Raw genomic sequence first — 449,376 nt, forward strand, 5'->3', positions numbered from 1 at the left:
CCTCGGGCCGGTGTGGCGGGTCATCAACCCGCTCCGGTGGCTGCACGCGGGGCTGCTCCGTCTGGCCCGGGTGTCGCCGGACCTCGCCGCCCTGCCGTACCGGTGGGGCCTCTGGCCGGCGGCCATCGGCCTCGGCACGTTCACGTGGGTCGAGCTCGTCGCCGAGGACAACACCTCGCTCGGCTTCCTCCGGCTGCTCATTGCCGGCTTCATCGCCGTGTCGCTGCTCGGCGCCGCCGTCTTCGGCCGCACGTGGTTCGACCACGCGGACCCCTTCGAGGCGTGGTCCCGGCAGCTCGGCCTGCTCTCCCCGCTCGGCCGGCGCCCCGACGGACGCTGGGTGCTGCGCACTCCCCTGCACGGCGTCAACGGCCTGCGAGGCCAGCGAGGACTCGTGCCCACGGTCGCCGTCATGCTCGGCGGCACGGCCTACGACGGCTTCTCGGCGAACCTGTCGTGGGCGACCTTCGTGCAGACCTCGCCGGTCCCCTCGTCGCTGCTGCGGACGGCGACGCTGCTCGCCTTCTTCGGTCTCGTGGCCACGACGATCTGGCTGGCGTCGGTGGTGTCGGTGCGCCTCGCCGGCGAGCCGTTCGCGCGCTCGTTCTCGTTCGTCAGCGACATCGCGCCGTCCCTCATCCCCATCGCCGGCGGCTACGTCATCGCGCACTACTGGTCGCTCTGGGTCTACCAGGGGCAGTACGCCTGGCGCCTGCTCACCGACCCGCTCGGGACCGGAGCCGACCTGCTCGGCACCGCCGACCTGACCCCGAACGACCTGCTCATCCAGCCGACGCTCGTCGCGACGATCCAGGCCGTGAGCATCGTCGTCGGGCACCTGCTCGGCGTCCTGGCCGCCCACGAGCGCGCCATCACGGTGCTCGACCGCCGCTCGGCCGTGGTCGGCCAGGTGCCGCTCATGGTCGTCATGATCTTCTACACCCTGGGCGGCCTGACCATCCTCTTCGCTCCCTGACCCGGACCTCGTCCGCCGGGCCTCGGCCGGACCTGGGGCCTGACGGGCCCCGTGAGGGCGTGGGAGGACCGTCAGGCCCCGACGGCTGCCGACGACCCGCGGCGTGCGCTCCCACGCCGCCGGTCACGGCGGCCACGGCGGTCACGGCGCGCCTCGGCCGGCGAGGTCCACGGGAGCACTGCGGTGGCGAGGTCGGCCACGGCGGTGCGCGCCGGTGAGTCGGGTGCGTGCTCGACGAGCGAGCGCCCGGCGAGCAACGCCCCGTCCAGCGCACCGGGGTCGTCGGGGACGAAGCGCACCGACGTCAGCCCGGCGAAACGCAGGAGCGAGTCGGCGATGCGCGACTCCGGGCGCGAGCCCACGGCGCCGCTCCGGACGCGGTTGACCACCGGGACCGGCTCACCGGAGGGGACGGTGCCGAGCTCCTGGAGGCCGCGGACGAAGCGTTGCAGCGCCACGGGGTCGGCGCCACCGACGGCCACGACGACGTCGGAGGCCGCGAGAGAGGTCAGCGTCGCCTCGTTGCGGCGTGGCGCAACGGTGTCGTAGCTCAGCTCCTCGTCGTCCTCGAGGCAGAAGCCGCAGTCGACGACGACCACCTGCACGAGGGCCCGGCTCAGCTCGAGCACCCGCTCGAGGGCGGCTGCCCGCACCTCCGGCCAGCGCTCCGCCTTGGGCAGGCCGGTCAGCACACGCAGGCCCGGGACCACCGTGGGCGCGATGCGCGCGAGGGCGGGCAGGTCGAGCAGCCCCTGGTCGGCCGCGCGACAGGCCGCCGCGATCCCCGGCGCCTCGTCGAGCAGGCCGAGGGTCTGGGCCACGCACCCGCCGTAGGTGTCGGCGTCGACGAGGAGCACCTCGACGCCGCGGCCGGCGATCTCGGCAGCCAGCGTCGTCGCGATCGTCGTGCGCCCGGGCGCGCCGGTGGGCCCCCAGACCGCCACGACCGGGGCGCGCTCCGGGCCACGTCGCGTGGTGGTCGGCAGCTCGTCGCCGTCAGGGGCGTGTCCAGCGTCTGCCTCGTCGTCCTCGGCACCGGCGGGTCGCCAACCCGCGACCCCACCGGCTTCTCCACCTGTGGCAACACTCGTGAGATCGCGAGCATCGCCGGCTGCCGTCGCCGGCAGGGGTCCGGACGGGTCGTACGGCTCCCCCTGTGCTGACGGTGCCGACGGTGCCGACGGTGCGGAGGAGCCGGCGGACCCGGCCGGCTCGGACGCACGCAGCGAGGCCTCGAGCTCGTCGACCCCACCGGGGCCCGCCTCGAGGGTCGTGGTCCAGCGTTCGGCATCCGCGTCGACGGGAAGCGCGTCCGACACGGTGAGCTGGCGGAGCCGGCGCTCGCCGGCCTCGTCGTCGGCGGGATGGACCCCGATGACGCGGATCCGGTTGGCACGCAGGCGGTTGACGACTCCGAGGTCGAGCCCACGCAGGTCGGAGGAGATGACGGCCGTGTCGCCGAGACCCGCCTCGGCCACCGAGAGCAGCTCGGAGACGTCGGCGCAGCGACGGCTCACGGTCACACCGCGCACACCCTCGAGCGTCGTGGCGACCGCCGCCTCCCACTGGTGGCTCAGGGCGGTCAGGACCTCGGTCATGCTCCGCCGCCGGTCGCGGCACCGACGGACGGCACCAGGGTCAGCTTCGCCTCGCCGTCCACCGCCTCGACGAGCGGCTGCACCTTGTCGGAGGGCACGTAGATCTGCACCGACGTCATCCAGCCGGAGCCGAAGCTGCCACTGTTCGTCAGGACGGCCGCCACGGCAGCGGACTCGAGGACCTTCTTCGTCGGGGTCGTGGCGGCGTCGCTCGTGCTCGAGGCCTTCGGCGTCACGAAGACGTCGACGCGGCTGCCCCGGGTCAGGCCCGTGGTCGACATGGCGTCCGCGCGCACTGTCACCCGCTGGACGTCGATGGCGTCGGCGTCGCCGACGGCAGAGACGGGCACCAGCTCCCCTGCGCGCACGTCGCGCAGCATGAACGCCCCGGTCGGCGCCGGCGCATCCGCCGGGAGGTAGCCGGTCATCCCGTCCGCGAGGCGCACGTCCGCGCGCGCGAAAGAGGTCTCCTCGACCTCGTCACCGGCCACGAGGTTGCTCGCGGCCACCCAGACCGGCACCCTGTCGTCGGCGCTGGCGACCGCCTTGGCCCCGAGCGTCGCGGCGACGACGACGAGGAGCACGCCCACGACGAGGCGGCTGTCACGCCACGACGGGCGCTGAAGGCGTTTGGCGCTGGGAGAGGCCAGCTCGGTCATGGGACCCCCTGTGGTCCGTCGGTGGATGTCCGGGCGACACCGGTTCGGTCACCGGCAGGCGCGGCATCATCTTGCATCACCCGGGGACGGAGCGCCCCTCGAGGCGCACAGGTGGGGACGACGGACGAGGGCACCTCCGGGAATCTCTAGGATGAGGTCGTCCCCCGGACTGTCCCCCTGAGCGCACGGCGACAGGTCTTCCGGGAGGAGGTGCCCGTACCTCCCGCGTGGGGGTACGGGTGAGATCAAGACCGTCGACCGGCGGTGCCAGAGGAGGAGTTCAACGTGGCCCAGCGGTTCCTGCAGCTCGCCGAGGTGTCGGAGATCCTCAACATCTCCTCGGCGCAGGCCTACGCCCTCGTGCGGTCGGGCGAGCTGCCCGCCATCAAGATCGGCGGTCGGGGCCAGTGGCGGGTCGAGGCCACCGAGCTCGAGAGCTACATCCAGCGGATGTATGCCGAGACGAAGTCGTTCGTGCAGGCCCATCCCTTCGGCGCGGCCGGCGACGAGTGACCCGCAGCGCCTGACGGGTCGGGACCGGTCCGCGATCCGGCTCACGGTCGGGTGACCGCGATGACCGGATGACCCGATGATCCGATGACCCGATGACCCAGGGGTTCACCCCTGGAGACGGCGGACCGAACCGAGGGACCAGAACGGCACGAGCAGCCGGCCCGTGACGTTGGCCGTGCGGCGCCTCTCGTCGGAGGCGTGCTCGGCGAGCTCCAGGTGGTCGGCGCCGACGACGTCGATCGTCCCGGTGGCCGCGTGGCCGTCGACGTCGACGAGCTCGACCACCGCCCTGTCGCGGCTGACCGCACGCAGGGCCGCACCCAGCCCGAACCGTTTGGCGACGACGGACGGCATGCGCGCACCGGCCCCGAGCCCGGAGACGGACCGGACCGCGGGAAGCGCCACGAGCACGGGTCGCTCCGGCGCGGGCTCGACGAGCGCCCAGTCCGGCCCCACGTCCACGAGTCGGCCCGAGACGACCCGTCCCGGCAGACGCAGCGCGACCTGCGGGGTGTCCACGTTGGCGAGCAGCCGGGTGTGGACGTCGAGCAGCGCCCGCTCGCGGCGCGTGCGGTCGGCCACCTCGGACTCGAGCTCGAGCACCTCGTCCAGGACGAGCTGCGCCTCGAGATCGTCGAAGAGTCGGTCCCACCTCATGTGCCCAGCCTTCCTCGGGCGGACGACGACGGCCACCCGGTACCTGTCTTCACCAAAAGCATACTTGACCAAACAGATGCAAACAGCATTAAATAAAGTCATGCGCAGGGGATCACAGTCACAGCACGAGCTCGACGAACCGTCCCGGCCAGCACGGTCTCGACCTCGGCGAGGCGGCGAAGCCGGAAACAGCGGGCGCATCCCGAGCTCCAGTCGGCCGGTTCGCGAGGTCGGGGTCGCGCTCGTCGGTCTCGGCATCGCCACGGCCGCCATCGCCCTCTTCGTGACCGTCGTCCGCCAGGCACCCACGCTGTCCGGGGCGACCCGGCCCGACGACGTCCTGCTCGCCCTCCTCGGCTGGGTGGGTCTGCTGCTGGCGGGCTGGCTCGCACTCGGATCCCTCCTCGCCGTGGCGGCCCTGTTGCCCGGCGCGGCCGGGAGGACGGCGGCGGCCGTCGCGGAGCGCGTCACCCCCGTGGCGGTGCGCAAGGTGCTGGCCCTCGCACTCGGAGCCTCCGTCGGCTCGCTGGCCCTCCCACCGACCCTCATCTCCGTCGCCGGCTCAGGTCCAGTCACGCGCACCACCGACGGCTCTGCCCCACGCATCGACGCGGCCGCGTCGAACCGGCTGGCTCCCGGCTTCGCCCCGACCGAGGCGACCCCCGGCTTCCTCCCGACCTCGGACGCTGCGCGCGCCTCCGCGTCCTCCGCGTCCTCCGCGTCCTCCGCGTCCTCCGCGTCCTCCGCGTCCTCCGCGTCCGCGGCGACGCGACCAGCGGCGGTCCCTGGCGCCCCGGCCGGGCCTGGCTACGCCCCCACGGACACGGACCCCGACTCGGCCGAGGCCGGCTCCTCCCGCGGCTCTCGCGCCGGCAGCACCGGCGCCCCGGCCAGAACCACCCCCGGTCCCGGCTACGTCCCGACGACGCCGACGCCGGTCCATGACGTCGAGCGCCCGCGGCTGCTGGCACCGACCCCGCGCCGCACGACCGCGGCCCACGACCTCGTCACCGTCCGCCGCGGCGACTCGCTCTGGTCCATCGCGGCCCGGCACCTGGGACCGGGCACCAGCGACGCCGAGATCGCGTGGGAGTGGCCCCGGTGGTACGCCGCCAACCGCGCCGTCGTGGGTGACGACCCCGACCTGCTCGTTCCCGGGCAGCTGCTCCGACCGCCGCCCTCCACGTCAGCTCCCACCTCCCACCGTTCGACCCTTCACCCCTCCGCCCCCGAGGCCGGCGCCACGAGCGCCCCTGCACCGCAAGGAGCCCAGTGATGACGCGAACGCCGACGACCACCTCGTCCACCTCCCCCACAGCCTCACCCGCGGCCTCACCCGCGGCGTCCGCCGCACGCGACGGCTTCACCGTGCGCCGCATCCCGCAGACCGCTCCCCGGATCATCAGCGCCGACGAGGCCTGGCACGGCGAGCAGCCCTACGCCCAGGACGCGCTCGCCCTCGACTTCTTCGGGGCCCGCGACGACGAGGAGTTCGGCCGCCAGCCCACCCGCACGAGCCAGCTCCCCGACCCTGCACCGCTCGTGGGCCAGCTCGCCCAGGCGATCATGGAGGTCGTCTCCGGCCAGCGCCCGGCCCCGCAGCTCATCCGGCACACCGCACCGACCATCTACTCCGTCATCGCCCGTCAGGCCATGGTGGCGGGTCGCCGCCGCGCGCCAGGGCCACGACGGCCGGCGATCGTGCGCCGCGTGCGGGTGTGCGAGCCCGCCGACGGGATCATCGAGGCGTGTGCGGTCGTCGTGTCGCACGGCCGGGTCCGGGCGCTCGCTCTGAGGCTCGAGGGACTCGACGGTCGCTGGCTCGTCACGGCCCTGACGATCGGCTGACCCGACCCGGATCACGACCACCTCGCGACCACTGGCGAAACGACGCAGACAGGACGCGGACAGGACGCGCTCGACGTCGGCGGCCACGCGGCATACGACATCACGGGGGCACGCGAACGGCCCGGACACCACAGGGTGTCCGGGCCGTCACGCGTGCTGCGCCGGGGTCGCTCAGCGGCGCTTGCGCTTGACCTTCTTGCCACGGCGGTCGGCCTTGCGCTCGACCGTCTGCTGGCCACTGGTCTCGACCGCGCGACCGTCCTCGCCGGGTGCGGTGTAGCGCAGCCCGCCGGAGCGCTGGCCGTCGGTCTCGAGGTCCACGCCGGACACGCGGACGCCCGACCCGAACGGGCGACGCCCGGCCGAGACGGCCTCGTCCTCCTCGTCGCCTGCCGCGGCGCCCGTCGCGTCGTCGGCGACGTGGGTGTGGTCGGCGAGGCCGCCCACGAGGTCACTGACGGACATCGGCGCGGCGCCGACGGGAGCCGCAGCCGGCTCCGGCACCTGCACCTCGACGGAGAAGAGGTGGCTGACCGACTCCTCCTTGATCGCCTCCATCATCGCCTCGAACAGCTGGAAGCCCTCGCGCTGGTACTCGATGAGCGGGTCGCGCTGGGCCATGGCCCGCAGGCCGATGCCCTCCTGGAGGTAGTCCATCTCGTAGAGGTGCTCGCGCCACTTGCGGTCGAGGACCGACAGGACGACCCGACGCTCGACCTCGCGCATCGTGTCCGAGCCGAGGGTCTCCTCGCGCTGGTCGTACGCGTGGTGCGCGTCGGACATCAGCTGCTCGCGCAGGAGCTCGGAGGTGATGGCCTGGCGGCCGCCGGCCATGTCCTCGAGCTCCTCGATGGTGAGCGAGACGGGGAAGACCTGGCGCATCGCGTCCCAGAGCTTCTCGAGGTCCCAGTCGGCGGCGAAGCCCTCGGACGTCGCCGCGTCGACGTAGGAGTTCACGACGTCGTTGACGAAGAGGCGCAGCTGCTCGTGGAGGTCCTCGCCCATGAGCACGGCGCGGCGCTCGTCGTAGATGACCTGGCGCTGACGGTTCATGACGTCGTCGTACTTGAGGACGTTCTTGCGGATCTCGTAGTTCTGGGCCTCGACCGAGCCCTGCGCCTTCTGGATCGAGTTCGTGACCATCTTGGACTCGATCGGCACGTTGTCCTCCATGCCGGCGGTCTGCATGAAGCGGTCGACGAGACCGGCGTTGAACAGGCGCATGAGGTCGTCGTTGAGCGAGAGGTAGAAGCGCGACTCGCCAGGGTCACCCTGGCGGCCGGAACGGCCTCGGAGCTGGTTGTCGATGCGGCGCGACTCGTGCCGCTCGGTGCCGAGGACGTAGAGGCCGCCGAGCTCGGTGACCTCCTCGTGCTCGGCCGCCACGTCGCGCTCGGCCTTGGCGAGCGCCTCGTCCCAGGCGGCTTCGTACTCCTCCGGCGTCTCGTGCGGGTCGAGCCCGCGGCGCTTCAGCTCCGCGACGGCCCGGAACTCGGAGTTGCCGCCGAGCATGATGTCGGTGCCTCGCCCGGCCATGTTGGTCGCGACGGTGACGGCGCCCTTGCGACCGGCGTCGGCGACGATGGCGGCCTCGCGCTCGTGCTGCTTGGCGTTGAGGACCTCGTGCCGGATGCCGCGCTTCTTCAGCTGCTGGGAGAGGTACTCGCTCTTCTCGACCGAGACCGTGCCGACGAGGACGGGCTGTCCGACCGCGTGCTTCTCGGCGATGTCGTCGACGACGGCGTCGTACTTGGCGACCTCGGTGCGGTAGACGAGGTCGGCCTGGTCCTTGCGGATCATCGGGCGGTTCGTCGGGATCGGGATGACGCCGAGCTTGTAGATCGAGTTCAGCTCGGCCGCCTCGGTCTGGGCGGTGCCCGTCATGCCCGAGAGCTTGTCGTACATGCGGAAGTAGTTCTGCAGGGTGATCGTGGCGAGCGTCTGGTTCTCGTTCTTGATCTCGACGCCCTCCTTCGCCTCGATGGCCTGGTGCATGCCCTCGTTGTAGCGGCGGCCCGGCAGCATGCGGCCCGTGTGCTCGTCGACGATGAGGATCTCGCCGTTCATGACGACGTAGTCCTTGTCCTTCTTGAACAGCTCCTTGGCCTTGATGGAGTTGTTGAGGTAGCCGATGAGCGGCGTGTTGACCGTGTCGTAGAGGTTGTCGATGCCGAGCAGGTCCTCGACGCGCGCGATGCCCGACTCGAGCACGCCGACGGTGCGCTTCTTCTCGTCGACCTCGTAGTCGCCGCGGCCGTCCTCGCCGCGGTTGAGGCGCGCTGCGATGCGGGCGAACTCGACGTACCACTTGGTCGCGAGGTCGGCCGGACCGGAGATGATGAGCGGCGTGCGGGCCTCGTCGATGAGGATGGAGTCCACCTCGTCGACGATGCAGAAGTTGTGGCCACGCTGGACGAGCTCGGACGGGTCCCACGCCATGTTGTCGCGGAGGTAGTCGAAGCCGAACTCGTTGTTGGTGCCGTAGGTGATGTCCTTGGCGTACTCGGCGCGACGCTGCTCGGGCGTCATGGCGCTGAGGATGCAGCCGGTCTCCATGCCCAGCGCGCGGTGCACGCGTCCCATCAGCTCGGACTGGTACTCGGCGAGGAAGTCGTTGACCGTGATGACGTGCACGCCCTTGCCGGACAGCGCGTTGAGGTAGCTCGGGAGGGTCGCGACGAGGGTCTTGCCCTCACCGGTCTTCATCTCGGCGACGTTGCCCATGTGCAGCGCGGCGCCGCCCATGATCTGCACGTCGAAGTGCCGCTTCCCGAGGGTGCGCTTGCTCGCCTCGCGGACGGCGGCGAAGGCCTCGGGCAGCAGCATGTCGAGCGTCTCGCCGTTGTCGAGGCGCTCGCGGAAGCCCTTGGTCTCGTCGCGCAGCTCCTCGTCGGTGAGCTTCTCGAAGTCGGCCTCGAGGGCGTTGACCTGCTTGGCGATGCCCTGGAGCTTCTTCAGGGTCCGGCCTTCGCCGGCGCGAAGCAGCTTCTCGATGACGGCCATCTGGTGATCTCACTCCCGACTGAACGTGTGGACGCGCCCGGTGGGCGGGCTCCATCGCCCGTGATGGGTCACGGGACCCGCCTAGGCTAGCCGCCTTCCGGACACAACGACCAACGCACCGGCGCGCGGCCCGGTTCCAATCCGGTTGCGGCGCGGGTACCGGCCGGGACCGAGGGCGTATGCCGTGTGCTCGGGCGGCGCTCAGCCGCTCGCTGCCGCCTCGCCGGGGACACCCGCGGCGTGGCCGACGGGGAGGTCGACGCGTCCGAGGCCGAGCCAGGCCGCCATCGACTCGAGGTTGGCCACGAGCGCCGCGCGCGCCTCGGGCGGAGCGCCCGGCTCCCAGGTGATCCGGTGGCATCGGAGCACCCCTGCCGTGCGGTCGGCCTTGAGGTCGCAGCGCGCCACGAGGGCGTCGCCGTGGAGGAACGGCAGCACGTAGTAGCCGTGGACGCGCTTCTCGGCGGGGGTGTAGATCTCGATGCGGTAGTGGAAGTCCCAGAGGGCGTGGATGCGCTCGCGCTGCCAGACGAGGGAGTCGAAGGGGCTGAGGAGGGCCTCGGCGTGGACCCGCCGCGGCAGCCGGGCCTCGGCGTGCAGCCAGGCCGGCTTCCAGCCCGGCACCGTGACCGGGACGAGCTCACCGTCGGCGACGAGCCGGGCGATGGCGGGCCGGGCGTCCTCGCGCCGGATCCGGAAGTAGTCGGCGAGGCACAGCTCGGTGCCGACGCCGTGCGCGCGCGCCGCGATGCGCACGAGCTCGACGTAGCGCTCCGCGTCGGCCTCGGGTCCAGGCCGGTCGGTCCAGGCGTCACGCACGGGCGGGGGCGCGGTGGCGGCGAGGGCGGCGTACCGGCGCTCGAACTGCGAGGTGCGCCCGACGGAGCTGATCTGCCCGGCCCAGAAGAGGTACTCGAGGGCCTGCTTGACCTCGGACCAGTTCCAGCCCCAGTGGTCGGTGCGGCGTGGCTGGTCGTGGGCGAGCGCGACCTCGGCCTCCCGCGCCGTCATCGGCCCCCTGGCCTCGACCTCGGCCCGCACGAGGTCGACGTAGTCGGGGCGCTCCGCGAGGATCCGCCGCATGCCGCCCCACGCCTTCTCGGCCGCCGCGCGCATGCGGAAGTCGAGCAGCGGCCACGTCGACGGCGGCACGAGGCTGGCCTCGTGCGCCCAGTACTCGACCAGCCGGCGCGGGGCACGGTCGCGGGCCCGGTCGAGCAGTGCGGTGTCATAGGGCCCGAGCCGGGAGAAGAAGGGGAGGTACTGGCTGCGGGCGAGCACGTTGACGCTGTCGATCTGCACGACGCCGACCCGGTCGACGACGCGCTGGATGTGGCGCATCGTCGCGGCGAAGGGCTCGGGTCGGGGGTCGAGGAAACCCTGCGCGGCGATGGCGACCCGGCGGGCCTGGGCGCGCGTCAGGGTGCGGGTGGCCGCGCTCATTCGCCGGGGTCGATGAGGCGCTGTCGCACGGCGTACATCGCCGCCTCCATGCGCGAGTGCATCTGGAGCTTGTCGAGGATGTTGCGGATGTGGTTGCGCACGGTGTTCTCGGCGATGAACAGCTCGTTCGCGATTTCGCGGTTGAGGCGGCCCCGGGCGACGAGCCTGAGGATCTCGAGCTCGCGCTCGGTCAGGCGCGGCAGCTCGAGCCCCGAGATCGGTGCGGGCACCGGCTCGCGCTGGCTGATCTGCTTGAACTCCTCGAGCAGCTTGGAGGCCATGAGCGGCGAGAGCAGCGACTGGCCGTGGAACACGGCACGGATGCCTGCCGCGACCTCCTCAGGCGGCACGTCCTTCAGCAGGTAGCCGTTGGCGCCGGCGCGGACCGCCTCGAAGAGGTTGGCCTCCTCGTCGGAGCTCGTCAGCATGATGATGCGGGCCGACGGCACCCGCTGCTTGATGACGCGGCATGCGTCGATGCCGCCACGCTTGGGCATGCCGACGTCCATGACGATGACGTCGGGGAGGATCTCCTCCGCCTGGTCGACCGCCTCGACCCCGTCGGCGGCCTCGCCGACGATCTCGATGCCGTCCTCGACGGCGAGGACCATCTGCAGGCCCCGACGGTAGAGCGCGTGGTCGTCGACAATGAGGACGCGGATGACATCCGGGGACGGCGGGTTCACGCCCCCATCTTGGCGCACACCCCGGAAACCGCAGCCCAAGGGCGCTCCGGCCGCGCGGCGCACCCGCGACGGCGCGGTCGAGCCAGGCCGCGGACGCCTGCGGGAGCCGGGCGCGGACGCCCGTCGGGGCGCCCCCCGTGGAGGGAGCGCCCCGACGACGTCACCGGTCGGGGAGCAGGGGTCAACCCGTGGCGGCGACGTCGGCGTCCGCGTCGGTCTCGAGGTGCAGCACCCCGTAGCTCCAGCCGCGGCGCCGGTAGACCACGCTCGGACGGTCGGTGTCAGCGTCGTGGAAGAGGAAGAAGTCGTGTCCGACGAGCTCCATCTCGTTGACGGCGTCCTCGAGGGACATGGGCGCTGCCGTGTGGACCTTCTCGCGGACCTCGATGGGCGAGTTGCCGAGCGCACCGAAGCGCTCGAGGTCGTCGACCCGGCCGTCACCGGACTCGATGGGCTCGGCGCCGGGCGGGGTCGACCCGTTGGGCGAGGAGTCGATGCGGGCGGTCGCCTGCGCGACCGACTCGGGGATCCGTCGTCCGCGACTGACCCGGCGCTTGTCGTGCACGCGCCTCAGGCGATCCATGAGCTTGTCCACGGCCGCGTCGAGGGCGGCGTACTTGTCGTCGAGACACGCCTCCGCCCGGATCACGGGGCCCTTGGCGTGGCAGGTGATCTCGACCTTCTCGGACCCGCGGGCAACCCGCTCGTGGGTGACGACGACGTCGATGCGATGCACCTTGGGCGCGAGTGCTGACACCTTGGCCAGTCGCTCGTCGAGCTGCTCACGGAATCGGTCGGGGATCTGGACGTGGCGTCCAGTGACGACGATCTCCACGGTTCCTCCTTGATCACGCACGTCTTCTTCGTGCGGTGCAGTGAGAGTGGTTCCGGGCCTCTGGTCACCTTGGACTGGCCCGCCGGTCAACGGGGCACCACCCCTTCCTGTCGATCACGTCCCGGGGCGCGGCCAAGGGGCCGTCTCCCCGTGGGACGGGGTCCATGACTCGACCCTACTTGGGCCGCGTCCCCATCGGAAGGCATGTGGGAGATCCCCCTCACCCCGGGCGCGTCGGACGCCCAGTCGGCTGCCACAGAAGGTCCACAGAGGGTTCTGAGATCACCCACGGGTGCGCTGGGTGGCGGCCATCGACGCGCCGACGACGTCGCTGCAACCGGCCGTCCGCAACGCCCTGGCGGCCTCGGCGAGCGTGGCACCCGTGGTCACGACGTCGTCGACCAGCAGGACGCGACGTCCGCGGATCACGTTGCGCCACAACGGCATCACGGCGAGCGCGCTCGCGAGGTTGCCACGACGCTCGACCGTGCCGAGCCCCGACTGGTCCTCCACGCGGCGCACGTGGTGCAGGGCCGGGGCCACACGCAGCGTCGGGCCGGACGGCTGCGACAGGCGCGTGAGGTCCGACACGGCGGCCAGACAGAGTGCGGTCAGCGGCGTGTCGCCCCGCTCACGCACGGACCGTCGCGACGAGGGCGCTGGGACGACGAGCACGACGCCGTCGTCCCAGCCGGCACCCCGCAGCGCACCGTCGACGGACGCGGCGAGCAGGGGCGCCAGCAGGGTCACGAGATCGCGGCGGCCGACGTCCTTCCACGCGGACACGGCGGCTCGGAGGGGATCGGCGTAGACGCCCCACGCGTGCACCGGCGGCATGCCCTCCGGGACGGGGTGCGGCACCACCCAGGGGCCACCGCCGTGGTCACCGGGTGTGGCCGACGCCCTCTCCCTGCCCGTGCCCGGCGCCTCGAAGGCCAGCGCGAGGAGCGCCCGGTCGCACCGGGCGCACCAGTTGGGCCCGGGGCGCAGGCACCCGCCGCACTCCCGGGGCAGGACGAGGTCGACGAGGTCGCTGTCCCGCAGCCGGTACAGGGCGCGTCCGACCGCTCGTGCCGGCCCCGGGCGTGCCCGCGGCCCGGTCGGTCGCTCCCCGCCACGCCCAGCCACCGGCCCAGCACAGCGCACCCCGGACGGCGCCGCGAGGGCGTCGACCGGATCTGGGGACGACGGAGCCGCGCGCCGAGGGGATGTGGACGCAGCCCGCCGAGCGGTCGGCCCGGGACCGACCCCGAGGCCAGCCCGCGGGAGCAACATCTGGGCCCGGCCGAAGCCGGCGCGTGAGCTCGCGTCAGCCGCCGGGGACGAGCACGTCGCTGCCGCGCTCGAGCAGCGGCCAGTTGGACCCGGCCCGGGCCAGCACCCGCTTGTCGCTCGTGACGATGAGGATGCCGCGGGGTCCGCCGACGGTCATGATGGTGACCGCGCCGGGCACCGCGTTGAGCCGTCCGATCCCCTCACGCGTGCCGTCGACGCCGGCGCCGATCGTGGCGAGCCACGGGCGCATCGGGTCGCTCGCCCCCACCTGGCCGAGCACCGCGTAGTTGGTGGGGTCGAGCCACGTGACGTCCTGGATGCGGGTCAGCGACTGCGCCTGCTGGAGCGGCTTCGCGAGCGCCTGCGGCTCGCCGTTGGTCGCGCGGACGATCCCGCTGACCCCGAGCTGCGCGTCACCGCCGGAGCGGTCGGTCGTGACGATCAGCACCCGCGCGGCGTCGGCCGAGACGGCCATCGCCGTGACACGCCGCTTGCCGAGCCACGGCGTGCTGACCGGGTTGGCCGTGGCGTTCGGGTCGCTCGACACCGAGTCGAGCACGAAGACGCGGTCGTCGCCCTGGTCGTCGCTGCCGGCGACCCAGAGGTAGCCGTTCGCGTCGTAGACCGGGCGCGTCAGCGAGGTGGCGAACGCCGCGACGGTCCGCGTCTGCGCCGTGGCCCGCCAGATCGACAGCTCGGTCCGGTCGCCGGAGACGGCGGCGACCTGCTTGTTGTCGGCCGACAGGGCCAGGGTCTGCCACGTGTCGGGGATGCGGGCGATGTCGCCGTCCTTGGGCTTGAGGTCCGGGCGCTTGGAGGCCTGCGTGTCCGGGACGTAGCGCGGGTCGAAGCGGCGGATCGTGTCGCCGGTGCGCAGCAGCGCGGTGTCGAAGATCGTCTGGTTGACGGTGTCGTAGCCGAGCTCTGCCGCCGACGCCACCGACGTCACCCCACCGGGCAGCTCGAGCTTGGTGTTGTCGACGGCGAGGGACACCGAGCCCACCGAGGCGACCTGGCTCAGGGTCTTGGTCAGCTGCGCCCACATCGCCGCGCGGGCTGCCGGGTCGGCGGACAGCGCCTCGCTGCTCAGGTTCACCAGGGCCTTGCCGGCCGTGACGGGGACGGCGTTGACCGCGAGCCGGGTGCCGGGTGGCACGCCGGTGGAGACGGCGCCGGCGAGGTAGGCGGGCACGGCGCTCAGCTGCGCGCGCGCCAGGGTCGTCGCGAGCCGGGTGCCGATGGGGAACCATCGAGGGTCCGGGATGAGGTCACGGCCGTTGCGGCTGACGTAGTGGATGAACCTCTTGACGTAGACGCGGTTGAACTGGTCGTTGTCGAGCCACAGCCCGAAGCCACTCGACGGCAGCTCGACGCGCCACTCCCCGCCCACCTTGGTCAGCCCGAGGGTGACCTTGACCCGCGTGCCCACCGGTTGCTCGATGTAACGGCCGTCGGGTGTCAGGCGCGCCATCCCCGCCGCGCTGACCTCGACGGTGTCGTCGGACACCTTCTTGACCGTCAGGTCACCGTCGTAGACGACGACGTCCTCGCTCGACCACCGCCAGAGGTCGATCGACTGCGGCGCGAGGAACGAGCGTCCGGTCGCATGGGTCTCGTCGGTGTCCTCGCCGGCGCGGAGGAAGCCACGGACGATGGCCTCCTGGCTGGCGCCGTCCACGGGACCGACGGCGACGACGCGCACGGGCTCGCTGAGGACCTCACCGAGGGCACGTCCCTCGACGACCGGGCCGGTGCTCGGCAGGCCGCCGCACGCCGCCAGGAGCGTCGACGCGGCGAGGAGCAGGCAGGCCAGACGGCGTGCCCTCACGGCGAGCGCTCCACGACGATGCGGCGCAGGCGCAGCGTGTCGTCGTCGGCCGGCCCGGACGACCCTGACGACCCGGACGACGGGTCGTCCCCGGACGCACGGAGACGGGCTGCCTCGGCTGCGAGCGGGCTGAGCGGCAGCGGCGAGCTCGTGATCGTCGCGTCGGCGCGGCGCGGCAGGGTCAGGCGGAAGCAGGACCCCTCGCCGCGGGCGCCCCAGGCCTCGAGGCGCCCGGCGTGCAGGCGCGCGTCCTCCAGGGCGATGGCGAGCCCAAGGCCGGTCCCGCCGGTGGTCCGGGCACGAGCCGGGTCGGCGCGCCAGAAGCGGGTGAAGACGAGGGCCGCCTCGCCGGGCCTGAGGCCCACGCCATGGTCGCGCACCGTGACGGCGACCGCCGAGTCGTTGGACCCGATCGTCACCTCGACGGGCTTGCCCTCACCGTGCTCGATGGCGTTGGCGACGAGGTTGCGCAGGATCCGCTCGATCCGACGAGAGTCCATGTCGGCGACCACGGGGCTCGACGGTGCGTTGACGACGAGCTGGGTGCCCTTGCGCGCCGCGAGGGTGCGGTGGGCGTCGACCGCTCGCTCGACAGAGGCCCGCAGGTCGCTCGCCTCGACCTCGAGCACCGCGGCGCCGGCGTCGAAGCGGGAGATCTCGAGCAGGTCGCTGAGGAGGGACTCGAAGCGGTCGAGCTCGCCGCGGAGCAGCTCGGCCGACCGCGCGACCGTGGGCTCGAAGTCGCCGCGCGAGTCGTGGATGAGGTCGCCCGCCATGCGGATCGTCGTCAGCGGCGTGCGCAGCTCGTGCGAGACGTCGGAGACGAACCGCTGCTGCACGCGGGAGAGGTTCTCGAGCTGGGCGATCTGCTGCTGGATCGAGGCTGCCATGCCGTTGAAGGACGTGCCGAGGCGGGCCAGGTCGTCCTCGCCCTTGGCGCGCATGCGCTCGTTGAGGTTGCCCTCGGCGAAGCGCTCGGCCACGGCCGCGGCGCGCCGCACCGGGTCGGCGACGAGGCGGGTCACGACGAAGGCGATGGCGCCGATGAGCAGGATGAGCGCGGCGCCGCCGAAGAGGAAGGTCTGCCCGATGAAGCTGATGATCTCCCGCTCGCGGTCCATCGGGTAGATGAAGTAGAGGCCGTAGAAGCCGGCCACCGGGAGCTCGACCTTCTGCCCGACGATGACGGCCGAGATGCTGTCGCCGCCCTCGTCGATGGTGGCCACCTGCAGGTGCTGGCGGTCGGGCTGGGCGGCGACCTGCTTGCGCAGCTCGTCGGGGATGAAGCGCACGCCGACGCTGCCGCTCTCGATGGGGCCGACGATGAAGGGCGAGGTGTTGTCGTCGAAGCGGGTCAGCACGACGTAGCGCGTCTCGTTGCCCGCGTCGCGCCGGTAGGACTTGATGAGGGTGGTGGCGAACTGGGTCAGCTTGGCCTGGGTGTCGGTCTGGTCCGTCGAGTCGAACTGGCCCTGGGCGTCGGTGGCGTCGCGCAGGCTGTCCTCGGACGCGATGCGCTGACGGCTGTCGACGAGGCCCTGGGCGATCGAGCCGTAGAGGTAGGTGCCGACGGCGGTGAGCACGAGGATGCCGAGCAGCATCGTCACGATGACGACGCGGAAGCCGAGCGAGGCACGCCAGAGGTGCAGGACGCGCTGCCACGCGCGGCGCAGCACCGAACCGACCCGCGAGGCCAGCCCCGCGGGTCCGCTCCGGGCCGCGCGCTGCGTCATGTCAGGACGGGCCGGCCTTGTAGCCGACCCCACGCACGGTCACGACGATCTCGGGCCGCTCGGGGTCGTGCTCGATCTTCGAGCGCAGCCGCTGCACGTGGACGTTGACGAGGCGGGTGTCACCGGCGTGGCGGTAGCCCCAGACCTGCTCCAGCAGCACCTCGCGGGTGAAGACCTGCCACGGCTTGCGCGCGAGGGCGACGAGCAGGTCGAACTCGAGCGGCGTCAGCGACAGGGACTCCCCCGCCCGCTTGACGGAGTGGCCGGCCACATCGATCTCGAGGTCTCCGATGGCGAGGCGCTCGGGCGCGGGCTCGTCACCGCGACGGAGCCGGGCGCGGACGCGCGCGATGAGCTCCTGCGGCTTGAACGGCTTGACGACGTAGTCGTCCGCGCCGGACTCGAGGCCGACGACGACGGTGTCCGTGCGGGCCGTCAGCATGACGATGGGCACGCCGCTCTCGGCACGGATGCGGCGGCAGACCTCCATGCCGTCGAGGCCCGGGAGCATGACGTCGAGCAGCACGAGGTCGGGCCGCGACTCGCGGAACGCGCCCACCGCCTCGGAGCCGTCGGCCACGTGCGTGACCTCGAGCCCCTCGTTGCGCAGCACGATCCCCAGCATCTCGGCGAGTGCGAGGTCGTCGTCGACGACCAGTACCCGACCCTTCACGACAGGCTCCTTCCCGGGACCGCGGATCACGCGCCCCGTATGTCCTGACCAAATCATCACACACGCCTGACCGACTGCTGACGCTCATCGGTCCCAGTCGGGTGCGCGGCGTCGTCCCTTCCGAGCGGGACGGAGGAGGTATGCCGTGTGCACACGTCCCCGGGACCGGTGCACACGGCATACGTGCTCGGCCACCAACGCCACCTTGAAGGGTGCGAGGGCGGCGTCCGAGAACCGGGGGCGGGACCGGTCAGCGGGGGGTCACCCCTGCGTGACGTACCACTTGCCGCCGATCTTGACGGCCTTGAAGCTCGCGACCACGTCGGCGGCCAGGGCCGGCTCGGTCGTGACGCTCTCGAAGGTGGCGGTGTTACCGCTCACGGTGGCGCCGCTGATCTTGAGGCCCTTGAACGCCGCGCCGAGCTCCTTGATCTGGTCGAGCATCGGCGTGATCGTCTTGCCGCAGGCGGCGGCGGCGTTCGGGATGCTCGAGATCGCCTTGCCGCTCGTGGCCATGAGCGAGCACACGGTGTTGCCGTCCCCGGCGACCATGGCGCCCAGCCACGAGGTCATGGCGGCCTCGGGGGTCGACTGGTCGACGGGTCCGGCCGTGGCCCCGGTGGCCCCGTCGGTGGCGTCGGTGCCCGTGTCGTCGGTCGTCGCGGACGACATCGTGTCGGTCGGGGTGGTCGCACTCGAGCTCGAGCCGGCCGGGGTGCTCGCGGCGGCCGACTGGTCGACGGACTTCGAGCAGGCTGCGAGCGAGACGGACAGCGCCAGTGCGAGTGCACCGGTCAGGAGCTTCTTCATGGAGGGTCCCTGCCAGACGGGGTGGTCGGTGAGCCCTTCGATCCTCCCACGGCAGGCGTCGCGGTTCAGGTCGAGCGACGGACCCGAGCGCGTCGGCCCGGCCGTGGCGGGGCGGGCGTGGCGGGGCGCGCCAATCGGCCCAAAAGCCCCCGGCTCCCCCACGCAACGGGGATGATCGCCCGGTGACGAGCGACACGCGCAGCGCCGCACCGGGGTCGACCTCTCGGTCGGCCTCGACCGCCGCGGCACCGGCGACCGGGCGGGCCTCGGGGCTGCCGCTGCTGCTCCGGCAGGCCCTGCCCGGGCTCGTCGTCCTCCTCGCCGTCCTGCGCACGGTCCAGCCGGTGCGCGACCCGGACACCTTCTGGCACCTCGCGGCCGGCGACCACCTGCGCGAGACGTGGTCGTTCGCGGGCGCCGACCCGTTCAGCACGATGTCGACGCAGCCGTGGCGCCTACACGAGTGGCTGCCGGAGCTGCTCATGAGCGTGACCCAGCAGGCCTTCGGGCTGGCCGGCGTCTCGTGGCTGCTGCCTCTCGGCGTCGCGGGGATCGCGCTCTGCCTGTGGGTGGTCCTGCGCCGCGAGGCCCCCCTGCTCGTGACGACGGTCGTGCTCGTCGTCGCCCTCGTCGCGATGAGCGGCAGCCTCTCGCTGCGGCCGCACCTCGTCTCGTTCGCCGGGGCCGTCGTGACGACCGGTGCCTGGCTGTCCACGCGCCGTGACGGGAGGGTCCGCTGGTGGCTCGTCCCGCTGACCTGGGTCTGGGCGTGCAGCCACGGCATGTGGTTCGTCGGCGTCGTCATCGGGCTCGTGGCCGTGGTCGGGCTGCGCCTCGACGGCGTCTGCCGTGGGCGCGCCGCGCTGCGCCTCGCCCTCGTGCCGCTCGCATCGCTCGTCGCCGCTGCGCTGACCCCGGTCGGCCCCGAGCTGCTGACGGCGCCCTTCGCCGTGCGGGACTACGCCCAGTTCGTCACCGAGTGGCGCTCTCCGTCGCTGACCGACGTCCCGTTCGTCGCGTTCCTCGCCTGCGCCGCCGTGACCCTGCTCATCTGGTCACGCGAGGGCCGGCGCACGCCGTGGACGGAGATCCTCCTCGTCGGGCTCGCGATCGGCTTCGCCCTGCTCTACGTGCGCACCATCGCCGTCGGTGCCGCGATCCTCGCCCCGGTGGCGGCCCTGACCATCGCCCGCGTCGCCCGGCTCCCCCGCGAACCCGTCGCCCGCCGCGAGGTCGTGCTGACCCTCGGGCTCGCCGCCGCGGCTCTCGCCGTCGCCGGCCTGCTCGCACCCGCCCGCGGCGCCCGGCCCGACTACGGCCCCAACGACCTCGACCGCCAGATCGCCGCGCTGCCGGCGGGCACCGTGCTGTGCAACGACTACGACAGCGGTGGCTGGCTCATCTGGAAGCACCCGAACGTCCGCCCCGCCATCGACGGCCGCACGGAGGTCTACGCCGTGCCCTACGTCGAGGCGTACATGCGCTTCCAGGCGGCGGCCCCCGGGTGGGAGGCCGTCCCCCAGCGGACCGGCTGCCGCTGGGCCCTGCTCCCCGCGAGCATGTCCGTGTCGGACTCCCTCGTCCGGCAGGCCCGCTGGACCGTGTCCGCGCGTGGCTCCGACTACGTCCTGCTCCGCGCCCCGCGCTGAGCCGGTCGACGCGCACCAGCGACGCGCACCAGCCCACAACGGACGTATGCCGTCCCCCTCGCGAGGGGGACGGCATACGTTCTCGTTCGGCCGGCGTCCGGCTGCGAGCCTGCTTGCGACAAGGCTCAGTAGCGGTAGTGCTCCGGCTTGTACGGGCCGGCGACGTCGACGCCGAGGTACTCGGCCTGGCCCTTGGTCAGCTCGGTGAGCCGGACGCCGAGGGCGTCGAGGTGCAGGCGGGCGACCTTCTCGTCGAGGTGCTTCGGCAGGGTGTAGACCTGCTTGGCGTAGTCACCGGTCTTGGTGAAGAGCTCGATCTGGGCGATCGTCTGGTTGCTGAAGCTGTTGCTCATGACGAAGCTCGGGTGACCGGTCGCGTTGCCGAGGTTCATCAGGCGACCCTCGGAGAGCACGATGATCGAGCTGCCCGACGTGAACGTCCACTCGTGGACCTGCGGCTTGATCTCGGTCTTCTGGATGCCGGGGACGCGGGCGAGGCCGGCCATGTCGATCTCGTTGTCGAAGTGGCCGATGTTGGCGACGATGGCCTTGTTCTTCATCTTCGTCATGTGCTCGGCGGTGATGACGTCGTAGCAGCCGGTCGTCGTGATGAAGATGTCGGCGGTCTCGACGACGTCCTCGAGGCGGGCGACCTGGAAGCCCTCCATCGCGGCCTGCAGCGCGCAGATCGGGTCGATCTCGGTGACGATGACGCGGGCGCCCTGGCCGCGGAGCGACTCGGCGCAGCCCTTGCCCACGTCGCCGTAGCCGGCGACGACGGCGACCTTGCCGCCGATGAGGACGTCGGTGGCGCGGTTGAGGCCGTCGATGAGCGAGTGGCGGCAGCCGTAGGTGTTGTCGAACTTGCTCTTGGTCACCGCGTCGTTGACGTTGATGGCCGGGAAGAGCAGCTCGCCGGCCTCGGCCAGCTGGTAGAGGCGGTGGACACCGGTCGTGGTCTCCTCGGTGACGCCCTTGATGCCGGCGGCGACCGTGGTCCACTTCTGCGGGTCGGTGGCCAGGGTCTGGCGCACGAGCTCCTTGAAGACGCCGAACTCCTCGGAGTCCTCCTCGGTGGTGGGCGGCACCTGGCCGGCCTGCTCCCACTCGCGGCCCTTGTGGACGAGCATCGTGGCGTCGCCGCCGTCGTCGAGGATCATGTTCGGGCCCTCGCCGCCGGGCCAGGTGAGGATCTGGTCGGTGCACCACCAGTACTCGGGGAGCGTCTCGCCCTTCCAGGCGAAGACGGGCACGCCCTGGAGGTCGTCGGCGCTGCCCTTGGGTCCGACGACGACGGCCGCGGCGGCCTCGTCCTGCGTCGAGTAGATGTTGCACGAGGCCCAGCGGACCTCGGCACCGAGCGCGGTGAGGGTCTCGATGAGCACGGCCGTCTGGACCGTCATGTGCAGCGAGCCGGCGATGCGGGCGCCCTTGAGGGGCTGGGCCGCGGCGTACTCCTCGCGGATCGCCATGAGGCCGGGCATCTCGTGCTCGGCGAGTCGGAGCTGGTGTCGGCCGGCCTCGGCGAGGCTCAGGTCGGCAACCTTGTAGTCGAAGGACATGAGTGATCGTTTCCTTTGATCGTCGGTGTGCAGACCCGGCGCGCCCCTCTGGGCTCATCTGGCGGGTCATCACCCACGCCGGCAGTCGCCCAGTCTAGCGGCGGGCCCGGTCCGCCTCGAATCGCGTGTCGAGCCCTACGCGCTCCCATGGGCGAGCCACGCGCATCGCGCCGAGCACCCACACGGCACGAAGCCACCCGCTGACCGCGGGCTCGGCGCCGACAGGGTGGCTCCGGTCCGCGAAGGTGGCGCGGGTGCCCCGACCGTCCCGACCGTCCTGACGGTCCCGGACCGTCAGTGCGAGGTCGCGGCCTCGTCGTGCTTGGTGCGGCGCGGGATGACGTGGAGCACGGCGACGATGATCCCACCGACGACGAGGCCGATGAGCGCCGACGCGAGGGTGTTGACGACCCACGCGAGCAGGCCTCCGATGCCCGCGACCCCGGCCACGCCCTCCTCGAGGTGGTGGACGAGGTCGTAGAGCGCGTGCCAGCCGAGCTCGTCGACGCCGACGAGCAGGATGTGGCCACCGACCCAGAGCATGGCGGCGATGCCGACGGTCGAGAGCACCGACAGCAGCTTCGGCATGCCCTTGACGAGGCCGCGGCCGACCCGCTGCGAGGTGCCGGACTCGCGCTTGGCGAGGTGGAGGCCGACGTCGTCCATCTTGACGATGAGCCCGACGACGCCGTAGACGAGCGCCGTGATGAGCAGGGCCACGATGACGAGGATGATGAGGCGCGAGAGGAACGGCTCGGTGTCGACCTCGTTGAGGGCGATGACCATGATCTCGGCCGAGAGGATGAAGTCGGTGCGGATGGCGCCGGACACGACGGCGTCCTCGTCGACCTCGCCGGCCTCGGCCTTCTCCTCACGGTGGCCCGAGAGGATCTCCCAGACCTTCTCGGCCCCCTCGTATGCGAGGTAGGCGCCACCGACCATGAGGATCGGCGTCAGCGCCCACGGGACGAACTGGCTGAGCACCATGATGACCGGCAGGATGATGAGCAGCTTGTTGCGCAGGGAGCCGAGCGCGATCTTCTTGATGATCGGCAGCTCGCGCTCGGGGGCGAGGCCCTCGACGTAGCGCGGCGTGACGGCGGTGTCGTCGACGACGACACCGGTCGCCTTGACGCTCGCCTTGGCCGCGGCCGCGCCCACGTCGTCGACGGACGCCGCCGCGAGCTTCACGAGTGCCGCGATGTCGTCGAGGAGCGCTACGAGTCCGCCTGCCATGGCGTCATCCTAGGGTGGTCTGGGAGTCGGCTGGGAACGCGCTCAGGCGGGTGCGTCGAGCTTGAGCCCGAGCAGGGCGTTCTCGACGACCTCGGCGAGCGCCGGGTGGATCCAGTACTGCCCGCGCGCGAGGTCGTGGACCGTCGTGCCGAACGCCATCCCCTGGATCAGCGGCTGGATGAGCGAGGTCGCCTGGGGTCCCATGAGGTGGGCGCCGAGCAGGAGGCCCGTCGCCGGGTCCGCGACGAGCTTGCAGACGCTCGTCGTGTTCTCCATCGCCCAGCCGTATGCCGTGTCGCCGAACGCCTGGACGTAGCTCACGTGGGCGCGTCCCTGCTCGACGCACTCCTGCTCGGTGAGCCCGACCGTCGCGATCTGCGGGTGGCTGAAGACGCCGGAGGGCACGTGCTCGAGGGGCAGCCGGCGCAGGTCGTCCGGGTGCACGAGGTTGTGCGCGATGGTGCGCGCCTCGGCGTTGGCGACGTGCTTGAGCTGGTAGGGGGCGCTGACGTCACCGAGGGCCCAGACCCCGGGCGCGCTGGTGCGACCGTGCTCGTCGACCTCGATGCGACCGTCGTCGAGCAAGCGCAGGCCGCCGACGTCGGCGCCGAGGTGGGCCGTGTTGGGCTCTCGGCCGGTCGCCACGAGCAGCAGGTCGGCGTCGACGACGGCCGTGCTGTCGAGGTGCAGCCGCACGCCCTCGCCCCCGGGGCCCGTCTCGACACGGACGACGTTGGCGCCGGTGCGCACGTCCCACTGCTCCCGGGCCAGGTCGGTGAAGCGCTGCGCGATGTCGGTGTCGAGGTGGCGCAGCAGCATCGAGGACCGGGCCACGACGGTCACGTGCACGCCGAACGAGGCGAAGACGTGAGCCATCTCGGCGGCGATGAACCCACCGCCGATGATCGCGAGCCGCTCGGGCAGGGCGTCGATCCGCATCACCGTGTCGGAGGTGTGGAAGGGCACGCCGGACTCGGTGACGACGTCGGGCACGACGGGGTGGGCCCCCGCAGCGACGACCACCTGGTCGGCGGTCAGGGTCTCGGTGCCGCCGTCGTGGAGGTCGACCGTGAGGGTGCGTTCGCCGGTGAAACGGGCGTGACCGAGGAACGCCGTCGTGTTGGGCCCGTCGACGCGGTAGCGCCGGCCGCCGTCCGAGATGGGGTCGATGCGCCCGAAGACGCGGTCGCGCACGTCGCTCCAGCGCACGCCGTCGAGCGTGGCGTCGACGCCGTAGCGCCCGGCCTCGCGCACCTCGCGGGCCCGGTCGGCGGCGTAGACGAACATCTTCGTCGGGATGCAGCCGACGTTGAGGCACGTGCCGCCGAACGTCCCGCCCTCGATGATCGCAACGCGCTTGTCGTCGAAGTCGGGCGTCACGAGCGAGTTGCCCGAGCCACTGCCGATGATGGCCAGGTCGAAGTGCTGGGTCACCGTCGCAGCCTACGTGGAGCAACCCGGCCGACCCGGGACGGGCCGCTCCTGACGTGAGGCCACTGACGGCATACGCCATCGGTCCGCCCACGGGACTGCCGCGGGACCACCCGGGGATCACACCTCGCGGGAGCCCCGCAGCAGGCGGACGTGCGGCGACGTGGCCGGGTCGAAGCCGAAGCCGAGCGCGAGGTAGGTCGCGGCGAAGTCGGTGAGCGAGACGTGGTGGGCGAGGCGGAGCAGCGGGTCGGTCGCGGGGGCGTCGACGAGCGAGACCCGCACGCCGGCGTCCTCGGCGACGGAGACGACGGTGTCGGCGAGGCCGTGCCCGTCGCCGGCGGAGGTGTCACGCATCATGATGAGGCGCAGCGGCGCCCGGCTCGGACCGTCGAGGAACGGGTCGGCGAAGATGTCGTCGCTGCCGCCGCCACCGGACTGGCCCGGGGCGAGCGGTCCGTCGAAGCAAGCGACGATCTGGCTCGCGGCATCGGGCAGGCAGCCGTGGGCCACGGGGACGCGTCCGGTGCGGCCGAACATCGCCGCGGCCCGGCGAGCGGTGACGTCCCCGAACGGCCCCTCCCCCAGCACGATGGGCGTCGACTCGGCGAGCTCGGTCGCGAGGATCTTGGCCGGGTTGACGAACGACTCGGACGACGGGCGCGCGTCGGTGGCCGTGCGGTCGAGCAGGTCGGCGAGCTCGGCCAGCGTCTCGTGGCTCACCGAGGCGATGCCCAGGGCGTCGGCCGCGAGCAGGGCCGGGGTGGCCTGCGCCCACACCGACGTGCGCGACGACGAGCCGCCGACGGCGATCGGCACGTGCACCCCGTGGGCGCGGGCGCACACGTCGGCCAGCGGGGAGTCCGCGGCACCCACGGTGACGAGGAAGGCCCCGCGGCGGGCGGCCTCGGCGGCGAGGGCGAGCGTGCCGGCCGCCCGTCCGGACTGCGACACGGCGAGGACGACGTCGAGCGCGCCCACCCAGCCCGGCAGCGAGCCCGACGTGCAGCTCTGGACCGGAAGGGCGGCCGCGCCGCGGCTCACGGCCTCGAAGAGGTCGGCCACCGCGACCGAGCCGCCGGCGGCCGCGACGACGACGCCACGCGGCTCGACGTCACGCAGCCGGTCGAGACCGGCCTCCCCGGCGGCCGCCATGGTGCGCCGCACCTGGGCGCCGGCTCCGGCGAGGGCGCGCAGCGAGTCGCTGGAGTCGAGGGACGCCAGGGCGCCCTCGTCGTCGAGGCGGGCTTCGTCGAACACGGCGCCCACGGGGGTCAGCCGTCGGTGCGGCGGGCGAGGTCGACGAGGAGGACGGGGACGCCGCCCTCGACGGGGTAGGCGAGGTGGCAGGTGTCGCAGCGCAGCTCGGTCACGTCAGCGCCGCCGGTCGGGTCGACGCTGTCGACGACCTCGCCCTTGCACTGCGGGCAGCGGATGATCCCGCGCAGCCACGGCTCGATGGTCTGCTGGCTCTGGTTCACGAAGCGTCTCCTGCGTCCTGGGCGGGGGTCGACCCGCCCTCGTCGGGTGCGTGTGCTGCGTCGGCGCCCGACCGGATGAGGCTCAGCAGCTCGTCACGCACGTCCTGCATCGTCTCACGGTCGGCCGCCTCGACGTTGAGCCGCAGCAGCGGCTCGGTGTTGGAGGCCCGCACGTTGAACCACCACATCGGCGTCTGGCCCTCGGGGCTGCTGACGGTGAGCCCGTCCAGCACGTCGGTCGTGGCTCCGCGCACCTGCGCCCAGGCCCTGACCTGGTCGACGACGGCGGCCTGGTCGGTCACGGTCGAGTTGATCTCGCCCGAGGCGACGTAGCGTTCGTACTCGGCGCAGAGCTCGGACAGGGGCGCGTCCTGCTCGCCGAGCGCGGCGAGCACGTGCATGGCCGCGAGCATGCCGGTGTCGGCGAACCAGAAGTCGCGGAAGTAGTAGTGCGCCGAGTGCTCGCCGCCGAACACCGCTCCGGCACGGGCCATCTCGGCCTTGATGAACGAGTGCCCGACCCGGGTGCGCACCGGCGTCGCGCCGGCCTCGAGCACGATCTCGCGGACCGCGGCGCTCGTGATGACGTTGTGCACGATCGACACCGACGTGTCGCCGCCGGCGCGGGCCCGCTCGATCTCCCGGACCGCGACGAGACCGGTGACCGCGCTCGGCGAGACCGGCTCGCCGTCGGCGTCGACGACGAAGCAGCGGTCGGCGTCGCCGTCGAAGGCGAGCCCGAGGTCGGCGCCGTGCTCGCGGACGGCGGCCTGGAGGTCGACGAGGTTGGCCGGGTCGAGCGGGTTGGCCTCGTGGTTGGGGAAGGTGCCGTCGAGCTCGAAGTAGAGCGGGACGATCTCGAGGGGCAGCTCCGGCAGACCGGCTGCGGTGCCGAGCACGGCGGGGACCGTGTGGCCGCCCATGCCGTTGCCCGCGTCGACCACGACCTTGAGCGGACGCGACCCGGAGAGGTCGACGAGTCCGCGCAGGAAGGCGGCGTAGTCGCCGAGGAGGTCACGGGTGGTCACGGATCCCGGCCCACCGGCCGGGAGGGCGAGGCCCGTGCCGCCGCCGAGCATCCACTGCGCGAGGTCGCGGATCTCGGCGAGACCGGAGTCCTGGCCGACGGGACGCGCGGCGGAGCGGCACAGCTTGATGCCGTTGTAGCGGGCCGGGTTGTGGCTCGCGGTGAACATCGCGCCGGGGAGGTCGAGCGCGCCGCTGGCGTAGTAGAGCCCGTCGGTCGAGCAGAGCCCGATCATGGTGACGTCGACGCCGCGCGATGTCACCCCCGCGGCGAAGGCGGCGGAGAGCTCGGGCGAGCTGGGTCGCATGTCGTGGCCGATGACGACGCCCTCGGACCCGTCCGGGACGGCGACGACCTCGGCGAACGCCGCGCCGATGGCGTGGGCCACCGCGGGCGAGAGCTGCTCCGGCACGAGTCCGCGCACGTCGTAGGCCTTGACGAAGTCTGCGAGGTGGGGCACGCCGAACACCCTAGTGGTCAGGAGTCCTTGAGGATGCGCAGGTGTCCGCGCCGGCCGGACTCGACGGCGCCCGAGTCGGCCTCGGCGTTGGCCTGCCCGCGCGAGGTCGTGCGCGGCTCGGCGGGTCGGCTCGTGCGCGGACGGCCGGCCTCACGGACGGCGTCAGCGAGGGCCAGCAGGTCGTCGGCGGCCAGCGCGGGCTCGGGGAACTCGCCGCCCACGCGCACGACCTCCCAGCCACGGGGGGCCGTCATGCGCTCGGCGTGCTCGAGGCACAGGTCGTAGGTGTGCGGCTCGGCGTAGGTCGCGAGCGGACCGACGACGACGGCACGGTCGGCATACGCGTAGGTCAGCGTCGCCACAGCAGGACGGGCACATCCCGTCTTCGAGCAACCACGTGTCAGACCCACGATCCGGGACTCTAGCCCGCCCTCCCGGGCAGGACGAATCACCACGCCGTCGCGGCGCGAGATCACTGCGGTCGTATGCCGTCCGGCGCGTCGCCGTGAGCGGTGGCCGTCGATCTAGAGTGGGGTCGTGGACACCGCCTCGCCCCGCTCTCCCGGGCGCCGCCGACGACGCGACCGGCACGGTCGCGGACGGCGCGGCCCCCTGGCCTGGCCCCCGGTCCCGGCGATGGTCTCGCGCCGCGACGAGTTCGACGACTTCGTCCTCGACGCGGCCGCCCGTCTCGAGGCGACGTGCGGGCGCGCTTTCCCCGCAGTTGAGTTCGCGGTCGAGGACGTGCCCCGCGGCCCCGCCCCCTGGGACCACCGGGAGGTGCCGCTCGGACGCCTCTTCCCCGCGACGAGCGCCCGTCCGGCCCGGATCGTCGTCTACCGGCGTCCCGTCGAGACGCGCGTCAGCGACCGTCGTGACGTCGCCGCGCTCGTCGCCGACATCGTGACCGAGCAGGTGGCCGGACTGCTCGGCGTGGCCCCCGAGGAGCTGGACCCCGGTTTCGGGGAGTGACGCGAGCGGCCGACCGGGGCCGGCCGCGTCTGAGCACGGCTGACCGGCCGGTCGGACGGGTCACCGGGCCGACCTACGAGGCGAGGTCGCTGACGCGCGACCCGCCCGGGCCGTCGGCCTCGGCACCCTTGGGCGGCTGGTTGACCTCGGCCCACACGGCGTCGAGGGACAGGCCGAGGACGTCGGCGATCGCCGCGATGGTCGGGAACGCCGGCGTGGCGACGCGGCCCGACTCGATCTTGCGCAGGGTCTCGGGCGAGACACGCGCGTCGAGGGCCGTCTCGAGCATCGAGCGCTCCCCCCGGGCACGACGCAGCAGGGCGCCGAGACGCTGTCCGCGCGCGAGCTCGGCAGGAGTGAGCGGAAGCCTGACCATGCACCGAATCCTAGCCGACCGGGATAACATTGCCGGGATAGTTATTGGACGAGAGAGGCACGCATGATCGAGATCCTGACCCCGGCCGAGCTGGACCGGGCCCGCCGGGCCGGCGCCGTCGTTGCGGACACCCTGCAGACGCTGCGCAGCCGCAGCACGATCGGGACGAGCCTGCTCGAGATCGACCGGTGGGCCAGGGAGATGATCGAGGACGCCGGGGCCCAGTCCTGCTACGTCGACTACGCGCCGTCCTTCGGCCGTGGGCCGTTCGGCCACTACGTCTGCACGTCCGTCAATGACGCCGTGCTCCACGGCCTCCCCCGAGACTACGCCCTGGCCGACGGCGACCTGCTGTCGCTCGACCTCGCGGTCTCGCACGGCGGCGTCGTCGCGGACTCCGCCATCAGCTTCGTCGTCGGCGAGTCGCGCCCGCCGGGGAGCACCGAGCTGATCGACGCGACGGAGCGGGCGCTCGCGGCCGGGATCACCGCCGCCGGGCCGGGCGCGCACCTCGGGGACGTCTCGCACGCGATCGGTGAGGTCCTCTCCGCGGCCGGCTACGCCATCAACACCGAGTTCGGCGGTCACGGAGTCGGCTCGACCATGCACCAGGACCCGCACGTGTCCAACACGGGCCGTCCCGGCCGCGGCTACCGGCTGCGACCGGGCCTGCTGCTCGCCCTCGAGCCCTGGGTCATGGCGGACACCGCAGAGCTCGTCACGGACGCGGACGGGTGGACCCTGCGCAGCGCGACCGGCTGCCGGACTGCGCACAGCGAGCACACCGTCGCCATCACCGACGGCGGTGCCGAGATCATGACCCTGCCGACCGCGGCGGCCCGCTGACGGCGTCAGGCCGCCGTCAGTTGCGCACCTGACGCACCGGGACAGACAGGGCCCGGACCGGCGCGTCGGTGAGCGAGGCCACCGAGAAGAACGGCACGCCCCCGTCGACGCCGGCGACCGAGACCGCGGCGCGCACCGCCCCGGTCGTCGGGACGACCCACACGCTGTCGGCGTCACCCGCGGCCACGGCCACGGTCGAGTCCGCTGGCACGTCGACGGTCGAGACCTTGGCGCCGTCGCCGGTGCCGAAGCGGGCCTCGACGGTGGCAGCAGCCGGACCAGCCGTCAGGAGAAGGCGTTTCGTCGTGCCGTCGAGGCCCGGCAGGAGCACACCGGCCACACCGCGCAGCGCCGGCGTCGCGGGCGTCCACGCGAAGTCGCCCATCTGGTCCGCGGTGGTCGCGCGTCGCTCGGCCCAGGCCGCGGCGACGAGGGGCTGGTCGGAGCGGATGCCGAGTCCCAGCGCTGCAGCGTTGGCCGGCAGCGGGACGTCGAGCGTCGAGTCGGCGGGGACCCGGACGGCCCGGAGGTCGTCGGGCTGCACCGGGCCCTTGTCGGTGAGGAGCCGCACCTGGGCCAGGGCCTCGGAGTCGCCGGGGTTCGCGAGCCGCAACGACGTGGCGCCGCCGGTCCCGACGCCGGGGACGACGAGGTCGGTGCCCGGTGAGGCGGCGCGGGTCGCGTCGTCGATGCCGCGGCCGGTGGCGCCGAGGATCCACTGGTCGTCGAGCACCGCGGAGATGACGCCGCCCGTGGCGGTGACGTGGACGACGGGGGCCGTCTCGGCGGGTGCGATGGCGTCGAGCGAGACGACCTCACGCGAGAGCGGCGGGATCGAGACGCTGCGGTCGGCTGCCGCGTCGATGCGTCCCGAGGTCCCGAGGACCTCGAACGACACCGAGACGGCATTTGCTCCGGGGTTGCTGACGATGACGCGTTCGGTGCGCGACGGACCGGCGCCGCCACCGACGAGCCACACGTCGGACGACGGCGGCTGGCACGGCGTCACGGCGAGACCGCGGTCGTCGTCGCCGGTGTGGCGCCAGACCTGGGTGGCCACGAGCCCCGGAGCGAGCGCGCCGTTCGCCGTGGCGACGACCACGTCGGGGCCCCGGACCCCGGCAGAGGCGACCGCGCCGCGGTCGCCGGTCCGGGCCAGACCGGTCGAGGCCGTCCCGCCGAGCAGCTGGACTCCTCCGGTGCCCCCGGCCGGTGCGCCCGTCACGACTCCGGAGTCGGGCGATGCTGCAGCAACCGTGACGGTGCCCGCCACGTCGCGCAGTCCCGTGGCGCCGAGGCGCTGCTGGCCGGGGCACACGAGCGACGAGGCGTCGACGAGCACGCTGGACGACTCGGGCAGCCCCACGCGCTCGCCTGCGGTGGCGAGCTGCACGGAGCCGCTGACGCGGGTCGCCCCCACGGCGAGACCGGCCGCGACGAGCGCCACCGCTCCCGCCCGGACGATGCCGGACACGTTCCTCATGAGCGCCTCCTCGAGCGACGGTTGCCGAAGGGCACGGCCATGAAGACGACGAAGGCGAGGAGCACGGCCTGGCCGAGGCGCCACCACGGCTGGGCGGCGGCGAGGTCGACCTCGAGCGTGCCCGCGGTGGGTGGCACGGCATACGTCGGCTGCGCCGCACCCGCGACGGGCTGCAGCTGCGCGCCGTCGAAGGTGACGACCGCCTGGCGCGACCACTCGGTGGGCTCGGCGAGCACGACGAATCGTGCGCCGGTGCCGGCCGGCAGGGTCGTGTCGACCGCTGCGTGCGGGCCGACCGTGGGCACGACCTGCAGCACCGCACCGTCCGCGTCGACGAGCCGTGCGCGGGACGGTGCCGTGCCGGCCTCGGCGCCGGCGCCGGCGGCCGGGAGCGGCTGCACCTTCCAGAGGATGCCGCGCTCGCTCGAACCGAGGCGGCTCAGGCCCTGCGAGGAGTCCAGTCGCCGGGCGAGGCCGGAGTCGGCCGTCGCCCGCACCTGGACGAAGCCGATGCCGAGACGGGCAAGCGCCTTGGAGTCGAGCGAGTCGGCGCCGCGGCCGCCGACGATGTTGGCGACGGCGTCGACGAGGGCGGCGTCGTCGGCGTCGGGAGCGCGGTCGAGGTCGCGCAGCAGCTCACCCGGCTCCTGGCCGGCGAGGACGAAGTCCACGACGTCGTCGGACGGGCGCAGCAGCAGCAGCCGGTTGCCGAGGGGGCCGCCGCCCTGCTCGGTCGCGATGGCGGGCAGCGTGGCCTGGCCGACGGACAGCGTGCGGCCGATGCCCTGCACGCCCCAGACGGTGGCGGCGGCGAGGACGGGCCCGACCGCGAGGGCCGCGGCGCAGACTGCGGCGACGAAGCCCCAGCGTCGGCCCGGTCGACCGAGCGAGGCGAGCACCGGGCGACTGCCGGCCAGCACCCCGACGAGCAGGCCCGCCCACCAGAGCTGGACCCCGAGCCCCGCCCAGAGGTGGGCCGGGGCCGACCGGCCCACGCCGGTCTCGGCCGAGCCGAGGACGACGTGCTCCGAGCCGAGCGCGACGGCGAGCCCGAGCACGGCCAGCACGGCGCCGACGACGAGGCCGACGGACTCAGCACGGGTGCGGCCGCGCGTGGCGAGCCCGACGACGCCGAGCACGACGAGCGGGGCCGCGAGCCAGGCGACCCACGTCGTCGCGCTCGTCCCGCCGAGGACGTGCGTGAGCACGCCCCACGTGGTGCGGTCGGACGACGTCGCGACGAGGCCGGGCCCCGACAGGAGCAGGCGCGGGTCCTCCACGAAACGAGCCGTCCACGGGCCGAGGAGTGCGGCCGGGACGACGAGGAGCACGAGGGCGCGGGCCCGCCGCAGCCCCGGCCCCAGGACGAGGAGCAGGAGAGCCGCGAGCGCGGCGAGGGCGAGCAGCGGCGGCGCGAACGCACCGAGGACCGCGGTCGCGAGCGCGGTGGCGAAGGTGGCGGTGAAGGTGCCGTCGCGCCGGGCGGCCAGGCAGAAGCCGGCGAGCACGAACGGCAGCAGCACGTGCACGACCGCCACCCCGACCCGGCCCTGGGCGAGCCCGGTCGCAGCGACGCCGGCCGTGCCCCACGCCAGGGCGGCCAGGGCGCGGGCGACGCGCGAGGAGGTGACGACGCGCGCTGCGAGGTAGGTGGACCACGCGGCGAGGACCGGGGTCAGGAACAGCAGCCAGGCGATGGTGACGCCCGCGCTCGAACGGCTCTCGGCGACACCGGGCACGCGCTCGGCCAGCCAGGTCAGCGCGGAGAGCACGGCGAGGTGCGGTCCGGACTCGGCCCCGGTGCCCAGTCCGGCGCCGTGCCAGGCGTCGCGGAAGGCGTGCCAGAGGCCCGAGGAGTCGGTGGTCACGGGACGCAGCTCGCCGCCGGCGACGCCGGCGTTCGTCGGGGACAGCGCGCCCGCGCGGATCGTGTCGCGCCAGGCCGCGACCGTGGCGACGAGCACGGCGACGACGGCGAGGAAGCCGGGGTGGGTCACGACCCTGCGGGGCAGCGACGCGGGGAGGTGGTCGAGCGACTCGGAGTCGTCGGCCACGGGGCCGGTCTCGGTCGTCGCGGCCGCCTCGCGCCGGGCGCGGGCGCGCTCGGGCGTGATGGCGTCCTGGATGTGGTCGACGGTGGTGCGGGCGGCGACGGCCGGGGCCACGAAGAGGGTGCCGAGGTGGTCGCGGCGCAGGCGCTTGGTCCGGCGCCCGCGCCAGCGGGCGCCGAGCGTCGCGAACGGGTGCATCAGCGCGGTGACGTCCGTCAGCTCACGCCAGGCCTGCCTCGGGCGCTTCGCCACGAGCAGGGTGAGCGAGGCGAGCACCGCGGAGAGCGCCATCCAGATCGCGAGGAACGGAGCGGCGAAGGGCGAGCAGCGGGCGAGCGTGACCTGGCGCGCGGCGCGTCGGCCGCGGCGTTCGAGCTCACGCGGGGTGGGACCGCCGGGGCGGGCGCCGTCGAGGCTCGCCGAGGCGTCGCGGACGACCGCTGCCGGCACGACGATGACGCGGTGGCCGGCGAGCTGGGCCCGCCAGCCGAAGTCGAGGTCGGCTCCGTGGTCGAGGAACGCGGGGTCGAAACCGCCGAGGTCGTCGTGGACGGAGCGCCGCACGAGCATGCCGCTCGTGCTCACCGCGAGGACGTCGGCGCGGTGGTCGCGTACTGGCCCTGGTCGGCCTCGCCGCGCACCGGTGAGCCGAGGCGGCGTCCCGTGCGGGTGATCTGGATGCCCATCTCGACGAGGCGTCGCGGGTCGTCCCAGCTGACGAGCTTGGGCCCGGCGACCCCGACGGACTTCGAGCGCAGGCCGGCCTGGAGCAGCTGGGCCAGGGCGTTGGCCCGTGGAACGGAGTCGTCGTGCAGCACCCAGACCCAGCTCGACGCGGGGTCGGCCGGGACAGGGAGTGCCTCGATGGCACGCTCGACAGCACGCCCGATGGGGACGCGGGCGTCGAGGCGTACGACCTCGACGGACCCGATCGCCCGGCGCACCCGGGAGTGGGCCTGCGCGATGGCGACCGACGTGTCGCTGCTCGCGACGTCGACGATGACGAGCCGGGCCGGCGGCAGCGTCTGGGCGGCCAGGCCGTCGAGACACTCCGCCAGCCACGTGGCTCCGTTGTGCACGACGACGATCGCCTCGACGGTGACGTCCGGTCGTTGCCCGGTGGAGGGAGGGGCAGACAACGACGCGGACGAACCCCCCGCGGCTGCGGGGGCACCTGGGACTTCGGCGAGCTCTTCGGGCACAGCGGCGACCTTCACCCGGACACCTGCGGGGTACCGGGTTCGGACCTCACGATCAGACCGCGCGCTTCTTCAGCTTGCGGCGCTCTCGCTCGGACAGTCCGCCCCAGATGCCGAACCTCTCGTCATTGGACAGGGCGTACTCGAGGCACTCGGAACGCACCTCGCAACCCACGCAGACCTTCTTGGCCTCGCGCGTGGAGCCGCCCTTCTCCGGGAAGAACGCCTCCGGGTCGGTCTGGGCGCAGAGCGAGCGCTCCTGCCAGGAGAGCTCACCCTCCTGCTCACCCGTGTCCGACCAAACCACCATCAACTCGTGCATGACCCCTCCTCGACCCTGACGTGCACTGTGTGGATGCACTGTCGCACCGAGCGAGTTCGTTCTCCGGAGGTTCTGGACAAAAAGGTCCATTCGTTCCAGAAGCACGGCCCCGACCGAATACAACAATGAAATTACATGCGTGTCATACGCCCCACGTCAAGCCCGTTGGTGATATTCGCAGGATCCAGATGCCGGGGCCCACCCCGCACGACCGGCCGGGGACGGCCTGCTGAGAGGATCGGCGCATGCGCATCACCGCTCTGGCCGGAGGAGTCGGCGGCGCCCGGTTCCTCCGGGGCCTGCTCCACCACGCCCGACACACCTACCCCCTGACACCGGATTCCGATCCACTCGAGCTGACCGTCATCGGCAACACCGGTGACGACATCACGCTCTTCGGGCTGCGGGTGTGTCCCGACATCGACACGCTGCTCTACACGCTGGGCGGCGGCATCCACGAGGGGCAGGGCTGGGGACGCGCGGACGAGACGCACAGCGTCGCCGGCGAGCTCGCCGCCCTCGGCGCCGAGCCGCAGTGGTTCACCCTCGGCGACAAGGACTTCGGCACCCACGTCTACCGCTCGCAGCTGCTCGGGCAAGGTATGCCGCTCAGCGCGGTCGTCAACCGCCTCTCCGCCCGCTGGGGGCTGGGCGAGCTCGGGGTCCGGCTGCTGCCCATGACCGACACCCCGGTCGAGACCCACGTCGTCGTCGATGAGGGCGGGCAGCAGCGCGCCATCCACTTCCAGGAGTGGTGGGTGCGCCACCGTGCCGAGCTGCCCGCCGAGCGGTTCGTCGTCGCCGGGCTCGACAAGGCGACCCCGGCGCCGGGCGTGCTCGACGCGATCCGCGAGGCCGACGTCGTCCTCCTCCCCCCGAGCAACCCGGTCGTCTCGATCGGCATCATCCTCGGGGTGCCGGGCGTGCGGGACGCGCTGCGCGGCACCCGGGCCCCCGTCGTCGGGGTCTCCCCGCTCGTCGGCGGCCGGCCGGTGCGCGGGCACGCCGACGTCTGCCTGCGCACGATCGGTGTGGAGGAGTCCAGCGCCGGCGTGGCGGGCCTCTACTCCGACTTCCTCGACGGCTGGCTCGTCGACGAGGAGGACCCGATGCCGGACCGCCGCGGCCTCGAGGTCCAGCGACGCCCGCTGCTCATGAGCTCGGTGGACGCGGCGGCCGAGATGGCGGGCGCGGCCCTCGACCTCGGTCTGCGGCTGCGCGCGGAGCGAGCCCCGGCGTGACCGCGCCCGTCACGGTCACGCCGCTCACCGGCATACCCGAGGTGTGCGAGGGCGACGACCTCGCCGACGTCGTCCAGGTCGGGCTCGACCACGCGGGCGTGCGGCTGGCCGACGGTGACGTCGTCGTCATCTCGAGCAAGGTCGCGAGCAAGGCGCTCGGCCTCGTCACGCACGACCCCGACAAGGACCGCGTCGTGCGCGGCGAGACCGAGCACGTCGTGGCCGAGCGCGCCGTCGGTGACCGCGTCACGCGCATCGTGCGCGCCAAGGCGGGGCCGGTCATGGCGGCGGCGGGCGTCGACGGCTCCAACACCGGCGAGCGCGGCGGGTGGCTGCTGCTGCCCCACGACCCCGACGGCGTCTGCGAGCAGGTCCACGACGCCCTCGTGGCGCGGCACGGCGTGCGGGTGGGGGTCGTGCTCAGCGACACCGCCGGTCGCGCCTGGCGCGTGGGCCAGGTCGACTTCGCCCTCGGCGCCCACGGGCTCCGCGTCCTCGACGACCTGCGTGGGGGCACCGACGCGGACGGCAAGCCTCTCGAGGTGACCACCCGCGCCGTCGCCGACGAGATCGCGGCGGCCGCCGACCTCGTCAAGGGCAAGGTCGCCGCCGTCCCCGCTGCCGTGCTCCGCGGACTGCCCGGCATCCTCGTCGACGAGCCGCTCGAGGCACACCCCCGCGGACGCGATCTCGTGCGCACCGGGCCGGGCGACTGGTTCGGCCACGGGCGCGTGGAGGCGGTCCGGGCGGCGCTCGGCATCGAGCCCGGCAGCCCGGAGGCCGCCGCCGTCGGCGTCGCCCCGGCGGCCGGCGACACGCGCCTCGACGCGGTCTCGCGTGCCGTGCGTGCTGCGCTGCACGGCGTCGAGTCCGGCACCGCCGACGTGGGTCGCCTCTCGGTGACGCTGGGAGCCGAAACCTCCTACGAGCTGGGCCGCCTGGTCTCGCGCCTGACGACCGCGCTGTGGTGCGAGTGGCTCGTCGGCGAGGCGGGGCCCCCGTCGGCCGACGGCCTCTCGGCGGTCGTCCACGTGGCCGGCGCGCCCACGACCTGACGGCGCCCGTCGGTGCACCGACGGGGCGCACCGACGGCACTTGCTCGCTCGTCAGCCGACGGTGAAGACGACCTTGCCGAAGACGTCGCCGTCGACCATCCGGGCGAAGCCGTCCCGGGCGTCGGCCAGCGGCATCACCGAGTCGACGGCGGGCTCGATGCCGCGCTGCTCGACGAGGCGGGCGAGGTGTGCCAGCTCCTCACGGGTGCCCATCGTCGAGCCGACGACGCGCAGCTGCTTGAAGAAGATCTTCGTCAGCTCCGCCTTGGCCGGGGCGTCACCCGACGTCGCGCCGGAGATGACGATCGTGCCGCCGGGGCGCAGGGAGTTGACGGAGTGCGACCACGTGGCGGCGCCCACGGTCTCCATCACGGCGTCGACGCGGTCCGGGAGCCGCTCCCCCGAGCCGAAGACGCGGTCCGCGCCGATCTCGAGCGCACGCTGTCCCCGCGCCTCGTCGCGCGAGGTGGCCCACATGCGGTAGCCCGCCGCCGAGCCGAGCTGGATGAGGGCCGTGGCCACGCCGCCCCCGGCGCCCTGGACGAGCACGGTGCCGCCCGGCTGCACGCCGGAGTTGGTGAAGAGCATGCGGTAGGCCGTCAGCCACGCCGTCGAGAGGCACGCCGCGGTCTGCCACGACATCGACTCGGGCTTGGGAACGACGTTGCCGGTGGGCACGAGCACCTTCTCGGCGAGCGTGCCGTCGTGCAGCTCCGACAGGAGGGTGCGCCGCGGGTCGAGGGTCTCGTCCCCACGCCAGCCGTCCGAGGGGACGACGGCGTGGACGATGACCTCGTTGCCGTCCGCGTCGACGCCGGCGCCGTCGCACCCGAGGACCATGGGCAGGCGGTCCGGCGACAGCCCCACGCCGCGGAGCGACCACACGTCGTGGTGGTTGAGCGCGGCGGTCCGCAGGTCGACCACGGTCCAACCCGGCCTGGCCTCGGGATCCGGGCGCTCACCGACGACGAGGCCGGAGAGCGGGTCGGACGCGGACTGACTGACGGCGTAGGCAGCGAGCATCCCAGCACCATAGTGACCAGCCGGGGTCGTGCGCCCCGGTAGGGTCCTGCCCGTGACCGACAACACGCCCGTGCGCAGCGCGCCCCAGCCGGCGCCGTCGGCGTCCCTGAACACCTCTGCGACCGGCTCCGACATCCGTCGCGAATCCTCGCCGAGCCACGGCGGTCATCCCGGCCGCCCGGCTCCCCGCGGTGTCGACGCGCAGTCCGTCGCCCTCGTGGCCGTCTTCACGGCCCTCCTCGTGGCGGCCGCCGTCGTGCCCGGCATCCCGGTCGGTGGCCTCGGTGTGCCGATCACGCTGCAGACCCTCGCCGTCATGCTCACGGGTCTGGTGCTCGGTCCGGTCCGCGGCGGCCTCGCCGTCCTGCTCTACCTGGTGCTGGGCTTCGTCGGGCTGCCCGTCTTCAGCCGCGGGCAGTCCGGGCTGCAGGTGCTGAGTGGCCCGACGGCCGGCTACCTCGTCTCGTTCGTCGTGGCCGCCCTGGTCGTGGGGCTCGCGGCCCGTGTCGTCCTCCGGCGCACGCGCCGGTCGCTGTGGGTGGCGCTGCTGCTCGCCGCCTCGTTCGTCACGACTGTCGCCGTCGTGCACGTGCTGGGGGTCCTGGGCCTCATGGTCAACCTCCGGCTGCCGCTCTCGGCCGCCGTCAGCGCCGACCTGCCGTTCCTGCCCGGCGACCTCGTCAAGGACGTCGTCGCGGTCGTGGCCGCGGTCTCCGTGCACCGCGCCTTCCCCGACGTGCTCGCCCGTCCTCGCGCGTGACCTGTCCGTGACGGAGGTCCGCCTCGACGGTGCCACGGTCACCGTGCCCGTCGACGGCTCGGCGGACCGGCGCACGCGCACCATCCTCGGCCCCGTCGACCTCGTCCTGACCGAGCGCCGGGTCAGCGTCGTCGGGGCCAACGGTTCGGGCAAGTCGACCCTCCTGCGGCTGCTCAACGGACTGGTCAGCCCTACGTCGGGAGCGGTCACGGTCGACGGCCACGACACCGTGCGCGACGGGGCCAGAGTGCGCCGACGGGTCGCCTTCGCCTTCACCGACCCGATCTCGCAGCTCGTCATGCCGACCGGCCGGGAGGACGTCGAGCTCTCGCTCCGTCGGCTGCACCGCTCCCGCAGCGACCGTCGCGCAGCTGCCGACGAGGTCCTCGAGCGCTTCGGCCTCACCCACCTCGCCGACCAGAGCGTCTACGACCTGTCCGGTGGTGAGCGCCAGCTCATGGCGCTCGCGGTCGTCCTCGCGACCGACCCCGTGCTGCTCGTCCTCGACGAGCCGACGACGCTCCTCGACCGACGCAACACCCTGCGGCTGCGCGCCCTGCTCGACGCCCTCCCCCAGACCGTCGTGCTCGCGACCCACGACCTCGACCTCGCCGCCGCTGCCGACCGCACCCTCGTCGTGGACGAGGGACGCGTCGTCTTCGACGGTGACCCGGCAGGCGGCGTGGAGCACTACGTGCGGCTGGTCGACGGGCCGTGAGAGGACCTGGACTCTTCACGGCCCACGTGCCGGGCACGTCGTTCGTGCACCGGATGCCCTTGTGGCTCAAGCTCGTCGGCGTGCTCGCCGTCGGGGCGATGCCCTGGGTCGCGCCCTCCGTCTGGTCACTCGCACTCGTGACGGTCGCGCTCGCCGGGGTCGTGCTCCTGGCCCGGCTCCCGGTGCGCCGCCTCCTGCGTTCGATGCGCGGCCTGCTGCCCGTGCTCGTCCTGCTGCTGGCCTTCCAGTGGTGGTCGCACGACCTGGCGTATGCCGTCCGCGTCGTCCTCGGCATCGTCAACGCCTTCGTCGCGGCCGGCGTCCTCACCGCCACCACGCCGGTCTCCGACCTGCTCGACGGCGCGGTGCGCGCCGCGCACCCCCTGCGCCGCGTCGTCGACCCCGAGGTCGTGGCCCTGACCCTCGGCGTCGTCGTGCGCTCCGTGCCGTGGGTGGCCGGGTCCTTCGCGAGCGTGCGCGAGTCGGCCCGGGCCCGGGGGCTCGAACGGGACGCGCGAGCCGTCGTCGTGCCCACGGTCGTGCACGTCGTCGCGTTCGCCAGGGCGACCGGCGAGGCACTCGCCGCCCGGGGCCTCACCGATCCAGCGGAACCTGCCGACCCGGACGGCCCGGACGACCCGGCCGACGACGCTCCCGGCCCGGGACGGACCGGGAGCGCCTGAGCCCTCAGCGGGGCGTCGGCGTGACCCGGGCCGCCACCGCGGCGGCCACGGCGGGCGCCACGCGCTCGTCGAAGACGCTCGGCACGATCCGGTCGGCGGTCGGCTCGTCGACGAGCCCGGCGATGGCATACGCCGCCGCGAGCTTCATCTCCTCGGTGATCCGGCGGGCGCCCGAGTCCAGGGCGCCCCGGAAGATGCCGGGAAAGGCGAGCACGTTGTTGATCTGGTTCGGGAAGTCCGAGCGCCCCGTCGCCACCACCTCGGCGAAGCGGGCTGCCACGACGGGGTGCACCTCGGGGTCCGGGTTGGCGAGCGCGAAGATGATCGCCCGCGGCGCCATCCGCATGAGGTCCCGCTCGGCCACGGTGCCCCCGGAGACCCCGATGAGGACGTCGGCGGCGGACAGGGCGTCGCCGATGGCGCCGGTGACCCCGCGCCGGTTCGTCACGTCGCGCAGCCTGCGCTTGTGCGGGACGAGGTCGTCGCGGTCGGGTCCGAGCACGCCACGGGAGTCGACGACGACGACGTCCCCCACGCCGGCGGCGAGCAGGATGCGGCTCACGGCCACCCCGGCGGCACCTGCCCCGGACACGACGACCGTGAGGTCGGGCAGCTCCTTCTCGACGACCCGCACCGCACCGAGCAGGGCCGCCAGCGCGACGATCGCCGTCCCGTGCTGGTCGTCGTGGAAGACGGGGATGTCGAGGCGCTCCTGCAGGCGCTGCTCGATCTCGAAGCAGCGCGGCGCCGAGATGTCCTCGAGGTTGATGCCCCCGTAGGTCGGCGCGATCCGCGCCACCGCGTCGACGATCTCGTCGACGGTGCCGGTCTCCATGCAGACCGGCACGGCGTCGACGTCCGCGAAGTGCTTGAAGAGCACCGCCTTGCCCTCCATGACGGGCATGGCGGCCAACGGCCCCACGTCGCCGAGGCCGAGCACGGCGGTGCCGTCGCTGACGACGGCGACGGTGTTGCGCCGGCTCGTGTAGACGCCCGCGAGCGTCGGATCGGCCGCGATGGCGCGCGAGACCTGCGCGACACCCGGCGTGTAGAGGAGGGAGAGGTCGGCCGCGTCTCGCAGGGCCGACGTGGCGTGCACCCCGAGCTTGCCTCCCTCGTGGACCTGGAACACCGGGTCACGGGGATCGAAGAGCTGGGCGGTGGGCAACGCACTCATGCTGGGACACCTCGTTCGCATGGAGAAGACGAGGGCAGGGACGCCCTCACTGGTGAGACAGCGCCGGGGGTCTGGCCTGCAAGCTCGTTCTCGCGACGGGGGTTGCCCGAAGTCGCCATCATGGCACGCCGGCGTCGGCCGCCCAAGGGTCAGGCCCCTGTGACGCCCCTCTCAGCGACGCCCCTCTCAGCCCGGCACGGCCGGGGCTCAGCCGGGCTCAGGACTGGTCGGAGCCGGGCCCGATGGCGGTGAGCAGGGCGTCGACCACCCGGGGGTCGTACTCGTAGCCGAGACCGAGGTAGATCCGCTCGATGGCGGCCTCGCGCGCCCGCACGCTGCGGGCGCCCGCCGTGAGGTCCTCGTAGGCGTTGACGACCTTGACGATGCGGCTCGTCAGCGGGATCTCCTCCCCGAGCTCGCGCACCTGGCGGTAGGGCGTTGTCTGGTGCTCGAGGATCCGGGCCGCACCCTCGAAGACGCCGGTCTCGCGGACGATCGCCACGGTGTCGGCCTCGATGCGGCGCTGGTCGGCCGGGGCGGCGAGCACCGTGGCGCCGCCCGGGATCGGCTCGATGAGGGCCACCTGGCCGATGTCGTGGAGCAGCGCGGCGTACTCGAGGTCGAGCAGCTCACGCTCGGACAGGCCGAGCTCGCGGCCGACCCGGACCGCGAGGGCTGCCACGCGCTCGGAGTGGCCGGCTGGGGTGTAGCCGGCCGCGTCGGTCAGGCGCGAGAGGGTCCGGATGCTCTGGAGGTAGGTGGCGCGGATGCTGACGTAGCGGCGGAAGGCGAAGAGCGTCAGCACGAGCGGCATGAGGAAGAGCGGGAGGGCCGCGATCCCCATGGGCGGGGCGGCGAGCGCGATGAGCACGCCGGTGACGGCGACCGCCATGGACATCGCGAACGACGAGCGGACCTCCTCGACAAAGGTGCGGCGCAGGTTTCCCGACGCCGACAGCGCACGCAGCACCGACGTGAAGAGCGTGTCGGCGACGAGGCCCAGCATCGTGATGCCCAGCATCAGCGCCGCCCGCTGCCACGGCACGAGGCCGTCGGAGGGTGCGGCCTCTCCCGGCTGCTGACCGAGGTGCACCCCCCGGTAGAGGACGGTCACGACGATGATCGCCACGAGTCGCCCGGTCGTCTCGACGATGCTCACGTCGCGACCGGACAGAACCCTCGTGACGGTACCGACCGCCATGGCGAGTGAGGTGACGGCGACGACGAAGGCGGTGCCGTACGCGACGAACTGGCCGCCGGGCACCTCCGTGGTCAGGGCCAGGCCGAAGGCCGCCGCCATGGCGATGGGCGCGGAGCCACGGAACCCGGGCGCCGACAGGTGGAACCACTCGCCGAGCACGATCGTGACGGCGAAGACGGCGGCGACGAGCAGGCCCGCCTCCGTGCCCGGCTGCGGGACGTCACCGATGACGAGCGCGACCACGACCGAGACCACGAGGCCGACCAGTCCGATGAGCAGGGCCACCGGCTCGCGACGCACTGCGCCCTTCATGTGCCGGCCCCCGTCGACACTCCGGACGGCCACCCGTGCTTGTCGAGCGCCACGAGCACGGCGCTGACGATCGTCGGGTCGAAGCATCCCTCGTCGGACTGGAGGGCACGTCCGACCTCCGCCAGGTAGGGCTGTCTGCCCTCGTCGACCGCGGCGGCGGTCAGCTCCTCGACCCGGGACGTGACGGCGAGGATGCGAGCCGCGATGGGGATCTCCTGACCGGCGACACCGTCGGGACGGCCGCCGCCGTCGTAGCGCTCGTGCTGGTGGCGGATCCCGGACCGGGCGTCCTCGAGGAAGTCGATGCCCTCGATCATGCGGGCGCCCATGACGCAGTGCCGGTCGATGATGCGCCGCTCCGACACGCTGAGCGCCTCGGGGGCACGGCGCAGGAGGCGGGTCGGGACACCGAGGTGGCCGATCTCGTGGAGCGTGGCGGCATACCGGACCGTCCCGATCTGGTGCGGTCCGAGGCCGAGCTCCTCGGCGACGGACTCGGCGAGCCGCGCCGCACGCCGACTGCGGTCCACCGCGGGTGGCTCCTTGGTGCCGAGCGCCGTGACCAGGGTCTCGACGACACGTTCGTGGGAGCGCAGCTCCTCGCCGAACTGGACGAAGGCCCACCGCGCCGCGAGCAGCGGCGCCATGACGAGCAGCGCGCTGAACGCGCCGAGCCCGGCAGGGAACCAGAGGATGACGAAGAGGAAGCCGATGACGCCGTAACCGATGTAGGCCACCCCGGAGCTGACGAGGATGCGCCGGACGAAGACCCAGAAGGGCACCCGCTGGTCGAGGCTGACGGCACCGGCCACGAGGACGGCGTTGGTGATGCACTGGACGACGTCGGCCACGATGAGTGGGAGTCCCACCTGCACGACGAGGTCGGAGAAGCCACTGATCGACTCGAGCGACGCGGCGCCACCGCACACGATGTAGGCCATGGCCCCGGCGACGCCGATGATGCTCATCATCGCGATGTTGAAGGCCCGCTGGAACCACTTCATGCGCGGCTCGCGCTCGATGCTCTGCGACACGAGCCCGACGAACCAGGCGCCGAACGGGCCGAGGAGGGCGCCTGAGGCGAGCAGGATGATCGACAGGAACGAGAAGCCGATCCGCGAGGTCACGGTCGGCTCGCGGAGGGTGTAGCTGAGCACTCCCATCGCGGACAGGAGCAGGAGCGGGCCGACCTCAGGGTGTCGGCCGTAGGCCCAGGACATCGCTCCGAGTGCCAGCGACCCGAGGCTCACGAGGGCGATGTAGTAGGGCAGCAGCCGCGACGAGGTGGGCTGTTCGGGTGCGCTTCTCACGGACTAGAGGTAAGTCACGACAGTTCGGTCCCGCAACCGCCAGCGGAAGCAGGACCGAACCGAGGTGATGGGAGCAAGATGGCTCAGGGACCCCAGGACCACGTGTTGGCGAGCGATGCCATCGCTCGGGTCATGAAGTCGTTGGAGGCAAGGGCGGCAAGCAGGGCAGCGAACATTTGGGGGCTCCTTCATTGCATTGATGTTCCGGATGCGTGCGCCATGGAGGGGCGTTGCTCGCGGCAGCACAGAACAACTGAGGTTTCCCTCGAGTCACAGCGTCCCAGCGCGAGCGCGCGCACAAAAGCAGATCCGGCCGTTACGGCCGGATCTATACCAAGATTTTAAGGTCTGCCGGGGAACCCTGCAGCCGAATTGGGTGAGTGCGCAGGCATGTGGAAGACTCGGGTCCTCGTGCCCGTACGGACACGAGAATCCGCAGGACCAAGGAGAGCCGACGATGAGCAAGCGCGCCCGCAAGCGCCGCTCCCGCAAGGGCAACGCCGCCAACCACGGCCGCAAGCCCAACGCCTGAGCCGCAGACGTCAAAGGCCCGCACCCGATCATTCGGGGCGGGCCTTCGTCGTGCCCGGCGCCGGACGGGCCGGCATCGAGCGGGCCTGCGTCGTGCCGGGCCTGCGTCGTGCCGGGCCAGGCGTCGTGCCGGTGCGGTCGTCTCAGCCGCGGTCGACCTGGATGACGGTCATCGAGATGCGGGACATGATCGTCATCCGCAGCGCCTCGGGGGCCTGCTCGCACTCGCAGGACCGCTTGATGAGCGACTTGAGCGTCGTGTCGAGGTCGTACTCCTTCAGGCACGGTCCGCACTCGTCGAGGTGCGCCTGGATCTTCGCGCACTCGTCGGGCCCGAGCTCGCCGTCGAGGTACTCGTAGACGCGCAGCAGCGCCTCCGAGCAGTCGGTGCGGGCTCCCGCGCCGTCTGCGTTCGGAGCACCAGCCGTGGTGTGCTCGCTCATGACCGACCTCCTTCGGTGCCCACGCCCTCGGAGCTGCCGGCGGCGGCGAAACCGCGGTCGGCGGCATACTCCGAGAGCAGCTCTCGCAGCTGGCGCCGGCCACGGTGCAGGCGGCTCATGACGGTACCGATGGGCGTGTCCATGATCTCGGCGATCTCCTTGTAGGAGTAGCCCTCGACGTCGGCGAAGTAGACCGCGAGGCGGAACTCCTCCGGGATCGCCTGCAGGGCCCGCTTGACGTCGCTGTCGGGCAGGTGGTCGAGCGCCTCCGCCTCGGCGGAGCGCAGACCGACCGACGTGTGCGACTCGGCACGCGCCAGCTGGTAGTCCTCGATCTGGGCCGAGTCGGACTCGAGCGGCTGACGCTGCTTCTTGCGGTAGGTGTTGATGTAGGTGTTGGTGAGGATGCGGTACATCCACGCCTTGAGGTTGGTCCCCGGCTTGTACTGGTGGAAGGCCGCGTAGGCCTTGGCGAACGTCTCCTGGACGAGGTCCTCGGCGTCGCTCGGGTTGCGCGTCGTGCGCAGGGCGGCGCTGTAGAGCTGGTCGAGCAGGGGCATCGCCTCGCGCTCGAAGCGCGCACGGCGCTCCCGCTCGCTCTCGCTCGCGACGTCGACGCTCGCGTCGGCGCGCGCCAGCTCCTCGGGGTCGGCCCCCAGGGCCGGGACGGACGTCGTGACTGCCGGCGTGCTGTCGGTGCTGGGGTCCGCGAGGCGCACGGCGGCGCTCGGATCGGTCTTCTTGTCCTTTGCCATCGCCTCCCAGCCTAGACCGGCGGGCTGTGGCAACAGACCGCGCGCGACGGCGGCGGTCGTGATGCTCTCGGGCTCACGGGTGGGGCAGGTGACCATGCCCGGTGCAACGACGCCTAGGCGGGGAGCATTCCCGCGATCCTCGTCAGCGCGTCGGTGAGGGCGCCGCGCGAACCCTTGGGGTAGCTGTGCGCGCCCGGGACCTCGAGGAGGGTCGTGCCCGGCGGGAGGTGCGGGCGCAGCTCCTCCGGCGTGCCGAAGGTGTCCCGGGTGCCCTGCACGACCCATGACGGGTCGGGCGCCAGCGCGAGCTCGTGGGCCCTCAGCTTGTCGGGCTGCCCGGGCAGGTGCAGAGGGAAGCTGAGCAGCAGCCCGGCGTCCGCCTCGAGCGTGCCGGCGGTGCGACAGGCGACGCGGGCGCCGGCGCTGCGGCCCCCGACGACGAGCGGCCGCGGCAGCCGTCCGCGCCCGGTGAGCAGGGCCTCGACCATCGGCACCCACGCGGCGTCGAGCGTCGGCGGCCGTCCGGCGACCCGGCGGCCGGCGACGAGCCACGGCTGCTCGATCAGCACGACGGCCCAGCCGGCCCCGAGCAGCACCTCGCGGGCGACGGCCAGGTCGATCGCGCCGAGCCCTCCCCCGGCGCCGTGGCCGAGCACCACGGTGCCGTGGGCCCGCTGCGGCCGCTGCACGTGGGCGCGCCCGGGACCACCCGGGGTCTCGATCTCGCGGACCGTCTCGCGCGTCTGGGCGCTCATGCGCCGATGACCTCGCCGGTCATCGGGTCGACGACGCCCTCGAGCTCGGACTCGGGGACGGGCTCGACCAGCGCCGGGCCGTTGTTGCGGGTGGCCCCGAGGGCGCGGCTGACGGGGTGGGCCTCGAAGCGACCGGGCTGGGCGAAGTCGAGCACGCCCTGGACGTAGCCGGGGTCCTTCTCCTCCGGGTCCAGCCACTGCTCCCACTGCCCCGGCTCGAGCACGAGCGGCTGTCGGTCGTGGATGCGGTCCATGCCCGGGTCGGCGGCGGTCGTGATGATCGTGAACGTCGTGAGCCACGCGTCCGGGTCCCCGTCGGGCAGCTCCCGGTCGCGCCAGAACTCGTAGAGGCCGGCGAACGCGACGGGCGCGCCGTCGGCGCGGTGGACGAAGAAGGGCTGCTTGCGCGGCTTGCCCTTGGCGTCGACCGCGGTCGGCGAGACCTGCCACTCGTACCAGCCCTCCGCCGGCACGATGCAGCGGCGCGAGAGCGCGGCCTTGGCGAAGGCTCCCTTGCCGAGGACCGACTCGGCCCGGGCGTTCGTCATGCGCAGGCCCATCTTGACGTCCTTGGACCACGCCGGCACGAGCCCCCAGGTGAGCAGCCGCAGCTGTCGCGTGGGCTCGGCAGCCGCGTCGGCACCGGCGTCCCCGCTCCCCTCGCCACGCGGGCGGCGGGTCAGCACGACGGGTGCCTGCTTCGAGGGCGCCATGTTCCAGTCGGGCTCGCCGGCGGGCGGGCTCTGGGGGTTCTTCAGGACGCTGCGCGCGGGGTCGCCGGTGTGGTCCTCGTCGACGTCGAACGCCTCGATGAGCTCGTCGGGCCGCGCGCTCGCGGCATACCTCCCGCACATGCGCCACAGCGTATGCCGCATGGTCGGGCGGGGCGGGCGTCGCGCGGCCGTCGGGACGCCTGCGGTGTGGGCGTCGCCCCGTGGCCTGCGGGTATGTCGATACCGTAGGTGTCCACACGTCCACGATGGCCACGGCACGCTCCGGCGGGCTGCGGCCAGAGGAGGAAATCGTATGATCGTCCGCCGTCTCGCCCGTCCGCTGCTCGCGTCCGTCTTCGTCGCCGCAGGGGTCGAGGCGCTGCGCAACCCCGCCGCGCGCACCGACCAGGCCGCCCACCTGCTCCAGAAGGTGCCGGACCAGGTCCCCGGGGCCGAGGTCGCCGCGAAGGACCCCGACCTCTTCGTCCGGGTGAACGGCGCCGCGCTGCTCGGCGGTGGCCTCCTCCTCGCCACGGGTCGTATGCCGCGTCTGGCCTCGACCGTGCTCGCGGCGTCCATCGTCCCGACCACGGCCATCGAGCACGCCTTCTGGGAGGAGACCGACCTGACCCGCAAGGCCCAGAGCCGCAGCCTCTTCCTCAAGAACGTCGGCCTGCTCGGCGGCCTGCTGCTGGCCGCCGTCGACACCGAGGGCCGTCCCGGCCTCGCCTGGCGCGCCCAGCACGCGACGAAGACGACGCGCCGCGAGGCGCGCCACGCCCAGCGGACCGCCAAGCGCGAGGCGCGTCTGCTCGCCCACCGAGCACAGGACGTCGTGAGCTGAGTTGAGTCCCGCTGATCCATCGCCTCACCCCACGTCCGTGACGACCGGCACCACAGCGCACGACGCTGTCACCTCGGTGCCGGACTGGGCGGCTCCGGTCGCGTCCGGCCCGCTCGACGCGACGGTCGTGCTGCCGGGCAGCAAGTCCCTGACCAACCGCTACCTCGTCCTCGCGGCGCTGGCGACCGAGCGCTCGCGCCTGCGGGCGCCCCTGCGGTCGCGCGACACGCTCCTCATGGCCGACGCCCTGCGGTCGCTGGGGGTGCGCATCGACGACGTGGCCCCGGAGGGTGAGGCGGTGGGCGGTGACGTCCCCGACTGGGTCGTCACCCCGCCCGAGACGCTGACGGGTGACGTCAGCATCGACTGCGGGCTCGCCGGGACCGTCATGCGCTTCCTGCCCGCGGTCGCCGCCCTCGCCGACGGGCCGGTCCGCCTCGACGGCGACCCGCAGGCCAGGGTGCGTCCGATGGGGCCGGTCATCGACGCGCTCCGGGCGCTCGGCGTCGACGTGGACGACGGCGGCGGCCACCTGCCCGTCACGGTCGGCGGACGCGGTCGGGTCCGGGGCGGGTCGGTGACGATGGATGCCTCCGCCTCGTCGCAGTTCGTGTCGGCCCTGCTGCTGGCCGGCGCGCGCTACGACGAGGGCATCACCGTGCACCACGACGGCAAGCCGGTGCCGAGCGAGCCGCACATCCTCATGACCGTCGAGACGCTCCGCGACGCGGGCGCCATCGTCGACGACAGCGAGCCCAACACCTGGCGGGTCGAGCCGTCCGAGATCAACGCCCTCGACGTGTCGGTCGAGCCGGACCTGTCCAACGCCGGGCCGTTCGTCGCGGCAGCCCTCGTGGTCGGTGGCACGGTCCGCGTGCCGGGGTGGCCGCAGCACACGACCCAGGCCGGCGACCTGCTCCGCGAGATCCTCGACACGATGGGCGCCGACGTGCGCCTCGACCGCTCGGGCCTCACCGTCGTCGGCAGCGGCGAGCTCGTCGGCATCGACATCGACCTGCACGACGCGGCGGAGCTGACGCCCACGGTCGCCGCCCTCGCCGCCCTCGCCTCGACCCCCACGTGGATCCGCGGCGTGGCCCACATCCGCGGCCACGAGACCGACCGTCTCGCGGCCCTGACCGCCGAGCTGGGCGGCGTCGGCGCGCACGTGACCGAGACCGAGGACGGTCTGCGGATCACGCCGGCGCCCTTGCACGGCGGGCGGTTCCGCACCTACCACGACCACCGCATGGCGACCGCCGGCGCGATCATCGGCCTGCGCGTGCCCGGCGTGCACGTCGAGGACATCGACACGACGCGCAAGACGCTCCCCGACTTCGTCGGCCTGTGGCAGGGCATGCTCGAAGGCACCGGTCCGGTCGTGCTCGCGCGATGAGCTGGCGGGACCTCGACGAGGGCGACATCCGGGTCCGGCCGAGCCGCAAGGGGTCCCGGCCCCGCACCAAGGAGCGCCCGGCCCACGCCGATGCCGTCGTGGCCATGGTCATCGGCGTCGACCGGGGCCGCTACACCTGCCTCATCCCCAAGGGCGTCCTCGGCAAGAAGGAGCCCGAGCGCGTCGTCACCGCGATGAAGGCCCGCGAGATCGGTCGCACCCGGGTCGTGGTCGGCGACGACGTCGCCCTCGTCGGCGACCTCGCGGGAGGCCCCGACGCGCTGGCCCGCATCGTGCGCATCGAGGAGCGTCGCTCGGTGCTGCGCCGCACGGCGGACGACACCGACCCCTACGAGCGCATCATCGTCGCCAACGCCGACCAGCTCGTCATCGTCACGGCGCTCGCGGACCCCGAGCCGCGACCGCGCATGGTCGACCGGTGCCTCGTCGCGGCGTACGACGCCGACCTCGAGCCGCTGCTCGCCCTCACCAAGGCCGACCTCGTCGACCCCGCCGAGTTCCTGGCCAGCTACACGCCGCTCGAGGTCGAGCACGTCGTCACCTCGTGGAAGGACGGCGACTTCACCGGACTCGACGCCTTGCGGGCCAAGCTGTCCGGCAAGGTGTCGGTCCTCGTCGGCCACTCGGGGGTCGGCAAGAGCACCCTCGTCAACGGCCTCGTGCCGGGGGCCCTGCGCGCCACGGGCATCGTCAACGACACGACCGGCCGGGGTCGTCACACCTCGACCAACGCCGTGGCCCTGCGCCTGCGTGGCGCCGACGGCTCCGACGACGGCTGGGTCATCGACACCCCCGGCATCCGCTCGTTCGGGCTCGCCCACATCGACGTCGACCGCATCATCGACCACTTCCCCGACCTCGCCGCCGGCACGGACGGCTGCCCCCGCGGCTGCACCCACGACGAGGAGGAGTGCGCGCTCGACGCCTGGGTGGAGCACGGACACGCCGGACCTGCCGGCGCGTCGCGGCTCGAGTCGCTGCGCCGGCTGCTCAGCAGCCGCAGCACCACCGAGGAGCACTGAGCCGCAGCGGCATACGACTCCGCTCCCCCGGCCTGCCCTCCCCGACGTCGGTTGCCGCTAGGTTGACCCGGTGACCTCCTACGACGACGACCTCCGTCTGGCCCACGTCCTCGCGGATGCCGTCGAGCGGGTGACGATGGCACGCTTCCGTGCCGCCGACCTCGTCGTCGAGAGCAAGCCCGACCTCACGCCCGTCACCGACGCCGACCGCGCCGCCGAGGAGCTCGTCCGGCACCAGCTGAAGCGCACCCGACCGCGTGACGCCGTCGAGGGCGAGGAGTTCGAGGCGACCGGGCACGGCCCGCGACGGTGGATCATCGACCCCATCGACGGCACGAAGAACTTCGTGCGCGGCGTCCCGGTCTGGGCCACCCTCATCGGGCTCGTCGTCGACAACGTGCCCGTGCTCGGCCTCGTCGCCGCGCCGGCCCTCCAGCGGCGCTGGTGGGCGGCCACCGGGTCCGGCGCGTGGACGGGCCGGTCCCTGTCGTCGGCGCGCCGCCTCTCCGTGTCGCAGGTCGGGCGTCTCGGCGACGCGTCGCTGTCGTACTCCTCCCTCGCCGGGTGGCGCGTGCGCGGACGGCGCGACGACTTCCTCGACCTCATGGACGACTGCTGGCGCACCCGCGCCTATGGCGACTTCTGGTCCTACATGCTCGTCGCCGAGGGGGCCGCGGACATCGCAGCCGAGCCGGAGCTCGCCGTCCACGACATGGCGGCCCTCGTCGCCATCGTGCAGGAGGCCGGCGGTCGCTTCACCGGCCTCGACGGACGCGAGGGCTGCTGGAGCGGCAACGCCCTGGCCACGAACGGCCTGCTGCACGACGAGGTGCTCTCGCGGATCGGCATGCCCTCCGCCTGACCTGTCCGAGCCCACGGGTTGAGCGGCGTTGGGTGGATCGCCCTGCGCGGCCTAGCCTTTCGGCATGAGCAGCCACTCGGGCACACCGTCCGACGCGTCCGACGCGTCCGACCCGAAGGACCGCCCCGCGCCGACCGCGACGGTCCGCCCCGCCGATGCCGCCGACGTCGGCGCCCTTGCCGAGGTCGCCGCGGCGACGTTCGGGCTGGCGTGCCCGCCGTCGATGACGCGGGAGCGGGTCGAGGCCTTCATCTCCGAGGTGCTCTCGCCCGAGCGCTTTGCCGGCTACCTGGCCGACCCGGCTCGCCACGTCCTCCTCGCCGAGGTCGCGGGCACGCCGCTGGGCTACGCCATGCTCGTCGACGGTGAGCCCTCCGACGGCGACGTCAGGGCCGCGATCCGGCTGCGGCCGACGGTCGAGCTGTCGAAGATCTACGTGCTGCCGCAGGCGCACGGCACCGGCGCCGCAGCACTGCTCATGGCCGCGGCGCTGCAGTGGGCCACTGACGCCGGCGCCGCCGGGGTCTGGCTCGGGGTCAACCAGCAGAACGAGCGGGCGCAGCGCTTCTACGCCAAGAGCGGCTTCGAGCGCGTCGGCACCAAACAGTTCCTCGTCGGCGGGGTCCTCGAGGACGACTTCGTCATGGAGCGCGCCCTCACCCCCGCACCCCGGCCCTGACCCGCTCGTCCGGCACACGCCGCGGCCACCCTCCGCGGCCACACCCCGGACCGAACGCTGCGTTCGGTGGGGGAAGCGGGGGTCAGGCGTCGGTGACGACCGTGACCTCTCCCAGACCGAGGGCACGGATCGCCTCGAGGTGGGCGTCGGCATCGCCGACCATGACGATCGTCCAGCCTGCGCCCGGACCACCCGACCCGATCCCCGCCTCCTCGGCGAAGCGGGCGTATGCCGCCTCGACCCTCGCGCGGTCGACGGTGGCGAGGTCGCGCAGGTTGGCCGTCGTGAAGGCCGTCGTCCGGCCGTCGAGCGCCATGCCGACCGCCTCGTCGGCGATGGCGTCGGCCGTGGCGTAGCGACCGGGCGCGGTCTTGGAGATGAAGTCGACGCCCGAGCGGATCTCCTTGTCGGTGAAGCCGTCCCGGCCACCCTCGAGGATCTCGACGAGCAGGCTCAGCGACTCGGCCGTCGAGTCGGCGCGCACCGAGCCCGAGGTGAGGAAGACCCCTCCCCGCCGTCGCGGACGGAAGCTCGACCGGATGCCGTACGTGTAGCCCTTCTCCTCGCGCAGCACCGCGTCGATGCGGGCGTTGGGCGAGCCGCCGAGGACGAAGCCGAGCACCGGGTAGGGAGCCCATCCGCCCTCGACGGACCGGTCGGGACCGGGTGCGCCGATGACGAACTCGGTCTGCACCGAGCCGGGGCGGGAGACGAGCACGATCCGGCCGCGGTCGGGCGCGAGGGCTGCGGCGTGCTGGAGGTGGCGCTCGCGCTGTCGCGGTCCCTTGGCCCACCCGCCGAGGGCTGCCTCGACGAGCACCGGCACGTCGAGGCCGGCCAGGTCGCCCGCGACGACCACGGTCACGCCGGAGGCGACGACGTGCTCGGCGTGGAAGGCCGCGACGTCCTCGCGGGTGATGGACGACACCGTGTCGCGCGTGCCACCGGTCGGCCGGGACGAGCGGTCGTCGGGCGCGTAGTAGGTGCGGACGAACTCGAGCCCGGCGCGGTGGGCCGCGACCGAGCGCTCCTGCTCGATCTCGGCGATCCGGGTGCGCACCTGGCGAGCCACCTCGGCCTGCGGGAAGGCGGGCTCGGTCAGGATCTGGCGCAGCAGGTCGAGCGCCGGCTCGAGGTTGCCCTTGACGACGTCGAGGTCGATCGAGAGTCCTGCGTCGGCCATGCCCGCGCCGAAGCTGACGCCCTTGCGCTCGAGCAGTCGCGCGAACTCCTCGGCGCTGTGCTGCTCGGTGCCCTCGTCGAGGGTGCGCGCCATGATCGACGCGACGCCCTCGAGGTGACGCGGCTCGTCGCGCAGCGACACGGGCAGTCCGAGGCGGACCGAGATGACGTACTGGCCCGGCACGTCGTAGGTGAGCAGGCGCAGTCCGTTGGGCAGGTCGAAGCTGCTGCCCTCGGGGAACTCCCACGGCTCGGGCGGCGCGACGACGGGGCGGGCGACGGTGGTCATGAGGCCTCCTCCGAGAGGTGGTGGTCAGAGCCGTTCTGGTCGACGTCGTCCTCGGCGAGGTAGCGCACGACGGCCCGCGAGCTCGGGTCCAGCCAGGCCGCTGCCGCCGCGCGCGCCTGCTCGGCGGTGACGGAGCGGATGCGGTCGACGAAGGTGTTGACGTAGGCCGGGTCGCCGGTCAGCAGCGCGTGGTGGCTGATGTGGTCGGCACGCTCCTCGATGCTGGCGAGCGCGCTGAGCCACGAGCGTTCGGTGTCGGCGATGACGGACTCGAGCTCCGCGGCGTCCGGGCCCTCGTCGACGAAACGGCGGATCTCCTCGCACACGGCCTCCTCGACCGCGTCGACGTCGGCACCGGCGGAGACGTCCACGGTGATCGTGCCGAGGCCCGAGCCGTCGACGAGGCCCATCGTCCAGCCACCCACGGCGACGGCGGTCTCGTCCTTGCGCACGAGCCGGCGCACGAGGCGCGAGCTGGAGAGGCCGCCGAGGACGTCGACGGCGACCTGGCAGGCGAGGTAGTCGGGGGTGGTGTCGACCGGGAGCCGGAAGGAGACGTAGATGCGGTCGTTGGGCACGTCCCCGACGCGGTCGAGCCGCACCGGCTCGGCCAGCGGCGCCAGCTGCGGGTGTCGTGGCCGCGGGGTCAGCTCGATCGCCGGCAGCGGCCCGAAGTACTTCTCGGCGGCTGCGAAGCCGTCCTCGGGGGTGACGTCTCCGACGAGGGTCAGGACGGTGTTGTTGGGCCCGTAGTGGGCGCGGAAGAAGGCGTGGACGTCCTCGAGCGTCGCGGCGTCGAGGTCCTCCATCGAACCGATGGTCGGGTGGTGGTAGGGGTGGTCCTCGGGGAAGACGGTCGCGTAGATGTCGATGAGCGCCGAGCCGTAGGGCACGTTGTCGTAGCGCTGGCGCTTCTCCTCCTTGACGACGTCTCGCTGGTTGTCGAGGTTCTCCTGCGTCAGCGCGTCGAGCAGATGGCCGTGGCGGTCGGCCTCGAGCCACAGGGCGAGCTCGAGCGCCCCGGTGGGCACCGTCTCGAAGTAGTTCGTGCGGTCGAACCACGTCGTCGCGTTGAGCCGGGCGCCCTCGTCCATGAGCGCCGAGAAGTGCTCGCCCGAGGCGACGTTGCGACTCCCCTGGAACATCAGGTGCTCGAAGAGGTGGGCGAAGCCGGTGCGTCCGGGGGTCTCGTGCCGGGAGCCGACGCCGACCCAGAGGTTCACCGCGACGTTGGGCACCGTGTGGTCCTCGCTGACGATGACGCGCAGGCCGTTGGCCAGGGTGCGCTCCGCGAGCGGGTAGGAGATCGCTGTCACGGGCTCGACCCTATGCGACGGAGCGGCGAAGATGAGGCGTCGCCGTCGCGTACGGTGGCCCCGCACGCGGCCCGTCGCGCAGGGGCCGACCCGGCAGACCTGCCACCGAACCGCCAGGAGCCAGCCCGCATGTCCACCCCTGACTCCACCCCTCCCTCCACCCCTCCCTCCACCCCTCCCTCCACCCCTCCCTCCACCCCTCCCTCCACCCCTGAGCCGGTCGGTCCCACCGCGGGCACCTCGAGGGCCGCCGTCCTGCGCCGCTTCGGACCGCTGCTGCTCGCCGTCCTAGCCTTCCTCGTCTACCGCGCCGTCACCTACGACGACGGCACCCGGGACATCACGATCGGTCGGTGCGTCACGGCGAGCGAGGCCGGCGACGTGCGGACGGTGGACTGCGCGGACGCCTCGTCGCTCGGGACGGTCGTCTTCGTGCAGCGCAACGCCTTCACGGACGAGTTTTCGGTGCGTCGCCTGTGCGCACAGCACGGGTCGGGCCGCGCGTTCACGAGCGCTCTGGCGCAGGGCGGGACGGGCACGGTCGTATGCGTGGTGCCGGGCCCGTGACCGAGGCGGGCTCCGAGCCCCTCATCTGTGCATAACGCTCACTTATGCTACTCACCGCGTGCATCACCAACGGCTATGCTGGGGCCATGGGAGCACCATCGACGCAGACCCTGCTCGACACGATCCGCTCGAGCGTCATCGGAGACGACCAGGTGATGCACGGCCCCTACGGGCCGCGCCGCGTCACCTACGCCGACTACACCGCCTCGGGCCGTGGCCTCACCTTCATCGAGGACTTCATCCGCGACGAGGTGCTCCCCCGCTACGCCAACACGCACACCGAGAGCTCCGGCACCGGCCTGCAGACGACCCGGCTGCGCGAGGACGCCCGCCGCACCATCCGCGACGCCGTCGGAGGCGACGACGAGACGGTGGTCGTCTTCGCCGGCTCCGGCTGCACCGGGGCCATCGACAAGCTCGTCGGGATCCTCGGCCTGCGCATCCCCTCGAACTTCGAGGACCGTTGGCACGCAAGCGAGCTCGTGCCCGCCGACCAGCGCCCCGTCGTCTTCATCGGCCCGTACGAACACCACTCCAACGAGGTCATGTGGCGCGAGTGCGTCGCCGACGTCGTCGTCATCCCGCAGGACCTCGACGGGCACGTCGACATCGAGGTGCTGCGTGCGCGCCTCGTCGAGCACGCGGACCGCCCGCTGCTCATCGGCTCGTTCTCGGCAGCGAGCAACGTCACCGGCATCGTCACCGACACCGACGCGATCTCCTCCCTGCTCCACGAGCACGGTGCGCTCGCGTTCTGGGACTACGCCGCGGCGGCGCCCTACGTCGACATCGAGATGTACGGCCGCGGCGGCCGCGGCGTGGCCGGCCCCACGGCATACAAGGACGCCGTCTTCCTCAGCCCGCACAAGTTCATCGGCGGCCCGAGCACGCCCGGCGTGCTCGTCGTGCGGCGCGAGCTCATGACCAACCGCGTGCCCGACGTCCCCGGTGGCGGGACCGTGGCCTACGTCAACCCCGACGACCACGACTACCTCACCGACCCCGCGCACCGCGAGGAGGGCGGCACCCCGGCCATCATCGAGTCGATCCGCGCCGGCCTCGTCTTTAAGCTCAAGGAGGCAGTGGGCACCGAGACGATCCGCGCCCGCGAGGACCGCTTCCTCCGACGCGCGGTCGAGGCCTGGCAGCAGGAGCCGGCGATCGAGATCCTCGGCAACCTCGACGCCGAGCGCCTGTCCATCGTCTCGTTCGTCGTGCGGGCGCACGGCGAGCGCTACCTGCACCACAACTTCGTCGTCGCCGTCCTCAACGACCTCTTCGGCATCCAGGCCCGAGGCGGCTGCTCGTGCGCCGGCCCCTACGGCCACTACCTGCTCGGCATCGACCTCGAGCGGTCGCACGAGTTCGAGCGCGAGATCGGTCGCGGCTGCGAGGGCATCAAGCCAGGCTGGGTGCGGGTCAACTTCAACTACTTCATCTCCGACGTCGTCGCCGACTACGTCATCGACGCAGTCCGCCTCGTGGCGCGCGAGGGCTGGCGCCTGCTCGGGGACTACGTCTTCGAGCCGGCGACGGGGCTGTGGAAGCACAAGGACGGCCCGGTCGAGCCACCCCTCCGACTGCACCAGGTCAGCTTCGAGGAGGGTCACCTCACCTACCCCGCGCAGCACGAGCGGGCGGGTGAGGACGCACTCGCCGGCCACCTCGAGGACGCGCGTGCGATCCTCGCCGCGGCCACGCCCGAGCGGTGCGACGAGGCCCACGTCAACGTCGACTTCGACCACCTGCGCTGGTTCGAGCTGCCCGTCCGCAGCCTGTCCCACTGACCGCGCCCCACCTGCGGTCCGCTCCCCCATCCGGCTCCCTGCGCACGTGCACCGGCGCCGTCACGGAGCCATCGCGGCATACCCCGTGAAGTCGTGGACGGCGATGCCGACGTAGGTCGCGTAGGTCCTGGCGCCCGAATCCACCTGTGCGAGCTGGTCGTTCATCCGCGTCAGGGTCTGCCCGTAGAAGGTCTGCTTGACCTCGGTCGGGTCCGGCCCGAGGTAGTTCGTCTCCTGGCCGATGCGGACCGGCTTGCCCAGTGAGGCCGCCGAGGCGAGCTCCGCCGCGGCGACCGCCAGCGTGCCGTCGGCGCCCGCAGCGGTGTTGCGGTAGGCCATGATCGTCACGGCCGATACGCGGCGCATCGTCTCCCTGTCGAGCGTCGACTTCTTGCCCGCCTTGACCTGGTCGAACCAGAACGGGATGTCGGCCTCGACCGGCCGGGTGCCGCTCGCCGTGACGAGCCGGTCGAGCAGGGTGAGGTACTTCGAGACGGTCGTCGCCTGTCGCGTCGTCCACGCCGTCGTCGTCCACGGCTCGACGTCGACGTGCAGGCCGGTGAACAGGCCTGTCGCGATGGTTGGCCGGACCCAGTGGTCGACGGCCCATGTCGGGTTGTCGACCCACCCCGGGTCACCGCCGAGCGCGTCGACCCGCAGCCCCGCGCCGCGGGCCTGCGTCACGAGGTCGCGCACCCTGGGCAGGCTCGGGCTCGTCGTCAGGTCCGGCGGCACGGCGACGAAGAGCGTGTCGACGCCGCGCGACTGGGCCAGCTGGACGACCGACCCGGCGTCGGACCACGACCACACCCACATCGCGCGGCCCGGCGTCGTGGCGGCGGACGCGGCCTGCGACGAGAGGACGAGCGACCCCAGCACGATCACGATCATCGCAGCCGCGGCCGCCCAACGGGCGCGCACCCGGGCGGACCGCCCCGGCCCGTGCCCGCGCGGACGGCCGGCTCGTGGGCCGGGTCGTGTACCGCGTGACGGGCCGGTTCGTGGGCTCGACGTCATGACGCACCTCCTGCGTGCCAGACCCGAGGAGGCGAATGTCTCAGACGGGGGCGGCGCGTGACAGGCGAATGGGCCAGAGACGCTCGGGCACCCTGCTCAGTGCAGGAAGGTCTTGGCCAGCACCATGACGAGGCCGAGCAGGGCCGCGGCAAGCGACTCGCCGAAGGCCGCCCTCCGGCTGGCGCCGACGTGCCGAGCAGCGAGGTAGCCGACGGCTCCGAGCTCGACGGCCGTCAGCCAAAGCGCGAGGCTGACCGCCAGCGCGGTGTCGGCGCCGAGCAGAGAGGCCACGAGCACCACGACGATGGCGGGCACGCCGCCTGCCAGCACCCGCGACTCGTGTCGCGCCGCCCGCGCGAGCCGGCCGGGCAGGGACGAACGGCCGTTGTGGAACTGGTCGGCGAACGCCCGCACGTAGACGTCGGCGAGCCAGTAGACGGCGAGCACGAAGACGGCCGCGATGACGACCCGGGCCGTCGACGGTGCGTGGTTCGCCGTGGCGCTCATGACCGCGCCGGTGATGATCGCTCCGTAGAGCAGCCCCGCAGGGTTGCCCTGCGCGATGATCCGTGCGGCTCGCTCCCGCACCTTCTCCGTCGGCACGGCCACCCCCTCGTCCGCGTCGCCGGTCGCGACGTCCTGAGGGACAGCCTGCCGCGACCCCATGCGGATGCGCCAGAGGGGGGGCGAACATGACGAAGGGCCCGGATCTCTCCGGGCCCTTCGTCTTCGCTGACGCGATCAGTAGCGGGGGCAGGATTTGAACCTGCGACCTCCGGGTTATGAGCCCGGCGAGCTACCGAGCTGCTCCACCCCGCGTCGGCAAGAGCAACGTTACGCGAAACCTCCCGCAGGACCAAATCGAGGTGCCCCATCCGCTCGGATCGGGGCTCCGGATGCCGGAACGACCTGTGGCAGCACGCGATTCGCGTGCTGCCACAGGTCGTCCACGAGGGTGCTGCGATCAGGGCTTCGTCGTCGGCACCGACTGCGGTGAGGCGTCCACGGCCCGCTTGAGGGCGTCCTTGAGCTTGGTCTGCGCCTGGCCGTAGGCTGCGAAGTCGCCGCGCTTGAGGGCCGCCTCGCCGTCGGCGTAGGCCGTCTCCGCGTCCTTGAGCGCCTGGGACAGCGCCGCGGCGTTCGGGGTGCCGGAGGGCGCCGGCGTCGCCGTACCCGACGGCGTCGGGGTCGGTGTCGCCGTGCTCCCCGGCGTGGGCGTCGTGCCGGGGTTCGACGGCGTGCCCGTGCCGTTGTCGCCGGCCGATGCGCCCGACGAGCCGCCGAAGAGGTCGTTGAGCGCGAGGTCGAGCGAGCCCGCCCACGCGATCTTGTTGCCGAACGACACCGCAACCGCCACGAGTCGGGGGTAGGAGCCGGACTGCGACCGCGCCTGCGAGTAGATCGGCTGCACGTAGAGCAGGCCCCCACCCACCGGCAGGGTCAGCTGGTTGCCGAAGATCACCGCGTTGCCATTGGAGTTCGTCGTGCCGATGTACTGCGCGAGCGTCGTCGGCAGCTCGGGGTCCTTCGACGAGACCGCCGAGCTGCGCATGTCGTTGTAGACCTGGCCCGGACCGTTGACCGTGCCCCCCGTCGTCTCGAGGAGGCGCAGGGTGCCGTAGTTCGGCGACTTCTTGCCGTCCTCCGACCCCGCGTCGCCGTCGACGGCGAGGAAGCCCGAGAGCACGTTGCGGTCACCGGTCGGCATGAACGTCGAGGTCAGCGAGAAGGCCGGGCTCTGCTGGCCGGGCATGGCGAGCGAGAGGTAGTAGGGCGGCTGCGGCAGGGCGTCGGCCTGCGTCGGGTCGTCGGGCACGCGCCAGAAGTTCTGGCCGCCGTAGAAGGAGGCCGCGTCCTTGTCGTGGTACTTCTCGAGCAGCTTGCGCTGGACCTTGAAGAGGTCCTCCGGGTAGCGCAGGTGCGACATGAGCGAGCCCTTGATGTCGCTGAGCGGCTTGACCGTGCCGGGGAAGATCGACATCCACGCCTTGAGCACGGGGTCCTTCTCGTCCCACTGGTAGAGCGTCACCGTGCCGTCGTAGGCGTCGACCGTCGCCTTGACGGAGTTGCGGACGTAGTTGACCTGGCCGGCCTGGACCGCCCGCACCGACGTGCGGGTGCTGGTCACGGCGTCCTCGGTGACGCTGTCGAGCGTCGTGTTCTCCGAGTACGGGTAGTTCGCCGACGTGGTGTAGCCGTCGAGGATCCACTGCACCCGACCGTCGACGACGGCGGGGTACGCGTTGCCGTCGAGCGTCAGCCACGGGGCGACACGCTGCACGCGCTCACGCGGCGTGCGGTGGTCTAGCACGCGCGAGTCGTTGGTCACCGCGTCGGAGAGGAGGAAGTTGATCTCGCGGTACTTCACGGCATACGCGATCCGCTTGATGGCGTCGAGCTGCACCCCACCCGTGCCGGCGTAGGTGTAGTTGATCTGCCCGGTGCCCTTGGGGTCCGGGTAGTCGAACTCCTGCTTGTTGCCACCGACGATGGAGTACTCCGGGGAGCTCTCGCCGAAGTAGATGCGCGGCTCGTACTTGCCCAGCGCGCCCTCGGTGCCGATCTGCGACTCGAAGAAGGACGGGCGCCCGTCGCTCTCACGGGTGTTGCCCTTGGCCGCGACGACGCCGTAGCCGTGGGTGTAGACGGTGTGGTCGTTGAGCCAGTTGCGCTGCGCGTCGGGCACACCGTTGAGGTCGAGCTCGCGCGCGGCGATGACGGTGTCCTGGGACTTGCCGTCGATCTGGTAGCGGTCGACGTCGAGCACGTCGGCGAACTGGTAGTAGCCCTTGCTCGCCTCGAGCTGCTTGAAGGTCGGGCTGACGACGTTGGGGTCGATGAGCCGGATCCCGGGCACCGTGGCAGCGTCGTCGCGCAGGGCGTTCTGTGTGGCCACGGTCTTCGTGTCGTAGGGGTCGACCTTGATCTGGTCGACACCATAGGCCGCGCGCGTTGCGTCGATGTTGCGCTGGATGTAGGGCACCTCGAGAGACTTCTCCGACGGGCGCACCTTGAGCGACTGCACGAGGGCCGGGTAGATGCCGCCGACCGCGACGACGATGACGGCGAGCACCGCGACCCCGACGAGCGGGAGACGCCACGAGCGCGTCCAGATCGTCGTGAGGAACATGACGGCGCACATGACCGCGGCGATCGCCAGGATCCCCTTGGTCGGGATGATCGCGTGCGACTCGGTGTACTGGATGCCGGTGATCTTGCTCGACTGCGCGGTCGCGAGGTTGTAGCGGTCGACCCAGAAGGCGACGGCGCGCACGAGCACGAGGACGGCGGCGATGACCGACAGGTGGACGCGCGCGGCCTGCGTCGAGCGCATCTTGGTGCCGGCGACGATGCCCCCGTAGAGGTAGTGCGTGAAGGCGGCGGTGATGAAGCCGATGACGAGGATCATCGTCAGGAACGCCACGACGAAGTTGATCCACGGCAGGTCGAAGACGAAGAAGCCGATGTCGAGACCGAACTCGGGGTCGTTGGTGCCGAACGCGCTGCCGTTGCGCCACAGCAGGAAGGTGTCCCACTGGGTCGCGGCCGACAGCCCGGCGAAGAGTCCGACCGCGAGCGGCGCCGCGACGGTGGCCGTGCGCCGCATCGGCTCGACGAGCTGGCGGTAGTGCTCCATCGCCTGCGTGTCGGGCGACGGCGCGTAGATCGGGCGGTTGCGGAAGGCGAAGTGGATGCTCGACCAGACCATCGCGGCGGTGAGCAGGCCTCCGACGAGACCGAGCAGGACCTTCGTGACGATCTGGGTGCTGAAGACGCCGGAGAAGCCGACCGACTCGTACCAGAGCACCTCGGTCCAGAACTGCGCTGCGATCGCGATCACCACGAGCAGCACGGCTGCCACGACGAGCGCCGTGACGAGCGGGCGTCGGGGCGGGGGCACGGTGGCGGTGTCACGGTGTCGGGGCGCACCCGACTCGTCGTCGTTGAAGTTGCCCGGCGGGGGGCCGAAGTTGCTGTCGCTCACGTGGAGTGCCTTGGGTGCTGGGGCGGGCAGGTGGTCGGGCGGACCCGTGGGCGGCCTCCTCCGGCCGCCTGCGGCAACCATAACCCGCGCTCCGCACGCTCCTGCGGGGTGACGAGGCAACGTGACCGGCACGAGACCACACGGGTCCGTGGTGGCCTGCCGGTCGGCATACGGCAGCATGGTCACGTGAATCCTCAGCCCGTCATCGACCCCCTGGCCATCGCCGCCCTCGACACCGAGCGCCACGTCGCCGCCGCCGGCTGGGACCAGCCCGCCAGGCTCTTCGCCCTCGTGCGCACCGCCGACCTGCTGGAGCGCGAGCCGCAGCTGCGCGAGCAGATGGGCCCCTCCGACCTCGCCGAGGGTGCGCTGACGGCCATCGAGCAGGAGGGCCTGCCGACGACGAGCTCGCTCGAGACCCTCCTCGGCCGGCTCGCCTGGCCCGACGAGGTCGACGGCTGCGCCTTCGCCATCGAGCGGATGGTCGTGCCGCCCGAGGCCGAGCGCGAGCTGCCCTCACGCGGCGACGACGCCGTCGACCACCTCGCCGCGCACCCGGACCGCAAGGACGTCCGCCTCGTCGTCGCGGTCCTGCGCAGCGGCGCCTCGATCTGCCTGCTGCGCCAGCGCGACCACGACTCCGACGACGCCGTGGCGACCGGCAAGGACATCGCGCCCGGCCTCGTCGAGGCGCTCAAGGCGACGTTCGAGGACTGAGCCCTCGGCCAGCTCGTCAGCAGCGGCTCCTCAGCAGCGCGGCAGCGAGCCCGTCTGGCCCTTAGCGATCGCCTCGACGGCCGCGCGGCCCTCGTCGAACGTGCCGACCTTGAAGACGTCGAGGTGGTCGGGCACGTGCCCGACCACCTCGTCGCAGTTGCCGGCCGGGGCGAGGAAGTACTCGGCCCCGTCGGAGCGAGCACCGGCGAGCTTCTGGCGGATGCCGCCGATCGGCCCGACGTCGCCCTGGTCGTCGATGGTGCCGGTCCCGGCGATCTGGCGGCCGCCCGCCAGCGGCCCGGGCGTCAGCTTGTCGTAGATGCCGAGCGAGAACATCAGGCCCGCGGACGGTCCCCCGATGGCGCCGGCGTCGATGGTGACCTTGGCCGGGAAGTCGTGGTCTAGCCCGAGGAGGACGCCGAGGGCGGTGCGCCCACCCTGCCCGGCGATGGTCGGCACGTCGACCGTCTGCTCCTTGCCCTTGCGGGTGACGGTCATCGAGACGGACTGACCGGGCTTGGTCTTCTGGAGCACGTCACGCACGGCCTGGGTCGTGGTGATCGGCTCGCCGCCGATGCTCTCGAGACGGTCGCCCACCACGAGCAGGCCCTTGGCCTTGGACGACTCGGTGATGCCGGCGATCGCGACGTGGGTCGGCACGTCCTTGCCGATCGCCCGGAGCGCGACCGCGGTGGCCTCCTCCTGCGAGCCCTCCATCTGGATGGCGTTCTCCTCGGCGACCTGCTCTCCTGCGTCACCTGCGGGTCGAAGACGTCGTCGACCGGCAGGACGTCGCGCCCCGGGTCGATCCACGCCTGGAGGATGTCCCACGCGTCGACGGGGTAGCCGGGGCCGCCCTCGACCCGGACCGTCGTGAAGCGCAGGGCGCCGTCGGTCGGGTAGGTCGGCAGACCGGAGATCGAGATGATCGGCGTGCGCTTGCCGTCGGCCGACGTGCCGAGGGTGTCCTGCGTCGGGCCGGGACTCATGACGGCGTACGGCAGGTGCACGACCGAGCCGATCACCATGATGACGAGGAAGGCGAAGAAGGCGGCGAGGACGGCCTTGTTGCCACGGGTCAGGCGCCCACGGCCCTCCCCCTCGAGCACGTCGGCGCGCGTCGGCAGCTCGGTGCCGGCGGGCTGCTCCGGCACGCGCTTGATCGTCCTCACGGCAGCCCGACCCACTCGTCGGCGCCGTCGGCGAACTGCTGGTGCTTCCAGATCGGGACGGTGGCCTTGAACTCGTCGATGAGCTCGCGGCAGACGTCGAACGCCTCGCCGCGGTGCTCGGCGCTGACGCCGACGACGACGGCGATGTCGCCGATCTCGAGGTGTCCGACGCGGTGCACGACGGCGATCTGCACGGCTCGGCCGTCGGCGGCGAGTCGCTCGGCGAGCGCCCGGGCCGTCTCGGCGGCCTGGGGGTGCGCGGAGTAGTCGAGGGCGGCCACCGCCGCGTCGGCGGAGGCGTCGCGGTCGTCGCCGCGCGTGCCGTGGGCGGGCCCGTCGTGGTCGCGGACCGTGCCGACGAAGAGGCACACCCCACCGGCTCGGGGCGAGGAGACGCTCGCGAGCACCTCGTCGACAGACAGAGGTGTCTCACGGATCTCGGCAAGGGTGACCGTCACGCCCGCCATGGTATGCCGCGTCGCCGACGCCCGCGTGCCGTCCCGTCGCGCTGCTGCCGCCCGACCGCAGACCGACGGGGGAGCAACCGGGAACCAACGGAGTCGATCCGTGGTTGTCTTGAATGTGCGGCCGGACGGTCGCAGCAGATCCGTGATTTCGAGTGGGGATGAGCAGGCATGGCCGACGACCGTGGACGCGGTGACGACAACCACAGCGACAAGGACGACGAGCCCGGCACCGAGCCCGGCGAGCCGGCCGGTCAGGAGCCCAGAGACGTGCCGGCTGACGTCCCCGGTGACGAGCCCGGTGACGAGCCCGGTGACGAGCAGGGTGAAGGACTCGGTGACGTCCCCCGCGGCGAGTCGCCGTTCGGCCTGCCCCTGGGCCGTCCCGGCGGCGGGTCGCCCGGCAGCGGGACCGGACCGGCCGGCTTCGGCGCGGGTGGCTTCGCCGGTGGCGCCGGTGGTGGCGGCTTCCCGGGGCTGCCGGACCTCGGAGACGTCGACCCCTCCGACCTCGGCGCGATGCTCGAGAAGGTGCTCGGCGAGGCCGCCGACAACCCCGAGCTCGCCGAGGTCATGAAGAGCATGGGCGTCGATCCCACGGACCCCGCGACGCAGGCCGCGATGCGGGCCCAGCTCGGCACCTTCATGGCGGCCCAGGAGTCGCCGACCGGCTCGCGCGACCTCGCCACCGAGGTCGCCCGACGTCACGTGATGACGGCCCAGGGCAACGACGTGCACGACGACGCGGCGGCTCGCGCCGTCGCCGACGCGGTCGCCGTGGCCACCCTGTGGCTCGACGAGCAGACGACGCTCGCCTCCCCCGCCTGGCGCGCGACCGGCCTGAGCCGCGCCGAGTGGGTCGAGGCGACGATGCCGCGATGGTTCGAGCTCATCGAGCCCGTCTCCGACGGCGTGACGGCCGCGACGTCCGCGGCCATGCGCAAGCAGATCGGCGAGCTCGGCCCCGACGCGTTCGGCGACGCGCTGCCCGAGGGCCTGCCCGAGGGCTTCGACCCGCGGCAGATGGTCGAGCAGTGGGCGCCCATGCTCGGCAACCTCAGCCGCCAGATGTTCTCCGCCCAGCTCGGCCAGGCCGTCGGCACGCTCGCGACGGAGGTGGTGAGCGGGACCGAGGTCGGCCTGCCGCTCACCGAGCCCGGCGTCGTCGCCCTGCTGCCCGGCAACGTCGCGGAGCTGGCCGAGTCGCTCGAGATCGACGTGGCACAGGTCCGCCTCTACCTCGCGGTGCGCGAGGCGGCACGCGTCCGGCTCTTCTCCGAGGTGCCGTGGCTCGGCCCTCAGCTGCTCTCGGCCGTGTCCGACTACGCCCGCAACATCACCATCGACACCGAGGCCATCGAGTCCGCGCTGTCGACGATCGACCCGTCCGACCCCGAGGCGATGCGCTCGGCCCTGCAGGGCAACCTCTTCCGCCCGCAGCCGACCTCGGCCCAGCGTGCGGCGCTCGACCGTCTCGAGACCCTCCTCGCCCTCGCGGAGGGCTGGGTCGACCACGTCACCGACCGCACGACCGCCCGGCACCTGCCGCAGTCGGCGGCCCTGGCCGAGACGATCCGCCGCCGTCGGGTCGGTGGCGCGGCGCAGAAGACCTTCGCCGGCCTCGTGGGGCTGGAGCTGCGTCCCCGCCGCCTGCGCGACGCCGCGAACCTGTGGGCCGCGCTCGAGAGCGCCGGCGGGACCGGCCTGCGCGACGGTCGCTGGGCCCACCCCGACCTCGCTCCGACCTCGGCCGACCTCGACGACCCGATCGGTTTCGTCGAGCGCGCCACCGGCGGCGGCTCGTCCGCGGAGGGGATCACCGACGGCCTCGACGCCGAGGGGTCCGGTCTCGGCGCCGACCTCGACTCGGTGCTGCAGGGCATCCTCGAGGAGGCCGACCGTGAGCGCGGCACGGACACCGACACCGACACCGACGGCGGTCCCGCACGGTGACGTGGTTCCGGCTGCACGACGACGCCGTGCACCGTCTGGAGACGTGGCAGGCGCCTGACGAGCGGCAGGAACGCCTGCGGCTCGACTTCCTGACCCACCTGCGCACGCATCCCGACGCCATGAGCAAGTCCGGCCCGCCAGCACACCTGACCGGCAGCGTCATCGTGCTCGACGAGGACGGCGGGTCGGCACTGCTCACGCTGCACCGCCGGGCGCGCGAGTGGTTCCAGTTCGGGGGTCACTTCGAGCCGGACGACCACTCGGTGTGGCACGCGGCGACGCGTGAGGCGCGTGAGGAGTCCGGCATAGCGGACATCTCGGCCCTTCCGGAGATCGTCCAGCTCGACCGCCACATGCTGGACGGTGATTTCGGCCGGTGTCGCGAGCACCTCGACATCCGCTTCGCGGCCGTCACGTCACACGCCACCGAGTCGGCCGTGAGCACCGAGTCGATCGACGTCCGGTGGTGGCCGGTGCACGCCCTGCCGGACGGCACCCGCGACGAGCTGCGCCCGCTCGTCGACGCCGGCCTGCGGCTGCTGCACCGCTGACCGCGCACGTCCACGCGACGTGGCGCGACGGCATACGACCGCGTATGCCGTCACGTGCGGCGTGCGGGAGTGCTCACTCGTCGCTGAGGTCGAGTCCCGCGGCGGCCGAGACGCCCTGGAGGTAGCCGCGGGCCCGCTCGAGGCGGGGGTAGCCACCCAGCAGCTCCCAGAAGTCCGGCCCGTGACCGGGCTGCAGCAGGTGCGCCAGCTCGTGCAGCAGGACGTAGTCGACGACCCAGCCCGGCATGCCACGGAGCTTGTCGGACAAGCGAATCGAGCCCTCAGCCGGTGTGCACGACCCCCACCGGGAGTTCTGGTTGGACACCCATCGCACGCTCGCGGGAACGGCCCGGCCACCGAGGTGCTCGCGCGACAGCTCGAGTGCGCGCTGCTCGAGGTCGCCGTCGCTGCGCTGGCGGCGCTGCTCGGAGGCGGCGACGCGAGCCACCATGGTGCGCACCCACTCCCCCTCCTCGGCGCGACTCATCCGCGCGGGGACGAGGACGACGAGGCGCCCCTCCTGGCGGTAGGCCGAGACGGTGCGGCGACGCTTGGCGCTGCGGCGGACCTCGACGGTCACGCCGTCGACCACCGTGTGCACCACCTCGCGTCCCACCGTCGCCATGAGGGCAGGGTAGGTCAGGGTGGGGACAACGCACCGGAGCGTGGCCCCGACACGGCCACGCTCGCGCGTCATACCGCATCCCGCACGGGCGCGCCAAGCGGGGATGAGCATGATTTCGTGCTCAGCGTGCTCTAGGGTTGAACGAGTCGAGGCACCCGTCGGATGGGTGCCGTCTACAAGGAGACATCAATGGCTGACGAGACCTACAAGGGCGAGTTCTACTGCGTGAAGTGCAAGGAGAAGCGCGAGGCCGAGGGCAAGGTTGTCGTTTCTGACAACGGTCGCCGCATGGCCAAGGGACAGTGCCCCGTCTGCGGTACCAACCTCAACCGCATTCTGGGCAAGGCCTGACCAGGTCGCGGCGGCGTCGCTGACGCCGCAGATCGAGGGGGCGGGACCACACGGTCCCGCCCCCTCGCGCGTACCCGGGGCGGCGGGACGGGCTGTGGACGACGCCCGCGCGCCCACCGGGGCGGCTGCGAGCCTGACGGACGAGGGTGGCGACCGCTGGTGGGGCCACCGGGTCTGGAGGTCCGATGTCCGCTGCTGCCGTGCCGTCCCATCCACGCCTGCCCACCTGGCTGCGACCGCTGACCCGCCGACCCGGCGAGGTGCAGTTCGGGGTGCTGCCCGGTGGTCCCGTCGTCACGGGCGTCACCGACGTCGAGGTCGGTCTGCTGACGGGCCTCGACGGTGCCCTGCCTCTCGCGTCGACCGACCGTGTCGCAGCCGAGGCGGGCGTGCTCCCGGGCCGGTGGCGCGCCCTGCTCGAGCTGACGAGCGAGCTGGGCCTGCTCATCGACCGCGCGCCCGCCGACCGGCCCCGTCAGGAAGTGGCGCGGGGACGCGTCGTCGTCGACGGGTGCGGCGACGTCGCCTCCGGCATCGCGGGCGCCCTGGCGCGCACGGGCGCGACGGTCGTGCACGGCCGCGCCGCCGTCGACCGGGCCGTCGCCTCCCCGCTGCGTCCACGACCCGACCTCGTCGTCCTCGTCGGCTCGCCGGTCGTCGACCCCCGGCGAGGAGAGCTGTGGCGCCGACACGGCGTGCCACACCTGCCCGTGGCCCCGGCCGGACCGCGCACCGTCGTCGGCCCGCTCGTGGACGACTCCCCTACCGCTCCGTGCCTCTGGTGCCTCGAACGCCACCGGGCCGACCGCGACGAGGCGTGGCCGGCCGTGATGAGCCAGGCAACGCCCGCTCGCGCCCTCGCCCTCGCTGCCCCACCGGAGGGCCGGCACGACGCCTTGAGCCCCGGCCTGTCGCACCTCGTCGTCGGCACCGTCACGCTCCTCGTCACGGGGCTCCTCGAAGGACACCCGCCGCCGCCCGGGGTCTCGGTCGAGGTGAGCCTGCCGTGGCCGCGGATGGACCATCGCCGCTGGCCGACGCACCCGCTCTGCGCCGAGCACCGTCCTCGCTCCACGGCGGCCGGCGCCCCCGACGCGAGCGACCTCTCCGGTGCAGGCCTCAGCGGACCGCTGCAGCGAGGCGCCTGACCTGCCCTGTGGCCCCGCTGCTCGCGCTGGCGCGCCGTGGCCGGCGCCGGGCCTGCTGGCCAAGGCTGGACAGAAGCGTGCGCCAGGTGCGCCTGCGCGAGCGGGTACACATAGAGTCGAGGGTGGGGCGCCGAACCGCCGCCGACGACGCTGACCCGTCGCGGCGAGGGACACGGCGCCCGCGTCCGCCCACTACGCCCGAGACTGCAGATGACGCCCGAGGAGGTGCGAGGTGACCGACCTGCCCCGCAAGGCCGTCGTGCGTTCGGCCAAGCTCGCCTCGGTGCCGCTCGGCTTCGCCGGGCGCACCGCCCTCGGTCTCGGCAAGCGCCTCGGCGGCCGGCCGGCCGAGATGGTCGCCGCCGAGCTGCAGGCCCGCACCGCGCAGCAGCTCTTCCAGGTGCTCGGTGAGCTCAAGGGCGGCGCGATGAAGTTCGGGCAGGCCCTGTCGATCTTCGAGGCAGCCCTGCCGGAGGACCTCGCCGTCCACTACCGCGCGACGCTGACCAAGCTGCAGGACAGCGCCCCGCCGATGCCGACGAGCTCGGTGCACGGCGTGCTCCGCGCCGACCTCGGCACGAGGTGGCGCAGCAAGTTCACCTCGTTCGACGACCACCCGGTGGCATCGGCCTCGATCGGCCAGGTGCACCGCGCCGTCTGGAAGGACGGCCGCGACGTCGCGGTGAAGATCCAGTACCCCGGCGCCGGCGCCGCGCTCATGAGCGACATCCGCCAGATCAGCCGGGTCGCCAAGGTCGCGGCAGGCTGGGTGCCCGGCATCGAGCTCGGCCCGATCCTCGACGAGCTGCGCGACCGGATGGCCGAGGAGCTCGACTACCGCCTCGAGGCCGAGTCACAGGCGACCTTCGCCGCAGCGTTCGAGGACGACCCCGACTTCGCCGTGCCGCGCGTCGTGGAGGGCCGCGAGCACGTCATCGTGTCCGAGTGGCTCGACGGGCTGCCGCTCTCGCGGATCATCGCCGAGGGGACGCAGGAGCAGCGAGATACCGCCTCACAGCTCTACCTGCGCTTCCTCCTCGCCGGTCCGGCCCGCGCCGGGCTGCTCCACGCCGACCCGCACCCCGGCAACTTCCGGATCACCCCCGACGGGCGCCTCGGCGTCATCGACTTCGGCGCCGTCAACCGGCTCCCCGACGGAATGCCGCCCGAGATCGGGCCCTTGTTGACCACCGGGCTCGAGGGCAGCGCCGAGGACGTGCTCGAGGGACTGCGCGAGATCGGCTTCGTCAAGGAGCGCATCGAGCTCGACCCGCAGCGCCTGCTCGACTACCTCGAGCCGTTCATGGCGCCGTTCCGCACCGACACGTTCACCTTCAGCAGGGACTGGCTGCGAGGCGTCTTCGCCCACATCAACGACCCCCGGCAGCCCAACTACGCCGTCGCGTACAAGCTCAACCTCCCGCCGGAGTACCTCCTGATCCACCGCGTGTGGGGTGGGGGCATCGGCGTGCTCAGCCAGCTCGGGGGCACGGTCCACGGCCGGGCCATCGTCGACGAGCTGCTTCCCGGTGCGGAGCTCCCGCCGGTCGACTCGAACGACTGACCGACCGACCTTCCGCCTGTCTCGCCGGAGGGGGCCGGAGGGGGCCGGACCCGTCACCACCAGGCGGGGTCGAGCTTGCCCTCGATCGAGCGGAGGTTCTCGCGGCTGCACCGCTCGCACGTCCAGGTCGTGCGACCACCCTCGGAGCCTCGACTCCACGTGAGCCGGGCCGCAGCCTGCTCCTCGACCGGTGGGGTCGCCCCGCAGCTGGAGCAGACGAGCTGCTGCTCGTGGGGCGACACGTCTGTAGGAGTGTCCATGGGCGTCTCCCTTCTCCTGCATCGAGTATCCGCCTCGGGCCGGACGGGGCGTGGCGCCACGCGGTCGGGCGCGCGGCCGGGTCAGGCCCGGAGCGTCCGGCCCCGGACATGAGGAACCGCGGGTGACGTGCGCGTCACCCGCGGCTCGCTCACTCGATTCAGTTGTCCTGCAGCGCGCCTCGTGGCGCGGTCGATCACTTCTCTTTGTGGCGTCGACTGGCGCGGATCTCCAGTGCGATCAGCCGGGCGCTGCGGCGGACGCCGCGGCGCTCGTGGCGCTGACTGTGCTGGTTGATGCGCTCGCGAGCCAGCATCTCGAGCTGGTTCATGACGATCTCCTGGTCTGTGAAAAAGGTTGGTGTTGTTGGCCGTTGGCGTCTGGGTCATGCGTGGTCACGCGTGCTCAGGCAGCCACGGGGTGCTTGCGCGGCCGGCCCCGGGGCCGCTTGCGAGCCACGATGGCGCCCTGGACGAGCAGCTGCCCGCCCCAGACCCCCCACGGCTCCTGGCGCTCGAGGGCGCCGGCGAGGCACTGGACGCGTGCGGGGCAGAGCCCGCAGAGCGTCTTGGCGAACTCGACGTCCTCGGGTCGCTCGGCGAACCAGAGCTCCGCGTCGTAGTCGCGGCACGGAATGGTCTCGCCGACCTGCTCCGCCTCGGTCCTCATGTCGATCAACTCGCTCAGCTGCATCGTTCTCACCTCCGTCTCCGGAGCGCCTGTGCGGGGGCGCTCCTGCTCACTCGTGTCTGGTTTGGCTCGAAGACCGGCACCGGTGGTGCGCGTCTCGGTCCTGCTGCTCGGCATCCGGGGAGTCATGTGTGTCCCTGATCTGTCAGGCACCCGGTGGGGTGCTCATCTGGCGGTGTCGGTGGTGCGGTGTGGAGCGGCATTCGACCGGGAGACTTCCCCGGAGAAACACGAAGGCCGCGGACCCGGTGATGTCGGGTTCGCGGCCTGGAGGTGAGGCTTCGGGTCTGGTCAGACCGGGGGCCTCCCAGAACGGGAGCGAACGACATCGATGGTCTTGCAGGAGGGGGCGAACGTGAGGTCGGCGACCGAGACGTCTCCCTGGATCGGGGCGCGGAAGTCAGCGACGCGGCTGCCCATGAGGGCGGCGATGGACACAGTGGTCCCCTGCTCCGGAGCGCGCGTGGCCGCCAGGCGGACATCGCCGGTGGTCGGCCGCAGACGCACGGAAAGGACGCAGGAGACTGCGTGCATCGTCATCGTGGTGTTGTCCATCAGGCCGACCTCCTCACTTCTGCTCACGGGCCCCAGCTGGCCACCGAGACCACTGGGCTTGACTTCGTCAAGGGTACGCGTGCGCCTCGCGGGCGAACAACTGATTTAACGAAGTTTTCGGAACTTATTTTTGCGGATGCGCCCTATTCGGCGGATTCCTTTGCGGCAGAACGGCTTTCGATGAGTTCTTCCGGGTCTGCGCCGCCGAGGATCGCCAGGATGTCGCTGCCGTACTGCTCGAGCTTGCGGGCCCCCACGCCGCTGATGACCGACAGAGCGCCCTCGTCGGAGGGCGAGCTCTCGGCGATCGCGGTCAGCGTCGCGTCGGTGAAGACGACGAAGGCCGGGACGCTCGCCTCGCGCGCGACGGCCAGCCGCCACGTGCGCAGCCGCTCGAAGGTCGCCTCGTCGTAGGTGGGACGACAGTCGTCGCAGCGGCCGGTCTTGCGCTGGGCCGCGGAGACCAGCTCGGCGCCGCAGCCGCGGCAGTGGGCGAGACGGGCCACCTTGGGAGCGGAGCGCTTGGACCCGCCGGAGCGGGCCTCGCTGCGAGCGCCTTGCCCGAGGATGTCGGCCGCCGGCGCCAGGAAGCGCGAGACCCTCCGGGTGGCACGCGCCCCCGGGGTGCGGGCGCCGGACCACGACAGGAACAGCTGCTTGCGGGCGCGGGTCAGCCCGACGTAGAGCAGCCGCCGCTCCTCCTCGATGGCATCGGGACCCTCCGCCATCGAGATCGGCATGAGGCCGTCGGATGCCCCGACGAGGAAGACGGTGTCCCACTCGAGGCCCTTGGCCGCGTGCAGGCTGGCCAGTGTCACTCCCTGCACGGCAGGAGCGTGCTGCTCGGCGGCGCGCCGCTCGAGCTCGGCGACGAGCTCGGGCAACCGCGCCTCCGGGGCGGCGGACGCCATGTCGTCGGCGAGGGTGGCGAGGGCGGTCAGCGACTCCCACCGCTCCCTCGTCGCGCCCCCACCCGTCGGCGGCTCGTGCGACCAGCCGGCACCGGTGATGACGTCGCGGGTGATCTCACCCAAGGGCTTCTCACCGTCATCGCTGCGCGCTGCGCCGCGCAGGAGCAGGACGGCGTCACGGACCTCCTTGCGCGCGAAGAACCGGTCGCCGCCGCGCACGAGGTAGGGCACGCCAGCGTCGGTGAGGGCCGACTCGAAGGCCTCGGACTGGGCGTTGGTGCGGAAGAGGATGGCGATCTCGGCGGCCTGGTGGCCGCCGGCCACGAGGGCGCGGATGCGCTCGGCGACGGCCGCAGCCTCGGCCGGGTCGTCGGGGTAGCTCGTCAGCTCGGGAGCGGGGCCGGGCTCGGACTGCGCCAGCAGGCGCACGGCGCCGTCGCGCGCGGCCTGGGTGCCGGAGGCGACGATGGTGTTGGCGAGGCCGACGATCTGCGGCGTCGAGCGGTAGTTGCGCACGAGTCGCACGACCTGCGCGCCGGGGAAGCGCTGGGGGAAGCCGACGAGGTGTCGGGGGCTGGCGCCGGTGAAGGAGTAGATCGTCTGGGCGGGGTCGCCGACGACGCAGAGGTCCTTGCGCTCCCCCAGCCACTGGTCGAGCAGCCGCTGCTGGAGGTCGTTGACGTCCTGGTACTCGTCGACGACGAACTGGCGGTACTGCCCGCGCACGGTGCGGGCGATGTCCTCGCGCTCGTCGAGGATCCCGACCGTGAGGAGCAGGACGTCCTCGAAGTCGATGACCCCGCGACGCTGCTTGACGTCCTCGTAGGCCTCGAAGAGCCGTGCCATCGCGGTGAGGTCGAGACCCGGGGGCTCACGACGCTGCTCACGGGCGCGGGCGGCATACGACTGCGGCGTCAGCAGGTTGACCTTGGCCCACTCGATCTCGGCGGCGAGGTCGCGCACCGTCGTGCGGTCGAACTGCATGCGCAGCCGGCTGGCGGCCTCCGCGACGGCCGGCGCCTTGTAGCTCATCACCTCGGGAGCGGCGCCCCCGATCGCCTGCGGCCAGAAGAAGTGCAGCTGGCGCAGGGCCGCTGCGTGGAAGGTGCGGGCCTGCACGCCCTGCACGCCGAGCCCGCGCAGGCGCGAGCGCATCTCCCCGGCCGCGCGGGCCGTGAACGTCAGCGCCAGCACGCGCTGCGGCTGCTGCGCACCCGAGTGGACGGCATACGCGATGCGGTGGGTGATGGCACGCGTCTTGCCGGTGCCGGCGCCCGCGAGGATGCACAGCGGCCCCGGCGGGGCCATCGCGACCTCGCGCTGCTCGGGGTCGAGCCCGTCGAGGATCTGGTCGGCGGAGGGTGCGGAGGGGACTGCGCTCAGGAGTGATCACCCTTCGATGTGGCCAGCACGCTCGCGGCGTGGTCCGGCACGTAGTTCTGCTCGTGCTGCGGCGGGCGCTCGTAGCCGCGCGGGGCGGGGCGCTTGGGGATCGGGGGCACGTCGGGGTCGACCTCGGCGTGCGGGATGGAGCTGAGCAGGTGGTGCATGACGTTGACCCGCGAGCGTCGCTTGTCCTCGGACTCGACGACGTGCCACGGCGCGTGCTCGGTGCTCGTCTCGGCCATCATGATGTCCTTGGCCTCGGAGTAGTCCTCCCAGCGGGTGATCGACTCGAGGTCCATCGGCGAGAGCTTCCACTGGCGCATGGGGTCCTTGGCACGCGAGCGGAAACGGCGCTCCTGCTCGACGTCGGAGACGCTGAACCAGTACTTGCGCAGGATGATGCCGTCGTCGACGAGCATCTGCTCGAAGACCGGCGCCTGCTGGAGGAAGCGGGCGTACTGCTCGTCGGTGCAGAAGCCCATGACGCGCTCGACGCCGGCGCGGTTGTACCAGGACCGGTCGAAGAGCACGATCTCGCCGGCCGCGGGCAGGTGGGCGATGTAGCGCTGGAAGTACCACTGCGACTTCTCGCGGTCGGTCGGGGCCGGCAGCGCCGCGATGCGGGCGACGCGTGGGCTGAGGTACTCGGTGATCCGCTTGATGGCCGAGCCCTTGCCGGCGGCGTCGCGTCCCTCGAAGACGACGACCACGCGCTGGCCGGTGGCCCGCACCCACTCCTGGAACGCGACGAGCTCGGCCTGCAGGCGACGGACCTCGGTCTCGTAGACGTGGAGGTCCATCTTCCGGGGTCGTTTTGCACCTCGCTTGGCCATGGGGTCATCCTTGCACCGAGGGGCGACGTCCGTGGCGGCCGTCCCCACCGACGAGCTGATGACGAGGAACTCCATGCCCGAGGCCACGCAGGTCACCCAGGTCACGCCCGAGGCGGGCTCGATCACGATGTTCACGACGACGTGGTGCGGCTACTGCACGCGCCTCAAGGGCCAGCTGACCCGCGAGGGCGTGCCGTTCACCGAGATCGACCTCGAGGCCAACCCCGAGCACGTCGACTTCGTCGAGCACGTCAACGGTGGCAACCGCACGGTCCCGACGGTCGTCTTCCCCGACGGTTCCGCCGCGACCAACCCCTCGCTCGCCGAGGTGCGCTCCCGCCTCGCCGGCTGAGGACCGCCGCTCGACGGCCGACGGCCTCGTCAGAGAGCGCGGGCCGTTCCGGGCCTCATGGAGTCGCCAGGCTCGATGACGGACTCGACCGTCTGGCCGAGCCAGTGCTCGATGATCCGCTTGGCTATCGAGATGCCGCTCGGCGTGCGGATCGCGCCGCTGCGGAGCAGGTCGCGGTACTCCTCACGGCTCACCCAACGCGCCTCGGCCATCTCGACGGGGTCGATTGTCAGCTCCGTCTGCCGGGTCGTCGCCTCGAAGCCGATCATGACGGACGAAGGGAACGGCCACGGCTGGTTGCCGAGGTAGCGCGCGCCGTCGACCGCGACCCCGACCTCCTCGGCGACCTCGCGCGCGACCGCGGCCTCGAACGACTCCCCGGGCTCGACGAAGCCGGCGAGCACCGAGAAGCGCCCCTCGGGCCAGTGCGCGCCGCGACCGAGCAGGAGTCGGCCGTCCGGGTCGACGACCGACATGATGACGGCCGGGTCGGTCCGCGGGTAGTGCTCGCTGCCCTCGCGCTCGCAACGACGCACCCAGCCGGCCTGGGTGGGCTGGGTCGGGGCGCCGCAACGCGGGCAGAAGCGGTGGGTGCCGTGCCAGTTGGCGAGCGCCAGAGCCGTCGTGAAGACGCCCGCGTCGCGCGTCGCGAGGGCCTCGCCGGCCTGACGCAGGGTGAGCCAGCCGTCGTCGGCCGGGTCGGGGCCGTCCCCGCCGGGCTCCGGGTCGTCCCACTGCGTCACGACGCCGACGTATGCCGTCCCCTCGCCGTCGCGTCCGAGGTGCAGCCCCAGCCGGGTGTGGTCCTCGGGCTCGGGCGCTCGCAGCACGAGATGGAGCACGTCGTCGTCGGCCGCCGCTACCCGCATCCGGTCACCGCGCACCTCGGCCACCCGGGTGCGCGGGTCGTCGAGCAGCTCGGTGAGGACCTCGGGGCGACGGCGCTCGAGCGCCACGCGGTCGAGCGAGCTGCGTGAGAGTGCGAGGTCGGGCAGGGTCGTGTCGGTCGGTGCCACAGGGCCACCCTAGGGTGGCCTGCTCGGCCCGCCCCACCGGTGTCGAGCCTCTGCGCGAACCCCTCCCTCCGGGCGTCGCCTCCCACGATCGACACGCCGGGCGACCTACGGTGGTGTCGTGACTCGAAGCCCTCTCTTCCTCGCCGCCCTGGCGAGCTCGGCCGTGCCGGGCCTCGACCCGGTGGCGGTGGAGGGCGTGTCCGGCGAGCCCGGCGACCTCTTCGAGATCGCCTACGTGCAGGACGGCCAGGACCGTCGGTGGGTCGTCAAGGCCCCGTGCACCCCGGCGGCCGGCGCCATGCTCGACGACATCTCCTCGCTCTCCGGTCTGCTCGCTCGCCGCCTCGACGTGGCGATGCCGATGGTGCGCGGCTTCGCACCCGTGCCGGAGGGTCGCGCAGCCGTCTACCTGCGGGTCCCCGGTCGTCCGCTCGACTTCGCCGGGCTCGAGCCCGGCGCCCTGAGCGCCGAGGTCGGCCGCACGCTCGCCCACATCCACAACGTCGAGCACCTGCTCTTCGAGGAGGCCGGGCGCCCGACCTACGACGCCGAGGCCCACCGCCGACGTCAGCTCTCCGAGCTCGACCGCGCAGCCGCCACCGGGCACGTGCCCACTGGTCTGCTGACGCGCTGGGAGCACGCGCTCGAGGACGTGTCGCTGTGGCGTTTCGCCCCGACCCCGGTGCACGGGACGTTCACCGGGCAGAACGTGCTGGCCTCCTTCGACGACGATGACGACTCGTCGTCCGGACACGTCCGCGGCGTCCTGGCGTGGGAGGAGAGCCGGGTCGCCGACCCGGCCGACGACTTCGCCGAGCTCGCCAGCACCGCCCCGCCAGCGACCCTGGATGCGGTCCTCGAGGCGTATGCCGCATCGCGCATCGAGCGCCCCGACGGCCACCTCGTGCGCCGGGCCCGGCTCGCCGCCGAGATGGCGCCACTGCGCCGGCTGCTCCACGCGCTCGCCGCAGGACAGCTCGACGTCGTCGAGCGCACCGCCGACGAGCTGCGTTCGCTCGACGAGCAGGTGGAGGCCGACGACCGCCGGCACGCCGCCGAGGACGCCGAACGCACCGAGCGCACCCGCCGGGCCAGGGAGCGTGCGGTCGCGGCGCTCGACCCCGACGACCCCGAGCAGCCCGAGCGCCCCGACCGACCCGAGCCCGAGTGGGACGCGACGCAGCCGCACGTGCCCTTTCCGATGCTCGGCGAGACCCAGGCCATCTCGATGACGTCCGTCCTCGACGATGGCCAGACGTATGCCGCCCCCTCGGGCGAGCCGGCCGCCGCGCCGTCCAGCCCCGCCCACGTCGCACCATCGACCCCGGCACAGGGCTTCGGAGTCGGCCAGGCGGATGACTGGGCCGGGACTGCAGACGACACGTCGCAAGGCACGGACCCGGTCGAGAACCCGGTCCAGCAGGCGTTCGAGAACCCGGTCCAGCAGCCGGTCCAGAACCCGGTCGAGAACCCGGTCCAGCAGCCGGTCGAGGAGTCACAGCCGGTGCCCGTCGTCGCGGTCGACTCCGACGCGTCGCCGTTCGAGATCGACGAGGTCGAGGCGCTGCCCGAGCAGGCCGACGGGGTGCTCGACCTGCACGAGGGAGCCTCGGACTTCATCCCCGTCACCGGCCACGGCCACCAGCACCACGAACGCGCCTGACCGACCCCGCGGCCCTCAACCACTCGAGTGGCCCCGCCGCCCCGCCGGCCCCACCCTCCTTCACTCGAGTGGGCCTCGCGACCCCACCCGCCCCATGGCTCCCGGCCGAGCGGCCGGAGGGTTGTGACGACGGGGCCACTCGACTGGTGGGGTGTGACGGGGCCACTCGACGGGGAGTGTCGGAGCCGGGCCGGGCTAGTCGGGCAGGGTGCGCAGCAGGTCGGCCAGGACGCGCTCGCCCGGCAGGTCGGGGCGCACCGTGACGCCCTCCCCCGCGTAGTAGAACGCCGCGTCGACGCGCGACGGGTCGACGCCGCGCAGGCGGGCGAACGCGACGGCATACGCCCCGAGCTGCAGGGCGCGGACGGAGGCGTCGCGTCCTGTCGGCCGGGCACCGGTCTTCCAGTCGACGACCGTCCAGCCACCGTCGTCGCGGGGGAAGACGGCATCAACCCGGCCACGCACGGCGATACCGTCGATGATCGTCTCGATCGACAGCTCGATCTCCTCGGGGATGCGGTCGGCCCACTCGCTGGCGAGGAAGCGCTCCTTCATGGCGTCGAGGTCGCCGTCGTCAGCCGCCCCCTCGTCGGCGCTGCCGGGCAGGTCGAGCAGGTCGACGAAGGCGGCGCGTGAGTAGTGCTCCTCGATCCACGCGTGGAACGCGGTGCCCTGCCGGGCCGCAACGGCCGGCGGGCTCGGCATGGGGCGGCGCAGCGACATCGCGAAGGTTTCGGCGTCGCGGGCCAGCGACACGACGGCCGACGCCGACAGGTGACGTGGGACGTCGACCACGGGCTCGCCTCGCGACCGGCGCGCGGCCTGCTCCGCGAGCAGGATGCGCAGGTCGTTGACCCGTGAATCACCTTGCGGCACAGTCGGGCCCGCCTCAACCAGAGCCGCTATGCGGCGATGGGCGTCGAGCAGTCCGGCGCGACGTGCACCCATGGGGTCGTGGGGCCACAGCTGCGAGATCGGCACGGCGAGGTGCGGGTTGGTGGGTGCGCTGGCCTTGCCCTTGTCGTCGACGATGGGCTCGGGCGCGGCGACCCAGGTCGTGCGCACGACGGCTGAGGGCAGCGTGTCCTCGACCTCCGTCATGAACCGCGACGGGACCGACATCGTCTTCTTCGCGGCACCCCAGAGATGCGTCGTCAGCAGCATCGAGGAACGCGCTCGGGTCAGGGCGACGTAGGCCAGCCGGCGCTCCTCGGCGACGGCGTGGTGCCCGCCATCGAGGACGAACGCGTCGATGGCCGCGCTGAGCGCCTTGCGGTCCGGGACGCCCCGCCAGTCGAGGTGCGGCAGTCCGGCACGGTCACCACGCAGGTCGTAGGGCAGCGAGTCGAGCCCGATGAGCCAGCCCTTGTCCTTGACGTCGCCGGAGCAGGCGTAGGCCGTGGGGTCGCTGTCGGGGACCGGCGCCACGGCCGTCGCGCCGTGGGCGGGAAAGACTCCCTCGACGAGGGTGGGGACGGCGACGACGTCCCACTCGAGCCCCTTGGCGGCGTGGACGGTGAGGACCTGGACGGCGTCCGCGTCGGACTCGGTGTGCCCCGCGTCGAGACCGCGCTCCTGGTCCCGTGCGGCGTCGAGCCAGCTGAGGAAGCCCGAGAGCGTGGGACGGTCGGCGGTCGTGGCGTAGCGCGCGGCGACGTCGGCGAAGGCGTCGAGGTGCACGCGGGCGGTCGAGGCGGTGTGCTCGGGTCGGGAGAGCACCTCGATGTCGAGTCCGATGGCGATCTCGGCCTCGGCGACGAGGTCGACGAGCGGCAGGGCCGTGAGCCGGCGCAGCCGACGGACGACCTCACTGAGGCCGTGCAGGCGGGCCAGGGCTTCGTCGCCGATGTGCGCGCCGTCGCGCGCGGTCCAGCCCGGGCGGGGCAGGTCGTCGAGGGCCTCGACGAGGGTGGCCGTGTCGGCGCTGTCGGCAGCGAGGTCGGAGCCCCGACGGTCGGTGGCCGCGGCGTCCCCGATCTCCGGCGCCTCGGGCGTCCCGGGCGTTCCGGGCGTTCCGGGCGTCCCGGGCGTCCCGGGTGTTGCAGTCGTCCCGGAGGTCTGAGCCGCCTCCGGCGCGTCCGGACCGTGAGCGGGTGTGCCGAGTGTGCCGGGTGGGGCGGCGCGGGAGGTGCGGGAGTGCAGCTCCCGCGCCCATGCCCAGAGGCCCGCGAGGTCGGCGGCACCCAGCCGCACCACGGGCCCCGTGAGCAGTCGCATCAGCTGGTCGCCGCGGGTCGGGTCCTGCACGACCCAGAGGGCGGCGACGAGGTCGCTGACCTCGGGGGTCACGAGCAGACCGCCGAGGCCGACGACCTCCACGGGGAGCGCGCGTCGGCGCAGTGCCTCGAGCACGACGGGGAAGGTCGAGCGTCGACGGCAGAGCACGGCTGCGCTGCGTCCGGTGCGTCGACCACTGGGGCTGAACCAGTGCGACGCGATCCACTCGGCGACGTGCTCGGCCTCCTCCTCGGCGGTCTCGAGCCGGGCCACCTCGATGGATCCGGGGCCCGCGCCAGGTCGGGGCCGGAGCGGCTGCACGTGCTCCGTGGCGAGCGGCGCTGCGACGGCGTTGGCCGCGTCGAGGATGAGGGCGTCGTTGCGCCAGCTCGTCGACAGCGGCAGGACGTCGGCCGGGCCGGCGTCGCTCGCGAACTCCGAGGGGAATCGCAGCAGCGTCGTGGCACTGGCGCCGCGCCAGCCGTAGATGGACTGGTTGGGGTCGCCCACTGCGGTGAGCGCGACGCCGGGGTGGTGGAAGAGCGAGCGCAGCAGCTCGAGCTGGGCCTCGGAGGTGTCCTGGAACTCGTCGAGCAGCACGGCACGGAAGCGCTCCCGCTCGATCTGCCCGACCGCCTCGACCGAGCGGGTCAGGCGTGCCGCGATGGCCATCTGGTCGGCGAAGTCGAGCGACTCGCGCTCGCGCTTGAGCGCGAGGAACGCCTCGACGATGGGCAGGACGGTGCGCCGCTCGCGCAGCACCGTGATCGCGTCGCGAGCGGCCGTGAGCGAGCCGCGCCCGTCGCCGTCGGGCAGCGCGTCGAGCCGGGCGAGCACGAGGTCGAGGTGCTCCATGACCTCTGCCGGGGTGCGCACGTGCTCGGCCATCTCGCCGGCGAGCGCCATGACGGCCTGGATGACGGTGGCCTCGCTCTTGACGACGTCGTCCATGGGACCGTCCCACCGCGACACCGCCTCGGCGGCCAGCTGCCAGGCACCGGCCTCGGTGAGGATGCGGAACTCCGGCTCGATGCCCACCCGGAGCGCGTGCTCGCGGACGAGGCGACCGGCATACGCGTGGTAGGTGGAGACGGTGGGCGTGCCGCCGAGCACCTCGGCGCCCGCGCCGTCGTCGGCGGGTGGCGTCCAGATGCCGGCGCGCTCGAGCCCGCGCAGTCGCTTGGCGATGCGCTGCGAGAGCTCGGCCGCGGCCTTGCGGGTGAAGGTGAGGCCGAGCACCTGGTCGGGGTCGACGAGACCGTTGGCGACGAGCCAGACGACGCGCGCGGCCATCGTCTCGGTCTTGCCCGAACCAGCGCCGGCGACCACGAGCAGCGGTCGGGCGCCCGCCTCGATGACGGCTGCCTGCTCAGCCGTGGGCGGTGGCATCTCGAGGGCTGTCGCGATGTCGAGCGCACCGTGCTGCACGCCCTCGCCGCGGCTGGTGGCCGGCGTGGCCTCGACGGTCGTCACAGGGCATCGCCCTCCGGCTGGACGGGGCACGACGAGCGGACCGGACACGTCTCGCACGCCTTGCCCTGGGCGGCCCGGAACTCGGCCGAGCCCATGCCCTCGGCGGTCTCCTCGACGAGCGCGCGCGCCCACGACGGGTCGTCGCTGCTCGTGAGCGGCGGCTGCGGCAGCACGCTCGGCTTGAGCCCGGACAGGCCGCCCTTGCCGATGAAGACGAGCGCCGCTCCGGCGCTGCGCGACCCGAGGGCGGGGAAGCCGCCCTCCTCGACCGCGACCTGGTAGGCCCCGAGCTGGCCGTGCTCGGCGAGCTCGGCCTTGGTCGGCTTGGACTTGCCGGTCTTGAGGTCGACGATGCGCAGGCGCCCCTGGGTGTCGCGCTCGATGCGGTCGACGCGCCCGGCCACGACGGCCCTGCCGACCTCGACCCGGAAGTCGGTCTCGATGCCGACGCGCTCCCAGTCGCGTTCGGCGCCGTCGCGGTAGGACACGAACCGGGCCACCATGTCGTGCGCCTCCTGGTGGGTGCGGTCGGTGACCCACCCGGGCTTGAGCCCGAGCCGCCCCCAGCGTGCGTCGACCTCGTCCACGAGCTCGGCCCGCGGGGCATCGGGCAGCTCGGCGACGATGTCGTGCACGAACGTCCCGACCGATGCGGCACCGAGGGACACGCCCTCGCCGCCGACCGAGGTGAGGAACCAGCGCAGCCCGCACTCGGCGAAGTAGGTGACCTTCGACGGCGACACGGGGACGGGCTCGTCGGGGCGACGCACGGGTCGCTCGCTCGTGACCGACCGCAGCGCCCACCACGACGCGGGGTCGGCGCCGCGCACGCCCTCCCGGGCCGCCGCGGCGAGCAGGTTGAGCGCCGGCTCCGCCACGCCCACGTCGGGGCTCACGGCCTCGCGGCGCAGCTCGCCGACGAGACCGGGCAGCGTCATGGTGCGCGCCACCTCGGAGTGCGGACGCACCTCGTCCGCGAGGCGCGTCGTCGCCGGCGGGTCGACGAGGTCGAGGTAGACGGATGGCTGCTCGTCCTCGTTGCCGACGGCGGTGACGAGCAGGCGCTCGGTGGCCCGGGTGACGGCCACGAGGAAGAGGCGCGTCTCGTCGTAGCGGACGGCGGCCTGGGCGGCGCGGAAGCCCGACGGCCGCTGGGCGACGACGTCGACGAGGTCCTCGGAGCCGAGGACCGAGCCGCGCAGGCGCAGGTCGGGCCAGACCCCCTCCTGCACCCCGGCGACGACGACCATGCGCCACTGCCGCCCGGCAGCGCTCTGCGGGGTCAGCAGGGCGACCCGACCGCCCGACTGCCCGCCGACGAGCAGGGTGTCGCCCGGCACGTCCTGCCCTTGGATGTGCTCGAGGAACTTGTCGGGACCAGCTGTGGGCAGCCGGTCCACGAAGGCGCCCGCGGCGTCGAAGAGCGCGAGCACGGCGTCGAGGTCACGGTCGGCCCGCTCCCCCGAGGTGCCCCCGGACAGCGCCTGCCGGCGCCACCCGTCGGCGACCCCTGCGCCCTCCCAGATCGCCCACAGCACCGACTCGGCGGTGACGCCACGGGCCCAGCGGCCGTCGTCGCCGACGCGGGCGGCGGCAGCGCCGGCGGCCAGGGCGGTCGCGATGCGCTCGGCAGGTCGCGCCGTCGACCCGAGCAGCCGGGCCCGCGGCGCCGACTGCAGCAGCTCGGCCAGCAGCTCGTCGCTGGATCTCCCACCGCCGGAGGCGAGCTCGTCCTGCCGCAACGTGCGACGCAGGCGGCGCAGGCCCACCGTGTCGGAGCCGCCCACGGGCGACAGGACGAGGTCGGCGGCCCGCACCGGGTCGATGGCATGCGTCTCGCCGCGATGCTCGGCCCGGGCGATCTCGATGCTCTCCTCGAGCAGGTGCAGCAGCGGGCGCACGGCGCTCTCGTCGCGAACCGGGGTCTCTGCGCTCCCGGCCTCGACCGGCACCCCGGCCTGTCCCAGCAGACGGCGCATCGTGTCGGCCCGCGCGGACCCGCGGACGACGACGGCCATGTCGGTCCACGGCACGCCTTCGACGAGGTGGGCGCGGCGCAGCAGCGCTGCGACGTGGGCCGTCTCCTGCGCGGCCGAACGGAGCAGCGCGACCTCGACGGCACCTCGCGAGGGGTCGTGGGTGGCAGGCGTCATCCGACGCTGCTCACCGCCACCGAGCGCGCCGATGCGTCGGGACACGCGGTCGGCGACACCGGCCATCGCCTCGCCGAGACGGTAGGTGCGGTCGAGGACCACCGTCTCGCTCGCGCCGTCGTCGACGTCGTCGAGCAGGTCGAACAGGCCTCCGACGAAGCGCGGGTCGCGCCCGGGGCCGGCGAGGTCGGTCCATCCGTCGGCGAGGAAGCGCGGGTCGGCGCCGCGGAAGGTCTGGACCGCACAGTCGGGATCGCCGACGAGCGCCACGCGCGGGCCGCCGGGCCGGGCGACGACGCGCAGCAGCCGCGCGGCCGCCGAGGTGAGCTCCTGGGCGTCGTCGACGACGACGAGGCGGATGCGCTCGTGGAGCCGGTCCAGGGCGGACGGGTCGTCATCGAGCAGCTCTGCGACGGCTGTCAGCACCCAGGCGGGGTCGTAGGAGCCGTGCCGGCTGAACGAGGTGACCTGGTCGTACTCGCGCAGGACGGCGGCGGCAGCCACCCACTCGGGCCGGTCGTGCTCGGCGGCGAGGGCGGCCAGGTCGTCAGGACCCAGGCCGTGCTCGACCGCACGCATGAGCAGGTCGCGCAGCTCGTTGCGGAAGCCGCGGGTCGTCAGGGCCTCGCGCAGCTGCTCCGGCCAGGCGGGTCCGGCCACCTCGCCCGAGGCGTGCCCTGCGAGGAGGTCGCGCAGGATGACGTCCTGCTCAGGGCCGTTGAGCAGCCGTGGCGGTGGGTCGCCCCGCAGCGCGGCCTCGGCGCGCAGCACGCCGAACCCGAAGGCCTGCCACGTGCGGGCGAGCGACTCCGTCGACGTGCCGCCGAGGCGCGCAGTGACCTGCTGGCGCAGCCCCGCGGCCGCGCTCCGGCTCGACGTGATGACGAGGCACGAGTCGGCGCGCAGCCCCTGCCGCTGCACCGCGTCGACGACGAGCTCGACGGCGAGGGTCGACTTGCCGGTGCCCGGGCCGCCGAGGACCCGGAGCACGCGAGCGCTCGAGTCGAGCGCGGCCTGCTGCCGCTCGCCGAGCCGCACCTGCGCCGGGGCGGGGGCTGGAGCTCGACGGAGGATGACCACCGGAGGATTCCATCACGCCCGACCGACACTGCGCGCGACCCGATGGCGTATGCCGTGTGCCTCCTCACGCGCCCACGCGCGGTGCCGCCGCCCGGCCGACGTGCGCCCCAGGTCCCGGGGTGGTCAGAGGCCCAGCGCCACCGGCGTGCCCGGGACGTCGCCGGCGATCAGCGCCGCCAGCGGCGTCGCGAGGTCCCGCGGTGAGAAGAGGTCGCTCCCGTCGTAGTCGGCGATGTCGGCGTGCCGCCACCACCGCATCGCAGTGACGTGCTCGGCGGCGAGGTCGTCGTCGGTCAGCGCGCCGCGCGGGTCGAAGCGCTCGGTGCGCACCAGGAAATAGTCGTTGACCAGCCGGTCGTAGCCGTCCACCCGCGCCGGGAGGGCGACCTCCTGGTGCCAGACGTGGACCGGGTCGAGGTCGACGCGAAGGCCGGTCTCTTCGTGCAGCTCCCGCCGCAGCGCCTCGAGCGGCAGCTCTCCCGGCTCGATGCCGCCGCCTGGGGCCGCCCACACGACGGTCGCACCCGGCGGCACCGCCGGGTGCGGGGAGCCGAAGCGGCAGAGCAGGACGCTGTCGTCATCGGCCAGGATGACCGCCCGCACGGCATGCCTGCGCCTCGTCGTGGCGGCCGGTTCGTCCATGGAGCGATGATCGGGCGCCGGTGACCGGGTCGCAACCCGGACGCGGCCACGCGCACTCCGCATCCCCGCGGTCCTCCTGCAGGTCGCTCCTTGTCCGCCACCGAGCCGTCCCGTCAGGATGGCCACCGTGAACAGCAACGTCACTCGCGTCGTCGACGAGGTCATCACCGCGTTGAGTCCCGGGCTCCGCGGGCAGCCCTGCGACCGGCACACGAGGTACGCATCGACGACGGTGCCGGGCGGCGAAGTCTCGGACGTCGTGGACGTCCTCGTCCAGACCGCCGAGTCTCGCGACATGTTCGCGCTCTGGCACGGCGACGGACTCCCGACGTCGTGCGACGAGGAGGGGTTCGCCGCCCCGGTGACGTGCGCGCTCGCGCCCGACGGCAGCATCGTCGCCTGGCTGGAGGAGGTGCGGACCGGCGAGGACGACGAGCCGTACGAGCTCGTCCGGGTCCTGTGGCCTTCCGGTCCGACGGGCTCGTCGTCACCATCAACAGGTACGCCGACGCCGGGCCCGAATCCCCCACGGAGCCATGGGCGTTCGAGACGCTGCAGGAGCTCGCCCTCTCTCCCGCCTGGCGCACGGCCGCCGCGCAGAGCTGACGTCCACGGCCTGCGCGGGCACGCGACGGGCCCGGGACGGCATACGCCATCCCGGGCCCCGCTGAGCAGGTCAGCCGATCACCTCACGTCGAAGCGGTCGGCCTCCATCACCTGGGTCCAGGCCGCGACGAAGTCGTGGACGAACTTCTCGGCGGCGTCGTCGCTGGCGTAGACCTCGGCGAGGGCGCGCAGCTCGGAGTTGGAGCCGAAGAGCAGGTCGACGCGGCTGCCGGTCCACGTCTGCTCGCCCGCGGCGTTGGTCGCGGTGAACGTGTCGGCGCCCTCGTCGGCCGCGGTCCACGTCGTGCCGAGCTCGAGCAGGTTGACGAAGAAGTCGTTGCTCAGGGTGCCGACACGGTCGGTGAGCACTCCCGTCGTCGAGCCGCCGGTGTTGGCGCCGAGGACGCGCAGGCCGCCGACGAGGACCGTCATCTGCGGGGCCGAGAGGCCGAGCAGGTTGGCGCGGTCGACGAGGAGGTACTCGGCGGGCACGCGGCCCGGCTTGCCGACATAGTTGCGGAAGCCGTCGTGCCTGGGCTCGAGGTAGCTGAACGACTCGACGTCGGTCTGCTCCTGCGAGGCGTCGACACGGCCGGCACGGAAGGGCACCTCGACCGTGAATCCGCCTGCGGCAGCAGCCTGCTCGATCGCGACGTTGCCGCCGAGGACGATGAGGTCGGCGAGCGACACGGTGGCGCCGCCGCGGCCGTTGAAGTCGGCCTGGATGCCCTCGAGGGTGCGCAGGGTCGCGGCCAGCTCGGCGGGGTCGTTGACGTCCCAGCCGCTCTGCGGCTCGAGGCGCACGCGGGCACCGTTGGCGCCGCCGCGCTTGTCGCTGCTGCGGAACGTCGACGCGGACGCCCACGCCGCCTTGACGAGCTGGGTGACGGTCAGGTCGGAGTCGGCGATGGCCTGCTTGAGCGTCGCGACGTCGTCGGCGCCGACCGGCTGGCCGGTCGCGGCCGGCAGCGGGTCCTGCCAGAGCAGCTCCTCCTGCGGCACCTCGGGGCCGAGGTAGCGCTGGACCGGACCCATGTCGCGGTGGGTCAGCTTGAACCACGCCCGGGCGAAGGCGTCGGCGAACTCGGCAGGGTTCTCGTGGAAGCGTCGCGAGATCTTCTCGTATGCCGGGTCGACGCGAAGTGCCAGGTCGGTCGTCAGCATCGTGGGGAGTCGCTTCTCGCCGCCCGCGTTCGGGGCCGGGATGGTCGCCTCGGCGTCCTTGGCCACCCACTGGTTGGCCCCGGCCGGGCTGTGGGACAGCTCCCACTCGTGGCCGAAGAGCACGTCGAAGAACGTGTTGTCCCACTGCGTCGGGGTCGGGGTCCACGTCACCTCGAGGCCAGAGGTGATGGCGTCCTGGAGCTTGCCCGTGCCGAAGGACTGCTTCCAGCCCAAGCCCTGCTCCTCGAGCGGGGCGCCCTCGGGCTCCGAGCCGACGTACTTCAGCGGGTCGGCGGCGCCGTGGGTCTTGCCGAAGGTGTGGCCACCGGCGATGAGGGCCACGGTCTCCTCGTCGTTCATCGCCATGCGGCCGAACGTCTCGCGGATGTCGCGAGCCGAGGAGAGCGGGTCGGGGTTGCCGTTGGGGCCTTCGGGGTTGACGTAGATGAGGCCCATCTGGACCGCCGCGAGAGGGCTCTCGAGGTCCCGGTCGCCCGTGTAGCGCTCGTCGCCCAGCCACTCGGCCTCCGAGCCCCAGTAGACGTCGTCGTCCGGCTCCCAGACGTCCGCGCGTCCGCCGCCGAAGCCGAACGTCTCGAAGCCCATCGACTCGAGGGCGACGTTGCCGGTCAGGACGATGAGGTCGGCCCACGAGAGCTTCTGGCCGTACTTCTTCTTGACCGGCCACAGCAGGCGGCGGGCCTTGTCCAGGTTGCCGTTGTCGGGCCAGGAGTTGAGGGGGGCGAAGCGCTGCTGACCGGCGCCGGCGCCGCCGCGCCCGTCGTGCACGCGGTAGGTGCCCGCACTGTGCCACGCCATGCGGATCATGAAGGGGCCGTAGTGGCCGAAGTCCGCGGGCCACCAGTCCTGCGAGTCGGTGAGCACGGCCGCGATGTCGGCCTTGACGGCCGCGAGGTCGAGGCTGTTGAAGGCCGCGGCGTAGTCGAAGTCGTCACCGAGCGGGTTGGCGACGGCGGGGTTCTTGGCGAGCACCTTGAGGTTGAGGCGGTTCGGCCACCACTCCTCGTTGCTCGTGCCACCCGGACGCGTCGCCCGGTCGTGGGCCACGGGGCACTTGGCGGCCTCCGGCTCGTTCATCTCGCCGACTTCGGCGTCAGGCTTGGCGGTGTGCTGCTGCTCAGACACGGGACGTCCTTCTCTTCTTCGGGTGGGCAATTCAGGAGGCGGCCGCAGCGGCGCACTCGGGACACAGTCCCCAGTACGTCACCTCGGCCTGGTCGATGAGGTAGCCGTGGCTGTCGGACGGGGTGAGGCAGGGAGCCTCGCCGACGGCACAGTCGACGTCCGCGATCGCGGCGCACGAACGGCATACGACGTGGTGGTGGTTGTCGCCGACGCGCACCTCGTAGCGGGCGACGGAGCCCGTCGGCTGGATGCGGCGCACGAGGCCCGCCTCGGTCAGGGCGCGCAGGGCGTCGTAGACGGCCTGGTGCGACACGTCGCCGGCGACCTCGCGGACCTGCCGGATGACGGTGTCGGTGTCGGTGTGCGGGTGGTCGTGCAGCACGGTGAGGACGGCGACCCGCTGGCGGGTGACCCGGAGCCCCGACTCGCGCAGCTGCTCCTCGACATCGGCCCCGGACATGCTTCGAGTCTGTCCCGCTTTCTGGAACAAATCAAGTCTTGACTTCCTGCCGCGCGGGCCTGTCGATGACGGTCGCAGGCGAAGCCAGGCAGTCCACCGCCTACCCGGCGACCAGCTCGACCTCGAAGCCCTCGCCGCTCTCGAGGTAGGCGGCGTAGTGCTGCGGGCCGCCGGCATGCGGGTGCCGGTCGGCGAACATCAGGCTCCAGCCACCCGACTCGCAGTCCGCGACGACGGCGTCGACCTCGGCACGCGAACCCCCGTGGAAGGCAAGGTGGTTCACTCCCGCACGCTTCCGCTCGTGTCGACCACCCTCGACGTCGGGACCCGACTCGACGACCACGTAGAGCGAGCCGAGCTCCCAGGCCTGCCCGTGGCCCCAGTCGTCGCCGAGGTGGTAGCCGAGCCGGTCCAGCAGCCAGCCCCACTCACGCGCGGCGGCGGTGATGTCCTCGACCCAGATCTCCACGTGGTGCAGGCCGCCCCGCCTCCGCCGCACCCCGGCGCCGTCCGTCCCGGCGACCTCTCCCCCGAAGTCCCACCTCGCCCGGGCCATGTCGGCGCGGCTGCCGTCGACGAGGCCGCCCACCAGGGGCGTGCCCTCGGCGCGCCATCGCTCGAGCGCGTCGTCCTCGAGGCCCTGCGGCGGCCTCCCGTCGGAGCGGATGACCCGCCACCACGGCACGTCGGAGCCGTAGCGGCTCATGACCGTCCCGACCGTGCGTGGGCCCATGCCCCCGAGCCGCTTGGCGATGTCGCCGTAGGCGAGCACCCGCCCCTCGGGGATCGTCGCGACGAGGTCGAGCACACGCTCGGCGTGGTCCTCCAGCGGCACGGGCGTCCTCTCAGTACTCGGGCTGGCTCGGGTCGATCTCCCGGAGGTAGGCGAGTATGCCGCCCTCGACGTTCGCGACGTCCGTGAGCCCCGCGCGCAGCGCCAGGCGCGTCGCCTCGGCCGACCGTCCACCGACCTTGCAGTGGATGAGCACCCTTCTGTCCGTGGGTAGCTCGTCGAAGGCCTCGCCGGAGCGGAACGCATCGAGGTGGATGGCGACGGCTCCGGGGATGCTGGCGATCGCGCGCTCCTCGGCGCCTCGGACGTCCACGAGCAGCGGCGGCTCGGCAGCCGCGAGCTCTTCGGCCATCTCGTGGACGGTGACCGTCGGCAGGTCGCCCTCGTCGCCCGCCGCAGCGCCGGGCACGCCGCAGAACTCGACGTAGTCGATGAGCTCGGTGACGGTGGGGTCGGCCCCGCACACCGGGCAGTCGGGGTCGGCGCGGACCGTCAGGGTGTCCCAGCTCTGACGCAGCGCGTCATGGATCAGCAGACGACCGGTCAGCGGCTCCCCGATGCCGAGGAGCAGCTTGATCGCCTCGGTGGACTGGACCGACCCGATGGCCGCACACAGGACTCCGAGCACCCCGCCCTCGGCGCAGCTCGGCACCGAACCGGGCGGCGGCGGCTCGGGGAAGACACAGCGGTAGCACGGCCCGTGGCCGGCCCACCACACCGAGACCTGCCCGTCGAAGCGCAGGATGGATCCCCACACGTGCGGCTTGCCGAGCATGACGCAGGCGTCGTTGACGAGGTAGCGGGTCGGGAAGTTGTCGGTGCCGTCGACGACGAGGTCGTAGCCGCCGATGATCTCGAGGGCGTTCGAGGAGTCGAGGGCGACGTCGTGGCGCTCGACGGTGACGTGCGGGTTGACGCGGTGCACCGCCGCCTCGGCCGACTCGGTCTTGGGCCGACCGATGTCGGCGTCGCTGTGGATGACCTGCCGGTGCAGGTTGGTCAGGTCGACGACGTCGGCGTCGACGACACCGATGGTGCCCACCCCGGCGGCGGCGAGGTAGAGCAGGGCGGGCGAGCCGAGCCCGCCGGCACCGACGACGAGCACCCGCGCGGCGCCCAGCCGTTCCTGTCCGTCACGTCCGACGTCGGGCAGCAGGACGTGGCGGGCGTACCTCGTCGTCTCGGCCGCGCTGAGGGCCCGACCCGTCTTGACCAGCGGATCCGTCGACATGTCCTCACCGTACTGCTCGGTATGGTGAGACGACACGGTCGTCTGCGGGGGCGGACGGCACGGCCCCCACCGACCGGACGATCGACGCGCCCAGACCCGAAGAGGACCCGCATGGCTGACGAGACCACACCGCCGGGCCGCGGCCAGCGGCTGCCCCGATCCGAGCGGCGCGCCCAGCTGCTCGACGCGGCGCTCGGCGTGTTCGTCGAGAACGGCTACCACGCCGCCGCGATGGACGACATCGCCGCGCGGGCCGGGGTCTCCAAACCCGTGCTCTACCAGCACTTCCCGGGCAAGCTCGAGCTCTACCTCGCGCTCATCGACCAGCACACCGGAGAGCTCGAGCAGCTCGTCCGCGACGCCCTCGCCCTCTCGGACAACAAGGCGCGCATCAACACGATGACGCGGGCCTACTTCGACTTCGTCGGCCAGGAGGGGGCGGCCTTCCGCCTCATCTTCGAGTCCGACCTCGCCAACGAGCCGGAGGTGCGCAAGCGCCTCGACCAGATCGACCTCACGTGCGCCGAGGCGATGGCCGAGATCATCCGCAGCGAGACCTCGATGGACCAGGAGGAGGCGGTGCTCGTCGGCGTCGCCTTCGTCGGTCTCGCCCAGACCTCGGCCCGCCACTGGCTGACCCACGAGGCGACGCTGTCCAAGGAGACAGCCGTGCGCATCACCGCAGCGCTGATCCGTCGCGGCTTCGGGGCCTTCCCCCTCGTCGGGCGCGGCGAGGGCCGGACCGAGACGTCGGCCGAGGGCGACAGGCCCGGTGGGGCGGCCAGGGAATCGGTCGGCACGCCCGCTGGTTAAGGTGACGACAGGACGCGGTCGACCGCGTCCACCAGAACTGAGAAAGCAGGTTTGACGTGGAGGTCCGCATCGGCGTGCAGAACGTGGCGCGCGAGATCACCTTCGAGACGACGCAGTCGTCCGACGAGATCCACGCCGCCGTCAAGGCAGCGCTCGGGTCAGACGTCCTCGAGCTGGTCGACGACAAGGGCGGGCGCGTCATCGTGCCGTCCGTCTCGATCGGCTACGTGACGACGGGTGCCGAGCGCAAGGCCGGCGTCGGCTTCGGCGCCCACTGAACGCATACGAGAAGAGCTGTCCTGCAAGGGATCACGTGACCACCTCCCGGTGACGACGTGAGACCGACGCAGTGGCGGAGGCCGTCGACCCGCTCGGGTCGGCGGCCTTCTTCGTGCCCGGCCGCGCTCGGATGTGGCTGACGGGCGTCAGGCGGGTACAGGGTGGAGGAACGAGCCGGGTCCGCCGGGTCGTCGCCGCCCGCACTGCGGGCTCGAAGGAGGAAGCGAAGACATGATCGGAACCATCCTTGCCGCCCTCGTCGCGGGTGCGATCGTGGGACCGCTCGCCCGTCTGGTGCTGCCCGGCAAGCAGCACATGAGTGTCCTGCTCACCGTCGTCCTCGGCGCCATCGGCTCACTCATCGGCGCGTTCATCTACTACAAGGCCACCGGCGTCAGTGACACCAAGGGGATCGACTGGATCTCCGGCCTCATCGGCGTCGTCGTCGCGGCCGCGCTCATCGTCGGCTACGGCATGATCACCGGCAACCGCCAGACGCGCTGATCCCCCGGACGCGCGCCCGACGAGGGCTCGCGTCCCCTTCGTCCCTCGCTGGGCGGAATCCCGTGGAAATGGCACCCGTCACATCCACCACTCCCGCCCCAACCGGTGGGACATTGAACTCGTTGCACGTCGTCCGCACGCCTCGCGGACCAAGCGGTCACCTCGTGACCAGAAGGAGCTGTGACACATGGTCAGCACCATCATCGGAGCCATCATCGTCGGCGCCATCATCGGCGCCCTCGGACGGCTCATCCTGCCGGGCAAGCAGAACATCTCGATCGTCGTGACGATCCTCATCGGCATCGTCGCCAACGTCATCGTCACGTTCGTCGTGCGCCAGCTCGGCTACTCCAACAACTCTGGCATCGCCTGGATCCCGCTGATCCTCGGTGCCGTCGTAGCCGCCATCATCATCGTGCTGTACGGCCGCATGAGCCACAAGTCGGTCTGACCGACGCCCCACATCCGAAGGGCCCGACCACACGGTCGGGCCCTTCGTCGTCCCCGGGGACAGGGCGGCATACGCCCGCTCAGGCCGACAGGCCGAGGCTCGACATGCGCCGGGAGTGCTCGTCGGTCAGGCGCGCGAACATCCGCCCGAGCTCGGCGAGGTCGGCGCCGGCCCGGCCCGGCGCCCCGACGAGGATGCTGGCGAGGGCGTCGCGCTCGACGCCGACGCGCTGCGCCTGGGTGATCGCCTCGCCGACGAGACGACGACCCCACAGCGCGAGGCGGCCCGCGAGGCGCGGGTCCTGCGCGATCGCCTCGCGGACGACCATGACGGCGAACTCGGCCTGGCCGGTGTCCTCGAGCACGCTGACGACGAGCGAGCGGGTGTCCTCGTCGACGTAGCGGGAGATCTCCCGGTAGAAGTCCTGCGCGATTCCCTCGCCGACGTAGGCCTTGACCAGGCCCTCGAGCCAGTCGGAGGCGCTCGTGCGCTCGTGGAAGGCGTCGACGGCGGGGACGAAGGGCTCCATCGCCGTCTCCGGCTCGACCCCGAGGGACTGGAGCCGCTCGGTCAGCACGGAGTAGTTGCGCAGCTCGTGGGCGGCCAGTCCGGCGAGCGCCGACTTGTGGCGGAGCGTCGGCGCCAGCTCGGCGTCCTTGGCCAGCTGGCTGAAGGCGCGCAGCTCGCCGTACGCCAGCGCCCCGAGCAGGTCGGTGACGGCCGCGAGGTAGCCGGGCTCGCCGTCCTGCTCCTCGACGCCCTGCCCGGCGTCCTCGCCGGTCTCGCGGTTTTCGGGGTTCTCGGGGTTCTCGGGCGTCGCGTCCTATCTACCTCGTCCAATCTAGTGAAGGAGTTCGGGCGTTCCGCCCGCATGCCGGTAGACTGGGCCGGACAACTCGGTGCCCGGTCGGCCCGATGGTTTGCCCAGATGGTGCTCGCGGACTCTCCGCGCACCGGTGGAGCCCGCACGGTGATCACCTCGTGCGAGAACCACTCACCGTCACTGACAGTCTCCGATCGGCCCGTCACGCGCCACTGAGCTCCCGCGAACGCCGGGGTGCTCGTGCCGATCGAGAGATGCCCATGACCCAGCCCCACGAGATCCCCGCCGACGCGGGGGTCACCACGGACGCGCCCGAGGCCGCCGTCGCGGAGACCGCCGCCCAGCCCGTCGCGGAGACCGCCGCCCAGCCCGTCGCAGAGACCGCCGTAGAGCCGGCCGTCGAGCTCACCTTCGCGGACTTCGACGTCCACCCCGACATCGTCGAGTCGCTGGCCGAGCACGGGATCGTCCACCCCTTCCCCATCCAGGCCATGACGCTGCCTGTGGCCCTCGCCGGCCACGACATCATCGGCCAGGCCAAGACCGGCACGGGCAAGACCCTGGGGTTCGGCGTGCCGATCCTCAACCGCGTCCTCGCCCGCGGCGACGACGGTTTCGACGCGCAGGCTCGCCCCGGCAAGCCGCAGGCCCTCGCCGTCGCCCCGACGCGCGAGCTCGCCGTCCAGGTCGCGAGCGACCTCGAGCGGGCCGGGCGCAAGCGCGGCGTGCGCGTGCTCACCGTCTACGGCGGCCGCGCCTACGAGCCCCAGATCGAGGCCCTCAAGGCGGGTGTCGAGGTCGTCGTCGGCACGCCGGGTCGCCTCATCGACCTGGCCAAGCAGGGTCACCTCGACCTGTCCCAGGCCCGCACCGTCGTGCTCGACGAGGCCGACGAGATGCTCGACCTCGGCTTCCTGCCCGACGTCGAGACCCTGATGTCGCTGACGCCCGCGTCGCGCCAGACGATGCTCTTCTCCGCGACCATGCCCGGTGCCATCGTGGCCCTCGCGCGGCGCTACATGTCCCAGCCGACGCACATCCGCGCCATGGGCGACGAGAACGAGAACGCCCACACGGTCAAGGCCGTCGAGCAGTTCGTCTACCGCGCGCACGCCATGGACAAGGTCGAGATGCTCTCGCGCATGCTCCAGGCCAACGGCCGCGGCCTGACGATCATCTTCAGCCGGACCAAGCGCACCGCCGCCAAGGTCGCCGACGAGCTCGTCGAGCGTGGCTTCGCGGCTGCCGCCATCCACGGCGACCTCGGCCAGGGCGCACGCGAGCAGGCGCTGCGCGCCTTCCGCAACGGGAAGGTCGACATCCTCGTCGCGACCGACGTCGCGGCCCGCGGCATCGACGTCGAGAACGTCACGCACGTCATCAACTACCAGTGCCCCGAGGACGAGAAGACCTACTTGCACCGCATCGGCCGCACGGCCCGCGCCGGCAACACCGGTGTCGCGGTCACCTTCGTCGACTGGGACGACCTGCACCGCTGGGCACTCATCAACAAGACGCTCGACCTCGGCATCCCCGAGCCGCAGGAGACCTACTCCAGCTCCGATCACCTCTTCACCGACCTCGACATCCCCACCGACGCCAAGGGCCGCCTGCGCCGCTCTCAGCAGAAGCTCGCCGGCCTCGGTGCCGAGGAGATCGAGGACCTCGGCGAGACCGGCAAGCGCCACGGCAAGTCGGGCGCCGGCTCGGGCCGTGGTGAGCGGGGCGACCGTGGTGGTCGGGGTGAGCGCGGTGAGCGTGGTGGCGACCGTGGGCGCTCGCGCGCCCGTCGCGACGACACCGACGCGGCAGCCGAGTCGAGCGACTCGGGGCACTCGAGCGAGTCGGGCCCCTCGTCCGAGAGCGGCGAGAGCCGTCCGCGCCGCAGCCGCAACCGACGTCGTACGCGTGGTGCCGGGGCTGCGGCCGCCGGTGCCGCGGGTGCCACCGGGGGCGAGGAGTCCGCTCCTGCAGGCGGTGACTCCGCCAACGCGGGCGAGGGCGGCTCGCGCCCGCCGCGTCGTCGTCGCCGCGGTGGCGGCGGTCGTGGCGAGGCCGCCCCGGCGGCCACCGCTACCGCCCCGGAGTGACGACCGAGAGCTCGTCCTGAGCTCTCACCGAACGGCCGCCGGGCACACGCCCGGCACACGCGAGGGCCCGGGTCGGGCAGCACCTCAGGGTGCCGTCCGACCCGGGCTTTGCACGTCCTGGCAGGTCCGAGCACCATCCGGCGCCACGACACGGCGGTAGAGCCAGGCGGCCAGAGCGAGCTCCCGACCTGCGGGCCGCCCACCGGGTCCGGCCAGTGGTCTCGTCGCGGCATCCGGGCGCGGAGACTCCTACGCTGGATCCGGTCGTCCCGGACCGAGCCGAGGAGCGTGGGTGGTGTGAAGCTGCACGAGTCGATCGACGGTCGGTTGCGCGCGTTCATCGAGAGGCAGCACCTCTTCTTCGTGGCGACCGCGCCCCTCTCGCGCGACGGGCACGTCAACGTCTCCCCGAAGGGCCTGGACGGCTCCTTCGTCGTGCTGGACGAGCGGACAGTGGCCTACCTCGACCTCACCGGGAGCGGCTCCGAGACGGTGGCCCACCTGCGGGAGAACGGCCGCATCACCGTCATGTTCTGCGCCTTCGAGGGCGCGCCCAACATCGTCCGGCTGCACGGGAAGGGTCGCTACGTCGGCCTACAGGACAGCGAGTTCGACTCCTACCGAAGGCTTTTCCCTGACATCCCCGGCGCCCGGGGAGTCGTGGTGGTCGACGTCGAGCGCGTCTCCGACTCGTGCGGGTATGCCGTCCCGCTGATGACGCACGACGGCGACCGGGACCTGCTGACCCGGTGGGCCGACAACCGTGGCGACGAGGGGCTGGCGACCTACCGCGCGACGAAGAACGCCGCGTCGATCGACGGCCTCCCGGCCCTCGACGCAACCTCCAACACGACCCCCGACGCAACCCGACGCAACCCCCGAGACGCAGTCCGACGCCACGTCTGAAGGGCGCGGACAGGCGAACGGCCGGGCCCCGAAGGACCCGGCCGCACGCATACGCCCTCGTCGGGCGCACGTCGGACGTTGATCAGGCGTTGATCGTCGCGGTGTCGATGACGAAGCGGTAGCGCACGTCGCCGGCGACGACACGGTCGTAGGCGGCGTCGACCTCGTCGGCCGAGATCTTCTCGATCGTCGCCCCGATGCCGTGCTCGGCGCAGAAGGCGAGCATCTCGGCCGTGGCGGGGATGCCGCCGATGTTCGAGCCGGCCACGACGCGGCTGCCGCCGACGACGGCGCCGGGCGCGAAGTCGTAGTTGCCGGCGGGCAGGCCGACGTTGGCGATGACGCCGAGCGGGCGCAGCAGACCGATGTAGGTCTGCATGGGCAGGTCCGCGCTGACGGTGTTGATGATGATGTCGAAGGTGCCCTTGAGGCTCTTCAGCACACCCTCGTCACCGGTGGCGTGGTAGGCCGTCGCGCCGAGCGCGAGGCCGTCGTCCTTCTTGGCGTCGCTGCGGCTCAGCACGCTGACCTCGGCGCCCATGGCGGCGGCGAGCTTGACGGCCATGTGGCCGAGACCGCCGAGGCCGATGACGGCGACCTTCTTTCCGGGGCCGGCGCCCCAGCGCTTGAGCGGCGACCACACGGTGATGCCGGCGCAGAGCAGCGGGGCAGCGACGTCGAGCTCGATGCCGTCGGGGATGCCGACCGCGAAGCGCTCGGAGACGACGACCTGCTGGGCGTAGCCGCCCTTGGTCGGCTCGCCGTCGTAGCCCTTGCCGTTGTAGGTCATGACGGCGCCCTTGGAGCAGAACTGCTCCTCGCCGTCCTTGCAGAACTCGCACTCGCCGCAGGAGTCGACCATGCAGCCGACGCCGACGCGGTCGCCGACCTTGTATTTCGTGACGCCGTCACCGACGGCCGACACGATGCCGGCGATCTCGTGCCCGGGGACCATGGGGAAGTGCGCGCTGCCCCACTCCTCGCGGACCTGGTGGATGTCGCTGTGGCAGATGCCGGCGAACTTGATGTCGATGAGGACGTCGTCGTCACGCAGGTCGCGGTGCTCGACGGTCCGGGCCTCGAAGGCGGCTCCGGCGCTCGGGGCGACCAGGGCGGGGGTGGAAATCAAGAGGGTGTCTCCTTCGTGGTGGTTGGCGACGCTCTCAGGTGCAGCGCAGCCTCACCACCATTCATTCCCCGCCGGCCCGTCCCGGCGAACGGTGCGACCCGGCTCAGAGCCTCGCGAGCAGGGCCGTCGCGACGTCGCGGTAGGCCTGGGCGCCCTTGGACGTGCGGGCCGTCGCGAGGATCGAGCGGCCCACCGCGGGCGCCTCCGCGAAGCGCACCGTCTTGGGGATCGGCGGCTCGAGCACCGGCAGGTCGTAGCGTTCCCCCACGTCGGCGAGCACCTCGCGCGCGTGGTTGCTGCGCCCGTCGAAGAGGGTCGGCAGGATGCCCCACACCTCGAGGTCGCGGTTGAGGATCTTCTGCACGTCGGCGACGGTGTCGAGCAGCTGCCCGACGCCGCGGTGGCTGAGCATCTCGCACGGCATCGGGATGATGAGCGCGTCGGCGGCCGTCAGCGCGTTGAGGGTCAGCACCCCGAGGCTCGGCGAGCAGTCGAGCAGGACGACGTCGTATGCCGTGTCGACGCCTTCGAGGGCCGAGCGCAGGACGTACTCGCGCCCGGGTCGTGGCAGCAGCATGGCCTCGGCCCCGGCGAGGTCGATGGCGGAGGGGACGAGGTCGACGCCCTCCTCGCACGTGACGACGACGTCGTTGAGCTCGGCGGAGCCGGTGAGGACGTCGTGGATCGAGCGCTCGACGGTGTCGGGGTCGACCCCGAGGGAGAAGGTGAGGCAGGCCTGCGGGTCGAGGTCGACGAGCAGGACCCGCTGGCCGAGCTCGGCCAGGGCCGCGCCGATGCTCGCGACGGACGTCGTCTTGGCGACGCCACCCTTCTGGTTGGCCAGCGCGATGACCGTGGGGCCTCCGTCGGCAGCGGACCGAGCGTTGCCGGACGCCGTGGACGAGCCGGACGTGCGGGTGCGGGGCGCCATGCGTCCCAGTCTGTCAGGTCGGGCGCTCAGAACGCCGAGATCGTCCGCGGGGCGCGCTCGGCACGTGACAGAGCCGACACGACGGGCCCTTGGCCGTGCCGGCGCACGGCGAGCCGTGTCAGCAGGGCGAGCACCGCAGATCGGTGTCAGGCATCGTCCCGCTCCCGTGGGGTGGTGTCGTAGCCCGCCGGCTCGAGACCGGCCCAGTCGGACTTCTCAGGCCCCATCTGTTGACCCTCGGGGCAGTGGGCGCGGAAGTCGCACCACGAGCAGATCGCCGAGGTGCGCGGCGGGAACCGGCTCGACTCGATGCCGACGTCCTTGAACTCGGCGTCGGCCCGCCGCAGGTCGGACGCGATCGACTCGGCCTCGGCGATCTTGCGCCCGAGCGACTCGTCGGTGTGCTCGTGCGAGGAGACCGTGCCCGAGGGCACGTGGTGCAGCTCGACCCGGTGGCACGGCCGGCGGAACATGCTGGCTGCCGCGACGGCATACAACGCCAGCGGCAGCGACGTGCGCGCGTCGTCGTCGGTGGGCACCTGTCGGCCGGTCTTGTAGTCGACGACGACGAGCTCGCCGTCACGGTCGTCGAGCCGGTCGATGCGGCCGGTGATGGCGACCTCGTCGGTCTTGAGCGACACGCTGCGCTCGATGCCGACCGGCTGGTTGTCGCGGTCGCTCGTGCGGAGGTAGTCGGTGACGGCGTCGCGGACCCGGAGGCGCCAGGCGGCGGACTGCTCGGGGTCGCGGAAGCCGACGTCGATCCACGACGTGCGCACGAGCTCGGCGACCCCGGCGGGCGTGCGCTGCCCGGCGGGCAGGTCCCAGAAGTCGCGCAGGACGTTGTGCGTCGCGATGCCGACGGAGGTGTGGGCGCGCTGCGGCCGGGCCTGCGGACGCGGACGATCGAGGTACTGCATGCGGTAGCGGCGCGGACAGTCGAGCCAGGCGAGCAGGCGCGAGGGCGACCCGGAGTAGAGCGGCGTGGGCATGCCGGCGAAGGTCGTCTGCTCGGCCGGTCCCGTCGTCACGCCGACACCCTACGACGCGGGACCGACACCACGTCCGACGACATCCCCACCCCGGCGTCGTGAACCGGCAACGGTCGCGAGCCGGTCTGCGGCCGTGTGGAACTCGCGCTCGAGCGTGTCCACGACCTCGGCGACGGGTGCCACCGAGCGGATGCTCTGCAGCCCCTGCCCGGCCGCCCACAGCTCGGACCAGCGCTTGGCCTCGGACACGGCCACGTCGTAGTCGCGCACGTCGTAGTCCCGGTGGCCCGCGCGCGCACCGCCGGGAGCGGCCTCGCCGGCAAGCCGGTCGGGGTCGAGCCCGTGCGCGATCAGGCTCGGGCGCAGCCACGACGCGTCGGCGCCGGTGATGCCGTCGCTGACGACGAGGTCGTCGGGCCCGTGGTCGACCACCATCTGCTTGTAGGCGTCGGCGGCCCTGCTCTCGGTCGTGGCGAGGAAGCGGGTGCCGAGGTAGACGAGGTCGGCGCCGGCCGCCACGGCTCCCGCCACCCCGGCGCCGTCGGCGATGCCGCCGCCCACCGTGACGAGCCCGTCGAAGATCTCGCGCACGGCCGAGACGAACGCGAACGGCGAGAGGTGCCCGGTGTGCCCGCCGGCCCCGGCGCTGATGCAGGCAAGCCCGTCGACACCGGCGGCGATCGCCTTACGGGCGAGGGCGAGGTCGACGACGTCGGCCACGACGAGACCGCCGTAGCCCTTGACGACCTCCATGACGGGTCGCGGGGAGCCGAGGGCGGTGATGACGACCGGCGGCCGGTGCTGCGCGACGAGCGCGAGGTCGTCGGTGAGCCTGCCGTTGGTCCGGTGGGTGATGAGGTTGACCGCCCAGGGCGCGGCGCCCGCGTCGGCCGAGATGAGCCCCAGCCACTCGTCGAGCTGCTCCGGAGTCCGGCAGTTCTGGGTCGGGAACGCCCCGAGGATGCCGGCCCGCGCCGCGGCGACGACGAGCTCGGGCCCGGACACGAGGAACATCGGCGCCGCGATGACGGGCAGCCGCAGCGAGCGCAGCAGCTCGTCCGGCGTCACTCGCGAACCCCGGTCCGGCGCAGCATCCGCTTCAGCACCTTGCCGACCGCGTTGCGGGGCAGCTCGTCGCGCACCTCGAGCCGCTCGGGCAGCTTGAACGAGGCGATCTTGCGCTCGCGCAGCCACGCGACGAGCTCCTCGAGCGTCAGCGTCTCCCCCGGCCGCAGCACGACCACGGCCGCCACCCGCTCCCCCAGCCGCTCGTCCGGGTCGCCGATGACGGCGACGTCGGCGACGGCGGGGTGGTCGGCCATGAGGCCCTCGAGCTCGGCCGGGGCGATGTTCGTGCCGCCGCGGATCACCTGGTCGCGGGCGCGGTCGAGGTAGCGGAGGAACTGGCCGCGGTCGCCGGCGATCTCGAAGAGGTCCCCGGTGCGCAGGTAGCCGCGGTCGTCGAAGGGGCTCGGCAGCTCCTCGCCGTGGAGGTAGCCGGCGAAGACGCTCGGTCCGCTGATGTGCAGCTCGCCCGGGTGGCCGGGCTCGGTCACGTCCTCGCCCGTCACGATGTCGACGAGGCGGGTGTCGGTCCACTCTCCCGCGCGCGTCGACCACGTCACGCCGGGCGCGCCGAACCGGGGGAAGAACTGCGCCCGGTCTTCGGGGTCGGGGAAGTCCACCGGGCTCGACAGCAGGCCGATCCCCTCGTTGGAGCCGAAGAAGTTGATGACGCTGATGCCTCGGCGCTCCTGCCAGCCGCGCACCATCGCCGGCTGCAGGGGCGCCGACCCCGAGCCGATCCGCGTCAGGCTGCTGACGTCGACGCGCGCCATGAGCTCCTCGTTGCCGAGCAGCATCCACAGCAGTGCCGGCGGCGCACACGTGTAGGTGACGCGCTCGGTCGCGACCTGCCCGAGGAAGGTGGGCAGGTCGAACGGGTGGTGCTGCACGAGGACGCAGCCGCTGAGCAGCCACGGGAGGAACATCCCGCTGATGCCCGCCATGTTGATCATGGGGAACGGGTTGAGCAGCACGTCCTCGACCGTCACCTGCGGCGCCTCGGTCGTGGCGACGCCGACCGCGAGCCAGTCCATGTGGCAGCGCGGCACGCCCTTCGGCGCACTCTCGGTGCCCGAGGTCCAGCAGATCGTCACGGCGTCGTTGGCCTCGTTGGGGTCGCCGGCGGCATGCGCCTCGACCGTGCGGCGGTCGGCGTCCATGGCCGCCTCGGGGTGCCACACCCGCACGCCGATGGGCAGCTCGGACGTCTCCGACTCGGGGCCGTACGCGACGACGGCGCGCATCGAGTCCACGTCGGCGAGCGCCGTGGCCGCCTCGGCCACGAGCTGACGCTCGCCGAACCGTGCACAGCTGACGTATGCCGTCACGCCGGCTCGGGCGCACATGCCGGCCACCTCACGCTCCCGCAGCTGCACGGGCAGCGGCGAGACCACGACCCCGAGCCGCCACGCCGCGAGGTAGACCTCGACGAGCTCGACGGTGTTGGGCAGCTGCACCGCCAGCACGTCACCCCGCCCGAGCCCGAGCGACAGCAGGCGGGCCGCGAGGGCGGTCACCTCGGCGTCGAGCTCGTGCCACGTGAGCCGCCGCGGCGGCGAGCCGAGCAGGGTCTCCCGGTTGGCGGGGTCGACGACGGCGAGCGCGTCGCCGCGGGCCAGGACCTGGTCGGCGAAGAGGCCGTCGAGCGTCTGCTCGCCCCACCACCCCCTCGCGCGGTAGTCGGCGACCTTGTCCGGCGGGTGGAGTCCCCGTGCCGGCCTCCCGGCCGAGGTGCTGGCCGAGGTGCTGGCCGAGGTTCCGGCCGACGTTGCGGCTGATGTCACTGCGTCGGTCATGACGTCTACCTGACCCCTCGACGTGCGGTGCGCGGGACGATCTCGATGTCGCTGCCGTGCAGGTCCGCCGAGCACTGGTCGCACGCGAGCGCCACGGCGAGCGGTGCCCCGCACGGCACGTGCTGCTGGACGAGGGCAGGACCCTCGGCCGCGGCATACCAGTGCTGCGCCCAGTCGATGGCGACCGCGACGACGGGATAGAAGGCGTGCCCCTTCGCGGTGAGGTGGTACTCCGCCCGGCCCACCCGACCCGGCCCGCGCCGGCCTCGGGCCTCGAGCACGCCGATGTCGCAGAAGGACCGCAGCCGCTCGGCGACGAGTGCGGGTGGTGCGCCCAACGCGTCCACGAAGTCGCCGAAGCGCGTCAGTCCCCGCAGGGAGGCGCCGATGAGGGCCGAGGACCACCGGTTGCCGAAGATCGACATCGTCTCGGGGAAGAGGCCGGCCTGCGACCGGTCCACGCGGGCGTCGGAGCGACGCCGCGTCGTCGAGTCGGGGACGGACCGCTCCCACGACCCGCTGGGGCCCCACTCGGCATGCACGGTGCTCGACGGCACGGCCCCACGGCACACCCTGCAGGTCAGGTCGGGGGTGAAGTCCTGCCCGCAGAGCGCGTGGCGCATCGCCGGCAGCGTCTGCGCGTGACCCGGCACCCACTGGCGCTCCCAGTCCCAGATGGCGATCGTGACGGGCCAGAGGCCACGGCCGCGTGCGGTGAGGACGTACTCGGCCCGCACCGGCCGGTCCTGGTAGACGACGCGGTGCAGCACGCCCTCGCGCTCCATGGTGGCCAGCCGCGAGGAGAGCACGGCGTTGGAGATCGCGACCTCGTCGAGGAACTGGCCGTAGCGGGTCGTCCCGCGCAGGGCGCGCTGGAGGATGAGCAGCGTCCACTCGTCACCGAGCAGGCCGAGCATGCGGCCGATGGCGTTGGTCGAGCCGGGCTCGAGCTGGGTGGGGACGGTGCCGAGGTCGACGTCGTCGACCGTCGGCTCAGAGGCCGATCGCATCCGCTGCCGTCTCGGCGGTGCTCCAGCGACGCAGCTCGGCTCCCGGCGCCCACGTGGAGTGGGTGCCGCTCGAGATCCGCTCCGGCAGCCGGAGCTTGCAGACCGGGCCGTCGGAGACCCGAGCGGCGTCGAACACCACGCAGTACGAGGCGTTCTCGTTCATGTCGGTCGTCAGGGTCACGAGGTAGCCGTCGTCCTCACCGGCGCTCCCGACGCGTGGAGCCATCGCGGTCTCGCTGCCGAAGACGTTGTCGCCGAACGCATACCGCTCCTCGGTGCCGGTCTGGAGGTCGTGCTTGACGAGCCCGTCGAAGAGGAACCAGGCGGGCTTGCCGGTCGCGGCGTAGGCGTAGCGGTACTTCCCGCCGGCGTAGGCCCCGTTCATCATGCCGAACTCCGTGATGCTGTCGGAGAGCTGCTCCTCCCTGACGAGCCCGGTGCGCAGGTCGAGCCGCCAGCGGTGCAGCCGGGCCTGCATGCGGTCGAGGGCGAGGAAGCGGAAGGCGCGCTCCCACCGGTTGCCCATGCCGTTGTCCTTCGGCTCGGGGTCACCCTGGTAGAAGCCGTCGAGGACGATCTCGTCGCCCTCCTCGTAGGCGTTGACGAAGTGCAGCACGTAGGTCGACTCGGCCTCGAACCACCGGATGTCGCTCGTCTGCCCGCGCCGCGGCACGACGGCGAAGCGGCTCGGCATGTCGCGGTGGAAGCGCGCGACGTGCGCACCCTTGGCCAGCGCCTCGGGCTCCCAGAAGAGCGGGAAGTCGTTCAGCACGACGTAGTTCTCCGTGAACGCCATGTCGTGCGGGAGGCGAGGGCCCGGCAGCGGGACGTCGATGTAGTGCACGAGGTCGTCGGCCTCGTCCACGACGCCGTAGTGCATGTACGGCGCGTCCTTGCTGTAGTTGAAGAAGAGCAGCTCGCCGGTGCGGTCGTCGACCTTGGGGTGGGCCGAGACGCCCCAGTCGAAGGGGAAGCGGCCGTGCCACGTCGCCTTGCCCAGCGTCTCGGCCGACATCGGGTCGAGCCGGTAGAGGTCACCGCACTGGTAGAAGCTCGTCAGGGCCGTGCCGCGGTGCACGACGACGTCGGTCGACGACGCGTCCTTCATCTGCCTGCGGGCCCCCCAGCCGTCCTCGCGGAGCGACAGGTAGGGCGGCTCGGCGAGCCCGGCCCACAGCGACTGCCCGGCCTCCTGCTCGGCGAGGAGGCCGTCGGTGCGCACGAACCGGTTGCGGTAGAAGGCCTTCCCGTCGCGGAAGCCGACGACGTGGACCATGCCGTCGCCGTCGAACGGGTGGTAGTGCTTGAGCGACGGGTGCACGGGGTTCTCGGTGTTGCGGAGGTAGACGCCGTCGAGGTCGGTCGGCACCTCACCCTCGACGACGTCGAGGTCGTCCGCCCGCCACTCGGTGGTCTGCGGCTGCCACGGCCCGGTGCGGTAGGGGTGGTCGTCGTCCGCGGGCAGGGTCGAGAGCATCCGACCGACGATGTCGATGTCCATCCGGGTCTCCTTGCCTCGCAGTGGTTTCGGGGTGGTCTTGGGGCGGTTTCGGGGTGCTGTTCAGTCGTCGACGGCGCCGACGACGAGGCTGACGGTGGTGGCGGTGCTGCCCCCGAAGTTGAGCGTGCCGAAGGTGCGGGCACCCTCGACCTGGTAGTCGCCCGCGGTGCCGCTGACCTGCCTGGTGGCGTCGAGGAGCATGCGGATGCCGCTCGCCCCCACCGGGTGTCCACCGCCGATGAGCCCGCCGCTCGGGTTGATCGGCAGGCGCCCGCCGGGAGCGATCGACCCGTCCTCGACCGCCTTCCAGGACTCCCCCGGCCCGGTGAGACCGATGTGGTCGATGGCGAGGTACTCGGTGGGGGTGAAGCAGTCGTGGACCTCGAAGCCGTCGAGGTCCTCGAGGGTGACGTGGGCCCGGTCGAAGGCGTCGGTGACGGCCCGGCGCACGTGGGGCAGGACGTAGAGCTCGTCCCGGTCGCGCTCGAGCTTCTGGCGCAGCCCGAGCCCGACGGTGCGATGGCCCCAGCCGTCGATGCGGGCGACCGGCCGTCGGCCGGGGTGGTCGCGCAGCCACGCGTCGGAGACGAGCACGACGCCCGCGGCGCCGTCGGTGACCTGGCTGCAGTCGTAGCGGCGCAGGCGGCCCTCGACGACGGGGTTGAGGGCGTCGTCCGTCGCGTCCGGGCCGGTCAGGTCGGGCAGGTCCCAGGCGCGGGTCTGGGCGTTGGGGTTGCGTCGGGCGTTGGCGAGGTTGAGCGCGGCGATGGCTCGCAGGTGCGCGTCGTCGAGGCCGTGGCGCCGGTCGTACTCGTCGGCGACGACGCTGAAGACGTGGGGCCACATGAAGCGGGCGCCCTCGCCGTCGCGTCCGACCCAGGCGGCGGCGCCCAGGTGCGTTGCGGCCTCGTCGCCGGGCACGGTCTTCTCCAGCTCGACACCGAGCACGAGGGCGCAGTCGTAGTGGCCCGCGCGCAGGTCGGCCATGGCGGCGAGCAGCGCCACACCGCCCGACGCGCACGCAGCCTCGTGGCGGCTCGCGGGCAGCCCCCACAGGTCGGGGCGGACCGTCGCCGGCATGGCGCCGAGGTGGCCCTGGCCGGTGAAGAGCTGCCCGAAAGCGTTGCCGACGTGGACGACCTCGACGGCGGCAGGAGCGGCGCGGGCCGCCTCGAGGGTGCCGTCGACGACCTCGCCGACGAGGTGCGACACGTCGCGGCCCTCGCGGGTCAGGTTGCGCGCGAAGTCCGTCTGGAACCCACCGAGCACCCAGACCCCGTCCGGGGAGGTGCTCGGGCTGCCGGCCGTCATGTCCGCCTCCGCTCCCGACGCCGCCGTCGGTGCCCAGCCTGTCCTTCACCGGGCACGGTACTACAGCTGACAGAGTCACTCCTGGGAGCTGGCAGGAGCGAGGAGGCCGTTCTCAGCCCTCGCCGGCGACGAACGCGCGCACCGAGTTGGCGACCATCTGCACGGCGATCGCCGACAGGAGCAGGCCGGCGATCCGGGTCAGCAGCATCGTGCCGCTCTCGCGCAGCAGGGCGCGCACCCGGCCGGCGAAGCGCAGCACGAGGTAGACCGCGAGCATGGCGGCGACGAGCGCCGCGGCCACGGCGGCATACTCCCCCGTGGTGTCCGAGCGCTGCACCGCCAGCATCGTCGCGACGATCGCACCCGGCCCGGCGAGCAACGGCGTGCCGAGGGGCACGAGCGCGACGTTGACCCCGGCGTCGGCGAGCGCGTCGGACTCCTTGCCCGTCAGCAGCTGGAGGGCGACGAGGAGCAGGAGCAGGCCGCCGGCGCCCTGCAGGGCCGCGATGGAGATGTGGAGGTAGTCGAGGATGCTGCGGCCGAAGAGCGCGAACATCGCGATGACGAGGACGGCCACGAGCGAGGCACGCCGGGCCGCGACGTTGCGCTGGGTCCTGGTCAGCGACGCCGTGAGCGCGAGGAAGATCGGGACGGCCCCGGGCGGGTCGAGGATGACGACGAGGGTGATGAAGGTGCTGAGGAAGATCGTCGTATCGAAGACGCTCACGGCCTCAGCACCTCGGTGACCCCGCTGGAGGCGGCCTCGATCGCCTCGAGCACCTCGGGCGCCGTGGTGTTCTCGGCGAGCCGGTTGCGCTTGCCCTCGCCGTGGTAGTCGCTCGACCCCGTGAGCACCAGACCGAGCCGGCCGGCGAGCGCCTGCGCCCGGGCGACCTCCTCCGGCCCGTGGTCGCGGTGGTAGGCCTCGAGCCCGACGAGCCCCGCGTCGCGCATCCGCTCGACGAGCGCGTCGTCGAGCGCCCCGGATCGCGTCCGGGTGAAGGGGTGGGCGATGACCGGCACGCCGCCGGCGGCCCGCACCAGCTCGACGGCCCGGACGGGGTCGGGCGCGTAGTGGCCGACGTAGTAGGGCGAGTCGTCGCCGAGCCACGACCGGAACGCCTCGTCCCGGTGCCGGATCGTGCCGTTCGCGATGAGGGCGTCGGCGATGTGCGGCCGACCGGGCGTCGCCCCTGGGCCCACCTGGGCGAGCACCTCGTCGTAACCCAGGGGTATGCCGTCCGCCGCCATGAGCGCGACCATGCGTTGGAGTCGGGTGGACCGGGAGTCCCGTGCCCGCGCGAGCTCCCGCGTGAGCTCGGCGTCGTCGTCGTCGGTGAGGTAGCCGAGCAGGTGGATCGAGGAGTGGCGCCAGGCGCACGAGATCTCGATGCCCCGCACCAGCGTGATGCCGTGGGCGGTCGCCGCCTCGGCCGCCTCGGCCCAGCCGGCGACGGTGTCGTGGTCGGTGATGGCCAGCACGTCGACGCCGGCCTCCGCCGCCGCCGCGACGAGCTCGCTCGGCGTCTCGGTGCCGTCGCTGACGGCCGAGTGGGTGTGCAGGTCGATGACCGGACGCGTGCGCGCCTCGCGCGCGGAACCGGTCGTGGTCACGCCCCTCAGCCTAGGGGCCGACGTGCGCGCCGCCGTCGATGCCACCCCGCAGGTCCGCACGAGCCGTGGACCCGTCGTGGTCGCCGGCTGGCCACCTTTGTCGCACACGGCCCGTAGGTAGGGCATGGACAGTACGGACAGGGGAACGACGTGAGCCGACGCGACGCTGCGCGCGACGCCGACTTCACGGCCTTCATGGAGCAGGCCGGACCGTCGCTGCTGCGCACTGCGTGGCTGCTGACGGGCGACCACCACCGGGCGCAGGAGCTGACCCAGGCGTCGCTCGTCAAGACGTATGCCGCGTGGCCGCGGGTGCGTGAGGGCGAGGCGCTCGCCTACGCCCGACGGGTCCTCGTCAACCACCGCACCGACGTCTGGCGCGCCACGCGCCGGGAGGTCGTGACCGACACGCCTCCGGAGATGCCGGCACGCGCGGCCCTTGGCGCCGGCCTGCGCGACGCGGAGGGCACGAGCAACGACCGCGACCAGGTCGTCCGCCTGCTGCGCACCCTGCCCGAGCAGCAGCGACGGCCACTGACCGACTCCGGTCCCCTGCAGGTCGGCGTCGCACCCTCCCAGGGAACGACATCGCAGTCGGCTGGGTGACCGCGGGCCCGGTGAAGGCAGCCTCGCCCCGCTCTGGCCCGTGCCCCTCTCCGCAACACACCGAGCAGCCGCAAGCCTTTGCGGTTGTAACCGCAGAGGCTGACGCCTGCTCGGTGTGTTGCCGGGTCAGGCGCTGCGACGATTTCGACGCGCGTCGCGCAGGCGGCGGCCGAGGACCTGCGGCCGGGACAGCTCGTCCCAGACCACGCGCTCGAAGGGGTAGCCCAGACGGCGCACCCGGTCCTCGCGCCTCTTCTCGAGCCAGACCACCTCGCCGGGGTCCGCTTCGGGACCGTCCTCCCGGTCGCGCGAGCGCTGGTACTTGAGCTTGCCGTCGAACTCGAGCACGACGCCGTCGACGAGGAAGTCCACCCTGGCGACGAAACCGAACTCGTCCGTGATCACGTATTGGCTCTCGTGGGGCAGGCCGGCGTCCTGCAGGATCAGGCGCGTGCGCGACTCGCCGACGGACTCGGCCTTGGCGTCCATGCGCAGCACCGCATCGAGCGCAGGCTGCCGGCCCTCGTGCGGCGACACCCCGGCCACCTCGTGCAGCAGGTCGTCGAGCCCGACGAGTCCCCGGTGAAGGGCGGCATCGCCGGCGACCACAGCACAGTCCGGGCCCATCGTCAGAGCCGTCCCGACGACTGCTCGAGCGACGCCGACCACGGCCAGCCCGCGGACCTGCTCGGTGTGGGCCCCCTCCAGCGGCCGTACGCTGACCCCGCTGCGGTGCACGATCTGCCGGGCATCCCCCAAAAGGTCGATGCGTGCAGGGTCGTGGCCCCACAGCGGCAGCCCGTGCAGAGCCAGCGCGGCGTGGTGGCTGAGAGCGTCGCCGGGGCGCGTGCGAGCCACCGCCATGGCGGCGAGCCGGAAGCGCTCGTCGGGACCAGCAGCGAGCATCGCCACCCTGTCGACGTAGGCCGCCCGACGGACGCGAACGACCTGGCCGGCGCGTGCGGCGCTGCGCAGCGCCGTCGCATCGATGCCTCGCGCCGAGGCCTCGGCGGCCGAGAACGCGCCGTGCTGCTCGTCGACCAGGGCCTGTATCCGTGAGTCCATGGGGCGATCGTCGGAGCGTACGGCCGCCGCCACCACCACCCGCGCCACGCCTGTGGACGAGATGGATGAGGCGACCGAGGATGTGGACGGCCGGCAACACACCGAGCAATCACCAAGTCCGGACGGCTACAACCGCAGAGGTTGGCGAGTGTTCGGTGTGTTGCGAGGACGTGGGCGCCTCAGGGCCGCTCGGGCGCAGCAGCGTCGCGGCCGGCCCAGTTCTTGTCCGGCACCGGCACGGGACGGCCGGGCTGCTCGCCGCCGCGCGCCTCGAGGTAGTTCTCCTTAGGCACCATGACCTTGCGCCGGAAGATGCAGACGACGGTGCCGTCCTGCTTGTAGCCGATCGTCTCGACGTGCACGACCCCGCGGTCGTCCTTGGAGGTCGACTCCCACTTGTCGAGCACCGTCGTCTCGCCGTAGATCGTGTCGCCGTGGAAGGTCGGCGCGACGTGACGCAGCGACTCGATCTCGAGGTTGGCGATCGCCTTGCCCGACACGTCCGGCACCGACATGCCGAGCAGGAGCGAGTAGACGTAGTTGCCGACGACGACGTTCTGCCCGAACTGCGTCGACCCCGCGGCGTAGTGGGTGTCGAGGTGCAGCGGGTGGTGGTTCATCGTCAGCAGGCAGAAGAGGTGGTCGTCGTACTCCGTGACCGTCTTGCCGGGCCAGTGGCGGTAGACCGCACCGACCTCGAACTCCTCGTAGCTGCGTCCGAACTGCATTGCCGCTCCTCGTCGAGTGAACTCACCCGGCCCCGCTGGGACGAGCGGCTCCCAGCCTGCCGGAGCGGACGGCATACGCCCATGGTCGTATGCCGTGTGCTTGCTCACGATGGCCCCTGGCCAGCCGTGTCGTCCGCCACTGCGGGCAGGTCGCTCGTCTCGGAGAGGACGGGTGCGGTGCTGCCCCTGGCCGTCGGGTCGGGGTCGGCCGGGAGGGTCGCCCCCGCGGCCGGACGCGGACGCACCCCCTGCTGCTTGGCGACGAGCAGGCTGGCGAAGTAGGTGCCGAGCGAGACACCGGCGGCGAGGCCGAGACCCAGACCGAAGGCCTGGAGCAAGGTCGGAACCCCGACGGCGAAACCGTTGCCGTCGGGGTTGGTGACGAGCTGCGAGATGCCTTCGTAGGCCATCCGCCCGGGCAGCAGCGGCACGATCGCGGCGGTCGTCACCGCGAGCGCCGAGATGGTGAGGCGGCGCGCGACGAGTCGAGCCGTGAAACCGATGACGAGCGCGGCGGTCGCCGACGCCGTGACCGCGCCGAGCTCGAGCGTCCGCTCGGCGAGTGCGAGGACGACCCACCCGGCGCCGCCGGACAGGCCCGCGACCACGACGGCGGTGCCGGTCGCGTACGACATGACGGCGAAGGCGACGGAGATGATGACGGCGCAGACGACCTGCACGACGACGTTGTCGCTGAGCAGCGTCTGCGAGCTGATCGCGATCGGGTAGTCGAGGCGCTTGCCCAGCGAGAGCACGACGGAGATGCCTACGGCGATGCCGAGCGAGAGCACGACCACCTCGAAGCCGCGCGCTCCGGCCGTGACGTAGTAGCCCTCGAGGGCGTCCTCCGCGGCGCCGACGACCGAGAGCCCGGACAGCAGCAGGACGATGCCGGAGGCCACGACGAGCGAGGGTGAGACGTCGCCGACGAAGGTCAGGCCGGCCGACTGGGCCACGACGACGAGGGTCGCGACGGCGGTCGGGATGGCCGCGCCGACGCACTGGGCGAAGAAGGCGGCCACGCCGGCGCCGGTGAGCCAGCCGAGGACCCGTCCGACGACGGTCGCGGTGAGGAAGCTGAGCAGGATGATGAACGGGCCGCCGCCGACGAGACCCGCCGCGCCGGCGGCGAGTGCGCCCCCGGCGACCGTGACGAGCCAGCGGCGGTAGGGATGCGGCGCCGTGATGACCGAGTCGAAGCGCACGCGCGCCTCGTCGACCGGCACCGGGTCCTGGGCGAGCTCGACGATGAGGCCGCGCAGGCGCTCGAGGCGCGTGTAGTCCTGCACGCGGAAGCGCACGATGCGCATGACCGTGATCGGGTCGGCGTTCGGGCCCCGGTGGTAGGAGACGGTGACCGAGGTGTAGGTGACGTCGACGTGGACCGAGCTGAGCCCGTAGGCCTTGGTCAGGGTCAGCACGGTCGCCGTGACGTCCGCGGCCGCCGCGCCCGTGGCGATCATCGCGACACCGGCGCGCATCGCGAGGTCGATGACGGCCTGCGCCGTGACCGAGTCGACGCCGTCGGGCGTCGTCCAGATCGGGATCTCGTCGGTCGGCGGGCCGCTCGGGCTCAGGGCCCGCCGGGTGCTGGCCCGCAGCGAGGGCAGGCTCGCGCGGGCGGTGGTCGGCCGGGTGGGTCGGTCGGTGCGGGCCACCCCACGACCGTATGCCACGACCGGACCGCCGCGGACACCCCTCCCGGCGTGCCACTCTGCTCCTCTCGCCGTCGCTCCCCCGGTTCTCGTCCAGCACGCCAGAACTCGGTTCGGTGGCACCCCGCCCGCGTGGCACGATGACGCAATGAGTGAAGAGCAGAAAGCCTCTCCGAGCCGCAAGCCGGCGACGACCGACGAGTTCCGGGCGTTCGTCGCGAGCGGCTGGGCGCCGCGCAGCACCGAGGTGACCCCTCGGGCCGAGGTCGCCGACCACGCAGCCCGTCGTCGTGACGCCGTCAGCGCCGCCTTCCCCGGCGAGCGCCTGGTCATCCCGGCCGGCGGTCTCAAGGTGCGCAGCAACGACTGCGACTACGTCTTCCGCCCGCACAGCGCCTTCGCCCACCTGACGGGCCTCGGCAGCGACCGCGAGCCCGACGCCGTCCTGGTGCTCGAGCCCCGGCGCGCCACCGACGGCGGCTCCGAGGGGGGCTCCGAGGACGGCCACGAGGCCGTGCTCTACTTCCGTCCTCTCGCCGACCGCGACACCGAGGAGTTCTTCGGCGACTCGCGCTACGGCGAGTTCTGGGTCGGGGCGCGTCCCACGCTCGCCGACATCGAGTCCGAGCTCGGCCTCACCGCCCGGCACATCGACGAGTTCGGTGAGGCCGTCGGCAAGGACGCCGGCGAGGTCACGGTCCGGGTCGTGCGCGACGCCGACGCCGAGGTCGCGGCGCGCGTCGACAAGGCCCGCGACGCCGTGACCGGCACGCAGGAGGCCGCCGAGGCCGAGACCCGCGTCGACCGCCAGCGCGAGGCCGACGAGCAGCTCGCCGCGTTCCTGTCGACCCTGCGCTTCGTCAAGGACGAGTGGGAGATCGAGCAGATGCGCGACGCCGTCGCTGGCACCCACCTGGGCTTCGACGCCGTCATCGCCGACCTCCCCGAGGCGGTCCGCCGCGGCCGCGGCGAGCGCTGGGTCGAGGGCGTCTTCGGCCTGCACGCCCGCCACCACGGCAACGGCGTCGGCTACGACTCGATCTGCGCGAGCGGCGACCACGCCAACACGCTCCACTGGATCAAGAACACCGGTGACATCAAGGACGGCGACCTGCTGCTCCTCGACGCCGGTGTCGAGGTCGACTCCCTCTTCACCGCCGACATCACCCGGACCCTGCCGGTGAGCGGCACCTTCAGCGACGCGCAGCGCAAGATCTACGACGCCGTGTACGCCGCGCAGGAGGCGGGCATCGCCGCCTGCCGGCCCGGCAACAAGTTCAGCGACGTCCACAAGGCCGCCATCCGCGTCATCGCCGAGCACCTGCACGAGTGGGGCCTGCTGCCCGAGGGCGTCGACGTCGAGGGCACCCTCGACGCCGACCACGGGCAGTACCACCGCCGCTGGATGGTGCACGGCACGAGCCACCACCTCGGCATCGACGTCCACGACTGCGCGCTCGCCACCCGCGAGCAGTACTCCGACGCCGAGCTCAAGCCGGGCATGGTCATCACCGTCGAGCCGGGGCTCTACTTCAAGGCCGACGACGAGCTCGTCCCGGCCGAGCTCCGCGGCAACGGCGTGCGCATCGAGGACGACGTCCTCATCACCGAGGACGGCTGCGAGAACCTCTCGGCCGCGATGCCGCGCAGCTCCACCGAGGTGGAGCAGTGGATCGCCGGCATCTGGGGCGCCCGCGCCTGACCGCGAACCTGCGCACACGTCGAGCGCCCACGTCCCCGTCGGGAGGTGGGCGCTCGGTGCGTCTCGGCTGGCGCGCCGCCGGTTCGAGCCGCCGGGTCGGACCGGCGGTTCGGCCGGAGTCGCTCAGCCGGCGGGCGGCGAGCCGGGCTCGTCGGTGCCGGTCGGCGGCCTGGTCGCCGCGGGACGGTCGGTCGGCGCGGGTGCGGCAGGCGCGTCGGGTACGGCGGGCGGAGGCGTCGCGGGCGTGACGGCCGACGCGCCGAAGCCGGTGTGGCTGACCGCGATGCCCGCCTTGGCGAGGATCTCGCGTCCCTGCTGGGCGAACTTGTGCTCGCAGAACACTTCGTAGCGCGTCGCGACGACCTGGCTCACGGACGAGAAGTCACGCGCGCCGCGGGTGAAGGCATACCCGACGAGCGACCACACGAGGCCGAAGACCGCGCCGTAGAGCGCGGTGTAGAGCAGCAGGGTGATGGGGTTCGAGGGACGGGAGAAGAGCGAGAGGATCAGGCCGACGAAGAGCCCGAGCCACACGCCGGACAGCAGGCCGCCGAGGGCGACTCGGCCCCACGTCAGGCGCGCGGTCACCCGCTCCATCTGCTTGAGGTCGGTGCCGACGATGAGGCAGTTCTCGACCGGGAACTGGTTGTCCGACAGCGTGTCGACGGCCTTCTGCGCATCGACGTACTGGTCGAACACGCCCAGCGACATGGGGTACTCCAGGGACAGCGTCGCGAATCCCTGGCGTCCCCCCGGACCCTTCGGTTGCAGGCTCATGGTTCCATCCTCGCATCCCCGCCGCCGCGGGCAAGGGACGCTCAGGACTTGAGCTTGTAGTCCTCCACGAGGCGACGGCCGATGATCATGCGCTGGATGTCGGCGGTGCCCTCCCCGATGAGCAGCATCGGAGCCTCGCGGTAGAGCCGCTCGATCTCGTACTCCTTGGAGTAGCCGTAGCCGCCGTGGATGCGGAAGCTGTCTTCGACGACCTGCGAGCAGTACTCCGACGCAAGGTACTTCGCCATGCCGGCCTCGAGGTCGTTGCGCTCGCCTGAGTCCTTCTTGCGGGCGGCCTTGACCATCATCTCGTGGGCGGCCTCGACCTTGACGGCCATGTCGGCGAGGCGGAAGAGCACGGCCTGGTGGTCGACGATCTTCTTGCCGAAGGTCTCGCGCTGCTGGGCGTAGGAGACGCCGAGCTCGAAAGCCCTTCTCGCGACACCGCATCCGCGGGCTGCGACGTTGACGCGGCCGACCTCGACGCCGTCCATCATCTGGTAGAAGCCCTTGCCGGGCTCGCCGCCGAGGATCTGGGCGTCGGTCGTGCGGTGGCCGTCGAAGACGAGCTCGGTCGTGTCGACGCCCTTGTAGCCCATCTTGTCGATCTTGCCGGGGACGGTGACGCCCTGGGCGGTCTCGCCGAAGCCCGACTCCTTGTCGATGAGGAAGGTCGTCATGTTCCGGTAGACCGAGTCGACGCCGGTGTCGGTCTTGACGAGGACGGCCACGAGGTTGGCCGAGCCGCCGTTGGTCAGCCACATCTTCTGGCCGTTGATGGTCCAGCCGCCGTCGTCGCCCTTGACGGCCTTGGTCTTGATCGCCGAGACGTCGGAGCCGCAGCCGGGCTCGCTCATCGAGAAGGCGCCGCGGATCTCGCCGGTCGCCATCTTGGGCAGATAGTGCTGCTTCTGCTCCTCGGTGCCGTGCTGGAGCACCATGTAGGCGACGATGAAGTGGGTGTTGATGATGCCGCTGACGCTCATCCAGCCACGCGCGATCTCCTCGACGCAGAGGGCGTAGGTCAGCAGCGACTCGCCGAGGCCGCCGTACTCCTCGGGGATCATCAGCCCGAAGATCCCCATCTCCTTCATGCCGTCGACGATGGCCTGCGGGTACTCGTCCTTGTGCTCGAGCTCGGTGGCGACGGGGATGATCTGCTCGTCGACGAACTCACGGACGAGCTTGATCAGCTCGGTCTGCTCCTCGGTGAGGCCGTCGGTCTGCTGCAGTCGGGACATGCTCGAATCGCCACCTTGCGTCTGGGCTCTCGGTCAACTGCGACCGAGTATGCCGTCGCGCCGGCCGGGCGGTCACCGCGCAGGCGTGTGAGGGTCGACACCTGTGTCGTCGGTCACCGGGTGGCGGCTCACCAGGGTTGGCCGAAGCCGACCTTCTTGGACTTGACCGGCCCCTCGAGCGTCGAGCGCTGGCTGAAGTGGCCGTCCTTGAGGCCGGCCGTGACGGTGCGCAGCAGGTCGGCGCGGGGCGCCCCGGGCTGCCCGGCGAGGGCCTTGAGGAACAGGTAGGTGAAGGCTCCGTTCGAGCGGTTGCTGAACGTCGCGTCCGACGCCGTCTGCCCGGACTTGCAGGCCGCGAAGAGCACGGGCTTCGAGGCGGTCGACCGGCTCTTTGTCAGCTCGACGAGCGCCCGGCGGTCGGGGCGGCCGGGGGGAGCCAGGGCGCGCAGCTCCCGCGTCTTCTCCAGGCCCTCGCGGGTCGGCGGCGGCAGGAAGCGGGGCTTCCGGCCGAGCAGCTGGGCCTGCATGATCTCCTCGAGGTCCTTCAGGCCGGTGCCGCTGTGGCACGTGTCGAGCAGCACCTCGAGCAGGACGCCGGACGGCACGCGGGCGAAGAGGTCGCGCAGCTCGTCGTCGACGATGACCGTGTCGCGGTCCCACTGGTCGCCGTTCTGCCGGATGTCGTGGCAGGCGAAGGCCTCGTCGAGGTCGTCGGGCTCGAAGTCCCCACCCGGCTCGTTGGGCACCTGGGTGCCGTGGCTCGAGATGGTGAAGACGATGTGGTCGCCGGGCTTGGCCGTGTCGACGAGCTTGGTCAGGGCGCCCATGACGGCACTCTTCGTGGCGGCGGCGTCGGTGAGCACCGTCGTCGAGCGACCGGTGAAGCCGAGGGGCCGCAAGGCCTTGGCGACGTCGTTGGCGTCGTTGACGCAGCCGCCCAGCCAACTCGACTGCGGTAGCGACTCGAACTCGTTGATCCCCACGCACAGAGCCCTGCGTGCCATGGCCGTTCCTTCCTTGTCGGGAACCCCTCGGTCGAGTGGGTTCGCTTGTTGCGTATGCCGTCTCACACCGTCTCGAGGACCGCGTCGGGTCTCGCGTACACGACGTAGGCGAGCCAGGTCGGGTCGTCCGCCTCCTGGGCAGCGGTGCGCGCGAGGGCGCTCGCACGCGACATGGGGGTGCCCTTGAGCAGCTCCTCGTAGAGCGTCTCGACGAAGACCCGCGCCGGCTCCTCCTGGACCGACCACAGGCACGAGACGAACGCCGAGGCGCCGGCGTCGAGGAACGCCTTGGCGAAACCGCCGACGGTCGTGAAGAGCTCGCCGGACCGTCCCGTCTGGCACGCGTTGAGCACGACGAGCGGCCCGACGCTGTCCGGCCCGGTCCAGTCGAGGTTCTCGGAGACGTCCGTCGCGGTGAGGAACTGCTGGCGCACCGTGGTCCCTCGACGCTGACCCTTGAGCAGCACCTTGGCCTCGACGATGTCGTCCGAACGGGCCGCCCCGTGCCCCGAGAAGTGCAGCAGGTCGAAGCCGCCGCCGCGCAGCAGCCGCTCGACGCCGCTCGGGGTGGCCGTCACGGCCTTGGCCCCGAAGCGGTCCGCGAGGTAGCCGGCCTCGGCCACCCCCACGTCGTTCTTGAACATCGGGTCGGCGTAGACCGGGCAGATCGAGCGGGCGTGGCCCCGTCGCACGCGGACGCGTCGGGGCGGGAAGCTGCCGAGCTGCCAGCGCACGAGGCCGCCGGACGCGAGGAAGCGTGGCGTGGTGCCGCGCTTGCCCCGAGGCGGCTTGAGGTGCACGAGCTCCCACGGGACGAACGGCTCGTCGGTGTAGACGATGAGGTCGTGCACGAGGTCGCGGTGGTCCCAGAGGTAGGCCTGCATGTCCTCGGGGAAGAACTGGTCGAAGAGCATCGTCCCGGTGTTCTGCAGCTGCGACATCCGTTGGCGCGGTGAGAGATCCGGGTCCTTGATGACCTGCTCGACCTCGGCGATCCGGTCGCGCACGAACTCGTCGCGGCCCAGGACCGGCGCCGACTCGAAGGCCCGCGCGGGCTCCCCCGGCACGAGGCGCACGGCATAGCTGTAGACGCGCTCCCCGGTGACGCGCCGGCCCTCGACGATGTCGATGCAGGGCAGCCCGTCGAGCTCGGGTGCGTCGATGCCGGTGTGGACGACGGCGGTGGCGGGCGCGGGCGCCATGAGACCGGCCGCTGCCGCCGTGGCCTCCAGCATCAGCGTTGCGACGGGCACCCAGCCCTGTCGCAGCACGACCGACAGACGGACCGGACCCGGCGCGAGGGCGCGCACCCGGAAGGTCAGCTCGCTGGCCCAGTCCCCGGCCGGGAGCCCGAAGACCTTGGCGTCGTTCTCGAGCACCTGCACGTTGTCCTTGGCGTAGACCTGAACGCTGACCGGACGCTCGGCGTCGACGTGCACGGCCTGGGCCGCGTGCACCGTGCCCTCGGTCGGCGCGAGCTGCTGGCGCGCGAGACGCACGCGCACCGTCACGTCCGAGCCGGGCGTCACGACGCCGGGCATCTCGGCGGCCAGCTCGGCCTCGGTCGGCGCCTTCGCGGCCGCCTTCCTCGTTGCCGTCTTCTTCGTTGCCGTCTTCTTCGCGGCGCGCGTCGAACCGGGCCGGGGCGCAGGCGGTCGGGCCTCGGTCGGCGGCGGCGGCGGCGGCGCGACGCTCGGCGGCGGCGCGGCCCGCGGCGGAGCCGGTGGCGGTGGTGCCGGCGGAGGGGGTGCTGCACCCGCCGGCGCCGGCGGCTCCGCCATCTCGAGCCCGCGGTCTCCCCCGACCTCGTCACCCCCGCCCAGCACCGGGCCGGCCGTCATCCACTCCGGTGCCGACGTCTCCTCCGAGGCCCCGAGACCGAGTGGCAGCCACTGGGAGATCGCGCCGATGACCGACAGCTGCGAGAAGTAGTTGACGTGGTGCACGACGTCGTTGGTGCCGAGCGCGAACGTGTCGCGCACGAAGCCGCCCGCGGGCAGTCCGATCGCAGACATCGAGTCCGTGTCCACGACGAGGTCGTTGCGCCCCTGGAAGATCCCGTCGACGAAGCCCTCGGCGAGCTTCACCGCCAGCTCGCGAGGGAACTCCGGCGGGTTGTGGTGGTCGTCGAAGAGCGACACGTGGAAGTCGGAGGTGACGACGTGCCAGTTGGTCCCGGGGCGGGGCTGTCCCGGCTGGTCGGCGTTGAGGGCGGTGACGAACGGCCCGTCGGGGGTCATCGCGGCCAGGCCGGGCACGCCGTCGTCACCCGCGGCATACGACACGAGGTACTTCACCAGGGCCCCCACGCCGCGCACGACCCCGCTGACCACGGCGGCGAACGGAGCGCCGCCGGGCACGAGCGAGAGGCCGGCGGCGGTGACCATGACGAGGTTCGTGGAGAGGTCGACGAGGTCGTGCCAGCGCTCGGGGTCGGCGAGGTGGGTGCCGCCGTTCGTCGCGGCGACGAAGACGATGGAGTCGACGCTCGTGCGCAGACCCGAGCCCGGCAGCACCGACTCGACGAACGCACGCGTCACGAGCCCGCCGCGGCTGTGGGTGACGACGTCGACGACGAGCTCCCCACGGTGCGGCTCGAGGAGCGCGAGGAGGTCGCGCGCGTTGCGCTCCGGGTCGACGCTGAGGGTGCAGTGGTCGAAGCCGAGGACGGCGTCGTAGGCGGACACGAGGGTGTCGACGAAGCCCTCGGCCCCGGGCGTCATCGTGAGGGCGCCGAACGCGCCGGCGGTCGAGGAGAACGTGCCGTGGACGAGGAGCAGGATGCGGGCGGCGCGGTCCGTCGGCAGTCCGACGTCGGCGATGGTGGCGACGGGCTTCCACTGGTCGAGCGTCCCGCCCGTGACGTGGACAAGCCCGGTCCGTACCCCGGACTCGAGGTGATCGACGACCTTGCCGACGACGACCGGGGCGGCGAAGCGCAGCACGATGGCCTGCAGGGCGCCGTGCGCGAGGTCGCCGAGCAACCCCCGGTCGGCCCGCGCCGACGGCGCCGCGAGCGAGCGAGTCGCCGAACCGCCCCGGCGGGCAGGAGGATCCGGCTGGACGGACAGCTCGAAGGACACCGTGCGCGGACCGTGCTCGAGCGACCGCGTGCGCTCCCCGGCGTCGGCCGGCAGGTGCCACGAGTAGAGGCCGTCGCGTTCGAGCAGGACGACTGCATCCTCACCGGCCGGCACGTCGACGTCGAGCTTCACCGTGCCGCGCCGGTTGGCCGGGGGTCGCCCGTCCAGGTCGCGAGCGCGCTGTGGTCGCAGGTCGATCCGGTCGACGACGACGAAGTCGCCGTCCCGGAGCGCCTCGACGAGCGCTGCTCGTTCGGCCGTCCGCCCACCCCCGCCCGGCAGGTCACGGTCCGTGCGGTCCGACGCGGGGGACGCGTCATAGCCCCGGGGCGCGCGCACGCGCACCGCTCCCCGACCGAAGGACGCGGACGGCATACCTGGGCTCCCTCCGACACGTCTCCCCTGCTCCTTGCCACGGTAGAGGTCGACGGGGTGCTCGGTGATACAGATCGCGGCAATCGCCTCGACCGTTGCGCCGAATCAATTCCGTTGCGCCGGACCCGCCGGATGCGCCAGTCTCTTCGCGAGCGCAGCGGCACACGGCCGCCGCCAGGACCCAAGGAGGGTGACATGACCGTCACGGCCCCGGGCATGCCTGCCCACATCTCTACTTCCTTGGAGTTCTCTTGTCTTTCAACACTTTTCACGACGACGACCTCGAGGTCATCGATCCCCGGCTGACCGGCCGGACCGCCCTCGGACTCGAGGACGAGCAGTACGCGGTCGACACCGACCCCGACGGGCCACCAGAGGGTGAGCGGTGGTCGAGCTGGGACGGCGCGACCCACGGCCCGAAGCCTCGGCCCGACTGGGTCATCACCGACCTCGGCGCGGTCGAGGCCGACCTCGGGGTCCTCAAGACCGGCAAGGAGGCCGACGTCCACCTGGTGCGCCGGTGGGTGCCGGGCGCACCCGACCGCGACGTCCTCATGGCCGGCAAGCGCTACCGGTCGAGCAAGCACCGCATGTTCCACCGCGACTCGGGCTACCTCGAGGGGCGGCGCGTGCGGAAGTCGCGCGAGATGAGGGCCATGCGCACCCGCACCTCGTTCGGCAAGGAGCTGATCAGCGGGCTCTGGGCCTTCGCCGAGTTCCAGACCCTCGTGCGGCTCTGGGACGAGGGCCTGCCCGTGCCCTACCCGGTGCAGATGTCCGACGACGAGATGCTGATGGAGTTCATCGGCACCTCCGACGGGCAGGCGGCACCTCGCCTCGCGCAGGTGCGGCCCGACGCCGAGCTGCTGCCGGTGCTCTTCGAGCAGCTGCGCGAGGCGATGCTCCGGCTCGCCGAGCTCGGCTGGGCGCATGGCGACCTGTCGCCGTACAACGTGCTCCTCGAGGGTGAGGGCGAGCAGGCGCGGCTCGTCATCATCGACTGGCCGCAGGTCGTCGACGTCATCGGCAACCCGCACGGCCCGGAGTTCCTCGAGCGCGACACCCACAACATGTGTGACTGGTTCACCCGTCGTGGGTACGCGGTGGACGAGGGACTGCTCTTCGGTGACCTCATGGCGGCGGCGACGTCGCGCTGGTGACGCCTCTGGGCGTCCTGCCGAAGGGCCCACAGGCCAGATGGAGGCCACCCGTTCGTGGGGTGGCCTCCATCCGCCTTCATCCGTCGAAAGGCCACAAACCGGCCCGTCCGAGACCGAGTGGTCACCACGGAGCCCCGGTTTGTGGCCTTTCGACGTGTCAGTCGGTGAGGAAGTCCGCCGCGTGGCCGAACTTGCCCGAGTGGACGAACGCCTCGAGCGGCAGGCGCGAGCGCGGCAGCCGGGCGCGGGTGCGCACCCACTCCGGCATCTCGGTGTCGTCGTCGGGACCGGCCGGCAGCCCGAGCGCGATGCCCGTCGTGACGGCCCAGTGGGGCGGCACGGCGAACCGCTCGGTCGCGGCGCGGTGGTCGAAGCCGCCGAACTGACGCACCTGCAGCCCCATCGAGCGCGCCTGCACGGTGATGTGAGCGACGGCCTGGCCGAGGTCGAACATCGCGTAGTCGCTGTAGGCGATCTCGTGGTCCTCGTCGGTCGCCACCTGGTGCAGCGTGAGGATGATCGCCGACGCCGACGGCGCCCAGACCTGGTTGGCCGACGACAGCACCTCGACCATGGCCGCGTGGGTGTCGTCGCCGCGCAGGCCCACGATGAAGCCCCACGGCTGGGAGTTGCCCGCGGACGGCGACCACCGTGCGGCCTCGAGAATGGCGCGCAGCGCGTCGGGCCCGAGCACGTGCGAGCGGTCGTAGACCATGACGCTCTCGCGGTCGCGGAGCAGCGGGGTGAGGATCTCCGGCTGCGCCGGCACCGCAGAGGGCGTATGCCGCCCAGCTGCGCTCGTCTGGTCCGTCACGTCTCGCTCACCGTCCTCACGCACCCGTCAACCATGCCGCAGCCGCGTCTCTTCCCGTCCACTCGTGTGTCCGGTGCCACGCCGGCAGCCGTCAGTAGGCCCGCCCGACGACCGCCAGCACACCGTCCGCGTCCTCCGAGGCCGGCACCGACCCGTCGGGCATCGTGAGGCAGCGAACCGTGACGGCCGACTCGGCGAGGGTCGCCTCACCCTCCGGGCCGAGCGTGGACCACGGGATCATCGCCCAGCCGGTGCGGGCCGCCTCCGCGGCGTCCTCGAGGGACTCGACCGCGGTGGTGTTCGCGTCCCGATGGGCCAGCGCGGCGGCATACAAACCCTCGTGGTCCTCCTCGAGCGCGCCGGTCACGATGTCGACGACGCCCCCGAGCGGCACCGACGACTTGCCGCCCGCGATCCGACGGGCCACGGTGACCGAGCCCTCGGCGAGGTCACGCGGACCGACCTCGACCCGGACCGGGATGCCCTTGAGCTCCGCGTCGACGGCGCGACGGCCGAAGGGGGTGTCGACGCGCGCGTCGAGCTCCGCGCGCACGCCGCGAGCGACGAGGTCGGCGACGACCTGGCGGGCGGCCTCGAGGACCCCCTCGCCGTCCTTGACCACCATGACGAGAGCCTGCACCGGCGCGAGACGCGGGGGCACCCGCAGTCCCTGGTCGTCGCCGTGGCCCATGATGAGGCCGCCGAGCATGCGCGTGGAGGTGCCCCACGACGTCGTCCAGCAGGTCTCCTGCCGGCCCTGCTCGGAGAGGTAGTCGATGTCGAAGGCCCGCGCGAAGTTCTGTCCGAGCTCGTGGCTCGTGCCCATCTGCAGCGCCTTGCCGTCGCGCATCATCGCTTCCAGCGCAAGGGTGTTCGCTGCACCGGCGAAGCGCTCACGCGCGGTCTTGCGGCCGAGCACCACTGGCATCGCCAGCATCTCGCGCATGAAGGGCGCATAGACGTCCTCGTGGATGCGCTTCGCGTAGAGGCGGGCGTCCTCCTCGGTGGCGTGCGCCGTGTGACCCTCCTGCCAGAGGAACTCACTAGTGCGCAAGAAGATCCGCGGCCGCAGCTCCCATCGCACCACGTTGGCCCACTGGTTGAGCAGGAGTGGCAAGTCGCGGTAGCTCTGCGTCCACTTGGCCATGTACTCGCCGATGACGGTCTCGGAGGTCGGGCGCACGACGACCTTCTCCTCGAGCTCCTTGCCACCCGCGTGGGTCACGACGGCGAGCTCGGGGCTGAAGCCCTCGACGTGCTCGGCCTCGCGGCTCAGGTAGGACTCAGGGATGAAGAGCGGGAAGTAGGCGTTGCGCGCGCCGGCCTCCTTGATGCGGCGGTCCATGTCGGCCTGCATGCGCTCCCAGATGGAGTAGCCGTACGGCCGGATGACCATCGTGCCGCGCACCGGGCCGTTGTCGGCGAGCTCCGCCTTGGCGACGACGTCCTGGTACCAGCGCGGGAAGTCCTCGGACTGGGGCGTGAGCACGGTCTTGGGCATGCGCCCGATCCTACGGTCGGCCCGGCGACGTGTCGTATGCCATGCGCGTCGTCAGGCGGTCACGCGTGCTCCATCGTGGCGACCATGAAGGCCTGCCACGCCTCGCGGGAGTCGGCCAGCTCGCCCGGCCCACCGGCCTTCTCGAGGATCTGCGTCGTCGCGTCCCGGGTCACGTCGTCGAAGTCGCCGGTGATCTGCACGTCGGTGCGACCCCACACGTGGCGGCACATGGCCTGGACGGCCTGCACCTGCGCGTCGGACCGGCGGATGAGGCGCGGCTGCTCCGGTCCGAACCGGCCGAGGTCGACGTGGATGTGGTTGTCGTGCGCCGCGTCGAACAGGTAGGTGAGCACGTCGGCGAACTCGTGGTGCAGCCCGGCAGCCGTGCGCCAGTAGAGCGACAGTCGACGCTTCAGCTCGGTGGCGGGCGCATCGCGCCACTGGTCGTGGCGCAGCGACGTGAGGTCGCGACCGTCGGCACGGAGCCGGGCGATGTCGATGGCCTCGCCGGAGCTGTGCCACGACGTCGACGACCCGCGCACCCACGCCCCGTAGGAACGGATCTCGTCCGGAGCCTGACCGACGTGGCGCCGGTGCAGGGCGAGCCAGCGGTCGAGCCGCGCACCGAAGGGCTCGGTCACGTAGTACGTGGCGGCCCGCCCCGTGACCTCGTAGACGTACGCCGCCGACCCGATGCGCCGCCGCGCTGCGAGGTCGGCGAAGTCCACCGGCTGCGGGTCGATCCGCAGCTCCGGCGGCGACGGCTCGACCAGGCCCGGCAGCTGCGGCAGGGACGGCAGCCCGGGACCGCGCGACACGGCATACGCCCCACCCGCCGCGACGACACCCACGGCGCCCACGGCGCCCAGCGTCAGCAGCCGGCGACGGGACAGGCCCGCACGGTCACCGCCGGTGACGGGTGGCGTGGTGGTCTCACGCTCGCGCGGCTGCTGGCTCATGACTGCTCCAACGCGCGAGGGCCGCCGGCCGATCCCGCCGCGCCGCGTCACGGATGGGCGCGACGTGCGCGACTACGCTCCCGCCATGCCCACCGACCGTGGACCGTCGCGGCGCGCTGTGCTGCTCGGCGGCGCTGCCCTGGCGACCGCCCTCACACCCGGACTTGCCGGCTGCTCGTCCTCGGGCACGAGCGGCCCCGTGCTGTCGGACGGGGTGCTCCCGGACGGCTTCGGCCTCGAGGCGCCACGGTGGCGGATGGCCGTGCCGCGTGCGGCGCGACCGCGAGGTCTCGTCGTGGCGCTGCACGGCTTCGGCGGGTCGGCCGACGACGCGTTCAACCTCGGCTTCGGCGACGCCGTGGAGACCTCGAGGATGGCGCTCGTCTCCGTCGACGGCGGCAACAGCTACTGGCACGCACGCAGCGACGGGAGCGACACCGGCGCGATGGTCCGGGACGCCCTGCTGCCCTTGGCACTCGAGGCGGCCGGGCTGCCTGCCTCGGCCCGGGTGACCCTGCTCGGGTGGTCCATGGGCGGCTTCGGCGCCCTGCTCCTCGCGAGCGACCTCGGCCGCTCACGGGTCTGCGGCGTCGTCGCCGCGAGCGCCGCACTGTGGCTCAAGGGCCGCCAGACGCCGGCGCGAGCCTACGACGGACGCGCCGACTTCGACCGGCACTCGATCTTCAACCGCCTGTCGCAGCTGTCCGGGATCCCGGTGCGCCTCGACTGCGGCACCTCCGACCCCTTCATCGCCGCCAACCGCACGCTCGCGGGACGGCTGCCCGGGGTGGAGGCGCACTTCACTCCCGGCGGGCACGACGACGACTTCTGGGGCGGCAACGTCGCGGCGGAGATGGCCTGGGCCGCCGCGCGGAGCTGAGCGGCGCCAGGCACCACCTGACCCGGCGTCCAGCCGGTCACGACAGGGCGGCGATGGCCTCCGCGGTCGCCAGCACTTTCTGCGCGGTGTCGACGTGGAGGTTCTCGATGAGGCGGCCGTTCAGCGTCGCGACGCCGCGCCCCTGCGCCTGGGCCTGCTCGAAGGCGTCGATGACGGCTCGGGCATCCTCGACCTGGGCCGCGCTCGGGGCGAAGACGTCGTTGGCCGGCTCGACCTGTCCCGGGTGGATCAGCGTCTTGCCGTCGAAGCCCCACTCGCGCCCCTGGCGGGCCTCGGCGAGGAAGCCGTGGCCGTCCTTGACGTCGTTGAAGACACCGTCGACGACGGCGACACCCGCGGCCCGCGCGGCGAGCAGCGCCAGCTGCAGGCTGGTCGCGATGGCGGCACGACCGGGGGCGAACGTCGCCCCGATCTCCTTGTAGAGGTCGTTGGTCCCGAGCACGAGGCACGCGAGCCGGTCGGAGGCGCGCGCGATCTCCTCGGCGTGGAGCACGGCCACCGGGGTCTCGACCATCGCCCAGAGCCTGGTGTGGTCCGGGGCTCCGGCGGCCTCCATGGCGGCCACGAGCAAGCGCACCTCGTCGGCCGAGTTCACCTTCGGGACGACGATCGCGTCGGGGCCTGCAGCAGCCGCCGCGGCGAGGTCCGCGTCGTGCCACTGCGAGCCGAGTCCGTTGACCCGGATCGTCAGCTCGCGTCGACCGTAGTCACCGGATCGCGCTGCGGCGCAAGCATTCTCGCGCGCCGCATCCTTGGCGTCAGGCGCGACGGCGTCCTCGAGGTCGAGGATCAGCGCGTCGACGGGGAGCGTCTTCGCCTTCTCGAGCGCACGCTCGTTGGAGCTCGGCATGTAGAGCACCGAGCGACGAGGGCGGTATGCCATCTGCTGCGTCATCGCGCACCTTCCCGGGCGGCGGGCGCTGTCGGGGGGTCCACGGGGGGCGTGGCCCCCCGTGCGTCGGCATACAGCTCGGCGAGCGCGGGGTCGGTCTGCGAGAGGCGCTCGGCGAGCTCGACGATGACGAGGCACTGCTTGAGGCTCGCGTCGTCCTCCATCTTGCCGTCGAGCATCACGGCGCCGGTGCCGTCTCCCATGGCGGCGACGACGCGGCGGGCGTGCGCGACGTCCTCGGCGGACGGGCTGAAGACGCGCTTGGCGATCTCGATCTGCACCGGGTGCAGCGACCACGTGCCGACGCAGCCGAGCAGGAACGCGTTGCGGAACTGGTCCTCGCAGGCGACGACGTCCTGGATGTCGCCGAACGGGCCGTAGTAGGGGTAGATGCCGTGCATGGCGCAGGCGTCGACCATGCGCGCGATCGTGTAGTGCCAGAGGTCCTGCTGCGCGGTGGCACGCGCACCCGTGATGTCGCCGTCCACGGGGTCGGTGCGCACGAGGTAGCCGGGGTGGCTGCCGCCGACGCGGGTCGTCTTCATCCGGCGGTCGGCGGCGAGGTCGGCCGGCCCGAGGGAGAGACCCTGCATGCGCGGCGAGGCCCCGCAGATCTCCTCGATGTTGACCATGCCGCGAGCGGTCTCGAGGATCGCGTGCACGAGGATCGGGCGGGTCAGCCCGGCCTTGGCCTCGAGCTGCGCGAGCAGGCGGTCGACGTAGTGGATGTCCTCGGCGCCCTGCACCTTGGGGACCATGATGACGTCGAGCTTGTCGCCGATCTCGGTGACGAGCGTCGTGAGGTCGTCCAGGGCCCACGGGCTGTCGAGGGCGTTGATGCGCGTCCAGAGCTGGGTGTCCTGGCCGAAGTCGGTGGCCTTGGCGATCTCGACGAGACCGGCCCTCGCCGCCTCCTTGCTGTCGGCCTTGACAGCGTCCTCGAGGTTGCCGAGGAGCACGTCGACGGTGCCGACCATGCCGGGCACCTTCGCGGCCATCTTGGGGTTGCTCGGGTCGAAGAAGTGGATGACCCGGGACGGGCGGGCCGGCACCTGCGTCAGGGGCGTCGGCGCCCCCACCGCGAGCGGGCGGAAGAAGTCCTTGGCGCTGCGCATGGGCGTCAACGTAGCAACGGCCGGTCGGCCCGCGTTATGACGACAGTCACGCGTGCCACCGATATGGGCGGGATCACTATGGTGGCCCTGTGACCGAGCGCGCGACCGAGCCCGTCCCGCAGCCCTCCCGGCAGCCCTCCAAGCAGTCCGCCCCGCAGCCGGAGGGCGAGCGGCGCGACCAGGGCGCGGGCAACTCGGCGGCCCTGCTCGGCGAGGCGATGACGAAGTCCGGCCTGCTGTGGATCGAGGTCGACGGCGACCGCACCTGGCCCGCGTGGCACGTCTGGGACGACGGCGCGGCCCTCGTCGTCAGCGGACCGGGCGAGCAGCCGCTGCCGTGGATGCCGCCGGAGGTCCGGATCATCCTGCGCAGCAAGGACACCGGCGGCCGGCTGCTCACCGTCCGGGCCCACGTGCACGTCCTGGAGCCCGGCACGCCGGAGTGGCAGCGCGCCACCGAGCTGCTCCGGGCCGCACGGCTCAACTCGGTCGACGACTCCCTGACCCGGTGGGCCGCGGAGTGCACCGTGACCGCGCTCGTCCCCTTCGACAGCCCGCTCGAGTCCCCGGGGGCGTATGCCGCCGGCGACCACCGCCAGCCTCCGGCGCGCACCGCGGCGACGACCACGGCGTGGCGCCCCTGGCACTGGGGCGGACGCGGCGAGGAGAAGGCCGAGCGCAAGCGGGCCCGCGACGAGGCGAAGGCCGGCCGTCGCGCCGCGAAGGAGCGGGCCAAGCTGCGCAAGAAGCGCCAGCGACGTGGCACCCGTCGGCGTGGACGCTGACCCCATAGCCTTGCCCCATGAGTGCGAGCACCCGCGTCTTCGTCGCGCGCCTGACCGGACTGAGCGTCTTCGACCCGCTCGGTGACCAGGTCGGGCGGGTCCGCGACGTCGTCGTGATGTTCTCGGTCAACCGGCCCGAGCCGCGCGTCATCGGCCTCGTCGTCGAGGTGCCCGGCAGGCGCCGCGTGTTCGTCCCGATGACGCGCGTGACCTCGATCGACGCCGGCGCCGTCATCACCACCGGCCTGGTCAACATGCGCCGCTTCGAGCAGCGCACCAACGAGGTCCTCGTGGCAGCGGAGCTCTTCGACCGCACCGTGCGGGTGACGACCGCCGAGGCGGTCGAGGCCGGCTTCGCCGACGCGCTCGTCGAGGACATCGCCATCGAGCAGGGACCCCGCCGTGACTGGCTCGGCACCCGCGTCTTCGTGCGCCAGGCGCCCGCAGGGGTGTCCCCCGCCTCCAAGGCGATGTCGCGCCTGACGCGCCGCCGGTCGGGCAAGACGATGCTCGTCGACATCCGCGACGTCGTGGGGCTGCACGAGCAGGCCGGCGCCCAGAGCGCCGAGCGCCTCCTCGAGACCTACGACGACCTCAAGGTGGCCGACCTCGCCGAGGTCATCCACGACCTCAACCCCAAGCGTCGCGCCGAGGTCGCCGCAGCGCTCGACGACGAGCGGCTCGCCGACGTCCTCGAGGAGCTGCCCGAGGACGACCAGGTCGAGATCCTCGCCGGCCTGGCCAACGAGCGCGCTGCCGACGTCCTCGAGGCGATGGAGCCCGACGACGCCGCCGACCTGCTCGCCGACCTGCCGCCCGAGCAGGCCGAGGAGCTGCTCCAGCTCATGGAGCCCGACGAGGCCGCGCCGCTGCGTCGTCTGCTCGCCTACGACGAGAAGACCGCCGGCGGCATGATGACGACCGAGCCGGTCATCCTGGGTCCCGAGGCGACGATCGCCGAGGCCCTGGCGACCGTCCGCCGCGAGGAGCTCGCCCCGGCCCTCGCCTCGATGGTCTACGTCTGCCGCCCCCCGCTCGAGGCGCCGACCGGCCGCTACCTCGGCCTCGTCCACATCCAGCGCCTGCTGCGCGAGCCGCCCCACGGCGCCGTCGGGTCGATCATCGACAAGGAGATCGAGCCCGTCGTCGCCACGGCCTCGCTCGAGACCGTGACGCGCACGCTCGCGACCTACAACCTCGTCTCGCTCCCCGTGGTCGACGACGACGGGCGGCTCATCGGGGCGGTCACGGTCGACGACGTGCTCGACCACATCCTCCCGGAGGACTGGCGCGAGGAGCGGCATGAGCTGGGGGTGAAGCCGTGAGCGAGCGCGCCGAGCGTCGCCCCGGCCCCCGCGCCGTGCGCGGCGACAAGCTCGACCAGCCGCAGGAGCAGCGCGCACGGGTGCTGCCGCGGATCACCCTGACCCAGGAGGCGTTCGGCGTCCTCTCGGAGCAGTTCGCGCGCTTCATGGGGACCGCGCAGTTCCTCATCGGCATGACGGTCTTCGTCGCCGCGTGGATCGCCTGGAACGTCCTGGCCCCGCGGTCGCTCGTCTTCGACGAGTTCCCCTTCATCTTCCTGACGCTCATGCTCAGCCTGCAGGCGTCGTATGCCGCGCCTCTGATCCTCCTCGCCCAGAACCGCCAGGCCGACCGCGACCGGGTCGCCCTCGAGCAGGACCGGGCCCGCGACGAGCGCAACCTCGCCGACACCGAGTTCCTGACCCGCGAGGTCGCCTCGCTGCGTCTCGCCCTGCGCGAGCAGGCCACCCGTGACTTCGTGCGCTCCGAGCTGCGCTCGCTCCTCGACGAGCTCGAGGAGCGATCGATCGTCCGCGCCGCCGAGGACGACGCGAGGGACAACCGGCACTGACCGTGAGCGAGCGCACTCCGGCCGTGGTCCGGGGGCCTCGGCACGACGCATACGATGGAACACATGTCTGTCGCACTGCCCAGCCGTGACGCCATGCTCACGGCCCTGTCGAAGGTCAACGACCCAGAGATCCGCAAGCCGATCACCGAGCTCGGCATGGTCAAGTCGGTCGAGATCGACGACGCCGGCAAGGTCGACCTCGCGATCTTCCTCACCGTGTCCGGGTGTCCCATGAAGGAGACCCTGACCAAGGACTCGAGCAACGCCCTGCTCGCGCTCGACGGCGTCACCTCGGTCGAGGTCGAGCTCGACGTCATGAGCGACGAGCAGCGCGCCGAGCTGCGCTCGCAGCTGCGCGGCGGCGCCCCGGAGAAGGAGATCCCCTTCGCCAAGCCCAACAGCCTCACGCGGGTGTATGCCGTCGCGTCCGGCAAGGGCGGCGTCGGCAAGTCGTCGGTGACCGTCAACCTCGCCGCCGCCATGGCCGAGCAGGGTCTGCGCGTCGGCGTCGTCGACGCCGACGTCTACGGCTTCTCGGTGCCGCGCATGCTCGGCGTCGAGCAGCGCCCGACACAGGTCGACGACATGATCCTGCCGCCCATCAGCCACGACGTGAAGGTCATCTCGATCGGCATGTTCGTGCCCGGCAACCAGCCCGTCGTGTGGCGTGGGCCGATGCTGCACCGCGCGCTCCAGCAGTTCCTCGGCGACGTCTTCTGGGGCGACCTCGACGTGCTGCTGCTCGACCTCCCGCCCGGCACCGGCGACATCGCGATCTCCGTCGCGCAGCTCATCCCGACCGCCGAGATCCTCGTCGTGACGACGCCGCAGCAGGCCGCCGCCGAGGTGGCCGAGCGAGCCGGCTCGATCGCGCTGCAGACGCACCAGCGCGTCGTCGGTGTCATCGAGAACATGAGCTGGCTCGAGCTGCCCGACGGCACGCGCCAGGAGATCTTCGGGTCCGGCGGCGGCCAGGCCGTGGCCGACTCGCTGACCAAGAGCATCGGTGCCCCCGTCGAGCTGCTCGGCCAGATCCCGCTCGACACGCGCCTGCGCGAGGGCGGCGACACCGGCACCCCGGTCGTGCTCGGCGAGCCCGACACGGCTGCGGCCGTGGCGCTGCGCGGCATCGCACGCAACCTCGGCTCGCGCGCCCGCGGCCTCGCCGGCCGCTCGCTGGGCCTCACCCCGGCCGGCCGCTGACCGACCCGGCCGCTGGCTGACCGCGGCTGACGCCCGGCTTGCCCCCGGCTGGCCTCTGCCGCACTCACCCGCTTTCGCCACCGAACGCTGCGTTCGGTGGCGAAAGCATTGTTGGAACAGTGAGCTCGCGACCGAACGCTGCGTTCGGTCTGGTGAAGCGCGGCCAGGCCAGGCCCCGCACGGGCGCGGCGGGCTGTCGCCGCGGGGTGACGCCGGTCAGGCGAGGGAGTCGACCCAGGCGCGGTGGAGGTCGGAGTAGCGACCTGCCCCGGCTGCGACGAGCTCACCCGGCGTCCCGTCCTCGACGATGCGGCCGTGCTCGAGCACGAGCACGCGGTCGGCGTTCTCGACGGTCGACAGGCGGTGCGCGATGACGATGGCGGTGCGCCCCGCGAGGATCGTCCCGAGGGCCCGCTGGACGAGTCGCTCGGAGGGGATGTCGAGCGATGACGTCGCCTCGTCGAGGATGAGCACCGCGGGGTCGGCGAGGAAGGCGCGCGCGAACGCGACGAGCTGGCGCTGGCCGGCGCTGAGCAGCCCGCCCCGGTTGGAGACGGGCGTGTCGTAGCCCTGCGGCAGGGCGGTGATGAACTCGTGCGCGCCCAGCGACCGTGCCGCGGACTCGACCTCCTCGTCCGTCGCGTCAGGCCGGCCGAACCGGATGTTGTCGGCGACGGTGCCGGTGAACAGGTAGCTCTCCTGCGTCACCATGACGACGGCACGGTGCAGGTCCGTGGCAGCGAGCCGACGCAGGTCGACGCCGTCGAGGAGCACCGCTCCCCCGCTCGGGTCGTAGAACCGCGTGGCGAGCTTCGCGATCGTGGTCTTGCCGGCACCGGTCGTGCCGACGAGCGCGAGGGTCTGGCCCGCAGGCACCGTGAGGTCCAGGTCCGGGAGCACGTCGGCGCCCTCGACGTAGGCGAACCGGACCCCGTCGAACCGGATCTCGCCGCGCGGGTCGGCCAGCGGCACCGGGTCGGTGGGCTCCGCGACGTCGGGCACCTCCTCGAGGACCCCGGAGAGCTTCTCCAGGGCCGCCGACGCGGACTGGAAGGTGTTGTAGAACTGCGAGATCTCCATCATCGGCTCGAAGAACTGGCGCAGGTAGAGCAGGAACGCCGCGAGCACGCCTATGGTGACCTCGCCGTGGTAGGCGAGGTAGCCGCCGTAGAGCAGGACCGCGGCGATCGTGACGTTGCCGATGAGGCGGATGCCGGGCATGAACCACGCGACGAGGCGGAACGCGACGAGGTTTGCCCGGCGGTACTGGTCGTTGACGTCGTCGAAGATCGCCTGGTTGCGCGGCTCTCGGCGGAAGGCCTGCACGGCCCGGATGCCGTTCATCGACTCCACGAAGTGGACGATGACGAGCGCGACCTTCTCGCGCGTGGCGCGGTAGCTCTTGGCCGACTCCTTGCGGAACCAGTTGGTCAGCAGCACGAGGGCGGGCCCGCAGAGCAGGGCCACGAGGCCGAGCTTGACGTCCAGGACGAGCAGCAGCACGGAGGTCCCGACGAGGGTGAGGGCGGCCGTCACGAGGCCGTCGAAACCGGTCTCGAGCATCTCGTAGATGGCGTCGACGTCGGAGGTCTGCCGCGAGATGACCCGGCCCGAGGTGTAGCGGTCGTGGAAAGCGGGGCTCAGCTGCTGGAAGTGGCGGAACACCCGGCGGCGGATGGAGAGCAGGATGTCCTGCCCGATCAGCCCGGACCGGACGAGGAAGAGGTTGCGCGACACCGCCTGGGTCACCGTGGCCACGAGCACGAGGGCGACGACGAGCAGCAGCGGGCCGAGGTCGCCGGATGCACGGATGGGCGGGATGCCGGTGTCGATGCCCTCCTTGACGAGGTAGGGGATGGACAGGCGGGCGGCGTTCTCCACGACGACCACGACCATGAGCCACCACAGCGCGCGCCGCCAGGGTCGCAGCACCTCGCCCAGGAGCCGACGGGAGCGGCCGGCGAGCCGGGCCGACGTCTCGGCCGTCAGGTCGCCCTCGATGTCGTCCGAGGCGACGCCGCGCCATTGCTGGGCGGGCGTGCTCATGCGCGCACCTCGTCGCCCGACCGCTGGTCGGCGGCATCCGCCGTGCCGCCACCACCGTCGCCGCCGGCCCCACCGTCCCCGACCTCGGCGTCGACCACGGCGTCCGCGGCCAGCAGGTCGCGATAGGCGGGCACGCTCTCGAGCAGCTCACGGTGCGTGCCCACGTGCGTGATGGTGCCGTCCTCGAGCAGGGCCACGCGGTCGGCGAGCAGCACCGTGGAGGCGCGGTGGGCCACGACGAGGCCGGTGGTCTGCGACAGCACGTTGGACAACGCCTCCTCGACGAGCTTCTCGGTGTGCACGTCCAGGGCCGACAGGGTGTCGTCGAGCACGAGCACCGCCGGTCGGGACAGCACGGCCCGCGCCAGCGCGAGCCGCTGGCGCTGACCACCGGACAGCGACAGCCCCTGCTCACCGATGCGGGTGTCGAGACCCCACGGCAGGTCGTGGACGAAGCCGGCCTGGGCGATCTCGAGGGCGGCGAGCACGTCGTCCTCGGCCGCGTCGGCCCGGCCGAGCGTGACGTTCTCGCGGGCGCTCATCGAGAAGAGGGTCGGCTCCTCGAAGGCCGTGGCCACGAGGCTGCGCAGGCTGACGAGGTCGAGGTCGCGCACGTCGACCCCGTCGATGGTGACGCGGCCGCCCGTCACGTCGAACAGGCGCGGGACGAGGGCCGTCAGGGCCGTCTTGCCGGACCCGGTGGCTCCGACGATCGCGAGCGTCTGCCCCGGCGGCACGTCGAGGTTGACGTCGCGCAGCACCGGCTGGTCCGGAGCGTCGGGGAAGGCGAAGTCGACGTGCTCGAGGCGCAGGTGGCCTCGCGGCGCAGGGACCTGCTGGTCGCCGGCGACGATGTCGGGCTCGGTGTCGAAGATCTCGAGCACGCGCGCGGCGGCCGTCATGGCCTCCTGGGCCATCGCGAGGATGACGCCGAGCGAGGAGACGGGCCACACGAGCGAGAGCAGGAGCGTGATGAAGGCGACGAGCTCGCCGGGTGTCAGGGCGCCGCGGCCCACCCCGATGGCCCCGAGCAGCAGCACGACGACGACGGCGAGGTTGGGGATGACCTCGAGGAAGGTCCAGAACTTCGCCGACAGCCGGACCTTGTCGAGGCTCGTCGCCCGCACCTGGAGCGCGGCCTCGTCGTAGCGCCTGGCCATGTGGTCACCGCGACCGAACGACCGGATGACCCGGATGCCGACGGCCCCCTCCTCGGCGAGGGTCGCGAGGTCGCCCTGCTGGTCCTGCACGCCGCGCGAGACGACGACGTAGGCCTTCTCGAACCGCATCGAGAGCCACACGATGGGTGCTGCCGTGGCGGCTACGACGAGGCCCAGCGGCCAGTACATCGTCAGCAGCACCACCGTCACGACGAGCACCTGCAGGATGTTGATGACGAGGAAGAGCAGCCCGAAGCCGCTGAAGCGGCGGATCGCCGAGAGGTCGGTCGTGACCCGCGAGAGCAGCTGCCCGGACTGCCACCGCGTGTGGAAGCTCATCGGCAGGGCCTGCAGCCGCTCGTAGAGGTCGCGGCGCAGGTCGCTCTCGAGGCCGAGCACGGCATTGGACTGCACCCACCGGCGCACGAAGATGAGGACGGCCTCGAGGACGCCGAGCGCCAGGGCCAGCAGCCCGAGCGGCAGGACGGGCCCGAGCTCGTGCCGCGTGATCGGCCCGTCGATGATGGCGCGGGTCACGAGCGGGATGGCGATGGTGACACCGACACCGGCCAGCGACACCGCGAACATGACGACGAGGGCCCACCGGTGCGGCCGGAGGTAGCCCCGCAGTCGCCACAGGGACCGAACTGAGGCGGGCGGGTGCGAGGTCGGGTCAGCAGGCATCAGCAGTGACCATAACCCCGACGTCCGACAGTGATGCCTCTGGGTCAGAGATTCATCCGGGAGTCCGGGCGGCGCTGAGCGCCCGGAGACCCGGCGAGGGCCTCAGGTGGCTTCGTTGTCCCAGGGGGTCGGGACGGACGGGTCGTGACCCTGCGGCGTGCTCACCGGCTTGTCGACGGCCGGCGACGGCTCGTAGTCCTCGTCAGGGGGTGAGGAGAGCGCGTCGCGCACGATCTTGCGCGGGTCGTACTGGCGCGGGTCGTAGGCCCGCCAGTCGACGTCCGAGAACTCCGGACCCATCTCGTCCTTGAGCTGCTGCTTGGCGCGGTCGGCCATGCCACGGGCCTGGCGGACGAACTTGCCGAACTTCGCGGCGTACTCGGGCAGGCGCTCGGGACCCAGGATGAGGATCGCGAGCAGACCGAGCAGGAGCAGCTCCCACCCGTTGATGTCGAACACAGTCCCTCGCTTCCACGCGTACCGGCTGCGCCATCCTACGGTGGCGAGTCGAGAGCTACTTGGCCGGATCGGCCTCGAGCGTCATCCGGAGCTCGAGCTCCTTGCCGTCACGCTGGACCTTGAGGCTCACGGTGTCCCCGACCGCCCTCGCGCGGATCGACACGATGAGCTGGTCGGGGGTCCGGATGCGCTTGCCCTCGAAGCCGACGATGACGTCGCCCGGCTTGACGCCGGCCTTGGCCGCCGGGCCGCCGGAGGTCACGGCGTCGGCCTTGTCGTCGACCTGGGCTCCCTCGCCGGAGAAGGTCCGGTTGAGCTGGACGCCGATGACCGGGTGGGTGGCCTTGCCGGTGGTGATGAGCTGGTCGGCGGTGCGCCGGGCCTGGTCGCTCGGGATGGCGAAGCCGAGGCCGATGCTGCCACCGGTCGAGCCGCTCGTGCCGGGCACGCGGGCGATGGCGCTGTTGACGCCGATGACCTTGCCCGTCATGTCGAGCAGCGGACCGCCGGAGTTGCCGGGGTTGATCGCCGCGTCGGTCTGGATCGCGTTGATGTAGGACGCCTCGCCCGGGTCGCCCGGCTGGACAGGCCGGTTGAGCGCGCTGACGATGCCCGTGGTGACGGTCTGGTCGAGACCGAGCGGGGCACCGACCGCGATGACCTGGTCACCGACGACGACCTGGTCGGAGGCACCGAGGGTGAGCGGCTTGAGGTCGGTGCGGTTGATCTTGAGCACGGCGAGGTCGTAGCTCGTGTCGCGCCCGACGATGGTGGCCTTCTCGGTGTCGCCGTTGCTGAGGACGACCTCGATGTCGCCGTTGACGCCCGGCTCGACGACGTGGTTGTTGGTCAGCACGTGGCCCTTGGTGTCGAGCACGAAGCCCGAGCCGGTCGCCGAGCCCTGGCTGCCCGCGTCGACCTTGATCGTGACGACGCTCGGGAGCGCGACGGCGGCGATGTTGGCGACCGAGCCCGCGGGCCGCTGGGTCGCGCCCGGACCGGGCTGGGGCAGCGTCGAGCCGCCGAGGTTGACGCGGTCGTCGACGAGCTGGCCGGCGACGCCACCGATGACGCCGGAGAGCAGGCAGAGGGCGACGATCCCCGCCCCGAGGCGTCCGCGCCCACGTCGACGCGCCGGAGCCGGTGCGGTCAGCAGCGTCCCGGCGGCCGACGCGCCCGCGCTCGGGTCATCCGCGGGGCCGGGAGGGACGGGGCCTGCGTATGCCGTGTGCCCGGCTGCCGCTGCACCGCTCGTCTCCGGGGCGATGGGGTCTGCAGGACTGCCCGCACCGGAGGCGGGGGCAGCACCAGCAGCAGCGGGCCCGGTCGCGGGATCGGCGGCCGCGGGCGGCGCGTACGCGGAGCGGTGGGCCTGCTCCGCGAGGGCGTCGGCTCGGTCGCTCCCCCACGCGGAGTCGGCGCGGGCCGGGACGCCCGCGCCATCGTTGGGGTGCTCGCCGCCGAAGACATCGAACCAGGCGTCGTCGCCCTGGGGCTCGGTGCGGCGCGACGGGATGGCCTGCGTGTCGTGCAGGTCGATGATGCCGGTCTGCTCCCTCGCGGGAGTCGGCGCGAATTCGTCGCCGGACACGGCCCCTGGGTCGTGGGGCACCGCGGGCTCGGGAGCTGCCGTCGGCTCGGGGCCCGGCGTCGTCGGCTCGTCGCTCATGGACCTGATTGTGCCGAACGGACGTTGGTGACCCGCACCGGGGCGACGAGGCCGGTGCTCGTGCCGAGCACCCGGTTGGACGACCGCGTGGTCACGACCCAGTAGGGGACGTTGCCCGCGCCGATGTCACCCGAGCCGCGGGCCTGGTCGCGGGTGACCGGCGTGACACGGTCGCTGCGCAGCACGGAGCCGCCGAAGTTCACGGCGCTGACGGAGCTGTCGCCGAAGCTGGCCACCGGACCCCGGACCGACGGGGTGCGCGAGCCGGGCACCGGCGCGATGGCCAGCCCCCAGGCCGCGGCGACCGAGGCGCCGGCGGCGATCGAGGCCACGACCGCGGCCCGCATCGGCGAGCGGTGCAGGGCGGGAGCGGTCGGGCGCACGGTCGGCACGGGCTCGTAGGACGGGGCGGACGGCATACGGAATCCGGCCGGTGGCAGAGGGATCCGCGGACCCCGCGACACCTGCGGAGCCGGCTGGGGATCGCCCGACGGGGCGGCCGCAAGGCCCATGAGCGAGGTGCGCAGGCTCATCGGGACGCCGGTGTCGGAGCGCAGGGCGGCCACGATGCGGCGCTCCTGGTCGGCTGCCGCACGGCAGACGGTGCAGCAGACGAGGTGCTTGTCGTAGAGGTGCAGCATCGCCGGCGGCAGGGCGCGGTCGACGTAGGCCCGGACGTGGCCCTTGAGGTGCGGCGTCACGACATCACCTGCCGGTCCTAGCGCGAGCTCGCGGCGACGCGGCGGCCGGGCAGGCGCAGGCCTGCACGCGCGGCGCGCGACTCGGGCTTGGCGGGACGGGCCGCCGCGGCGACCTCGGGGGCGCGGTGCGCGAGGGCCTCGCGCAGCTGGGCGCGGCCGCGGTGGATGCGCGAGCGCACGGTGCCGAGCTTGACGCCGAGCGTGGCGCTGATCTCCTCGTAGGAGAGGCCCTCGATGTCGCAGAGCACGACCGCGGCACGGAACTCCGGCGCGAGCGCGTCGAGCGCGCGCTGGACGTCGTCGTCGAAACGGGCGTCGTGGTAGGTCTGCTCGGGGCCCTTCTCGTAGCTCGGGAGACGGCCGGCGGCGTCGTCGGGCAGGGAGTCGAAGCGGATGCGCTGCTTGCGACGCATCTTGTCGAGGAAGACGTTGGTCGTGATGCGGTGCAGCCAGCCCTCGAAGGTGCCCGGCTGGTAGGAGTGCAGCGAGCGGAAGACGCGCACGAACACGTCGTGCGTCAGGTCCTCGGCGTCGTGCGGGTTGCCCGTGAGGCGGTAGGCCAGGCGGTAGACGCGCGCCGAGTGCTGCTCGACGATCTCCTCCCACGTGGGGGGAGTCCACGTCGAGTCGGCCTGCTCCACCGAGGTGGGAGAGGTGGACGTCACGCTGGTGCTCACGAGGAGGAGGGCCTTTCACGGGGAGGAGTCAACGACTTGAACGCCGTCTGCGCTTGATTCGTTCCCGACGATCGTCTCGGATGGGGCTGTCCGGCCGCCAGCCGGAACCTGTGGTTCTGCTGTGGGTGGGCGCTCACCTGGTTCGTGCCCTGCCCACAGCGCCCGCTCACGGCGCCTGCTCGCTGCCGTCGTGCGGGACCGCCTCGTGGTGGGCCCGACCGTGCGTGCGCCGGTCCTCCTTCATCTCGGCCTCGAAGAGGTGGCGGCGACCCCCGACGAGGTCGTCCCGTGCGGAGGCTTCGAGGCGCTTGAACGTCGCGTAGTAGTCGTCGTCGTACTCCTCGACGACCTGGAAGGTCCACCGGCCCTGGACGACGTTGCGCCCGACGAGCTCGGTCTGCAGGCGGTCGGCGAGCTCGCCATGGCCGGCCTCGCGGAAGAGGTCGACGGCCTCCCCCAGCGTGAGGTCGGCCATGCCGGACAGGCGGTGGAAGCCGTAGAGGTGGCCGCGGGCGTCCTCGACGACCTCCAGGGCCTCGGACAGCTTGCCGAGGGCCTCGACCGTGGCGTCGTCGACGCCCTGCGGACGCCGGTGCTCCGTGGTCGGCTTGTCCTGTTCGTCCATGACCTGATCCTTACCCCGATCGGGGCGACGGGGTGCCGGAAGCGCCCATCTGGTCACAGTAGGGTGACGAACATGAGCACCCAGAAGGTCGCCGCGTGGTCGCACGCCGAGGAGTTCGTCACCCCGAGCGAGCAGGTCGAGGAGGCCACCCACCGCGGTGAGGAGCTCGGGGCCCCCGCCGTCGGCAACGGGGTGGGTGCCGTGCTCCAGATGCTCGCCGCGGCCACCGGGGCCAAGGCCGTCATGGAGATCGGCACGGGCGCCGGCGCCTCCGGCCTCTGGCTGCTCGGCGGCATGCCGGTCGACGGCATCCTCACCACGATCGACCTCGAGACCGAGCACCAGCGGGCCGCCCGCGACGCCTTCGCGGCCGCCGGCATCGCCCACCAACGCACCCGCGTCATCGCCGGCCGTGCCCTCGAGGTGCTTCCCCGCATGACCGACGGCGCCTACGACCTCGTCGTCGTCGACGCCGACAAGGAGGAGTACCCCGACTACCTCGCCCAGGCCACGCGCCTGCTGCGCCGGGGCGGCACGCTCGTCATGACGTGGTCCGACAAGGAGTCCGACCCCGCCAACCGCGACACCGAGACGCGCACCCTGCGCGAGGTGGGCCGCACCATCCGCGACCACGACCAGTTCATCGTCTCGCTGCTGCCCGTGGGCGAGGGCCTGCTCGTCGCCGTCAAGCGCTGAGTCGCTCGCGACGCCCGGGTCGACCGGGACGACCGGGATCACGTATGCCGGGTGGCCCGCCACGCGGCATACGTGATCTCTGTCCGGGGTAGCGAAACGGCCCCCGACCGTGAGGTCAGGGGCCGTCGAACCTGGATCAGGCGGAAGGGTCAGTTGACGCCGTCACAACCCTGGATCGCGTCACGCAGAGCTGCAGCTTCGTCGGGGGTCATCTCGACGACGAGTCGCCCGCCGCCCTCAAGGGGCATCCGCAACACGATGCCGCGGCCCTCCTTGACGACCTCGAGCGGGCCATCGCCGGTCCTCGGCTTCATTGCTGCCATGGTTCCCCTTCCCTAGGAATCCTCGGTCTTTGGCACCATTATTCCGTGTCTCGTTTGCGAGACCTAATTGGGGATGTGACAGAGGGCACGTCACGGCCCCTGCGGGCGGGCCACGCTTCCGCAACGGGACGGATTGGGACAGAGTGACGCCCATGACGCAGACGCCCGAGTCCCCCTCCACCGCCGCCTCGCCGGAGCCGCTGCTCGTCGACGTGGCCGACGGCATCGCGTGGCTCCGGCTCAACCGGCCCGAGGCGATGAACAGCCTCGACAACGCGCTGAAGGACGCCCTCGTGGCGGCGCTGCGCGAGGTCGGCGAGGACCCGGCCGTGCGGTGCGTCGTGCTCACCGGCAGCGGTCGCGCCTTCTGCGTCGGGCAGGACCTCAAGGAGCACGTGCGCAGCCTCGGCGACCCGAACTCCACGCTCGCCACGACCGTCACCGACCACTACAACCCGATCGTCATCGCGCTGTCGACGATGAACAAGCCCGTGGTGGCTGCGCTCAACGGCGTCGCGGCCGGTGCGGGCCTCAGCTTCGCGCTCGCCTGCGACTTCCGCATCGCGTCCGAGCGCGCCGGCCTCAACACCTCGTTCGCCGGCATCGCGCTCTCGTGCGACTCGGGCGCCTCGTGGACGCTGCCCCGGCTCGTCGGGCCCGCGCGCGCCAAGGAGCTGCTGCTGCTGCCGCGCACCGTGCCGGCCGCCGAGGCCCTGGCCCTGGGCCTGGTGACGAAGGTCGTGCCCGACGACGAGCTGGAGTCGGCGGTGACCGAGCTGGCCCGGACGCTGGCCGACGGTCCGACGCTGGCCTACGGCTCGATCCGCCGCGCCGTGGCGTACTCGGCGAGCGCCGACCTCGCCGACGCCCTGGCCAACGAGGCGGAGCTGATGGCCCTGACCGGTGGCAGCAGCGACCACCGCGCCGCCGTCGACGCCTTCCTCGCCAAGGAGAAGCCCACCTACACCGGCGCCTGACCCCAGGCCGTCCGCGGCCGTCACGGTCTGCGCCGGCTCTCGTCGAACGGATGGGCCGTGCCCGACGGATGACGGTGCCGATGGTCCTGCGTCTGGTGTGGTGATCACCCCACCAGGCGCAGGACCATCCGGCGGACCATCGGCCGGCTCTCAGCCAGCCCGCTCGAGCGGCAGTGTCGGCCGCGCCGTCGCCGTGACTGGCGCGCGCGTGCCAGTGCGTGCTGCCTCCGCGTGGGCCAGCTCGATCCGGGCGAGCTGGGCCTTCGGGTCGCGCGCGAGCGCCGACGGTGTCACACCCACGACGACGACCCGCGCGGCTGACAGGTCCGACGCCTGCTCGACGGTGTCGTCCCAGTCCAGGCCGTCGGCATGGAACGCCCTCGACTGCACCAGTACGGCCATGCCGACGTCATCCAGCCAGACGTCGGGTGAGGTGAGGAGGCGCCCTCCCGGCCCGGTCAGCACCGGGTTGGCCATCGGCTCGGGCAGCCGGTCCGAGGTGCGGAGCAGTGCCAGCAGGTCGGCCTCCGGAGCGGACCAGGCGCCGGCGGCGACCTCCGCAAGCACCCGACGCAGGCGTCGCGAGTGCTGGCGCCCCCGCGCGTCGACCCAGTGCTCGAGGTCATCGAGCCGGACGAGCCGGCGCTGCACCGCCTCGATCACCAGAGCCCGCGCGCTGCGCTCGTCGGGGGTCTCGACCGCAGCGTCGACGACGGCTCTGGCGAGGCATCCGAGCCGGAGGGACCCCCGCGGCACGAGTGGCTCCCCGAGCAGGGTCGTGCTCCGGATGTCGACCCACGCGACACGACGGGATCGACGCGGCGCCGGCACGAGGACCCGGATCGGAAGCCGGGCCTGACAGGCCCGCAGTCCGTGCAGTGCCGCAGCGGTCGAGCCTGCCAGCCACGCGCCGTCGCCTCCGAACAGCTGCGCGGCGACGAGCCGTTGCTCCTCGGACGGCAGACCGGTCTGGAGGACATAGATCCCCGGTAGCAGCAGCCGCCAGTCCCGGCCGACGCGCCAGCGCAGCGTCTCGCGGCTGACACCGGACGCGAGAAGCTGGGTCCGGGTCAGCACCCCGCACTGGGTCCGGGCGAGATCCAGGGCCGTCTCGGTGAGCGCCATGCCTGGAGACTGGAGGCAGCGGAGTGTCGACGTCTGCGAGCCGCACGGGGCTGTGGACAGTCGAGGCCGGGTCGGGCCGGGTGTGGACGGCGGCTGCCGCATGGGCCGACCCATCGCGTGCGGGATGGTCCTGCGCCCGGTGGGGTGATCGCCACACCGGGCGCCGCATCATCGGCAACCTCATCCGAGCTGCTCGACCACGGGCGGTCGGGAGCCGGTCGGGGCTCGGTCCAATTCGGCCAGGTCAGGTCAGGTCAGGTCACGGGGGGTAGTCGCTCGGGGGGACGAAGCGCCACAGGATGTCGGTCCAGTAGTACTGGCCGACGATGCTGAGCAGGAGCAGCGGGACGAACCGCCAGAGCAGCCGCTTCCACGTGTTGCCGCGGCGGTCGGCCCACCCGGCTCCGAGCACGACCACGAGGATCGGGAAGAGCGGCACGACGTAGCGGAAGATGCTCGTGAACGGGTCGAGCACCGCCGCGAGGTAGGCGGGGTAGGCCAGCGTCCACGTGCGCAGGCCCGCACCGAGGGCCCGGGCCCAGGGGCCGGCCATCATCGCGACGATGAGGAGCGGCACGGCCACGAGCAGCACCGGCCCCCAGGTGTCGCCCAACGCGTACTTCGACATTCCCCACCACGGCGTGAAGGGCTCGACCGTGCCCGACCCGCGCCACGTCGCCATCGTGTCGGTGTAGGCCGAGCGGACCCCCGTGCGCCACCACGCGATGGCGGGCCACAGCAGTCCGGCCACACCGCAGCCGACGAGGGCGGCGAGCATCGCGGCATACGTCCCCCTCGTGATCGGCCGCTCGCGCCGGGCCCGCCAGCGCAGGACGACCACGACGAGCGTCACGAGCCCGAGCGGCACGGCGATCGGTCTCGAGAGGCCGACGAGCAGCGCGACGGCCGTCGCGACGAGCCACCGCTCCTTCGCGAGGGCGTAGAGGTAGGCGACGAGGAGCAGCATCGCGAGCGACTCGGTGTAGGCCAGCTGCAGCGTCACCGACGCCGGGAAGCTCGCCCAGAGCGCCACGACGAGGTAGGCCGCGGGGTCGCCGATGCGCTCGCGCAGCAGCAGTCCCATGAGCACGGCCGCGCCCGCACCGCAGAGCAGCGCGATCGTCGAGCCGACGGCCGGGAAGCCGAGCCCCGTCACGGCCATGACGGCGCGCGCCATGAGCGGGAAGAGCGGGTAGAACGCCCACGGGTTCTGCTGGACGGAGCCGCCCTCGCTCCTCGGCAGCTCGGACGGGTAGCCGGTGTGCGCGATGGTCTGGTACCACTGCCCGTCCCAGAGGGCCGTGAAGGGGAAGTACGACACCGGCACGTCGTCGCCACCGGTCATGCCGGAGGGCACCTGGTGCTGCATGACGACGAGCAGGATCGTCGTCGTGACGACCCGCGCGAGGGCGTAGAGCGCGAGCACCCAGGCGATGAACGCGCGGCGGGGCCGCAGGGCGAGCGCCTCGGTCATGTGGTGCGTTCGCGGCCGACCGTCGAACCGGACTGCTCGGACTGCTCGGACTGCTCGGACTGCTCGGGCGACTCGGACACGGGCGTCTCGGCAGCCTCGTCGGCCTCGGTGGGTCCGGTCGGCTCGGCGGCCTCAGAGTTCCCAGGTGACTCAGGGGCAGCGACGGGCGCGTCGCCCCGCAGCACCGCGATCTCCTCGTCCTTTTCGCGCAGCTCGCGCCGGAGCCGGTCGACGACGCCGTCGACCTGACTCATCCGGTAGCCGCGGGCCCCGACGTCGAAGACGAGGTCGTCGAAGTCGGCGTCACGGATGGGCTCGTCGGGCAGCGGCTCGTGGCTGAGGCTCGTCGCGGCCCGCCCGAGGCCGCCACCGGCGAGACCGAGGATCAGGGCGACGACGAAGCACAGCACGATGATCCCGACGAAGAGGATGAACCACTTCACGAGGCGGGCTCCTCGTAGGTTCGGATCGCCTGCACGGCCTCGTGCGGGTCGTCGGTGAGGATGATGCGGTCGAGGTCGGCGGAGCTGATCATCCCGGCCGCGAGCACGGTGTCGCGCATCCAGTCGATGAGGCCCTGCCAGTAGGAGACGCCCATGAGCACGACGGGGAACTCGGTGACCTTCTGCGTCTGCGCGAGGGTGACGGCCTCGAAGAGCTCGTCGAGGGTGCCGAAGCCGCCCGGCAGCACGATGAAGCCGCGGGAGTACTTGAGGAACATGACCTTGCGGGCGAAGAAGTAGCGGAAGTTGATGCCGAGGTCGACGTACTCGTTGAGGCCGGTCTCGAAGGGCAGCTCGATGCCGAGCCCGACCGAGGTGCCGTCGGCGTGGAAGGCGCCCTTGTTGGCGGCCTCCATCGCGCCGGGGCCGCCGCCGGTGATGACGGCGTAGCCGGCCTCGGCGAGCAGGCGCCCGACCTCGACACCCATGGCGTATGCCGGGTGGTCGGCTCCCATGCGCGCGGAGCCGAACACGGCGACGGCCGGCCCGAGCTCGGACAGCGTGCCGAAGCCCTCGACGAACTCGGACTGGATGCGCATGACCCGCCACGGGTCGGCGTGCAGCCAGTCGGTGGGCTGGCGTGCCTTGAGGAGCCGCTGGTCGGTCGTCGTCGCCGGCACCTTGTGACCGCGCAGGGTCACCGGTCCGGTCTGGCGGCGGTCGAGGTGCGGGCTCCCCGGCGCGGCGGCCGTGCCAGGCACGTCAGGCACGTCGGGCACGTCGGGCGCGTCGGGCACGGGCTGGTGGTCGGTCACAGCGCCACCCTATGCAACGGGCTCGGCGCGCTCACCCGAGCCAGCGCACCAGCGCGGCCTCGGCGTCGACGTACTGGTGGGTGGGGCAACGCTCGTCGTCCATGTGGGCGAGGTTGGGGTCGCCGGGGCCGTAGTTGACGGCGGGGATGCCGAGCGCCGAGAAGCGCGCCACGTCGGTCCAGCCCTCCTTGGGGTTGACCTCGACGCCGAGGGCGTCGATGAACGCCTGCGCGGCCGGCAGGTGCAGCCCCGGGCGGGCGCCGTCGGCGGCGTCGGTCAGCGTCACGTCGAAGCCCTCGAAGACCCGGCGCACGTGGGCCAGCGCCTCCTCGGTGTCCTTGTCGGGCGCGTAGCGGTAGTTGACCGTGACGGTGCAGAGGTCGGGGACGACGTTGCCCGCGATGCCGCCGGCGATGCCGACCGCCTGCAGCGCCTCGTGGTAGTCGAGCCCGTCGACGGTGATCGTCTCGGCCTCGTAGGCGGTCAGGCGCGAGAGCACCGCGGCCGCGTCGTGGATGGCGTTGTGGCCCTTCCACGGCCGGGCCGAGTGGGAGGCGATGCCCTTGGTGACGATCTCGACCCGCAGGGTGCCCTTGCAGCCGCCCTCGATCGCGCCGTTGGTCGGCTCGAGGAGCACGGCGAAGTCGCCGGCGAGCAGGTCGGGGTCGGTCTCGGCGAGGATGGCCAGCCCGTTGTACTGCCCCTCGATCTCCTCGCACTCGTAGAAGAGGAAGGTCAGGTCGCGGGTCGGCTCGGCCACCTCGGCCGCGATCCGCAGCATGACCGCCACGCCGCCCTTCATGTCGACGGTGCCGCGGCCCCACAGCTCGCCGTCGACCTGGCGCGTCGGCAGGTTGGGCACCGACGTGAGCGGCACGGTGTCGATGTGCCCGGCGAGCACGACCCGCTCGCTGCGTCCGAGCGACGTCCGGGCGACGACGGTGTTGCCGTGCCGCGTGACCTCGAGGTGGGCCAGCGGGCTCAGGGCGGCCTCGATGGCGTCGGCGAGCGCCGCCTCGCCCTGGCTGACGGACTCGATGTCGCACACCGCTGCCGTCAGCGTCGTGACGTCCGCCGACAGGTCGAGCGCGGGGGACGCGTCGGAGGCGGCGCGGCTGGTCGGGTCGGCGGACGAGGAGGTCGACGGCATACGCGGAAGGTTATCCGGAGCGGGCGACGCGAGCGCGGAAGGACTCCGGCCAGGGCGCTCCGCTCGGCTCCCCCGCAGGCCTCCCCAGCAGCTCTCCCCGGGGCGCCGGACCGTCCGGGCCGTGGGTCGCCGTCCCACGGTGGCGCCCGCGACCCATATCCTTGCGGCCATGTCGGAGCGCAACGCATGGGGTCACGGACTGACGACGATCACGGACGACGGGCAGGTGCTCGACACGTGGTTCCCGCAGCCGGCGCTGGGTGAGCGCCCTGCGGAGGCGGCCGTGCCCGAGGGGCTCGACGCGCTCGTCGGCGCCGATGCCGCCCGCCGCGTCCGCACCGAGGTCCGCCTCGTCGAGATCGACCTCGACGCCGCCCCGGCCGACGCACCCGACGCGTACCTGCGTCTTCACCTGCTGTCGCACTGCCTCGTGCAGCCGAACACCATCAACCTCGACGGCGTCTTCGGCGCCCTGCCCAACATCGTGTGGACGAGTGCCGGGGCGTGCGCCGTCGACGGCTTCGAGCAGACCCGGATGCGGCTGCGCGCCCGCGGCCAGCACGTCGCGGTCTACGGCGTCGACAAGTTCCCGCGGATGACCGACTTCGTCGTGCCGCAGGGCGTGCGCATCGCCGACGCCGACCGCGTGCGCCTCGGGGCGCACCTGTCCGCCGGCACCACCGTCATGCACGAGGGCTTCTGCAACTTCAACGCCGGCACGCTGGGCACCTCGATGGTCGAGGGACGCATCGTGCAGGGCGTCGTCGTCGGCGACGGGTCCGACATCGGGGCCGGCGCCTCGATCATGGGCACCCTCTCCGGTGGCGGCACGGAACGCGTCAGCATCGGCGAGCGTTGTCTCGTCGGGGCCAACGGTGGCATCGGCATCGCGCTCGGGGACGACTGCGTCGTCGAGGCCGGGCTCTACGTGACCGCGGGCACCAAGGTGACACTGCCCGACGGCACCGTGGTCAAGGCCAAGGAGCTGTCGGGGTCGAGCAACGTGCTCTTCATCCGCAACAGCGTGAGCGGTGCCGTCGAGGCCCGCGACCGCAAGGGCACCGGCATCACGCTCAACGCCGCGCTCCACGCCAACGACTGACCCGCCACACCCCAGACCGCCCACCACAGACCGCACGCCGCCACCCGGTTCAGACCAGAGCCGGACCACCCGAGGACCCCATGCCGAACCACCGACCGGGCCCGACCCTTGCCGACTCACGGCGCCGAACACCAGCACGTCCTCGGCGGCGCTGGGTGACCGTGCTGCTCGTGCTGGCCGTCGTCGGGACGGCCGGGTGGTTCGGAGCGCGCTTCCTCATCCAGAGCGTCGTCAACCCGCAGTGCACCATCCGGGCCTCCGGCATCACCGAGACCTTCGACCCGGACCAGACGGCCAACGCCGCGCTGATCTCGGCGTTGTCGATCAAGCGCGGGATGCCGCCGCGCGCGGCCACGATCGCCCTGACCACGGCGTTCCAGGAGTCGAAGATCCGCAACCTGCGCTACGGGGACCGTGACTCCCTGGGCCTGTTCCAGCAGCGGCCGAGCCAGGGCTGGGGCACCAAGGAGCAGATCCTGGACCCGGTGCACGCGACGAACGCCTTCTACGACGCCCTCGTGAAGTACAAGGGCTACGAGACGGCCGACATCACCAAGATCGCCCAGCGCGTCCAGAAGAGCGGCTTCCCGGAGGCCTACCGCGACCACGAGGGGCAGGGCCGGGTGCTCGCCTCGACCCTGACCGGCCACTCCCCCGCCGGCCTGACGTGCCGGCTCGACGCCGTGAAGACCAGCGTGTCACCGCAGCGGGTCGCGAGCGACCTCTCGGAGCAGATGGGCGTCACGACGGCCCGCCCCGGGTCGGGCTTCCTGACCGTCACCGCACGCGACACGACGACGGCCTGGGCCGTCGCCCACTGGGCCGTCGCCCGCGCCGAGATGTACGGCGCGAGCAGGGTCAGCGTCGGCGACCGCGCGTGGGGCCGCTCCACGGGCGACGACGGGTGGTCGAGCGGGACCGCCGGCAGGACCGTCACGATCAACCTCGGCTGAGCGACCCGGCATACGCCCCCGGCCTACGACACGGCGCGCGACCCGCACACGCTCCGTCAGCTCAGCCGGACACCCGGTCGAGGTGCTGGAGCAGGTCGTGCGCGGCCAGCTCGATCTCCTTGTGCCGCCACTCGCTCGCCCGGTAGACGCAGGCGATGAGCGCGGTCCGGTGTACCCGGCGCAGGTCGCCGTAGGCGAAGGCATAGCGGGCCTTGGTCCCGTCGTGGGCGCCCTCGGTCAGGCCGAGGTGCCACGCCGCGTAGTCGTCCCACGAGTGGTGCTCGAGGAAGGCGTTCTGGGCCTCGGCGTTCGGTTGGACCTGGCCCCAGTCGCTGTCGAGGACGTACTGGCGCTTGTCGATGAGCTCGCGGCACCGCGCTACCGCTGCGTCGTTGACGAGGTACGTGGCCATCACTCCATCATGCCGATGCCCCCGTCCCTTGCGGGGCGGGGGCATCGGGTGGATCTGCGCTGAGCCGGGCTCAGGCTGTTCAGGCGGGGTAGCTGCGCTCGGCCTCGCCGGTGTAGATCTGGCGCGGCCGGCCGATCTTCGTCTCGGGGTCGGTCATCATCTCGCGCCACTGGGCGATCCAGCCCGGGAGGCGGCCGATGGCGAAGAGGACGGTGAACATCTTCGACTCGAAGCCCATGGCCTTGTAGATGAGGCCGGTGTAGAAGTCGACGTTGGGGTAGAGCCGGCGCTCGACGAAGTAGTCGTCGGCGAGCGCGATCTCCTCGAGGCCCTTGGCGATCTCGAGCAGCGGGTCGTTCTGGCCCAGCTTCTCGAGGATGTCGTCGGCGGCCTTCTTGATGATCGCCGCGCGCGGGTCGTAGTTCTTGTAGACGCGGTGCCCGAAGCCCATGAGGCGGACGCCGTCCTGCTTGTTCTTGACCTTGTCCATGAAGGCCTTGGGGTCCTCGCCCGACTCGTGGAGCTTCCCGAGCATCTCGAGGACGGCCTGGTTGGCGCCACCGTGCAGCGGGCCCGACAGGGCGTGGATGCCCGCCGACACCGAGTTGAAGAGGTTGGCGTGGGCCGAGCCGACGAGGCGCACCGTCGAGGTCGAGCAGTTCTGCTCGTGGTCGGCGTGCAGGATGAAGAGGAGGTCGAGGGCCTTGGCGACGGTCGGGTCGACCTCGTAGGGCTCGACCGGGTAGCCGAACGTCATGCGCAGGAAGTTCTCGACGAACGACAGCGAGTTGTCCGGGTACATGTACGGCTGGCCGACGCTCTTCTTGTGGGCCATGGCCGCGATGGTCGGCAGCTTGGCGAGGAGGCGGACGGTCGAGATCTCGACCTGCTCCTGGTCGAAGGGGTCGAGGCTGTCCTGGTAGAACGTGCCGAGCGCCGAGACCGCCGAGCTGAGGACCGGCATCGGGTGCGCGTCGCGCGGGAAGCCGTTGAAGAAGGCGCGGAGGTCCTCGTGCAGCATCGTGTGCCGGCGGATCGAGTCCTCGAAGCGGGTCAGCTCCTCGGGCGTGGGCAGCTCGCCGTAGATGAGCAGGTAGGAGACCTCGACGAACGTCGACTTCTCGGCCAGCTCGGCGATCGGGTAGCCGCGGTAGCGCAGGATGCCTTCGTCACCGTCGATGTAGGTGATCGCGCTCTTGCACGATGCGGTGTTGACGAACCCGACGTCGTAGGTGACGAGGCCGGTCTCCTTGAGCAAGGACCCGACCCCGAGCCCATCGTTGCCCTCGACGGCATCGACTCCCGGGAACGTGAGTTCCTTGTCTGCGACCTTGAGTGTCGCGTCCACTGCCTTCGTCACTGTTCCTCCGCCTCCTGTCACTCCGGCCCGACGTCGCGGGACGTATCAACGAGCGACGTTACCCCAGCGTCGGGTCCGCTGAGAAAACAGTCCCGCCCCATACCACCGCCCGGATCGCCCGCACAGGGCGCCCTTGCCGGCCGTCAGAGCCGGGAGCAGGCGGCGGCGACGCGCTCGTCGGTGGCCGTGAGCGCGATCCGCACGTGCTGTGTCCCGGCCGCACCGTAGAACGCGCCGGGCGCGACGAGGATCCCACGGTCGGCGAGCTCGGAAACCGTTGTCCAGCAATCCTCCCCGCGGGTCGCCCACAGGTAGAGCCCCGCCTCGGAGTGGTCGACGCGCAGACCCGCGCGGGTGACCGCGGCGAGCAGCTGCTCTCGCCTGCGGGCGTATGCCGCCCGCTGCGTCTGCACGTGGGTGTCGTCGCGCAGGGCGACGGCCATGGCGTGCTGGACGGGTGTGGGCATGATCATGCCGGCGTGCTTGCGCACCTCGAGGATCGTCCCGATGATCGCGGGGTCCCCGGCCACGAACGCCGCCCGGTAGCCGGCGAGGTTGGACTGCTTGGACAGGGAGTAGACCGCGAGCAGTCCCGTGTGGTCGCCGTCGCAGACGTCGGGGTGCAGGATGCTCGGGGTCGAGGTGCCGACGTGCCCCTCGCGCCAGTCGAGCTCGGCGTAGCACTCGTCGCTCGCCACGACGACGTCGTGCTGACGCGCCCACGAGACGACCTTGCGGAGGTGCTCGACCCCGAGAACCTGACCGTTCGGATTGCCGGGACTGTTGAGCCACAACAGTTTCGGCGTCGTGGCAGCGGTCAGCGGGCCGAGACTCGTCAGCGACTGCGCGACGACGGCGGTCGCACCGGCGATGCGCGCCCCGATGTCGTAGGTCGGGTAGGCGACGGCCGGGATGCCGACGACGTCACCCGATCGGAGGCCGAGCAGCGTCGGCAGCCACGCGACGAGCTCCTTGCTGCCGATCGTCGGCAGGACGGCGTCGGCCGTCAGCCCGGCGACACCGCGGCGGCGCTCGAACCACTCACAGATCGCAGCGCGCAGATCGGCGGTGCCCACCGTGAGCGGGTAGCCCGGTGAGTCGGCAGCGTCGGCCAGCGCACGGCGTACGACCTCGGGTGTCGGGTCGACGGGCGTGCCCACCGACAGGTCGACGATGCCCTCCGGATGCGCGACCGCCCGCGCCTTGTAGGGCGCGAGCGAGTCCCAGGGGAAGTCGGGGAGGTCGAGCCCGCGCACGGGCCCGCCGGTCGTCGTCACTCGTCGTGTTCCTGCGGCGGCAGGGCCTCGATGAGCGGGTGGTCCTTGTCGATGACGCCGAGCTTGGCGGCACCACCGGGGCTGCCGAGGTCGTTGAAGAACTCGACGTTGGCGTTGTAGTAGTCGGCCCACTGCTCGGGGACGTCGTCCTCGTAGTAGATCGCCTCGACGGGGCAGACCGGCTCGCACGCACCACAGTCGACGCACTCGTCGGGGTGGATGTAGAGCGACCGCTTGCCCTCGTAGATGCAGTCGACCGGACACTCCTCGATGCAGGCACGGTCCTTCAGGTCGACGCAAGGCTGGGCAATGACGTAGGTCATGGGGAGCGGGCCTCCTGCTGTGGAGCGTTCGAGAGCGGATGCTGCACCACCTAGTATGCCGGACATGAACGGCGACCCCACCGACGGCCCCGCGGATGAGACCGGTTCCGCGAGCAGCACGGACACTCCGGGTCACCGCGTCAGTGCGGGGCTCACCATCGGGAGCCGGGTCGTCGTGCGCTACCGGCTCGGTGAGGGTGCCGAGGCCGGGGCGACCGACTTCCTCGGCGAGCTCATCGCCCGCAACAACGACTTCCTCGTGGTCGACACGAAGACCGAGCGGGTCAAGCTGATCCGCGCCGACGTCATCGCAGCCAAGGACGTGCCGCCCCCGGCGAGCCGCCCGGGCCACGCCCACGAGCGCATCTCCGCCGACGACCTCGAGAAGCTCATGGCCAAGGGTTGGCAGGCGCTCGACCGCGGCGGCCTCGGCGACTGGCTGCTCCGGGCCTCGGAGGGCTTCACGGGGCGCGCCAACTCGGCGCTCGTCGTGGGAGACCCGAGCCTCCCCCTCGACAGGGCCCTCGACTTCGTCGAGAAGTGGTACTCCGACCGTGGCCGCCCGCCCGTCTTCCAGGTGCACGGCGCGCGCGGGTTCACCGCCGAGGAGCACCCCGTCGCGGCAGCCCTGCTCGAGCGCGGGTATGCCGTCGGCGGTGGTCGCGACGACTGGCAGCGGGTGCTCATCATGACCGGCCTGTCCGCCGCGGTCCCGCCCCTCACCGAGGAGTCAGTCCCCGTCACGGCCGACGCCGAGCTAAAGCTGGACTGGCTCATGGCCTACGGCGAGCAGCGCACCATCGTGCCCGGCGCGACGGAGGCTGTGCTCACCGGCAGCGACGGCCAGCTCTTCCTGTCGGTGCGCGACCCGGAGAGCAACCGCATCATCGCCCTGGCGCGCATGGCGATCCACCCCGGCTGGGCCGGCATCTTCGGCCTGTGGGTGCACCCCGAGCACCGCCGCGAGGGACTCGGCACGACCCTCGTCTCCGCCGTGGCGATGGTGGCCCGCGAGAACACCATGCCCGCGATCTACCTCCAGGTGTCGGCCGACAACGCCGACGGCGTGGCCTTCTGGGAGGACCTCGGCTTCAGCGTGCACCACGAGTACACCTACCTGACCCGCCCCTCCGCCTGACTCTCCGGGCTCGGGCGGCGGTCCTGCCCGTGCGGACCGCGCTCAGGGCCGGGTGGCCCTGGGGTTGGTGCAGATGACCTGGTCCTCCGGGAGGTAGTGCGTCGCCACCGGCTCGCTGCGGACGAGCGCGCTCGAGCCGGGGCTGCGCCACTCGCGGGTCACCGTCACGTCGAAGCCGGGGCTGGATGGCTGCGGTTCGCACGTCAGGCTCGCATTGCGGATCGTCTTGGGAGGTGTGACGTTGCGCCGCTCGCCCTTGACGGACGCGATGTCCCAGGTCTTGGTGCTCCACACCCTCCCGTGGAGGACGCCGCCCTCGACCCAGGTCTGCAGGAGCATCCCGTACGGCGTGTCGTTCTTCCACGTGCTGTCGACGGTCGGCCAGTGGACGGCGGCCTCGCGTCCCTCGGGATAGCGCGGGTTGTAGAACGCGTGCGCGGTGGCCCGGACGATGTCGACGCCGGCGAAGTAGGCGAGGTTGTGGACCAGCGTGGCCACCTGGGCGGCCCCGGCGCCGGTCCCCCGCGTCAGGCGACCGTCGACGACGACGGCGCCCTCGGCAGACCCCTTGTCCGCGGTCGGCGCGCCGAGGAGGGCGTTGAGGCTGAAGGTGCCTCCGGCCGGCACGTAGGTGCCGTTGAGGCGCTTGGCAGCACCCACGAGGTTGTTCGTGCGAGCGGGGTCGTCCGTCGGGAACGGCGAGCGGAAGTCGACGACGAGCTCGTTGATGCCGGCCTTCTGGGCGTCCTCGGTCGTGAACGGCGGCTGGGCGGGCGCCGGACTCACGTCCACCGTGCGGTCGGCGCCGGAGATGGCGGCCTCGGCGCGCTTGGCGAGGGCGTCCTCGTCGACGGTGAGCCCGTCGGCCGACGGCACGAGGCGGGGCCTGCCGTTGTTGGGCTCGAACTCCCACCGCGCGCTGGTCGCGGCGCGCGTCGTCACCGGCACCTTGCCGGCCACGAGCCGCGCGAGGGCGGTCTCGTCGAAGTGGAGGGTCAGGTGGCCCGACCCGTCGGGGACCACCGAGACCGTCGGCGCGTACTCCGACGGCCCGAGCAGGACCCGCGTCGTGCCCGACACGAGGGTCAGCGGCCGCGACACGGCCGTGCTGCCGACGTCGGAGGCGAACTGCTCGACCGCGTCGGCGCTCACCTGGGGCGGCGTCTCGCGCAGCACCGCGGTGGCCTGCGTCGAGTCGGGGAAGGCCCGGCGCAGCGCGAGCTTCGTGGCAGGGACGTCGAGCGTGTGCCCCGGGACGGGCATGTCGGCGGCCACGGAGCCGCCCGGGAAGGTCACCCGCCCCTCGACGGGAGCGACCGCGAGCGAGGGCGCGAGCCCGTCGAGGTAGGCGGTCAGCCTGTCGTCGTCGGTGGTCGTCAGCAGCGGTGAGCTGACCGAGCCCGTCAGCCGGTTCCACAGCACCCGGGGGTCGAGCGTCAGGCCCGTCAGCCCCTCGAGCGAGCGGTCGGCGTCGACCCCGAGCCCTGCCTCGCGGGGCAGGACCTCGAGCGGCTCGTCCCGCCCCGGCACGCTCAGCACGATCGGGGTGTCGAGCAGGGTTCGCGAGCCGGCGAGCACGGCCGCCCGGGCGGAGTCCGTCGACATCCCACCCACGCGGATGCCACCGACCGACACCGAGGCCGGGACGTGCTGCGCGGACCAGGCGCACAGGCCCGCGTAGCCGCCCCCGAGCACGATCGCGGCGACGACGAGGCGCACCGCGGTGGAGCGTCGCTCACGCCGCGTGTCGTCGTACCAGTCGTCGGCCATCGGCTCTCCGGGCAGGGGACATCGAGTGGCACGAAGGTAACGCCTGGTGGCGCCCCAGAGCGCGAGGCGGCGCCGTCGGGGCACTCGCCGCAGCACACGGCATACGCCAGCAGTCACCCCGCCCCTCGACGGCTCCCGGCCGTGAAGGTGCGGCCGTGCGTCAGGCCAACAGGCCGGCCTCGCTCGGCTCGACCGCTCCCCCGACCGTCTCCCACGTCAGGGGGTCGACGCGACGGAAGCCCTCGCGTCCCGTCGTCCGGGCGGCGACGAGGTTGGAGAGGGCGTGGACGTCCTCGCTCGCCACGATGACCTGGGTCGCGTGCGCGCGCAGGGCGTCGTTCTGCGTCGCGCGGGCCGCCGCGTCGACCACCGCGTGCGTCACGAGCGCGTCGTCGACGACGGACGGCGGGAACGGGTGGACCAGGTCGGGCACGACGAGGCGCGGCGCCTCGGGCGAGCCGGCTCCGAGGTCCTGCTCGCTCCACCACGTCGACGTGTCGAGCAGTGCGGGGTCCGCGCCGCGCAGCCACTGCCGGTCCTCGCGTGCCCATCCCGCGGGCGTGAGGATCTCGTAGACGCGCGCGGGGCGGTCGGCGGCGTCGAGCAGCTCGAGGGCGCGGCGCGTGACGCGGTGCGTCTGGATGTGGTCGGGGTGGCCGTAGCCGCCGTGCTCGTCGTAGGTGACCACGACGTCTGGGCGCACCTCGCGCACGACGTCGGCGACGAGGGCGCCGGCCACGTCGAGGTCGGCCGCGGCGAAGGCGTGCGCGTGGGACGCGGCCGGCGAGCCCGCCATGCCGGAGTCGCGGTAGAGCGAGAGCCGCCCTGCCGCCTCGTCGGCGCCGAGGACGTGCATCACGGCGCCGATGCGCTCGAGCGCCTGCGTCAGCTCACCGTGGCGGTGCGGGCCGAGCCGGTCGCCGGTGTCCCCCTCGAGGTGCGCGAGACCGGGCGGGATGACCTCGCCCTCCTCCCCGAGGGTGCACGTCAGCACGTGCACCTCGTCGCCGCGCGCGACGTGGTGGGCCATGGCCACGCCGCACGTCAGCGTCTCGTCGTCGGGGTGGGCGTGGACGAAGAGCAGTCGCGACACGGGTGGCACCTCTCGGATCGGCAGGCGGATCGGCAGGCGGATCGGTAGGCGGGATCGGCGGGTCGGGTCAGCGCACCGCGACGGTGGCGAGGTCGACGATGCCGCCGACGGCGTGGTCCTCGTAGGACTTCACGCCGGACCCGTGCAGGTAGAGCGCCTTGGTCGCCGACAGGGCGATGTAGCCGCCCTCGTCGCGCAGCGTCCGGTCGGCCTGCTGCCACACCTTGGCGCGGGCGCGCGGGTCGGGCGTCACGTCCGCCTTGTCGATGAGGGCGTTGACGGCGGGGCTGCTGAAGTAGCCGACGTCCTGGCCGGGGCCCGAGGAGTCGATGTTGATGCGCGAGTCGAAGAGCGCGGGCAGGACCCCGCCGGCGGACGGCCAGTCCGGCGTCCACACGCCGCGGAAGACGTCGAAGGAGGAGACCGAGGTCGGCTTCTCGATGGTCTCGTAGTACTTCTCGGCCGGCACGCTCGTCAGCTGCACGTCGAAGCCGGCGCGCTCCCAGCCCGCGGCCAAGGCGGCGTATGCCTTGTCCCCGAGCACCGACCGCGCGTAGACGACGCGCAGGGGCACCGGCAGCTTGACCCCAGCCTCCTGGAGCGCCCGACGCGCGCCCTCGGGATCGCCCTCGACGCCCGTGCCGGGCGGCGGGGTCACCGACTGCGGGTCGACGGTGGGCGACAGGATCGACCACGTCGGCGTCCCGGCACCCTCGCCGCCGGTGGCGGTGACGTAGGTCGCGCGGTTCGTCGACAGCGCGAGCGCCTTGCGCACCGCGGGGTTGGCCATGACCTTGCTGCGCATGTTGACGGCGAGGTAGTCGACGTTGCCCGTGTAGGGGAACGTCAGCCGGGCCTGCAGGCCCGTGCCCGCCTGGTTGCGCAGGGTCGGGCTCGCCTGGACCCACGAGACGGCATACGCGTCGTCGTCCTGCTGGTTGAGCAGACGCTGGATGACGGACTGCTCACCCAGCCCCGACGTGACCCGGACCTCGTCGGGGTAGGCCCGGCGGATGGGGTCGGTGCGCGGGTCCCAGTGCTCGTTGCGCACGAAGGTACCGCCCTTGCCGACGACCCACGGGTCCTTGAGCCGGTAGGGCCCGCTCGACATCACGGCATACGACGCCTTGTCGCTCGTCGTGTCGGTCGAGGCCTTGCGCGGCGCGAACTCCGGCAGCGCCACGATGTGCGGGAAGTCGGGCTCGGCGTCGCGCAGCCGGAAGGTGATCGTCGACCCCTTGCACGACACGGCCCGCTCGAAGTCCGCGCGATGGGCCGTGTCGCCCGGGCCGGAGTAGACGGGCTTCTCCAGGCCCTCGGGCGTGACCTGCGTCGGCATGTCGAGCAGGAAGCTCGCGTAGTTCGTGCCGCCGACGTGCGTGCGCCGGTCGAAGGTGCGCGCGACGCCGTGGCGCACGTCGTCGCACGTGATCGGCGAGCCGTCCTGCCACTTCACGCCGGGGCGCAACGTGAAGGACCACGTGCGCGCGCCGTCACTCGGGGTGCCGGTGTCGGTCGCGAGGTCGGCCTGGACGTCGCGCTGGTGCGCACCCGTGCCGTATGCCGTGAGGCCGCGGGCGAAGGTGCGCTGGGCGAAGAACGCCTCGGGGCCGACGTACATCAGCTGCGGGTCCCACGTCGCGATGGTCCCCGCGACGAGCACCTGCAGGTCACCACCGCGCTGGGGCTCTCCCGGCGCCGACGGGGCGGTGCCGAGCGCGCCCTGCGTGCTGACGGGGTCGCTCGACCCCGTGCACGCAGCGGCGCCCGCTGCCAGGAGGGCAGCCCCGACCCCGGCAGCGACCGACCTCGTCAGCCCACGCACCACGCCGCGACCTCCGCCCGGCACCGGTCGGTCAGCCCTCGGCCTTCGCCGCCGAACGGGCGCGGGACGCGGTGCGTGCGCGCTCGCCGGCGTCGAGGACGACCTTGCGGATGCGGACGGACTCGGGCGTCACCTCGACGCACTCGTCCTCGCGGCAGAACTCGAGGCTCTGCTCGAGGCTGAGCTTGCGGGGCGGCACGATCTTCTCGAAGTTGTCCGAGGAGGAGGCGCGCACGTTGGTGAGCTTCTTCTCCTTGGTGATGTTGACGTCCATGTCGTCGGCGCGCGAGTTCTCGCCGACGATCATGCCCTCGTAGACCTCGGTGGTCGGGTCGACGAAGAGCGTGCCGCGCTCCTGGAGGTTGACCATCGCGTAGGAGGTGACGACGCCCTTGCGGTCCGAGACCAGCGAGCCGCTCGTGCGGGTCGTGATCGCGCCGAACCACGGCTCGTAGTCCTCGAAGACGTGGTGGGCGATGCCCGTGCCGCGCGTCTCGGTGAGGAACTCGGTGCGGAAGCCGATGAGGCCGCGGCTGGGCACGAGGAACTCCATGCGGATCCAGCCCGTGCCGTGGTTGGTCATCTGCTCCATGCGGCCCTTGCGGGCGGCCATGATCTGCGTGATCGCGCCGAGGAACTCCTCAGGCGTGTCGATGGTGAGGCGCTCGACGGGCTCGTGGACCTTGCCGTCGACCTCGCGCGTGACGACCTGGGGCTTGCCCACGGTCAGCTCGTAGCCCTCGCGGCGCATCTGCTCGACGAGGATGGCGAGGGCCAGCTCGCCTCGGCCCTGGACCTCCCAGGCATCGGGACGCTCGGTGTTGAGGATGCGCAGCGACACGTTGCCGATGAGCTCCTTGTCGAGGCGGTCCTTGACCATGCGGGCCGTGACCTTCGAGCCGCGGACCTGGCCGACCATCGGGCTCGTGTTGGTGCCGATCGTCATCGAGATGGCCGGCTCGTCGACCGTGATGAGCGGGAGCGGGATCGGGTTCTCGGGGTCGGCGAGGGTCTCGCCGATGGTGATGTCGGGGATGCCGGCGACGGCGATGATGTCGCCCGGGCGGGCCTCCTCGGCGGGCTTGCGCTCGAGGGCCTCGGTCATGAGCAGCTCGGTGATCTTGACGCGCTGCTGCGAGCCGTCGTGGCGGCACCACATGACCTGCTGGCCCTTCTTGATCGTGCCGTTGAAGACACGGAGCAGGGCGAGGCGGCCGAGGAAGTTGGACGCGTCGAGGTTGGTGACGTGGGCCTGGAGCGGCGCCTCGTCGTCGTAGGTCGGCGCGGGGATCGTCTCGAGGATCGTCTCGAAGAGGGCCTCGAGGTCCTCGCCCTCGGGCAGGCCACCGTTGTCGGGACGCTCGGTCGAGGCACGGCCGGCCTTGGCCGAGGCGTAGACGATCGGGAAGTCGATCTGCTCCTCGGTGGCGTCGAGGTCCATGAACAGCTCGTAGGCCTCGTCGACGACCTCGGCGATGCGCGAGTCGGGACGGTCGACCTTGTTGATGCAGAGGATGACCGGCATCTTCGCGGCGAGCGCCTTGCGCAGCACGAAGCGGGTCTGGGGCAGCGGGCCCTCGGACGCGTCGACGAGGAGCACGACACCGTCGACCATCGACAGACCGCGCTCGACCTCGCCACCGAAGTCGGCGTGGCCGGGGGTGTCGATGATGTTGATGGTGACGCCGTCGGTCAGACCACGGTCCTGGGCGGCCTTGCCCGTGTAGTGCACCGCGGTGTTCTTCGCGAGGATCGTGATGCCCTTCTCGCGCTCGAGGTCACCGGAGTCCATCGCGCGCTCGTCGACGTGCTGGTGCTCGCCGAACGCGCCGGACTGCCAGAGCATCTTGTCGACGAGGGTGGTCTTGCCGTGGTCGACGTGGGCGACGATGGCGACGTTGCGGATGTCCGCGCGGGTCTTCATGGGCATGAGGGACAGTCTCTCAGGGTTTCGAGGGTGGTTCGGACCACGTCGTCGTGGGTGGTGCTCGGGCTGGTGGTGCGGATGGTTCTGCAGGTGGTCCTGGGGCAGTGGCTCGGCCTCAGGGGCCGTGGTCCGGCTCGGCAGGCCTCCGCAGCACGGTCTCGAGCGCCTCGACGATGGGCAGGTCTGCGGGGAGCCACCCGACCGAGCGCAGCTCGTCGAGCCCCAGCCAGCGCAGCTCGTCGTGGTCCTCGATGGGCTCGGGCGTGCCCTCGACGACCTCGGCGAGCCAGACCAGCATCTCGTACCGGTCGCCCAACGGCCACGTCGAGCCCGGCTGGGGCCCGGGCACGTGCGCGCCGAGCGTCACCCGGACGCCCAGCTCCTCGAGCAGCTCGCGGTGCAGCGCCGACAGCGGCGACTCGCCCTCGTCGACCTTGCCCCCGGGCAGCTCCCACCCGCCGGCGAGCGCGGAGGGCTCGGTGCGACGCGCCGACAGCAGACGGGTCGGGCGCTCGAGGTCGTCGACGACGGCGGCCCCGACGACGAGGCGGACCGGAACGGGCTCAGCGATGCTCATGGCGACGTCGATGGTGCCACACGCACGGCCCGCAGCGGGGCGCTGAGCGGGCCACACGGCATACGACGGCGGTTTACTGGACGTCATGACACGACGACTGACCGACGAGGAGATCGAGCGCCAGCTGGGCGACCTGCCCGACTGGACGCGTGACGGCGACACGATCCGGGCCTCCTTCGAGGCCCCTGCGTTCCTCACCGGGATCGCGCTCGTGGACGAGGTGGCCGCGGCGGCCGAGACGATGGACCACCATCCCGACATCGACATCCGCTGGCGCACGGTCGCCTTCGCGCTGTCGACGCACTCGGAGGGCGGCCTCACCCAGCTCGACGTCGAGCTGGCCCACCAGATCAGCCAGGAGGCGGCCCGCAGGGGCGCCGTGGCGACGACCTGACGCCGGCCGGAGCGACCGCCCGCGTCCGTAACTTAGGATTGCCTCATGCGATCCCACTCACGCTCCGACTCGCGCGCCGAGTCCCGGGAGGGCCATAGTCCGTGGCCGGACCCGGTCCGGCCACCCCTGACCCACCGCTCGCTCACCCGCGTGGTGATCGCATGAGCACCGCCCTGGGCATCGGCGTCGGGGTCCTGCTGATCCTCGCCCTGACGGCGGCGACGGGCTACTTCGTGGCCCAGGAGTTCGCCTACGTCGCGGTCGACCGCAACGCCCTACGCCAGCTCGCAGCCGACGGCGACGCCCCCGCGGAACGCGCCCTGCGCGTCACCTCGCAGCTGTCCTTCACACTCTCGGCCGCGCAGTTCGGGATCACGGTGACCGCCCTCCTCGTGGGCTACGTATCCGAACCACTCGTCGGCGCCGGCATCGCCGAGCTGCTCGACCCCTCGATGTCGTATGCCGCCCGCCTCAGCCTGTCGGTCACCGCGGTCCTCGTCTTCTCGACCGTCGTCCAGATGGTCTTCGGCGAGCTCGCCCCGAAGAACCTCGCCATCGCCCGCACCGTGCCGCTCGCCCGGTCGCTGAGCCGCTCGACCCTCGTCTACCTCAAGCTCGCCGGCCCGGTCGTGCGCCTGTTCGACCGTGCGTCGACGACGCTGCTGCGCAAGGTCGGCATCGAGCCCGTCGAGGAGCTCGAGCAGGGCGCCACGGCCGAGGACCTGACCAGGATCATCGACGAGTCCCATGCCGGGGGCCTGCTCGACGACGACCTCTCCGACGTGCTCGAGGGCGGCCTGCGATTCCGTGAGCTCGACGCCGGGGACGTCATGACGCCCCGCGTGCGGGTCACCACGGTGCACGCCGACGCGACGGTCGCCGACCTCGTCGACCTGCTCGACACCGGATGGTCCCGCTTCCCGGTCACGGGCCGTGACGGCGACGACATCGTCGGGGTCGCCGGCATCGCCGAGGTGCTCTCCACCCCGCCGGAGCGCCGGTCGACCACCCTCGTCGGCTCGGTCGTGTCGGAGGCCACCGTCGTGCCGACGAGCGCACCGCTCCCCCGCGTCCTCGAGCAGATCCGCGCCGACCACCGCCAGCTGGCCGTCGTCGTCGACGAGCACGGCGGCTTCGCCGGCATCGTCACCTTCGAGGACATCGCCGAGGAGGTCGTCGGCGAGATCCTCGACGAGGGCGACGCGCCCGAGCCGGGCGTCGTCGAGACCGCCCCGGACACCTGGCGCGTCCCCGGGCACCTGCGCCTCGACGAGCTCGACACCGCCACCGACCTGCGGCTGGCGAGCAGTGACGAGTACTCCACCATCAGCGGGCTCATCCTCGAGGACCTCGGCCGCACGGCCGTGACCGGTGACGAGGTGCACCTCGAGGCACGCCGCGAGGTCGCGCACGACCGGTTCGGCGAGGACGGGTCCGACTCCGACACAGGCGAACCCGCCGAACCGCGTGACGACCACCACGACCACCACGACCACCACGACCACCACGACCACCACGACCACCACGACCACGAGACCCGTCACCTGCCCGTCTCGGTGCGCCTCACGGTCGAGGCCGTGGAGCGCCACGTCCCGTCGTGGGTGCGGGTCGAGGTGCTCGACCTCATGTCCGACCTCGAGAGCCTCGACGTCGACAACGCTCCCGACGATGCCGCCGGCACCGATGTCACGACGGAGGCCGGCCGATGACCACCGCCCTGCTCGTCTCGCTCCTGCTCCTCGTCCTCAACGCGTTCTTCGTCGCCGCCGAGTTCGCCCTCGTCGCCAGCAAGCGGCACCGGCTCGAGGTGCTCGCCGAGCGCGGCAGCGTCGCAGCCCGGGCCGCCGTCCGCGGCAGCCGTGAGCTCTCGCTCATGCTCGCGGGCGCCCAGCTCGGCATCACTCTGTGCACCCTGGGGCTCGGCTCGCTCGCCAAGCCCGCCGTGGCCGAGCTGCTGACGCCGGTGTTCACCTTCGTGCGCGTCCCCGACGCCGCGGCCTACGTCGTCTCCGTCGTCCTGGCCGTCGGCATCGTCGTCTTCCTGCACATGGTCGTCGGCGAGATGGCGCCCAAGTCGTGGGCCATCGCCCACCCCGAGCGGTCTGCCGTGCTGCTCGCCCTCCCCTTCCGCGGGTTCGCGTGGGTGATGCGTCCCGCGCTCAGCGTGCTGAACGCGATGGCCAACGGGTGCCTGCGCCTCGTCGGCGTCACCGCGCAGGACGAGCTCGGCCAGGTCCACGGGCCCAAGGAGCTGCAGCTGCTCATCGCCAGCTCGAAGGACCACGGCATGCTGGCCGAGCCCGAGCACCGCGTGCTCGCCGGCGCCATCGACCTCGACACGACACCGCTGACCGACGTCGTGGTGCCGCGCGAGCGGTTCGTCTCGGTCGACGCGGCCGCGACCTGCGCCGAGGCGGAGGCCGTCTCGCGCGACACCGGCCGTTCGCGGCTCGTCGTCCTCGAGGGCGACACCCCGTTGGGCATCGTGCACGTGCGGGACATCGTGCGGGCCGTCCCCGGCTCCCCCGTCACGACGGTCACGGCACCTGCCGTCCACGTCGACGAGGGCCTGTCGCTCCTCGATGCGGTGTCGACGATGCGGGCGCAGCACGCGCAGCTCGTCCTCGTCGACGGTCCGTCCGGACCGGTGGGTCTCGTGTCGATGGAGGACCTGCTCGAACGCGTGCTCGGCCGCTTCGACGACGAGACCGACGGGTGACGTCGCGCCGGGAGCCTTCGTCCCTTCGGGCGTGTTTCCGGCGGTGTCTCCGGCGGTGACGCAGATGGTGCGGCGTCCGGTGGGGTGATCACCCCACCGGACGCCGCACCGTCACGCAGCCCATCGGGCCGATCCGTGCAGGGGCGGGTCAGAGCACCTCGACCTTGGACGGTCCGGCGAAGTGGCACGCGACCTCGTGGTCGCCGATCTTCTGCACCAGCGGGATCTCGGTGGTGCACCGCTTGCGCTCGGTGTCGCTGAGCTCCTCGCGGAACCGGGGGCAGCGCGTGTGGAAGACGCAGCCCGACGGCGGGTTGATCGGCGAAGGCAGGTCACCCTTGAGCAGGATGCGCTCGCGCTTGTTCTCCTTGCGCGGGTCCGGGATCGGCACGGCCGAGAGCAGGGCCTGCGTGTAGGGGTGGAGCGGGTTGGAGTAGAGCTCGTCGCGGTCGGCGACCTCCATGAACTTGCCGAGGTACATCACCGCCACGCGGTCGCTGATGTGGCGGATCACCGACAAATCGTGGGCCACGAAGACGTAGGTGAGGTCGTACTCGGCCTGGAGGTCCTCGAGCAGGTTGACCACCTGGGCCTGGATCGACACGTCGAGGGCCGACACGGGCTCGTCGCACACGATGAGCTTCGGGCGCAGCGCCACGGCGCGCGCGATGCCGATGCGCTGGCGCTGGCCGCCCGAGAACTCGTGCGGGTAGCGGTTGTAGTGCTCCGGGTTGAGGCCCACGCGCTCCATGAGGCTCTGCACCTCGGCCTTGACGCCACCCTTCGGTGTGATCCCCTGGATGTCGAACGGCGCGGCGACGATGGTGCCGATGGTCTGGCGCGGGTTGAGCGAGCCGTAGGGGTCCTGGAAGACCATCTGCATCTCGGTGCGCAGCTTGCGCAGGTCATTGCCATGGGCGCCCGTGATGTCGCGGCCGTTGTAGTGGATCGAGCCACCCGTCGGCTCGAGCAGCTGCAGCATCGTGCGGCCGGCCGTGGACTTGCCGCAGCCGGACTCCCCGACGAGGCCGAGGGTCTCTCCGCGGCGGACCGTGAACGAGATGCCGTCCACGGCCTTCACCGGATCGGACGCCCGGCGGATGATGCCGGAGGTGCGCGTCGGGAAGTGCTTCTGGAGGTCCTTGACCTCGAGGATCACGTCGGACTCAGGGTGGGTGGTGGTCACGATGAGGGCGTCCTAATCTCCGTGTCAAAGATCGCCTTGCGCTTCGGCGCCGGGATGAGGCACCGCACGGGGTGCCAGTCCTGCACGTCGAACTCGGGAACGATGGTCGAACAGCCGAGGTTCTCGTCGTCGCGGTAGGCACAGCGGGGGTGGAAGGCACAGCCGGAGGGAGGGCTGATGAGCGACGGGGGGTTGCCGGGGATGGGCTGAAGGCGCTCGAGGCGCTCCCGGTCGATGCGGGGCATCGACTGCAGCAGACCCCAGGTGTAGGGATGCTCGGCCGAGTAGAAGGTCTGGTCGGCCGTGCCGCCCTCGACCGCCTTGCCGCCGTACATGACCATGATCTTGTCGGCCATCTCGGCCACCACCCCGAGGTCGTGGGTGATGATGATGATCGCCGAGTTCATCTCCTTCTGGAGGTCCATGAGCAGGTCCAGGATCTGGGCCTGCACCGTGACGTCGAGCGCCGTCGTCGGCTCGTCGGCGATGACGAGGCGCGGGTTGTTGACCAGGGCCATGGCGATCATCGCGCGCTGACGCATGCCGCCCGAGAACTCGTGGGGATACTGGTCGATGCGCTTCTGGGGGTTGGGGATGCCGACCCGCTCGAGCATGTCGATGACGTGCGCACGCGCCGCCGACTTGGAGGTCTTGCCGTGGTGGATCTTGTAGGCCTCGACGATCTGGTTGCCCACCGTGTAGTACGGGTGCAGGGCCGAGAGCGGGTCCTGGAAGATCATCGCGATGTCGCGGCCGCGCATGACCCGCAGCTCCTCGTCCTCGAGCTTGAGCAGGTCCCTGCCCTCGAAGCCGATGCTGCCCTCGACCTTCGCCCGGGTGCCGCGGTGCAGGCCCATGATGGCCTGGCTCGTGACGGACTTGCCCGAGCCGGACTCGCCCACGATTCCGAGCGTCTCGCCGGCGTTGAGGTCGAAGGTGAGTCCGTCGACGGCCTTGACGAGTCCGTCCTCGGTCGGGAAGGTCACCTTGAGGTCGCGTACGGAGAGCAGTGCCTCGCTCGTCCCCTCGGTGGGCACCCAGGTGCTCATGCGTTGTCCAATCCTTGATGGTGCAGCGGCCGGGTCCAGGTCAGCTGTACTTCACGCGCGGGTCGATGACCGCGTACAGCACGTCGACCACGATGTTGGCGGTGATGACGAACGTCGCGGCCACGAGCACGATGCCGACCGTGACCGGGAGGTCGTAGGTCGTGGCCGCCATGACCGCGGTCCGACCGAGTCCGTCGTAGTTGAACACCTGCTCGGTGATGATGGTGCCACCCAGCAGGCCACCGAGGTCCAGACCCGCGACCGTGGCGATCGGCGTCAACGCGCCTCGGAGCGTGTGCTTGAAGAGGATCCGTCCGGACTTCAGGCCCTTGGCCTGGGCGGTCCGGAGGTAGTCCTCGCCCTTGGCCTCGAGCACGAAGGCGCGGGTGAGGCGGATGTAGCCCGCGATGTAGACGAGCGCGAGCGTCAAGGCGGGCAGCAGGAGCCCCTGCAGCCACAAGCCGACGCCGCCGTCGGCGATCGAGGTGTAGGCCGGGACCGGGACGATGCCCCACTTGAGCGCGAGGAAGACGTAGAGCCCGAGTCCGATGAAGAACGTGGGGAAGGCATAGAACACCAGGGCGCTGCCGACGATGGCGCGGTCGACCAGTGTCCCCTTCCGCAGCGCGGCCACGATGCCGAGTCCGACGCCGGCGATCATCCACATGATGAAGGCCGCGATGGCCAGCGAGGCCGAGACCGGAAGCTTCTCGACGATGATGTCGCGGACAGGTCGGCTCGACTGCGGCGAGTAGCCCAAGCACGGGGCCGGGCAGTCGGCGATCGTCTCGGGGGCGGACTTCTTCAGCGCGGGGTCCTTCGGGAACTCGCTCCCGACGAAGATGCCCTTGGTGAAGTCCACCCAGTAGGACAGGACCGGCTGGTCGTAGCCGAGCGCCTTGCGGTTCTGCTCGAGGAGCTCCGGAGTGCAGTTCTTCCCGCACGTGTAGCGCGCCGGGTCGACGGGACTGGCGAAGAACAGCACCATCGTGACGAGCGACATGGCCAGGATCATGACCATGCCCGCAGCCACTCTGCGGACGATGTACGCGAACATGTGCGAGGTCGCCCCCCGAAGGGGGCTCGTCCTTCCGGTAGTAAGGGTGAGGCGAGTGGGACCGGTGGCTGAGCACCGGAAAAGGTGGGGGGCGGGCTCGGCCGCCCCCCACCCGGTGCGTCAGCTCATCTCAGAGCCGTTGCACCGTCCGGTCTTGTCAGGACTTGTTGACGCTGATGACGCCCAGGTCCGGGAACATGCTGACGGCCGGGTTCTGGTTGTAGTTGCCGACACCAGAACCGTGCAGGAAGTAGAAGTTCTGGATGTAGTTCGGGATGTAGGCGACGTCCTTGCCCAGGAACTCGTCGAGCTGCTGCCACTTGGCGTTGGCGGCGTCCTGGTTCGGCGCGGCCGCAGCCTCGTCCATGATCTTCTCGGCCTCGGGGTTCTTGTAGTTGCCGTAGTCCTGGCCGTTGGACTTGCCCGTCAGGTTGATGCGGGAGTCGAACAGCGCCGGCAGAACCGTGAAGATGGACGGGTAGTCAGCACCCCAGCCACCCTCGGTGACGTCGAACGAGTTGTTCGCCGGGTTCTGGATCACGTCGTAGTACGTGTCGGTCAGCGGCGCGAGCTTGACGCTGAAGCCGGCCTTGTCCCAGCCGGACTTCAGGGCCGCAGCAGCGTTGTCGCTGGTCGGCGTGCCACCCTGGTAGGTGTACGTGATCGGGTACGGCATCGCGACGCCGGCTTCCTGGAGGAGCTTCTTCGCCGCGGCGGGGTCGCCGGCCGGGGGCATCGTGAAGGCCGGGTTCTCCTTGTAGCCGGGCAGGTCCGGGGCGACGAGGCTCTTGGCGAGCGTCGCGGCCTTGGCGCCACCCAGCGCGTTGATGTAGCCCGAGCGGTCGGTCGACATGGCCAGGGCCTGGCGGACCTTGAGGTTCTTCATCTTGTTGAAGTTCGGCAGGATGTAGAACGTGTACGGCGAGGGGACGTTCGTCGCACGCTTCTCGACCGCACCGGTGATCTGGTTGTAGAAGGCCGGCGGGATGGAGCGGTCCGTGATGGCGTACTTGTCGTTGCCACCGTCGGCGATGAGGCGCTGGGTGATGATCTCGTTGGTCAGACCCTCGGTGAACACGAACTTGTCCGGGTTCGCCTGGCGGTTGCCGTCGGTCTTCGGGTCGTACTGGTCGTTGCGCACGAACGTCGCGCCCGTGCCCTTCGTCCACTTGCCACCCTGGGCCTTGTAGGGGCCGTTGGAGAAGATGACGAAGTTGTTCTTGTCGCCCTGGTCCTTGTCCTGGCGGAACGGAGCAGCGAAGTTCAGACCCGCGACGGCCTGGGGGAAGTCGGCCCAGGGCTTCTCGAAGTTGAACGTCAGCACGTTGCCGTTGCACGTGACGGCCTTGTCGTAGACGTCCTGGCCGGTCTTGAGGTACGGGCCCTTGTAGGCCTTGGCGACCGACGGCAGGTAGTTGAGCGGGTAGATCGAGGGTCCACCGGTGAGGACGTCCGTGGCGAAGTTGCGCGAGAAGCCGTACTTGAAGTCCTCACACGTGGTCGGCTTGCCGTCCTCCCACTTGACGCCGTCCTTGATGGTGAACGTCCACTTCTTGCCGCCGTCCTCGCTCTTGCCCGCGTCGGTGGCGACGTCGGGGATGGGAACGATGGCGTCCGCGCCCGACTTGCCCGACGGGAACTGGAGCAGGCCGCGGTAGACGAGACGCTGCTGGTTGAAGATGTCGCGCCCGATGTAGGTGCGCTGCGGGTCCATGTGCTCGGCCGGACGCTTCGTGAGCCAGTAGATCGTGCCGCCCTTCTGGGCGCCCCCCGCCGCATTGGACCCGGAGGTCGTGCCACCGGTGGTGCCACCCCCGCCGCACGCGGAAACTCCGAGCACGGAGGCGACCCCCAGAGCTGCGAGGGCCGTAGTCCTCTTCCTGCTGCTCATACCACTCCTTTGACGAAACGCACCGATGTAACGGCGCTCCCACCCTCGGGCGGTTGCCGAGGGCAATCTTCCATGTGCCTGCGCCTGTGCAGAAGCTGGGGCTGGAGGCATCATCGGTCCGCCTTCGGGTCGAGGGCGTCACGCAGTCCGTCGCCGAGCAGGTTGAAGCTCAGGACGACCGTGGCGATCGCCAGACCTGGGACGAGGAAGAAGATCGGGACGCTCGAGGCGTAGTTGACCGAGTTGGCCAGGATGTTGCCGAGCGTCGGCGTGGGGGGCTTGATGCCGACCCCGAGGAAGGACAGCGCAGCCTCGGCCGACACGTAGGCCGGCAGGACGAGCGTGCCGTAGACGAGGATGGGCGCCCACAGGTTGGGCAGGAGCTCCTTGAAGTAGATCCTGCGGTTGGACGCGCCGAGGCTGCGCGCGGCCTCGATGAACTCGCGCTCCCTCATCGACAGCACCTGGCCCCGGATGATGCGGGCGAAGGTCGGCCAGCCGAAGAAGCCGAGCACGAAGATGATGTAGAGGCCCGTGGCAACGTTGTCGTTGGGGACCACCCTGCCTATGAGCTCGATGAACATGCCTGACAGGGCCAGCAGCATCAGGGTCACCGGGAAGGCCAGCACCATGTCCGCGAAGCGGGAGATGCCCCAGTCGGCCCAGTGCCCGAGGAAGCCGGCGATGAGCCCGAGCACCGTGCCGACGACGACGGCGATGAGGGTCGCGCTGATGGCCACGATGAGCGAGAACGTCAGGCCGAGCACGACGCGCGACAGCGTGTCGCGGCCGGTACCGGGCTCCACACCGAGGGGGTGGCTCCAGGACATGCCGCCGAAGGCACCGCGGGGGTAGCCGCCGAGGGCCGGGTCGATGAGCTCGGGGTTGAAGTCGTTGGGCTTGAGGATGCCGACCGCATCGAGGATCGGCGCCAGCACGGCCATGAGCACCACGAGGGAGGCGACCGTCAGCGCGATCATCGAGAGCTTGTCGCGGCGCAGACGCGCGCGGGCCAGCTGCCACGGTGTGCGGCCCTCGATCTTCTTGGCCGCGGGCTCCTGCTCGAGGTCGAACGTCTCGGTCGCCGTCCCCGCACCGAACTCGACGTCCCGATGGATCTCCGACACGACCTCGCACCTCGATTCTCGTCGTTCAGGCGGTCGTCGCCGGACCTGGTTTCGGTCCCGACCGCCGCCGTGGCTGCATCTCGCTTCGGGGACGCTAACGCACCGGAGGCCCCCGTGAAAGGCACTTCGGCCGAAACCTCGAAGTTGGCCCCCGGCTGAATCCGAACCGTTACCGTCTCGCAATGTGGAACGCGGGCGGCCGGCGCCGGGCGCGACAGGCCCGACGGGAGGCACCCCGGAACCCGACGTCCATGGCCTCGACTCCCGGGAAGCAAACTGCCCCCCGGACGGTTGAGCGTTGCATGAAGGTGGAGATCTGGTCCGACATCGCCTGCCCGTGGTGCTACATCGGCAAGCGCCGCTTCGAGAAGGCCCTCGCCGCCTTCCCCCACCGGGGCGACGTGGAGGTCCACTGGCGCAGCTACCAGCTCGACCCGACCCTCCCGGACCACCACGAGGGCACCGAGCTCGACTACCTCGTGGACCGCAAGGGCATGTCGCGCGAGCAGGTGCGCGGGATGTTCGACCAGGTGACCGCGATCGCGGCCGAGGAGGGCCTGCGCTACGACTTCGGGTCGGTCGTCGTCGCCAACAGCTTCGCCGGCCACGAGCTGCTCCATCTGGCCAAGGCCCACGGAGTCGGCGACCGCGTCAAGGAGGCCCTGCTCTCGGCCCACTTCGAGCACGGCGAGGACATCGGTGACCGCGACGTGCTCGTGCGCATCGGTGTCGAGGCCGGGCTCGACAGCGGCGAGATCGCCCGCGACCTGCAGACGCACACGTGGCGGGACGCCGTCGTCGCCGACATCACGGCCGCGAGCTCGCTCGGCATCAGAGGCGTTCCGTTCTTCGTGCTGGACGACACGTACGGTATCTCCGGCGCCCAACCGACCGAGCTCTTCACGCAGGCCCTCGAACAGGCCTGGCGCGACACGCACCCGTTGCAGATGGTGCAGCCCCTGGCCGACAGCACGGCCGGCGGCTCGGACATGGCCTGCGGGCCGGACGGCTGCGCCGTCTAGCAGCCCGCCACGCCTGCCGGCTCAGGCCGGTCGGGCCCCCGCGGCCGCCACGAACGGCGCCACCGGACTGAGCCGGAGCACCTCGTCGAGCCGCCGCGTCACCGTCGTCGCCCCGTCGACGTGTACGCGCCCCGACCGCAGCGCGACGGGCAGCGGCAGACGGCCGAGCCACACGGCATACAACGACCCGACGTCGCTGCTGACCGTCACGTCCACGGGGAAGCCGGGATCGCTCATGCACACCGACGGGCTGCCGTGCTCGACGAGGATCCAGAAGCGTCGGGCGTCGTCGACGCACCGCAGGTGCAGCACGTGGCGCTCGCCGACGAGCCCCGAGGTGTCGACGCGCGTGTGCATCCACCAGACGAGCAGCTGCGCGTCGAGCTCCTCCGGCTGCGGGTCGCCGAACATCCAGTCCGCTCCCCACCGGGCCAGGCCGAAGACGACCGGCTCGAGGGCCCGGCCCGACGGCGTCAGCACGTAGCGTGCGCCCGAGCGCTCGACGACGCCGAACCGCTCGAGGTGGCGCAGCCGCTTCGTCAGGAGCGTGCGCGAGAGCCCGGGCAGTCCACGCGCGAGGTCGTTGAAGCGCGTCGTGCCGGTCATCATGTCGCCCAGGATGAGCAGCGACCACCGCTCCCCCACGACGTCCGGCGTCCGCGAGATCGGGCAGTACTGACCTGCCCCGGGATCGTGTCGTCCCATCCCCACCTCCGGTCAGGGACCGCCGCCGTCGTTGCCGCGGCCCACCGCCTCAGTATCGGTCCCGAACGTGGACCACGACAGTCCACAACGTGTGCTGGAGCGGCCACCTGCGCTCGTCGGACTCTGGACGGACGGCCCCTCAGGGGCCCCGGGCCGCAGCGGCCCGCCACCGATGGAGGGACGAGCATGACCACGCACACCCAGACGCCGGCAGCCACCGCCGACGCAGAGCTCAAGGCGCGCCACGCCGCGCTGTGGGCGCTCGGCGACTACGCGGCCGTGGCCCGGGAGGGCATCCCGGAGCTCGGCCGCGTCCTCGTCGACGCGTGCCACGTCACCGCCGGTCAGGACGTCCTCGACGTGGCCGCCGGCACGGGCAACGCCGCGATCCCGACCGCGCGCACCGGCGCCCACGTCGTGGCCAGCGACCTCTCGCCGGCGCTGCTCGACGTGGGACGACAGGTCGCCGACGAGGCCGGAATCCGGCTCGAGTGGAAGCAGGGGGACGCCGAGGCGCTGCCGTTCGCGGACGCGTCGTTCGACGTCGTGATGTCGTGCGTGGGCGTCATGTTCGCGCCGCACCACGCGGCCGCGGCGGACGAGCTCGTCCGCGTCGCCCGCCCGGGCGCCACGATCGGGCTCGCGAGCTGGACACCCGACGGATTCATCGGGCGGATGTTCGCCGTGATGGAGCCGTATGCCGCGTCCCCGCCTCCCGGCGCCCAGCCTCCCCCGCTGTGGGGCGACGAGGCGCACGTGCGCGACCTGCTCGGCGACCGCGTCGTGGACCTGACGGCTGAGAAGCGTGTGCTCCCAGTGCATTTCGACCGACCGGAAGCGTTCCGCGACTTCTTCAAGCGAACGTACGGACCGACGATCGCCACCTACCGCGGCATCTCCGACGACACGGACAAGGTCGCGGCGCTCGACGCCGCGCTGGCCGACCTCGCGCGTGACCACCTCGACGGCGCGGGGCAGATGGGCCGGGAGTACCTCCTCGTCACCGCCCTGCGCTCCTGACCCGGTCGGTCAGAGACGGCTCTCGGCCGCGTCCGCCCCGCCGAGCCGCTGGGCGAGCCAGACCGGGATGACCGAGAGCACGATGAGGACGACGGCGACGACGTTGACGACCGGAGCCTGATTGGGCCGGAAGAGGTTGTTGAAGATCCAGATCGGGAGGGTCTGGCTCTCGGGGCCGGCGGTGAAGGTCGTGACGACGATCTCGTCGAAGCTCAGCGCGAAGGCGAGCAGGGCTCCCGCGAGCAGGCTCGAGCGCAGCAGCGGGAACGTGACGCGGCGGAAGGTCGTGAACGGACGCGCACCGAGGTCGGCCGACGCCTGCTCGAGCGACCCACCGAGGCGCCGCAGCCGGGCGGTCACGTTGTTGAACGCGATGACGATGCAGAAGGTCGCGTGGCCGACGATGATCGTGAAGAGGCCCGCCCCGATGCCGAAGACGGGCCCGAGGACGTTCTGGATCACCGACTGCAGGGCGACACCCGTGACGATGCCGGGCAGCGCGATGGGCAGCACGACGAGGATCGAGACCGCGTGCTTGCCGAAGAAGTCGTAGCGGGCCAGCGCGAGCGCCAGCAACGTCCCGAGCACGAGGGCGATCGCGGTCGCGCCCAGGCCCGCCTTGACGGAGGTGAGCAGCGCGTCCCGGGGGCCCTGCGCCTGCAGGGCGGCCTCCCACCACTTCGTCGTGAAGCCCGGCGGGGGCCAGCCGAAGGTGCGGTCGCTGTTGAAGGAGTTCACCCCCACGACGAGGAGCGGCACGTAGACGAACGTCAGCACGACGGTCGCGAAGGCGGTCAGCGCGAGCTTCGCGCCACGTCCGAGTCTCATCGAGGCCCCTTCACAGGTTCTCGAGCGCGCCCGTGCGCCGCACGGCGAGCAGGTAGAGGACCATGATCACGACCGATGCCGTGCCGAGCGCCGCGGCGAAGGGCAGGTCGAGCGTGATGTTCTGGAGCACCGCCGTGCCGAGCACCTGCAGCTTGCCCCCGATGATCTGCACCGCGATGTAGTCGCCGAGCGAGAGGGAGAAGGTGAAGACCGATCCCGCCGCGACGGCCGGTAGGAGCGAGGGCAGCACGACGCGCCGGAAGGTCGTCCACGGACGCCCGCCGAGGTCGGCACTCGCCTCGAGGTGGCTCTCGGGCAGCCGCTCGAACGCGGCATACACCGGCAGGACCATGTACGGCAGCCACAGGTAGGTCAGGGTCAGCACGACCGCGGTCAGGCCGAAGCCCGGCGTGGCCCCGAAGGTGCTGTCGATGACCCCCTCGGGCTGGAGCATCGTGCGCCACGCGTAGGCCTTGACGAGGTAGCTGGCCCAGAGCGGCACGAGGACGGCGGCGAGGAGCAGCCCGCGGTACCGGCGGGGCGCGACCCTGGCCATGAAGAAGGCGAAGGGGATCGCGATGACCATGCACAGCACGGTGACGAGCACGGCGATGAGCAGGGTCCGACCGATGATGCCGAGGTAGGTCGGAGTGAGCAGCTCACGGAAGTTCTCGAGCGTGAAGGTGCGCAGGACGAGGTTGGTGAACGGGTCGGTCGTCCAGAACGCCGTCGCGAAGATGACCGCCAGCGCGCCGAGGTAGACGACGACGAGCCACAGCATCGGCGGCCCCAGCAGTGCTGCGAGCCCTGCGCGGTGTCTCATCGTCGCCTCCTCGGTGCGGGTGGTGGTTCGTGTGGTGGTGCTGGTGGTGGGTCAGCTGTTGCGGATCTCGGTCCAGGCCTTGGTCCACGTCGCGTAGTCCGTGCACTTGACGTCGGTGCGCCCGTCGAGGCACGCGGTGATCGGCGTGTTCCAGTAGCGGACCTTGGAGAAGTAGGCCTCGTCCTCGGCGTGGAAGACCTTGCAGTGGTTGGGGTCTGCCGTCTCGGCGCACGCCTTCTTGTTGGCCGGGGCCTCACCGAAGTACTCGGCGATCTGGGCATTGACCTTGGGCGAGACGATGTGGTCGATGAACTTGTACGCGCACGTCTTGTTCTTCGACTTGGCGCCGACCATCCACGTGTCGGACCAGCCGGTGGCGCCCTCCTTGGGCAGCACCGCCTCGACCGGGGCCTTCTCGCCCTGCGCGACGTTGGCGATGACCTGCCACGTCGTGCCGATGGTCGTCGAGCCGTTCTTGAAGGCCTGGACCTCCTTGAGGTAGTCCGACCAGTACTCGCTGATGTTGGCCTTCTGCGCCTTGAGCAGGTCGACGGCTGCGGCGAGCTGCTTCTCGTCGAGGGCGTAGGGGTCCTTGATGCCGAGCTCGGGCTTGGCCGTCATGAGGTAGAGCGCGGCGTCCGCGATGTAGATGGGCGAGTCGTATGCCGTCACCTTGCCCTTCTGCGCGCCGACCTGGTCGAAGACGGCTGCCCACGAGTCGGGGGCGGGCTTGACGAGGTCGGTGCGGTACATCAGCAGGTTGGCGCCGCGGCCGTGCGGGATGCCGTAGGCGACGCCGTTCACCGAGTTCCACGGCTTCATCTTGAGGGCGTCGAAGATGTCGGCGTAGTTCGGGATGAGCGAGGTGTTGACGGGCTCGACGTCGCCCGCGGCGATGAGGCGCAGGGTCGCGTCGCCGGAGGCCGAGACGGTGTCGTACTGGCCGGTTCGCATCAGCTGCACGGCCTCGTCGGACGTGCCGAAGGTCTTGACGTTGACGGTGCAGCCGGACGACTTCTCGAAGTCGCTGACCCAGTCGACCTTGGGGTCGTTGCTGCCGTCCTCGACGTAGCCGGGCCACGCGAGGACGTTGACCTGACCCTCGGGAGTGCCGAGCTTGTCGAGCGCCTTGAGGTCGGGCACCTGCATGCCGCCCGGCGCGGCGCTGCCGCCCGGGGTGGTCGGGGTGGAGCTCCCGCATCCGGCCAGGGCGAGCACGGCCACGGCCGCGACGGTCCCGACGGTCCCGCGCAGGGACTTCTTTGACGTGCGCACGCCGATCTCCTTCATCTGGTGGGTTACTGCTGTGCCAGGCCGCCGAGCGACGCGGGCTCGGGAGCTGACGAGGACTGGGGTGAGGGCTGTCCCGGCACGTCGATGACGTGGTCGGGTCGCCAGTGGAGCGTGACGCGCGCGCCCCGGTGCAGCGCCGCGGCGTCGGGCCGGGTCCCGGCGTTCTGCTCCAGCGCGGTGAGCCGGCCGCCGGCGTCGAGGGCGACCACGTAGCGCGTGACGGGACCGCCGTAGACGACCTCCTCGAGGACCCCGTCCGCGGTCATCACGCCGTCGGCCGTTGAGCCGGACGGGCCGCCGAGGGGCGCCCCGGAGGGGACGACGGCGACCTTCTCGGGTCGGATGGCGAAGGAGCCGTCGCGCCGCATCACGGCGCGGGCGGTCTCCCCCGTCAACAGGTTCGAGGTGCCGACGAAGCCGGCGACGAACGCCGAGGCCGGGCTCTCGTAGACGTCGTGGGCCGTGCCCACCTGCTCGATGCGGCCGGCGTTGAAGACGGCGATGCGGTCCGAGAGGGTGAGCGCCTCCTCCTGGTCGTGCGTGACGAAGAGGAAGGTGATGCCGACGTCGCGCTGGATGCCCTTGAGCTCGACCTGCATCTGCTCGCGCAGCTTGAGGTCGAGGGCGCCGAGCGGCTCGTCGAGGAGCAGGACGGTCGGGCGGTTGACGAGCGCCCGGGCGAGCGCCACCCGCTGGCGCTGCCCACCGGACAGCTGCGAGGGGCGCCGGGACCCGTGGTCGCCCAGGCGCACCTGCTCGAGCGCCTCGGCCACCCGGCTGCGCCGCTCGGCGCGCGAGACCTTCTTGACGAGCAGGCCGTACTCGACGTTCTCGGCGACGCTCATGTGCGGGAAGAGGGCGTAGTCCTGGAAGACGGTGTTGACGTCGCGCTCGTAGGGCTGGCGCCGGGTGACGTCCTCGCCGGCGAGCTCGATGCGGCCGCTCGTGGGCTCCTCGAAGCCGGCGATCATCCGCAGCACGGTGGTCTTGCCCGAGCCCGAGGGGCCGAGCATCGAGAAGAACTCGCCGGCACGGACGTCGAGGTCGACGTCGTGGACGGCCACCACGGGAGGCGTCCCGGCGAAGTCCTTGCGCAGGCCGTCCAGCCGGATGGCCGGAGTGCCCGTCGCCGTCTGGGCAGCCATGCGAACCCCTCTGGTCGTCGTCGGTGTTGCTTCTGGACGGAAAACGTATGGGTCCATATGTTTAAGCGCAAGAGGAATGGCCAAACTGACAGGGAGAGCCGATGGCGGACCGGTCGATGCCTCTGGGGCCGTATGCCGCCGTCTTCGCGCCGCTGCCCGCGGCGGGCCGCGCCGAGGCCGTACGCCGCCGACTGGGCGAGGCGATCGCCCTCGGCCTGCTCCCCGACGGCAGCATGCTCCCGCCCGAGAGCGACCTCGCCGATCGCTTCGGCGTCGCCACCGTGACCGTGCGGGAGGCGCTCGGCACGCTGCGCGACGACGACCTCATCGTCACGAGGCGCGGCCGGGGCGGCGGCTCCTTCGTCAAGGCGCCCCGCGACGGTGGGCGGGCGGCCCTGCTCGCCCGGCTCACCCGCGTGGGCCTGGGCGAGCTGCGCGACCTCGCCGACCACTACTGTGCCGTCAGCGGTCACTGCGCGGCGCTCGCCGCCGAGCGCGCCGACCCCGACGACGTGGCGAGACTGCGCCGCCTCGCCGCGCTGCGCCCCGAGCCCGACGAGCCGAGCGGCATACCCCGGCAGGAGGGCACCTTCCACCTCGAGCTCGCTGCCACGGCGCAGTCGGCGCGGTTGACCCGCGAGGAGATGGTGCTCCAGCGCGAGATCGGACCGGTCCTCTGGCTCGCCGACGCCGAGGCCGGGGCCGCCCGACACCGCGAGCACGAGGCCGTCGTCGAGGCGGTGGCGCTCGGCGATCCTTCGGCGGCACGCGCCGGAGCGGAGGATCATGTGAGCCGTCTCTTCGATGCGGTGAAGGCACTGCACCGTGACACCCGATCCCGGAGGAGCACATGACGACCACGACGACCGACACGGACGTCGCCCGGTGGGTCTCGGACTTCGGTCGCTGGGTCTTCGGCCAGCTCGACGACCTCGCGGGCCTGCTCGACGTGCCACTGTCGGCGCCCGCCCCGAGGCGAGCCGACCTGGACATCGAGCAGCGCTGCCACGACCTGCTGGCCGATCCGCAGACCCCGGTCGCGGGGGCAGGCGCCGTGCTGGCCCCGAACGTCCTCGCCGACGCGCCGTACTGGCTGGAGTGGTGGACCGTCGAGTCCCGGGGAGGGGCCGCGGTCATCACCAAGCTGGCCGCCGAGACGGACCCGCGGGCGGTCGGATTCCGCGACTACACCGAGCTGCCTTGGTACGCAAAGCCTTTCGCGAGCGGCACCCGTCACGTCACCGGCCCCTACGTCGACTACCTCTGCACCGACCAGTACACCCTCACCTTCACCCAGCCGCTCGTCGTCGAGGGCAGCTTCGCCGGCGTGGTGGGCGTCGACGTGCTCGTCGCCTGGTTCGAGGAGCACCTGCTCGACGTCATGGAGGCCGTGGAGCGCACCTGCGTCCTCGTCAACGCGGCAGGACGCGTGGTCACGTCGTCGGACCCGACCTGGGTCACGGGCGACCTGATCCGCGGACTGGCGATCGAGGACTGGCTGTCCGGCGAGCCGGTCGCACACTCGCAGTGGTCCGCCACCCGCTGCCAGGGCCTGCCGTTCGTCGTCCTCTCCCCCGCTGACGACCACGGGTCCGTGTCGCCGGGCGCTCAGTGAGCGGCGCGCGGCGGGACTGACCGGACGCCGGGCTGACCGTCCCACCCCGGGACACAGGAGAGGCGCCACTCGCTCGGGGGTCCGAGTGGCGCCTCTTCTAAACCCTCCATCGCGAGGACGGGAGCAGTCGTTACAGGGCATGACGGACTTTTTTCGATGATCCCCGAGGCCCGCCGCCTAGGCCGCGTCGGCCGGTCCGTCCTACTGCGTGCCCGGGGACCGGACGGCTCCCACGATGACGTCGCGGAGGCGGTCGATCGCCGCGGCCCGGGCACCGGTCAGCTGCGGCTGGTCACCGACGACCGCGGCGGCGACGGGCACGGGTCGGGTCAGGCCGGCGGAGCGCCGACGCAGCGCGGCGACGAAGTCCTCGTCACGCCCCCACTCCCCGCCGACGACGACCACCGCGGGGTCCGCGAGCGCGATCGCCGCCTCGAGCACGCCGCTGACGGCGGCCGCGAGGGCCTCGAGCGTCGGGTCGCCCGTGGGCGCCTCGGCGACGCGGACCCGGAGCCGGCGGACGTCGATGGCCGTCGACCCTTCGCGACGCAGGCCGAGCTGGGCGAAGACCTCGGTCAACCGGGTGGCCCGCCCGTCCGGCCCCTCCGTCACGAGATGGGCGATCTCGCCGGCCAGCCCCGAGTGACCGCGACGCACCTCGCCGTCGGAGACGACGGCGCACCCGAGTCCCTCGTCGAGGTAGAGGTAGACGAAGTCGGCCGAGCCGGCGGCCCCGACCGCCCCCGCCTCCCCGGCCGCCTGCTCCGCCCGCGCCGCCCAGTTCACGTCGTTGTCGACGAGCACGGGGCCCTCGACGACGTCGCCGAGCAGCCACCGCGGGTCGAGGTCCCCGACGAGGAACGGCGCGTCGGGCAGGTGCACGAGGCGTCCGGTGGCACGGTCGACCGGGTCGGCGGCGCTGACGACGGCGATGCGCACTCCTCGCCCCACGCGCGGCGAGCTCGACGTCGTCCCGGCCGCGTCGACCTGCTCGAGCGCTGCCCTCAGAGCCCGCGACACGGCATACGCCCCCGCACCGCGCTCCAGCGGGACGGCGCTGCTGGCGACGACGTCCCCGAACGCGTCGACGCACTCGCACGTGACGGCGGCCGGCGTGATGCTGACGACGAGCGCCGTGCCGCAGGCCCGCGAGAGGGCGTGGTACGAGCCGGCCCGCCCCCGCCCCGAGCTGCGCTCCCCCGTATCGACGACGAGACCCATGTCGACGAGACGTCGCACGCCCTGGGAGATCGTCGGTTTCGAGATTCCGGTCAGGCCGGCAATCTCGGCACGGGTCAGCCTCCGGTGGTCCATGAGCGCGCGCAGCACGTGCTCCTCGGTGAGCGCTCGTAGCAGCTCCAGGCTCGGCTTGGCGGACGGCATACGACCACCTTAGTTAGGAGCCTTGCCGAAACCGAGAGGCCACGCTACCTTCTTCTTCGTAAGGACTCCTCACCAAAGGGACACCTCATGACCACCGCGCACCCCAGCCCGACCGACCTCGCCCTCCCCCACTGGGAGACGACGCCCGACGACCTCCCCGCGGCGGTCCGCGAGGTCAAGGCCGCGATCCGCCGCCGCATCGAGGCCTCGGGCCGCACGGTCGACGAGGTCTTCGCCGTCGTCGAGGCCCGGGTCCGCGAGCGCGTGGCGCAGATCCACGCCGACCGCGAGCGCGGCGAGAGCGTCTGGCCCGTCATCGACTACGCCGACATCGAGAACGGCAGGGTCAGCCACGAGCAGCTCGCCAAGCTGCGCCGTCGCGGCTGCCTCGTCGTCCGCGGCCACTTCCCCCGCGAGCAGGCGCTCGCCTGGGACGCCGGCATCGTCGACTACGTCGAGGGCAACCGGTTCTTCGAGAGCTACCGCGGCCCCGGCGACGACTTCTTCGGCAGCGTCGGCTCCAAGCCCGAGATCTACCCCATCTACTGGTCGGCCGCCCAGATGGAGGCCCGCCAGAGCGAGCGGATGGCCACGGTCCAGTCGCTGCTCAACTCCCAGTGGAAGCACGAGTCCGACGGCGTCACGTGGTTCGACCCCGAGCGCGACTCGCTCTACCCCGACCGCATCCGCCGTCGCCCGCCGGGCGCCGACTCGAACGGCCTTGGCGCACACTGCGATCCGGGCACCCTCGACCTCTGGATGACGGAGAGCTACCAGCGGGCCTTCCGTCACCTCTTCGACGGCAGCGTCGAGGACTACGACCCGTGGGACGCGGCCCACCGCACCGCCGGCCCGCAGTACCCCGGCACGACGATGTGCTCGGCCTTCCGCACCTTCCAGGGGTGGACGGCCCTGTCCGACATGGCCCACGACCAGGGCGTGCTGCACGCCGTGCCGATCCCCGAGGCGATGGCCTACCTCATGCTCCGCCCCCTGCTCGACGACGTCGCCGACGACGACATGTGCGGCGTCACGACCAACCAGGTCTTCCCCGCCACCGAGAAGTGGCACCCGCTGCTCCTCGAGGCGCTGAGCGGCATCCCCGACGTGCAGGCGGGCGACTCCGTCTGGTGGCACTGCGACATGATCCACAGCGTCGCTCCCGTCGAGGACCAGCAGGGCTGGGGCAACGTCATGTACATCCCGGCCGCACCGTGGTGCGAGCGCAACGAGAGGTATGCCGTGAGCGTCCGCGAGGCCTTCGTCAGCGGTTCCAGCCCGAGCGACTTCCCCGAGGAGCACTACGAGCGCACGTGGCCCGACCGCTTCACGACCGACCGGCTCAACTCGACGGGACGCCGCGGACTCGGACTCGAGTGACCCGCCTGCGGGTCACTCGGCCAGGAGGAAGGCGGCGACGCGCTCCTTCGGGCGGCCGATGATCGCGCGGTCGCCCCGCACGACGACCGGGCGCTGCATGAGCCGGGGGTGCTCGGCGAGCACGGCGATCACCTGGTCGCGCGTCTGCACGTCGCCCTCGACCAGGCCGAGCTCTCGGAAGTGTGCGTCACGGCGGACGAGGTCGGTCGGCGCGTCCTCGAGCTTGTCGAGCAGGTCGGCGAGGGCGACCGCGTCGAGCGGGTGTCGGAGGTAGTCCACGACGTCGGCCGACACGTGCGCCTCGTCGAGGCGCTCCATGGCCGCGCGCGAGGTCGAGCAGCGGTTGTTGTGCAGGATCGTCACCTCGTCGCTCATGGCGACGACCCTAACGCCGAAGCAAAGGCCCCCGCGGGCGACGCCCGTGTCTCCTCAGGCAGAGACGTGTTCTCCCGCGCGGCCCATCCTCGAGGCATGAACACTTCGACAGGGCCCAAGAACCCCACGAAGAACCACACGACGACGGGTCGCACGAGCGGGGCCGGCAGGATGAGTCGCCTGCACCTCGCCTGCAGGATGCTCGGTCACACCTACCGGCGGACGCCCGGCGACCCCGAGGTCCTCACCTGCGTCGGTTGCGGCAACCGCGAACTGCGCGTCGTCAAGCAGATCCGCGACACCGGGCAGCGCATTCCGTTCTGATACTTCTGCCCCGACCGAAGGGCTGGGACCCCCGAAGCAGACCTGCGTGTCAGTAAGGCCGACGGTCTCACCGACGTCGCTCAGAACACCTGCAGCGCTTCCTCCCATGACGCGAACGGTGGGGCTAGTTTTGTAGCGTGGTCGACGAAGCCTCCGGGTCCCGATCCGAACCGAACTCTCCCGACGTCGTGATCGTCATGGGAGTGTCCGGGAGCGGCAAGTCCACTCTCGCCAAGGGCATCTCCACCGTCACGGGTTGGGAGTTCGCCGAGGGCGACGCCTTCCACTCAGAGGCCAACGTCGCGAAGATGCGCAACGGCGAGGCGCTGACTGACGAGGACCGCTGGCCCTGGCTCGAATCCATCGGTAGCTGGATCAGTGCCAAGGAGGCCGCGGGCGAGTCGGCCGTCGTGACGTGCTCCGCCCTACGACGCGTCTACCGAGACCTGCTCCGGCGCGACCGGCCGCGCGTCCGGTTCCTGCACGTCACCGCAGCGCCGGACGTGATCCGGGACCGGATGGAGCACCGGCCCGGGCACTACATGCCTGCGTCACTGCTGCCCAGTCAGATCGCCACGCTCGAGCCGCTGGCTGACGACGAACCGGGTATCTCTGTCTCGAACGAGGGCACCGCCGCCCAGGTGCTCGATCGCGCACTGACCGCCCTCGGTCTGCGAAAGGAAGTTCAGCCATGATCGTGCACCCCGCTCTCACGGCCGTGACCTCTCTGCCGAGGCTGCCAGCGGCGCCGCCCGACATCCCGTACGCCGGTGACGGGCAGCTGGTAGCTGCGTGCATCCTCGGCATCCTCGCCGTCGTCCTCCTCATCACCCTGGGAAAGGTCCATCCGTTCCTGTCGCTCATGCTCGGCTCGGCCGTGCTGGGAGCCGTGGCCACCATGCCACCCGGGGACATCGTGGCGAGCTTCCTCGACGGGTTCGGAAGCACGTCCGGATCGGTCGGCGTCCTCATCGCTCTGGGCGCCATGATCGGGAAGCTGCTCGAGGATTCCGGCGGCGCCAACCGCATCGTGTCGACGATGGTCGGGAGCGTGGGTCCCGGACGCCTGCCGTGGGTCATGGCGCTGATCGCAGCCATCCTCGGCCTCCCGTTGTTCTTCGAGGTCGGGGTCGTGCTGCTGGTCCCGGTCATCCTGCTGGTGGCCAGGCGCACGGGGCTGTCCCTGATGAAGCTCGGCATCCCGGCGCTCGCCGGACTCTCGGTCCTGCACGGTCTCGTGCCCCCGCACCCGGGTCCCTTGACCGCGATCGGCCTGCTCAACGCAGACCTCGGACGGACCCTGCTCTACGGCATCATCATCGCCATCCCGACGGTCGTCGTCGCGGGGCCGGTGCTCGCGCACTACGTGGATCGGTGGGTTCCCAAGTTCGTCGACGCCGACTCTCGCGTCCTCGTGCCGGTGGGCAGCGGCGGGAGCGGCGCAGACGGCGCCAGCCGTGCGCAGGCGGCCGAACGAGGCGGGGCGAACCGAGGCGGCCGCGGAGGCGTCGGTGTCCCGGACGGGCCGGCCCCGGGGAACGAGGGCGCCACTCCCTCCGACCGCGGCCGGGGGGGTGCGGTGGCCGGGTTCGACGACCTCGAGGCGCCACTGGATCCCGGCCGCCGAAGGGTGTCCTTCGCCGCCGCGATCGTCGGGATCACGCTGCCCGTGGTGCTCATGCTCATCGACGCCATCGCCAAGCTGCTCGTCACGGACAAGAAGAGCGGCGTCCGCACCGTCATCGACTTCTTCGGCACCCCGACCGTGGCCCTGCTCATCGCGGTCCTGTTCTGCTACATCGTGCTCGGGCTCGGATCCGGCATGAAGAAGGACCAGGTCAGCGCCTCCGTCGGCGCAAGCCTGCCACCGATCGCCGCCATCATCCTCATCGTCGCGGCCGGCGGCGGCTTCAAGCAGACGCTCATCGACGCCGGCGTCGGCAACGTCATCAAGGACTGGGCCACGGGCGTCAACATCTCGGTCCTGCTGCTCGGCTGGCTCGTGGCCGTGCTGATCCGGCTGGGCACCGGTTCGGCGACGGTCGCGACCATCACCGCGGCCGGCATCGTCGGCCCCCTGGCGGCCACGCTCACCACGAGCCACCTGGCCCTGCTCGTGCTCGCGATCGGCTGCGGGTCCCTCTTCTTCAGCCACGTCAACGACGCGGGGTTCTGGCTGGTGAAGGAGTACTTCGGCCTCACGGTCGGGGAGACGATCAAGTCGTGGTCGGTGATGGAGACCGTCATCTCCGTCTTCGGCTTCGCGCTCGTCATGCTGCTGAGCCTCGTCGTCTGACTGCGGGAACTGAGGCGCCTCGACTCCCCGACACCGGGAGGCAAGCGCGCGTCACACGTTGAAGCGGAACTCCACGACGTCGCCGTCGGCCATGACGTAGTCCTTGCCCTCGATGCGCACCTTGCCGGCGGCCTTGGCAGCATTCATGTTCCCGGCCGCTACGAGGTCGTCGAAGCTGACGACCTCGGCCTTGATGAAGCCGCGCTGGAAGTCGGTGTGGATGACGCCGGCGGCCATCGGGGCGGTCCAGCCCTTGCCGATGGTCCAGGCGCGCGACTCCTTGGGGCCGGCCGTGAGGTAGGTCTGCAGGCCGAGGGTGTGGAAGCCGGTGCGGGCCAGCTGGTCGAGGCCCGACTCCTCGGCGCCGAAGCTCTGGAGCAGCTCGAGCGCCTCGTCGGGCTCCATCTCCATGAGGTCCATCTCGAGCTTGGCGTTGAGGAAGACCGCGTCGGCCGGAGCGGCGAGCTCGCGCAGCGACGCCTGCAGCTCGGTGTCGGGGAGCTGGTCCTCGTCGAGGTTGAAGACGTAGATGAAGGGCTTGGTCGTCAGCAGGCCGAGCGACTTCGCCTCGGCCAGGTCGATCCCGGCGGCCGGCCCTGCGGCATACAGCGTGTGGCCCTCCTCGAGGACCTTCTGCGCGGCCTGGGCGAGCTCGAGGGTCGCCTTCTTGTCCTTGTTGATCCGCGCCTCCTTCTCGAGCCGGGGCACGGCCTTCTCGAGGGTCTGGAGGTCGGCGAGGATGAGCTCGGTGTGGATGGTCTCGATGTCGCTGGCCGGGCTGACCTTGCCGTCGACGTGCACGACGTCGCCGTCCTCGAAGGCGCGCACGACCTGGCAGATCGCGTCGGCCTCACGGATGTTGGCGAGGAACTTGTTGCCGAGACCCTCCCCCTCCGAGGCGCCGCGGACGATGCCGGCGATGTCGACGAAGCTCACCGTGGCCGGGAGGATCTTCTCCGAGCCGAAGATCTCGGCGAGCGCGCCGAGCCGTGAGTCGGGCAGCGGGACGACGCCGACGTTGGGCTCGATCGTCGCGAACGGGTAGTTCGCGGCGAGCACGTTGTTCTTGGTCAGCGCGTTGAAGAGCGTCGACTTGCCGACGTTGGGGAGACCGACGATTCCGATGGTGAGTGCCACGAGGACAAGAGTTTAGTGGCGATCGGGCGCGCTCCCGACCACGAGGGCGTATGCCGTGCCGCCGGGCTCACGTCAGCGTCCACTCCCAGCCGGGCTGCCAGTCGAACGGCGCGGTGACGAGCTGCTCCAACGGCGTGCCGTCGAGGAGGTGCTGCAGGGCCCAGCGGTTGGCCGAGTGGGCGATGACGAGCACCCGCTCGCCGTCGTGGTCGCGGCGCACGTCGTCCAGGAACCCGGCGGTCGACTCGACGACGTCGCGGTAGCTCTGTCCGCCCGGGAAGGGCGTGTCGACATGGGCGAGGCGCACGGGGTGGAGCTGTGTCACCGGGGCGCCGTTGAGGCGGCCGTAGTCGCACTCGCGCAGGCGCGGGTCGAGACGCAACGGGACGAAGCCCGTGCCGAAGGCGATAACCGCCGTGTCGACCGCCCGCCGCAGGTCCGAGGCGTACACCGCTGCGAGCGCCTCGCCCCGTCGTCGTTCGCCGAGCTCGGCGGCCTGGACGCGCCCCTGCTCGGAGAGTCGCCCCGGCAGCCAGCCGGTCGCGATGCCGGCCTCGTTGTCCTCGGTGACCGAGTGGGTCTCGTAGACGAGGTGGACGGTCACGACGGCCTCAGCCCGGCATGCGCACGCCGCAGAGCTGGCGCGACTGGGCCACGAGGTTGCCGGCGGAGTCCCAGATCATGGCGTCCTCCTCCATCATCCCGCCGCCGAGGGTGTCGCTGCCGAGCGTGACCTGCAGCCAGCCCGGCTCGGGGCGGCGGCGCACGTGACCGGTGAACTCGAGTGTCGGCGTCCAGCCGAAGAGACCGAGGTCGAAGGCGACCGGAGGCAGCGCGTCGAGCGCCATCATCAGCATCGTCGTGTCCGGCTCGCGGCCGTCCCGCAGCCGCAGCCAGCCCCGCATGACGCCCTGCATCGACGGTTTGCCCATCGCCCAGCCGGCGGTGCTCGGGTCGAGGCGCAGGTCGAGCCGCTCGAGGAACTTGGCGTTGGCGAGGAAGTCGGGCGGCGCCTGCTCGGCCGACACGCACTGCTCGGGCGGCGGCATCGAGGGCGGGCTCGCCTGGCGCTGCACGTCGAGGTCGGTGAGGTTGCCGAACGAGCCGATGGCGCGCATGCGCTCGACGGGCTGCCCGTCGTCGCCCGCCTGGTGGATGGTCATCTGCCCCGTCGAGAGCTTGCGACCGCAGCGCATCACCTCGGTCGTGACGGTGAACGGGCCGGGCTGCGACGCCGTCATGAAGTACGCGGAGAGCACGACCGGGTCGACGTGCTCGGTCGTCTCGTCGGGGTCGCCCGCGAGGTGCTCGCCGAGGGCGCGCAGGGCCGTCGTCATGACCAGGCCGCCGTTGACGGCGTTGCCGATCATCCACTCCTCGTGGAAGGTGCCGTGCCGCTGCGTCTGGTCGTCGCCGGCCTCGAGCCGGGTCGCGTCGTCGTACTCGCTCACGGACTAGGTGTAACAGACCCGCCCGACGCCCCGACTCCGTGGTCGTATGCCGTGTGGCCGGGTGTCGCGCGCCGGCGGTGTCGGCGGCGTCTGGGACGGTGCTGCCATGGACCTCACCGCTCTGCTCGTCGGGCTCGTCATCGGCGCACTGGTCGGCGGGCTGCTCGCGTGGCTCTCGGCCCGCTCCAGCCTGCTCGCCCGCTCCGCCGGGGCCGAGGCCGAGCGCGACGTGCTGCGCGAGCGGGTCAGCGACCTCGAGGCGGCACGCGACGTCGACGACACGACCGCGACGCTGCTCGCGCCCCTGCGCGACACCATCGGCCGGGTCGAGCGCCAGGTCGGCGCGCTCGAGCGCGACCGGTCGCTCCAGTTCGGCCAGCTGGGCGAGCGCCTCACCGAGGTGAGCCGGTCCACCGAGTCACTGCGCTCGGAGACCGCGACCCTCGCGACCGCCCTCAACGCCTCGACCGTCCGTGGCGCCTGGGGCGAGGTGCAGCTGCGCCGCGTGCTCGAGCTCTCCGGCCTCATCGCGCGCTGCGACTTCGACGAGCAGGTCACGAGCGTCAGCCGGCACGGCGCGACCGTGCGACCCGACGCCGTCGTCAACCTCCCGGGGTCGCGCCACGTCGTCGTCGACTCCAAGGCGCCGATGGCGCACTTCCTCCAGGCGCACGGCGAGACCGTGTCCGAGGTCGAGCGGGCCGAGCTGCTCGCCGCGCACGCGACCGCGCTGCGTCGGCACGTCGAGGGACTGGCGGCCAAGGCGTACTGGACGGCGTTCACCCGCTCCCCCGAGGTCGTCATCTGCTTCGTCCCCGGCGAGGCGATCCTCGCGACGGCGCTCGCCGACGACCCCGGCCTCTACGAGCACGCCCTGTCGCGCAAGGTCGTCCTGGCCTCCCCGGGCACCCTCTTCGCCGTCCTGCGCACCATCGGGGCCATCTGGCAGCAGGACGCGATCGAGCAGAACGCCCGCGAGCTGCTCGCCATCGGTCAGGACCTCTACGCCCGTCTGACGACCCTCGGCGGCCACGTCACGACGATGGGCCAGTCGCTCTCGCGGTCCGTAGAGCAGTACAACAAGTTCGTCGGCACGCTCGAGTCGCGCGTTCTCGTCACGGCCCGCCGCATGCACGAGCTGCACCTGACGAGCGAGCGTCCGCCGTCGCTGACTCCCCTGGAGGTCGCGCCCCGCTCGCTCAGCGCGGCCGAGCTGACCGACGACCTCGGCCGCTCGGCGCGCGACGACGCGTTCCTCGACCAGGTCATGGGGTCCGGGCGACACCAGGGCCTCCCCGCCGCCGGCACCGCCGACGGCACGGCTGGATGAGTCGCCCTCGAGCACGCCTGCGCCACAGCAGGTTTCGCCGTCTCGAGCGTGCGCCCGATTTGTCCCGATAGTGGACACCTGATAGGGCGCCGCGCACAATACGCGCGTGGGATCGGGTAGATCGTGACGGGGCCGGGGGGCACCAGTCCAGAGGACTCCAGCGCGCCGAGGCGGCGCATCGGACCGTACGAGCAGAGCCTGCGCGAGTCGCGCGAGCGGGTCGAGGCGGCCGAGCGGGAGCGTGCCCGCCGTCGCCGTCGCACCCGTGTCGTCGCCGCCGTGGCGACGGTCGTCGTCGCCGCCGGAGTCGGCTACGGGGCCTACCGCTACATCGGCCAGCGCGACGTGCCCACCTCGGTGCCCACGGTCGCGGCCCAGCCCACGTCGTGCGCCAAGCCCGTCAAGGTGCGGGTCGCCGTTGCACCCGCCATCGCGCCGGTCGTCGGCGCGGCCGCGACCGCCCTGGCCCAGCGCCCCGACGCCCCCTGCGCGGCCTTCACCATCGACTCCGAGGAGCCCTTCTCGGTCGCCGGCTCGCTGGCCGGCGCCGGGCGTCCCGACGCCTGGATCACCGACTCCTCTGTGTGGATCGGCCGCGCCAACGCCGTGTCCCGCTCGTCGCTCGCGCCGACGGAGCCGTTCGCCTCCACCCCGGTGGTCCTCGCGATGAAGGACGACGCCGCGTCGGCTCTCGGCACGCGCCTCGGCTGGGCGGACCTGCTCGGTGGCACCGTGCCGGTGCGCATCCCCGACCCGAACCGCTCCGCCATCGCCCGCAACGTCCTCGGCGTCGCCGCGGCCACGCTTCCCGTCCCGCGGATGCGTTCGCTCGTCACGTCCTCCGCGCCCACCGCCGGCGGCGGCGTCACGTTGGACGGTCTCGCACAGGCACGCTCCGGCGCGGCCGTCGTGTCGCAGGCGCAGCTCGTCGCCTGGAACGCCGCGCACCCCGAGGAGCAGCTCTCGGCCGTCGCGGCGTCGGAGGGCGCGCCACCGCTGGAGTACTCCCTCGTCCCCCTCACCACCGACGACGCCAAGGCGGGTCTCGTCAAGGCCCTGGGCGCCTACCTCACGTCCTCCGCCACCCAGAAGCTGCTGCAGGACAGCGGGTTCCGCACCGCGTCCGGTGACCCGAAGGACCCGTCACCCCTCTACGGCGAGATCCGCGACGCCGCCGCGCCGAGCTCCGCGACCCTCGCCGGGGTCTTCTCGCTGTGGAACGCCTCGGCCCGCAAGACGCAGGCCCTGATCGCGGTCGACGTCTCCGGGTCGATGCTCGAGCGGACCGAGGGGGCGACCCGCCTCGCCGTCGTGCAGAAGTCGACGGTCCGCGCCCTCGCGGCTGTCTCGCCGACCGCCGTCGCCTCGCTGTGGATCTACTCCCTGCACGTGGGCAACCGCGCGGACGACTACCGCCAGCTCACCGCCTACGCCGGCCTCGGCGTCGCGAAGAGCCTGACCGCGCTCGACTCCGCAGTCACCGGCCTGGACACGTACGTCGGCGGCGGAAGCGGGCTCTACGACACCATCGCCGCCGCCTACGACCGCGCGAAGTCCGCCTGGCGCCCCGGGTTCACGAACACCCTCGTCGTCGTCGCCGACGGCCCCAACGAGGACGACTACGGCCTGTCGCTCGACCTGCTGAAGAAGCGCCTCGCCGCTGCCAAGGACGCGAAGCGGCCGGTGCGCATCGTCGTCCTGGGCATCGGTGGTCGGGCCGACGCTGCCGCGATGCAGCAGGTCGTGTCCGTGACCGGTGGCCAGTACATCTCGACGCGGACCGTCGAGGAGCTCCAGCCGGCCCTGGCCAAGGCCCTCGGCGGCTGACGCAGGCGCCCAGTCGCAGTCCCTGCCGGTCCGTGCCGGCCCGGTGTCGACGTCCGTCGGGCGGTCCGGCGGACGGGTCAGTGCAGCGAGCCGGTGTCCTCGAAGGCCGCGTCGTGGCGCAGCGTGCCGGCGTCCTCGCCCTTGCGCGCCTTGAGGTCGCGGCGCAGCTCGTTGGGCAGCGAGAAGAGCAGGGACTCCTCGGCGGCGATGACGGCCTCGACCTCGCCGTAGCCGCGCTCGGCGAGCCAGGCGAGCACGTCGCGCACGAGGACCTCGGGGACGCTGGCGCCGGAGGTCACCCCGACCGTCGTGACGCCCTCGAGCCACGCCTCCTGGATCTCGTCGGCGAAGTCGACGAGGTGGCCGTCGCGGGCGCCGTGCTCGATCGCGACCTCGACGAGCCGCACCGAGTTCGACGAGTTGCGCGACCCCACGACGATCATGAGGTCGGTGTCCTTGGCCATCTGCTTGACGGCGAGCTGACGGTTCTGGGTGGCGTAGCAGATGTCGTCGGAGGGCGGGCTCTGGAGGGCGGGGAACTTCTCCGTGAGGCGCGCGACCGTCTGCATCGTCTCGTCGACCGACAGCGTCGTCTGTGAGAGCCAGACGACCTTCTCGGGGTCGCGGACGGTGACGTTCTCGACGTCGTCGGGGCCGTCGACGAGCGTGATGTGCTCGGGCGCCTCGCCCGAGGTGCCCACGACCTCCTCGTGCCCCTCGTGGCCGATGAGCAGGATGTCGAAGTCGTCGTCGGCGAAGCGCACGGCCTCCCGGTGCACCTTCGTCACGAGCGGGCACGTGGCGTCGATCGTCTTGAGGCTGCGGGCCTTCGCCTCCTCGTGGACCACGGGAGCCACCCCGTGGGCGGAGAAGATCACGGTGGCGCCCTCGGGCACCTCGTCCGTCTCGTCGACGAAGATCGCGCCGCGCTTCTCGAGGGTGGTGACGACGTGCTTGTTGTGCACGATCTGCTTGCGCACGTAGACGGGCGGGCCGTAGAGCTCGAGCGCCTTCTCGACCGTCACGACGGCGCGGTCCACGCCGGCGCAGTAGCCCCGCGGCGCCGCGAGCAGGACCTTCTTGGCGGACGTCTGGTCGGCGGTGTCGCTCATGCGCCCATCGTACGGGGACCCCGTGCGCGAGCCCGATTCGCCCAGCGCGCGTCGACGGGGAGTCACCGCGCCGCCGCCGGGTGCACGCCACCGCCCGGACAACACCTCTAGGGTGGCGCGGGTGAGCATGACGAGCCCGCTGCCCGACAAGGCCGCCGACACGACGGCCGAGCAGCCCTGGCCGGTGCGGGTGCTCAGCCTCAAGATCTCGGACTACGTCGACCGGATGAGCCAGCTGTGGGTCGAGGGCCAGGTCGTGCAGCTCAACCCGCGAGGTGGCACCGCCTTCCTCACCCTGCGCGACCCCGATGTCGACATGTCGCTCTCGGTCTCGGTACCGATGAACGCCGTCAACGCCATGCCGATCCCGCTCGCCCAGGGCGCCCGCGTCGTGCTGCAGGCCAAGCCGACCTTCTGGACCAAGCGCGGGACGCTCCAGCTCGAGGCCCGCCAGATCCGCCCCGTCGGCATCGGCGACCTCCTCGCCCGCGTCGAGATCCTCAAGCGCACCCTGGCCGCCGAAGGAGTCTTCGACGCCAAGCGCAAGCGGCCCATCCCCTTCCTCCCGCACCGCGTCGGTCTCATCACCGGTCGCAACTCGGCCGCTGAGAAGGACGTCGTCGAGAACGCCCGGCGCCGTTGGCCCGCAGTGGCCTTCGAGATCCGCGAGGTCGCGGTGCAGGGCACGTCGGCCGTCACCGAGGTCGTCGAGGCACTGCGCGAGCTCGACGCCCTCCCGGCCGTCGACGTCATCGTCATCGCCCGTGGCGGCGGGGCCCTCGAGGAGCTGCTCCCCTTCTCCAACGAGGCCATGATCCGCGCCGTCGCCCAGGCCAGGACGCCCGTCATCAGCGCCATCGGCCACGACGTCGACACCCCGCTGCTCGACCTCGTCGCCGACTGGCGCGCGTCGACGCCGACCGACGCCGGCAAGAAGGTCGTCCCGGACGCGGCGCACGAGCAGGCCCTCGTCGACGCCGGCCGCGACCGGGTGCGGCGCGCCATGGTGCGCCGGGTCGAGGCCGAGCGCTCCGGGCTGCGCTCGCTCGTCTCCCGCCCGGTCATGGCCGACCCGGTCGCCCTCGTCCGCGCGCGCCGTCAGGAGGTGGCCGCCCTGCGGTCCCGCGCCACGACGCGCATGGAGGCGCGCCTGCATCGCGCCGCCGACCAGGCCGAGCACCTGCGCCGGCAGGTCGTCGCCCTGTCTCCCCAGTCGACGCTCGAGCGGGGGTATGCCGTCGTGCAGCACCGCGACGGACGCATCGTCATGGACCAGGACGACGTCGGCGTGGGCGAGCTGCTCCGGGTCCGGGTGGCGCGGGGCGACTTCGGCGTGCGTCCGGTGTCGGCCGGCGCCGAGGACGCGACCGACCGGACGACGACCGCCAAGGCCGCCACCAGGACGAGCGCCAAGCCCAGCGCCAAGGCAGCGACCAACACGACGACCAAGTCGACCGCCAAGGCGGCGGCGAAGCCAGCCACCGCGAAGGCCGCGTCGACCCGCCGGCCCCGCAAGGCGAGCCCGCCGAAGCCGGTCGACAGCGCCGACGAACCCACGTCATAGGGTGGCGCCCATGGCTGACGCGACGACGACCGACGGCTCGTTCCCCGACATCGCCGGGATGCGCTACGAGGACGCCCGCGAGGAGCTCATCGCGATCGTGGCCAAGCTCGAGGCCGGCCAGGCGCCCCTCGAGGACTCGATGCACCTGTGGCGCCGCGGCGAGGCCCTGGCCGCGCACTGCGCCACCTGGCTCGACGGGGCGCAGGCCGAGATCGAGCGGGCCACCCGGCCTCCGGCACCTGCGGGCGAGCTGCACGCCGACGACGAGATCTTCGACGAGGACGACGAGTCCTGAGCGACCCGTCGGGTCAGCGGCACCAGGCTGTCGAACCGACCACGGCCAGCCAGCGTCCCGTCAGCGGCCCGTCATCCGGTGGTCGTCGACGGCGCCGGCGAGACGCCGGGAGCGGGCGCCACGGGCGCGAGCGCGGCCACGAAGGCCTTGAGCTCGTCCTCGGGCGCCGTGCCGCTCGCGACGAGCGTCAGGCCCTTGGCGCCCTGCCCCTTCGCGACGTAGGCGAGCTGGCCCTTGTCGCCGGCGACGAACTTCTCGAACGTCCGGCCCGAGACCGTCACGGTCCCTGCGGCCTCGCCGTCGTTGACGGACCGGTCGACCCAGCCCTGGGTCGCGTTCACTGCCTGCTTGAGGGCGATGTCGGCCCCGCTCGGGGTGGTCCAGACGGTCGTGAAGGTCGGGACCTTCTCGGTGCCCGGCGCGTAGGTCGCCACGGTGGGCACCCAGCCCTCGCCGAGGCCCTTCGGCAGCTGCACGGGCCACGTGGTCTGCGCGGCGACCTGGCTCGCCTTGCCGGCGGCGTCGACGGCCGGGCGCTGGACCTGGCTGATCCGCGGCACGATGGCGACGAGGGCCAGGACGAACAGCCCGATGACGAACATCGAGCGGAACATGTTGGGGAACGTGCCGAGCGAGTAGCGGCTCGGCGGAGCGGCCGGCGCCGCGGGCTCGCCCGACGCAGCTTCGGTCGACACGGGATCCGCCGTCGCCGAGGTCTCCGTCACGGCGGTCGGGGTGCTCTCTGCCGGGGGTGTCGACGGCGTCGACGGGGTGCTCATGTCCCCATCGTCCCCGACTCCGGGACGCGGTCCAAACCCGGGCGGGCTCACCGCTAGGCTGGCGCCGACTCGTTCTGCGCCGACGGAGGACCCCTGATGAAGCACAGCCAGCCGGATCGCAACCTCGCTCTCGAGCTGGTCCGGGTGACCGAGGCAGCAGCAATGGCCGGGGGTCGGTGGGTCGGCCGCGGCGAGAAGAACAAGGCCGACGGCGCCGCCGTCGAGGCCATGCGCGCGATGATCTCGACCGTCAGCATGCGCGGCGTCGTCGTCATCGGCGAGGGCGAGAAGGACAACGCCCCGATGCTCTTCAACGGCGAGCAGGTCGGCGACGGCACCGGACCCGAGGTCGACGTCGCCGTCGACCCGATCGACGGTACGACGCTGACGGCCAAGGGCATGAACAACGCCGTCGCGGTCATGGCCGTCGCCAACCGAGGCGCGATGTACGACCCCTCCGCCGTGTTCTACATGGACAAGATCGCGACCGGCCCCGAGGCCGCCGACGTCGTCGACATCCGCCTGCCCGTCGCCGAGAACATCCGGCGCATCGCCAAGGCCAAGAAGGAGACGCCGGCCGACGTCACCGTCGTCATGCTCGACCGCCCGCGCCACGAGGGCCTCGCCGAGCAGATCCGCGAGACGGGCGCCCGCATCCGCTACATCGTCGACGGCGACGTCGCCGGCGCCGTCATGGCGGCCCGTCCGGACACCGGTGTCGACCTGCTCCTCGGCATCGGCGGCACGCCCGAGGGCATCATCGCCGCGTGCGCCATCAAGTGCACCGGCGGCGTCATCCAGGGCCGCCTCTGGCCCAAGGACGACGACGAGCGCCAGAAGGCCCTCGACGCCGGGCACGACCTCGACCGCGTCCTGTCGACCGACGACCTCGTCACGGGCGAGTGCTTCTTCGTCGCGACAGGCATCACCGACGGCGAGCTGCTCCGCGGCGTGCGCTACGGCGCGAAGTCGGCGCGCACCAACTCCCTCGTCATGCGTTCGCGCAGCGGCACGATCCGCACCATCGACAGCGAGCACCGCTTCGACCGTCCGGGCTGGTTCGGCAGCACCGACATGATCGAGCCCTGAGGAGGCCCGCGTGAGCAGCACCCGCACGCTCGTCGTCGGCGAGGCCCTCGTCGACGCCGTCACCACCCCGGCCGGGCTCACCGAGGAGCACGTCGGAGGCAGCCCCGCCAACGTCGCCTTCGGCCTGGCCGCTCTCGAGCACCCCGTCGACCTCGCCACGTGGATCGCGACCGACGAGCGTGGTCGCCGCATCGAGGAGGTATGCCGTGAGCGCGGCGTCGCGCTGACCGCGGGCTCCCAGGGTGCTCCCTTCACCTCCGTCGCCCACGCGACCCTCGACGAGAGCGGCGCCGCGTCGTACGTCTTCGACCTCGAGTGGCAGGTGGCCGCGGTCCCCGGCCTCACGGCATACGGCCACGTCCACACCGGCAGCATCGCGGCCGTCCTCGAGCCGGGCGGCACCCAGGTGCGCGCCATCCTGGCGGCGGCTCGCGAGCTCGGTGCGACGGTGTCCTACGACCCCAACGCCCGCCCGTCCCTCATGGGCCGCCCCGAGCAGGCCCGCGAGACGATCGAGAGCTCCATCGCCCTCGCCGACGTCGTCAAGCTGAGCGACGAGGACGTCGAGTGGCTCTGCCCCGGCGAGTCCCTCGACGCGGTGCTGCGCGCCTGGGGCGAGCTCGGGCCGGCCGTCGTCGTCGTCACGCGCGGTGGTGAGGGCGCCGTCGTGCGGATCACCCGCACGGGCGAGCAGCTGGCCCTGCCCGCGCCCCGCGTCGAGGTGGTCGACACCGTCGGCGCCGGCGACTCCTTCATGGCCGGTCTCGTCTCGGGCCTGCTCGACGCCGGCCTGCTCGGCGGACCCGAGGCGAGGACCCGCCTGCGCGCCTCCACCCTCGACGACGTCGTCCCTGCCGTGGAGCGCGCCCTGCGCGCCGGGGCCCTCACCGTGGAGCGGGCCGGCGCCTACGCGCCGACGCGAATCGCCCTCTCCTGAGGACAAATCGGACATTAGACAATCGGCCCCGGGGTCGGGCACCATTCTGCGCGAACCGCGGGTAGTTTTGGCCGGTGGTTCACCCTGACGCCCCGGTGCCGGGGCGTCCTCATGTGAGGAAACCTCGTGTCCAACCCCACCCCTCCACGTCGCCCCATGGGCCCCTACGAACAGAGCCTCCTCGAGAGCCGCGCCAACCGTAAGGCGCTCGAGGCCCGCATCGCCGCGGCCCGGCGCAACCGGATCATCGCGGCGGTGCTCGGCGTCGTCGTGCTCGCCGGCGCCGGTGTCGGTGGCGCCCTCTGGTGGAAGGGCCGCGAGGCGGCTCCCGTCGCCGCCCTCACCGCGACGCCGGGCAAGTCGTGCCCCGACCGCACCCCGGTCTCGCTGTGGGTCTCCGAGGCCGCCCAGCCGGCGGTGCTGGCGCTCGCCAAGGAGTACCAGGCCGATCCCGACTCCCCGTGCGTCGACTACGTCGTCAAGGGCAAGGCGCCCATCGAGGCCATGATCGGCCTCGGCCAGGGCCAGCCCGACCGGCCAGACGGCTGGATCCCCGACTCGCCGCGCTGGCTCGAGCGGGTCAACGCGACCGCCAAGCTCAACGCCAAGCCGTCGAGCCCCTTCGCCAAGAGCCCGCTCGTCATCGCCATGGACCCGGCCCAGGCCGCCAAGCTCGACGGCCAGCCCAAGTGGCTCGAGCTCGTCGCGTCCGACAGCCCGATCCGGATGAGCGACCCGCGCTCGACCACGGCCGGCATGCTGACGCTCGCCTCGGCCCTGCCGGAGCTGTCCAACGAGCAGGGACGCGTCGTCATCCCCAAGCTCGCCAAGGGCGCCGCCCCGTCGATCGACGACCTCTTCGGCGCCTACAACGCCGACCCCACGACCGCGTCGGCGTTCCCCGTGTCCGAGGCCGACCTCATCGACCACAACCGGCTCTACCCCGACCACAAGATGGTCTCGGTCACTCCGAGCGAGGGCACGCCGGCCTTCGAGTTCTCCCTCGTCAACGTCGCGACGGACCCGGTGCGCGACCAGGCGGTCGAGCTGCTCCGCGCCTACCTCATGACGCCGGCCGCCGCGAAGATCTTCGCCCAGTACGGCATCCGCTCGACGGGCGTCCCGGTCACGATGCCCACCCCGCAGGGCAGCGTGGGCGAGGTCAAGATCGGCCCGACCCCCGACGCCGCCGCCGTCACGGCGGCCACCAACGTGTGGCAGTCGGCGACGACCGACTTCTCGATCCTGTCCGTCTTCGACGTGTCGGGCTCGATGAAGGACAAGGTCGGCGACACCACCCGCGTGGCGATCACCCAGGAGGCCGCGGGCATCGCCCTCGCCGCCCTGCCCAAGACGACGAAGCTCGGCCTGTGGGTCTTCTCCATCGACCAGGGCGGCCCGGGCAAGGACTGGCGCGAGCTCGCCCCGATCGGCCGCCTCGACGACGACTCCCACCGGGCGCTCGTCGCGACGGCCGCCAGCACCCTCGCCAAGAACGTCGGCGGCGGCACCGGCCTCTACGACACGATCTGGGCGGCGTACCAGAAGGCGAAGCAGCAGTACGACCCCAACCGGGTCAACGCCGTCGTCATCCTCACCGACGGGCGCAACGACGACCCGCAGGGGATCTCGCTCGAGCAGCTCAAGGCCAACCTCCGGGCCGCGAGCGACCCGAACAAGCCGATCGCCGTCACGACCATCGGCATCGGCCCGGACGTCGACCCCAAGGCGCTGTCGCAGATCTCGAAGATGACCTACTCCGACTTCTACGCCGCGCCCTCCCCGGCCGACATGACGACGGTGCTCGCCCGGGCCCTGTTCGACCACGAGTGCAAGAACGGACGATGCGTCTGAGCCCTCCTGAGGTCACACCGACCACAGGTGTCACGCGAACGGCCCCCGGCGTCCCCGGGGGCCGTTCGCGTACCCGGCATCCGCCGGGCGTCGCTCGCCCCGCGGTTCGGGGTAGGTCACGAGCAGGTCACCACACTGGACCCACCTGCTACGACGCGGTAGGAATGAGGTACTTCACGTGACCGTGGTCACGTTGACCGGTGGGGATCGACGCACAACTCAACGACGAGGAGCGACCATGAGTGGATTTCCCAGACGGGCACTGCAGGCTGGCGGGGTGGTCGCCGCCGCGACCCTCGTCCTGGCCGGGTGCCTGCAGAACCCCAACGCCGGTGGGGGTGGGGCCGGCGGCGCCGGAGGCGCAGGTGGATTCATCGACGGGGGCTCGGCCGACGGCGACAAGGTGGTGACCATCCTCGGCGCCTTCGGTGGCGACGAGGAGAAGAACTTCAACGCCTCTCTCGCCGACTTCGAGAAGAGCAGCGGCATCAAGATCCAGTACGTGTCCGACCAGGACTTCACGACGACCATCAAGCAGAAGGTCAACTCGGGCGACGCTCCCGACATCGGCCTCTTCCCGCAGCCGGGTGGCATGCTCGAGTTCGCAGCGCAGAAGAAGGTCTGGCCGATCGACACCTACCTCGACTACGACAAGCTCCAGGGCACCCTGCTGCCGGGCTTCCTCGACGCCGGACGCTACAAGGGCCGCGTCTACGGGGCCCCGATGCGCAACGCGGTCAAGAGCATCGTGTGGTACCCCAAGGCCGCCTACGAGAAGGGCGGCTGGAACACCGCCCCGGAGACGATCCAGAAGCTGCAGACCGACGTGGCCGACAAGATCGCGGCGACCGGCATCACCCCGTGGTGCATCGGCTGGGGCTCCGACCAGGCCACCGGGTGGGTCGGCACCGACTGGGTGGAGGAGCTCATGCTGCGCATGTACGGCCCCGACGTCTACGACCAGTGGACCTCGCACCGGATCCCGTTCAACGACCCGCGCGTCGTCAAGGCGCTCGACGAGGCCGCCAAGTTCAACAAGGACCCCAAGATGGTCCTCGGCGGCACCAAGGGCGTGCTCAACACCCCCTTCGGCGACGCCATGACGCCGGCCTTCGCCAACCCGCCGCGGTGCATGCTGCACCGCCAGGGCAACTTCGCCACGACCTTCTACCCCAAGAACGTCCAGGCGGACCTCGACAACTCCGTCGGCATCTACGTCTTCCCGCGCTTCGAGGGCGGCTACAACGGTCAGGCCATCCTCGGCGGCGGCGACCTCGCAGCCCTCTTCAACGGCACCGACCCGGACGCCAAGAAGGTCATGGAGTTCCTCACCTCGGACAAGTTCGGCGGCCCCTGGGCCAAGGCCGGCGGCTGGCTCTCGCCGCACAAGACGTTCGACGTGAGCAACTACCCGAACGACACGACCCGCAAGATCGCCGACATCGCCAACAAGGCCAGCGTGCTGCGGTTCGACGGATCGGACCTCATGCCCAAGGCCGTCGGCTCTGGCACCTTCTGGAAAGAGATGATCAAGTGGGAGAGCGGCCAGAGCTCGCAGCAGACCGCTGACAACATCGAAGCCTCCTGGCCGAAGTCATGACCGCCGACACCAGCGCGGCAGCGCCACGCCAGAGACTGCGCGCCGGGGACGACCCGGACGCGCACCTGCGGACCAACCCGGCGAAGGTCGCCATCGGCATCGTCGGGATGGTCGTCGTCGTGTGGGGCCTGGCCAACCTCTTCCTCGCCTTCGGCTACTACCCCCAGTGGTTCGGCAACAAGTTCGTCATCGGCGTCCTCGCGATCGTCGGCGGCGTGGGCGGTGCAGCGCTGCTCTTCTACTTCCTCAACATGTTCGTCGAGGGCCTGCCGCGCCGGCTGTCCGAGGGCCTCATCCCGTACGCGTTCATCCTGCCGGGTCTCCTGCTCGTCGGGCTCATGCTCATCTACCCGACGTTCCAGACCATCAACTACTCGTTCGCCAACGCCGACAGCACCGCCTACGTGGGACTGCAGAACTACAAGACGATCTTCGGCAGCAGCGAGTTCTGGCAGTCCATCGTCAACAACATCCTGTGGCTGCTCATCGTGCCGGCGCTCGTCGTCGCGTTCGGGGTCATCGTCGCGGTGCTGGCCGACAAGCTGTCCGCGACTGGTGAGAAGGTCGCCAAGAGCCTGATCTTCCTGCCGATGGCGATCTCGGCCGTCGGCGCCTCGGCGATCTGGCTGCTCGTCTACGCCTACAACAACCCCGGGCAGGCCCAGACGGGCCTGCTCAACGCCATCTGGACGGGACTGGGCGGCGACCCGCAGACGTGGCTGGCCCTCGACACGGCCAAGCTCAACTCCATCCTGCTCATGGTGATCCTCATCTGGCTGCAGGCGGGGTTCGCCATGGTGCTTCTCTCCTCGGCGATCAAGGGCGTCCCGGAGGACACCATCGAGGCCGCGCGCATCGACGGGGCCGGCGAGCTCCAGATCTTCTGGCAGGTCGTCATCCCGCAGATCAAGGGCACCATCATCACGGTGTTCGTCACGGTCTTCATCACGGTTCTCAAGGTCTTCGACATCGTCTACGTCACGACCAACGGCGCCTACGGCACCAACGTCATCGCGAACCTCTTCTTCAACAAGCTTTTTGCGGCGAGCGAGGCCGGACAGGCGACGGCCATCGTCGTCGTCCTGCTCATCGCGGTGATCCCGCTCATCTGGTACCAGATCAAGCACTTCCGCGACGAGGAGGCAGGTCGATGAGCCGTTCCCTGATGAAGGACGGGCGGCCCCGCAGCCCCTTCTCGATCGTCACCATGACGATCCTGGTGATCCTCTGGACGATCCCGACCCTCGGGCTGCTCGTCACGTCCTTCCGCACCCGCGACGACGCTGCAGGCTCCGGTTGGTGGACGGCGCTGTTCAACCCCTTCGGGGCCTCGTGGACCACGAGCAACTACGCCGGCGCCTGGACGGGCTCCGACCTCAGCTCGGGCTTCATCAACAGCATCGTCGTCGCCATCCCGGCGACGGTCATCCCGATCATGTTCGCGGCGTTCGCCGCCTACGCGTTCACCTTCATGGAGTTCCCGTTCAAGGAGTTCTTCTTCCTGCTCATCATCGCCGTCATGGTGGTCCCCATCCAGGTGGCCTTCCAGCCGATGCTCAATGTCCTCGGCCCGCGCGGCCTCGGCATCAGCGGGCAGTACATCGCGGTCTGGCTGCTGCACACGGGCTTCGGCATGCCGCTGTGCATCTACGTGCTGCGCAACTACATGAGCACGCTGCCGCGCAGCGTCGTCGAGTCGGCCAAGATCGACGGGTGCAGCCACTTCCAGACCTTCTGGAGGCTCGTCGCCCCGATGTCGATCCCGGCGATCGCAGCCTTCGCGACGCTCCAGTTCCTCTGGGTCTGGAACGACCTGCTCATCGCCAAGCTCTTCCTCAAGAGCGAGAACACGACGGTCATCGTCAAGCTCCAGCAGCTGCTCGGCACGCAGGGTCAGGGCCAGGAGCTGCTCACGGCCGGCGCGTTCATCTCGATCATCATCCCGATGATCGTCTTCGTCACGCTGCAGCGCTTCATGATCCGCGGCATGACGTCCGGCGCCGTCAAGGGCTGACCCGCCGGTCCACGTGACGCACCTCGCGTCGGTCCCCTCCCAGCCGTTCACTAGGCTGGGAGGGGACTCTCGTATGCCGTGTGGCCGCGCGGCATACGCCCGTGCGGTGGGCACCCCGGCCCGCCGGTGATCGCAAGGAGCGTGTCGTGGCCGACTTCGCCTACGAGGACCTGCTGCCGATCGGCGCCGACGAGACGCCGTACCGGCTGCTGACGACCGAGGGCGTGCGTTCCGTCGAGGGCCCGCGAGGGCGCACCTTCCTCGAGGTCGACCCCGAGGCGCTGCGGCTGCTCACCGAGACCGCGATGCACGACATCGCGCACTACCTGCGGCCCGGCCACCTCCAGCAGCTGCGCAACATCCTCGAGGACGACGAGGCGAGCAACAACGACAAGTTCGTGGCCCTCGACCTGCTCAAGAACGCCAACATCGCCGCGGGCGGCGTGCTGCCGATGTGCCAGGACACCGGCACGGCGATCGTCATGGGCAAGCGGGGCCAGCACGTGCTGACCGAGGGCACCGACGAGCGCGCGATCAGCGAGGGCGTCCACGACGCGTACACCCGCCTCAACCTGCGCTACTCGCAGATGGCGCCGATCACGACGTGGGAGGAGAAGAACACCGGCTCCAACCTGCCGGCCCAGGTCGAGCTCTACGCCGACACCCTCCCCGGCCACGAGTCCCAGTACAAGTTCCTCTTCATGGCCAAGGGCGGCGGCTCGGCCAACAAGAGCTACCTCTACCAGGAGACCAAGGCCATCCTCAACGAGGACGCCATGATGCGCTTCCTCGACGAGAAGCTGCGCTCGCTCGGCACGGCCGCCTGCCCGCCCTACCACCTCGCCATCGTCATCGGCGGCACGAGCGCCGAGTTCGCCCTGAAGACAGCCAAGTACGCGTCGGCGAAGTACCTCGACTCGCTGCCCAAGTCCGGCTCGATGACGGCCCACGGCTTCAGGGACACGGCTCTCGAGGAGAAGGTCCTCGAGCTGACCCGGCAGTTCGGCATCGGCGCCCAGTTCGGCGGCAAGTACTTCTGCCACGACGTGCGCGTCGTCCGTCTCCCCCGCCACGGCGCGAGCCTGCCCGTCGCCATCGCCGTCTCGTGCTCCGCGGACCGGCAGGTGCTCGGCAAGATCACCGCCGACGGCGTCTTCATCGAGCAGCTCGAGACCGACCCGGCACGCTTCCTGCCCGACGCCGGCGCCGTCGACCTCGGCGACCACGAGGACGACGCCATCGGGGTGAGCTCGACGAGCCGCAACGTCGTCGTCAAGGTCGACCTCACGCAGCCGATGGACGACATCCTCGCCGAGCTGTCCAGGCACCCGGTCAAGACGCGCCTGTCCCTCACCGGCCCGCTGGTCGTCGCCCGCGACATCGCCCACGCGAAGATCAAGGAGCGCCTCGACGCCGGCGAGGAGATGCCGCAGTACCTCAAGGACCACCCCGTCTACTACGCCGGTCCGGCCAAGACGCCAGAGGGCATGCCGTCCGGCTCCTTCGGGCCGACGACCGCGGGACGCATGGACTCCTACGTCGACCAGTTCCAGGCCGCGGGCGGCTCCAAGGTCATGCTCGCCAAGGGCAACCGAAGCAAGCAGGTCACCGACGCGTGTGCGGCCCACGGCGGCTTCTACCTCGGGTCGATCGGCGGCCCGGCCGCCCGGCTCGCCCAGGACTGCATCCGGCACGTCGAGGTGCTCGAGTACGAAGAGCTCGGCATGGAGGCGGTGTGGAAGATCGACGTCGAGGACTTCCCGGCCTTCATCGTCGTCGACGACAAGGGCAACGACTTCTTCGCCGAGGTGAGCAAGCCGATGGCCTTCACGATCTCCAAGCGACCCGGACTCCAATGAACGAGAGGACACCAATGAGTGAGAACGTCACTGCAGCAAAGGGGTTCGACGACCTGCTCGAGGCCAACCGCGACTACGCCGACCGCTTCGACATGGCCGGCTTCGACGGCATCGCGCAGGCCGGCGTTGCCATCGTCACGTGCATGGACTCCCGCATCGACCCCCTCGGCCTCGTCGGCCTCAAGCCGGGCGACGCCAAGATCTTCCGCAACCCCGGCGGCCGCGTCGGCAGCGACGCCCTGGAGGCGCTCGTCCTCGCCACCCACCTGCTGAACGTGGACCGCATCCTCGTCGTGCCCCACACCCGCTGCGCCATGGCGTCCAACTCCGAGGCCGAGCTGCGCGAGCGCGTCGGTGCCAGCGCCGGCAAGGACGCGTCGTGGATCACGTTCCACGCCATCGCCGACCAGGAGCGCGCACTGCGTGAGGACCTCGCGAGGGTGCGCACGCACCCGCTCATCGCGGAGGGCGTCGAGGTCGCCGGCTTCATCTACGACGTCGACACGGGCCTGCTGCGCCGGGTCGACTGACCCACCCCGCTTCCACCGCCGAACGCCGCGTTCGGTGCCGAACTCACTGTTGCGACAGCGCGTTCGGCACCGAACGCGGCGTTCGGTCTGTCAGGCGGGGAGGGGCGCGACGTCGCGCGTCGTCCAGACGTGGTGCGCGACCGCGGCCGAGAGCACGAAGCCGATGGTCAGCACCGTCAGGCCCACGGGCAGCGCCAGCGCCGCGACCCCGAGCAGGACCAGGCCGACGGCGACACCCACCCTGGTCTCGGCCGCCGCCGCCCCCGCCATCGCGTGCATGGCGGTCAGGCACCACACGTAGACCGCCACGGCGCCGGCGAGCGCCAGCCCGATGACGCGAGCCGTCGCGTGCGCCTCGCCCTGGACCTGGTCGACGGCGGCGGCGAGCCCTGCTCCGGTGGCGGCCACCGAGGCGAAGACGAGGTAGTGCCCGTAGCCGGTGAGGAAGGTGCTCGCGATCTCGCCCTCGAAGAGGGGTGCGTGGTCGCGCTTGAAGTAGAGCCACCACATCGAGAAGACGATGAGCAGTCCGCCGACCACGAGGGCGAGCAGCCCCGGTTCGGCGCCCCGGACCAGGGCGCCCTGGACCGCCTGCACCGAGGCGAGGATGACCTCCCCGAGCACGATGATGGTCAGCAGCGCGTAGCGCTCGGCGATGTGGTGCGGGTGGAACGGGGTGATCCCGTGCCGTTCGGCCACGACCGGCACGAGCAGCTCGAGCACGACGAGAGCGAAGAACGACGCGCGGAGCCCCGTCTCGCCCTCGAGCAGCAGCCGCGCGATCCAGAGCACCTGCACGACCGAGATGCCGGCCGCGTAGGTCAGGGCGGTGCGCCGGCCCTCCGGATGACTGCCCGCAGCCCGCAGCCACATGGCCACCATCGCGAACCGCATGACCGCGTAGCCGGCCACGACGAGCCCGGACTGGCCGCTGGTGAACAGGTCCGGGATGCCGGCGGCGAGCATGAGCGATCCGGCCATGATGGTGAAGGTGAGCAGCCGGTAGGCCACGTCGTCGCAGTCGTAGGACGAGGCGAACCACGTGTAGTTCATCCAGGCCCACCAGATCGCGAAGAAGACCATGACGAAGCCCACGAGGTCGCCCAGGTGCCCTTCGGCCAGGCCGTGGTGCCACTGGGCGGCGGCGCTGGCGATGGCGACGACGAAGACGAGGTCGAAGAACAGCTCGAGCGGTGTCGCCACCCGGTGCTGCTCGTGCGGGTCGCGGGGCTGCATCCGGCGCGTCAGGGGCACGACGTTGACGTGGCTCACGCCACGAGTCTGCCAGCAGCCCCGAGGGGCGGCTCCCCGCCGACGGGTCGGGACGGGCCGGTCAGGACGGCCGGGTCAGAGCGAGAGCTCGGCCTTGACGACGCCGACGAGGCGGTCGGCCACGGCGGCGGCCTGCTCGCGGTCGGCGGCCTCGACCATGACGCGCACGACAGGCTCGGTGCCGGACTTGCGCAGGAGCACCCGGCCGGTCTCGCCGAGCTCGCCCTCGGCCGCGCGCACGGCGTCGGCGACGGCCGCGTTGGCGTCGAGCGCCGACTTGTCGACGTCCTTGACGTTGACGAGCACCTGCGGGAAGTGGGTCATGATGCCGGCGAGGTCGGCGAGGGTGCGCCCGGTGGCCGCGACCCGCGAGGCCAGCATGAGCCCGGTGAGCGTGCCGTCGCCGGTCGTGCCGTGGTCGAGCATGACGACGTGGCCGGACTGCTCACCGCCGAGCGAGAAGCCACCGTGCTTCATGCCCTCGAGGACGTAACGGTCGCCGACGGCGGTCTGGAGCACCGTGATGCCGGCGCCACCCAGGGCCTGGATCATGCCGAGGTTGGACATCACGGTGGCAACCAGGGTGTCGCCGCGCAGCACGCCCTGCTCCTTCATGGCGAGCGCGAGGATCGCCATGATCTGGTCACCGTCGACCTCGTTGCCGGCGGCGTCGACGGCGAGGCACCGGTCGGCGTCGCCGTCGAGGGCGATGCCGAAGTCGGCTCCGGCCGCCACGACGGCCTCCTCGAGGTGCTCGGTGTGCGTCGAGCCGTAGCCGTCGTTGATGTTGAGGCCGTCGGGAGCGCCGCCGATGACGGTGACCTGGGCTCCCGCCTCGCGGAAGGCACGGGGGGCGACCTCGGAGGCGGCCCCGTGGGCGGCGTCGATGACCACGTGAAGGCCCTCGAGCCGGTGCGGGAGCGTGGCCAGCAGGTGGGCGACGTAACGGTCGGCCCCGTCGGCGAGCTGCGTGATGCGGCCGACGTCTCCCCCGGTGGGTCGCTGCCAGTGGTCACGCAGGCGCGCCTCGATGCGGTCCTCGAGCTCGTCGGCCAGCTTGTGGCCGCCGCGGGCGAAGAACTTGATGCCGTTGTCGGGCATGGGGTTGTGCGACGCCGAGAGCATGGCACCGAGATCGGCGTCCTGCTCGGCCACGAGGTAGGCGATGGCAGGGGTGGGCAGCACCCCGGCGTCGCGCACGTCGACACCGGCCGACGCGAGGCCCGCCACGGTCGCCGCAGCGAGGAACTCCCCCGAGGCCCGTGGGTCGCGACCGACGACCGCCACGGGGCGGTGGCCGTTGAAGGCGCCCACCTCCGCGAGGACGTGGGCCGCAGCCACGGAGAGGTCGAGCGCGAGCTCGGCGGTGATGTCCTTGTTCGCCACACCACGGACGCCGTCCGTGCCGAAGAGTCGAGCCACGCGTGTTTCTGCCTTCCGGAGGGGTGCGACCGACGGTGCCTGGCCACAGATGTGCTCGCACGACGATACCGCCCCCACGGCGAACGGCCATTCGGCCGCACCGCAGCGGACAGAGGCCACAGAACGGGAGAAACCGCAACTCGGAACTGGCAGGCAACTGGCAGGCGGCACCCACCCACTTCCCAGTCGCCCGCCACCACGATGTGCCCATCCCGGCACCCGACCCAGGGAGCAGCCGGACCCGCCCAGAGAGGAACCCCATGAGCACCCGACGTTCACGGCGGATGGCCACCGCCACCGCCATGGCCGCCACGCTCCTGACCGTGGCCACGGCGTTCGCCGCCTCGGCCGCTGCCCCGGTTGCGTCTGCACCGTCCGCCTCCGCCGCGAGCGACGGCGGCGTCACCAACCCGTACTCGCCGGCCTATGGTCACCCCTACCGCCACGGCGCCGTGCCGACGCGGGAGCTCAACACCCAGATGCACCGGTGGGAGGCCCAGACCAAGGGCGCCAAGCCCACGGCGTCCAAGACGCTCTCCTACGGCGGTGGCATCGACGGCATCGGCGTGACGAGCGGTGGCGCCGAGAAGGTCTACCTCGTCTTCTACGGCAGTCAGTGGGGCACGCAGGGCACCGACTCCGGGGGCAACCTCACCTTCACCGGCGACCCCAAGTCCGGGGCACCCGTCGTGCAGAAGCTCTTCAAGGGCCTCGGCACCGGCGGCGAGGCCTGGTCCGGCGTCATGACGCAGTACTGCGACGGCTCGCTCGTCCCCAAGGGCGCGACCTCGTGCCCGGCCGGCGCCGCGCACGTGCAGTACCCGACCAACGGCGCGCTCGCCGGCGTCTGGTACGACCCGTCCGTCGCGTCGCCGACCAACGCGACGGCCAAGCAGCTCGGTGACGAGGCCGTCCGCGCCGCAGCGCACTTCGGCAACACGAGCGCCGCGAGCAACCGGGACACGCAGTACGTCGTGCTGTCTCCCACCGGCATGCACCCTGACGGCTTCAACACCGCAAGCGGCACCTTCTGCGCCTGGCACGACTACAACGGCGACCCCTACGTCGGCTCGACGAGCGCCTACGGCGACATCGCCTTCACCAACATGCCCTACGTCATGGACATGGGCACGAGCTGCGGGCAGAACTTCGTCAACGCCGGGTCGGCGGGCACCGACGACGGCTACTCGATGGTCGAGGGCCACGAGTACGCCGAGACGATCACCGACCAGAACCCGGCTGGCGGCTGGACCAACACGACCTCGCGCACCTACTCGGGCCAGGAGAACGCCGACGAGTGCGCCTGGATCTCCCCCGGCAGCGCGGGTGGCGCGGGCAACGTCTCTACCGGCGCCGGCAGCTTCGCGATGCAGGCCACGTGGTCCAACGACACCAACCGCTGCGACCTCAGCCACGCCACGGTGAGCTGACCCACCCGACCTGGGCACACGGCATACGCCGTCCGGGAACGACGAAGGCCCCCGAGCAGTGCTCGGGGGCCTTCGTGCACACCAGCTGGGCAGCCAGGTCAGCGCTTGCTGTACTGGGGAGCCTTGCGGGCCTTCTTGAGACCGGCCTTCTTGCGCTCCGGGACGCGCGGGTCGCGCGTGAGGAAGCCGGCCTTCTTGAGGGCGGGACGGTTCAGCTCCTCGTCCACACCGTTGAGCGAGCGGGCGACGCCGAGGCGCACCGCGCCGGCCTGGCCGGAGGGGCCACCGCCGTGCACGCGGACGAGCACGTCGTAGGAGCCGTCGAGCTCGAGGAGCGTCAGCGGCTCCTTGACGATCTGCTGGTGGACCTTGTTGGGGAAGTAGGCGTCGAGCGTGCGGCCGTTGATCTTCCACTCGCCGGTGCCGGGGACGATGCGCACGCGGGCGATGGCCTGCTTGCGACGACCGGTCGCAGCGCCGGGGGTCGAGACCTGGCGCGCACGCTTCGGCTCGCCGAGGGCGGAGTCGGACGAGGACTCGCTGGTGTACTCGGTCAGCTCGGGCTCGTCGGTGTCGAGGACTTCCTCGTTCACGATGTCAGTCACGTGTCTTGTCGCTTTCTACGCAGCAGCCGGGGGGCTTACTGCGCAACCTGGGTGATCTCGAAGGGGACGGGCTGCTGGGCCGAGTGCGGGTGCTCGGCACCGCGGTAGACCTTGAGCTTGGAGAGCTGCTGGCGGGCCAGCGAGTTCTTCGGCAGCATGCCGCGGATGGCCTTCTCGACGGCCTTCTCGGGGCTCTTGGCGAGCAGCTCGGTGTAGGAGGTCGAGCGCAGACCGCCCGGGAAGCCCGAGTGGCGGTAGGCCTTCTTCTGCTCGAGCTTGGCACCGGTGAGGGCGACCTTCTCGGCGTTGATGATGATGACGAAGTCACCGGTGTCGACGTGCGGCGCGAACTGCGGCTTGTGCTTGCCCCGGAGCAGGACAGCGGCCTGGCTCGCGAGACGGCCGAGCACGACGTCGGTCGCGTCGATGACGTGCCACGTGCGAGTGACCTCGCCGGGCTTCGGGGTGTACGTACGCAATGGAGTCTGCCTTCGCTCAATGAAAAATGGTGGAGCAGTGAATGCCGCTGGGCTCGGTCCGCGTCGCCCGCCTCCGTGAGGAGGGGCCCCGTGAGGGGCTCGATGGGTTCGCCTGACGGCCCGGTGCACAACTTCACCAATGTTACGGGCTCGGGCTGCTGCACCCAAATCACGTCACCCGGACCAGAAAAGCGGTCCTGACCTGCGGTGATGCGCCGCCCATCCTGTCATGCAAAGTTCTTGTGCAAACAAACTGTGCACAGGTATTGTGCACATTATGGCTGCACAGGACGCCCAGAACCCCACCACTCCGGCCCCGGCGAGCGCCACCGCCGACGCCGAGAACGTCTGGCTCACCCCCCAGAGCCTGCGCGTGCTGGCCCACCCGCTGCGCTCGCGCCTGCTCGGGGCCCTGCGGCGGCACGGGCCCTCGACGGCGACCGACCTCGCCACCCTCCTCGGCACCAACTCCGGGGCCACGAGCTACCACCTGCGCAAGCTCGAGTCGGTGGGGCTCGTCCACGACACCGAGGAGGGCGAGGGCAAGCGCCGGCTCTGGAGCGCGAGCTCGGAGTACCACTCGTGGCACCCCAGCGACTTCGAGGGTGACGAGGACTCCGAGACGGCCCTCAACTGGCTGACCCGCGACTACGCCCGGCACTTCAGCGAGCAGTACGACCGGTGGCTCGACGTGTCGACGACGTGGCCGACCGCCTGGCAGGACGCGTGCGGCTCGAGCGACGCCTCGGTCCTCGTCACCGCCGAGTCGCTCGAGGCGATGCGCGAGGAGATGTGGGACCTCATCGAGCGCTACCGCCGGGTCGGGCAGGGCAACCCCCAGGCTCGCCGCATCGCGGTCTACGCCTTCGCCTACCCGCTCGACCTCGACCGCCCGCCGGCCGACACCTCGAGGGACTCGTCGCGATGAGCGCGCGGACGTCATCGGCCGTGCTGTCGCCCGTGGCGGCTCGGCGCGTGTTCCTGGCGCTCACCTTCACCCGGTGGTTCCCGGTCGGGCTCGTGGTCGGGCTGCTCACCCTGTGGCAGCTCGAGCGCGGCCTGTCCGTCGCCCAGGCGATGACGATCTCGTCGGCCGCCGGGCTCACGATCTTCGTCCTCGAGCTGCCGACGAGCGGTTTCGCCGACGCGTTCGGTCGCCGGCCGGTCTTCGTCGTCTCGGCCGTCGTCAACGTGCTGGGCAGCGCCGTGCTGTTGCTGGCGCACTCGTTCTGGGCCTTCCTCGCGTCGGCCGTGCTCATGGGGATCTTCCGCGCGCTCGACTCCGGCCCGCTCGAGGCGTGGTTCGTCGACACCGTCCACACGAGCGCACCGGGCGCCGACGTGGACGGCGCCCTGGCCGCCCAGGGGACCGTGCTCGGCGGCGGCATCGCCGCCGGCGCCCTCGTCTCCGGTGGTCTCGTCTGGTGGCACCCCTTCACCGGCGCCTCCGCCCTCGCGCTGCCGGTCGCCGTCTTCGTGGCCCTCAACGCCGTGCACCTCGTCGCCGTCCTCGTGCTGCTGCGCGAGCCGCGCTCCGCCGAGCACCTGGACACCTCTGGCGCCCGGCGGGCGCTGGCCTCTGCCAAGGAGTCCCCCACCGTCGTCCGAGAAGGCCTCGGCATGCTGCGGGCGAACCCCGTGCTGCGCGGCATCGTCACCGTCGAGCTCTTCTGGTCGGTCGCGATGATCGTCTTCGAGACGTTCCAGCCGGTCCGCCTCGCCGAGCTCGTCGGCGGTGAGGAGCGCGCCGGCGCCATCATGGGCCCGGTCGCAGCAGCGGGCTGGGCGGTCTTCGCCGTCGGCGCCGCCCTCGGCGGCTGGGCGAGCCGGCGCATCGGCGTGGCCCGGACCGCGATCCTCGCGCGCATCCTCAACGGCCTCGGCGCCGTCGTCATGGGCCTCGTGGCTGGGCCGGCCGCCCTCATCGCCGCCTACGGCGTGACCTACCTGCTGCACGGCTCGGCCGGCCCCATGCACTCGGCCCTGCTGCACCGCGAGGCGCAGGCCCGCAACCGCGCCACCGTGCTGTCGATGAACTCGATGGTGGCGTCCGTCGCGTTCGGGATCGCCGCTCCCCTGCTGGGACTGCTCGCCGAGCACACCTCGACCCAGCTGGCGATGGTGTCGGCCGGCGCCTTCAGCATCGTCGGCGCGTGGTTCTACCGGGCCGCCCGGCGCGCCGAGGTGCAGCGCGACGCCGCGGCCTCGGCCCCGCTGGGTGAGCGCCCCGTCCCCGTCGAGTGAGCGCCCCGTCCGCGGTGCGTGGCGCGGAGCGCTCACTCGAGTGGCCGCATCACCCCACCTTCCCCACGCCCGTGGTGCGCAGCGCTCGCTCGAGCGGGTGGTCAGCCCTCGGGAGTGGTGATCTCGTCGAGGGCGGCGAGGTCGGAGATGCTGGGCTGCCACAGGCCCGCCTGCACGTTGTCGAGCACCTGCTCGGGCTTGGTCGCGCCGGCGATGACCGAGGCCACGGCCGGCTGGGCCGCGAGCCCGCCGATGGCGACGTCGATGAGGCGCAGACCCCGCTCCGCGGCATACCCCTCGAGTCGTTCGATCGTGTCCCAGTCCGCCGTGTCGAGGCGGTCGGCCATCGAGGCGAGACGGGTGCCCTGGGGCGCCTCCTCGCCCCGGCGGTACTTGCCCGTCAGCAGACCCGACGCGAGGGGGAAGAACGGCAGCAGGCCGACGCCCACGTGCTCACAGGCGGGAACGAGCTCGTCCTCGACGTCGCGCTCGAGGAGGGAGTACTCGTTCTGCGCCGAGACGAAGCGCTCGGTGCCGGCGGCGCGAGCGGTCCAGTCGGCGTCGACGACCTGCCAGCCGGTGAGGTTGCTGCTGCCGATGTAGCGCACCTTGCCCTCGCGGACGAGCTCGTCGAGCGCAGCGAGGGTCTCGCCGATCGGCGTGTGCGGGTCGGGCCGGTGCAGCTGGTAGAGGTCGATCCAGTCGGTGCCGAGGCGACGCAGGCTCGCCTCGACCGCGGTCCGCACGTAGCGCCGCGAGCCCCGCACGCCCCAGTCGGGCCCGTTGACCCCCTGCATGTCCATGCCGAACTTCGTTGCCACCACGACCTGCTCGCGCCGGTTGCCGAGGGCTGCACCGAGCAGCTCCTCGCTCGCACCGAGGCCGTAGATGTCGGCCGTGTCGAAGAGCGTCACGCCCGCGTCGATGGCGGCGTTCACGACCGCGGTCGTGCCCTCCTGGTCCAGGCGTCGCCCGAAGTTGTTGCAGCCGAGGCCGACCGTCGAGACGGTCAGACCGCTGTCGCCGAGCTGTCGGTAGGTCATGTCGTTCGTCGCACGTGTCGTCACCCGACCAACGTATGCCGCGTGGCGGGCTCGCGACAGGTCGGCCCGGTGGGCGTCGGGGACGTCAGCAGGCGGGGCCGCAGCCCTGCGGCGTGGTGAGCCGGCGGACCAGGGCGAAACCTGCGAGCACGAGGGCCAACGAGGCCGTGCCACCGTCTCGGGCCGACGTCAGCGCGACGCCCGCGCCTGCGACGGTGGCCGCCACGTCGACCACCGCGCACGACCCACGGAGCCGCGCGAGCAGACCCTCCCCGGATGACGGGACGAAGCTCGATGTGGCTGCAGCAGCGGCGGCCAGGGCTGCGAGCACGAGGAAGGACCACAGCGGCGCCGTCGTGAACGCCCACCCCTGCGTCACGGTGGCCAGCAGCACGAGGGCAGCGAGCAGGACACCGAAGGCCACCCGGCGGCGCACGGGCCAGCGCTCCGCCGTGGTCGTCGGCGTGGTTGCCGCGCTTCGTGTCGCCATACCCCTAAGGGTATAGCAGACGCCCTCGGAGCCGGGAGTCCGGGCGCCGAGGGCGTCTGTCTGGTCGAGCTGCCGGTCCTCAGTTCGGCTGGACGAAGACCGCGACGGTGCGGGCCGGCACCGAGAACGAGCTGCTGCCCGCGTCCCAGGCCGCCTGCTTGACGACGCTGTCGGCGCCCTTGGCCTGCACTGGGCTGAGCGCGACCGCACCGGTCAGACCGGGCACCTTCTGCGTCACTGCGTCGGGCGTCGCGTTGAAGACGACGACGGCGCCGCGCAGAGCCGGGTCGACGTCGGCCCCCTTCGTGTCGTCGATCCGCATGACGATGACGCCCTGCTTGGCATCGGCCGTGCCGGAGACCGGGAAGGTCACCTTGGCGTTGATGGCAGCGGCATTGCCGAGACGGAACAGCTTGGTGCTGAAGCGAAGTCGCAGCAGGTCCTGGGCCATCGCGTCGGCGCTGCGCACGTCGGCAGCGGTCGGCTTGAGGGCCGGGTTGGCGGAGCAGCGGCTTCATGAACGGCCACTTGGCGGAGTTCTGCTCCTGCGGCGGCAGGCCGTGGCCGAAGCCGTTGTCGGCACCGGTCCAGTCGAGCCGGTTGAACCAGTCGCCGCTGTCGTAGGAGTCACGGTTGAGCGACTTGCTGCGGAGCAGGTCGGCGCCGGCGTGCCAGAACGACGGCGTCTGCGCGAGCGCGGTCGTCGCGAGCGACAGGGTGTTCATCCGCACCCGGTCCTGCATCGACGTCGCCACCGGCAGCTTGTACGTCAGCGAGTCGAAGAGCGTCTCGTTGTCGTGCGCGTCGACGTAGCTGACGACCTCGTCGGGCTGGTCGGCGTAGCCCGCGCCCTCCACCACGACGCAGTTGGCCGACGCCTCGGGCGCCACGTCGTAGGCCTCGCAGAACGCCGCCGTGTCGGCGAGCGACGCGTCGATGGCCGCCACCCGCACGCCCGGCACGTGCTCGAGGGCCGCCGCCACGGGCGGCGCGAGCAGGTCGGGTCGGTCGATGGCGGCCACCCACGTCAGGTTTCCTTCGGCACTGGGCATGGCCCGAGCGTATGCCGCCCGCCCCGCCCCGCGCCCACGGGTCCGTGGCCGCCGGGCCCGCCTCACGGCATACGGCCTCGGCGGCCGCGACTGCGGCTCAGGGGCGCCAGGTGTCGTTGAGCGTCAGCGTCCCCGACGCCGGCACCGTGACCGTGCGGTTGGCCCCCGACTCCCACGTGACCGTGCCGGGGGAGTCCTTGCGGAGGTACTTGTACTGCACGACGGTCCCGGGCGTGAGGGCGACCGTGCGGCGCCAGACCGGGTAGGTCGCCGGGTCGAGCTTGAGAGCGGATGCCGGCGCCCACGCGCCGAGGGCCGCGTTGTCGCCCGCGACGTAGATGTCCTGGCCGACGGACGTCGTGGCGTTGACGCCGAAGCTCACCGAGGCCGTGGCCGGGACCGCCGAGGTGACGGCGCCGACGTGCAGGGCGATCGTCTCGTTGGCGCCGACCGTCGCGGTGAACGTCCCCGACGAGCCGACGGTGTACGTCGCGGCCGAGCAGGTGCCCGAGCTGACGGTGCCGTGGGTGACGTCGCAGTACGTGCCGGCGGGCAGCGAGGTCTGGAAGGTCGAGGTCACGGGGCCCGACTCGTGGTTGACGACGACGTAGCCCTTGGCGCCGCGGCCGAAGGCGATGGCGTTGTTGCCGTTGCTCCACCAGTTCGTCACGGCCGTGCCGGCGACGGTGTTGCGGAAGCCCACCATGCCGGCGATCTGGCCCCACGCGTGCTGGCACTTCCAGCCGTCGGAGTAGCAGGCGTTGACCGCGCCGCCGAGGGGCGGCCCGGCGTCGGCGTCGGTCCACTCGTAGCCGGAGAAGACGTTGGGGGCGCCGTAGGGCCAGGCCAGCATGAAGACGTTGGCGAGCGCGTAGGTCGCGCCCGCCTTGTAGTTCAGGGTCGAGCCGTTGCGCTCGGTGTCCCAGTTGTCGACGAACGTGCGGGCGTTGCCGCTCGCCAGGTAGCCCCACGAGGCGCCCCAGTTGCTGAGGTAGCTGAGCTTCTCGCTCGTGAAGACGCGCTTGAGGTCGTATGCCGCGCGGAACTCGTCGACGTCGCCCGACCCCGTGTACTCGGTGGGCTGCACGGCCTCGCCGGCGCCGTAGATCACCTCGTGGACCCAGAAGATGTTCGGGTTGGTCAGCTTGGCCTTGATCGCCGCGAGGTCGGTGACGGCGACGTGCTTGGCCGCGTCGATGCGGAAGCCGTCGACACCGAGCCCGATGAGGGTGTTGAGGTAGCCGGCGATCGCGCCGCGCACGTAGTCGCTGCCGGTGTCGAGGTCGGCGAGGCCGACGAGCTCGCAGGTCTGGACGTTGGTGCGGTCGGCGTAGTTGCTGATGTTCTGCCGGCAGGTGTGGAAGTCGCGGTCGGAGTAGACGCTGGGGTAGGCGTACTTCGTGTAGCTGCTGCCGGCGGTGCCCGTGCCGGAGCCGGCGCTCATGTGGTTGACGACGATGTCGGAGACGACCTTGACCCCGGCGTTGTGGCAGGCCGTCACCATGTTCTTGAAGGCGGTCTGGTCGCCGAGCCGGCCACCGATCTTGTAGCTGACGGGCTGGTAGGACGTCCACCACTGGGAGCCCTGGATGTGCTCGGCCGCGGGCGAGACCTCGACGAAGCCGTAGCCCTTGGGTCCGAGGACGTCGGTGCACTCGCGGGCGACGGCGTCGTAGCGCCACTCGAAGAGCGTCGCCGTGACGTCCTTGCTGCCGGGCGGGGTCGCGGCGGCCTGCTGAACGACGGCTCCGGGACCGCTCGTGGGGCCGGCGACGGACCACCCGACGGCGGCGACGGCGGCCAGGGCCCCCACGACGAGACGGGCGCGGTGCCGCGTCCGTCTCCGGGCCGGTGCTTCGACAGGCGGGACGGGCGGGGCGATCGGATCGGTCGGGGCCGGCGGAGCAGGTGGGACAGACGATCTGGGCAGGCGCATGCGGCATCTCCTCGTTGAGACGGTGCGGAAGGGTGCGACGGCATGGCCGTCACCTCATGGAAGTTCCTGCGATCGACTGCAAGAACTTGCGGCAGTCAACCGCCGCCCGGCACTCCCCGCAACCTGAAACCGCGCCCGCTCAGTGGGAGAGCTCGGCGACGACCGTCGCCGCCGGCACCGCCCGCGCCGACTGCCACCCGGTGCCTGCCCAGAGCGCGAGCAGGTCGGGCCGCTCGGCCCGGGCCGACGCCCGGCGCAGCGGCACGGTCAGGTGGTGCACCTCGGGGTAGGCGGCGGGGGCGTGCCCGTCGTGGCGGCGCAGGAACTCGGTCTCGAGGCCGCGTGCGAGCCGGCCCGAGTAGGCCCGGGTCACGGCGGTGCGCTCGTAGGCGGGGTCGGCGAGCGCCCGCCGGTAGGCCAGGCCGGTCCCGGCCTCCGGTGTCAGCAGCAGGGCGGTCCCGACCTGCACGGCGTCGGCGCCGACGGCCCTGACCTGCGCGGCCCGCTCAGCGGTCGAGATGCCGCCCGCGGCCACGAGCGGCACGTCCGTCTGCGACCGGACGGCCACGACGAGGTCGATGAGGTCACCACCCGAGGGCTGCTTGACCGGGTCGAGCGTGCCGCGGTGCCCGCCGCCGTCGGGCCCCTGGAGGCAGAGCCCGTCGACGCCCGCCGCCAGCGCGGCAGCCGCCTCGTCGACGTCGGTGACCGTGGCGACCGTCTCGATCCCGGCCCGCCGCAGCTCGCCGAGCACGGCCTGGCTCGGGAGCCCGAACGTGAAGGACACCAACGGGATTCGCTCCCGGACGACGAGGTCGAGCTTGCGCTCCCAGTCGTCATCGTCCCCCGGGCGCGCCTCCCCCGGCTCGACGCCCAGCTCCTGGGCGTCCCCCAGCAGCGACTCCCGGTAGGCCGCGACGGCGTCCGCGCGGGCCGCGCCGGTCAGCTCCCCCGACCCCACGGCATACGCATTCGCCTGCGCGGGCACGAAGAGGTTGACCCCGAACGGGCGGGACGACGCGTCCCACACCTCGGCGATCGCCGCCGCGAGCTGCGGCGCGGTGAGGTAGCCACCGGCCAGCAGGCCGAGGCCACCGCCCTCACCGACCGCGGCGACGAGCTCGGGTGTCGTGGGCCCCCCGGCCATCGGGGCGCCCACGACGCCGGTCTCGAGCGATCGCAGCAGCATGTCCGAGACGCTACTCCGCTCCCCCTCCCCGGCACAGGTGCCGGGCGACGGGTGGGGAAGGTCACCGCGGCCGGACGACCCGCCCCTCGTCCCACACCGGCTCGGTCGACTCGTAGACCCGGCCGTCGGCGCCGAAGACGAGGAAGCGGTCGAAGCCCCGCGCGAACCACCGGTCGTGCGTCACGGCGACGACGGTCCCGTCGAAGGCGTCCAGCCCCTCGCCGAGGGCCTCGGCCGACTGCAGGTCGAGGTTGTCGGTCGGCTCGTCGAGCAGCAGCATCGTGGCCCCCGACAGCTCGAGGAGCAGGATCTGGAAGCGCGCCTGCTGCCCGCCCGAGAGCGACTCGAACGTCTGCTCCCCCGACCGCGCCAGCTCGTAGCGGTCGAGCGCCCGGGCGGCCTGCTCGCGCGGACGGCCCTCCCGGTGCTCATCGCCGCGGTGCAGGATCTCGAGCAGCGTGCGCCCCATGAGCGACGGGTGCTCGTGGGTCTGGGCGAACCACCCCGGGCGCACGCGCGAGCCGAGGCGCACGACGCCCGAGTGCTCGACGGGGACCGGGCGCACGTCACCGACCGGCTGGTGCTCGCGCTCGGGGTCGGTGCCGCCGCACGCGAGCAGCCGCAGGAAGTGCGACTTGCCCGAGCCGTTGCTGCCGAGGATCGCGACCCGCTCGCCGTACCAGACCTCGAGGTCGAAGGGCTTCATCAGGCCGGTCAGCTCGAGGCCGGTCGCCACGATGGCGCGCTTGGCCGTGCGGCCACCGGTGAGGCGCATCTTGACCGACTGCGTCATCGGCGTCTCCTCGGGCGGCCCGGCCTGCTCGAACTTCGCGAGGCGCGTCTGAGCGGCCTGGTACCGCGAGGCCATGCCGTCGTTGTACTTGGCCTTGACCTTGAGCGTCTGGACGAGGGTCTTGAGCTTGACGTGCTCCTCGTCCCAGCGGCGGCGCAGCTCCTCGAGGCGGTCGTTGCGGTCCGAGCGGGCCTGCGCGTACGTCGAGAAGCGCCCCGGGTGCACCCAGAGCGTCGCGCCGGCGGCACCCGGCTCGAGGGTCGCGACGCGGGTGGCGACGCGGTCGAGCAGCTCGCGGTCGTGGCTGATGAACAGCACCGTCTTGGGCGAGGCGACGAGCGCATCCTCGAGCCAGCGCTTGGTCGGCACGTCGAGGTAGTTGTCCGGCTCGTCGAGCAGGAGCACCTCCTCGGGGCCGCGGAGCAGCGCCTCGAGGACGAGCCGCTTCTGCTCACCGCCGGAGAGCGTCGAGACCGTGCGCCACTGCGCCTGGTCGTAGGGGATGCCGAGGGCGGCGACCGTGCACTGGTCCCAGAGCGTCTCCTGCTCGTAGCCCCCGGCCTCGCCCCACTCGACGAGGGCGTGGGCGTAGGCCATCTGGTCGTCCTCGGAGTCGCGCTCCATCATGAGCAGCTCGGTGCGGTCGACCTCCTCGGCGGCCGTGCGGATGCGGTCGGGAGCCACCGAGACGAGCAGGTCGCGCACCGTCGTGTCGTCGCGCACCTTCCCGATGAACTGGCGCATGACGCCGAGGCCGCCGGAACGGGTCACCGCGCCCTCGTGCGCCGCGATGTCGCCGGCGATGATGCGCGTCAGCGTCGTCTTGCCGGTGCCGTTGGGCCCGATGAGGGCGACCTTGGCGCCCTCCCCCACCCGCACCGAGACGTCGTTGAGCAGCGGCCTGCCGTCCGGCAGGCTGAAGGAGATGGAGTTGACGTCGACGTGTCCCACGAGGGTCAAGCCTGTCGTATGCCGGGTGGCCGCGTCACGCGGTTAAGCGGCCGTACGGGGCTCACCCCCACGACCACGAGTCGAGGACGGCGCGGTAGACGCCGAGCGCCTCGGGGTGCGTCGGGTCGTAGGTCAGGCGGATGGCGTAGACCTTCTCGGTGTAGGCGACGACGTAGTAGACGTCGCGCACCTGCTCGGACTGGTCGACGACGAGGCCCATGGCGTGGTAGCCGGCGATGTCGCGCTCGGGGGCGGCCAGGGGCGTCCGGCCCTTGGCCGCGAACCCCGCCCGCAGGCCCTCGACGACCTCGGCCAGCGAGTGCGAACCGACCTTGATCGGCTGCTCCACCGCGATGAAGGCCCGGACCCCGTCGTCGTCGGGCTGCAGCAGGGTGTCGGGGCGGGGCTGGAGGTCACGTTCGGCCCGGCTCCAGCCGACCGGCTCGAGGTAGCTGTAGTCGACGCCCCGGACGCGGTCCTCGCTCATGGCCACCGGGGCGGTCTGCGCCGGCAGCTGGGCGATGCGGTGGCCGGCGCTGTCGGTCGTCGGCGCGGCCGACGTCGGCAGGTGCACGACACCGGTGTCGCTCGGAGCGGCCGGCGTCGTGGCGGGGTCGTCCGAGCAGCCGGCCAGACCCGCGGCCACCACCAGGGCGAGTGCCGGCAGCAGCGCCGCCGGCGTCCTCGGACGCCCGATCATGCGACTACGTCCACGCCCACGTCGAGAGGAGCTCGTCGAACTCGGCCATGGCGTGCGTCGCGTCGGCCTGCGAGGAGCTCAGGGTGAGCAGGTAGATCCGGCCCCCGCGCTGGACGCCGTAGGAGCGGGCGAGGACCTTGATGCCCCGCTGCTCGAAGGCCGTGGTGAAGCCGACGGCGGTGGCGCCGGCGACGGTCTTGTCCGGGGCTGCGGAGACGGTGCGGCCCGCGGCAGCGAGCTGCTTCCTGCCCTTGGCCAGCTCGTCGTCGAGCACCGACTGGTCGCCGTCCGCGGCCGTCACGACGAGGTTGTTGGCGAAGTCGCCGACCTTCTTCGACGACAGCAGCACGAGGTCGATGTCAGCGACGCCCTTGGCCTTATCGGTCGCCTCGGTCCACCCCTCCGGCGGCACGACGGTGAAGGCGCCGGATCGGCTCCGGACCTCGTCACCCTCGGCCGTCGGCGTGGTCGGCGTCGCGGACGACCCGGACGACCCGGACGAACCGGCCGGGGTGGTCGAGGCGCTCGACGAGGCGGCCGACGCCGGCGGCGTCGAGGCGGTGGTGTCCTTGGAGCAGCCCGTCAGCACGAGCGTGCACGTCAGGACGCCGACCGAGAGGACGCGGGTCGGGCGGGCCTTCATGCGGACGATCCAACCACAGCGGGTGCAGGCACGCCGGTCGGGTCTCGGGCCCGAGACATCCCCTAGCCATCTCCGAGGCATCCCCCAGTCATCTCCGGGGTATCCCCGGACATCGAGGGTCAGGCCGGAGGGCGCCGGGCCCTCGTGACGACGGCGCGTGCGGCGAGGTCCGCGTCGGCCGGGTAGACGACCTCCTCGAGGCTGAGGCCGTGCGGCGGCATGACGTGGATGCCGGCCCCGCGCTCGGCCCGTTCCTGCAGCGCCCGCGGCCAGTCGGCCGCCCGGCGCCCCTCCCCGACGGGGACGACCGCACCGACGAGCGAGCGCACCATGGAGTGGCAGAACGCGTCGGCCCGCACCGTGGCGGCCAGCACGCCGTCCGGCAGCCGGACCCACGAGAAGTCGAGCAGGGTCCGCACGGTCGTCGCGCCCTCGCGCTGGCGGCAGAAGGCGGCGAAGTCCCGCAGGCCGACGAGCGAGCCGGCTGCCTCGTCCATCGCCTCGACGTCGAGAGGGCGGCGCCACCACACGGTGTCGTGCCGGCGCAGCGGGTCGTGGACGGCATCGGCGTCGGCGATCCGGTAGAGGTAGCGACGCTCCGTCGCGGAGAACCGCGCGTCGAAGCCCGGCGGCGCCGGCTCGGCCCGGCGCACGACGACGTCGTGGGCCAGCACACCCCCGAGACGGCTGACGAGCGCGGCGCCCGGCGCGCGGTCCGACCGACCGGGCAGGGCGGCCCACGCCTCGGGGTCGAGGTCGACGTGCGCGACCTGGCCGCGCGCGTGCACGCCGGCGTCGGTGCGCCCCGCCACGGTCACCCGGACGGGGTCGGCGCTGCGCAGCACCGTGGTCAGGGCCGCCGAGAGCTCACCCTGGACGGTGCGCAGCGACGGCTGCGCGGCCCAGCCGGAGAAGGCCGTGCCGTCGTAGGCGAGGTCGAGGCGCACGCGCAGCGCCGGCTCACCGGTCTCGTGCGCCACGCCGGTCTCGGGCCGCTCGCCCGTCTCGCTGGTTCCGTCCACGGCGACCGAGCCTAACGGCGGCCCGGGCCGGGGCGAAAAGCGAGGTGGCCACCCCCGTCGTGCGGGGATGGCCACCTCGGATGGTGCTGTGTTCGTGCAGGGCTCAGGAGCCGGAGCCGGCCTTCGTGAAGCCGGCGGCCTCGGCGTCCTCGGCCGACTTGAACCAGAACTCGGCGACCGTCTGGTCGTACCACTGGCCGTCGGGCTCGTGGTACTTGCCGGAGTCGGCGTTGCCCTTGACGGTGTAGCCGTCCTCGGGCGACGAGCCGTCCTCGTTCGCGGCGACAGCGCCCTCGGGCACCTCGGTGGCCTCGGTGGCCTCGGTCGCGTCAGCGTCCTCGGCAGCCTTGGTCTCGGCAGCGGCGGCCTTGGCCTCCTCCTGCTTGGCGGCACGGCGGGTCGCGCCCTCGGCCTCCTTGACCGTCGCCTTCTTGGCCGACAGCGGCTCGCGGACGAGCTCGATGACGACCATGGGGGCGTTGTCACCCTTGCGGGCGCCGATCTTCGTGATGCGGGTGTAGCCACCCTCGCGAGCCGCCATGTCGGGGGCGATCTCGGCGAAGAGGCGGTGGACGACACCCTTGTCACGCACGACCGTGAGGACGCGGCGGCGGGCGTGCAGGTCGCCGCGCTTGGCGAACGTGATGAGACGCTCGGCGAGCGGACGCAGGCGCTTGGCCTTGGCCTCGGTCGTCGTGATCTTGTCGTGCTCGAAGAGCGACGTCGCGAGGTTGGCCAGGATCAGCCGCTCGTGGGCGGGGCCGCCACCGACGCGGGGACCCTTGGTGGGGGTGGGCATTTCGTTTCTCCTAGAAGTCCGACCAGGCCGTTCTCGAGCATGACGCCGAGGGCTCGGTCAAGAAGCGGTTGGTCAGAGACGCTCGTCCTCGACGAACGACTGGTCGTCGTCGTCGCTGTAGTCATCGTCGCCGTAGCCGTCGACCAGGGCCGACGGGTCGAACCCGGGCGGGCTGTCCTTGAGGGCCAGACCCATGCCGACCAGCTTGGCCTTGACCTCGTCGATCGACTTCGCACCGAAGTTGCGGATGTCGAGCAGGTCGGCCTCGCTGCGACCCACGAGCTCACCCACGGTGTGGATGCCCTCGCGCTTGAGGCAGTTGTAGGAACGAACGGTGAGGTCCAGGTCCTCGATCGGCAGGGCGAGGTCCGCGGCGAGCGCGGCGTCCGTCGGCGACGGGCCCATGTCGATGCCCTCGGCCTCGACGTTGAGCTCACGGGCCAGGCCGAAGAGCTCGACCAGCGTCTTGCCGGCCGAGGCCATGGCGTCGCGCGGGGTCATTGAGTTCTTCGTCTCGACGTCGACGATGAGCTTGTCGAAGTCGGTGCGCTGCTCGACACGGGTCGCCTCGACCTTGTAGGTCACGGTGAGCACCGGGCTGTAGATCGAGTCGACCGGGATGCGGCCGATCTCCTGGTCACCGGACTTGTTCTGCTGCGCCGAGACGTAGCCACGGCCACGCTCCACGGTCAGCTCCATCTCGAGCTTGCCCTTGTCGTTCAGCGTCGCGATGTGCAGGTCGGGGTTGTGCACCTCGACACCAGCCGGAGGCGTGATGTCGGCGGCGGTGACCGCACCCGGGCCCTGCTTGCGCAGGTACATGACGACCGGCTCGTCGTGCTCCGAGGAGACGACGAGGCCCTTGATGTTGAGGATCATCTCGGTGACGTCCTCCTTCACGCCCGGCACGGTCGTGAACTCGTGGAGCACGCCGTCGATGCGGATGGAGGTGACCGCCGCGCCCGGGATGCTCGAGAGCAGGGTGCGACGGAGGGAGTTGCCGAGCGTGTAGCCGAAGCCGGGCTCGAGCGGCTCGATGGTGAAGCGGCTGCGGTTCTCGACCACGACCTCTTCGGAGAGCACGGGACGCTGTGCGATGAGCACTGTTCAGTTCCTTCCCACGGGCGACCGCCATATGACGCCTCGTGAAACTGCCCGGTCGTGATCCGGGCGGGCCGGCTCGGCTCTGTCTGCGAGCCGACCCCAAGGGCAAGGGATCCCGTATGCCGTGAAGCGGGCTTCACGGCATACGACGGGATCCGATCCCCGAGAAGGCCAACCCAGCCGGGCGGGCCTTTCGGGGGCACTCGGGGGCGCAGGCCGCCAGCGGCCGTGAGCCCCCGAGGGCATCAGTTCTTCGAGTAGAGCTCGACGATCAGCTGCTCGGTGAGCTGCGAGTCGATCTGCGCGCGCACCGGGAGCTGGTGGATGAGGATCTGCAGCGAGCCCTCGACGACCTGCATCCAGGCCGGCACGGGACGCTCGCCGAACGTCTGGCGGGCCAGCTCGATCGGGAAGCTCTCGGCGGACTGCTTGCGGACCGTGATGATGTCGTACTGCTCGACGCGGTAGCTCGGGACGTCGACGCGCACGCCGTTGACCTCGAAGTGACCGTGCGTCACGAGCTGACGGGCGTGGCGGCGCGTGCGGGCCAGGCCCGCGCGGTAGACCACGTTGTCGAGACGCGTCTCGAGGATCTGGAGGAGGTTCTCACCGGTCTTGCCGGGGCGCTTCGCCGCTTCCTTGTAGTAGCGGACGAACTGCTTCTCCATGACGCCGTAGGTGAAGCGGGCACGCTGCTTCTCCTGGAGCTGGGTCAGGTACTCCTTCTCCTGGATCCGGCGACGGCCGTGCTGGCCGGGCGGGAACGGGCGGAGCTCGAAGTTCTTGTCGCCGCCGACGAGGTCCATCTTCAGGCGGCGGGACTTCTTGGTGATCGGGCCGGTGTAACGAGCCATGTCTCTAGTTCTCTCTCTCGCTCAGTGCCGGATCAGACGCGACGGCGCTTGGGCGGGCGGACACCGTTGTGCGGCGTGGGCGTGACGTCGCTGATCGCGCCGACCTCCAGGCCGGTGGCGGTGAGCGAACGGATCGCCGTCTCGCGGCCCGAGCCCGGGCCCTTGACGAAGACGTCGACCTTGCGCATGCCGTGCTCCATGGCGCGGCGGGCAGCAGCCTCGGCAGCCATCTGGGCGGCGAACGGCGTGGACTTGCGCGAGCCCTTGAAGCCGACCTGGCCGGCGGAGGCCCAGGCGATCACGGCGCCGGTGGGGTCCGTGATCGAGATGATCGTGTTGTTGAACGTGCTCTTGATGTGAGCGTGCCCGTGGGCGACGTTCTTCTTCTCCTTGCGACGAACCTTCGTCACGCGAGCCTTGGGAGGCATTTTTCTCCTACGTCAGAACTGAATGTCGGTGAGACGCGATCGCGGAAGCGATCAGCGTCAGCGGGCCTTCTTCTTGCCGGCCACGGTGCGCTTCGGACCCTTGCGGGTGCGCGCGTTGGTCTTGGTGCGCTGACCGCGCACGGGCAGACCACGACGGTGACGCAGACCTTCGTAGGAACCGATCTCGACCTTGCGGCGGATGTCGGCCTGCACCTCACGGCGAAGGTCACCCTCGAGGCGGTAGTTGCCCTCGAGGAAGTCACGAAGCGCAACGAGCTCGGTCTCACCGAGGTCCTTGACGCGGGTGTTGGGATCGACGCCGGTGGCAACCAGCGCCTGCTTGGAACGGGTGCGACCGACACCGAAGATGTAGGTCAGTGCGACCTCGACGCGCTTCTCGCGCGGAAGGTCGACTCCAACAAGACGAGCCATGTTGGGTGTCTCCTGATTTCTGTTTCGCGGAGGTCTGGAGCAGGTCACCGATCCGGGGTCAAGGCCCGCCACTCAGAAGGACGGGCCACCGGTCCCCGGCCTCCGTGCCGGGGGTGACGTCCTGCGCCGACACGACGGTCGGTCATCAGGGGCCGGGTGCTGCTTTCATTCACTTGTCTTGCGTGCTGTCGAAAGTCTGTCGACGGCGAGGGTGGTGGCTCTGCTCAGCCCTGGCGCTGCTTGTGGCGCAGGTTCTCGCAGATCACCATGACCCGACCGTTGCGGCGGATCACCTTGCACTTGTCGCAGATCTTCTTGACGCTCGGCTGAACCTTCATCTGCCTGCTGTCTTCAGATCGCGCACCCGTCACCGCGAGCCCCGGAGGGCACGTGAGGACCAGGTGCTTGGTTGTGTAATCGGGAGTTGGTGCCTCGCACTCGTCCCGGCCTGACCTCCCGCTCGCGCGGGCTGGTCACGGCCGACCCTGGTGCTCAGCGGTAGCGGAAGACGATCCGACCGCGGGTCAGGTCATAGGGAGAGAGCTCCACCACCACACGGTCCTCAGGGAGGATCCGGATGTAGTGCTGTCGCATCTTTCCCGAGATGTGTGCGAGCACCTTGTGACCGTTGGAGAGCTCCACCCGGAACATCGCGTTCGGGAGAGCCTCGACGATCGTGCCCTCGATCTCGATGACACCGTCCTTCTTGGCCATATCCTCCGTCTATCTGTAGCTGGCCGACTCGGACTGAGCCGGCCTTGGGGCGTGCCTTGGTGCCGTGCTCCAAGTCATTCTCGGGGCACAGGCGCGATGCAGGCGTCGAGGCACACGACACCCAACGCACAAGAGTACGCCAGATGGCACCGTTCCTGAAATCGACGGGGGCCGGGCCGCCCGCCCCACTCAGGCCTCGAGCTCGGCGCGACGCAGCCGGACGACCTGCTCGACGACCGGCTCGGGGAGCGGCTGGTCGACGGTGAAGCGGATGGTGCCCTTGCTCAGCGAGAAGCCACCGAGGTCGGGCGCGACGGCCTCGACGACGGCCGGGCTGAACGGGAAGAGCGAGAGGTGCCGCGCCGACGCGGTGATCCCGACGAGCGGCCGACCGTCCAGGCGCAGCGCAGGCATGCCGTAGCTCGTGCCCTCCTCCGCCTCGGGTGCGACCCGCCGCGCGACGTCCACGACGCGTTGCAGGGCCTCGCGCTGGTCGGGAGCGAGGCCGTCGAGGTAGTCACTGATGGTCCCCACCCACCCACGGTCCCACGACCACCGCGCCCCCGAGCCGGTTCGGGGCGTATGCCATGTGCCCGGGTGAGCGGCCGCGCACCGCGGCATACTGGCCGGATGACCGAGCCCGGCACCGACGCCCCTGCTTCGACCACGTCCGCGACGCCGCGGGAGCCTGCGGCCACGGCCCCCGACGACCACACCGACGTCGTCACCGCGCCGCCGGCCGAGGCCGAGAGCGTCGAGGCGTACTACGCGCGGATCGAGGCGGCGGCCGGCGAGGACGGCCGGCTGCCCGTGGCCGTCGAGGAGATGCCGGGCTGGGACATCTACCCGTACGAGATCGAGGGCCTGCGCCTCAAGCCCGTGCAGCCCCCGGTCGACGAGGAGCCGGCTCGGCGCGGTGAGCAGGCTGCCGACTGCTGGTGTGCCGGCGGCGTCCCCGATCCCGACGACCGGCTCGTCTGGTCCAACGCCCGCTGGCGGCTGACGCTCACCGTCGACACCGGCCTGCCCGTGATGCTCGTGCTCACGCCGCTGGCGCACCACGACCTGCCCTCCCTGCCGGGAGACCTGGCCGCCGAGATGGGCCAGCTCGTCGTCGCGGTGTCCGATGCCGTCGAGCACGTGCCCAGCGTCGGGCGGGCCCAGCTCGCGAAGTACGGCGACGGCGGGGCGCACCTGCACCTGTTCTTCCTCGGCCGTCCCGCGCGCCTGCTCCAGTTCCGCGGGTCGCCGCTCATCGACTGGGAGGAGAACCTCCCCCGCGTGCCCCTGGACGTGCTGCAGTCGAACGCCCGGGTGGTGGCCGAGCGCATGGTCGTCCACGTCGGCGGGACGCCAGGCACCCTCGGCCGATAGGCCGGACCTCGGCCGATAGGCCGGACCTCAGCCCGACCGAGCGGGGCGGGCGGGCTGGTGGCCGGGCCGCTCGAAGAAGAGGACCGCGACGACGCCGACGACGAGCACCGCGGCCGGCAGCATCATCGACTCGGACATCGCCGAGGCGAAGCCGTCGGCCACCCGGGCCGGCATGGCGGCACCCGAGGACTGCAGGCCGCCGAGGTCCCGCGGGATGCCGGGCAGGTCGGCCGTCAGGCGGGCCTGGATGACCGCGGCGATGGCCGCGCTGCCGAGGACCGCGCCGACCTGGCGGGTCGTGTTGTAGACGCCCGAGCCGGCCCCTGCCGACGACAGCGGCAGGTTGCGGGTGGCCGTCGCCCCGAGCGGCCCCCACATGAAGGCGTTGCCGACGCCCATGAGCGCCATCGGCAGCAGGAGCACCCACGTCTGCGTCTCGGGGTGCATGACGAGGGCGAGCCACAGCAGCGCCGCCGCCGTCAGGCCGATGCCCACCGCGGTGATGCCGCGCGGGGGCACGCGGTCGGACATCCGACCCGCCACGGGCGCCAGGCCGCCGGAGATGACCGCCATCGGGGCGAGCAGCAGCGCCGCCGACGTCGGCGAGAGCCCGCGGACGGCCTGGGCGTAGAGCATGAAGGGGAAGGCCATCGCGGTGATGGAGAAGCCGATCGTCGTGATCGCGATGTTGGCCAGCGAGAAGTTGCGGTCGCCGAAGAGCCCCAGCGGCAGCAGCGGCTCTCGAGTGTTGCGGGCCTGCCACCAGACGAAGGCGCCGAGCACGAGCAGGCCTGCGGCGATGAGCAGCGGCACCGAGATGATCCCGGTGATGGTGCCCCAGTCGTAGGTCTCGCCCTCCTGGACGCCGAAGACGAGCAGGAACATGCCGACCGCCGACAGGGCGACGCCCAGCCAGTCGAAGCGGTGGCTGTGCGTCTCGAGCCGCGGCACGAGGCGGGCCGCGAGCACGAAGGCGACGACGCCCACGGGGACGTTGATGAAGAAGATCCACTCCCAGCCGGGACCGTCGACGAGCAGGCCACCGACGACAGGGCCCACGAGGATCGCGACCCCCGCGGTCGCGCCCCAGAGCGCCATCGCCTGGCCGCGCGAGGCCGCCGGGAACGTGCGCGTGATGACAGCCATCGTCTGCGGCGTCAGCAGCGACGCGCCGAGGCCCTGCACGACACGGGCGACGATGAGCCCGGTGATGGTGCCGGTCAGTCCGCACCAGAGCGAGGCGGCGGTGAAGACGGTCAGCCCGACGAGGTAGAGGTTCTTCGGGCCGTAGCGGTCACCGAGCCGTCCGGTGATGAGCAGCGGGGTGGCGTAGGCGAGCAGGTAGGCGCTCGTGACCCAGATGACGCTGTTGACGTCGGTGCGCAGCCCTCGCAGGATCGCGGGCGTCGCGACCGACACGATGGTCGAGTCGACGAGGATCATGAAGAAGCCGATGACCATGGCCCACAGGGCCGGCCACGGGTTGTGCCCGTCCGGCACACCGCCCGGGACGCGCTCCGGGGCGGTCACCTCGCCGCTACCGGTCACGGGGGTGGTGCTCTTCTCGCCGGCCATGGTGGCCCCCTTCCGCCGCGTCGTGCAGCACCCTCGATTGTCCACCCGGGCACCGACAGCCGTCAGGAGCCGGCCGCACGCTTCGTCGGCAGCCCACGCCCGTCGGAGGGACGCGAAGGTCAGCGCCGCACGGCGCCGGCGTCAGGCGTACGACCAGCGCGTCGCGAGCCACAGCGGGTCGTAGCCGGTGAGCGGCACCATGCGCCACGTCAGGTCGGCGTCCGAGCTGCGCAGCCGGGCCTCGATGCGGAAGCGGTGCGGCGACTCGATGGCGATGACCTCGGCCCGGAACGTGTCCTCGTCGACCCAGCCCCCGCTCGCGACGACCGGCAGCGTGGCTCCCCCGGCGACGATCTCGCCCTCGCTCCACAGGCCCCGACCGACCGGCACCCGCAGCCACTCGCCGCGGCGGTTCAGCCCCAGCACGAAGTCGGCTCCGTCCCGCGTCACGGAGACCGCCGTGTAGTCGGCGGCCAGGTCGGAGGCGCTCGCACGGGAGAACTCGGCGTGGTCCGGTCCCAGCGCGTCGCCCGACATCGCGGGGATCTCGAGGCCGGCGAGCCGCTCGGCGAGCGCGCGGTCGGCGGCCTCCGACTCCCCCGACCCCGCCGGGCCGCCCCGGCCGATGGCCGGCACGAGGTGCTCCCACAGCAGGTCGAGGGTCGACTGCATGCGGGACTGCTCGGCCGTGATGGCGACGACCGTGTCGTGCTCCGGCAGCACGACGAGGAACTGGCCGTAGGCGCCGTCACCGCGGTAGCCCACGCGCTGCATCCAGAAAGAGTAGCCGTAGCCGCGGCGCCAGTCGTCGTCGGCGCCCGGGTCCTCGTTGAGCGGGCCGAAGGCGCGCGTGGCCTCCTCGACCCAGGCCTCGGAGAGCAGCTGCCGCCCCTGCCACCGCCCGCGGTCGAGGTAGAGCTGGGCGATGGAGGCGATGGCCTCCGTGGTCAGGTGCGAGCCGGTGAAGCCGAGCTCGCGGCCCGCGGGGTCGCGGTCCCACGGGATGTCGGGAAGCCCCAGGGGTGCCAGCAGCCGCGGGCGCAGCATCTCGGCGACGCCGACCCCGGCGACGCGGCCCACGATGACGGACAGCAGGTAGGTCGCGACCTGGTTGTAGGCGAAGACCGTGCCGGGCGTCCGGGTGGGAGTCGTCGCGAAGACCCGCGGCACCCAGTCGCGGGTGTCGCCGAAGTCGCTGCCGCTCATCCGGTCGAAGACCTGCGGCCACGCGTCCTGCTCGTGGCCGACCGTCATCGAGAGGCAGTGCCGCACCCGCACGTCGTCCCAGCCGGGCGCGACGGCGCTCCGGTCGAGCTCCGGGAAGTGGTCGAGCACGCGGTCGTCGAGCGACAGGCGCCCCTCCTGCACGAGGAAGCCGACGGCGGTGGCCGTCACCGTCTTGGAGAGGGAGTACGCGAGGTGGACGCGGCTCGCGGCATACGGCCTCCACCAGCCCTCCGCCACGACGTGGCCGTGGCGCACGACCATGAGGCTGTGCAGGCCGAGACGGTCGCGTTCCGCGGCGTCGACGAGGGCGAGGAGGCCGGTGGCGTCGACGCCCTGCGCCGACAGGGTGCTGCGGGGAAGGCTCACGAGCGCGAGGCTACGCTGCCGCGCCCCCGCGGTGGGCCTGCGGGTGGGGCGTCGCGTGAGGAGGTTGCGTCAGGCGGTCGCGTCGAGGGGGGCGTAGGCCGCCCCGACGGCCTCGAGGGCAGCCTTGCCTCCGTCGACGGCCGTGAGGATCCACAGGCCGTCCTGGCGCACGGCGACCGAGTGCTCCCAGTGCGCGGCGCGCGTGCCGTCGAGGGTCACGACGGTCCAGTCATCGGCGAGCACCTTGGTGTCGATCCCACCGAGTGTGATCATCGGCTCGATGGCGCCGGTGAAGCCGTCGACGAGCTTGGGGCCCGTCTCGCGCACGGCGTAGTTCGGGATCTGCGGGTCCATGTGCATCTCGGTGCCGATGCCGTGACCGACGTACTCGTCGATGACGCCGTAGACGCGGCCGTCGCGCTCGGCGGCCTCGTGGATGCTGGCCTCGACCGCGTCGCCGACGGCGTAGAGGCGGCCGCCGACCTGCATGGCAGCGATGCCGGCGTAGAGGCTCGCCTCGGTCGCGTCGATGAGGGCGAGGTCCTCGGGCCGGCCGGCCTCGCGGCCGCCGACGACGGCCGTGAAGGCCGCGTCGCCGTTCCAGCCCTCGACCTCGGCGCCGCAGTCGACGGAGACGATGTCGCCGGCCTCCAGCACGCGCGGGCCCGGGATGCCGTGGACGACCTCGTCGTTGACGCTCGTGCAGAGCGTGTGGCTGTAGCCCGGAACGAGCTGGAAGTTCGGGATGCCGCCGTTGCTGCGGATGTGCTCCTCGGCGAGGCGGTCGAGCTCGAGCGTCGTCATGCCCGGTCGCAGCTCCGCGGCCAGCAGCTCGAGGGTGCGCCCGACGAGCAGCCCCGCCTCACGCATGAGGAGGAGCTGCTCGTCGGTGCGGCCCTGGAGCCGGTTCCGGCGTCCGAACATGAATGGTCCTTCTGGGTGGCTGCGGTGTGGCGCAGTCGGGGCTCAGCCGTGCTGCGGCAGGGCCGCGATGACACGGTCGGTGACCTCGTCGACGGCGCCCATGCCGTCGACCTTGACGAGGAGCCCGACGTGCTCGTAGTGCTGCGCGAGCGGCGCGGTCTCCTTGCGGTAGATCGCCTGGCGCTCGCGGATGACATCCTCCGTGTCGTCGGCGCGCCCCTCGGTCTCGGCGCGCTTGAGGAGGCGCTGGACGATGGCGTCCTCGTCGACCTCGAGCTCGAGCACGGCGTCGAGCGCGTGCCCGTGGCGCTGGAGCATCGCGTCGAGGGCGTCCACCTGGCCCGCGGTGCGCGGGTAGCCGTCGAGCAGGAAGCCGTCGGTCGCGTCGTCCCAGGACAGGCGGTCCTCGACGATCTCGTTGGTGATGTCGTCGGAGACGTAGCCGCCCGACTTGATGATCTCGTCGACCTTGACGCCCAGCGGGGTCTGGTCCTTGATGTTGGCGCGGAAGATGTCGCCGGTCGAGATGGCCGGGATGCCGAGGCGCTCGGCGATCCGGGCCGCCTGCGTGCCCTTACCGGCGCCGGGCGGGCCGAGGATGATCAGTCGCATTAACGGAGGAACCCTTCGTAGTGACGCTGCTGCAGCTGCGCCTCGATCTGCTTCACGGTCTCGAGGCCCACACCGACGACGATGAGGATCGAGGTGCCACCGAACGGGAAGTTCTGGTTGGCACCGACGAGGACGAGGGCCACGAGCGGGATGAGCGAGACGATGGCGAGGTAGATGGCACCCGGCACGGTGATTCGGGTCAGGACGTAGTTGAGGTACTCGGCCGTGGGTCGCCCGGCCCGGATACCCGGGATGAAGCCGCCGTACTTCTTCATGTTCTCCGCGACCTCGGTCGGGTTGAACGTGATGGACACGTAGAAGAACGTGAAGAAGAGGATGAGGGCGACGTAGGTGGCCATGTAGATCGGGTGGTCACCCTTGACGAGGTTGTCCTGCACCCACTGCACCCAGCCGGGGTTGTTGCCGTCGGCGCGCGTGTTGAACTGCGCGACGAGGCCCGGGAGGGCGAGCAGGGAGCTGGCGAAGATGACGGGGATGACGCCGGCCATGTTGACCTTGAGCGGGATGTAGGTCGACGTGCCGCCGTACATGCGGCGTCCGACCATGCGCTTGGCGTACTGCACCGGGATGCGGCGCTGGGACTGCTCGACGAAGACGACCGCGGCGATGACGAAGATGCCGAGGAGCAGGATGCCCAGGAACGTGCCCCAGCCCTTGTTCTCCTTGATGCCCCACAGCGAGGCCGGGAAGCCGGCGGCGATGGAGGTGAAGATCATCAGGGACATGCCGTTGCCGACGCCCTTGTCGGTGATGAGCTCACCGAACCACATGATCAGGCCGGTGCCGGCCGTCATCGTCAGGACCATGATGAGGATCGTGACCATCGACTGGTCGGTCATGATCGTGTCGCACTGGCCGCCGAAGAGGCTGGAGGGGTTGCGAGCGAAGGTGACGAGCGTCGCCGACTGGAGGATCGCGAGGCCGATCGTCAGGTAGCGGGTGTACTGCGTCAGCTTGCTCTGACCCGACTGGCCCTCCTCCTTGAGCGCCTCGAAGCGCGGGATGACGACGGTCAGCAGCTGGATGATGATGCTCGCCGTGATGTACGGCATGATCCCGAGCGCGAAGACCGACAGCTGCAGCAGCGCGCCGCCGCTGAAGAGGTTGGCCAGGTTGAGGAACCCGCTCTGGTCGCCGGACTGGCCCTTGCTGGCCTGCAGACAGTTCTGCACGAGGCTGTAGCTGATGCCGGGCGTCGGGACGTGCGAACCGAGACGGAACAGCACGATGATGCCGAGCGTGAAGAGCAGCTTCTTGCGCAGGTCCGGGGTACGGAACGCGCGTGCGAAAGCGGCGAGCACTGGGTCCTCCTGGGGGGCCGCACGGTGGCGCGGCATAAGTCATGCAATCCGTGGAAGGTTAACGCAAAGGCGCAGCGCCCCGGGCCCCCACCGCGGTGGCCGACGTCACGTCGGCTCGCGGGTCGGGCGCCCGGGGCGCTGCTCACACGAGGTGTGTGGTGGTCACTCGAGGTCTGCTCGACGAAGGTCGATCAGCCTGCGAGGGCCGTGACCGTGCCGCCGGCGGCCTCGATCTTCTCCTTGGCGGAGGCCGAGAACTTGTGCGCCTCGACCTCGACCTTGACGGAGATCTCACCCGTGCCGAGCACCTTCACCGGGAAGCCGTCACGGACGGCACCCTTGGCGACGAGGTCGGCGACGGACACCTGACCACCCTCCGGGAAGAGCAGCTGCAGGCGGTCCAGGTTCACGACCTGGTACTCCGTGCGGAACGGGTTCTTGAATCCGCGGAGCTTCGGGAGGCGCATGTGCATCGGCATCGAGCCGCCCTCGAAACGCTCCGGGACCTGGTAACGGGCCTTCGTGCCCTTGGTACCACGACCGGCGGTCTTGCCCTTGGAGCCCTCACCACGACCGACACGGGTCTTGGCGGTCTTGGCTCCGGGGGCCGGACGCAGGTGGTGGACCTTGAGGGCGGACTCGCCCGACTTCTTGGCGTTCTCAGCCATGGTCAGTCAACCTCCTCGACGGACACGAGGTGCGTGACCGTCTTGACCATCCCGCGGATCTCGGGACGGTCCTCCTTGACGACGACGTCGCCAATGCGCTTCAGACCGAGGCTGCGCAGCGTGTCACGCTGGTTCTGCTTGCCACCGATCTCGGAACGGGTCTGGGTCACCTTGAGACGAGCCATCACGCACCAGCCTTCGCAGCCTGGGCCTCGGCGAGGCCGGCGGCACGGGCCTTGAGCATGGCCGCCGGAGCGACCTCCTCGAGGGTCTTGCCACGACGGGCAGCGACCGACTCGGGGCGCTCGAGCTCGCGCAGGGCCTGGGCCGTGGCGTGCACGATGTTGATGGCGTTGTCGGAGCCCAGCGACTTGCTGAGGACGTCGTGGATGCCGGCGCACTCGAGCACCGCACGCACCGGGCCACCGGCGATGACACCGGTACCGGGGGCGGCGGGGCGGAGCATGACGACACCAGCAGCCGCCTCACCCTGGACGGGGTGCGGGATGGTGCCCTGGATGCGCGGGACCTTGAAGAAGTTCTTCTTGGCCTCCTCGACACCCTTGGCGATGGCCGCGGGAACTTCCTTGGCCTTGCCGTAGCCGACACCCACCGTGCCGTCACCGTCACCGACGACGACGAGGGCGGTGAAGCTGAAGCGACGACCACCCTTGACGACCTTGGCGACACGGTTGATGGTCACGACGCGCTCGACGTACTGGTTCTTGTCGTCACGGCTGTCGCGGTTGTCGCGGCCGCCGCGGTTGTCACGGCGGTCTCCGCGCTCGGTGCGCTCGCCGCCACCGGCGGGGCCGGTGCCTCGACGCTGCTGTCCGGGCATCAGATGTTCCTCATCTCAACAATTGCGTTCACGAAGTTGCTCACAGGGACAGACCGCCTTCGCGGGCGCCCTCGGCGATCGCCGCGACACGGCCGTGGTACTTGTTGCCACCACGGTCGAACACGACGGCCTCGATACCGGCGTCCTTGGCACGGGCGGCCACGAGCTCGCCGACCTTCTTGGCCTTGGCCGTCTTGTCGCCGTCGAAGGCACGCAGGTCGGCCTCCATCGTCGAGGCCGAGGCCACGGTCTTGCCGACGGTGTCGTCGACGACCTGGACGAACAGGTGACGGGTGGAGCGCGACACGACGAGGCGGGGACGGACCGCGGTGCCGGCGATCTTCTTGCGACCGCGCACCTGGCGACGGATGCGGGCGGCAGCCTTGGACTTGCCGCGCTTGATGATCATTGCCATGGCTTACTTACCGGCCTTTCCAACCTTGCGACGGATCTGCTCGCCCGCGTAGCGAACGCCCTTGCCCTTGTACGGGTCGGGCTTGCGCAGCTTGCGGATGTTCGCCGCGACCTCGCCGACGAGCTGCTTGTCGATGCCCTGCACCGAGAAGCGGGTCGGGTTCTCGACGGCGAAGCTGATGCCGGCGGGAGCCTGGATGAGGATCGGGTGCGAGTATCCGAGCGAGAACTCGAGGTCCGAGCCCTTCGCCGCGACACGGTAACCCGTGCCGTGGATCTCCATCTTCTTCTCGTAGCCCTCGGTGACACCGAGGACCATGTTGTTGATGAGCGAGCGGGTCAGGCCGTGGCGCGAGCGCGAGTCGCGCTCGTCGTCGGGGCGCTTGACCTCGAGGTTGCCCTCGCCCAGCTCGACCGTGATCGGCTGAACGACGGTCAGGGAGAGCTCACCCTTGGGGCCCTTGACGAAGACGTCCTGGCCCTCGACCTTGACGTCCACACCCGAGGGGATGGAGACCGGGAGTCGTCCGATTCGCGACATGTCAGTGTCTCCTTACCAGACGTAGGCGAGGACTTCCCCACCCACGCCCTTCTCGTGTGCCTGGCGGTCGGTCAGCAGACCGTTCGACGTCGACAGGATCGCGACGCCGAGGCCACCGAGAACCTTGGGCAGGTTCGTCGACTTGGCGTAGACGCGCAGACCGGGCTTGCTCACGCGACGCACACCGGCGATGGAGCGCTCGCGGTTCGGGCCGTACTTGAGGTCGATGGTCAGCGTCTGGCCGACCTCCGCCTCCTCGATCTTCCACGAGGCGATGTAGCCCTCGGACTGGAGGATCTCGGCGATGTTCTTCTTCAGCTTCGAGTACGGCATGGAGACGACGTCGTGGTGCGCCGAGTTGGCGTTCCGGACGCGGGTCAGCATGTCCGCAATCGGGTCAGTCATGGTCATGTGGGCTCTCCGCCCTTCCTCACCGGGGTTTCGACCGGGGCTATCTGCCCGGCGACGGCTGGGCCGTCGTGTGGCCGACCTACGGTGTCAGAGGTGTGTTGGTCTGGGATGTGCTCTGGGCTCGGGAGCCGAATTACCAGGAGCTCTTGGTCACGCCCGGCAGCTCGCCCGCGTGCGCCATCTCGCGAAGGCAGATGCGGCAGAGGCCGAACTTGCGGTACACCGAGTGCGGACGGCCGCACTTCTGGCAACGGGTGTACGCGCGGACCTTGAACTTCGGCTTCCGGTTCGCCTTGTTAACGAGCGCGGTCTTGGCCATGTCAGTTCTCCTTGAAGGGGAAGCCGAGCTGCTTGAGCAGCGCGCGACCCTCGTCATCGTTGGTCGCCGTGGTGACCACGGTGATGTCCATGCCCCGCACGCGGTCGATCCGGTCCTGGTCGATCTCGTGGAACATCGACTGCTCGGTCAGGCCGAACGTGTAGTTGCCGTTGCCGTCGAACTGCTTCGGCGACAGACCACGGAAGTCGCGGATGCGCGGGAGGGCGATCGTCACGAGACGGTCGAGGAACTCCCACATGCGGTCGCCGCGAAGCGTCGTGTGGGCGCCGATCGGCATGCCCTCACGCAACTTGAACTGGGCGATGGACTTGCGCGCCTTGGTCACGACCGGCTTCTGGCCCGTGATGGCGGTGAGGTCGCGGACGGCACCCTCGATGAGCTTGCTGTCCTTGGCCGCGTCGCCGACACCCATGTTGACGACGACCTTGACGACGCCGGGAACCTGCATGACGTTCGCGTAGCCGAACTGCTCGAGCATCGAGCTCTTGATCTCGTCCTGGTAGCGCTGCTGGAGGCGCGGCTTGGTGCTGGTCTCAGTCATTCTCAGAGGTCCTTGTCCGACTTGACCGCGACACGGACGCGCGATGCCTTCTGGCGGCCGTTCCGCTCGACGGTCTCGACACGCGTCTTCACACGGGTCGGCTTCTTCGACTCGGGGTCGACGATCGCGACGTTGCTCACGTGGATCGCAGCCTCGGTGTGCGTCAGGCCACCGGTGCGCGTGCCACGGGCGGTCGCGCCGGCCTTGACGTGCTTGGTGACGCGGTTGATGCCCTCGACCAGCACACGCTGGGTCTCCGGGTAGACCGCGATGACCTTGCCCTGCTTGCCCCGGTCGCCGCCGTTCTTCTGGCTGCGGCCGGAGATGACCTGGACGAGGTCACCCTTCTTGATCTTCATCTTGCTGGTGGTCTTCGCCATGTTCACAGCACCTCCGGCGCGAGCGAGATGATCTTCATGAACTTCTTCTCGCGAAGCTCACGGCCCACCGGGCCGAAGATACGGGTACCACGGGGGTCACCGTCGGCCTTGAGGATCACGGCCGCGTTCTCGTCGAACTTGATGTACGAACCGTCGGCGCGGCGACGCTCCTTGACGGTGCGGACGATGACGGCCTTGACGACGTCACCCTTCTTCACGTTGCCGCCCGGGATCGCGTCCTTGACGGTGGCGACGATGGTGTCGCCGATGCCGGCGTACCGACGGCCCGAGCCACCGAGAACACGGATGCACAGGATTTCCTTGGCACCGGTGTTGTCGGCGACGCGAAGCCGCGACTCCTGCTGAATCACTGTCTAACTCCTGTCGTCGTGCTGGTTCTCACGAGGAAGCCGCGCGCCGCGCGCCTTCCTCGTGAGCCTTGCCGAACTGAATGGAACTGTGGTCTTGGTGCGGGCCGGACGGCATACGAGCACGTATGCCGCCACCCCACTCCCCCAGCCACGCGGGCGTTTCGGGGGCACTCGGGGGCGGGGCCCCCAGAGGGTTGCTTACTTGGCCTTCTCGAGGATCTCGACGATGCGCCAGCGCTTCGTCGCCGACAGCGGACGCGTCTCCATGATGAGGACGCGGTCGCCGACGTTGGCGGCGTTCTGCTCGTCGTGCGCCTTGACCTTGCTGGTGCGGCGGATGACCTTGCTGTAGAGCGCGTGCTTGACGCGGTCCTCGACCTCGACGACGACGGTCTTGTCCATCTTGTCGCTCACCACGTAACCCTGGCGGGTCTTGCGGTAGTTGCGGTCACCGGCCTGGTCGCTCACGACCTTCTCCTGCTCGCTCATGCGTCAGCCTCCTGCGCCTTGTCAGCCTTCTTGGCCTTCTTCTCGGCCTTGTCAGCCTTCTCGGGCTTGTCAGCCTTCTTGTCGGCCTTGGCCGACTTCTTCTCGGCCTTCTCGACCTTCTCGGCCTTCTCCGGCGCCTTGGGGGCGGCGGGGGCCGAGCCGATGCCGAGCTCGCGCTCACGCATCTCGGTGTAGATCCGCGCGATGTCCTTCTTGACGGCGCGCAGACGGCCGTGGTTGTCCAGCTGGCCGGTGGCCGACTGGAAACGCAGGTTGAACAGCTCTTCCTTGGCCTTCTTCAGCTCGTCCGCCAGCTTGGTGTCGTCCAGACCACGCAGCTGCTCGGGAGCCAGGTCCTTGGTTCCGACTGCCATCAGATGTCACCACCCTCACGCTGAACGAAGCGGCACTTCATGGGGAGCTTGTGCATCGCGAGACGCATGGCCTCACGCGCCACCGGCTCTGCCACGCCCGAGATCTCGAACATGACGCGGCCCGGCTTGACGTTGGCGATCCACCACTCCGGCGAACCCTTACCGGAACCCATGCGGGTCTCGGCGGGCTTCTTGGTGAGCGGACGGTCGGGGTAGATGTTGATCCACACCTTGCCGCCACGCTTCATGTAGCGGGTCATCGCGATACGAGCGGACTCGATCTGGCGGTTGGTCACGTAGGCCGGCTCGAGAGCCTGGATGCCGAAGTCACCGAAGGCGATCGTGGTGCCACCCTTGGCCGCGCCGTGGCGGTTCGGGTGGTGCTGCTTGCGGTGCTTGACTCGACGGGGAATCAACATGGTCAGGCCTGCTCATTCTCGGTGCTGGCCGCGGCGGGGGCCTCGGCAGCAGCGGTCTCGTTCACTGCCGGGGCAGCGGCGGTCTCGTTGCGGTCACCACGACGGGCGCGGTTCGGACGGTCACCGCCGTCACGACGCGGACCACGCGACGGGCGCGGAGCGGCGGCCTGCTGGGCAGCGAGCTCCTTGGCCGTCATGTCGCCCTTGTAGATCCACACCTTGACGCCGATGCGGCCGAACGTGGTGCGGGCCTCGTAGAAGCCGTAGTCGATCTGCGCACGCAGCGTGTGCAGCGGGACGCGACCCTCGCGGTAGAACTCGGTGCGGCTCATCTCGGCGCCGTTGAGACGTCCGGAGACCTGCACGCGGATGCCCTTGGCGCCGGCGCGCTGGGCGGACTGCATGCCCTTGCGCATGGCGCGGCGGAACGCCACGCGGGCCGAGAGCTGCTCGGCGATGCCCTGGGCGACCAGCTGCGACACGATCTCGGGGTTCTTGACCTCGAGGATGTTGAGCTGGACCTGCTTGCCCGTGAGCTTCTCGAGCTCGCCGCGGATGCGGTCGGCCTCGGCGCCACGGCGACCGATGACGATGCCGGGGCGGGCGGTGTGGATGTCGACGCGGACGCGGTCACGGGTGCGCTCGATCTCGACCGAGGCGATACCCGCGCGCTCCATGCCCTTCTCCATCAGGCGACGGATGGCGACATCTTCCTTGACGTAGTCGCGGTAGCGCTGACCCGACTTCGTCGAGTCGGCGAACCAGCGGCTCTTGTGGTCCGTCGTGATGCCGAGACGGAAGCCATGGGGGTTGACCTTCTGACCCATCAGCGGGCTCCCTTCGTGTTCTCCGGCTGCGCGACGACCACGGTGATGTGGCTCGTGCGCTTGTTGATGCGTCCGGCGCGGCCCTGGGCACGCGGGCGGAAACGCTTCATCGTCGGGCCCTCGTCCACGAACGCGGCCGTGATGACGAGGTTGCGCTCGTCGAAGGCGACCGACTCACGGTCGGCCTTGACGCGGGCGTTGGCGATGGCGCTCTCGAGGACCTTCTTGACCGGGTCGGAGGCCGACTGCGGAGCGAAGGTGAGCACCGTGACGGCGTCGGTGGCGGCCTTGCCGCGGATCAGGTCCACGACACGGCGAGCCTTCTGCGGGCTGACACGGACGTGCCGCGCCGAAGCCTTGGCTTCCATGACTTCTTCCTTGGATTCGGTGGCCATCAGCGACGACGACCCTTCTTGTCGTCCTTCACGTGACCCTTGAACGTGCGGGTCGGTGCGAACTCGCCGAGCTTGTGGCCGACCATCGACTCGGTGACGAACACTGGGACGTGCTTGCGGCCGTCGTGGACGGCGAAGGTGTGGCTCAGCATGTCCGGGCTGATGACCGAACGGCGCGACCAGGTCTTGATGACGTTCTTCGTGCCCGCTTCGTTCTGGGCGTCCACCTTCTTCTGAAGGTGGTCGTCGATGAAGGGGCCCTTCTTCAGGCTACGAGGCATTCCAAAGGCTCCTTATCAGCGCTTCTTGCCAGTACGACGGCGACGAACGATGAGCTTGTCGCTTTCCTTGTGTCCCTTGCGGGTGCGGCCCTCGGCCTGACCCCAGGGGCTGACGGGGTGACGTCCACCGGACGTCTTGCCCTCACCACCACCGTGCGGGTGGTCGACCGGGTTCATGGCGACACCACGGACGGTCGGGCGCTTGCCCTTCCAGCGCATGCGGCCGGCCTTGCCCCAGTTGATGTTGCTCTGCTCGGCGTTGCCCACCTCGCCGACGGTCGCGCGGCAGCGCGCGTCGACGTTGCGGATCTCGCCGGACGGCATACGCAGCTGGGCGTAGGGGCCGTCCTTGGCGACGAGCTGCACGCGAGCACCCGCGGAACGGGCGATCTTGGCGCCGCCACCGGGCTTGAGCTCGATCGCGTGGACCACCGTACCCACGGGGATGTTGCGCAGCGGGAGGCTGTTGCCCGGCTTGATGTCGGCCGCGGGGCCGTTCTCGATCGGGTCGCCCTGCTTGAGCTTGTTCGGCGCGAGGATGTAGCGCTTCTCGCCGTCGGAGTACTGCACGAGCGCGATGCGCGCGGTGCGGTTGGGGTCGTACTCGATGTGAGCGACCTTGGCCGGCACGCCGTCCTTGTCATGGCGACGGAAGTCGATGACGCGGTAGGCGCGCTTGTGACCGCCACCGATGTGACGCGTCGTGATGCGGCCGGCGTTGTTGCGGCCACCGGTCTTCGTCAGCGGGCGAACCAGCGACTTCTCAGGAGTGGTTCGCGTGATCTCGACGAAGTCGGCGACCGACGAGCCACGACGGCCCGGTGTGGTCGGCTTGTACTTGCGGATACCCATGTTCGTTAAGTCTCTCTTCGTCTATCTCAGGCGCCCGCACCGAAGATGTCGATCGAGCCCTCGCGGAGGGAGACGATCGCACGCTTGGTGTCCTTGCGCTTGCCGAGGCCGAATCGGGTGCGACGGGTCTTGCCCTGGCGGTTCAGGGTGTGGACCTTGTCGACCTTGACGTCGAAGATCGCCTCGATGGCGATCTTGATCTCCGTCTTGTTCGCACGGGGGTCGACGATGAAGGTGTACTTGCCCTCGTCGAGCAGACCGTAGGACTTCTCGGAGACGACCGGCGCGATCAGGATGTCGCGGGGGTCCTTGGTGTGGATGCTCACTTGGTGGCCTCCTTGTCGGCCTTGTCGGCCTTCACGGGACCGGCGACGAACGCGTCGAGGGCGGCCTGGGTGAAGACGATGTCATCGGCGCACAGGACGTCGTAGGTGTTGAGCTGGTCGGCGACCAGCACGTGGACGTTCTGCAGGTTGCGGACCGACTTCATCGCGATGTCGTCGCCACGCTCGAGCACGACGAGCAGGTTGGGACGCTCGGTCAGGCCGGCCAGCAGGGCGGCGGCGTCCTTCGCCGAGGGCAGCTCGCCCGAGACGATGGAGTCGACGACGTGGATGCGGTCGAAGCGGGCCCGGTCGGAGAGGGCACCGCGCAGGGCGGCGGCCTTCATCTTCTTGGGGGTGCGCTGCGAGTAGTCACGCGGCTGCGGGCCGTGGACGACGCCACCGCCGGCGAACTGCGGCGCACGGGTCGAGCCCTGACGGGCGCGGCCGGTGCCCTTCTGGCGGTACGGCTTGCGCCCACCGCCGCGGACCTCGCCGCGGGTCTTCGTCGAGTGCGTGCCCTGACGAGCAGCCGCGAGCTGGGCCACCACGACCTGGTGGATCAGCGGGACGTTGGTCTGGACGTCGAAGATCTCGGCGGGGAGGTTCTGCGTCTTGGTTGCCATGTCGTTCATGCACCCTTCGCAGCCGTGCGGATCAGGACGATGCCACCGCGGGGGCCGGGAACGGCACCCTTGATGAGCAGCAGGCCCTTCTCGGCGTCAACGGCGTGGATCTGGAGGTTCTGGGTCGTCTGGCGAACGCCACCCATGCGACCAGCCATGCGCATGCCCTTGAAGACACGGCCCGGGGTCGAGCAGCCGCCGATGGAGCCCGGCTTGCGGTGGTTGCGGTGGGCACCGTGCGAGGAGCTGACACCGTGGAAGCCGTGACGCTTCATGACACCGGCGAAGCCCTTGCCCTTGGTCGTGCCCGTGGCGTCGACCCGCTGGCCGGCCTCGAAGGACTCGGCCGTGATCTCCTGGCCGAGCTCGTAGGCGGCGGCGTCGGCCGTGCGCAGCTCGACGAGGTGACGGCGCGGCGTGACGCCGGCCTTCTCGAAGTGGCCGCTCATGGGCTTGTTCACCTTGCGCGGGTCGATCGCACCGAAGGCGATCTGGACCGCGGAGTAGCCGTCGGTCTCGTCGGCACGCACCTGCGTCACGACGCAGGGGCCGGCCTTGACCACGGTCACGGGGACGAGCTTGTTGTCTGCGTCCCACACCTGGGTCATGCCGAGCTTCTCGCCGAGCACGCCCTTGACGTTCTTCTGAGCAACAGTCATCTGGGGCCGCCTCAGAGCTTGATCTCGATGTTGACGTCCGCCGGCAGGTCGAGACGCATCAGCGAGTCGACGGCCTTGGGCGTCGGGTCGATGATGTCGATGAGGCGCTTGTGCGTGCGCATCTCGAAGTGCTCGCGGCTGTCCTTGTACTTGTGCGGCGACCGGATGACGACGAAGACGTTCTTCTCCGTCGGCAGCGGGACGGGGCCCACCACGGTCGCGCCGGCGCGCGTCACTGTGTCAACGATCTTCCGGGCCGAGTTGTCGATGACCTCGTGGTCGTACGACTTCAGCCGGATGCGGATCTTCTGTCCCGCCATCTGATGAACGTCTCTCTCTCGCTTCTGACTGCCGGTTCCCTTGGCATCCGACCCCCGAGGTCGGGCGTGTCGCGCCCGCTTCGCGGTGAAAGGTGCGCACCTGAGTGCCACTTTCGTGTGGATTGCCCGGCCGAACCGGGTAACTTGCGCTTCCCTCGGGCCTCCGAGAGGAGTCCGGGCGAGTCCCCGTCAGGAGGCTCTCAAGGGGCGGCGCCACCGACATGGGTCAGCGACGCGCGTCAAGCAACCTGAACAGTGTGCCAGAGCGCGCACCGCACTATCAAATCGAGCCGACGGCCCGCTGCAGGTGTGCGCAGGTGGCGCGTCGCGTCCCGCCGGGCGATCCGGCCCGGCCTCATGCCGCAGGTCGGGCGCAGGCCGCGGTGCCGCCGGGGAGCTGGTGACGGTGGGCGGCGACCCAGCTGTAGGCGTGCGCCGCCACCCAGGAGACGCCGGGCGCCATGAGCAGGTGCCCGAACGGTCGCCATCCCGGGGCACCGTGCGTCGCGGCCGTCGCGATGGCCCGATGACCCGCGCGGATCGAGCCGTCGGCGGTGATGAACTGCGCCGCCTCGTCGCACTGCTGCTCCGTCAGGCCCACGGCCGCGAGGTCGATCTCCTGCCAGGCACGCACGTCGTAGCGGCCGCGCCGGTCGACCCATCGCTTGACGAACTCGACGCTGCGCGTGCAGAAGGCGCAGTCGGCGTCGTAGACGAGGGTCGGCCGCTGGGGCACGAAGAGCGTGGTCTCCACGTCTTTATCCTCGCACCCGAGCGGCGCGCAGGCCGGGTCACCCCTGGCGTATGCCGTCACTCCCCCGTTGCGGTCGACCTCGGTCGCCGGGCGGCGGGGTCGTCAGGCCGGCGCGAGGAAGGCACTGAGGGCGCGGGCGTACATGGCGGGGTCCTCGGCGCCCATCAGCTCGCGCGTGCTGTGCATGGAGAGTGCCGCCGCTCCGAAGTCGACCGTGGTCGCACCGGTCAGCGACGACGTCACGGGTCCGACCGTGGAGCCGCACGGCAGGTCGCTGCGGGTGACGAACGTCTGCATCGGCACCCCGGCCTGCTCGCAGGCCGTCCGGAACGCCGCTGCGCCGATCGAGTCGGTCGCGTAGCGCAGGTTGGTGTTGACCTTGAGGACCGGGCCGCCGTTGACGCGGATCTGGTGCATCGGCTCGTGCCGTTCGGCGTAGTTCGGGTGGGTCGCGTGGCCCATGTCGCCCGAGGCGATGACGGTCGCGGCGAGGGCGCGCCAGTAGTCGTCGCGGGTGCCCCCACCGGCGATGACGATGCGCTCGAGGACCGAGGGCAGCAGCGTCGAGGTGGCGCCCCGCTCGGAGGTGCTGCCGATCTCCTCGTGGTCGAACAGCACGAGTACCGGGACGTGCGCGGGCTCGGTGGCCACGGCGTCGAGCAGGGCCCGCACGCCGGCATACGAGGTCGCGAGGTTGTCGAGGCGAGGAGCCGCGATGAGCTCGCGGGCGCGCCCGAGTCGCGTCGAGGGCTGGATCGGGTGGGTCATGACGTCCCACGAGAGGACGTCTTCGCGGTCGACGCCGACCTGCTCGGCGAGGTAGCCGACGAAGTCGCCCGGCTCGTCCCCCACGCCCCACAGCGGCTCCATGTGCGCCTGCTTGTTGAGGCTGAGGGCCTCGTTCTGCGTGCGGTCGAGGTGGATGGCCAGCTGCGCGACCCTCAGCAGGGCGTCACGTCCGTGGAAGGTGCGCGACTCGACGCCCTCGCGTCCCCGCACGGCCACCCTGCCGGCGAGGCCGAGGTCGCGGTCGAGCCACGAGCTGAGGATGAGGCCGCCGTAGGGCTCGATGCCGAGCAGCTGCCAGCCGGCGCGGCTGTGGTCGGGGTTGGGCTTGACGCGCAGGTTGGGGCTGTCGGTGTGGGCACCGACGACGCGGAAGCCCGCGCCGGGCCCGGCGCCCGAGCCGTGCGCGCCCGTCGTGTCCCAGGCGATGAGCGAGCCGCCGCGCACGAGGTAGTGGCGGCCGGGGGTGGTCGGCCACGGTGCGCGCTCGTCGACCTCGGTGAAGCCCTCGGCGGTGAGCCGCAGCGCGGCCTGCTCGCACGCGTGGAACGGGGTGGGGCTCGCGTCGACGTAGTCGATGAGGCCCTGGGCTTCGGTGTCGGTGTCGAAGGAGTGCGCCATGGCGACCGACCCTATCCGCCCGCCGGAAGGCCCGACCGGGCGGATGGCAGGATCGCCCGCATGTCCGACGCCACGCTCCGCTCCCTCGTCGACGACCTCGCCTCCCCGGACCCCGCCGTCCGCGACGAGGGGGCGTATGCCGCCCTGGCGCGACGGGTGCGTGAGGGTGCCGTCTCCGCGGACGACCGGTCGTGGCTGGCCGGGGCGATGCTCGAGCGGCTCGGTCACGAGCGCGTGGAGGCCCGCGCCTTCGCACCGCTCGTCCTCGCCTCCCTCGTCGCCGCCGGGGACTTCGACGACGCCTGGGTGCCCGCGGTGTCACGGTGGTACGTCGGCGAGGAGGACCTGCGCGGCCACGACCCCGAGCTGGGTTGGGTTCACGCCGTCGCTCACGGGGCCGACTTCTTCGGCGAGTGCGGGGCTGCCGGCGTCGGGGACCCGGCCGTGCTGCTCGACGCCCTTGCCCGGCGGCTCGTCGCACCGACCACGTTCGTGTGGAGAGACCAGGAGGACGACCGCCTCGCCTGCGCCGTCGCGCTCGTGCTGTCGCGCGACGACGTCGACGGGTCGGTGGCCGTCGGATGGCTCGAGCGCGTGCGCTCGATGTTCGCCGCGGGTGCGCCCGGTGCGGTGCCGGCCGAGGCGAGCAACACGATGCGGACGCTGCGCTCGCTGCACGTCGCCCTGGGTGAGGACGTGCTGCGCGGAGGCGAGCCGGTCGTGGTGCCGCACGCAGGCCTCGTCCGTCGGGAGCTCGCCCACCTCCTCGCCGAGGTGACGCCGTGGTTCTGGCGACCGCGCTCGGGCTGAGCCACGGGGAGTGCTCCCCATTGGCCGGACCACCCGAGTCTGCCTAGGGTCGGGGTGCGGCCACCCTCGGCCGCCACGGACGTCGACAGCTCGGGGAGGGCCAGCCGTGGTCGTGTACAGGAAGGGCGCCGATCCGGAAGCCCTGGAGCGCAGTGCCGGTCAGCTCGACCGCTTCGCCGGCGAGTGCCGGGCCGCGCGCAGCGCCGTCGACCACGCCGTCGGTGAGCTCGGAACTGCTTGGGGCGGAAGGGACTTCGACTCCTTCCGTGGGGACTGGCGCTCATCGGCGCCCAGCATCGACGCACTCGAGCGTGCCCTGCACGGTCTCGGCGCCAAGCTGCGTGACAACGCCGCGAAGCAGCGCGGCACCAGCGGGAACGACGGCGGCACAGGGGGATCCGGCGGGGCCGGTGGTGCAGGCCCGTTCGGCGCAGGGGTGCCGATGTCCTTCGGCCCCATCCCTTCTCCGTCCCCGGGACCCGCGCCGACCCCGACGACTCCCCCGCCGCCGGCGACGACGGGCACCGGTGGTCCCGTCGACGGCTACGACTTCGGCGAGCCGAAGAAACCGGACATCGAGTGGGACGAGGGCTTCGAGTACGACTCCAAGGACTCGAACTGGCAGGACCACATCGCCAAGCTCGAGTGGATGGCCAAGCTCGAGGGCGGCCGCATCGTCAAGTCCGACCTCGACGACGCGACGGCGATGTACGCCCACTACTGGGACAACAACGGCGAGCCGATCCGCTTCGACTACGAGGAGGGCTACAAGGAGGACGCGTCGATCGCGGCCAACGTCAACTCCGAGGTCGCCCGCACCGCCGCCGCCGTCGACGAGATGGTGCGGGGCGGCAACTCGCACTTCAGCATGACCGGCGACGCGCACGCGGCGACGGCCTACCCCGAGACCGAGAACTGGCAGAAGACGATCGGCGGCTACCAGCAGTGGAGCAGCGCCGACGTCACCGTGGAGAACGGCCAGGTCTCCATGCAGGTCACCGTGCATGCCGAGGACTACTACAACTTCAACCCCGGCCAGGCCGACATCGCGAGCGGCGCCGGCGACAACGAGAACGGCCGGTTCACCGAGATCGGCTGGGCCAAGCCCTTCCCGTCGAGCGGCGACGTGACGCGTACGATCACGTGGCCGGTCGGCTCACCGCCGCCGAGCATCGACGTGGGTCCGGGCGATGTCGAGCGCACCCCCGGTCCGGGTCGTGAGGACCGAGCCGACGAACGAGGAAGCAGCCGATGAGGACCCGAGCCGCCATGGCCGCCAGTGCAGCCCTGCTGACCCTCGCCGCCACTGCCGCATGCAGCACCGACCCGACGCCCCCCACCGACCGCACGAGGAGCACCGTGAGCAGCGCGACCAAGACCGGCACCGGCGACGTGCGCACCGACCTCGACCCCCTGATCAAGCGGTTCGACGCCCTGGGCCGGCCCGTCTCGGCCACGTGGATGTCGGGCACGCTCGGCGGCGACGCCCCGGGACCGTCGACGTACTGGATCGACGCCGTCGTGAAGGTGACCCCCGAGACGGCCGCGACCCTGCGCGCCACCTCGCCCGAGCCCACCACCGAGACCCCGGCCGTCGAGGACGGCGTGCGCTCGGCGCTGCCCTCCGGTCAGCTGCTCCGCTCGACGGCGCTCGACGCGCTCTTCGCGCAGGGCTCCTTCCGTGCCAAGGCCTACCTCGCCGCCGACTCCGACACCGTCGTGCTCGTCGCCCTCGGCCAGTAGTCGCTCCAGGCACCACGGGCCACCTCAGGCGGTGGCCAGGCTCCCCAACACGCCCCGCAGCACGCGCTCGGCCTCCCGCTGGCGCGGGCCTGCCACGAACAGCAGCACGACCCGCCCACTCCGTTGCACCCGCGCCTCGACCGCGACGAACCCGCCGTCCGCGTCCTCGAAGCCGATGACCTTCGCCGGCCCGAACCGTGACGACCAGCGCCGGATCTCGATGTCCCCCTTGGCCTCCTTCACCAGGGCGTGCCTGACCTCGGATCGAAGGAGCCGTGCTTCGCCGACGACGCCACCGGCATACGAGCCGGAGGAGCGGGGCGGGTGACGTGGGGAGCGGCATCGGAGGCGGCCACCCGGCATACGAAAGGACTCGTGCGGCTGGAACCGGCCGCCGACGCTCTCGCCGCTCCCCGCGTCGCACGTCCCGTGACGACCTCGGATGACAGCGGGCGTCTTCGTGGAGGTGTGCGGAAGGGCCCGCCCCGCCGAAGCGGAACGGGCCCTACCGATGAAGCAGTGCTGCAGGTGCAGCGTCAGATCACTTGATGATCTTCGTGACGCGACCGGCGCCGACCGTGCGGCCACCCTCACGGATGGCGAACTTGAGGCCGTCCTCCATGGCGATGGGCTGGATGAGCTCGACCGTCATGTCGGTGTTGTCGCCGGGCATGACCATCTCGGTGCCCTCGGGCAGGTGCACGACACCCGTCACGTCCGTCGTACGGAAGTAGAACTGCGGACGGTAGTTGTCGTAGAACGGCGTGTGACGGCCGCCCTCGTCCTTCGAGAGGATGTAGACCTGAGCCTCGAAGTCCGTGTGCGGGGTGATCGAGCCCGGCTTGCAGATGACCTGCCCGCGCTCGACGTCCTCGCGCTTGGTGCCACGAAGGAGCAGACCGACGTTCTCACCGGCGCGACCCTCGTCGAGCAGCTTGCGGAACATCTCGACGCCCGTGACGGTCGTCTTGGCCGGCGGACCGGTGTGGATGCCGACGATCTCGATCTCCTCGTTGACCTTGAGGATGCCGCGCTCGATACGACCGGTGACGACGGTGCCACGACCGGTGATCGTGAAGACGTCCTCGACGGGCATGAGGAACGGCTTGTCGACGTCGCGCTCGGGCTCCGGGATGGAGTTGTCGACGGCGTCCATGAGGTCGAGGACCGACTGGCCCCACTTCTCGTCGCCCTCGAGCGCCTTGAGCGCCGAGACCTGCACGACGGGAAGGTCGTCGCCCGGGAACTCGTACTGCGACAGGAGCTCACGGACCTCCATCTCGACGAGCTCGAGGATCTCCTCGTCGTCGACCATGTCGGCCTTGTTGAGCGCCACGACGATGTAGGGAACGCCGACCTGGCGGGCCAGGAGGACGTGCTCCTTCGTCTGCGGCATGGGGCCGTCGGTGGCGGCGACCACGAGGATCGCGCCGTCCATCTGAGCCGCACCCGTGATCATGTTCTTCACGTAGTCAGCGTGGCCCGGGCAGTCGACGTGGGCGTAGTGACGACCCTCCGTCTGGTACTCGATGTGCGCGATCGAGATCGTGATACCGCGCTGGCGCTCCTCGGGAGCCTTGTCGATGTCCTCGAACGCGAACTGGGGGTTCAGGTCGGGGTACTTGTCGTGCAGAACCTTGGAAATCGCAGCCGTCAGCGTCGTCTTGCCGTGGTCGATGTGACCGATGGTGCCGATGTTGACGTGCGGCTTGGTCCGCTCGAACTTTGCCTTCGCCACTGTGGTCCTCCTCAGGACTTTCTTGTGTTACGCCGTACGACCAGGGCAGGACGTGGCGCGATGGGGTGGTTTCCGATGGAAGAGACTACGGGATGTCCCGCAGTCACTCCCCGCGGGTCTTCTTGATGATCTCCTCGGCAACGGCCTTGGGGACCTCTGCGTAGGAGTCGAACTCCATGGAGAAGCTCGCGCGACCCTGCGTCTTGGAACGCAGGTCGCCGACGTAGCCGAACATCTCGGACAGCGGGACGAGGCCCTTGACGACCTTGGCGCCGCTGATGTCCTCCATGCCCTGGATCTGGCCACGGCGGGAGTTGATGTCACCGATGACGTCGCCCATGTAGTCCTCGGGCGTACGCACCTCGACGGCCATCATCGGCTCGAGCAGGACCGGGTCCGCCTTCTTGATGGCCTCCTTGAGGACCATCGAGCCGGCGATCTTGAACGCCATCTCCGAGGAGTCGACGTCGTGGTAGGCACCGTCGTTGAGCGTCGCCTTGATGCCCACGAGCGGGTAGCCGGCGAGCACGCCGTACTGCATCGCGTCCTGGATACCGGCGTCGACCGACGGGATGTACTCACGCGGCACGCGACCACCGGTGACGGCGTTGACGAACTCGTACATCGAGCCGTCCTCGGTCTCACCCAGCGGCTCGAAGCTGACCTGGACCTTGGCGAACTGGCCAGAGCCACCGGTCTGCTTCTTGTGCGTGTAGTCGTACTTGAGGACGGGACGACGGATCGTCTCGCGGTAGGCCACCTGCGGCTTGCCGACGTTGGCCTCGACCTTGAACTCGCGCTTCATGCGGTCGACCAGGATGTCGAGGTGCAGCTCACCCATGCCGGCGATGATCGTCTGGCCGGTGTCCTCGTCGTGGTGGACCTGGAAGGTCGGGTCCTCGGCCGAGAGCTTCTGGATGGCCGTGCCGAGCTTCTCCTGGTCACCCTTGGTCTTGGGCTCGATGGCGACCTGGATGACCGGGTCCGGGAAGGTCATCGACTCGAGCACGATCTGCTCGTTGATGTCCGACAGGGTGTCACCGGTCGTCGTGTCCTTGAGGCCGATGGCCGCGTAGATGTGGCCGGCCATGGCCTCCTCGACGGGGTTCTCCTTGTTGGCGTGCATCTGGAAGAGCTTCCCGATGCGCTCCTTGCGGCCCTTGGTCGAGTTGATGACGCTTGTGCCCGAGCTGATGTGGCCCGAGTAGACGCGGATGAAGGTCAGCGTGCCGAAGAACGGGTGCGTGGCGACCTTGAAGGCGAGGGCCGAGAACGGCTCGTCCTTGCTGGGCGCACGCGTCAGCTCGACGGTCTCGTCGCCGGGCTTGTGGCCGATCATCGGGGGCACGTCGAGCGGCGACGGGAGGTAGTCCACGACGGCGTCGAGCATCGGCTGGACGCCGCGATTCTTGAACGCGGAGCCGCAGAAGACCGGGTAGAGCTCGGAGTTGACCGTGAGCTTGCGGATGCCGCCCTTGATCTCCTCCGGGGTGAGCTCCTCGCCACCGAGGTACTTCTCCATCAGCTCGTCGTCGGACTCGGCGACGCGCTCGACGAGTGCCATGCGGTACTCCTCGGCCTTGGCCTGGAGGTCCGCCGGGATCTCGGCGATCTCGTACTTGGCACCCATGGTCACGTCGCCCTTGGCGTCGCCGGGCCACACGAGGGCACGCATGTAGACGAGGTCGATGACACCGAGGAAGTCGTTCTCGGCACCGATCGGGAGCTGCATGACGAGCGGCTCCGCACCGAGGCGGTCCTTGATCGTCTGCACGGTGAAGTAGAAGTCCGCGCCGAGCTTGTCCATCTTGTTGACGAAGCAGATGCGGGGCACGTCGTACTTGTCGGCCTGGCGCCACACCGTCTCGGACTGGGGCTCGACACCCTCCTTGCCGTCGAACACCGCGACGGCACCGTCGAGGACGCGCAGCGAGCGCTCCACCTCGACCGTGAAGTCGACGTGCCCGGGGGTGTCGATGATGTTGACCTGGGTGCCTTCCCAGAAGGAGGTCACGGCGGCAGACGTGATCGTGATGCCGCGCTCCTTCTCCTGCTCCATCCAGTCGGTCGTCGACGCACCGTCGTGGGTCTCACCGATCTTGTGGTTGACACCGGTGTAGAAGAGGATGCGCTCCGTCACCGTGGTCTTGCCAGCGTCGATGTGCGCCATGATGCCGATGTTGCGGACCTTCTTGAGGTCCGTCAGGACGTCGAGTGCCACGTCAGGTTTCTCGTCTCATTCGTCGTGGGGTGAAATCTAGGGGCGCCGGGGCGGGGCTCGGGGCTCGGCCGCCTGCCGACGCGTTCCGACCCAGCCGCGCGGGCTGTTCGGGGGGCGCACGGGGGGCGGAGCCCCCCGTGCGTCTGGGTCACCAGCGGTAGTGCGCGAAGGCCTTGTTGGACTCGGCCATCTTGTGCGTGTCCTCGCGGCGCTTGACAGCGGCACCGAGGCCGTTGCTCGCGTCGAGGATCTCGTTCATGAGGCGCTCGGTCATCGTCTTCTCGCGACGCTGCCGCGAGTAGCCGACGAGCCAGCGCAGGGCGAGCGTGGTCGAGCGGTTGGGCTTGACCTCGATCGGCACCTGGTAGGTCGCGCCACCGACGCGACGGCTCTTGACCTCCATGGCCGGCTTGACGTTGTCGAGCGCACGCTTGAGCGTGGCGACGGGGTCGGTGCCGGTCTTCTGGCGGCAGCCCTCGAGGGCGCCGTAGACGATCGTCTCGGCGATCGACTTCTTGCCGTCCAGGAGGATCTTGTTGACGAGCTGCGTGACGAGCGGGCTGGAGTAGACCGGGTCGACGACGAGCGGGCGCTTCGGAGCGGGTCCCTTACGAGGCATCAGCTCTTCTCCTTCTTCGCGCCGTAACGGCTACGAGCCTGCTTGCGGTTCTTGACACCCTGGGTGTCGAGCGTGCCGCGGACGATCTTGTAACGCACACCCGGGAGGTCCTTCACACGACCACCGCGGACGAGCACGATCGAGTGCTCCTGCAGGTTGTGGCCGACGCCGGGGATGTAGGCCGTGACCTCGATGCCGGAGCTGAGGCGCACACGGGCGACCTTGCGCAGGGCAGAGTTCGGCTTCTTGGGGGTGGTGGTGTACACGCGGGTGCACACACCGCGGCGCTGGGGCGAGCCCTTGAGCGCCGGGGTCTTGGCCTTGCTGGCCTTGTCCTGGCGGCCCTTGCGGACCAGCTGGTTGATGGTAGGCAACCTGGTTACTCCATAACGTTGCTCGTTGTCAGGCGTCCGGGAGGACGCCTCCTTGGCTGTTCGGCTCTTCGACCCCCGACGTCGGGCGTGTCGGAACCGGTTCTTCCCCCTGCACTCCCCCTCCGTCCCGGCTGCCGGAAGGCGGTCGGAAGGAAGGATTGCCCGGCGGAAGGTGTGCTCTGGACCGCAGTGATGTCACGTCCGCGAGGAGCGGGCGGACAGGGCACCGAGGCCGTCATCGCGCATGCCTGAGTGCGTGCCTCAGACACAGTGTTCAAGCGTACCGGGGCGCGGCACGCCGACCAAATCGGTGTGACCGGCCCTGACGGCTCCGATGCGGTATGCCGTGTGGCGGGCTCACGCAGCCGGCTCCCCCGGGCGACTCGCGCGGCCCACCACCTCGGTGACGGGCTGGGTCAGCCCAGGCGCCAGTCGCCGGCGTACATGTGCAGCACGGGCACGCCGAGGGCCTCACGGGCGCGCGAGGCCCAGTCGGTGTGGAAGGTGTCCTCGACCGCGTGCGGCTCGGTCACGACGACGACCTCCTGGGCCCCGAGCCGGGCGACCTCCTCGACGAGCGTCGGCATGGGGTCGTCGCCCGTGATCTCTCCCGTGGCCACGACGGAGTGGCTCTCGAACTCGGCGAGGGTCCGGGACAGGGCCGTGTCGGCGTCCTCGTGCGCCTCGACCCGGTCGACGGGGCGCAGCGACTCGAGGGCCTCGCGCATCTCGAAGAGGCTGAGGTGGTTGAGGAAGGAGCTGAGCAGGTTGCGGTCGGTGTCGGCCGGCACGAGCACGCGGTAGGTGGGCGACGCCTCCTCGTGCAGCGCGATGATCTTGTCGACGTCGACCGGCTTGAGCGCCTCCTCCGTCAGCACGATGATCGCGGGCGTCGGGCCGCTGTCGGCCGACTCTCCCCCGTCGGCCGCAGCAGGCGCCACCGGCGCGGCGGACTCATCAGCGGCGGTGGGGGCGGGGGCGGCGAGCTCGTCGGGCTCTGGCGCGTTCGGCACGGCGGCCGTGGGCTCGGTCATGCGACCACCCTACCGAGGCGCACAGAGGTCCTGGCACGCCCTCGAGCGTCCCGAGGCGCCGGGGACGTGCAGGAACGCCGCTGGGCCGGCTCCCCTGTCGGGAAGCCGGCCCAGCGGCATACGTCATGCACGAGAGGTGGTCACCGGCCGCCGCTCACGCGGCGGCCGATGGACCGCTCAGAACTGGTCGAGACCGAGAGCCTCGTCGTCGAGGCGGATGGCCTCGCCCGTGCCCGAACCGAAGCCTGCGTAGTCGTAGGCGTCGTAGCCCGGCAGCGAGTACATCGCGGCCTTGGCCTCCTCGGTCGGCTCCACCTTGACGTTCCGGTAGCGGGGCAGGCCCGTGCCGGCAGGGATGAGCTTTCCGAGGATGACGTTCTCCTTGAGGCCGAGCAGCGGGTCGGACTTGGCCTCCATGGCGGCCTGCGTGAGCACGCGGGTCGTCTCCTGGAAGGACGCGGCCGACAGCCACGACTCGGTCGCGAGCGAGGCCTTGGTGATGCCCATGAGCTCGGGACGTCCGGCGGCCGGACGGCCACCCTCGGCCATGACGCGACGGTTCTCGTCCTCGAAGCGACCACGCTCGGCGAGCTCGCCGGGCAGCAGGTCGGCGTCGCCGGCCTCGATGATCGTCACGCGACGCAGCATCTGGCGCACGATGACCTCGATGTGCTTGTCGTGGATCGACACACCCTGCTGGCGGTACACGCGCTGGACCTCGTCCACCAGGTGCTTCTGCGCAGCGCGCGGGCCGAGGATGCGAAGGACCTGCTTGGGGTCGATCGCGCCCTGGACCAGCTTGGTGCCGACCTCGACGTGGTCGCCGTCGGCGACGACGAGGCGCGAGCGCTTGCTCACCGGGTAGGCGTGCTGCTCGGAGCCGTCGTCCGGCGTGAGCAGGATCCGGCGCGCCTTGTCGGTGTCCTCGATCTCGACGCGGCCGGTGGCCTCGGCGATGGGAGCGACACCCTTGGGCGTGCGGGCCTCGAACAGCTCGACGACACGCGGCAGACCCTGGGTGATGTCGTCGGCCGCAGCCGCACCACCGGTGTGGAAGGTACGCATCGTCAGCTGGGTGCCGGGCTCACCGATCGACTGGGCCGCGATGATGCCGACGGCCTCGCCGATGTCGACGAGCTTGCCCGTCGCGAGCGAACGGCCGTAGCAGGCGGCACAGGTGCCGACCTTGCTGTCGCAGGTGAGGACCGAACGGATCCGCACCTCGTCGACACCGGCCGCGTAGAGCGCGTCGATGACGACGTCACCGAGGTCGATGCCGGCCACGGCCAGGGTCTCGCCGTCGACGACGACGTCCTCGGCCAGCGTGCGGGCGTAGACCGAGGCCTCGACGACCTCGCTCGGCGCACGCGTGCCCGTGGTCTCGTTGACCTGGGCGATCGGCAGCTTGAGGCCACGCTCGGTGCCACAGTCGTCCTCACGGATGATGACGTCCTGCGACACGTCGACGAGACGACGCGTGAGGTAGCCCGAGTCGGCGGTACGAAGCGCCGTGTCGGCCAGGCCCTTACGGGCACCGTGCGTCGAGATGAAGAACTCGAGCACCGTGAGGCCCTCACGGAAGTTCGCCTTGATCGGGCGCGGGATGATCTCGCCCTTCGGGTTGGCCATCAGGCCACGCATGCCGGCGATCTGACGGATCTGGAACCAGTTGCCACCAGCACCCGAGGACACCATCCGGTAGATGGGGTTCGTGCGCGGGAAGTTGGTCTCCATCTCCTTGGCGACCTGGTTGGACGCCTGGGTCCAGATCTCGACGAGCTCCTGGCGACGCTCGTCGTCGGTGATGAGACCGCGCTCGTACTGCGTCTGGACCTTGGCGGCCTTGGTCTCGTAGCCCTCGAGGATGTTCGTCTTGTTGTCCGGCGTCGTGACGTCGGAGATCGCGACGGTGCAGCCCGAGCGGGTCGACCAGTGGAAACCGGCCTCCTTCAGGGCGTCGAGGGACGCGGCGACCTGGACCTTGGAGTAGCGCTCCGCGAGGTCGTTGACGATCGCCGAGAGCCGCTTGCGGTCGACCGGGCGGTTCTCGAACGGGTAGTCGAGCGGCAGCGTGTCGTTGAAGATCGCGCGGCCGAGCGTCGTCTCGAGCGTGATGCTCTTGACGATGCCGTCCTCGCCGGCCTCGACACCCTCGGGCAGCTCGAAGCCGGCCGGGGGCACCGCGTCCGTCAGGCGCAGCTTGATCGCCGAACCGAGCAGGATCTCGCCACGGTCGAAGGCCATGCGGGCCTCGGACGGGGACGAGAACGCGCGACCTGCACCCGGGCCGCCACCGTCGAGGGCGTCGGTCAGGTGGTAGATGCCGGTGATCATGTCCTGGGTCGGCATGGTCACGGGGCGACCGTCAGCCGGCTTCAGGATGTTGTTGCTCGACAGCATGAGGATGCGGGCCTCGGCCTGCGCCTCTGCCGACAGCGGCACGTGGACGGCCATCTGGTCACCGTCGAAGTCGGCGTTGAAGGCCGAGCAGACGAGCGGGTGGATCTGGATGGCCTTGCCCTCGACGAGCTGCGGCTCGAACGCCTGGATGCCGAGACGGTGCAGCGTGGGCGCACGGTTGAGCAGCACGGGGTGCTCGGTGATGACCTCTTCGAGGACGTCCCACACGACCGGACGGGCACGCTCGACCATGCGCTTGGCCGACTTGATGTTCTGCGCGTGGTCGAGGTCGACCAGGCGCTTCATCACGAACGGCTTGAACAGCTCGAGCGCCATCTGCTTGGGCAGACCGCACTGGTGCAGCTTCAGCTGCGGGCCGACGACGATGACCGAACGGCCGGAGTAGTCGACGCGCTTGCCGAGCAGGTTCTGGCGGAAACGACCCTGCTTGCCCTTGAGCATGTCGGACAGCGACTTGAGCGGACGGTTGCCGGGACCCGTGACCGGGCGACCACGACGGCCGTTGTCGAAGAGGCTGTCGACGGCCTCCTGGAGCATGCGCTTCTCGTTGTTGACGATGATCTCGGGCGCACCGAGGTCGAGAAGGCGCTTCAGGCGGTTGTTGCGGTTGATGACGCGACGGTAGAGGTCGTTGAGGTCCGACGTCGCGAAGCGGCCACCGTCGAGCTGCACCATCGGGCGCAGGTCCGGCGGAATGACCGGGATCGCGTCGAGGACCATGCCCGACGGGTGGTTCGTCGTCATCTGGAAGGCGTTGACGACCTTGAGGCGCTTGATCGCACGGGTCTTCTTCTGGCCCTTGCCGGTGGCGATGATCTCCTGGAGGAGGTCAGCCTCGGCGTCGAGGTCGAAGGACTCGAGGCGCTTCTGGATCGCCGCAGCGCCCATGCCGCCCTCGAAGTACAGACCGAAGCGGTCACGCATCTCGCGGTAGAGGATCTCGTCGCCCTCGAGGTCCTGGACCTTGAGGTTCTTGAACCGGTCCCAGACCTGGTCGATGCGCTCGACCTGCTGGTCGGCACGCTTGCGGATGTTGTTCATCTCGCGCTCGGCCTGGTCGCGGACCTTGCGCTTGACGTCGGCCTTGGCACCCTCGGCCTCGAGCTCGGCGACGTTGCGCTCGAGCAGCTGCGCACGGGACTCGACGTCCGCGTCGCGGCGGTTCTCGATCTCCTTGCGCTCGACCTGGATCTGCGCCTCGAGCGACGGCAGGTCAGCGTGACGCTGGTCCTCGTCGACGGACGTGATCATGTAGGCCGCGAAGTAGATGACCTTCTCGAGGTCCTTCGGGGCGAGGTCGAGCAGGTAGCCGAGGCGGCTCGGGACACCCTTGAAGTACCAGATGTGGGTGACGGGGGCGGCGAGCTCGATGTGGCCCATCCGCTCACGACGCACCTTGGCGCGCGTGACCTCGACGCCACAGCGCTCGCAGATGATGCCCTTGAAGCGGACGCGCTTGTACTTGCCGCAGTTGCACTCCCAGTCCCGGGTGGGGCCGAAGATGCGCTCGCAGAACAGGCCCTCCTTCTCGGGCTTGAGCGTGCGGTAGTTGATGGTCTCGGGCTTCTTGACCTCACCGTGGCTCCACTGGCGGATGGACTCCGCAGTGGCAAGGCCGATACGCAGCTCGTCAAAGAAGTTGACGTCGAGCACGTGGTTCCTTCTCTCGTAACTCTTGTTAAGTCTTTGGTCTGAGTGGGATTCGTTGACGAGGGTGCGTATGCCGCTGAGCGGGCCCAGCGGCATACGCACCGCTTGTCGTTAGGGGGCCTTCTCAGACCTCTTCGACGCTGGACGGCTCACGCCGGCTCAGGTCGATGCCGAGCTCCTCCGCCGCGCGGAAGACCTCCTCGTCGGACTCCTTCATCTCGATCGTCGTGCCGTCGCTGCTCAGGACCTCGACGTTGAGACACAGCGACTGCATCTCCTTGAGGAGGACCTTGAACGACTCCGGGATGCCCGAGTCGGGGATGTTCTCGCCCTTGACGATGGCCTCGTAGACCTTCACGCGGCCGGGAACGTCGTCCGACTTGATCGTCAGCAGCTCCTGGAGCGTGTAGGCGGCGCCGTACGCCTCGAGGGCCCAGACCTCCATCTCACCGAAGCGCTGGCCACCGAACTGGGCCTTACCGCCGAGCGGCTGCTGGGTGATCATCGAGTACGGACCCGTCGAACGAGCGTGGATCTTGTCGTCGACGAGGTGGTGGAGCTTGAGGATGTACATGTAGCCGACGGCGACGGGCTCCGGGAACGGCTCGCCGGAGCGGCCGTCGAAGAGGCGCGTCTTGCCCGAGGCGTCGATGAGGCGGACCCCGTCGCGCGTCTTGAGCGTCGAGTCGAGCAGACCCGTGACGACGTCCTCGGAGGCACCGTCGAAGACCGGCGTCGCCACGCGCGTGCCCGCAGGGGCCTCGTGCGCGTCGGGCGCGATCTCCTTGGCCCACTCCGGGCTGCCCTCGATCTTCCAGCCGCGCGAGGCGGCCCAGCCGAGGTGCAGCTCGAGGATCTGGCCGAGGTTCATCCGTCGCGGCACACCGTGCGGGTTGAGCACGACGTCGACCGGCGTGCCGTCCTCGAGGAAGGGCATGTCCTCGACCGGGAGGATCTTGGAGATGACTCCCTTGTTGCCGTGGCGGCCGGCGAGCTTGTCACCGTCGGTGATCTTGCGCTTGTTGGCCACGTAGACGCGGACGAGCTGGTTGACGCCGGGCGGCAGGTCGTCGCCGAGGTCGGCACGGAACTCCTTGACGCCGATGACCGTGCCGGTCTCGCCGTGGGGCACCTTGAGGCTCGTGTCGCGGACCTCGCGGGCCTTCTCACCGAAGATGGCGCGCAGCAGGCGCTCCTCCGGCGTCAGCTCGGTCTCTCCCTTGGGCGTGACCTTGCCGACGAGCAGGTCGCCGTCGCGGACCTCGGCACCGACGCGGATGATGCCGCGCTCGTCGAGGTCGGCCAGGACCTCCTCGGAGACGTTCGGGATGTCCCGCGTGATCTCCTCGGGGCCGAGCTTGGTGTCACGGGCGTCGACCTCGTGCTCCTCGATGTGGATCGAGGAGAGGACGTCGTCCTGGACCAGGCGCTGGCTGAGGATGATGGCGTCCTCGTAGTTGTGACCCTCCCACGACATGAACGCGACGAGCAGGTTGCGCCCGAGCGCCATCTCGCCACCCTCGGTGGCGGGACCGTCGGCGATGACGCCGCCGGCCTCGAGACGGTCACCCTCGTTGACGACGACCACCTGGTTGTAGCTCGTGCCCTGGTTGGAGCGCGCGAACTTGGCGATGCGGTACGTCTGGTAGGTGCCGTCGTCGTTGGCGACGGTGACGAGGTCGGCCGAGACCTCCTGGACGACACCGGCCTTCTCGGCACGGACGACGTCGCCCGAGTCGAGGGCGGCGCGGAACTCCATGCCGGTGCCGACGATCGGCGCCTCGCTCTTGACGAGCGGGACGGCCTGACGCTGCATGTTGGCGCCCATGAGGGCACGGTTGGCGTCGTCGTGCTCGAGGAACGGGATCATCGCGGTCGCGGCCGAGACCATCTGGCGCGGCGAGACGTCCATGTAGTCGACCTCGTCGCCGGGGACGAGCTCGACCTCTCCACCCTTGGTGCGCACGAGCACGCGGTCCTCGGTGAAGTTGTTCTGCTTGTCGAGCGGCGCGTTGGCCTGGGCGACGACGTAGCGGTCCTCCTCGTCGGCGGACAGGTAGTCGACGTCGTCGGTCACGTGGCCGCCGGTCACCTTGCGGTACGGCGTCTCGATGAAGCCGAACGCGTTGATGCGACCGTAGGACGCGAGCGAGCCGATGAGGCCGATGTTCGGGCCTTCCGGGGTCTCGATCGGGCACATGCGGCCGTAGTGCGACGGGTGGACGTCACGGACCTCCATCTGGGCACGGTCACGGGAGATACCACCCGGGCCGAGCGCGGACAGACGACGCTTGTGCGTCAGACCCGCGAGCGGGTTGTTCTGGTCCATGAACTGCGAGAGCTGCGACGTGCCGAAGAACTCCTTGATCGAGGCCACCACGGGGCGGATGTTGATCAGGGTCTGCGGGGTGATCGCCTCGACGTCCTGCGTGGTCATGCGCTCGCGGACGACGCGCTCCATGCGGGACAGGCCGGTGCGGACCTGGTTCTGGATGAGCTCGCCGACGGAGCGGAGGCGACGGTTGCCGAAGTGGTCGATGTCGTCGACCTCGACGCGGACGTCGATCTCCTCGTCGTTCTTCGTGCCCTTCATCGAGTCCTGGCCGTCGTGCAGCGTGACGATGAACTTGATCGTCTTGACGATGTCGTCGATCGACAGGGTCGAGTCGTTGATCGAGGCGTCGAGACCGAGCTTCTTGTTCACCTTGTAGCGGCCGACCTTGGCGAGGTCGTAGCGCTTGCCGTTGAAGTAGAGGTTGTCGAGCAGGGTCTGCGCGGCCTCCTTGGTCGGCGGCTCCCCCGGGCGCAGCTTGCGGTAGATGTCGAGCAGCGCGTCGTCCTGGCCCTGGGTGTGGTCCTTCTCCAGGGTGAGGCGCATCGACTCGAACTCGCCGAACTCCTCGAGGATCTGGGCCTCGGTCCAGCCGAGGGCCTTGAGGAGCACCGTGACCGACTGCTTGCGCTTGCGGTCGACGCGGACGCCGACCATGTCGCGCTTGTCGATCTCGAACTCGAGCCAGGCGCCGCGGCTCGGGATGATCTTGGCCGTGTAGATGTCCTTGTCGGACGTCTTGTCGGGCGTGCGCTCGAAGTAGACGCCCGGGCTGCGGACGAGCTGCGAGACGACGACACGCTCGGTGCCGTTGATGATGAAGGTGCCGCGCTCGGTCATGAGCGGGAAGTCACCCATGAAGACCGTCTGGCTCTTGATCTCACCCGTCTGGGCGTTCATGAACTCGGCGGTGACGAAGAGGGGTGCGTCGTACGTCTGGTCGCGCTCCTTGCACGACTCGATCGTCTTGCGGGTCTCCTCGAAGCGGTGGTCGCGGAACGACAGCGACATGGAGCCGCTGAAGTCCTCGATCGGGGAGATCTCCTCGAAGATCTCCTCGAGCCCGGACCGGTCCGGGACGTCGGTGCGTCCCTCGGCCTTGGCCGCGGCGACGCGAGCCTGCCAGCGCTCGTTGCCGAGCAGCCAGTCGAAGCTCTCCGTCTGAAGCGCCAGGAGGTCGGGGACCTCGAGTGGTTCGCGAATCTTCGCGAAGGACAGACGCCCCGAAGGGGTCTGTGCGGTGGACATGTTCGTCGCAGTACGCGAGGCAGCCAAGGAGGGTCCTTCCACGGGCCTTTTTCGAATCTTCAGATCCGCGTTGCCGCATGGCTCCGCTCGCGGGTCCCGAGGTCAGACCGGATGCCGCGTGGCATGGTGAGTGGCCTGACCGAGGTCGCGAGAGGTGGGCATGGGCAGCGCAAAGGCCTAGCCTACCCACAAAGGGCAGGAGTGTCCAGCCGGGTCAAGGAGCGGAGGTCCCCGTCCGAGGTCCCGTCCGGTCTCGAAACGAGACGGACGCCCTCGACTGACCTGCCACGCCCCCTGGACCGGGAGCTCGCGATGCGAACGCGACGAATATGGACCCCCGCGGGGCCGACGTCAAGACCCGGGCCTCTTCAGGCGCGTCGCGACACGCCGCCGGGACGCTCCCGCAACCCCGCTGACCTGCGCCGATGTTGTCGCGGCGCGCGCGGACCCGGGGTCGCTGGAAGGGCCGCGCCCTAGCATGGGCACACACGAGAGATCTGTCGACGTCTCCTGCCGAGAGGGAAGCCATGTCCGATCAGAACCCGCCCGAGCAACCGTCCTTCAACCGGCCGGCCGGTGGGGACCCCACCACGCCGATCCCGAGCAGCTCGGGCGTCCCCCAGAGCGTCCCGCCCCCCAGCAGCCCCCCGCCCTCCCCCGCGCCGGGCGCCGGCAGCACGCCGCCCCCTCCTCCGCCGCCGGTGGCACCGGTCGGCGCGCCCTCGGGCGGACCGAGCGGCATGTCGAGCATCCCCGACCCCGCCAAGGAGGGCGCGGGCTTCTTCACCGCGCTGTTCGACTTCAGCTTCACCAACTTCGTCACGCCGATCCTCGTGCGCTTCGTCTACCTGCTGGCGACGGTGGCGCTCGTGGCGACCTGGCTGATCTTCGTCTTCGCCGGCTTCGCCAACAGCGCCGGGGCCGGCTTCGCGGCGCTGATCCTCGGGCCGATCTTCGTCATCATCTACCTCGCGGTCATCCGCATGACCCTCGAGTTCTACCTCTCGGTCGTGCGCATGAGCGAGGACATCCACAAGCGGCTCCCGCAGGCCTGACCTCCACCTGGTCGAGTGCTCACTTCCGGACAGTCACGGACAAGACGGTCTTCGCCGCGGAACGTCCGGAAGTGAGCACTCGACCTCAGAGGGACGGCTGCTGCTGGGTGATGCAGTGGATGCCACCGCCGCGGTCGAAGAGCGGACGCGCGTCGACCCCGACGACCCGGCGTCCGGGGTAGGCCTCGGCCAGGACGGCGAGGGAGGCCTCGTCCTGCTCGTCACCGAACGTGCAGGCGATGACCCCGTCGTTGACGACGAGGTGGTTGATGTAGGACCAGTCGACCGGGCCCTCGTCGTCGACGAGGGTCCGCGGCGCCGGCACGCCCACGACCTCGAACCGCTCGCCCCGCGCGTCCCTGGCGTCCTCGAGCACCTCGCGCAGCGCCTTCGAGACCGCGTGGTCGGGGTGCGAGGGGTCCTGCTGCTCGTGGAGCAGCACGACGCCGGGGCTCGGGATCGTGGCGACGATGTCGACGTGGCCGCGGGTGCCGAACTCGTCGTAGTCACGGGTGAGGCCGCGCGGCAGCCAGATGCACGTCGTGGCGCCGATGGTGCGGGCGAGCTCCGCCTCGACGTCGGCCCTGGTCAGGCCGGGGTTGCGTCCCGGGTCGAGCTGCACCGTCTCGGTGAGCAGCACGGTGCCGAGCCCGTCGACGTGGAGGCCGCCACCCTCGTTGACGAGGGACGAGCCCACGACCTCGGCGCCGCTCAGGCCTCCGACGAAGGCGCCGATGCGCGCGTCGTGCTCCCAGCTGGCCCAGGCCTGGGCGCCCCAGCCGGTGAAGACCCAGTCGACCGCGCCCAGCCGCGCACCGTCGGCGGAGCGCACGAACGTCGGGCCGATGTCGCGCATCCAGGCGTCGTCGAGGGCCGCCGGGACGAGCTCGACGTCCGGGTGCAGCAGCGCCTCGGCGACCGCGAGGTCGCCCGGCACGACGACCATGCGCACCGGCTCGAACTCGGCGACGGCGTTGGCGACAGCGGCCCAGGTGCGGCGAGCCGTCTCGACCTCGTCGGGGGTCTCGCCCAGCGTGTAGCCCTGGCTCGGCCACGCCATCCACGTGCAGTCGTGTTGCGCCGTCTCGGACGGCATGACCCAGGCGGGGGCGCCGGTCACTGCTCCGCCTCGCGACGGTGCTCGTCGCGCACGGGTGCGGTCAGGGCGGCATACGAGTCGGGACGGCGCGTCTCGAGGAAGGGGAAGAGCTCGAGCCAGTCGCGGCGCTGCGCGAGGTCGAGGTCGGCGACGAGGACGGCGGCCTCGTCGCGGGGGGCCTGGACGAGGACGCGACCGTAGGGGTCGGAGATGAAGGAGCTGCCGTAGAAGGTGATCAGGCCCTCGGTGCCGAAGCGGTTGGGCACGACCATGAACAGACCGTTGGCGATGCCGTTGCCGACGATCACCTGCTGCCACAGCGGCTGGGTGTCGAAGTCGGGGTGGTCCGGCTCCGAGCCGATGGCCGTGGGGTAGCACAGCACCTCGGCGCCGCCGAGGGAGTAGAGCCGCGCGACCTCGGGGAACCACTCGTCCCAGCAGGTCGGCAGACCGAGCCGCAGCGAGGGGTCCTCGAGGGCCACCACGGGGTACGCGTCGTCGGCCGGACCGGGACGGAAGTACTTGTCCTCGTAGTAGCCGGCCGTGACCGGGATGTGGGTCTTGCGGGTGCGGGCCACGACCTCGCCGGACGGCGCCACGACGACGGCGGTGTTGAAGCCGAGGCCGTCGCCCTGCTCAGCACGCTCGTAGAGCGAGGCGTGCACGTGGACCCCGAAGTCGCGGGCGGCGGCGCGCGCGAAGGTGACCGTCGGGCCGGACTCGAGGTCCTCCGCCGTCGCCGACGGGGTGCCCTCGGGGAGGGTGTCGGCCGGGTAGCGCGAGAGCGTCAGCTCGGGCAGGAACACGATCGCGGCCCCCGCCTCGGCCGCGGTGCGGATGCCGTCCCGGAGCGTCTCGACGAGCTCAGCGGGGTCGTCGACCCATTCGTGCTGGACGAGCGCGACGCGCACGGGTGGCGCCTGCGGCTGGTCGACGCGTGCGAGGGACTCTGGGACGCCATTGGCCTGGATGAGCTTCACAGCGTGCAGTATGCACCCACGGGAGCTCACGGCCCTGGCGGGCCTGCGCCCCCGTGAACCCCCGAAAACCACCCGGGGCCGCGGCTCCGTGGACCGTGGAACCGCGGCCGACCGAGGGTGGGTCTGGGCCGACTCAGTAGGCGGAGAGCTCGCTGACGAGCCAGCGGTCGCCGACCTTGCGCATGGTCGCGATCACCCGGTTCTGGTCGATGGCCGGGGCCTGCTGGGCCTTCGTCGTCGTGGCCTGGTTGACGAACGCCATGACCCGCACCGTGGTCCCCTCGCCGCCGTCGCCGGTGGCGTCCATGACGCCGGCGTCGTAGACCTTCGCCTGGACGGTTGCGTCGTTCTTGACGGCCATGGGCTTGATGTCCGTGGCCGCGACCTTGGTGAACTGGTCCCGGAAGGGGGAGGTCAGCTGCGGGGTCACCTCATCGACGTGCTTGTCGAAGGACGCACCGCTGTAGCTGAGAAGGCTCTCGAGCGTCGTCCGCGCCGAGCCGACGGCCGCGGTGCGGTCACCGTCGCCCACGTTCGGGCGCAGGGCGTAGACGAGGGAGCCGACGAGCGCCGCGAGCGCCAGGGTGGCCGCGATGGCGGAGACCCACAGGCCCGCCGACGTGCGTGGCGCCTTCTCCTCCGACGTGGCTGACGGGGCTGACGGGGCTGACGGGGCTGACGGGGCTGACGTGCGGGCGCTGTCGTCGAGATCGCGGTCGACGGCGAGCGCGTCCACGACGGCCTCGTCGACGTCGTCACGCTCCCCCGCGGTCGGATGCTCGACGACCATGGTCGAGGAGGGCCCGCCCGTGGCGGGGGTGCGGCGACGGGCGCCTGCCACGCGCTTGTTGCGGCCCCCGGCCGGGGCGGCGGGGCGGCGGGGATCAGCTGACGAAGTCAAGGGTGCTCACCTTCCAGGCGTCGCCGACCTTCACGAGGTCGAGCCGGAGCCGGTACGTCTTCTTCTCCGCCGTGGGGGTGGAGGCGTTGGAGGTCGGGGCCACGACCCCGACGATGACCTTGGCGGAGTCGTCGTCGCTCGAGACGAGCGAGGCCTCGGCGCGCTCGACCGTCGAGACGGTCTTGTTGGCGGTGACGACGGGCTTCAGCTGCGCCAGCGTCGAGGCGTACTCCTTCTGGAACGCGCCGGTGGACTCGGCGAGCACGCGCTTGGTGTCGGCGTCGAAGGTCGCGGCGTTCATCGTCACGAAGTTGACGGCGATCTGCTTGCCGGCGGCCAGGGCCGCGGCGCCGTTGTCGACCTCGCGCTGCTGCTGCCACGCCGTCCGGCCGAGGGTGGCCGCGACGGCGACCGCGGCGAGCAGGAGCACCGCGGTGACGGCCCACAGCAGGCGCGGGGTGGGACGCCACGTGCGGACACCCTTGAGGCCCGCACGTGGCGCATCGCGGGGACCGGACCCCTCCACGGCATCGGCGGCGTCCACACCGGGGGAGTCGGCGTGGGGGTCCTGGTGTGCGGAGGGCTCGGGCGACCGCGAGGGCCGCTCTGCCTCCGAGCGGGTGGTGACCATCGTCATCGAGGGGTTTCCTTCCGTCACCGGCTAGCGGAGCGCCTCCTGCATCATCCAGAGCCAGCTCGTGCCGTTGTCGGTCCGTGCGTCACCGGTCGGAGCGACCGGCGACTGTACGGACAACGACGAGGGGCTGCCCGAGGTCACGGCCCGGTTGCCGAGAGCCACGGGGGTCGCTCCGAAGGCCATCGGGTAGCTCTGGCCGCTCTGGCCCCCGCGGGTCGGCTTGGGGGCGTTCTGCGCGCCCCGGACGTTGACCCCCGAGCCGCGCGAGGCGGCGCAGTGGGCGTCGAGGTTGACCGGGGGCAGGCCGCTGGTGCGGTGCGGGTCGATCTTGGTGGTGCCCTCGTAGCCGGCCTCGCAGGCCTTGGGGTCATCGACGTTGAGGACCAGACCGAAGTGGGCGGTGCCGTCTCCCGGCACCACCGAGAAGCCACCCGTGACGACGTCGGGGTAGGTGACGAGCAGCTGCTCGATGCCGTCGAGGCGAGCCGTCGTCACGTTGCCGATGGTGATGAAGTTGGCGAGGAGCGCCGCCAGGCTCTGCTTGTTCTCGGAGATGAGGGCGTCGAGCTGCTCGACCGCGACCGAGCCCCGGTCCAGGACGACGCGCAGGTCGGGGTCTGCCTCGCGCAGCGCGCTGGCGACGTTCGCGAAGCCGGACACGCTGGTGCGGATGTCGTCCCCGCTCTTGACCTGGGTGTCGAGCACGATCCGCCCGTCGTCGATGAGACGGGTGGTCTCCGGCAGCGCCTCGGAGGCGGCGGCGGTCAGGGAGTTGCCCGAGTCGATGAGCCGCTGCAGGTCGGAACCACCGCCCTTGAAGGCCTCGGCGAGCTCGTCCACGGAGGTCACGAGCGCGTCGCGAGGCACGGACGACACGGTGTCGTCGACGTGCTGCAGCAGCTGGTCGATGCGGAGCGGGAAGGCTGTGCGGGCTCGCGGGATGACGTCACCGGCTGCGAGGAACGGGGCGCGTGAGGTGCGCGGCTGGAGGTCGAGGTACTGCTCCCCCACCGCGGAGCGGTTCTCGACGACGGCCGAGGTGTCCTTCGGGATCTCGGTGCCGCGGTCGAGCCTCGCGTCGACGGCGACGCCGTTGCCGGACAGGCGCAGCGCCTCCACCTTGCCGACCGTCACCCCGCGGTAGGTCACCTCCGCGCCGACGAAGATGCCGCCGGACTGTGCGAGGTCCGCGGACACGACGTAGCTTCCGCCGGCGATCTTGTCGGTGAGGCCGACGTAGTTGGCCGACAGGATGGCCACGAGCGTGACGGACAGCAGGGCGAAGGCAGCGAGCTGGAGCCGGACGGTGCGGGTGATCATCGGGAGCCTCCCGTCGGGAAGAGCGTGGACCAGGACACCGCGTCGGCACCGTCGGCGCCCGAAGCACCGGGCCGGCTCGAGCCGAGCAGGCCGCCGGGCAGGGTCGTGGGCAGCGGCACGCCCGGCACCGAGGGCAGGCTGACGCTGGGGAGCGGGACGGACGGCACGGGCACCGACGGCAGCGGGACCGAGGGCAGCTGGACGCCGGGGATGCTCGGAAGCTTCGGGAGCTTCGCGACGCCCAGGTTCCCGGCGATCGTGTCGAGGTTGGTGTCGAGGGTCGCCCAGAGGTTGGTGAAGTCGCCCTTGATGGTGCTCTGGGCGTTGTTCGGGAAGGGATAGGTCAGGAGCAGCTGGTAGCTCTTCGGCAGGTCGTCGCCGGCCTTGTTGAGCTGGCGCAGGATCGGGCTGATCGCGCGGAGATTGGCCTCGAGGTCGGCACGCGACCCACGGATGACGCGGGTGCCGACCTCGCCGAGGTCGCGCAGGGCGGTGAGCATCGCCGTGAGCTGCCGGCGCTGGTCGGCGAGGATCTTCAGGCCCTTGGGCAGCTCGTCGAGGGCCGCGGCGATCTTGGCCTGGTTGCTCGCCAGGGTCGAGGAGAGCCGGTCGATGCTGTCGATGGCCCGGACGATCTCGCCCTTCTGGGCGTCCAGTCCCCCGACGAAGGTGTTGAGCTGTGTGACGAGGTCCTTGACGTCGCCGGTGCGCCCGCGGAGGGCGTTGTTGAGCTCGGCCTCGATCGTCTTCAGCTGTGCGACGCCGCCGCCGTTGAGCAGCAGGGACATCGCGCCGAGGACCTCTTCCACCTCGGGGTTACGGCTCGTGCGCGAGAGCGGGATGCGGTCGCCCTGCCCGAGCCGACCCTGGGCAGGCGCGTCGGTCGGGGGCGCCAGGGCGACGTACTTCTCGCCGAGCAGCGAGGTCTGCTTGAGCTCGGCGGTGGCGTTGTCGGGCAGGACCACGTTGCCGGGGATGCGCAACCGCACCGTCGCGGTCCAGCCCGTCACCTGGATGTCCTCGACCTGGCCGACGGTGACCTGGTTGACCTTCACCGACGACTGGGGCACGAGGTCGAGCACGTCGGCGAACTCGGCGGTCACGGTGTACGAGTCGTCACCGGTGCCGGCACCACCGGGCAGCGGCAGGTCGTACGCACTGCACCCCGAGACCCCTACGAAGGTCACAAGGCTGAGCGCGACTGCCACCACGCGGGTCTTCCTTGGGGGGGTCACGGGGGGCGTGGCCCCCCGTGGGTCGGCATACGTCATCGGGATCCTCCGAGCAGTCCACCGAGCGTGGGGTCGGCGCCGCGCAGGTCCACGAGGCCGCTCGGCTGCGGGGTGCCTTGCAGCGCAGCGCCGTTCGGCAGCGACGGCAGGGTGGGCAGCTTGAGCAGCAGCGCCTTCTTGAGCGCGTCGCACAGCTTGGTGTTCCCGGTCCGGGTGGGGCCGGTCAGGATCGAGCACATGAGCAGCAACGGGTCGTCGAGCCCCTTGGCGTTGTTGCGCGTGTCCAGCGTGCCGGTCTGGGGGTGGTACGCGTTCTGGAGGTTCGACAGGGCCACCGGCGCGTTCTCGAGGACCTGGGCGAGCGCCTGGCGGTTCTTGGCGATCGTCCCGGTGACGGCCACGGCGCGGTCGAGGTCGCTCTTGAGCAGGGCGCGGTTGTCGGACACGAAGCCGGACACCTCGTCGACGGCGACACCGAGGCTCTCGAGCGTCGCCTTGAGGTTCTCGCGCTCCTCGCTCAGCTGCGTGGCGACGGTCGCGAGGTCGGAGTTGAGCCGGCGCACCTGGCCGTTGTTGGTCGCGAGCATCGAGGTGAAGGACTGGAGGTTCTTCACCGTGCCGAAGAGGTCGTCGCGGCTGCCCGACAGGGTCGACAGGGCGGTCGACAGGTCGTGCACCGTGCCGTTGATCTTGTCGCCGTTGCCGTCGAGGTTGGCCGCGGAGGTGCGCAGCAGATCGTTGAGGGCACCGTCCTTGTTGGCGCCGTCAGGGCCGAGGGCGACCATGAGGTCGTCGAGGCTCTGCGACACGCGGTCGAGCTCGACGGGAACCGCCGTGCGCGACATGGGGATTCGCGTCCCGACCGCGAGTGCGGGGCCGGCCTTGTAGACGGGCAGCAGCTGGACGTAACGGTCCGAGACGAGGGACGGCGCGACGATGGCAGCCTGCGCCGAGGCCGGCACGCGGTACTTGTCGTCGTAGCTGAAGGTGACGTGCACGTGGTCGCCCTCGGGGGTCACGCTGTCGACCTGACCGACCTTGACGCCGAGGATGCGGACGTCGGAACCGGGGTAGAGCCCGACGGCGCGCGTGAAGTCGGCGCTCACCGACGTCTGGGCCTGCCGCGGCCAGAACACGATGCCGGCGGCGACGAGCGCGACGACGACGAGGGTTGTGACGAGCTTGCCGAGGACGGTCACGGGGGCGTGCAGCCGGCCGAACGGCATACGGCCTGAGCTCTCGCGGGCAGGCATCAGCGACCACCTCCGGAGGTGCCGGGAAGGAGCAGGTCGGGCAGCTTGGTGCCCGGGAGGGCGAGACCGGGGGTGCCCACGGGGACGACCAAGTTGGAGACCCACGTGTCGAACCAGCGCCCGGTGCCGAGGGTGTTGGCGTAGACCCGCGTGAACGGGCCCATGGCCTGGATCGTCTTCTCGAGGTCCGCGTCGTGCTTCTGCAGCAGCGCCAGCGTCTTGTCGAGCTCGGCGAGCGCCGGCTTCAGCTGCGCCCGGTTGTCACGGGCGAGGCCGGTCAGCTGCTTTGACAGCGCCGAGGTGTTGCGGAACAGCGTGCGGATGTCGTCGCGGCGCTTGACGAGCTCGACCATGAGCAGGTCGGCGTCCTTGATGAGGGTGCTCACCTGCTCGTTGCGGCTGCGCACGAGTCCGCTGACGCTGTTGGCGCGCTTGAGCAGCGAGCCCAGCTCGGCGTCGCGGCTGGCCACCGTGCGCGAGAGGCGGGAGAGGCCGTCGAGCGTGGCCCTGACGTACTGCGGGCTGTCCTTGAACTCGGTCGCGATGACGCTGAGGGACTTGGCGAGCTGGTCGGTGTCGATGCGCTCGGTCGTCGTCGTGAGGTCCTGGAAGGCGTTGATGACGTCGTAGGAGCTGACCGTGCGCGTGACGGGGATCTGCGCACCGGCCTCGAGCTGGCCCTGGCCCTTGGGGTCGAGGGCGACGTACTTCTCGCCGAGGATCGTCTTCATCCGGACCGAGGCACCGGTCTGGGGCCCGAAGCTCGCGTCCTCGGTGATGGTGAAGTCGACGCGGACGTGGCCCTCCTCGAGGTCGACCCCGGTCACCTTGCCGACCTTGACGCCCGCGATGCGCACGTCGTCGTCGGGCTTGATGCCACCGGCCTCGGAGAAGGCGGCGCTGTAGTCCGTGCCCCCGCCGATGACCGGCAGGTTCGAGGCGTTGAACGCCAGGTAGAGCACCACGGCGATGACGAGCAGGCCGATCGCACCGATCGGGACCGGGTTGCGCTCTCGGAAGGGGATGCTCACGACTGGCACCTCGCAGACGACACGTCGTAGGTGGGGGTCACACCGGGCAGGAGCGGGCTCAACGCGTCGAACTTGCAGAGGTAGAAGTTGAACCACGAGCCGTACGTCGCGGTGCGCGTCAGGGTGGTGATCCGGTTCGGAGCGCCCGTGATGAAGTCCTCGAACTCCTTGACGTTGGCCGGCTTGTTGAGGGTCGTCGCGAGGGTGCGCAGCTGGGCGACGTCGTCCTTGATGAGCGGGCGCGTGGAGACGAGCAGGTCAGCCGTCTCGGCGGACAGCGTGTTGATGCCGGACAGGGAGCGACCGATCGTCTCGCGGTCGGCGGCGAGGCCGCTGGTGAAGCGCTGCAGCTGGTCGATGAGCGAGAGCAGCTGCTGGTCGTGCGCGTCGACGGTGCCGAGCACGGTGTTGAGGTTGTCGACGGTGCGACCGATCACGGCGTCGCGGTCGGCGATCGCGGAGGTCAGGCTGGCCGTCTTGGCGAGGAGCGTGTTCACGTCGCCGCCCTCCCCCTGCAGGGTCTGGATGAGCAGGCCCGACAGCTCGTTGACATCGCTCGGCGACAGCGCGGCGAAGAGCGGCTTGAAACCGTTGAAGAGCACCGTGAGGTCGAGCGCCGGGTGGGTGCGCGACAGCGGGATGGTCGAGCCGTCGGCGAGGGGCGCGGGGGCTCCGGCGCCCTGGGTCAGGGCGAGGTAGCGCTGGCCGACGAGGTTGCGGTACTTGACCGTCACCTCGGTACCCTGGGTGAGGACGGAGCTCTTGAGGACCGAGAAGTCGATCTGGGCCGTCGCGCCGTCGGACGTCGACCCCGGGGCGACGCGCACGTCGGTGACCTCGCCGACCCGCACGCCGGCGATGCGGACGTCCTGGCCGGGGATGACGCCCGTCGCGTCGCTGACGTCGGCCGTGTAGGTCGCCTTGGACCCGAGCTGGATGTTGGCGATGGTCAGCGCGAGGATGCTCGTCGCGAAGAGCGTGACCGCCGCGAAGGCGATGAGCTTGATGAGTGAGCCCTTGACCTTCATCGGGTGCTCACCACCGTGCCGCGCATCATGGGTCCGGCGAGCAGGGTCTGGATGCCGCTCGAGCCGTCGTCCGCGAGCTGCCCGTTGCGGGCGAGGAGCGCTCCGACGACGCGCTGCTCCTCGGCGGTGCCGGCGCTGCCGGAGTCCGCCGCGGAGGTGTTGCCGAGGAGCGCCTGGGGCAGGGCGGAGAAGGGCTGCGCGTTGCTGGCCGGCTGGGTGCCGTCGTCGAAGTGGTTGCCCTTGAAGGGGTTTGCCTGCGAACCGTTCGGTGTCGGCAGCCCGTAGCAGTGGGGTCCGCGCTTGTCGTCCCAGCGCGGCTCCTCGCCGGGGCGGTAGGGCTGCCGGGGAGGCACGACCTCGAGGGTGATGTGGAAGGTGCCACCGGAGAAGGCCGCGTTGGCGCGCGGGAGCCAGTTGACGAGGCCCGAGGCGACGCACGGGTAGATGGGTGAGTACTCCGCGAGCAGCTGCAGGGTGGGCTTGCTGACCTGCCCGACCTGGATGATGCGCTGCTCGTTGTCGCGCAGGAAGCCGGCGGCCTCGTTGGCGAAGCCCGCCGTGCCGACGAGGAAGGCCGCGAGCTGCTGGTCCTTCTCGACGATGGTCTTGTTAGTGACGCGCAGGGACTCGGTGAGCCGGAAGAAGTCGGGGGCGACACCGGCGTAGAGGTCGGCCGTGTCGGCGAGGAGGGAGATGTCGCGCTGGATCGTCGGCATGCTCGGGTTGAGAGCCTTGAGGTAGCGGTCGACGAGCACGAGGTTGCGGCCGATCTGGTCGCCCCTGCCGTCGAGGGTGGTCGACAGCGCGTTGAGCGTCGTGGCCAGCTTGGCCGGCTGGACGGTGCGCAGCAGCGGGTAGAGGTTGTCGAGGACCGTCTCGAGCTCGATCGAGACCTTGCTGCGGTCCTGCGGGATGACGTCGCCGGCCCGGATCGGCCGGGCCGGGGTGGCCGCCGTCACGAGGTCGACGTAGCGCTCCCCGAAGAGGGTCTTGGGCAGCAGCCGCGCGCTGACGTTGGACGGGATCCGGGCGACCTCGTCGGGCTGCAGGGCCAGCTCGAGCCGGGCGCCGGTCGGGGTGGCGTCGATGCGGCGCACCTCGCCGACGAGCAGGCCCCGCAGCTTGACGTCGGAGCTCTCCTGGAGCTGGCTGCCGAGGCGGTCCGTCTCGAGGGTCACGAGGACGACGGGCGTGAAGCGCTTCTGGAACGACGCGATGGCGAGGCCCACGAGCAGGGCCAGCACGAGCAGGAAGACGAGGCCGTATGCCTTCTGTCCCAAGCGCTTGCGCGTGTGCTGAGTGAGCGGCCCGGGCGTCGACTGGGTCGTGACGTCCGTGACGGCGTCGGTGGGCGGGGCGGTCATCCGGCGATCCTCACGCTCGTCGTGGCGCCCCAGATGGCGAGGGACAGGAAGAAGTCGACGATGTTGATGGCGACGATCGACGTGCGCACGGCAGTCCCGACTGCGACGCCGACCCCGGCCGGGCCGCCCGAGGCGGTGTAGCCGTAGTAGCAGTGGATGAGGATGATGACGACGGCGAAGACCATGACCTTCGCGAACGACCAGAACACGTCACCCGGTGGCAGGAACAGGTGGAAGTAGTGGTCGTAGGTGCCTTCGGACTGGCCGAAGTACGCCGTCGAGATGAAGCGCGTCGCCGCATACGAGCTGAGCAGTCCGAGGACGTAGAGCGGGATGACGGCGATGAAGCCGGCGATCATGCGGGTCGTCACGAGGAAGGGCAATGACGGGATGCCCATGACCTCGAGGGCGTCGACCTCCTCGGAGATGCGCATGGCCCCGAGCTGGGCGGTGAAGCCGCACCCGACGGTCGCTGCGAGCGCCAGCCCTGCCACGAGCGGGGCGATCTCGCGGGTGTTGAGGTAGGCGGAGAAGAAGCCGGTGAAGGCTCCGGTGCCCAGCTGCTCGAGCGAGGAGTAGCCCTGCAGGCCGACCTCGGTGCCGGTGAAGAAGGCGAGGAAGGCGATGACGCCGACCGTGCCGCCGATGACCGACAGGGCGCCGGTGCCGAGGGAGACCTCGGCGAGCAGCCGGATGACCTCCTTCTTGTAGCGCCGCAGGGTGCGGCCGCTCCACGCGAGCGAGCGCACGTAGAAGCGCATCTGCTCGCCGAGGGAGTCGAGGGCCCGGGAGGGCCCCGAGGCGAGGTCGAGCAACCGCTCCGCGCTCGCGCTGCGGCTGGGCTTCTGGGTCTTGGTCGCCATCGTCGGCTCCTCAGATCTTCTGCGGGACGACTTGGAAGTACACGGCCGTGATGACGAAGTTGACGACGAAGAGCAGCATGAAGGTGATGACGACGCTCTGGTTGACCGCGTCACCGACGCCCTTCGGCCCACCGCCGGCGCCCAGCCCCTTGAAGGCCGCCACCACGGCGGCGATCGCCCCGAAGATCAGCGCCTTGATCTCGGCGGTCCAGAGGTCCGGCAGCTGTGCGAGCGCGGTGAAGCTCGCGATGTAGGCGCCCGGCGTGCCGCCCTGGACGATGACGTTGAAGACGTAGCCGCCGACGACGCCGACCACCGAGACGAGGCCGTTGAGCAGCACCGCGACGAGCATCGAGGCCAGGACGCGCGGCACGACGAGGCGCTGGATCGGGCTGATGCCGAGCACCTCCATGGCGTCGATCTCCTCACGGATCTTGCGGGACCCGAGGTCGGCGCAGATGGCGGAGCCGCCGGCCCCCGCGATGAGCAGGGCGGTGACGATCGGGCTCGCCTCGCGGAGGACGGCAAGGACGCTCGCGGCCCCGGTGTAGGACTGGGCGCCGAGCTGTCGGGTCAGCGTGCCGAGCTGCAGGGCGATGACCGCCCCGAAGGGGATCGACACGAGGGCGGTCGGCAGGATCGTGACGCTCGCGATGAACCAGGCCTGCTGGATGAACTCCTTGACCTGGAACGGCCGCTTGGGCAGCGCCCGGAACACGTCGAGCGCGAGCGCGAAGAGCGAGCCGGACTGGCGCAGGACGCCGGTGAGGGGTGCGGCCACGTCAGCCCACCTCCACCCGGACACCGGGGATGCCGGCGTTGCGCGACTCGAACGACCCGGGCGGCGGCGTGACGCCGTTGTCGCGGCACCACGCGCCGGCGGGGCGCTCGGCGCGGCGGGGCTGACCGTCGCTCGTCGCGAGCTGGAGGGCGATCGGCGGCAGGGGCGGCAGCTCCTGGCCGGACTCGGCGGCGAGCTCGTCGGCGTCCTTCTCCTCCGACATGCCGATCGGGCCGATCGTCTGCGCGTTGAGGAACTGGCGCACGACCGGCTCCTCGGAGCTGAGCAGCATCTCGCGCGGACCGAACATGGCGAGGTGCTTGTGGTAGAGCAGGCCGATGTTGTCCGGCACCGTGCGGGCCGTGTTGATGTCGTGCGTGACGATGAGGAACGTCGCGTCGATCTGCGCGTTGAGGTCGACGAAGAGCTGGTTGATGTAGCTGGTGCGCACCGGGTCGAGGCCCGAGTCCGGCTCGTCGATGAGCAGGATCTCGGGGTCGAGCACGAGGGCGCGGGCGAGGCCGGCACGCTTGCGCATGCCGCCGGAGATCTCGCCGGGGAGCTTGCCCTCGGCGCCGGAGAGGCCGACGAGCTCCATCTTCTCGGTGACGATCCGCCTGATCTCGGCCTCGGTCTTCTTCGTGTGCTCGCGCAGCGGGAAGGCGACGTTGTCGTAGAGGGTCATCGAGCCGAAGAGCGCGCCGTCCTGGAAGAGGACGCCGAAGAGCTTGCGCACCTCGTAGAGGTCGGCCTCACGCAGGCGCGTCAGGTCCCGACCGTTGATGACGATCGACCCGGCATCCGGCTTGAGCAGCCCGACGAGCGTCTTGAGGAACACCGACTTGCCCGTGCCCGAGGGCCCGAGCATGACGGAGATCTCCCCCGCGGGAAGCGTGAGGGTCACGTCCCGCCAGATCGTCTGCGAACCGAAGGTCTTGGTCAGACCTGTGACCGCGATCTCCACACCCATGTGGCATCCACCTATGTCTTCCTGGCCGTCTCGACTCGGCTACGGGGGAAACGACAGGGCGGCACGGAAGTTACGCGCGGGTTCGGTTCGGCGGGCTCGGACGCGCTCGCCTGACTACCCTGTGGGAACCGTGTGAACGAGGAGGGGTGCATGCGCGCAGAACTGCGGCCGTCACAGGTCGCACCGGGGGCTGTGCTCGAGCTCGAGGGTCGCCAGCGCCGCGTCATCGGCAGCCTGCACTTCGTCATGGACGGCACGCAGTGGCGCGAGCACTGCGTGCAGACCTCGCCCGGCCCGAAGGAGTGGCTCTCGATCCGCCCCCGGGGCGGGGTGACGGTCGTGCACTGGACGCCGCGCTATGACCTCTTCGGCGAGCCCGACCCGGCGGGGGTCACGATGGACGGGAGCTCGTGGACCCTCGACAGCTCCGGGCACGCCACGTACACCGCCACGGGCGACACGGGCACCGGCCCGAGCGGGTCGTGCGACTTCGTCGAGTACGTCGAGGACGTCGAGGCCGTCGGGGCCGTCGGGACCGGGGCAGCCGACGGGTCCGAGCGGGTCGGCCGGCTGCTCGTCTTCGAGAGCTTCGACGGCGGGGTGTGGGAGGTCAGCATCGGCCGCCGCCTGGCCCCGGGGGCGGTGCGCGGCTACCGGGGCAGCGCCAGAACCAGCGCCTGACGCACTCTCAGCGGTGGGTGCCGGTGACGTCGTGGCTCACGTCGTCACCGTCGACGCGGAGGGTGACGGCGGCGACGCGCTCGCTCCCCTCGACCTCGCCGAGGCGCCCGAGCACCTCCGCCAGGCGCCCGAACGTCTCCTGCGTCGGGACCGGCGCCTGCCCGTCGGCGTTGCCCGACAGGCCCGTCAGTCGAAGGTCCGGGTCGATCGTGAGCGCGGCCGTCATGCGCTGGACGGGCGCGCCGCGCTGCTCCTCGATGCCCTGGCGCAACGTCCGGGCGAGGTCGTCGAGGACCTCCGAGGACGTATGCCGGGTGGTGGCCTCGGCGCCGACCGCGGCCGCGGGCCCGGTCCCGAGCGTGGGCTCGGTCAGGGTCTCGGGCAGGGTCTCGGTCTCGGTCTGGATCACCGGGAGGGGCTCAGGCGCAGCCTCGGACGACGGCTGCGGCACCGAGTCGGCCACTGGTTCGGGCGCGGGCTCGGGTTCGGTTGCGGCAGAGGGCTGCCCACTCGGGGCCGCCGGCGCGGCGTCGGCACGCGGCGCGTGCCCCTCGCTGAGGAAGCCGATGCCGGCGAACTCGATCTTGCCGAAGTCGACCTCGGCGTCGCGGGCGAGGGAGTTGTCGATGACGTACGCGAGGTTGACGGCGAGGTCGGTCATGCCGGGGTGCAGCTGCTGGCCGACGAAGCGCGCGCAGAGGAGCAGGGCGTGCACGCGCACCATGGTGCGGCCCTTGCGGTCCTGCACCTGCTGGTCCGCCTCGACCCGGCCAAGGTCGAAGCCCTCGCCCGGGTAGAAGTGCAGCGGCCGGTCGAGCACGAGGAGGGAGTAGTCCGGACGGTCGGAGCCCGGGATGAGGCGGTAGAGCTCGCCGTTGAGGGGCAGCTGCCACTCGAGCTCCGGAGCGGCCGTGTCGAAGTGGGTGACGCAGACGAGGGGGCCGTAGCGGCCCATCGGGCCGGGCCCGGCCGGCGCGGCCGGCGCGGGAGCCGAGGGCCCCGAGGTCGCAGGCGCAGGAGCAGCGGTCGCCGTCGGTGCAGGCACCGGCACGGGCGGCACCGGCGGAGCGCCACCGGCGTCCGGGCCGGCCGTCCCCGCGTGGTCAGCATCCGGCTTGAAGGTGCGCGACAGCCATCCCATGCGGCAAACCTACCGGGAGCCCCTCGCAGAACCGGCGGGGCGTCGCCGCAACACCTCGGGAGTGTCGACGGCGTCCGGGTGTCTCGGCACCCGGACAGGGGCGCGCCCGACCGGGCGACACGGCATACGACCTCGTCTCGCCCGGGACGCGCAGTGCGACGGGTCGTGGTTACGGTGGTCCGGTGACGACAGTGAGCAAAGACGCTCCCGACCTGCAGGCCCTCGACGGGCTGGCCGGGTCCTTGACGCCCGGGGCCCTGCTGACCGAGCCGGACAGCGTTGCCGCCTACCGCTTCGACTACACGGCTGACGCCGGAGCCGGTATGCCGCTCGCCGTGGTGCGCGCGTCGAGCGCGGCCGACGTGCAGGCCACCGTGCGCTGGGCCGGCGAGCACGGCGTCCCCGTCGTGCCACGCGGCGCGGGCAGCGGCCTCTCGGGCGGCTCGAACGCGATCGATGGCTGCATCGTGCTCAGCCTCGACCGGATGCGGGCCGTCGAGATCGACCCGGCCACGCGCACGGCCGTCGTCGAGGCGGGCGCGCTCAACGTCGAGGTCAAGCAGGCGGCGGCCGAGCACGGCCTCTGGTACCCGCCCGACCCGTCGTCGTTCGAGATCTGCTCGATCGGGGGCAACGTCGCGACCAACGCCGGCGGCCTCTGCTGCGTCAAGTACGGCGTCACCACCGACTACGTGCTCGGGCTCGACGTCGTCCTCGCCGACGGCACGCTCGTGCACCTCGGTGGGCAGCGGGTCAAGGACACCGCGGGCCTGTCGCTCGTCAAGCTGTTCGTCGGCAGCGAGGGCACGCTCGGCGTCGTGACGCGGGCGACGCTGCGCCTCGTGCCGGCCCAGGCGCCGCCCGCCACGCTGGTCGCGACCTTCGACACGGTCGAGGACGCCGCCCGGGTCGTCGTCGCCGTGGGCAACACGCTGCGGGCCTCGATGATGGAGCTGATGGACCGGACCTCGGTCAACGCCGTCGAGGACCACCGCAGCATGGGCCTGGACCGGGAGGCCGGGGCGATGCTGCTCGCCCAGTCCGACGCACCGGGCGCCGCGCGCGGCGAGGAGATCGCCGCGATGGAGCGCCTGTGCGAGGCCGGGGGCGCCCGCGAGTGCTTTACGACGACCGATGCCGCCGAGGGCGAGCTGTTCGTCGCCGCACGCCGTGCCGCCATCGTCGCCATCGAGCGGCGCGGCGCGATCATGCTCGAGGACGTCGGCGTGCCCGTGCCGCGCCTGCCCGACCTGCTGACCGGCATCGCCGAGATCTCGCGCCGACACGACGTCGAGATCCCGGTCGTCGCCCACGCGGGTGACGGCAACACCCACCCCGTCATCGTCTATCCCGCGGGCGACGCCGCAGCGAAGGACCGTGCGACGCAGGCGTTCTCGGAGGTCATGAGTCTCGCCATCGGGCTCGGCGGCACCATCACCGGCGAGCATGGCATCGGGCGCCTCAAGCGGGCCGCCCTCCCCGAGCAGCTCGGGCCCGACGTCATGGCCCTCACCCACCGCATCAAGCAGGCCCTCGACCCGCAGGGCATCCTCAACCCCGGAGCAGGATTCTGATGACCACTCCCCCCGCGACCACCCGCCGCCCCATCGCCGAGCGACACCTCTTCGGCCCCGGACCCTGCAACCCCTACCCCGAGGCGACACTCGCGCTCGCGGCGCCGCTCCTCGGGCACCTCGACCCGGACTTCCTCGCGATCATGGACGAGACGTGCGACCTGCTGCGCCACGTCTGGGGCACCGACAACCGCCGCACCCTGCCACTCTCGGCCACGGGCTCGGCCGGCATGGAGGCCGCCTTCGTCAACACCGTCTCCCCCGGCGACGTCGTCGTCGTCGCGGTCAACGGCCTCTTCGGCGAGCGCATGGTCGACGTCGCGGGACGCCACGGCGCCGAGGTGGTCCGGGTCGACCACGAGTGGGGCACGCCGGTCGACGCCGAGCGCGTGGCCGCCGCTCACCCGTCACCGAAGATCATCGCCGCCGTCCACGCCGAGACCTCGACCGGCGTGCGGTCCGACATCGCCGCGCTCGGCGCCCTCAAGGGCGACGCGCTGCTGCTCGTCGACGCCGTGACGAGCATCGGCGGAATCGAGCTGCGCGCCGACGACTGGGGCATCGACATCGGCTACGCCGGCACCCAGAAGTGCCTCGGCGTCGCCCCGGGCCTCGCGCCCTTCACCATCAGCGACCGGGCCTTTGAGCGCCGGGTGGAGAAGCCGACGTCGTGGTACCTCGACCTCGGCCTGCTCGGCGGCTACGTCGGCGAGGCCTCCGGGGCCGGCAAGCGCACCTACCACCACACCGCCCCGACCGCGATGGTCGTCAGCCTCCACGCCGGCCTGCAGCGCATCGCCGACGAGGGCCTCGAGAAGGTCTGGGACCGCCACGCCGAGGCCGGACGCCTCCTGCAGGACGGCCTCGAGAAGATGGGCCTCGAGCTCTTCGCCGCCGAGGGCTCGCGCCTGCCCGAGCTGACGACGGTCCGCGTCCCCGACGGCGTCGACTCGGCCGCCGTCCGCGCCTACCTGCTCGAGCGCCACGACCTCGAGATCGGGGCCGGCGTGGGCGAGTTCGCCTCGACCGTCTGGCGCATCGGCCTCATGGGCCACAACGCCCGGCCCGACCGCGTCGCCCTCGTCCTCGCCGCCCTCGAAGACGCCCTCGCCCACGCCGCCTGACTGCCTCCGCGACCGTCGGAAAGTGGGCACTCGACGTGAGGAGTCGAGTGCCCACTTTCCGACGTGGGGAACTGGGCACTCGACGTGAGCAGTCGAGTGCCCACTTTCCGACGTGGGGAACTGAGCACTCGAGGGGAGGGCGCGGGGGGTGGCGGTGGGAGCGGCATCGACGGCGGGCGCTTCCGCTGGGACCGAGCGTCCCGGCATATGCCCGCCGTCGCTCCACGCCGCGAGCGCCGTCGCGCCCCGCGACCGCGACTCAGCCACACGACCGCCAGCGGCCGTGCGGCCGCGACGCAGCCCCGCACGCGTGAGCGGGCAAGCGAAAGGCGGGCCCGACCAGAGGTCGGACCCGCCTTCGCGGTAGAGCAGTGATCCCGGCTGAGCCGGGTCAGATCACTTGAGCTCGACGGTCGCGCCAGCGCCCTCGAGCTGCTCCTTGGCCTTCTCGGCCGCAGCCTTGTCGACACCCTCGAGAACGGGCTTGGGGGCGCCGTCGACGAGGTCCTTGGCCTCCTTGAGGCCGAGGCTCGTGAGCGCGCGGACCTCCTTGATGACCTGGATCTTCTTGTCGCCGGCGGCGGTGAGAACGACGTCGAACGAGTCCTTCTCCTCCTCCTCGACGGCGGCAGCGCCACCGGCACCGGCCGCGGGAGCGGCGGCGACGGGGGCAGCGGCGGTGACCTCGAAGGTCTCCTCGAACTGCTTCACGAACTCCGAGAGCTCGATGAGGGTCATCTCCTTGAAGGCGTCAAGGAGCTCGTCGGTGCTGAGCTTCGCCATGATGGCTTCCTTCCTGTTACTTGCCGTGAGTGGCTGTTTGATGAATCGAGCGGGCGCCGGAGGGCGTCAGCTCTCGTCGCCACCCTCGGCGACGTCGGTGGTTGCCTCGGCGGCCGGAGCCTCCGTGGCGGGGCCCTGCTCCTCGCGCTTCTGGCGCAGAGCCTCGACCACACGGGCCGTCTGCGACAGAGGAGCGACGAAGAGGTAGGCGGCCTTGGTGAGGGAGCCCTTCATGGCGCCCGCAAGCTTGGCCAGCAGAACCTCGCGGGACTCGAGGTCCGCGAGCTTCGTGATCTCCTCGGGGGACAAGGTCTTGCCGTCGAGGACGCCAGCCTTGATCACGAGGAGGGGGTGTGCCTTGGCGAAGTCACGCAGACCCTTGGCCGCCTCGACCGGGTCACCGGTGATGAAGGCGATGGCCGACGGGCCCTGGAGGTGGCCGTCGAAGGCCGTGATACCGGCCTCCTTGGCGGCGCGCTCCGTGAGCGTGTTCTTGACCACGGCGTAGGTGGCGTGTTCCCGGATCGAGCTGCGCAGCTGCGAGAGCTGGGCCACGGTCAGACCGCGGTACTCGGTGAGAACGGCCGCACCGGACTCACGGAACTTGTCCGTGATCTCGGCAATGGCAACGTCCTTCTCGGTGTTCGCCATCTGGGCCTCCTTCCCTTGCGTGGTGCCGCCGGGCGAGGATCCGAAGGGCCTGCACGAGAAAGAGCCCCGGCGCAGGGCGCTCGGGGCTCGCAGCGACATACACGAGGTATGCCGTGGGGCTGAGTGTCCTGCGCTGGCTGCCCACAACACGTGCGGGACCTTCGGGAGATCGTGGTTGCCCACGCCCTCCAACCGGCGGTCATTGGTCGTGGACCAGAGTACGGGCAAGGTCCCTCGACGGCCAAATCGAGGTGGGCACCCCTTGTCTCCGGCACTCGACGGCCCCTCGCCGGCCTGCACCGCGGCGGGTCAGGCGCCTGGTCCCCCACCGCACAGGGTACGTGTCCTACCGTGACACCCATGGCGAGTGGCAGCGCAAGGCGGAGAGCGACCCCTGCCCAGCGGCAGGCGATCCGTCGCCGCCGCTCGTGGGCGGCCCTGGCCGTCATCGTGTGCATCGCCGCGGACATCTGGTCCGTGTCGTGGGCCGGCGCCGGTGAGCCGGTGACCGAGAGCGTGCTGTCGCGCGCGTCCCGGGTGGCTCAGGCTGTCGGACGCGCTCCGGCGGTCTCGATCGACCAGATCGAGCGGGTGCCCGACGCGCAGACGGACTCGCAGACGGACTTGCAGACCGACCCCTGGACCAACCCGCAGGACGGCCGCACCACCTCGAGTGGGTCAGGCGCAACGCCTCCCGCCACGCCGGCCGCGGGCACCGGCGACGGCAAGGACGACAAGGGCGCGGTCATCGAGTCCGGCTCCGGCCGGTTCACGGTCGTCGCCATGCCGGCCAAGGCTCTGCGCCCCGCCCCGGCCGACGGACGCACCGTCCGCTACACGGTCGAGCTCGAGGGAGGCGTCGACATCCGCGCCGAGGACTTCGCCACGACGGTGGGGACGGTGCTCACCGACCCGCGCGGGTGGCAGGCCAAGGACGGCGTCCGCTTCGTCAACGTCTCCCCCGCCGACGCAGCCAAGGGCGCGACCGTCGACCTGCACATCGCCCTCGCCAGCCCCGACACGACCGACAAGCTATGCGCGCCGCTGGAGACCCGAGGACAGGTCAGCTGCCACAACTCCGGCCGCGTCGTGCTCAACCTGCGCCGGTGGGTGCTGGGGGCCGAGGCCTACGGCAGCGACGTGGCGCAGTACCGGATCTACCTCGTCAACCACGAGGTCGGCCACGGGATCGGTCACGCCCACGCCTACTGCGGCGGCAAGGGCAAGGTCGCCCCGGTGATGATGCAGCAGACCTACGGCCTCAAGGGCTGCACCGCCTGGCCGTGGCCGACCGCCAAGCCGGCCTGACCGGCTGCACCACCCCGTCAGCGCACCCTCGCACGCCCGCAGCAGTGGCCGCGGACCTCTCGGTCCGCGGCCACTGCTCTCAGCCCATCCGGCCGGCCGCCGGGCTCGACCGGCGGACCTTCCCGCCCCTCCTGACCCGGGTCAGAGCAGGGTCGTCGCCGAGGCACCGACCCGGATGACCGAGCCGGTCGGGAGCGAGCCGAAGGCGCGGTTCGTGACGATCTCGACCATCACCACGTCGACGGACTTCGAGGTGCGCACGACCTTGTGCAGCGTGACGCGCCCCAGCCCGGGCACCGTGATGACGGTGTTGGGCTTGACCGAGGACGAGATGGCCGGCAGGCCGACGATGCGCAGGCCGACGAAGCGCGAGCGGTCGGTGACGACGGGCACTGCGCCCGGGGCGGCCTGGGAGACGGACGTGTCGGCGATGACGGCGTCGGCGCTGATGAGTCCGCCGAGCACCCGCGGTCCGGCGATGGTGTTCTTCACGGACGAGCTGCGCGTGAGCGTCGTGACCTTCGAGAGCACCTCGGTCGTCGTCGTACCGGTCGACACGAGCCCGGGGACACCAGCCGTGGCGAGGGTGGCCTTGCCGGAGCCACCGGTGCAGGGCGGGTAGGCCAGCGCGGTGCGGCTCGTCGCGACGGCCCCGTTGGCGAGGGTCGCGGACGTGGCGTAGCCGGCCCCGCTGACGAGGCCGAGGATCGGTCGCGACAGCGTCGTGCGGGAGACCCCGACGTCGATGCGCGAGCCGATCGGCAGTCCGAGCGAGTTCTTGCCGGTGACCACGACGCGCAGGGCGACGGTGCTGACCTGGAGGTCGTTGCCGACCACGGCCTTGGTCTGCTGGTTGAGGTAGACCGTCGCGAGCGCGGCGCCGGTGGAGGTCTTCAGGGAGATGGCGGAATTCGGGGCCGGGACGGCATTGAGCGCGCGGCCGCCGACCTTGAGGCCGACGAGCTGGGACTGGTTGCCGCCGGTCAGTGCACCGGCGGTGCTGCGGGCCGCGGAGCTCGTCGAGGTGACGGCGTCGGCCCGCACGAGCCCGCCCAGCAGGTTGACGCCGGACGTCGTCGAGGAGGCGCGGCTGGAGTGTCCGCTCGCCGACTTGGCCGACGAGGCGCTCGTACGGGTGACCCCGACCGAGGCCGCGGCCGGGACGTTGACCGCGGCGGTCGACCCGGTGACGGTGCGGCCGAACGCCGTCGTGCACCCGATGGCCGCGAGGGCGGTCGGTCCGGAGCGCGCCAGTCCGCCGACGACCACGTAGGTGCCATAGGCCGAGGCGGAGACGCCGGTGCTGGCCGTCGCTGCCGTGGCCGGTGTGGCGCTGATGGGAACGGCCAGTCCTGCGACGGCCGCTGCGGACAGTACTGCCGTGAGCTTCCTGATCATGTCGGTGGTGCTCCTGTCATCGATGCCCTGCTCATCGATCCCCTGACCGATGTACCACGGACAACGAGGCAGGTCCTCGGCGTGTTACGCGGCGAATGCGAGAAAGGTCGACCCTGTGTGGTAGTGGGGGTATTTGCCCCTTCAACGACCGTCCGACGACGCGCACGGCGAGAGGCCGGCCCCGTCGAGGGCCGGCCTCTCGTGCTGTCCTCTGGCGTCGCCGTCGTCCGCCCTCAGCGGGGATGGACGACCATGGCCGACCCACCGCCGCGTCGGGTCGGCTCGGCGGCCGCCTCGAACAGGCCCTGGCCGAGGCTGCGGATCGCCGTCACCGCGCCGATCTCGTTGGGCGTGCCGGCCGAGGCTAGCTTGTGGCCCATGGCCGTCAGGGCTGCTCCGGTCGGGCCGCCGAGGATGGCCGGCTCGGCTCCCTCGCTCGCCCCGTTGCGGGAGCTGAGGCGCGGGGCCGCAATGGCGTCGACCAGCGACAGGTTGCGGTCGAGGTAGCCGAGGATCGTCTGCGACACCGACGTGATGATCGTCGCGCCACCGGGCGAGCCCACGGCCAGGAACGGCTTGCCGCCGTCGAGCAGGATGGTCGGGCTCATCGAGGACCGGGGCCGCTTGCCGGGGCCGGGGAGGTTCGGGTCCGGCACGTCGGCCGTCAGCGGCGTGAAGTTGAAGTCGGTGAGCTCGTTGTTGAGCAGGAAGCCGTAGCCCGGGACGGTGATGCCCGAGCCACCCGTCTGCTCGATCGTCAGGGTGTAGGACGCGACGTTGCCCCAGCGGTCGGTGGCGGTCAGGTGCGAGGTCGACTGCCCCTCGTAGGGCTCCTTCTGGGCGATCGTGCCGGGAGCACACGAGGTGTAGGAGCCGTCGGGCGAGCCGAACGGGATCGGTCGCGGCTGCGCCTTCATGGGGTCGAACAGGCAGGCCCGCTCGGCCGCGAAGGCCGGGTCGGTCAGCTCCTTGACCGGCACGCCGGGCACGTCACCGACCCAGCGGTTGCGGTCGGCGAAGGCTGTGGCCGACGCCTCGGAGAACCGGTGGAGGTAGTCGACGTCGGACAGCGCCGAGGTCTTGACGCCGGTGCGGTCCTCGTAGGCCTGGATGAGGCCCAGGATCTCGGCCACGGCGATGCCGCCGGAGCTCGGGACCGGCATGCCGTAGACGTCGTAGCCCTTGTACTGCGAGTGGATGGGGGCCTTGGTCAGGGCGCGGTAGGCCCTGAGGTCGGACATCGTCATCTGCCCACCCATGACGGAGGCGCCCGGCGTGGTGTGCGGGGCGCGCGACTCGGCCACGATCGCCTGGCCGAGCCGGCCGGCATACAACGCCTGGGTGCCCTGCGTGCGCAGCGTGAGGTACGCCTTGGCCATGTCGGGGTTGGTGAAGACCGAGCCGACCGCGGGCGCCTTGCCGTCACGCAGGAAGACCTTGGCCGTGGCGGGGAAGACCGAGAAGCGCGCAGCGTTGGCCGTCGTCTGGTCGGCGAAGGTCTGGTCGACGACGAAGCCCTTCTCGGCGAGACGCTCGGCAGGCTTCAGCGCCGCGTTGAGCGAGAGCGTGCCGTGGTCGCGCAGCGCCTTGGCCCACAGCGCCGGCGTCCCGGGCACCCCGATCGACAACCCCGAGTTGACGACGGTGTTGAAGTTCATCGCCGACCCGTCAGGGTTGCGGAACGTGTTCTCCGTGAACGTCGCCGGCGCCGTCTCGCGACCGTCGATCGTCGTGACATGTCTGGTGCGGGCGTCGTAGTAGACGAGGAACCCGCCGCCGCCGATGCCGGCGCTGTAGGGCTCCGTGACGCCGAGCGCCGCCGCCGTCGCGACGGCCGCGTCGGCCGCGTTGCCCCCGCGGGCCAGCACGTCGATGCCGACCTGGGAGGCATCACGGTCGACCGAGCTGACAGCGCCTCCCGATCCGGTCATCACCGCCGTCTTGGGCAGCGGGGTGGGCTTGCCGTGCCAGCCGTGGTCCCGCGCCGGTGCGGCCGCGGGCACAGCAGAGGGTTGGGCCCCGGCCGTCGCCGGCAGCAGTGAGAGCGGGAGTCCGACGACGAGAGCGCCGAGGACCCAGCGTGAACGTGTCGTGGTGCGTGCGCTGTGACGACTCATCTTTCGACCGTACTGGGGCGTCACGGACCCCGCCCGACGAAATCCCCCGCGCCCGACGGAGCGCTCGCTCGACTGGGGCGGAGCGCTCACTCGAGACCAGGAGCGAGCGGGAGCGCGGTGACCACGAGCGACGCGGCGCGCGTTGCTGGGAGCGGCATCGGCGACGGGCAGCGTGTCCCGAGAAGCCAGCGTGCCGGCATACGCCCGTCGTCGCTCCACGCCGCGAGCAGTGACGAGCGCCGTGGCGTGCACCCAGCCACGAACACGGCGAGAACCCGCCACCCCCAGGGGGTGACGGGCTCTCGACTGCGTGGGTCAGGCGATCAGGCCTGGTCCTCCTCGGCGAGGAGGTTGCGCGTCTTGGAGAAGTCGAGCGGGATGCCCGGGCCCATCGTCGTGCTGACGGTGGCCTTCTCGATGTAGCGGCCCTTGGAGCTGGCCGGCTTCAGACGCAGGATCTCCTCGAGCGCGGCGGCGTAGTTCTCGACGAGCTTGGCCTCGTCGAAGGAGGCCTTGCCGATGATGAAGTGGAGGTTCGCGTGCTTGTCGACGCGGAACTCGATCTTGCCGCCCTTGATGTCGGCGACGGCCTTGGCGACGTCCATCGTCACGGTGCCGGTCTTCGGGTTGGGCATGAGGCCACGCGGGCCGAGCACCTTGCCGAGTCGACCGACCTTGCCCATGAGGTCAGGGGTGGCGACGACGGCGTCGAAGTCCAGCCAGCCGCCCTGGACCTTCTCGAGCAGGTCGTCGGAACCGACGTGGTCGGCGCCGGCCTCGCGGGCGGCCTCGGCCTTGTCGCCGTTGGCGAAGACGAGGACGCGGGCGGTCTTGCCCGTGCCGTGCGGCAGGTTGACCGTGCCGCGGACGGCCTGGTCGGCCTTGCGGGGGTCGACGCCGAGGCGCATGGCGACCTCGACGGTCTCGTCGTACTTGGCCTTGGCGGTCTGCTTGGCGACGCGGACGGCCTCGAGCGGGGCGTAGACCTTGCCCGGCGTGACGAGCTCGGCTGCGGCGCGGTAGTTCTTGCTGCGCTTCATGGAACTGCTCCTTGCGTTTTCGTGGAGTCGTGGTGCGACCGTGCGCTGGTCTCCCACGGGGGCTTCGCGGCCGTATGCCGTGTGCCCCGGTTCGGGGGTGGCCCGCCCTCACGCGGAGGGCGGGCTCCCGAAGCTTCGGCGACCCGGGCTGCTCAGAGCTCGGTGTCGATGCCCATCGAGCGAGCGGTGCCGGCGATGATGCGCGCCGCCATCTCCTCGTCGTTGGCGTTGAGGTCTTCCATCTTCTGACGGGCGATCTCGAGGACCTGGTCGCGCGAGAGCTTGGCGACCTTGGTCTTGTGCGGCTCGCCGGAACCCTTGGCGACGCCGGCGGCCTTCTTGATGAGCTCGGCGGCCGGCGGGGTCTTCGTCACGAAGGTGAACGAGCGGTCCTCGTAGACCGTGATCTCGACCGGGATGACGTTGCCGCGCTGGGACTCCGTCGCGGCGTTGTACGCCTTGACGAACTCCATGATGTTGACGCCGTGCTGACCGAGGGCCGGGCCGACGGGCGGGGCGGGGGTGGCCTGACCGGCCTGGATCTGCAGCTTGATGAAGCCGGAGACCTTCTTCTTGGGGGGCATGGATGCCTACCTTCTTCGTTGTGGACCGACGCCGTGGGCGATGACCCGGTTGCATGCCGGTGCGGGGTGCCGCACCGAACGTGGTGGGACCTTGCTCAGATCTTGGCGACCTGGGCGAAGGAGAGCTCGACCGGGGTCTCCCGGCCGAAGATCGAGACGAGCACCTTGAGCTTCTGCGTGTCGGTGTTGATCTCGGAGATCGTGGCGGGAAGGGTCTCGAAGGGCCCCTCCATGACGGTGACGGACTCGCCGACCTCGAAGTCGACGACGCGGACATCCTTCGGGGCGCCCGAGCCGGAGGCGGCAGCGGCGCCGTCGGCGCCGGCAGCGGCCTCGAACGTCGGGGCGAGCATCGTGAAGACCTCGTCGATCGAGAGCGGCACGGGCTGGTGGGCGTTGCCGACGAAGCCGGTGACACCCGGCGTGTGGCGCACGGCGCCCCAGCTCTCGTCGGTGAGGTCCATGCGGACGAGGACGTAGCCGGGCATCCGGACGCGACGGACCTGCTTCTTCTGGCCGTTCTTGATCTCGGTGACCTCCTCCATGGGGACCTCGATCTCGAAGATGAAGTCCTCCATGTTGAGGGTCTGGATGCGCGTCTCGAGGTTGGCCTTCACGCGGTTCTCGTAGCCCGCGTAGGAGTGGATGACGAACCAGTCGCCGAAGCGGCTGCGCAGGTCGGCCTTGAAGTCGGCGACCGGGTCGCCGCTGCCCTGGGCGACCGGCTCGGCGGTCTCGCCGGCGTCGTCGCCCTCGGAGCTCTCGTCCTCGGTGGCCTCGGTGGCCTCGGTGGCGTCGGAGTCCTCGGCGGACGCATCGGCCTCGAGCTCGTCGGTCGCGTCGGAGTCGGTGTCCTCAGCACCCGACTCGACGTCGGACGCCGCGAGCTCGTCGGTCTCGACCGCGGGGTCGACGACGTCGCTCTCGGTGCTCTCGCCGTTCGGGGCGCCCTCGTGGGCGAACTGCTCGGACACGCTCTGACCTACTTCCTTGCTCGTGGACCAGCCGGTAGGGGCTGGCGGTGACATCCCGTGAAGCGGGGCGCCGTCTCGTGCGTCAGGTTGCCGAGCCCGTGAAGGCCCAGGAGATCAGCCGGCTCAGACCGAAGTCGAGCCCTGACACGAGGGCCATCATGATCACGACGAACACGACCACCACGGTCGTGTAGCGCACGAGCTCGGGACCCGTCGGCCGCACGACCTTGCGCAGCTCGTCGAGGATCTGGCGCACGAAGAGGCTGATCGCGCCGAAGAGACGCGACACCGGGTTGCCGCCGCGAGCCTTGTCGGCACGGCCGGACCCGCGCTTGGCGCTCGTCTCGGTCACGATTCCTTCTTTCTGCCTGGGTGTCGGCCCGCGACAGCAGCCCGCCGCGTGTCATCCACGCTGGGCCATAGTCGCGTGCCGCCTTGCACGACGACCACATCACTGGGATGCGCAGGGCAAGAGGGACTCGAACCCCCAACCGCTGGTTTTGGAGACCAGTGCTCTACCAATTGAGCTATTGCCCTTCGCCGCGGACGTTGGGTGTCCACGGCGGGACGGCATGCGTCAGCATGGCCAGCGAAGCCGTCCGAGGGACGATCATACGGGACGGATGCGCTGCAACGCGAACCGACCACGTGGACCCACCCGAGCAGGAGTGCAGGGGTCGGCCCGACCGCCTCGTCCACCCTACGCCGCAGGCTCCGCGCCGCCACCCCGTCGGGAGCGCGCGCCCGCCTGGAGGCCGGCGACCCGGCATACGGACTCGGCCGCCCGGGAGGGCTGACGCAGTGGCAGGATCGAGACGTGACGAACCCGCGCACCCCCCTTGCGTCCCTGTCCGACGACGACCTGGCCGGCTTCCTCGCCGAGCAGCAGTCCGCCTACGAGGCCCTCAAGGCCCGCGGGCTCAAGCTCGACCTGACGCGCGGCAAGCCGTCGGCGGCGCAGCTGGACCTGTCCGACGACCTGCTCCACCTGCCGACGACGACGAAGGACCGCGCTGGCGTCGACGTGCGCAACTACGGCGGTCTCGAGGGCCTCCCCGAGCTGCGCGAGATGTTCGCCGAGCTGCTCTGGGTCGAGCCCTCGCAGGTCGTCGCGGGCGGCAACTCCAGCCTGACGATGATGTACAGCACCATCGTCGACTTCCTGCTCTTCGGCGGCGTCGAGTCCCCGCGCCCGTGGAGCCAGGAGGAGAAGGTCCGCTTCATCTGCCCCGTGCCCGGCTACGACCGGCACTTCTCCATGCTCGCCTCGTTCGGCATCGAGATGGTGACCGTCGACATGCACGAGGACGGCCCGGACATCGCCGCCGTCGAGGCGCTCGTCAAGGACGACCCGAGCGTCAAGGGCATTTGGATCGTGCCGACCTACGCCAACCCCTCCGGCGCCGTCGTGTCGCAGGAGATCGCCGCGCGGCTCGCCGCCATGCCGACCGCGGCCCCCGACTTCACGATCTTCTGGGACAACGCGTACGCCTTCCACCACCTCACCGAGGACGAGGCCAAGAGCGCCGACATCCTCAGCCTGGCGGCGGCCTCGGGGCACCCGAACCGCCCGATCATGTTCGCCTCGACCTCGAAGATCACCTTCGCCGGCGCCGGCGTGGCCGTGCTCGCGGCCAGCCAGGCCAACGTCACGTGGTACCTCGGGCACCTCGCCATGGGCTCCATCGGCCCCGACAAGGTCAACCACCTGCGCCACGTCGAGTTCTTCCGCGACGCCGACGGCGTGCGGGCGCACATGCGCAAGCACCGCGAGATCATCGCGCCGAAGTTCGCGGCGGTCGACGAGGCGCTGACCAGCGGCCTCGCCGGTCTCGAGGTCGCCGAGTGGAGCCACCCGACCGGCGGCTACTTCGTCAACCTCGACGTGCTCGACGGCACCGCCTCGCGCGTCGTCGCCCTGGCCAAGGAGGCCGGCATCGCCCTGACGCCCGCCGGCGCGTCCTTCCCCCTGGGACAGGACCCTCGCGACCGCAACATCCGCCTCGCCCCGACCTTCCCGGTGCTCGACGAGGTGCGCACGGCCATGGCCGGCGTCGCGACGTGCGTCGCCCTCGCCGCCGCCGAGAAGCTGACGCAGGACCGCGCTGCCCGGGTAGGGGCAGAGGGCGACGGCGACACGCCGCCCGCACAGGACGCCACGAACACCGCCATGAACACCGCCACCGAAGGAGCCTCGCGATGAGCGACACCGGTCCCAACGAGAACATCTCCGACGACCTGACGACCTACAGCGTCGACGACGAGGACCAGCTCCAGCCCGAGGACACCCTCGACGACGGCGACCTCGAGGACGTGCTCGACCGCGGCTACTCCCCCAACGACCGCCCGCAGGGCGTCACGGCGCACGGCACGACCGCCTACGAGGAGTCCCTCGACGAGACCATCGACGAGCGCATCCGCCAGGAGGTGCCCGACCCCAACTCGGCCTACGGCGCGCCCGACAACGAGAGCGGCCTCGACGACGACCGGGTCGGCGGCGACGACCCCGACTCCATCGACGCCGAGGACGACTGGCTCGGTGACAACGAGGTGGGCGACGCCCGCGCGGGCCGTCTCGTCGCGGACGACGAGGGCGCCCACGAGGACGACGAGAAGCAGGTGTGGGCCAGCGACGTGGGCGTCGACGGGGCCGGCGCCTCGGCCGAGGAGGCCGCCATGCACGTCGTCGACGAGATCGCCTCCGATCCCGACGAGGACTGAGAGTCCTCGGGGCGGCACGGTCCCCGACGAGACGACGAGAGGCCACGGCCGGCGCCAGCCGGCCGTGGCCTCTTCGCACCCGCCCGGCCCCTCGGCGCGCACCGGGGCCGGGTGACACACTGACCCGCATGACGCGCTCGGTGCAGGACCTGCCCAAGGCCCACCTGCACCTCCACTTCACCGGGTCGATGCGGGTCGGGACGGTGCGCGAGCTCGCCGCCACGCACGGCATCCGCCTCCCGGACGCCCTCGTCTCGGAGTGGCCGCCCCGGCTGGCCAAGGCCACCGACGAGCGCGGCTGGTTCCGCTTCCAGCGGCTCTACGACGCCGCGCGGGCGTGCGTGCGCAGCGAGGAGGACATGCGCCGGATCGTGCGCGAGGCCGCCGCCGACGACGTCGCCGAGGGCTCGCGCTGGCTCGAGCTCCAGGTCGACCCGACGTCGTACGCCCCGTTCGTCGGCGGCATCACACCGGCTCTCGAGATCGTGCTCGACGAGGCCCGCAAGGTGTCCGCATCGGGCGAGATCGGCGTCGCCGTCGTCGTCGCGGCCAGCCGCATGCGCCACCCCCTCGAGGCCCGGACGCTCGCGCGCCTCGCCGCCCACCACGCCGGTGACGAGGCCGGCGACGTCGTCGGCTTCGGCCTGTCCAACGACGAGCGACGCGGGGCGGTGGCCGACTTCGCGCCGGCCTTCGCCATCGCCCGTCGGGCCGGCCTCGCCCTCGTGCCGCACGGCGGTGAGCTGCTCGGCGCCCAGTCGGTCATGGAGACGCTCGAGCACCTCGACCCCGACCGCATCGGCCACGGCGTGCGTAGCGTCGAGGACCCGCAGGTGCTCGACGCCGTCGCCGAGGCGGGCGTGACCCTCGAGGTGTGTCCCGGCAGCAACGTCGCGCTCGGGGTCTACGCCGCGGCCGGCGAGGTGCCGCTGCGCCGGATCATCGAGGCCGGCGTTCCCGTCGCCCTCGGGGCCGACGACCCGCTGCTCTTCGGCTCGCGCCTCGTGGCGCAGTACGCCGCGGCCCGCGACCTCGGCCTCGACGACGCGGAGCTGGCCCGGCTCGCCCGCGGCTCCCTCGAGGGCAGTCGTATGCCGTCGGCCCTGCGCCGCGCGGCGCTGGCCGACGTGGACGCCTGGCTCGACACCCCAGCCTGAGCTCGGCGTGAGACGGACCACACGCCGGACCGGGCCGTACCCGGACACAACGGACGCCGTCCTCGGGGTGCCACGGGGCCGCGCCCGCGTCGCGGCGGTCCACCGGGTTTGCTGATCCTCGGTGCGCCCGGTCATGCTGGTGGGGACATGAAGACTTCTGCCGCCATCACCGCACGCCCATCGACCGCCCCTCGAGCCCGTCTGCGACGCCTCGCCGTCGCCGGTCTCGTCGCCCCAGTCGTCGCGCTCGCAGCGTGCAGCGGCGAGGCCGCCGTCACCGCCGACCCGACCGCACCGGCCGGCGCCACCACGACGAGCCCGAGCTCGCCCGCCACGACCTCGGCCCAGCCGACGACGACGGCGCCCACGACCTCGGCCACGACCTCGGCCACGACCGACGCGCCCCCGACCGACAAGGTGTCGTACACCTCGGTCAAGGCCGTCATCAAGGACCCCGACCTCGGACACACGATCACCGCGGTCCGGGTCGCCCGGCACCTCAAGTGGCCGAGCGGGCAGCCGGTGGGTGCCGAGCAGTTCGAGATCGTCGGCGTGCGCCTGACCGCCTCGGCCGGGTCGCGCTACTCCGCCTCGGTCGACCCGTCGATGTTCTCGCTCATCGCCGCCGACCCCAAGCAGACGGTCACGCCGACGAGCGAGTTCACCAAGCGCTGGAACGCCATCCCGCTGAAGTCCGCCAAGCGGTCGACGACGACGAGCGGCTGGGTGTTCTTCAAGGTCAACCGCGGTACGACGAGCGCGCTGCGCCTCGCCTTCAACCGGCCGGCCTACCAGGTGAGCACGACCGACAAGAACATCGGCGCCAAGACCTTCTCCGTCGTCCTGACGAAGTAGCGGCTGCGCGCCGCCTCAGACGGAAGGCCCCGGTTCCCAACGGAACCGGGGCCTTGCGCGTGCGCGGGGTGAGGCGTCGGGTCGCGCGTCAGAGCTGCTCGCCGACGATGACCGGCTCGTTGACGAGGGTGACGCCGAAGGTGTCACGGACCCCGTCGCGCACCTGGCGGGCGAGGGCCAGCACGTCGGAGGTCGTGGCGCCGCCGCGGTTGGTGACGGCCAGCGTGTGCTTCGTCGACAGGGCGGCCGGTGCGGGCAGCCCGAAGCCCTTGGTGAAGCCGGCGTGGTCGATGAGCCAGGCCGCGCTGGTCTTGACCCGGCCGTCGGGCTCGGCGAAGCGCGGGGGTGTCGGCCCCTCCCACCCCAGCCGCTCCCCCACCCGCTCGACGAGGGCGTCGAACTCGTGGCGGCTGAGGATCGGGTTGGTGAAGAACGAGCCGCACGACCAGGTGTCGGGGTCGGCGTCGTCGAGCACCATGCCGCGGGAGCGGCGCTGCTCGAGGACCGCCTCGCGGGCGTCGGAGAGGGGGACGCGCGTGCCGAGCTCGACGTCCAGGCCCTTCGCCAGGGCGGCATACGCGATCGGGCGACTGAGGTCGGCGACCTCGAACTGGAAGAGCACGTCAAGCACCACGTAGCGCGAGTGGCCCTTGAAGCGGGAGTGGCGGTAGGTGAAGGCGCAGTCGGCATTCATGAACGTGCGCACGGCCTGCTCCTGCCGGTCCCACGTGCGCACCTGGGCGATGGACTGCGAGACGTCCTGGCCGTAGGCGCCGACGTTCTGGATCGGGGTGGCGCCGGTGCGCCCGGGGATGCCGCTCAGCGCCTCGACACCGGCCCAGCCCTCCGCGACCGCGCGCGCCACGACGTCGTCCCACACCTCGCCCGCTGCGACCCGCACCACGGCTCCGCCGCAGTAGTCGGCGGACTCCGGCTCGATGCCCGACGTCGTGACGTGCACGACCGTGCCCTCGAAGCCGTCGTCGGACACGATCAGGTTGGAGCCGCCGGAGACGACGAGCAGCGGCTCGTCGGCGTCGTCGACCTCCCGCACCGCGTCGACGAGCTCGTCGGTGGTCGAGACGGTGACGAGCCGGGCCGCCGGACCGCCGACGCGCATCGTCGTCAGCGTGGAGAGGGGGACGTCGTGTTGCTCGCGCACGAGTGGGCCGGTCCGGTCAGTCCAGGAGGACGACGGCGAGGGCGCGGCCGAGGACCTTCTCGCCGCCCGCGGTCGCGGTCAGCTCGACGGTGACCCGCTTGGTCTCGGGGTCGGCGGCCTTGACGACGCCGGACACCTCGATGTCGGCTCCGGTCTCGTAGGGCACGACGACCGGCTTGGTGAAGCGCACGCCGTACTCGACGACGCGACCGGCGTCGCCGGCCCAGTCGGTGACGAGGGTGACGGCCGAGCCCATCGTGAACATGCCGTGGGCGATGACGTCGGGCAGCCCGACCTCCTTGGCGAACCGCTCGTCCCAGTGGATCCGGTTGCGGTCGAGCGAGGCCCCGGCGTATTGCACCAGGCGGGCGCGGTCGACGTGGACGGTGCGCGGAGGCAGGGCGTCGCCGACCGAGACGCTGTCGAAGGCGCGCACCTCGGTGGCTGCCGGGGTGCTGGACTGGGCGGACATCACTCGCCTCCTCGGATGACGATGGTCGACGTGGCCGTGCAGACGGCCTCGCCCTGCTCGGTGGCGAGCTCGGTGCGGGTGGTCACCATGGCGTGGCCGCCGGCCTCGCGGACGGTGTCGACGTGCAGGGTGCCGACGACGGCGTCACCGGCCGTGAGCGGCCGGTGGTGGGTGAAGCGCTGCTCGCCGTGGACGACCCGCGAGAAGTCGATGCCGGCCTCGGGGTCGCTGATCAGCTGCGCGTCGCACTGCTGGGCGATGAGCACCGCGAACGTCGGCGGCGCGATGACGTCGGCGTAGCCGCGCACGCGCGCCACCTCGGCGTCGACGTGCACCGGGTCGGACGAGCCGACCGCCTCGGCGAACTCGCGGATCTTGGCGACACTGACCCGATAGGTCTCGGTGGGCGGGTAGACCCGGCCCTGGAAGTCTGCGTTCACCGGCATACCGGCACCCTATCGACCGACGCCGACGCGGGCCCGCGCTGCCCACCACGGGTGGGCGCGACCGGCGCAGGGCCGGGAACGACGACGCTCCCCCGGCCACAGGCCGAGGGAGCATCGAGGTGGAGCTGGGTTCAGCGGGTCTCGCGGTGCTCCGTGTGCTTGCCGCACTTCGGGCAGAACTTGTTCATCGCGAGACGGTCGGGGTTGTTCCGACGGTTCTTCTTGGTGATGTAGTTGCGGTCCTTGCAGTCCACACACGCCATCGTGATCTTCGGACGGACGTCGCTGCTCTTGCTGGCCACGGCAACCTGCTCTTTCGGGAACGTACTTGGGTGTTCGGTCGTCTTGCGACGGGTGTCGCGCGGCGCGTCACGCGTTCCGGGCGGCATCCCCGGGGTGACACGCAGGCGCGACGTCCAAGGTTACGCGACACCCCGATGATTCCAAAAATCGAAGCGGATGCGCGCGGAAGTGGTAGCGGGAGCGGGGCTCGATCCCGCGACCTCACGATTATGAGTCGTGCGCTCTAACCAGCTGAGCTACCCCGCCATGGGCTGTCGTCCTCCGGCCCTGTCGCAACTGCGACACGGGCCGGAGACCGACCGACCAGAGCCCCAATAGGGAATCGAACCCTAGACCTTTTCCTTACCATGGAAACGCTCTGCCGACTGAGCTATTGGGGCACGGCCGACCCGGTGAAAACGTCTCGAGAACGCCTTCAGGTCGACCTGTTGTGCGACGGCGAGACTACACGTTCCGCGGCGCGGATACGAAATCGACCCCGATCCACGCGAGGTCCCGGTGTCGCGGCACGGCGGCTGGGAGGATCGGCCCATGAGCGAGTCGCCGTCGCCGGACGAGCAGGAGCGCCAACAGCCCGTCGGGGCTCCCCCCGGCCCGCACGGGGCCGCGGACGCCCGAGCCGTCCGGGGAACCCACTGCCGTCGTCGACGTGCGGGTCCGCTTCGACCGGCAGAGCGTGTGGCGCGCCGGCTGGACGCTCGTCGGTGTCGTGGCCCTCGCGGCCCTCGGCAAGTGGGTGCTCGACGACGGCGGCACCGTGATCTTCACCCTCGTCATGTCGATGCTCGCGGCCATCGCCATGGAGCCCGCGGTCGCCCGGCTGTCGCGGCGGATGCGGCGCGGTCTCGCGACGTTCATCGTGATGTTCGGCGTGATCCTCTTCTTCGTCGTCTTCCTCATCGCCTTCGGGCAGCTGCTCGCCGAGCAGCTCGGGACCCTCGTGCGCGCGGTGCCCGACCTGCTGCGACACGTCACGACATGGGCCGCCGAGCAGTTCGGGATGTCGCTCGACTACACGACGATCCTGGGGCAGCTCGGCATCGGCACGTCGGTGCTGACGTCGGCCGCGCAGAGCATCGCCGGCGGGCTGGTGGGTGCGCTGGCCACGGTGCTCGGGGCGGCCTTCAGCAGCCTGACGTTCGCCTTCTTCACCTTCTACCTCTCGGCCGACCAGCCGAGGCTGCGTCGCTGGGTCGCCCGCCTCGCGCCGCCCCACCGCCAGGAGATGCTGACGACCGCCTGGGAGCTGGCCATCATCAAGACGGGCGGCTACGTGTCGGCGCGGCTCGTCCTGGCCGCCATCTGCGGCGGGCTCTCGGCGGCGTTCATGCTCGTCATCGGCATGCCCTACTGGCTGGCACTCGGCATCTGGACCGGTGTCGTGGCGCAGTTCGTGCCGACGGTCGGGACCTACATCGCGATCGCCCTGCCCGTCTTCGTCGGGCTCGTCGGCCCCCAGCCGTGGCAGGGCGTGGCCATGCTCGCCTTCGCTCTCGTCTACCAGCAGGTCGAGAACCTCACCCTCGAGCCGCGGATCTCGGCTCAGGCGGTCAACGTCCATCCCGCGGTGTCGTTCGCCGCGGTGCTCTTCGGGGCCGCGCTCTTCGGGGTCGGCGGCGCGTTCGTCGCCGTCCCCGTGGCCGCCCTCCTGCTCGCGCTCTTCGAGATCTACTCCCGCACGTACGAGCTGACGCCGGAGCTCGCGGCGACCCAGCCCGGCGAGCGGCCCCCGTCTGACGAGACGGACGATTCGGAGGGCGCCGTGGCCTCGGGCCGCCGGCTCGCCGAGCGGGTGCGTCGACGGCTGCAGCGCGACTGACGATCCGGCCCCGCCCGCCCGTGCCTCAGTCGCCGGCGTCGTGGGCGTCGAGCGCCTTCCGGGCCGCCGCCTCCTCCTGCTCACGTCGATCGCGTATGCCGTGTGCCTCGTCGAGCTCGCCGGTCACCTTCTCGAGGCGGGCCCTCGCGGTCGCCAGCCGTCGTTCGAGGTCGGCGATGCCCTCGGTGACCTCCTCCTGACGGGCGGTCAGGACCGCGACCTGACGGTCGGCGGCCCTCAGCTCGGCACGGGCCGCGTCGACGGCCGACTGCAGCCGGGTCCGCTCGGCCGTGCGCCTGCTGCGGCGCCGCTCCTCGAGGTCGACCGGGTCACCGCCCCCGCCGGGGAGCACGGACAGGGACGGGCGCGAGGGCCCGTCGCCGTCACCCGCGTCGTCGGCGTCGCTGGCGTCGCCCAGGGCGACGACGTCCGCGACGTCGACGGAGCCGAACCCGGAGTAGCTGAGGGCCTTGACGAGTGCGCCGGTGAGGACCGAGGCCTCCGCGTCCTCGTCCGCGATGAGCGCCGTCAGGGTCTCGCGCACCTCCTGGGCGACACCCGCACCGAGCCGCTGTCCCTCCTCGGCAGCGACCTCGGCGATGCGGTCGGCGAGGGCGTCGACGCGCCTGGCCCGCTCCCGGCCGAGCACCCGGAGCTGGTCGGCGTCGAGGGTGCGCTGCGCCTCACGGAGCAGATCGGCGAAGGCGCGCAGCTCGTCGACCTCGTCGCCGTGCTCGCGGACGAAGTGGTTGACCGCCCACGCGGCCACCGTCGGCTTGCGCAGCGCGCCGATCGACGTGGCCAGGGACTTCTCTCCGGCGGCCCTGGCCTCCGCCACCAGCTCGGCACGCAGCGGCGTGAAGCGGGCGGGCGGGACGGCATACAGCTGCTCGACGGCGGCGCGCAGGTGCAGGATCACCCGTGCATCCTCCCGCAAACCCGCTGGTGCGGCCCGCTGCGGAGCGGCAGGCTGGGCAGGTGATCTGGATCTGTGCCACGTGCGCCGTGGAGACCGACGACCTGCCCACGCCTCCGGACGCCTGCGCCGTCTGCGAGGACGAGCGACAGTGGGTGCCTGCGGGCGGCCAGCGCTGGACGACGCTCGAGGAGCTGCGCGAGGCCGGGACCCGGATCACCGTCGAGCAGGTCGAGACGGACCTCTGGGGGCTGCGCGCCGACCCGGAGGTCGGCATCGGTCAGCAGACCATGGTCGTCCGGGTGCCCGAGGGCGTGCTGCTCTTCGACTGCGTCGGCTACGTCGACGACGAGGCTCTCGAGCTCGTGCGGTCGCTGGGACCGACGCTGGCCGTGGCCGCCAGCCACCCGCACATGTACGGCGTGCAGACCGAGTGGGCCCGGGCGCTCGGTGACGTGCCGGTGCTCGTGGCGGCCGCGGACGGTGAGTGGGTGCGCCGCCGCGACCCCCGCGTCGAGCTCTACGACGACCGCCGCGAGGTGGCGCCGGGCCTGACCCTGCACCGCGTCGGCGGGCACTTCCGCGGCCAGGCCGTGGTCGAGTGGACAGCCGGGGCGGATGGGCGCGGCGTGCTGCTCGCGGGCGACGCCGTCTTTCCCAACCCGGACCGTCGCTCGGTCAGCTTCATGAGGAGCTACCCGAATCGGATCCCCTTGTCGGGCAACGTGGTCCAGCGAATTGCCGGCCAGCTCGAGGGGCTGCACTTCGACCGTCTCTACAACAACTTCGGCGCCGTCGTGCCGGCGGACGCCAAGGCCGTGCTGCGCCGCTCGGCGGACCGCCACGCGGCGTGGACGCGCGGGGACTTCGACCACCTGACCTGACGCCACTGGGCCCCCTTGGACTCACCCGGCGCTCACCCGGCGCTCACCCGGCGCTCAACCGGCGTCGAGCGAGGACTCCTTGTGGGCCGCCTGGGCGCCGGTCTTGCTCGACTCGACGATCCAGTACGGCTCGTCGCCGGACGCGTTGAACTTCTGCCCGTCGAAGGTGAACTCCTTGACCCGCTTCTCCACGGCCTTGCCCGTGGTGCGGCCCTGGGACGTGTTCCAGTGGACGGTGTCGCCCTTGCTGATCGCCATGGACTGATCCCAACACGACACGGCGACCTGTGCCAGAGGCGGTGCCAGCGGGTAGGTCAACGGGGACGGCGTCGTCCGGCGCCGCTGCACACCCCGTGGAGGAGAAGCGATGAGCGACAACCCGCTGGACCCTGTGAGCGACCCGACGACCGAAGGGCCCGCCGACGGCGGCGCTGACACGAGCAGCCAGGACGGCGGCGCTGACGGCGGCGCCGACGCCTCGGGCACCGAAGGCACCGAGGGCCCCGCCGACGGCGGCGCCGACACGAGCAGCCACGACGGCGGCGCTGACGGCGGGGCCGGAGCGGACCCGACCAGCTCCATCTGATGTCCGCTGGCACGACGAGCCGAGCGTCCACCCCGACCGGTGGGCGCTCGGCGCTCGGGCGTCTGGTCCCCTTCGACGCCGACGAGTTCGCGCAGGAGCACTGGGCGCGCTCGCCCGTGGTGACGCGGGCCGCCGACCTGCCCGGCGACCTGCTCGAGCTGTTCGGTGAGGACTCCGTCGACGAGCTCGTCTCGCGGCGCGGCCTCCGGGCACCCTTCCTCCGGGTCGCGCAGGACGGTCGGACGCTCGGCGACCGCGAATTCACCCAGGGCGGCGGCGTCGGCGCGTCGGTCGCCGACCAGGTCAGCGACGACAAGCTGCTGCACCTCTTCACCGGCGGGGCGACCATCGTCCTGCAGGGGCTGCACCGCACCTGGGGACCGCTCGTCGACTTCACCCAGCAGCTCGCGGCGGAGCTCGGGCACCCCGTCCAGGCCAACGCCTACGTCACCCCGAGCCAGAACACCGGCTTCAGCGACCACTACGACGTCCACGACGTCTTCGTGCTGCAGATGGCCGGCGAGAAGCGTTGGCGCGTCAGGCCGCCCGTACGTCCCGCACCCCTGCGCAACGAGCCGTGGACCGACCACCGCGCCGAGGTCGAGGAGGCCTCGCAGCGCGCGCCCGAGCGCGAGTTCACCCTCGGGCCCGGCGACGTGCTCTACCTCCCCCGCGGCTGGATCCACTCGGCGACCGCCCTCGGCGGCGTCAGCACCCACCTGACCCTCGGGGTCCACGTCTGGACCCGCCGCCACGTCGCGGACGAGCTCGTCTCGATAGCCCTGGCGTCTATGAGCCGCGACGAGCGGGTGCGGGCCTCGCTCGACGTGGCACCGACCGGCTTCGACCACGACGCCCTCACCCCCGACGTCGAGCTCGTCCGGGCCGCGCTCGTGCGGGCACTGGGCGAGATCGAGCCGGCAGAGGTCGTCGACGCGCTCGAGCTGCGTGCCCGGGGCACGCAGCGGCCGTCGCCCATCGGACCTCTGGCGCAGGTGGCCGCTGCGGAATCACTGACGTCCGACACCCTGCTCACCCTGCGACCGCACGTCGCAGCCCGCCTGGTGCCTGCCGGCGACGGCTCGGCGACCCTGCGCAGCCGACTGGCCGACTTCCCCGTCGAGCGGCACCACGTCGGCACGTTCGTGGCCCTCATCGCTGACGGCGTGCTGCGCGCCGACATGGTGGGGCTGGACCTCGCCCGGCAGCTCATGCTCGCCGGCCTGCTCGTCGTCGCCGAGAACTGACAGCGGGCGGTCACACGCGGCCTCTCGACAGTTGAAGAGGGGCCACACGTGGCCTCTCGACGGTTGAAGAGGGGCCACACGTGGCCTCTCGACGGTTCAAGAGGGGCCACACGTGGCCTCTCGACGGTTGAAGGCCGCTGCTGCGTGGTGGGTCGGTCAGGGGGTGACTGCGGCGGTGAGGGCCGCTCGGGCGCCGACGAGGCTGGGGCCGTACCAGGTGAGCAGCCGGCCGCTGACGAGGGCCGTGCGCGCGTGAGCGAACGCCTCGGGCCCGTCGTCGGCCGTGAAGACGTAGGGCTCGTCGGGCAGCAGCACCGTGACGCCGTCCCGGTCGAGGTCGGACACCTCGACGTGCGGGTAGCGCTCGGCCGAGTCGGCGAGCACGTTGCGCCAGCCGAGCCGGGCAACGAGGTCGCCGGTGAACGTGTCGCGCCCGACGGCCATCCAGGGGTCGCGCCAGATCGCCACGGCGACATCGATGCTGGGCTCCGGCACCGGGCCACCCCACTCCGCCCGCGCGGACTCGAGCCACCCCGGAGTACCCAGCTGGAGGACCTCGGCGAACAGCCGCTCGAGCGAGTCGAGCGCAGCGGGCACCGTCTCGATGTCCGTCACCCAGACGGGTATGCCGTCGGCCCGCAGCCGCCTCACATCCAGCTCGCGGTTCTCCTCCTTGTTCGCGACGACGAGGTCGGGCCCCAGCGCCCGGATCGCAGCGAGGTCGGGGTTCTTCGTGCCCCGAACCCTGGGCACCGCAAGCCCGCTCGGGTGCGTGCACCAGTCCGTGGCCCCGACCAGCCGTTCCGGGCACGTGGTCGCCAGCGCCTCGGTGATCGACGGCACCAGCGACACGACCCGGCGGGGCGCGCTCGGGAGGGACACGGCATACGCAAGGTCGTCGTCCAGCGTCATCCGTAGAGCCAACCACGCGGGTCGTTCGAGGGCACTCGGGGGCGCAGGCCGCCCGCGGCCGTGAACCCCCGAGCGTTCAGACGTTGCGGCGGTACTGGCCGCCGACCTCGAAGAAGGCCTCGGTCACCTGCTGGAGCGAGCACACCCGCGCCGCCCGCATGAGGACGTCGAAGACGTTGCCTCCCTCGATCGCGACCGCCTTGAGCTCTTCGAGCGCCGCCGTCGCCTCGACCTCGTGCTCCTTGCGGAACGCGCGGACTCGCGACAGCTGGCCCTGCTTCTCCTCCTCGGTGCCGCGGGCGAGCACGACCTTGCGCGGCACCTCACCCTCGTGCGGGTTGCGGAAGGTGTTGACGCCGATGATCGGCAGGCTGCCGTCGTGCTTACGGTGCTCGTAGAGCATCGACTCGTCCTGGATGCGACCGCGCTGGTAGCCGGTCTCCATGGCGCCGAGCACGCCGCCGCGCTCGGTGATGCGGTCGAACTCCTTGAGCACCGCGGCCTCGACGAGGTCGGTGAGCTCGTCGATGACGAAGGAGCCCTGGAGCGGGTTCTCGTTCATCGCCAGGCCCCACTCGCGGTTGATGATGAGCTGGATGGCGAGCGCGCGACGCACCGACTCCTCCGACGGCGTGGTCACGGCCTCGTCGAAAGCGTTGGTGTGCAGAGAGTTCGCGTTGTCGTAGATCGCGATGAGCGCCTGCAGCGTCGTGCGGATGTCGTTGAAGTCCATCTCCTGCGCGTGGAGGCTGCGCCCCGACGTCTGCACGTGGTACTTCAGCTTCTGCGACCGCTCTCCCGCGCCGTAGCGCTCCTTCATCGCGACGGCCCAGATGCGACGGGCGACCCGGCCGAGCACGGAGTACTCGGGGTCCATGCCGTTGCTGAAGAAGAAGGACAGGTTGGGGGCGAAGTCGTCGACGGCCATGCCGCGCGCGAGGTAGCTCTCGACGTAGGTGAAGCCGTTGGCGAGGGTGAACGCGAGCTGGCTGATGGGGTTGGCCCCGGCCTCGGCGATGTGGTAGCCCGAGATCGACACGGAGTAGAAGTTGCGCACCTGGTGCTCGATGAACCACTCCTGGATGTCGGCCATCATCTTGAGCGAGAACTCGGTGCTGAAGATGCAGGTGTTCTGGCCCTGGTCCTCCTTGAGGATGTCGGCCTGCACCGTGCCGCGCACGTTGGCGAGGGCGTATGCCGCGAGCTCCTTGCGCTCGGCCTCGCCCGGCTCCCGGCCCTCCCGCGCCCGGAAGGCGTCGACCTGCTGGTCGATGGCGGTGTTGAGGAAGAAGGCGAGGATCGTCGGCGCGGGACCGTTGATCGTCATCGAGACCGACGTCGTGGGCGACACGAGGTCGAACCCGTCGTAGAGCGCCTTCATGTCGTCGAGCGTCGCGATCGAGACGCCCGAGGTGCCGACCTTGCCGTAGACGTCGGGGCGCGGGTCGGGGTCGCGACTGTAGAGGGTCACGGAGTCGAACGCCGTGGACAGGCGGGTGGCCGGCTGACCCTCCGAGAGCAGCTTGAAGCGGCGGTTGGTGCGGAAGGGGTCACCCTCGCCGGCGAACATGCGAGCGGGGTCCTCACCCTCGCGCTTGAACGGGAAGACGCCGGCCGTGAACGGGAAGTAGCCGGGGAGGTTCTCGCGGCGCAGGAAGCTGACGAGCTCGCCGTGGTCGCGGTAGCGCGGGAGGGAGACGCGCGGGATCTTGTTGCCCGACAACGACTCTCGAGTCAGGACGTTGCGGATCTCCTTGTCACGGATGCGCACGACCTGCTCGTCGCCGGAGTAGGACGCGACGACCGAGGGCCACGCGGACAGCGCGCCGGCGACCTCGGACGGGACGTCGGTGCGGGCCTCGTCGAGGAGGGCCTCGACGGCCTCGACCGCGCTCGCGGCGCTGCCGACCTCGTCGGCCGCTGCGGCAGAGGCGAGCTCGCCGCGCACGGACTCGAGGCGCTGCACGCGACTGGCCGCAGCGGCATACCGCTCCGTCGCCTCGTGGTAGCCGCGCACCGTGTCGCTGATATCGGCGAGGTAGCGCACGCGGGACGCGGGCACGATGGTCGCGATGCGCGTGGACTGCTTGGTGGCGACGTGCGGCAGGACGCCCTCACCGACGGGCATCCCCTTGTCGGACAAGAGGTCTCGCAGCTGCTGGTAGAGCGCGGTGACGCCGTCGTCGTTGAAGGTGGCGGCAGACGTGCCGTAGACGGGCATGTCGGCGGGCCCCTTGCCGAAGGCCTCGCGGTTGCGCACCATCTGGCGGCCGACGTCACGCAGGGCGTCCTCGGCGCCGCGCCGCTCGAACTTGTTGATGGCGACGACATCGGCGCGGTCGAGCATGTCGATCTTCTCGAGCTGGCTGCTGGCGCCGAACTCCGGCGTCATGACGTAGAGCGAGACGTCGGCGAAGTCGACGATGGCCGCGTCGCCCTGACCGATGCCGGGCGTCTCGAGGATGACGAGGTCGAAGCCGGCGGCGCGGACGATGTCGAGGACGTCGTCGAGGTGCGTCGGGACCTGGGAGCCGCCGCGCGTCGCGAGGCTGCGGAAGAATACGCGGTCGCCGTCGAGCGAGCTCATCCGGATGCGGTCGCCGAGCAGGGCGCCGCCACCGCGGCTGCGGGTGGGGTCGATGGCGAGGACGGCGACGCGGAGCTTGTCCTGCTGGTCGAGGCGCAGACGTCGGATCAGCTCGTCGGTGAGGCTCGACTTGCCCGAGCCTCCGGTGCCGGTGATGCCGAGGACGGGCACGCGACGGCGGCCTGCGGCCTCGCGGATGCGGGTCAGGGTCGGCTCGTCGAGGTCGCCCTCCTGGGCGCCGGTGATGGCCCGCGCGACGGCCGCGCGCTCTCCCGCGAGGACGGCCTCGACCGACGCGGCGGCGGTCTCCCAGGGGTCGAAGTCGCAGTCGGCGACGACGGTGTTGATCATGCCGGCGAGGCCGAGCCGCTGGCCGTCCTCGGGGCTGAAGATCGTGACGCCGGACTCGCGCAGCCGCGCGATCTCCTCGGGGACGATGACGCCGCCACCACCACCGACGACGCGGATGTGGCCGGCGCCGTTCTCCTTGAGCAGCTGCACGAGGTACTCGAAGTACTCGACGTGCCCACCCTGGTAGGAGCTGACCGCGACGCCCTGCACGTCCTCCTCGATCGCTGCGTCGACGACCTCCTGGACCGAGCGGTTGTGCCCGAGGTGGATGACCTCGGCGCCCTGCGTCTGCATGATGCGCCGCATGATGTTGATCGAGGCGTCGTGGCCGTCGAAGAGGCTGCTCGCGGTGACGAGCCGGACGTGGTGGGTCGGCTGGTGCAGGTCGCGCTGCGGTGCGTCAGACATGAGAAAATAGTAGGACTTCCTACTAATGGACGTCAACGCACCGGCGAACCTACGATGTCGCCATGAGTGCTCAGACCGACACGACCGCCGCTGCGGGCAGCCCGAGCGGCAGCGACGCCACGGGGCCGGTGGCCTCCGCCACCGGCGTGGGTTCGGGCGTCGGGTCGGGTCTCGGCTTCGACCCGATCGCCCGGGCCCGTGAGCAGTGGGTGGAGCAGGGCTGGGAGCCCGCCGCCGACGGCATGGCCGCCATCACCTCGCTCATGCGGGCGCACCAGATCGTCTTGGCCCGGGTCGAGGCGACCCTCAAGCCGCTCGGCGTCACCTTCGCGCGCTACGAGGTGCTCATGCTGCTGTGGTTCAGCCGGCGCGGGTCGCTGCCGATGAAGGTCATCGGCAGCCGCCTGCAGGTGCACCCGACGAGCGTCACCAACGCCGTCGACCGACTCGAGGACGCCGGCCTCGTGATGCGCCGGGCCCATCCGGAGGACCGGCGGGCCATGCTCGTGTCGCTGACCCCCTCGGGACGTGCGCTCGCCGAGCGGGCCACGACCGCGCTCAACACCGAGGTGTTCGAGCAGCCCGACCTCGACACGGAGGACGCGCAGTCGCTCGTCGACGTGCTGACCCGCCTGCGGCGCAGCGCCGGCGACTTCTGAGCGACCCCGGGGCCGCGAACGACGGTCCGCTCCGCCGGCTACTCGCCCTGGTGCTGGTCGAGCAGGGCCCAGATCTCGTTCTCGGGATAGCGGCGGTGCCCGCCGAGCGTGCGTCGGGCGTTGAGCTTGCCGGAACGGGCCCAGCGGCTGACCGTCTTGGGGTCGACGCGGAAGATCGTGGCAACCTCCGCCGGAGTCAGGAGTCTCTCGACCACTGCGTTGTCCGTGTCCATGTGAGCCGCCTTGCCGAACGCAGCGCTGGATGGAGGGGATTCTCGGACCCGGGGCTGGCTGCTCAACCCCGGGTCCGACGGATCTGCGGACCAGCCTCGCAGCGCGTCCGTGTTGCCGCTGTCCCTCACGGTACGGGCAGTTCGTTTGACAATCAAGCGATCAGCCCAGCGAGCGACCTGGGTCACTAGGTTGGTGGGATGAGCCCGTCCGCTGCTTCTCGTGATGCCGCGACCGCTGCCCTGCGCGAGCTGATCCTCGCCGGCGAGCGCTACCGAATCGCCGTTGCCACCCACCTCGACCTGACGGTCAACGAGAGTCGCGCCATCAGCCACCTGATGGCCCGCGGCCCCATGGGGCAGACGGATCTCGCGACCGCCCTGGGTCTGACGACGAGCTCGACCACGACGCTCGTCGACCGTCTCGAGCAGCGCGGCATGGTCGCCCGCGTGCCCGACCCGCACGACCGCCGCCGGAGCACTGTCGAGATCCCCGACTCGGGCGTGCGGCGCCTCAACGAGGTGCGGGACTGGATGCCGCACGCCTTCGACGCCCTGGGCTCGGACGAGCTGTCCCGCGTGGCCGAGCTGCTCGTCACGATCGCGGGGTCACTGCGCGACGTGACGAGCGACATCGAGGCGAACCAGCCCTCGACCCCGGGCCACCGCCGGCGCCACTGAGCGGCACCGCCCATCGGTCGAGCGCGCTGCGCGCTGCTCGTCAGTCAACCGAGCACGCGGTCGAGGAAGGCGTTGCCGAAGACGCGGTCGGGGTCGACACGCTCGCGCAGCGCCCGGAAGTCGGGCAGGCGCGGGTAGAGCGGCTCGAGCTCGCGCACCCCGGCGGTGAAGCACTTGCCCCAGTGCGGACGCGCCCCGAGCGGCAGCAGGGCCTCCTCGAGGACGGGCAGGACGGCATACACCCGCTCGGGGTCGAGCAGCCAGGTGAAGTGCAGGCCGAGCGCGTCGTGGCCGTAGGAGCTGCTCAGCCAGTGCCCGTCGGCCGCGACCGTGCGCAGCTCGCCCACCTGGAGCACGGGCGCGAGCCGGCCACCCAGGGCGCGCAGGCGCTCGACGGCGAGGAGGGCGTGCTCGCGCGGCACGAGGTACTCGCTCTGCAGCTCCGCGCCGCGACTCGGCGTGAACTCCATCCGGAAGTGCGGCAACCGGTCGAGCCAGGGTCCGGGGACGCCGCCCTGCTGCGTCACCGACTCCGTGGCACCGCCCTCGAGCATGTGCATCGTCGTCGTCGCACGCAGCGCGCCCCGGAGCTCGGCCGCGGCCTCGTCCGCGCGGCTCTTGAGCCACACCTGGTCGATGCCGGCGTCGCCCCAGTGGGTGAAGAGGCTGACGCTGTAGGCGCTGGCCAGGACGGTGTCGAGGCCTGCCGCGAGGTCGTCCCACGACAGGCCGGTCCAGACGTCCTGGCGCACGTCGTAGGTGGGCTCGACCTCGAGCGTCACCGCGGTGACCACACCGAGGGCCCCGAGGGACACGACGCTGCCCTCGAAGTCGGCGTCCCCGCGACTGACCGTGCGCACGTCGCCGTCCGGCCCGACGATGTCGAGGGAGGTGACGGCCGTTGCGAGAGAACCGTTCTCGACACCGGAGCCGTGGGTGCCGGTGGCGACGGCACCCGCTACCGAGATGTGCGGCAGCGAGGCGAGGTTGCCCAGCGCCCAACCGGCCGCGTGGAGCCGGGTCGCGACGTCGCCGTATGCGGCCCGGCCCGTCACGCGGGCGGTGCGGGCCGTGGTGTCGACCTCGACCGTCGTCGGCAGGTCGACGAGGGAGACGAGGACGCCGTCGTCGTTGTCGGTGATGTCGGTCAGGTCCGTGAAGCTGTGTCGCGACCCGAGCGCGCGCACGCGCGGCGCCGCCGCGACGACCTCCTGCAGGTGCTCCACCGAACGGACCCTCTCGATGCGTGCTCGGTAGGTGTGGCTGCCCGCCCAGTTCGTCTCCGCCATCGGGTCAGTCTGCCCTCCGGTGGACCGGTCCCGCCGTCACAGGCGCGCGGCGAGACGGTGGTAGGCCGCGCTCCAGCGCAGCTCCTGGCGCAGGCTCTCGGGGGTGGTGCCGGCGTCGATGACGACGAGCTCGGTCGAGATCATCTCGGCCAGGTCGCGGAACTCGTCGGTGCCGATGGCGGTCGACAGGACCGTGTGGTGCGGGCCGCCCGCGAGCAGCCACGACTCGGCCGAGGTCGTAAGGGTCGGCTTGGGCTCCCATACGGCGCACGCGACGGGCAGTCGCGGCAGCTCCTCGTCGGGCTCGACGACGTCGATCTCGTTGAGGGTCAGTCGGAACCGGCCGCCGAGGTCGCTCATGCCGACGACGACACCGGGGCCGGGGGCGGCCGTGAACTTCAGGCGCACGGGGTCCTCACGTCCGCCGATGCTGAGCGGGTGGATCTCGAGGCTCGGCTGCCGACCGGCGATGGACGGGCAGACCTCGAGCATGTGCGCCCCGAGGATCTTCTCCTCCCCCGGCACCAGGTGGTACGTGTAGTCCTCCATGAAGCTCGTGCCGCCGGGCCGGCCCTGCGCCATGGCCTTCGCCGTGCGCAGCAGCACCGAGGTCTTCCAGTCGCCCTCGCCGCCGAAGCCGTAGCCGTCGGCCATGAGCCGCTGGACGGCGAGGCCAGGCAGCTGGCGCAGGCCGCCGAGGTCCTCGAAGTTGGTCGTGAACGCCCGGAACCCGCCGTCGGAGAGGAAGGTCCGCAGACCGGCCTCGATGCGCGCGCCGTAGCGCAGCGACGCGTGACGGTCACCGCCGCGGCGCAGCTCGGGCACGACGGCATAGGCCTGCTCGTACTCCGCGACGAGAGTGTCGACCTCGGCGTCGGAGACGGCGTCGACGACCTCGACCAGCTCGCCCACGCCGTAGGTGTTGACCGAGACCCCGAAGCGCAGCTGGGCCTCGACCTTGTCGCCCTCGGTCACCGCGACGTCGCGCATGTTGTCGCCGAAGCGGGCCAGCCGCAGGGTTCTCAGCTCCGAGACGCCGGCGGCGGCCCGGCCCCATGTGCCGATGCGCTCGAGGACCGCGGGGTTGCTCACGTGGCCGGCGACCACCTTGCGCGCGATGCCGAGTCGCGCTCCGACGAAAGCGAACTCGCGATCGCCGTGCGCGGCCTGGTTGAGGTTCATGAAGTCCATGTCGATGCTCGACCACGGAAGCTCAGCGCCGGCCTGGGTGTGCAGGTGCAGCATCGGCTTGCGGAGGGCGTCGAGCCCGGTGATCCACATCTTCGCCGGGGAGAAGGTGTGCATCCACGTGATGACGCCGATGCAGTCGGAGCTTGCGTTGGCCTCGAGGATCGCGGCGTGGATCGCGGCCGAGTCGGCGAGGATCGGCTTCCACACGACCCGGGCGGGCAGCACGCCGCTCGCGTCGATCTCCTTGGCGATGGTCTGGGACTGGTCGGCCACCTGACGCAGGGTCTCCTCGCCGTAGAGGTGCTGGCTGCCGGTGAGGAACCAGACCTCGCGCTGCTCGGGAGTGGGGCTAGTGGTCATCGGTTGTCCTTCTGTCCGTAGACGTTCTGGTAGCGGTCGAAGAGCGAGTCGACGTCGGTGGGCTCGATGCGGATGGGCTCGCCGAGCTGGCGGGCGATGTGGACGGTGCGGGCGACGTCCTCGCACATGACTGCCGCCTTGACGGCCGAGCGTGCGTCCTTGCCGATGGTGAAGACGCCGTGCTGCTTCATGAGGACGGCGGCCGAGCGAGAGGCGGTCAGGGTCTCGACGATGCCGCGCCCGATCGAGTCATCGCCGATGAGAGCGAATGGGCCGACGGGGATCTCGCCCCCGAACTCGTCGGCCTGCATCGTCAGGGCGCACGGGATCGCCTCGCCCCGGCTGGCCCACGCCGTCGCATACGTCGAGTGCGTGTGCACGACGCCCCCGACGTGGGGCATCTGCCGGTAGACGTAGGCCTGGGCGTCGGTGTCGGAGGACGGCGCGTGTTCGCCCTCGAGGACGCGGCCGTGCAGGTCGCAGAGCACCATGTTCTCGGGCGTCAGGTCGTCGTAGGACACCCCGCTCGGCTTGATGACCATGAGGTCGCGATCCGGCACGCGGGCCGAGACGTTGCCGGCTGTCCAGATCACGAGCTGGTAGCGGGTCAGCTCGGCATGAAGCGCGCAGACCTCGTGACGCAGGGAGGTGATGGTTGCGTTCACATCGGTGGACAAGCTCACGCAGCCTCACCGCCTGCACTGGCCTCCTGGCCAGTCGTCGGGACCGGCTCGGCAGGGTGTGACTTGGCGGCGATCGCCTTGCGGCGCAGTGCTTTCAGTCGCCTCATGACGTCGTTGCCCCGGCGGCCGAAGTGGTCGTGCAGGCGGACGTACTCCTCGAAGAGCGGGTCGTATGCCGCTGCGTCGGCCTCGTCGGGCACGTACGCCGCGCGCTCGACCCGTCCCATGCGGCCCGCTGCCGTGGCCACGTCGGGGTAGGCACCGGCCGCGACGGCGGCGTGGATCGCGGAGCCCAGGGCCGGGCCCTGCGCCGACCCGATGACCGACAGCGGCATGCGGGTCACGTCGGCGTAGATCTGCATGAGCAGGCGGTTCTTCGCCAGACCACCCGCGATGACGAGCTCGGTCACCGGCACGCCGGCGTCGCGGAAGGCCTCGAGGATGACGCGTGTGCCGAAGGCCGTCGACTCGAGCAGCGCGCGGTAGGTGTCCTCCGGCCGCGTGGCGAGGGTCTGGCCCACGACGAGCCCGGACAGCTCGTGGTCGACAAGCATCGAGCGGTTGCCGCTGTGCCAGTCGAGCGCGACGAGTCCGTGCTCTGCGACCGCTTGCGCGCTCGCCCTCTCGGTGAGCAGCTCGTGCACCGACAGGCCGCGCCGCTCTGCCTCGGCCGCATAGTCGGCCGGCACCGCAGTCCGGGTGAACCAGCCGAAGATGTCGCCGACGCCCGACTGCCCGGCCTCGTAGCCGTAGAGGCCCGCCACGATGCCGCCGTCGACCACGCCGCACATGCCCGGCACCTCACGCAACACGTCACTGCTCATGACGTGACACGTCGAGGTGCCCATGATCGCCACCATCTGACCCGGCGCGGTGGCCTGCGCCGCGGGTGCCGTGACGTGCGCGTCGACGTTGCCGACGGCGACGGCGATGCCCTCTCGGAGTCCCGTCCATGCCGCAGCCTCGGCGGTCAGCGTGCCTGCGACAGATCCGAGCTCGCCGATCTGGTGGTCGAGCTTGTCGTCGACGAACGACGCGAAGGAGGGGTTGAGGGCGGCGAGGAAGTCGCGCGAGGGGTAGGCGCCGTCCTGCCGGATGCCCTTGTAGCCGGCCGTGCACGCGTTGCGCACGTAGGCGCCGCACAGCTGCCACACGATCCAGTCGGCCGCCTCGACCCACCGCGCCGTCGCGGCATACACCTCAGGGTCCTCCTCGAGCACCTGCAGCGCCTTGGCGAACTCCCACTCCGAGCTGATGAGGCCGCCGTAGCGAGCCAGCCATGACTCGCCTCGCTCGGCGGCGAGTGCGTTGATCCGGTCCGCCTGGCCCTGCGCCGCGTGGTGTCGCCACAGCTTCACCCAGGCGTGGGGGCGCTGCTCCCAGCCGGGCACCTCGCACAGGGGCACCCCCTCGGCGCTCGTCGGCAGGACGGTGCAGGCCGTGAAGTCGGTGGCGATGCCGATGACGTCGGCCGGGTCGATGCCGGCTGCCGCCACCGCCGCCGGCACCGCGTGGCGGAGCACGTCCCGGTAGTCCTGCGGCACCTGGAGCGCCCACTCCGGCGGCAGTGACGCGCCTCCGTCGACCGGGACGTGGTCGGTCACGACGGCGTGGGCGTAATCGTGCACCGCCGAACCGAGCTCGGCGCCGTCGGACACCCGGACGACGAGGGCTCTCCCCGAGAGAGTCCCGTAGTCGACGCCGACGACGTACTGCGGGGTGTGGGCGGCGGCGGTGGCGGCCTCGGTCATGTGGCTCTGCTCCTGGTCTGGCCGGGCGGCGCGGTGCTCGCCCGGACGATGAGTTCGGGGTCGATGAGGCTGGGGACCTGGTCCGTGTCAGCCGTGTCACCGGAGATCGCCGCGGTCAGCATCGCGATCGCCTCGCGGCCGATGGCGGCGAAGTCCTGGCGCACGGTCGTCAGCGGTGGGATGAGATAGGCGGCCTCGGGGACGTCGTCGAAGCCGACGACGCTGACGTCGTCGGGAACCGACCGGCCCGCCTCGTGGAGGGCACGCAGCACACCGATGGCCATCTGGTCGTTCGCCGCGAAGACGGCTGTCACGTCGGCGTTCTCGGCAAGAGCCAGGCCTGCGCGATACCCGCTCTCGGCAGACCAGTCGCCAGGGACGGGTTCCATCGGCCGGTGCCCAGCGGTCACCATCTCGGTGCGCCAGCCGTCGAGCCGCGCACGGGACTCCGCCCAGTCCAGCGGGCCGGTCACGTGGGCCACCTCGACGTGACCGAGGTCAAGGAGATGACGCGTCGCGAGACGCGCACCGGCGACGTTGTCGACGCCGACGGTGCGACGCGCGCGGGTCAGATCACCCTCGACGATGACGAAGGGCAGCCGCGCGCTGCGCGAGCGCGCGACCTCGAGCGCCTCGTCGTGGCCGGCGATGACGACGATCCCCTCGACGGCCAGGCGGTCGAGGTGGTCGACGGCCGCGTCGAAGCCCTCGCGCGTCATCTCGGCGAGCGAGACCGACGAGGCGAAGAAGCCGGCCTCGCGCGCGGCGGTGTTGACCGTGCGGTGCACACTCGTCGGACCGAACAGCGTCGAGGCGGTCGTGATGATCCCGATCGTCGCCGACCGTCCGCGCACGAGGGTGCGCGCCGCCGTGTTGGGGCGGTAGCCGAGGCGTTCGATCGCCTGGAGCACGCGGTCGCGTGTCTCGGGACGGATGCTGGAGGCGCCGTTGATGACGCGCGAGACCGTCTGGTGCGAGACGCCGGCCAGCCGGGCTACGTCCTGCATCACGGGGGCGCGTGACGCGGTGTCGCTCACGCGTTCCTCCTCGTGAACAGCCTCTGCATCACGATGAAGAGCAGCAGCAGGGTTCCGATCGCGATCTTTGTCCACCATGAGCTCAGCGTGCCTTGGAAGGAGATCAGCGTCTGGATGACACCCAGGACGAGCACCCCGAGAAGCGATCCGAGGACGTAGCCGACCCCGCCGGAGAGCAGCGTGCCGCCGATGACGACCGAGGCGATCGCGTCGAGCTCCATCCCCACGGCGTGCAGCCCGTAGCCCGAGAGCATGTAGACGGAGAAGAGCAGCCCCGCGATCGAGGCGCACAGCCCACTGATGGCATATGCCATGACCTTGACGCGCGCGACCGGCAGCCCCATGAGGGTGGCCGAGCTCTCGCTGCCGCCGATGGCGTAGATGGTGCGGCCGAAGCGCGTGCGGTGGAGCACCCAGGCGGCGACCGCGACGATGACCAGCGCGATGACGACGCTCCACGTGATGGTGACGCCGCCGGGCAGGTCGATGGTCCCGGTGGCGAGGGCCCGGAAGAAGGGGTCCTTGATGGAGATGGACTCGACACCGATGACGAAGCAGAGGCCGCGGGCCAGGAACATGCCCGCGAGCGTGACGATGAACGGCTGCAGCTCGAAGTGGTGGATGACGAGTCCCATGACGACGCCGAGTCCGGTCCCGACCGCCAGGACGAGCAGGATGACGACGGGTGCCGGGAGTCCGGCGCGCAAGGTGGCAGCCGCGACCATCGTCGACAGGGCGACGACGGCGCCCACCGACAGGTCGATGCCGCCGGTGAGGATGACGAAGGTCATGCCGACGGCCAGGACGATGAGGAAGGCGTTGTCGATGAACAGGTTGGCGAAGACCTGTCCCGACGTGAAGCCCTCGTAACGCACCGAGCCCACGCCGAAGAGCAGGACGAAGAGCACGAAGGTCGAGACGACGGGCAGGACGCGACCCGGGACGACCGGGCGGCGCCGGGAGGACTGCTCCGGGAGCGTGTCCGGCCGGGTGGGGACGGTCGTGGTCATGACTGGGCCACCTTCTGCTTCGGAGCGGTTGCGTCGTGGGCGACCGGCTCGGTCCCGAAGGTCGCGTCCGACGCCCTGGGTCGGGTCGGCGGCGTGGTCTCGGCCGTCGCCGGGGGGCGCCGCCGGCGCGTGAAGCGCTCGCGGACCTTCGGGGCCTGGAGCAGGCACACCGCGATGACGACGACCGCCTTGAAGACGAGCGTCACCTCGGGGGCGATGCCCATCGAGTAGACCGTCGTCGTCAGCGTCTGGATGATGAGCGCACCGACCAGCGTGCCGGAGAGCGAGTACTTGCCGCCCGCGAGCGAGGACCCACCGATGACGACGGCGAGGATGGCGTCCATCTCGATCCACAGCCCGGCGTTGTTGGCGTCGGCGGCGCTGACGTTGGAGCTGATCATCAGGCCGGCGACACCCGCACAGAGAGCCGCGAAGACGTAGACGGTCCAGATGATCGTGCGCGAGCGCAGACCGGCGAGGCGGCTCGCCTCGGGGTTGATGCCGACGGACTCGATGAGCAGTCCGAGTGCCGTGCGGCGGGTCACCAGGGCGACGGCGGCGAGCGCGGCGAGGGCGATGAGGATGGAGATCGGGAAGAGCAGGAAGCCGGCGCCGATCTCGGCGAAGAAGTCGTTGCGCACCGTGATGATCTGACCGTCGGTCACGAGCATGGCGATGCCCCGGCCGGCGGTCATGAGCACGAGCGTGGCGATGATCGGTTGGATGCCGAGCAGGGCGACGAGGAAGCCGTTCCAGAGCCCGAGCACGAGGCAGAGCACGAGGGCGAGGGCGATCCCCTTGAGGGCCGCTGCCGGACTCGTCGGGTCGGCGGACCCGAGGATCGTCGTGCACGCGACCGCTCCGGAGATCGCCGCCACGGCTCCGACCGAGAGGTCGATGCCACGCGTCGCGATGACGAGGGTCATGCCGAGGGCGATGAGCAGCGTCGGTGCGCCGTTCTTGAGGATGTCGACGAGGCTGCCGTAGAGGTGGCCGTCCTGCAGTCGGACCTCGACGAAGCCGGGGTTGCGCACGGCGTTGGCGAGGACGAGTGCCACGAGCGCCACGAGGGGCCAGAGCAGCCGGCTGCCCCGCGCCCTCTCGAGCAGTCCCGGGCCGTGGGTGGTCGGGGCCGCCTGGGCGCTGGTCATGACGCCACCTGCTCGGTCCGCACGTCACCGTCGGCGGTGGCGATGAGCGCCATGATCTCGTCGACCGACGCCGAGCCGTCGAGCTCGGCGACCTTGGCACGGTCCTTGAGGACGACGACCCGGTGCGCGAGCCGCGCGACCTCCTCGAGCTCGGCCGAGATGTAGACGACGGCCATGCCCTCGGCGGCGAGCTCGGCCACGAGCTTCTGGATCTGGGCCTTGGCGCCGATGTCGATGCCGCGGGTCGGCTCGTCGAGGATGAGCAGCCGGGGCCGGGTCACGAGCCACCGCGCGAGCAGCACCTTCTGCTGGTTGCCGCCCGACAGCTTGCCGACGAGAGCGTCGGGGTTCTTCGGACGGATGTCGAGAGCCGTCATCCACTTCTCGACGAGCTCGTCCTTGGTGCGCCTCGGGATCGGCCGCGCCCACCCACGGGCCGCCTGCATGGCGAGCACGAGGTTGTCGCGGATGCTGAGGTCGGCGAGGATCCCCTCCCCCTTGCGGTCCTCGGAGCAGAAGGCGATGCCGGAGGCGATGGCGGACCGGGGGGTGCGGAGGCTGACCACGCGGCCGTCGACGCGCACCTCGCCGGAGTCGGCGCGGTCGGCGCCGAACAGCAGGCGGGCGAGCTCCGTGCGACCGCTGCCCAGCAGCCCGGCCAGACCGACGACCTCGCCGGCGGCGATGCGCAGGTCGAACGGAGCGATCGAGCCCCGCCGGCCCAGGCCGGTGGCCTCGAGCAGGGGGGCACGGTCGCCGCCCCCCGTGACCTCGGCTGCGTCGGCGGCGTCTGCTGCCAGCCGCTCGACCTCCTCGAGGACCCCGAGCTCGCGACCGATCATCGCCGAGACGAGCTGGAGCCGGGTCAGGTCACGCGTCAGGTGCTCGCCCACGAGCCGTCCGTTGCGCAGGACCGTCATCCGGTCGGCGATCTCGTAGACCTGCTCGAGGAAGTGCGAGACGAACAGGATCGCGACGCCCTCGTCGCGCAGGTGGCGCATGATGCGGAAGAGCTCGGCGACCTCGTCCTGGTCGAGGCTCGAAGTCGGCTCGTCGAGGATGAGGACCTGGGCGTCGACGGCGACGGCGCGCGCGATCGCGACGAGCTGCTGGATGGCGATGGGGTGCTCGGCCAGGATCGAGCCCGGGTCGATGTCCAGGCCCATCCGGCGGAGCAGCTCCGCGGCTCGCGACCGGGTCGCGCCCATGTCGATCGAGCCGAGACGCCGGGGCTCACGCCCGAGGAGGATGTTCTCCGCGACCGACAGGTTGGGGCACAGGTTGACCTCCTGGTAGACCGTGCTGACACCGGAGGCCTGCGCCTCGGCGGGGCCTGAGAAGGCGATCCGCTCGCCCCGCAGCTCGGTGGTCCCGGCCGTGGCCGTGTAGACCCCGGTCAGCACCTTGATCAGGGTCGACTTGCCGGCGCCGTTCTCGCCCATGAGCGCGTGCACCTCACCGGGGAAGAGCCGGAAGTCGACGTCCTCCAGCGCCCGGACCCCGGGGAACTCCATCGTGATCGCCTGCATGGCGACCACCGGGTCACCGCTGACGCCGGGTCTGCCCGCGGGGGCGACCGTCGTGCTCGACGTGTCGGTCATGACGTCCTGTCCTTCGCTTCCGAGTGTGGGGTGGGACGACCCCCGCCACCACACCCGGAGGGTGGCGGGGGCCGTCGATCAGTGAGACGGGCGGTCCGGCGTGTGGACCGCTGTGCGCCTCGGCGGGAGGGCTCAGTACTTGCGCTGCGGGAGCGCGGCCTTGGCCTGCTCCTGCGTGAAGGCGGTCTCCTCCGTGACGACGCGCTCAGGCACCGACTCGCCGGCGACGACCTTCTTGGCGAGGTCCATGAGCTGGTCACCGAGGAGCGGGCTGCACTCGACGATGTAGTTGATCTTGCCGTCGGCCAGGGCCTGCATGCCGTCGTGCACCGCGTCGACCGTGATGATCTTGATGTCCTTGCCCGGCACCTTGCCGGCGGCCTCGATGGCCTCGATGGCGCCGAGACCCATGTCGTCGTTGTGGGCGTAGACGACATCGATCTTCGGGTTGGACTTCAGGAACGCCTCCATGACCTGCTTGCCGCCCGATCGGGTGAAGTCACCGGTCTGGGAAGCGATGACCTTGATCTGCGGAGCCGCCTTGATCGCCTCGGCGAAGCCCTCCTTGCGGTCGATCGCCGGAGCGGCGCCCGTCGTGCCCTGCAGCTCGACGACGTCGACCTCGCTCTTGCCCTGGCTGTCCTTGACGAGCCAGTCGCCGGCCTTCTTGCCCTCGGCGATGAAGTCGGAGCCGAGGAAGGTCTTGTAGAGCGTCTTGTCCTCGGAGTCGACCGCCCGGTCGGTCAAAATGACGGGGATGTTGGCGCGCTTGGCCTCGAGCAGGACGGTGTCCCAGCCGGTCTCGACGACCGGACTGAAGGCGATGACGTCGACCTTCTGCTGGATGTAGCTGCGGATCGCCTTGATCTGGTTCTCCTGCTTCTGCTGCGCGTCGGAGAACTTCAGCTCGACGCCGGCGCTCTTGGCCGACTCCTGGACGCTCTTGGTGTTCGCGGTGCGCCAGCCGCTCTCGGCGCCCACCTGGGAGAACCCCATGACGATCGCCTTGCCGCCCGCGGCGCCACCTGATGCGCCGGGCGTGGCGGCGCTGCTGCTGCCGCACGCGGACAGGGCCACGAGCGCCACGGCACTGACGGCCACCGGAAGGATCTTGTTCAGCACTGGACTTCCTCCATGTTCTCGGACGCCGTCGTTGGCGCCGTGATGCGGCCGATCTCCTCGTCCGCCGTGACCGTCAGGTCACTTGAGGCAAGAGTGTGAGCGTTAACATCGCACCCCGTCAACCCCCGGACCGAATCTTTCTCGAAGGCTTGACCGTCATGGGCGAAGTGCTATGTTAACGCTCACTTTCGTGAGCGGGGCTGCTCCGGACCGGTGTCGCCCCACGCGCGGAGGACACCCGGAAGCAGTGCCAACGCCCCTTCTCTCCCCACGAAAGGCCTCTTCCATGACGCATGCACGCGTCGTGGCGGGTCTGGCGACCGGCGTCCTCGGCGCCGGTCTGCTCGCCGGCCTCCCGACGGCTCACGCCGCCGGCGCCGCTGCCACCCCCGCTGCCACCCCCGCGCCCCTGACCTACTCCGTGTCCGTCGACACCTCGGCGACGGGACCGTCCATCGACCCGTCGATGTACGGCGTGTTCTACGAGGACATCAACCGCGCCGCCGACGGCGGGCTCTATGCCGAGCTGGTGCAGAACCGCTCGTTCGAGTACTCACCGGCTGACAACCGCAGCTACACCGGTCTCACGTCGTGGTCCACCTCGGCCACGGCCGGTGGGACCGGGAGCGTGACCACCGTCGACGACGCTGCGCGCCTGGGCGAGCGCAACCGCACCTACCTGCGGCTCACCCTGGCCAACCCGACCGGAGGCACATTCGGCGTCAGCAACGCCGGCTACAACACCGGCGTCCGTCTCGAGGCCGGCACGACGTACGACTTCAGCGTCTGGGCCCGCACCGACTCCCCCACGGGCACGCCGCTGAGCGTCACGCTGCGCGACGCGGCCCGCACGACGGCATACGCCTCGCCGGCGACGGTCGCCGTCGCTGGCGACACGTGGACGAAGTACTCCGGCACCTTCGTCGCCACGGCGTCCACGACGTCCGGGCGGATCGCCGTCGAGGCCGGCGGCACCGGCACGCTGCGCCTCGACATGGTCTCGCTCTTCCCGCGCGACACCTACAAGAACCGGCCCAACGGCCTGCGCAAGGACCTCGCCGACAAGATCGCCGCGCTGCACCCCGGCTTCGTCCGCTTCCCGGGCGGCTGCCTCGTCAACACCGGCAGCATGTACTCCTACGACGCGGCGAACAGCTACCCGCGGGCCCGCAGCTACCAGTGGAAGGACACCATCGGGCCGGTCGAGCAGCGCGCGACGAACTCGAACTTCTGGGGCTACAACCAGTCCTACGGGCTCGGCTACTACGAGTACTTCCAGTTCTCCGAGGACATCGGGGCCCAGCCGGTGCCCGTCCTGCCGGCGCTCGTCACCGGGTGCGGCCAGAACCGCGCCACCGTCGACGACGCCCTGTTGCAGCGGCACATCCAGGACGCGCTCGACCTCATCGAGTTCGCCAACGGGCCCACCACCAGCGAGTGGGGCGCCAAGCGTGCCGCCATGGGCCACCCGGCTCCCTTCGGGCTCAAGCGGGTCGCCATCGGCAACGAGGAGAACCTGCCCGACGCCTACTTCGCCAACTTCGTGAAGTTCGAGGCGGCGATCAGGGCGAAGTACCCCGACGTCACCGTCATCTCCAACTCCGGCCCGGACGACACAGGCTCGACCTTCGACACGCTGTGGAGCCTCAACAAGGCCCACGGCACCGCGATGCTCGACGAGCACTACTACAACAGCCCGGACTGGTTCCTGCAGAACAACAAGCGCTACGACGGCTACGACCGACAGGGGCCGAAGGTCTTCCTCGGTGAGTACGCCTCGCTCGACAACAAGCTGCGCAACTCGCTCGCCGAGGCCGCCTACATGACCGGGCTCGAGCGCAACGCCGATGTCGTCAAGATGGCGTCGTACGCCCCGCTGCTCTCCAACGTCGACTACGTCCAGTGGAAGCCGGACATGATCTGGTTCGACAACGCGGCCTCGTGGGGCTCGACGAGCTATGAGATGCAGAAGCTGTTCATGAACAACGTCGGCAACCAGGTCGTCCCGAGCACCGCGACGGGTTCCGTGGCGCAGGCCAAGCCGATCACCGGCGCCATCGGGCTCTCGACCTGGGCGACCGCCGCCAGCTTCGACGACGTCACCGTGACGGGCGCCGACGGCGGCCAGCTCTTCGCCGACGACTTCTCGGGCGACGCGTCGAAGTGGACGCCGCTCGCGGGACGCGGCGCGTGGTCGGTGCAGAACGGCGCCTACGTCCAGTCCGACACCGGCGCGCAGGACACGCTCGTGCGCGCCGGCGACGTCAGCTGGCACGACTACGACCTGCACCTGAAGGCGACGAAGACCGCTGGTGCGGAAGGCTTCCTCATCGGCTTCGGTGTCAAGGACACGGGGAACTACTACTGGTGGAACCTCGGCGGCTGGAACAACACCCAGGGCGCGGTGGAGAAGGCCGTCGGGGGCGCGAAGCAGACGCTCCTGGCCAAGCCCAACACCATCGAGACCGGCCGCACCTACGACGTCATGGTCAAGATCCGTGGCGGGCAGGTCGAGCTCTACCTCGACGGCGTCCTCTGGGGCAGCTTCCGCGACGACGCCGTGACCGAGCCGTTCGCCCAGGTCGTCACTCGCGACGTCGCGCACCACCAGCTCATCGTCAAGGTCGTCAACGCCCAGGACGCCCCCGCCCTCACCACGGTCGACCTGCACGGCGCCCGGGTCATGGGCAAGGCTGAGATGACGGTCATCTCCGGAGACCCCGAGGCGCAGAACACCCGCACCGCCCAGCCGATCGCCCCGGTCACGACGACCGTCAAGGGCATCGACTCGACCTTCACCCGCACCTTCGAGCCGAACTCGGTGACGTTCCTCCGAGTCCAGATGAAGTAGGAGCACGACATGACCCACTCACTCTCACGTCGCAGGCTGCTGGCAGGCGGTATCAGCGGGTTCGGCCTCGCCGCAAGCGGACTCATGCTGCCGGGACTGACCGGACAGGCGCTCGCGGCACCGACCGCATCGCCGACGGATGCGCAGGTCTACGGCGCCCCCACCGTCAGCCCCCTCGTGTGGCAGCGGGCCGACCCCTTCGTCACCCTGCCCGTGGACGGCACGTACTACTTCACCGGGTCGGTGCCGGAGTACGACCGCATCATCGTGCGCGGCTCGAGCACCATCGCCGGGCTCGGCGCGGCACCGGAGTCGGTCGTCTGGCGCCGACCGAGCACGGGGCAGATGGGCGGTCACATCTGGGCGCCGGAGCTGCACCGCATCGACGGCCGCTGGTACATCTACTTCGCGGCCGGAGACGCGGGCAACGTCTTCAACATCCGGATGTACGTCATGGAGTCGGCACTGGCCGACCCCCGCGAGCCCTCGGGCTGGAGCGCGCCCCGGATGATCGTCACGCCGTGGCTGTCCTTCGCCCTCGACTCGACGACGTTCGAGCACCTCGGTCGCCGCTACCTCGTCTGGGCCCAGAGCGAGCCGGAGATCGCCGTCAACACGAGCCTCTACATCGCCGAGATGGCCTCGCCCTTCGCCCTGGCGACGGCGCCGGTGCGGATCGCGACGCCGACGAAGTCGTGGGAGGTGCAGGGCTACAAGGTCAACGAGGGCCCTGCGGTGCTCGTGCGGAACGGTAGGGTCTTCATCACCTTCTCGGCCAGCGCGACCGACTCCCGCTACTGCATGGGTCTGCTCACCGCCGATGCCCGGGCCGACCTTCTCGACGCGCGCTCCTGGAGCAAGTCCGCCGACCCGGTCTTCACGACGAACGAGCAGACGCACCAGTACGGCCCGGGCCACAACAGCTTCACCGTGGCCGAGGACGGAGTCACGGACGTCATGGTCTTCCACGCCCGCGACTACAAGGACATCGTCGGCGACCCGCTCTACGACCCCAACCGGCACGCGCGGGCGCAGCGGCTCTACTGGCACCCCGACGGCACCCCGCTGTTCGGCGTCCCGGTCGGCGTCGGCGGCCCGATCGTGCGGCTCTCCCCGGCGGACTCGTCCTCGTCGTTCGTGCGGCACTTCGCCTACGAGCTGCGCGTCGACGCGGACGTCCGGGAGCTCGCCGACAGCCAGTTCCGTTTCGTCTCCGGGCATTCCGGCGGTGACACCGTCTCGCTGCAGTCGGTGAACTATCCGGACCGCTACGTCCGTGTCACGAGCACCGGGCTGCGCATCGACCCCGTCGAGACCACAGGGACGTATGCCGCCGAGGCGAGCTTCCAGCGCCTCCCGGGCCTCGCGAACCCCAGGGGCGTGTCACTGCGGTCGGTGGCATCGCCCGGGTCGTACCTTCGCCACGACAAGGGTCGTCTCGTCACGGGCCCCGCCTCGGGCTCGAAGTCGACCTTCTTCCTCAGCTGAACCGCCGGCCGGCGGGCGGTCGCACCGGATACACGGTGCGGCCGCTCGCGCGGGTCGCGACCGACACCCCTCTGGAGCGCCGCATGTCCCCCACTACGCCCACGTCGATCCAGCTGCGCGCCGGCGGACTGCGGCTCGAGGTGGTGACGGCCGGAGCCGCCGTCCGTCGCCTCGTCCTGCTGGACGGGGAGGACGAGACCGACGTGGTGCTCGGCTTCGACGACGTGGCGCTCTACGGCAGCGGCCGCGACTACCTCGGCGCGACGATCGGTCGCTACGGCAACCGCCTTGCCGGGGCGCGCTTCACCCTCGACGGTGTCCAGCACCGGCTCAGCGCCAACGAGAACGGCAACACGCTGCACGGCGGCGCCGAGGGCTTCGACCGGCGTGACTGGACGGTGGTCGAGCAGGACGAGGGCCACGTGACCTTCGCGCTGCGCAGCCCGGAGGGCGACCAGGGCTTCCCCGGCACGCTCGACGTCACGGTGACCTACAGCGTCGAGCCCGGGGTCGTGCGCCTCGACTACCTCGCCACGACCGACGCCGACACGGTCGTGAGCCTGACCAACCACACGTACTTCAACCTCGACGCCGAGAGCAGCGGTCCCGTCGACGCGCACCGGCTCACCGTGTCGGCCGATGCGTTCACCCCGGTGGACGCCGGGCTCATCCCCACGGGCGAGATCCGCGACGTGAGCGGCACGCCGTTCGACCTGCGCCGGCCCACGACGATCGGCGAGCTGCTCGCCCGCGAGGACGAGCAGCTCGCTCACGCTCAGGGCCTCGACCACAACTTCATCGTGGACGGAGTGGGCCTGCGCCACGTGGCGACCCTCCACGGGACCTCGGGACGCACGCTCGAGGTCCGGAGCGACCAGCCGGGCGTGCAGGTCTACACCGGTGCCCACTTCGACGGCACGGTCGTCGGGACGTCCGGCACGGCTTACGGCCCCCGGGCGGGAATCGCCTTGGAGACACAGGCCTTTCCCGACGCGCCCAACCACCCCGGCTTCCCGTCGGCGGTCCTGCGCGCCGGCGACCGTTACGAGAGCACCACGGTCTGGCGCCTCGGTCGGGAGTGACGTCTGCTCGGCGCCCTAGCGGCGGCGACGGTGCGCGCGGTCCTCGTGCAGCTCCGGGTGGACGTCCTCCGGCAGCTCCTCGGGCTCGGCGCCCTCACCCGGCCGCGCCACTCCCCAGCCGTCGGCCGTGATGGTGTCGACGGGCGGGTTGCCCACGAGGTGGGAGCGTTCCGCGCCCTCGGGGTGGTCGCGCCTGGCCCGCTCGGTGTCGTCGCGGTGGGAGTTCAACGACTCGCTCGTGTCGCGCCCCTTGCGCGCGTGCCGCGGACCCACGATGACGAGTCCGATCACGAGGATCACGACCACCGCCAGCATGACGAAGAGTCCTACACGATCACCCATGGCAACCTCCCGGGTCCGGTCCGCCCTGACTCGACGGTACTCCCGTGCAGGCGGATCCGGACGCGAAAGGGCCCGAGGTCAGGACTGGTCGGGTGAGCCGCCCACGTCGTTGGGTCGCGCTCGCAGCGGGTCGCGCGCGTCGGCGGTCCAGCCGCCGGCCCCCGCGCCGGCGACGGCGCTGTCGTCACCCGAGGCCGAGAGCGTGTCGGTGGGCGGGTTGCCGACGAGTCGGTCGGTGTCGGGCGGCCCCACCGGCCCACCACCCGCAGCCTCGACATCGGGGTTCAGGGTCTCGTGCTCCGCGTCGCCCCGGCCGTGCCGACGTGGTCGCATGACCACCAGGATCGTCACCAGCAGGACGACGACGGCCGCCATGACGAGAAGTCCCACGCGGTCGCCCATGTCTCTCCCTCACTCGAAGTCACTGTCCCCGGGCCCGTACCCAGAGCCCGGGCGACGACACGCGGGAGCAGACCGGAGTCGAGGAGCGGCCCGTCAGCCGGCGCGCCGGCCCGCCTCGGCCTTGGCCACCCGGGCAGCGCGCTCGCGCTCGAGCCGGGCCTTGGGGTCGTTGCCCTCGCCGAGCTGCGCCGGGCCGAAGATCGTGAGCCCGATGAGGCGCAGCCGGTAGCCGATCCGGTAGCCGATGGACAGGCCACGGTTGGACCCTGAACGCGCCACGATGTCTCCTCGATTTCGTTAGTGCACTAACTGTTAGTGTACACAGCAACGAGACCGCACCGGAGACGGAGGACACCGCCTTGGCCGCCAGCCGCCCGCCGCAGGCACCGACGAGGGCGACCGAGACGTCGCCCGGCGCGCTGCCCGACGACCTGCTCAAGCTCGACCGCCAGGTCTGCTTCGCCCTCGCCGTCGCCGCCCGCAACGTCATCGCGCTCTACCGGCCCGTCCTCGAGCCTCTGGGCCTGACCCACCCGCAGTACCTCGTCATGCTCGCCCTCTGGGAGCGCTCGCCGCTGACCGTGCGCGAGATCGGAGGCCTGCTGAGCCTCGAGCCCGCCACGCTGTCACCGCTGCTCAAGCGACTCGAGGGCGCCGGACTCGTGACGCGCGACCGCCACCCGCTCGACGAGCGCGCCCTCGCCATCACCCTCACCGAGCGCGGACGCCGGCTGCGCGACCAGGCACTCGAGGTGCCGCCGCAGATCGTGGCGACCCTCGGCATGGACCTCGAGGAGCTCCAGGCCCTGCACGCCTCGCTGACCCGCGTCATCGCTGCGTCGACGCCGACCCGCTAGGCCCCCCGGACCAGCATCCCCACGTCAAAAGCGGCGTCGCCGCGCTCTGACAGCTCGAGCCGGTGCAGGGGTCGTGGTCGACGACGACGTGCGGGCCTGCCCCGCTCCGTTGCGCGCGACCATACGCCCGAGGCCGACAGCCTGACCACCAGCCTGAGCGTCTGCTGGACGTCCGCTGTGGGCTCGTTCTCAGGTGACGTCCAGCGACCGTCCAGCAGCCGAGGGCATCGTCTGACGCATGGGCACCCGAACACTGCGTGCGCCGGCCTCGCACCGACCCGCCCGACTGCTCACCGGCCTCTACGCGCTCGCCACCCTCGTGGCGCTGCTGCTCACCCTGCTGGCCCGGGGCCGGACGCACCCGCTGCTCGCCGAGGACCTCTTCGGCCTGCTCAACGTGCCGGTGGCCCCGACCTTCGTCTCCGTCGTCGTGCTCGCTCTCGCCACACGGGCGCTGCTGGGCCGCAAGCGGATCGGGCTGTGGTTCGTCGCCGTCTTCCAGGTGCTGGGGATCTACCTCGGCTTCGTCGCCCTCGTCCCGGCGGCGCGGCTGCCCCGGACCGGGATGTGGGTCAGCCGTGGCGACCTCGGTCGCGGGCTCGACATCATCTCGACCGTCGTCGCGGCTCTTGCCCTGTGGTGGCTGTGGCGGATCCGGCACGAGTTCACCGGACGGTTGCAGCGGGGCTCGTGGGGCCTGGCGATCGCCGCCCTCGCGGTGGGCTCGGCGGTGACGCTCGGTGTGGCGTGGCTGTTGCTCGGCGCCGTCGGCGCCCCACGGTCGCAGGTCGACCCGCTCGTCGACACGGTGCTCGCGGTGTTCGGCGGCGTCAGCCGGCGCACCCTCGCACTGGTGCCGCCCTGGGTGGTCGAGGTCGTGGCGGTCTGCGCCGGCCTGACGATCCTCGCGGCCGTGACCCTCTTCCTCGCGTCGGCGCGGCCTCGCAGTCGCTGGTCGCCCGACCGCGAGGTGGCCCTGCGCGGCCTGCTCGCCCGGCACGGCTCCGACGACTCGCTCGGCTACTTCGCCACGCGCCGCGACAAGGCGTCCGTCTTCTCCCCCGACGGTCGGGCCGCCGTGACCTACCGCGTGGTCGCCGGCGTGTCCCTCGCGTCGGCCGACCCCGTCGGGCACCCGGACAGCTGGCAGCCGGCGATCGAGGCCTGGCGCGCCGAGGCCCGCGAGTTCGGCTGGGTGCCGGCGGTGCTCGGCGCCAGCGAGCGGGGTGCCAGGGCATATGCCGCGACCGGCGGCATGCGCGTGCTGCTCCTCGGCGACGAGGCGATCCTCGATCCCACGCGCTTCGACCTGCGGCGCACGTCGCTGTCGGCGGTGCGGCACTCGGTCACCCGGGCCACTCGGGCCGGGACCCAGGTGCAGGTGCGCCGTCAGCGCGAGCTGGGCGCCGACGAGCTCGCCGAGCTCACCAACCGCGCCGAGGCGTGGCGCAGTGGCGAGACGGACCGCGGCTTCTCCATGGCCCTCGGCCGCTCGGGCGACCCCGCGGACGCCGACGTCCTGCACGTCACGGCCCATGGACCGGACGGGGCGCTCGTGGGCATCCTCTCGCTCGTGCCGTGGGGCCGCTCGGGCGTCTCCCTCGACGTCATGCGGCGCTCACCCGATGCCCCCAACGGCGTCACCGAGCTCATGGTGAGCGAGCTCATGGACCGATCCCGCGACCTGGGCCTGCACCGGGTGTCGCTGAACTTCTGCATGTTCCGAGGCGTCTTCGAGGACGCCGAGCGCCTGGGCTCGCGGTCGCTGACCCGCGTCGGGGCGTCGGTGCTCGGGCTCTTCGACCGGATCTGGCAGCTCGAGCGGCTCTACCGCTCGAACGAGAAGTACGAGCCGGCGTGGGAGCCGCGCTTCCTCTGCTACGACGACGCGGTCTCACTGCCGCAGGTGGCCGTCGCGGCCGGAGCGGCCGAGGGCTTCATCCGCTACCCGTCCCTGCACGGGGCGCCGGCCGAGCTCGACGCCGACCACCTGGCCCGGGCCGCCGCGGTGACCGCGGCCGCCGCCTCCGTCGACGTCGAGGCGCTGGGACCACGGCGCTCCGACCAGTTCCGGCACCGGCTCGCCACCCTCGACCGGATGCGCGAGGCCGGTCTCGACGCCTACCCCGTCGGCGCGGCCTCGGTCACCACCACCGCCCTCGCCGACCTCGGCGGGCAGCAGGGGCACGGCCCGGGAGCCGTCTCCGTCGTGGCACGGGTGCGGCAGGTGCGCAACCACGGCGGCGTCGTCTTCGCCACCCTCGTCGAGGGCGAGGCCACCCTGCAGGTGCTCCTCGACGCGGCCCGGGTCGGGGACGAGTGCCTCAGGCAGTTCACGACCTTCGTCGACATCGGCGACCTCGTGCGCGTCGACGGCTCGCTCGGCCGATCCCGCTCGGGCACCCGCAGTCTTCTCGTTCAGACGTGGCGCATGGAGGCCAAGTCCCTGCACCCGGTCCCCTTCCGCGCCTTCGACGACCCGGCCACCCGGGCCCGTCGTCGCTCGACCGACCTGCTCGTGCACCCCCGCGACGTCGACCTGCTGCGTCGCCGGTCGGCGGTCGTCGCCTCGATCCGCAGGACCCTCACCGACGCCGGCTTCCTCGAGGTGGAGACGCCCATGCTGCACACGACCCACGGCGGCGCCAGCGCCCGACCGTTCCGGACCTTCATCAACGCCTACGGCACGGACCTCTCGCTGCGGATCGCACCTGAGCTACACCTCAAGCGCCTCCTGGTCGCCGGTCTCGGGCCGGTCTTCGAGCTCGGCCGCAACTTCCGCAACGAGGGGGCGGACGCCACGCACAACCCGGAGTTCACCTCGCTCGAGGTGTACCAGCCGCACGCCGACTACACCGTCATGCGCCACCTCACCGAACGGCTCGTCCGCGAGGCGGCCCGGTCCGTCCACGGCCGGGAGGCGCTCCCCCTGCCCGGGCCGGGCTCCGTCCGCGGGGGGCTCGGGGCCCCCACGGGCGGGGACGCCGGGGACTCCAGGGACCTCAGGGGCATCAGGGACTCCCTGGACTCCAGGGACGCCGGGGTCTCGCTCGTCGACATCAGCGGCGAGTGGCCGGTCGTGCCGGTCCTCGACGCCGTGTCGGAAGCGGTCGGGCGGCGGATCGGCCTCGACACCGACATGGACGTGCTCCTCGGGCTGGCCGAGGAGCACCACGTGGCCGTGCGACCCGAGATGCGCGCCGGCGCGGTCATCGAGGAGCTCTACTCCGAGCTCGTCGAGCCCACGACGCTGCTGCCCACCTTCTACACCGACTTCCCCGTCGAGACCTCACCGCTGACCCGGCCGCACCGGACGGAGGCAGGACTCGTCGAACGCTGGGACCTCGTCGTTGCGGGGATGGAGGTCGGCACGGCATACAGCGAGCTGACCGACCCCGTCGACCAGCGGGCGCGCCTGACCGAGCAGTCGCTCAAGGCGGCCGCGGGCGACCCGGAGGCGATGGAGGTCGACGAGGACTTCCTCCACGCGCTCGAGCTGGGCATGCCACCGACGGGTGGCCTCGGCCTCGGCGTCGACCGTCTCGTCATGCTCCTGACGAACAGCCCGATCCGCTCGGTGCTGACCTTCCCCTTCGTGCGGCCGATCCCGTCGACCGCGTCCGAGCGTGAGGCGAGCCCGGCATGGAGCTGACCGACACCAGCCTCCTCGTGCTCCTCGGCGCCCTCGCCCTCGTCGTGTTCGTGCTCGTCGTGGTCGGGCTCCCGCCTTGGGGCAACCACGTCGTGCGTGCCGTCATCCGTGGCGTGCAGGTCGTGCTGCTCAACCTGCTCGTCCTCGCCCTCGCCGGTGCGGCGCTCAACGACCAGTACCTCTTCTACTCCAGCTGGGGCGACCTCTTCGGCTCGCGCTCGGCCTCCGTGCAGGTGCACCACGGCGGGACGACGCACGAGGCCGTCGCCGCGCCGGTGAAGGGCCCCGGCTTCCAGGGCCTGACGACACCGACGTCGTTGCCGCCGCTCCCCCAGCCGGGGGCACGACTGCAGAACTACACCGTCGTCGACAAGCGGTCCAACGCCGAGGGCCAGGTCTTCGTCTACCTGCCCGCCAACTACGACCCGAAGTCCCCCCACGCGTACCCCGTCATCGTCGGTCTGCACGGCTTCCCAAGCGGGCCAAGGGGATTCGTCCGCCTCAACTTCCTCAGCACCATCGACACGCTCACCGCCGAGCACCGGCTCGCACCCTCCATCGTCGTCGTCCCGCGCATCGACACGCCCGCAGGCCTCGACACGGAGTGCGTCAACGGGGGCGCCGGCCAGCCGCAGACCGACACGTGGCTCGCGCGCGACATCCCCTCCTGGACCGCACGGCACTTCCGGGTGCAGCGGGCGAGGTCTTCGTGGGCCACCTTCGGCTACTCCTACGGCGGCTGGTGCGCGGCATCGCTCTCGATGCGCCACCCCGATGTCTTCGGGGCCGCCATCGTGCTGCTCGGCTACTTCCGCCCCGACTTCAGCGCGGCCTACGACCCCCTGACGACGCAGGCGGAGCGTGGCTATGACCTCGTCACCATGGCGCACGCGGCGCCCCCGCCGGTCGCGATGTGGGTGCTGACCTCGCGCGAGGACGCGCTGTCGTACCCCACGACCTCGAAGTTCCTCAGCGTGGCGCGGCCGCCGCTCGACGTCACGGGCACCGTCCTCGCCCACGGAGGCCACCGCGACTCGGTCTTCACGCCCTACGTCCCCGCGGCCGTCGCGTGGCTGGGGCAGACGCTGCCGGGCTTCCGTGCCTGAGGACAGGGGGCGTATGCCGTCCGCCGCACGTCACGTCGTGCGCTCGGTCCGCCGTCGCCCCCGGCACGTGGTCGCGGCGCTCCTAGGCGTCGCCGTCCTCGTGGCGCTGGTGCTCAGCGGTGCCGTGGCCGGCCTCGGATCGGCACCGTCGGCCGGTGGCCCCGGCGCTCCGACGGGATCGACTGCGACACAGGCGGACCCGAGCGCCCCACGCACCGCCACCGGCCACTCGTCGAAGGCGCCGCCCAGCCCGTCCGGCCCCCTGACCCTCGTCGGCCTCGGCGACTCCGTCCCGTCGGCGGGCCCCTGCGGCTGCGCCGGCTACGTCGAGCAGGTCGGCCGCCGGCTCGGCGAGCTGACCGGGCGCACCTGGATGGTGCACAACGACGCGACGGGTGGGTGGACGACGGCTGACGTCGAGGGTGACCTGATGTCGGCGACCACGCAGGTCCATCTGGCCGGCGCCGACCTCGTCCTCGTCGAGGTGGGTGCCAACGACTTCGACCTCGACCGGGTCGACGACCAGGGCTGCTTCCCCGCGGCGGGATCGACGTGCTGGTCCTCGACCATCGCCGGTCTGCGCGACGGGCTCACCCGGATCATCGCGGGCATCAGGAGCGTCGACCACCGGCCCGATCTGCGCATCGCCCTCCTCGGCTACTGGAACGTCACCGTCGACGGCTCGGTGGGCCGTGCGCTCGGAGAGGACTTCGTGCTCGGCAGCGACGAGCTGACCCGGCTCGTCAACACCACCGTCCAGCAGGTGGCGGCGGCGACCGGCACCGTCTACGTCGACGCCTACACCCCGCTCAAGGGTCCGACCGGCACGCGTGACCCGACGCAGGACCTGCTCGACGACGGGGACCACCCCAACGCCACCGGCCACGCGCTGCTCACGGCAGCGATCGTGGACCAGCTGCGCACGACCGGAGCGGTGGCCGCCTGGACGGCACCGACGGGACCCGGCCGTCAGTCCTCGTCGGACGGCGGATAAGGGCTTCCGGCCAGGAGCCCGGCCAGGTGAGCTGCGTTGGCCGCGAGGGTGCGGGTGGTGCTGGTCACGGCATCGGGCGTCGACGCGAGGTCCTTGTAGTCGGTGCCGTGCATCGCCTCCCCGTTCCAGTACGTGACGCCTCCGGCCGGGATGGTGAAGCCGACGTCGTCGAGCGACTGGAAGAGGACCGCGCTGACGTGGTGCGCCCCGTCCTCGTTGCCGACGACGACCGCGACAGCGACCTTGCCGTAGGTCAGCAGTCGACCGTGCTCGTCCTTCTCGGACAGCTCTGCGTCGAGCCGTTCGAGGACGCGCTGGCAGACGCTGCTGTGCTGGCCGAGCCAGGTCGGCGTGGCGAGGACGAGGATGTCGCTGGCGATGACCCGCTCACGAAGCGTCGGCCAGGCGTCTCCGTCACCCATGTCGAGCTCGACACCCGGGCGCACGTCGTGGTCGACGACCCGGACCATCGAACCGGTCACGCCGTGCTCGCCCAGGGCGTCGAGCACCTGCTGCGCGAGCAGCTCCGTGCTCGAGTCGGCGGGCGTGCGGCTGAGCGTGCAGTTGAGCGCGAGGGCGGTCAGGGCCACGGAATCCTCCTGGCATCGGGTACGTCGTCCCCGGCACGTACCCAGTCGTGCCGGAGGCAGCGGCCAGACGGGGCGTTGACGCGCGAGCCGAGGTGCGCTTGCCTGTCGCGGGGGTGATCCACCGAAGAGCGGGAGAGAGGTCTGCGCCATGAGGATGAGCGACACCGGGGACGTCTGGTGGAAGAACGCGGTCGTCTACTGCGCCGACGTGCAGACGTTCTCGGACTCGAACGGCGACGGCATCGGCGACCTGCGCGGCATGACGGACCGCATCGAGTACCTCGCCGACCTCGGGGTGACCTGCCTCTGGCTCATGCCCTTCTACCCGACGGCCCGCAAGGACGACGGCTACGACATCACGGACTTCTTCGGGGTCGACCCCGAGCTCGGGACGCTGGGCGACTTCGTCGAGCTCGTGCGCACCGCCAGGGCTCACGGCATCCGGATCATCGTCGACTTCGTCATGAACCACACGTCCGACCACCACCCCTGGTTCCGGTCCGCCCGCCGCAGCCGCGAGGACCCCTACCGTGACTACTACGTCTGGAGCCGCACCCGGCCGAGGTCGAGCAAGAAGGATGTCGTCTTCCCCGACGAGGAGGACAGCATCTGGGAGCGTGACGAGAAGACGGGTGACTACTACCTCCACCACTTCTACAAGCACCAGCCGGACCTCAACGTGGCCAATCCGGCTGTCCAGGAAGAGATCTCGCGCACGCTCGGCTTCTGGCTGGCCCTCGGGGTGTCGGGCTTCCGGGTGGACGCGGTGCCGTTCCTGTTCGCGCGCGACGGGGTGCCCGGCGTCGAGGACGCCGAGGCCGAGGCCTTCAACCCGGACCGCTACCTCGGCGACGTGCGATCGTTCGTGACGCGGCGCCTGGGGGACGCGGTGCTCCTCGGCGAGGTCAACCTGCCCTACCCCGACCAGCGCCGCTTCTTCGGCGGCGACGACGGTGACGGCCTCAACATGCAGTTCGACTTCATCGGCATGCAGCGCTTCTACCTCTCGCTCGCCCGCGGCGACGCCCGCCCGCTCGCGGAGGCGCTTCGGGAGCGGCCCGCGCTCGACGTCACCAGCCAGTGGGCGACCTTCGTGCGCAACCACGACGAGCTGACGCTCGACAAGCTGTCGACCACGGAGCGACGGGAGGTCTTCGCCGCGTTCGGACCCGACCCCGACATGCAGCTGTACGGACGCGGTCTGCGAAGGCGGCTGCCGCCGATGGTCAGCGGGGACGAGCGCCGCCTGCGCCTCGCCTACTCCCTGGTCTTCTCCCTGCCCGGCACCCCGGTCCTCTTCTACGGCGAGGAGATCGGCATGGGTGAGAACCTCGACGTGCCGGGCCGGCTGGCCGTGCGCACACCGATGCAGTGGACGCCCGCGCCGAGCGGAGGGTTCTCCTCGGCGCCGCCGCAACGGCTGACGCGACCGATGCCGGGCGGCGTCTGGGGGCCCGAGCACGTCAACGTCGCCGACCAGCGCAAGGACCCCGACTCGCTCTGGTGGTTCGTCCGCGCCCTCGCGCGACGCTACCGACAGCTGCCCCAGAGCGGCTGGGCGACCGTCGAGGTGCTCGACCACGCGGTCCCCTCGGTCCTGGCGCACGTCAGCCGGTGCGAGGACTGGGCCATGCTCGCGGTCCACAACCTCGGCGAGGACGGTGTCATCGTCCCCCTCACCGTTCCCGACGTGCCGGAGGGCGCCCGCCTCGTCGACGTGCTCGGCGAGGGCAGCGACATCACGCTCGATGGGTCGGGCGGCGTCGAGCTCGACCTCGGACCCTACGGCTACCGCTGGCTGCTCGTCGCGCGTCCGGACGAGGACCCGGTCCTTTGACGGCCTCGTCGCCGGTCACTCGAGATTGCGACGTGCGGCCCGGTCGCCCAGGACGGTGAGCCGGTCGACGAGGGTCGAGCCCAGACGGCGTCGCGCCTCGCGCCCCGACGACGTTCGAGCGCCCTCCCGCCCCGGGGCGTCGGGCAGCAGACGCCCGGCCAGGCCGAGCACCCGCGTCGTGGTCGCCGGAGCGAGACCGCGGACACGGATGCCGATCCACGCGAGCGGGGTGAGCACGACCATCGGCCGTCCGGCGAGCACGGCGTCGACGATCCTCCGGGCTGCGCGTTCGGCGTCGACGGACAGGAGCGGCAACGAGGCGGCCGGCGCGAACCAGGCGTACTCCGCGGCGGCGTCTCCGCCGAAGCGCGCGTGCTCGTGCCCACCGGTGCGCATCAGCCCCGGAACGACGGTCGTGGCCGTGACGCCCGTGCCGCTGAGCGCCGCGGCGAGGCCGTCGGAGAAGCCCACGGCGGCGAACTTGGCCGTGGCATAGGGCAGCAGGTGCGGCGGCGACACCATGCCGCCGATGGAGGTCACCGTGCCGATGCGGCCGTGTCCGCGGCGACGCATGTGCGGCAGCACCGTCATCGCGGCGTGGATGGGTCCCCACGCCATGGTGTCCATGGCGTCCTCGAACTCGTGCATGACGAGCGACTCGAGGGGCGCGGCCTGGATGACACCTGCCACTGTGACGAGCACCTCGATCGGCCCGACCGTGTGCTCGACCCGGCCGACGAGGTCGCCCACGTCGTGACGATCGCGCACGTCGCACCGCTCGACCGACACCGCGCCGCCCCGCCCGCGCAGCACCGTGGCCGCCTCCTCGAGCTCGCCGTCGTCACGTGCGGCGACGACCACGTGATGACCTCGGGACAGCAGCTCCTCGGCGACGAGCAGGCCGAGGCCTCGAGAACCGCCGAGCACCACGGCGACAGGCAGCTCGTGCGGCTCCGCGTCGGGGTGATCCCACGTCGCGACAGGACTGCTGGGGTCCTGGCGCGCGGTCGCACCGTCCGGTGGTCCGTCGGGGGTGTGCATGCTGCCTCCTCGTTGTTTTCCTCGCACCGCCCATGGGTAGGACCCAGCACATGAAGGCACTCACCTGGCACGGCCTCGAGGACGTCCGCATCACCGACGTACCCGACCCCGTCATCACTGACACCACCGACGCCGTCGTGCGTGTCACCTCGACCGCGATCTGCGGATCGGACCTGCACCTCTACGGCGTGCTGGCGCCCTACCTCCAGCCGGGTGACGTCCTCGGACACGAGTTCATGGGCATCGTCGAGGAGGTCGGGCCTGACGTCGCCACCCTCGCGGTCGGGGACCGGGTCGTCGTGCCCTTCAACATCTCCTGCGGGCGATGCTGGATGTGCCAGCGCGGTCTCTTCGCCCAGTGCGAGACGACGCAGAACACCAGGACCGGCAAGGGCGCCAGCCTCTTCGGGTACACCAGCCTCTACGGCTCCGTGCCGGGCGGGCAGGCGGAGTACGTCCGGGTCCCGCACGCCGACTTCGGTCCCATCGTCGTGCCGGAGGAGATGCCCGACGAGCGCTTCCTCTACCTGTCGGACATCCTGCCCACCGCCTGGCAGGCCGTCGACTACGCCGACGTCAACGGCAACGACACGTTGGTGGTCCTCGGGCTGGGTCCCGTCGGGCAGCTCGCCGTCCGCTCAGCCCTCCACCGGGGAGTGGGCCGGGTGATCGGTGTCGACCTCGTGGCCGACCGCATCGAGACGGCCCGCGCCGCCGGTGCCGAGGTCCTCGACGCGTCCGACACCGACGTCGCCGCTGCCGTCCTCGAGCTCACCGAGGGTCGTGGCGCGGACGGCGTCATCGACGCCGTCGGCATGGAGGCCCACGGCAACCCCGTGTCGGAGAAGGTCATCGGTGCTGCAAGCAGGCTGCCCAAGCCGGTCGCCCGGCAGGCCATCGAGCGGTTCGGCATCGACCGGCTCGCCGCGCTGCACACCGCGATCGCCGCCGTACGTCGGGGCGGCACCCTGTCGATCAGCGGCGTCTACGGGGGCATGGCCGACCCGATGCCGATGATGGAGCTCTTCGACAAGGGGCTCACGGTCCGCATGGGCCAGTGCCACGTGCGGCGCTGGAGCGACGAGCTGCTCGACATCGTGCGGGGGGACGCGGACGTGCTCGGGCTCGAGGGCTTCGCCACGCACCACGGCAGCCTCTCGGATGCCCCGGACTACTACCGCATCTTCCAGGAGAAGCAGGACGAGTGCCTCAAGGTCGTCCTCACCCCCTGAGGTCAGCACGTTCTGGCACGCACCCCGACACGAAGGAGGGCGCCATGAGCGTCACGAGCTACCAGGATCTTCCTCTCGCCGACCGCGACCGGGAGTGGGACGGCGACGCCGCCGAGAAGCGGGTGCGCACATGGGCGGACGCGACCGAGGAGCCCAACGCGAAGTACCGCGACGCCCACGTCTGGTACGACGCCGAGCACAAGGACAACTTCACGGCCTACAAGCTCCTCGTCGCCGACGTCGTCGACGGGCGACTGCGCGCCGTCCCTCGCGGCGTCATGGCGGCAGCCGCCGTCATGCAGGGATCGCGCGGCGGCGTGGACCTGCCCGACAAGGACCGTGACCGGGTCCGCAGCCACCTGGCGAAGTACTACGCCAAGATGGGGGAGCAGGCCCCCTGGGAGCGCGACTGAAGGGTCGCGCCCCACCTCTCGTGGCCACGGGGCAGCTCAGAAGACCGCCCCTCCCCCGGTGACACCGAGCACGGTTCCCGAGACGTAGCTCGCATCGGCCGGCGATGCGAGGAAGACGTATGCCGGCGCCACCTCACCGGGCTGCCCGGCGCGGCCCAGCGGCGTGTCCGCACCGAAGGTCTCGATCTTCTTGCTGTCGCGCGTCGCCGGCTGGAGCGGTGTCCAGATGGGCCCGGGCGCCACCGCGTTGACGCGGATCCCCTTGGGCCCCAACGATGCTGCCAGGTTGACGGTCAGGTTGTTCAGGGCCGCCTTGGTCGCGGCGTAGTCGAGCAGTGCCGGCGACGGGTCGTAGGCCTGGATCGACGTCGTGTTGATGATGGACGACCCCGGAGCCAGGTGCGGCAGCGCCGCCTGGCAGAGCCACAGCACGGCGTGCAGGTTGGTGCGCATGACCCGCTCGACGTGCTCCGGCTGCAGCCCCTCAAGCCCCTCCGGGCCGCGGTCCCAGTGGTATCCGGCGTTGTTCACGAGGATGTCGAGGCCGCCCAGGCCACGCACCGCGTCGGCCACGGCGCGCATGCAGGTCTGCCGCTCGACGAGGTCGCCCGGCACGAGAACGGCTGTGCCACCGGCGTTCTCGACCCACTCGGCGGTGTCCTCGGCGTCGGACTGCTCACTCGGCAGGTAGCCGATCGCGACGTCGGCCCCCTCCCGGGCGTAGGCGATGGCCACGGCGCGACCGATGCCGGAGTCGCCACCGGTGATGAACGCCCTTCTCCCCTCGAGCTTCCCGTGCCCGACGTAGGTCTCCTCGCCGTGGTCCGGCGTCGGGTCCATTCGGCTCGTCAGGCCCGGCGGCTCCTGCTGCTGCGCAGGAAAGCCACCTTGGTCGTCGTGGCGCACCAGGCTCTCGGCGCGGTCGGCGATGTCGGACATGACCTCATCCCTCCAGTCGGCTGCTGTTCGCCTCCTCCTACCCACTCACCGTCCCTGAGGACGGACGGGGCGAACGAGACCGTGCCCCCACCGCGCAGGTGCGGGACACATACCGACCATTGCGAAATCGCCGGGATCGTGGCACTGTCGAAAGGTCTGAGCGGTCCAACCACAGCGCCGACTCCGTATCCGAGACATCCGGAGATGAGTCATGGCGCAGCACACCTCTCACACCCGACCCTCCTTCGCCGAGCGCGACGCCGAGACGTCCGAGCTCTTCGCGAGACTGGCGGCCACCGACGACCCCGACGAGTCCGAGCAGGTCGTGGAGCAGATCGTGATCCTCTACCTCGACCTGTGCACGACGATGGCCGGACGCTACGACGGTCGCGGCGTCGAGCATGACGATCTGGTCCAGGTCGCACGGCTCGCCCTCGTCAAGGCCATCCGGCGCTACGAGCCCGGGCACGCCCCGTCGTTCGCCGCCTACGCGGTGCCCACCATCTCGGGCGAGCTCAAGCGCTGGTTCCGCGACCGCGGGTGGGTCGTGCGCCCGCCGCGGCGTCTGCAGGAGCTGCGCGCCGACCTCCAGGCCGTTCGCGCCGAGCTCGAGCAGGAGCTCGGCCGCACGCCCACCGACGCCGAGCTCGCAGCAGCCGTGGGAGCGACGGTCGAGGAGGTGCGCGAGGTGGCGTCCGCAGCGACCGGCTTCCGGCCCCTCTCGCTCGACTGCAGCCCCGCGGACGACGAACGCCCCGGCCTCTCGACGTTCCTCGCCGAGGTCGACGAGGAGCTGCAGGCGGCCGACGACCGCGTCTGCCTCACCGAGGCGCTCACCGAGCTCGACGACGACGAGCGGGAGCTGCTGCTCATGCGCTACGTCGAGGGGATGACCCAGCGCGAGATCGGCGAGGCCCGCGGCGTCAGCCAGATGCAGGTGTCGCGCACCCTGAGGCGCATCACCGTGCGGCTGCACGACCACCTCACCGAGAAGCCCGTCGAGAACCCTGTCGAGAACTCTGTCGAGAACTCTGTCGAGCCCCTCGAGGCTGAGGCGATGACCTCCGTCTCCTGACGGCGGTCATCGCCTCCGCCGGCGAATCACCCGGGGGCGTCCCGGCTCGGCGCCGGCTCGTGCTCCACTGCCGTTGCCGGCGTCCGGCCACGCACGATCGCGGGCAGGGCGCCGGTGTCGGCCACCTGCTGGGCCACCTCGCGCAGCTTGCGGTTGGCGTTCTGGCTCGCCATCCGCAGCAGGCCGAACGCCTGGTCGCGCGTCACCTGGTGGCGCGCCATGAGGATGCCCATGGCGACGCCGATCTCGCGGTTGGTGACGAGGGCCTTCTGGAGGTTCTCGACGTGCTGCTGGTTGGCCGCCAGCGCCACGGCCAGCGCTCCGTGCGTGGCCAGCATGAGCCCGACGAGCTCGGCGCGCTCGTCGAAGGCGGCCACCTCGTCGGCGTAGATGTTGAGGCCGTCGATGGTCTCCTCGGTCTCGTGGCCGAGGCGATAGCTCAGCATGCTGAGCAGGCCGAGCTCGCTCGAGACCTTCGCGCCGTACTCGGGCCACCGGCTGTCGTGGCGCAGGTCCCGCGGGCGGTAGAGCGCGTCCTCGACGATGGCATCGAGGCACGGACCCGAGCCCAACGCATACTGGATGTCGTCGGCGCGGCGGGCGCGGTCGTCGGTGGCCGCCACGGTGCGGAAGCGGCCGTGGGAGAAGGTCGTGATGCTCGCGCACGTGGCGCCGGGCACCCGCTCGACCGCCATCCGGGCCACCGCGTCGAGGGCGGCGGCCGGACCCATGGACTCGAGCTCGACACCCAGCTGGGCGAAGGACTCGGCGACCTCGCGCAGCTCGTCGTCCACCTGGAGCTCGTTACCGCCCATCCGTCGCCGTCCTTCCTCCTGCCGACGGTAGACCCCCGGAGCTGTGGGACGCGAGGGCCCGATCGGTTCGCCGCCGTCCCGGGTAGGTCATCAGGAGGCCAACCCCGGCCAATCCGGAGGAGTACCCGCGTGTCGTCATGTCCATCAACCTGATCTACCTCATCGCCGGGGTCGCGATGTTCCTCGCAGCCGTGCTCCCCTCCGTGCTCGACCGGTATGCCGTGTCGGCCGCGATGGTGCTCCTCGTCCTCGGCATGGTGATCGGGCTGCTGCCGCTGCCCGAGGGGATGCGCCTCGACCCCGTCGTCATCCGGCCACAGGTCGAACGGGTCACGGAGTTCACGATCCTCGTCGCCCTCATGGGTGTCGGGCTGGCGATCGACCGCTCGTTCGAGTGGCGCAGCCGCGCCGCGTGGGCCGCCTGGTCGCCGACGTGGCGGCTGCTCGCGCTCGCGATGCCGCTGACGATCGCGTCCGTGGCCCTGCTCGGCTGGGGGCTCGGCCTCGCCCCGGCAGCGGCCCTGCTGCTCGGCGCGGCCCTCGCGCCCACCGACCCCGTGCTCGCGAGTGACGTCCAGGTCGAGGGGCCGCGGGTCGAGACCCCGGATGCACCCGACTCCCCTGACGACGGCGGTGACGAGGACGAGGCGCTCGGCGAGCCCGTCGACGAGAAGGACGACGTGCGCTTCGCGCTGACGTCCGAGGCCGGTCTCAACGACGGCCTCGCCTTCCCCTTCGTCACGGCCGCCGTGCTGCTCGCGCCCGCGGGCGGGTTGTCCTCGGTCGGCTCGTGGGGACTGCAGTGGCTCGCCTGGGACCTCGTCGGCAAGGTGGTCGTCGGCGTCCTCGCCGGCGTGGCGGTGGGCTGGGGCCTGGCCCGCCTCGCCTTCCGCTCCTCGCGGCGCTCACTGCGTCTGGCCGAGCAGGGCGAGCCGCTCCTCGCGCTCGCGGCCCTCGTCATGACCTACGGCGTCAGCCAGCTCGTCGGAGGCTACGGCTTCGTGTCGGTCTTCGCGTGCGGCATGACCCTGCGCGCGGCCGAGCGCAACCACCACTACCACCGCTCGATGCACGAGGTGGTCCAGCGGCTCGAGCGCCTGCTGACCCTCATCATCCTGCTCATGCTCGGCATGGCCATGACCAAGGGTGTGCTCGGCGAGCTCGACTGGCGCGGCGTCGTCATCGCGCTCGCCCTCGTGCTCGTGCTGCGCCCGGCGGCCGGCTGGGTCAGCCTCCGCCTGCGGGCCCGACCGGCCGACCTGCCCGGCGGCCTCGGCCGCAAGGAGACCCTCGCGACCGCCTTCTTCGGCGTGCGCGGCATCGGCTCGCTCTACTACCTCTCCTTCGCGGCCGGCGAGCACGCGTTCGCCGACGAGCGATGGATGTGGTCGACGGTGGCCTTCACCATCCTGCTGTCGGTCATGGTGCACGGCACGCTGGCGACCCCGGTGATGCGCTACCTCGAGCGTCGCCGCGAGCGGGCGGGGATCGCCGAGCCGGCCTGACGCCCACGCAGGCGCCCACGCAGGCGCCCACGCAGGCGCCCACGAGAGGGACGCACCCGGCATACCCCGTTTTCGTGACGTAACGCCCATGTCGGGCACGTTCGACGACCGCGGTGCGCGGCGTGCACGACGCGGGTATGGAGACAGACGGAGGCTCCAGCCCAGCGGCCACCGACCCCGCGCCGACGCCCCCTCGATCGCTGGGCGTCGGGCGTGCGTACCGAGAGGCAACCGGTTGAGTCCCGTCATCGCGTCCGTCCCGTCAGGCCACGTCTACGTCCGGCACCTCGCACCGCCGGACGGCGAGACGACGGTCCTCCGCCTGCCCGACCCGCGACCGCGGGCCGACGTCCCCGACGCGCAGTGGTGGCCGCCGGGGATGCTCGAAGCCGGGTGGGTCGACGAGCACGCGGACGAGTTCGACGTCATGCACGTGCACTTCGGCTTCGACGCCGTCTCGCCCGACGACCTCGCTGACGTCGTCGCCAGCCTGAGGCGTCACGGCAAGCCGCTCGTCGTCACGGTGCACGACCTTCGCAACCCGCACCACCCGGAGCCGGGACTGCACGACGCCCAGCTCGGCGTCCTCGTCAGGGCCGCGGACGCCGTGCTGACCCTGACCGCCGGCGCGGCCGCGGAGATCGCAGCGCGATGGGGCCGCGAGGCGCTCGTCGTGCCCCACCCGCACGTCGTGGAGGAGCCGCGGCTCTCGCAGGAGCGGGTGCCGCACGCCGGGTTCGTCATCGGCGTCCACGCCAAGAGCCTGCGCGCGAGCATGGACCCTCTGCCGGTCATCGAGGAGATCGTCGCCACGCTGCCCGAGCTCCCGGGTGCGCGGCTGCGCGTCGACGCCCACACCGACGTCATGACGCCCGGGAACCCGCGCCATGCCGCCGACCTCGAGCCGTGCCTGCGCCGGCTCGCCGACGACGGCCGGATCGAGCTGCACGTCCACGACTACTTCACCGACGACGAGCTGTGGGACTACCTCCAGTCCCTCGACGTCTCGGTCCTGCCCTACCGGTTCGGCACGCACAGTGGCTGGCTCGAGGCGTGCTACGACCTCGGCACCACGGTCCTGGCCCCCGACTGCGGCTACTACGCCGACCAGCGGCCCTGCATCCTCTACGGCGTGCCGGGCTCGGCGCCCGCGCGGAGCGGGGCCGGCGCCCCGCCGTTGCGCGAGGGGCTCGTTCGCGCCTACCGCGACCGCCCGACGTGGCGGGCCGTCCCCGAGGAGCGCCGCCGCGAGCGTCTCGAGATCTCCCGCGTCCACGAGCAGGTGTATGCCGACGTGCTCGCAGCCGTGGCGAAGCGGGGTGTCCCGTGCACGTCGTAGTGCTCGGCTCGTCGAGGCACCCGATCGCCGAACCGTTCGCCGGCGGCCTGGAGTCGCTGACCTGGCACCTCGTGCGCGGGCTGCGCGACCGCGGGGTCGAGGTGACGTTCTTCGCGGGCCCGGGCAGCGACCCCGCGCTGGGGGCGACCGAGCTCGACATCGCGCCGCTGCGCCTCAGCGACGCCGCCCGTTCGGACGTGTCGATGGTCCCGGAGGCGTGGCTGCGTGAGCACCACGCCTACCTGCAGGTCATGGTGGCCCTCCAGCACCGTGACGACATCGACGTCGTTCACAACAACAGCCTCCACCACCTCCCGGTCGCCATGGCGAACTCCCTGCACGTGCCAGTGCTGACGACCCTGCACACGCCCCCGACGCCGTGGCTCGAGCCGGCCATCGCCATCGACGCCCGCTCCCGCGGTGGGCTGCGGCGGGGACACTTCGTCGCGGTCAGCCAGCACACCTCACGCTCCTGGTCGCACGTCGCGTCCGCGGACGTGGTGCACAACGGAGTGGACGTGCGGCGCTGGGTCGCCGGGCCCGGCGGCGAGGACCTCGTGTGGGTCGGCCGCATCGTCCCGGAGAAGGCCCCGCACCGGGCCATCGCCATGGCGCGAGCGTCCGGACGGCGGCTGCGTCTCGCCGGACCCGTCGGCGACGTCGACTACTTCGAGCGCTACGTGGCGGGCGAGCTCGACGACGACATCGCGTACGTCGGCCATCTCGACACCGAGGCGCTCGTCGACCTCGTCGGCCGCAGCGCGGCCCTGCTCGTGACACCGGACTGGGACGAGCCCTACGGCCTCGTCGCGGCAGAGTCCCTTGCGTGCGGCACACCGGTGGTCGCGCTGGACCGCGGTGGTCTCCGCGAGTTCGTCGTCCCCGGTGTCGGGGTGCTGCTCCGGCCCGACGCCGACGGAGCCGAGGCCGCGCAGGCCGTGGCGACCGCAGTCGGGCTGGACCGGGAGGCCTGCCGGGCCCATGCCGTCGCCGCCTGCTCGGTGGACCGCATGGTCGAGCAGTACCTCGCCCGCTACCAGTCGCTCGCTGCCCTGCCCGGTGCCGCGTGATCGGCTACTACGTCCACCACCAGGGCCTGGGTCACCTCACGCGGCTCCAGGCCGTCGCGGAGCACCTGCGCTCCCCCGTCACCGGCCTCAGCTCCCTGCCTGCGCCCGCGTCCTGGGACGGCCCGTGGATGCAGCTCGAGCGCGACGACGCACTGGCGCCGGAGCAGGCTGCGTCCGCGGACGCGACCGCTCATAGCGTGCTGCACTGGGTGCCGCGTCACGACGAGGGCCTCGCGGGGCGCGCGGCCGCGGTGTCCGCGTGGATCCGTCGGGCACGTCCATCCCTCGTCGTCGTCGACGTCTCGGTCGAGGTCGCGCTGCTGAGCCGCCTCTGTGGCGTGCCGGTCGTCGTGCTCGCCATGCCCGGGGTGCGCACCGACCGGACCCACTCGCTCGCCTACGACGTGGCCGACGCGCTGCTCGCCCCGTGGCCCGACGGCGCCCACACCGACGGCTGGCCCGAGGCGTGGCGCGCGAAGCTCTGGACCGTGGGTGGGCTGTCGCGCTTCGACGGCCGACGACCGGCCGGAGCGGCTGAACGCCTGGCGCCTGCGGGGCGCACCGACGTCGACGCGCCCCGCCGCGTCCTGCTCCTCTGGGGCGGCGGCGGGCATGGCACCTCGGCCGTCCAGGTGGCCGCCGCGCGGGCAGCCACCCCCGGCTGGGAGTGGGTCGAGCGCGGCCCTGGCTCACCCTCACCCGACCTGTGGTCCGAGCTCGCCACCGCCGATGTCGTCGTGACGCACGGCGGCCAGAACGCCGTGGCCGAGGTCGCCGCGGCCCGACGGCCGGCCGTCGTGGTCGCCCAGCCCCGCCCGTTCGACGAGCAGGTGGCCACCGCTCGGGCCGTCGACCGGCTCGGCGCAGCGGTGGGCGTCGACACCTGGCCCGCTGCCGCCGACCAGTGGCCCGGGCTGCTCGACCGGGCGCTTCACCGAGGCGGTGACGGCTGGCGGCGGTGGTCCACCGGACACGGCGCCGCGACCGCCGCCGCGCACCTCGACGCGCTGGCAGACCGCGACGTGCGTGCCCGGCCGGCCACCCGGACCGCGTCGTGACCGACGGCGCGGGCGGCCTCGCCGTCGTCACCATCGTGCATGGGCGCCACGACCACCTCGAGCGCCAGCTCTGGGGACTGCGTCAGCAGCGGCTCCAGCCCGAGGTGCACGTCGTCGTCGCCATGGACGACCCCGACGTCGGTGACCTCGCCCGCGCGAACGCATGCGGCTGGGACGTGCTCGTGCCCTCCCTGCCCCGTCAGGACGGCCACCTGCCCCTCGCCGCCGCCCGGAACCTCGGCGTCGACGCCGCCGCGGGGGCCGGCGCCGACCGGGTCGTGCTGCTCGACGTCGACTGCATCCCCTCACCGGGAGTGCTCGAGCGGTATGCCGGCGTGCTCGCGACCGTCGACCCCCCTCAGCCCGATGCCTCCGACGTCCTCGACGACTCCCGGGTCCGCGCCGTCGGGGAGTCGCCGGTCGTCCTTGCCGGCGAGGTGGCCTACCTGCCGCCCAGCCCCGAGGGCCGGGACTACCGCGACCTCGGTCTCAAGGCCCTTGCCGGCCTCGCCGCGCCCCACCCGGCCCGACCCGTCCTCAATGCTGACGAGGTCCGCGAGGCGGCCGACCTGCGCCTCTTCTGGTCGCTGTCCTTCGCCCTGACCGTGCGCTCCTGGCGGGTCCTCGGGGGCTTCGACGAGGGCTACGTCGGCTACGGCGGTGAGGACACCGACTTCGGGCAACGCGTAACTGCAGCCGGAGGCCGGCTCCTCTGGGTCGGCGGCGCGCTCGCCCACCACCAGCACCACCCGACCTCGTCGCCGCCGGTGCAGCACGTGCACGACATCGTCGCCAACGCCAACCGCTTCGCCGGGCGCTGGGGCTGGTGGCCGATGGAGGGGTGGCTGGAGGCGTTCGCCGACCGTGGGCTGGCCCGCCGCGCCGACGACGGTTCCTGGCACGCGACCTTCCCCGCGCACACCGCGGAGACCGCTGACGCCTGAGCGCCTGCGCCGGCGTCAGCGGGCGAGGACCACCGTGCTGAGCGCGTGCTCGAGCACCGCGCGGCTCGTCGAGCCGAGATTCATGCCCGCGAATCCTCCACTGCCGGTGGCTCCGAGCACGACCTCCTCAGCGGCGGCGGACAGGTGGATCAGCTCCTCGGCCGCGTGACCGGAGACGACCTGCTGCTCGATGAGGACGTCCGGGAAGTCGTCCGCCACCTCGTCCACGACCTCCCCGAGGTAGGCCTCGGTGGCCTCCTGGGGGTCGGCCGTGAACCACCACGGCGACGTGCCGACTCGCTCGGGCGGAGCCAATGGGTAGAGGTGCCACACCGCGACCACGACGACCATGTCCCCCTTGGCGCGCGCGTCGGCGCAGGCCCAGCGGAGCGCGATGCGACTCTGCTTAGAACCGTCCACCCCCACCACGATCCGGCCCATGCGTCGGTCGGCCGTCGGTCCACCCTCGGGGCGTGTCATCTCGTCCATGGTGCGTCACCTCTCCACCCAGCATGCGGCCCGCCGACCGCACGGTGGCAGGTGCAAGAGGCCTGTCCGTTTCGGGACCTTGGTCCCACCAACCCACGACCTTCGGCCGTGTCCCGGCCGTGGCGCTCGCAGGCACCATCGACGCAGCGCCGCGCCCGACGGCTTCGACCAGGAGAGCACCATGTGCACCGTCCTCATCACGTACTCCACCCCACCGCCGCCCAGCGAGACCACGACACCGGTCCAGGTCGGCCTGGTGCGGGAGGCCACCGCCCCGGTCCCGGCCACGGCGCGCGAGGAGTCGAACGTCGGCGAACCGTCCACCTCGTCCACCTCGTCCACGGAGCCGGCGGCGACCTGCGACGTGGTGACCGAGGTGACGCCGCCCGCACCGTCCTTCGCGGCCGCGACGGCCGGCATCGACGAGGCCATCGCCGCCACCATCGCCGACGAGCTGACCCGGGCCGGGCACCGGGTCGCGTGCCGGCCGAGCGTCGCCGTCACGACGACCGACGGCTTCGACCTCGTCCTCGCCGTCCACCGTCTCCGGGTCAGCCACCGCGACGGAGGCGCACCGCAGGCCATCGACGCGGACGACCCCCAGTCGGTCGAGGTGGCTCAGGGCACCCGGACCCCGAACGACGGGGAGTCGACGATCCCCATGACGTGGTGCGCCGACTGGCGTGCCGTGGACGCGTGGGCCCGCAGCGTCGGGGACCACCTCGTCCACCTCCTCGAGCTGCGCACCGAGCTGGCTCGCGTGCGCGCCGAGCTGGACCGCTGCCGCACCATGCTGCTCGCGGCAACACCGGAGCCGCGTGCGCTCTCCGCCGTCGAGCTCGGCCGTCCGGTCGCGCGGGGCGCGGCGGCCCACGGCGGGCGGCGGGCGCACCGGCTGACTCCGACCAGCCAGACCACAGGAGCCTGAGATGAACATGACCAGCCCCAGCAGCCACAGGGTGGGCCCCGACCGCACCCGCGCGCCGCACGCGCCGAGGTCGAACCGCAGGATCAACTACGTCGACCTGACGCCCACCGAGTGCCAGACCCTGCTCGAGTCCCGCGACGTCGGTCGCATCGGCTGGAGCGCCGGCCACGGCCCACAGATCTTCCCGGTCAGCTACGCGTGCGTGGCCGACCTCATCGTCTTCCGCACGTCGCCGTTCGGGGTGCTCTCCGAGCTCGTCCGCCCGACCCAGGTGGTCTTCGAGGTCGACGAGCTGGACGCCACCCGCCACACCGGCTGGAGCCTCATCGCCCGGGGACGCTGCCAGGCCGTCGCCTCGCCCGCCCTGCTGACCCACCTGTGGACCGTGGACGGTGCCGAGCCCTGGGCCGGGGGCGTGCGCAACGTCTTCATCGGGATCACGGTCGAGCGCCTGACGGGACGGTCGTTCGGCTCGCAGCGCGTGCCGACGGCGGCCCGGCGCGGGGCGCACTGACGGCCTGCTCACAACGCCCGCCGGAACGCCCCCCGGCCGGGCCCGCCGGGCCTAGCCTTGGGACATGACGTCGACGCGTGCGGCGACCCCGTGGGCCGTCATCGCGGCGTGCCCTCCGAGCACGGCCCGCTGATGGTCGTCCCCGTCCCGGCCCTCACCGCCGCGTCCGGACAGCCCGGGTCGGCTGAACGCCGGCTGCGCGAGCTGCTCGCCGCCAACCGCTCCGTCGTCTCCGAGCTCGCGCTCCCCGGGGTGCTGCGCCGGATCGTCGAGGCCGCCCGTGCCATCGCCGGGGCGCGCTACGCCGCGCTCGGCGTGATCGGCCCCGACGGCATGCTCGAGCAGTTCATCCACTCGGGCATGGACGACGCCACGGTCGAGCGCATCGGACACCTGCCCACCGGCCGCGGTGTGCTCGGCGCGCTCATCGAGCAGCCCGCCCCGATCCGACTGCACGCCATCTCCGACGACCCGCGGTCGGTCGGCTTCCCGTCCGGCCACCCGCCCATGAAGAGCTTCCTCGGGGTGCCAGTGCGGTCGCGGGGCGAGGTCTTCGGCAACCTCTACCTCGCCGAGCGCGTCGACGGGTCCGACTTCAGCGCCGACGACGAGGAGCTCGTCGTGGCGCTGGCGGCGAGCGCCGGTGTCGCGATCGAGAACGCCCGTCTCTACGAGGAGTCCCGGCGTCGGCAGGAGTGGCTGCGCGCGTCGGCGGAGATCAGCCGCGACCTGCTGCGGCCCGGCCTCGGTGACCAGGTCCTGCTCCGCATCGCCGACGCCATGCTGCGCCTGACCGACGCCGACGTCGTGACACTCGACTTCCCGGAGGGGCACGACGAGGCGGCAGCCGCGCCGGAGGCCCCCGAGGACGTGACCCATCTCGTCATCGAAGTGGCTCGGGGGGTGGAGACCGATGACCTGCTCGGCACGGCATACCTTTCGGCCCCGTCGCTCGCCGGCACGGCGATGCGCGAGCGACGCCCTGCCGTCTTCGATGGGACCGGCCCCGCCGAACCGGACCTGACCCCCGTCATCGCCGACGGGATCTGGGGTCCCGCCGTGGCGTGCCCCCTCGTCGGCGAGACCGACGTGCGCGGCGCGGTCGTCCTGGCACGGCGCGTCGGTAGCCACCCCTTCAGTCCTGCGGACGTCGAGACGGCCGAGCAGCTGGCGCTGCACGCCGCCGTCGCCCTCGAGCTCGCCGACGGTCGCCGAGACGAGGAACGCGTCGCGATGCTCGAGGAGCGCCACCGGATCGCCCGCGACCTCCACGACCACGTCATCCAGCGGATCTTCGCCACCGAGCTGACGCTCGAGGCCGCCAACGGACGCGCTAGCGACCCTGCCGTGCGCGAGGCGCTCGGGCGAGCCGTCGAGGACCTCGACGAGACGATCCGGCGCATCCGCACCACGATCTTCGAGCTTCAGGACATCCGGTCGTCCCTGGACCCGCGGGCCGTGCTCCTCGACGTCGTGACGTCGTCGACGGCGGGGCTCGGCTTCGAGCCGGCGCTGCGGCTCGAGGGACCCGTCGCGACCGTGCTCGACCCCGCGCTGCTCCACGACGTCACCGCGGTGCTGCGCGAGGGGCTGACCAACGTCGTGAAGCACTCACGGTGCACGCACGTCGACGTCCACGTGACGGTCACGCCGGCGTCCGTCACCGTCGAGGTCATCGACGACGGACCTCCGTTCACGCTGCCCGCGACGGCGTCGCCGACCGGCGAGGCGACCGGCGACGCGACCGGTGGTTCCGGGGCCGGCCACCGCCACGGGCTCGAGAACCTCGCGTGCCGGGCCCGGGCCCGCCACGGCGAGTGCACGCTGACCACGGACGAGAGGGGGACGGTGCTCACATGGACCGTGCCACAGACCAGGTGACCGAGCCGATCACGGTCTTCCTGCTCGACGACCACGAGATCGTCCGACGCGGGCTCATCGACCTGCTCGAGTCGCATGACGGCTTCCGGGTCGTCGGCGAGGCCGGCACCGCCGCCGAGGCCCTGCGCCGCATCCCCACCCTCGCGCCCCAGGTCGCGCTGCTCGACGCCCGGCTGCCAGACGGGAGCGGCATCGACGTCTGCCGTGACGTCCAGGTGAGCAGCCCCGGCACCCGGTGCCTCATCCTCACCTCCTACGACGACGACGAGGCGCTCTTCGCGGCGGTCATGGCAGGCGCCTCGGGCTACCTGCTCAAGCAGATCCGCGGGCCCTCCCTGACGGAGGCCGTGGAGCACGTCGCCGCCGGCCACTCCCTCATCGACCCGGCGCTCGTCGAGCGCCTGCTCGAGCGCATCCGCCGGCGTGAGGGGGGCGCCGACACCGAGCACGGTCACGACGGCCGTCCCGGGCATGCGAGGCACGACGGCCGGTCCGGGCCGTGGGCGGGTCCCGACTCCTTGACCGACCGGGAGCAGGAGATCCTCGACCTCATCGCCGAGGGCCTGACCAACCGCCAGATCGGCGTCCGGCTGCACCTGGCCGAGAAGACCGTCAAGAACTACGTGTCCGGGCTGCTCGCGAAGCTCGGTTTCGAGCGACGCACCCAGGCCGCGGTGTACGGCGCCCAGCACGGCGGCGAACCCGTCGACGGTCACGGACACCGCTGACGGCATACGCCGCGGGTGTCTGTAACGCATCGGCGCGGGCCGCGATGGTGTGGGTGAGGCGGCACCCGATCCCCCGAGCGGGTGCCGTCTCGCTGTCCCCGGCGCCCGCGACCACCTCGCCGCGTGGGGACGCCACCGCCGCCCCTACTGTTTGAAGGGCGACGATGCCGCCACGTGCCCTGTACCCGACGGGCCCGAGGACGAACAGCACATCTCGGGATCCTCACCCAACGCGCCGCGCGCTCTGCCTCCGCGGCGGCATCATGGAAGGTGGGTGACCTGCCGGGAAGCAGGCCGGGAGGAGCGCGATGGCAGCGGACGGGCCGCGCTGGCGCCGGGCGCTCGCCCTAACGGTCCTCGGGACGCTCGTCCCCGGTGCCGGGCTGACGCGGGCCCGCAACCGCTGGCTGGGCCGGCTCGGGTGGGTCATGGTCGCCGTCACGCTCGTCGTCCTGGGCACAGTCGCGTATGCCGTGTGGTCCCGCGGCTTCTCGAGCGCGGTCCTCGACGTGGTGTCGAGACCGGAGGCGCTGCGGCCCGCGGCGTTCGTCATCGCCGCCTGGGGCTTCCTCTGGTGCGCGTCGATCCTGCTGACCGCCGTGCAGGTCCGGCCCCGTCCCGGCGGGCGCCTCGGCGCCGTGCTGCTCGGCGCCTTCGCCGCGGTCATGGCCGGCGCGGTCGGGGCGGGGACCGTCGTCGCCGTCGACTACGCCCTCATCACTCGTGACACGGTCAGCGCCGTCTTCTCCGCCCCGCCACAGCAGCCCGGCGTCGGCGCGCGAGTGACCGAGGGTGCGGACCCGTGGGCCGCGCAGGCACGGGTCAACCTGCTGCTCCTCGGGTCCGACGCGGGCTCGGACCGCACCGGCATCCGGACCGACTCGATGATCGTCGCCAGCATCGACACGAGGTCGGGACGCACGACGCTCGTCTCGATGCCGCGCAACCTGCTCTACGCGCCGCTCGCCCCCGGCAGCCCGCTCCGCGCGCGCTACCCGTCCGGCCGATTCGGCGCGCCGGACCGCACGTGCGCGCAGAACGCCCCCGGCGAGACCGGGCAGTGCCAGCTGACCAACCTCTACGGCGAGGCGGAGGCGTATGCGCTCGACCACCCGGGCGCCTACGCCAAGGGCGTCGTGCCCGGTCGCGAGGAGGTCCGAGGCAGCGTGCAGCAGATCGTCGGGCTGCCCATCGACCACGTCGTCGTCATCGACCTCAGGGGCTTCTCGCTGCTCGTCGACGCGATGGGCGGGATCGACGTCAACGTCAAGGACGCCGGGACCGGTGGACCCCTGCCGGTCGGTGGCCACGTCACGGCGGACAACCGTGTCGTCGGCGTCAAGGAGTGGTTCCGCGCGGGACGGCAGCACCTCGACGGCTGGCACGCGCTCTGGTACGCCCGGTCGCGCGCGGCCGACAGCGACACCTACCGGCAGGCCCGGCAGCGCTGCGTCGTGCAGGCCATCGTCGAGCAGGTCGACCCGGCGGCGATGGTCCGGCAGTACCCCCGGCTGGCCCGGATCGCGCGCGACAACATCTACACCGACATCCCGGCCGCGAGCCTGCCGGCCTTCGTCGAGCTCGTCGAGCGCGCGCAGCGGGCCCGGCTCAACAGCGTCTCGCTGACGCTCGACGACGGCATCAAGCCGTGGGCACCCGACTACGCGAGGATCCGGGCCCTCGTGCGCCGCGGCATCGCGGCGCCGGCCCCGGCGAAGGCGGCGACGCCCTCGACGACACCGTCCCCGGGGCCGGCCGCTCCCCCGCGCCGGCCGCCAGCCACCCCGAGCCCGACGACGACGCCGTATGCGCAGTGCTGAGACCGGCTCCTCGCCGCACGTCCCGGTCCTCCCGATCACCCTCGAAGGGGGACTCGGGGTCAGGGTGACCCCTCCTGCCGTGACGACATGAGGACCAGCACCGTCGTCACCGCCGCGCTCCTGTCCGCGAGCCTCGTGCCGCTCGCCGCGTGCACGTCCCAACCGGACCCGGTGCAGGAGCGGATCACCAACCCGGCCCGCGGCACGAGCGTCAACGCCGAGACCGGCCGGATCCGCCTGCTCGCCACTCGCATCGACGCACCCGAGGAGCGCAAGCTGCTCGGGGGCTCCAACACCGGGCTGTTCACCACGCTCGCGAACGACGGCGACACGGCGGACCGGCTCGTGGCCGTGAGCACCGTCTACGCGCGGCAGGTCGTCATGCGCCCGGGCACCGACGGCACTGCGAGCCCGGTCCAGATCGAGGTCCCCGCCGCCGGCGTCGTGTCGCTGCAGTACCCGGGCGGCCTGCACCTCGAGATGGTCGGCCTCTTGGTCGACGTCCGGGCCGGGCGGCTGCTGCCCGTGACCTTCCGCTTCGAGAAGTCGGGCAGCGTCACGGTCAACGTCTTCGTCGACGGTTTCGGCCTGCCCACCGTCTCTCCGGTCTCAACCGTCGCGCCGGCCACTGGCTGAAACGCTAGACGCCGCAAGGGATCCCGCGCCTCACCCGCCCGGCGAGGTGGGGTGGGCAGTGGCCGGCTGGGTGGTGTGCGGGTCCGGGGCCGACGCGAAGACGTTGAGCCCCAGCGCCCTGCTCAGCGAGCGCGTGATGAGCTGCCCGCGGACGCTGTTGCCGGCGTCGTCGAGCAGCGGCGACCACACGGCCAGCCCGCCCTTGCCCGGCGCGACCGTCACGACGGCGCCGCTCACGCCGCTCTTGCCCGGCAGCCCGACCTCCCACAGCCAGTCGCCCGACAGCTCGTAGAGCCCGGCGGTCGCCATGACGGCGAGCACGTGCGCGCACGTCCGGTCCGACACGACGCGCGCGCCGGTCAGGGGGTTCACCCCTCCGTCCGCGAGGGTGGCTGCCATGACGGCGAGGTCGTGCACATCGACCGACACCGAGCACTGTCTCGTGTAGAGGTCGGTCGCGACGTCGGGGTCGCAGTGCAGGCGACCGTAGCTGTGGAGCAGGTGGGCGATGCTGCGGTTGCGCAGGTTGCTGGCGGACTCGCAGGCGTAGACCTCGTCGTCGACCTCGAGGGTGCGCCCGGCGAAGGCGGACAGCCCGCCGAGGACGACGTCCCAGGCCCGGTCCGGGGAGTCGGCCGGGTCCGCGGCACCTCGGGCGGGGCGCCGGGCAGCGACCTCGGGGGCCAGACTGGTCGCGGCGATGGCGCCGGCGTTGACCATGGGGTTCATGGTGCGGTGGTCGTGCAGCTCGACGGCCATGACCGAGTTGAAGGCGAGCCCGGTCGCGTTGGCGCCCAACAGGTTCCGAGCCCGGTCCGGTCCGAGGGCCTCGACGACGAGCGCCAGCACGAAGGGCTTCGACACGCTCTGGATCGAGAAGCGCACAGCCGCGTCACCGACCTCGAAGGCACGTCCCGTCACGGAGACCACCGAGGCCGCGCACCCGGTCGGGTCCGCGGCCGCGAGCTGGGAGATGTAGGTCGCGACCGCGCCGTCGGTGACGTGCCGGTGCTCGTCGTAGGCCGCCTGCACGAGCTCGCCGACCGTGGTGTCCTCGGGCAGGTGGCCCGTCGACACCTGCGCGAAGGGCCCGTCCGGGTCCACGTCCACCTCACCCACCTGTGCCGCCTGTCAGTTGAGGTGGACGGGAGCGCCCGGTCCCCACGGGATCCCGACGAGGTACCAGACGACGAAGAAGATGATCCACGTGACGAGCACGATCGCGGTGTAGGGGATCATCATCGACACGACGGTGCCGAGACCGGACCTGCGCTGGTACCGCTGGCAGACGAGGACGATGAACGGCAGGTAGACCATGAGCGGCGTGATGACGTTCATCGGGCCGTCGCCGACGCGGTAGGCCGCGATCACCGTCTGCGGCGCGATGCCGAGCCGGTAGAAGAGCGGGATGAAGATCGGGGCGAGGATCGCCCACTTGGGGATGACGCCCGGCATGATCAGGTCGATGACGGCGACGAGCAGGATGAAGCCGATCAGCAGGGCCAGGGCCCCGATGTTGGCGCTCTCGAGGAGGTCGGCGAGGCCGGTCGCGGCGAGCTTGCTGATGTTCGAGTAGTTGAAGTACGCGATGAACTGGGCGATGAGCAGCATGAGGAAGATCAGGCCACCCAGGCCGTTGAACGTCTTGACGATGGCGTTGATGACGTTGGTTCTGCCGGTCAACGTCCTGGCTCCCCTGCCGTAGCCGAGGCCGGCCGCGAGGAAGAGCATCGAGATGATGAAGAGCAGGCTGCTCATGAACGGTGAGGAGCCGAAGATCTCGCCGGTGTCGGGGTTCCGCAGCGGAGCACCGGGCAGCGCCGTCAGCAGGGTCACGACGGCGACCGCGACGAGCGTCCAGATGAGCGACATCCGCAGGCCCCGTGACTCGAGCGCCATCTCCTCGTCGGTCTGGACGGTCTCGGCGGGAGCCTCCTCGGCCGCCTCGGAGGAGTCCCACCTGCCGAGGCGCGGCTCGAGCAGCCGCTCGGTCACCCACGTCATGACGACAGCACAGAAGATGAGCGATGCGGTGCTGAAGAAGAAGTTCTGCGTCACGTTGAGCGTGACGCCGGGCGCGACGAGGCCGATGGTCTCGTTCGTGACCTCCGTGATGATGCCGTCGGCCGGCGTGATGAGGACGTTGACGAAGAACGCCGCGCTGACGCCGGCATAGGCCGCCGCGATGCCCGCCAGCGGGTGCCGCCCCAGCGAGACGAAAGCCGCTGCGCCCAGGGGGATGAGCACGAGGTAGCCGGCGTCGGACGCGACGCTGGAGATGCCGCCGAGCAGGACGATGATGAAGGTGATCGCGCCGCGGGGAGCGACCTTGACCATCGTGCGGATCAGGGCGGCGATGAGGCCGGCCTCCTCGGCGACACCGACGCCGATCATGGCGACGAGGATGACCGCGACGACGCCGAAGTCGTTGAAGTTCTGCACGGCCGTCGTGAAGATGAAGCGGATGCCGTCACCGGTCAGCAGGCTGTTGGCGGTGATCGTCTCGCGCTCGATCTCGTAGTCCGGGACCGCCCCCGTCGGTGGGTGCGGGTAGCCCGGCACCGCGGTGCCGCCCTCGTAGTCGGGCACGGCCGGGACCGAGCCCGGCTCGGCGACGTCGGTCGTGACGCTCGCACCCGTCAGGTAGAGCACGTGCGAGAGCACGATGACCCCGATGATGAGCGCGAGGAAGATCAGCGCCGGGTGGGGCACCTTGTTGCCGAGCCGCTCGATGGCGTCGAGGAAGCGCTGGGTGCCGCCCGACCTCCCCTGGCCCCGCACCTCGCCCGGACGACTCGTCGGACCCCTGGCCGGACGAGTCGTGGGCCCGGGCGGCCGTGCTCATGACCCGGTCCCGGACCCGGCCCCACTCCCCGACGGCCGCTCGAAGGCGCACGCAAGCTCGACGAGCAGGCGGCTGCCGAAGGCGGTGGCGCCCTTGTTGCGCCAGCCACGGGCCTCCGGCAGCTGCGCCGTGCCCGCGATGTCGATGTGCGCCCAGGGCTTGTCGCCGACGAACTCCGCGAGGAAGAGCGCTGCGGTGATCTGGCCGGCGTTGGGTCCGCCCATGTTGGTCATGTCGGCGATCGGCGACTCGAGCTGCGAGCGGTAACGGCGGTGGAGCGGCAGGGGCCAGACCGGCTCGTCGACGGCGTCGCCCGCCGCGCGCACCTGGTCCACGAGGGCCGGGGAGTTGCCCATGACCCCGGCGACGTCGACGCCGAGGGCGCGCAGGCAGGCCCCGGTCAGGGTGGCGATGTCGACGATGGCGTCGACGTCGAGCTCGACCGCGAGTGCGAGCGCATCGGCCATGACGAGGCGCCCCTCGGCGTCGGTGTTGAGCACCTCGACCGTCTTGCCGTTCCGCATCTGGAGCACGTCGCCGAGCTTGAGCGCCGAGCCGGACGGCATGTTGTCGGTGCACATGAGGTAGCCGGTGACCTCGGTCTCGCAGCCGGCGTCGCGCAGGGCCGTCATCGCCGCGAGCACCGTCGCAGCGCCGGTCATGTCGTTCTTCATCTGCGCGTGCGACTCGTCGCTCGGCTTGAGGCTGATGCCGCCGGAGTCGTACATGATCCCCTTGCCGACGAGGGCGAGGTGGCCCCGCGACGGCCCCTCCGGCACGTAGTGCAGCCGCACCATGCGCGGCTCCTCGACACTGCCCAGGTTGACCCCGAGCAGACCGCCGCAGCCCATCTCGACGAGCTCGTCCTTGCCGACGACGTCGACCTCGAGCCCGGCGGCGCCGCCCAGCTCCTGCGCCACCTCACCCATGCGGGTCGCCGTGAGCACGGCCGCGGGGCAGTTGGCGAGGTCGCGGCCGAGCGCGGCGGCCCGGGCCAGCACCTCACCCCGGCGCACCCCGGCCACCACGGCCTCGGAGTGCTCCGCGGGAGTGACGAGGACGAGCCGCTCGAGGACCTGGTCCTCGGCCGAGTCGCTGATGCGGAAGCGCCACCGCGCGAGCAGCACCCCCTCGGTCACGGCCCGCGCGAAGTCGGCCGGGGACAGCCCGATGTCGCGGTCCGGCAGCTCCGCCGCGAGCCTCGTGTGCTGCGGTACGGCGCGGGCGAAGGCCGCAGCCAGGTCCCGCACCGAGGCCTCGTCGATGTCGCCGACGGCCCCGATCCCGACGGCCACGAGGGCGCGACCGCCGCTCGGCAGCACGAGCGTCTCGCCGTGCTTGCCGGTGAACCCGGCGGCGGCCAGGGCCGTCGAGTCCTGGCCGATCTCGGCCGGCGGCTCGGCGCCCTCCGCGACCGGCACGGCGACGGCGCCGACCTCGTCGGGGCCGGGCAGCTGGGTGACGACGTCGACGGCTGCGGACGACCGCGTGGACGGGACGGGATCCAGAGTGCGCATGGCTGGGGTGCTCACGACGACTCCTTCCGAGGGCAGGGACCTGGGGTCCTTCCGAGCATGTCCGCCGAGCCGTTCATCCCGATTCACCCGTCGGGGGTGACCGGCCCGCGGGCGGCGACGACCACGATGAGACGGTGAGCCCGGCCACCACGAGCCTGGTCGTCCTCGGGGCGACCGTGGTCCTCTTCGTCTGGAACCGCCTGCCCGTCGGTGGCGTGGCGGTGCTGACCTGTCTCACCCTGTATGCCACGGGTCTCGTCGACGCGACCACGGCCCTCTCCGGCTTCGGCGACCCCGTCGTCGTCTTCATCGCCTCGCTCTTGGTCGTGAGCGAGGCCATCGACTCGGCGGGCGTGACCACGTGGGCGGGCCAGCGGCTCATCGACGTCGTCGGCGACGGGGCCGTGCGCCTCATGGTCGCGGTGCTCGGGCTGTGCGCGGTCCTGACGGCCGTCATCACGCTCAACGGCTCGGTCGCCGCCCTGATGCCCATGGTCCTGGTGCTCGCCACCCGCCTGAAGCGGTCCCCGTCGCTCATGCTGATGCCGATGGCCTTCGCCGGGAGCGCCGGCTCGCTGCTCGCCCTCACCGGCAGCCCGGTCAACGTCATCGTCTCCAACGCGGCCGTCGACGCCGGGTCGCAGCCCTTCCGGTTCTTCGACTTCGCGGTGGTCGGCCTGCCGCTCGTCGTCGTGACGATCGTGCTCGGGGTGGTGCTCGGCCCCCGGGTGCTCCCCCGGCGGCCCTCGACCCGGCCGGTGCGCGACCTCGGTCGCCACGCCGACCGGCTCGCGGCGTACTACGAGCTGCACGACGGCTTCTACCGTCTCCGGGTGCGACCCGGCTCACCGGTCGTCGGGGTGCCGGCCGGGAGACTCGACCTCACGGCATACCCCGGTGTGACGCTCATCGGCGTGCAGAGCGCGGGCGGCCACGCCGTCACGGGCACGACCGCGGTCGACGACGACGACGTCGTCATCGTCAGCGGTGCCAGCGACGCCGTCGGGCGCCTCGTGCCCGAGCTGCGCCTCGCGGTCGCGATGCGACCCATCACCGTCCGGACCGCCGGGATCATGAACCGCGAGGTGGGCGTCGTGGAGGTCGTCGTGCCTCCCCGGTCACCGCTCGTGGGCGAGACGTCGTTCCCCGGCCAGCTGCGGGGCACCGATCTCGTCGTGCTCGGCATCCGCCGTCTCGGGCGCGACGTCGGTGCGTCGCCGCTCGAGCTGACGGCGGGCGACAGCCTCCTGCTGCACGGCACGTGGACCTCGATCGAGGAGCTCGTGCACGACCGCGACGTCCTTCTCGTCGACTCACCCGATCTTGTTCGGCGACAAGCGGTTCCACTTGGCGCGAGATCCGGGCGGGCCATCGTCGTGCTGCTCGCGATGGTGGTGCTGCTCGCGCTCGGCGTCGTGCCGCCGGCGATCGCGGGCCTCGCCGCGGCGACGGCGATGGTGCTGACGCGGGTGGTGAGCGTCAACCAGGCCTACCGCGCCGTGTCGTGGCAGACCGTCGTCCTCATCGGCGGGCTCATCCCGCTCTCGACCGCCATCGAGACGAGCGGCGCCGCGGGCCTCGTCGCCAAGGGCCTCATCGACGTCGTCGGCAGCGGCCGGCCCTACCTGCTGCTCGTCGCGCTGTTCGCCCTGACGGCCGTCGTCGGCGAGGTGGTCAGCAACACCGCGACGGTGCTCATCGTCGTGCCGATCGCCGTGGCCGCGGCCCAGGAGACGGGGGTCTCGGTCCAGCCCGTGCTCATGCTCGTGGCGGTCGCCGGGGCCGCCTCGCTGCTCACCCCGATCTCGACCCCGGGCAACATGATGATCATGGGGCCGGGTGGCTACCGCTTCGGCGACTACTGGCGGCTCGGTCTGCCCGTGCTGCTCGTCTGGATGGCAGTGGCCGTCACGCTCATCCCGCTCGTGTGGCGCTTCTGACCTCGGCCGCCTCTGCGGCGTGCTGCCGGCGCCACCAGGTGACGGTGCCCGCGCCGAGGACGAGTGGCACGAGCATCCAGCACACCCGGAAGACGACGAGACCTGCGACCGCCGTTGCCTCGTAAGGGCCCTGCTCGAGGCCGAGGATCGCGATGACAGCCGCGTCGAGCACGCCGACACCGCCGAAGGGCAGCGCCGTCAGGGGGTAGCTGACGAGGAGGGCGATGACGATCGTGACCGCCGACGCCGCCGAGGCCGGCATGCCGGCGAAGCGCAGAGAGAGCAGGAGCAGAAGAGCCTCGCTGAGCACGAGAGCGAACTGGCACGCCATGGCCGGTGCCCAGCCGCGGCGCAGCACGTGGGCCGCCTGCCGCACGAACCGGGCCGCCCGGCTCGCCCACTCGACGGGGTCGACGCGCGCCGAGAAGCGGCGCAGCCGGACGGCCGTCCACTCCGTGGCCCGGGCCGCGGGGCGTTCACCGCGGGACGCGATGACGAGGGCGGCCACCACGACGAGGCTGACGGCTCCGCTCGTGAGGGCCGTCCACGCATACGTCGGCTCGACCTGACCGGCGACGACGGCGAGCCCCAGGCCGAGGACCGGCGCCCCGAAGCGGGCGACGTAGTAGGTCACGGTGTTGAGCGAGATCCCGGCGATGCCCTCGGTGGGCGGGGTCCCCCACGAGCGCACCATCGCGATGCGCAGCACGACGTCGCCCGGTGGAGGCGCCACCGTCGCGACGAGGTTGGCTGACAGGTCGTTGGACACGGCCCGGCGCAGCCCAAGTGACGGGACGAAGACCGCGAGGGGGCCGGCGTTGAGGCACTGGCGCACCGCGACGACCGCGAGCAGGCAGACGACCTCGAGGACCCCGAGCTGCGTGACGGCGTCCCAGACCGCGGGCCAGTCGACGCGGCGCACGACGCGGCTGAACCACCACAGGGCTACGAGGACGAGCGCCATCTTGAGCGCTCCGGCGAGCAGGCCCACCCGCCGGATGCCTCCGGTCGTCGTCTCGCGAGGCCCGCCCTCGCGGGCTGGGTCGGGCTCCTCCGACTCGTCGGGCACGCCTGTCAGTCCGGGAGCCGGCGCAGCTCGAGCAGCGTGAAGCCGAGGTCCTGGAAGCGGTCGAGGATGCCGTGCAGGTGCGGGGCGTCGATGACGTCGCCGTACATGACCGACCCGGTGGTGCCGATCGCGACGGTCGACTCCTCGAGCTCGGGGAAGGCCGAGCGGGCGACGTCGGGGATGTGCTCGACCAGGATGAACTCGTAGCGCACGCTGCCCCCTCCACGGGTCGATCCGATGCCGAAAGCTCCTGGATCGATCGTGCCGCGCCGCGTGCAGCGCGACGTCACCCCGGGCGGGTGAGCGTCGCCCTACAGCAGGCCCAGACGCCGCGCGGCGGCCACGGCGTCACGCCGTGAGCCCACCCCGAGCTTCTGGAAGAGCGAGCGGAGCTGGGTCTTGACCGTGTTGCGGCTGACCGCCCGGGCCTGCGCGATCTCGGCCACGGTGAGCAGGGACGGCAGCTCGCGGAGCAGGCTCAGCTCGCGCGCGCTCAGGGCGACGTCGAGCAGCGGCTCCGCGGGAAGGTCCGCGAGAGCACGTGCCTGCACGTTGAGCTCACCGACGAAGGGCTCCAGCTCTCCGAAGCGACCAGCGCCGGCCGCGAGCACGTCGGCGACCTCGGGAGCGACCTCGAGGACCATCCGCAGGGCGCGCTCGGGCGCCGCGAGGGTCAGCGCCGCGACGAGCTCCTCGTGGGCGACGGTCGGCTGGGCGTTGCGGTGGGCCACGACAGCAGCGACGAGGTGCGCGGTGACCGCGACCCGCAGGCGCGGCCTCTCGGGGAGCGCGGCCGCCGCGTCGCCCTGGGCCTTGACGGAGTCCTCGACAGGGCGGTGGGCCGGGTCGGCGGCCGGGTCCGCTTTCAGGTCCGGGCTCGGGTCGGTGGGCAGGTCGGTGGGCAGGCCGGACGCCAGCACGGGAGCCACGGCCGCCCGGGCCGCGGAGTCCTCTCCCGCGCGAAGATGACGGACCGCCGCCATCGTCGCGACCTCGGCGGCCGCGCCGGGAAGCCCCTCGCAGAGCTGCTCGACCTCGCGGGCGAGACGCGGGAAGCCCGCGAGCAGGACGACGCGGTGGGCACGGGAGAGCTCCCCCACGGCGAGCACGGAGGTCATCGAGACCTCCCCCACGCCGCGGGCACCGGCCATGACCCGGTCCACGACGTCCTGCCGCACGCCGGGCTGGCCGGCTCCCTCGATGAGGTCGAGGTTGGCCTCGAGCATGCGGGCCAGGCGTGCCAGCTGCTCGAGCCCGCGCGCTGCCGTCGACATCTCGCCCGCGGGCGCACCTGCCTCGGCGCCGCCCCGGGCCTGCTCCTGCATCATCGACAGGACCACGCCCAGCAGCTCCAGTGCGGCCTCGTTGCGACCGCGGGCGGTCGCGTCGTCGAGCACGTTGAAGGCGGCCCATCCGGCGAGGACCTGGGCCGGTAGCAGCCGGGGCGACCCGGCCCATGGCGTGGCCTGGGACTCGACGAGCACGCGCTCGGACCACGTAGACATCTCGGCGAGGTCCTCACGGGCAGCGGCCACGGAGGCCATACCCACCATCGCCTGCAGTGCCGGCAGCTGGTGGCCGGCCGCCCGCGCCGTCGAGAGCGCCGACGCGTAGGCCGCCCTCGCCTCGCCGAAGCGTCCGGAGCCGAGGAGGACGTCGCCGCTCGTCAGCTGGTCGAGCAGCATGAGGTCGGCCTCGGCGTGGGGCACCCGACCGACCGCCAGCCCGTGCCCGGGCCCGTGCGCCCGCGAGGAGGCGTCGGGGCGCACGTCGTCGGCGAGCGCACGCAGCGCTGCGCGGTCAGGGACGGGATGACCCTCGGACCAGGTGCTGTAGGTCGAGTTCAGCTCCGCCGCAAGGCCTTTGGCGAGCCGATCGGCGCTCGTCGGGCCCGAGTCCGTGGCCGAGTCCGTGGCCGAGTCCGTCGCGTCGCCGTCGGGGTGTCCGACAGTGTCCTTCCCCACGAAGGCGAGCCAGCGCAGCCCGACCGACAGGAGCCGCTCGAGCGGCAGCGCCGACGGGTCGACGTCAAGGTCGTCGGTGAGCTCGCCGGTCAGATCGTTGGGCTCCGGCTCGGTGAACCAGGACCCGGGTCCGGTCACGAGCGACGCGAGCTGGCGACGCGCCGCCTCCGGGTCGGAGAGGTCGAGGCTGGCCAGCGCCGCGACGGCCGTCATGACGGGGTCATCGGTGCGGACGGTGCGCACCGCCGCCTCGACCTCGGAGGCACGTCCGTCGAGCAGGAGGTGCAGCGCGTGCTGGTGGATGACGTCGCTCATGAGGTCGAGGTCGCCCGCGGCCTCCGCGTGACGCAGCGCCTGCCCGGGGACGTCGTGGGCGGCGTACCACTGGGCGGCGCGGGCGTGGACCTCACGAGCCCCGCGGACGCTGCCCGCCTCGAGCATCGCGCCGAGGTAGCTGCGCAGGAGCACGTGGTAGCGGTACGTCGGCGTGCCGACCCGGTCGACGGTCACCATCGCGTTGTCGGCCGAGAGCGCGTCGAGGAGCGCGCCGGCGTCGTCCCGACCCGTCACCGCCGCACCGAGGTCGGCCGTGAGGTCCTCGAGGACCGAGGTGGACAGCAGGAAGTCGCGCGTCGCCGCATCGAGGCTCGCGAGCACCTCCTCGACGAGGTAGCCGGACATGGCCCGGTCGCTGCGCGCGAACTCCCCCAGGAACTCGTCGACGTCCCGCCCCCGCGCGAGCGACACCGCGGCGAGCGCGACACCCGCGGCCCAGCCCTCGGTGAGCTCCTGGAGGCGGCGCACCTGATGGTCCTCGAGCTGCAGGTCGTGCCGCGAGAGCAGCTCCCGGGTGTCGTCGAGGGAGAATCGGAGGTCGTGCTCCCGCACCTCGACGAGCCGCTCCTCGAGGCGCAGCCGGGCCAGGTGCAGCCCGGGGTCGGAGCGGGTCCCGATGATGACGTGCAGGTGCGCCGGCGCCCATCGGACGAGCAGCTCGACGAGGTCGAGGCAGCGCGGGTCCCGCACGAGGTGCAGGTCGTCGAGGACGACCCAGACGTGCCGCGCAGCGGTGGCTGCGATCTCGAGCAACCGGGTCACGAGGGCCTGGCCGACCGCGCCCACAGCCGACTGGTCAGGCTCGTCCGCGAGCCACGGCGCGGTCGGGAGGGCCGCCGCCCGGACGGCGCCGAGGAGGGTCTCGGCCATGACCTGCGGGTCGTTGTCCTCGCGGTCGAGCGAGGCCCAGGCGATCAGGTCGCCGCGCCGCTCCAGCTCGCCGGCCCAGTCGGCGAGCAAGGTCGTCTTGCCGGTGCCCACGGAGCCGGCGACGAGCACCATCGTCCCGGCACCACGGTCGGTGGCCGAGATCAGGGGCGCGGGCGCCCGGATCGTGCTGCGGCGCACCGTGCGTCCCGTGAGCCCGGGCACCCGGTGCTTGGGTGACGTGCGGGTCGCGGCGCGCCCGACCCCTGTCGGGCGAGCCCCGGTCCGGTCACCGGTCCGGTCGGCTCGATCTCCGGTCGTGCTGACGGCCCCCGAGTCCACGGTCGTCAGCGCCCCTCCGCCGACCCCGGGCGGTCTCCTGCGCCAGTGAGCGGGTGCCGTCGAACGGCTGGTGCGGGACAACGACGCTGCGAGGGTCATCACGGTGCACTTTCGGGAGGGGCACGGCTGCGACACGTCCGGGACGAGCGCTCGACCGCCGTCCTCCGCGGTGCCTCCGAGGTGACCGGCCGCTCGACCCGATTTCACCGTAGCGTCGCGCGGTCACCCCGGCGCGTTTTCAGGCGCTTCCGGCTCGGGGCGTCCGGATGCTGGCCACGGCGGCCGGGGAGGCAGGGACCCTCGGGTGGCGCCACGGAGTCGTCAACGCGTGGCCGGTGCGGTCGGCTTGTCGCCGTGGAGCGGCGTCAGCATCCGGCGGGTCCGCACGCCGCGCCGCCGCCCGACGGCGCGCCGAGGTGGACCAGCTGCGGCACCGCGGGCGCGCAGCAGCCACCGGCCTCCGCGGCGTCGGCCTTCGTGGCGTCGGGGGCGCCGGGGGCGTCGAAGAGACCTGCTCCTCCGCAGACCCCGGTCTCGGGGAGGGTGAGCTCGACGCGGGAGGCGGCCTCGATGTCGCCGGCCAGGGCTGCGGCCACCGAGCGGACCTGCTCGTAGCCGGTCAGGGCGAGGAACGTCGGCGCGCGGCCGTATGCCTTCATGCCGACGACGTAGACACCCTGCTCCTCGTGGGCGAGCTCGCTCGCGCCGTGCGGGTAGACGGTGCCGCACGAGTGGACGTTGGGGTCGATGAGCGGGGCAAGGCCGACCGGCGCCTCGAGCCGGGCGTCGAGGCGCAGCCGCAGCTCCGACATGATCGAGTGGTCGGGGCGGAAGCCGGTGAGGCCGATGACCTCGTCGAGCCCCTCGACACGTCGGCCGTCCTCGGCCACGAGCGCCACCGTGCCGGTGTCCTCGCTCTCGACGGCCTGGGTGCGGAATCCGGTGACGACCTCGACGAGTCCCGCCGACACGGCGTCGCGGGCGCGGAGTCCGAGGGCGCCACGGGCCGCGAGCTGGTCCGCGTCACCGCCGCCGTATGCGTTGCCGACACCCCCGCGTCGCAGGACCCACACGGCCTTGGTGCCGGGCACCTCCTGGGCGAGGGTGGCGAGGGCGACGAGTGCGGTCAGGGCCGAATGACCTGACCCGACGACAGCCGTGCGCCGGCCGCCGAAACGCGTGACGTCGCTTGCCGCATCGACGTCCGGGACGCGGTGGGACAGATGTGCCGCGACGGCGGGCTCGCGCTCCCCGTCGGCCGGGTAGCCGTCGCTGCCGAGCGGGTTCGGGCCCGTCCAGGTGCCGGAGGCGTCGACGACGGCCCCGGCGACGAGGCGAGCCGTGCTGCCGTCGCTGCGGTCCACGTGGACCGTGAACGGCTGCTCCTCGCGGCCGGAGTCGACGACGCGGTCCCGGCCCCGGCGCGCCACGCCGGTCACGGTGGCGCCGTAGCGGACGCGGTCGGCGAGGGCGTCGGCCAGCGGCTGGAGGTAGTCCTGCACCCACTCGCGGCCGGTCGGGTAGCGGGTCGGGTCGGGATCGGTCCAACCTCGGCCGGCCAGCAGCCGCCGAGCCGCCGGGTCGATGAGCTCGGACCACCGGGAGAAGAGCCGCACGTGCCCCCAGGACCTGACGGAGGTGGCAGCCCGCTCCCCGCGCTCGAGCACGACGGGGTCGAGCCCGCGCTCGAGCAGGTGGGCCGCGGCGGCCAGACCGACCGGGCCGGCGCCGATGACGGCGACGGTCCCGAGGGGCAGGTCGGGCACGACGGGCTGGTGCGACGCGCTCGCGCCAGAGTCGGTGCTCGCGCCGGTGGGTGCTTCAGTGCTTGCGTGGGTCGCGCGGGTCACGGGACTGCCTCCGGGTCGGTCTGCGGTGGGGTGGCGGCACAGCACATCGTTGTTTCGATGGTTGTCGATGCCGACATGGCCATGTTGCGGCTGACATAGACAGATGTCAACATAGGTATATGTCAAAGCCGTTGCCCGTCCTCGACGTCATCGAGACATCCTGCTGCGCGCCTCTCGCCCGTGCGCCGATCGGCGAGGCGGATGCCGAGCGGGTGGCCGCCATGTTCAAGGCCCTGGGCGACCCGGTGCGTCTGCGGCTCTTCTCGAAGGTCGCGTCGTCCGAGGGCGGGGAGGCCTGTGTCTGCGACATCCAGGACGTCGGCGTCTCGCAGCCCACGGTCTCGCACCACCTCAAGAAGCTGCGGGAGGCCGGACTGCTGGAGTCCGAGCGCCGGGGCAGCTGGGTCTACTACCGGCTGGCGCCCTCGGCACTCGCGGTGATGGCCGACCTGCTGGCCCCGGTCCGGGCCTGAGCCGGCCGGCTACCCCCGGAGCGTCAGCTGGGTGCGGTGGAAGTCGTAGTGCCGGCAGCCGTAGGCGTACACCTCGGCCAGCGTCATCGTGGGCTCGAAGAAGGGGTCCCAGCCGACCGGGAAGTGCATGGTGCGACCGAGTGCCCGGTCCGACTCTGCGTCCAGCCGACGGTGCAGCCGAGCGATGGTGCGGTCGAGCCGGCGGGTGAGTCGCGGACCGTGGAAGACGAGTGCGCCGCCGACGGACCCGAGGTAGTTGACGAGGTGGAACGGCCGGGTGGCAGCGTCGAGCAGCGCCGCGAAGGCCCTGCCGAACCCGTCGGGCAGTCGCCCGAAGATCCTCACGAGCGGGAGCAGCCGCTGCACGACGAGGAAGCCGAACGCCATGTGCCACAGCAGCTGGCCGTTGGTCCAGCGGGTGCCGTCGCTGCGTCGACGCAGGTCCGCCGCCCCCGCAGCGGCGACGAGCAGCGCGAAGTCGGCCCGCACCCTCTCCAGCTCCTCGTGGATGCCCTGCCTGCCGGTCGACGCGGACGTGGCCATGAGCCAGTCTCCCGCGGGACGGCCCCACGTGGCGGCCTCCGCCGGGTCCCGGTCAGGCGTCGACGGGCGTGACGTCGAGGGACTCGAGCAGGCCGAGCACCCGCTGCCGGATCTCGTCGCGGATGGGGCGCACGGCCTCGACACCCTTGCCGGCGGGGTCCGCGAGCTCCCAGTCCTCGTAGCGCTTGCCCGGGAAGATCGGGCAGGTGTCGCCGCAGCCCATGGTGATGACGACGTCCGACTCCCGGACCGCGTCGGTGGTGAGGATCTTGGGCGTCTCTGCGGTGATGTCGATGTCCTCCTCGGCCATGGCGGCGACGGCCGACGGGTTGACCTGGTCGGCGGGCGCCGACCCTGCGGAGCGGACCTCGACGGCGCCACCCGAGAGATGGGCGAGGTAGGCGGCGGCCATCTGGGAGCGGCCGGCGTTGTGGACGCAGACGAACAGGACGGAGGGCTGGGCGGTTCGGTCGGTCATGGGTGGCTCCTCGACGTGGGCAGGAATGGGTTCGCGGCGGGGCGCGTGAGCTCGGACAGCGCTGCGACCCCGACGGGCTCGTGAGCCAGCAGGGGCAGGACGGCCACGCGACGGCAGAGCGTGGAGATCTGCCCGAGGGCGTCGGCCTCGGCGCGGGCGCGCGCCCGCAGGAACGGCGAGCGGGGCGCAGCCGCGGTGAGGCTGCCGTTGACGACCCACGCCCAGGGGGTGATCCCGGCTCGGGCCAGGTCGTCCTGCAGCTCCTCCGCCTCGAGCACGGGGGTCGTCTCGGGAAGGGTGACGACGAGGACCTTGGTGCGGGTCGGGTCCTGCAGCCGCATGAGCGGGGTGACGAAGTGGGCCCCCTCGCTCATCTGACGGGTGATCTCGCGGTGGTAGGAGCCGGTGGCGTCGAGCAGGAGCAGGGTGTGCCCGGTGGGGGCGGTGTCGAGCACGACGAACTGCTTGCGGGCCCTGAAGACGACGTGGGAGAACTGCTGGAAGACGGCCACCTCGTCGGTGCAGGGCGACTTGAGGTCTTCGGCGAGGACGGCCCGGCCGGCCTCGTCGAGGTCCTTCCCCTTGCCTGCCATGACCCGCTCGCGATACCCCTCGATCGCCGCCCGGGGGTCGATGCGCTCGACGGTGAGGTGCGGGACGTCGGCCAGCAGCGTCTCGTCCAGGTGCGCCGCCGGGTCGGTCGTGGTCAGCAGCACCTCATGGCCTCGGGAGGCGAGCTCGAGGGCGACCGCGGCAGCGACCGTCGTCTTGCCGACCCCGCCCTTCCCCATGCACATGACGAGCCCCGGACCGTCGGCCTCGAGCTGGTCGACCAGATGAGGCAGACCGGTGAAACCGGTTGGCAGCGTTGCGATCTCGGCGATCGGCGTCTGGCGTGACGCGACGTCGGGCTCGAGCAGCGACCGGAGGGCGGGCACACCGACGGTGTTGAAGGGCAGCAGCGGCAGGACGGCCCGGGGCAGCGCGGCCACGGCGGCCGGGACGGCCGCGAGGGCGGCCTCCTCACGCGAACGGACCGCGTGGGCCAGCTCGTCCATGGGAGTGCTGGTGACGGCATACTCCGGCATGAGGCCGTTGACGACGAGGTGGGCGTTCGTCATGCCCAGGTCGCGCAGCTCCCCATACGTGGTGGCGGCCTCTCGCAGGGAGGACGGCTGCGGGCGAGTCACGAGGACCAGCCGGGTGCGCGTCGGGTCGGGCAGCGCTGCCAGCGCGCCGGCGTAGTCGTGGCGCAGCCGGTCGAGGCCCGCCACCGGCCCGAGGCACGACACGTCGCCCTTGCCGTCGGAGAGGTAGGAGGTCCACTCCCCCGGCAGCCGGAGCAGGCGCACGGTGTGGCCCGTGGGTGCGGTGTCGAACAGGACGTGGTCGTAGGCCGCTGTCGCGGACTCGTCGGCCAGGAGCGACGTGAACTCGTTGAAGGAGGCGATCTCCGTCGTGCACGCCCCGGACAGCTGCTCGGTCATCGCCGAGACCTCGTCCGCCGGCAGGAGGTCGCGCACCGGGTCGATGATCGTGGCGCGGTACGCGTCGGCCGCCTGCTGCGGGTCGATCTCCAAAGCGTCGAGGCCGGGAACGGTCGGAACCGGGGTGATCGTGTTGCCGACGGTGACCCCGAAGACCTGCCCGACGTTCGAGGCGGGGTCGGTGCTCGTCAGCAGGATCCGCCTGCCCTGCCCGGCGAGCTGCACAGCGGTGGCGCAGGCCAGGGACGTCTTGCCGACCCCACCCTTGCCGGTGAAGAAGAGGAACCGCGGCAGGTCGTCGAGGAAGGGCAGGGCTGGCATCAGAGCCTGGCCTCGGCAGCCCTGAAGCGCCGGCGCAGCGCGAGGCTGACGTAGACGAGGGCCACGAGCGCGGGCACCTCGATGAGGGGTCCGACGACGCCCGCCAGGGCCTGACCGGAGGCCGCGCCGAAGGTCGCGATCGCGACGGCGATCGCCAGCTCGAAGTTGTTGCCGGCCGCCGTGAAGGCGAGGGTGGTCGTGCGCTCGTAGCCGAGGCCGATCGCGGCACCCAGCCCGAACCCGCCGCCCCACATCACCGCGAAGTAGACGAGCAGCGGCAGGGCGATGCGGGCGACGTCGAGGGGCCGGGACGTGATGGCCTCACCCTGCAGGGCGAAGAGGATGACGATGGTGAAGAGCAGTCCGTAGAGCGCCCACGGGCCGACCTTCGGGATGAACTTCGTCTCGTACCAGTCGCGCCCACGCGTCCGCTCACCCACGCGGCGGGACAGGAACCCGGCCAGCAGCGGGATGCCGAGGAAGACGAGGACGGACCGGGCGATGTCCCACGTGGACGCGTCGATGCCGGTCTGCTCGAGGCCGAGCCACCCGGGCAGGACCGAGAGGTAGAACCAGCCGAGACCGGCGAAGGCGACGACCTGGAAGATCGAGTTGAGCGCCACGAGCACCGCGGCGGCCTCGCGGTCACCGCACGCGAGGTCGTTCCAGATGATGACCATGGCGATGCACCGTGCCAGTCCGACGATGATGAGGCCGGTGCGGTAGGCCGGCAGGTCGGGCAGGAAGATCCATGCGACGGCGAACATCAGCGCCGGTCCGATGAGCCAGTTGAGCACGAGCGAGCCCACGAGCAGGCGCTTGTCGCCGGTCACGGAGTCGAGCCGGTCGTAGCGCACCTTGGCGAGGACGGGATACATCATGACGAGCAGCCCGAGCGCGATGGGCAGGGAGACGCCGTCGACCTCGACCCGCGAGAGCGCGTCGCCGAGGACGGGGACCAGTCGGCCGAGGAGCAGGCCCGCCAGCATCGCCAGGCCGATCCACACCGGCAGGAAGCGGTCGAGTGTCGAGAGCCTCGCGGCGACCGGATCGTGACCGGACGACCTCGACGTGAGGGATGGGCTGGTCGGGTGGGTCACCGGTGTCCTTCGAGCGACGGGCATCTTCATGTCGAACTGCATCGACGCTGGTCGATACTTCAACGTTGGCAGTCGCATCGGCGTGTGTCAATATGGACTGTCGTCGATGCAGCCGGACGGAGGACGGACCGTGGGTGTCACCACGCTGAGCACCACCCCGCAGAAGGTGTCCGCCTGCGGCAGCACTCCCGTTGAAGTCCTGGAACGCGCCGAGGCCGACCGGCGCGCGGCCCTGCTCAAGGCGCTCGCCGACCCCGTCCGCCTCCAGCTGCTCAGCATCATCAGCGCCTCCCCCGGCGCGGAGGCGTGCGTGTGCGACATGACCGACGCCGTGCAGGTGTCGCAGCCGACCGTCAGCCACCATCTCAAGACCCTCGTCGAGGCCGGCATCCTCACCCGCGAGCGCCGAGGCAGCTGGGCGTGGTTCCGGCTCGAGGTCGACCAGCTCGCGGCGGTGCGCAGCTTCCTGGCCTAGCGGCCCGCCCACTCACCGACGCCGCGCGTCACCTGTCGTGACGCGTCACATCTCCTCGTGGGTGTCGGGGTCGCCGCCGAAGAGGCGCCCGTCGGGGCGCCCGAGCGCGCTGATCGCGGCGACCTCGTCGGGGCTCAGCTCGAAGCCGAAGACGTCGAGGTTGGCGCGCTGGCGCTCGGGGTCGGACGACTTGGGCAGCGGCACGACGCCGAGCTGCACGTGCCAGCGCAGGATCGCCTGGGCGGGCGTGACGCCGTGCGCCTGCGCCGCGGCGGCGACGGGGTCCGCGCCGAAGGGCGCGTTGCGCTTGCCGAGCGGGCTCCACGCCTCGGTGAGGATGCCGAGTCGCTCGTGGGCTGCGCGCAGCTGCTCCTGGGGGAAGAGCGGGTGCAGCTCGACCTGGTTGAGCACGGGCGTCACACCGGTCGCCTCGATGACGTCGGCGAGGTGCTTCTCGGTGAAGTTGCTGACGCCGACGGAGCGCACGAGCCCGCGCTCGCGGCACTCGACGAGGGCGCGGTAGGCGTCGACGTAGAGCCCGACGCTCGGGTTGGGCCAGTGGATGAGGGCGACGTCGACCTGCTCGAGCCCGAGCCTCTCCAGGGAGCCCTCGACCGAGGCGACGGCCCGGTCGAACGCGTGGTCCCGGCCGGGCACCTTCGTCTGCACGACGATCTCCTCGCGGGGCACCCCGGAGCGCCGGATCGCCTCCCCGACCTCCTGCTCGTTGCCGTAGTTCACGGCCGTGTCGAGCAGCCGGTAGCCGGCCTCGAGCGCCGACACCATGGCGCGTATGCCGTCCTCGCCCGTGAGCGGGTACGTGCCGAAGCCGGTGGCGGGCAGGGTCGTGCCGTCCTGGAGCGTGCGTGTCGGGGTGGTCGCCATGACCACAACCTACGCATCGCCGTCGAGGGTGCGCGAGAGCCGTCCGCCCGTCGTCGGGTATGGAGCCTTCGGCTCGCTGGTGCGGGCTGCAGCACCCACAGCCAGCAGCCGGAAGGACACCCACCATGGAGTACACCCGCCTCGGACGGTCGGGACTGCAGGTCAGCCGGATCGCCCTCGGCTGCATGAGCTTCGGCGACAGCAGCCGCGGCAACCACGCCTGGTCGCTCGACGAGGCCGCGAGCGAGCCGCTCTTCCGTCAGGCCGTCGAGCTCGGCATCACCTTCTGGGACACCGCCAACGTCTACAGCGCGGGCTCCTCGGAGGAGATCGTCGGCCGCGCCATCAAGGCCTACACGCGCCGCGAGGACGTCGTGCTGGCGACGAAGGTGCACGGTCGCATGCATGACGGTCCGGGCGGAGCAGGCCTGTCCCGCAAGGCGATCCTCGAGCAGGTCGATGCATCGCTGGCGCGCCTGGGCACCGACTACGTCGACCTCTACCAGATCCACCGCTTCGACCCCGAGACGCCGGTCGAGGAGACGATGGAGGCGCTGCACGACGTCGTGCGAGCGGGCAAGGCGCGCTACATCGGCGCCTCGTCGATGTGGGCGTGGCAGTTCGCGACGATGCAGCACGCCGCCGACCTCGGCGGCTGGACGCGCTTCGTCTCCATGCAGGACCAGTACAGCCTCATGCAGCGCGAGGAGGAGCGCGAGATGTTCGGGCTCCTCGCGGACCAGGGCGTCGGCGCGATGCCGTGGAGCCCCCTGGCCCGGGGTCGTCTCGCCCGTCCGTGGGGCACCGAGACGACGCGCACCGGCAGCGACGAGTTCGGCCGGACCCTGTTCAGCGACCGCGACAAGCCGGTGGCCGACGCGGTCGAACAGGTGGCCGGGGCCCGGGGCGTCCCGATGGCGCAGGTGGCCCTCGCCTGGGTGCTGCGCAACCCCGTCGTCAGCGCCCCGATCGTCGGGCCGACGAAGGAGCACCACCTCGCGGACGCCGTCGCCGCGCTCGACGTGCACCTGACCGACGACGAGGTCGCCGCGCTCGAGGCGCCCTACACCCCGCGCGAGCCGAGCGGCTTCTGAGCGGGATGATCGACCCAGCGCGTCGATGCGCGCGACCAGCCGGCTCCCAGGAGGCCACGCAGTGACGACGGACGACCACCGGCGCTTCCCGCGCTCGGTCTTCGAGGCGGGCGAGGACCCGGACCCCCGCTTCAGCCTCGCCAACGAGCGCACGTTCCTCGCGTGGATCCGCACGGGACTGGCGTTCGTCGCGGCCGGGCTCGCGCTCGAGGCCCTGCAGGTGCCGTTGCCGTCGTGGCTGCGCGTCACCGTCGCGATGGTGCTCGTCCTCGCGGGCCTCGCGGCCACGGCCCAGGCGTGGTTGTCGTGGGTGCGCACCGAGCGCGCGATGCGCCACCTCGCTCCCCTGCCCTCGTCGGGCCTCAAGCTCCCCATCGCCGTCATGCTCGGACTCGTGGCCCTCGCGGTCCTCGTGGGGCTGCTGCTGTGACCGCGCCCGACGCGGGCATGCAGGCGGAGCGCACGTCGCTCGCCTGGCGCCGCACGGCACTGTCGGTGGCCGTCGGCTCGCTCGTCGGGCTGCGCGTGCTGCCGCCGCAGCTCGGGGCGATGGGGTATGCCGTGTCGGTCCTAGGCCTGTTGTGGAGCCTCGACCTGGCGCTCAGTGCACGGCGCCGCTACCGCGACGGGCGGCACCTGCTCGGCGCCCCCGCGGGCGCCACGACGGCGGGAGCCACGACGGCGGGCCGGAGCATCGCGCGTACCGCCCTGACGGCCGCCGGCTTCGCGGTCACCGCCCTCGTCGCGCTCGTCGCCCTTGCTCTCCGCTGAGAGCCGGGGCGGTCACGACCCCGTGCCCACCCCGACGCGACCCCGGATGCCGCGCCCCCTCTCGCACACGGCATACGGGATCGGTCGGGTCAGCGGGCAGCCAGCTCGGCGGGTTCGCCTGTCGCACGGAGGTTCTCGCCCTCGATGTCGACGTTGGGCAGCGCCCGGTCGAGCCACCGCGGCAGCCACCAGGCCTTGTCGCCGAGGAACGACATGACCGCCGGCACGAGCGACAGGCGCACGACGAACGCGTCGACCGCGACACCGAACGCGAGCGCGAAGCCCATCGACTTGATGATCGGGTCGTCGACGAGGACGAAGCCGGCGAAGACCGACATCATGATGAGCGCGGCCGCGACGACGACGCGGGCCCCATGGCCGACGCCGGCGACCACGGCCTCGCGGGCGGTGTCGCCGTGGACGAAGTCCTCGCGCATGCGCGAGACGAGGAAGACCTCGTAGTCCATGGCCAGGCCGAAGAGGATGCCGATGAGCAGGATCGGCAGGAAGCTGACGAGCGGGCCCGCGGTGTCGAGCCCGACGAGCGAGCTCAGCCAGCCCCACTGGAAGATCGCGACGGTCGCGCCGAAGGCCGCGCCGACCGTCAGCAGGAAGCCGAGCGTGGCCTTGAGCGGCACGAGCAGCGAGCGGAACATCAGCATGAGCAGCACGAAACCGAGTCCGACGACGACGAGCAGGTAGACGGGCAGGGCCGCGGCGAGCTTGTCGGAGACGTCGACGCCGACGGCCGTGACGCCGGTGACCGAGATCTCCGCGCCGGTGGCGCCGGCCGTTACCGCGAGCGCCGAGCGCAGGTCGCGGACGAGGTCGAAGGTCGCCTCGGCGGTCGGCCCGGACTTCGGGATGACGGCGAGGATCGTCGTGCGACCGTCGGCGCTCGTCTGGCCGGGCGCGACCGCGAGGACGTCGCCGAGCCCGGTGGCGGCCTTGGCGGCGCCGGCCGTGGCCTGCTGCACCTGCGGCTGCGAGTCGCCGTGGACGACCATGACGAGCCGGCCGTTGAAGCCCTCGCCGAAGCCCTCGGAGATGAGGTCGTACGCCACCCGCTTGCTGCTCGTGACCGGCGCGGTGCCGTCGTCGGGCAGGGCCAGTCGCATGTCGGCGACGGGCACCGCGACCGCCCCGAGGACGACGATGCCGGCGAGCAGCACCGGGATGCGGTGCCGGACGGTGAAGCGGCCCCAGGCGAACCCGCGGTTGCCCGAGGCCTCGTCGAGGTCGGTCCCCGGCTCGTCACGGTCGGCCCGGCGCTGCCGGCGCGAGAGCACGCGGTCACCGGCGAAGCCGAGCAGCGCCGGCAGCAGGGTGACGGCGACGAGGACCGCGACGAGGACGGTGCCGGCGGCGGCGAGTCCCATGGCGGTGAGGAAGGGGATGCCGACGACGGACAGGCCGGCGAGGGCGATGATGACGGTGAGCCCGGCGAAGACGACGGCGGTGCCCGCGGTGCCGACGGCGCGGCCCGCGGAATCCTGCCGGTCGAGGCCCAGCGCGAGGTTGTGCCGGTAGCGCGAGGTGATGAAGAGCGAGTAGTCGATGCCGACGGCGAGGCCGAGCATGAGGGCGAGCACCGGCGTGACGCTGGAGAGCTCGACGGCGTGGCCGACGATGAGCAGGCCGATCATGCCGACGCCGACACCGATGAGCGCGTTGACCATCGTCATCCCGGCCGCGACGAGCGAGCCGAAGGTGATGACGAGCACGACGAGGGCGACGAGCACGCCGATGCCCTCGGTCGAGCCGATCTCGGGGGTGGCGAGGAGCGGCTCACCGCCGGCGGCCACGGCCCAGCCGGCAGGGGCGCCGTCGCCGAGCGCCTCGTAGGCAGAACGCTGCTCGGGGGTGAGCTCGTCCGCCGTCTTGTCGAACTGCACCGTGACGAGCCCGAAGCGCCCGTCCTGGCTGATCGCCTTGGTCTCGAGGGGGCCGAGGGCCGCGACGACGCCGGGCACCTTGGCGGCGCGGGCCACGACGTCGTCGAGGACGGCCTTCGAGGTGGGCGCGACGACGGTCTGCCCCTCGGGCGCCCGGACGACGACGGTGCCGGACGCGCCGCTCGCCTGCGGGAACTCCCGGGCGAGCGCCTCGAGCGCGCGCTGGGACTCGGTGCCGGGGATCGTGACGCTCGAGGTCGGCGCGCTGCCCAGGGTGAGCAGCACCGCGGCGAGCACGGCGAGCAGGACGAACCAGGCGGACGCGACGACGCCGCGGCGACCGAACGCGAAGCGTCCGATCCGGTAGAGCAGGGTGGCCATCGGGGTGACTCCAGGTGCGGTGCGGTGCGGGCTGACGGGTCGGCGGGCGACGCTGCCCGGCGTCCAAGTTAACCGATCGGCTAAGTCCGGGACAAGCCGATCGGCTAACTCCGCTAGGGTGACGCCCACCACGCCGGGTCGAGCGCGCAGGGTCGAGCCCCGGGGACGAGCGCCAGGAAGGTCGTCCCGGCAGGACGCACCCGGCATACGACATCCCGGCCCACGACATCCCGGCACACGCCATCCGGCAGGACCGGCGACGAGGAGGAGAGCTCATGGCCCGACCGCAGGCCCCGCGCGGCCACGGCCGCCGGCGCGTCATCGACGCCGCCGTCGAGCTCTTCGGCGAGCACGGTGTCACCGGCACGTCGCTGCAGATGATCGCCGACCACCTCGGCGTCACGAAGGCCGCCGTCTACTACCAGTTCCACGCCAAGGAGGACATCGTCCTCGCGGTGCTCGAGGAGGCGCTCGTCGACCTCCGCGCGTTCGTCACCGCGGCCGAGGCCGAGCCCTCCCCCGACGAGGCCGCCATGGTGGCCCTGCGCGGGCTCGTCGACCTCATGATCGGCCACCGGCAGGTCGTCGCGGCGCTCATGCGCGACCCGGAGGTCGAGCGCATCATGGCGACGCACGACGACCTCAACTCGCTCGTCGGGAGGCTGACCGGGCTGCTGCTCGGACCCGAGCCCGACCTGCGTCGGCGCATCGCCGTCTCCGTCGTCGGGGCCGGCGTCGCGCAGGCCGGGATCGACCCGCTGCTCGCGGACGTCGACGACGAGACGCTGCGGGCCGAGCTGCTCGAGCTCGGCCCGTCGATGCTGCCCCGCCACTGAGGGCGCCGGCAGCGGAAGGGGTCAGAGCTCGCCGAGGTCGACGGTGCTGAGGGCCCAGATGACGATGACGTCGAGCGCGATGACGATGATCGCCCAGACCGGGAAGGACGGCAGCCACAGGAAGTTCGCGAGCGTCGACAGCACGGCGAAGGCGATCCCGACCGAGCGCGCGACGAGGTTGCCGGTGAAGATGAACGCGCCCGCGACCGCTGCCCCGAGGCCGATGACCATGTGGAACCAGCCCCACGCGGTGGCGTTGAAGGTGAAGACGTAGCTCGCCGTGCGCACGAGGAACTCCGGGCCGTTGACGAGCGTCACGAGGCCCTCGACGAACTGGAAGAGCCCGGCGACGAGCATGACGGTGGCCGCGAACGTGCTGGCCCCGGCGGCGAACACGGTGCCGCGCGCCCGGGTCTGACGCACGGGGTGGGGCGGGGCCAGGCGGGCGGCGGGCGTGGGTCGTGACTTGGCCATGGGTCCTCCTTCGGTGGTCGGGTGTCAGGCGAAGGCGCCTTCGCGGTAGGCCTCGCGGCGGCGCACGGCGTCCTGGATCGCGTCCATCTGCGCGTCGCTGCACTGCAGGTCGTAGACGTCCCGGATGAACTCCGGCAGGTCGGCGCGGTAGTCGTGGGCCCACGCGGCGAAGGGGCCGGGGACCTGCGCGTTCTTCATGTCGACGAGCGTCTGGACGAACGTCGTGACCGGACGCCACCGCATCCCCGCAGGTATGCCGCGTGGTGACCTCCCAGGCACGACCTCGCGGCGGGGGCGGTCGGGTCCGAGCCAGGCGGGCCTGCGGTTCAGCAGGTCGAGACCGAACTTCGTGACGCCGTCGTTGTCGTGGCTGAGCAGGACGTAGCGCAGCCGGGAGCGCGCCTCGTCGCCGAGGGCCACGAGCTGCTCGTGGTCGTTGACGACGGTGACGAGCGACGGGTCGACGTCGGGCCGCGGGGCGCCGGTGACCTCGTGCATCCACTTGCTGCCGCCGGGTGTGCCGATCCACAGCGCGCGGTCGATGCCGAGCGCCTGCGGCCCGAGGGTGCCCCACCCGAGCAGGACGTCCGGGCTCGTGTGCGCGCCGAGCGACTCGCCGAAGAGCACGACCTCGGGTCGCTCGTCGGGCGGCATGGCCCGCACGCGCTGCAGGATGCGCAGCCAGAGCAGCCGGTTCTGCTCGCGCGCGTCCCGGACCTTGCCGAGCGACAGCGGCGACGGGCGCTTGGAGTACTGCATCGTGACGCTCGCGACGTCACCGCGCGTCAGGTACTGCGCCGCGGCGATGGCGACGTAGTTGACGTAGCCGGTACCGGTCGGCGACACGAGCATGAGCAGCGAGCGGGACCACGCGTCGGTGCGGTCCATCTCGGCGATCGCGAGCTCGACGCGCTCCGTCGGCGTCGCGCCGCTGTCGAGGCCGACGAAGACCTGCACGGGGTGCGCGCGGGCGGGCTCGCCCATGACGGTCTCGATGGAGAGGTCCGACGGCACGCTGCCGTCCGGCAGGGTCCGGCGCTCCACGACCGGCGAGGGGCGCACGTAGGTCACCGCGTGCCGGCGGCCCTCGCGCCCGAGCGACTCCCAGGGGACGAGGCTGGCCGGGTCGCCGCTCACCATCGGGCTCGTCCACACGCCCGCCGCCTCCTGCATCCACGGGTCGACCGTGGTCGTGACGGCCTCGATGCGTTGCATGACCCGGGTCCACAGCGCGCTGACGAGGACGCTGCCGCCGGCGAGGAAGGCTGCGTGCGAGGCGAGCTGCCAGGCGAGCCCGGACCCGGGGGTCGCACCCGGCGCGAGCCGCCGCACCTGCTGGGCCGTCCACCGCTCGGCCCAGCCGGCGCCGTAGAGGACCGCGAGCACGCCGCCACCGGCGACGAGACCCCTGACCGTCGGGACGTCGTCGACGGTGTCGAGCCCGCGCTCGGACCCGGAGCGCCGCGCGCGCTCGATGACGGCCGACGCGGCGAGGCCGACCGGGATCGACAGGGGCAGGGCGGCGACCCGGCCGTCGGCACCGAGCGCCCGGTCGAGGCGGCGCACCCCTGCGGTCGCGCCGATGAGCACCGTGCCGGAGAGCGCGCTCGAGCCGATCCGCCAGGCGACCTGCCGCAGCAGCCCGTCGGTGCCCGTGACGACACCACGACGGTCGAGGTATGCCGCGGCGCCGAGTCCCAGCGGCGCCACCGCCAGCTCGCAGCCCAGGGCCGCGACCGAGCTGCGTCGCGAGTCGGACCAGTCGTCGGGGAACCAGCCCCACGCGGCGGCCGCCCCCTCCACTCCCCGGGCCACGACGTCGATGACGTCCTGGGACGACAGGGCGAGCAGGTAGCTCGCTCCGGTCGACAGGCCGGTGATGAGTCCCTGGTCCTGCCAGGAGCGCCTCGACAGCGAGGGCGCCAGCGTGGAGGGGGTAACGACGGAGGCCATGACGAGACCGACCTTCTGCCCGGTGTGCACGAAGTCCGACTGCTCCACTGCCCCTCCCGTCGCGCCCGTCCCTGGTCCGAGCATGGACGGTCAGGTGCGCCCGTCGCTCACCCGTGCGGGGTGAATCTGGCTGTGGCGAGCCACCCGGTGGGCCCGGAGGGGTCCCGCAGCCCGTCACTCGTGGCCATCATGGACGCATGGCAGGCAACGTCGACCTCGACCCGTCCACCGCTCGGTCGTCGGGCCTGACCCACCTGGAGTCACCGGACGGACGCTCGTTCGTCGCGCACGGACCCGTGGCCGAGCGACCGGTCCCCGGCGACTACCTCGAGATCGAGGGCGAGGACGGCCTGCTCGCCTTCGTCGAGGACGTCGTGGACGTCGGTGGTGCTGGCGACGGCACTGGCTTCTCGGCCTCCGGGACCCTCGTGCCGGTCGGCGGCGCTGCCCGCTCGAGCCGTCCCGCGGACGCGCCGTGGCACGATGCCGTGGTCCGGCCGACGCGTCCGGACGCGGTGCAGCGCCTGCTATCCGGCAGCGACCCCGAGCTCCACCTCGGACACCTCACCGGCCAGGACGACGTCGGGGTGGCGCTCGTGCCCAACCGGCTCAACCGGCACACCTTCTGGTGCGGACAGAGCGGGTCGGGCAAGACCTACGCGCTCGGCGTGCTGCTCGAGCGGATCCTGCTGACGACGCGCCTGCCGATGCTCGTCCTCGACCCCAACAGCGACTTCGTGCGCCTCCACGAGCAGGCCGGCGAGGTCGAGCCGGGCCAGGCCCGGGCGCTGCGGGAGCGCGAGGTGGTCGTCCTGCGACCGAACGACCCGGACTCCCCGCTCCGGGTGCGCTTCACCGACATGAACGCGCGCGCCAAGGCCGCGGTGCTGCGGCTCGACCCCGTCGTCGACCGGGCCGAGTACAACGCGCTGCTGCGCCTCTTCGACAGCGACTTCAACGCGGTCGAGGCGGAGAAGATCGTGCCGCACCTGCGCTCGCTGGGCGACCCGGACGCCGAGGCGCTGGCCCAGCGCCTCGAGAACCTCGGGGTCGTGGAGTGGAGCACGACGTGGGCGTTCGGCGGGGCGTCGGCGACCGACGTCATCGCCCGCCGACCGGCCGCCACGGTGCTCGACCTCGGCGGCTACGACCGGCACGAGGAGCAGCTGACCGTCGCACTCGCCGTCCTCGACGACCTGTGGGAGCGCCGCGCCGAGCGCCGGCCCCTGCTCATCGTCGTCGACGAAGCGCACAACCTCTGCCCGCCCGACCCCGAGACGCCGCTGGGCGTCGCGGTCCGCGACCGGCTCATCCAGATCGCCGCCGAGGGCCGAAAGTACGGGCTGTGGCTACTGCTGTCGACGCAGAGGCCCTCGAAGGTGCACGCCGGCATCGTGTCGCAGTGCGACAACCTGACCCTGATGCGGATGAACTCGCGCGACGACCTTGCGCAGCTCGCGTCAGTCTTCGGCTTCGTGCCGCAGGGCCTGCTGGCGCAGGCGGCCCGCTTCCGGCAGGGCGAGGCGCTGCTCGCCGGCGGCTTCGTGCCGATGCCGAGCGTCGTCCGCGTGCGGTCACGCATCACGCCGCAGGGCGGCACCGACGTCCCGGTGCCGATGCCCTGACGTCGAGAGGTGACGGGCGCGGTCGACTGCCCGGTCAGCGCGACCCTGCTCGTTTACGCCCGAGGGAAGACGTTTCCCGGACATGCCGATGTGCGCGTAAGCGACGCGGGCGTGAGGCAGTCGCAAACCACTCAGGCACCTAGCGGCGTTACGGCGCGTTCCGAAGTACCTTGCTCAACATGGATCGCGACGAGCAGATCTTCGCGGAAGGAGAGTCCCCGAGCGGGGACACGTGGCGGCTCGGTTGGCAGCCCGACGACCACAGCGGCATCACCTGGCTGCGAATCACCACCCCTGACGGCCACACTCACAAGGGCGGCTACGGCAGCCCCTCCATCTCCTCGCACACGCCGGTGTCCATCTACACAGGTAGCGCCGACCATGTGCCCAACGGGGCCATCATCCGTGTCGCCACCGGCGCGACTGAACTGGAAGTCACCACTTCCGACAGGCGCACTCAAACAGTCAACCTCGTCCAGCACCCGGCCCACGAGGGGGCGCTGGTCGGAGTCGTCGTCTACCCGCATGGGACCAACATTGAATCCGTCCGCTTCATCGACCAAAGCGGCCGACACGACGTGCCGATCACTCAGCACCATCTGTAGTCCGGACTCGGGAACATCCGGAACTGCCGCAACCTGCGCAGTCGTACCAGTGACTAGATGTACCCATTGCCCGGTCGGGGCCTGATCTGCGGTGTCGCTTTCCACTCCCCACTGTCTTCGCTCCGTCATCCGACGAAGCCGGGATACACCTGCTCGAGAAGCGCCTTTAGCCCGTCGTAAGCCCCGTTGGTAGCCATCCCTGCGGCGAGCCCGATCCCGCCACTGCGGACCTTGGATAAGAAGCTCTTGGTCCTCTCGCCGGCTTGGCCGCCATCCTCGCTTAGGGCGTCTTGGAGGCCGTCGAGGCTGCTTGGTGCCAAGTAGGTGCGAGCAGCTTCGAGCAGGCCATCGAGGTCGCCAGTCTCGAGCCGGACCGCAACGGCACCCTCGCCAGTCGCCACAGTTGCATCGTCGCCGACGGTCACCGTGGCCTGCGCGCCGTAGATGTGGGTGAGGAAGATCGTGACCTCCCGACCAAGCTGGGGGTGAGTCTGCGCAGTCGGCCCCCCGGGAGTTCCGACTTCCGGGTCTACCAGCTCCAGCTCAAGCGCGAGGTCGAGAGCGCTCGTCTTGACACGGTCCACAACGCCGAGAAGCAGGGTGCGTGGAAAGAGCCGCCGCGCGTAGTTGGGCGTCATGAACTCGTAGCCGGGAACTTTTCGCTCGCCCATGGCGGATCGGTACATCGCTACCCAACTCATCGGCATCTCTGAGCCCGGGTCGTTCTGGCTTGCTGCGAGGGCCTCCAGCTCTGCAAGAGGCTGCCGAATCTTCGCGTCCCCGAGTTGAAGATTCTCGGGTAGTTCGAGGTCGGTGACGTTGATAGACGCCTCACTCCCCATTGGGCCATGAAAGGTCAGGGTGATAGGCAGTCCGCTGGCTGCCCGGTACTCCGGCACTTGGCCCTGCGCGGGGTAGCCATCGAGCTCCGAGCGCACCCACCGTGTGAGACTTTCGTTCCCTATGCGCCTCGAAACCACGAGCAGACTCCGCAACGCCTCCGTCGCCCTGATGTCCGGAGTGCTGAGAGCATCGATCGCTCGCATCAACGGTGTGGTCATGCGGTGTATCGCATCACGAACTGGTCCGTTCATGCGGGAACCTGGCGCATCCATGTAGGACGTCAGTGAACGGGCCGAGGCGGCCTCCACCCGCGGTGCCTTTGAGCGTGCAGCGGTCCTGTGGGCAGAATGCGCCGGCTCATCGCTACCTCTCGCGGGCGGGGCCTTCCAAACGTCCGCCATTGCCGCGCTGAGGACGGCTACGCTCGTCCGACTCTGCCGCGGAGGGCGTGGCCGCATGTTCAGCGCTTCCTGGCCTTCATCTCGCGGACGGTGAGCATGGGAAGAGTCCCGAGGGAGGCTCGTACTGCGGCCGCCTCTTCCTCGGTGACGTTGAAGGAGATCGAGGAGCCCGTGTCAGAGAAGTAGGCCACCCACCGCATCGACACGTCGTAGAGCTCGACGCCTATGGACCAGGAAGCGAACGCGCGGAGCAGACTCACATGGTCGGATCGGCGAACATCAAGTTCAACTCCAAGGCCTGAGTCTCCACACCCCTGCGGCAGGCCCACCTGCACGAGCGCAGTCTGCGTTGCCCGAGGCGCCGCTGGCAGGTCCTTGTGGTCCGAGATGGCATCGATCCACGTCCTGTCCACTCGAGGAAGGACAGCGGCAAGGACGGCCTGGCACGCGAGCTCGGCCTCGCCAGGATCGCCCAAGTCGCGGTCAACGCAGTATTCGGTAACTGGCTCGGCCATGAGCACAGTCTGTCGCCCGGACAGGGCCACACGTCCGCAAATGCCGCGTTGTGGTCGCCCTTCTCCGCGTGGACGCCGGCCTTTTACAGAACGTGAACGTCAGTCAGCTCTACGGCACCGGCTGCGGTCATCTCCAGTTCGGCGCTGAGGTCACTGGGTGACTCTTGGACAGTCCACAAGGGGACGACGATGGCAGCTGTGCCATCCTCACGCTCGAGGTAGTCCGTTTCGGGGTGATCCCAGATTTCTTCGGGCTGCGTGATGAGTTCCGCGCCAGAGGCACCGTAGTTGCGCACCCACACCAGCAAGTCAGGGCGGCGACCCTCAACGAGCTCCTCGAGCGCGGAACGTACGGCCGGCCGGTGTTGTTCAGGAATCGTCCCCACAGCGAGACTGTAGACACGGCTCGCGCCCTGATGCGCGCTCAAGCCGCAGGTCGTTCGATAATCCCGCTCTCGTCCGAGACGACGACCTCTATGGTGCAGCCGTGTGGGTATCGCTGGAGACATGGTTGATTGGCGATGGACAGTTGCCTGAACTGGGGCTGGGCGCGGTCGTCCGTGACTGTGGGCTGCGCCTGAACTCCTCCTACCTGAAGGCGTCCGACCAGTCGCTCGAAGGGGTTCGAGAAGTTCACGTCGACGATGTAGGTCGAGTGCGATATGAAGTCACCGGCCGATGCCAGTCGGTAACGAGCCCGATGGCGGCTCTGATCGCGATGCCGGGCTGGCTCACGATTGCCGAACCCGAGGCCTACCGCGCCGTCGAGAGCGCCCTTGACTCTCCCGCTTTCGAACCATGGTCGGAGCAGTTCCGCCCTCCGTCCCCGACCGAGATGCTCAGGGCCGAGGGCTGGCTCGGAGTCGTCGCTGATCACGAGTGGGACGCGTTCGCCATCCCTGACTCACGAATGGACTGGCGCCTTCAGAGGATCCAGCTCATCGAGCACCAAATGGTGCGTGTGCCCGGAGAGCCGTCCGACACGCGCACGTTCGGCCGTGTCGTCCGGGCCACCCATGTGGATCGGCTGAGCCGGGCCGCCGACGGAGTCGCGGGAGCTCGATTCCTCGTGGAGTTGCTACCAGCCTGACGTCCTCATTTGCCGCCAGTTGCGCTTGGCAACTCGGATCGATGAGTTCCCTCGGCCAGCAGCGGGAACGTCGCGCTGTGACGTCCGATTCGAATGTGCCCGATCCCCTGATACTCGACCAGGCGTATCGGGCGGCCTTCTTCGTGACCGACGTGTACGTCGGCATGGAATCCAGGCCGGACGAGTGCTTGGGGCTCTTCCACCAGTACCTGCAGTCGGGTCAGGCCCGCCGGTCACCCGAGCGACCGCCCGCACGGGCTCAGGCGACGTTGCGCCGAAGCCCGAGCAGCTTCCAGCCCACCAGGGCGAACCAAGCCGGCAGCAGCAGTCCGTAGACGAGATAGGCCGAGCCGATGACGGGCCGGAGGGCCTCCGCGACGATGCCGACCGTGCCGGCCACGACTCCGACCAGCGCGACGCCGCGGCCGAAGTCGCTGCGTGCCATGGTCGAGGACAGGGCGAGGATGGCGGCCGCCGTGAGGATTCCCGCCCAGGACACGGCGTTGGTCGCGGCGATCAGCGCGTCCGCGGCGCTGGCCACACCGGCACGTTGGGCATCGCTCGCCGCGGAGGTGTAGGAGCTGCTGAGCACGACGAGTCCCCCGTTCAGCGACTGCGGACTGCTGCCGAGCGCGAGCGCGATGGTCTCGGAGACGACGCCGAACAGGCCGCCGATGAGCGCGACACTCTTGTTGACCTCCTTGAGGGCGGCCGCGACCGCCGCGAACACCACCAGCGCCGGCACGCTCAGCCCGACGAAGCAGACCAGCTCGGTCAGGTACACGCCGCGGTGCGCGGCGATGTAGGTCATCAGGGCCGCGCCGTCCGTCGGCGGCACCGGGGCAGCGAACACCAGGACCACGGGCACCAGGACGAGGACCACGTAGACCAGCGCCGAGAAGGCGCCCACCCGGTACAGGGTCGCCCAGGACGGGTCTGCACGCACCGGTTCCCGAGCCGCGTGAGGGTGGACAGGAGTGCTGCCCGCGCGCGTGCTCACGGCCGGGCCCGTCCACTCCTGCGCCGCGTCGAAAGCGCCATCTTCCCTCCGGTCAGCGAGCGAGGGACCGGACAGCCGTCCCTCCGCACCAACCAACTGTTCGCTCTCTGCCGCCCTCCGGCTAGGGAACAAGGTCCCGCTCTGGGGATCCACTCGTGGTCCAGACCACGGACGGTGGCCCCCAGGCGCCAAGGACGTTCGACGCGTTCGCGAGGGAGAGGCCAGGCGCTGACTCGGCGCGTGGGTTTCAGTCCCACGCCGGCGTCGCGATGACCGGACGCCTGTCCAGCACCCGGGTCAGGCGTCGGGAGGGAAGGCGATGGCCTCGCCCTCGATGCGCAGCCGCAGCTCGGTGCCCCTGGCCGCGATGAACGCGTTGGAGTGACGGATGCTGATGATCTCTCCGCTGCGCGCGAGCGCCGATGTCTCGCAACCGGGTTCGCGACCGGAGGTGAGCTCGAGCCGCACCGTGCTCTCGGGGCCGAAGTAGTCGGTGTCGACGACGACGCCACGGATGGGACCGTGCTCGTCGACCCGGATCTGCTCGGGCCGAAGCATGAGCTGGACCCGGCCCCGGTGCGCCGTCGGCGCGAGCCGGACGGCCCCGAGCGAGCAGGTCGCCATGTCGCCGTCGACCCAGGCCTCGAGCATGACGGCGTCGCCGAGGAACTCGGCCGTGGCCCGGTCGACGGGTCGGGTGTATACCTCGAGCGGGCTGTCGACCTGGGCGAGCAGCCCGTCCCGCATGACGGCCACCTGGTCGGCGAAGCTCAGCGCCTCCGCCTGGTCGTGGGTGACGAGGACCGTGGTGATGCCGGCGTCCTGGAGCACCCTGGACACGGTGCGCCGGGTCGCGACCCGCAGGCCGGCGTCGAGGGCCGAGAACGACTCGTCGAGCAGCATGAGCTCCGGCTCACGGGCGAGGGCACGGGCGAGCGCCACGCGCTGCTGCTGGCCACCCGAGATCTCGTGCGGTCGGCGGGCAGCGAGGGCCGCGTCGAGCGAGACCATCTCGAGCAGCTCGGCGACCTTGGCGCGCGTGGCCTTGCGTCCCTGCAGCCGGGGCGTGTCGATGCCGAAGGCGATGTTCTGGCCCACGGTGAGGTGCGGGAAGAGGGCGCCGTCCTGCGCGACGTAGCCGACCCCACGGTGGTGCGCCGGCACCCACGCGTCGCCAGCGGCGAGCGTCCGACCGCTCAGCACCACCGAGCCGGCCTCGGCCCGCTCGAAGCCGGCGATGAGCCGCAGGAGGGTCGTCTTGCCCGAGCCCGACGGGCCGACGATGGCCGTCGTGCTGCCCGGGTCGACCGACAGCGTGACGCCGCGCAGCACCTGCTGGGAGCCGAAGCTCTTGACGAGGCCGTCGACCTCGAGCCGACCGCGCGCGCCGGGGTCGTGCTGGTCCGGGATGGTCGTGGTCGTCGTCGTCATTGTCCGGCCGCTTTCTTCGACTGCTGGAAGAGCAGGTAGGTCATCGGCGCCGAGAGCACGACCATGAGCAGGGCGTACGGCGCGGCGCCGGCGTAGTCGATCTCGCTGCTCTTGGCCCAGAACTCTGTCGCGAGGGTGCGGGTGCCGTTGGGCGAGAGCAGCAGGGTCGCCGTCAGCTCGTTGACGATGGCGAGGAAGACGAGGGCCGCTCCCCCGGCGGCCGCCGGCGCCGCGAGGCGCAGGGTGACCTTGGCGAAGGCGAGCAGCGGCGGCACCCCGAGCGCCTGGGCCGCCTCCTCGAGCTCGCGCGGTGCCTGGGCCAGACCCGAGCGCAGGCTGACGAGCGCACGGGGCAGGAAGAGCAGCACGTAGGCCGCGACGAGCACGAAGGCCGTCTGGTAGACGCCTGGCAGGAACCGGATGCTGACCGTGACGAACGCCAGGCCGACGACGATGCCGGGCATCGAGCTGGTGACGTAGTTGGACAGCTCGAGGGAGCGGGTGAACCAGCTCGGCCGCCGCACCGCGAGAAAGGCCATCGGGAAGGCGACGAGCGTCGTCGCCGCCGCGCCCGCCACCCCGTAGAGGAGCGTCTGGACGAGGGCGGGGACCAGCTCGTCGGGCGCCCAGATCGCCGAGCCGCCGAGCACGACCCACCGCACGACGAACCACATCGGCACGCCGACGGCGAGCACGACGAGGAGCAGGAGCGCGAGCTGGGCCGGCACGTGGAGCCGGCGCAACGGCATACGACCCGGTGCCGCCTGGCCGCCTGAACCGACGCGGGCGTAGCGGGCGGTGCCACGGCTGCGCACCTCGGCGACGAGCAGGAGCAGGCACAGCACGACGAGGACGCTCGCGAGCATGTTGCCGGCCGCACCGTTGAAGGTCGACTGGTACTGCACCATGATCGCCGTCGTGAAGGTGTCGAAGCGGATCATCGCGAAGGCGCCGTACTCGGCGAGCAGATGCAGCCCGACGAGCAGCGCACCGCCGGTCATCGCCAGGCGCAGCTGAGGCAGCACGACCCGGCGGAACACCTGCCACGGGCCGAGGCCGAGCGCGGCCGCGGACTCCTCGAGGGAGGGGTCGAGGCGGCTCAGCGTCGCGGCGGCGGGGATGTAGACGAGGGGGAAGTAGGACAGCACCGAGATGAGCACGCCCGACCAGAGGCCGGCCAGCGAGGGGACCGCCGAGACCCAGCCGTAGCTGTTGACGAAGGCCGGGATCGCGAGCGGCGCGGCGAGCGCGAGGGCCCAGAACCTGCTGCCGCGCAGCTGGGTCCGCTCGACGAGCCACGCTCCCCCGACGCCGAGCACGAGGCACAGTGGCACCGAGAGGACCATGAGCAGGATCGTGTTGAGGAGCAGCTCACCGACCCGCGCCCGGAAGATCAGGGCGACCGCGGTGTCCCAGCCGGTCGCCACCGTCATCGCGACGACGTAGCCGAGCGGCATGAGCGAGAACAGCGCGATGAGCACGGCGATGACCGCCAGGACCGGTGGTCGACGACGCCCGGACGCCGGGCCCGGGCGGGTGCCCGGGCCCGGCGTGGGGGCCGTGCCGGTGTCGGTCGCGCGGTGCGCGCCCGGTGCGGTGAGGTCGGTGGTCACCAGAGAACTACAGCAGACCAGCCTGGGTCATCAGATCGGTGACCGTGGCGGAGTTGAGCTTGGCGGGGTCGACCTTGGGCGCCTGGAGGTCCTTCAGCGGCACGAGCGCCGCGTTGGAGGGCACGTCGGAGCCGACGGCGTACTCGAACGACGTGCCCTTCTGTAGCACCTCCTGGCCGGTCTTGCCGGTGATGAACTTCAGCAGCGACTGGGCGGCCGCGGCGTTCTTCGACGACTTGAGCACGCCACCACCGGAGACGGAGACGAAGGCGCCCGGGTCCTCGTTCTTGAAGTAGTGGGTGCCGACGTTGGCCGAGTTCTCACCGGTCTTGGCCTGGTCGCCGTAGTAGTAGTAGTGGTAGATCAGCGCGGTCTCGACCTCGCCGGAGTTGACGGCCTTCATCGCGGTGCTGTTGCCCTTGTAGACCTTGGCGTTGGTCTTCATCGCCGTGAGCCAGTCCTTGGTGACGGCCTCGCCCTTCAGCTCGAGCAGCGCCGAGACGATGGCCTGGAAGTCGGCGCCCGACGGCGAGGCGGCCCAGCGGCCCTTCCACTCCGGCTTGGCGAGGTCGAGCATCGAGGCGGGAAGCTGGTTCGGCTGGACCTTGCGCTTGTCGTAGACGAGGACGGTCGAGCGGGCCGCGATGCCGGTCCACTTGCCCGTGGACGGGCGGAACTCGGCCGGCACCTGGTCGAGCGTGGCGTTGTCGACGTCGGCGAAGAGACCCGCGTTCTCGACCTGCGTCATCGCGGGGCTGTTCTCGGTGAGGAAGACGTCGGCCGGCGATGCCGCGCCCTCCTGCATGAGCTGGTTGGACAGCTCCGTGTCGGAGCCGTTGCGCACGGTGACCTTGATGCCGGTCTGCTTGGTGAACGCGTCGACCCACTCCTGGGTCAGGCTCTCGTGCTGGGCGTTGTAGACGGTGATGCTGCCCGAGCCGCCGGCCGATCCGCCGTCCGCGGACGAGCCGGAACCGCAGGCCGTCAGGGCCAGGGCGCCGGCCGTCGCGATGGCGACGCCGATGGTCAGGTGGGAACGGGAGGTCATGTGAGCTTCCTTCGTGATCCGGGAGACGAGCCGGTCGGGTCGACGGCTCGCCTAGTAGGTAAGGCTTACCTTACATGGCGTCCGGAGTGTCCCCGACCACGTCCACGAGCTGGGCGACCGGTGCGCGGAGGACGCCCCGCGGCGCACTACGCTGCAGCCATGCGTCAGACCATGGTGACCCTCGTCGACGACCTCGACGGGTCCGACGCCACCGAGACGGTGAGCTTCGGCATCGACGGGATCGCCTTCGAGATCGACCTGTCCGCCGCGAACGCCCACGACCTGCGGGCCTCCCTCGACAGCTGGGTGGCCAGCGCCCGACGTGCGGGCGAGGAGCGCCGCACCGAGCCGGGCACGCTGACCCGCTCCCTGACGGTGCTGCCCGCCGTGGGCGAGTCGCGCAACGCGCTCATCCGCGCCTGGGCGGCCGAGAACGGCCACCACGCCCCCGCCCGGGGTCGCATCCCCCAAGCCGTCGTCACCGCATACAAGGCCGCCCAGCGCTAGACCCGACGCGGCGGGGCGGGGTGGGGCGGGGCGGGGCAGCATCCGGCGCAGAGCCCGGAGGACGACTCAGGTCTGCTGGCCCGTGGAGCGGTCGCGGTACTCCTGCTCGGTCATCTGCTTGCCGAAGACCCAGTACTGCACCGACCCGTCCTCGGCCTCCACGGCCGGGCCGTCGAGGCGGTGCAGGCGGGCTGCGGTGAAGTAGAGGGTGTCGCCACGGGCGACGATGACCTTGTCGTAGCCGCCCGTGGGGTGGGGGGTTCCGCTTCTCCAGTCGGGCTGCGACGTCACGGTTCGGTGTCTCCGGGTGTTGGGGATACGGCCGCCGTCAGGCTACTGGGACCGGCGTCGACGCACGAAGACGACCCGTTGCCGGGCGCGTCGGGTGAGCAGGAGAGGAGATTGCGCAACCGGAGATGTCGTGGCACTGTCGGAGCGTCAGAGCGGTCCAATCACAGCGCCGACTCCGTCGTCCGAGACCATCGGAGATGAGTCATGGCGCCCTACTCCGCCGACCCCCGCCCGTCGTTCACGGAACGCGACGCACAAACGTCGGAGCTCTTCGACGCACTGGCTGCAGCCTCTTCGGAGGCGCAGAAGGACCAGATCACCGAGCAGGTGGTTCTGCTCTACCTCGACTCTGCACGACGATGGCCAAGCGCTACGACGGTCGGGGCATCGAGCACGAGGACCTCGTGCAGGTCGCCCGGCTCGCGCTCGTCAAGGCGGTCCGCCGTTACGAGCCGGGTCATGCTCAGTCCTTCGCCGCTTACGCCGTACCGACCATCTCCGGCGAGCTGAAACGATGGTTCCGCGACCGGGGCTGGGTCGTCCGGCCACCCCGGCGGCTCCAGGAGCTGCGTGGCGCGGTGCAGGCGGCCCGCAGCACGCTCGAGCAAGAGCTGGGCAGAGAACCCACCGACGAGGACGTCGCACAGTCGGTCGGTGCGAGTGTCGAGCAGGTGCGCGAGGTCTCGGCAGCCGCCTCCGGCTTCCGGCCCGTCAGTCTTGACTGCAACGCTGCGGATGACGAGCGACCTGGGCTCGCAACGTTCCTCTCGTGCCCCGACGAGGACCTCGAGTCGGCCGACGACCGCGTCTGGCTCACCGCGGCCCTGAGCACCCTCGACGAGGAGGACCGGGAGCTGCTCCTCATGCGCTATGTGGACGGCATGACGCAGCGCGAGATCGGCGAAGCCCGCGGCGTCAGCCAGATGCAGGTGTCGCGCCGACTCCGCTGGATCACGTCCCGGTTGCATGACCAGCTCATCGACGGTGCTGAGGAGCGCGACGACATCCCGGCAGAACCTTCGCAACTGAGCTCCGCCTCGTGAAGCCGGGAGCCTGAGCAGCCGCTTCTCGAAGCGCTTCGACGTAGAAGTTGTGCGAGAAGCGTTTCTTCGCACGTGTCCCGGGTACACGCCTCTTGATGACGTCGTTCGTCCGAGAGGAAGTCCAGTGAAGCGTTCGATGCTCGTGGCCGCGATGGCCGCCACAGCCCTGCTCGGCGGTTGCGCCGGCGTCGGCTCCAAGTCCGGCGACTCCGGCGGCGGCGCCACCCCGGGGGCCGCGCCGACCGGTGCGCTCAAGATCATGGGTTTCGGTGGTGAGGACGAGGTGGGCCAGGCACGCATCGCAGCGTTCAAGGCTGCCTACCCGTCGGTGACGGTCACCAACAACAAGGGCGACTTCGACGCGCAGCAGTTCCTGACGGCGCTCGCGAGCGGCAACCCGCCGGACCTGGTCTATATGGACCGGAACCTGATCGGGACGTACGCGAAGAAGGGCGCCATCGTCCCGCTCGAGGACTGCATCTCGAACCAGCAGGTCGACACGAGCCAGTACCGCGAGGCCGCCATGAAGTCGGTGACCCTGGGCGGCAAGGTCTACGGGATCCCCGAGTTCTACGTCGTGACGACCAACCTCATCGACACGACGTCGTTGCAGCAGGCCGGTGTCCAGGTGAGCGACATCCAGACGAGGGACTGGAACGCCCTGAAAGCCACGAGCGCCAAGCTCTTCCAGAAGAACGGCAACAAGCTCCAGCGCATCGGCTACGACCCGAAGCTGCCGGAGTACTTCCCGCTGTGGGCCACGGCCAACGGAGCGACCATCATCAAGGAGGACGGCGCACCGAACCTCAACGATCCCAAGGCGGTGGAGGCCCTCGCCTATGCCGTCGGGCTCATCGACGACCAGGGCGGCTGGACGAGCTTCAAGTCCTTCCGCGACTCCTTCGACATCTTCGGCGAGAAGAACCCGTTGTCCGCGGGCAGCGTCGCCGCCTTCCCCATGGAGAACTGGTACGTCAACGTGCTGCGTGACTTCATCGGCAAGGGCCTCAAGCTCGACAGCACCCAGTTCACCGACCACGACGGCAAGCCCGTCAGCATGGTAGGCGGCAGCGCCTGGGCGATCCCCAAGGGGTCCAAGAACGCCACGGCCGCCTGCGCCTGGGCCAAGACGATGACGACCAAGGAGACCTGGCTCAAGGCCGCCGACGCCCGCGAGGCGAAGGTGAAGAAGGACAACAGCTTCTTCACCGGGCTGTTCACGGCCAACAAGGCGGCCGACGAGGAGATCCGGGCGAAGTACGTCACCAACGTGCCGGACCCTGGCTTCAAGCGCGCCATCGACAACTACTACGCCACCCTGGACTCTGCCGTCGCGCTCAACCCGTCCCCCGCAGGCGCCGAGATCGACGCCGCCTGGCGCAGCGCCGTCACCCGCGCCCTCGGTGGCCAGCCCGCGCAACAGGCCCTCGACCAGGCCCAGAAGGAGGCGGAGGCAGCCTTCACGAAGGCCAACGGCAATGGCTAGTCGGGGCCTGCTGCAGCGCCGGGAGGCCCGTTCGGCCTACCTCTTCATCGCGCCGTGGATCATCGGCTTCGTCGTCTTCACGGCAGGCCCGATGGTCGCGAGCCTGTGGCTGTCGTTCACCGACTACTCGCTCGTCGACCCGGCGCACTCCGTCGGGACGGCCAACTACCAGCAGCTGCTCGATGACCCCCGGGTGGCCAAGTCGCTGGCCAACACGTTCGTGTACGCCGCCCTCTTCGTCCCGCTCGGCACGGTCGTCGCGCTCGCACTGGCGATGCTGCTGCAGAAGGTCGGTCGCGCCTCCGGCTTCTTCCGGACGGTCTTCTACCTCCCCGTCATGACCCCGGCCGTCGCGGCGGGCGCGATGTTCCTGCTGCTGCTCAACGGACAGCGGGGCCTGGTCAACCAGGTCCTGGGCTGGTTCGGGATCAACGGTCCCGACTGGACCACCGACCCTGCGTGGCTCAAACCCTCGCTGGCGGTGGTGAGCCTCTGGACGGTCGGCGGCAGCATCATCATCTACCTCGCTGCGCTCAACAACGTCCCGCGCCAGCTCTACGAGGCTGCGCTCCTCGACGGCGCCGGCCCCGTACGGCGCTTCGTGAGCGTGACCCTGCCGATGATCTCCGGGGCGCTGTTCTTCACGATCATCACGCACACGATCGCCGCCATGCAGATGTTCGACCAGGCGTACACCATGTTCTACGGGCCGCAGCAGAAGGCGACCGCCTCGGACGAGTCGCTCGTCTACATGGTCTATCTGTTCCAGAACGCCTTCGAGTTCTTCAAGATGGGCTTCGCCTCGGCCATGGCGTGGCTGCTCTTCGTCATCATCCTCGTCATCACCGTGATCCAGGTTCGGGTCGGCAACCGGTTCGTCTACTACGAAGGAGGGTCGACGCGATGACCACTGACCTCAGGCCGGTCCCCCCGCCCACCGAACCGTCCCTCCAGCCGGAGGCGAAGGTGCTGGAGCGCCAGTCGTTCTCACCGGCGGGGAGCCGGCGCCGCGTTGGCCCGGCCATGGTCCTGCGCTGGCTGCTCCTCCTCGTCTTCAGCCTCGCCTTCGCCTACCCACTCGTCTGGCTCGTCAGCGCGTCGCTCAAGCCCAAGTCACAGGTCTTCGACAACAAGCTCGTGCCCGAGACGGTCCAGTGGTCGAACTTCCTCGAGGTGTGGAACGCCGGACCGGTGCTGCGCTGGCTGCTCAACTCGGGCATGGTCTCGCTCATGGCAGCCTTGGCCGTCACCTTTTCGAGCGCCTTCGTCGCCTTCGGCTTCGCCTACTTCCGGTTCCGCCTGCGCGGGCCCCTCTTCGGGCTCGTGCTCGCCACGATGATGCTGCCCGGGGCGGTGACGATGATCCCCGTCTATCTCATCTGGCACCAGGTCGGGCTCGTCGACACCCAGGTGCCGCTCTGGGCGGGCAACCTCTTCGGCTCGGCGTTCTACATCTTCCTCATGCGCCAGTTCTTCCTCGGCATCCCCCGCGAGCTCTTCGAGGCCGCGCGCATCGACGGCTGCAGCCACTTCGGCCTGTTCCGACGGATCGCCCTGCCGCTCTGCCGGCCCGCCCTCATCATCGTCTTCATCTTCGAGCTGCAGGCCAGCTGGTCCGACCTGCTCAAGCCCCTCATCTACCTCCAGACCGAGGAGTACTTCACCATGCCCCGCGGTCTCAAGCAGATCGTTGACGGGTTCGCGCTGTCCGGCGAGTACCACTGGGAGATCGCGATGGCCGCCACGCTCGTCGCGACGCTGCCGATGATCATCGTCTTCGCTTTCGGGCAGCGCTACTTCATGGAGGGACTCGCCACCACCGCGAAGCAGGGCTGACCGGCGGGCGCTCGCCGACCGACGAGAACGGCTCCCGACCGCTGCTGCGGTCGGGAGCCGTTGGTGTCTGAGCCGGAGGCTCGACGGGCTTGTCAGCTGCCGGAGGTGGCGCCCGCCTCGTCGGCGTGGCTCTTGGCGCTCTGGCTCACGTCCGAGGCCGCCGACTGGCCCTCCTGCTTCACCGTCTCCACGGAGCTCTGAGCGTGCTCCTTGACCGTCTGGACGGCGTCCTGGGCGGGCTCCTTCAGGTTCTGCGCGCTCTCCTGCGCCACCTGCTTGACCGTCGACTGGGCCTCCTCGAGCACCGGGGCGGCACGGTCCTTGACGGCCTCGGCCATCTGCGTCTCCTTGCTGCTCGCGGGGAGCAGCGAGCCGACAAGCCAGCCGGCCCCAAGGGCGACCAGGCCTGCCGCCAAGGGGTTTCCGCGCGCCTGGCGCTTGACGGTGCTGGCTGCGCCGTGCGCCGTGTCGCCGACGCTGGAGGTCATCGACGAGGCGGTGCCAGCCGTGGCGTGGCCGGCGTCTGAGGCGGAGCCCATGATGGAGTCCTTGAGACCGGAAGCCCGGTCCTTGACCTTGTCGGCTCCACGACGGGCCATGTGACCCGGGGTCACGGACTCACCGAGCGCGTTGACGTCACGGCTGAGCTCGCTACGGGTGCGTTCGATGTCGGCCCGGATGACCTCCGGGTCGTCACTGGTGGACGGGTAGTTCGTGGTCACAACGTCTCCTCGTGTCCCTTGAGTGCGTCGGGGACCTTCTTGGTGGTCTCCACGGTGCGCTCCATTCCCTGGATGTTCTTCAGATCGCGGCGGCCCATGCTCGCGAGGACCGCTGCGATGACGGCCCACACGGCCATGACGATGACGGCGGCCCAGCCCCGGCTGTCCAGGGCGGACGAGAGCCACTCCCAGACCGCGAGGGACAGGAACAGCACCGCCATCCAGCCGGCCAGCGCCGCGCCACCGAGCTTGCCGCCGGCCTTGCCGGCCTGGGTGGCGGACTGCTTCGCCTCGGCCTTGGCCAGAGCGATCTCCTGGCGCAGCAGGGTCGAGAAACCCTGACTGACGTCAGCGACCAGTTCACCGATGGATGCGGTCTCGGCCTTCTCATGACCCGTCTCGTGGACGTCCTCGTACCCGGTCTGGTACCCGGTTTCGGGCGTCGTCGGGGCTCTGTACTGGCCCTCGGGGATGGCCGTACTCATCGCGTCTCCCCGGAGACCCCCGTGGACGACCCGGGGTGGGTGTAGGTGGCCGGGTCGATGCCCGCGTCGACGCGCGACGGGTCGGTGCCCTCGAGGTCGAGGGGGTCGGCGCCGTAGGCGGGGCCCGCCGTCTCACCGGCGTAGCCCGTCTCGAGATCCTGCGCGGCGTAGGCCGTGCCCGCGCCCGTCTGGCCGTATGCCGTGCCAGCACCGTAGGGGGTGCTGCTCACGGGGCTGCCGGCAACGCCGTACGTGCCGGCAGACCCCTGGCTGGTCGAGGACTGGCTGGACGAGTCGCCCGTCAGGCCACGAGTCAGGCGGCCCCCGACGATGCCGAGGATCGCGGCGCCGGCGATGAAGGTACCGGGACGACGGCGGGCGAACGACCGCACCTCGTCGAGGATCTCGCCCGGCTGCCGGCCCTCGAGCCAGCTGGCAGCGGCGTCGAGCCGCGAAGCCCCCTGCCGGGCAAGGTCGGACGCCATGCCGGACTCACCCTGCTGGCTCTGGGCCATGCCGGACAGCTCGCTGCTCAGGGACCGGAGGCCCCCGACCGCACGCTGGGTCTGGCCGGACGCCTGGTCGGTCGCCTCACCGGTCAGCTGGTTGAAGAGCTGGCGGATCTGTGTCTTGGCCTCCTGGGCCACGTCCTTGGCCTCCGTGGCCGCGGTGGACGCGACGTTCTTGGTGCTCTCCTTGGCGTCCTGGGCCACCGCACCGGCGTGCTCCTTGGCGCTCGAGCCGCTGGAGGAGCCGGTGCCGGGCGCCTGGCCGAGGGTCGCCTCGTCCACGGCGGCGGAACGGGTCACCGTCTCGCTCGTGCCTGTGGTGGCGAGCGGGTCGGTGCCCCCGTAGACAGGCACGTCGGTCTCCGACGTGCTGGCCGTGTCGGGAGTGTCGAATCGTTCAGTCATTCGGTCGGTCATGGGTTCACAACCCCTTCCGAGATCGGCGCCGGTCCCGTGGCCAGCCCACTGCTTGAGCGTCGGGATGCGGTGCGCCGTCCTGACGAGAGGTGTACCCGCCGCACGCATCTGCAAACCTTCGGCCGTCTCATCGCCTGGGCGTCAGCGACGGAGAGCGTGTGGACGAGCCTGGTCTGGGCACGCTCACGCCACGTACAGGCCTGGCGGTCGGCCTCGTCGTCGCCAAGGAGTCGGCGGCCAACGTCGTGCCGGTCAACTCGGCCGACAACGGGTTGCACCTCCTGGTCGGCCTCGGCATGGTGCTGCTCGGCGTCGCACTCTCGCGCGGCCGTCACGCCTCCGTGGACGAAGGCTCCTCCTCGCGCAGCGTCGGCACGAGCGGACGCTCGGCACACTGAGCTGCCACCCCGTCGGTCGGGGAGGACACGAGTGCCGGGCGTCCCAGGAGGACGCCCGGCACTCGTGCGTTCACCACCGCTGCAGGAGTCCCTCGGCCACCGCGTCCCTCAGCGCTGCCGGCCCCTCGAAGACGGCCGCGGCGCCTGCCTCGATCAGCTCAGCCTCACCGAAACCGCCGGTGCGCAACCCGAGCGAGGGCATCCCGGCTGCGCCGGCGGCGCGGGCGTCCCACGTCGCGTCGCCCACCATGACGGCGCTGGAGCCGTGCACGCGGTCCAGCGCGGCGTGGAGCAGGTCCGCTGCCGGCTTGCTCTCCTCCGCGTCGTCCGCGGTCGTCCAGGCGTCCGCGACAGAGCGGCCGTCGAAGAGGTCGAGGAAGGTTTCGACGTGCTGGGTCTGCCCTGAGCTCGCCAGCACCACGAGCAGCCCACGCTCCTTGAGCGTGTCGAGCAGCGGGCGGGTCCCGGCGAACGGTCTGACCTCGCCGATGAGCTGGTCGAACTCCTCGGTCCACTTGTCGCGGAGGGCATCGCCCTGCTGCTCCTCGGTGCCCTGGTCTGTGACCTCGGCGACGAGCTTGTCACCGCCCATGCCGATGGCCCGGTGGATGCGCCAGAGCGGCACGTCCAGGCCGCACCGGGAGAAGGCGCGCGACCACGCGAGACTGTGGTGGTAGTTGCTGTCGACGAGCGTGCCGTCGACGTCGAGGATGACGGTGTCGATCATGTCCGCCACCTACCCAGCCGGCCTGCTGGATGCCGTGTCCTTCCCGCCGCAGGCGGGTCAGACGCCCCCTGCGGGCGGGGTGCTGCGGTGACGCCGGTCAACGCAGCGTGCCGGTGTCGACGAGGAGGCGTGCGACCTCCATGACGCTCACCCCTGCCCGCGCGGCCGCCTGCTCGAGTCGCTGCCTCGCCTGCGCCGGCGGGACCGCGTGCGCCGCCACGAGGAGGCCCACGGCCATGTCGATGACGGCCAGGTCATCGAGCCGTGCGACCGCATGAGTGGCCTCGAGTCGGCTGCTGAAGGAAAGGTCGGCGTTCGTGACGGCCCCCGGCGCCCAGGCACCGAAGAGGGCAGCCACCTCCTCGTGCCGGCCGGTGAAGGTCTCGGGGCCGGCGCCGTAGACGTTGACGCCGCCGACGACCCTGTCGCCGTCGAGGATCGGCAGCGACAGGGTGCTCCCGACCCCGCGCGAGCCTGTCCCCCGCGCGAACAGGCTCCACCGGCCCTCGTCCAGCAGCGCCGAGCTGTCCGCCTCGACGATGGCTGCCGTGCCGACGGCCTCCTCGCACGGTCCACCGTCGAGGAACTGCAGGGCGTCCAGGGCGGCCAGCGGCAAGGAGGTCGCGACGTAGGTGAAGGTGATGCCCTGCTCGACCACCGTGATGCTGAAGCCCACAAGCCCGGGCACCCGGGCGCTCAGCGCCAAGGCGGCCTCGCCGAGGTCGCTTCCCAACCGCCCGTCACCCATCTCGTCCAGCTTGCGCAGGGCCACTCTCGTCTCCGGTATCGGTTCCACAAGGCGCCCTTACCCGCTCGTACCAGCCACAACGCTGCCGTTCGCGCCACACTGTCTGCCGTCGAGGGCGAGCGAGCTGCCACACGTCGCACCTGCCTCGCCGCAGTTGAAGGTCGCGAAGCATGGGTAGGTCACTGTAGGGCCGGTTCGAGCCGACCATCCCCACCGTGACGGTGACCCGATCCGGAGTCTCCGCCCCTGAATCGTCCCAGCGTCGTCCGCGACGGATGGGTCAGACGGAGCTGAACATGAACGACACGACGACCGGCCACGACGTCGCCGACCACCTCCGCCGCGTCGCCGAGGACTTCGAGCGACTGGGTGACGAGCTGTCGAGCTCGCCCCTGCCGAGTCCCTTCGAGGCAGTGACGAAGCTGGCGGTCGAGCGGGTGCCGGCAGCGAGGGCGGCCAGCATCACGACCCTCAAGCACGACCGATTCGTCACCGCCGCCACCACGGACGAGGTCGCGCGGCAGGCCGACGCCATCCAGTACGCGCTGGGATCGGGCCCGTGCATCGATGCCATCGTCGACCAGACGATCTACCAGCCGAAGGACCTCGCTCGCGACAAGCGTTGGCCTGAGTACGGCCGTCGCGTCGCATCGGAGCTCGGCCTGCACAGCATGCTGTCCTACCGGATGAACCTCGAGTCGACAGGGGTCATCGCCGGCATGAACCTGTACGCCGAGGACGTCGACGCCTTCGACGACCGCGACCTGGCCGAGGGGCTGCTGCTCACCACCCATGCCGCCCAGGCGGTCACGGCCGCCCACTTCCTTGATCGGGCCAACAACCTCGAGCGGGCACTCGCCTCGAACCGCGACATCGGAACGGCGACCGGCGTCCTCATGGGCCAGCACAAGCTGACGCGCGACCAGGCCTTCGACCTGCTGCGGATCGCGAGCCAGAACACGAACCGCAAGCTGCATGACGTCGCCCTCGACGTCATCGACACGGGCGCGGTCGACGTCACGCCGCACACCGGAGCCTGACCGCCGTCAGGTGCGCGTGGGCACCCCGTTCCGGCGCGGCGCGAGCAGGTGTCGTGCGGCTGCTCCGGGGCACCGAGCCGGTCACCGAGAACGCCGCTTGACGAACGGTCCGCTGGGTAGGCAGGGCACACCAGCGAAGCCACGACGACCAGGAGTGGACGGATGTCCGACCAGACGACGCCTCAGGATCCGAGCGAACAGTTCGACCAGCCCGCCGACAGCGAGACCATCGACCACCCCGGCCTCACGAAACAGATGGGCGACGAGCCCGACCACGGCGAGGAGTCCTACCGCGGCTCCGGGCGGCTCGAGGGCAAGCGAGCCGTCATCACCGGTGGCGACTCCGGCATCGGCCGGGCCGTGGCCATCGCCTTCGCGAGAGAGGGCGCTGACGTCCTCGTCGCCTGCCTGCCCGAGGAGGAGCAGGACGCCGAGGAGACCCGTCGCCTCGTCGTGGAGGCGGGACGGACAGGTGCGGTCTGCCTGACCGACCTGACCCAGGAGCAGGAGTGCGAGCGTCTCATCCACGAGGCCGTCGAGCAGCTCGGGGGGCTCGACATCCTCGTCAACAACGCGGCATACCAGATGGCCCAGCCGGGCGGCCTCGCCGACATCACCACCGAGCAGCTCGACCGGGTCATGCGGACGAACCTGTATGCGATGTTCTGGCTCACCCGCGCGGCCCTGCCGCACCTGCAGGCGGGGGCCACCATCATCAACACCTCATCGATCCAGTCGCGCCAGCCGTCACCGGAGCTGCTCGACTACGCGACGACCAAGGCAGGCATCGTCGCCTTCACCCAGGGACTCGCTCAGGGCTTGGCGCAGAAGGGGATTCGCGTCAACGCCGTCGCGCCGGGTCCCATCTGGACGCCCCTCATCCCGGCCACGATGGCCGGTGACACGGTGGAGTCCTTCGGTGAACAGACCCCGCTGGGCCGTGCCGGACAGCCGGCGGAGGTGGCCCCCGCCTACGTGTTCCTGGCCTCTCAGGAGTCCAGCTACGTCACGGGTGAGGTCCTCGCCGTCACCGGTGGTCAGCCGATGACCTGAGCCACCCGCACGAGGCGAAGGCCAGGCCTCCATGGGCCTGGCCTTCGCCTGTGGTGACCAGCCTCAGCCGGACACGGGGGTGAACCGGTCCCAGACCCGGTGCAGCGCGAGCAGCTCCGCCACGTCCGTCACCACGGCCTGCGGGTCCGACTCACGGACGACGCCGGGAGCCTCACCCGGGATGCCGGCAGCAGCGAGCGCGCGGTCGCCTTCCTCCCCCACCGAGGCGACGACCTTGCAGTGACGCCACATCTCACCCAGCAGCAGCGCGATCCGCGGGTCCAGGCCCACCGTTGCCGCGTCTGCCACCGGCTGCGCCTGGGGCTCACCCGCACGGGCGTCCAGGCCGGGCATGGCGTCCCGGGCCGGAGCGCCACTCACGACGACGACCGCGTCGAGCTCGAACGACCGCGAAACGGCATACGTCCTGGCCACCGTGAGCGTGTCGAGCATGCCGCCGTGGGGGCCCACGACGAACGGCACCATCCTCGCCTCCGTGACCGCGTCCACGACGGCGGCCGCGAGGTCCGTGTCGCCGACGGCGTCGACGACGATCCCGACCTTGCGACCCTCGACCGGGAACGGCGTGCCGACCTGCGAGAGGGCTCGGCTCGCTTCGGCGTCGACCAGCTCGATGGTGGGGGCGGGCGCCACCATGCCGAGGGCCTGCGCGACCGCGCCACAGAGATCGCCATCGATGTTGGCCAGGCACTGCAGCTGGCGCTGCCGGACCGCGAGCTCGTAGCACTTGGCGAGCTCGAAGGAGTAGGCAGCCTTGATGTGGTCCTGCTCGACCGGGCTCATGGACCGGTAGAAGAGCCGGGCCTGCGAGAAGTGGTCGTCGAACGACCGGGCCGCCGCCCGCACCTTCTGCCCCTCGGCGACCTGTGCCGGGACCTGGACGAAGGCCCCGTCCGCCTCGCCCGCGGTGAACGGGCATCCACCGTCGAGCGAGTTGGGCCGGTAGGGCGCCACGCCCGTGTGCACGGCGTGCTGGTGGAAGCCGTCGCGCAGCATGTCGTTGACGGGGGCGTGCGGTCGGTTGACCGGGATCTGGTTGAAGTTCGGTCCGCCGAGCCGCGTCAGCTGGGTGTCGACGTAGGAGAAGAGTCGGGCCTGCAACAGCGGGTCGTTGGTCACCTCGACGCCCGGGACGAGGTTGCCGCCGTGGAAGGCCACCTGCTCGGTCTCGGCGAAGAAGTTGCTCGGGTTGGCGGTCAGGGTCATCAGCCCGATCGGCTGGACGGGCGCGAGCTCCTCGGGGACGAGCTTCGTCGGGTCGAGCAGGTCGATCCCCTCGAACGTCTCGTCCTCCTCGTCCGGGAAGGTCTGGATGCCGAGCTCCCACTGCGGGAGGAAGCCCGCCTCGATGGCGTCGGCCAGGTCCCGTCGGTGGAAGTCCGGGTCGCCGCCCGCGGCGAGCTGGGCCTCCTCCCAGACGAGGGAGTGCACCCCTGCCTTGGGCTTCCAGTGGAACTTCACCAGCGTCGTGGCCCCCTCCCAGTCGACGAGCCGGAAGGTGTGGACGCCGAAACCCTCCATCGTCCGGAACGACGCCTGGATCCCTCGGTCGGACATGTTCCACATGGTGTGGTGCTGGGCTTCGGTGTGGAGCGAGACGAAGTCCCAGAAGGTGTCGTGCGCCGACTGCGCCTGGGGGATCTCGCGGTCGGGGTGCGGCTTGGCTGCGTGCACGACGTCCGGGAACTTGATTCCGTCCTGGATGAAGAAGACGGGCATGTTGTTGCCGACGAGGTCGAAGGTGCCCTCGTCGGTGTAGAACTTCACGGCGAAGCCTCTCGTGTCACGGACCGTGTCAGCCGATCCGCGCGAGCCCAGCACCGTCGAGAAACGGACGAACACCGGCGTCTCCACGTCCGCCGCGAAGAGACCGGCGCGGCATACGGACGCGGCGGTGCCATACCCCCGGAAGACGCCGTGGGCACCGCTGCCGCGGGCGTGGACGACCCGCTCCGGGATGCGCTCGTGGTCGAAGTGGGTGATCTTCTCGCGCAGGTGGTGGTCCTCCAACAGCGTCGGCCCGCGCCGGCCCGCCTTGAGGGAGTGGTCGGTGTCCTTGAGGCGCAGGCCCTGCGACGTGGTCAGGTAGGCGCCCGACTGGGAGCGAGCGGTCGGCGGTGCACCCGTGGGCTTGCCGGTGGCCGAGACCACCTCCGGGCCGGCCTGGTCCGGCTGCGGCTCCAACGGTTCCTGCGGCGTCGTGGGCTCGTCGACGGATGGCGGCGTGCGGGGCTCCTCCACGGGGGTCCTCCTCGAGATTGGGTGGGTGTAGCCCATCCCCTACCCGGTGCTCGGCGCGCTACTCCTGGCGCCGAGGCCGGTCGCGTCCGCTGGAGGGGCCGGCCCGGACCACCCGACCGCGGATGGGATGCCCTTGACACGGGGACGACGGCATCCGCACTCTGGAGTTGCCTCCAACCACGGCGGACAGTTGCCACCGTGGACGTCGAGGTCGCGGTGGGTCGAGACCCATGGAGTGATCATGCAGACGGCTGAGAACAGCAAGAGCATCAGAGAGCTGATCGCCGAGCTCGCCGACCTGGAGGACCGGGCCCGCGCCGTCGCGACGGTGGTCGAGCCGTCACATCCCGGAGGCAGCAGGGTCAATCCCGAGCTGCTGGAGCTGGCTCGTCGGGAGAGCCAGGTGATCACGGCCCTGCGACGGTGCCGCAGCACGCACCGATGAGGGTCGGTCCGGCCAGCCGACCGAGCGTGACGAGCCCGCCTCGTGTCGGACCAGGACGGGTGGGTAGGGGGCCCTCGTGGAGCCCCTACCGGAGACCGTGCACGCCCTCGAGTCACTGGGCAGATATGACGACCACCGCCTGAAGGAGGAGCTGGCCGACACCGCGAACCGACTCCAGGAACTGGTGCCCGACGTCGTCGGTTTCAGCCTCGGGCTCGTCGCCCAGGGGGTGACGCTGACGTACGTCGCCACCGACCAGGACACTGCCGTGCTCGACGGCCTGCAGTACCTCGACGGGGGTCCCTGCCTCGAGGCAGCCGCGTCCGCCGAGGTCCTGGAGGTTGACCACAGGGAACTGCTCGACGAGGGACGGTGGCAGATGTTCGCACGGGCGGGAGCTGCGCGCGGAATCCTCAGCACCCTCTCGCTTCCCATCCTCGATGGCGCCACCGTGATCGGCGGCGTCAACCTCTACGGCAGCGGCTCCGACACGTTCTCCGGACGTGCGGACGAGCTGGCCGAGCTCTTCGGGGCGTGGGCGCCGGGAGCCGTCGCAAACGCCGACCTCGGCTTCACCACTCGCCTCGAGGCAGCCAGGACACCGGTCCGACTGGACGAGATGCACACCATCGACGTTGCGGTCGGTGTCATCGTCGCCGCTCGCGGTGTGAGTGCCGAGCAGGCCAGCGCGGACCTTCAGCATGCCGCCGCCAAGGCCGGGATCGGGGTGGTGGCGCTCGCCCGCGCCGTCATGGACGAGCACCTCCCCGACTCCGTCGACCGACAGGGAGGAAGCGGGTCCCACCAGTAGGGCATCGGCCCGGAGCCGGACGCCCCCCAGGTGACCGCGGGCGGAGGGGCGCGGCCCTGCTGGTTGAAGACCAAGCGGCCCCGAGACCCACCCTGACGACCCGTACTGACGCGTGCTGCGCTGCCCAGTCAGCAGAACGCCCGGGCGGTGGTTACGGTGCGGACAAGCCCGGCCGGTGGGTCCTGACGGAAGACTCACTGGCGGTGCGGCGCGCCGGGGCCACCTCGAGGGTGCCGGTCTCGGTCACCTCCCGGGCGATGTCGGCGAGCTTGCGGTTGCTGTTCTGGCTGGCGATGCGCAGCAGGTCGAACGCCTGCTCGTCGGTGAGCCGGTGCTGTGCCATCAGGATGCCCATGGCCATGCCGATGAGCCGGTTGGACTTCAGCGCCAGCTGGAGGTGGTCGACGTGTTCCCGGTGCTCGGCCGCGGCAGCGGCCTGGGCACCGTGCGTGGCCAGCAGCAGTCCGAGCAGGACGTCGCTGTCCGTGAAGGCGTCGACCTCCCGGGCATAGATGTTGAGCCCGGCGCGCTCGTCGTCGTCGCCCAACACCATGCGGTAGGAAAGCATGCTGAGGAAGCCGAGCTCGTCCGCGACGCGACGGCCGTACTCGGGCCACCTCGGGTCGTGACGCAGATCGCACGGCCAGTAGAGGGTGTCCTCGAGGATGGCGTCCACACACGGGCCAGAGCCCAGCTCGTACTGGATGGCGTCGGCCCGTCGGGCCAGGTCGTCGGTGGCGGTGGCGGTCCAGAAGTGCCCGCTCTTGACCTCCGTGATGCTGACGGAGGCGGCGCCGCTGAGTCGCTCGAGGGTGACATCCGTGACCGCCCGCAGCACCGTGGAGGAGCGTGCCGAGTCGATCTTGGCCCCGAGCTGGGCAAAGGCCTCGGCAACGGAGCGCAGGGCAGGCACCTGGCCGGAGCTGAAGAACTCTTCCATGTCGGACCTCCTTTCACCGCCGTACCTGAGGCCGCACCTCGCGGCACGGCGCTCTTCCAGCATGCTCCCCCGGCCGAGGTAGAGCCCCGGCATGTGACGGCAATTCCGTGGAATCGTCGCGAGCTCGACGCCTAGAGGGCGCCCCGGTCCACGACCTCCTGGGCGAGGACGTGGAGCTTGCGGTTCTGGGCCATGCTCGCCTCGCGGAGCCGGTCGAACGCCTCGGCCTGGGTGATCTTCTCCATGGCCATCAGCACCCCGATCGCCGCCCCGATCGTGCGGGAGTGCACGAGGGCGCTGGTGAGGTTCTCGGCTCGCATCTCGGAGGCGTCGAGCCGCTCCAGGGCGTCGAGGAGGTACTCCTCGGTCGTCGCGGGCAGGATGCGTTCGACCTGCGAGGGATCCACGAGATGGGCGTGGTCGACCTCGGACACAGATGCACGGCGCTGCTTCACGGCATACTCCTGCGGCTCGTCTCGACGGGTGCGGGCCCGGGCATCGGGCTGCCCCACCAGCGTACGAACAGACGCGGGCCGATGGCCAGATGCAGCCCTCGGCATCTGGCACCATCCGCTGGGTGGGCCCTCGCTGGCCGCCGCCGCAGCGGGCAGGGGACGATGGGCCCATGGCGAAGTCAGGGCGCGGCCCTCGGTTCTTCAAGCGCAAAGGCGACGACCTGACCGTCAAGGACGCCGAGGGGCACAAGCACCATGCCGCCCTCGAGCCCGTCGACGCGGACAACACCCACGAGGACGGGTCGTTCATCCTCGGCTACTGCAAGAGCTGCGACTGGACCGGACCTGCACGCCGGGCGCGCGACAAGGCCCGCAAGGACGCCCTCGCGCACGTCGACGAGTGTCCGAGCAAGGGCAAGGTCCGGCTCGGCGTGAGCGAGCAGGACCCGCGCTGACCGAGGCTCCTCCGCCCGATCCGGACGTGTGGCACCGTCCGTTCACCTGACGGCACTAGGTTCGGCATGGAGGCGCTCGGCGGGTCGGACGGGCGCCCCGGACGAGGAGGGCGCGTGGTGGATCCCCTGCTGGCAGGCGACCGTGCCGCTGCGCCCAGGACCCTCGTCGACGTGCTGGCCGACGTCACGGCCCGCCACCCCGACGCCCCTGCCGTCGACGACACCCGGACGGTGCTGACCTACACCGAGCTGACCGAGCACGCCCGCCGGCTCGCCCTCGAGCTCGCAGCCGCTGGCGTATGCCGTGGGGACCGGGTGGGAGTGCGCGCTCCGTCCGGCACGGTCGACCTCTACGTCGCGGTGCTCGCCGTCCTGCACGCCGGTGCCGCCTACGTCCCGGTCGACGTCGACGACCCGCCGGAGCGGGCCGACCTCGTCTTCGGCGAGGCGCGCGTGTCAGCCGTCGTCGGTGCACGCCGGCAGGTCACGGTGCCGGCGCACGTCCGGGGGACGCGTCGTGCGACGGCCCGTCCGGCTCGGGGTGTGCTGCCCGAGGTGCGGGTCGAGGACGACGCGTGGGTCATCTTCACCTCGGGGTCGACGGGCGTGCCCAAGGGTGTGGCCGTGTCGCACCGGTCGGCGGCAGCCTTCGTCGACGCCGAGGCGCGGATGTTCTTGCAGGACAGCCCGATCGGACCCGGTGACCGGGTGCTCGCCGGGCTCTCGGTCGCCTTCGACGCCTCGTGCGAGGAGATGTGGCTCGCCTGGGGTCACGGCGCGTGCCTCGTGCCGGCGCCCCGCAGCCTCGTGCGCACCGGGATGGACCTCGGTCCGTGGCTCGTGGCGCAGGACGTGACGGTCGTCTCGACGGTGCCGACCCTCGCGGCCCTGTGGCCGGCCGAGGCGCTCGAGCCGGTGCGGCTGCTCGTCTTCGGCGGCGAGGCCTGCCCACCCGAGCTCGCGGAGCGGCTCGTCTCGCCGGACCGCGAGGTGTGGAACACCTACGGCCCGACCGAGGCGACGGTCGTCTCCTGCGGGGCCCGCCTCGACGGGACCTCGCCGATCCGGATCGGCCTGCCCCTCGACGGCTGGGACCTCGCCGTCGTCGGGCCTGACGAGCTGCCCGTGGGGGTCGGGGAGACCGGGCAGCTGATCATCGGCGGGGTCGGCCTCGCCCGCTACCTCGACCCGGCCAAGGACGCCGAGAAGTACGCGCCGATGCCGACCCTCGGGTGGGACCGCGCGTACCGGTCCGGCGACCTCGTGGTCAACGACCCTGACGGCCTCGTGTTCGTCGGTCGTGCCGACGAGCAGGTCAAGCTCGGCGGGCGCCGCATCGAGCTCGGGGAGGTCGATGCGGCCCTGCAGTCGCTCCCCCACGTCTCCGGCGCGGCGGCGGCCGTGAAGACGACGACCGCCGGCAGCCAGGTTCTCGTCGGCTATGTCGTCCCCGACCCTCCGGACGCGTTCGACCGGCACGCGGCGCTGGCGCGGCTGCACGAGGAGCTGCCCGCGGCCCTCGTGCCGGTGCTCGCCGTCGTCGACACCCTGCCGACCCGCACCTCGGGCAAGGTCGACCGGGCCGCCCTCCCCTGGCCGCTGCAGGACGTCGGCGACGACGACGGGCCGAGCGACCTCGCCGGCACGGCCGCATGGCTCGCGGCGCAGTGGACCGCCGTGCTCGGCACGACCGTGCGGTCCGCGGGGGCGGACTTCTTCGACCTCGGCGGCGGCAGCCTGTCGTCGGCCCGACTCGTCTCCCTGCTGCGCGGGCGCTACCCCACCGTCACCGTGGCCGACGTCCACGCGCACCCGCGCCTCGGGGCGCAGGCCGAGCTCCTCGAGACGATGGACCAGGGCGGGTCCTCGAGGGTCGACCGGACGGTGCGGCGCATCCCGCGCCGGACCCAGCTCGTGCAGACGGTCGTCTCGGTGGTCCTGCTCACGGTCAAGGGCCTGCAGTGGCTCGTGGCCCTGGCCACCCTCACCGAACTGCTCCGGCTCTTCGACCTGGCCAAGTGGTCCGTGCCCGCGTCCTGGTGGGTCCTTGCCGTCGGCTGGGTGGCGTTCATCAGCCCGCTCGGGCGGATGGGCTTGTCCGCGTTGGCCGCTCGCGTGCTGCTCGCCGGCGTGGCGCCCGGCACCTACGCTCGCGGCGGGAGCGTCCAGCTGCGCCTCTGGGCCGCGGAGCGCTTCGCCGACGCCATGGGGGCCATCACGATGGCCGGCGCCCCGTGGATCATCTACTACGCGCGGATGCTCGGCGCCTCGATCGGCGCCGGTGTCGACCTGCACAGCGTGCCACCGGTCACGGGCATGCTGACCATCGGCGCGGGCGCCAGCATCGAGCCCGAGGTCGACCTGTCCGGCTACTGGATCGACGGCGACCTCGTGCACGTCGGACCGGTCCACATCGGGCGCGAGGCCGTCGTCGGGGCCCGCAGCACCATCGGCCCCGACGTCCACATCGGCCGCGGCGTCGTCGTCGAGGCCGGCTCGACCGTGCTGAGGTCCGTGCGTCCGGGTCGGGTCGTCGCCGGCTCGCCCGCTCAGCGCGTCACCTCGTCCGATCGGTCGGGCTGGCCCTCGGAGCGCCCTCCGGCGGCGCGGGCGTGGCTCGCGGTCTACGGCGCCTCCGGGGTGCTCCTGTCGGTCCTGCCCTTCTTGGCCCTGCTCCCCGGGGCGTTGCTCGCCGGTGGCGCCGTCGGGAGGGCGGGCGCCGGCGACGCGGTCGTCGCGGCCTACGCGGCCGTGCCCCTCGTGACCGTGCTGGGACTGGCCACGCTCGCGGCCGTCACCATCGTGCTCGTCCGGCTGCTCGGGCTCGGGCTGCGGGAGGGGTGGTTCCCGGTGCGCAGCAGGGTCGGGTGGCAGGTGTGGGCCACCGAGCGGCTGCTCGACCAGGCTCGCACCCTGCTCTTCCCGATCTACGCCAGCCTCGTGACGCCGTCGTGGCTACGCGCCCTCGGCGCCAAGGTCGGCCGCGACGTCGAGGCCTCGACCGTGCTCCTGCTCCCGTCCATGACGTCCGTCGCCGACGGCGCCTTCCTCGCCGACGACACGATGGTCGCCACCTACGAGCTCGCGCACGGCTGGGTGCACATCGCCCCCGCCAAGGTCGGCAAGCGGGCCTTCCTCGGCAACAGCGGGATGACCGCGCCCGGCCGCCGGGTGCCCAAGCACGGGCTCGTCGCGGTCCTGTCCGCAGCGCCGCAGAAGGCCAAGGCGGGGTCGAGCTGGATCGGCAGCCCACCGGTGCGTCTGCGCCGGCCCCCGCAGGGCTCCGAAGGCGAGCGCACCTTCGCACCACCCTTGCGGCTCAAGGTGATCCGCGGGCTCGTCGAGCTGTGTCGGATCGTGCCGGTCATGGTCACGGTGGCGATCGCCGTCAGTGTCCTCGTCGCCCTCCAGTGGCTCGTCGACCGCTACGGGCTCGGCGGCGCGGCCGCGCTCGGCGGTGTCGTCCTCGCCGCCGCAGGCGCCGTCGCGGCCACGGTGACGACGGTCGCGAAGTGGGTCGTCGTCGGCCGCGTCGGTGCCGTCGAGCACCCCCTGTGGAGCTCCTTCGTCTGGCGCAACGAGGTCGTCGACACCTTCGTCGAGATGGTCGCGGGCCCGTGGTTCGCGTGGACGGCGACAGGCACCCCCGCGATCAACGTGTGGCTGCGCAGCCTCGGGGCCCGGATCGGCCACGGGGTCTGGTGCGAGACGTACTGGCTCCCGGAGGCGGACCTCGTGACCCTCGGCGAGGGCGCGACCGTCAACCGGGGCTGCGTCCTCCAGACCCACCTCTTCCATGATCGAATCATGAGCATGGACACGGTCACGCTCGAGGACGGCGCCACCCTCGGCCCCAACGGGGTCATCCTCCCGGCGGCCAGCATCGGACGGGCGGCCACCGTCGGCCCGGGCTCGCTCGTGCTGCGCGGCGAGTCCGTGCCCGCCGGGACCCGCTGGACCGGCAACCCGATCGCGTCGTGGAGCGGTGCCCGGCTCGCGGTCGACGACGCCCCGGCCGAGGCGTCGGTGCAGGCCGGTTCGCAGGCCGGTTCGCAGGCCGGGTCGGCCCGGGCCGACGCCCGATGAGCGGCGGCGCCGCCCACCCGCCCCACGCGCTCACCGACACGTACACGCCCGACCGTGGCGACCCGGCATACGTCGTCACGCACTACGACCTCGAGCTCGACTACAAGGTGGCGACCAACCGACTCGCCGGGCGCGCGGTCCTCGAGCTCACCGTCGTCGAGGACGCGCGCAGGCTCGTCGTCGACCTCGTCGGCCTGCGCGTCTCCAAGGTGACCGTCGGTGACGCCCCGGCCAAGTGGGTGCACCGCGGCCCACGCGTCGTCATCACCCCGTCCACCCCGCTGCACCGCGGGCAGCGCACCCGCATCACGATGACGTATGCCGGCACGCCCGGTCCCGCGACCACGCTCTGGGGCGATGTCGGCTGGGAGGAGCTCAGCGAGGGTGCGCTCGTGGCCGCGCAGCCCAACGGCGCCGCGACGTGGTTCCCCTGCAACGACCACCCGAGGCACAAGGCCACCTACCGGATCGCCTTCGAGTGCGACTCCCCCTACGACGTCGTGGCGACCGGGACGCTCGTGGCGACCCGGTCGCGCGGCAGCCGGACGCGGCGCGTCTTCGAGCAGCACGTCCCGATGGCGACCTACCTCGCGACGGTCCACGTCGGGCACTACGTGCGCCGGCCGCTCGGGCCCGCCGACGTGCCGATCACGGTGCTGCTGCCCGCGGGCCACGAGCGTCCCGTCATGCACGACCTCGGCCGCCTGCCCGAGATGACCCGGCTCTTCCGGTCGCTCTTCGGGCCGTACCCCTTCGACGACTACACCGTCGTCGTCACGGCAGACGACCTCGAGATCCCCCTCGAGGCGCACACCCTGGCGACCTTCGGACCCAACTGGCTCGACGGGCACCGGCACCACGAGCGGCTCGTCGCCCACGAGCTGGCGCACCAGTGGTTCGGCAACAGCCTGACCCCCGCGACGTGGGCCGACATCTGGCTCAACGAGGGCTTCGCCTGCTACGCCGAGTGGCTCTGGGGCGAGCACGCCGACGGCGTCCCTGCCGCGACGAGCGCGCAGAGCCACTGGTCGCGGCTCGCCCGCCTGCCGCAGGACCTCGTCCTCGGCGACCCGGGACCCGACCTGATGTTCGACGACCGCGTCTACAAGCGCGGCGCCCTCACCCTGCACGCGCTGCGGCTCCGGGTGGGCGACGGAGCGTTCTTCGACCTGCTGCGCGACTGGGCGGCCGGCCACCGGCACGGGTCGGTGACCACCGACGACTTCGTCGACCTCGCGGAGGTGCACGCCCGGCGTGCCTCGGCCGGTGTGGGCAGCACCGGTGACGCCGCCGCCGAGCGGGTCAGGGACCTGCTCGAGCAGTGGTTGTGGGCGACCGACCTGCCGCCGCTCGCGCCGACGGCCGGGGGCTGACCGGGGCCGACAGGCGGCTCGCGGTCGCGGCCGGTCAGTGGTGGCGGACCTCGAACGGACCGTCGGCCGACAGCAGGGCGACGGCGGCGGCGTGCCCGACAGGCGCGGCGATGTCCACCACCACCAGGCGAGGCAGGCCCGGCACCACCTCGGAGGGGACGCCGGGGCGCGGGGTGACGAAGGAGGCCGGCTCGATGAGCAGCCCCACGCCCAGGGCCTTCAAGGCGGCCTCCTTGCGCACCCACGTCGTGGCACGGCCCTGAGCCTCGGCTCCGGCGGCGCCCTCGCCTCGTTCCCGGGGGTGGAGGGCCACCTCCTCGAAACCCTCGAAGCGGGTCCCCTCGACCTCATCGACGTCGATGCCGACCGGGGCGGAGCGCGTCAGGGCGAGAGCGACGACGGTCCCGGCACGGCTCAGGGACAGGTGGAGCCCGGGGTCGTCGAGCAGGACGGGGCGACCGTGCTGTCGACCGCAGTCGGGGCAGGTCCGGTCGAAGCGCAGCGACCCAGGAGGTCGGCGCAGGAGCCGACCGACCTGCGACCGCGCCAGCAGGTGCAGCTCGAGGTAGGCCCGCACCGACGGCCCGTCGGCGAGGCGAGCCAGGCGCTCGCGCTCGTGGTCGTCGAGCGCCCCGGCGTCGGCCGAGCCGCGCGCCGGTGCCGGAGACGCAGCCGTGTCGAGCACCCAGGCGTCGACGACGGCTTCAGCCATCCGACGCCGTGGGCGGCGTGCGGTCCGGCGGCGCCACCTGCTCGCGCAGGGCGAAGGACAGCCGGTCACGTGCCGCGTGCTCGACGAGCACGGGCACGAAGTCACGCACCGGGCCGGTGAGCTCCGAGTGCGCGAGCCTCACCGCCGCCTCGACGACGTCGGCATCCAGCTGGGGGAAGTGCTCCTGCAGGCGCAGCCGGACGTCGGTCAGGGCGCTCAGCTCGTCGGCACGGTCCACACCTCAAGAATCGGGGCGCCGGGCCCCTCCCGCAAGACCCCTGCGTGACGTACGGGAGACGCGCGCCACGCGTTGGGGCCGATCCCGCGGCCCTCTGCTGCCTGGTGGCACCACGTGAGGCAGAAGCTCGCTCCGGGTCACCCAGCCATCCCTCGACACGTTCGAGCGCGAGGATGAGCACGAGTCCCACGCCCGGCGCGGCGAGCGCCAGCAGAGTCATGTCGGTCCTTTCCTCGGTTCCCAGCCTGGCTGATGCCGGCGGGGTCACCCACGACGACGCCGCCGAGGCACAGGGATGACGTGGCGGCGGGTACGTTGACTCCGTGAGCGCAGCCGAGCGCCCCGGGCCGGTGCCCGGCCACACCGCGGAGGACGTCGCGGGCCTGCTGCCCATGGTCCGGCGCATCGTCGGTGCCAGGGTCGGCGGGCACCCTGCCGCGGAGGACCTCGTCCAGGAGACGCTGACCCGCGTGCTCGCGGCGTCCTCGACGATCGAGCCGGGGATGCTCGAGCCGTATGCCATCGTGACGGCCCGCAACGTCGTGGCCTCCATGTGGCGCGACGCCGACCGCAAGAGACGCAACCAGCACCGCGCCCTCGACCTGAGCACGCCTGATGCGCCCGAGACCCAGGTGGTCCTCGACGAGGAGCAGTCAGCCATGGCCACCGCCCTCGCCCGGCTCACCGACCGCGAGCGCCGCACCCTGCTCGACCACGAGGTGACGGGCACCGACACGCGCACCCTCGCCGCGCGCGAGGGCAGCACCGCGGGCGCCGTGGCCGCGCAGCTGAACCGCACCCGCGCCCGCCTGCGGGTCGAGTACCTCCTGGCCGTCGAGAAGGTGGAGCCACCGACCGACCGCTGCCGACCGGTCCTCATCGCGCTCAGCGGGGGCGACCAACGGCGCCAGCGGGAGGTCCAGGCGGCCCAGCACCTCCTCGAGTGCGAGCCGTGCGCCCGGCTCAGCCAGCCTCTCCTCGAGCGGGGCCAGCAACGCGACGACAGCCTGCGCATCGCCATCAGCGGCGACCCGGACATCGTCTCCGCCCGCGTCGCAGCGCGCGAGCTGGCCGGCCGGCTCGCCTTCGGACCGACCGACCTCACGGTCGTCGCGACGGCCGTCTCGGAGGTGTGCCGCAACATCGTCCGGTTCGCCGGGTCCGGTGAGGTGGTCGTGGAGCTGCTCGAGACGCCGCGACGCGGCATCCAGGTCGTGGCCCGCGACGGCGGACCCGGCATACCCGATGTCGAGCGAGCGCTCGGCGACGGCTTCAGCACGTACGGCGGACTCGGCCTGGGTCTGCCCGGGGTGCGTCGGCTCATGGACGAGTTCGCCATCGCGAGCGAGCCCGGCCACGGGACGACCGTCACCATGACGAAGTGGGAGAGGACGAACGATGGATGAGCGACCCGAGGAGCACTCCGGGCTCACAGCCCTGCGCGATGACGCCGAGGGCGGGGAGCACCTGCTCTCGCAGCTGGTCTCGCACCTGCGCGAGCACCGGACCCGCCTTCGGCAGGAGTGGGCCGAGCGGATCCAGCAGGCGCACCTGCTGACCGCGATGACCCCGCAGGAGATGGCCGCCGAGACCACGTCGGTCTACGACAACTACGTCGAGGTCCTCGAGACGGGAAGCGTCGAGGCGCTGCAGCACTACGCCCGCGACCTCTCCGAGCGGATCATCCCCCGTGGCGTCGAGACCCACGAGGTGGTCGGCATCGTGCTGCTGCTGCGCGATGTGCTGGCCAGGTCGCTCTTCGAGAAGTACCAGCGGGACTTCGCGCTCCTCAACGAGGTGCTCGACGCCTACGAGCCCGCCGCCAACCGCATCGCCAACACCGTGGCCGTCAGCTTCGTCGACGAGCGTGAACGCGTCATCCGCCAGCAGCAGGACGCGATCCGCGAGCTGTCGACCCCGGTTCTGCCCGTCCGGGAGCGGCTGCTCATCCTGCCCATCATCGGTGTGCTCGACAGCGAGCGCGCTCGTCAGCTGACCGAACAGCTGCTGACCGGCATACGAAAGCATCGCGCCAAGGTCGTGGTCATCGACATCACCGGCTCGCCCGACGTCGACGAGACGGTGGCGAACCACCTCGTGCAGACCGTGGACGCGTCACGCCTCATGGGCGCGAGCGTCATCATCACCGGGCTGTCGCCCAAGATCGCGCAGACGCTCGTCACCATCGGCGTCGACCTGAGCAAGATGAACACGATCGGCGACCTGCAGGGCGGCCTCGAAGAGGCCGAGCGGCTCCTCGGCTACACCGTGACCAGGAAGGAGGGCAGCACCAGCTCGTGAACGGCGGACCGGCACTGGTGTCCATCATGCGACAGGGATCGACCCTGATCGCATCGGTCCACACTGCCCTCGACGACTCCCAGCTGGTCCGCTTCGAGCACGACCTCGTCGACCAGATCGGGGAGCACCGCTCGCGCGGCGTCATCATCGACGTCGCCGCCCTCGACGTCATCGACTCCTTCGCCGCCCTGACGCTGCGCAGGATCGCGGAGATGGCTCGCCTGCGCGGCGCCCTCACCGTCGTCGTCGGCATCCAGCCCGAGGTCGCCTTCACCATGGTCCGGCTCGGGATGGGCACCGGGGACGTGCCGACCGCACTCGACCTCGAGGAGGGTCTGGCGCTCCTGGCAGCGCACGCCCCGCGCGCCCGGTCGGGCACGAGCACCGACACGTCCAACGGCTACCCATGACCGGGCCCGGGGCACGGTCCCCGCTGGACGACCTCACGCAGGACCAGCGGGCCATCCTGCTGCGCTTCCTGCCGCGGCGCGACGAGGCTGCCCGCGAGGCTGCCTACGAGCTGGGGCGGCAGTCGTTCGCGGCAGGCATCAGCCTGCTCGACGTCTGCCGCATCCACCACGAGCTGACGCTCGAGGTGCTCGGTGAGACCGCCGCGGACGAGCAGCTGGACGTCGCCACGAAGGCCGGGGAGCTGCTGCTCGACGTCCTGGCCGCCTACGACATGACGCACCGCAGCGTGCTCGACGCATGACGCACGGCACCGGACGCCTTCGCCCGGGATGCATGACGCGAGAGCTCGTCGTTCTCGTCCTCGCCCCAGCATCACGTCATGCTCAGGCTCGTGGCCGACCGCCGCCAAAAGGCGTCGCTGGGGCCGAATGCCGCGTCATGTCCGGACGGGCACGGGCTCTTCAGGTGTGACCGATGGCCCACGAGGCCGCGTACACCGATCAAGGAGTCACCTGATGAAGCTCTCCACCAAGCTCTGTGCCGCAGGCGCCACGCTGGCCACGACCGCCGCGCTCGGCCTCGTGCCGGCCGTCTCCGCCTCCGCCGCCCCGACCGCCGCGCCCACCGTGGCGCCGGCCGCCGCCACTCCCAGGACCAGCATCGCGCCCGCGACTCTGACCCAGGATCTCGGTGCCCTCGGTACGTTCAACGGGCTCTTCACGCCCACCGGCTTCAGCAACCAGAACGGCCAGCTGGCGGTCACCGGCGTCGTCACAGGTACCGTCACCTCTCTGACCGGCGCAGTCACGCAGCTCGACCCGCAGACCGTGACGACGACGGTTCAGAACGCCGCTGCATCCGGCAGCTGCAAGATCCTCACGCTGGACCTCGGGCCCCTGCACCTCGATCTGCTCGGCGTGGTCGTCGATCTCAACGCGATCCACCTCAACATCACGGCCCAGTCCGGCCCGGGCAACCTGCTCGGCAACCTGCTGTGCGCTGTCGCCGGCCTGCTCGACGGCAGCGGCATCAACGGTCTGGCCACGCTGCTCAACCGCCTGCTCGGTCTCTGACCTGACGCCCCGCTGCACGGCCCGGGCGTGATCTCACCCGGGCCACCCGGTGGCGCCGACCCCTCCCCGGGTCGGCGCCATCGCTCGTCCGAGCACCCCCGCGGAGGGGGCGCGGACGCGGCAGTGGCGGGACGGCATACGCCATCGGTTCGGTCACGCGTCGCTCAGACCCCGCCCGGCTCCCGGTCGTCCTCGCCACTTCGCACGAGCCAGCGCAGCTCGCTCCGGTGCTCGAGCCCGAGCTTGGCCAGCACCGAGGCCATGTGCGTCTTGACGGTCGCGGTGCCGATGCCGAGGGCGGCCGCGACGGCGGCGTTGCCCGGGTCCCCGTCCGGTCCCGTGACGAGCCCGACGACCGCACGCTCGCGCGGCGAGAGCGCCTGGAGCGGGTCAGGCCGGCGAGCCCGCTGCGACGCCGGGTCGGTGTGGCCGCCGAGCCGCGTCATGAGAGCCGCCTGCACCTCGAAGCAGCGGCGGCTCAGCCGGCTCGCAGCCGCCGCGCGCTCCTCGGGGTCGTCGAGCTCGCCGAGGCGCTCGATGTCGGCGGCCAGCTCGGTCAACGCCGCGGACGCGTGCGTGACGGCCATCAGCGTGCCGGCCCGACCGGAGTCCTGCAGCTCGGGATAGACGGCGCCGAGGTTGAGCCGCCGCCCGGGGCTCGTGGCATGGATGCGGTCGAGGACCACCGCAGCCAGCCACGTCAGCGCCGCCACGACCTCGTCCGTCATGACGCCGGGGGTGTCGGACAGCGCCCCGAGCAGGCCGACCACGCCGTTGTCGGAGAGCATCGGCACGACGACCGCGTCGGCCGACGGCTCACCGTCGCCGAAGCGCACGCCTCGGTTGAGCAGGGCCCCGTCGTCGTCCTGGAAGCGGTACGGCTTGCCGGAGGCGACCACCCAGGCCACGACCCCGGCAGGCCCGTAGGTCATCGTCCCCGCCTCGGAGTACGTCCCGTTGCTGAACAGGTACGGGTAGGAGATGCGCCGATCCTCCTCGCGGAGCAGCGCCACGTAGAAGTCGTCGAGGGCGGCGATGGCCCCCACGGCCGCACGGCACGCATCGTAGACGGCGAAGACGTCACCACGTGCCGCCTCGTGGATCATCACATCCGCGTGGCGCAGGGCTCGGATCGTCGAGTCGCTCAACGTCATGACGTGCCCTCTCGCTGTGGTCCGGTCCGTTGTGGTCCGCTGTGGTCCGCTGGGGTCGCGTCCGGTCTGTCCGGTCTTGCCGGCGGGCGCAACGTTAGTGGGCCGGGTCGGGTGCGCGCCGGGTTCCGCGTGAAGTCCCTCCCCCCGAGGATGACCCCAAGTCTCCCCCTGCGGGGGATGCTCAGGACTGAGCCCACCAAGGACCATGGCAGAGCCGATTGCTGGCCAGGAGTGCCGCAGGTGGGAATGCGGGGCATCCGGCCACTGGCGGTGTGCGTGCCACAGGGGGGCGTGCCGCCCGGCTCAGTCTCACCCAGGGGTGAGTCGCGAAAGCCCCGGTTCTCGGCCCTTGGGGAGGGGTGGCGAGGACCGGGGCATCTCCGCGTGCCCGACGCAGCTCTGCGTGCCCGACGTCGCCCGGCCACGGGGGACCTTGGGCCCTGCCGCCTGACCCCGACGCGCCCGCACGCTGGTCGGGGAGGCAACCATGAGGACCCTGACCGTGATCTTGGCCCTGCTCAGAGGACGGATGTTGGCACCGCTGCGTCCGGCGCCGCCCTCGCGACCTCGCCCGGCCCGTGACGGCGTGGCGGTTGCCGTGGTCTCCGTCGCCGCCGCGGTGCTCGCCGCCGCCTGCAACGTCGGCTCGCCCGGTGGCATGGTCGTCGGCTCCGGCGATGTCCGCTCCGACACCCGCACGGTCGCGGCCTTCACCGCCGTCAGCGCCGGCGCGGGCGTCCAGGTGCATCTCTCGCGCGGACCACAGAAGGTCGTCGCCACGGCCCAGCCCAACATCCTCGACGTCACCCGGACCGAGGTCTCGGGGTCGCGACTGACGGTCGACACGACGAGCGGCTACGTCAGCGCCCAAGGGATCGTCGTGACCATCTCGGTGCCCGAGCTGACGGCTCTCGAGCTGTCCGGGGGCGCGAGCGCCACGGGCGACACCGGGACGACCCCTGCCTTCACCGTCGAGCTGACCGGAGGCGCCCGCGCGACGCTCGCCGGATCCACCGGACGGCTCACGCTGACGGCCGGCGGCGGCGCCCTGCCCGACCTCGGCGGACTCCGCGCCAAGGACGCGAAGGTCGACCTCAGCGGAGGGGTCGTGGGCTCCGTCGCCGTGAGCGGCACCCTCGAGGGCTCCGCGTCCGGGGGCGTCGTGCTGACCCTGACGAGCCAACCGGCCAGCACCCGCGTCGAGACCTCCGGAGGAGCCGTGCTGCGCAGCCCGTGATCGGATCCTGTTCCCGTCCGTCGCCTTCCGACGACTCAGTCGGGTTCGCCGGCTCAGCCGGCGCCGAACGTGGCGCCGACGACCTGCACCGGCCTAGACGTCGCCCGGTGCGTCAGTGTCGTTCCGTCGGGCAGCTGCACCAACCACTCCGATGCGTTGGGGATGGTGCCGCGGCCCGTGAACCTGCAGCCCGCGCCGACGAGGTTGCCGGCCGGGTCCACGTGCGGCCCCGCGTAGATGAAGGTCGTCACCGCCGTGTCGACTGTGACCGTGGCCGTGGCGGGGGTCGCCGACGTCGTCCCCGGCATCCCCGGCGTCGCGCCTGTGGGCACGCGACCGAAGGGAGGCAGCGCCGGCGTGAAGCGGACGACGCTGCCGACCTCGAGACCCAGCCGGTTGCCGGGTCGGTGGACGGTCAGCGGGCACGGCCCCGAGGTGCCCGAGGCCAGGGCGCGTGCGGCGTCCGGGGGCAGCTCACCGCCGACCCTGAGGTCGAGGGACATCGTCGTCGTGAGCGGGGCGGGCTGGCTCGACGTCGGAGGGGCAGCACACGGGTCGCAAGACGGTGGCGGGGCCGAGCGGCTGCAGCCCAGCAGGAGGACGGCCGCCACCGCACCGACCACCCCTGCCCGCGCGCCACTGCTCCCCATGCCGCACAGGGTGCCGCGCCCGGACCGGCCGTGCACCGGTTTCCGTCACACCGCGACAGGATCGAGATCCGACCAGGCCGTGGGAGGCGGCGGAGCGGCTGGCAAGGCAGGACCTTGGGCCCTGACGGCCAGGGCGCCGGCGGAGCACGCTGGTCGTCGAGAAGCGGCGCCGACACCGCGCCGCCCGACGAGGGGACCGCCATGCAACCGATCAAGGACGCCGCAGCCGACTTCCTCACCCGCCGCCGAATAGCCGTGACCGGCGTGTCACGCGATGCCGGGGCCCACGGCAGCAACGCCGTCTACCGACGTCTGCGCGAGCGCGGCTACGAGGTCTTCGCCGTCAACCCGAACACGACTGAGGTAGAAGGGGATTCGGCCTACCCCGACCTGGCCTCGATCCCGGGAGGCGTCGAGGCCGTGGTCGTCGGCACGCGCCCCGAGCGCGCCCAGGCGACGATGGAGCAGTGCTCCGCACTCGGCATCACCCAGGTGTGGATGCATCGTGGTCCCGGCGAAGGGAGCGTGTCGCCCGAGGCTGCGGAGTGGGGACGGTCGCACGGGATCACCGTCATCGCCGGCGGGTGTCCGCTCATGTTCGCGCCGACCTCCGACGGCGGCCACACCGTCATGCGGTGGCTCTTCAGCCTCAACGGCAACGTGCCACGCCGGGTCTGAGAGCGGCTCGTAGCGACGGACGGATGCGGTCACGACCTAGCGGACCTCGCCCCGGGGGCGACCGCCGATGATCGCGTCGTGCCCGGTGGGCTCGATGGTGCGGCGACGGCCGAGGAGCAGGCCCAGGGCGATCATGCCGAGCCCGAGCGCGAAGTGCAGCCAGTTGTCGGCGGTGTTGACCGGCACGATGTTCGCCGACGACTTCTGGTCGATGACGAGCCCGTACAGCCACAGCACGAGGTAGATGGCGCCTCCGCCGATGAGGTAGCCGCGGGCGGCACCCCAGGAACGTGCCGCGGCGATGCCCGCGACGCCGAACAGCAGATGGACGATGTTGTGCAGGATGGAGACCTGGAAGATCCCGAGCAGCTTTGCGTTGGAGTCGTGCCCGGCGAAGCTGAGGTCGCCGTAGTCGGACGTCAGGCCGGGGATGAAACCGGCCACCCCGACGAGCAGGAAGACGATGCCGACAGCCATGGCCACCCGCTGCACGGTCGTGCGTGCGGGGTTCTGGTGGCCAGCCCCTGATGTGGTGCCAGTCATGGCGATACCTCTCCGTGTCGCTCTCGCGCCCGGTGGCCCTCGGTTCGGGCCGACCGTCACGCGGTGATGACCGGAGGTGTACCCACGGCTGGGCCCTCGAAGCAGCGGAGGCGACCCGGATGTCGTGTCTCGCAGGCGCTGCGACAACGGAGTCGTATGCCGTCCGGTCGGGGCGGGGCGCCCCGGCTCAGGGCCACGGTGCCGTGAGGTAGGCGACCACGAACGCGCCGAGGGAGACGACGACGAGCACCGCGCCGACCTGCGTCTGCATCGTGCGACGCCGGGACGTGGCGTCCTCGGCGGGGGGCGAGACCGGCCGCGCCCCCCAGGCCACGAGCCCGATGCCGACGACGAGCACCACACCGAGAGCGGTCCACACGAACGTCATGCCTGCACGCCGTCCTTCCCTCGGTCTCCGGTCCCCGGCTGACTGACCTGTTGCCGATTCTCCCCCGGATCCGACGGGCCGGCTCAGCTGGACACGGTGACGACGACCTTCCCGGTGGCGGACCCGCTCTCGATGCGTGCGTGCGCGTCCATGACGGAGCCCAGGTCGTAGCCATTGGGGTCGAGCATCGGGCGCAGCAGCCCGGCCTCGGCCATCGAGGCGGCCGCGCGCAAGATGGCGCCGTGGTGCGCGCGTCCGACTCCGGTCAGCAACGGGAGCAGGGTGAAGACGCCGGAATAGGTCGCCCCTCGGAAGCTGAGCGGCGCCAGGCTGTGGGTGCCCCACCCCAGGATGCTCACGACGTGGCCGGTGTAGCGGCGTACGGCCTCGAAGGACGCGTCCAGGGTGGAGCCGCCGATGGTGTCGAAGACGACGTCGAACCCCTCGCCTCCGGTCGCCGCGGAGACGTACTGCTCCACCGAGGTGGTGCGGTAGTCGATCGGCTCGGCCCCGAGGCGACGGATCCTGTCGAGGTCCGGGCCGCTGCCGGTGGCGTAAACCGTCGCACCGCGCGCGACGGCCAGCTGGACGGCGACGTGGCCGACCCCACCCGCTCCCCCGTGCACGAGGACCGTCTGACCGGCTCGGACGGAGGCGCGGTCGACGAGCCCCTCCCACGCCGTCACGAACGACAGCGGGAGCGCAGCGGCCTCGACCATGCTCAGCGAAGCCGGCTTGTGCGCCAACAGGTCGGCGTCGACCGCGGCATACTCCGCGAGGGAGCCCTGGACCTCCCCGACGCCTCCCGTGAGCCCGAAGACCTCGTCGCCGACGGCGAAGCCCTCGACGTCGTCGCCGACCTCCACCACGACGCCGGCCAGGTCCAGGCCGAGCACCGCGGGCGGGACCACGCGAGCATGGGCTGCGCTGCCGGCGCGGATCTTCGTGTCGAGCGGGTTGACACCGCTCGCCGCGACGCGGACGACCACCGTCCCCGCTGCCGCGGTCGGGCGCGAGAGGCCGCGGACGCGGAGCAGGCCGCCGAACTCGTCGAGCACGGCCGCCCTCATCGTCGACGGGCCGGTGCCGTGAATTCCTCTGTCGCTCATGACGCCTCGCCGTCCACGTGCTGCAGGACCGTGGTCAGCTGCCAGTCGACTGCCGAGTGGTCGATGGTGTCGTGGACGGGCGAGTCGCCCATCTCACCGGTAATGCCCGCAGCCCCTGCGCGAGCACGGGCCAGGTCGTCGTAGGCGACGATGTCGACGATGGCGTCGTCGTCACGCTGGACGATGCGCCTCCAGCGGAATCCGGGTCGCCGCTGCAGGTAGGCGTTGATGTCGGCGTTGGCGTCGACGAAGTCGGCGCCGCTGAGCCCTGGGGCCAGCCTCAGGGTCGTGATCTCGAGGACCTCGGTCATGGTCGCTCCTTCTGGACGGGGATGCGGGTGCGCACCACGTCGGTGCCCCGCTCCAGTCAGGGTGCGTCGCCGAGGATCGTCACAACATCAGTCGTTCGACCCTCAGTGTCCCCGCGCCGTGAGGGCGTCGCGCAGGGCCGCCCGCGACGTGATGCCGAGCTTCGGGAAGACGCGGTAGAGGTGCGCACCGACGGTCCGGGGCGACAACATCAGCTGCAGGCCGATCTCGCGGTTGCTGAGGCCCGAGGCGGCCAGGCGGGCGATCTGCAGCTCCTGGGCCGTCAGCTCGGTCGCCCGCTCCACGCCGACCCTGCGGGTGGGGCCGGTGGCCCCCAGCATGGCGTCCGCCCGCGCGGTCCACGGCGCGGCCTCCAGGGCCGTGAACCGTCGTCGGGCGCTCTCGAGCAGGGGTCGGGCTCGGCGCATCGCCCGGTCACGCCTGAGCCGCTCCCCGTAAGCCAGCTCCAGGCGTCCGAGGTCGAAGGGCCACTGCGCGGAGGTCGGGTCGTCGAGCAGGGCCTCGTAGAGGTCCGGATACTCCCGGTCGCCCGCGGCGAGGACGCTCGCTCCTCGCCAGACGAACTCGGAACGCCTTGACAGGGCAGGGATTCCGGCTTCGGCGGCGGCTGCGACGTGTGCCCTGGCCGCCCTCTGCTCGCCACAGCGCACTGCAGCCTCGACGAGGTCCATGACCATCCACGCCGTGACCTGCCCGTGTGGCGGGAACGTGCCGGGCGGGCTGATGGAGCAGTACGCGTCGAAGGCCTCCCGGTACCGCGCCCGGCTCAGCGCGGACAGCCCGTCGACGTATGCCGTGAAGGTGCGCACCGCGAGCGCGTTGCGTGGGAGGGCCCACTGCCTCATGCGCAGGTGCGCGGTCTCGAGGTGGGCGGTGTCGCCGCGCGCCGCGGCGAGCAGCAGGCCCGGGAGCCTGGCGCCCCACAGGAGCAGTGCGTAGTCGTGCTCCTCGCAGAGCCGTACGGCCTCGTCGGCACGGACGGCGGCGTCGTCCCACGCCCCGCGGAAGAAGTCGTCGACGGCGAGCATGACGAGAGCCTGCGCCGACAGGGCGACGGTGTCGCCGACGCGTCCGGCTGCCGCGAGGCGTTCGAGCGGTGCGCGGGGCACCTGCCCGACGTACCACCGCGCCTGGCCGAGCTCGGCGACGTGCATCGGGCTGGCCGCGTCGCCAAGGGTGGCGGTGGCGTCGCTGGTGTCGAGCTGGTCGAGGGCGTCGACGAGACGGTCGAGCTCGGCCAGCTCCTCCGGCGTGGACCGGACCGGGTCGGCGAACGTCGTGGCCGCGATCCTGGCCGGAGGCGACAGGACCGCGCCGAAGCGCGTCTGCAGCTCGTCGAAGGCGGTCCAGAGCTGGGCGCGACCACCGAAGGAGCACACGATCATCAGCGTCACCATGGCGTCCTCGACGGTGCGCGCGTCCCCGTCCGCAAGATCGGTCGCAGACGCCTGTCGCAGCGCGCCCGTCAGGAGCCCGTGCGCGGTGTCGATGTCGCCGTCGTTGTTGAGTAGGTGGGAGGCTGCCGCTACCGCGACCTGCAGGGTCTGCGTCGCGTCCGGATCCTCGGCACGGGCCCGCGCGAGGAGGGCGGCCGCACCCTTCAGGGTGCCGGTGACGTGCGCCCCGACGAAGGCCGCCTGGGCGAGCCGCCGGGCGCGCCGAGACGCGTCGGGGCTGAGCTCCGCCGCCCGGAGCAGCAGCGCTGCGGCGCGGACCCCGTCGCCGCGGTCCAGCGTCCTCGTCGCCAGGTCCTCGAGGTGCGTCGCCACCACCTCGTCGGGCGCGAGCGCTGCTTCGGCCCGGTGGAGCGTGCGCACGTCGGCGTCCTCTGCGAGGTCGGCCAGGCGGCGGTGGGACGCCCGCCTGTCGTTGGCGGACGCGAGGTCGACGACGACGGCGCGGACGAGCGGGTGGGAGAAGACCACGCGCTGGGCACGCCGGTCCACCGACACGAGGCCACCCGACTCGGCAGGCTCGAGGTCGGCGTCCGACGCCGCGACGACCCGCATCAGCGCTGCACCCGCCCCCTGGTCGAGGGCGACGAGCAGCAGCAGCCGGCGCGTGGGGGCGGGCAGTGCGGACACCCGCTCGGCGAACAGGCGTCGCAGGCGGGCGGTCAGTGGAAGCGTGGTCGGTAGGGCATCGGCACCTGACTGCTGCTCGTCGGTGATGCCGCGCTGTAGCTCGAGGATGGCCAGAGGGTTGCCTCCCGCCTCCGACACGATGCGATGCTGCACCGCCGGGTGCAGCGCCGGATGCGCGGCGCGGAGCAGGTGCACCGCCGCGTCGTCGTCCAACGGTGCCACGCTCAGCTCGGCCACGGTGCTGCGGTCGAAGAAGCTCTCCTCCCCCGCTCGCTGGGCCAGGAGCATTCCGATGCGCGTGCCCTGCAGGCGCCGCGCCACGAGGCTGAGGACACCGGCTGTCGCACGGTCCATCCAGTGGATGTCGTCCAGGACGAGCAGGACGGGGGCACGGACCGAGACCTGCTGCAGCAGCGCCAGCGTCGCACTGGTGAGCAGCAGACGCTCCGGCGGCGAGCCGGTGCCCAGGCCGAGAGCAGTCTCGAGGGCGGTCCGGTGCGGTGCGGTCAGGGACGAGAGGTCGGTCGCGTCGCTCATGAGCAGCTGGTGCAGTCCCGCGTAGCTGAGGTCGGCCTCGAACTCGGCTCCCGAGACCCGGCGCACGAGCGACCCCCGCAGCACGGCCCGCTCCGCCGCCAGCTCGAGCAGCGCCGACTTGCCGATGCCGGGGTCACCGGTCACGACCAGCGCATCGCCCGTCGTCGCGGCACGTTCGAGGAAGGCGTCGAGGACCGCCGTCTCGGCGGCACGGCCGGCGAGGTGGCGGGCCGGCGTCGGCACGGTCGGCGAGGACGCAGATGCCTCACCCGGTGGCTGCACGCCCCCAGCCTGCCCTGTGCCGGCGCCGCAGGGAAGCCGCGTGTCCAGCCCTGCGCCCGACAGGCCCGAGGGGCCTGACGCCGCCCGCCACCCCCGTCGCGGTCAGCCCTTGATGAAGTCGAGCAGGGCCGGGTTGACGACCTCCGGGTGCGTCCAGGCGATGTTGTGCGGACCACCGACGACGGTGACCACCTGCAGGTCCGCGATGAGGCCGGGCAGCCGGGCGGCGGTCGCCTCGTGGGGCAGGATCCGGTCGGCGTCGCCGTGTATCAGCAGGGTCGGCACGTCGATCTTCCCGAGGTCGGCACGGAAGTCGGTCAGCCACGAGTCGACAGCCGCCCACGTGGCATACGGTCCTGCAGCGAGCGCCATCGCGAACGCGGCCTGCCACGCGGGCTCGCTGATCCGTGTCCCCCCGAGGACGTCGACGTTGAAGAAGTCGTCGAGGAACGCCTTGAAGTACGCCGGGCGGTCCTCGACGATCGCGGCCTTGATGCCCTCGAAGACCGAGCCGTCGACGCCCTCCGGGTTGTCCTCGGTCTTGAGCAGGAACGGCGGGACCGTCGCCATGAGGACGGCCTTGGCGACCCGGTCGGAGCCGTGGCGGGAGAGGTAGCGGGTCACCTCACCCGTCCCCATCGAGAAGCCGACCAGCACGACGTCGCGCAGGTCGAGGTGCTCGAGCAGCGCCGAGAGGTCGTCGGCGAAGGTGTCGTAGTCGAAGCCCACGGTCGTGTTGCTCGACTGGCCGAAGCCGCGGCGGTCGTAGGACACGACGCGGTAGCCGGCCTCCAGGAGCACGCGGGCCTGCTTGTCCCACGAGCGCCCGTCGAGCGGGAACCCGTGGATGAGCACGACGGGACGACCGCTCCCGTGGTCCTCGTAGTAGATCTCGATGTCGTGGTCGTTCTCGTGGCCGACGGTGACGGTGGACATGGCAACCTCCAGGCTGTGGTGACGGCGACGGATGACGCCGCCGAGGTCCTCGGTGGATGGGTCGCTGACGCGTTCCTCCGGACCCGTTCCTGACTCTGGGGCCACTCCGGCCGCCGGTCATCAGTCACCTGACCTACGTCCCGCCGGGCGTCGGGGCGCCACCTCCCCGTCAGGTCCTTGTGCCCTACCCGCGATGCCTGCCCACGTTGCCGACACTCTGTTGGTATCTTTACCGACATGATGTCGGCATCTTGGAGGTATGCATGTTTCTCGCACTGCGTGAACTGAGGTTCGCTCGCGGTCGCTTCGCGCTGATGGGGGCAGTCGTCGCGCTCATCGCGATCTTGATGGTGCTGCTGTCGGGACTGTCGGAGGGGCTGGTCAACGACGGGGTGTCCGGGTTGAAGAAGATGCCCGCGACCTCGTTCGCCTTCCAGGAGAACGTCTCGAAGGACGCCGCGTTCAGCAGGTCGTTGGTGGGAGCCGGCGCTGTCGAGTCGTGGAAGCACCAGCCGGGCGTCGCGGACGCCACCCCCTTCGGGAACGCACTGGCCAACGCCACGACGAACGGAGGGGTGGACATCGATCTCGCACTGTTCGGCGTCGAACCGGGCAGCTGGCTGGCTCCACGTGCCACGAACGGATCGTCCGTGGTCGACGAGGGGACCGTCCTGCTCAGCAGCACGGCCAAGAAGGCCGGGGTCGAGCTCGGCGACGTGCTCACGGTCGCGCCGGCCGGCAACACCTTGAAGGTCGTCGGCTTCCTCGACGGGCAGCACACCTTCGGCCACGTCGACGTGGGCTACGTGCCGTTGCGGACGTGGCAGGAGGTCCGCGCCGGGGTCCGCCCGGGCGAGGCGGTGCAGAGCCGTGTCTACGAGGAGTTCACCGCCGTGGCCGTCCGCGCTGCGGCCGGGGCGGACCTCGACCTGGCCGCTGGAGACACCGCGGCGGGAACCACGTCCCTGACCCTGAAGCAGTCCTTCGGCGCCTCACCAGGCTTCACCGCAGAGACCTCGACGCTGAACCTGATCCAGGGCTTCCTCTACGCGATCTCAGCTCTCGTCGTCGGTGCGTTCTTCACCGTCATCACCATCCACCGTCGACAGGAGGTCGCCGTGCTGCGTGCCATGGGCGCCAGCACCGGATCCCTGCTGCGCGACAGCCTGGCCCAGTCGCTCATCCTGCTCCTGCTGGCCACGGGCCTCGGGGTCGGGGCCGGCGTCCTCCTGGGTGCCGCGCTCACCGGCACCTCGATGCCCTTCCACCTCGACCCGCAGCCGATCGCCGTGGCCAGTGCGGCACTCATCGCGCTGGGCATGGTCGGCGCCGCGACAGCCGTGCTGCGCATCACCCGGGTCGACCCCCTCACCGCCCTCGGAGGCAACCGATGACCGACCAGACCTCCACCTCCGGACTGATCCTCGAGGACGTCACCCTCGTCCACGGCGATGGTGAGGAGGACGTGCGCGCTCTCGACGCCATCAGCCTCACGGTCGAGCCGGGTGAGCTCGTGGCCGTCGTCGGCCCCTCCGGCTCAGGCAAGTCGAGCCTGCTGGCCGTGGCGGGTGCACTCACCGCGCCCACGAGCGGCCGGGTCTCGGTGGCAGGCGTCGACCTCGCCGCCCTGGACCGGCGCCGGCTCACCCGTCTGCGCCGCGACCACATCGGGTTCGTCTTCCAGTCCGCCAACCTGATCCCCGCACTCACCGCGTTGGACCAGGTCCGGCTGCCCCTGACCTTCGCCGACACCGGTCGACCGCGCGACCCTGCCAGCCTGCTGGACGAGGTCGGGATGAGCCACCGGGCGAACAAGCGTCCCCACCAGCTGTCCGGCGGCGAGCGACAGCGCGTCGGCATCGCCCGCGCCCTGGTCACCAACCCGCAGCTGCTGCTCGTCGACGAGCCCACCGCGGCCCTGGACCGCCAGCGCAGCCAGGAGATCGTCGGCCTGCTCGCGCGCGAGACGCACACCCGCGGCGTCGCCACGGTGATGGTGACCCACGACCATGCCGTGCTCCACCACTGCGACCGGGTGCTCGAGATGACGGACGGTAGGTTGGCAGACCACACGCCGACCGCCGGCGTGGACTCCTGACCGAGGTGACCCGTGCCGCGAATCCAGGCCCCCACCGTTGCCGAGCACCGCGCTCGGCAACGCCGCGCGATCCTGGATGCGGCACGGGCGCACCTGGCCGAGGAAGGACGTGCGCCGTCCCTGGCACAGGTCGGTGCCCGTGCGGGTCTGGCCCGGTCCAGCGTGTACGACTACTTCGACTCGCGCGACGACCTGCTCGCCGCGGTGGTGGCCGACGTCTTTCCCGACTGGGCCGGCCAGGTGACCGGGTCGATGGAGGCCGCCGACACCCCCGGTGGGCAGGTCTGGGCCTACGTCGAGGCCAACCTGACGCTCTTCGCCGGCTCCGAGCAAGCCGTGGCCCGGGCCCTGACCAGCGTGGTCGACCCCTCCCTGCTGGCCGAGCCCGTGTCCCGCTTCCACCAGTCGCTCCAGGAGCCCCTCGTGGCAGCGCTCGAGGCCCACGGAGAGGCCCAGCCCCAGCTCGTCGCCGACATCATCGACTCCATGGTCGTGCGGGTCAGCCGCGACATCTGGGAACCCGCACCGGGCACAGCTCCCAGCACGCTCACCACGTGCCTGGAGCTCCTCGAACGCCTGCTCAAGCCCTACCTCCTGCCGGCGGGCTCACGCGCGTCCTGAGGCCGCTCCCCCTTCGGTCGTCGGGTTCGCGGGTCTTGTCCCGGTCGTTCGACCCCGGTACGAATGGGAGATGACTGCTGCGGACGAGCTGCTCGCGGACCTCGACGCCATCGAGCCCTGGCACCTCGACCTCTACCAGGACCTCCACCGCCACCCTGAGCTCAGCTTCCAGGAGCACCGGACGGCCGGCCTGGTCGAGGACCGGCTCACCGAGCTGGGCTACGAGGTGCACACCGGGATCGGAGGCACCGGCCTGGTGGGGGTCCTGCGCAACGGGGACGGGCCGGTGGTGCTGGCGCGAGCCGACATGGACGCCCTGCCCGTGCGGGAGGCAAGTGGCCTGCCCTACGCCTCCACCGCCATCGCCACCGACGCATCCGGACACGAGACGCCGGTCATGCACGCGTGCGGGCACGACATGCACGTCACCTGCCTGCTCGCCGCGGCCCAGCTGCTCGCCGACCACCGGAGCGCATGGTCCGGCACCGTCATCGCGCTCTTCCAACCCGCGGAGGAGCTCGGCACCGGCGCCCGCGCCATGGTCGAGGGCGGTCTGGCGGCTCGGATCCCCCGGCCGGACGTCGCCCTCGGCCAGCACGTCATGGGGCTGCCCTACGACACCGTGGCCTCGCGCCCCGGCCCCGCCCTCTCCGCTGCCGACAGCATCAGGATCACCCTCCACGGCCGCGGCACCCACGGGTCCATGCCGCACTTCGGCATCGACCCCATCCTGCTCGGCAGTGCCGTGGTGATGCGCCTCAACGCCATCGTCTCCCGCGAGCTCGCCCCCGGACACTTCGGCGTCGTCACCGTCGGCGCCTTCCAGTCCGGGAGCAAGAGCAACGTCATCCCGGAGAGCACGACCCTGCTGCTCAACCTGCGCGCCTACGACGACCGCACCCGGAAGCAGCTGCGTGCGGCGATCGAGCGGATCGTCAGGGCGGAGTGCGAGGCCTCGGGCTCACCGGCGCCGCCGGAGTTCGACTACACCGACCCCTTCCCCGTCACCGACAACAGCCCGCAGGTGCACGACCGGGTCTCCGCCGCGTTCACCGAGCACTTCGGCGACAAGGCCGTCCTCATGGAGCCGTCCACCGGTAGCGAGGACTTCAGCGACATCCCGAACGGGCTCGGCGCGCCCTATCTCTACTGGATCTGGGGCGGCTTCGATCCCGACGACTACCGACGCGCGGCGGCCGAGGGGACGCTGGCCTCGACCATCCCGGGCAACCACGCGAGCACGTTCGCGCCCGTCATGGAGCCCACGTTCCGGACCGGCGCCTCCGCGATGACCGTGGCGCTCATGAGCTACCTGACCAGCTCCTAGGAGCTCGCGACAGACCGTCAGGTGGACGGGCCGGTGAAGATCTCGATGAGCTCACGCACGGGGTGATCGGCCTCGGCCGGGTGACGGAAGGCGACCTCGTCGTGGACGACGTAGCGGTTGCGCCGACCGTCGCGGATCTTCGTGATGTAGCCGGCCTGCTCGAGATCCTTGACGATGCCCACGGCGGCCCGCTCCGTGATCTGGGCGCGCTCCGCCAGATCACGCACGCGACGCCCCGGGTCACGGGCGATGAGCAGCAGGACGCGCCCGTGGGAGGTCAGCAGCGTCCAGCCGTTGCCCTCCGGCGTCGCGGCCGAGGCGCCGTGGCCCCCACCCTCGCCCTCACCGGGGGACTCCGTCGTCGCACGCTTTGACACGGGTTCATTGTGCCCGACGACCGGGCCTGGCTCGCCCCACGGACGGCGCGCTTTACATGCATTTCTTTTCATGTATTTTGCTTCTCATGTTGCTCCTGCGCGTGGTTCGGTTCCCGTTGGCGGCCCTCGGCCTGCTGTCCCTGGTCGTCCTCGTCAGGGCCGCCTCGGGCAGTCCGCTCGCGGCTTCTGTCGGCCGCGTCAGCCTCGGCCCCCTGGGCACCGCCGACGTGGGGCTGCACATCGGCGTCGTCGAGGCGACGCTGCTGACCCTGGTCGCCCTCGTCGGCACCGTGGTGGCCGTCTACAGCGCCCGCAATCTCGTCGGACAGCACCGCCTCGTCCGGTATGCCGCTCTGCTGACCACGACTGTCGGCGCCCTCGCGCTCGCGGTCACCGCCTCCTCCCTCCCCGTGCTGGCAGCCGCGTGGACGACGGGGTCGCTGACCCTCTCGGCACTGGTCGCCCACTCCGGGACGGCGAGCGCCGTCGAGGCGTCGCGCCAGGTCCGCGGGCGCCTCCTCGTCGGGGATGCCTTGCTCTGCGCGGGTGTCGTGGTCGCCGGACACGCGACCGGCACGCTCGACCGCGGGGCGCTCGCAGGTGCCGTGACCAACGCCGCCACCGTCGGCGTCACAGCCGCAGCGCTGCTCTTCGTCACGGCGGGCATGGTGCGCAGCGCGCTGGTGCCGGCCCACCGGTGGCTGCCCGAGACCGCCGAGGGTCCGTCGCCGGTGAGCGCTCTCCTGCATGCCGGCTTCGTCAACGGTGTCGGCGTGCTGGCCCTGCTCGTCTGGCCCATCCTCCAGGCCGCACCCGTGGCTCGCGGGGTCCTCCTCGTCGCGGGTGCGGCCACGGCCGCGCTCGCGACCGGCCAGCTGCGCACCCGAGCAGACATGAAGGGCCGTCTGGCGGCCTCGACCTCCTCGCAGATGGGCTACCTCGCCGTGCAGGCAGCGATCGGCATCCCGGCTGGGGTCCTGTTGCACGTCGTGGGGCACGGCATCTGGAAGGCGTCGCTCTTCCTCGGCGCCGGCGGCACCGTGGACCGACAGCGCACGGGCGGCACGAGCGTCGCGAGCGCCCCCGGCCGGCCGGCATACGGCCCCCGGTGGATCGCCCCGACGGCAGTCGGTGCGTCGGCTCTGCTCGTCGCCTGGACGGCCGTCGTGCCGGTTGCCGGCTGGCCGTCCCTCACCGCGCCCGCGGAGCTGCTGCCCTTGGGCCTCGCGATGGCCGTCACGGCCAGCGGCCTGCTGGCGGTGCTGCGCCGGCGCGTCCCCTCCGGCCCCCGGGCCTTCGGTGGTCTCGTCGTGGTGACCGTCGCTGCCACCTACGTGCTCGTGCTGCGTGGCCTCGGCTCCGCCCTCGCCGAAGCGCTCGGTGAGCCGACCGCCTGGTCCGAGGCAGGCGCTGGGGTGCTCGCCGTCGTGGCGGTGGGACTGCTCGGCCTCATCGCCGCCGGTGCTGCTCTCGACGCGGCTGCCCGGGCCGGTCGCCGTCCCGGCCTCAGCCGGCGCGTCGCCCGCTCGGCGCTGCGCCCGTGGAGTGTGCGGGAGCGGCTGGCCGGATCCGCCTCCGTCGGACTGGCGGTCCCGCCCGTGACGGTGGAAGACGCGGACGCTGCGGCGAGCTCGGTCCGGGTCGCGGCCATGACCGGCGGGCCGCTCTACCCGTTGACCGCCTTCGTCGCGAGCAACCCCCTGGCCGCGCTGGAGAGTCTCCCGATGGACGAGGCCGTCAGTCTCAGCTCCGAGCTGCACGGCGCCCGCACCGGGCCGTCCGCCCGTGACCTGCGCGATGCCCTGGCCACCGGCCGGGCCCGTGACGAGGACCTCGATGCCGTCGCCACCGAGGTCGCCCTTCCGGCGCCGCAGGAGGGCGATTCGGGCACGGCGCTCCTCACCGTGGGCACCACCCTCGCCGTCCGGTCGTTGCTGCTGGCCGACGACCCGGACGCCGGGCAGATCGAGTGGGCTGCAGCAGCGCTCCGGCGGGCTGGTGTGGAGCCCGACCGCCGGGTTCGCACGCCCCTGGACGTGGTCACCGCGGGCGCGGTCGGCAGCTCTGCAGGCCGTGCAGCCGCCCGGATCGAGCGGCGGGCGCGCGAGCTGGGTCACCACGCCTGCGCCCGGAGCCTGGCAGGCGCGGGGTGGCCCGGCGCGACCGGTCCGTGGACCGAGCTGCGCGCCGGCGCCGACGGCCTCGACGCGGCGCTGCGCGTGCGCGGAGCGGGCGAGGTCGTCCGCGCCCTGCCCGCGGAGCCCGAGGCCACGATCGCCGCCCTGCTGACCCACCTGGGACTGCGTCCGCAGGACCGTCCCAGGTTCATCGCCCGAGTGCTCGCGCGCGACCCCGGCTGGCCCGCGCACCTGGCGTGGCGAGCTCGGCACGAGCGGCTGGCGCACGACGGGGCCGAGACCATCGCGAGCCGTCTCACGTCCCCGACGGCTCCCCACCGTCTCGTCGAGGAGCTCGTAGCCGCGCGCCTGGCCCTCGAGGTCGTCACCGCGGAGGCCTGGGTCCCGAAGCTTCTCGGACGTCCCTTCGACTCCGCGGAACTCGTCAGCTTCACCCACGACGGCCTCGCGCCCATCCTGGCGATGGCGATGTCGGTCGGGCTCGTCCACGACGACGTGACCAAGGAAGAGGTGCGCGAGGCTGCTCGCCTGCTCGCTCCGCTGGCGGGCGGGCGGCTGGGACCGCTGCGCGCCGAGGTGCTCGAGCGCGCCTACCGGCGGGAGCTGCTCTCGACCCTCACCGGCGCGGGAGCGCCGGGTGGTGGCGCGACGGCCCCGGATGGCGGCGTCGCGACGGCGGCAGCCGGCGGGGCGGTGGCCAGAGGTGCCGCGGCCAACCAGGCGGCGCCCGGACCGGCGGCGCAGCTGATCACCTGCATCGACGTCCGTTCCGAGCGGCTGCGTCGTCATCTGGAGGATCAGGGCCCCTGGGAGACCATCGGCGCCGCCGGCTTCTTCGGGGTTCCCTTGCGGCACCATGGCCCTGAGGGAACGGTCAGCGAACGGACTCCGGGCCTGCTGCGTCCTCGGCTGCAGGTCACCGAGCAGCGCCCCCGGACCCACGGCCTCACGGGAACCGGCGACGCCCTGACGTCGGCGACGACGTCCCTCGAGGCCGCACCCGGTCTGCCCTTCGCCTGGGCCGAGCTTGCCGGCTGGCTGCAGGCCCCGCTGGTGCTCGCCTCCACGCTGATGCCGCGCCTGGCCGGACTCCTTCGCACCTCGGGGCGGCGCACCTTGACCATGCCGCACCGGGGACGGCTCGACGTCGTCGAGCAGCTGGGCGTCGAGGCCCTGGCCGACGCCGCTGCCGGCTTCCTCGCGTCCACCGGGACCGAGTGGCTCGCGCCGCTGGTCGTCATTGCGGGGCACGGGGGCACCGTCACCAACAACCCGCACGTCGCGGCATACGACTGCGGCGCCTGCGGCGGCTCCGCGAGCGACGTCAACGCACGGGCCATGGCTGCGGCGCTGGAGGACCCCGGGGTGCGCGCCGAGCTCGCCGCACGGGGACTGCGGATTCCCAGCGGGACCCACTTCGTCGCAGCGGTCCACGACACCACCCGAGACATCGTCGAGGTCCTCGACCGGCACGAGGTGCCGACGTCCTCGACGGACGTGCTGCGGCTCCTCGAGATGGACCTGGCCCGTGCCGGTGAGGCCGTGCGCTCGGAACGACTGGCTCTCCTGCCGGATGCCCGTGGCGACGCACCTCGCTCACAGCTGCGGCACGTCCAGGCGCGCGCCGCCGACTGGGCTCAGCCGCGGCCCGAGTGGGGACTGGCCGGGGCCGCGACGATCATCGTCGGTCCGCGATGGCTCACGGAGAGGACGGACCTGAGGGGCCGGGCCTTCCTCCAGTCCTACCGCCCGGATCTCGACCCCGACGCGTCGGTCCTGGAGCAGCTGCTCGCTGCACCGGTCGTCGTCGCCCAGTGGATCACGGCGCAGTACTGGACCTCCACGGTCGACCCGCACCGCTTCGGCGCCGGCGACAAGACGACCCACAACGTCATCGGGGACGGAGCCCGCCTCTCCGCGGTGCTGACCGGCGTGCGGGGTGACCTACGCATCGGGCTGCCGTGGCAGGCCGTCTCGCCGACCGCGCCGCACGGAGCGGACTCCCCCGCCATCCTGCACGACGGACCGTGGTCGGGTCCGACGCAGCACCAGCCCCTGCGCCTGCTCGCGGTCGTGTGCGCCGAGCCGGCGGCGGTCGAGCAGGTGCTGGCCCGTCAGCCGGACGTCGCCCGTCTCGTAACCGGTGGCTGGATCACGCTGAGCGTCATCGACCCGGTGGACGGACGCGCGCTGACGCGCACCCGCGACGGAGCGTGGACGCCCGAGGGCGCCGGCTCCCCCACACCACCTCGACCGGCCTGGGACGCGGGGTGACGCCAGCAGCTCGTCCGCTGACACCGTGTGCCGTGGAGCGCCCGGCCCTTCCGTCGACGAGCGAAGGCGCTTGGTCTGCATGGGTGTTCGGAGACAAACGGGGCTTGCCACCGGCATCAGCGGCGATCTCTGCCACACGTTGGCGATGGCCAGGCGTCGTCGGCCACGCCACTGATCTGACGATCAGTACCCGGAGTTCCGCGCCAACGGCGGCCGGGTGGGCGGCAACGGCGGACTCCCAGGAGCCGCGACGCTGTCCCACCGCCATACGCGAGCCCTCAGCCCATGGGACGTCGGAGGGTGACGCCGGACGACAGAAGGGCCCCGAACCGCGTTTCCGCTGGTCAGAGGCCCTTCTGTGCACTGGGTGGCAGGTGAAGGATTCGAACCTTCGTAGCTCTCGCGACGGATTTACAGTCCGTTTCCATTGGCCGCTCGGACAACCTGCCTTGGTGCGTCTGGAAGGATAGCAAGAGATCGGGCGCGGTCCGAAATCGGGGCCGTCGCCATGCTTTCGTCGTGTCCACAGCCCTCCACGGCGCGCGCCCGACAGCCCAGCCAACAGCATGCGGAAGGACCCCACCGATGGCCGACTCGTCGTTCGACATCGTCAGCAAGTTCGACAAGCAGGAGATCGCCAACGCGGTCAACAGCGCGAGCAAGGAGATCGCGACGCGCTACGACTTCAAGAACGTCGGCGCGTCCGTCGACCTGGCCGGCGAGGTCATCAAGATGAAGGCGAACACCGAGGAGCGTTGCCTCGCAGTCCTCGACGTCGTGCAGACGCACCTCGTCAAGCGCAAGGTCAGCCTCAAGCACCTCGACGTGCCGGAGGCCGGACCGCGCCTGTCGGGCAAGGAGTACCACCTCGACGCGCCGCTCAAGGAGGGCATCTCCCAGGAGAACGCCAAGAAGATCAACAAGCTGATCCGCGACGAGGGTCCCAAGGGCGTCAAGAGCCAGATCCAGGGTGACGAGCTGCGCGTCTCGAGCAAGTCCCGCGACGACCTCCAGGCCGTCCAGCGCATGCTGCGCGAGGCCGAACTCGACGTCGCACTGACCTTCACCAACCAGCGCTGAACCGCCGGGTTCGCTTGCCCGACAAGCGAACCACGACGACAGATCATGTATGCCGTCCGCTGCAGCGGGCGGCATACGTGCGTCTCAGAGGGGGCGGGCGAGGTCGCGGAGGTCCGGGAAGACCTCGACAGCCAGCGGCCACCAGAAGAGGTGGCCGCACAGCTCGGCATACTCCTGCGGCGTGACCCAGCGGGTCTCGTGGATGCCGTCGTCACCGTCGTTGATGTCGGGGCGCGCGTCGTCCAGCCGGGTGCGGAACACCTGGAGGAACGGCTTGTCCCGGCCGAAGACGTTGTCGTCGGTGCGGGGCGTGAATCGCTCGTAGCCGCAAGGGATCACGTCCGAGTGGCGCAGCCGGAGGCCCGTCTCCTCGAACGTCTCGCGGACGGCGTTCTCGACGGGCGTCTCGTCCGCCTCGCGCCACCCGCCGGGCGAGCCCCACTCCCCGCGACGGACGCTGTGCACGACGACGAAGTCGCCTCGTCGGTCGCGCACGAAGACCATGGCGGCCAGGACGCGCGCCGGGTCGAGGGGGTCGTCTGACGCGACGAGGTCGACGTCGCTGGGGCCGTTGGGGAAGCTCACGTCGAGGATGCGGCGGACGCCACGGTCACGCTTGCGCTTGCGCAGCCGCAGCCCGGACGCGTTCAGACGGCGGGCGAGTTCCACCCCGGTCGTCGGGGTCGCCCCGGCGTCGACGGCATCCTGCCAGCGACCCTCGGGCACGTCGTAGTGGTCGCCGTCGAACGAGCGCGGATGCAGGGCCGCGGCCCGCGCGACCTCGTGCAGCTCGTCGTAGGAGGCGTCGCTGACGAGGTGGGCGAAGAGCCGACCGTGGGCGGGCCAGATCGGCTGGTCGATCCACACGGTCATGGCCCGAAGCCTAGGCCAGGCCTCCGGGAAGCGCCCGGCCTCCCCCTGTGGACGACGCCGGCCGGCGCTCCCCCGCCCGACCTAGCCTCGAACGCACGTGGCCACCGTCCGGTCGGCCTCCCGATCGAGGAGTAGACACATGTCCCGTTCCGTCGTTGACACCGAACGCATCGCCGCTGCGGCCGCCGACATCAACCGGCTCGCCGACACCATCACGTCGAGCACCTCCGAGCTGCGCGGCCGCCTCGCGGGCATGGGCGCCGACTGGCAGGGCCCGGCCAAGGTCGAGTTCGAGCGCGTCATGCACGACTACCAGCGCATCCAGGCCCAGATGACCGAGGCCCTCGCTGACGTCGGCCGCCTGACGCTCAAGGCGTCGTCGGCCTACGCCGAGCACGAGAACGCGACGCGCGCGCTCTTCGCCCGCTGAGCCGGGAGGTCTCCTCCCCGACTGCACGGCTCCCCCGACGCCCCGACTCCACGACCCCCGACGGCCCGGCGCCACACCCTGGACGGCGCCGGGCCCGCGCCGGAGGCGGTGAGCTCCCGCCCCTACGGTCGAGCCCGCCTCCGGCGCACTGTCGTGCACCGGCACGCGCGTGCATCGGCCTGCGCACCCCCGCACCCGCGCGCACGACGCCGAAGGGCGGCTCCCCCCTCGGGGGAACCGCCCTTCGAACGTGCTGTGACGCAGGTGGAGCAGGTGGGCTCAGAAGCCCATGCCGCCCATGCCACCCATGTCGTCGCCGCCCGGCATGGCCGGAGCGGACTTCTCGGGCTTGTCGGCGATGACGGCCTCGGTCGTGAGGAAGAGCGCCGCGATCGAGGCTGCGTTCTGCAGCGCCGAGCGCGTCACCTTCACCGGGTCGATGATGCCGGCGGCGAGCAGGTCGACGTACTCGCCGGACGCCGCGTTGAGGCCGTTGCCGGGCTCGAGGTGACGCACCTTCTCCGCGACGACTCCACCCTCGAGACCGGCGTTGATTGCGATCTGCTTGAGCGGGGCCTCGGTCGCGACGCGCACGATGTTGGCACCCGTCGCCTCGTCACCCTCGAGCGAGAGCTCGTCGAGTGCCTTGGCGGCCTGGATGAGCGCCACGCCACCACCGGCGACGATGCCCTCCTCGACGGCAGCCTTCGCGTTGCGGACGGCGTCCTCGATGCGGTGCTTGCGCTCCTTGAGCTCGACCTCGGTGGCCGCGCCCGCCTTGATGACGGCGACGCCGCCGGCGAGCTTGGCGAGGCGCTCCTGGAGCTTCTCGCGGTCGTAGTCGGAGTCCGACTTCTCGATCTCGGCCTTGATCTGGGCGATGCGGCCCTCGATCTGGCTGCGGTCCTCGGCGTCCTCGACGATGGTCGTCTCGTCCTTGGTGACGACGACCTTGCGAGCCTTGCCGAGCAGGTCGAGGGTGGCGTTCTCGAGCTTGAGACCGACCTCCTCGGAGATGACCTGGCCACCGGTGAGGATGGCGATGTCGGTGAGCATGGCCTTGCGGCGGTCGCCGAAGCCGGGAGCCTTGACGGCGACCGACTTGAACGTGCCCTTGATCTTGTTGACGACGAGCGTCGCGAGGGCCTCACCCTCGATGTCCTCGGCGATGATCAGCAGCGGCTTGCCGGACTGCATGACCTTCTCGAGCAGCGGGACGAGGTCCTTGATGCTGCCGATCTTGGAGTTCGCGACGAGCACGTAGGCGTCGTCGAGGACGGCCTCCATGCGCTCGGTGTCGGTGACGAAGTAGGCGGAGATGTAGCCCTTGTCGAAGCGCATGCCCTCCGTCATCTCCAGCTCGAGGCCCATGGTGTTGGAGTCCTCGACGGTGATGACACCTTCCTTGCCGACCTTGTCCATCGCCTCGGCGATGAGACCGCCGATCTCCTCGTCGGCCGCCGAGATGCTGGCGGTCGAGGCGATCTGCTCCTTGGTCTCGATCTCCTTGGCCTGCTCGAGCAGGCGGGCGGTGACGGCCTCGACGGCCTTCTCGATGCCGCGCTTGAGCGCCATCGGGTTGGCGCCGGCGGCCACGTTGCGCAGGCCTTCCTTCACCATGGCCTGGGCGAGCACGGTCGCCGTCGTCGTGCCGTCACCGGCGACGTCGTCGGTCTTCTTGGCAACTTCCTTGACGAGCTCCGCGCCGATCTTCTCGTACGGGTCGTCGAGCTCGATCTCCTTGGCGATCGAGACGCCGTCGTTGGTGATCGTGGGGGCGCCCCACTTCTTCTCCAGCACGACGTTGCGGCCCTTCGGGCCGAGGGTCACGCGGACGGCGTCGGCGAGGATGTTCATGCCCCGCTCGAGACCGCGGCGTGCCTCTTCGTCAAAAGCAATGGTCTTGGCCATTCGGGTGGTTCCTCCCACACGAAACGTTGGTGGTGGACCGCATGACGCCCGCGACGGACGGGACCGGTCTCCCCAGCTTCATGTCGCTGCGAACCCAGCCCCTCGGCATACGGCCCATTTCTGTCACTCCCATGACGAGAGTGCTAACGCCATTATTGGCACTCTCGGGGTGAGAGTGCAAACACTCGGGAGCTCTCGGCCGTGGCCGGCCTGCGCCCCCGAGCACCCCCGAACCACACCGCACACTCGCAAGCTCACAGCGGGCGTATGCCGTCCGCTCGGCTCAGGCGCCCACGGCCGGGGCCAGCGCTCCTGCGATCCGCACGGCATACTCCGCGGACTCCTGTTCCGAGGCGTACTTCGTGCGCGGCCAGAAGAAGCCCCGCAGACCATCGCCCTTGGTGCGCGGCACGACGTGCACGTGGAGGTGCGGGACCGACTGGCTCACGACGTTGTTCATCGCCACGAAGCTGCCCTGCGAGCCGAGGGCGTCGACGACGGCGGCGGCCAGGCGCTGGGTCGCCCCGAGCAGCGTGGCGTGCAGGTGGGCGGGCAGGTCGAGCAGCGTGTCGACGTGCTGCCGCGGCACGAGCAGCACGTGGCCCTTGAAGACGGGCCGGCGGTCGAGGAAGGCGACGAGGTCAGGCTCGTCGAGCACGACGTCGGCGGGGACGTCACCGGCGACGATCGAGCAGAAGACGCAGTCCATGGCGACACACTCCCACGGCGGGCCGGCGGGAGGCCCGCGAGCGGGCTAGTGGCAGATGACGAGCAGGACGCAGCCGCCGCTGCTCGAGGTGGGCGACGGCGTCGACGTCGGGTGGGGCTTCTTCGTCGGCTTCGGCTTGGGGTTGCCGGGCGTCGACGTCGCCGTGGGGCTCGGGGCTGCCGTCGAGCTCGGGGCCGGCGGGGTCGTGGCGCGGGACGCCGACGGCGCGGGGGCCGTGACCGTCGGCACCGAGCTGGTCGGGGCCGAGGCGGGGTCCACGACGGCCGTCGCCGGCCGGGTGCTCGTCTGCTGACCGGCGCTCGGAGTGCCGGTCGCGCTCGTCTCGTCCGAGGACTCGGCCAGACCCCAGCCGTCGTCGGACGTCGTGCTGGCCCAGTCCCCGCCGGGGAGCCCGGGGAAGCCGCTGGACGCCATGGCCTCGTCGCTCCAGCTGTCGCCGGACCAGTAGGCGACGCCGCCGGTGGCGAGCAGCGCGACGGCGGCGAGGACTGCCGCGATGACGAGCTTTCGTCGGGACTTCGAGCCGGGCGTGGAGGAGCGGAACTCGGTCGACATGGGTCACCAACGTAGACGAACCGGGCGTCTCGCGCCTGCTCGAGGCGGGGCCGCTACGGTGGGCGCATGCTCGACGAGACGTGGATCACATCCGGGACGACCGCATGACCGAGGGCGTCGTCGGGGCGGGTTCGACGGGCTCGTCGGCTGGCTTCGTCGAGGTCGCGGACCGCGTCTTCGTCGCCCGCTACCGCCAATGGGACGTCAACGTCGGGCTCGTCCTCGGTCGGCACGGCGCGGTCGTCATCGACACCCGCGCGAGCGACCGGCAGGGCGCCCAGGTGCTCGACGACATCCACCGCCTCGGCCGCGACATCGAGGTCCGCCACGTCGTCAGCACGCACGTGCACTTCGACCACACGTTCGGCAACGCCGCGTTCGAGACCGCGATCGTGCACGCCCACGACAACGTCGGTCGCACGACCCAGTCAGCGGCCGAGCACATCCAGGCCCTCGTCCGCGCCGACCCGGGGGCGGCCCCGGAGTACGGCTACACCGAGCGCGACGCCGCCGAGGTCCTGGCGACGGTGGTCCGCGGCCCGGACCGCACCTTCGGCTCCAACGCCACCATCGACCTCGGTGACCGCGTCGTGACGATGGCGTATGCCGGCCGCGGCCACACCGACGGCGACGTGGCCGTGCTCGTGCCCGACACCGACGTCATGTTCCTCGGGGACCTCGTCGAGGAGAGCGCGCACCCGTCGTTCGGCGACGACTGCTGGCCGCTCGAGTGGGCCGACACCCTGACCTCGCACCTCGTGCAGGTGTCGGAGCGCACCGTCGTCGTGCCGGGCCACGGCCGACCGGTCGACGAGGCGTTCGTGACGCGGCAGCGCGACGACGTCGCAACGGTGGCGGCGGTGATCCGCGAGCGCCGGCTGGCTGAGGGCTCGCTCGAGGACGCGCTGCGCGAGCCGGACACGCGCCTGCCCTATCCGTTGGACCAGCTCGAGTCCGCGATCCGCCGCGGCTGGGACCACCTCACCCCGCCGCCCACCCCCTGACACCCCTGATCCCACCCCCTCGGAGTCCCTGGTCGGTGGAGTTCCGCCGGCACCTGGTGCCGGAAGAACTCCACGACCTCGCTCCCGCGCCGGTGCCGTTCAGGCTCACGCGGCTCCTCGCTGCGACGAGGCGACCGCCGCGCAGTCCGGACCGCAGTCGGTGAGCGAGCCCGTCCAGCCGCGGGACCGGAGCAGGCTGCCGACCACGCGAGCCGCCCGGCACGGCTCGAGGACGTGGAGCCAGCCGAAGCGAACCGTGGCCTCGCCTCGCACGACCGCCTCGACATCCCGCTCGAGGTCCGTCCACCGTCGCGGTCCGGCGTGGGCGAGCCGCCCGTCGAGCTCGACGACGACGCCGAAGTCGGAGTACTCGACGTCTCGGAACGTCACGCCGTCCCTCGTGACCACCCGGACCTGACGCCGGGCCACGGGCAGGCCGTGCGACCTCTCGACGTCGTGGAGGTATCGACGCTCGAAGACCGACATCGATCCCGTCGCGACGTCGGCGAGGATGGGCAGGAGCAGTCGCCGCCGTGACAGCCGGACGCGCCCGGACAGGGCCTCGTGCAGGCGGGCAGCCGTCGTCGCGCCCTCCTGGCACGCGTCGGCCAGCAGCGCGACGGCGTCAGCCTCTCGCTTGGCAGTCGACGCGACGTCGAGCAGGGCCTCGTCGAGCCGCAGTCGCGGCGGGGAGAGGTGCAGCTGGACGCTGCCGTCGAAGTCGGTCCGGCGTGTGACGACCACGCCGCCGGGAGGCGTGACGCGGCGGTTCGCCGCCACGACGACCTGGACCGGGTCGGGGGCTCGTGGTCGCCCGACTCGCGACACCTCACTCCACGGCTACCCCCACCCTCCGTCCACCTGGACCGACCTCAGACCGTGGGCCCGCAGTGCCGAGGTCCCCGCGAGCGCCGCGGGCCAGTGGAAGAGGACCGCCGCCCAAGCGAGCTGTGGCCAGGTCGGCGCGCCGGTGTGGTCGACGTAGACGCCGGGATGGACCCGCGCCAGCCGGCGTCGGCGCAGGAACCGCTCGAGGTCGTTGTCATCGAGGCCGCACTCCAGCGCCTGCGCCCTCGAGAGAACCCCGTCCTGGGATCGCAGCACGCGCGTCGCCGACGAGAGGTCCATGCATCCCAGCCTGACCTCGCCCCGCCCTCGACGGACGGTGATCCGTCTCGCCTGTGGGCGAGCGACACCGGCGGCCTGGGGATGTGGACAGTCGAGCCGCGCCAGTCATCGGAGGTTCTCCGGCACCTGGTGCCGAGGAACCTCCACGGACGGTGGGGCGAGATCGGGTCAGTCAGGAGCGGATCAGGTCGGCGCGGGGCGGAGGGGTCAGTCGGGGGCGGGGGCTGTGGCGGCGTCGAGGACCGCCTCGTCGGAGCAGGCTCGCGCGAAGGCCGCGATCCGCGCCCGGATCTCGCGCCCGAGCAGCCACTGCCCGATCGGCTCGGCCACCGGGCGCAGCCAGGCGGGGCGCACGGCATACGTGTACTTCCAGACGGCGAGCGTGCCGGCCACGCCGTCGCGCTCCTCCGGCGTGAACCGCCAGCCACCGCCGAACCGCTCGAAGAACCACGGCCCCTCGACCATCGTCATCCCCACGCTCGTCGGGGGCCGGTACGAGGCGTACTCGCTGACCATCCGCGGCCCGATGCGCGCCCGCGTCACGGTGCGCACCCCCTTGGCCGGCCGCTCGGCGTCGACGAGGTGCTGGCTCCGGATGAACGGGTCCCACCTCAGCCGCAGCTCGCCCGTCGTCTGGGACACGGCGAACGCCACGTCCGGCGGCACCGGCACCCACGCGTCAGCAGTCACCTGCGGCATCGCCTACCCCTGCCCCGACAGAGCCGACGGGAAGGCGTCGGACCAGGAGCGCAGAGCCACGCCGCCCTCGGCCGACCGGTCGACCGAGGTCGCCGCGAGCAGCGCGTGCACGATCGCGCGAGCCACGCAGTCGGCGCCGGCCTCCATGAGCAGCGTCTGCTCGACGGGGTCGGGGGCAGGCCGCTCGCCGGTCGCCAGCGTGAACAGGGTGTCGCCGTCGAAGAGCGTGTGCACCGGCTTGAGCGCCCGCGCGAGACCGTCGTGGCCGACGCCGGACGCCTTCTGGCACTGCGCCTTGGTCAGGGTGGCGTCCGTCGCGATGACCCCGATCGTCGTGGCGAGCCCCGGCCGGCCGGCGCTCGCGGGAGCCGCCTGCGCCAGGGCCCGTGCCGCCTCGAGGTCGGTGGCGCTCGGCCGACCGACGTGGGCGAGCTCGTCCCCGAGACCCAGGCCCACGGCACACGGGATGCCGGTGGCGGGGTCGACGGCCGAGCCGACGGCGTTGACGGCCACGAGAGCGGCGACCGTGGTGCCCGACTCGAGCACGACGCTCGCCGACCCGACTCCGCCTCTGAAGCCGCCCACCTTCGCTCCCGTGCCGGCGCCCACGCTCCCCTGCTCGACGGCGTCGGCCGACGCGCTGGCGTATGCCGCCCTGCCGTCCTCGGCGCTTGGACGGTGACCCCACGTGCCGCCGCGTCCCAGGTCGAAGAGGATCGCCGCCGGCACGATCGGCACCACGTGCCCGAGCTCGCCCATCGGCCAGCCGACCCCGTCGTGCGCCAGCGCGTCCATGACGCCGTCGGCGGCCGCGAGGCCGAAGGCGGACCCACCGCCGAGCACGACCGCGTGGACCCGGTCGACGAGGTTGCGGGGGTCGAGCAGGTCGGTCTCGCGGGTGCCGGGTCCACCACCGCGCACGTCGACGCCGCCGACGGCACCGCCGGGAGGCGCGAGGACGACGGTGACGCCGGTCAGCCACCCCGGTTCGTCGCGCGTGCAGTGACCGACGCGCAGGCCCGCGACGTCGACGATCGAGTTGGTCGGGCCGGGTCGAGGAGCGACCGCTCCGCTCACTGCGGGTCCCGGAGGTCGAACTCCATGAGCCGTCCGGGTGAGGTGAAGCCGAGCCGCTCGTAGAACTCCTGCGCGCGGTCGTCGGGGGCGTTGAGCCGGATCCACTTGACGTCGGTCGTGCGCGACCACTCGATCATGGCCTCGGTCAGGGCCCGGCCCACACCCCGGTCCCGGCAGCCGGGGGCGACGAAGAGGCCGCCGACGTGCAGCCACGAGACGTCCTTGCGCCCGGGCCACGGCAGCGCCCGGATGCGCCGGGTCTCGAGGATGCCCGCGTGCTCGCCCCGGCTCTCGGCGATCCACGTCGGGCGGTCGGGCCGTTCGGCCAGCCACGCGTCGACGAAACGGTCGAGGTAGCCGGGCTCGGACGGCATACCGAGCTCGCGGGCGAACTGCAGGTGCAGGGCGGCGACGATGAGGGCGTCGTCGGCAGACGCGCGGCGGATCGTCACCTCGGCCATGAGGGAAGTGAACCACGGGGGCGCTCAAAGGGTGCGCAACCCGGCGCAACCGGCCGGACCGGCGGCTCAGCGGGTGGGACGGGTCAGACGTTTATGCCGAGGCGGCGGCTCGTGCGCGCCCGCTGGCGGCTCGCGCGCATGCGGCGCAGGCGCTTGATGAGCATCGGGTCGGCCTCGAGGGCCTCCGGGCTGTCGAGGAGCGCGTTGAGCACCTGGTAGTAGCGCGTGGAGCTCATGTCGAAGAGCTCCTTGATGGCCTGCTCCTTGGAGCCGGCGTACTTCCACCACTGGCGCTCGAACGCCAGGATCTCGAGGTCGCGCGCACTGAGGCCGTCCTCGGACTCGTGGCGGTGCGGCTGCGCCGTGGCGTGTTCTGTGCTCATGTCCCCGTCTCGCTGCGGTCGTGCGCTGTGCGTCGTGCGTTGGCTCCGCTCACACCCTAGACCCAAATGACAGGGGTGTCATTCAGCTCGCGGACGTGGCGCGGCATGTCGGCCGGGCACCGTTGCACAGCCTCACCACGGGTCACTCCAGCCTCGCCGGCCCCACCCGTGAAGGTCGGTCAGACCATCGTGTCGAGGATGGCGTTGACGTCCTCCTTGGTCGTGTGCGGGTTGACGATGGCGAAGCGCGTCAGCGTCTCGCCGCGGAAGGTCGTCGGCACGACGAAGGCGAACTCCTCGGCCAGCAGCCGGTCGGTCCAGGCCTGGTAGTCCTCCGGCCCCCACCCGAGACGTCGGAAGACGACGACCGACAGGTCCGGCTCGCGGACCGCCTCGAGGTAGTCGCGCCGGCCGATCTCGTCCGCCGCGAAGCGCGTCACCTCGAGCGTGCTCTCGATGGCCTCGACGTAGGCGTCGGTGCCGTGCACGGCGAGGGAGTACCAGAGCGGCAGCCCCCGGGCCCGGCGCGTCAGCCCGATCGAGTAGTCGGTCGGGTTCCACTCGGCGGACTTCGTGATGACGTCGAGGTAGCCCGCCTCCTGCGTGTGCGCGATGCGGGCGAGCTCGGGCTCGCGGTAGATCAGCGCGCAGCAGTCGAACGGGGCGAAGAGCCACTTGTGCGGGTCGACGATGAACGAGTCGGCGTGCTCGATGCCGTCGAAGAGGTGACGCACCGACGGCGCAGCGAGGCCGGCGCCGCCGTAGGCCCCGTCGACGTGCAGCCACAGGCCGTACTCGCGGCACACCTCGGCCACGCTGGCGAGGTCGTCGACGACGCCGAAGTTCGTCGTGCCGCTCGTGGCGACGACGGCGAAGAACGTCTCGGGACCGTTCTCCTCCAACGTCTTCCGCAGCTCGGCGCCGGTGAGGCGCAGCTTGTCGTCGACGTGGACGCCGCAGACCTCGGCGTCCATGACGGCCGCCATCGAGACGACGGACGAGTGCGCGTTGTCGGTGGCGGCGATGCGGTAGGGACGTGCGCCCGTGCCCGCCTCCTTGGCCTTCGCCCGGGCCGTATGCCGTGCCACGACGAGCGCTGACAGGTTGCCGACCGTGCCGCCGGGCACGAAGACGCCGCCCGCCGACTCGGGCAGGCCCGCGAGGTCGCTGATCCAGCGCAGCGCCTGGTTCTCGGCGTAGACCGCGCCCGCGCCCTCCATCCACGAGCCGCCGTAGATCGACGAGGCACCGACGACGACGTCGAAGGCCGCGGCCTCACGCGTCGGGGCGCACGGGATGAAGGAAAGGTAGCGCGGGTGGTCCGTCGACAGGCAGGCCGGCGCGAGGGTGTGCTCGAAGAGCTCCATGGCGCGGGTCGAGCCGAGGCCTGCCGCGGTGATGGTCTGGCCGGCGGCCGACCTCAGGTAGTCCTCGGTCTGGGCACCGTCGAGCGGGATCGGGTCCATGAGGAGCCGCTCGCGGGCGTAGCTGAGGACCTTGTCGACGGCGACGTGGTCGGCGTCCTTGTCGAAGCTGTGCACGCACAGATGCTAGGCCCTGCGGGGGCGTGCCACCGACCGTCCGCGAGGCGCGTGACCGGTGTGACGCGTGGTCAGCCCAGGAGGGCGGTCCGCAGCTGCGCGGCGTCCGCGACGACGGCGGTCGGGCGCACCCCGTGCAGGGCCGCGGCCTCGCCGGCGCCCCACGTCACGGCCATGGTGTCCATGCCGGCCGCCTTGCCCGCCAGCACGTCGACGACGGCGTCGCCGACGTAGACCGCGTCGTTGGACCCGCGGCCCATCCGGTCGAGGGCGAGCAGCAGCGGCGTCGGGTCCGGCTTGTGCCGCTCGGTGTCCTCCATGGCGACGAGGACGTCGACGTGCGCGCTGATCCCGAGGATGTCCATCGCCTGCTGCGCGGACTCGCGCCGCTTCGAGGTGGCCACCCCGACGTGGACGCCGGCGGCACGCAGGTCGCCGAGCACGTCGACGACACCGTCGTAGCCGCGGATGAGCCGCTCGGTGTTCTCGGCGTTCCACGTCAGGTAGGTCTCGTAGAGCTCGTCCGCCTGCTCCGGCGAGTGGTCGCGGAACGCACCGATGAGCGGCCGGCCGATCCACGAGCGGATCACGTCCGGGTCCTCCTCGCGACCGAGGATCGTGCGGAACGCGTGCTGGTAGGACTCGACGATGAGGTGGATCGTGTCGGCCAGCGTGCCGTCGAGGTCGAAGACGGCGGTGGACCAGCGGGGAGAAGTCACCGGTCGAGACTAGGGCAGCAGGGGCTCCAGCCACCGCCCGCGTCTCATCACCCGGGTCGGGCGCGCGTCACCGTCGACGACGACGAGGTCGGCACGCGACCCGGCGGCGAGCGAGCCGCGGTCGGCCAGCCCGAGCGCGCGGGCCGGGGTGCGCGTGGCGGGCCGGACGGCATACGCCATCGGGACGCCGGAGGCGACGGCGCGGGCGACGATGTCGGCCACGTGGCTCGTGCCGCCGGCGATGGAGCCGGGCGTCGTGCCGTCGGGGTCGCGGGCCAACCGGGCGATGCCGTGGTCGACGACGACCGAGAGCCCGCCGAGGACGTAGCTGCCGTCGCCCACCCCGGCCGCGGCCATGGCGTCGGAGACGAACGCGACGTGGTCGACGCCGACGAGGTCGAGGACGGTGCGCACCGTGTCGTCCGAGAGGTGCGCGCCGTCGGCGATGAGCTCGACGGTGACGGCGCCTCGCGCAGCCGAGCGCATCAGCGCCGCAACCGCGCCCGGCTTGCGGTGGTGCCACGGGTCCATGCCGTTGAAGAGGTGCGTGGCGAGGTCGGCACCGGCCGCGACGGCCTGCTCGACCTGCGCGTAGGTGGCCGTCGTGTGGCCGACCGCGGCATGGATGCCGGCGGACGTGAGCCAGCGCACGAGGTCGAGCCCGTGGTCGCGCTCGGGGGCGAGCGTCACCTGGCGGATGTGCCCGCGGCCCAGGGCGATGAGGCGCTCGACCTCGGCGAGCGACGGGTCGCGCAGCAGCGTCGGGTCGTGCGCACCGCAGCGCGCCTCGGCGAGCCACGGCCCCTCGAGGTGGATGCCGTCGACCAGGCCGTCGTCGGCGAGCTCGGCGAGCATCGCGACGCCGCGCTCGAGGTCGCTCGGGCTCATCGTGACGAGGCTGGCGAGCAGGCTCGTCGACCCGGCACGGTGGTGGTGCTCGGCGGCCGCGACCGCGGCGTCCTCGCGCAGGTCGGTGAACGCCGTCCCGCCGCCACCGTGGCAGTGCAGGTCGACGTATGCCGGCAGCATCGTCCCAGCCACCCACTCGACCCGCTCGGCGGCGTGGGCGGCCGGCGGGGGCTCGACCCCCGGAGCGACCGGGGCGACCGCCGCGATGCGCTCGCCGTCAAGGTGGACGAGGACGTCGGGCAGCACGGTGTCGTCGACGAGGGCTGGTCCGCGGAGTGTGAGGCTCATCGCGGTCGATTCTGTCCCAAGCCGGCGGAGAGAGCGACAGCCCACTCGGTCGGAGCGCCGACCGGGCCGGCCGGGCCGACCGGGCGGACCGAGCCGACCCGGTCACGTCGGCGACGGGGACCCGAGGGCGCCCAGGGCGACCCTGAGGTCGGCGACGAGGCCCGCGTACAGCTCCTCCCTCCGGTCCCTGCCACGCAGCACAGCGGAGGGGTGGATCGTGGCGACGACCCACTCGCGCCGTCCCTCGGGCGGGTCGAGGACCGTGCCGCGCGAGGCACCGACCCGGAATCCCGCACCGTAGAGCGACTGGCCGGCGATCGCACCGAGCGTCACGACCCCGCGGGGCTTCACGGCGTCCAGCTCCCCGAGCAGCCACGGCTGACAGGACGCCACGTGCCACCGACTCGGCCCCTCGTGCATCCGGCGCTTGCCGCGCTGAGTGAAGCGGAAGTGCTTGACCGCGTTCGTGAGCCAGACCTCGTCCCGGGCGATGCCGCTCTCGGCGAGCGCCTGGTCGAGGATGCGCCCTGCCGGCCCGACGAACGGCTCTCCCCGACGGTCCTCCACGTCGCCCGGCTGCTCACCGACGAGCACCAGTGCCGCGTCGCGCGCGCCGGCGCCGAAGACCGCCTGAGTCGCGTCGCGGAAGAGGTCGCAGCCGCGGCAGTCCTGGACTGCCTTGGCAAGGGCGGGAACCGTGTGCCGCGCCGGCAGGAAGACGTCGGCCCCCGGGTAGTCGTGTGCGCCTGAGCTCATGGCAGCCCCTTCATGTCAGCGTTGGCTTACCCGCGCACCACCTCCCCGACGCGGGCCGTGTGACGTCGGCCGCAGCGAGGTAGCGTGTGGGCGTGCCAGCCCAGCCCCTCAGCGACCTCGTCCACCCGACGTGGGTCCCGGCGCTCGAGCCGGTGGCCGACACCATCACCGCGATGGGCGAGTTCCTGCGCGCCGAGGTCGCGGCCGGCCGCGGCTACCTGCCTGCCGGCGACCGCGTGCTGCGGGCCTTCTCGCTGCCGCTGCCCGACGTGCGCGTGCTCGTCGTCGGCCAGGATCCCTACCCGACGCCCGGCCACCCGGTGGGGCTCAGCTTCAGCGTCGCGCGGGACGTGCGGCCGGTCCCCCGGTCGCTGCAGAACATCTACCAGGAGCTCGGCACCGACCTCGACCTGCCGACGCCGAGCCACGGCGACCTGACGCCGTGGTTCGAGCGCGGCGTCATGCTGCTCAACCGGGTCCTGACGGTCCGCCCCGGGGCGAGCGCCAGCCATCAGGGGAAGGGCTGGGAAACCGTGACGGCACAGGCGATCTCGGCCCTCGTGTCGCGCGGCGGGCCGCTCGTCGCCATCCTGTGGGGCCGGCAGGCGCAGTCGCTCGCGCCGATGCTCGGCGACGTGCCGCGCATCGCGTCGGCCCACCCGTCGCCGCTGTCGGCCCGCTCCGGCTTCTTCGGCTCGCGGCCCTTCAGCCGCACCAACGACCTGCTCGCCCAGCAGGGCGCGGCAC

Annotated in this window: 431 protein-coding genes, 5 tRNA genes and 1 pseudogene (2 of these 437 running past the window's edge); 155 read left to right on the forward strand and 282 right to left on the reverse strand. The window is 71.6% G+C overall.

Translation table 11 applies throughout. From position 1 onward, the window contains the following. Positions 1-976 carry the 3' portion of a hypothetical protein gene (locus IEY30_RS08170; protein WP_043416339.1) on the forward strand. 350 nt of this gene lie to the left of the window's left edge, so 976 of the gene's 1,326 nt are visible here — the last part of the coding sequence; the start codon falls outside the window, past its left edge; it ends in the stop codon at positions 974-976. Positions 977-1,047: 71 nt separating this feature from the next. On the opposite strand, the gene IEY30_RS08175 is transcribed toward IEY30_RS08170, so the two are convergent. Continuing rightward, complete coding sequence (locus tag IEY30_RS08175; RefSeq protein ID WP_030194795.1) at positions 1,048-2,574, reverse strand: CpaE/TadZ family protein; 1,527 nt, start codon at positions 2,572-2,574, stop codon at positions 1,048-1,050. Continuing rightward, on the reverse strand, positions 2,571-3,233 hold the full coding sequence (locus tag IEY30_RS08180) for a CpaB family protein (RefSeq protein ID WP_043416117.1): 663 nt from the start codon (positions 3,231-3,233) through the stop codon (positions 2,571-2,573). Before IEY30_RS08180 ends, IEY30_RS08175 begins: the two co-directional genes overlap by 4 nt. A gap of 285 nt (positions 3,234-3,518) precedes the next feature. Between IEY30_RS08180 and IEY30_RS08185 the strand changes: the two genes are divergently transcribed. Beyond that, entirely contained in the window at positions 3,519-3,746 is a 228-nt protein-coding gene (locus IEY30_RS08185; protein ID WP_030194789.1) for a helix-turn-helix domain-containing protein, read from the forward strand. Between the two features lie 105 nt (positions 3,747-3,851). Here IEY30_RS08185 and IEY30_RS08190 read toward each other — a convergent pair whose 3' ends face one another. Beyond that, positions 3,852-4,403 (reverse strand): hypothetical protein, encoded by a 552-nt coding sequence (locus tag IEY30_RS08190; RefSeq protein WP_030194787.1) that lies wholly within the window; start codon positions 4,401-4,403, stop codon positions 3,852-3,854. A 283-nt stretch (positions 4,404-4,686) separates the two neighbouring features. On the opposite strand from IEY30_RS08190, the gene IEY30_RS08195 reads away from it, so the two are divergent. Both IEY30_RS08195 and IEY30_RS08200 read left to right on the forward strand, forming a co-directional pair. Next, positions 4,687-5,679 carry a LysM peptidoglycan-binding domain-containing protein gene (locus tag IEY30_RS08195; protein ID WP_162180983.1) on the forward strand — a complete coding sequence of 331 codons (993 nt, stop codon included), beginning with the start codon at positions 4,687-4,689 and terminating at the stop codon, positions 5,677-5,679. After that, positions 5,679-6,251: an Rv3235 family protein gene (locus IEY30_RS08200; RefSeq protein ID WP_052358342.1), complete on the forward strand. Its 573-nt coding sequence runs from the start codon at positions 5,679-5,681 to the stop codon at positions 6,249-6,251. The genes IEY30_RS08195 and IEY30_RS08200 overlap by 1 nt, the downstream gene beginning before the upstream one ends. 171 nt (positions 6,252-6,422) lie before the next feature. Here the strand turns inward: IEY30_RS08200 and secA are convergent, their stop codons facing one another. From secA to IEY30_RS08245, 9 genes are all read right to left on the reverse strand, one after another. After that, entirely contained in the window at positions 6,423-9,254 is a 2,832-nt protein-coding gene (gene secA, locus IEY30_RS08205; protein ID WP_043416115.1) for a preprotein translocase subunit SecA, read from the reverse strand. 201 nt (positions 9,255-9,455) lie between these two features. Then, positions 9,456-10,697, reverse strand: coding sequence for a winged helix-turn-helix domain-containing protein (locus IEY30_RS08210; RefSeq protein ID WP_052358341.1), 1,242 nt, complete (start codon positions 10,695-10,697; stop codon positions 9,456-9,458). Further along, on the reverse strand, positions 10,694-11,383 hold the full coding sequence (locus IEY30_RS08215; protein WP_030194777.1) for a response regulator: 690 nt from the start codon (positions 11,381-11,383) through the stop codon (positions 10,694-10,696). The genes IEY30_RS08210 and IEY30_RS08215 overlap by 4 nt, the downstream gene beginning before the upstream one ends. A 181-nt stretch (positions 11,384-11,564) precedes the next feature. After that, positions 11,565-12,218 carry a ribosome hibernation-promoting factor, HPF/YfiA family gene (gene hpf, locus IEY30_RS08220; protein WP_030194771.1) on the reverse strand — a complete coding sequence of 218 codons (654 nt, stop codon included), beginning with the start codon at positions 12,216-12,218 and terminating at the stop codon, positions 11,565-11,567. A gap of 282 nt (positions 12,219-12,500) precedes the next feature. Then, a complete protein-coding gene (locus IEY30_RS08225; protein ID WP_052358340.1) occupies positions 12,501-13,346 on the reverse strand; it encodes a ComF family protein in 846 nt (281 codons plus the stop codon). Between the two features lie 181 nt (positions 13,347-13,527). After that, positions 13,528-15,321: an LpqB family beta-propeller domain-containing protein gene (locus tag IEY30_RS08230; RefSeq protein ID WP_030194762.1), complete on the reverse strand. Its 1,794-nt coding sequence runs from the start codon at positions 15,319-15,321 to the stop codon at positions 13,528-13,530. Continuing rightward, positions 15,318-17,054 (reverse strand): MtrAB system histidine kinase MtrB, encoded by a 1,737-nt coding sequence (gene mtrB / locus IEY30_RS08235; RefSeq protein WP_229674907.1) that lies wholly within the window; start codon positions 17,052-17,054, stop codon positions 15,318-15,320. Before mtrB ends, IEY30_RS08230 begins: the two co-directional genes overlap by 4 nt. A gap of 1 nt (position 17,055) precedes the next feature. Next, the gene (gene mtrA / locus IEY30_RS08240) at positions 17,056-17,727 is read right to left on the reverse strand and encodes an MtrAB system response regulator MtrA (RefSeq protein ID WP_268240967.1); all 672 of its coding nucleotides are present in this window, start codon (positions 17,725-17,727) and stop codon (positions 17,056-17,058) included. 261 nt (positions 17,728-17,988) lie between these two features. Beyond that, positions 17,989-18,537: a hypothetical protein gene (locus IEY30_RS08245; RefSeq protein WP_229674908.1), complete on the reverse strand. Its 549-nt coding sequence runs from the start codon at positions 18,535-18,537 to the stop codon at positions 17,989-17,991. A 182-nt stretch (positions 18,538-18,719) separates the two neighbouring features. Between IEY30_RS08245 and IEY30_RS08250 the strand changes: the two genes are divergently transcribed. Then, entirely contained in the window at positions 18,720-20,186 is a 1,467-nt protein-coding gene (locus IEY30_RS08250; RefSeq protein WP_030194752.1) for a hypothetical protein, read from the forward strand. Between the two features lie 125 nt (positions 20,187-20,311). Here IEY30_RS08250 and ahcY read toward each other — a convergent pair whose 3' ends face one another. The 7 genes from ahcY to IEY30_RS08285 form a co-directional block, all read right to left on the reverse strand. Then, positions 20,312-21,748, reverse strand: a complete 1,437-nt coding sequence (gene ahcY, locus IEY30_RS08255; protein ID WP_030194750.1) for an adenosylhomocysteinase — start codon at positions 21,746-21,748, stop codon at positions 20,312-20,314. A gap of 294 nt (positions 21,749-22,042) precedes the next feature. Then, positions 22,043-22,984: a DUF808 domain-containing protein gene (locus IEY30_RS08260; protein ID WP_030194747.1), complete on the reverse strand. Its 942-nt coding sequence runs from the start codon at positions 22,982-22,984 to the stop codon at positions 22,043-22,045. Positions 22,985-23,026: 42 nt separating this feature from the next. Next, positions 23,027-24,418 (reverse strand): mycothione reductase, encoded by a 1,392-nt coding sequence (locus IEY30_RS08265; RefSeq protein WP_030194745.1) that lies wholly within the window; start codon positions 24,416-24,418, stop codon positions 23,027-23,029. Between the two features lie 117 nt (positions 24,419-24,535). After that, the gene (locus IEY30_RS08270; protein ID WP_030194744.1) at positions 24,536-25,684 is read right to left on the reverse strand and encodes an SIS domain-containing protein; all 1,149 of its coding nucleotides are present in this window, start codon (positions 25,682-25,684) and stop codon (positions 24,536-24,538) included. A 5-nt stretch (positions 25,685-25,689) separates the two neighbouring features. Next, positions 25,690-25,896 (reverse strand): Trm112 family protein, encoded by a 207-nt coding sequence (locus IEY30_RS08275; RefSeq protein WP_188960116.1) that lies wholly within the window; start codon positions 25,894-25,896, stop codon positions 25,690-25,692. After that, on the reverse strand, positions 25,893-27,392 hold the full coding sequence (locus IEY30_RS08280; RefSeq protein ID WP_030194742.1) for a phosphomannomutase/phosphoglucomutase: 1,500 nt from the start codon (positions 27,390-27,392) through the stop codon (positions 25,893-25,895). The genes IEY30_RS08275 and IEY30_RS08280 overlap by 4 nt, the downstream gene beginning before the upstream one ends. Before the next feature lie 8 nt (positions 27,393-27,400). Next, positions 27,401-27,793, reverse strand: a complete 393-nt coding sequence (locus tag IEY30_RS08285) for a DUF3499 domain-containing protein (RefSeq protein ID WP_030194741.1) — start codon at positions 27,791-27,793, stop codon at positions 27,401-27,403. Between the two features lie 127 nt (positions 27,794-27,920). On the opposite strand from IEY30_RS08285, the gene IEY30_RS08290 reads away from it, so the two are divergent. Continuing rightward, positions 27,921-28,355 (forward strand): metallopeptidase family protein, encoded by a 435-nt coding sequence (locus tag IEY30_RS08290; RefSeq protein ID WP_156035128.1) that lies wholly within the window; start codon positions 27,921-27,923, stop codon positions 28,353-28,355. A gap of 73 nt (positions 28,356-28,428) precedes the next feature. Here the strand turns inward: IEY30_RS08290 and IEY30_RS08295 are convergent, their stop codons facing one another. Next, entirely contained in the window at positions 28,429-28,731 is a 303-nt protein-coding gene (locus IEY30_RS08295; protein ID WP_030194734.1) for a helix-turn-helix domain-containing protein, read from the reverse strand. Positions 28,732-28,794: 63 nt separating this feature from the next. Here IEY30_RS08295 and map (IEY30_RS08300) point away from each other — a divergent pair, with 63 nt between their 5' ends. After that, the gene (map, locus tag IEY30_RS08300) at positions 28,795-29,577 is read left to right on the forward strand and encodes a type I methionyl aminopeptidase (RefSeq protein WP_030194731.1); all 783 of its coding nucleotides are present in this window, start codon (positions 28,795-28,797) and stop codon (positions 29,575-29,577) included. 16 nt (positions 29,578-29,593) lie between these two features. On the opposite strand, the gene IEY30_RS08305 is transcribed toward map (IEY30_RS08300), so the two are convergent. From IEY30_RS08305 to IEY30_RS08315, 4 genes are all read right to left on the reverse strand, one after another. Continuing rightward, the gene (locus tag IEY30_RS08305; protein WP_030194726.1) at positions 29,594-31,060 is read right to left on the reverse strand and encodes a DUF5719 family protein; all 1,467 of its coding nucleotides are present in this window, start codon (positions 31,058-31,060) and stop codon (positions 29,594-29,596) included. Beyond that, entirely contained in the window at positions 31,057-33,696 is a 2,640-nt protein-coding gene (locus tag IEY30_RS08310) for a glycosyltransferase family 2 protein (RefSeq protein ID WP_268240968.1), read from the reverse strand. Before IEY30_RS08310 ends, IEY30_RS08305 begins: the two co-directional genes overlap by 4 nt. After that, positions 33,693-34,250 (reverse strand): glycosyltransferase family 2 protein, encoded by a 558-nt coding sequence (locus tag IEY30_RS22120; protein WP_268240969.1) that lies wholly within the window; start codon positions 34,248-34,250, stop codon positions 33,693-33,695. The genes IEY30_RS08310 and IEY30_RS22120 overlap by 4 nt, the downstream gene beginning before the upstream one ends. Before the next feature lie 115 nt (positions 34,251-34,365). Beyond that, positions 34,366-34,632: a WhiB family transcriptional regulator gene (locus IEY30_RS08315; RefSeq protein ID WP_020143018.1), complete on the reverse strand. Its 267-nt coding sequence runs from the start codon at positions 34,630-34,632 to the stop codon at positions 34,366-34,368. A gap of 245 nt (positions 34,633-34,877) precedes the next feature. Here IEY30_RS08315 and cofD point away from each other — a divergent pair, with 245 nt between their 5' ends. Continuing rightward, positions 34,878-35,873 (forward strand): 2-phospho-L-lactate transferase, encoded by a 996-nt coding sequence (gene cofD / locus IEY30_RS08320; protein ID WP_030194723.1) that lies wholly within the window; start codon positions 34,878-34,880, stop codon positions 35,871-35,873. Beyond that, entirely contained in the window at positions 35,870-36,928 is a 1,059-nt protein-coding gene (locus IEY30_RS08325; RefSeq protein ID WP_030194720.1) for a coenzyme F420-0:L-glutamate ligase, read from the forward strand. The genes cofD and IEY30_RS08325 overlap by 4 nt, the downstream gene beginning before the upstream one ends. 51 nt (positions 36,929-36,979) lie before the next feature. Here IEY30_RS08325 and IEY30_RS08330 read toward each other — a convergent pair whose 3' ends face one another. Beyond that, positions 36,980-37,951 (reverse strand): zinc-binding dehydrogenase, encoded by a 972-nt coding sequence (locus IEY30_RS08330; protein WP_030194717.1) that lies wholly within the window; start codon positions 37,949-37,951, stop codon positions 36,980-36,982. 52 nt (positions 37,952-38,003) lie between these two features. Between IEY30_RS08330 and IEY30_RS08335 the strand changes: the two genes are divergently transcribed. The 3 genes from IEY30_RS08335 to IEY30_RS08345 are packed head-to-tail and all read left to right on the forward strand — an operon-like array spanning position 38,004 to position 40,112. Beyond that, positions 38,004-38,711 carry a biotin transporter BioY gene (locus IEY30_RS08335; RefSeq protein ID WP_030194716.1) on the forward strand — a complete coding sequence of 236 codons (708 nt, stop codon included), beginning with the start codon at positions 38,004-38,006 and terminating at the stop codon, positions 38,709-38,711. A 7-nt stretch (positions 38,712-38,718) separates the two neighbouring features. After that, entirely contained in the window at positions 38,719-39,429 is a 711-nt protein-coding gene (locus IEY30_RS08340; protein ID WP_030194714.1) for an energy-coupling factor ABC transporter ATP-binding protein, read from the forward strand. Then, positions 39,426-40,112, forward strand: a complete 687-nt coding sequence (locus tag IEY30_RS08345; RefSeq protein ID WP_081920351.1) for an energy-coupling factor transporter transmembrane component T family protein — start codon at positions 39,426-39,428, stop codon at positions 40,110-40,112. The genes IEY30_RS08340 and IEY30_RS08345 overlap by 4 nt, the downstream gene beginning before the upstream one ends. 4 nt (positions 40,113-40,116) lie before the next feature. Here the strand turns inward: IEY30_RS08345 and IEY30_RS08350 are convergent, their stop codons facing one another. The 3 genes from IEY30_RS08350 to IEY30_RS08360 all read right to left on the reverse strand — a co-directional run bounded on the left by IEY30_RS08350 (position 40,117) and on the right by IEY30_RS08360 (position 44,112). Continuing rightward, entirely contained in the window at positions 40,117-41,289 is a 1,173-nt protein-coding gene (locus IEY30_RS08350) for an NAD(P)-dependent malic enzyme (protein ID WP_043416105.1), read from the reverse strand. 217 nt (positions 41,290-41,506) lie between these two features. Next, entirely contained in the window at positions 41,507-42,802 is a 1,296-nt protein-coding gene (locus tag IEY30_RS08355) for an HD-GYP domain-containing protein (RefSeq protein ID WP_030194707.1), read from the reverse strand. After that, positions 42,799-44,112, reverse strand: coding sequence for an HD-GYP domain-containing protein (locus tag IEY30_RS08360; RefSeq protein ID WP_030194704.1), 1,314 nt, complete (start codon positions 44,110-44,112; stop codon positions 42,799-42,801). The genes IEY30_RS08355 and IEY30_RS08360 overlap by 4 nt, the downstream gene beginning before the upstream one ends. A 457-nt stretch (positions 44,113-44,569) precedes the next feature. On the opposite strand from IEY30_RS08360, the gene IEY30_RS22255 reads away from it, so the two are divergent. Beyond that, positions 44,570-44,644: a 50S ribosomal protein bL37 gene (locus tag IEY30_RS22255; RefSeq protein WP_369791897.1), complete on the forward strand. Its 75-nt coding sequence runs from the start codon at positions 44,570-44,572 to the stop codon at positions 44,642-44,644. A gap of 142 nt (positions 44,645-44,786) precedes the next feature. Here IEY30_RS22255 and rsrA read toward each other — a convergent pair whose 3' ends face one another. From rsrA to IEY30_RS08380, 4 genes are read right to left on the reverse strand one after another with little or no spacing between them, the layout of a single operon-like run. Continuing rightward, positions 44,787-45,086, reverse strand: coding sequence for a mycothiol system anti-sigma-R factor (gene rsrA / locus IEY30_RS08365; protein WP_030194701.1), 300 nt, complete (start codon positions 45,084-45,086; stop codon positions 44,787-44,789). Further along, the gene (locus IEY30_RS08370) at positions 45,083-45,937 is read right to left on the reverse strand and encodes a sigma-70 family RNA polymerase sigma factor (protein WP_030194698.1); all 855 of its coding nucleotides are present in this window, start codon (positions 45,935-45,937) and stop codon (positions 45,083-45,085) included. Before IEY30_RS08370 ends, rsrA begins: the two co-directional genes overlap by 4 nt. Positions 45,938-45,954: 17 nt before the next feature. Further along, positions 45,955-46,596 (reverse strand): alpha/beta hydrolase family protein, encoded by a 642-nt coding sequence (locus IEY30_RS08375; RefSeq protein ID WP_030194695.1) that lies wholly within the window; start codon positions 46,594-46,596, stop codon positions 45,955-45,957. After that, positions 46,593-47,450 carry an SOS response-associated peptidase gene (locus IEY30_RS08380; protein WP_030194693.1) on the reverse strand — a complete coding sequence of 286 codons (858 nt, stop codon included), beginning with the start codon at positions 47,448-47,450 and terminating at the stop codon, positions 46,593-46,595. The genes IEY30_RS08375 and IEY30_RS08380 overlap by 4 nt, the downstream gene beginning before the upstream one ends. 172 nt (positions 47,451-47,622) lie before the next feature. Here IEY30_RS08380 and IEY30_RS08385 point away from each other — a divergent pair, with 172 nt between their 5' ends. The 5 genes from IEY30_RS08385 (at position 47,623) to IEY30_RS08405 (ending at position 52,133) form a co-directional block, all read left to right on the forward strand. After that, complete coding sequence (locus tag IEY30_RS08385) at positions 47,623-48,153, forward strand: DoxX family membrane protein (protein WP_030194690.1); 531 nt, start codon at positions 47,623-47,625, stop codon at positions 48,151-48,153. Between the two features lie 37 nt (positions 48,154-48,190). Then, positions 48,191-49,549: a 3-phosphoshikimate 1-carboxyvinyltransferase gene (gene aroA, locus IEY30_RS08390; RefSeq protein ID WP_030194686.1), complete on the forward strand. Its 1,359-nt coding sequence runs from the start codon at positions 48,191-48,193 to the stop codon at positions 49,547-49,549. Next, entirely contained in the window at positions 49,546-50,592 is a 1,047-nt protein-coding gene (gene rsgA, locus IEY30_RS08395) for a ribosome small subunit-dependent GTPase A (RefSeq protein WP_030194679.1), read from the forward strand. The genes aroA and rsgA overlap by 4 nt, the downstream gene beginning before the upstream one ends. Positions 50,593-50,662: 70 nt before the next feature. After that, the gene (gene hisN, locus IEY30_RS08400) at positions 50,663-51,454 is read left to right on the forward strand and encodes a histidinol-phosphatase (RefSeq protein WP_030194676.1); all 792 of its coding nucleotides are present in this window, start codon (positions 50,663-50,665) and stop codon (positions 51,452-51,454) included. A 64-nt stretch (positions 51,455-51,518) separates the two neighbouring features. Then, positions 51,519-52,133 carry a GNAT family N-acetyltransferase gene (locus IEY30_RS08405; RefSeq protein ID WP_030194673.1) on the forward strand — a complete coding sequence of 205 codons (615 nt, stop codon included), beginning with the start codon at positions 51,519-51,521 and terminating at the stop codon, positions 52,131-52,133. Positions 52,134-52,215: 82 nt separating this feature from the next. On the opposite strand, the gene IEY30_RS08410 is transcribed toward IEY30_RS08405, so the two are convergent. Next, on the reverse strand, positions 52,216-53,604 hold the full coding sequence (locus tag IEY30_RS08410; RefSeq protein WP_030194671.1) for a M16 family metallopeptidase: 1,389 nt from the start codon (positions 53,602-53,604) through the stop codon (positions 52,216-52,218). Beyond that, on the reverse strand, positions 53,601-54,920 hold the full coding sequence (locus tag IEY30_RS08415) for a M16 family metallopeptidase (protein ID WP_030194669.1): 1,320 nt from the start codon (positions 54,918-54,920) through the stop codon (positions 53,601-53,603). Before IEY30_RS08415 ends, IEY30_RS08410 begins: the two co-directional genes overlap by 4 nt. Before the next feature lie 129 nt (positions 54,921-55,049). Between IEY30_RS08415 and IEY30_RS08420 the strand changes: the two genes are divergently transcribed. Next, positions 55,050-55,487, forward strand: a complete 438-nt coding sequence (locus tag IEY30_RS08420; protein ID WP_188960117.1) for a hypothetical protein — start codon at positions 55,050-55,052, stop codon at positions 55,485-55,487. Positions 55,488-55,573: 86 nt separating this feature from the next. Continuing rightward, on the forward strand, positions 55,574-57,274 hold the full coding sequence (locus IEY30_RS08425; protein WP_030194665.1) for an aminotransferase class V-fold PLP-dependent enzyme: 1,701 nt from the start codon (positions 55,574-55,576) through the stop codon (positions 57,272-57,274). Positions 57,275-57,334: 60 nt separating this feature from the next. On the opposite strand, the gene IEY30_RS08430 is transcribed toward IEY30_RS08425, so the two are convergent. From IEY30_RS08430 to IEY30_RS08445, 4 genes are all read right to left on the reverse strand, one after another. Then, positions 57,335-58,165 carry a hypothetical protein gene (locus tag IEY30_RS08430; protein WP_030194662.1) on the reverse strand — a complete coding sequence of 277 codons (831 nt, stop codon included), beginning with the start codon at positions 58,163-58,165 and terminating at the stop codon, positions 57,335-57,337. 222 nt (positions 58,166-58,387) lie between these two features. Then, positions 58,388-58,894 carry a hypothetical protein gene (locus IEY30_RS08435; protein WP_156035122.1) on the reverse strand — a complete coding sequence of 169 codons (507 nt, stop codon included), beginning with the start codon at positions 58,892-58,894 and terminating at the stop codon, positions 58,388-58,390. Positions 58,895-59,036: 142 nt separating this feature from the next. Continuing rightward, positions 59,037-59,110, reverse strand: a tRNA-Met gene (locus IEY30_RS08440). Positions 59,111-59,255: 145 nt separating this feature from the next. Continuing rightward, complete coding sequence (locus tag IEY30_RS08445; RefSeq protein ID WP_030194655.1) at positions 59,256-62,276, reverse strand: UPF0182 family membrane protein; 3,021 nt, start codon at positions 62,274-62,276, stop codon at positions 59,256-59,258. Between the two features lie 186 nt (positions 62,277-62,462). Here IEY30_RS08445 and IEY30_RS08450 point away from each other — a divergent pair, with 186 nt between their 5' ends. Next, positions 62,463-62,993, forward strand: coding sequence for a PPA1309 family protein (locus IEY30_RS08450; RefSeq protein WP_030194652.1), 531 nt, complete (start codon positions 62,463-62,465; stop codon positions 62,991-62,993). A gap of 30 nt (positions 62,994-63,023) precedes the next feature. Here the strand turns inward: IEY30_RS08450 and IEY30_RS21855 are convergent, their stop codons facing one another. Both IEY30_RS21855 and IEY30_RS08460 read right to left on the reverse strand, forming a co-directional pair. Then, positions 63,024-63,806: a YlbL family protein gene (locus IEY30_RS21855; RefSeq protein ID WP_308423751.1), complete on the reverse strand. Its 783-nt coding sequence runs from the start codon at positions 63,804-63,806 to the stop codon at positions 63,024-63,026. A gap of 355 nt (positions 63,807-64,161) precedes the next feature. After that, positions 64,162-64,632, reverse strand: a complete 471-nt coding sequence (locus IEY30_RS08460) for a molybdenum cofactor biosynthesis protein MoaE (RefSeq protein ID WP_030194649.1) — start codon at positions 64,630-64,632, stop codon at positions 64,162-64,164. A 168-nt stretch (positions 64,633-64,800) separates the two neighbouring features. Here IEY30_RS08460 and IEY30_RS08465 point away from each other — a divergent pair, with 168 nt between their 5' ends. Next, the gene (locus IEY30_RS08465) at positions 64,801-66,582 is read left to right on the forward strand and encodes a zinc-dependent metalloprotease (RefSeq protein ID WP_052358339.1); all 1,782 of its coding nucleotides are present in this window, start codon (positions 64,801-64,803) and stop codon (positions 66,580-66,582) included. Beyond that, complete coding sequence (locus IEY30_RS08470) at positions 66,579-67,133, forward strand: NUDIX hydrolase (protein ID WP_052358338.1); 555 nt, start codon at positions 66,579-66,581, stop codon at positions 67,131-67,133. Before IEY30_RS08465 ends, IEY30_RS08470 begins: the two co-directional genes overlap by 4 nt. Before the next feature lie 73 nt (positions 67,134-67,206). Here IEY30_RS08470 and IEY30_RS08475 read toward each other — a convergent pair whose 3' ends face one another. After that, positions 67,207-67,758 (reverse strand): M48 metallopeptidase family protein, encoded by a 552-nt coding sequence (locus tag IEY30_RS08475; RefSeq protein ID WP_052358376.1) that lies wholly within the window; start codon positions 67,756-67,758, stop codon positions 67,207-67,209. Positions 67,759-67,947: 189 nt separating this feature from the next. Here IEY30_RS08475 and IEY30_RS08480 point away from each other — a divergent pair, with 189 nt between their 5' ends. The 3 genes from IEY30_RS08480 to IEY30_RS08490 all read left to right on the forward strand — a co-directional run bounded on the left by IEY30_RS08480 (position 67,948) and on the right by IEY30_RS08490 (position 70,821). Beyond that, the gene (locus IEY30_RS08480; RefSeq protein ID WP_020143053.1) at positions 67,948-68,109 is read left to right on the forward strand and encodes a DUF5679 domain-containing protein; all 162 of its coding nucleotides are present in this window, start codon (positions 67,948-67,950) and stop codon (positions 68,107-68,109) included. A 185-nt stretch (positions 68,110-68,294) separates the two neighbouring features. Continuing rightward, positions 68,295-69,257: a hypothetical protein gene (locus tag IEY30_RS08485; RefSeq protein ID WP_052358337.1), complete on the forward strand. Its 963-nt coding sequence runs from the start codon at positions 68,295-68,297 to the stop codon at positions 69,255-69,257. Positions 69,258-69,489: 232 nt separating this feature from the next. After that, positions 69,490-70,821 (forward strand): ABC1 kinase family protein, encoded by a 1,332-nt coding sequence (locus tag IEY30_RS08490; protein ID WP_030194638.1) that lies wholly within the window; start codon positions 69,490-69,492, stop codon positions 70,819-70,821. A 53-nt stretch (positions 70,822-70,874) separates the two neighbouring features. Here IEY30_RS08490 and IEY30_RS08495 read toward each other — a convergent pair whose 3' ends face one another. From IEY30_RS08495 to ppk2, 6 genes are all read right to left on the reverse strand, one after another. Then, the gene (locus tag IEY30_RS08495) at positions 70,875-71,081 is read right to left on the reverse strand and encodes a hypothetical protein (RefSeq protein WP_030194636.1); all 207 of its coding nucleotides are present in this window, start codon (positions 71,079-71,081) and stop codon (positions 70,875-70,877) included. A 194-nt stretch (positions 71,082-71,275) separates the two neighbouring features. Then, on the reverse strand, positions 71,276-71,410 hold the full coding sequence (locus IEY30_RS22125; RefSeq protein WP_268240970.1) for a hypothetical protein: 135 nt from the start codon (positions 71,408-71,410) through the stop codon (positions 71,276-71,278). A 74-nt stretch (positions 71,411-71,484) separates the two neighbouring features. After that, positions 71,485-71,772, reverse strand: a complete 288-nt coding sequence (locus IEY30_RS08500) for a WhiB family transcriptional regulator (protein ID WP_020143058.1) — start codon at positions 71,770-71,772, stop codon at positions 71,485-71,487. Between the two features lie 288 nt (positions 71,773-72,060). Then, positions 72,061-72,324 carry a hypothetical protein gene (locus IEY30_RS08505; protein WP_156035120.1) on the reverse strand — a complete coding sequence of 88 codons (264 nt, stop codon included), beginning with the start codon at positions 72,322-72,324 and terminating at the stop codon, positions 72,061-72,063. A 143-nt stretch (positions 72,325-72,467) separates the two neighbouring features. Then, on the reverse strand, positions 72,468-74,618 hold the full coding sequence (locus tag IEY30_RS08510; protein ID WP_030194632.1) for an ATP-dependent DNA helicase UvrD2: 2,151 nt from the start codon (positions 74,616-74,618) through the stop codon (positions 72,468-72,470). Then, the gene (ppk2, locus tag IEY30_RS08515; RefSeq protein WP_030194630.1) at positions 74,615-75,454 is read right to left on the reverse strand and encodes a polyphosphate kinase 2; all 840 of its coding nucleotides are present in this window, start codon (positions 75,452-75,454) and stop codon (positions 74,615-74,617) included. Before ppk2 ends, IEY30_RS08510 begins: the two co-directional genes overlap by 4 nt. A gap of 73 nt (positions 75,455-75,527) precedes the next feature. On the opposite strand from ppk2, the gene IEY30_RS08520 reads away from it, so the two are divergent. Next, the gene (locus tag IEY30_RS08520; protein ID WP_030194628.1) at positions 75,528-75,806 is read left to right on the forward strand and encodes a mycoredoxin; all 279 of its coding nucleotides are present in this window, start codon (positions 75,528-75,530) and stop codon (positions 75,804-75,806) included. Between the two features lie 29 nt (positions 75,807-75,835). On the opposite strand, the gene nudC is transcribed toward IEY30_RS08520, so the two are convergent. Beyond that, entirely contained in the window at positions 75,836-76,822 is a 987-nt protein-coding gene (gene nudC / locus IEY30_RS08525) for an NAD(+) diphosphatase (RefSeq protein WP_043416101.1), read from the reverse strand. A gap of 118 nt (positions 76,823-76,940) precedes the next feature. Here nudC and IEY30_RS08530 point away from each other — a divergent pair, with 118 nt between their 5' ends. After that, a complete protein-coding gene (locus IEY30_RS08530) occupies positions 76,941-78,485 on the forward strand; it encodes a phosphotransferase (protein ID WP_030194624.1) in 1,545 nt (514 codons plus the stop codon). A gap of 195 nt (positions 78,486-78,680) precedes the next feature. Here the strand turns inward: IEY30_RS08530 and IEY30_RS08535 are convergent, their stop codons facing one another. The 3 genes from IEY30_RS08535 to IEY30_RS08545 all read right to left on the reverse strand — a co-directional run bounded on the left by IEY30_RS08535 (position 78,681) and on the right by IEY30_RS08545 (position 86,050). Then, entirely contained in the window at positions 78,681-82,175 is a 3,495-nt protein-coding gene (locus IEY30_RS08535; protein WP_030194616.1) for an ATP-dependent helicase, read from the reverse strand. Beyond that, positions 82,172-85,408, reverse strand: a complete 3,237-nt coding sequence (locus tag IEY30_RS08540) for an ATP-dependent helicase (protein WP_030194613.1) — start codon at positions 85,406-85,408, stop codon at positions 82,172-82,174. Before IEY30_RS08540 ends, IEY30_RS08535 begins: the two co-directional genes overlap by 4 nt. Before the next feature lie 123 nt (positions 85,409-85,531). After that, on the reverse strand, positions 85,532-86,050 hold the full coding sequence (locus tag IEY30_RS08545) for an NUDIX domain-containing protein (protein WP_030194610.1): 519 nt from the start codon (positions 86,048-86,050) through the stop codon (positions 85,532-85,534). A 459-nt stretch (positions 86,051-86,509) separates the two neighbouring features. Between IEY30_RS08545 and IEY30_RS08550 the strand changes: the two genes are divergently transcribed. Continuing rightward, positions 86,510-86,656 (forward strand): hypothetical protein, encoded by a 147-nt coding sequence (locus IEY30_RS08550; RefSeq protein ID WP_156035118.1) that lies wholly within the window; start codon positions 86,510-86,512, stop codon positions 86,654-86,656. 78 nt (positions 86,657-86,734) lie between these two features. On the opposite strand, the gene katG is transcribed toward IEY30_RS08550, so the two are convergent. The 4 genes from katG to moeB form a co-directional block, all read right to left on the reverse strand. Continuing rightward, entirely contained in the window at positions 86,735-88,918 is a 2,184-nt protein-coding gene (gene katG, locus IEY30_RS08555) for a catalase/peroxidase HPI (protein WP_229674938.1), read from the reverse strand. Between the two features lie 79 nt (positions 88,919-88,997). Then, positions 88,998-89,426: a Fur family transcriptional regulator gene (locus IEY30_RS08560; RefSeq protein ID WP_030194606.1), complete on the reverse strand. Its 429-nt coding sequence runs from the start codon at positions 89,424-89,426 to the stop codon at positions 88,998-89,000. Positions 89,427-89,526: 100 nt separating this feature from the next. Continuing rightward, positions 89,527-90,261 carry an MGMT family protein gene (locus tag IEY30_RS08565; protein ID WP_081920350.1) on the reverse strand — a complete coding sequence of 245 codons (735 nt, stop codon included), beginning with the start codon at positions 90,259-90,261 and terminating at the stop codon, positions 89,527-89,529. A gap of 10 nt (positions 90,262-90,271) precedes the next feature. Then, a complete protein-coding gene (gene moeB / locus IEY30_RS08570) occupies positions 90,272-91,450 on the reverse strand; it encodes a molybdopterin-synthase adenylyltransferase MoeB (protein WP_030194598.1) in 1,179 nt (392 codons plus the stop codon). 111 nt (positions 91,451-91,561) lie between these two features. On the opposite strand from moeB, the gene IEY30_RS08575 reads away from it, so the two are divergent. From IEY30_RS08575 to IEY30_RS08590, 4 genes are all read left to right on the forward strand, one after another. Continuing rightward, positions 91,562-92,263 (forward strand): TetR/AcrR family transcriptional regulator, encoded by a 702-nt coding sequence (locus IEY30_RS08575; RefSeq protein WP_030194595.1) that lies wholly within the window; start codon positions 91,562-91,564, stop codon positions 92,261-92,263. A gap of 56 nt (positions 92,264-92,319) precedes the next feature. Then, on the forward strand, positions 92,320-92,541 hold the full coding sequence (locus IEY30_RS08580) for a DUF3107 domain-containing protein (RefSeq protein ID WP_030194592.1): 222 nt from the start codon (positions 92,320-92,322) through the stop codon (positions 92,539-92,541). 232 nt (positions 92,542-92,773) lie between these two features. Next, the gene (locus IEY30_RS08585; protein ID WP_030194590.1) at positions 92,774-93,046 is read left to right on the forward strand and encodes a GlsB/YeaQ/YmgE family stress response membrane protein; all 273 of its coding nucleotides are present in this window, start codon (positions 92,774-92,776) and stop codon (positions 93,044-93,046) included. Between the two features lie 187 nt (positions 93,047-93,233). Next, positions 93,234-93,497: a GlsB/YeaQ/YmgE family stress response membrane protein gene (locus IEY30_RS08590; protein ID WP_030194587.1), complete on the forward strand. Its 264-nt coding sequence runs from the start codon at positions 93,234-93,236 to the stop codon at positions 93,495-93,497. A 79-nt stretch (positions 93,498-93,576) separates the two neighbouring features. Here IEY30_RS08590 and IEY30_RS08595 read toward each other — a convergent pair whose 3' ends face one another. After that, positions 93,577-94,206 carry a ferritin-like fold-containing protein gene (locus tag IEY30_RS08595; protein ID WP_156035166.1) on the reverse strand — a complete coding sequence of 210 codons (630 nt, stop codon included), beginning with the start codon at positions 94,204-94,206 and terminating at the stop codon, positions 93,577-93,579. On the opposite strand from IEY30_RS08595, the gene IEY30_RS08600 reads away from it, so the two are divergent. The 3 genes from IEY30_RS08600 (at position 94,093) to IEY30_RS08610 (ending at position 97,316) form a co-directional block, all read left to right on the forward strand. Next, a complete protein-coding gene (locus IEY30_RS08600; protein WP_188960118.1) occupies positions 94,093-94,536 on the forward strand; it encodes a hypothetical protein in 444 nt (147 codons plus the stop codon). The genes IEY30_RS08595 and IEY30_RS08600 overlap by 114 nt on opposite strands. 44 nt (positions 94,537-94,580) lie before the next feature. After that, positions 94,581-96,410 carry a DEAD/DEAH box helicase gene (locus IEY30_RS08605; protein WP_043416094.1) on the forward strand — a complete coding sequence of 610 codons (1,830 nt, stop codon included), beginning with the start codon at positions 94,581-94,583 and terminating at the stop codon, positions 96,408-96,410. A 297-nt stretch (positions 96,411-96,707) separates the two neighbouring features. Beyond that, positions 96,708-97,316 (forward strand): pyridoxamine 5'-phosphate oxidase family protein, encoded by a 609-nt coding sequence (locus IEY30_RS08610; RefSeq protein ID WP_081920349.1) that lies wholly within the window; start codon positions 96,708-96,710, stop codon positions 97,314-97,316. 82 nt (positions 97,317-97,398) lie between these two features. Here the strand turns inward: IEY30_RS08610 and IEY30_RS08615 are convergent, their stop codons facing one another. From IEY30_RS08615 to IEY30_RS08660, 10 genes are all read right to left on the reverse strand, one after another. Continuing rightward, positions 97,399-98,445: an NAD(P)-dependent alcohol dehydrogenase gene (locus IEY30_RS08615; protein ID WP_030194575.1), complete on the reverse strand. Its 1,047-nt coding sequence runs from the start codon at positions 98,443-98,445 to the stop codon at positions 97,399-97,401. 103 nt (positions 98,446-98,548) lie between these two features. Continuing rightward, on the reverse strand, positions 98,549-99,376 hold the full coding sequence (locus IEY30_RS08620; RefSeq protein WP_081920348.1) for a ParA family protein: 828 nt from the start codon (positions 99,374-99,376) through the stop codon (positions 98,549-98,551). Between the two features lie 146 nt (positions 99,377-99,522). Next, a complete protein-coding gene (locus IEY30_RS08625; protein WP_229674910.1) occupies positions 99,523-100,407 on the reverse strand; it encodes a RecB family exonuclease in 885 nt (294 codons plus the stop codon). Positions 100,408-100,416: 9 nt separating this feature from the next. After that, entirely contained in the window at positions 100,417-101,436 is a 1,020-nt protein-coding gene (locus tag IEY30_RS08630; protein WP_043416091.1) for an NAD(P)H-dependent flavin oxidoreductase, read from the reverse strand. Next, a complete protein-coding gene (locus IEY30_RS08635; RefSeq protein ID WP_081920347.1) occupies positions 101,433-103,229 on the reverse strand; it encodes a class I adenylate-forming enzyme family protein in 1,797 nt (598 codons plus the stop codon). Before IEY30_RS08635 ends, IEY30_RS08630 begins: the two co-directional genes overlap by 4 nt. Positions 103,230-103,234: 5 nt before the next feature. Further along, on the reverse strand, positions 103,235-104,239 hold the full coding sequence (locus IEY30_RS08640; protein ID WP_052358334.1) for a winged helix-turn-helix transcriptional regulator: 1,005 nt from the start codon (positions 104,237-104,239) through the stop codon (positions 103,235-103,237). Further along, positions 104,223-105,740, reverse strand: coding sequence for a carotenoid oxygenase family protein (locus IEY30_RS08645; RefSeq protein WP_030194557.1), 1,518 nt, complete (start codon positions 105,738-105,740; stop codon positions 104,223-104,225). The genes IEY30_RS08640 and IEY30_RS08645 overlap by 17 nt, the downstream gene beginning before the upstream one ends. Positions 105,741-105,800: 60 nt before the next feature. Further along, a complete protein-coding gene (locus IEY30_RS08650) occupies positions 105,801-107,051 on the reverse strand; it encodes an acetyl-CoA acetyltransferase (RefSeq protein ID WP_030194553.1) in 1,251 nt (416 codons plus the stop codon). A 112-nt stretch (positions 107,052-107,163) separates the two neighbouring features. Beyond that, positions 107,164-107,778, reverse strand: coding sequence for a MarC family protein (locus IEY30_RS08655; RefSeq protein WP_030194551.1), 615 nt, complete (start codon positions 107,776-107,778; stop codon positions 107,164-107,166). After that, the gene (locus IEY30_RS08660) at positions 107,775-108,665 is read right to left on the reverse strand and encodes a PHP domain-containing protein (protein WP_052358333.1); all 891 of its coding nucleotides are present in this window, start codon (positions 108,663-108,665) and stop codon (positions 107,775-107,777) included. Before IEY30_RS08660 ends, IEY30_RS08655 begins: the two co-directional genes overlap by 4 nt. Positions 108,666-108,815: 150 nt before the next feature. Here IEY30_RS08660 and IEY30_RS08665 point away from each other — a divergent pair, with 150 nt between their 5' ends. After that, positions 108,816-109,271 carry a sigma factor gene (locus tag IEY30_RS08665; protein ID WP_081920346.1) on the forward strand — a complete coding sequence of 152 codons (456 nt, stop codon included), beginning with the start codon at positions 108,816-108,818 and terminating at the stop codon, positions 109,269-109,271. 126 nt (positions 109,272-109,397) lie between these two features. Here IEY30_RS08665 and IEY30_RS08670 read toward each other — a convergent pair whose 3' ends face one another. From IEY30_RS08670 to IEY30_RS08680, 3 genes are all read right to left on the reverse strand, one after another. Next, on the reverse strand, positions 109,398-110,336 hold the full coding sequence (locus tag IEY30_RS08670) for a type IV toxin-antitoxin system AbiEi family antitoxin domain-containing protein (protein ID WP_052358332.1): 939 nt from the start codon (positions 110,334-110,336) through the stop codon (positions 109,398-109,400). Between the two features lie 179 nt (positions 110,337-110,515). After that, positions 110,516-111,064 (reverse strand): MaoC family dehydratase, encoded by a 549-nt coding sequence (locus tag IEY30_RS08675; protein ID WP_030194540.1) that lies wholly within the window; start codon positions 111,062-111,064, stop codon positions 110,516-110,518. A 104-nt stretch (positions 111,065-111,168) separates the two neighbouring features. After that, entirely contained in the window at positions 111,169-112,722 is a 1,554-nt protein-coding gene (locus IEY30_RS08680; RefSeq protein WP_229674911.1) for a threonine/serine exporter family protein, read from the reverse strand. 145 nt (positions 112,723-112,867) lie between these two features. On the opposite strand from IEY30_RS08680, the gene IEY30_RS08685 reads away from it, so the two are divergent. After that, entirely contained in the window at positions 112,868-114,421 is a 1,554-nt protein-coding gene (locus IEY30_RS08685) for an aminopeptidase P family protein (protein ID WP_030194533.1), read from the forward strand. Between the two features lie 123 nt (positions 114,422-114,544). Here IEY30_RS08685 and IEY30_RS08690 read toward each other — a convergent pair whose 3' ends face one another. The 4 genes from IEY30_RS08690 to IEY30_RS08705 form a co-directional block, all read right to left on the reverse strand. Further along, the gene (locus IEY30_RS08690; RefSeq protein WP_229674912.1) at positions 114,545-115,198 is read right to left on the reverse strand and encodes a YflT domain-containing protein; all 654 of its coding nucleotides are present in this window, start codon (positions 115,196-115,198) and stop codon (positions 114,545-114,547) included. Between the two features lie 41 nt (positions 115,199-115,239). Next, positions 115,240-116,439 (reverse strand): acyl-CoA dehydrogenase family protein, encoded by a 1,200-nt coding sequence (locus tag IEY30_RS08695; protein ID WP_030194526.1) that lies wholly within the window; start codon positions 116,437-116,439, stop codon positions 115,240-115,242. A 128-nt stretch (positions 116,440-116,567) separates the two neighbouring features. Next, positions 116,568-117,443, reverse strand: a complete 876-nt coding sequence (locus IEY30_RS08700; protein WP_030194523.1) for a caspase family protein — start codon at positions 117,441-117,443, stop codon at positions 116,568-116,570. 62 nt (positions 117,444-117,505) lie between these two features. Further along, complete coding sequence (locus IEY30_RS08705) at positions 117,506-120,901, reverse strand: DUF7379 domain-containing protein (protein WP_030194520.1); 3,396 nt, start codon at positions 120,899-120,901, stop codon at positions 117,506-117,508. 251 nt (positions 120,902-121,152) lie between these two features. Between IEY30_RS08705 and IEY30_RS08710 the strand changes: the two genes are divergently transcribed. Then, entirely contained in the window at positions 121,153-122,061 is a 909-nt protein-coding gene (locus tag IEY30_RS08710) for a serine protein kinase RIO (RefSeq protein WP_030194518.1), read from the forward strand. Between the two features lie 157 nt (positions 122,062-122,218). On the opposite strand, the gene IEY30_RS08715 is transcribed toward IEY30_RS08710, so the two are convergent. The 3 genes from IEY30_RS08715 to IEY30_RS08725 form a co-directional block, all read right to left on the reverse strand. Beyond that, positions 122,219-122,875 carry a nitroreductase family protein gene (locus IEY30_RS08715; RefSeq protein WP_156035116.1) on the reverse strand — a complete coding sequence of 219 codons (657 nt, stop codon included), beginning with the start codon at positions 122,873-122,875 and terminating at the stop codon, positions 122,219-122,221. Positions 122,876-122,966: 91 nt separating this feature from the next. Beyond that, positions 122,967-124,376 (reverse strand): proline--tRNA ligase, encoded by a 1,410-nt coding sequence (gene proS, locus IEY30_RS08720; RefSeq protein ID WP_030194514.1) that lies wholly within the window; start codon positions 124,374-124,376, stop codon positions 122,967-122,969. A gap of 59 nt (positions 124,377-124,435) precedes the next feature. Next, positions 124,436-125,335, reverse strand: coding sequence for an extensin family protein (locus IEY30_RS08725; RefSeq protein WP_052358330.1), 900 nt, complete (start codon positions 125,333-125,335; stop codon positions 124,436-124,438). An 85-nt stretch (positions 125,336-125,420) separates the two neighbouring features. Here IEY30_RS08725 and IEY30_RS08730 point away from each other — a divergent pair, with 85 nt between their 5' ends. Next, positions 125,421-126,215 (forward strand): alpha/beta hydrolase-fold protein, encoded by a 795-nt coding sequence (locus tag IEY30_RS08730; protein WP_030194510.1) that lies wholly within the window; start codon positions 125,421-125,423, stop codon positions 126,213-126,215. A 37-nt stretch (positions 126,216-126,252) separates the two neighbouring features. Here IEY30_RS08730 and IEY30_RS08735 read toward each other — a convergent pair whose 3' ends face one another. Both IEY30_RS08735 and IEY30_RS08740 read right to left on the reverse strand, forming a co-directional pair. Then, a complete protein-coding gene (locus tag IEY30_RS08735; protein ID WP_030194508.1) occupies positions 126,253-127,131 on the reverse strand; it encodes an HpcH/HpaI aldolase/citrate lyase family protein in 879 nt (292 codons plus the stop codon). Further along, a complete protein-coding gene (locus IEY30_RS08740; protein ID WP_052358328.1) occupies positions 127,128-128,243 on the reverse strand; it encodes an HpcH/HpaI aldolase/citrate lyase family protein in 1,116 nt (371 codons plus the stop codon). The genes IEY30_RS08735 and IEY30_RS08740 overlap by 4 nt, the downstream gene beginning before the upstream one ends. Positions 128,244-128,332: 89 nt before the next feature. On the opposite strand from IEY30_RS08740, the gene IEY30_RS08745 reads away from it, so the two are divergent. From IEY30_RS08745 to IEY30_RS08760, 4 genes are all read left to right on the forward strand, one after another. After that, a complete protein-coding gene (locus IEY30_RS08745; RefSeq protein ID WP_188960119.1) occupies positions 128,333-129,028 on the forward strand; it encodes a hypothetical protein in 696 nt (231 codons plus the stop codon). Positions 129,029-129,045: 17 nt separating this feature from the next. Beyond that, complete coding sequence (locus IEY30_RS08750) at positions 129,046-130,353, forward strand: magnesium transporter MgtE N-terminal domain-containing protein (RefSeq protein WP_030194505.1); 1,308 nt, start codon at positions 129,046-129,048, stop codon at positions 130,351-130,353. Further along, complete coding sequence (locus tag IEY30_RS08755; RefSeq protein WP_030194502.1) at positions 130,350-130,904, forward strand: DUF1003 domain-containing protein; 555 nt, start codon at positions 130,350-130,352, stop codon at positions 130,902-130,904. The genes IEY30_RS08750 and IEY30_RS08755 overlap by 4 nt, the downstream gene beginning before the upstream one ends. Before the next feature lie 63 nt (positions 130,905-130,967). After that, positions 130,968-132,107, forward strand: coding sequence for an Mrp/NBP35 family ATP-binding protein (locus tag IEY30_RS08760; RefSeq protein WP_030194500.1), 1,140 nt, complete (start codon positions 130,968-130,970; stop codon positions 132,105-132,107). Between the two features lie 216 nt (positions 132,108-132,323). On the opposite strand, the gene IEY30_RS08765 is transcribed toward IEY30_RS08760, so the two are convergent. The 7 genes from IEY30_RS08765 to IEY30_RS08795 form a co-directional block, all read right to left on the reverse strand. Beyond that, entirely contained in the window at positions 132,324-134,153 is a 1,830-nt protein-coding gene (locus tag IEY30_RS08765) for an ABC transporter ATP-binding protein (RefSeq protein WP_030194497.1), read from the reverse strand. Further along, positions 134,150-135,997 (reverse strand): ABC transporter ATP-binding protein, encoded by a 1,848-nt coding sequence (locus IEY30_RS08770; protein WP_081920344.1) that lies wholly within the window; start codon positions 135,995-135,997, stop codon positions 134,150-134,152. The genes IEY30_RS08765 and IEY30_RS08770 overlap by 4 nt, the downstream gene beginning before the upstream one ends. A gap of 102 nt (positions 135,998-136,099) precedes the next feature. After that, positions 136,100-136,456, reverse strand: coding sequence for a twin-arginine translocase TatA/TatE family subunit (locus IEY30_RS08775; protein ID WP_030194489.1), 357 nt, complete (start codon positions 136,454-136,456; stop codon positions 136,100-136,102). A gap of 55 nt (positions 136,457-136,511) precedes the next feature. Continuing rightward, positions 136,512-138,125, reverse strand: a complete 1,614-nt coding sequence (locus IEY30_RS08780) for a S1C family serine protease (RefSeq protein WP_030194488.1) — start codon at positions 138,123-138,125, stop codon at positions 136,512-136,514. Further along, positions 138,122-138,826, reverse strand: a complete 705-nt coding sequence (locus IEY30_RS08785; RefSeq protein ID WP_030194486.1) for an anti-sigma factor — start codon at positions 138,824-138,826, stop codon at positions 138,122-138,124. The genes IEY30_RS08780 and IEY30_RS08785 overlap by 4 nt, the downstream gene beginning before the upstream one ends. A 17-nt stretch (positions 138,827-138,843) precedes the next feature. Then, entirely contained in the window at positions 138,844-139,503 is a 660-nt protein-coding gene (gene sigE / locus IEY30_RS08790; RefSeq protein WP_052358326.1) for an RNA polymerase sigma factor SigE, read from the reverse strand. Between the two features lie 166 nt (positions 139,504-139,669). Beyond that, positions 139,670-140,128: a hypothetical protein gene (locus IEY30_RS08795; RefSeq protein WP_030194480.1), complete on the reverse strand. Its 459-nt coding sequence runs from the start codon at positions 140,126-140,128 to the stop codon at positions 139,670-139,672. A gap of 72 nt (positions 140,129-140,200) precedes the next feature. Here IEY30_RS08795 and IEY30_RS08800 point away from each other — a divergent pair, with 72 nt between their 5' ends. After that, a complete protein-coding gene (locus IEY30_RS08800; protein ID WP_030194477.1) occupies positions 140,201-140,824 on the forward strand; it encodes an O-methyltransferase in 624 nt (207 codons plus the stop codon). A gap of 149 nt (positions 140,825-140,973) precedes the next feature. Here IEY30_RS08800 and IEY30_RS08805 read toward each other — a convergent pair whose 3' ends face one another. Beyond that, positions 140,974-141,147, reverse strand: coding sequence for a DUF3117 domain-containing protein (locus IEY30_RS08805; RefSeq protein ID WP_013493416.1), 174 nt, complete (start codon positions 141,145-141,147; stop codon positions 140,974-140,976). Positions 141,148-141,299: 152 nt separating this feature from the next. Between IEY30_RS08805 and IEY30_RS08810 the strand changes: the two genes are divergently transcribed. Further along, a complete protein-coding gene (locus IEY30_RS08810) occupies positions 141,300-142,124 on the forward strand; it encodes an enoyl-CoA hydratase/isomerase family protein (RefSeq protein WP_030194474.1) in 825 nt (274 codons plus the stop codon). 150 nt (positions 142,125-142,274) lie between these two features. On the opposite strand, the gene IEY30_RS08815 is transcribed toward IEY30_RS08810, so the two are convergent. The 5 genes from IEY30_RS08815 to dapE form a co-directional block, all read right to left on the reverse strand. Next, positions 142,275-143,249, reverse strand: a complete 975-nt coding sequence (locus IEY30_RS08815) for a hypothetical protein (RefSeq protein WP_030194471.1) — start codon at positions 143,247-143,249, stop codon at positions 142,275-142,277. Between the two features lie 259 nt (positions 143,250-143,508). Beyond that, entirely contained in the window at positions 143,509-144,723 is a 1,215-nt protein-coding gene (locus IEY30_RS08820) for a putative hexosyltransferase (RefSeq protein WP_030194468.1), read from the reverse strand. Further along, positions 144,720-145,166 (reverse strand): hypothetical protein, encoded by a 447-nt coding sequence (locus IEY30_RS08825; protein ID WP_043416078.1) that lies wholly within the window; start codon positions 145,164-145,166, stop codon positions 144,720-144,722. Before IEY30_RS08825 ends, IEY30_RS08820 begins: the two co-directional genes overlap by 4 nt. Beyond that, complete coding sequence (locus IEY30_RS08830; protein WP_052358373.1) at positions 145,163-145,927, reverse strand: LOG family protein; 765 nt, start codon at positions 145,925-145,927, stop codon at positions 145,163-145,165. Before IEY30_RS08830 ends, IEY30_RS08825 begins: the two co-directional genes overlap by 4 nt. Positions 145,928-146,012: 85 nt before the next feature. Beyond that, entirely contained in the window at positions 146,013-147,131 is a 1,119-nt protein-coding gene (gene dapE / locus IEY30_RS08835; protein ID WP_030194460.1) for a succinyl-diaminopimelate desuccinylase, read from the reverse strand. A gap of 169 nt (positions 147,132-147,300) precedes the next feature. Here dapE and dapD point away from each other — a divergent pair, with 169 nt between their 5' ends. Together dapD and IEY30_RS08845 are read left to right on the forward strand one after the other, a co-directional pair. After that, positions 147,301-148,233: a 2,3,4,5-tetrahydropyridine-2,6-dicarboxylate N-succinyltransferase gene (gene dapD, locus IEY30_RS08840; protein ID WP_030194457.1), complete on the forward strand. Its 933-nt coding sequence runs from the start codon at positions 147,301-147,303 to the stop codon at positions 148,231-148,233. 80 nt (positions 148,234-148,313) lie between these two features. Continuing rightward, entirely contained in the window at positions 148,314-149,186 is an 873-nt protein-coding gene (locus IEY30_RS08845) for a hypothetical protein (RefSeq protein ID WP_444545794.1), read from the forward strand. Positions 149,187-149,247: 61 nt separating this feature from the next. On the opposite strand, the gene IEY30_RS08850 is transcribed toward IEY30_RS08845, so the two are convergent. The 4 genes from IEY30_RS08850 to fdxA form a co-directional block, all read right to left on the reverse strand. Continuing rightward, positions 149,248-149,598 carry a hypothetical protein gene (locus IEY30_RS08850; protein ID WP_030194450.1) on the reverse strand — a complete coding sequence of 117 codons (351 nt, stop codon included), beginning with the start codon at positions 149,596-149,598 and terminating at the stop codon, positions 149,248-149,250. A 79-nt stretch (positions 149,599-149,677) separates the two neighbouring features. Continuing rightward, entirely contained in the window at positions 149,678-150,958 is a 1,281-nt protein-coding gene (locus IEY30_RS08855) for a citrate synthase (RefSeq protein WP_081920343.1), read from the reverse strand. Between the two features lie 143 nt (positions 150,959-151,101). After that, positions 151,102-152,235 carry a succinyldiaminopimelate transaminase gene (dapC, locus tag IEY30_RS08860; RefSeq protein ID WP_052358325.1) on the reverse strand — a complete coding sequence of 378 codons (1,134 nt, stop codon included), beginning with the start codon at positions 152,233-152,235 and terminating at the stop codon, positions 151,102-151,104. Next, positions 152,232-152,558 (reverse strand): ferredoxin, encoded by a 327-nt coding sequence (gene fdxA / locus IEY30_RS08865; protein WP_020143133.1) that lies wholly within the window; start codon positions 152,556-152,558, stop codon positions 152,232-152,234. The genes dapC and fdxA overlap by 4 nt, the downstream gene beginning before the upstream one ends. A 64-nt stretch (positions 152,559-152,622) precedes the next feature. Between fdxA and IEY30_RS08870 the strand changes: the two genes are divergently transcribed. After that, a complete protein-coding gene (locus tag IEY30_RS08870; RefSeq protein WP_229674913.1) occupies positions 152,623-153,696 on the forward strand; it encodes a GNAT family N-acetyltransferase in 1,074 nt (357 codons plus the stop codon). Between the two features lie 42 nt (positions 153,697-153,738). Here IEY30_RS08870 and IEY30_RS08875 read toward each other — a convergent pair whose 3' ends face one another. The 5 genes from IEY30_RS08875 to IEY30_RS08895 form a co-directional block, all read right to left on the reverse strand. Continuing rightward, positions 153,739-155,466, reverse strand: coding sequence for a VanW family protein (locus tag IEY30_RS08875; RefSeq protein WP_030194440.1), 1,728 nt, complete (start codon positions 155,464-155,466; stop codon positions 153,739-153,741). Positions 155,467-155,626: 160 nt separating this feature from the next. Then, positions 155,627-156,559 carry an N-acetyl-1-D-myo-inositol-2-amino-2-deoxy-alpha-D-glucopyranoside deacetylase gene (gene mshB, locus IEY30_RS08880; RefSeq protein ID WP_043416072.1) on the reverse strand — a complete coding sequence of 311 codons (933 nt, stop codon included), beginning with the start codon at positions 156,557-156,559 and terminating at the stop codon, positions 155,627-155,629. Positions 156,560-156,626: 67 nt separating this feature from the next. Then, positions 156,627-158,387 carry an ABC transporter substrate-binding protein gene (locus IEY30_RS08885; RefSeq protein ID WP_188960120.1) on the reverse strand — a complete coding sequence of 587 codons (1,761 nt, stop codon included), beginning with the start codon at positions 158,385-158,387 and terminating at the stop codon, positions 156,627-156,629. A gap of 28 nt (positions 158,388-158,415) precedes the next feature. Then, a complete protein-coding gene (typA, locus tag IEY30_RS08890) occupies positions 158,416-160,314 on the reverse strand; it encodes a translational GTPase TypA (protein ID WP_030194434.1) in 1,899 nt (632 codons plus the stop codon). A 112-nt stretch (positions 160,315-160,426) separates the two neighbouring features. After that, positions 160,427-160,888, reverse strand: coding sequence for a (deoxy)nucleoside triphosphate pyrophosphohydrolase (locus tag IEY30_RS08895; RefSeq protein ID WP_043416069.1), 462 nt, complete (start codon positions 160,886-160,888; stop codon positions 160,427-160,429). A gap of 85 nt (positions 160,889-160,973) precedes the next feature. Here IEY30_RS08895 and IEY30_RS08900 point away from each other — a divergent pair, with 85 nt between their 5' ends. The 3 genes from IEY30_RS08900 to IEY30_RS08910 all read left to right on the forward strand — a co-directional run bounded on the left by IEY30_RS08900 (position 160,974) and on the right by IEY30_RS08910 (position 164,001). Further along, positions 160,974-161,282: a 4a-hydroxytetrahydrobiopterin dehydratase gene (locus IEY30_RS08900; protein ID WP_030194430.1), complete on the forward strand. Its 309-nt coding sequence runs from the start codon at positions 160,974-160,976 to the stop codon at positions 161,280-161,282. Positions 161,283-161,443: 161 nt separating this feature from the next. After that, positions 161,444-162,991 (forward strand): hemolysin family protein, encoded by a 1,548-nt coding sequence (locus IEY30_RS08905; RefSeq protein WP_081920342.1) that lies wholly within the window; start codon positions 161,444-161,446, stop codon positions 162,989-162,991. Continuing rightward, entirely contained in the window at positions 162,988-164,001 is a 1,014-nt protein-coding gene (locus tag IEY30_RS08910; RefSeq protein WP_030194424.1) for a hemolysin family protein, read from the forward strand. Before IEY30_RS08905 ends, IEY30_RS08910 begins: the two co-directional genes overlap by 4 nt. A 148-nt stretch (positions 164,002-164,149) precedes the next feature. Here IEY30_RS08910 and IEY30_RS08915 read toward each other — a convergent pair whose 3' ends face one another. The 5 genes from IEY30_RS08915 to IEY30_RS08935 all read right to left on the reverse strand — a co-directional run bounded on the left by IEY30_RS08915 (position 164,150) and on the right by IEY30_RS08935 (position 170,311). After that, positions 164,150-165,187, reverse strand: coding sequence for an ABC transporter ATP-binding protein (locus IEY30_RS08915; RefSeq protein ID WP_043416066.1), 1,038 nt, complete (start codon positions 165,185-165,187; stop codon positions 164,150-164,152). Next, positions 165,184-166,236, reverse strand: coding sequence for an ABC transporter ATP-binding protein (locus IEY30_RS08920; protein ID WP_043416064.1), 1,053 nt, complete (start codon positions 166,234-166,236; stop codon positions 165,184-165,186). The genes IEY30_RS08915 and IEY30_RS08920 overlap by 4 nt, the downstream gene beginning before the upstream one ends. Before the next feature lie 40 nt (positions 166,237-166,276). After that, positions 166,277-167,293 (reverse strand): ABC transporter permease, encoded by a 1,017-nt coding sequence (locus tag IEY30_RS08925; RefSeq protein WP_030194415.1) that lies wholly within the window; start codon positions 167,291-167,293, stop codon positions 166,277-166,279. A 157-nt stretch (positions 167,294-167,450) separates the two neighbouring features. Continuing rightward, positions 167,451-169,184, reverse strand: coding sequence for an ABC transporter substrate-binding protein (locus IEY30_RS08930; RefSeq protein ID WP_043416058.1), 1,734 nt, complete (start codon positions 169,182-169,184; stop codon positions 167,451-167,453). A 110-nt stretch (positions 169,185-169,294) separates the two neighbouring features. After that, complete coding sequence (locus IEY30_RS08935) at positions 169,295-170,311, reverse strand: ABC transporter permease (RefSeq protein WP_229674915.1); 1,017 nt, start codon at positions 170,309-170,311, stop codon at positions 169,295-169,297. 302 nt (positions 170,312-170,613) lie between these two features. On the opposite strand from IEY30_RS08935, the gene IEY30_RS08940 reads away from it, so the two are divergent. Then, entirely contained in the window at positions 170,614-171,333 is a 720-nt protein-coding gene (locus IEY30_RS08940; RefSeq protein ID WP_030194408.1) for a DsbA family oxidoreductase, read from the forward strand. A 21-nt stretch (positions 171,334-171,354) separates the two neighbouring features. Here the strand turns inward: IEY30_RS08940 and IEY30_RS08945 are convergent, their stop codons facing one another. Next, positions 171,355-172,038, reverse strand: a complete 684-nt coding sequence (locus IEY30_RS08945; RefSeq protein WP_030194406.1) for a winged helix-turn-helix transcriptional regulator — start codon at positions 172,036-172,038, stop codon at positions 171,355-171,357. Positions 172,039-172,224: 186 nt separating this feature from the next. Between IEY30_RS08945 and IEY30_RS08950 the strand changes: the two genes are divergently transcribed. Next, positions 172,225-173,058: a class I SAM-dependent methyltransferase gene (locus IEY30_RS08950; RefSeq protein ID WP_030194404.1), complete on the forward strand. Its 834-nt coding sequence runs from the start codon at positions 172,225-172,227 to the stop codon at positions 173,056-173,058. A gap of 9 nt (positions 173,059-173,067) precedes the next feature. Here IEY30_RS08950 and IEY30_RS08955 read toward each other — a convergent pair whose 3' ends face one another. Genes IEY30_RS08955 through IEY30_RS08970 form a run of 4 tightly spaced genes read right to left on the reverse strand, consistent with a single transcriptional unit; the run spans position 173,068 to position 177,147 of the window. Continuing rightward, positions 173,068-173,886 carry an ABC transporter permease gene (locus IEY30_RS08955; protein ID WP_030194402.1) on the reverse strand — a complete coding sequence of 273 codons (819 nt, stop codon included), beginning with the start codon at positions 173,884-173,886 and terminating at the stop codon, positions 173,068-173,070. A 10-nt stretch (positions 173,887-173,896) separates the two neighbouring features. Beyond that, complete coding sequence (locus IEY30_RS08960; protein ID WP_030194400.1) at positions 173,897-174,709, reverse strand: ABC transporter permease; 813 nt, start codon at positions 174,707-174,709, stop codon at positions 173,897-173,899. A 51-nt stretch (positions 174,710-174,760) separates the two neighbouring features. Then, positions 174,761-175,984, reverse strand: a complete 1,224-nt coding sequence (locus tag IEY30_RS08965; RefSeq protein ID WP_030194398.1) for an ABC transporter substrate-binding protein — start codon at positions 175,982-175,984, stop codon at positions 174,761-174,763. Between the two features lie 23 nt (positions 175,985-176,007). After that, positions 176,008-177,147 carry an ABC transporter ATP-binding protein gene (locus tag IEY30_RS08970; protein ID WP_043416053.1) on the reverse strand — a complete coding sequence of 380 codons (1,140 nt, stop codon included), beginning with the start codon at positions 177,145-177,147 and terminating at the stop codon, positions 176,008-176,010. Positions 177,148-177,248: 101 nt separating this feature from the next. On the opposite strand from IEY30_RS08970, the gene IEY30_RS08975 reads away from it, so the two are divergent. Continuing rightward, complete coding sequence (locus IEY30_RS08975; protein WP_081920341.1) at positions 177,249-178,001, forward strand: FadR/GntR family transcriptional regulator; 753 nt, start codon at positions 177,249-177,251, stop codon at positions 177,999-178,001. Then, positions 177,998-178,762: a cache domain-containing protein gene (locus tag IEY30_RS08980; RefSeq protein ID WP_052358323.1), complete on the forward strand. Its 765-nt coding sequence runs from the start codon at positions 177,998-178,000 to the stop codon at positions 178,760-178,762. The genes IEY30_RS08975 and IEY30_RS08980 overlap by 4 nt, the downstream gene beginning before the upstream one ends. 201 nt (positions 178,763-178,963) lie before the next feature. On the opposite strand, the gene IEY30_RS08985 is transcribed toward IEY30_RS08980, so the two are convergent. Next, positions 178,964-180,145 (reverse strand): ROK family transcriptional regulator, encoded by a 1,182-nt coding sequence (locus IEY30_RS08985; protein ID WP_030194383.1) that lies wholly within the window; start codon positions 180,143-180,145, stop codon positions 178,964-178,966. 87 nt (positions 180,146-180,232) lie between these two features. Between IEY30_RS08985 and IEY30_RS08990 the strand changes: the two genes are divergently transcribed. Beyond that, complete coding sequence (locus IEY30_RS08990) at positions 180,233-181,525, forward strand: DUF1479 domain-containing protein (protein ID WP_030194380.1); 1,293 nt, start codon at positions 180,233-180,235, stop codon at positions 181,523-181,525. Between the two features lie 12 nt (positions 181,526-181,537). On the opposite strand, the gene IEY30_RS08995 is transcribed toward IEY30_RS08990, so the two are convergent. After that, positions 181,538-181,900: an ArsC/Spx/MgsR family protein gene (locus IEY30_RS08995; RefSeq protein WP_030194377.1), complete on the reverse strand. Its 363-nt coding sequence runs from the start codon at positions 181,898-181,900 to the stop codon at positions 181,538-181,540. Positions 181,901-181,996: 96 nt separating this feature from the next. On the opposite strand from IEY30_RS08995, the gene IEY30_RS09000 reads away from it, so the two are divergent. From IEY30_RS09000 to IEY30_RS09010, 3 genes are all read left to right on the forward strand, one after another. Beyond that, the gene (locus tag IEY30_RS09000) at positions 181,997-182,224 is read left to right on the forward strand and encodes a hypothetical protein (protein WP_156035114.1); all 228 of its coding nucleotides are present in this window, start codon (positions 181,997-181,999) and stop codon (positions 182,222-182,224) included. 137 nt (positions 182,225-182,361) lie between these two features. Then, entirely contained in the window at positions 182,362-182,919 is a 558-nt protein-coding gene (locus tag IEY30_RS09005) for a gluconokinase (RefSeq protein WP_030194374.1), read from the forward strand. After that, on the forward strand, positions 182,916-184,520 hold the full coding sequence (locus IEY30_RS09010; protein WP_156035112.1) for a GntT/GntP/DsdX family permease: 1,605 nt from the start codon (positions 182,916-182,918) through the stop codon (positions 184,518-184,520). Before IEY30_RS09005 ends, IEY30_RS09010 begins: the two co-directional genes overlap by 4 nt. 51 nt (positions 184,521-184,571) lie before the next feature. Here the strand turns inward: IEY30_RS09010 and ychF are convergent, their stop codons facing one another. From ychF to IEY30_RS09025, 3 genes are all read right to left on the reverse strand, one after another. Next, positions 184,572-185,657: a redox-regulated ATPase YchF gene (gene ychF, locus IEY30_RS09015; RefSeq protein ID WP_030194367.1), complete on the reverse strand. Its 1,086-nt coding sequence runs from the start codon at positions 185,655-185,657 to the stop codon at positions 184,572-184,574. 67 nt (positions 185,658-185,724) lie between these two features. After that, on the reverse strand, positions 185,725-186,261 hold the full coding sequence (locus IEY30_RS09020; RefSeq protein ID WP_030194364.1) for a histidine phosphatase family protein: 537 nt from the start codon (positions 186,259-186,261) through the stop codon (positions 185,725-185,727). A gap of 7 nt (positions 186,262-186,268) precedes the next feature. Continuing rightward, positions 186,269-187,108, reverse strand: a complete 840-nt coding sequence (locus IEY30_RS09025) for a thioesterase family protein (RefSeq protein WP_030194361.1) — start codon at positions 187,106-187,108, stop codon at positions 186,269-186,271. A gap of 106 nt (positions 187,109-187,214) precedes the next feature. Here IEY30_RS09025 and IEY30_RS09030 point away from each other — a divergent pair, with 106 nt between their 5' ends. Together IEY30_RS09030 and IEY30_RS09035 are read left to right on the forward strand one after the other, a co-directional pair. Next, complete coding sequence (locus IEY30_RS09030; protein WP_052358371.1) at positions 187,215-188,438, forward strand: DNA recombination protein RmuC; 1,224 nt, start codon at positions 187,215-187,217, stop codon at positions 188,436-188,438. 123 nt (positions 188,439-188,561) lie between these two features. Continuing rightward, positions 188,562-190,265 carry a substrate-binding and VWA domain-containing protein gene (locus IEY30_RS09035; RefSeq protein WP_030194355.1) on the forward strand — a complete coding sequence of 568 codons (1,704 nt, stop codon included), beginning with the start codon at positions 188,562-188,564 and terminating at the stop codon, positions 190,263-190,265. Between the two features lie 77 nt (positions 190,266-190,342). On the opposite strand, the gene IEY30_RS09040 is transcribed toward IEY30_RS09035, so the two are convergent. Then, complete coding sequence (locus IEY30_RS09040; RefSeq protein ID WP_030194351.1) at positions 190,343-191,377, reverse strand: 4-hydroxy-3-methylbut-2-enyl diphosphate reductase; 1,035 nt, start codon at positions 191,375-191,377, stop codon at positions 190,343-190,345. Positions 191,378-191,504: 127 nt separating this feature from the next. Between IEY30_RS09040 and xseA the strand changes: the two genes are divergently transcribed. Together xseA and IEY30_RS09050 are read left to right on the forward strand one after the other, a co-directional pair. Next, entirely contained in the window at positions 191,505-192,941 is a 1,437-nt protein-coding gene (xseA, locus tag IEY30_RS09045; protein WP_052358322.1) for an exodeoxyribonuclease VII large subunit, read from the forward strand. Positions 192,942-192,951: 10 nt separating this feature from the next. Continuing rightward, positions 192,952-193,236 (forward strand): exodeoxyribonuclease VII small subunit, encoded by a 285-nt coding sequence (locus IEY30_RS09050; RefSeq protein WP_030194345.1) that lies wholly within the window; start codon positions 192,952-192,954, stop codon positions 193,234-193,236. 71 nt (positions 193,237-193,307) lie between these two features. Here the strand turns inward: IEY30_RS09050 and IEY30_RS09055 are convergent, their stop codons facing one another. Next, complete coding sequence (locus tag IEY30_RS09055; RefSeq protein ID WP_229674916.1) at positions 193,308-194,015, reverse strand: DUF4245 domain-containing protein; 708 nt, start codon at positions 194,013-194,015, stop codon at positions 193,308-193,310. Between the two features lie 96 nt (positions 194,016-194,111). Between IEY30_RS09055 and glpX the strand changes: the two genes are divergently transcribed. The 8 genes from glpX to IEY30_RS09095 all read left to right on the forward strand — a co-directional run bounded on the left by glpX (position 194,112) and on the right by IEY30_RS09095 (position 203,898). After that, positions 194,112-195,104, forward strand: a complete 993-nt coding sequence (gene glpX / locus IEY30_RS09060) for a class II fructose-bisphosphatase (protein WP_030194339.1) — start codon at positions 194,112-194,114, stop codon at positions 195,102-195,104. Positions 195,105-195,114: 10 nt separating this feature from the next. Further along, complete coding sequence (locus IEY30_RS09065; protein WP_030194336.1) at positions 195,115-196,041, forward strand: carbohydrate kinase family protein; 927 nt, start codon at positions 195,115-195,117, stop codon at positions 196,039-196,041. 126 nt (positions 196,042-196,167) lie between these two features. Further along, complete coding sequence (locus IEY30_RS09070; protein WP_030194333.1) at positions 196,168-197,895, forward strand: substrate-binding and VWA domain-containing protein; 1,728 nt, start codon at positions 196,168-196,170, stop codon at positions 197,893-197,895. 238 nt (positions 197,896-198,133) lie between these two features. Continuing rightward, the gene (locus IEY30_RS09075; protein ID WP_030194331.1) at positions 198,134-199,495 is read left to right on the forward strand and encodes an ABC transporter substrate-binding protein; all 1,362 of its coding nucleotides are present in this window, start codon (positions 198,134-198,136) and stop codon (positions 199,493-199,495) included. Next, entirely contained in the window at positions 199,492-200,649 is a 1,158-nt protein-coding gene (locus tag IEY30_RS09080; RefSeq protein ID WP_229674917.1) for a carbohydrate ABC transporter permease, read from the forward strand. Before IEY30_RS09075 ends, IEY30_RS09080 begins: the two co-directional genes overlap by 4 nt. Next, on the forward strand, positions 200,646-201,509 hold the full coding sequence (locus IEY30_RS09085; protein WP_229674918.1) for a carbohydrate ABC transporter permease: 864 nt from the start codon (positions 200,646-200,648) through the stop codon (positions 201,507-201,509). Before IEY30_RS09080 ends, IEY30_RS09085 begins: the two co-directional genes overlap by 4 nt. A 146-nt stretch (positions 201,510-201,655) precedes the next feature. Beyond that, entirely contained in the window at positions 201,656-203,368 is a 1,713-nt protein-coding gene (locus IEY30_RS09090) for a fumarate hydratase (protein WP_030194324.1), read from the forward strand. A gap of 14 nt (positions 203,369-203,382) precedes the next feature. Beyond that, positions 203,383-203,898: a beta-class carbonic anhydrase gene (locus tag IEY30_RS09095; RefSeq protein WP_030194322.1), complete on the forward strand. Its 516-nt coding sequence runs from the start codon at positions 203,383-203,385 to the stop codon at positions 203,896-203,898. A 90-nt stretch (positions 203,899-203,988) separates the two neighbouring features. On the opposite strand, the gene IEY30_RS09100 is transcribed toward IEY30_RS09095, so the two are convergent. Beyond that, positions 203,989-205,170, reverse strand: coding sequence for a low temperature requirement protein A (locus tag IEY30_RS09100; protein ID WP_229674919.1), 1,182 nt, complete (start codon positions 205,168-205,170; stop codon positions 203,989-203,991). Between the two features lie 75 nt (positions 205,171-205,245). Then, complete coding sequence (gene glmM, locus IEY30_RS09105; protein WP_030194316.1) at positions 205,246-206,592, reverse strand: phosphoglucosamine mutase; 1,347 nt, start codon at positions 206,590-206,592, stop codon at positions 205,246-205,248. A 260-nt stretch (positions 206,593-206,852) separates the two neighbouring features. Here glmM and IEY30_RS09110 point away from each other — a divergent pair, with 260 nt between their 5' ends. Then, positions 206,853-208,022: a hypothetical protein gene (locus tag IEY30_RS09110; RefSeq protein ID WP_229674920.1), complete on the forward strand. Its 1,170-nt coding sequence runs from the start codon at positions 206,853-206,855 to the stop codon at positions 208,020-208,022. 98 nt (positions 208,023-208,120) lie between these two features. Here the strand turns inward: IEY30_RS09110 and rpsI are convergent, their stop codons facing one another. Beyond that, on the reverse strand, positions 208,121-208,627 hold the full coding sequence (gene rpsI, locus IEY30_RS09115; protein WP_030194309.1) for a 30S ribosomal protein S9: 507 nt from the start codon (positions 208,625-208,627) through the stop codon (positions 208,121-208,123). A 35-nt stretch (positions 208,628-208,662) separates the two neighbouring features. After that, positions 208,663-209,106, reverse strand: coding sequence for a 50S ribosomal protein L13 (gene rplM, locus IEY30_RS09120; RefSeq protein WP_030194306.1), 444 nt, complete (start codon positions 209,104-209,106; stop codon positions 208,663-208,665). A 277-nt stretch (positions 209,107-209,383) separates the two neighbouring features. Here rplM and IEY30_RS09125 point away from each other — a divergent pair, with 277 nt between their 5' ends. Continuing rightward, on the forward strand, positions 209,384-210,034 hold the full coding sequence (locus IEY30_RS09125) for a winged helix-turn-helix domain-containing protein (RefSeq protein WP_030194304.1): 651 nt from the start codon (positions 209,384-209,386) through the stop codon (positions 210,032-210,034). After that, positions 210,031-211,350, forward strand: coding sequence for an MFS transporter (locus tag IEY30_RS09130; protein ID WP_030194300.1), 1,320 nt, complete (start codon positions 210,031-210,033; stop codon positions 211,348-211,350). Before IEY30_RS09125 ends, IEY30_RS09130 begins: the two co-directional genes overlap by 4 nt. A gap of 101 nt (positions 211,351-211,451) precedes the next feature. On the opposite strand, the gene IEY30_RS09135 is transcribed toward IEY30_RS09130, so the two are convergent. The 17 genes and pseudogenes from IEY30_RS09135 to IEY30_RS09215 all read right to left on the reverse strand — a co-directional run bounded on the left by IEY30_RS09135 (position 211,452) and on the right by IEY30_RS09215 (position 226,034). Then, positions 211,452-212,393, reverse strand: a complete 942-nt coding sequence (locus IEY30_RS09135) for an aldo/keto reductase (protein WP_030194296.1) — start codon at positions 212,391-212,393, stop codon at positions 211,452-211,454. Positions 212,394-212,478: 85 nt separating this feature from the next. Beyond that, complete coding sequence (locus IEY30_RS09140) at positions 212,479-212,883, reverse strand: hypothetical protein (RefSeq protein ID WP_156035110.1); 405 nt, start codon at positions 212,881-212,883, stop codon at positions 212,479-212,481. A 79-nt stretch (positions 212,884-212,962) separates the two neighbouring features. After that, positions 212,963-213,731: pseudogene (locus tag IEY30_RS09145) on the reverse strand (alpha-1,6-glucosidase domain-containing protein); the annotation flags it as partial. A 301-nt stretch (positions 213,732-214,032) separates the two neighbouring features. Next, positions 214,033-215,748 (reverse strand): carbohydrate-binding module family 20 domain-containing protein, encoded by a 1,716-nt coding sequence (locus IEY30_RS09150; protein ID WP_030194285.1) that lies wholly within the window; start codon positions 215,746-215,748, stop codon positions 214,033-214,035. A gap of 262 nt (positions 215,749-216,010) precedes the next feature. Continuing rightward, entirely contained in the window at positions 216,011-217,060 is a 1,050-nt protein-coding gene (locus IEY30_RS09155; RefSeq protein ID WP_030194284.1) for a nitronate monooxygenase, read from the reverse strand. Between the two features lie 61 nt (positions 217,061-217,121). Further along, on the reverse strand, positions 217,122-218,804 hold the full coding sequence (locus IEY30_RS09160) for an ABC-F family ATP-binding cassette domain-containing protein (protein ID WP_030194282.1): 1,683 nt from the start codon (positions 218,802-218,804) through the stop codon (positions 217,122-217,124). 61 nt (positions 218,805-218,865) lie between these two features. Then, positions 218,866-219,504, reverse strand: coding sequence for a hypothetical protein (locus IEY30_RS09165; protein ID WP_030194280.1), 639 nt, complete (start codon positions 219,502-219,504; stop codon positions 218,866-218,868). Positions 219,505-219,508: 4 nt separating this feature from the next. Then, positions 219,509-220,147, reverse strand: a complete 639-nt coding sequence (locus IEY30_RS09170) for a hypothetical protein (protein ID WP_030194278.1) — start codon at positions 220,145-220,147, stop codon at positions 219,509-219,511. 119 nt (positions 220,148-220,266) lie between these two features. Next, positions 220,267-221,100: a tRNA pseudouridine(38-40) synthase TruA gene (gene truA, locus IEY30_RS09175; RefSeq protein ID WP_030194276.1), complete on the reverse strand. Its 834-nt coding sequence runs from the start codon at positions 221,098-221,100 to the stop codon at positions 220,267-220,269. 172 nt (positions 221,101-221,272) lie between these two features. Further along, entirely contained in the window at positions 221,273-221,968 is a 696-nt protein-coding gene (rplQ, locus tag IEY30_RS09180) for a 50S ribosomal protein L17, sunset domain variant (RefSeq protein WP_030194274.1), read from the reverse strand. Between the two features lie 72 nt (positions 221,969-222,040). After that, the gene (locus tag IEY30_RS09185) at positions 222,041-223,072 is read right to left on the reverse strand and encodes a DNA-directed RNA polymerase subunit alpha (RefSeq protein ID WP_030194272.1); all 1,032 of its coding nucleotides are present in this window, start codon (positions 223,070-223,072) and stop codon (positions 222,041-222,043) included. A gap of 245 nt (positions 223,073-223,317) precedes the next feature. Further along, positions 223,318-223,926: a 30S ribosomal protein S4 gene (rpsD, locus tag IEY30_RS09190; RefSeq protein WP_030194270.1), complete on the reverse strand. Its 609-nt coding sequence runs from the start codon at positions 223,924-223,926 to the stop codon at positions 223,318-223,320. Positions 223,927-223,958: 32 nt separating this feature from the next. Then, a complete protein-coding gene (gene rpsK, locus IEY30_RS09195; protein ID WP_020143208.1) occupies positions 223,959-224,354 on the reverse strand; it encodes a 30S ribosomal protein S11 in 396 nt (131 codons plus the stop codon). Positions 224,355-224,411: 57 nt separating this feature from the next. Further along, positions 224,412-224,786, reverse strand: coding sequence for a 30S ribosomal protein S13 (gene rpsM, locus IEY30_RS09200; RefSeq protein ID WP_030194267.1), 375 nt, complete (start codon positions 224,784-224,786; stop codon positions 224,412-224,414). A gap of 224 nt (positions 224,787-225,010) precedes the next feature. Then, a complete protein-coding gene (rpmJ, locus tag IEY30_RS09205; protein ID WP_006592630.1) occupies positions 225,011-225,124 on the reverse strand; it encodes a 50S ribosomal protein L36 in 114 nt (37 codons plus the stop codon). A 154-nt stretch (positions 225,125-225,278) separates the two neighbouring features. After that, a complete protein-coding gene (infA, locus tag IEY30_RS09210) occupies positions 225,279-225,500 on the reverse strand; it encodes a translation initiation factor IF-1 (protein WP_013493543.1) in 222 nt (73 codons plus the stop codon). A 189-nt stretch (positions 225,501-225,689) separates the two neighbouring features. Then, positions 225,690-226,034 (reverse strand): iron chaperone, encoded by a 345-nt coding sequence (locus IEY30_RS09215; RefSeq protein ID WP_030194262.1) that lies wholly within the window; start codon positions 226,032-226,034, stop codon positions 225,690-225,692. A gap of 96 nt (positions 226,035-226,130) precedes the next feature. On the opposite strand from IEY30_RS09215, the gene IEY30_RS09220 reads away from it, so the two are divergent. Beyond that, on the forward strand, positions 226,131-226,874 hold the full coding sequence (locus tag IEY30_RS09220) for a hypothetical protein (protein ID WP_030194260.1): 744 nt from the start codon (positions 226,131-226,133) through the stop codon (positions 226,872-226,874). Positions 226,875-226,901: 27 nt separating this feature from the next. Here IEY30_RS09220 and IEY30_RS09225 read toward each other — a convergent pair whose 3' ends face one another. The 28 genes from IEY30_RS09225 to IEY30_RS09360 form a co-directional block, all read right to left on the reverse strand. After that, positions 226,902-228,449, reverse strand: a complete 1,548-nt coding sequence (locus IEY30_RS09225) for a DHA2 family efflux MFS transporter permease subunit (protein WP_081920337.1) — start codon at positions 228,447-228,449, stop codon at positions 226,902-226,904. Positions 228,450-228,590: 141 nt separating this feature from the next. Beyond that, positions 228,591-230,042, reverse strand: a complete 1,452-nt coding sequence (locus IEY30_RS09230) for a serine hydrolase domain-containing protein (RefSeq protein ID WP_052358320.1) — start codon at positions 230,040-230,042, stop codon at positions 228,591-228,593. A gap of 69 nt (positions 230,043-230,111) precedes the next feature. Then, positions 230,112-230,966, reverse strand: a complete 855-nt coding sequence (gene map, locus IEY30_RS09235) for a type I methionyl aminopeptidase (protein ID WP_030194255.1) — start codon at positions 230,964-230,966, stop codon at positions 230,112-230,114. A 42-nt stretch (positions 230,967-231,008) separates the two neighbouring features. After that, a complete protein-coding gene (locus IEY30_RS09240; protein ID WP_030194253.1) occupies positions 231,009-231,578 on the reverse strand; it encodes an adenylate kinase in 570 nt (189 codons plus the stop codon). Further along, entirely contained in the window at positions 231,578-232,900 is a 1,323-nt protein-coding gene (gene secY / locus IEY30_RS09245) for a preprotein translocase subunit SecY (RefSeq protein ID WP_030194249.1), read from the reverse strand. Before secY ends, IEY30_RS09240 begins: the two co-directional genes overlap by 1 nt. A 191-nt stretch (positions 232,901-233,091) precedes the next feature. Further along, complete coding sequence (rplO, locus tag IEY30_RS09250) at positions 233,092-233,568, reverse strand: 50S ribosomal protein L15 (protein ID WP_030194247.1); 477 nt, start codon at positions 233,566-233,568, stop codon at positions 233,092-233,094. 2 nt (positions 233,569-233,570) lie between these two features. Further along, positions 233,571-233,753, reverse strand: a complete 183-nt coding sequence (rpmD, locus tag IEY30_RS09255) for a 50S ribosomal protein L30 (protein ID WP_020143226.1) — start codon at positions 233,751-233,753, stop codon at positions 233,571-233,573. Then, positions 233,753-234,409 (reverse strand): 30S ribosomal protein S5, encoded by a 657-nt coding sequence (gene rpsE, locus IEY30_RS09260; protein WP_030194245.1) that lies wholly within the window; start codon positions 234,407-234,409, stop codon positions 233,753-233,755. The genes rpmD and rpsE overlap by 1 nt, the downstream gene beginning before the upstream one ends. A 40-nt stretch (positions 234,410-234,449) precedes the next feature. Continuing rightward, complete coding sequence (gene rplR / locus IEY30_RS09265; RefSeq protein WP_030194244.1) at positions 234,450-234,824, reverse strand: 50S ribosomal protein L18; 375 nt, start codon at positions 234,822-234,824, stop codon at positions 234,450-234,452. A 3-nt stretch (positions 234,825-234,827) separates the two neighbouring features. Then, on the reverse strand, positions 234,828-235,364 hold the full coding sequence (rplF, locus tag IEY30_RS09270; RefSeq protein ID WP_030194242.1) for a 50S ribosomal protein L6: 537 nt from the start codon (positions 235,362-235,364) through the stop codon (positions 234,828-234,830). Between the two features lie 12 nt (positions 235,365-235,376). Continuing rightward, a complete protein-coding gene (gene rpsH, locus IEY30_RS09275; protein ID WP_020143230.1) occupies positions 235,377-235,775 on the reverse strand; it encodes a 30S ribosomal protein S8 in 399 nt (132 codons plus the stop codon). A 133-nt stretch (positions 235,776-235,908) separates the two neighbouring features. Then, the gene (locus tag IEY30_RS09280; protein ID WP_020143231.1) at positions 235,909-236,094 is read right to left on the reverse strand and encodes a type Z 30S ribosomal protein S14; all 186 of its coding nucleotides are present in this window, start codon (positions 236,092-236,094) and stop codon (positions 235,909-235,911) included. 1 nt (position 236,095) lies between these two features. Beyond that, the gene (gene rplE, locus IEY30_RS09285) at positions 236,096-236,656 is read right to left on the reverse strand and encodes a 50S ribosomal protein L5 (protein ID WP_030194240.1); all 561 of its coding nucleotides are present in this window, start codon (positions 236,654-236,656) and stop codon (positions 236,096-236,098) included. A gap of 2 nt (positions 236,657-236,658) precedes the next feature. Then, positions 236,659-237,036, reverse strand: coding sequence for a 50S ribosomal protein L24 (gene rplX / locus IEY30_RS09290; RefSeq protein WP_030194238.1), 378 nt, complete (start codon positions 237,034-237,036; stop codon positions 236,659-236,661). 2 nt (positions 237,037-237,038) lie between these two features. After that, on the reverse strand, positions 237,039-237,407 hold the full coding sequence (rplN, locus tag IEY30_RS09295) for a 50S ribosomal protein L14 (protein WP_020143234.1): 369 nt from the start codon (positions 237,405-237,407) through the stop codon (positions 237,039-237,041). A 198-nt stretch (positions 237,408-237,605) separates the two neighbouring features. Further along, positions 237,606-237,896 carry a 30S ribosomal protein S17 gene (gene rpsQ, locus IEY30_RS09300; RefSeq protein ID WP_030194236.1) on the reverse strand — a complete coding sequence of 97 codons (291 nt, stop codon included), beginning with the start codon at positions 237,894-237,896 and terminating at the stop codon, positions 237,606-237,608. Then, positions 237,893-238,270, reverse strand: a complete 378-nt coding sequence (gene rpmC / locus IEY30_RS09305; RefSeq protein ID WP_030194234.1) for a 50S ribosomal protein L29 — start codon at positions 238,268-238,270, stop codon at positions 237,893-237,895. Before rpmC ends, rpsQ begins: the two co-directional genes overlap by 4 nt. Then, a complete protein-coding gene (gene rplP, locus IEY30_RS09310) occupies positions 238,270-238,689 on the reverse strand; it encodes a 50S ribosomal protein L16 (RefSeq protein WP_030194232.1) in 420 nt (139 codons plus the stop codon). The genes rpmC and rplP overlap by 1 nt, the downstream gene beginning before the upstream one ends. Before the next feature lie 2 nt (positions 238,690-238,691). Then, positions 238,692-239,516, reverse strand: coding sequence for a 30S ribosomal protein S3 (gene rpsC / locus IEY30_RS09315; RefSeq protein WP_030194229.1), 825 nt, complete (start codon positions 239,514-239,516; stop codon positions 238,692-238,694). Beyond that, positions 239,516-239,884 carry a 50S ribosomal protein L22 gene (rplV, locus tag IEY30_RS09320; RefSeq protein ID WP_030194225.1) on the reverse strand — a complete coding sequence of 123 codons (369 nt, stop codon included), beginning with the start codon at positions 239,882-239,884 and terminating at the stop codon, positions 239,516-239,518. Before rplV ends, rpsC begins: the two co-directional genes overlap by 1 nt. 26 nt (positions 239,885-239,910) lie before the next feature. Continuing rightward, positions 239,911-240,192, reverse strand: a complete 282-nt coding sequence (gene rpsS / locus IEY30_RS09325) for a 30S ribosomal protein S19 (RefSeq protein ID WP_020143240.1) — start codon at positions 240,190-240,192, stop codon at positions 239,911-239,913. A 15-nt stretch (positions 240,193-240,207) separates the two neighbouring features. Then, the gene (gene rplB, locus IEY30_RS09330) at positions 240,208-241,044 is read right to left on the reverse strand and encodes a 50S ribosomal protein L2 (RefSeq protein ID WP_030194221.1); all 837 of its coding nucleotides are present in this window, start codon (positions 241,042-241,044) and stop codon (positions 240,208-240,210) included. A 26-nt stretch (positions 241,045-241,070) separates the two neighbouring features. Next, positions 241,071-241,370 carry a 50S ribosomal protein L23 gene (gene rplW, locus IEY30_RS09335; RefSeq protein ID WP_030194219.1) on the reverse strand — a complete coding sequence of 100 codons (300 nt, stop codon included), beginning with the start codon at positions 241,368-241,370 and terminating at the stop codon, positions 241,071-241,073. Further along, the gene (gene rplD, locus IEY30_RS09340; protein ID WP_030194217.1) at positions 241,367-242,002 is read right to left on the reverse strand and encodes a 50S ribosomal protein L4; all 636 of its coding nucleotides are present in this window, start codon (positions 242,000-242,002) and stop codon (positions 241,367-241,369) included. Before rplD ends, rplW begins: the two co-directional genes overlap by 4 nt. Next, entirely contained in the window at positions 241,999-242,652 is a 654-nt protein-coding gene (rplC, locus tag IEY30_RS09345; protein WP_030194212.1) for a 50S ribosomal protein L3, read from the reverse strand. Before rplC ends, rplD begins: the two co-directional genes overlap by 4 nt. Before the next feature lie 11 nt (positions 242,653-242,663). Then, on the reverse strand, positions 242,664-242,972 hold the full coding sequence (gene rpsJ / locus IEY30_RS09350; protein WP_009775966.1) for a 30S ribosomal protein S10: 309 nt from the start codon (positions 242,970-242,972) through the stop codon (positions 242,664-242,666). 355 nt (positions 242,973-243,327) lie between these two features. Next, on the reverse strand, positions 243,328-243,726 hold the full coding sequence (locus IEY30_RS09355; protein WP_081920336.1) for a thiol-disulfide oxidoreductase DCC family protein: 399 nt from the start codon (positions 243,724-243,726) through the stop codon (positions 243,328-243,330). Positions 243,727-243,828: 102 nt separating this feature from the next. Beyond that, positions 243,829-245,133 (reverse strand): M18 family aminopeptidase, encoded by a 1,305-nt coding sequence (locus IEY30_RS09360; protein WP_030194203.1) that lies wholly within the window; start codon positions 245,131-245,133, stop codon positions 243,829-243,831. Positions 245,134-245,193: 60 nt separating this feature from the next. Between IEY30_RS09360 and IEY30_RS09365 the strand changes: the two genes are divergently transcribed. From IEY30_RS09365 to IEY30_RS09375, 3 genes are all read left to right on the forward strand, one after another. After that, on the forward strand, positions 245,194-245,943 hold the full coding sequence (locus IEY30_RS09365; protein ID WP_052358319.1) for a DUF2785 domain-containing protein: 750 nt from the start codon (positions 245,194-245,196) through the stop codon (positions 245,941-245,943). Positions 245,944-246,049: 106 nt separating this feature from the next. Beyond that, on the forward strand, positions 246,050-247,198 hold the full coding sequence (locus tag IEY30_RS09370) for a WXG100 family type VII secretion target (protein ID WP_052358318.1): 1,149 nt from the start codon (positions 246,050-246,052) through the stop codon (positions 247,196-247,198). Then, complete coding sequence (locus IEY30_RS09375) at positions 247,195-247,686, forward strand: hypothetical protein (protein ID WP_030194192.1); 492 nt, start codon at positions 247,195-247,197, stop codon at positions 247,684-247,686. The genes IEY30_RS09370 and IEY30_RS09375 overlap by 4 nt, the downstream gene beginning before the upstream one ends. Before the next feature lie 24 nt (positions 247,687-247,710). On the opposite strand, the gene IEY30_RS09380 is transcribed toward IEY30_RS09375, so the two are convergent. From IEY30_RS09380 to rpoB, 8 genes are all read right to left on the reverse strand, one after another. After that, positions 247,711-247,929: a hypothetical protein gene (locus IEY30_RS09380; protein ID WP_030194189.1), complete on the reverse strand. Its 219-nt coding sequence runs from the start codon at positions 247,927-247,929 to the stop codon at positions 247,711-247,713. A 298-nt stretch (positions 247,930-248,227) separates the two neighbouring features. Beyond that, a complete protein-coding gene (gene tuf, locus IEY30_RS09385) occupies positions 248,228-249,424 on the reverse strand; it encodes an elongation factor Tu (protein WP_020143252.1) in 1,197 nt (398 codons plus the stop codon). Positions 249,425-249,527: 103 nt separating this feature from the next. Continuing rightward, positions 249,528-251,645, reverse strand: a complete 2,118-nt coding sequence (gene fusA / locus IEY30_RS09390) for an elongation factor G (RefSeq protein ID WP_030194185.1) — start codon at positions 251,643-251,645, stop codon at positions 249,528-249,530. A gap of 148 nt (positions 251,646-251,793) precedes the next feature. After that, complete coding sequence (rpsG, locus tag IEY30_RS09395; RefSeq protein ID WP_030194180.1) at positions 251,794-252,264, reverse strand: 30S ribosomal protein S7; 471 nt, start codon at positions 252,262-252,264, stop codon at positions 251,794-251,796. After that, on the reverse strand, positions 252,264-252,638 hold the full coding sequence (gene rpsL, locus IEY30_RS09400; protein WP_020143255.1) for a 30S ribosomal protein S12: 375 nt from the start codon (positions 252,636-252,638) through the stop codon (positions 252,264-252,266). The genes rpsG and rpsL overlap by 1 nt, the downstream gene beginning before the upstream one ends. Positions 252,639-253,054: 416 nt before the next feature. Next, a complete protein-coding gene (locus tag IEY30_RS09405; protein WP_081920334.1) occupies positions 253,055-253,672 on the reverse strand; it encodes a hypothetical protein in 618 nt (205 codons plus the stop codon). A 177-nt stretch (positions 253,673-253,849) separates the two neighbouring features. Further along, positions 253,850-257,746 carry a DNA-directed RNA polymerase subunit beta' gene (locus tag IEY30_RS09410; RefSeq protein WP_030194173.1) on the reverse strand — a complete coding sequence of 1,299 codons (3,897 nt, stop codon included), beginning with the start codon at positions 257,744-257,746 and terminating at the stop codon, positions 253,850-253,852. 121 nt (positions 257,747-257,867) lie between these two features. Further along, on the reverse strand, positions 257,868-261,350 hold the full coding sequence (gene rpoB, locus IEY30_RS09415; protein ID WP_030194169.1) for a DNA-directed RNA polymerase subunit beta: 3,483 nt from the start codon (positions 261,348-261,350) through the stop codon (positions 257,868-257,870). A 500-nt stretch (positions 261,351-261,850) separates the two neighbouring features. Here rpoB and IEY30_RS09420 point away from each other — a divergent pair, with 500 nt between their 5' ends. Further along, positions 261,851-262,378 (forward strand): DUF4282 domain-containing protein, encoded by a 528-nt coding sequence (locus IEY30_RS09420; RefSeq protein WP_156035106.1) that lies wholly within the window; start codon positions 261,851-261,853, stop codon positions 262,376-262,378. 85 nt (positions 262,379-262,463) lie between these two features. Here IEY30_RS09420 and IEY30_RS09425 read toward each other — a convergent pair whose 3' ends face one another. The 13 genes from IEY30_RS09425 to IEY30_RS09485 form a co-directional block, all read right to left on the reverse strand. After that, a complete protein-coding gene (locus IEY30_RS09425) occupies positions 262,464-263,474 on the reverse strand; it encodes an agmatine deiminase family protein (RefSeq protein ID WP_030194163.1) in 1,011 nt (336 codons plus the stop codon). A gap of 20 nt (positions 263,475-263,494) precedes the next feature. Further along, a complete protein-coding gene (locus IEY30_RS09430; RefSeq protein ID WP_030194160.1) occupies positions 263,495-264,457 on the reverse strand; it encodes a nitrilase-related carbon-nitrogen hydrolase in 963 nt (320 codons plus the stop codon). Between the two features lie 133 nt (positions 264,458-264,590). Then, entirely contained in the window at positions 264,591-265,358 is a 768-nt protein-coding gene (locus IEY30_RS09435) for a hypothetical protein (protein ID WP_156035104.1), read from the reverse strand. Continuing rightward, positions 265,342-265,995, reverse strand: coding sequence for an Rv1363c family protein (locus IEY30_RS09440; RefSeq protein ID WP_030194156.1), 654 nt, complete (start codon positions 265,993-265,995; stop codon positions 265,342-265,344). Before IEY30_RS09440 ends, IEY30_RS09435 begins: the two co-directional genes overlap by 17 nt. Positions 265,996-266,019: 24 nt before the next feature. Continuing rightward, a complete protein-coding gene (locus IEY30_RS09445) occupies positions 266,020-267,315 on the reverse strand; it encodes an MCE family protein (RefSeq protein ID WP_030194153.1) in 1,296 nt (431 codons plus the stop codon). Continuing rightward, positions 267,312-268,526, reverse strand: a complete 1,215-nt coding sequence (locus IEY30_RS09450) for an MCE family protein (RefSeq protein WP_052358316.1) — start codon at positions 268,524-268,526, stop codon at positions 267,312-267,314. The genes IEY30_RS09445 and IEY30_RS09450 overlap by 4 nt, the downstream gene beginning before the upstream one ends. A gap of 56 nt (positions 268,527-268,582) precedes the next feature. Then, positions 268,583-269,800: an MCE family protein gene (locus IEY30_RS09455; RefSeq protein WP_030194149.1), complete on the reverse strand. Its 1,218-nt coding sequence runs from the start codon at positions 269,798-269,800 to the stop codon at positions 268,583-268,585. Further along, positions 269,800-270,831 (reverse strand): MCE family protein, encoded by a 1,032-nt coding sequence (locus tag IEY30_RS09460; RefSeq protein WP_030194146.1) that lies wholly within the window; start codon positions 270,829-270,831, stop codon positions 269,800-269,802. The genes IEY30_RS09455 and IEY30_RS09460 overlap by 1 nt, the downstream gene beginning before the upstream one ends. Further along, positions 270,828-271,859, reverse strand: coding sequence for an MCE family protein (locus IEY30_RS09465; RefSeq protein ID WP_030194144.1), 1,032 nt, complete (start codon positions 271,857-271,859; stop codon positions 270,828-270,830). The genes IEY30_RS09460 and IEY30_RS09465 overlap by 4 nt, the downstream gene beginning before the upstream one ends. Then, positions 271,856-273,223: an MCE family protein gene (locus tag IEY30_RS09470; RefSeq protein ID WP_229674922.1), complete on the reverse strand. Its 1,368-nt coding sequence runs from the start codon at positions 273,221-273,223 to the stop codon at positions 271,856-271,858. Before IEY30_RS09470 ends, IEY30_RS09465 begins: the two co-directional genes overlap by 4 nt. Then, positions 273,220-274,086 (reverse strand): MlaE family ABC transporter permease, encoded by an 867-nt coding sequence (locus tag IEY30_RS09475; protein ID WP_052358315.1) that lies wholly within the window; start codon positions 274,084-274,086, stop codon positions 273,220-273,222. The genes IEY30_RS09470 and IEY30_RS09475 overlap by 4 nt, the downstream gene beginning before the upstream one ends. Before the next feature lie 10 nt (positions 274,087-274,096). Continuing rightward, the gene (locus IEY30_RS09480) at positions 274,097-274,867 is read right to left on the reverse strand and encodes an MlaE family ABC transporter permease (RefSeq protein WP_030194135.1); all 771 of its coding nucleotides are present in this window, start codon (positions 274,865-274,867) and stop codon (positions 274,097-274,099) included. A gap of 1 nt (position 274,868) precedes the next feature. Beyond that, positions 274,869-275,837, reverse strand: coding sequence for an ABC transporter ATP-binding protein (locus IEY30_RS09485; protein WP_030194132.1), 969 nt, complete (start codon positions 275,835-275,837; stop codon positions 274,869-274,871). Between the two features lie 150 nt (positions 275,838-275,987). Between IEY30_RS09485 and IEY30_RS09490 the strand changes: the two genes are divergently transcribed. Further along, entirely contained in the window at positions 275,988-276,518 is a 531-nt protein-coding gene (locus IEY30_RS09490; protein ID WP_081920333.1) for a DUF4178 domain-containing protein, read from the forward strand. A gap of 7 nt (positions 276,519-276,525) precedes the next feature. Here the strand turns inward: IEY30_RS09490 and IEY30_RS09495 are convergent, their stop codons facing one another. Next, positions 276,526-277,659, reverse strand: coding sequence for a hypothetical protein (locus IEY30_RS09495; RefSeq protein WP_043416025.1), 1,134 nt, complete (start codon positions 277,657-277,659; stop codon positions 276,526-276,528). A 182-nt stretch (positions 277,660-277,841) separates the two neighbouring features. Here IEY30_RS09495 and IEY30_RS09500 point away from each other — a divergent pair, with 182 nt between their 5' ends. Then, positions 277,842-279,233 (forward strand): FAD-binding oxidoreductase, encoded by a 1,392-nt coding sequence (locus tag IEY30_RS09500; RefSeq protein ID WP_308423752.1) that lies wholly within the window; start codon positions 277,842-277,844, stop codon positions 279,231-279,233. Further along, positions 279,233-280,357 carry a pyridoxal-phosphate-dependent aminotransferase family protein gene (locus tag IEY30_RS09505; protein WP_052358314.1) on the forward strand — a complete coding sequence of 375 codons (1,125 nt, stop codon included), beginning with the start codon at positions 279,233-279,235 and terminating at the stop codon, positions 280,355-280,357. Before IEY30_RS09500 ends, IEY30_RS09505 begins: the two co-directional genes overlap by 1 nt. 396 nt (positions 280,358-280,753) lie before the next feature. On the opposite strand, the gene rplL is transcribed toward IEY30_RS09505, so the two are convergent. Continuing rightward, positions 280,754-281,140 (reverse strand): 50S ribosomal protein L7/L12, encoded by a 387-nt coding sequence (rplL, locus tag IEY30_RS09510; protein WP_030194119.1) that lies wholly within the window; start codon positions 281,138-281,140, stop codon positions 280,754-280,756. Positions 281,141-281,206: 66 nt separating this feature from the next. Beyond that, complete coding sequence (gene rplJ, locus IEY30_RS09515; protein ID WP_030194117.1) at positions 281,207-281,791, reverse strand: 50S ribosomal protein L10; 585 nt, start codon at positions 281,789-281,791, stop codon at positions 281,207-281,209. A gap of 360 nt (positions 281,792-282,151) precedes the next feature. Between rplJ and IEY30_RS09520 the strand changes: the two genes are divergently transcribed. Further along, a complete protein-coding gene (locus IEY30_RS09520; protein ID WP_229674923.1) occupies positions 282,152-283,099 on the forward strand; it encodes a DUF3152 domain-containing protein in 948 nt (315 codons plus the stop codon). 141 nt (positions 283,100-283,240) lie between these two features. Here the strand turns inward: IEY30_RS09520 and IEY30_RS09525 are convergent, their stop codons facing one another. The 7 genes from IEY30_RS09525 to IEY30_RS09555 form a co-directional block, all read right to left on the reverse strand. Then, positions 283,241-284,497 carry a choice-of-anchor P family protein gene (locus IEY30_RS09525; RefSeq protein WP_030194111.1) on the reverse strand — a complete coding sequence of 419 codons (1,257 nt, stop codon included), beginning with the start codon at positions 284,495-284,497 and terminating at the stop codon, positions 283,241-283,243. 233 nt (positions 284,498-284,730) lie between these two features. Then, complete coding sequence (ggt, locus tag IEY30_RS09530) at positions 284,731-286,614, reverse strand: gamma-glutamyltransferase (protein WP_030194108.1); 1,884 nt, start codon at positions 286,612-286,614, stop codon at positions 284,731-284,733. A gap of 323 nt (positions 286,615-286,937) precedes the next feature. Continuing rightward, positions 286,938-287,654, reverse strand: a complete 717-nt coding sequence (rplA, locus tag IEY30_RS09535) for a 50S ribosomal protein L1 (protein WP_030194106.1) — start codon at positions 287,652-287,654, stop codon at positions 286,938-286,940. Between the two features lie 152 nt (positions 287,655-287,806). After that, the gene (gene rplK, locus IEY30_RS09540) at positions 287,807-288,238 is read right to left on the reverse strand and encodes a 50S ribosomal protein L11 (protein ID WP_030194100.1); all 432 of its coding nucleotides are present in this window, start codon (positions 288,236-288,238) and stop codon (positions 287,807-287,809) included. 95 nt (positions 288,239-288,333) lie between these two features. Then, entirely contained in the window at positions 288,334-289,212 is an 879-nt protein-coding gene (nusG, locus tag IEY30_RS09545) for a transcription termination/antitermination protein NusG (protein ID WP_030194097.1), read from the reverse strand. 82 nt (positions 289,213-289,294) lie between these two features. Then, positions 289,295-289,564, reverse strand: coding sequence for a preprotein translocase subunit SecE (gene secE / locus IEY30_RS09550; protein ID WP_030194094.1), 270 nt, complete (start codon positions 289,562-289,564; stop codon positions 289,295-289,297). Positions 289,565-289,676: 112 nt separating this feature from the next. Next, positions 289,677-289,749: transfer RNA gene (locus IEY30_RS09555), tRNA-Trp, on the reverse strand. A 280-nt stretch (positions 289,750-290,029) separates the two neighbouring features. Here IEY30_RS09555 and IEY30_RS09560 point away from each other — a divergent pair. The 4 genes from IEY30_RS09560 (at position 290,030) to IEY30_RS09575 (ending at position 293,945) form a co-directional block, all read left to right on the forward strand. Further along, entirely contained in the window at positions 290,030-291,415 is a 1,386-nt protein-coding gene (locus tag IEY30_RS09560) for an aspartate aminotransferase type Ic (RefSeq protein WP_030194091.1), read from the forward strand. Next, positions 291,412-291,933 carry a DUF5709 domain-containing protein gene (locus IEY30_RS09565; protein WP_030194088.1) on the forward strand — a complete coding sequence of 174 codons (522 nt, stop codon included), beginning with the start codon at positions 291,412-291,414 and terminating at the stop codon, positions 291,931-291,933. Before IEY30_RS09560 ends, IEY30_RS09565 begins: the two co-directional genes overlap by 4 nt. Before the next feature lie 128 nt (positions 291,934-292,061). Further along, a complete protein-coding gene (locus IEY30_RS09570) occupies positions 292,062-293,090 on the forward strand; it encodes an adenosine deaminase (RefSeq protein ID WP_030194085.1) in 1,029 nt (342 codons plus the stop codon). Between the two features lie 147 nt (positions 293,091-293,237). Beyond that, positions 293,238-293,945, forward strand: a complete 708-nt coding sequence (locus IEY30_RS09575; RefSeq protein WP_052358313.1) for a hypothetical protein — start codon at positions 293,238-293,240, stop codon at positions 293,943-293,945. Positions 293,946-294,033: 88 nt separating this feature from the next. Here IEY30_RS09575 and IEY30_RS09580 read toward each other — a convergent pair whose 3' ends face one another. From IEY30_RS09580 to IEY30_RS09605, 6 genes are all read right to left on the reverse strand, one after another. Next, positions 294,034-295,107 carry a UDP-N-acetylmuramate dehydrogenase gene (locus IEY30_RS09580; protein WP_030194082.1) on the reverse strand — a complete coding sequence of 358 codons (1,074 nt, stop codon included), beginning with the start codon at positions 295,105-295,107 and terminating at the stop codon, positions 294,034-294,036. A gap of 16 nt (positions 295,108-295,123) precedes the next feature. Next, a complete protein-coding gene (locus IEY30_RS09585; protein WP_052358312.1) occupies positions 295,124-295,579 on the reverse strand; it encodes a MaoC family dehydratase in 456 nt (151 codons plus the stop codon). Then, positions 295,579-296,025 carry an FAS1-like dehydratase domain-containing protein gene (locus tag IEY30_RS09590; protein ID WP_030194075.1) on the reverse strand — a complete coding sequence of 149 codons (447 nt, stop codon included), beginning with the start codon at positions 296,023-296,025 and terminating at the stop codon, positions 295,579-295,581. The genes IEY30_RS09585 and IEY30_RS09590 overlap by 1 nt, the downstream gene beginning before the upstream one ends. A gap of 131 nt (positions 296,026-296,156) precedes the next feature. Next, positions 296,157-296,327 (reverse strand): 50S ribosomal protein L33, encoded by a 171-nt coding sequence (gene rpmG / locus IEY30_RS09595; protein ID WP_020143294.1) that lies wholly within the window; start codon positions 296,325-296,327, stop codon positions 296,157-296,159. A 170-nt stretch (positions 296,328-296,497) separates the two neighbouring features. Beyond that, positions 296,498-296,574, reverse strand: a tRNA-Met gene (locus tag IEY30_RS09600). A gap of 61 nt (positions 296,575-296,635) precedes the next feature. Next, positions 296,636-296,708, reverse strand: a tRNA-Thr gene (locus IEY30_RS09605). 269 nt (positions 296,709-296,977) lie between these two features. Between IEY30_RS09605 and IEY30_RS09610 the strand changes: the two genes are divergently transcribed. Next, a complete protein-coding gene (locus IEY30_RS09610; protein WP_081920331.1) occupies positions 296,978-298,147 on the forward strand; it encodes an AI-2E family transporter in 1,170 nt (389 codons plus the stop codon). A gap of 25 nt (positions 298,148-298,172) precedes the next feature. Here IEY30_RS09610 and IEY30_RS09615 read toward each other — a convergent pair whose 3' ends face one another. Continuing rightward, entirely contained in the window at positions 298,173-299,066 is an 894-nt protein-coding gene (locus IEY30_RS09615; RefSeq protein WP_030194067.1) for a hypothetical protein, read from the reverse strand. A 59-nt stretch (positions 299,067-299,125) separates the two neighbouring features. On the opposite strand from IEY30_RS09615, the gene IEY30_RS09620 reads away from it, so the two are divergent. Continuing rightward, complete coding sequence (locus IEY30_RS09620) at positions 299,126-299,947, forward strand: MBL fold metallo-hydrolase (protein ID WP_030194065.1); 822 nt, start codon at positions 299,126-299,128, stop codon at positions 299,945-299,947. 54 nt (positions 299,948-300,001) lie between these two features. Here the strand turns inward: IEY30_RS09620 and IEY30_RS09625 are convergent, their stop codons facing one another. After that, positions 300,002-300,205, reverse strand: a complete 204-nt coding sequence (locus IEY30_RS09625) for a hypervirulence associated TUDOR domain-containing protein (protein ID WP_030194062.1) — start codon at positions 300,203-300,205, stop codon at positions 300,002-300,004. Positions 300,206-300,314: 109 nt separating this feature from the next. Here IEY30_RS09625 and IEY30_RS09630 point away from each other — a divergent pair, with 109 nt between their 5' ends. Then, complete coding sequence (locus IEY30_RS09630; protein ID WP_030194060.1) at positions 300,315-300,533, forward strand: hypothetical protein; 219 nt, start codon at positions 300,315-300,317, stop codon at positions 300,531-300,533. Beyond that, on the forward strand, positions 300,533-301,780 hold the full coding sequence (locus IEY30_RS09635) for a cupin domain-containing protein (protein ID WP_030194057.1): 1,248 nt from the start codon (positions 300,533-300,535) through the stop codon (positions 301,778-301,780). Before IEY30_RS09630 ends, IEY30_RS09635 begins: the two co-directional genes overlap by 1 nt. A gap of 156 nt (positions 301,781-301,936) precedes the next feature. Here the strand turns inward: IEY30_RS09635 and IEY30_RS09640 are convergent, their stop codons facing one another. Continuing rightward, on the reverse strand, positions 301,937-302,692 hold the full coding sequence (locus tag IEY30_RS09640; RefSeq protein ID WP_030194055.1) for a helical backbone metal receptor: 756 nt from the start codon (positions 302,690-302,692) through the stop codon (positions 301,937-301,939). Between the two features lie 76 nt (positions 302,693-302,768). Continuing rightward, complete coding sequence (gene icmF / locus IEY30_RS09645; protein ID WP_030194053.1) at positions 302,769-306,038, reverse strand: fused isobutyryl-CoA mutase/GTPase IcmF; 3,270 nt, start codon at positions 306,036-306,038, stop codon at positions 302,769-302,771. Between the two features lie 62 nt (positions 306,039-306,100). Between icmF and IEY30_RS09650 the strand changes: the two genes are divergently transcribed. Further along, positions 306,101-306,697 carry a MarR family winged helix-turn-helix transcriptional regulator gene (locus IEY30_RS09650; protein ID WP_081920330.1) on the forward strand — a complete coding sequence of 199 codons (597 nt, stop codon included), beginning with the start codon at positions 306,101-306,103 and terminating at the stop codon, positions 306,695-306,697. Positions 306,698-306,735: 38 nt separating this feature from the next. Here IEY30_RS09650 and IEY30_RS09655 read toward each other — a convergent pair whose 3' ends face one another. Next, positions 306,736-306,930 (reverse strand): BldC family transcriptional regulator, encoded by a 195-nt coding sequence (locus tag IEY30_RS09655; RefSeq protein ID WP_030194047.1) that lies wholly within the window; start codon positions 306,928-306,930, stop codon positions 306,736-306,738. Positions 306,931-307,128: 198 nt separating this feature from the next. Here IEY30_RS09655 and IEY30_RS09660 point away from each other — a divergent pair, with 198 nt between their 5' ends. After that, positions 307,129-307,608 (forward strand): MarR family winged helix-turn-helix transcriptional regulator, encoded by a 480-nt coding sequence (locus IEY30_RS09660; protein ID WP_052358311.1) that lies wholly within the window; start codon positions 307,129-307,131, stop codon positions 307,606-307,608. Between the two features lie 44 nt (positions 307,609-307,652). Here IEY30_RS09660 and IEY30_RS09665 read toward each other — a convergent pair whose 3' ends face one another. The 9 genes from IEY30_RS09665 to IEY30_RS09705 all read right to left on the reverse strand — a co-directional run bounded on the left by IEY30_RS09665 (position 307,653) and on the right by IEY30_RS09705 (position 318,800). Further along, positions 307,653-308,897, reverse strand: coding sequence for a D-arabinono-1,4-lactone oxidase (locus tag IEY30_RS09665; RefSeq protein WP_030194041.1), 1,245 nt, complete (start codon positions 308,895-308,897; stop codon positions 307,653-307,655). A gap of 36 nt (positions 308,898-308,933) precedes the next feature. Further along, positions 308,934-310,448 (reverse strand): L-arabinose isomerase, encoded by a 1,515-nt coding sequence (gene araA, locus IEY30_RS09670; protein WP_030194037.1) that lies wholly within the window; start codon positions 310,446-310,448, stop codon positions 308,934-308,936. Beyond that, a complete protein-coding gene (locus tag IEY30_RS09675) occupies positions 310,445-311,125 on the reverse strand; it encodes an L-ribulose-5-phosphate 4-epimerase (protein ID WP_229674924.1) in 681 nt (226 codons plus the stop codon). Before IEY30_RS09675 ends, araA begins: the two co-directional genes overlap by 4 nt. Before the next feature lie 2 nt (positions 311,126-311,127). Next, entirely contained in the window at positions 311,128-312,882 is a 1,755-nt protein-coding gene (araB, locus tag IEY30_RS09680) for a ribulokinase (RefSeq protein ID WP_052358310.1), read from the reverse strand. Continuing rightward, positions 312,879-313,919, reverse strand: coding sequence for a LacI family DNA-binding transcriptional regulator (locus IEY30_RS09685; RefSeq protein ID WP_229674925.1), 1,041 nt, complete (start codon positions 313,917-313,919; stop codon positions 312,879-312,881). Before IEY30_RS09685 ends, araB begins: the two co-directional genes overlap by 4 nt. Further along, entirely contained in the window at positions 313,916-314,929 is a 1,014-nt protein-coding gene (gene yjfF, locus IEY30_RS09690) for a galactofuranose ABC transporter, permease protein YjfF (RefSeq protein WP_030194026.1), read from the reverse strand. The genes IEY30_RS09685 and yjfF overlap by 4 nt, the downstream gene beginning before the upstream one ends. Further along, the gene (locus IEY30_RS09695) at positions 314,926-316,080 is read right to left on the reverse strand and encodes an ABC transporter permease (RefSeq protein ID WP_081920329.1); all 1,155 of its coding nucleotides are present in this window, start codon (positions 316,078-316,080) and stop codon (positions 314,926-314,928) included. Before IEY30_RS09695 ends, yjfF begins: the two co-directional genes overlap by 4 nt. After that, positions 316,077-317,681, reverse strand: a complete 1,605-nt coding sequence (locus IEY30_RS09700; RefSeq protein WP_030194021.1) for a sugar ABC transporter ATP-binding protein — start codon at positions 317,679-317,681, stop codon at positions 316,077-316,079. Before IEY30_RS09700 ends, IEY30_RS09695 begins: the two co-directional genes overlap by 4 nt. 132 nt (positions 317,682-317,813) lie before the next feature. Next, positions 317,814-318,800, reverse strand: a complete 987-nt coding sequence (locus tag IEY30_RS09705) for an ABC transporter substrate-binding protein (RefSeq protein WP_373286691.1) — start codon at positions 318,798-318,800, stop codon at positions 317,814-317,816. 289 nt (positions 318,801-319,089) lie between these two features. Here IEY30_RS09705 and IEY30_RS09710 point away from each other — a divergent pair, with 289 nt between their 5' ends. From IEY30_RS09710 to IEY30_RS09720, 3 genes are all read left to right on the forward strand, one after another. Then, positions 319,090-321,654 carry an alpha-L-arabinofuranosidase family protein gene (locus tag IEY30_RS09710; protein WP_030194016.1) on the forward strand — a complete coding sequence of 855 codons (2,565 nt, stop codon included), beginning with the start codon at positions 319,090-319,092 and terminating at the stop codon, positions 321,652-321,654. Positions 321,655-321,663: 9 nt separating this feature from the next. Further along, positions 321,664-323,142, forward strand: coding sequence for a family 43 glycosylhydrolase (locus IEY30_RS09715; RefSeq protein WP_030194013.1), 1,479 nt, complete (start codon positions 321,664-321,666; stop codon positions 323,140-323,142). Positions 323,143-323,225: 83 nt separating this feature from the next. After that, entirely contained in the window at positions 323,226-324,224 is a 999-nt protein-coding gene (locus tag IEY30_RS09720) for an aldose epimerase family protein (protein ID WP_156035102.1), read from the forward strand. 15 nt (positions 324,225-324,239) lie between these two features. Here the strand turns inward: IEY30_RS09720 and IEY30_RS09725 are convergent, their stop codons facing one another. The 3 genes from IEY30_RS09725 to IEY30_RS09735 form a co-directional block, all read right to left on the reverse strand. Beyond that, positions 324,240-324,566, reverse strand: a complete 327-nt coding sequence (locus tag IEY30_RS09725; RefSeq protein WP_030194007.1) for a hypothetical protein — start codon at positions 324,564-324,566, stop codon at positions 324,240-324,242. Between the two features lie 78 nt (positions 324,567-324,644). Beyond that, positions 324,645-324,968 (reverse strand): hypothetical protein, encoded by a 324-nt coding sequence (locus IEY30_RS09730; protein WP_052358308.1) that lies wholly within the window; start codon positions 324,966-324,968, stop codon positions 324,645-324,647. Positions 324,969-325,061: 93 nt separating this feature from the next. Beyond that, a complete protein-coding gene (locus tag IEY30_RS09735; protein WP_188960121.1) occupies positions 325,062-325,247 on the reverse strand; it encodes a hypothetical protein in 186 nt (61 codons plus the stop codon). A 140-nt stretch (positions 325,248-325,387) separates the two neighbouring features. Here IEY30_RS09735 and IEY30_RS09740 point away from each other — a divergent pair, with 140 nt between their 5' ends. The 4 genes from IEY30_RS09740 (at position 325,388) to IEY30_RS09755 (ending at position 331,577) form a co-directional block, all read left to right on the forward strand. Then, entirely contained in the window at positions 325,388-325,825 is a 438-nt protein-coding gene (locus IEY30_RS09740) for a MarR family winged helix-turn-helix transcriptional regulator (RefSeq protein ID WP_030194000.1), read from the forward strand. A 238-nt stretch (positions 325,826-326,063) separates the two neighbouring features. Further along, positions 326,064-329,477: a bifunctional lysylphosphatidylglycerol synthetase/lysine--tRNA ligase LysX gene (gene lysX / locus IEY30_RS09745; protein ID WP_030193997.1), complete on the forward strand. Its 3,414-nt coding sequence runs from the start codon at positions 326,064-326,066 to the stop codon at positions 329,475-329,477. Beyond that, a complete protein-coding gene (locus tag IEY30_RS09750) occupies positions 329,468-330,583 on the forward strand; it encodes an alpha/beta hydrolase (RefSeq protein WP_030193994.1) in 1,116 nt (371 codons plus the stop codon). The genes lysX and IEY30_RS09750 overlap by 10 nt, the downstream gene beginning before the upstream one ends. A gap of 13 nt (positions 330,584-330,596) precedes the next feature. After that, positions 330,597-331,577: an SGNH/GDSL hydrolase family protein gene (locus IEY30_RS09755; RefSeq protein ID WP_030193991.1), complete on the forward strand. Its 981-nt coding sequence runs from the start codon at positions 330,597-330,599 to the stop codon at positions 331,575-331,577. Here IEY30_RS09755 and IEY30_RS09760 read toward each other — a convergent pair. Next, the gene (locus IEY30_RS09760) at positions 331,553-332,167 is read right to left on the reverse strand and encodes a flavodoxin family protein (protein WP_030193988.1); all 615 of its coding nucleotides are present in this window, start codon (positions 332,165-332,167) and stop codon (positions 331,553-331,555) included. The two genes, IEY30_RS09755 and IEY30_RS09760, sit on opposite strands and share 25 nt — an antisense overlap. A gap of 148 nt (positions 332,168-332,315) precedes the next feature. Here IEY30_RS09760 and IEY30_RS09765 point away from each other — a divergent pair, with 148 nt between their 5' ends. Beyond that, the gene (locus IEY30_RS09765; RefSeq protein ID WP_030193985.1) at positions 332,316-334,004 is read left to right on the forward strand and encodes an alpha-amylase family protein; all 1,689 of its coding nucleotides are present in this window, start codon (positions 332,316-332,318) and stop codon (positions 334,002-334,004) included. A 15-nt stretch (positions 334,005-334,019) separates the two neighbouring features. Here IEY30_RS09765 and IEY30_RS09770 read toward each other — a convergent pair whose 3' ends face one another. Continuing rightward, positions 334,020-335,045: an SDR family NAD(P)-dependent oxidoreductase gene (locus IEY30_RS09770; RefSeq protein WP_081920328.1), complete on the reverse strand. Its 1,026-nt coding sequence runs from the start codon at positions 335,043-335,045 to the stop codon at positions 334,020-334,022. A gap of 50 nt (positions 335,046-335,095) precedes the next feature. On the opposite strand from IEY30_RS09770, the gene IEY30_RS09775 reads away from it, so the two are divergent. After that, complete coding sequence (locus tag IEY30_RS09775; RefSeq protein WP_030193980.1) at positions 335,096-336,277, forward strand: zinc-dependent alcohol dehydrogenase; 1,182 nt, start codon at positions 335,096-335,098, stop codon at positions 336,275-336,277. A gap of 44 nt (positions 336,278-336,321) precedes the next feature. After that, positions 336,322-336,690 carry a hypothetical protein gene (locus IEY30_RS09780; protein WP_030193977.1) on the forward strand — a complete coding sequence of 123 codons (369 nt, stop codon included), beginning with the start codon at positions 336,322-336,324 and terminating at the stop codon, positions 336,688-336,690. A 36-nt stretch (positions 336,691-336,726) separates the two neighbouring features. Here IEY30_RS09780 and IEY30_RS09785 read toward each other — a convergent pair whose 3' ends face one another. Beyond that, positions 336,727-337,629, reverse strand: a complete 903-nt coding sequence (locus tag IEY30_RS09785; RefSeq protein ID WP_030193974.1) for an SDR family oxidoreductase — start codon at positions 337,627-337,629, stop codon at positions 336,727-336,729. A gap of 211 nt (positions 337,630-337,840) precedes the next feature. Here IEY30_RS09785 and IEY30_RS09790 point away from each other — a divergent pair, with 211 nt between their 5' ends. Then, positions 337,841-338,704 carry a sigma-70 family RNA polymerase sigma factor gene (locus IEY30_RS09790; protein WP_052358307.1) on the forward strand — a complete coding sequence of 288 codons (864 nt, stop codon included), beginning with the start codon at positions 337,841-337,843 and terminating at the stop codon, positions 338,702-338,704. A 26-nt stretch (positions 338,705-338,730) separates the two neighbouring features. Here IEY30_RS09790 and IEY30_RS09795 read toward each other — a convergent pair whose 3' ends face one another. Beyond that, complete coding sequence (locus IEY30_RS09795) at positions 338,731-339,519, reverse strand: GAF and ANTAR domain-containing protein (protein ID WP_052358306.1); 789 nt, start codon at positions 339,517-339,519, stop codon at positions 338,731-338,733. Positions 339,520-339,656: 137 nt separating this feature from the next. Between IEY30_RS09795 and IEY30_RS09800 the strand changes: the two genes are divergently transcribed. The 5 genes from IEY30_RS09800 to IEY30_RS09815 all read left to right on the forward strand — a co-directional run bounded on the left by IEY30_RS09800 (position 339,657) and on the right by IEY30_RS09815 (position 345,435). Beyond that, positions 339,657-341,024, forward strand: a complete 1,368-nt coding sequence (locus tag IEY30_RS09800; RefSeq protein ID WP_030193963.1) for a cation:proton antiporter domain-containing protein — start codon at positions 339,657-339,659, stop codon at positions 341,022-341,024. A 235-nt stretch (positions 341,025-341,259) separates the two neighbouring features. After that, a complete protein-coding gene (locus IEY30_RS21860; protein WP_030193960.1) occupies positions 341,260-342,363 on the forward strand; it encodes a glycosyltransferase family protein in 1,104 nt (367 codons plus the stop codon). Beyond that, positions 342,351-343,433 (forward strand): glycosyltransferase, encoded by a 1,083-nt coding sequence (locus tag IEY30_RS21865; protein WP_030193957.1) that lies wholly within the window; start codon positions 342,351-342,353, stop codon positions 343,431-343,433. Before IEY30_RS21860 ends, IEY30_RS21865 begins: the two co-directional genes overlap by 13 nt. After that, the gene (locus IEY30_RS09810) at positions 343,430-344,491 is read left to right on the forward strand and encodes a glycosyltransferase (protein WP_188960122.1); all 1,062 of its coding nucleotides are present in this window, start codon (positions 343,430-343,432) and stop codon (positions 344,489-344,491) included. Before IEY30_RS21865 ends, IEY30_RS09810 begins: the two co-directional genes overlap by 4 nt. Further along, positions 344,488-345,435: a glycosyltransferase family 2 protein gene (locus IEY30_RS09815; RefSeq protein ID WP_030193951.1), complete on the forward strand. Its 948-nt coding sequence runs from the start codon at positions 344,488-344,490 to the stop codon at positions 345,433-345,435. The genes IEY30_RS09810 and IEY30_RS09815 overlap by 4 nt, the downstream gene beginning before the upstream one ends. 15 nt (positions 345,436-345,450) lie before the next feature. Here the strand turns inward: IEY30_RS09815 and IEY30_RS09820 are convergent, their stop codons facing one another. Further along, complete coding sequence (locus IEY30_RS09820) at positions 345,451-345,924, reverse strand: universal stress protein (protein ID WP_052358305.1); 474 nt, start codon at positions 345,922-345,924, stop codon at positions 345,451-345,453. 181 nt (positions 345,925-346,105) lie between these two features. Here IEY30_RS09820 and IEY30_RS09825 point away from each other — a divergent pair, with 181 nt between their 5' ends. The 6 genes from IEY30_RS09825 (at position 346,106) to IEY30_RS09850 (ending at position 352,431) form a co-directional block, all read left to right on the forward strand. After that, positions 346,106-346,852, forward strand: coding sequence for a hypothetical protein (locus IEY30_RS09825; RefSeq protein WP_030193945.1), 747 nt, complete (start codon positions 346,106-346,108; stop codon positions 346,850-346,852). A gap of 1 nt (position 346,853) precedes the next feature. Beyond that, on the forward strand, positions 346,854-347,366 hold the full coding sequence (locus IEY30_RS09830) for a pyridoxamine 5'-phosphate oxidase family protein (protein WP_052358304.1): 513 nt from the start codon (positions 346,854-346,856) through the stop codon (positions 347,364-347,366). Between the two features lie 108 nt (positions 347,367-347,474). Next, entirely contained in the window at positions 347,475-349,247 is a 1,773-nt protein-coding gene (locus tag IEY30_RS09835) for a sensor histidine kinase (protein ID WP_052358303.1), read from the forward strand. Next, entirely contained in the window at positions 349,223-349,975 is a 753-nt protein-coding gene (locus tag IEY30_RS09840; protein ID WP_030193938.1) for a response regulator, read from the forward strand. Before IEY30_RS09835 ends, IEY30_RS09840 begins: the two co-directional genes overlap by 25 nt. 308 nt (positions 349,976-350,283) lie before the next feature. Then, the gene (locus IEY30_RS09845; RefSeq protein ID WP_052358302.1) at positions 350,284-351,795 is read left to right on the forward strand and encodes an LCP family protein; all 1,512 of its coding nucleotides are present in this window, start codon (positions 350,284-350,286) and stop codon (positions 351,793-351,795) included. A gap of 87 nt (positions 351,796-351,882) precedes the next feature. Beyond that, the gene (locus tag IEY30_RS09850; RefSeq protein WP_030193934.1) at positions 351,883-352,431 is read left to right on the forward strand and encodes a copper chaperone PCu(A)C; all 549 of its coding nucleotides are present in this window, start codon (positions 351,883-351,885) and stop codon (positions 352,429-352,431) included. A gap of 30 nt (positions 352,432-352,461) precedes the next feature. On the opposite strand, the gene glsA is transcribed toward IEY30_RS09850, so the two are convergent. The 3 genes from glsA to IEY30_RS09865 are packed head-to-tail and all read right to left on the reverse strand — an operon-like array spanning position 352,462 to position 356,808. Beyond that, the gene (glsA, locus tag IEY30_RS09855) at positions 352,462-353,541 is read right to left on the reverse strand and encodes a glutaminase A (protein ID WP_043416013.1); all 1,080 of its coding nucleotides are present in this window, start codon (positions 353,539-353,541) and stop codon (positions 352,462-352,464) included. Between the two features lie 21 nt (positions 353,542-353,562). Beyond that, positions 353,563-355,212 (reverse strand): AbgT family transporter, encoded by a 1,650-nt coding sequence (locus IEY30_RS09860; RefSeq protein ID WP_030193930.1) that lies wholly within the window; start codon positions 355,210-355,212, stop codon positions 353,563-353,565. Between the two features lie 60 nt (positions 355,213-355,272). Further along, entirely contained in the window at positions 355,273-356,808 is a 1,536-nt protein-coding gene (locus tag IEY30_RS09865; RefSeq protein WP_229674926.1) for a leucyl aminopeptidase family protein, read from the reverse strand. 119 nt (positions 356,809-356,927) lie between these two features. On the opposite strand from IEY30_RS09865, the gene IEY30_RS09870 reads away from it, so the two are divergent. Then, on the forward strand, positions 356,928-358,733 hold the full coding sequence (locus IEY30_RS09870) for an SLC13 family permease (protein WP_030193926.1): 1,806 nt from the start codon (positions 356,928-356,930) through the stop codon (positions 358,731-358,733). On the opposite strand, the gene IEY30_RS09875 is transcribed toward IEY30_RS09870, so the two are convergent. From IEY30_RS09875 to IEY30_RS09890, 4 genes are all read right to left on the reverse strand, one after another. Then, the gene (locus IEY30_RS09875; RefSeq protein WP_030193924.1) at positions 358,708-359,802 is read right to left on the reverse strand and encodes a lysylphosphatidylglycerol synthase domain-containing protein; all 1,095 of its coding nucleotides are present in this window, start codon (positions 359,800-359,802) and stop codon (positions 358,708-358,710) included. The genes IEY30_RS09870 and IEY30_RS09875 overlap by 26 nt on opposite strands. A 5-nt stretch (positions 359,803-359,807) precedes the next feature. Next, positions 359,808-360,014, reverse strand: a complete 207-nt coding sequence (locus tag IEY30_RS09880; protein ID WP_030193921.1) for a DUF8691 family protein — start codon at positions 360,012-360,014, stop codon at positions 359,808-359,810. A gap of 99 nt (positions 360,015-360,113) precedes the next feature. Continuing rightward, positions 360,114-363,170: a winged helix-turn-helix domain-containing protein gene (locus IEY30_RS09885; protein ID WP_162180980.1), complete on the reverse strand. Its 3,057-nt coding sequence runs from the start codon at positions 363,168-363,170 to the stop codon at positions 360,114-360,116. Positions 363,171-363,676: 506 nt separating this feature from the next. Beyond that, a complete protein-coding gene (locus IEY30_RS09890; protein ID WP_030193915.1) occupies positions 363,677-365,077 on the reverse strand; it encodes an FAD-dependent oxidoreductase in 1,401 nt (466 codons plus the stop codon). 203 nt (positions 365,078-365,280) lie between these two features. On the opposite strand from IEY30_RS09890, the gene IEY30_RS09895 reads away from it, so the two are divergent. After that, positions 365,281-365,634 (forward strand): ArsR/SmtB family transcription factor, encoded by a 354-nt coding sequence (locus tag IEY30_RS09895; protein ID WP_030193911.1) that lies wholly within the window; start codon positions 365,281-365,283, stop codon positions 365,632-365,634. Between the two features lie 9 nt (positions 365,635-365,643). Here IEY30_RS09895 and IEY30_RS09900 read toward each other — a convergent pair whose 3' ends face one another. The 4 genes from IEY30_RS09900 to arsB are packed head-to-tail and all read right to left on the reverse strand — an operon-like array spanning position 365,644 to position 369,563. Then, the gene (locus IEY30_RS09900; protein WP_030193908.1) at positions 365,644-366,177 is read right to left on the reverse strand and encodes a DinB family protein; all 534 of its coding nucleotides are present in this window, start codon (positions 366,175-366,177) and stop codon (positions 365,644-365,646) included. A gap of 52 nt (positions 366,178-366,229) precedes the next feature. Beyond that, positions 366,230-366,655 (reverse strand): arsenate reductase ArsC, encoded by a 426-nt coding sequence (locus IEY30_RS09905; RefSeq protein WP_030193905.1) that lies wholly within the window; start codon positions 366,653-366,655, stop codon positions 366,230-366,232. After that, the gene (gene arsA / locus IEY30_RS09910) at positions 366,652-368,463 is read right to left on the reverse strand and encodes an arsenical pump-driving ATPase (RefSeq protein WP_030193903.1); all 1,812 of its coding nucleotides are present in this window, start codon (positions 368,461-368,463) and stop codon (positions 366,652-366,654) included. The genes IEY30_RS09905 and arsA overlap by 4 nt, the downstream gene beginning before the upstream one ends. Further along, positions 368,463-369,563 (reverse strand): ACR3 family arsenite efflux transporter, encoded by a 1,101-nt coding sequence (arsB, locus tag IEY30_RS09915; protein WP_030193899.1) that lies wholly within the window; start codon positions 369,561-369,563, stop codon positions 368,463-368,465. The genes arsA and arsB overlap by 1 nt, the downstream gene beginning before the upstream one ends. Positions 369,564-369,693: 130 nt before the next feature. Between arsB and IEY30_RS09920 the strand changes: the two genes are divergently transcribed. Continuing rightward, positions 369,694-370,038 (forward strand): ArsR/SmtB family transcription factor, encoded by a 345-nt coding sequence (locus IEY30_RS09920; protein WP_030193892.1) that lies wholly within the window; start codon positions 369,694-369,696, stop codon positions 370,036-370,038. A 45-nt stretch (positions 370,039-370,083) separates the two neighbouring features. On the opposite strand, the gene IEY30_RS09925 is transcribed toward IEY30_RS09920, so the two are convergent. Further along, positions 370,084-370,923, reverse strand: a complete 840-nt coding sequence (locus IEY30_RS09925; RefSeq protein ID WP_030193885.1) for an aldo/keto reductase — start codon at positions 370,921-370,923, stop codon at positions 370,084-370,086. Positions 370,924-371,048: 125 nt separating this feature from the next. Here IEY30_RS09925 and IEY30_RS09930 point away from each other — a divergent pair, with 125 nt between their 5' ends. From IEY30_RS09930 to IEY30_RS09940, 3 genes are all read left to right on the forward strand, one after another. Next, the gene (locus tag IEY30_RS09930; protein WP_030193883.1) at positions 371,049-372,017 is read left to right on the forward strand and encodes an aldo/keto reductase; all 969 of its coding nucleotides are present in this window, start codon (positions 371,049-371,051) and stop codon (positions 372,015-372,017) included. Positions 372,018-372,078: 61 nt separating this feature from the next. After that, entirely contained in the window at positions 372,079-372,447 is a 369-nt protein-coding gene (locus IEY30_RS09935) for a YidH family protein (RefSeq protein ID WP_030193879.1), read from the forward strand. Beyond that, positions 372,444-372,788 carry a DUF202 domain-containing protein gene (locus IEY30_RS09940; protein ID WP_030193874.1) on the forward strand — a complete coding sequence of 115 codons (345 nt, stop codon included), beginning with the start codon at positions 372,444-372,446 and terminating at the stop codon, positions 372,786-372,788. Before IEY30_RS09935 ends, IEY30_RS09940 begins: the two co-directional genes overlap by 4 nt. An 89-nt stretch (positions 372,789-372,877) precedes the next feature. On the opposite strand, the gene IEY30_RS09945 is transcribed toward IEY30_RS09940, so the two are convergent. Continuing rightward, positions 372,878-375,064 (reverse strand): MMPL family transporter, encoded by a 2,187-nt coding sequence (locus IEY30_RS09945; RefSeq protein WP_030193868.1) that lies wholly within the window; start codon positions 375,062-375,064, stop codon positions 372,878-372,880. Between the two features lie 275 nt (positions 375,065-375,339). Between IEY30_RS09945 and IEY30_RS09950 the strand changes: the two genes are divergently transcribed. After that, the gene (locus tag IEY30_RS09950; protein WP_030193864.1) at positions 375,340-375,900 is read left to right on the forward strand and encodes a TetR/AcrR family transcriptional regulator; all 561 of its coding nucleotides are present in this window, start codon (positions 375,340-375,342) and stop codon (positions 375,898-375,900) included. 21 nt (positions 375,901-375,921) lie between these two features. On the opposite strand, the gene IEY30_RS09955 is transcribed toward IEY30_RS09950, so the two are convergent. Further along, complete coding sequence (locus IEY30_RS09955; RefSeq protein WP_052358299.1) at positions 375,922-376,374, reverse strand: DUF7144 family membrane protein; 453 nt, start codon at positions 376,372-376,374, stop codon at positions 375,922-375,924. Between the two features lie 24 nt (positions 376,375-376,398). Further along, on the reverse strand, positions 376,399-378,375 hold the full coding sequence (locus IEY30_RS09960; RefSeq protein ID WP_030193857.1) for an alpha/beta-hydrolase family protein: 1,977 nt from the start codon (positions 378,373-378,375) through the stop codon (positions 376,399-376,401). Positions 378,376-378,524: 149 nt separating this feature from the next. On the opposite strand from IEY30_RS09960, the gene IEY30_RS09965 reads away from it, so the two are divergent. Together IEY30_RS09965 and IEY30_RS09970 are read left to right on the forward strand one after the other, a co-directional pair. After that, positions 378,525-379,952, forward strand: coding sequence for an ATP-binding protein (locus IEY30_RS09965; protein ID WP_030193853.1), 1,428 nt, complete (start codon positions 378,525-378,527; stop codon positions 379,950-379,952). Positions 379,953-380,131: 179 nt separating this feature from the next. Continuing rightward, positions 380,132-380,557: a hypothetical protein gene (locus IEY30_RS09970; protein ID WP_030193851.1), complete on the forward strand. Its 426-nt coding sequence runs from the start codon at positions 380,132-380,134 to the stop codon at positions 380,555-380,557. A gap of 125 nt (positions 380,558-380,682) precedes the next feature. On the opposite strand, the gene IEY30_RS09975 is transcribed toward IEY30_RS09970, so the two are convergent. The 3 genes from IEY30_RS09975 to IEY30_RS09985 form a co-directional block, all read right to left on the reverse strand. Continuing rightward, entirely contained in the window at positions 380,683-381,618 is a 936-nt protein-coding gene (locus IEY30_RS09975) for an AbiTii domain-containing protein (protein ID WP_030193842.1), read from the reverse strand. Positions 381,619-381,860: 242 nt separating this feature from the next. Further along, positions 381,861-382,316 carry a hypothetical protein gene (locus tag IEY30_RS09980; RefSeq protein WP_156035098.1) on the reverse strand — a complete coding sequence of 152 codons (456 nt, stop codon included), beginning with the start codon at positions 382,314-382,316 and terminating at the stop codon, positions 381,861-381,863. Positions 382,317-382,399: 83 nt separating this feature from the next. Next, a complete protein-coding gene (locus IEY30_RS09985; RefSeq protein ID WP_156035096.1) occupies positions 382,400-382,702 on the reverse strand; it encodes a DUF7668 domain-containing protein in 303 nt (100 codons plus the stop codon). 101 nt (positions 382,703-382,803) lie between these two features. Here IEY30_RS09985 and IEY30_RS09990 point away from each other — a divergent pair, with 101 nt between their 5' ends. Continuing rightward, entirely contained in the window at positions 382,804-383,406 is a 603-nt protein-coding gene (locus tag IEY30_RS09990; RefSeq protein WP_156035094.1) for a hypothetical protein, read from the forward strand. Positions 383,407-383,665: 259 nt separating this feature from the next. Here the strand turns inward: IEY30_RS09990 and IEY30_RS09995 are convergent, their stop codons facing one another. From IEY30_RS09995 to IEY30_RS10010, 4 genes are all read right to left on the reverse strand, one after another. After that, complete coding sequence (locus IEY30_RS09995; RefSeq protein WP_030193831.1) at positions 383,666-384,316, reverse strand: DUF4386 family protein; 651 nt, start codon at positions 384,314-384,316, stop codon at positions 383,666-383,668. 387 nt (positions 384,317-384,703) lie between these two features. Continuing rightward, positions 384,704-385,837, reverse strand: coding sequence for an ABC transporter ATP-binding protein (locus IEY30_RS10000; RefSeq protein ID WP_030193828.1), 1,134 nt, complete (start codon positions 385,835-385,837; stop codon positions 384,704-384,706). Beyond that, positions 385,834-387,450, reverse strand: coding sequence for an ABC transporter permease (locus IEY30_RS10005; RefSeq protein WP_030193826.1), 1,617 nt, complete (start codon positions 387,448-387,450; stop codon positions 385,834-385,836). The genes IEY30_RS10000 and IEY30_RS10005 overlap by 4 nt, the downstream gene beginning before the upstream one ends. Before the next feature lie 7 nt (positions 387,451-387,457). Then, a complete protein-coding gene (locus IEY30_RS10010) occupies positions 387,458-388,498 on the reverse strand; it encodes an iron ABC transporter substrate-binding protein (RefSeq protein WP_030193825.1) in 1,041 nt (346 codons plus the stop codon). Positions 388,499-388,657: 159 nt separating this feature from the next. Between IEY30_RS10010 and IEY30_RS10015 the strand changes: the two genes are divergently transcribed. Continuing rightward, positions 388,658-389,005: a histone-like nucleoid-structuring protein Lsr2 gene (locus IEY30_RS10015; protein WP_030193824.1), complete on the forward strand. Its 348-nt coding sequence runs from the start codon at positions 388,658-388,660 to the stop codon at positions 389,003-389,005. 66 nt (positions 389,006-389,071) lie between these two features. On the opposite strand, the gene IEY30_RS10020 is transcribed toward IEY30_RS10015, so the two are convergent. After that, on the reverse strand, positions 389,072-389,296 hold the full coding sequence (locus tag IEY30_RS10020) for a hypothetical protein (protein WP_030193823.1): 225 nt from the start codon (positions 389,294-389,296) through the stop codon (positions 389,072-389,074). Positions 389,297-389,493: 197 nt separating this feature from the next. On the opposite strand from IEY30_RS10020, the gene IEY30_RS10025 reads away from it, so the two are divergent. The 4 genes from IEY30_RS10025 (at position 389,494) to IEY30_RS10040 (ending at position 393,661) form a co-directional block, all read left to right on the forward strand. Then, positions 389,494-390,339 carry a sigma-70 family RNA polymerase sigma factor gene (locus IEY30_RS10025; protein WP_268240972.1) on the forward strand — a complete coding sequence of 282 codons (846 nt, stop codon included), beginning with the start codon at positions 389,494-389,496 and terminating at the stop codon, positions 390,337-390,339. A 124-nt stretch (positions 390,340-390,463) separates the two neighbouring features. Beyond that, positions 390,464-391,825: an ABC transporter substrate-binding protein gene (locus IEY30_RS10030; RefSeq protein WP_081920323.1), complete on the forward strand. Its 1,362-nt coding sequence runs from the start codon at positions 390,464-390,466 to the stop codon at positions 391,823-391,825. Beyond that, the gene (locus IEY30_RS10035; RefSeq protein WP_081920322.1) at positions 391,818-392,732 is read left to right on the forward strand and encodes a carbohydrate ABC transporter permease; all 915 of its coding nucleotides are present in this window, start codon (positions 391,818-391,820) and stop codon (positions 392,730-392,732) included. The genes IEY30_RS10030 and IEY30_RS10035 overlap by 8 nt, the downstream gene beginning before the upstream one ends. Continuing rightward, positions 392,729-393,661 carry a carbohydrate ABC transporter permease gene (locus IEY30_RS10040; protein WP_229674927.1) on the forward strand — a complete coding sequence of 311 codons (933 nt, stop codon included), beginning with the start codon at positions 392,729-392,731 and terminating at the stop codon, positions 393,659-393,661. The genes IEY30_RS10035 and IEY30_RS10040 overlap by 4 nt, the downstream gene beginning before the upstream one ends. 92 nt (positions 393,662-393,753) lie before the next feature. On the opposite strand, the gene IEY30_RS10045 is transcribed toward IEY30_RS10040, so the two are convergent. The 3 genes from IEY30_RS10045 to IEY30_RS10055 are packed head-to-tail and all read right to left on the reverse strand — an operon-like array spanning position 393,754 to position 395,782. Further along, positions 393,754-394,383 carry a DUF3618 domain-containing protein gene (locus IEY30_RS10045; RefSeq protein WP_030193816.1) on the reverse strand — a complete coding sequence of 210 codons (630 nt, stop codon included), beginning with the start codon at positions 394,381-394,383 and terminating at the stop codon, positions 393,754-393,756. After that, positions 394,380-394,868, reverse strand: a complete 489-nt coding sequence (locus IEY30_RS10050) for a phage holin family protein (RefSeq protein WP_030193814.1) — start codon at positions 394,866-394,868, stop codon at positions 394,380-394,382. The genes IEY30_RS10045 and IEY30_RS10050 overlap by 4 nt, the downstream gene beginning before the upstream one ends. After that, a complete protein-coding gene (locus tag IEY30_RS10055; RefSeq protein ID WP_052358297.1) occupies positions 394,865-395,782 on the reverse strand; it encodes a hypothetical protein in 918 nt (305 codons plus the stop codon). The genes IEY30_RS10050 and IEY30_RS10055 overlap by 4 nt, the downstream gene beginning before the upstream one ends. Before the next feature lie 170 nt (positions 395,783-395,952). Between IEY30_RS10055 and IEY30_RS10060 the strand changes: the two genes are divergently transcribed. Continuing rightward, complete coding sequence (locus IEY30_RS10060; protein WP_030193807.1) at positions 395,953-396,192, forward strand: DUF4383 domain-containing protein; 240 nt, start codon at positions 395,953-395,955, stop codon at positions 396,190-396,192. A gap of 70 nt (positions 396,193-396,262) precedes the next feature. On the opposite strand, the gene IEY30_RS10065 is transcribed toward IEY30_RS10060, so the two are convergent. After that, positions 396,263-396,919: an HAD family hydrolase gene (locus IEY30_RS10065; RefSeq protein ID WP_030193804.1), complete on the reverse strand. Its 657-nt coding sequence runs from the start codon at positions 396,917-396,919 to the stop codon at positions 396,263-396,265. A gap of 97 nt (positions 396,920-397,016) precedes the next feature. Next, complete coding sequence (locus IEY30_RS10070) at positions 397,017-397,691, reverse strand: ANTAR domain-containing protein (RefSeq protein ID WP_030193801.1); 675 nt, start codon at positions 397,689-397,691, stop codon at positions 397,017-397,019. A 272-nt stretch (positions 397,692-397,963) separates the two neighbouring features. Here IEY30_RS10070 and IEY30_RS10075 point away from each other — a divergent pair, with 272 nt between their 5' ends. Both IEY30_RS10075 and IEY30_RS10080 read left to right on the forward strand, forming a co-directional pair. Continuing rightward, positions 397,964-398,707, forward strand: a complete 744-nt coding sequence (locus IEY30_RS10075; protein WP_081920365.1) for a GAF and ANTAR domain-containing protein — start codon at positions 397,964-397,966, stop codon at positions 398,705-398,707. Between the two features lie 162 nt (positions 398,708-398,869). Further along, positions 398,870-399,760, forward strand: a complete 891-nt coding sequence (locus IEY30_RS10080; protein ID WP_030193795.1) for an SDR family oxidoreductase — start codon at positions 398,870-398,872, stop codon at positions 399,758-399,760. A gap of 63 nt (positions 399,761-399,823) precedes the next feature. On the opposite strand, the gene IEY30_RS10085 is transcribed toward IEY30_RS10080, so the two are convergent. Then, complete coding sequence (locus IEY30_RS10085) at positions 399,824-402,058, reverse strand: catalase (protein WP_052358295.1); 2,235 nt, start codon at positions 402,056-402,058, stop codon at positions 399,824-399,826. Between the two features lie 205 nt (positions 402,059-402,263). On the opposite strand from IEY30_RS10085, the gene IEY30_RS10090 reads away from it, so the two are divergent. Beyond that, a complete protein-coding gene (locus IEY30_RS10090; protein ID WP_156035090.1) occupies positions 402,264-402,467 on the forward strand; it encodes a hypothetical protein in 204 nt (67 codons plus the stop codon). 76 nt (positions 402,468-402,543) lie between these two features. After that, positions 402,544-403,278 carry an ANTAR domain-containing protein gene (locus IEY30_RS10095; protein WP_030193786.1) on the forward strand — a complete coding sequence of 245 codons (735 nt, stop codon included), beginning with the start codon at positions 402,544-402,546 and terminating at the stop codon, positions 403,276-403,278. A 151-nt stretch (positions 403,279-403,429) separates the two neighbouring features. On the opposite strand, the gene IEY30_RS10100 is transcribed toward IEY30_RS10095, so the two are convergent. After that, a complete protein-coding gene (locus IEY30_RS10100) occupies positions 403,430-404,218 on the reverse strand; it encodes a GAF and ANTAR domain-containing protein (protein ID WP_052358294.1) in 789 nt (262 codons plus the stop codon). 131 nt (positions 404,219-404,349) lie between these two features. Next, the gene (locus IEY30_RS10105) at positions 404,350-404,673 is read right to left on the reverse strand and encodes an ANTAR domain-containing protein (RefSeq protein WP_162180979.1); all 324 of its coding nucleotides are present in this window, start codon (positions 404,671-404,673) and stop codon (positions 404,350-404,352) included. Between the two features lie 170 nt (positions 404,674-404,843). On the opposite strand from IEY30_RS10105, the gene IEY30_RS10110 reads away from it, so the two are divergent. The 3 genes from IEY30_RS10110 to IEY30_RS10120 all read left to right on the forward strand — a co-directional run bounded on the left by IEY30_RS10110 (position 404,844) and on the right by IEY30_RS10120 (position 410,587). After that, a complete protein-coding gene (locus tag IEY30_RS10110) occupies positions 404,844-405,128 on the forward strand; it encodes a hypothetical protein (protein WP_030193779.1) in 285 nt (94 codons plus the stop codon). A 66-nt stretch (positions 405,129-405,194) separates the two neighbouring features. After that, on the forward strand, positions 405,195-409,214 hold the full coding sequence (locus tag IEY30_RS10115; RefSeq protein WP_081920320.1) for a Pls/PosA family non-ribosomal peptide synthetase: 4,020 nt from the start codon (positions 405,195-405,197) through the stop codon (positions 409,212-409,214). Continuing rightward, a complete protein-coding gene (locus IEY30_RS10120; RefSeq protein ID WP_043416188.1) occupies positions 409,211-410,587 on the forward strand; it encodes a M1 family metallopeptidase in 1,377 nt (458 codons plus the stop codon). Before IEY30_RS10115 ends, IEY30_RS10120 begins: the two co-directional genes overlap by 4 nt. 34 nt (positions 410,588-410,621) lie before the next feature. On the opposite strand, the gene IEY30_RS10125 is transcribed toward IEY30_RS10120, so the two are convergent. Both IEY30_RS10125 and IEY30_RS10130 read right to left on the reverse strand, forming a co-directional pair. Then, a complete protein-coding gene (locus IEY30_RS10125; protein ID WP_052358293.1) occupies positions 410,622-411,299 on the reverse strand; it encodes a 4'-phosphopantetheinyl transferase family protein in 678 nt (225 codons plus the stop codon). Further along, positions 411,292-411,537 carry a three-helix bundle dimerization domain-containing protein gene (locus tag IEY30_RS10130; protein WP_052358292.1) on the reverse strand — a complete coding sequence of 82 codons (246 nt, stop codon included), beginning with the start codon at positions 411,535-411,537 and terminating at the stop codon, positions 411,292-411,294. The genes IEY30_RS10125 and IEY30_RS10130 overlap by 8 nt, the downstream gene beginning before the upstream one ends. 323 nt (positions 411,538-411,860) lie before the next feature. On the opposite strand from IEY30_RS10130, the gene IEY30_RS10135 reads away from it, so the two are divergent. The 5 genes from IEY30_RS10135 to IEY30_RS10155 all read left to right on the forward strand — a co-directional run bounded on the left by IEY30_RS10135 (position 411,861) and on the right by IEY30_RS10155 (position 415,322). After that, a complete protein-coding gene (locus IEY30_RS10135) occupies positions 411,861-412,943 on the forward strand; it encodes a sigma-70 family RNA polymerase sigma factor (protein ID WP_030193761.1) in 1,083 nt (360 codons plus the stop codon). Continuing rightward, complete coding sequence (locus tag IEY30_RS10140; RefSeq protein WP_030193758.1) at positions 412,936-413,838, forward strand: STAS domain-containing protein; 903 nt, start codon at positions 412,936-412,938, stop codon at positions 413,836-413,838. Before IEY30_RS10135 ends, IEY30_RS10140 begins: the two co-directional genes overlap by 8 nt. A gap of 26 nt (positions 413,839-413,864) precedes the next feature. Continuing rightward, the gene (locus IEY30_RS10145; protein WP_030193755.1) at positions 413,865-414,248 is read left to right on the forward strand and encodes an STAS domain-containing protein; all 384 of its coding nucleotides are present in this window, start codon (positions 413,865-413,867) and stop codon (positions 414,246-414,248) included. Further along, complete coding sequence (locus tag IEY30_RS10150; RefSeq protein ID WP_030193752.1) at positions 414,245-414,550, forward strand: phosphatase RsbU N-terminal domain-containing protein; 306 nt, start codon at positions 414,245-414,247, stop codon at positions 414,548-414,550. The genes IEY30_RS10145 and IEY30_RS10150 overlap by 4 nt, the downstream gene beginning before the upstream one ends. Before the next feature lie 214 nt (positions 414,551-414,764). Further along, complete coding sequence (locus tag IEY30_RS10155) at positions 414,765-415,322, forward strand: ABC transporter substrate-binding protein (RefSeq protein WP_188960123.1); 558 nt, start codon at positions 414,765-414,767, stop codon at positions 415,320-415,322. Positions 415,323-415,486: 164 nt separating this feature from the next. On the opposite strand, the gene IEY30_RS21870 is transcribed toward IEY30_RS10155, so the two are convergent. Further along, a complete protein-coding gene (locus IEY30_RS21870) occupies positions 415,487-416,476 on the reverse strand; it encodes a LuxR C-terminal-related transcriptional regulator (RefSeq protein ID WP_030193747.1) in 990 nt (329 codons plus the stop codon). Positions 416,477-416,963: 487 nt separating this feature from the next. On the opposite strand from IEY30_RS21870, the gene IEY30_RS10165 reads away from it, so the two are divergent. After that, complete coding sequence (locus tag IEY30_RS10165; RefSeq protein WP_081920318.1) at positions 416,964-417,713, forward strand: GIN domain-containing protein; 750 nt, start codon at positions 416,964-416,966, stop codon at positions 417,711-417,713. A 53-nt stretch (positions 417,714-417,766) separates the two neighbouring features. Here the strand turns inward: IEY30_RS10165 and IEY30_RS10170 are convergent, their stop codons facing one another. Further along, positions 417,767-418,216, reverse strand: coding sequence for a hypothetical protein (locus IEY30_RS10170; RefSeq protein WP_052358291.1), 450 nt, complete (start codon positions 418,214-418,216; stop codon positions 417,767-417,769). A 348-nt stretch (positions 418,217-418,564) separates the two neighbouring features. Between IEY30_RS10170 and IEY30_RS10175 the strand changes: the two genes are divergently transcribed. Continuing rightward, entirely contained in the window at positions 418,565-419,041 is a 477-nt protein-coding gene (locus IEY30_RS10175) for a CoA-binding protein (protein ID WP_030193743.1), read from the forward strand. A 36-nt stretch (positions 419,042-419,077) separates the two neighbouring features. On the opposite strand, the gene IEY30_RS10180 is transcribed toward IEY30_RS10175, so the two are convergent. The 6 genes from IEY30_RS10180 to IEY30_RS10205 all read right to left on the reverse strand — a co-directional run bounded on the left by IEY30_RS10180 (position 419,078) and on the right by IEY30_RS10205 (position 425,250). After that, entirely contained in the window at positions 419,078-419,584 is a 507-nt protein-coding gene (locus tag IEY30_RS10180; protein ID WP_052358290.1) for a DUF4383 domain-containing protein, read from the reverse strand. A 187-nt stretch (positions 419,585-419,771) separates the two neighbouring features. Then, complete coding sequence (locus tag IEY30_RS10185; RefSeq protein ID WP_030193739.1) at positions 419,772-419,972, reverse strand: hypothetical protein; 201 nt, start codon at positions 419,970-419,972, stop codon at positions 419,772-419,774. An 83-nt stretch (positions 419,973-420,055) separates the two neighbouring features. After that, positions 420,056-421,081, reverse strand: a complete 1,026-nt coding sequence (locus tag IEY30_RS10190) for a zinc-dependent alcohol dehydrogenase family protein (RefSeq protein ID WP_229674928.1) — start codon at positions 421,079-421,081, stop codon at positions 420,056-420,058. Continuing rightward, positions 421,078-421,392 (reverse strand): hypothetical protein, encoded by a 315-nt coding sequence (locus tag IEY30_RS10195; protein ID WP_030193736.1) that lies wholly within the window; start codon positions 421,390-421,392, stop codon positions 421,078-421,080. Before IEY30_RS10195 ends, IEY30_RS10190 begins: the two co-directional genes overlap by 4 nt. A 102-nt stretch (positions 421,393-421,494) precedes the next feature. After that, the gene (locus IEY30_RS10200; RefSeq protein WP_081920317.1) at positions 421,495-424,314 is read right to left on the reverse strand and encodes a helix-turn-helix transcriptional regulator; all 2,820 of its coding nucleotides are present in this window, start codon (positions 424,312-424,314) and stop codon (positions 421,495-421,497) included. 102 nt (positions 424,315-424,416) lie between these two features. Next, positions 424,417-425,250, reverse strand: coding sequence for an alpha/beta fold hydrolase (locus IEY30_RS10205; protein ID WP_030193731.1), 834 nt, complete (start codon positions 425,248-425,250; stop codon positions 424,417-424,419). A gap of 263 nt (positions 425,251-425,513) precedes the next feature. On the opposite strand from IEY30_RS10205, the gene IEY30_RS10210 reads away from it, so the two are divergent. From IEY30_RS10210 to IEY30_RS10225, 4 genes are all read left to right on the forward strand, one after another. Further along, the gene (locus tag IEY30_RS10210; RefSeq protein ID WP_030193728.1) at positions 425,514-426,644 is read left to right on the forward strand and encodes an ABC transporter permease; all 1,131 of its coding nucleotides are present in this window, start codon (positions 425,514-425,516) and stop codon (positions 426,642-426,644) included. Continuing rightward, positions 426,641-427,348 carry an ABC transporter ATP-binding protein gene (locus tag IEY30_RS10215; RefSeq protein WP_030193726.1) on the forward strand — a complete coding sequence of 236 codons (708 nt, stop codon included), beginning with the start codon at positions 426,641-426,643 and terminating at the stop codon, positions 427,346-427,348. Before IEY30_RS10210 ends, IEY30_RS10215 begins: the two co-directional genes overlap by 4 nt. Positions 427,349-427,360: 12 nt before the next feature. Continuing rightward, positions 427,361-427,969 carry a TetR/AcrR family transcriptional regulator gene (locus IEY30_RS10220; RefSeq protein WP_030193724.1) on the forward strand — a complete coding sequence of 203 codons (609 nt, stop codon included), beginning with the start codon at positions 427,361-427,363 and terminating at the stop codon, positions 427,967-427,969. Positions 427,970-428,039: 70 nt separating this feature from the next. Continuing rightward, positions 428,040-429,296 carry an amidohydrolase gene (locus tag IEY30_RS10225; RefSeq protein ID WP_052358289.1) on the forward strand — a complete coding sequence of 419 codons (1,257 nt, stop codon included), beginning with the start codon at positions 428,040-428,042 and terminating at the stop codon, positions 429,294-429,296. Positions 429,297-429,313: 17 nt separating this feature from the next. Here IEY30_RS10225 and IEY30_RS10230 read toward each other — a convergent pair whose 3' ends face one another. Continuing rightward, entirely contained in the window at positions 429,314-429,673 is a 360-nt protein-coding gene (locus IEY30_RS10230; RefSeq protein ID WP_229674929.1) for a helix-turn-helix transcriptional regulator, read from the reverse strand. Positions 429,674-429,759: 86 nt separating this feature from the next. On the opposite strand from IEY30_RS10230, the gene IEY30_RS10235 reads away from it, so the two are divergent. Beyond that, positions 429,760-434,085 carry a putative inorganic carbon transporter subunit DabA gene (locus IEY30_RS10235; protein ID WP_162180978.1) on the forward strand — a complete coding sequence of 1,442 codons (4,326 nt, stop codon included), beginning with the start codon at positions 429,760-429,762 and terminating at the stop codon, positions 434,083-434,085. 368 nt (positions 434,086-434,453) lie between these two features. On the opposite strand, the gene IEY30_RS10240 is transcribed toward IEY30_RS10235, so the two are convergent. Continuing rightward, positions 434,454-434,534: transfer RNA gene (locus IEY30_RS10240), tRNA-Tyr, on the reverse strand. A 136-nt stretch (positions 434,535-434,670) separates the two neighbouring features. Here IEY30_RS10240 and IEY30_RS10245 point away from each other — a divergent pair. Beyond that, positions 434,671-435,165 (forward strand): YajQ family cyclic di-GMP-binding protein, encoded by a 495-nt coding sequence (locus IEY30_RS10245; RefSeq protein ID WP_030193713.1) that lies wholly within the window; start codon positions 434,671-434,673, stop codon positions 435,163-435,165. Positions 435,166-435,249: 84 nt separating this feature from the next. Here IEY30_RS10245 and IEY30_RS10250 read toward each other — a convergent pair whose 3' ends face one another. Next, the gene (locus IEY30_RS10250) at positions 435,250-436,038 is read right to left on the reverse strand and encodes a DUF4031 domain-containing protein (RefSeq protein ID WP_030193710.1); all 789 of its coding nucleotides are present in this window, start codon (positions 436,036-436,038) and stop codon (positions 435,250-435,252) included. A 139-nt stretch (positions 436,039-436,177) separates the two neighbouring features. Between IEY30_RS10250 and IEY30_RS10255 the strand changes: the two genes are divergently transcribed. Next, positions 436,178-436,468: a WXG100 family type VII secretion target gene (locus IEY30_RS10255; RefSeq protein WP_030193707.1), complete on the forward strand. Its 291-nt coding sequence runs from the start codon at positions 436,178-436,180 to the stop codon at positions 436,466-436,468. Between the two features lie 279 nt (positions 436,469-436,747). On the opposite strand, the gene groL is transcribed toward IEY30_RS10255, so the two are convergent. The 3 genes from groL to IEY30_RS10270 form a co-directional block, all read right to left on the reverse strand. Then, positions 436,748-438,379 (reverse strand): chaperonin GroEL, encoded by a 1,632-nt coding sequence (groL, locus tag IEY30_RS10260; protein WP_030193705.1) that lies wholly within the window; start codon positions 438,377-438,379, stop codon positions 436,748-436,750. 283 nt (positions 438,380-438,662) lie between these two features. Beyond that, the gene (locus tag IEY30_RS10265) at positions 438,663-439,088 is read right to left on the reverse strand and encodes an HIT family protein (protein ID WP_030193702.1); all 426 of its coding nucleotides are present in this window, start codon (positions 439,086-439,088) and stop codon (positions 438,663-438,665) included. A gap of 45 nt (positions 439,089-439,133) precedes the next feature. Further along, positions 439,134-439,664 carry a hypothetical protein gene (locus tag IEY30_RS10270; protein WP_030193699.1) on the reverse strand — a complete coding sequence of 177 codons (531 nt, stop codon included), beginning with the start codon at positions 439,662-439,664 and terminating at the stop codon, positions 439,134-439,136. Positions 439,665-439,744: 80 nt separating this feature from the next. Between IEY30_RS10270 and IEY30_RS10275 the strand changes: the two genes are divergently transcribed. Beyond that, the gene (locus tag IEY30_RS10275) at positions 439,745-440,668 is read left to right on the forward strand and encodes an MBL fold metallo-hydrolase (RefSeq protein WP_229674930.1); all 924 of its coding nucleotides are present in this window, start codon (positions 439,745-439,747) and stop codon (positions 440,666-440,668) included. Positions 440,669-440,773: 105 nt separating this feature from the next. Here the strand turns inward: IEY30_RS10275 and IEY30_RS10280 are convergent, their stop codons facing one another. The 10 genes from IEY30_RS10280 to IEY30_RS10320 form a co-directional block, all read right to left on the reverse strand. Continuing rightward, a complete protein-coding gene (locus IEY30_RS10280) occupies positions 440,774-441,448 on the reverse strand; it encodes a hypothetical protein (RefSeq protein WP_052358287.1) in 675 nt (224 codons plus the stop codon). 60 nt (positions 441,449-441,508) lie between these two features. After that, positions 441,509-441,796: a type IV toxin-antitoxin system AbiEi family antitoxin domain-containing protein gene (locus tag IEY30_RS21875; RefSeq protein ID WP_052358286.1), complete on the reverse strand. Its 288-nt coding sequence runs from the start codon at positions 441,794-441,796 to the stop codon at positions 441,509-441,511. A gap of 207 nt (positions 441,797-442,003) precedes the next feature. Beyond that, positions 442,004-442,495, reverse strand: coding sequence for an SRPBCC family protein (locus tag IEY30_RS10285; protein WP_030193694.1), 492 nt, complete (start codon positions 442,493-442,495; stop codon positions 442,004-442,006). A 3-nt stretch (positions 442,496-442,498) separates the two neighbouring features. Continuing rightward, the gene (locus IEY30_RS10290; protein WP_030193691.1) at positions 442,499-443,572 is read right to left on the reverse strand and encodes a P1 family peptidase; all 1,074 of its coding nucleotides are present in this window, start codon (positions 443,570-443,572) and stop codon (positions 442,499-442,501) included. Then, entirely contained in the window at positions 443,569-444,033 is a 465-nt protein-coding gene (locus IEY30_RS10295) for a GNAT family N-acetyltransferase (protein WP_030193688.1), read from the reverse strand. Before IEY30_RS10295 ends, IEY30_RS10290 begins: the two co-directional genes overlap by 4 nt. Positions 444,034-444,116: 83 nt before the next feature. Next, positions 444,117-444,482 carry a nucleoid-associated protein NapA gene (gene napA / locus IEY30_RS10300; RefSeq protein ID WP_506051757.1) on the reverse strand — a complete coding sequence of 122 codons (366 nt, stop codon included), beginning with the start codon at positions 444,480-444,482 and terminating at the stop codon, positions 444,117-444,119. Positions 444,483-444,595: 113 nt separating this feature from the next. Next, positions 444,596-445,957 carry a pyridoxal phosphate-dependent decarboxylase family protein gene (locus IEY30_RS10305; protein WP_030193682.1) on the reverse strand — a complete coding sequence of 454 codons (1,362 nt, stop codon included), beginning with the start codon at positions 445,955-445,957 and terminating at the stop codon, positions 444,596-444,598. A gap of 71 nt (positions 445,958-446,028) precedes the next feature. Beyond that, positions 446,029-446,676 carry an HAD family hydrolase gene (locus IEY30_RS10310; protein ID WP_030193679.1) on the reverse strand — a complete coding sequence of 216 codons (648 nt, stop codon included), beginning with the start codon at positions 446,674-446,676 and terminating at the stop codon, positions 446,029-446,031. Between the two features lie 9 nt (positions 446,677-446,685). After that, positions 446,686-447,873, reverse strand: coding sequence for an N-acetylglucosamine-6-phosphate deacetylase (locus IEY30_RS10315; protein WP_030193676.1), 1,188 nt, complete (start codon positions 447,871-447,873; stop codon positions 446,686-446,688). A 102-nt stretch (positions 447,874-447,975) separates the two neighbouring features. Next, complete coding sequence (locus IEY30_RS10320) at positions 447,976-448,629, reverse strand: UdgX family uracil-DNA binding protein (protein ID WP_030193672.1); 654 nt, start codon at positions 448,627-448,629, stop codon at positions 447,976-447,978. Between the two features lie 92 nt (positions 448,630-448,721). On the opposite strand from IEY30_RS10320, the gene IEY30_RS10325 reads away from it, so the two are divergent. Then, positions 448,722-449,376: the 5' portion of a uracil-DNA glycosylase gene (locus tag IEY30_RS10325; RefSeq protein WP_030193669.1), read on the forward strand. It continues 23 nt past the right edge of the window; 655 of the gene's 678 nt are visible here — the first part of the coding sequence; the start codon lies at positions 448,722-448,724; its stop codon lies off the right edge, out of view.

Source organism: Terrabacter tumescens (assembly GCF_014646815.1).
Classification (GTDB): Bacteria; Actinomycetota; Actinomycetes; order Actinomycetales; family Dermatophilaceae; genus Terrabacter; species Terrabacter tumescens.

Excerpts from the sequence above, each read along its gene's own strand:
- IEY30_RS09170 (WP_030194278.1), bottom strand. The coding sequence starts at position 220,147 with ATGAAGGCCCGCCCGACCCGCGTCCTCTCGGTCGGCGTCCTGACGTGC.
- rplK (WP_030194100.1), bottom strand. The coding sequence starts at position 288,238 with ATGCCCCCCAAGAAGAAGGTCTCCGGCTTCATCAAGCTGCAGATCCAG.
- icmF (WP_030194053.1), bottom strand. The coding sequence starts at position 306,038 with ATGTCTGACGCACCGCAGCGCGACCTGCACCAGCCGACCCACCACGTC.
- IEY30_RS10110 (WP_030193779.1), top strand. The coding sequence starts at position 404,844 with ATGGCGAAGTCAGGGCGCGGCCCTCGGTTCTTCAAGCGCAAAGGCGAC.
- IEY30_RS09125 (WP_030194304.1), top strand. The coding sequence starts at position 209,384 with ATGGCTGCACAGGACGCCCAGAACCCCACCACTCCGGCCCCGGCGAGC.
- IEY30_RS10040 (WP_229674927.1), top strand. The coding sequence starts at position 392,729 with ATGACCACTGACCTCAGGCCGGTCCCCCCGCCCACCGAACCGTCCCTC.
- IEY30_RS08845 (WP_444545794.1), top strand. The coding sequence starts at position 148,314 with ATGCCGAACCACCGACCGGGCCCGACCCTTGCCGACTCACGGCGCCGA.
- IEY30_RS09440 (WP_030194156.1), bottom strand. The coding sequence starts at position 265,995 with ATGACGATGGTCACCACCCGCTCGGAGGCAGAGCGGCCCTCGCGGTCG.
- IEY30_RS08520 (WP_030194628.1), top strand. The coding sequence starts at position 75,528 with ATGCCCGAGGCCACGCAGGTCACCCAGGTCACGCCCGAGGCGGGCTCG.
- IEY30_RS08805 (WP_013493416.1), bottom strand. The coding sequence starts at position 141,147 with ATGGCAGCAATGAAGCCGAGGACCGGCGATGGCCCGCTCGAGGTCGTC.
- IEY30_RS10210 (WP_030193728.1), top strand. The coding sequence starts at position 425,514 with ATGTTTCTCGCACTGCGTGAACTGAGGTTCGCTCGCGGTCGCTTCGCG.
- IEY30_RS08970 (WP_043416053.1), bottom strand. The coding sequence starts at position 177,147 with ATGGCTGCCCAGACGGCGACGGGCACTCCGGCCATCCGGCTGGACGGC.
- rplC (WP_030194212.1), bottom strand. The coding sequence starts at position 242,652 with ATGACTGTTGCTCAGAAGAACGTCAAGGGCGTGCTCGGCGAGAAGCTC.
- IEY30_RS10315 (WP_030193676.1), bottom strand. The coding sequence starts at position 447,873 with ATGAGCCTCACACTCCGCGGACCAGCCCTCGTCGACGACACCGTGCTG.
- IEY30_RS08955 (WP_030194402.1), bottom strand. The coding sequence starts at position 173,886 with ATGAGACTCGGACGTGGCGCGAAGCTCGCGCTGACCGCCTTCGCGACC.
- IEY30_RS08500 (WP_020143058.1), bottom strand. The coding sequence starts at position 71,772 with ATGCAGCTGAGCGAGTTGATCGACATGAGGACCGAGGCGGAGCAGGTC.
- lysX (WP_030193997.1), top strand. The coding sequence starts at position 326,064 with ATGGGCACCCGAACACTGCGTGCGCCGGCCTCGCACCGACCCGCCCGA.
- rpmD (WP_020143226.1), bottom strand. The coding sequence starts at position 233,753 with ATGGCTCGTCTCAAGGTGACCCAGACCCGTTCCGAGATCGGTGGCAAG.
- rpsJ (WP_009775966.1), bottom strand. The coding sequence starts at position 242,972 with ATGGCGGGACAGAAGATCCGCATCCGGCTGAAGTCGTACGACCACGAG.
- IEY30_RS09495 (WP_043416025.1), bottom strand. The coding sequence starts at position 277,659 with ATGGGATGGCTGTCGCGCACCTTCAAGCCGGATGCTGACCACGCGGGG.
- IEY30_RS08605 (WP_043416094.1), top strand. The coding sequence starts at position 94,581 with ATGACCCAGCCCCACGAGATCCCCGCCGACGCGGGGGTCACCACGGAC.
- IEY30_RS08405 (WP_030194673.1), top strand. The coding sequence starts at position 51,519 with ATGAGCAGCCACTCGGGCACACCGTCCGACGCGTCCGACGCGTCCGAC.
- IEY30_RS08355 (WP_030194707.1), bottom strand. The coding sequence starts at position 42,802 with ATGAAGGGCGCAGTGCGTCGCGAGCCGGTGGCCCTGCTCATCGGACTG.
- IEY30_RS10035 (WP_081920322.1), top strand. The coding sequence starts at position 391,818 with ATGGCTAGTCGGGGCCTGCTGCAGCGCCGGGAGGCCCGTTCGGCCTAC.
- IEY30_RS08675 (WP_030194540.1), bottom strand. The coding sequence starts at position 111,064 with ATGCAGTTCGGACGCAGCTACGAGGAGTTCGAGGTCGGTGCGGTCTAC.
- IEY30_RS09425 (WP_030194163.1), bottom strand. The coding sequence starts at position 263,474 with ATGCCGTCCGAGACGGCGCAACACGACTGCACGTGGATGGCGTGGCCG.
- IEY30_RS09365 (WP_052358319.1), top strand. The coding sequence starts at position 245,194 with ATGTCCGACGCCACGCTCCGCTCCCTCGTCGACGACCTCGCCTCCCCG.
- IEY30_RS10270 (WP_030193699.1), bottom strand. The coding sequence starts at position 439,664 with ATGTCGACCGAGTTCCGCTCCTCCACGCCCGGCTCGAAGTCCCGACGA.
- IEY30_RS08370 (WP_030194698.1), bottom strand. The coding sequence starts at position 45,937 with ATGGTCACCTGCCCCACCCGTGAGCCCGAGAGCATCACGACCGCCGCC.
- IEY30_RS10190 (WP_229674928.1), bottom strand. The coding sequence starts at position 421,081 with ATGAGCGACAGAGGAATTCACGGCACCGGCCCGTCGACGATGAGGGCG.
- IEY30_RS09010 (WP_156035112.1), top strand. The coding sequence starts at position 182,916 with ATGATCGTGCACCCCGCTCTCACGGCCGTGACCTCTCTGCCGAGGCTG.
- IEY30_RS08750 (WP_030194505.1), top strand. The coding sequence starts at position 129,046 with ATGAGTGCGAGCACCCGCGTCTTCGTCGCGCGCCTGACCGGACTGAGC.
- IEY30_RS09655 (WP_030194047.1), bottom strand. The coding sequence starts at position 306,930 with ATGGACACGGACAACGCAGTGGTCGAGAGACTCCTGACTCCGGCGGAG.
- rsrA (WP_030194701.1), bottom strand. The coding sequence starts at position 45,086 with ATGAGCGAGCACACCACGGCTGGTGCTCCGAACGCAGACGGCGCGGGA.
- rplF (WP_030194242.1), bottom strand. The coding sequence starts at position 235,364 with ATGTCGCGAATCGGACGACTCCCGGTCTCCATCCCCTCGGGTGTGGAC.
- IEY30_RS09660 (WP_052358311.1), top strand. The coding sequence starts at position 307,129 with ATGAGCCCGTCCGCTGCTTCTCGTGATGCCGCGACCGCTGCCCTGCGC.
- IEY30_RS08980 (WP_052358323.1), top strand. The coding sequence starts at position 177,998 with ATGACGACCACGACGACCGACACGGACGTCGCCCGGTGGGTCTCGGAC.
- IEY30_RS10085 (WP_052358295.1), bottom strand. The coding sequence starts at position 402,058 with ATGGGCTACACCCACCCAATCTCGAGGAGGACCCCCGTGGAGGAGCCC.
- IEY30_RS08740 (WP_052358328.1), bottom strand. The coding sequence starts at position 128,243 with ATGCGCAGCGCCAAGGACTTCTTCCGCCCGCTCGCGGTGGGGGCGCCG.
- IEY30_RS09970 (WP_030193851.1), top strand. The coding sequence starts at position 380,132 with ATGGATCGCGACGAGCAGATCTTCGCGGAAGGAGAGTCCCCGAGCGGG.
- IEY30_RS10225 (WP_052358289.1), top strand. The coding sequence starts at position 428,040 with ATGACTGCTGCGGACGAGCTGCTCGCGGACCTCGACGCCATCGAGCCC.
- IEY30_RS09700 (WP_030194021.1), bottom strand. The coding sequence starts at position 317,681 with ATGACCGACACGTCGAGCACGACGGTCGCCCCCGCGGGCAGACCCGGC.
- IEY30_RS08690 (WP_229674912.1), bottom strand. The coding sequence starts at position 115,198 with ATGAGCCTGCAACCGAAGGGTCCGGGGGGACGCCAGGGATTCGCGACG.
- IEY30_RS09820 (WP_052358305.1), bottom strand. The coding sequence starts at position 345,924 with ATGGACGAGATGACACGCCCCGAGGGTGGACCGACGGCCGACCGACGC.
- IEY30_RS08875 (WP_030194440.1), bottom strand. The coding sequence starts at position 155,466 with ATGGCCGACGACTGGTACGACGACACGCGGCGTGAGCGACGCTCCACC.
- IEY30_RS08475 (WP_052358376.1), bottom strand. The coding sequence starts at position 67,758 with ATGGCGACGGTGGGACGCGAGGTGGTGCACACGGTGGTCGACGGCGTG.
- IEY30_RS09590 (WP_030194075.1), bottom strand. The coding sequence starts at position 296,025 with ATGCCGGTGAACGCAGACTTCCAGGGCCGGGTCTACCCGCCCACCGAG.
- IEY30_RS08820 (WP_030194468.1), bottom strand. The coding sequence starts at position 144,723 with ATGACCGAGGCGCTCGCCCTGCGGCCCCGCCGCGCGTTCATCGCCTGG.
- IEY30_RS10090 (WP_156035090.1), top strand. The coding sequence starts at position 402,264 with ATGCAGACGGCTGAGAACAGCAAGAGCATCAGAGAGCTGATCGCCGAG.
- IEY30_RS10125 (WP_052358293.1), bottom strand. The coding sequence starts at position 411,299 with ATGGCTGAAGCCGTCGTCGACGCCTGGGTGCTCGACACGGCTGCGTCT.
- IEY30_RS08425 (WP_030194665.1), top strand. The coding sequence starts at position 55,574 with ATGGGAGCACCATCGACGCAGACCCTGCTCGACACGATCCGCTCGAGC.
- rplJ (WP_030194117.1), bottom strand. The coding sequence starts at position 281,791 with ATGGCGAACACCGAGAAGGACGTTGCCATTGCCGAGATCACGGACAAG.
- IEY30_RS08485 (WP_052358337.1), top strand. The coding sequence starts at position 68,295 with ATGTCCGCTGCTGCCGTGCCGTCCCATCCACGCCTGCCCACCTGGCTG.
- IEY30_RS09470 (WP_229674922.1), bottom strand. The coding sequence starts at position 273,223 with ATGACCGCCCCGCCCACCGACGCCGTCACGGACGTCACGACCCAGTCG.
- secA (WP_043416115.1), bottom strand. The coding sequence starts at position 9,254 with ATGGCCGTCATCGAGAAGCTGCTTCGCGCCGGCGAAGGCCGGACCCTG.
- IEY30_RS08910 (WP_030194424.1), top strand. The coding sequence starts at position 162,988 with ATGACCACCGCCCTGCTCGTCTCGCTCCTGCTCCTCGTCCTCAACGCG.
- IEY30_RS09850 (WP_030193934.1), top strand. The coding sequence starts at position 351,883 with ATGAGGACCAGCACCGTCGTCACCGCCGCGCTCCTGTCCGCGAGCCTC.
- IEY30_RS09565 (WP_030194088.1), top strand. The coding sequence starts at position 291,412 with ATGAGCGACACCGGTCCCAACGAGAACATCTCCGACGACCTGACGACC.
- IEY30_RS09730 (WP_052358308.1), bottom strand. The coding sequence starts at position 324,968 with ATGGGCGACCGCGTGGGACTTCTCGTCATGGCGGCCGTCGTCGTCCTG.
- IEY30_RS08590 (WP_030194587.1), top strand. The coding sequence starts at position 93,234 with ATGGTCAGCACCATCATCGGAGCCATCATCGTCGGCGCCATCATCGGC.
- IEY30_RS09980 (WP_156035098.1), bottom strand. The coding sequence starts at position 382,316 with ATGGCCGAGCCAGTTACCGAATACTGCGTTGACCGCGACTTGGGCGAT.
- IEY30_RS08260 (WP_030194747.1), bottom strand. The coding sequence starts at position 22,984 with ATGGCAGGCGGACTCGTAGCGCTCCTCGACGACATCGCGGCACTCGTG.
- IEY30_RS08685 (WP_030194533.1), top strand. The coding sequence starts at position 112,868 with ATGAGTGAAGAGCAGAAAGCCTCTCCGAGCCGCAAGCCGGCGACGACC.
- IEY30_RS10175 (WP_030193743.1), top strand. The coding sequence starts at position 418,565 with ATGCAACCGATCAAGGACGCCGCAGCCGACTTCCTCACCCGCCGCCGA.
- IEY30_RS08765 (WP_030194497.1), bottom strand. The coding sequence starts at position 134,153 with ATGAGCACGCCCGCCCAGCAATGGCGCGGCGTCGCCTCGGACGACATC.
- IEY30_RS09775 (WP_030193980.1), top strand. The coding sequence starts at position 335,096 with ATGAAGGCACTCACCTGGCACGGCCTCGAGGACGTCCGCATCACCGAC.
- IEY30_RS08410 (WP_030194671.1), bottom strand. The coding sequence starts at position 53,604 with ATGACCACCGTCGCCCGCCCCGTCGTCGCGCCGCCCGAGCCGTGGGAG.
- IEY30_RS10120 (WP_043416188.1), top strand. The coding sequence starts at position 409,211 with ATGAGCGGCGGCGCCGCCCACCCGCCCCACGCGCTCACCGACACGTAC.
- IEY30_RS10295 (WP_030193688.1), bottom strand. The coding sequence starts at position 444,033 with ATGGCCGAGGTGACGATCCGCCGCGCGTCTGCCGACGACGCCCTCATC.
- rpsS (WP_020143240.1), bottom strand. The coding sequence starts at position 240,192 with ATGCCTCGTAGCCTGAAGAAGGGCCCCTTCATCGACGACCACCTTCAG.
- IEY30_RS08800 (WP_030194477.1), top strand. The coding sequence starts at position 140,201 with ATGAGCACCCAGAAGGTCGCCGCGTGGTCGCACGCCGAGGAGTTCGTC.
- yjfF (WP_030194026.1), bottom strand. The coding sequence starts at position 314,929 with ATGACCACGACCGTCCCCACCCGGCCGGACACGCTCCCGGAGCAGTCC.
- IEY30_RS08645 (WP_030194557.1), bottom strand. The coding sequence starts at position 105,740 with ATGGACATCGACATCGTCGGTCGGATGCTCTCGACCCTGCCCGCGGAC.
- rplR (WP_030194244.1), bottom strand. The coding sequence starts at position 234,824 with ATGGCAATGATCATCAAGCGCGGCAAGTCCAAGGCTGCCGCCCGCATC.
- IEY30_RS08810 (WP_030194474.1), top strand. The coding sequence starts at position 141,300 with ATGACGCAGACGCCCGAGTCCCCCTCCACCGCCGCCTCGCCGGAGCCG.
- rpsE (WP_030194245.1), bottom strand. The coding sequence starts at position 234,409 with ATGCCCGGACAGCAGCGTCGAGGCACCGGCCCCGCCGGTGGCGGCGAG.
- IEY30_RS10145 (WP_030193755.1), top strand. The coding sequence starts at position 413,865 with ATGCGACAGGGATCGACCCTGATCGCATCGGTCCACACTGCCCTCGAC.
- IEY30_RS09095 (WP_030194322.1), top strand. The coding sequence starts at position 203,383 with ATGAGTGAGAACGTCACTGCAGCAAAGGGGTTCGACGACCTGCTCGAG.
- IEY30_RS08795 (WP_030194480.1), bottom strand. The coding sequence starts at position 140,128 with ATGGACGAACAGGACAAGCCGACCACGGAGCACCGGCGTCCGCAGGGC.
- IEY30_RS09840 (WP_030193938.1), top strand. The coding sequence starts at position 349,223 with ATGGACCGTGCCACAGACCAGGTGACCGAGCCGATCACGGTCTTCCTG.
- infA (WP_013493543.1), bottom strand. The coding sequence starts at position 225,500 with ATGGCCAAGAAGGACGGTGTCATCGAGATCGAGGGCACGATCGTCGAG.
- rpsC (WP_030194229.1), bottom strand. The coding sequence starts at position 239,516 with ATGGGTCAGAAGGTCAACCCCCATGGCTTCCGTCTCGGCATCACGACG.
- IEY30_RS08420 (WP_188960117.1), top strand. The coding sequence starts at position 55,050 with ATGTCCACCCCTGACTCCACCCCTCCCTCCACCCCTCCCTCCACCCCT.
- IEY30_RS08350 (WP_043416105.1), bottom strand. The coding sequence starts at position 41,289 with ATGAGTGCGTTGCCCACCGCCCAGCTCTTCGATCCCCGTGACCCGGTG.
- IEY30_RS09585 (WP_052358312.1), bottom strand. The coding sequence starts at position 295,579 with ATGTCCGCCCAGTCCAGCACCCCGGCAGCCACCGAGGTGCGCGCCTTC.
- IEY30_RS08670 (WP_052358332.1), bottom strand. The coding sequence starts at position 110,336 with ATGGACTCACGGATACAGGCCCTGGTCGACGAGCAGCACGGCGCGTTC.
- IEY30_RS09445 (WP_030194153.1), bottom strand. The coding sequence starts at position 267,315 with ATGATCACCCGCACCGTCCGGCTCCAGCTCGCTGCCTTCGCCCTGCTG.
- IEY30_RS09900 (WP_030193908.1), bottom strand. The coding sequence starts at position 366,177 with ATGGCCACGTCCGCGTCGACCGGCAGGCAGGGCATCCACGAGGAGCTG.
- groL (WP_030193705.1), bottom strand. The coding sequence starts at position 438,379 with ATGGCCAAGACCATTGCTTTTGACGAAGAGGCACGCCGCGGTCTCGAG.
- IEY30_RS10050 (WP_030193814.1), bottom strand. The coding sequence starts at position 394,868 with ATGAGTACGGCCATCCCCGAGGGCCAGTACAGAGCCCCGACGACGCCC.
- IEY30_RS09780 (WP_030193977.1), top strand. The coding sequence starts at position 336,322 with ATGAGCGTCACGAGCTACCAGGATCTTCCTCTCGCCGACCGCGACCGG.
- IEY30_RS09155 (WP_030194284.1), bottom strand. The coding sequence starts at position 217,060 with ATGCTGCTGCGATCGCTCGAGACCGGCGTCGTGGGCGCCCCGATGGCC.
- ahcY (WP_030194750.1), bottom strand. The coding sequence starts at position 21,748 with ATGTCCTTCGACTACAAGGTTGCCGACCTGAGCCTCGCCGAGGCCGGC.
- IEY30_RS09280 (WP_020143231.1), bottom strand. The coding sequence starts at position 236,094 with ATGGCCAAGACCGCGCTCGTTAACAAGGCGAACCGGAAGCCGAAGTTC.
- IEY30_RS10180 (WP_052358290.1), bottom strand. The coding sequence starts at position 419,584 with ATGACTGGCACCACATCAGGGGCTGGCCACCAGAACCCCGCACGCACG.
- IEY30_RS09650 (WP_081920330.1), top strand. The coding sequence starts at position 306,101 with ATGAGTGCTCAGACCGACACGACCGCCGCTGCGGGCAGCCCGAGCGGC.
- IEY30_RS09085 (WP_229674918.1), top strand. The coding sequence starts at position 200,646 with ATGAGCCGTTCCCTGATGAAGGACGGGCGGCCCCGCAGCCCCTTCTCG.
- IEY30_RS09795 (WP_052358306.1), bottom strand. The coding sequence starts at position 339,519 with ATGGGCGGTAACGAGCTCCAGGTGGACGACGAGCTGCGCGAGGTCGCC.
- ggt (WP_030194108.1), bottom strand. The coding sequence starts at position 286,614 with ATGAGTCGTCACAGCGCACGCACCACGACACGTTCACGCTGGGTCCTC.
- IEY30_RS09240 (WP_030194253.1), bottom strand. The coding sequence starts at position 231,578 with ATGCGACTGATCATCCTCGGCCCGCCCGGCGCCGGTAAGGGCACGCAG.
- IEY30_RS08770 (WP_081920344.1), bottom strand. The coding sequence starts at position 135,997 with ATGCCTGCTGACCCGACCTCGCACCCGCCCGCCTCAGTTCGGTCCCTG.
- IEY30_RS09490 (WP_081920333.1), top strand. The coding sequence starts at position 275,988 with ATGCGCGCAGAACTGCGGCCGTCACAGGTCGCACCGGGGGCTGTGCTC.
- rplV (WP_030194225.1), bottom strand. The coding sequence starts at position 239,884 with ATGGAAGCCAAGGCTTCGGCGCGGCACGTCCGTGTCAGCCCGCAGAAG.
- IEY30_RS08940 (WP_030194408.1), top strand. The coding sequence starts at position 170,614 with ATGAAGGTGGAGATCTGGTCCGACATCGCCTGCCCGTGGTGCTACATC.
- rpsQ (WP_030194236.1), bottom strand. The coding sequence starts at position 237,896 with ATGAGCGAGCAGGAGAAGGTCGTGAGCGACCAGGCCGGTGACCGCAAC.
- IEY30_RS08330 (WP_030194717.1), bottom strand. The coding sequence starts at position 37,951 with ATGCTCGCTGCCTACGCCGTCAGTCAGTCCGCGTCCGACCCGCTCTCC.
- rplO (WP_030194247.1), bottom strand. The coding sequence starts at position 233,568 with ATGGCTGAGAACGCCAAGAAGTCGGGCGAGTCCGCCCTCAAGGTCCAC.
- IEY30_RS08960 (WP_030194400.1), bottom strand. The coding sequence starts at position 174,709 with ATGAGACACCGCGCAGGGCTCGCAGCACTGCTGGGGCCGCCGATGCTG.
- IEY30_RS08945 (WP_030194406.1), bottom strand. The coding sequence starts at position 172,038 with ATGGGACGACACGATCCCGGGGCAGGTCAGTACTGCCCGATCTCGCGG.
- IEY30_RS10140 (WP_030193758.1), top strand. The coding sequence starts at position 412,936 with ATGGATGAGCGACCCGAGGAGCACTCCGGGCTCACAGCCCTGCGCGAT.
- IEY30_RS09710 (WP_030194016.1), top strand. The coding sequence starts at position 319,090 with ATGACGCATGCACGCGTCGTGGCGGGTCTGGCGACCGGCGTCCTCGGC.
- rpsD (WP_030194270.1), bottom strand. The coding sequence starts at position 223,926 with ATGGCTCGTTACACCGGCCCGATCACCAAGAAGTCCCGCCGCCTGAAG.
- rplL (WP_030194119.1), bottom strand. The coding sequence starts at position 281,140 with ATGGCGAAGCTCAGCACCGACGAGCTCCTTGACGCCTTCAAGGAGATG.
- IEY30_RS09030 (WP_052358371.1), top strand. The coding sequence starts at position 187,215 with ATGGACCTCACCGCTCTGCTCGTCGGGCTCGTCATCGGCGCACTGGTC.
- IEY30_RS08480 (WP_020143053.1), top strand. The coding sequence starts at position 67,948 with ATGGCTGACGAGACCTACAAGGGCGAGTTCTACTGCGTGAAGTGCAAG.
- dapD (WP_030194457.1), top strand. The coding sequence starts at position 147,301 with ATGTCGGAGCGCAACGCATGGGGTCACGGACTGACGACGATCACGGAC.
- IEY30_RS08705 (WP_030194520.1), bottom strand. The coding sequence starts at position 120,901 with ATGCCGTCCGCGTCCTTCGGTCGGGGAGCGGTGCGCGTGCGCGCGCCC.
- IEY30_RS08635 (WP_081920347.1), bottom strand. The coding sequence starts at position 103,229 with ATGACCGACGCAGTGACATCAGCCGCAACGTCGGCCGGAACCTCGGCC.
- rpmC (WP_030194234.1), bottom strand. The coding sequence starts at position 238,270 with ATGGCAGTCGGAACCAAGGACCTGGCTCCCGAGCAGCTGCGTGGTCTG.
- IEY30_RS09420 (WP_156035106.1), top strand. The coding sequence starts at position 261,851 with ATGTCCGATCAGAACCCGCCCGAGCAACCGTCCTTCAACCGGCCGGCC.
- IEY30_RS09405 (WP_081920334.1), bottom strand. The coding sequence starts at position 253,672 with ATGACCGAGCCCACGGCCGCCGTGCCGAACGCGCCAGAGCCCGACGAG.
- IEY30_RS09895 (WP_030193911.1), top strand. The coding sequence starts at position 365,281 with ATGTCAAAGCCGTTGCCCGTCCTCGACGTCATCGAGACATCCTGCTGC.
- IEY30_RS09695 (WP_081920329.1), bottom strand. The coding sequence starts at position 316,080 with ATGACCAGCGCCCAGGCGGCCCCGACCACCCACGGCCCGGGACTGCTC.
- rplA (WP_030194106.1), bottom strand. The coding sequence starts at position 287,654 with ATGAAGCGCAGCAAGAACTACCGCGCCGCAGCCGAGCTCGTCACGCCG.
- proS (WP_030194514.1), bottom strand. The coding sequence starts at position 124,376 with ATGCCCAAGACCGTGCTCACGCCCCAGTCCGAGGACTTCCCGCGCTGG.
- IEY30_RS08180 (WP_043416117.1), bottom strand. The coding sequence starts at position 3,233 with ATGACCGAGCTGGCCTCTCCCAGCGCCAAACGCCTTCAGCGCCCGTCG.
- IEY30_RS10000 (WP_030193828.1), bottom strand. The coding sequence starts at position 385,837 with ATGACGACGACGACCACGACCATCCCGGACCAGCACGACCCCGGCGCG.
- rpsK (WP_020143208.1), bottom strand. The coding sequence starts at position 224,354 with ATGCCTCCCAAGGCTCGCGTGACGAAGGTTCGTCGCAAGGAGAAGAAG.
- IEY30_RS08315 (WP_020143018.1), bottom strand. The coding sequence starts at position 34,632 with ATGCACGAGTTGATGGTGGTTTGGTCGGACACGGGTGAGCAGGAGGGT.
- IEY30_RS08900 (WP_030194430.1), top strand. The coding sequence starts at position 160,974 with ATGACACGACGACTGACCGACGAGGAGATCGAGCGCCAGCTGGGCGAC.
- IEY30_RS09790 (WP_052358307.1), top strand. The coding sequence starts at position 337,841 with ATGGCGCAGCACACCTCTCACACCCGACCCTCCTTCGCCGAGCGCGAC.
- IEY30_RS08505 (WP_156035120.1), bottom strand. The coding sequence starts at position 72,324 with ATGGACAACACCACGATGACGATGCACGCAGTCTCCTGCGTCCTTTCC.
- IEY30_RS09930 (WP_030193883.1), top strand. The coding sequence starts at position 371,049 with ATGGAGTACACCCGCCTCGGACGGTCGGGACTGCAGGTCAGCCGGATC.
- IEY30_RS09055 (WP_229674916.1), bottom strand. The coding sequence starts at position 194,015 with ATGAGCACCCCGTCGACGCCGTCGACACCCCCGGCAGAGAGCACCCCG.
- IEY30_RS09845 (WP_052358302.1), top strand. The coding sequence starts at position 350,284 with ATGGCAGCGGACGGGCCGCGCTGGCGCCGGGCGCTCGCCCTAACGGTC.
- IEY30_RS09630 (WP_030194060.1), top strand. The coding sequence starts at position 300,315 with ATGAGCGACAACCCGCTGGACCCTGTGAGCGACCCGACGACCGAAGGG.
- IEY30_RS10255 (WP_030193707.1), top strand. The coding sequence starts at position 436,178 with ATGTCCCGTTCCGTCGTTGACACCGAACGCATCGCCGCTGCGGCCGCC.
- IEY30_RS08950 (WP_030194404.1), top strand. The coding sequence starts at position 172,225 with ATGACCACGCACACCCAGACGCCGGCAGCCACCGCCGACGCAGAGCTC.
- IEY30_RS09485 (WP_030194132.1), bottom strand. The coding sequence starts at position 275,837 with ATGGGTGTGGAGATCGCGGTCACAGGTCTGACCAAGACCTTCGGTTCG.
- IEY30_RS10065 (WP_030193804.1), bottom strand. The coding sequence starts at position 396,919 with ATGATCGACACCGTCATCCTCGACGTCGACGGCACGCTCGTCGACAGC.
- IEY30_RS10185 (WP_030193739.1), bottom strand. The coding sequence starts at position 419,972 with ATGACGTTCGTGTGGACCGCTCTCGGTGTGGTGCTCGTCGTCGGCATC.
- IEY30_RS08895 (WP_043416069.1), bottom strand. The coding sequence starts at position 160,888 with ATGAGCATCGCTGAGCCCGTTCCGGTCCGCCTCGTCGTCGGGGCCGCC.
- IEY30_RS09965 (WP_030193853.1), top strand. The coding sequence starts at position 378,525 with ATGGCAGGCAACGTCGACCTCGACCCGTCCACCGCTCGGTCGTCGGGC.
- IEY30_RS08650 (WP_030194553.1), bottom strand. The coding sequence starts at position 107,051 with ATGACGGCCGGCAGCCCGAGCACCTCCCCGGACGGGGTCTGGGTGCTC.
- IEY30_RS09505 (WP_052358314.1), top strand. The coding sequence starts at position 279,233 with ATGACCACTCCCCCCGCGACCACCCGCCGCCCCATCGCCGAGCGACAC.
- IEY30_RS08850 (WP_030194450.1), bottom strand. The coding sequence starts at position 149,598 with ATGGCCACGTACCTCGTCAACGACGCAGCGGTAGCGCGGTGCCGCGAG.
- IEY30_RS08380 (WP_030194693.1), bottom strand. The coding sequence starts at position 47,450 with ATGTGCGGGAGGTATGCCGCGAGCGCGCGGCCCGACGAGCTCATCGAG.
- IEY30_RS09765 (WP_030193985.1), top strand. The coding sequence starts at position 332,316 with ATGAGGATGAGCGACACCGGGGACGTCTGGTGGAAGAACGCGGTCGTC.
- rplP (WP_030194232.1), bottom strand. The coding sequence starts at position 238,689 with ATGTTGATTCCCCGTCGAGTCAAGCACCGCAAGCAGCACCACCCGAAC.
- IEY30_RS10115 (WP_081920320.1), top strand. The coding sequence starts at position 405,195 with ATGGAGGCGCTCGGCGGGTCGGACGGGCGCCCCGGACGAGGAGGGCGC.
- IEY30_RS09750 (WP_030193994.1), top strand. The coding sequence starts at position 329,468 with ATGGAGCTGACCGACACCAGCCTCCTCGTGCTCCTCGGCGCCCTCGCC.
- IEY30_RS09570 (WP_030194085.1), top strand. The coding sequence starts at position 292,062 with ATGACGCGCTCGGTGCAGGACCTGCCCAAGGCCCACCTGCACCTCCAC.
- IEY30_RS10245 (WP_030193713.1), top strand. The coding sequence starts at position 434,671 with ATGGCCGACTCGTCGTTCGACATCGTCAGCAAGTTCGACAAGCAGGAG.
- IEY30_RS09080 (WP_229674917.1), top strand. The coding sequence starts at position 199,492 with ATGACCGCCGACACCAGCGCGGCAGCGCCACGCCAGAGACTGCGCGCC.
- IEY30_RS09945 (WP_030193868.1), bottom strand. The coding sequence starts at position 375,064 with ATGGCCACCCTGCTCTACCGGATCGGACGCTTCGCGTTCGGTCGCCGC.
- IEY30_RS10235 (WP_162180978.1), top strand. The coding sequence starts at position 429,760 with ATGTTGCTCCTGCGCGTGGTTCGGTTCCCGTTGGCGGCCCTCGGCCTG.
- IEY30_RS09770 (WP_081920328.1), bottom strand. The coding sequence starts at position 335,045 with ATGCACACCCCCGACGGACCACCGGACGGTGCGACCGCGCGCCAGGAC.
- IEY30_RS08930 (WP_043416058.1), bottom strand. The coding sequence starts at position 169,184 with ATGAGCAGCAGGAAGAGGACTACGGCCCTCGCAGCTCTGGGGGTCGCC.
- IEY30_RS21875 (WP_052358286.1), bottom strand. The coding sequence starts at position 441,796 with ATGGACCTCTCGTCGGCGACGCGCGTGCTGCGATCCCAGGACGGGGTT.
- IEY30_RS09950 (WP_030193864.1), top strand. The coding sequence starts at position 375,340 with ATGGCCCGACCGCAGGCCCCGCGCGGCCACGGCCGCCGGCGCGTCATC.
- IEY30_RS09165 (WP_030194280.1), bottom strand. The coding sequence starts at position 219,504 with ATGATCGGGCGTCCGAGGACGCCGGCGGCGCTGCTGCCGGCACTCGCC.
- IEY30_RS09825 (WP_030193945.1), top strand. The coding sequence starts at position 346,106 with ATGTGCACCGTCCTCATCACGTACTCCACCCCACCGCCGCCCAGCGAG.
- IEY30_RS10080 (WP_030193795.1), top strand. The coding sequence starts at position 398,870 with ATGTCCGACCAGACGACGCCTCAGGATCCGAGCGAACAGTTCGACCAG.
- IEY30_RS08375 (WP_030194695.1), bottom strand. The coding sequence starts at position 46,596 with ATGAGCGCCCAGACGCGCGAGACGGTCCGCGAGATCGAGACCCCGGGT.
- IEY30_RS08640 (WP_052358334.1), bottom strand. The coding sequence starts at position 104,239 with ATGCGATCGGCCTCTGAGCCGACGGTCGACGACGTCGACCTCGGCACC.
- IEY30_RS10250 (WP_030193710.1), bottom strand. The coding sequence starts at position 436,038 with ATGACCGTGTGGATCGACCAGCCGATCTGGCCCGCCCACGGTCGGCTC.
- IEY30_RS10205 (WP_030193731.1), bottom strand. The coding sequence starts at position 425,250 with ATGTCCACCGTCACCGTCGGCCACGAGAACGACCACGACATCGAGATC.
- rplE (WP_030194240.1), bottom strand. The coding sequence starts at position 236,656 with ATGACTGAGACCAGCACCAAGCCGCGCCTCCAGCAGCGCTACCAGGAC.
- IEY30_RS09955 (WP_052358299.1), bottom strand. The coding sequence starts at position 376,374 with ATGGCCAAGTCACGACCCACGCCCGCCGCCCGCCTGGCCCCGCCCCAC.
- IEY30_RS09135 (WP_030194296.1), bottom strand. The coding sequence starts at position 212,393 with ATGACCTACCGACAGCTCGGCGACAGCGGTCTGACCGTCTCGACGGTC.
- rpmJ (WP_006592630.1), bottom strand. The coding sequence starts at position 225,124 with ATGAAGGTTCAGCCGAGCGTCAAGAAGATCTGCGACAAGTGCAAGGTG.
- IEY30_RS09635 (WP_030194057.1), top strand. The coding sequence starts at position 300,533 with ATGTCCGCTGGCACGACGAGCCGAGCGTCCACCCCGACCGGTGGGCGC.
- IEY30_RS08995 (WP_030194377.1), bottom strand. The coding sequence starts at position 181,900 with ATGAGCGACGAGGTGACGATCCTGCACAACAACCGCTGCTCGACCTCG.
- rsgA (WP_030194679.1), top strand. The coding sequence starts at position 49,546 with ATGAGCTGGCGGGACCTCGACGAGGGCGACATCCGGGTCCGGCCGAGC.
- IEY30_RS09110 (WP_229674920.1), top strand. The coding sequence starts at position 206,853 with ATGAGCACCCGACGTTCACGGCGGATGGCCACCGCCACCGCCATGGCC.
- IEY30_RS09520 (WP_229674923.1), top strand. The coding sequence starts at position 282,152 with ATGGCGAGTGGCAGCGCAAGGCGGAGAGCGACCCCTGCCCAGCGGCAG.
- IEY30_RS08905 (WP_081920342.1), top strand. The coding sequence starts at position 161,444 with ATGAGCACCGCCCTGGGCATCGGCGTCGGGGTCCTGCTGATCCTCGCC.
- IEY30_RS08780 (WP_030194488.1), bottom strand. The coding sequence starts at position 138,125 with ATGAGCGACGAGCCGACGACGCCGGGCCCCGAGCCGACGGCAGCTCCC.
- IEY30_RS09830 (WP_052358304.1), top strand. The coding sequence starts at position 346,854 with ATGAACATGACCAGCCCCAGCAGCCACAGGGTGGGCCCCGACCGCACC.
- IEY30_RS09475 (WP_052358315.1), bottom strand. The coding sequence starts at position 274,086 with ATGGCGACCAAGACCCAGAAGCCCAGCCGCAGCGCGAGCGCGGAGCGG.
- araB (WP_052358310.1), bottom strand. The coding sequence starts at position 312,882 with ATGACCGAGGCCGCCACCGCCGCCGCCCACACCCCGCAGTACGTCGTC.
- IEY30_RS08430 (WP_030194662.1), bottom strand. The coding sequence starts at position 58,165 with ATGATCGTGATCGTGCTGGGGTCGCTCGTCCTCTCGTCGCAGGCCGCG.
- IEY30_RS08735 (WP_030194508.1), bottom strand. The coding sequence starts at position 127,131 with ATGACGCAGCAGATGGCATACCGCCCTCGTCGCTCGGTGCTCTACATG.
- IEY30_RS08700 (WP_030194523.1), bottom strand. The coding sequence starts at position 117,443 with ATGGCACGCAGGGCTCTGTGCGTGGGGATCAACGAGTTCGAGTCGCTA.
- glpX (WP_030194339.1), top strand. The coding sequence starts at position 194,112 with ATGAAGCACAGCCAGCCGGATCGCAACCTCGCTCTCGAGCTGGTCCGG.
- dapE (WP_030194460.1), bottom strand. The coding sequence starts at position 147,131 with ATGCCGTCGACCTCCTCGTCCGCCGACCCGACCAGCCGCGCCGCCTCC.
- IEY30_RS09140 (WP_156035110.1), bottom strand. The coding sequence starts at position 212,883 with ATGGCGACACGAAGCGCGGCAACCACGCCGACGACCACGGCGGAGCGC.
- IEY30_RS08985 (WP_030194383.1), bottom strand. The coding sequence starts at position 180,145 with ATGCCGTCCGCCAAGCCGAGCCTGGAGCTGCTACGAGCGCTCACCGAG.
- rpsH (WP_020143230.1), bottom strand. The coding sequence starts at position 235,775 with ATGACCATGACTGACCCGATTGCGGACATGCTGACCCGCGTCCGGAAC.
- IEY30_RS10015 (WP_030193824.1), top strand. The coding sequence starts at position 388,658 with ATGCGTCAGACCATGGTGACCCTCGTCGACGACCTCGACGGGTCCGAC.
- IEY30_RS10215 (WP_030193726.1), top strand. The coding sequence starts at position 426,641 with ATGACCGACCAGACCTCCACCTCCGGACTGATCCTCGAGGACGTCACC.
- IEY30_RS10010 (WP_030193825.1), bottom strand. The coding sequence starts at position 388,498 with ATGACCTCCCGTTCCCACCTGACCATCGGCGTCGCCATCGCGACGGCC.
- IEY30_RS08990 (WP_030194380.1), top strand. The coding sequence starts at position 180,233 with ATGACCACCGCGCACCCCAGCCCGACCGACCTCGCCCTCCCCCACTGG.
- IEY30_RS09725 (WP_030194007.1), bottom strand. The coding sequence starts at position 324,566 with ATGGGTGATCGTGTAGGACTCTTCGTCATGCTGGCGGTGGTCGTGATC.
- rplQ (WP_030194274.1), bottom strand. The coding sequence starts at position 221,968 with ATGCCCACCCCCACCAAGGGTCCCCGCGTCGGTGGCGGCCCCGCCCAC.
- IEY30_RS08465 (WP_052358339.1), top strand. The coding sequence starts at position 64,801 with ATGGCCGACGACCGTGGACGCGGTGACGACAACCACAGCGACAAGGAC.
- IEY30_RS10075 (WP_081920365.1), top strand. The coding sequence starts at position 397,964 with ATGAACGACACGACGACCGGCCACGACGTCGCCGACCACCTCCGCCGC.
- IEY30_RS10320 (WP_030193672.1), bottom strand. The coding sequence starts at position 448,629 with ATGAGCTCAGGCGCACACGACTACCCGGGGGCCGACGTCTTCCTGCCG.
- IEY30_RS09050 (WP_030194345.1), top strand. The coding sequence starts at position 192,952 with ATGGCTGACGCGACGACGACCGACGGCTCGTTCCCCGACATCGCCGGG.
- rplX (WP_030194238.1), bottom strand. The coding sequence starts at position 237,036 with ATGGCGAAGACCACCAGCAAGATGAAGATCAAGAAGGGTGACCTCGTC.
- IEY30_RS09720 (WP_156035102.1), top strand. The coding sequence starts at position 323,226 with ATGTCCCCCACTACGCCCACGTCGATCCAGCTGCGCGCCGGCGGACTG.
- IEY30_RS09130 (WP_030194300.1), top strand. The coding sequence starts at position 210,031 with ATGAGCGCGCGGACGTCATCGGCCGTGCTGTCGCCCGTGGCGGCTCGG.
- IEY30_RS10195 (WP_030193736.1), bottom strand. The coding sequence starts at position 421,392 with ATGACCGAGGTCCTCGAGATCACGACCCTGAGGCTGGCCCCAGGGCTC.
- katG (WP_229674938.1), bottom strand. The coding sequence starts at position 88,918 with ATGAACGAGCCGGAGGCCGCCAAGTGCCCCGTGGCCCACGACCGGGCG.
- IEY30_RS09225 (WP_081920337.1), bottom strand. The coding sequence starts at position 228,449 with ATGGCCGGCGAGAAGAGCACCACCCCCGTGACCGGTAGCGGCGAGGTG.
- IEY30_RS09925 (WP_030193885.1), bottom strand. The coding sequence starts at position 370,923 with ATGGCGACCACCCCGACACGCACGCTCCAGGACGGCACGACCCTGCCC.
- IEY30_RS22125 (WP_268240970.1), bottom strand. The coding sequence starts at position 71,410 with ATGAACCAGCTCGAGATGCTGGCTCGCGAGCGCATCAACCAGCACAGT.
- IEY30_RS08925 (WP_030194415.1), bottom strand. The coding sequence starts at position 167,293 with ATGTTCGCGTACATCGTCCGCAGAGTGGCTGCGGGCATGGTCATGATC.
- IEY30_RS10150 (WP_030193752.1), top strand. The coding sequence starts at position 414,245 with ATGACCGGGCCCGGGGCACGGTCCCCGCTGGACGACCTCACGCAGGAC.
- IEY30_RS08920 (WP_043416064.1), bottom strand. The coding sequence starts at position 166,236 with ATGAGCACCTGGGTGCCCACCGAGGGGACGAGCGAGGCACTGCTCTCC.
- fdxA (WP_020143133.1), bottom strand. The coding sequence starts at position 152,558 with ATGACCTACGTCATTGCCCAGCCTTGCGTCGACCTGAAGGACCGTGCC.
- IEY30_RS08175 (WP_030194795.1), bottom strand. The coding sequence starts at position 2,574 with ATGACCGAGGTCCTGACCGCCCTGAGCCACCAGTGGGAGGCGGCGGTC.
- arsA (WP_030193903.1), bottom strand. The coding sequence starts at position 368,463 with ATGCCAGCCCTGCCCTTCCTCGACGACCTGCCGCGGTTCCTCTTCTTC.
- IEY30_RS08460 (WP_030194649.1), bottom strand. The coding sequence starts at position 64,632 with ATGGCGGGCGTGACGGTCACCCTTGCCGAGATCCGTGAGACACCTCTG.
- IEY30_RS09715 (WP_030194013.1), top strand. The coding sequence starts at position 321,664 with ATGACCCACTCACTCTCACGTCGCAGGCTGCTGGCAGGCGGTATCAGC.
- mtrB (WP_229674907.1), bottom strand. The coding sequence starts at position 17,054 with ATGACGCAGCGCGCGGCCCGGAGCGGACCCGCGGGGCTGGCCTCGCGG.
- IEY30_RS09075 (WP_030194331.1), top strand. The coding sequence starts at position 198,134 with ATGAGTGGATTTCCCAGACGGGCACTGCAGGCTGGCGGGGTGGTCGCC.
- map (WP_030194731.1), top strand. The coding sequence starts at position 28,795 with ATGATCGAGATCCTGACCCCGGCCGAGCTGGACCGGGCCCGCCGGGCC.
- IEY30_RS08295 (WP_030194734.1), bottom strand. The coding sequence starts at position 28,731 with ATGGTCAGGCTTCCGCTCACTCCTGCCGAGCTCGCGCGCGGACAGCGT.
- IEY30_RS10055 (WP_052358297.1), bottom strand. The coding sequence starts at position 395,782 with ATGACTGAACGATTCGACACTCCCGACACGGCCAGCACGTCGGAGACC.
- IEY30_RS10025 (WP_268240972.1), top strand. The coding sequence starts at position 389,494 with ATGAGTCATGGCGCCCTACTCCGCCGACCCCCGCCCGTCGTTCACGGA.
- IEY30_RS08620 (WP_081920348.1), bottom strand. The coding sequence starts at position 99,376 with ATGGCGCCCCGCACCCGCACGTCCGGCTCGTCCACGGCGTCCGGCAAC.
- IEY30_RS10265 (WP_030193702.1), bottom strand. The coding sequence starts at position 439,088 with ATGGACTGCGTCTTCTGCTCGATCGTCGCCGGTGACGTCCCCGCCGAC.
- IEY30_RS09465 (WP_030194144.1), bottom strand. The coding sequence starts at position 271,859 with ATGAAGGTCAAGGGCTCACTCATCAAGCTCATCGCCTTCGCGGCGGTC.
- rpsG (WP_030194180.1), bottom strand. The coding sequence starts at position 252,264 with ATGCCTCGTAAGGGACCCGCTCCGAAGCGCCCGCTCGTCGTCGACCCG.
- xseA (WP_052358322.1), top strand. The coding sequence starts at position 191,505 with ATGACGAGCCCGCTGCCCGACAAGGCCGCCGACACGACGGCCGAGCAG.
- IEY30_RS08305 (WP_030194726.1), bottom strand. The coding sequence starts at position 31,060 with ATGAGGAACGTGTCCGGCATCGTCCGGGCGGGAGCGGTGGCGCTCGTC.
- IEY30_RS09525 (WP_030194111.1), bottom strand. The coding sequence starts at position 284,497 with ATGATCAGGAAGCTCACGGCAGTACTGTCCGCAGCGGCCGTCGCAGGA.
- IEY30_RS10165 (WP_081920318.1), top strand. The coding sequence starts at position 416,964 with ATGAGGACCCTGACCGTGATCTTGGCCCTGCTCAGAGGACGGATGTTG.
- IEY30_RS09785 (WP_030193974.1), bottom strand. The coding sequence starts at position 337,629 with ATGTCCGACATCGCCGACCGCGCCGAGAGCCTGGTGCGCCACGACGAC.
- IEY30_RS09800 (WP_030193963.1), top strand. The coding sequence starts at position 339,657 with ATGTCCATCAACCTGATCTACCTCATCGCCGGGGTCGCGATGTTCCTC.
- IEY30_RS21870 (WP_030193747.1), bottom strand. The coding sequence starts at position 416,476 with ATGACGTTGAGCGACTCGACGATCCGAGCCCTGCGCCACGCGGATGTG.
- IEY30_RS09975 (WP_030193842.1), bottom strand. The coding sequence starts at position 381,618 with ATGACCACACCGTTGATGCGAGCGATCGATGCTCTCAGCACTCCGGAC.
- rplD (WP_030194217.1), bottom strand. The coding sequence starts at position 242,002 with ATGAACGACATGGCAACCAAGACGCAGAACCTCCCCGCCGAGATCTTC.
- moeB (WP_030194598.1), bottom strand. The coding sequence starts at position 91,450 with ATGTCGACGGATCCGCTGGTCAAGACGGGTCGGGCCCTCAGCGCGGCC.
- araA (WP_030194037.1), bottom strand. The coding sequence starts at position 310,448 with ATGACCACTAGCCCCACTCCCGAGCAGCGCGAGGTCTGGTTCCTCACC.
- IEY30_RS08210 (WP_052358341.1), bottom strand. The coding sequence starts at position 10,697 with ATGAGCGCGGCCACCCGCACCCTGACGCGCGCCCAGGCCCGCCGGGTC.
- IEY30_RS09360 (WP_030194203.1), bottom strand. The coding sequence starts at position 245,133 with ATGGCGCACTCCTTCGACACCGACACCGAAGCCCAGGGCCTCATCGAC.
- IEY30_RS08545 (WP_030194610.1), bottom strand. The coding sequence starts at position 86,050 with ATGGACGAACCGGCCGCCACGACGAGGCGCAGGCATGCCGTGCGGGCG.
- IEY30_RS08560 (WP_030194606.1), bottom strand. The coding sequence starts at position 89,426 with ATGTCCGGGGCCGATGTCGAGGAGCAGCTGCGCGAGTCGGGGCTCCGG.
- IEY30_RS09455 (WP_030194149.1), bottom strand. The coding sequence starts at position 269,800 with ATGCCTGCCCGCGAGAGCTCAGGCCGTATGCCGTTCGGCCGGCTGCAC.
- IEY30_RS09755 (WP_030193991.1), top strand. The coding sequence starts at position 330,597 with ATGCCGTCCGCCGCACGTCACGTCGTGCGCTCGGTCCGCCGTCGCCCC.
- IEY30_RS09625 (WP_030194062.1), bottom strand. The coding sequence starts at position 300,205 with ATGGCGATCAGCAAGGGCGACACCGTCCACTGGAACACGTCCCAGGGC.
- IEY30_RS08975 (WP_081920341.1), top strand. The coding sequence starts at position 177,249 with ATGGCGGACCGGTCGATGCCTCTGGGGCCGTATGCCGCCGTCTTCGCG.
- IEY30_RS10285 (WP_030193694.1), bottom strand. The coding sequence starts at position 442,495 with ATGCCGCAGGTGACTGCTGACGCGTGGGTGCCGGTGCCGCCGGACGTG.
- IEY30_RS08695 (WP_030194526.1), bottom strand. The coding sequence starts at position 116,439 with ATGTCCCGACTGCAGCAGACCGACGGCCTCACCGAGGAGCAGACCGAG.
- IEY30_RS10170 (WP_052358291.1), bottom strand. The coding sequence starts at position 418,216 with ATGTCCCTCGACCTCAGGGTCGGCGGTGAGCTGCCCCCGGACGCCGCA.
- IEY30_RS09040 (WP_030194351.1), bottom strand. The coding sequence starts at position 191,377 with ATGAGCGACACCGCCGACCAGACGTCCGCCAAGAAGGTCCTGCTCGCG.
- rpsM (WP_030194267.1), bottom strand. The coding sequence starts at position 224,786 with ATGGCTCGTCTTGTTGGAGTCGACCTTCCGCGCGAGAAGCGCGTCGAG.
- IEY30_RS08585 (WP_030194590.1), top strand. The coding sequence starts at position 92,774 with ATGATCGGAACCATCCTTGCCGCCCTCGTCGCGGGTGCGATCGTGGGA.
- IEY30_RS08190 (WP_030194787.1), bottom strand. The coding sequence starts at position 4,403 with ATGAGGTGGGACCGACTCTTCGACGATCTCGAGGCGCAGCTCGTCCTG.
- IEY30_RS08815 (WP_030194471.1), bottom strand. The coding sequence starts at position 143,249 with ATGGCGCTCACCGAGACGGCCCTGGATCTCGCCCGGACCCAGTGCGGG.
- IEY30_RS08385 (WP_030194690.1), top strand. The coding sequence starts at position 47,623 with ATGATCGTCCGCCGTCTCGCCCGTCCGCTGCTCGCGTCCGTCTTCGTC.
- map (WP_030194255.1), bottom strand. The coding sequence starts at position 230,966 with ATGTTCGGACGCCGGAACCGGCTCCAGGGCCGCACCGACGAGCAGCTC.
- IEY30_RS09220 (WP_030194260.1), top strand. The coding sequence starts at position 226,131 with ATGACCGAGCCCGGCACCGACGCCCCTGCTTCGACCACGTCCGCGACG.
- ppk2 (WP_030194630.1), bottom strand. The coding sequence starts at position 75,454 with ATGGCCAAGCGAGGTGCAAAACGACCCCGGAAGATGGACCTCCACGTC.
- IEY30_RS08200 (WP_052358342.1), top strand. The coding sequence starts at position 5,679 with ATGACGCGAACGCCGACGACCACCTCGTCCACCTCCCCCACAGCCTCA.
- IEY30_RS09375 (WP_030194192.1), top strand. The coding sequence starts at position 247,195 with ATGAGGACCCGAGCCGCCATGGCCGCCAGTGCAGCCCTGCTGACCCTC.
- IEY30_RS08730 (WP_030194510.1), top strand. The coding sequence starts at position 125,421 with ATGCCCACCGACCGTGGACCGTCGCGGCGCGCTGTGCTGCTCGGCGGC.
- IEY30_RS09905 (WP_030193905.1), bottom strand. The coding sequence starts at position 366,655 with ATGACCGACCGAACCGCCCAGCCCTCCGTCCTGTTCGTCTGCGTCCAC.
- IEY30_RS08725 (WP_052358330.1), bottom strand. The coding sequence starts at position 125,335 with ATGAGCCAGCAGCCGCGCGAGCGTGAGACCACCACGCCACCCGTCACC.
- typA (WP_030194434.1), bottom strand. The coding sequence starts at position 160,314 with ATGCCCATGAAGACCCGCGCGGACATCCGCAACGTCGCCATCGTCGCC.
- rplB (WP_030194221.1), bottom strand. The coding sequence starts at position 241,044 with ATGGGTATCCGCAAGTACAAGCCGACCACACCGGGCCGTCGTGGCTCG.
- IEY30_RS09665 (WP_030194041.1), bottom strand. The coding sequence starts at position 308,897 with ATGGCGGAGACGAACTGGGCGGGCAGCCACACCTACCGAGCACGCATC.
- IEY30_RS10100 (WP_052358294.1), bottom strand. The coding sequence starts at position 404,218 with ATGGAAGAGTTCTTCAGCTCCGGCCAGGTGCCTGCCCTGCGCTCCGTT.
- IEY30_RS08575 (WP_030194595.1), top strand. The coding sequence starts at position 91,562 with ATGGCTGACGAGACCACACCGCCGGGCCGCGGCCAGCGGCTGCCCCGA.
- IEY30_RS08870 (WP_229674913.1), top strand. The coding sequence starts at position 152,623 with ATGAACGGCGACCCCACCGACGGCCCCGCGGATGAGACCGGTTCCGCG.
- IEY30_RS09575 (WP_052358313.1), top strand. The coding sequence starts at position 293,238 with ATGAAGACTTCTGCCGCCATCACCGCACGCCCATCGACCGCCCCTCGA.
- IEY30_RS09000 (WP_156035114.1), top strand. The coding sequence starts at position 181,997 with ATGAACACTTCGACAGGGCCCAAGAACCCCACGAAGAACCACACGACG.
- IEY30_RS08245 (WP_229674908.1), bottom strand. The coding sequence starts at position 18,537 with ATGAAGAAGCTCCTGACCGGTGCACTCGCACTGGCGCTGTCCGTCTCG.
- cofD (WP_030194723.1), top strand. The coding sequence starts at position 34,878 with ATGCGCATCACCGCTCTGGCCGGAGGAGTCGGCGGCGCCCGGTTCCTC.
- IEY30_RS10155 (WP_188960123.1), top strand. The coding sequence starts at position 414,765 with ATGAAGCTCTCCACCAAGCTCTGTGCCGCAGGCGCCACGCTGGCCACG.
- IEY30_RS09640 (WP_030194055.1), bottom strand. The coding sequence starts at position 302,692 with ATGACGCTGGACGACGACCTTGCGTATGCCGTGTCCCTCCCGAGCGCG.
- IEY30_RS08760 (WP_030194500.1), top strand. The coding sequence starts at position 130,968 with ATGTCTGTCGCACTGCCCAGCCGTGACGCCATGCTCACGGCCCTGTCG.
- IEY30_RS08495 (WP_030194636.1), bottom strand. The coding sequence starts at position 71,081 with ATGGACACTCCTACAGACGTGTCGCCCCACGAGCAGCAGCTCGTCTGC.